The organism is Pararhizobium qamdonense, assembly GCF_029277445.1.
Taxonomy (GTDB): Bacteria; Pseudomonadota; Alphaproteobacteria; order Rhizobiales; family Rhizobiaceae; genus Pararhizobium; species Pararhizobium qamdonense.
In genome coordinates this window covers 574,217-900,497 of record NZ_CP119567.1, presented here as the reverse complement: position 1 = coordinate 900,497, position 326,281 = coordinate 574,217, and the positions used below count along the sequence as shown (strand labels likewise).

Here is a 326,281-nt window from a genome sequence, read left to right as displayed (position 1 = left end):
TGCGAAACTCATTTTGTTGCCAGTGGCGATATTTTGCGGGAAAGCGAACAATTTCCGCCGTTGGCAATAGGCTCCGATTCTGAGTTTTGGGCAAGACCTTTTTGGTTAACGATATCTTAACGCGGCGCAAACTTATCATGGAAAATCAATGACTAGATCGGTAAAAACCAAGCGGAACAAGCAATTGACGAACTCATCACGCGCAAGAACTGAAAATCGGCGTACCGGAAAAAACGGGCAGGGGATCAATTTTCCGGAACTGTCATCCCGTTGAAGCCCGAGAAAAACGTTGCGCCAGCAGCCATGATCCGAATCGTTGCGGCCATCACCAGGCTTTTTACTGTTACAATATACAGTACCGGCGAGCCTTCATCGAGCATCCAGTGAAGCTTTTTCAAACGTGTCAAAAGCTCCCAACCGTCGATCATTTGCTGGGTCGTTTGGTTGATCTTAATTGCTCTGTACGAACCGTGAAATGGTGTCAGGAACGTTGCTTCCCTCATCGTGGCGGGTTAAAATAACACAGTGGCTCGCCGAAAGCCGAGCTGGTCAAGATTATCAGTCATTATGGTGAATTGACTGGCGGTGCGGTTTTTATGGCATCACCAACGATAACCGCCCATTCGCGTTTTCCATCCTTCTTCAATATCCGAGAAAAATCTGTCGCCATTGAGAGGCGCGTGATAGGCACACGTTTCTAGGACTATGAAGGAGATGCCCCATGGCCGTTGCGCTCTATGCGGATTATATCGCGGACGTGAGGGGTCTGTTCACCCAATTGGACCGGCATCCCGAATTGTTTCAGACGTTCGAGGTTCGCCTGGAACTGGCCGCAGCCGGTAGCGTCATTGTCTATGAAACAAAGCGCAGGAGGGGTCAGACCGACAGTCTGTACTATGGCCGCTCTGCAGATGGCTTAAACCAGAAGGTTGCTCAATCCTCCGCATTTTCGGCAATGGATCGCTTCTTCGCGCTTGGGCAATTCGTTGCGCTCACCGATCCAGTGGATGGCGCGCATTCTGGCAAAGGCGCGCAGACGGCAGCGGTAAATGCACGATATCCCCATTGCGCCGTCAATTTCTCCTATCGCAAGAAAGGCGAACCGGTCGCCCGCGCCATGCTGATGGTGTTTGTCGGGTTCAATGATGATGCTGACGCACAGGAATATGTGTCTGAAGCAGGCAATGGTTTTGTGTTGGAGAGTGAGCAGCCTTATCGCGCAGCGCGGCTTCACGAGTGGAAATAGAGAGCAGCGCATAGAACGGGTTTCGCCAAGGGCGGCCTTCGCACTTGCCGCCGTCTCATTGAAGCGAACAACTCTGTCGGCGCGTCTTTGCATGCAGTCGTGCCAAATATCTTGCGGATACGCTCAATAGGTTCTATTCATCAAGTCATCGGATGACTGGATGAATAATGATGCAGGCTCTCTCGCGAACAAATCTTACTGACACGGCTGTCGAGGCGATGCGGTTGGAGATCAGTTCCGGCCGATGGCCGGTCGGTGGCCAGTTGCCGAACGAGGCGACGTTGTCGTCGCTGCTGTCCGTCAGCCGCGGCACCGTGCGCGAGGCCGTCCGCGTTCTCGTTGCCAAAGGGTTTCTGGAGACGAAGCAGGGGTCAGGCACCTATGTCCGTTCCAAGACCGATCCTGTCGAAAGTTTTTCGCGCGCACGGGGTGCCGGGTTGCGCGATCTTCTGGAAGCGCGCTGCGCGCTGGAGGTCGAGGCCGCTCGCATGGCTGCCATCCGCCACGCTCCGGCGGCAATCCCGGCGTTGCGTTCACTGCTTGAGGTTCGCGGCCATAGCAACGAGGGCGACCGCGAGGACTATATCGTCCGGGATCTTGCCTTCCACAAGGCTGTCGTCGCCGCGTCCGGCAATCAGGCCATGATCGAAATTTACGAATTCTTTTCCGCCTCCATCCGCGAGACCATCGAAGCCACGCTGTGCGACGAACTCCCCGAACCCGACATGCAGGCGCATGCCGATATCATCGATGCCATTGCCTCCGGGTCGGCAGATCAGGCCGATGCGGCGACACGCCGCTTCATGGCTCCGATACTGAGCGCACTCGACAGGATGCTTTTGTCATGACTGCCCAACCAAAACAGGTAAGGCCCCTTCAGGCTATCGATGACCAGCTGATTGATGCCGAGATCGACAGCGTGCCGCAACCACGCCTCATTGCGCCGCCAAGTGCCGCCGCGCGTTTGCTGCTCGGCGTCAGCCTTGTGCTGATCGCATTCAATCTTCGCCCGGTCTTTTCCAGCGCCTCCGCATTGCTTCCGGAAATTGCGCAGACATTCGGTCTTTCGACGGCAGCCATTGGTTTGCTCACCACGCTGCCGGTCGTCTGCCTCGGGGCCTTTTCGCCGCTCGCACCCTGGCTGGCACAAAAAATAGGAACGGAACGGACCCTGCTGGGCGTCCTTGCTTTATTGATGCTCGGAACTGCGCTTCGAAGCCTGAATTCCGTCCCGCTTCTCTTTCTCGGAACGGCACTTGCCGGTGCCTGCATCGCCGTTGGCAACGTCCTTCTGCCCGGTCTCGTCAAACGGGATTTCCCTGACAAGGCAGCCCTGATGACCGGATGTTATACGATGGCGCTGTGTGCCGGTGCCGCAGCGGCTGCGGGGTTTACTTTGCCGATCGAACATCTGCTGAATGGCTCGGCACCTGCAGCTTTGGGGGCCTGGGCGCTGCCGGTTTTCCTTGTTCTGCTCTTATGGTTGCCGCAGGCATTTTGGCTCAGCCGCCGCCCGAAACAATCCGGGTTTCGGGTTCAGGGCCTGTTGCGCGATCGGCTCGCCTGGCAGGTCACGCTGTTTATGGGGTTCCAGTCCGCGCTTGCCTATTGCGTGTTCGGCTGGCTCGTGCCGATCCTGCGCGAGCGGGGCCTTGATGGCATCACAGCCGGTGCTGTCGTGTCTGTTTCGGTGATGGTCCAGGCCGGCGCCTGCCTTGTCATCCCGCATATTGCCGTGCGCCGGCCCGATCAGCGCGCCGTCGTCATGATGGTGCTTTCGTCAGCGGTCATCGCTTTGCTTGGGCTGCTTTTCGCGCCGCTATCGACGGTCTGGGTCTGGGCGGTCCTGCAGGGCATAGGGCAGGGGGGTCTGATCTCAGTTGCGATGACGATCATCGTGTTGCGGTCCCCGGATGCGCATGTCGCGGCGCATCTCTCCGGAATGGCGCAATGCGTCGGTTATCTCCTGGCTGCGATCGGGCCGTTGATCGTTGGCCTCCTTCATTCCTGGACAGGCAGCTTCTCTGCAAGCGCCTTCCTGTTTATCCTGCTTGGAATTTCTGCCGGGATAGCCGGCTGGGGTGCAGGGCGCTCAGGACAGGTGAAGGCGCGCACGCTTGAAATCGAGCCGCAGCCTTGATCGAGGAAAGCCACTGTTTGTGAGGACAAACAGGTTTTCGGTTCAGTGGTCGTGAGCACGGCTGGTCTCATCATTTGCTCCGGCCAGGACCCGGATGAAAAGCACGGCGGAGGCAGCACCCGGGTCTATGTGACCCAGCGAGCGTTCGCGCACCCTTGCAGCGCGCCCCTTGGTGGCGATCATTGAGCGGGTGGCGGCGGCGCCGTTTTCGGCGGAGGTCAGAACATCGTGCCAATAGGCGCTTGCCGTCTTGTTTTCGGTCAAAGCATTCCTCGCGGCGTCGGCGGCCGGGAGCCAGGCGTCGAGCATGGTCTTATCGCCGCGCTGCCCCTTGCCGCGCTCACGAATGCCGGCAGCGATGGCTTCGATCATCTCCGTGCAGGCAGATAGATCCCAGGAGGTGCAACCGGCCAATGCCTTGGCGGCTCGCTGGAAACCCGTTGCATAAAGCGGCCCGGTCGAAGCGCCGACCGCATTCAAGAAGCCACTCGCAGCCGTCGACATCACGTCCGAGAGGCTTGCCCGGTCGAGATCGAGCTTGGACAATTCGGCATTGATGGCGCGAAAGCCGATCGACATGGTGATCCCGTGATCGCCGTCGCCGATGGCGCCGTCCAGTTCCGAGAGATGATCCTTTTCGGCCTCGATGACCTGCGACATCGTCTGGAACATTTTGACCATGCTGCGTGCCGCATTCTCCGACATGATATTCCTCCCAATGCCTAGCCAGCCTGCGGTCCTGGCGAACCGCTGATTTCATGCTCAATTGATATTCAGGACTGCGGTTTCGCAGGGATGATTCAGCAGTTCGGTGAGCTGTTCGTCGAGATGCAGGATAGAGATCGATGCGCCGGCCATGTCGAGCGAGGTGCAATAGTGCCCGATCCAGTTGGCCTCGATGACGATATTCTTGGCCGCCAGCCTTTGCGCGACACGCCGGAACAGAATATAGAGCTCCATCAGCGGCGTTGCCCCGAACGAGTTGACGAGAACGGCCACCCGGTCGCCCGGCTGCGTCTTCATCTCCTTGAAGATATTGTCCATGATCGTATCGACCACTTCATCGGCGGTACGGATGCGCTCGCGTGAGACGCCGGGTTCGCCATGGATGCCCATGCCGACTTCCATATCCTCCGGGCCAATCTCGAAATTGTGCCTGCGTGTCTGGGGCATGGAGCAGGGTTCAAGGGCAACGCCGACCGTGAAGGTGCGGGCATTAGCCTTGCGCGTGATGGCCTCGCAGGCATCCAGCGTCAGCCCCTGGTCACAGGCGGCACCGGCCACCTTGAAGATGAAGAAATTTCCAGCAACGCCGCGGCGGCCATCCTTGTCTTCCAGTGGGGATGAGGCGATGTCGTCGGTGGTCAGCACCGTGCGGATCTCTATCCCCTGTTCCTCTGCAATTTCAGCGGCCATTTCGAAATTCATCACGTCGCCGGCGTAATTGCCATAGACAAACAACACGCCTTCGCCACCGGAGGCGGCGACTGCGCATTGAACGATGGGATCAGGCGGCGGGGACGAAAAGATGTTGCCGATGGCGACAGCGTCGGCCAAGCCCTTGCCGACATAGCCGATGAAGCATGGCTCGTGTCCGGTGCCGCCACCGATGACCAAGCCAACCTTGCCCTTGCGCGGTCCGTTGCGCGCAACCAGCGCCCGGTGCGAGCCTTTGACCGGTCGCAGATATTTGTCATGGGCTTTGACCACGCCGTCGAGCATTTCCTCCACGACATCATTTGGATTGTTGAGGAATTTCTTGACATGGGTTCGATAGCTGCTGGGGGTGGATACCGGCTTTTGCCTCTGCGACAGGCGGCTATCGAGGCTGGTGACGCCATCCGCCCGGAGAATGCCGCTACCGGTGGCAGCGTCCGTAATCAGAACGTTGGCATAGCCTCCGCGAAGCGCTGCGAGCAGGGCAGGCACCTTGTCAAAACCGCCGGCGACAGCAATACGCGTGCCGATCCCGCGCAGCGTATCCAGCGATATGCCGATGGTCCGGTCATCAAGCGGCCCCGTGACCGGCTTGCCGCGTTCGTCGATGAACCGTCCGGCTACGACGCCCGCCGCACCTTTTGCCAGATAATGCTGCAGCGGAACGGACTCGAAGAAGCCGCTGGTGTGGATCGTGGAGTTTGGCCTGAGCGACGAGATGCCAAAAATGATCCGGTTTGCGCGCGACAGGGTCGCGAATTGCTCCTTGAGCAGAGGCTCGTCCAGAAGCATGCGCTGCATCTGCGCCGACGCAACGATGGCAGGCGCGGTAATGTTGACGCAGCGCGCCGAGATCGATTTCGCGACCGCTGACGCCGTCAGTTCCGGCGTATAGGCAAAGGATGCCGTGGTGCCGCCGGTCGCCTGAATAACGGTCATATCCTGCAACGAGCCGATATCGGTATGTTCGCCGACCGACAGGATCGTCCGGCCCCAGGCGACGGCAAGCGTGTCGCCCGATTTCAGAAGCTTCTGCAATGCGTGGGCACCGGCAACGCCAAGGCGGTCGATCAGCGGCCGGGCATTGTCATCGCTCGGAACCACCAGGCAGTCCGCAAGGCCGAAGTGGCGCTTGAGTTCCTGCGCAATCGTCAGGGACGCCAGCCGCGCCGGCTCCAGTGAAATATTGACGATCCCCTTTTCGCGCGCATCGGCGAGATAGCTGTTGACGGTGGCGCGGGACACACCCATCGCATCGGCGATTTCGCCCTGCGTCATGCCGTCCTCATAGTAGAGCCAGCAGGCCCAGACATAAGGGTCGTCGCCATAGCGCAATGGCATGGCGTCGAGGCTTTCGGTCGTGCCAATCCTGTTTGCGCCGCCCTTTCGGGGTGAAAGTGCCTTGGGTGTCATGAAATTGCGATGTTCCCTCATTCGCTCCAGCGCCGCGCGTCCTGTTTGAGGCACTCAGGCTGCTGTAACAGTGCAGGCCGGGAAGATGGAAGCAATGCCGGTGCTTTGCAACAGCAATCGCAAAACTGCGGGTGCACGGCCACAGCGTTTGTCACCATGGCCGTACTGTCCGTCAAAGACTTACTGCAAGCGCTCGCGGGCGCCGAGCGAGAGTTCCTTCAAGATGATGGCGCAGGATGTTGCGCCGGCATCGAGAACGCCGAGCGAGCGTTCGCCAAGACGGCTGGCCCGGCCGATTTTTGCAACGAGATTGATGGTGGAATCGCGGCCTGCTTCTGCAGCGCTGACAAGCGCGGTGAGCGCATCGGCGAAAGACTGCCCCTCTCTTGTCGCGGCATCAAAAGCCTCGATCGCCGGAACAAGCGTGTCGATCAGCGTCTTGTCGCCAACCTTTGCCTCGCCGATTGACTGGATGCCTTCAAGTCCTGAATGCAGCATCCGGCTGTAGGCCTCGGCATCGATCGCCTCTGTGGTTTCGATCTTTTCGGCAAATTCGGTAAACATGACGCCGTAGAGCGGCCCCATCGATCCGCCGATTTCCGTCATCAGCAGCGTTCCCAGCGTGTCGAGAGCTTCGGCCAGCGACGCGTCCTTGCCCTTCAGCCGCTCGGCCGTCATGGCAAAACCCTTGGCCATGTTGACGCCGTGGTCACCATCGCCGATCTTGCCGTCGATTTCGCTGAGATAGGCGCGATTTTCGATGATCCGCTCGGCAAGCGAGAGAACGATTGCGCCACCGCCCGCATTTGGAAATGTCTGCATGATGCAATCCCCCGTCAAATTATGATGGCGCAGTGCGCCTCGGTATCGATGAGCGTCTTCAACTCGTCGTCGAGCGCCATCACCGTCAACGTCGCGCCGACCATTTCGAGCGATGTGAAATAGTTGCCGATATAGGTCTTGTGGATGTTCAGACCCCGCGCGGCGATCTCCTGCTCGATCGTATCGTAAAGAATGTAAAGCTCGTTGAGCGGCGTGGCGCCGAGGCCCGAAACCAAGACGACGACTTCCGTTCCGGAGGCAAGGTTGTGGTCATCGAGAACGATCTTGCACATATCCTTGGCGACCGCCTCTGCGGTCTTCAAGGGTTCGACACGGACGCCGGGTTCGCCATGGTGGCCGATGCCCACCTCCATCGTGCCCGGCTCGATCTGGAAATTTGGGTGTCCGACCGCTGGGAGCGTGCACGGACCCAGGCCGACGCCGATCGAGCGGCAATTGTCGATGGCCTTCTGTGCGGCCGCACGCACCTCTTCAAGGCTTGCGCCAGTGGCTGCTTTTGCACCGCCGACCTTCCACATCAGGATTTCGCCCGCGACGCCGCGGCGCTTATGGCGTTCTTCCGGCGGTGCGGAGCAGACATCGTCATTGGCAACGACAGTGGCAATCTCGATACCGTCCTTGGCCGCCAGCCTGGTGGCCATTTTGACGTTCATGTTGTCGCCGGCGTAGTTGCCGTACAGGCAGACCACGCCCTTGCCGCCGTTTGCCTCGCGCATGGCGTCGTAAAAGCTCTTGGCCGTCGGTGATGAAAACAGTTCGCCGACAGCCACGGCATCGAGCATGTTGCGGCCGGTATAGCCGATGAAGGCCGGCTCATGGCCGGAACCTCCGCCGGTGACGACGCCGACCTTGCCCGGCACCGGCGCATGGCGCGACACGATTACCCGCGGATTGTCGGCGAGGCGGACGAGATCGGAATGGGCCTTGACGAAACCCTTGACGGTATCTTCGACCACTTTGTCCGGATTGTTGATAAATCTTTGCATGGTAGCTCCTGTCTTATGGTCGTCCTTGCGTCAAAGGATCGTGTAACCGCCGTCGATCAAAAGATCGGCTCCGTTGATCATGTCGGCTCCGGCCGAAACCAGGAAAACGGCGGCGGCGGCGATTTCTTCCGGATAGGCAAAACGGCCGGTGGGGATGCGCTTGCGGGCAGCTTCGCCCTTTTCGCCGGCCCACGCCTTCTTGCCGAGTTCGGTCAGGACGATGGTCGGCGACAGCGTGTTGACGGTAATGCCGTGTTTGCCCCATTCGGCCGCAAAGGTCTTCGACAGGCCGATGACGCCAAACTTGGCGGCGCAATAGGCAACATGCTCCTCGATGGCCACGGTGCCGGCCTGCGAGGCGAGATTGACGATCTTGCCACCCTTGCCGGCGGCAATCATGGCGCGGCCAACAGCCTGCGTTACGAGAAAGGTGCCCTTGAGGTTGATGTCGATGGTCTTGTCCCAGTGATCCAGCGAGAGATCCTCGGCCGGCGCGAGAAAGACGACGCCGGCACTGTTGACCGCAATGTCGATACTGCCGAACGCGGCCAGCACATCAGCGACCGCCGCATGTACCGAAGCCGGATCGGCGACATTGCAAACGAACGGTTTTGCCCCGCCGTCAAGGCGCGCCGCCTGCGCGGCTGCGGCATCCGCATTGATGTCGAGCACGGCAACCCTTGCACCCTTTGAGGCGAAGGCGGCGGTTATGGCGGCACCGATACCGGATGCGCCACCGGTGACCAGCGCCACCTTGCCGGTCAAGGGAAAGTTCAGGTCGATCTGCGGGGCAGTGTCGGTCATATCATCAAACCTCGATTGTGAAATGGGCGGGGCGGCCACCCCGGATAAACTGTCAAACGGAATGGCCGCCCTGCTGTGTCTCTTACTTCCGTGCTTCCAGAAGCTTGTCGACATTCTCGCTGGTTACCGGCGTCCACGGAACATTATATTCCTTTTCCTTGCCGTCCTTGAACGGCATGTCAGGATACTGGGTCCAGATGGCCGATTCCGGCTTGTAGTCGCCTTTCTTTGCATGGAAGATCGCAAGGTCGAGCGCGCCTTGTGCCTGGGCGCTGGCATCCTGCAGGATCGACGTCATCGTGCCGTTCTTGACGGCGGTGAGCGCATCGGTGATGCCGTCAATGCCGGCGATGGCGAAATCCTCGGTCTTCAGGCCTGCCGACTTGATCGCCTCGATCGCGCCGAGCGCCATCTCGTTGTCGTCCGAGCCGACATAGGAGGTCAAGAGGTCAGAGTTGACGCGGGTGTTAGCCGACGACGGGAATGCCAGCGTCATGGGCGGCCTGAACGGCGGTAGCGCCGGCCTCGATATCGATCGGCACGAAGATGATCGCGTCAAATTTCTGGGTGATCATCGTATTGAACTGTTCCTGCTGGACCAGGGCGTCGTAGCGGCCGTCAAAGACGGTCAGTTCGATCTCGCCGCTCTTGACGGCCGGGTGCTGTTCGAGCGCTGCCGACCAGATCTGCATGAACTCGGCATTGAGGCCGTAAGGAGCCGCGCCGATCTTCAGTTTCTTGTCCTGGGCAGCAGCCGGCGACACCAGGATGGCTGTCGTTGCGGCAAGCGCAATAAGCAGTTTCTTCATTTCCATTCTCCTCCGTTGAGCATTCCGGCAGCCATCATGGCGCGCCGTTTCGATGACGGGTGCGGGCACCCGAAAGGCTTGTTACAGACCGTGATTGCGTTTCTGATCGAGCATGACGGCGCCGACGATCAGCGCGCCCTTCAAAACCTGCTGGTAATAGGACTGGATACCCATGAGATCGAGGCCGTTGTTCATCACGCCGATGATCAGGGCGCCGATGAGCGTGCCGGTGACGCGGCCGACACCGCCCGAAAGACTGGTTCCTCCGATCACGACGGCGGCAATCGCATCCAGTTCATAGGCGATACCGGCCTGTGGCAGGGCGGACCCCGTGCGGGCTGAAAGCATCATGCCGGCGAGGCCAGACAGGCTGCCCGAGATCATGTAGACCGAGAACTTCATGCGGGTCACGTTGATGCCGGAGGTCTTGGCCGCATGCGGGTTGCCGCCGACCGCATAGATATAGCGGCCATAGCGCGTGCGGGTGAGAACCCACCAGGAGATCGCAAAGACGATGGCGAGCAGGATCACCGGCATTGGAATGCCCAGGATATTGCCGGTGCCGAGCCAGCGGAATTCGGACGTCAGCGCCGGAACGGGTTTGCCGCCGCCATAGATCAGCGTCATGCCGCGCGCCGCAGACAGCATGCCGAGCGTTGCGACGAAAGCCGGAACGGCAAAGCGCGAGACGATCAGGCCGACGAGGGCGCCGCAGGCAAGCCCGACAAGGATGCCGATCGCCAGCGCGACGTAGAACGGGTAGGGGCCGCCGGCAATGCCGGCTGTCGCCGATGTTGTTGCGAAGCTGGCACTGACGATACCGGCGAGCGCCACGACCGAGCCCACTGACAGGTCGATGCCGCGCGTCAGGATCACGAAGGTCATGCCGATCGCCAGGACACCATTGATCGAGGTCTGCAAGAGCACATTGGAAATATTGCCCGGCGTCAGGAAATATTCGTTCGACAACGATAGGATGACGGCGAGCAGCAGGAAGGCGAGGAAGATGCCGTATTCCTGAATGATCAGGCGGCGCCTGTCTGAATTAAGCCAGCTATTGGCCGGTTTGTTGTCGATGCTGGACACGTTTGTACCTCTTTCGAATGCCGGACGGAAGCGTCGAGACGATTGTGCGAACCATCAGCTGATGGACGGCCTGTTAGGTGGACAGGTGCACAAGCGACTGGGCGTCCGTCTCCTCCCGGGCGTAGATTCCCACCGAACGGCCGCCACGCATCACCAGGATGCGGTCGGACATGCCGAGAACTTCATCAATTTCCGACGAGATCATCACCACCGTGCCGCCTGCGGCCGCGAAGTCGCAGATGATCCGGTAGATTTCGCGCTTGGCGCCGACATCGACGCCGCGTGTGGGTTCGTCCAAAAGCAGTACCTTGGGCTTTCGCAAAAACCATTTGCCCAGCACCACCTTCTGCTGATTGCCGCCGGAAAGACCGGAGACCGGCATGGTGTCGCGCGCAGCCTTGATCCCGAAATGCGCAATCATCTCGCGGCTGGCCGCCTGTTCCTCACGCTTGCGCATGGTGAAGGCCGGGCTCATTTCCGGCAGGCTGGCAAGGCAGATATTGTTGCGCACACTGTCGGAGAGATTGAGCCCGGTGACCTTGCGATCTTCCGTCACAAAGGCGATGCCCTGTTTCATCGCGTCGGCCGGTGTCGATACCGAGATGGGCTGACCATCCAGATGCACGTCGCCCTTGGACGACGTGTCGAGACCGAAGAGGCAATTGAATATCTCCGTCCGCCCGGATCCCATCAGGCCGTAAATGCCGAAAATCTCGCCCTTGCGGACAGAAAAAGAAATGTCCTCGATCTTGCCGGGCGCCGAAAGTCCCGCCACCGCAAACCCAGTCACATCAGTCGGTTCGTTGGTCTTGATATATTCCTCGCCCAGTTCGCGGCCGACGATCAGGCGGATCAGTCCCCGCCGGTCGATATCGGCAAGCGCGCCGCTTCCGACATGCGAACCATCGCGAAACACCGTGTAGCTGTCAGCGATCTGGAATATTTCCGACAGGCGATGCGAAACATAGACGACGCCCTTGCCCTCGGCCTTAAGCCGCGTGATCGCGGAAAACAGCTGTTGAGCTTCTTTCTCGCCAATCGCCGATGTCGGCTCGTCCATGAAGATCACTTCGGCATCGTGGCTAAGCGCCTTGGCGATCTCTACCAGCTGCATCTGCGCCACGGACAGGTTCATCATGTATTGATTGGCGCGGATATGAAATTCCAGCCGGTCGAGCAGCGCCTGTGCGTTCCGGTTCATCGTCTTGAAATCGATACCGCCGAAACGGGCCGAAGGCTCGCGGCCGAGATAGATGTTTTCCGCCACGGTCATATGTGGAACCGGGCTCAATTCCTGCTCGATGATGGCAATGCCGGAGGCAAGCGCCTCGGCCGGGCTGTTGAACTCCACCTGCACACCGCGCCGCCAGATTTTGCCGCCGTCGCGCTTGTGAATACCCATCAGGATGGAAAGAAACGTCGATTTGCCGGCACCGTTGCCGCCGCAGAGCGCATGCACTGAGCCGCGTTCAAGCTCAAAGCTGCCGTCGCGAAGGGCTGCGACGCCGCCGAACGACTTCATAAGCCTTTCCACTTTCAAAAGCGGCTGCATAGCGTTCCTCCCGAACCCTTGGCAGCGCTCCTCCCTGCCAATTTGACAAATATCAGTCAGCAATCGACATATGTCAACTATGATAATTGACATATTCTGCGATGGCCTGACGTTTGTAGGCTTTGGCTACGCCGCAGGTTCGAAGGCGCGCTTTCGCGATCCCCGCGCCTTGCACCGTGGCCAAGGTCAATATTCGATAAGTTGAAGTTAAGATGGATTGGTTTGGCGGCCCCGCAGGCCGTCCCGCACAAGGCCGTAACGCGATCTTGGCGGGAATTGCGCAAGCAACCGGCACACCCGGATTTCCGAGTGTGCTGGTGCCTGAAAACTCAAAGTGCGTCACGATTTTTCCGGGCTATGTGAAGCGCTTCAGGGTCCTTGATTTGTGGAATAGGCGTTATTGCTTGCGCGGCCACGTATCTGCCAGACGGTATCCTGATGGCCAGGGATCAGTGGGGTCGAGCATGACCTGATGGGTGCCGGTCACCCAGGCGCGGCCGGAGATTTCAGGGATGATGGCGGCCTGTCCGCCGACGGTCGTTTCAGCAACAATCTGGCAATCGAAATGCGAGCCGATAATCGATTCGCCGCGAAATTTCTGTCCGAGCTTGATCTGACCACGGGCGTGCAGCACGGCCAAGCGTGCGGAACAACCGGTTCCCGTTGGTGAGCGGTCAAGCTTGGCCGGCTGGATCACCACCGTGTTTCTCCCATGCAGAATGCCCTCACGTTCTTCGACCGGCAAGGTCAGCTGGCAAAAGGAGATATGGCTCCATTCCGGGTTTTCCGGATGGGAGAAGCCGAGCTGTTCGTTGGCGGCGCGGGTGATGCGGATACCGGTCTCGGCAAGTTCGCGGGCCTCGTCCGGCGTGACCGAAAAGCCGAGCGAACGGGCGTCCGCAATGACGAAGCTGTCGCCTCCATAGGCCGTATCGACAGTCAGCGTGCCCAATCCCTCCACCTCCAATTTGGCATCGAGCCTTGCGGCGAAGGAGGGCACGTTGGTGACGGTGATGCGTTCGGCCTTGCCGTTGCGGCAAAGTGCTACAACATCGACCAGGCCGCCCGGCGCCTCCAGCACCATCCTGGTTTCCGGCTCCTGCATCGGCACGATGCCGGTATCGAGCAGAACGGTCGATACGCAGATCGAATTGGACCCCGACATGGGGGGCGTGTCTTCCGGCTCCATGATGATGAAGCCCATGGTCGCGCGCGGATCCTTTGGCGGCACCAGAAGGTTGATATGGCGGAACACGCCGCCGCGGGGTTCGTTGAGGACGAAATTGCGCAGCGTCTGATCCTCGGCAATGAACCGCCGCTGTTCCCACAACGTCTTGCCGGGAGGCGGTGCGACACCGCCGACGATCACGTCACCCACTTCGCCTTCGGCGTGGCAGGAAACGATGTGGATTACCTTGCTGCTGCGCATAGTCCTCTCCTTATGGGTACACAGATTTGCCCGGCGACTGCACCGAATATCAGCTGGCGGCAGGCTAGGGTGCCAACCTGATACTCAAAAGTGCAACGCCACCAAGATTATTACCGGCTTTTACCCGCCAAGCTGCGGAAGTGGTTGATCCCGTTGGCAGGTAAAAGTATTCCTTTTGTCGACAAAGGATTATGACATGACAGATATCGATACCAGCCCCATTCCCGAACGAAAGCGCGGCTCCGGCGTCAAGATGGTTTACGACCTCTTGCGCGACGAGATTCTCGACCTTGTTTTGCCGCCTGGCAGCCCGATCGACGAGGTGCAACTGGCCGAACGCTTCAAGATGTCGCGCACGCCTATTCGCGAAGCGCTTGTGCGGCTGGCGGGCGAGGGACTGATCGATACATTGCCCAATCGTTCGACGATGGTGGCAAATATCGACTTTCTCAATATGCACACATTCTTCGATGCGCTTGTGTTGATGTATCGCGTCACCACCAAGCTGGCTGCCCAATATCACCGGCCGGAAGACCTGAAGGTTATTCGCGCTCATCAGGCCGAATTTGCAGCCGCCGTGCAGGCGCAGGATGCGCTGGCGATGATCGCCACCAATGCGGCCTTCCATTCCGCCATCGCCGAAGCCGGCCGCAATCCCTACTTCACTGGCCTATTCAACCGCCTGCTGGATGAGGGACGGCGCATGCTCCGGCTTTACTACCAGTCGTACGACGACCGGCTGCCGCAGCGCTTCGTCGAAGAGCACGACGATATCATTGCCGTCATCGCCAACCGCGACGTCGAAGAGGCCGACCGGCTGGCCAGGTTGCACGCGGAGCAGATCGTGCATCAGATCCAGAAATTGTTCGCCCGCGAAGACAGGCTCGACATGGCGCTGTGACGCTGAAATTCTTGTCGACAAATAATATACAACGTGCAATATGGCTCCAGAGGCAGGATTGGGCAGCAAAGGTGCGCGCCGTTCTCTGCCTGTCCGGCAAGGTCAAAAGGAGTTTGTTATGACGGCCAAAATCTTTTCTGGCGTGATCCCCGCGCTGATGACCCCTTGCAAAGAAGACCGCACTCCGGACTTCGACGCTCTCGTGCGCAAGGGACAAGAGTTGATTGCCCAGGGAATGTCGGCCGTTGTCTATTGCGGCTCGATGGGTGACTGGCCGCTTTTGACCGATGCGCAGCGCATGGAAGGCGTCGAGCGCCTGGTCAGGGCTGGCGTGCCCGTGATCGTCGGCACCGGTGCCGTCAACAGCGCGGTGGCCGTCGAACATGCAGCCCATGCGCAGGCCGTTGGCGCGCATGGCCTGATGGTTATTCCGCGGGTTCTGTCGCGCGGCTCTTCCGTCGTCGCTCAGAAAGCCCATTTCAAGGCGATCCTCGCTGCAGCGCCGGATCTTCCGGCTGTCATCTACAACAGCCCCTATTATGGTTTCGCCACCCGCGCCGACCTGTTCTTCGCGCTGCGCGCCGAACACAAAAACCTTGTCGGCTTCAAGGAATTCGGCGGCCCGGCCGATATGCGCTATGCGGCCGAGCACATCACCAGCCAGGACGGCGTTTCGCTGATGATCGGCGTTGATACCGCCGTTTTCCACGGCTTCGTCAATTGCGGTGCGACCGGCGCCATCACCGGAATCGGCAATGTTCTGCCCAAGGAAGTCATCCATCTGTGCAACCTGTCGCAGGCTGCCGCCGAAGGTGACGCGGATGCGCGCCTTCGCGCGCTGGAACTGGAGCAGGCGCTTGCCGTCCTGTCCTCCTTCGATGAAGGGCCGGACCTGGTTCTCTACTTCAAGCACATGATGGTGATGAACGGCGATAAGGAATATGCGCTCCACTTCAACGCATCCGACGCGCTGACCGACAGCCAGCGGGGCTATGTCGAAGCGCAGTTCAAGCTCTTTAACGGCTGGTATGCCGAATGGAGCAAGCTGGAAGGCGCTGTCCAGACTTACAAGGGTTGAGCTAAAGCTCTCCTGAAGTAACAAAGGCCCTCCAATCGGAGGGCCTTTGCATATGTGGTGCCTTGCGATCGAAGGCGCTGGCCGGTGCCGCGACGGTGTTAGACCGCATCCAGTCCGAGTGCGTTCAGACGGTCGAGCTGTGCCACCTCCGAAGCTGTCAGGACAATACCGCTGGCCTGCGATTTTTCGCGGGCGGCATAGCGGCGTTGCGAGGGCAGGCGGGCGCCCTGGCCGACCATGGCCTCGAACAGGATTTCGGCGCGGGCAAAGGGGTTGCCTGGACGATCCGCGCCAAAACCTTCCGGGGAAAAGGCGATGATCAGTTCGCCATGCGCCGGCGCAAGCGCGGTGGACCCGAGCGCATCCAGCACTTCGGGGCTCGTCAGGTCGCCGATCATGATCCCGGCTAGCAGTTCGATCATCGTGGAGATGGCCGAGCCCTTGTGTTCACCGAAGGGCAGCATTGCGCCTGCAAGGGCTGCTTCCGGATCGGTGGTCGGCTGCCCGTCGGCGTCGATCGCCCAGCCTTCCGGCAGAGTTTTTCCAGCGCGCCTGTGCAGTTCGATCTCGCCGCGCGCTGCAACCGACGTTGCGAAGTCGAACACGTAGGGTGGTTTTCCGGTGCGGGGCCAGCCGAAGGCGAGGGGATTGGTGCCGAGCAGCGGTTTGGTTCCGCCGCTTGGTGCAACCGTGGCATAGCTGGGGCACATGACGATACCGGCAAGCCCAAGCTCCGTCAGCGCTTCTGCCTCCGGCCAGAGTGCGGAGAAATGCGTGCAGTCATTGATGGCAAGGGCGGCAATGCCGCTGGAGCGGGCGCGCTCGGCCAGGACAGGAAGACCAAGTTCGAAGGCCGCATTGGCAAAGCCGCCTTTCGCATCGACCTTGACGACGGCGGATCGCTGCTGAGGCAGAAGTTCAGGCTTGGCGACAGGATTGACCTTACCGGCCTTGACGGTGCGCAAGGCGCCCTCGATGCGATAGATGCCGTGGGATTTGCAGGCATCGCGCTCGGCGGCAACGATGACCCGTGTGACGGCTGCGGCCTGTAGCGCGCTCAATCCGGCCTTGGTGAAGATGGCTTTTACGCGTTCCTCCAGATCAGCGATCGTCAGGGTGAGAGTGTCGCTCATGTGTATTCCTCCTTTTTAGCAGCCATAACATCCAAACGGGTTGATATATTGCATACAAAAAGTATACAAATTTTCCAAACATAATCCGGCGCAGCATATGCGCCCTTTGCGCCTGTTTGAAACAAAAGGATCTGCCCATGCCCTTCATCCCCAGCGGAAAACACCTTGTCGCCGGCGAATGGCTGGATGGTGACGGCACCTTCGCCTCGTCGCCAGCCAAAGGCCCGGTTCATCAATTCGCCGTTGGAACTGCACAGCTGGTCGATCGCGCCTGCGAGGCTGCCGAGGATGCGTTCTGGAGTTTTGGCGAAACCGATCGCAGCACGCGCGCCGCGTTCCTGCGCGCCATCGCCGACGAGATCGACATACGCGCCGATGCGATCACCGAAATCGGCAGCCAGGAGACCGGCCTGCCGGAAGCCCGCCTGATCGGCGAACGCGGCCGCACGACCGGCCAGCTCCGGCTGTTTGCCAGCCATATCGAAAATGGCGATTATCTCGACCGCCGCTTTGACGCGGCTTTGCCGGACCGCCAGCCAGCGCCACGCCCGGAAATCCGCCTGATGCAGCGGCCCGTCGGCCCGGTTGCGGTGTTTGGCGCCTCGAATTTCCCACTGGCGTTCTCGACGGCAGGTGGCGACACGGCGGCCGCGCTGGCGGCCGGTTGCCCTGTTGTGGTCAAGGGGCATTCTGCCCATCCCGGCACCGGCGAAATCATCGCGCAAGCAGTCGATGCGGCCATTCGCAGCACCGGCATTCATCCGGGTGTCTTCTCTCTGATCCAGGGCGGCAACCGGGATGTCGGCCATGCGCTGGTACAGCATCCGCGGATCAAGGCAGTCGGCTTTACCGGGTCGCAGGCCGGCGGCCGTGCGCTGTTTGATCTTTGTGCCGCCCGGCCAGAGCCGATTCCTTTCTTCGGCGAACTCGGCTCGGTCAATCCAATGTTCCTGCTTCCGGCCGCACTTGCCGAGCGAGCCGAGGCGCTTGGTCAGGGCTGGGCCGGTTCGCTCGCCATGGGCGCCGGGCAGTTCTGCACCAATCCCGGCGTTGCCGTCGTGATTGACGGTGCCGATGCCGACCGCTTTGCGGCATCAGCGGTCGAAGCTTTGGGCAAGGTTGCGCCGCAGACCATGCTGACGGATGGCATCGCCAAGGCCTATCAGGATGGAGAGGCGCGCTTTGCGTCGCGCAACACCGTCAAGCCGCTGCTGGCCACACAATCGACCGGCCGCGCCGCATCCCCCAATCTGTTCGAAACGACGGGCGAACGGTTCCTTTCCGATCATGCCTTGAGCGAAGAGGTCTTTGGCCCGCTCGGTCTTCTGGTGCGGGTGAATTCGCAGACGGAAATGGAAGATATCGCCCGGTCTATCGAAGGCCAGTTGACGGTGACCTTGCACATGGACGAGGCCGATATCGAAACCGCAAAGCGCCTGCGCCCGCTCTTGGAGCGCAAGGCAGGCCGCATTCTGGTCAATGGCTTTCCGACCGGGGTCGAGGTCGTCGATTCCATGGTGCATGGCGGTCCTTATCCGGCCTCCACCAATTTTGGGGCAACCAGCGTCGGCACCATGTCGATCCGCCGTTTCCTGCGTCCGGTCTCCTATCAGAACCTGCCCGACGCCCTGCTGCCAAAGGACCTGCTTTCCTAATCATGCCGTAAGGCAGGCGTTGCGTTGACGATTGTTGCGCGGATATCAGCAAATACGAATATTTGTGTACTTTTTGTATACTCTTTGTATTTTGTGATTGATTTGCGCGACGGGAATCGAAATAGTGCGCCTGCCGCAGATCGGCACATCAATCTAGGGAGAGAGATTAAGATGAAACTTTCAGTCTTCGCGTTCAGCCTCCTGGCCGCAACCGCTCTGACCAGCCAGGCACATGCCGACAAGCTGGACGACATTATTGGCTCGGGCACATTGCGTTGCGCCGTTGTGCTGGACTTCCCGCCGATGGGATCGCGTGACGAAAGCAATAATGCGATCGGCTTTGACGTCGATTATTGCAACGATCTGGCCAAGGCCCTCGGCGTCACCGCCGAAATCGTAGAGACCCCATTCCCCGAGCGTATTCCTGCCCTGATGTCGGGCCGCGTCGATGTCGGCGTTGCCTCCACCTCCGATACGCTGGAGCGTGCCAAGACCGTTGGCATGACCATCCCTTATTTCGCCTTTGAAATGGCCGTGACCGCCAACGAGAAATCGGGCGTCAAATCTTTTGAAGACATGAAGGGCAAGGTCGTCGGTGCGACAGCTGGCACTTACGAAGCCATTGCACTGGAAGAACAGGTCAAGGCCTGGGGCACTGGCGAATTCCGTCCGTACCAGACACAGGCCGACGTGTTCCTGGCGCTGAGCCAGGGCCAGCTCGATGCCACAGTGTCCACCTCGACCGTGGCGCAGGCCAACGTCAAGACCGGCAAGTTCCCTGGCATTGCTGTCGTCGGCAAGGCGCCGTTCGATATCGACTACGTGTCGCTGTTCACCAACCGCGAGGAATATGGCCTGATCAACTTCCTCAACCTCTTCATCAACCAGCAGGTTCGCACTGGCCGCTATGCGGAACTGTATGAGAAGTGGGTTGGCGGCGAGGTTCCGAATCTCGCGGTCAACGGCGTCTACCGCTAATTACAATCGTTTCGCTGGCGGCGCGGATAATCTCCGCGCCGCTGTCCTTCTTCAGGAGATGAAACGCCGATGTTGAATTACACATTTCACTGGAACCAGGCGCTGAAAGCCCTGCCGCAGATGCTCGATGGCGCTTTGGTCACCCTGCAGATCGCGCTGTTGTCGATGGTTCTCGGGGTGGCATTCGCTCTGACGCTCACCGCATTTCGCCTGTCAAGCAGCCGCATTCTGCGGGGATTTGCCACGACATGGGTTGAGATCGCGCGCAACACGCCCGCCCTGTTCCAGATCTACATGGCGCATTTCGGGCTTGGCAATTTCGGCATTCATCTTAGCCCCTATATGGCTCTCCTGATCGGAATTGCGTTCAACAATGCCGGTTATCTGGCGGAAAATTTCCGCGGTGCGCTCAAGGCCATTCCCGATACGCAGGCCCGCGCCGGCCGTTCGCTGGGCATGACACCGTTCCAGGCGTTCCGGCTGATCGTCCTGCCGCAAATGTTGCGCGTCGCCTTCTTGCCGGCCACCAATCAGATGGTCTGGGCGATCCTGATGACGTCGCTTGGCGTGACCGTCGGCATGAACACCGACCTTGCCGGGATTACGCAGGAGCTCAACGCGCGCTCGTTCCGCACCTTCGAATTCTTCGCGCTTGCCGCAGTGATCTACTACATCATTGCAAAACTTGTGACGATCGCTGCCCGGCTGCTTGCCGCGCGCATGTTCAAATATTGAGAGAGGTGAGAGATGTTTGATACCGCACTCACCTGGAATGACCTGGCGTTTCTCGCGCAGGGCGCAGCCATGACGCTGGCGGTTACGGCTGTGTCCGTGACGGCCGGCACCCTGCTTGGCATTATCTTCGGTGTCCTTCGCGTTCAACTCGGCGCCATCTGGTCGGCGCCGCTGACCTTCGTGCTCGACGTGTTCCGCTCCGTCCCATTGTTGATCCAGCTGGTTCTCGGCAACGCGCTGCAATCGATCGCCAAGCTGGGCTGGGCGCCGTTCACCACATCCTGCGTGGTGCTGTCGCTCTATACGGCAGCCTATTGTTCGGAAATCATCCGTGGCGGCATCGGAGCGGTGCCGGCGACGACACGCCGGGCTGCCCGCTCGCTTGGCATGACATGGTGGCAGGACATGCGCTATATTGTGGCGCCTCTGGCCACGCGCGTTTCGCTGCCGGCCTGGATCGGTCTGACACTCGGCGTCATGAAGGATTCTGCGCTCGTGCTTTGGCTCGGCCTTATCGAGCTGTTGCGTGCCTCGCAAATTCTCGTGACGCGCCTGCAGGAGCCGCTGTTCATTCTCATGATCTGCGGCGTCATCTACTTCGTCATCAGCTTCCCCATCGCCCGGCTTGGCGGGTATCTCGAAAGACGGTGGTCCCCCAATGATTGAAATTAAAGACGTTCGCAAATCCTTCAGCACGCTGGAGGTTTTGAAGGGGATTAACCTCACCGTCAACAAAGGCGAGGTGGTGACCATCATCGGCGGTTCCGGATCGGGAAAATCGACGCTGTTGACCTGTATCAACGGGCTTGAGCCGATCAATGCGGGCCAGATCACCATCGACGGCACTGATGTTCACGGCAAGCAGACCGATCTCAACAAGCTGCGCCGCAAGGTCGGGATCGTTTTCCAGCAATGGAATGCGTTTCCGCATCTGACGGTTCTGGAAAACGTCATGCTCGCGCCGCGAAAGGTGCTGGGCCTTGCCAAGGAAAAAGCTGAGGAAATCGCAGTCAGGCAGCTGACCCATGTCGGCTTGGCCGAAAAGCTGTCGGTCTATCCCAACCGCATGTCGGGCGGCCAGCAGCAGCGCATGGCAATCGCCCGGGCGCTGGCCATGTCGCCGGAATATATGCTGTTTGATGAAGTCACCTCGGCGCTTGACCCGATGCTGGTTGGAGAGGTGCTCGACACGCTGAAAATGCTCGCGGAAGAGGGCATGACGATGATCTGCGTTACCCATGAAATGGCGTTTGCCCGTGACGTGTCTGACCGGGTGGCCTTCTTCCATCATGGTGTTATGGCCGAAATCGGCACGCCGGATCAGCTGTTCGGGGCGCCGCAGCATCCCGATACCCAGGCGTTCCTGGCGAGCGTCCGCTAATGGCGCATCCCGACGTCATTGTCATCGGCGCAGGCGTCGTCGGGCTCTCGGCGGCGATTACCGCTCAGGCGCGCGGTATGACGGTTCTGGTCTTGGACCGCGAAGGCCCGGCCGCCGGCGCATCGGCCGGCAATGCAGGGGCCTTTGCCTTCACCGATATTCTGCCGCTTGCCTCGCCAGGTATTTTGAAAAAAGCGCCGAAATGGTTGCTAGACCCGCTTGGGCCACTTTCGGTCCCACCGGCCTACGCGTTCAAGATCGCCCCTTGGATGTTCCGCTTCTGGCGGGCCTGCTCGCCCCAGCAGGTGGAAAAATCGACGACCGTGCAAACCGCTTTGATGGACCTTTCGAAGGCCGAGCTTGAACCCTTCCTGCAGCGCACGGGCACGTTTCCGATGCTGCGTAAGGATGGCAATCTGCAGGTCTATGAAAGCCAGGCGGAGCTGAATGCCTCCTTGCCCGGATGGAAGGTCCGCGATGCGCACGGTATCGAATTCCAGCATATGGACGCGTCCGGCATGGCCGCCATTCAGCCGGGGATCGATGCGCGCTTCACCCATGGAACTTTCACGCCGGGCTGGTACTCGATCGCCGATCCGAAACTCTACACGCTGGCGCTGGCGGATTATTTCCGCAGCCAGGGCGGCGTTTTGGAGCGCACCAATGTCACGGCGCTGCGGCCGGTCGAGGGCGGGGTCGAGGTTCTGGGCGAAGGCGGCGGCATCCGCCGCGGATTGCAGGCCGTGCTATCTGCCGGCGCGTTTTCCCACCGCATCGCGCGCAGCCTTGGCGAACGCATTCCGCTGGAAACCGAGCGTGGCTATAACACGACACTGCCGGCTGACGCGTTCGACTTGCGCACGCAGGTCACCTTCGGCGGTCACGGTTTCGTCGTCACACGGCTTTCGACGGGCATTCGCGTTGGCGGCGCCGTCGAACTCGGCGGGCTGGAACTGCCACCGAATTTCCGCCGCTCGGAAGCCATGCTGAAAAAGGCCAGGGATTTCCTTCCCGGATTGAATACGCAAGGCGGCACGCAGTGGTTCGGGTTCCGCCCCTCGCTGCCCGACAGCCTGCCAGCAATCGGCCGCGCCAAGGTGACACCACGGGTCATCTATGCTTTCGGCCACGGCCATCTCGGCCTGACGCAATCGGCAGGTACTGCCCGGTTGGTCGCCGATCTGTTGACTGGTAAAACACCGCCCATCGACATTGCTTCTCTTTCGCCTCAACGCTTCTGACAAAGGTCCTTCCCCATGGCCACCTACACCTTCTCCTGCCTTGACGGGCATACCTGCGGAAATCCGGTCCGCCTCGTTTCCGGCGGCGGGCCGCGCCTCGAAGGCGCCACTATGCTGGAGAAGCGCGCCCATTTTCTGCGGGAATTCGACTGGATCCGCACCGGCCTGATGTTTGAGCCGCGCGGGCATGACATGATGTCTGGCTCGATCCTCTATCCGCCGACCCGGCCGGACTGTGACGTCGCGGTTCTCTTCATCGAGACATCAGGCTGCCTGCCCATGTGCGGTCACGGCACCATCGGCACCATCACGATGGCGATCGAGAACGGCCTGATCATGCCGCGCGAACCCGGCAAGCTGTCGATCGACGCGCCGGCCGGCAAGGTGGACATCACCTATCGACAGGAAGGCCGCTTCGTCGAAGAGGTTCGCCTGACCAACGTACCCGGTTTCCTCTTTGCCGAAGGCCTGACGGCCGAGGTCGAAGGGCTGGGCGAGATCGCCGTCGATGTTGCCTATGGTGGCAATTTCTACGCGATCGTCGAGCCGCAGAAAAACTTCCGCGACATGGCAGATCATACAGCAGGTGAACTCATCGGCTGGAGCCCCAAGCTGCGGGCCGCGCTGAACGCAAAATACGAATTCGTACATCCGGAACATCCCGAGATCCGGGGTTTGAGCCACATCCAGTGGACGGGCAAGCCGACCGATGCCACTGCCCATGCCCGTAACGCCGTCTTCTACGGCGACAAGGCGATCGACCGCTCGCCCTGCGGCACCGGCACCTCGGCGCGCATGGCGCAGCTCGCCGCCAAGGGCAAGCTTGCTGTCGGCGACGAATTCATCCACGAGTCGATCATCGGTTCGCTGTTCAAGGGCCGCGTCGAGGCAGCCACCACGGTTGCCGGTCGCGAGGCCATTATCCCGTCGATCGCTGGCTGGGCCCGGATGACCGGGATCAACACCATCTTCATCGATGACCGCGATCCGTTTGCCCACGGTTTCGTCGTCAAATGAGCGATATGCCGCACGCCTCCAGCATCCTTGGCGGCCATGCCGAGGGACCGATCATCGCTTCGGCCGAGCCCTTGAGTTTCTGGGGTGGGGTCTCGCCCGAGACCGGGTGCATCATCGACGTGCACCATCCCCTGCACGGGGTCTGTCTGACCGGCGGCATCCTGATGATGCCGTCGAGCCGGGGGTCCTGCACCGGATCGGGCGTGCTTCTCGATCTGATCCTGACCGGCCGCGCACCGGCAGCACTTGTGTTCAGCGAAGCCGAAGACGTGCTGACGCTTGGTGCTCTCATTGCAGCCGAAATGTTCGGCAAGCCGCTTCCCGTTCTGCGCCTGGCTCCGGAAAGTTTCGCCGCCTTGTCGCGCGCCAAAACCGCGCGGATCACCGCGACCTCGATCGAGGCCGGTGGTGTGACGCTTCCCATCATGCCGCCACGGCTCGCGACGCTCGATCTCAACAGCACTGATCGGGCGATGCTTGACGGCGAGCAGGGGGAGGCCATCCAGCAGGCGATGCGGATCATCTGCGCCATGGCGGCGCAGCAGGGCGCAAACCGTCTGGTGGATGTGACGCAGGGACATATCGACGGCTGTATCTATGCCAGCCCCGCCAATCTGGTTTTTGCCGAAAGAATGGCCGATATGGGCGCCAAGGTTTGCGTGCCCACCACCATGAATGCAATCTCGGTCGACCACGCCAACTGGCGGACACAAGGCGTGCCAAGCGCATTTGGCGATCCGGCCGCGAAGCTCGCCGATGCCTATGTCCGCATGGGCTGCCGGCCGACCTTCACCTGTTCTCCCTATCTTCTGGCCAGCGCGCCGCAGGCGGGTGAAGCAATTGCCTGGGCGGAATCCAATGCGGTGATTTTTGCCAATACGGTGCTTGGCGCCCGCACGCCAAAACATCCCGATTTTCTCGACTTGTGTATTGCGCTCACCGGGCGCGCACCGCTATCGGGGGTCTATCTGACGGAAAACCGCAGGGCACAGTCGATCATCGATGTCGAACTGCCCAATCATGTCGATGATGCCTTCTGGCCGCTGGTCGGCTATCTCGCTGGTCACGCCGCTCCGGACCGTATCCCGCTCTTGCGCGGTCTCGCTTCCGCCTGTCCCACGGCAGATGATCTCAAGGCGCTCTGCGCTGCCTTCGGAACCACGTCGGCAGCGCCGATGCTGCATATCGAGGGCGTAACGCCTGAAGCCGAAGGTGCAGCAATCGACGGCGCTGAACGAAAGACCATCACCCGTGCGGACATGGCCGGCGCCTGGAAGCGGTTGAACGCAGGACCGGAGCAGGTGGAACTCGTCGCCATCGGCAGTCCCCATGCCTCGCTGACCGAATGCCGGGCACTGGCCGCCGCACTTGCCGGGCGTCATCGCCACGCGGACGTCGCGGTCATCGTCACTGCGGGGCACCAGGTCATCGCCGGCGCGCGTGCTGACGGCACGCTCGAAGCGCTCGAAAAAGGTGGCGTGCGCGTCGTGCCCGATCTCTGCTGGTGCTCGATCAGCGAACCGGTATTTCCGACCCGCACCCGCACGCTCATCACCAATTCCGGCAAATACGCCCATTACGGCCCCGGCCTCAGCAACCGCGCCGTCCGCTTCGGCAATCTTGCCGATTGCGTGGAGGCCGCTGTATCCGGCCGCGTCCCTGTCCGGCTGCCGGGCTGGCTTGCGTCGTAGCGACGGAATCGGAATTGCTCAAAATAGGCGGTCGATGTTGAATGTAATGCAGATATGCATTACATCGAGATACCGAAAGGGTATTGCTATGGCAACATTAACTGTAACGGCACGCGGTCAGGTTACGTTTCGCAAGGACATCCTTCAGCATCTGGGAATTCGGCCCGGTGAAAAAGTTGAATTGAATCTGCTGCCGGATGGCAAAGCGGAGCTAATGGCTGTTCGAGTGAAGGGTTCGTTCCGGGACCTTCATGGATCCCTCAAAGGAAAGACAAATGGCAGGGTTCTCAGTGTCGAGGAGATAAATGAAGCTATTGCTGAAGCAGGTGCAAGAGCTGGAACTGACAAAGCATGAAGGTGACTGCAGATACGAATGTGTTGCTACGTGCTTATGTTGCTGACGATGTGACGCAAGCGAAAGCTGCGATCGACCTTTTGGCCGATGCCGAAACTGTTGCAGTTAGCACGCAATCTCTATGTGAGTTTGTATGGGTGTTGATGCGGCAATACCGGACTGACCGGGGCGATATTTCAGCAGCAATCCGGGCTTTGCTGAATACGGAAAATGTTGTTGTGAATCGGCCTGCCGTCGATGCAGGGTTGGCTGTATTTGATGCTGGCGGTGATTTTGCAGACGGTGTTATCGCTTATGATGGCAATTGGCTCGGTGGCGAGACTTTTGTTTCATTCGATAAAAAGGCAGTGAAGCTCATGTCCGTGCTCGGTCAGTCCAGTCGTCTTTTATAGTGAACGATTGCCAGCGAAAAAGCGGCTGTTGGACGTATCCGTTAAACAGACCAGCAAGCTTTCATTCCGGATGTTCTGAATAACTTTTAGCCCGGTCATGGCTGACGAGCGTGTCTCGCCTTAAAAGCTCACTCCGCAGCGGCCAGAAACAATGTGCCTTGCGAGGACGATGCCAATGCCCGCACCTTGGCATCCGCCTTGGCGATCAATTGGTAGAATTCGTCCTGTGCTTCCACATCAAGCTGGATGACGGCATTGACGTCGTCGGCGGTGTCGCAAACGCAGGCAACCGCTGAAATGGGACAGACACCGCCAGGATACCGTTTTCCATTGCCGCTATAGGCGCGGCGTCCCCAACGCTCTGAATAGACAGTTTCCTCGCGGTCAATGTGCAGGATCGACCCTTTGCAAGCGGTCACGATACCGGCCTTGCCATAGGCAAACCAGTGATAGTTCAGCCTGCGCAGAATATATTTTCCTGTGATATCTTCACCGGAAAGCTCAGCCGGGTCTTCTATCATTCTAATCATGGTCGCTTCCTTAACTGAAAGCAATATCCGTTATGTGATCGCGCGCAGCAAGTTGAAAAATGCTGATTTCGGAAGCACTTAGTCACAAAGTGTTTCCGTTTCTTACAGTGGCGTCAGAATAAACGACCGTTCATTGCACGCAAAATAGCGCGGAAATTGCGGCTCTACCGGTTCAGGCATGTGCGAATTTGGTATACAGCGTGACCTTGGCCTGGCGGGCAATGTCTTGAAGCAGTCCCGTGCAAGGCCATTATCTCCTGCCCATTCCAAATCCTCGTAAGCTGGCGTGAACGGGCGCCTCGCAAGCCGCGCGTTCGGCCCGTTACTATGCAGCGATGCAAAAATTTGGACATCTGCTAGTGAAGAGGCCGCATGAAACATGGTGCAGATTCGCTCTGGCTTCCTTCGTTACAGGATGATTGAAGAAGCGCGATTGTTCACACCGAGGTTGGTAAGAGGTTATGGCCCCGCTTGAAAAGAAACGGCATATCGGCCGCATCATCGCTGAATTGCCGTCGCTGATAAAACTGTCCATTCCGCTGGTCTTGGGACTGTCGGCAAGCTCGCTGATCGGCGTGACCGATACGATCATGCTGGCGCCGCTTGGCACTGATGTGCTGGCGATCGTTTCGCTGGTAATGGCGGTTCACATGCTGCTGACAGCGATGCTCTACGGGGTGATATCGGTGGTCGGTGTTTCGATGGCCGGTGGCTTCGGGGCGAGGGATGCCCGCATGGTCAGTTCCGCAGTCCGGCATGGCATGATGACGGCGCTGATATGTGGCGTGCTGGCGGCAACGATCATGCTGTCGCTGATGCCGATCGTGCGGTTGATGGGATTGGACGCGGCGCAGGCACGGCTCTACTGGGTGCCAATGGCGTTGTTCATGCTGCCTTTTTCCGTCTTCTTGGTGCTCAAGTCGCTTCTTGACGCAACAGACAGGCCTTGGCTTGCGGTCGGGTTCGCCTTCCTTGGCGTCGCGATCAACGTGCCGCTGAACTATCTGCTGATTTACGGGCTCGGGCCGATCCCGGCTCTCGGCATTCTCGGCTCCGGCATTGCCAGTGTTCTGGCCGAGACGATCGCTCTTGCCGCCGCGTTTTTCTATTGGCGCCGGGCGTTGCCGATGCGCCGTTTCCGGCTACGGGCGATGGTCACGCGCAAAGGCGTCTGGCAGCAGTTTTTACAAGGGCTGCCTTTGGGGATCAGCTATCTCGCCGAGGCGGGGGCCGTGGCGATGGCGACGTTCATACTTGGCTGGTTTGGCGCCGGCGCACTTGCGGCAAACCAGATCGTCAACTCGATCGGTGCGACGCTGTATATGCTGCCTTTGGGAATGGCGACTGCCGTTGCCATCCGGATCGCGCAGGCCGATGGCTCGGGGCAGCCGGAACGGCTCCGCCCGATCGGCATGGCAACCTTCGGCTTTGTCGCGCTGTGGATGCTGGCAACCATGGTTGCGCTGATCTTTGCCGGCCGCTCGATTGCAGAATTGCTGAGCAAGGACGCACCGGTGGTCGCTCTGGCGTCCAGCATGTTTGTCGTGGTCGCCCTGATGCAGGTGGCGGATGGATTGCAATCGACGGGGCTCGGCGCCCTGCGTGGACTGAACGACACCAAATGGCCGTCGGTCGTGTCGATCATCTCCTACTGGCTGCTGGCGTTGCCCCTCGGCTATTTCCTAGCCTTTCATACATCGGTCGGACCGCTCGGCGTGTGGATCGGTTTTGCGGCGGGTCTTTCAATGAGCGCGATCGTTTTGCCACTTCGATTTTTCCGGCTGGTCCGGATGCGGGAAGGCAACGTATAGCCCAATGGCAGCATCCGGATTTTGCTGAGATGCAACGGCGGGCGTCAATTGCCAACGGCACTAAACATCGATAGCACTGTGGATACGAACCGCGATCGCGGTCACCGTTATCTGCAGGACCTATCACGATTGCAGACGTATTTTCCAAAAAATATAAGTGCGGAAATTTCGAGGCTACATTTGGTGAAAAAGATTCAACGCAGTTTCGTGATTGAGTACAAATCCGGTCGGAAGAAAACCGATCCAAAATCGAACTCGATCTGGGGCAATATGGATCTCAAGTCCGTCGCGCGGGATGTGGAGGACGATGCTTTGCCGTTCCCGAGACCGGACGTACAAGACCAAGCATCCGCAAGCGAAGTCTCCTTGCCCAATGTAAATTGGAAAGAGCCGTTGTTGACACAATCAAACGCACATCCGACAACTGCAACGGCTACACAGGAGGCAACCATGGCCGATGAAAACAATTCTACAATAAGCAATGACGCACCGACCTCTGTCGTCGCGTCAATCGATGCGCCGAAGAAGCAGCGCAAACCGCGCGCCAAAAAGGCCGCTCCAGAGGCAGCTGCGGTCGAAACTGCTGCGGAACCCGCCGCTGCCGCCAAGCGCGGCAAGCAGGTAAGGGGACGCAAACCCAAGTCGAGCGAGGCGGCACTCACTGTCAAGAGTGCACCTGTGAAACGCGCTCCGAAGGCTGCGCGTGTTTCGGCCGCTGCAGCGCCGGTTGCTGCTATTGATGATATCGCCGATCTTCTGCAGCTGGAGGAAGAAAACCAGCGTCTGCGCAAATTGCTGACGGAGAAGCTCCGGGCGGAAAATGCGGACCTGCGGAAGCGGCTCAACCTTGGTTGAGACGAAGCGCGGTTGATCGGCAGCCGCAGGTTTTGTACCCGATACGAGATCCACTTTGGCGGCGGTCTTTTCTGCCGCCAGAGCTCAAGCTCGCACCCCATATGCGAGGTAGAACGCGAGGTCTAACAACATGGCGTCACCTTGGAATTTTCTTGCTCGACTGACGCGCAGGCGCCGGGACAGGGACGAGAAGGAGGAGAGTGCGACCGGCGATGTAACGCCGGAAGAGGCGAAAAGCGCCGAGCCCATTTCGGATGAAGCGGGCAACACGCCAGAACCCCAGGACAGGCCGGCGGAAGCCAAGCCGCAACCTCCCGAAACGGTCGAAACCGGCATCATCATCCCTGAACCCGCCGAAGCGGGAAACAATGTGCAGGCTAAAGCCGGCCGGAAACGCGCTGTGCCCGCAGGTCCAGCTAGCGACGCGCCGGTAGTCCCTGCTTCCATAAAAAAACCGGGCGGAAAGCAAAAACGGAACAGGGCATATACCGCCGTCAAGGCTGTCGAAGCCTTTCCGCAGCGTCCGGAAAGCGTACCCAGTTTTTCCGATGAGGTGCAAAGTATCGAGGCAGAGATCGGGCTGCTTCGCCATCAGTTGGCGCGCAAGCTTCGGCAGCAAAATGCACAATTACGGATAATGCTTGCGCGGTTCGAGCGCTGAGAGCGTTCAAACGACGGCCCCCCGCGATCGCTCGAGAGCGATATCGTAAGCAGTACTCGACGTTTGCCTTAAGTCTTGCGGCAGGTGCAGGCGTCATAGCCGCCCGAAAACAGACGCCCCGCCCTCATGCCGATCATCAGCGGGATATCGCGGACATGCGATAGACGCAACGACCGGGCAATGGCGATCGACGCTTCCGCGCAAATGGCTGCATCTTCAGCCGCATTATGGTGCGCGAAGGTGAGACCGAGATGGCTGGCGAGAATATTGAGCTTGTGTGACCCGAGATGGGGCCAGACTTTCTGGGCCATCTTGACCGAGCAAAGATAGGAAAGCTCCGGGTAACCCTGCCGGTACAGATCGCTGCAGGCGCGCCAGACGCTGAAATCGAAAGCGGCATTGTGGGCGATCATGGTTGCGCCACGAAAATCGTCGGCGAACTCGTCCATCACTTCGGGAAACTCACCGGCGTCCTCGACATGCTCCGGCCGGATACCGTGAATGGCAATGTTGAAGGATGAAAAGCGCATGCCCTTCGGACGGATCAGCCGCTCCTCGATGCGCACGACACGTCCATCCTCGATCCAAGCCAGGCCGACGGAGCAGGCACTGCCACGCTGCTCATTGGCGGTTTCGAAATCGATGGCAATGGTCTTCAAGGCGACGTTCCGGTTGCTTTTGTCCAGCTTCTACCGGTGCGCACCTGTTTTGGCAAACGCCTCAGAACCGCTATCGTCATTCCTATCTCACAAAAACGGCTGGCGACATCGTCTTGGCGATAGCCATTCAAGAGACTTGATTGCTGTGAAAGAGAGGTGGTATTCGTGGATTTCTGAAAAAGGAACCTCGCTTCCTATTCACAACAAGTGAAAGCACGATCGCATGGAAAAAGGCTTGATATGACGATAGCGAACCATATCGATGATGCCCAGACTACCAATCCACTTCGTTTGGGAATCCGTCTGCGGCTTGCGCGTCAGACCAGGGGTATGACGCTGAAGGCCCTTTCAGACGCGGCCAATTGTTCCGAAAGCCTGTTGTCAAAGATCGAGAACGGCAAGGCGTCGCCGTCGCTGCCGATGCTGCACCGCCTGGTGGGCGCGCTCGATACCAATATAGGCTGGATGTTCGAGGAATCCGACGGGGAGGAGGGGATCATCTTTCGTGTAGGAACGCGGCCGCTGATCGCACTGGATCCTTTGCGGCGCGGAGAGGGGATTTCGCTGGAGCGGATCATTCCCTACTCGGCGGGGCATCTGCTTCAGTGCAACATCCACCATATCGAGGAAAAGGGCGAAAGCGCCGGCCCGATCCAGCATGCCGGAGAAGAGGTCGGCTATCTCCTTGCCGGTGAAATCGAGCTGATTGTTGATGGCAAGAGCTTCATGCTGGGGACAGGCGATGCCTTTGTCTTCAACTCCGAATTGCCGCACCATTATCGCAATACGGGTCGTGAGCGGGCCAGCATTTTCTGGGTCAATACGCCAGCCACGTTCTGACCATTCCCCGCTCCCGGAAAGTTCAATTCAAGAGACTTGACAAAAATTCAAGTCTCTTGAATTATACCTCAGCGCTCAAGCGCGAGATGAGCCCGGCTACGGGCCTTTCCGAAAACAAGGGGAACCCGAATGCGCCTTTCCACATTTTTGATCCGCAGCACCGCAGCCGCCGCCATGACATTGGTTTTCGGTGCCGCCTCCGCCAGCGCAGATACATTTGCGCTTGTGACCATCAACCAGCAGGCCTTGTTCTTCAATCAGATCAATGACGGTGCCCAGAAGGCTGCGGATGCCGCCGGTGCCAAGCTGGTTATCTTCAACGCCAACAATGTGCCGGCCGCACAGAACGATGCGATCGAAAACTATATCACCCAGAAGGTCGATGGCATCATTCTCGTGGCCATCGATGTCAACGGCGTGAAGCCCGCAATCACGGCGGCAAAAACCGCCGGCATCCCGGTTATCGCCATCGACGCACAGATCCCGGATGGTGACAACATCTCCTTCATCGGCGTTGACAATGCCAAGGCTGGCGAAGACATCGGCAAGTTCTTTTCCGATTATGTGAAGTCCGATATGTCCGGCACCGCCAAGACCGGCATTGTCGGCGCGCTCAATTCCTTCATCCAGAACCAGCGTCTTGATGGTTTCAAGAAGGCTGTCACCGATGGCGGCCAGGCCGTCACCTTCCTTGACACCGTCGATGGCCAGAACCAGCAGGATATCGCGCTGGGCGCAGCCGAAAACCTGATGACCGCCAATCCCGACATGACGACGATCTACGCCACCGGCGAGCCGCAGCTGATCGGCGCCGTCTCCGCCGTCGAAAGCCAGGGCCGCCAGAAGGACGTCAAGATCTTCGGTTGGGACCTAACGGCGCAGGCCGCCAAGGGCATCGAAGAAGGCTGGGTCACCGCCGTCGTTCAGCAGGATCCGGCCGGCGAAGGCAAGGCTGCCGTCGAAGCACTGGTTAAGTTGAAGAAGGGCGAGACCATCGAGCCGATCATCAATGTCCCCGTCACGATCGTGACCAAGGACAACGTTGCCCAGTTCAAGGACATGTTCAAGTAAGGGTTTTTCCCGCATCATCGCGGCATGGCCGGTTTCAGAAAACCGGCCATGCCCGTTCAGGCACTCGGGGAGAACCCATCATGACCGACGGCATACCCTACCGCGTCCGCATGACCGGTATTTCGAAACGTTACAATCCCATTCAGACGCTGGACAATGTCTCGCTGACCCTCAAACCCGGCGAAGTGCTGGGGCTGGTCGGAGACAATGGCGCCGGCAAATCGACGCTGAGCAAGGTGCTTTCCGGCGCCGTCATCCCAGATAGCGGCACCATCGAAATCGACGGCAAGCCGGTTTCCTTTTCGTCGCCCGCCGACGCACGCGCCGCTCATGTGGAAATGGTCTATCAGGACCTTTCTCTGTGCGACACCGTGGATGTTGCGGGCAATCTCTTCCTTGGCCGTGAACCGCGCCGCCGCATTCTCGGCGTGCCGTTCCTCGACAACAAGACGATGCACGGCCTGACCCGCGACATGCTCGATCGCCTCGGTATCGTCATTGCCGATACGCGGCTCAAGGTCGAAAATCTCTCCGGCGGCCAGCGCCAGTCGATTGCCATTGGCCGGGCCGCTTCGTTCGAGCCAAAAGTCCTCATCATGGACGAACCGACGGCAGCCCTTGCCGTGGCCGAGGTCGAAGCCGTGCTGGAACTGATCCGCACGGTCAGCGCGCGTGGCGTCAGCGTCATCTTGATCACCCATCGCCTGCAGGACCTGTTCCTCGTCTGCGATCGCATTCAGGTCATGTACGAAGGGCGCAATGTCGCCGAGCGGATGATCGGCGAGACCAGTATCGAGGAAGTGGTCAATCTGATCGTCGGCCGCAAATTTTCGGCCCGTTCCGCCCGGCACGGCAATGAAACCGGAGTTTCAGCATGACAATGCCTTCTTCGCAAACCGGGCATGCCGGTTCCCATGTCTCGGCCTCGCGCCTGCGCAAGGCCACGCTCTGGGACAAGCTTCTGGCAAACGGCAGCGTCGTCTCGATCGCCCTGTTCTTCCTCGTCGTCTGCGTCGTCTTTTCCGTCATCACCGACGCGTTCCTGACAGCGCCCAACCTGCTCAACATCATCCGCCAGTCGGCGCCGTTGCTGATCGTTGCCGCAGCCATGACCTTCGTCATCACCACCGGCGGTATCGATCTGTCTGTCGGCTCGGTGCTGGCGCTGGTCGCAACCTTGTCAGCGACGGCACTGCAGGCGGGGATCGCATGGCCACTGGTCATTCTGTTGATGGTGTTGCTCGGTGTCGTCATCGGCGCCATCCACGGCTTCTTCATCGCCTATGAACGCATTCCCGCCTTCATCGTCACCCTGGCTGGGCTTTCAGTCATCCGTGGCCTGGCGCTTTTGATCACCGGCGGCTATTCGATCCCGGTCGATCCGGCGAGTTTCTTCACCGTCATTGGCAGATCCTGGTTCCTGGGTGTCCCGGTGCCGGCGCTGATTGCCCTTGTCGTCTTGCTGATCGCCTATATCGTTTTCAATGAAACGCCGTTCGGACGTTACGTGACCGGCATCGGCGCCAATTCCGAAGCCGTGCGCCGGGCCGGCATCGATACGCGCTTTACGACGATGTTCGTCTATATTCTCTCCAGTGCTGCGGCAGCGCTGGCCGGCATTATCGTCACAGCCCGCCTTGGTTCCGGTTCATCCAATGCGGGCCAGGGTTTCGAACTTGAAGTTATCGCCGCTGTGGTTCTCGGAGGCACCAGCCTGTTCGGCGGACGCGGCACGATCCTTGGCACCGTGCTCGGCGCGCTCACCGTCGCCGTCATCGCCAATGGTTTGATCCTGGCCCATATGTCCCCTTTCCTCACGCCGATTGTCACTGGCACGATCATCCTGATTGCCGTCTGGCTCAACTTCCGCCTCTTCCGGGGCGCGGTCCGGGGTAAGTGAGATGGACCATTTGTTCGATAAAGCGCCGAAAGAGCGCGTGGAGATCGGTGTCAAAACGGGAGCGGTGATGACCGTTCTGGGGCCAGTGCGGGTCGCTGAGATGGGGATCACGCTGATGCACGAGCACATTCTGCTCGACGGCGCAAAATCCTGGCGTTGCCCCTGCCATCCGGAAGCGCAAGCGATCGGCGAGCAAAAGGTCAGCATGGAGATCATCGGCGAATTGCGGATGAACCCCTATATGAACCGCGACAACGTCTCGCTCGATGACAGCGATCTGGCACTCTCGGAGTTGAAACGGTTTCAGGCGCTCGGCGGGCACACGGTGGTCGATACCACGAATATCGGCATCGGCCGGGAGCCGGCGAAACTCGCCCGCATCGCAAAGATGTCCGGCCTCAAGATCGTCATGGGGACCGGCTTCTATCTCGAATTCAGCCATCCCGATTGGCTGAAAAATATGGATGTCGATGAGGTCACCGAATTCATCGTCAATGATGTCGGCGGCGGTACGGCGCAGCCGGACGTGATGGCTGGCATTATCGGCGAAATCGGCGTCAGCAAGGATTTCACACCGGAGGAACGCAAGTCGCTGCGGGCCGCCGCCCGCGCCTCGAAAATCACGGGAGTGCCGCTGTCCATTCATCTACCGGGTTGGGAACGGCTGGCTCATGAGGTTCTCGATATTGTCGAGGCGGAAGGTGCCGATTTGCGCCACACCGTCCTCTGCCACATGAACCCCAGCCATGACGATCTGCCTTACCAGAAGGCTTTGGCAGAGCGTGGCGCATTTCTGGAATATGACATGATCGGCATGGACTTCTACTATGCCGATCAAGACGCCCAATCGCCATCCGACGAACAGAACGCGCGCGCGATCCGCTCGCTGATCGATATGGGTCATAGTGATCGCGTTCTCCTGTCACAGGACGTGTTCCTGAAAATCATGCTCACCCGTTACGGCGGCTTCGGATATGGCTTCATTCTGAAACATTTCCTGCCGCGCCTGAAGCGTCATGGGGTCGATCAAGCAGCCATTGACCTCATGCTGATCGACAATCCGAAATCCGTTTTCTCCGCCGTGCTCTAAACGCTGGCAATAAAGTCCAAGGAGTTTTTATGTCCAAGTCCAAAGTCCTTCTCGCTGGCGAATCCTGGGTTTCCACAGCGACCCACATCAAGGGTTTCGACCAGTTCCCGACCGTGACCTATCACACCGGTGCCGATGAACTTCTGGCCGTGCTGAAGGACAGCCCCTTCGATGTCCAGTTCATGCCGGCCCATGAGGCGCAACGCGATTTTCCGCAGACCCTGGAAGCGCTGTCTGCCTATGACGCAATCATCCTGTCGGATATTGGCGCCAACACGCTTTTGCTGCATCCAGACACCTGGATCCACTCCAAGACCACGCCAAACCGTCTTCGCCTGCTGCGTGACTATGTCCGCAATGGCGGCGCCCTGCTGATGTTCGGCGGCTATTACAGCTTCCAGGGCATCAATGGCGGCGCCCGTTACCACAGGACGCCGGTCGAGGACGTTCTGCCGGTTTCCTGCCTGTCCGTCGATGACCGCGTCGAGGTACCGGAAGGGTTTGCGCCTGTGGTGACCGGCACGGAAAGCCACCCGATCCTCAAGGGTCTCGGCACGGACTGGCCGGTTCTGCTGGGATATAACGAAGTGACGGTGAAGGACGGAGCCGAGGTGCTGGCGACCGTTTCGACCGATTACGGTTCGCAGCCTCTTTTGGTCACCGGCACCTATGGCAAGGGCCGCACCGTCGCCTGGACCTCCGATGTCGGTCCGCATTGGCTGCCGTCGAGCTTCATCGCCTGGCCGGGCTACAAGACCCTGTTCGAGCAGATGCTGGCCTGGGCAACGGCGAAAGCCTGATCCATGCGCGTGCATGTCGTTGGCAATGTCTGCATCGACACCACCTTCCGTCTCGACCGCTTTCCAGAAGCGGGCGAGACGCGGAATGCCTTGGGGCATGCCGATGGGCTCGGCGGCAAGGGGGCCAATCAGGCCATTGCCGCTGCCCGCACCGGGGTGCCCGTCACGCTTTGGGCCGCAATCGGCCGGGATGCCAACGGCGCATGGATCCGCCAGATGCTCGCCGGCGAGATCGACAGTGCCTGCCTGACGGATTTGGATCTGCCGACTGACCGCTCGACCGTCGCGGTCGATGAAGGCGGCGAGAACATCATCATCAGTGGCGTTTCCTGCGCCCTGGCTTTTGATCCGATCAAGCAGACCGGCCTGCTCGACAGCATCGAGCCCGGCGACGTGCTGATCATGCAGGGCAATCTTGCGGCAGGCGTCACCAGCGCCTGCCTGCGCGCGGCGCGGGCCAAAGGACTGACAACCGTGCTGAATGCCAGCCCGCTTGTTGCCGGCGTCCGGCCGGGGTTTGAGGACTTCGATATCGTCATCGTCAATCAAGGGGAGGCGGAGGCGCTCTCGGGCGTTGCTGTTGCATCAGAGGCTGCCGCCAAGATACTGGAACTCGGCGCGCATTCTGTGGTGGTCACCCTCGGCTCAAAAGGTTGCCTGCTTCTTCCCGGTGCCGGTGTAGCCGCAATCCATATTGAGGCCCCCAGGGTTGCGGCAATCGATACCAGTGGTGCGGGGGATGTGCTGTGCGGCATCTTCGCGGGATGCTTGGCAAAGGGTATGCATCCGCAAAGGGCGATCCGCATTGCCGTCCAGGCGTCCGCGCTGGCGGTGACGCGAACAGGCACGCTTTCCTCATGCCCAACGGCCCAAGAACTTTCAACTCTCATTGAAACATCAGAAACGGAACACCCATGACACAATCCTCAAAACCGGTCGGCCCGGGCGCAGGCGATGCCATCACCTCCCTCTTCGGCCGTAGCAAAGCCGTTATCGGCGTCGTGCACCTGGCACCTCTGCCGGGGGCTCCGCGTTATAACGGCGAAGCCATAGAGGACATCTACAGCCAGGGCCTGGAGGATGCCCGCGCCTATCTGGAGGGTGGTTGCGATGGTGTCATCGTGGAAAACCACGGCGATATTCCCTTCTCCAAGCCGGATGATATCGGACCGGAAACCGCCGCCTATATGTCGGTCATATCGGATCGCATCCGCCGTGAACTCGGGCGTCCGATCGGCATCAACGTTCTGGCCAATGCGGCCATTCCGGCACTGGCCATTGCCGGTGCCAGCGGTGCCGGTTTCGTGCGCGTCAACCAGTGGGCCAATGCCTATGTCGCGAATGAAGGGTTCATTGAAGGCGAGGCCGCCCGCGCCATGCGTTATCGCGCAAAGCTCAGAGCCAACGGCATCCGGATCTTTGCCGATGCGCATGTGAAGCACGGTGCGCACGCGATCGTTGCCGACCGGCCGGTGGAAGAGCAGGTCAAGGATCTCGTCTTCTTTGACGCCGACGCGGTAATTGCCACCGGCCAACGTACCGGCCATGCAGCCGATCTCGGCTATATCCGTCTGATCAAGGAGGCCGCCGGCCTGCCAACCCTGGTCGGCAGCGGCGTCACGCCCGACAATGCCCGCGATATCCTTGACATCGTCGATGGCGTCATCGTTGCCAGTTCGCTGAAATATGACGGCGTCTGGTGGAACAAGGTCGAAAAGGCGCGTGTCACGGCCTTTATCAACGGACTGAAGAAATGATCTGCTCCGCAGACATCAACGCTGCACGCCTTCTGAAAAGACTGGATGATTTCGCGGCAATCGGCGCAACGCCGGCAGGCGGCGTCAACCGGGCAGCGCTGGGACGTCAAGATCAGGCTGCCCGCGCGCTGCTGGCAGGCCTGGCGCTGGAGCGCGGTTTCCGCGTCTTCCAGGATCCGCTCGCCAACCTGTTCATTCGCCGCGATGGCAAAAACGGCGGCCTTGCCCCCTTTCTGATCGGCAGTCATCTCGACAGCCAGCCGACGGGCGGACGCTATGATGGCGCCCTTGGCACGCTGGCCGCCTTTGAGGTTCTCGAGGCTCTGGAGGATGCGGGACTGGAAACCGAGGCGCCGATTGAGGTGGTTGCCTGGACAAACGAGGAAGGCAGCCGCTTTGCACCGGGTGCGATGGGCTCCATGGCATTTTCGCTGGGGCATATTCCGCAGGATTGGCAGGATATCCGTGGAACGGACGGCGTCTTTTGGCGTGACGCCCTCGCCGAGACGCTTGCGGACTCGACGGTCGCTGAACGCAGGCCGCTCGGATTTCCGATTTCAGGATATCTCGAGCTTCATATCGAACAGGGGCCGTCCCTGGAAAACGAAAATATCCCGATCGGCATCGTCACCGGCGTGCAGGGAACCCGTTGGCTCGACATCACCGTTACCGGCCAGGCCGCGCATGCGGGTACAACGCAACTGGCGTTTCGCCGCGATCCGATGATGGCGGTGACCCATGCGCTGCATACGCTTTACGAAACCGTCATGCCCGAAGACGGCGATGCGCGCCTGACGGTCGGAAGGATCACAGCACTTCCCGGCTCCGTCAATGCAATTCCAGGATCCGTCAGCCTCAGCATCGACCTGCGCCATCCGCAATCAGATCGCCTGGACAAGATCGAGGCACAGGTCTCGGAAGCCTTCCGATCGTCGGTGGCCCCGCGTGGCTGCAAAGCCGATATCCGCCGGACATTCGATATGAGCCCGGCCCGGTTCTCCCAGCCCGTGATCGAAGGTGTGGAAAGGGCGGCGCGTCATTTGGGGCTCGGGTTCAAGCATATGGTCTCCGGCGCCTTTCACGATGCGCTCTACGTGGCGCGTATAGCACCGGCCGCGATGATCTTCGTGCCCTGCAGGGATGGCCTTAGCCACAATGAGGCTGAGTATGTGGAGCCGGACCATTGTGTGGCCGGCGCTCGCATGCTGCTTCAATCGACGCTGGAAGTGATAAGCCCCAGCGCCGGCTAACGTTGATGCCGCCACGCGCCGGGGTATAGCGGCCGCAAGTTGGGCAGCTGCGCCATGAGCGCTGCAGCCGGTGCATAGGTGCTGTGATGCATTGTCGATATTCTGATCAAAGAGAACGGCCTATATTCTCTTCATCAAACGACGCCGGAACCAATAGCGGTTGCTGACGTCAACAGAACCTCACGAAAGGGGATCATCATGAACGTAGCACGCACTTTGAACAACTGGCGCAAGTATCGTCAGACCGTATCCGAACTCGGCCGTATGACCAACCGCGAGCTGAACGATCTGGGTATTGCCCGCGACGATATCCGCAGCGTTGCCCGCGCAGCCGTAGCTTTCTAAGCAAGCCTTGAGTTATGATGAAGCGCCCGCCCTGTGCGGGCGTTTTGCGTTTCGGCCTTGCTGACGGGGCAGAGACCCGCTGGAACGCAGCATTTTCCGATGTGCATTTCCTGCATAGCTGCACTGCAGCATAAACGCTTTGAAATCATCGCGATCAGCGTATGATCATTTCCATCGAAGCAATGCACCTCCTCCCGCAGAGCTTCGAATTTCAGGCGGCCCACTCCTCCTCCCAAGGGGCGCCTGAAGGAACAGCGGCACTCCTCCTCCCAGTCGCTGTTCGGTTCTTTTCGAAAAGCCTGCCGCACCTCCTCCCGCGGCAGGCTTTTTCGTTTTGGAGGATTTGAGCATCTATAAATCGAGATCGAATTGCGGCTGCTGTTCTGCGTCGTCGCCAACGGAAGCGTTTGTCAGCGACGACAGGGTCACGCCCAGCAGTCGGATGGCGCGTTTGAACGGATAGACCGTGGCCAGAAGTGCCGATGCGGTGTCGAGGATATCTGCGGCATTTGCAACGGGCGTCGCTTTCGTGCGGCTGCGCGTCGCCTGGGTGAAATCGGAATATTTGATCTTCACTGTTACAGTCTTGCCGCTGATCCCCTGCGCCTCGCAATAGCGCCAGACCTTTTCGGCAAGCGGCTTAAGCTCCAGCCGGGCCAGATCGAAATCGGTGATATCCTCAACGAACGTGTCCTCCGCACCGGCGGATTTGCGGATCTGGTCGGGCCGGACGAGGCGCTCATCGATACCGCGCGCGATCCCGTAGAAATAGGGACCGGACTTGCCGAAATGCTCCTGAAGGAAAGCCAGCGATTTCTGCTTCAGATCAAGTCCGGTTTCGATGCCGTATTTGCGCATCCGCTCGGCGGTTGCCGGTCCAACGCCATGAAACTTCTTCACTGGCAAAGCCTCGACAAAGCCTGGGCCGTTCTTTGGCGTAATCACGGCTTGCCCATTGGGCTTGTTGAGATCGCTCGCCATCTTGGCGAGGAACTTGTTGTAGGAAATCCCGGCGGACGCGTTGAGACCGGTCACCTCAGCGATCCTCGCGCGGATTTCTGCGGCGATCTCGGTGGCGATTGCCATGCCTTTCAGGTTTTCCGTCACATCGAGATAGGCCTCGTCCAGAGATAGCGGCTCGATCAGCGGCGTGTATTCGGCAAAGATCGCACGGATCTGCTGGGAGACCGCCTTGTAAACGTCAAAGCGCGGCGGCACGAAGATCAGGTCTGGACATTTTCGTTTGGCAGTGACCGACGGCATGGCCGAATGCACGCCGAATACTCTCGCCTCGTAGCTGGCCGCAGCCACGACCCCGCGCGCCGCCGATCCGCCAACGGCAAGCGGCTTGCCGCGCAGCTCCGGATTGTCGCGCTGCTCGACGGATGCATAGAAAGCATCCATGTCGACATGGATGATCTTGCGCTGACGCACTGGCTCATCCGGCGTTTGAGCCCGTGATATTGGATCTGGAATGGCTGTAGTATCATCGCCGGGCATATACATCACGAGGCGTCCAGCTTGATTGCGCGTGGTCTATGAAGGCAAATGCGCCCTTGAACAAAAGAGGAACATACAGCGCTGCGGCTGGGATTGTAAGTCAGATATTTCGCGTCTCGCTAACTTTGGGGCACTGAGTGTGGGGCAAGGGCTGAGGACTGTGTCGTCGCGATGCGTAACCTGAGACTTGCGGGGTGCCACACGTCTTCCTACCTCTAGGAGAGATTAAAAAAATCCGGCGGGACCGAAACATGGATGTACACTCAGTCAAACACTCGATGGTGGCCGTTCGGACATCCATCCCGGACGATGCCTTCACGGCCCGCTCGCTGGGCACGGTGCGCGAAGGCAGTGGGGTCGTCATCCGCGACGATGGCCTGGTGCTCACCATCGGCTACTTGATCACTGAGGCGGATGAGGTTTGGCTGACACGGCCAGATGGCACGGTCATTCCCGGTCATGCGCTTGCCTATGACCAGGAAACGGGGCTTGGCCTGATCCAGGCGCTGGGGCCCCTGGACTGCCCGGCGCTGACGCTCGGCGACGCATCGAAAACCAGGGTTGGCGATCCCGTCGTCTTTGCCGACGGTTTTGGCCGGCTGGTGGAGACCAAGATCGTCGCGAAACGCGAGTTTGCCGGATATTGGGAATATCTGCTGGATGAAGCGATCTTTGTTTCTCCCGCCCATCCATCCTGGGGTGGGGCTGCCATCGTCGGGCAGGATGGCAAGCTTCTGGGTATCGGCTCGCTCAAGCTGGTCATGAGCCGGAACGGAGAGAGTTCCGACATCAACATGATCGTCCCGATCAATCTGCTTCCACCCATTCTCGACGATCTGCTCACGCTTGGACGCGTGAACAAGCCACCGCGCCCTTGGCTTGGCGCCTTCGCGGCCGAAAGCAATGGCGACGTGGTCGTCATGAGTGTTGCAGCGGATGGTCCAGCCGCGCAGGCCGGGTTGCGGGGAGGCGACGTTATCGCAGAGGTCCGCGACGGAGAAATTTCCAGTCTTGCCGACTTTTACCGCAAGGTCTGGAAGAGCGGCCGCGCCGGATCGGAAATCCCCGTCCGCGTCCTGCGCGACGGCCGCGAAGTCTGGCTTCGTGTCAGATCGGGGGATCGCGACGAGTTCCTGAAAAAACCGCAGCTGCAGTAAAATCAGCGTCTACCGGCGCGCGATGCAAAAGAAACTGGGAGAAGCTCGTCGGTTCCCTCCCCAGTTCTCGTCGTGGCGGGTCATTCCACAGCATGCGGTTTTCCGCCGAAATAGCACTGGTTTGGATTGGCTAAAGATTGACAAGGGTATCGCGTGATCTAAAGACCTGACAGGATCGCAAAGCAGTTGTTCAATCTCCTGGAAACTTTGTGCAGGAAACTGAATACAACCATAAACGGACAGCGCCGCATCGGTTGAGAGCGCGCCACGGGGAGTTTGACATATATGGCTTCGACAGTGCTGGCGGCAAGCGGCGGCGTTAAGCAGGTCATCTGCATCAGCTGGGGAACAAAATATGGCGCTCCCTTCATCAATCGCCTCTATGCGATGGTGGCACGCAACATCACGCCGCCGTTTACCTTCACCTGCTTCACGGACAATCGGATAGGACTTCATCCGGAAATCCTGTGCGAGGACCTGCCGCCGCTCGATGTGGAAATGCCGGTGAACACAAGGGGTATCTGGCCGAAAGCCCGGCTTTGGGGAGAGAAGCTCGGGAGCCTGAAGGGCCCCGTTCTATTTCTTGACCTTGATCTGGTGATCGTCTCGTCACTCGATGATTTTTTTGAGATCGGCGATCCCGATGATGTCGTCATGGCAAAAAATCAGACCACGCCATTGGAGCGTTTGGGGCAGACATCGCTGTTCCGGTTTCCCGTTGGCAAACTTTTGCCCCTGCAGCAGAAATTCCGGGCCGACCCGCAGGGTGTGGCGGACACATTTCGCTATGAACAGCGCTTTGTGAGCCGCAACGCGCCTGGGGGAGTGACGTTTTTTCCGCGGCGGTGGGTGTTGCATTTTCGGCAGGATTGCCGCTGGCCCTTTCCTCTCAACTACGTCCTGGCGCCGCGATTGCCAAAGGACGCCCGCGTCGTCATTTTTCCGCGCGGTTTGCTTCCGCAGCACGCCATCGATGGTAAATACGGAGAGAAGGGCCTGCCGACGTCGCCCCTCCAGCATATTTTGGGGGTCTTCGACGCCACGAAGCGACGGAAGAAGGCACCGTTTCGCTACCTGCGCCACTATATCCGCCCCACGAAATGGGTTGCCGATCACTGGCGGGAATGAGGCGCAGAAGGTATCAGCCCGTTAAGCTCTTGGCCTTGAGGAGGACAGTTCAAGGGTCCGGGTTCAATACGGATCGGATGATGGATCCGATCCGCCGGGTCTCGTCGAGCGGCTGATAGGGATAGGCTTCCATCTGACCGTGATAGGGCCGGGTGAGCCCCAAAGTATCGCTCAAGTCGCGGTGATAGAACTCGAATTTCTCAAGCCGTGGCCCTGGCACATGTGTCAATTCGAGTGAATAGACGGGCTTTCCCGTTGCAACCGCCTCGCAGGGCATGGTTATGGAGTCCTTGGTAATCAAGAAACCATCGGCCGCAGCCATATAGGAGAGATAGGGGTTTTCACCGGTCCGGTCCCAAACGTCAACGTTTGGGGACCGAAGCTTCAGCAAAGCCTTCAACGTCGCCTCTTCCGATCTGCGCGATACCGAGACGAGAACACGCCACCCCTCCAGCTCCAGATGCCGGACCGCTTGGCTGATCACATCATGCGTTTTTTCGTCATAGAGATAGGCGCCGTTTGGCCCGCCGACAAACACCGCCGCGATCGGCTTTCCACCACGGCCATAACGCGCACGCGCATCCTCTCTCAAAGGGCTCAAGCGCTTGGATGTAATTTGATGCGGCACGCCCACCATCGGATGATAATTGGGCAGATTGTCCAGTTCCGGCACCCAGTCGTGGCGTGAGACGAAGACCATATCGTAACCGTCGATGCGCGGCCGCTGGAGATGAACGGCCAGTGGCCGTCCGCCATAGGCCGATTTGATGTCCAGTGTGGCCTTCTCGGCCCTGAAGCCGCAGGAGACGAGCACGACCGGTTCCCGCTCGCTGCGCCGGAAGAGCGCAGGCTCGAACCATTTTCGAATTCCGCGTGACCGGTTGATGGTTTTCACCACGGGAGATGGGGTGAGCTGCTTCAACACGCCGACACATTGCGTCAGGGTTCCCGCCTTGCTTTCGGTCACCGCCCAGCCGCAATCAGCGGCCGGGATGGCCTCGTCGTTGCTGGTGTCATGGTGCGGTATTGCTGTCATCTCTGCTGCCTGCTTTGTAACGCAATATCATTCTTGACGACAAAATCCACCATTGCCCGATCTTCGATGGCATTGTCCTCGATATAGCGGATCGACGAGAGGACCTTCTGCTTGTATTTTTCCGAGGAGCCGTCAAAGGACCAGCCACGGTTGATCTTCTCGTGCAGTTCCTGCTCCGATCGCGCGTAGTAGTGGTTGAGTTGAAGAAATTGCGAGGAATAGAACTCTGAGGATTTTCTGTCGCGTCCGGAAAATCTTTGGCCGGCATCATTGACGGTGATATCGCCATAGGTCCTGGTTTTGAAATGATGCACGCTGACACCCGTCACCTCGACCGGATCGACAATACATTTGAAGTTGTTCGCATCGCTATCCCGGCGCATCGGGTCGGAGACCCGCATGACATAGCTGAGGCTCACCGGGTTTGGGGGCCGCACCTTATGGCCGCTATGTCCGAACATATGCCATGGCAATGAAATATTGGGAAAGCCGCCAGCGCCCTGTAAAGCCTGCTCGAGCGTTTGGCCGTGTTTCGGAAGAAGGAACTCATCGACATCGATGAATGCCATTCGCTGATACCGGCCTCCGTAATTGAGGATCGCATGGGCGAATGCGATGTTTTGACCATTGAGGATTTCGGTCGTGCTACGATCGCGCATGCGCATCGTCCACGGCATGACGGTGAGTTCCAAGGGCGTCAAGACGTCTTGCAGCACCTCCAGCGTCGCATCCGTGGAGCCGTCATTATAGATGTGGAAATGCCTCACCCCGACTGCCCGGTGAAAGCGCACCCATTCCTCGATATATGTTTCCTCGTTCTTGACGCAGGCCACGATAGCAATGCCGTTGCGATGCGCCTCAGGCGCAGGCGGCGAGATTTCCAGTTCCCGGGTAATATGTCGTTTTGTCTTCCAGCCGAACATAGATGTGGTCACTCTCCCCAAGATTGTCAGATATAGAACAGGATATCTCCGGCGGCTAGCTCCGGTCATAGACTAAGCCGGAATGCAAAGGGAGCCGCTGAATTGCTTTCAGGAACAAAGATTTATAAAGTAATCGCTTGGATTCGCTGAAAGGCGGATAACCACAGGCGCGGATTGAACAACCATGAATTTGCCTAGGCCCGGTGCGACAACCAACTTGAAAATCCACAATGAGTGGCGGGATCTCTTTGCCCAATTTTCGCACATCGTTTTGGTTGCCAACAGCGATGACATCGACATGGAAGGCCTGCAACGAGACTATCCCGATACCGCGCTCTTCGTCTTCTTCAACAAGGTCTACAAGGTTTTGGGGCGGCCATTTCCGGGCAACTCCCTGCTGATATCAAGGGCACAGCCGAAGGGCGCCAATATCGTTTATCGCGGTGAAGTGGCCGAGGTCGTCAAACTATTGGCGGCCGAAACATTTCTCGGGATCATGAACGTGCGCTTGAGCACGGCGGAACGGTTCAATACCCAGGCGGATTACCTCGATACACCGACTGGCCATCTGGATCTGGTGGACTATTGCGCCGATTTTTACCCGGCGGATAAAGTTCCGACCACTGGCTTTGCAATGTCTTTGTGGCTTACCGATCAGAAGATTCCAGCCGAGATCGTCCTTGCCGGTTTCTCGGCGAAACGGAGCGACAAATGGCGTGTGGTCTCGGTGCACGACTGGACGTTCGAGCAAGTGTTCCTCCGGCTTTCGGCAAGGGCCGGCAACCTGTCGATCTATGAGGGTATGTCTGCAAGCAGCTATGCAAAACTGGCTTTGCGGTTCCCGGAGCTCTTGACTACCGAAATTTCCGCAACAATTTCAGACGTTATCTCTCGCCGCTTGGGCGAAACAGACGCCCAGGTCGATAAGCTCATCTCGCTGACCAATGCGTTTCGCTCGCTCGATCTGTTCCTGCGGCGCTTGAAGCCGAAATTCTTGAAAAGAAGCGCGGACACCAAATAGAGCTGCTGATCGGGCAGCGCTCAGCTTGGCTGAACAAGAGAAAATAACATGGCATCGTGGATTGCAGAGACACGCAAGCGGCTCTACCGGAACGTCAAGTACCAGATCATCCGGCCAGCGCCGCCCGCTGCACCCGCGCCCTTCAAGGCGCCCGTTGTCGTCGTCGGTTCTGCCCCCGTATCGAATATGGTCAAGGGTTGGCAGCCAGATTTTCCGATCATCACCATCAATGGCTCGCAATCGGCGATAACGCCCTGGGGCTTCTCGGCGCCGGATATCACGTTCCTGCAGTTCAACCAGATCGAAGGAACCAACACCAATGCCGTGGAGGTGCGGCGGGTCTTGTCGGGACAGCGAACCGGGGCTCTCTATGTTTTTCTATGGCGCAAGGACGATCGGCCGCGCCTTGAAAACGGGTTGAGGGCTTTCGACTATCAATATGACAGTCTGCAAATTGTTGACCGGTATGAGCGGATGGCACTCCTTGATCGTGTCGCCGGTGTCAAATCCCTGGAACTCGACACGGAATCCAAATGCTCGAACGGTATGAACGCGGTGCTCTTTGCGTTTCACAACGGAGCGCCGGCGGTGATCATCACCGGTATCAATCCGGGCTCGACAGGGCACGCCTACAATCAGGCCGGGTTGGCACGTGCGCATGTGCAAATGGACAAGGCGATCGTGGCCAAGCTTCTGGCGCAGAAGCGTCCCCTATATACCGCAGATCCGAAAGTGTCAGAGGACATCGGAATTCCTCTCTGGACCGGCAGCGAATGGGGATGATATCCCGTGACAGCCTCATGCTGATCTTGGCCGGCGCGCTGTCGTAGCCGCATATGCAAGAGCGACACATGAAAAGAGAGGGTTAGCCAATGCCCGCAAATCGCCCTTTATCAAGGACGTTCATAAAGCTAGCTGCCCAGCTCTTCGGCGGAAAATCCCGCGCCCATGCGCAGGATTGGCTTCCCGGTCTCAAGCTCATTCCGCCGACCCGGCAGGAGCGCGGCTCGATCCATTTCTGCGGTACTCTGGTTGGGCGGTTGATCAGCGCCGAGGGCATTCATACGCAAAGCCCGGCCATCTATATCGTCGGCACAGGACCTTCCATCGGGAGTTGCGACTTGTCGCGCGCGGAAGAAAATTCATGCATTCCTTTGAACGGATCCCTGCATCTCGTGCCCGATCAGATCGCAGCACCACTCGCCGTTGTCATCGATGATGAAAGATTTGTCTGGAACCACTTCGATCTCTTTCAAAGAATTCCGCCGCATTGTCCATGCGTTTTCTCCGTCAGCGTGATCAGAGCAATTTGCGAGCAGGATCGATCCTGGCTGCAACATCGGCAAATCATTTTTTCCGACGATGTTCAAAAACCATACCGGCACAAGCGCAGAGGCATCGCTGAATTGAAGGCGCTGCCTTACATAAGGCTGAGCACTGACGGAGAAGCTGGGTTTTCGACAGACCCTGGTGCCGGTGTCTTCCGGGGCGGCTCGGTCGTCGTGTCAGCGGTACAGTTTGCCTTGTCGCTGGGGGTGAAAAAACTGGGTTTTCTGGGCATAGACATCGCCAACGCCAACGAGCCCCGCTTTTATGAGAAGGAAACCCGCAGCTTCACAGGAATTCAAAGGGGACAGGGCCGTATTCTCAGCCATTTGGCGCTCGCCAAAGAATTTGCCAGCGAAAACGGTGTCGAGCTCGAAAACTACTCGTCAACATCTGCACTTGAGCTGATCGGCTTGGACTACAACGACACATTTTCCAGGCATCGCACGCCGCTCTAAAACGGGCCTACAGCCCCGGCGCAACCGGGGCTGTAATCGATGACGGCTTCAAGCCTCAACGCTGTTGAACGAAAAGCACACGTTCGCGCGCATCAAACCACTCCTGCGCATAGTCGTCGTTCTTGTACTCTTCGAAATAGGGGCCGCCGTCTGTGAAGTGCACGAGATCGGCGTTTTCATTGTGTTCGTATTCGTTCACCAGCCAGTTCCAGGTCGGTGGGAGTTCGCCGATCAGCTCCTCCGATTCCAGCCATTTGAACTGGTGAAGCTCAAGGCCGGTTGCGCTGTTGACATAGTCCAGGTCAAGTTTTTTGCATTTGGCATTGTTGAACAGAATGACGCTCGACCAATTCTTTTTCTCGTATTTGGTCTGAACCTGCCCGAGAAATTTCGTTTCGACCTTCGGGACATAGTTATGTTTGACGCACATCGCCGCATAACGGTCGTCGCGCAATTCCCACAGCTTGGCGATATCGGTGCGCATGAGCATGTCGCAATCGGCAAACAGGGACCAGCCTTCAAAATTGCTCAGATATGGGACCAGGAACCGGGAAAATGAAAACTCTGTCGATTGAAGCGCATTTCGTTCGCGCGTGAAAATCTGTCCTACATTGTCCAACGAGATGGGCGTGAAAGAGACTGGGATGGAGCTTTTCTCCAAAATGCTCTGGGTGAGCACGTGATAGGCGACGACTTCCTTGCTGTCGAAGCCGATGTATACGTTCGCTTTGTCCGTCATAACTGTTCCGATTCTCAAGTTTCAGGTCAGGTTAAGTGCAGCGGGTGGTTGTTTCCAGCTGCACAACAGTTCCAGAGATATGCATCACTCTGCATTTTGTTTTCCAGTTCCATCCCTTCTGTCGAAATGCAAGCTTAGGGGTGTCATCCTCATCGAGCAACTAAAATAGCCGCCTCGTCATGGCCTTCAAGGGCGAATGCCGGGCAACGCTTGCATTACGTAAGCGTCAGCTTGCTGCGAACGGCAGTGCGGAGGGTGTCGGCAAGCTGGCAATCGCACCGAACTTGATATAGGTGCCTAATATTCCGGCGCTATTGGTAGAAAGCAGACGATGAAATTATTGGTCCGCAAGCCAGAACTGGTTTTCTTTTTGGTGGCGATATATTGCCTGATCAGCGTCACCGTCAGGTTGCTGCGGCAGGAATCTCTCGAGATCGACGAGTCGGAACAGGCATTTTTATCCCAGTTCTTTCTGGCTGGATACGGAACGCAACCGCCTCTCTACAACTGGTTGCAATATATCGTTTCCGGCATGTTCGGAATATCGGTCGCCACATTGACGATCGTAAAAAACGGCTTTCTGCTGTGCGCTCTGTTTTTCTATGGGTTGGCGGCGCGGGCGATCATCTCGGATCGCGCCCTCTCCATGATGGCGATGCTGGGCATATTGACCGTGCCGGCCATCTTTCTCCTTGTGCAACGCGACCTTTCTCATACGGTTGCCGCGTTGTTTACCGTGTCTCTGTTTCTCTACGGGTTCCTGGAAACTCTCAAAACACCGCGCCTGTCCACCTATCTGATGACGGGTCTTGCTGTCGGGCTGGGTGTCCTTGCGAAGTATAATTTCGTGGTCATCCCCGTTGCAGCTGTTATCGCCATTTTGCCGGATCCGGAATTGCGCAAGCGACTTTTCGACTGGAGAGTTCTTCTGGCTGCAGCGGCGGCGTTTGTCGTCGCCGCTCCGCATATCTACTGGGTGTTTTCAAACCTCGCCCTGGCAAGCGGCGGCACGATCAGCGAAATGAAGGAAGGCGCCGAATCCGCAGTCTTACCCCATGTCTTTCATGGGCTCCTCGCCTTGTGTATCGCGATCGTCAAGAGCATCGCCATTCCGGCCGCCGTGTTCGGCCTTGTCTTCTACGGTCACCTCAAAGAGATCGCCAAGGCTGAAAGCCAATGGACGCGCGTCACCGGACGCATGCTCGTTGCCTGTCTGGTGATCGTGGCTGTTATTGTCATCGGAATTCAAGCGACACATGTCCGCGAAAAATGGCTTGTGCTCTTCATTATCCTGACGCCGCTTTATCTTGCAGCCAAGATCGATGCGGCTCACATCGAGGCTTCACCGCGATTGCCAAAGTTTGTGGGGATTGTGGCTTTCCTGTCCGTTGGCACAATCCTGATGCTTTTTGCCAGCGTTTATGCTGGTCCCATGATTGGCCGCTATTCCTTTGCGCATACACCCTATAGCGATTTTACCCACAGCGTTTTGAACGATCGGGATGCGAAGCCAAGCGGGGTCGTCGTGGATGACCGTATTCTGGCAGGCAATCTGAAGATCGAGTTTCCCGATACACCCGTGTTCCTGACGTACTTTCCCGCAGAAATCGGCACTCTTCCTGTACCCGCGGGCCTGCTTCTTGCGGTTTGGTCAGCCGAGGGTGACGATCGGCAGAGCATTCCGCCAAACATCATCGCATTTCTGGCAAAAAACGGCATAGCGGCAGAAAGGCTGGAAAGCCGTTTTCTCAGCATTCCCTATCATCGGGGAAAAAGCGGCGACACCTATCGCTTCGGCTATAGTTGGATCGAGCGTCCCTGACCGGCAGCCCGGTCAGCGTTTTACACCAGGCTCTACGGCGGAGATATCCTGGTAGCTTTGGGCAAGCGGGATGCCCACATAGTCTGAAAGGTCCCGCTCGGTGGTGAAGACATCGCCTCGATCGCGCAATTGCGTCAGCACGAAGGTATCCTCCTCGATCTGTCTGCGAACGCTTCCCTTGGCATTGTAGGAATGCCCCATTTTCTGCAAGGAGAAGCCAGCCAGCGTCACAGAGGGCACACCCATGAAGAGCGCATAACACAGCGCTGCAACGCCGTTCGTCACTTTGCCCACGTCTCCGATCTCCGCAGGCAGGCCGCCGCTGACGTGGTGAACGATCGCCTCCCGGTCACTCTTTGTTGCCCGCATCAGGCTTTTGTAGCGAACGTTGGGTTTCAACAGGAGTTTGAGATGCATGACCCAGAGCGGTCTCGTATGGAGCCACAAAAGACCCCGCGTCCGCACATAGGGGTGCTCCTCCCAGGACTTCTTTTTCTTGCGGAATGTCAGGTCAGCAGGGGGGAGCCCAAGCTGATTTGCGGTTTTTCCCGCATTGTTGATATCCACGCGCGCGCAGTTCTGCAGAATTTCCTGTGGAAGGGTCGGGTCAGGCGCAGATCCGAACAGAAGCCAGGGCCGATCCAAAATTCCCAGCTTGGTAAGCCATTTGCGGTGTTCCGCTCGAAAATTCTGGAGATGATCGATGTCTGTATTCAAGGAAAAACCTGCGGGTATCTGGAGTTTTGGCAGTAAAATATAAATCCGTTTTCCCGTAGAGCGCCAGCGATTTCTGTATTTCCCCGTTAGATTTCAGGATGTTCGGATAAAATAGGCTGGCTTGGCCGTGCTGTAATCCAAGGATTTCAGGCGTATCTGCGGCAGGATGATGCAAACAATTGAACAAGATCATCCTTTATCTTCCACAATTGCGGGATAGGCAATTCCGATACAATTCGTGCTGCGGATTATTCTTGTAGCATATATGCCCGTACAGGCTGCAGTAAGTGATGATGCGCACTCAATGGTCGCTCTGGAGTTCGTTCACGTTGCAGAAGTGCGGCATTTTTTCTGATCAATGATTTGGACACCGATCGGAAACCTTCCTATACACGGCCTCCTGCATGTAGGCGTCGCGTGACGAAGACCAAGTGAGTTCGCTAAATGGATGGAAGCAGTGGCCAACAGACATCTTGATTACAGGCCAGACCTTGACGGACTAAGAGCCGTCGCAATTCTGCCCGTCCTGTTTTTCCACGCGGATATCTCCTGGTTTCCCGGCGGTTTTGTCGGAGTCGATGTGTTTTTCGTTCTCTCCGGCTATTTCATGGCCAGAGTGATCATGGCCGATCTGGACCAGGATGACTTCAGTTTTGGCAGGTTCTACCTGCGGCGCATCCGCCGCATCCTGCCTGCATTGTTTTCAATGATCCTGGCGACGTCAGTCGTGGCATGGTTCCTCTTCATGCCGAAGGAGTTTGAATATTTTGCCGAAAGTGTGAGAGCGGCAGCGCTGTTCACGTCGAACCTGCTTTTTGAGAGCGAGAGCGGCTACTTCGATATCGCCGCCGAATTCAAACCGCTGCTGCATACCTGGTCACTGTCGCTGGAAGAGCAATTCTACATCGTCTTTCCCGTGGCGCTCGTGCTTGCCCACAGATACGCCAGAAAACATTTGACCGGGATCTTGCTGACCGTGCTTTTGGCATCGTTTGCCGCCAGCAGTTGGGCGGTGTTTCATTCCCCGGAAAAAGCCTTCTATTTCCTTCATTTCCGCGTTTGGGAGCTTCTGATTGGCTCGGCGGTCGCGATACTGCCGCGTCCGGACTACCGCGCTGGATTACCGAAATATCTTAGCCTTTTGGGGATCGGTGGCATTTTGGCTGCCGTTTTCCTCTATTCCCGTGAAACGCCGTTTCCAGGCGTTTACGCGGCGCTCCCATGCGTGGCGACCGCTCTGGTCATTCATGCCGGCGCCAAAGACGGAATTGTTGCGGCCGTTTTAAACAGCCGTGTCTTTGTTGCTATCGGGCGGCTCTCCTATTCCCTCTATCTTTGGCATTGGCCCGTTATCGTCTTTTTCAGAAATTGGCTGGGTCATGAACTGACTTTCATGAACAGCGTTCAGGTCGTAGTTCTCTCGTTTTTCTTCACCTATCTCTCCTGGCGCTTGATCGAACAGCCGGCACGTTATGGCGCGGTCGCATCGTCAAAGCTGATTATGCTCGGTGTCAGTGGCGGCGCCATGATCGCGGCGGTCGCGTTCGGTTTTATCGTCAAGGACATGGGCGGTATTCCCCAACGGTTGCCAAAGGACGTCTACGCGCTGTACGCGGCCACTTACGATAAAGGTCCGTTCCTGTCGGAAAAATGCTTTACGGATACCGACGGGAGCGGTTTGCAACTGGGTGCCATCCGCGAGGGAAACCTCTGCGCCATGGGGGCTTCGGGCGATGGGAAGCCTCAATTCCTTGTCTGGGGAGATTCTCACGCAGCGGCCATTGCGCCGGCGATCAGCGATGCGGCGCTTCAAAGCGGCGTATCCGGCAAGTTTGTCGGGCGGGCATCCTGCCCGCCGCTTCCCGATACAGTGTTTGGTCCCCAGCATTTCGTCGATCGGTGCAAGGACACCAACAAGGCCATCATGGACCTGATCGAAAGGGAAAAATTCCCGTTCGTCTTTCTGGTCGGTTACTGGCCCAAATATGTTCACCGGGCGGAACTGCCAGGCGAGGGAATTTACTTCGATGCGTCACCTCAGCCGGAACTGGAAGACTTCTCTGCCCCCATCCTTGCAAGCTTCCGCACGACCATCGCCAAGCTTGCCCAGCAGGGCACACGAGTCGTCTTGGTCATGGACGTGCCGGAAATGGGGCGTGATGTGCCAGAAGCGCTGGCGCGCGCCAAAATGACCGGCTTGTCTCTCGATATCGCTCCTCCGCTCGCATACACGCAACGCAGGCAGGCGCTGTCACGGCAAATATTAACGCTCAGCGCGGAAGAAAGTGGCTCTTTTCTGGTCGATCCCATGAAGGCCCTGTGCGACAGTGAAAAATGCCACGCCATGGCCGATGGAAAAGTTCTCTATAAGGACGGGGACCACCTGTCGCTGCAAGGTGCCAAGTTTCTGGCACCAGTATTCCAGCCGATATTCTCCACTATTCATGGTGAATCGCAGACTGTTGTTAAGGGTGGGAATTGATCTCGTCTCCGTTTAAGAAGCAGACAGCAAATCAAGGTGCAACCAACCTTGTTAAGTGTAAATCAGGAATCGTGATTGTGCGTTTTTACGCCGTCCGGTATTCAAGGCGCACATTTTAAACGCGTTGAGCTGACGTCACCGGCCTTAGCCGGCAGCAGGCCACTGTATTCCCGTCAGCATGTCTACCAGCAGTGCTGGAAAAAATATGAAACCGTGCATACTCTTCACAGCATCTCTTTGCTAATCTTCATATTGCTTATACGTTAATCCGAGTGGGGGACGTTGCTCTGATGCGTGAACAACGGCATCCGCGGCAGATTGCGACGGTGGTTTCTGTCGATGCGGTTGGCTTTTCCAAGCTCATGCATATCGATGAGGAAGAGGCGCTGCGGCTGTTTGATGAGCGTCGCGCAGTGATCGTGGAAGCCGTTGAGCGCGCCGGGGGCAATACGTTCGGGGCTGCGGGCGACAGTATCATGGCCCTCTTTGGAAACCCCATCGTTGCGTTGCAGGCGGTGTTGCAATTCCAGGCAGCTATTGCGGAGATCAACAGTGCGGTTGCGCGCGACCGCATCATGCCGTTCCGGACGGGCATCAGTGCCGGCCAGGTGATTATTCGCGACGACGGTGTGTTTGGCGACACGGTCAACATTGCGGCGCGCGTGCAGGAATTTTCGCCGCATGGCGGTATCGCACTAACGGAAACGGCCTATCTGCAGCTTCAGCAGCAGTTCCAGCTGACATTTACAGATCTTGGCCCGTTTCAGCTGAAGAATATCTCCGTTCCCGTGCGGGTGTTCATCTCCAGCGCGGGCGAGAGTGGTGTCTCCACGCTGGTGGAAGGGCGCGGTCAAACCGGTCCGCCTGCCGTGCAAGGAGAGCTGCCGGCACTGGCCGTGCTGCCCTTCAAGAACCTCACAGGCGATCCGCGTCTTGACTATCTGTGCGATGGCATTGCCGACGATATCCTGACGGGGGTGGCCAACACCCGCTCCGTTCCGGTCATATCGCGGGATTCGAGCTTCCAGTTCCGAGACCCGTCGCTGACCACGGCCGCAATCGGCCACCTGCTCGGCGTGCGCTACGTCGTGACGGGTGCAGTGACGGGCGATGCCACGCGGCTTCGTCTCGACGCGTCGCTCGCAGACAGTTCCAATTCCCGCGTCATCTGGACCGGACGGTTCGAGCGCGATTTCGACGAGCTGTTGCGCCTGCAGCGGGAACTGGGCGGCGAGATTGTCGCGCGCCTCGAAAACGAGTTCGACCGGGTCGAGCAGATACGGACGTTCCAGGTCCCGCCGGAGGCGCTATCGGCCTGGCAGCTGGTGCGCCGGGGGCGCTGGCACATGCGGCGCCGCTCCTCCGAAGATACCGGCAAAGCCTATGCCTATTTCAGACAGGCCCATAATGAAGATCCCAATTCCAGTGCAGCGCTCAACGAGCTGGCATGGTGGCACCTGTGGAAATCCTGGCTGAACTTCGCCGACAGCGACGAACTGAAAATCGTTGCAAGCTATGCGCGCCGCGCGGCGCTGATGGATAGCCTCGATGCGCGCTCCTACTGCTATCTCGGCTTCGTCGAAATTCTCGAGGCGCGGCCGCATTCGGCGGTTGACCTCTTCCGGCAGGCGATCGACATCAATCCAAGTTTTTCGCTGGCGCTGACCGGGCTCGGCAGTGCGAGAGCCTTGCTGCTGCAGCCGCGCGAGGCCATTCACAATCTGAAGGAAGCCATCCGGCTCAGCCCTTTCGAGCCCTATCTTTTCCACAATCTCGGCGAGCTTGCCGCCGCACACACGATCGACGGCAATTGGCCAGCGGCGATCGAGGCGGCGAACCGCTCGCTGGCCCTGGCCCCCAATTATTTCTACGCGAGCTATCTCAAGGCCGGTGCCCTGGCGAGGAGCGAGCATTTTCCTGAAGCGCGGCATGAGGCGAAACTCTTCCGCACCCGCCATCCGGAATTTGAACGCCGGTGGATCGAGTGGATCCCCTTCAAGGACCGTTCGGTCAATGACAGCATCATCGAGAATTTCCAGTTGGCCGGCGAATAAAACCCCAAGACTGTGAGCTATTTCACAGATGCGGGGCTGGGGAAGGCCAATTGCTGATCCGGCAGGTTCAAAGAGGCAATCCATGGTTTTCAAATGCAGCCCGAAATATTTTGAACGTCTGGCGCAGGCGCGGGCCGAGCACCCGGTCACCGGCACTGTCCCGCCATTCGACCTGCAACGCATGCGTTCCAGCGGATTGCTGGGCCGGGCGGCGGGGTATCTGATCGAGCACCCGGATTGGTGGCTGTCCGTGTTGCGGGCGGTCTGGCCGCGCGCGCGCTGCGGGCGTTTCGTGCTGCTCACCCGCAATGCCGACGTGCGCGAAGTGCTGGAGCGGCAGGCCGATTTCGAGACGCCCTATGGGCCGGAAATGACCGAGTTTGCCGGCGGCGCGAATTTCATTCTCGGGATGAGCGACGGAGAGGATTACCGGCGTCTCAAATCGGTGGTGCTGAGCGCCTTTCCGCCTGCCGAAGTGGAGGCGCGCGTGCGGCCGATCGCGGCGCGGCGTGCGCGTGAAATCGTTGATGGTGCCGACACCAAGCTCAATGCGGCGTTTGATCTCTTCCGCATCGTCTCCTCGACAATCTGCTGCGAATATTACGGCGTTGTGGTCGATGATGAGGGCGAGTTTGCAGACTGGGCCATTGCGCTCAGCACCGTCTTCTTCGGCGATCCAACCGCCGATACCGTGGTGCGTGAATTGGCGATTGCCGCTTCGCGCAATATTGGCGCGGCGATCGACCGGTCGATCGATACCGTCATCGCGGCGGGCGCCTTGCAGGAGCGGCCGCTCGATCGCCTGGTCGGCGCAATGCAGCAGGGGCGCATCGGCCGGCCCGACATTCACGCCATCATGATGGGCATGATCACCGGCTTTGGACCGACGACGCTTTTGGGCGGCGGCAATTGCCTTGAGGTGGCGCTGTCGCGCAAGGAGATTTTTGACGAGATGGCGGCAGCGGCCGCGCTTTCGGACAGCAAGCGTCTGGATCTTGCCATTGTCGAGGCGATGCGCTTCAAGCCGATCTGGATCAGCCCCTGGCGCTATGCGCGGCACGACCAGAAGATCGGCGGCGATCATGGCAGACCGTATACGATCAAGGGCGACACGGTCGTCTGGCCCGCCACACGCTCTGCCATGTTCGACAGGCGGGCGGTGGCCGATCCCTGGGATTTCCAGCCCGGGCGGCCAGACCAGCAGTCGCTGGTCTTCGGCCATGGCATCCATAAGTGCATCGGTGCGCTCCTGGCGCGAGTACAGACGGCAGAATGTCTGCGTGCGCTGTTTTCGAAACCCGGCTTCCGGCGCGCGGCAGGCAGGGAGGGGCGATTGCAGCGGCTCGGCCCCTATCCCGAAAAACTCATGGTCGAATTCGATCCTGCAAACCAGCAGTCGATGATAACCGTTATCGTCCCGGTCAAGCCCGGTGCTGATGTCAAGGCGATTCGGGCTGAGCTTGATGCGCTCGGTAATCCGTGCGTGGGCGATGCGAAGACCGGGCTCGATAGCACCGGCATCATCCATTTTGCCAGCATGTCGCTGGTCGATACCGGTGGCGATGGAGAACGGGGCCATCATCTCCTCATTGAAATGAGCGGCGATGGCGGCAAGCCGGCAGTCCTGCAGGCTTTTGCGCAGGCGCTTGAACCGCAGGTCCGGAACATCTGTGAAGACGTTTCGGGTGGAGCGGTCGATACCGATCTTGCTGCCTTCATGGACCGGCATGCGCAGGACGTTTCGCCTTATTTCGGAAGTCTCAGCGGGCTGGTCTTTGGCGGTACGCCGGGGCACACGGTCGAGCGCATCCGCCGCGAGGCGGCTCTAGCGAAGCACGCGATGCGCATCGTCGAAAGGCTTTCTGCAAAGCCGGGCGGCGATGCCGCGCAGGTACTGACGGAGGTGCGAAACCAGTTGCGCGGCAACCGAAAGTTCGACTGGGCTTTCGCTCCGGCGGCAAACGGGCTGGCCGAGCCGCCGAAAGGGGTCTGGAGCGCCATTCGCAAGACATTGCTGGCCAAGCCGGTCACGATCACGCTGGTCGTTGTCTATGCGATATGCTGGTACCTGACCTATCGCCTCGTTTTTGAAACCGGTGCCTCCTGGCCAGCTTTTCTTTTGCGGCTGGGCACGGCCTTCGTTCTGGCCGGGCTCGGCATCATGACGACGGTTTCGATTGCGCTCACGCTGGCGCTGATCTGGCTTCGCCGTATCGAGACGGCCTGCGAGCCGGCGACGGATTCGATCTCGCCGGAGCGCCTGGAAGGGCTTCAGAAAGGTGAGGATCGCGAGTTCCAGAACCATATGACGGCCGTCTCGACGATCAAGGCAGGACGTTTCCGCAGGATGCTGCTGCGCTTTACGTTTTATGTGATCTCCATCTCGGCCACACATATCTTCCGGCCGGGGTTCCTATCGACGATCGGCACCATCCATTTCGCCCGCTGGGTCCGAGTTCCCGGCACCGACAAGCTCGTCTTCCTGAGCAATTATGGCGGCAGTTGGGAGAGCTATCTGGAAGACTTCATTACGAAAGCCTCGGCGGGCTTGACCGGCGTGTGGAGCAATACAGAAGGCTTCCCATCGACGCGGTTTCTCTTCCTGGACGGTGCCCGCGATGGTGACCGCTTCAAGCGCTGGGCCCGCAACCAGCAGGTACCGACCAGCTTCTGGTACAGCGCCTATCCCCGGATTTCGGCCGCGCATATTCGCACGAACGCAAGGATACGCCAGGGTATCTGTTCGGCGCGGCTGAGTGAAGCGCGCGACTGGATCAGTCTGTTTTCCTCCACCGAACGGCTGCCGCGTACGCGTCTCAATGCCGTCCAGCAGTTGCTGCTGCCTGATCCGGCACCGTCCGAGATCCTCGAACAGGGCGAAATCCAGTCGATCGTCTTTGGCCCGTTGGGGCGCCTTGCGCATGGTGTGATGCTGGCATTTCGCGTGCCGGACGGCCTCTCGCCGGTATCGCGCCGGCGCTGGCTGGCCTATGTCACAGATAAAATTTCGTTTGGCGACACGGCACCCACCGATCGCGCCATGATGGCCTTCTTCGGGCCAGGTGGATTGCGCCGCCTCGGCGTCGGACCGGAAGGTGCCGTCGAGACGGAGGCGCTGGCGAGCTTTCCGCTCGCCTTCCGTCAGGGCATGGCGAACCCTTATCGGAGTCGGATCCTCGACGACTGGGGCCAAAACGACCCAGCCGGATGGTATTGGGGGGGTGGGCGCAATCCAGTCGACATGATCGTCAACTGCTATGCCGGCTCCCAAGACATTCTGGACATTGTGGTGCGCGGGCTGGACGAGGTGTCCCGCGAGACGGGTATGGAGCCGGTTCACCGTCTCGAACTATCGGTCAAGCCTGCGGGCTCGCAGGGCGATGGCAGCAAGGGGCGTGATCATTTCGGCTTTCAGGACGGCATTTCCCAGCCGATCCTGCGCGGAAGCTGGCAGGATACCGGCAGCACCGTGCACGAGATGCATCTTCTCAATCCGGGCGAGTTTCTGTTCGGTTATCGCGACGAGCATGGCTTCTACCCGCCAAGCCCCACCGTGCCCGGGCATACCGATCCGCTCGGCATCCTGCGCGCGGTCGAGGTCGATGGCAGCATCACGGCTGGAAAATCCCGCTGGCATGATTTTGGGCGCAACGGCAGTTTCGTCGTCGTGCGCCAGCTCCAGCAGCATGTGGAACGTTTTGAGGATTACTGCCGCGCGGCGGCAAGCAGCGTCGGGACATTGACGGGCGAGGCAGTGACGGCGGATTGGGTTGGCGCGCGGATCGTCGGGCGCTGGAAGGATGGTTCCTCGCTGATCAAGAGCCCGCACCGGCCCGCCGGCGGCTTGCCCGACAATGGCTTCACCTTCGGCGCCGAGGATCCGCAGGGGTTACGATGCCCTCTCGGTGCGCATGTGCGCCGGTCCAATCCACGCGCTTCCCTGAACACGGACCTCGACACGGAAATCCGGATCACAAAGCGCCACCGCATCCTGCGTGTCGGCAGGACCTATGCGGCCGCAGGCGCGGATGGCACGACGGAGAAGGGGCTGCTGTTCATGTGCGTCAACGCCAGCATCGAACGCCAGTACGAGTTTATCCAGCAGACCTGGATGGCGTCGGGCAGCTTCCATGGTTTGAGAGACGAGAAGGATCCGCTGATCGGCACCCAGAAGGTCGGCGCGCGTGGTAAGCCGAGGGGCCGCTTTGCCTTGCCGCGTTGGGAGGGCTCTCTTGCACTGGAAGGCATGCCGTCCTTTATCACCACGCGGGGTGGCGGCTATTTCTTCCTGCCAAGCCGGGCGGCTTTGCGCTACATGCTGTCGCGGCTGGATGTGGCGGGTGGTGAGCGGTAATGCGGCCTATTCCCGTTCCCGCAGCAACAGGCGAAGGCGGTTCCGGCTGGCGACCTTGATACGGCCGCGCTTGACCTCGATAAAGCCGAGGCTGCGCCAGTTGTTCAGGAGCTTGTTGACGGACTCGCGCGTCGAGCCGAGGAAATCGGCGATCTCGCTTTGCGATATGGCGATCCAGCCGGACGGGTCGGCAAGCAGCTTGTCAAGCAGCAGCAACCGTTTGGCAAGCCTGGCCTCGACGTCGAGAAAGGCGTGGTCGCCCAGCGATTCGCTCACCCATCGGACCCTGTCGCACAACAGACGCAGCATGGAGCGTGCAAGCAGCGGGCTTTCCTCGATGCGTCGTAGAAGCTGATCCCGGTCCAGCGACACAACAACGCAATCGGTCCGGCATATGGCGGTCGCGGTGCGCACACCTCCATCAAGCGCGCCGATCTCGCCGATGATCGTTGGCGCGGCCTGCATGTTGGCGACGAGTTTCTGGCCGTCGATCGAATAGATCGAGATTTCGATCGAGCCTTCGATCAGCCCGAAGACCCGGTCCGATCTGTCCTCCTGCAGAAAGAGATGCTTTCCGGCGGGCAGACGGTCGGTGACACAATTGTCGAACAGAAGATCGAAGAGATCGCGGCCCGACGAACTTTGATCGTGACCACCGGCCGCGTCCTGAGATTGGATCTGCTTGTTTTTGCTTGTACGCCGGGAGGCCGGCCGGTGGGAATCCAGCCAGACAATCTTGTCGGCAGCGAAACTCTTCTTGCCCATCACAAAAGCCGCCTTCCGCTGAAGTTGTATTAGAGCCTCGTACGATCAATGAGACGCATTCTGCCGGAAAAAAGCATCCGGCCCTTCGGGTTGCCTGAAATCGGCCGCCCACGGCGTCGGATGGCTTGTCCGATGGAGCGGCATCGCCCTGCGCCATCCTTCTGGTGGATCGGCCGATTTGAGGCAACAGAATGCGCCTCATTGATCGTACGAGGCTCTAACTTGCCAGAGGATAGGCCTTCCAGACAAGCGAATATCGCGATTTGCTAATTTTTCTCAACCTGTGTGAGCTAGCTCACATTCCGCATGCCGAGTTCGGCGCATGGTTGCTCATCGATTGGCGATGGGAGACTTGATCAATGTCGAGGGCGGACGAAATTTACGTCATCAACCGCGACATGTCGGTCCGGTCGTTGCGGGACGGGGTGCGGCGGCGCAAGCCGGTGGTGTTTCCGCTTCCCATCGTCATCGATCCAGACAGCACCGGTCCGATCACCGATATCCAGATCACTGACGCTGGGGCGCCTGATCCCGGATCCGTAGAGTTTAGCGTTGCGGATTCGGGAGACGGGGCGCGGGGACAGGATGCTGTTGCGCTGAGCCCGGACGGCACATTGTCACGAGGCACCGCCTATCCGGCGTCCAATGATGCCGGTTTCAGTTTCGTGCTGCCGGTCTATGCGCTCCAGGAAACCGGCGGACGCTATGCGGCCAGTCTCAAATGGCTGGCGAGCGCAGCGCCGGGCGGCCCCATTGCGCGCCTTACTGTGGGGTTCCAGCGCCGCATGCCGGGCTTCACCGCCGATCATCCGATCAAGGAGATCGCACACGAGGTTTCGGCAAGGATCGTATATTCGGTTCCCGTGGAGAACGGCACGGACGCGCCTGCGGAGAGCTGGCTGTCGATCCCGCTCGGTGCCGTCAACCGCGTGGATGCCGAGACGTCGCAGCTTGTGTTTGATCTCAACACCAAGGCCGATTTCGATCAGCTCTGGTCGGCGATAACCGATCCCGCAGCCAAAGGCCGGCTGGAGTTGCGCTGCTTTGCCACGGTTGGCCGCCGCACATGGCGGCAGATCATTCCGAGCGATTTCGGCGTGCAGGATCAGGTGCGGTTTCTCGATCGCGGCGTGCTTTTGACGATGATGATCAAGCCGCCGGAATGGCGCCATGTGCGCCCGGCACGCGACAGACCCCAGCCGCATTGGCGCCGGGAAGATCTGGCGCGCCGCGTCCTGCGGCAGCCCTTTACCACCGTTTCCGGCGGCGTTTCTGCGGCGCATTTGAGCACCGTGCACACACTCAATACAGCCGTGCTGATGCGCGGGTTCGATGCGCCTTTGCCCGCAATGATGGAGGTCGCGCCGCTTGATCTGACGCCCGCCACTTCGCGTGAAATGCTGACGCAGGTGTTCCGCCCCGATCTCACCGAAGCGCTCGACATCAGCGATCTGCGGGTTGGCGCGCGGCGTGTGGTGCCAACAAGCGCTTTCATCGACAAAATGGGCCGCCCGGCGCTCATCCGCACCCAGGCTGAGGCCGTTCAGGCTATCGCGTTTAACTTCGATGTCGATGTCAACGCTTACATGTTCGATGTGCCCGGCGATCTGCGTCCGAGCATGACGCGCGTGCTGTTGCGGGCGGAGTTTGATGCAGGCGAAGGCCGCCCGCCCGTTGTCTACTATCAGGATACGGCCTTTACCGGCCGTTACTATTACGAGCCACAGGAATTCCGCATACCGCGCCGTGAAGAGGCGCCATACCTCCCAGCCGTCAGCATCGCGTTCTTCGACGTCGTTGAGGCCGCGGACGCAAACGAGAATAAAATTCTCTATCGCGCCCATCTGGCCTATCGCGCCGTGCCCTATCTGGACCGCGCGGTGCTGGCAAGGCTGAAACGTTTTCTGGGCGAAGGCGCCGTGCTCTCGGCGCTGATCCCTGAGCAGGCGGCGCTGCGGCTGCGGCTGCCCGATGATGCCGGTACCGCCTTTACTGAGAGCGAGCGGACGGCAGCCACGATCAGCCTCGATGACGGGATCATCGATGAGGTGCAGTTGACACCTGAGGCGCTGGCAGCGGTGATCACGGCGCTACAGAGCGGCGGCCTCGACGGGCTGGTGACGGCCTCGCTACCGGGCGCTGCCAATACCTCCATCCCCATCCGCCTGTCGCTGCACGAGGCGAGCGGTGTCCTGCTGGAGCGTAGCTTTCGCGGTCCCGTGGGCGCCGGCCGGGTTCGCGTCACGGTGCGCAACCGCATCGAGAGCCCGCTGACGATTGCCGAGTTTCTTGCCACCCCGGCCGGCGACGGCCTGGCCTTTCCGGATGCCAGCCCCGGCTTGCAGATTGCAGCAGGCGCGCAGGCCGACATCGATTACCGGCTCGATCCCCCGGGTACAGTCCTCACGGATCTCAATCCCGTCCTGCGCATGACGGTCAATCCCGACATGCCTTTGCTGTTGCCCTCGATTATGGTCAATCGTGGCTATTCCAGCCAGACATTCACGCTCTCCCTTTCAATCGATCCGATGTATTTCGGCCAGATCATGCCTGGGGACACCGAGGCGCTTGCGGCGGTGATGGTCGAGTTCGAGGGCGACACGCGAATTGTCCTTGATGCCGCAACGCTCACCGACGACGTGCCGCTGCGCCTGCCGATCCTCGACTGGCTGCTGCACCGGCCGCGATCCGAGCACTATCGTTACCGCGTCACCAATCTTCACGGTGCATCAGCCGATATCGGCGGCCAAGCCGGTCCGTGGGTAGACGGTCTGGGTGCTGGCGCGGTCGAGATCGTTCCGGCGGGAGCGTGAGGTGATCATGTTTTTTGATCTTCCCCAATTGGCGCCGATCCGTCCGGGCGAGGGCTTTCCCGATCATGAGCAGCCGCGCGTGCTGCATGTGCTCCCGCGCGTCCTCACTGCGGCGCGCGAGGCCGACGGCACGCCACGTTTTGCGTTGAGCCGTTTTCGCGACACGGCCATCGATGCCGCCGGTGGTTTGATGCATCTCGAACTCGACCTTGCCACGCTCGACCCTGAACTTTTGGGCGCGGCCGCCGCTGATGGCTGGGTGCTCCGCCTCGTCGGCTTCATCGCGGCACGGGCGCGCCTGCGCAGCCATGTTCCAGGGTTCCCCGATGTGGACCTGCCTGACGCCTGGAAACCGGCCCGTCTGTCCAGCCGCACGTTGATGGTTGAGAAGCATCTCTTCGATGCGCATACCGCCCAGATGCTCGATGCGCTGCTCTCTTCGGACGCCGGCGATATCGAGGTTGAAGTGGAGGCGCGTTACGAGGGGCTGGAAGAGCCTATGCCGGTACTGGTGAGCGCCGACCTGCATGAGATCGCATCGCTGCTACGGCTGGAGGGGGAGGGGGCCACCGGTGACCAGATCGAGGCGGCCATGCTTTCGGCACCCACAGGAAACGGCTCGCCCTTCCGGCTGGAGCGGCTGGAAGGCGAACGTCTGGCCGATGGCCCGGCGCTCCGCCGCCTTCTGGCACTGGCAATCCAGGGTGATATTCTCGCCGCTTTACCCGCCGTCGATGCCTGGGAAACCCCGCGCTATCAGTGGCGTGGCGATATAGCCGTGGAGGGCCGCCGCAGCTGGGACCTCTCCGTCTATCGCCGCAGCGTCCGGACCTGGCAGGGACGCTGGTCGCTGCGCAGTTTCATCAGCGGGATGGATCCGGCCGCGCGTGCGGCCCTGTTTCCGGCGTTTTCAGCAATCGCTCCGTTCTCGGTCGTACCGGTCACGCTGATTGCTCCGGTTGGGCTTGATGCGCGTTTTGTCCGGCGCGTTCAGGTCGATGTGCTGGCCAGCGGGCCCGGCGGTGTGCCGCAGCAGCGGAGCTTCATCTATCCGCCAACGCCGGCCTTCCATCGCTTTGCCGTCACCTATCCGGCGCTGACGGACGCTTTTGCGCTTTCCGCGACGATTGCCGCAACGCTGTCGCCGATCGCGGGGACGGTGCCGGCGCTGCCTCGGCCACTGGGCCGGCAGGCGTTAAAGGTTGGTAGCGCGGTCGCCTGGACCGCAGAAGATGCGGGGTTCGAGACGCTGGCCATCTCCGCGATGCCCGGCCTCTTCGAACGCGCCTCGCGCATCGAGGTGAGCATTGCCGGTGATGGCGAAGTGCTCTGCCTGGCGGACCTGATGCGCGAGGCGCCCGAGGCCAATCTTGCCTGGGTGACACAGCCCTTACCCCCTGTCGCGCGGGTCGTGGCGCATCGGGACGCGGGCGAAGGCCCGAAGGTGGCCATCTACGAGGGTGTTGCCGAAGGCTCCCTTCTTCTGCGCCCGGAAATGCTCGATGTGCTGGAGCCCGGCGTCGTCCTGGTTTCGCTCGATCCGGAAACGGCAGCCAACGCCGCCTATGTCGCAATCACCCTGCGCGACCCGACGGGGCGGCAGCGATCATTTTCGCTCGAAGCCGGGGAGAGTGCGGAGTGGCGGTGCTGGGCCGCCACGCGCTTCGATCTCCTGACCTACGAATACCGCTTGCAGCACATACCCCGCATGCCGGATGGCGCCACGCTGCCGCTGGTGACCGGTGAATGGCAGCGCGCGGGCGACCCCACCCTGAACGTGATCCTGCCAAGTGCCGAGGTCGATCCATGAGCATGACCCCAATCGAAGGAATGCCGCCATGCTGCTGATTCCGTCCATCGATCGCATCGGCAAGGTCACCATCTACGCCGATGACACTCTCTTTTACCGCTTCTATCCGGTGGCGGATGCGCCGCGTCTGCGCGTGGACGATGCCGGAGATCCGGTGTTTCTGCTGTTGTCCTATGCGCTCTCCGATGAGGACCGCGCCGCGAAACCCGATCTGCCCGCCGGCGGCGGTTACCTGTCGTTCGACACGACTTTCGAGCTGGCCGAGGCGGAATTGGCGGCTGTGCGGGATACCTTGAAGCCGCGCGTGGCGGCCGAATGGAACCGGCTGCGCAACGGCACGCCGCAGGAACAGGCAAGGCCGGGCGTCGCCGGTACCAGCGAGCCGCCCGCCATCGAGCTCGCAACACCCACCTGGACGGAGGGCGTCGTGTCGATGGATGCGCCGCAGAGCGCTGCGCTCATTGAAGCACGCGTGGCGGAATCAGCACCCTCGCTGCTGGCGGGCAATATTGCCAGCTTCTCCATGGATCTGACACCGGCAGGCGCCGCTTTCATGGAACAGACGCTTCTGGCGGACGATGCTGCTGCGGACGAAACGCCGATCCAGATCGCTTACGACCTGCGCTTCTGGGCGCGGCTGCCACCTGCCCGTATTCACCTCGAAGTGAATGCAGAGCGCATGTACAAATATATCGAGGAGCAGTTCCGTGGCCGCAGCGTTGCCGCTTGTACCGGCTATGATTATTCGAACACAGATGTCGATACGGAATCGCTGACTCTGTCCGGCGCGGTCACCGTGCAGATCGACACAGGGTCCGGATCGTTGCCCGAGGAGGTCATCGCCGAACTGCGCGCCTATGCCTTCGATCTGGTGAAGCAGCTGGTTCAGCACAGCTTCTTCAGCCTTGAGGGCGGCGATGATGCCGGAGCCACGCCGCAACGTTCCGCCGATGGCCGGCCGGTGATCCCACCGTTACGCCGCCGCCTGGTCGGGCGCCGCAAGCTGGTGCGCAAGCAGATCGACCAGCAGACGATGTCGATCACGCTCGATCTGGAGCAGAGCAGCGTGGTGCCATGGACGATCCACCCGCGCGGAACCATGCAGACATTGCTGCCGGGAGACCTTGCGGCCAGAAAGCGGCATGTGCGCAAACTGCGCCTCGACGACCCGTTTTTTGCAACGATCGAGACCGTCATCCAGGTGTTCGGGGAGCTTGAGCTGCTTGATCATGTGGAGGTCGAGCTTGCCTATGAGGCCATCGACGAGCGGGGCAATCCGCACGCGACCGGCACGGTTCTCAGCTTTCGCGATACGGTGCCGCAGACCTGGCGTACAGCGGTCGTCGGTGGCATCCGGGATTTTCGCTGGCGCCAGCGCTCGATCCTGGCCAGCGGGCGCGCCGGTGCTTTCAGCGAGTGGACGGTGACGCATTCGCCGCGTGTACCGGTCTCCATCGAGGCGCCGGGCATGCTGGACATCGACGTTGTCTCCGGCGCCATCGACTACGGGACGCTGGTGCGCAGCGTCCAGGTCACCCTTGCCTACGAGGATGCCGCGTCTGGCGTGCCGCGCGAGGAGATGGTCGCGATCCTCGACATCACAAAGCCTTCCATGATTTACAGGAGACGGATAGACGCGACGCAGACGCATCCCGTGATGGCGAAGGTGCGGTTCGACCTTCATTCCGGCGATGTGATCGAGAACAACGAATGGGCGCCGGTGCAGGGACGCCAGCTCGTCGTCAACCAGCCGAGCGAGGCGGTGCTGGACGTCAGTCTGCTGCCGTCTGGCAATGGCTGGGCCGATGTGGTCGCGGTCATGGTGGATCTCGAATATGAGGACCGTGCCAACGCCGTCTCGATCCGCGATACCATCACGTTGAAGACGCTGGGGGCTTTCGCCACCTGGAGCGTCTACCTGCGCGACCGGGCCCGGCGCGGCTACCGCTATCGCTGGACAGCGTCCTTTGCCAATGGCGATCTGCTTGAACAGGGCTGGCAGGACAATTCCGGCGATCCGGTGCTGCCGATTCACATCCAGCGATCGGGGATCATGGTCACCGTGGTGGCGGACGCGCTGGAATTTGCCGAGTGCCCGTTGACCGAGGTGACCATCATTCATGACGTGCCCGGTGGAGCGAGCGAGACGCTGGTCTTCCGCGACAAGGCGCCGCAAACCTGGCATGTCGAAGCCGCCAATGGCACGCCCGTCGCCTTTCGCTACCGGGTGACGCATTTTCCGATTGGCCGCGATCCGGTCCAGCTTGCCGAGCGGCATGAGACCGATCCCGTCATCGTGCTGCCAGCCTATCGTGCCGTCAGCGCCGGGCAGTTGCAGGTACAGATCCTGGCGCCGCTCGTCGATTTTAATGCGACGCCGATCGTCGCCGTGGATCTGCGCTATCAGGATCCGGACAATGATGTCGATCTCAGCCATTCGCTCACGATGACGATATCGCAGCCGACGGCGTCCTGGGTCGTACCGACACGCGACGCGCGCGTCACCGGCTTCCGCAGCCGGATCACATACTTCCTCACCGACGGAATCGAAAAGCAAGGTGAGTGGGCTGCCAATACCATCCCGCGGATCGTGGTGCCGGCCTACCGCCCGTCCGCATGACATTCAAGCCAACCCTGTCCAGGAGGACACGCGCATGCTGAAACTACCCGAATGGCGCACCTTCCAGGAGCAGCGCGTCACCGTTTATCAAGACGACACGCTGTTTTGGAAATTCTATCTGGTCCCCAATTACGTCACCATCCGCAAGGATGACGCGGGCAAGCCGGTGTTTCTGCTGATCGCCTATTCCTTCGGCGATCAGGACCGGGAAGAAAATCCCGACCTGCCGCGCGGTGGCGGCTACATGGTGCTTGATGTCGAAATGCGCGTCGATCCCGCGCATGAAGAGGTCATCAAGCAGCAGCTCCAGAAAGATGTCGATCAGATGTGGCACGAGCTGAAGCGCCTTGCCGATCAGTCCGGAAAGAGCGTGCAGGGCTACCGCATCAACAGCAGCCACAACCTGCCGCGCCTCAGCACCTCGGTTTCGCTTGGTGTCGATGACGTGCTGCTCGGCCTTGGGGCCGATGCGCCGGAAGCACCTCCCGGCGACCAGCCGCCGAAGGTGGTGCTGGCGAGCCCGACCTGGGTGGAAGGCACGTTCAAGGTCTCGGCACCGCAAAGCGAGCACCTGGTCTCCAACCGGCTCGCCGAAGGCAAGACCTCCCTGGTCGGCACCAATGTCGCCTCTGCCAATCTCGACCTCACCCCGGCAGGCGCCTCCTTCATGGTGCAGACGCTGGTCGATCCCGATGGCACCGGCGTCACCGATCTGACGCCGATCCAGATCACCTACAATCTGAAATTCGTGGCGCGCGTTCCCCCGGTCAGCGTCGTCGCATCGGCCAATACGCGCAGCGTTTACGCCGCCGTGAAGGGCATCTTTCACGATTTTGACGATGGCGGCTGCGACGAGGACACGGTGTCCCATTCCGAACAGAACATGGAAATGGCTGTCTCCTCGGGCCTCGTCGATGTGAAAATCGACGTTGGCTGGCCGGATGTGCCGGAGGATCTGGTCAACCAGATGCGGTCCGACGCCATGAAATCCGTGCAGGATGCGCTGACCAAGCGGCTGGCCGACAAGAAGCCGCCGCCGGTGCCGGCGGCCGACGATCCGACGCGTGAGTTCGTCAATCGCGAAAGCGACGTCTTCTATCTGAAGACCGAGATGAGCATGGATTTCCAGACGTTTACCCATAAAGAAACGATGGCGAGCACGCGCAAGCAGGAGATCAATCCGCAAGGCACGCTGCAGGCGTTCCTGCACGGCCTGTCGCCGCAGGAGATCCGTCAATATGTACGCAAGATCGATCTGGACGATCCCTTCTTCCAGACGCTCGATCTCAAAGCATGGGTTTTCGGCATCGACTGGGACAAGGACCCGATCGACTTCGTCGAAGTCGAGATCGACTATCGTGGCACGGATGAGAACGACCAGCCGGTGACCAAGGCGACCACTTTCATTTTCACGAAGGACAAGAAGGAATTCGCCTGGGATCCCAGCCTGATCGGGGCAAAGCGCGAATATCGTTGCCGCTGGCGCATCGGCTATCGCGGCCACGAGCCGAGCGATTGGAGCACCTGGGAGGCAAAGGCAAGCAACCGCCTTAGCCTCAGCGTCACACCGCCCGGCAAGATCGATGTCTCCTTCAAGGTCGGCGATATCAGCTTCGACACGGTCACCAAGAGCGTTCAGCTTGAGGTCGAGTATGAGGATAGCACGCATGGTGTTCCCAAGATCGGCACCATGATCAAGCTGGATGCGGCGGCGGCCGAACAACGGTTCTCGCACTGGATCTTCAAGCCGCGCAGCAAGCCGGTCCGTTATCGCTCCACGTTTTTTCTGAAGAACGGCCAGACGATCGCCGGCGAGTGGATGGAGACTTCGGCCGATACCGCGCTGGTTAACGAGCCGCGCTCGGAAAACCGTCTCGATGTTCTGCTGGTGCCGAGCGGCAGGAGCTGGGCGCAGGTCGTGCAGTCGGTCGTCACGGTGCGCTATGCCGATGTCCGCAATGGCGTCATGGCCGAAGCCTTCTATCAGCTAAAGACGCTGGAAGAGTTCAAGCAGTTTGCCGTCTATGTCGCCAATGGCGGTCCGCGCAAGTTCGAATACCAGGTCGTCACGACGTTCAAGGATGGCTCCAGCGAAGAAAGTGGCTGGCTGAACGGCGACGGTGACAGCACGGTGCAGGTTGCCGTGAAGGAACCGCCGGAACTGGTGGTCGATGTATCGCCATTCATGCTGGATTTTGGCGTGACGCCGGTGGTCGAAGTCGGATTGCATTATGAGGATCCGGCCAATGGCATCAATGAAAGCGAGACCTTCGCGCTGACCTCGAAGGATATCCAGACCTGGTCGGTGCCGCTGAGCAATCCGGCCAAGAAGGATTTCAAGGTCAAGTATACCTATAACTGCGCCAACGGGCAGGTGGTGGAACGGGCCGAGGAAACGTCGCCGGACACCAAGGTTACCGTGCCGAAGCTCCTTGTGCCGGAGGTCGTCGCCTCCTTCGTGCCGCGCATGATCGATTTCATGCAGACGCCGGTGGTGGAGGTCAATATCGGCTATTCCGATCCGGCCCGTGGGCAGGACGTGCAAAAGACGTTCAGCTTCATCGATGCGACGCCACAGGAGTTCCGGCTTCAGGTGGATGCCGCCGCGCCCAAATCCTATCAGGTCGAGATGGTCTACTACCTGGCCGATGGCCAGATCGTGACGCACCCGCCGGTCCTGTCGAACAAGACGCAGATTACCATTCCCAAATATGTCCAGGCGGCGTGAGGCACGATCATGTTGTACCTCAACCCACCTTTCTTCGAATATGAAGGCGTTGTCGTCGGTCGCGACTACAGTGATCCGCAGCAGTTCTGGTATTACCCGAACCGGCCGCGCATCGGCACCGACGATCAGGGCCGCCCGGCGGTACGGCTGATCGTCTACAAGGAAATCCTTGAAAACCTCGATGCGACCGACGACGAGGTGGCGGCAGGCTTCCTGCTTTTCGACACGGTGCTCGACTGGGAGCCGGAGCGCCTCAAGCGTGTGGCGGCGCGCATCAAGCAGGACATGGATCTTGACGATCTGCCGCGGCTGGCGCCGCTGCAGTACCGTTCCGGCAAGGTGCGGATGACGTTTCTCGACCGCAAGAGCGCATTGCCGGGCGATCCGCCGCCCGGCGAGGACGTGCCTGAAAGCGAATGGGTGAGCTTTCTGGAATCCTCCGGCGTGCCCGCACTTTATGCCGATAACCGGGCGATTTTCAGCGTCGAGCTGACGGCCAAGGGAACGCGCTTCATCCTCGGCTCCTTCGATGGGTTCATCCCCGCCGGTGTCGTCTACGAACTCAACTACGTGGCGATGCAGCGCGCCTACAACGTCAAGGTCGAGGCCGACTGGAACCTCGTCTACGAATATATCCGCGACTACGAGCAGGAGCGCATCTTCTTCTGGAACGACGAGGTCGAAAAGATCGTCGAGAAGCTGGAAGAGAAACGGATCATCAAATTCACCGCCTCGATCGAAGGGGTCGGCGACGAGGGGATGGAAGGCGAATATAAGGAAGTCCGCAAGCAGCTGACGCAGTATATCTATGAGAAATTCTTTGAGCCAAAGATCAATCCGAAGGCGCTCCTCGACAAGGATACGCCGGGGTCGATCGTCTCGCTGATCTCCGGCGTGCGCGATACCGGTCTGCCGATGCAGTTTGGGGGATCGAAGCGCGAGCTGAATGTCGAGCAGCGCCGCAGCTTCGAGGCCGATGTTTCCACCTACCGCGCCGTCGAGCGCATGATTGCGCCGCAGGGCCATCTCAGCGTTTTCTGGAGCGACCTGAACCTCACGCGTGACCAGGTGATCACGGTGGTCGATGACAAGGACGATGTCTGGAGGATCTCGGAACTCGGCGTCATCGCCGTCGCCGAGTTCGCCGACAATGCGGTTGCCCATATCGTCGTCGATATCGTCTATGGCGGCCTTTCCGGCGGCCGGCCGGCTGCGGATGCGCGCACGTTTAGCCTTGTGCTCGACAAGGAAAACCGCAAGGGCGTGGTGCGCAACTGGTTTGATCCTGCGCTCGGCACCCGTTTCCACTATCGCTATACGGTGGCTTTCGGGCCGGGGGCGGTTGTCGGCGCCGACGTCCTCGTGACGTCGGACTGGCTGGAGGCCGAGGGCCGGGAAGTAACCATCAATCCGGAGATGCTGATCGAGCAACGTTCCTACGAGTTCCAGCGGTCTTCCCTGCTCAAGCCGGAGCGTTTTCCCGAGGTGCTGGTCCGCCTTAAATACACCGATCCGGATACCGGTTGGCAATATGACCGCTCGAAGCTCTTGACCTCCACCGTGCCGTCGTGGACGGCAGAGTTTCGGGTTCGCAAGGGCGCGCCGAAGGAGGCGCTCTACGACGCGCAGTTTCTGCATGAGGGCGGCACGATCAACCAGGAAAGCCGGCCGGCGGGAACGCTGGTGACGCTGAACGATCCGCGCGAAAACCTGGTCCATATCAAGCTCATGGTCACCGACCGCCAGGACTTCCAGCATGCCATTGTCAGCCTGGAATATGCCGACCGTGCCAACGACATCTTCGAAAGCGAGACGATCGTCATCTCCGCCGACACGGTGAATGACGACCATGAATGGCAGTTCCGCCGGGCGCCGGGCGCGCGCGCCCGCTACCGCTACAGTTTCATCCTTTTGAAGACGGACGGCTCGCTCCTGGAGACCGACTGGGTCGAGACCGAGGCTCCGTCGCTTCTGATCGGCGACAGGACGGCGCGGACCTGGTCTATCCGCCCGCAGCTGATCGGCCCCCCTTTTTCCCAGAACGGCGTCGAGCGTATCAGCGTCGCGCTCGCCTATGAGGATGCGGCCAATGACTATCGGGCAAAAAGGGACCTCATCTTCGCGGCGCCCGGAGACGCGGGGTCGCTCGATCTCAATCTGCGCAATCCGGCGCTGCGCGACTACACCTATACAGTGACCTACAAGACCGTCAGCGGCTTTGACCGCAAGGTCGGGCCGATCAACGCACGGGACAGTTTTCCCGTCATTTCAACGGTACCGCCGGCATGACGGCGATTTCCGAGACATCCGATAGCCGGGTCGATGTCCTCTGGCTGAGCGCGCTGCTTGCCGGCCTCGGCAGCGAGGCGCAGGACGCCTATGAAGGACTTGGCCGGGCGGGGGCCCGCTCGTCGGAAGGCCGAATGTGCATCGACGGCGGCGCCAGCACGCTTGTCGCCGTGACGGCACCGGGGCGGCGGACCTGGGAGGCGCATGTACTTGCAGGCATCGATGCGGATTGCCAGGACTGGACTGGTTGCCGGCTCGGTCCCGATGGCGAGCAGGTCCATCTGGAGCGCCGGATGTTTCGCGGGCGCGGGCAGGCCGCAGTCACGCAGGCCCGGATTGCCGCAGCAGCGCATGACCCGGCTGCAACCGCCTGTTTCGAAACCTGGCACCGGGCGGTCGGGCCGTTCGGCAGGGTCTATTCGGTTGGCCGGGACAGCCGTGGCTGCGTGCGCGTCGCGTGGCAGATCGACCGGCATGTCGATGTGGCGGGATTGCTGGCGCCAATGATTGGTCAGGACAACTGGATAGCGGCTGCGCACTCTCTCAATCTTGTGCACGGCTTTGATCTTGCGCGCAGCAGGGGACCGTGGAGCCTGTCGATCGATGTCGCGGCGCCCACGCCAGTATGGCGCCTCGGCTCCACCCGCTGGGCATGGGCGCTGGAAGGTGCTGCCAAGCGACAGCGCCTGGCGCAATGGATCGCCGCTCATGGCGGTGACGGCGGCTATGCCTGCGCTTTGCACGATCTTCTTTCGGGCTGCGAGACAGGAAAATCAGGGTCCACCGGCCGGGCGGTCGAGGTGGACGTGTGCGAGGGACGCGTCGTGGCCGCGACGGCTTATCTCGGAGCGGCATTGGTGTCCTCTGAAAATGTACCGGGTTATCAAAGGAGGCTGACATGGGCTGGGTAAGAATCCATCCTTTCATACCGAACTGGCCGGGCGGCGGCGATCCACCGGTGTTCGAGATCAACAGCAACGAGAACGGCGAGGCGGTGGTCGAGCTGGCCTGGGATCCGCAAGCGTTGTTGCACCCTGCAAAATATCCCGACCTCTTGCGCTATTATTGCAGTGCCGACGGCATCAGCGGCACGATGGAGCGCGACCGCGGCGGCGCCATGACCGTCAATGTGCCGGGCGAGCGCATCACGCTGAATGCCAATCGCGCCACCTGGGTGATCCCGAAGCCCCTGTGGGAGGCCTATGTCGAGGAAAGCCTGAAGACGCTGAACTCTCCTCCATCGAGCACATTTTCGCGCAACCTCTATTACCGGGTGAGCGTGACACCGCCCGGTGGCTCGAAGGCCGAAATATGGCCGCCGGACCACGCGCTCGGCGCGCAACGCGTCACGCTGCCGCCGCCGGATGACAGCGGCGTTGTCGATAATGCGTCCGCAATGGCTGCACCCCATATCGGTATCCTGGCGCTTTCGGCGAGTGCGGCCTCCCGCGTCGTGCCGGACGCCGCCGCCGTGCAGGCGATGGGCGGCATTCCGTTTCTGCCGAACCTGTGGAGTACCATTCTCAACACGATCTGGAGCAAGCTGCCGGAAAACGATCCGGGCCGCCTGTCGCTGGCCGCTGTGTTCGCGCATCCTGAATTCAAGCGGTTCACGGTTGCCGAGCGTGGCGATGTGCTGCGCCTGTGGTTGCTCAGCAGCAAGATCCGCAAGGATATCCCGGTACTCCTGTCGCGCCAGGCGATTACCGGCAGCGCCGTGCAAACGCCGATCCTCAAGAAGATAGCGCTGAAGGGTGGCAAGACGCTGCTGTCGCTTCTCCTGGAGCTTTTGACCATACATATCCATCCGGACCTTGTGGTCATGACCCGCGAGGAACTGGTTGCTGATGTCTTGCACGAGGTGCTCGACCCGAACGGGCGGGTCAACCAGGGGGCTGCGGGCACCTGCGTGCCGACTTCCATCCAGACGATGCTGATCACCGTCAATCCGGCCGAATATGTCCGGCTGCAGATTGGCTGGCTGAGCTCGGCGGCAAAGGCCGAATTGGCCAACGGCTCGGTCGCCGCGTTGCCGCGCGGCATCCTGCAGATCGCGCGCTATTCGCAAGCGGGCGCGCCGGCATCGACGGGATTTTATGCCCGCAACTATGCCGAGCTCGCCTTCCAGGGGGCGGCGATCAAGTTCTCCCATGGCAGCAGTTTTCCCGCCGATACCGGCAATGAAACGAGTGCCAAGGCGATGTTCAAATATGTCCATGACAACGGGCTTTTCCCCGACCAGACCAAGCGGCTGCTTGAAGCGCTGTTCGGTGTGAGCTTCACCGGCTCGGCGGTGGCGCCGACCAACGCCCCGACGACTGCAAGCATTCAATCAACCCTGGCGGATGGCGTATTCGCGGCCCTGCCGGCCAAGCAACAGCCGCTGCTCGTTGCCACCTATTGGGGCGTGCCGCCCTGGGCGCCGCCGCCGGCTGGCAAGAATTATGGCGGCCACGCGGTGCTCGCGTTGCGCCACGAGGGTGGGCGTCTTTTCTTCAAGAACCCGCAATATGCCGGATCTTTGCCGGCAGGCGTGGATGGCGGCACGGCCACCAATCCGCCACGGCGCTACGAAAACGCGGCTTCGACGCTCGAATCCATCGCTGATGCGGATCTGCGCAAATGGATATTTTGGTACTTCACGCCGGACACGGCCATTATCTGAGGGAGTCAGGCCATGCTGTATCTCGATTCACCAGTCGGCTCGATCGCCGGATTGACACTCTTTCGCGATCACGCCAATCCAAACCTGTTCTATTATGCCTGCGAGCGGCCGCGTCTTGCCATGAACGAGGGCGTGCCGGAATTTGTCTTTCTCGTCTACAAACGAGATATCACCGACAATCCCAACCTGACGCCGGAAGCCAAACAGCAGCTGGGTGGCGGGTTCCTCGCCTTTACCGTCGATCTCTCCGTCGATGACGTGCAGCTCAAGGAAGTCCGCCGGCGGCTCGGGCAATTTGCCGACGGCACGGTGGAGCTGGCGCCACTGCCTTATCGCAGCGGGACGGTGCGCCTTTCCATCACCAAGGACACGGCCGAGGCAACCGGTGCTGCGGCCGATACGCCGAAGGGCGTCAGCTTCTTCGAAGAGGTCTACGGCACCAGCAAACCATCGCTGCTCGGCGGTAACCGTGCCACCTTCGGGGTGATGATGGACCATGAAGGCGCGCTGTTGATGGAAGCTGCGCTGAAATCGGGCATCAGTCCGATCGGCGTGATCTATGATCTGGAATATCTCGGGATGCGGCCGGCGTTTAACGTCAAAATCACCGCCGATTACAAGCGCATCTACAACCATCTCGAAATGCAGTTCGGCATCCGCGGCGGCGTCGGGCCGATCACGGCCGCCGTCGATATCGGGATGGCCTGGCAGAAGCTGCGGGAGGACGGCTCGATCAAGGTCGAAGTGACCAACTTCACCGACGACGAAAACTTCCGCAAACAGGCCGACGCGGCATTCGACTGGTTCAAGACGGAGCTGCTGCGCGACTTTTTCAAATCCTCGCTCGAACCGCCCAGCTTCATGAAGCAGGGGCAGTCCTCAAATATGCTCGGTGCGCTGCAATCGCTGCTCGGCCCCCTGACCGAGAGCCAGCAGGGGCCGACGCGGCCGGCCATGGGGGTGCCCACGACACTCGCCCCGACGCCGAGCGCGCCGCCGACCTCGCTGGACTCCGGCACGCAGACGACCGCCGATCGCAACAAGTCCGCGACGGCTGCGGCAGCGCCACAGGACAGCGCGGCAAAACCCGCCGCGAATGGCACTCAGTTCGGTCTGCAAATCGGCTTCTCGCTGAAAATGTATCAGCAGGAGGAATTGAAGACGCGCTCGTTCGAATACTCGATGCAGGCAGCGGTATCGCGCACGGCAGCGCCCCAAGGCCTGTTTTCCACCATCGTCAATGGCATGGACCTCTCCCGCGCGATCAAGCATGTCTCCCTCGACGACGACTTCTTCAAACATGTGAACGCAAAGTTCCAGCTCGGCGCGGACCTTGCCGCGAGCCAGATCGAATTGGTGAGCATCAACATCGAATATCCCGGGGTGCGGCCGGACGGGGTGCAGCCGGAGCAGGTGGGGGGCATCGCGTTCACCCCCCAGGACAATGGCGCAAAGTCGTTTCGCACCTTTCTCAACGATGCGCTCGACCTGCGCTATCGCTACAAGATGGACATCCATTTCGCGCAAAACAGCGACTGGGAAGGCACCGAACCGCATTATACTTCAGGCTGGATCGTTGAGACCGGCCAGGCGCCGCAGGTCAATCCCTTCGATGCCGTCGATCAACTGCAGATCGATGTCTCGCTCGGCAGCACCGTGATTGCGCCGGTGCAGCAGGTGCAGATCGATCTCGTCTACGACGATCCCGCAGTCGGTATGCGGGCGGAACGGTCCATGACGTTCAAGCCAGGAGATCCCACAAAAAACTGGAAGCTGCGGTTCCCGGAAGGTGCGATCCACAGCTTCAAGCATCGCGTGACCTATTTCCTGGACGACAACGTGCGTCACAGGACAGACTGGATTGAGAGCGGTGCGCTCACCACGGAAGCCATATCGCTGATCATTCCCGGCCCTTTTCTCAACACGATGAAGATACCTGTTCTGTCGCTACTCGATCCAGCCAGCATCATCGAGGCGAGTGTGGACGTCCTTTACGTGGATGCCGCACGCGGCTACGAATGGCGCGGCCGCACCGTCTTTGGCCCGGACAGTCAGAATCAGTCCCGTTCGCGCGAAATCTCCATTCCGACGCTCGATCCCATGCCGCATGGTGTGACATATTCCGTCACTGTCGTCCGGGCCGATGGCACCGTTCTGGAAGTGCCCTCGCGTGAGATCAGGCCGGGCGAAAAGATCATGGTCAGTGACGGCGTCGGGCAAACACGCATCATCAGGATCGAACTGGCCAATACCAATCTCGAAGCGGCCGGGCTCGTTGCCGTCCGTGTCCGCGTGCGCGGCCAAGGGGAGGACGCCGACCACGACGATGTCATTTTCCGGCCCGGTGACATATCGCCAAAGTCGGTAATGCTTGTGCAGCCCATCGAAGGTGCTTTTACCTATAGCTACGAGGTGGAGGGATATACGGCTTTCGGCGTTCCCAAGGCCGGGGTTCGCACCGATACGCAAGACTTGAAGCTGGTGGTCGGCCTGCCCTAAACGGCAGGCACGGGGTCACCACGCCAATCGCGCCGGACGTCGGCAAGCTTCATCTGTTTGACGCAAGACCGGGAAGCGATTGGCAATTGTTTGACGTCCCGCGACACTACACCGTCGGTGTCCACGCCTCTGTATCAAGGATCGGGACTGCCTCATCGGCTGACAACGCACCGGCGGGGGCGAGGGTGCCGAGCAGAACGGTGGTGTTGATTTGCTCTGGTAGAATTTCGGTATAGACCTGCTGAACCTGGAACCAGGTGTCACCCAGTTGCTCGACCCGGACCAACTGGCCTGCCGGAAAAACAGGGTGACGGACCTTCGGTCTCGATCATGGGATGGGGCCGGTCTTTGACCTGCATGACAAAGCCGATAAAGTATCTCACATGTCTCTCCTTCACTGCTTGCAACGGAAACCCGCAGAAAGTAGCGAAAGTTCCGTCGATGCGAGGTCGCAAAGGATTCCATCAGGCAAGTGTCAGCGCATGATGGATATTACGACCACTTTGGCCGAGTGAAATTCATGCTCAATCGCTATCACGCCGGAAACTGCCCCTTCTGCCGCCAAGGCCGGCTGTTCCTCTTTCGCAACGGAACAACAGAGGACATTTATGCCCATTGCGAAGAGTGTGAATGGGGATATCTGACCCCGCAGGAGGTCGAGCAGACGAGCGGTTTTCTCACGCTCCTGGAAGATTTCGAGGCCGACTACGCCACACTTGAAGAGATTTCTCGCAGCGTCTGGGCAAATTACACATGGGTCAAGGCCGATGATAAGAGCACCCATGACTTTCAATAGTAATCAGGGTGTTCGCTTCAGCACGACGAACGACGGAGATGGAGTTGCATCCGGCGGATCGTTCTTGATGGCCAGAAGACTGAGTGCGCAGGCGATCAGGGCTGCGATGAACATCCAACCTTGCGGCATTTGTGAATCCTCCAAATGCAGTTGGCGCACAGCACACACCCGGGCGGGTTACCGTCCCTTTAATCAACATGGTAAATGCCGATCACTTCTCGACCGGGATGGACTGAGAGAGCAAAAATTGTAGGGCAGCGCCTTGGGGGGCGTCGATTTGGCCATTAGCACTCTTCTCAAAGTCGGTCATGCATGCCTTTGTGCGGAGCGCAAAACAACAGGAAACACGCATCGATGACAGTTGACCGGGAGTGGATGCACGCTTTTTTCGATCGCCCTGCACCCGCTGTCGCGATGGATTTGATTGGCGCTGAATTCGCTGTTGGCGGCGTTGGCGGTCTGATCGTCGAAACCGAAGCCTATACGGATGACGATCCAGCGTCGCACACGTACAACGGCCAGACCCCTCGAAACCGGGCAATGTTCGGGCCACCGTCGAGCATCTACGTCTATCGTTCCTACGGCATTCACTGGTGCCTGAATTTCGTCTGCCATACGGCAAGCGTCGTCTTGATCCGAGCCTTGGAGCCTCTGTCGGGTTTGGATCTGATGCGGCAGAGACGGGCGATGGTCAATCCTGCTCTGCTGTGTTCCGGTCCCGGACGCCTCTGCCAGGCGCTGGCCATTACAGGCGGCCTCAATGGCCTTTCCCTGTCCGACGCTATTTTCAGTCTTACCATCCCATCAAAGCCGTCGGCGGTAACTGCCGGACTTCGTATTGGTATTACCAAGGCGGCTGACGTTCCCTGGCGTTTTGGCATCAAGGGTTCACCGTTTCTCAGCAAGAAAATGTGACGGGAAGCCTCACATGTTGCTAAGAGCCGCCGTCAAATGAGAATGACGCGTCGGCAAAGCGTTCGCACAGCAGAAACCGGTAAACGCCTTCGCCTCTTACGCCATTTTCGAGAGCAGTTAGCGTGTCACACGCCAGATCGTGTTGCCGACATCGTCAGCGACAAGCAACGCGCCCGTTTTATCAACGGCGACGCCCACAGGCCGGCCCATTGCCTTATCATCGCCGCCGATGAAGCCCGTCAGAATGTCCTGCGGCTGTCCTGCCGGCTTTCCCTGCGCAAAAGGCACAAAGACAACCTTGTAACCGCTCCTCGGTTTTCTGTTCCACGATCCGTGCTGCCCCACAAAGGCGCCGTTCTTGTAACTCTCGCCAAACAGGTCGCCGGTGTAGAATGTCAGACCCAGCGATGCTGTATGCGGACCGAGCGCATAGTCTGGAACGATGGCTTTTTCCACCAGCTCCGGCCGTTGCGGTGTCACGCGCGTATCGACATGCTGGCCATAGTAACTGTAAGGCCAGCCGTAAAAGCCACCATCCTTGACCGACGTCATATAATCCGGAACCAGATCGCTGCCGATTTCGTCGCGTTCGTTGACGGCAACCCACAGCGCGCCGCTATCCGGCTGCCAGGACAGGCCGTTCGGGTTTCTGAGGCCTGACGCAAACAGACGGACTGCGCGGGTGGCAATATCGATCTCCAAAACCGCAGCGCGATTTTCCTCGGCAGCAATGCCGTTTTCACCGACATTGCTGTTGGAGCCGACCGTGGCATAGAGCTTCGTTCCGTCGGCGCTGGCAATCACGTCCTTCGTCCAATGATGGTTGATAGGACCGCCCGGCAAGTCGGCGATCTTTTCAGGCGCCGCCGTGATCTTGGTATCTCCGTCATTGTACGGAAAAGCCACGATGGCATCGGTATTGGCGACATAGAGCTTGCCGTTGGACAGCGTCATGCCGAAGGGGGAGTTCAGCCCCTCCAGAAAGGGTGAGCGGATTTCAGCAATCCCGTCGCCATCGGCATCGCGCACAAGCGTGATGCGATTGGCGCTCGGCACCTGCGCGCCGGCCTGGCCCATGACGAGGCCCATGACCCAGGCTTTGGGGCTGAAGCCGGTCTCTTCTTTCGGCGGCTTGTTGGTTTCGGCAATCAGCACGTCGCCGTTGGGAAGAACATGAATCCACCTTGGATGGTCAAAATCCTTGGCGAAGGCATTGACCTTGAAACCCTCAGCGGGCGTTGGCGTCTTGCCTTCCGGCCAGGATGACGCTTCGGCAATATTGACGGTTGGAATGATGGTCGGATTGGGTTTCGGCAAAACGGGCGAAGCGCCATATCCCTGATCAACAGAAACCGTCGCTTCTTCACGATCGAGCAGCACATATGCGCCGGCTGCGGCGCCTACAACAACCACGACCAACAAACCGGTGACAATTTTTTTCAAAGGGAGCTCCACAGGTGTGATTATGTTGCGCTCTTTAAACTCGCGGCGCTCCAATTTGTTGCAACGGCTTCTGCCAGCGGTTTGCGCGTGTCCGTTCGGGCCGTGCCGGTTTGTGTAAATCCAGGCAGATTGACCCCAACTTTCGCACCGCGTCGCTCGGTCTGGCTGCGTTGAGTCTCCGATGATTTCTCTTTTACAATCAGTCCTGGGCAATCTGCATGTCCAATGTGATGCGGCGGGTCTGCAGCGCGGTTTCAAGAGCACTGATCGCATCGTGGTCCCCCATGCCTTGGGCCATCAGGCTGTCGATCGCATCGGCAACCAATGCGGAGGCGATACTCCGGCTTTCCCCGTGCCGGTCAGTGCTCTCCAGATTTTCAGGCATCTGCATATTCTCCCACCCGCTTCCATCCGCACCGCAAGCTATCCCCTACACGCCCGGCACTCATCGTTCATGTTGACGGCATTCAAGATGGCCAGCCAAGCGCTTTCAACATCGGGCCTATGAAAGCCATCAGCGCGAAGCCGATGGCGACGACGATGATGGCAAGGATCAGAAACTCTGAGCGGCGTTTGGGCATCATGGCGCCATATTGGTTGTTGCGACATCACGACGCCGTAAAGATAGCCCCGATTCGTGCAAGGCCCGCATCTCGTCTATGGCGTCAGAGACTGCCGTCACCCTTGAAATAGCCGGGATATTGTACCTCTTCCGGATCGGGTTCATTGGGCTTTGGCTTTTTTGGCGTCGGCTTGCGTTTCTCAGCGGCCATGCTCCCATCATCGACACCAGCGGCCGGTTGCTTGTCAGTTGGGCTGACATCGTCAGCAGTCGTTGATTTATCATGATCAGTTATCGGCATGGCATTCTCCTTCGACGCAAAACGGGCAGAAGGGATGGATGGTTCCGTGCCTGACTGGTCTTTCCAATCCTCCGCCAAACTGCTCTCTCACGTCAGACAGGAAACTCCTGTCTTGACGGTCGCGGCGGCATCTCTCAGGCGCTGTTTCTGGTTGTTTGGTTGCATTCAGCTTCAACGACAATCTCGGTCAGATGCGTGAATCCGATGCGGGCTTTCGTCAGGATCGACGCATTGGCCACGGCCAGTTCCATCACATCCTTCAAGAGACCCATGATATAGTCAGCCATGCGTTTCTCCGCCGGGGTGGTGGAGGCGTTCGCTATGATCATGACGACGAGGCCGTACATTCGCCGGTAACTGTGGGGCTGACGCGCTTCGCGCAGCCATTCAATTCGATCTATTTCCATGCGGCTCCCCAAACTTGCAGATTGGAAACGCGACATACCCTTGAATGTTTCAGCGGCGTCCACCCTTGGTTAACCGCCGGTTAACGATGTCGGCCAGGTAGCCCGATCCGGAACGGGTATCGTCGGCATCGACACGCAGAATGCCCGCATCAAACAGATATCCCGCAGGCGCTTGCGGCAGGGTGGCTAAGCGTGCCGCTTTTCCACATGCATGAGCAGGCGCTGTTTGGGTCTCAACGTGACCTTCATCACAGGCGTTGGCGGTGTGGCGGTCGTCGAAGACAGATGGAATGTCTTGAGCAGGACCGAAAGGACAGCAACCGCCTCCATCATGGCAAAGGCGCTGCCGATGCAGACGCGGGGTCCGGCACCGAAGGGCATGTAAGCATAGCGGTGTCTTTGCTTGGTGTTTTCGGCTGTGAAACGCTCGGGGTCGAACGCTTCGGGGTTCGTCCAGATCGACCTGTGATGATGGACGGCGTAGATGGGCACATACATCACCGTCCCCGCCGGGATGTGAAAACCGCCAAGCCGGAAATCCTGCATGGCCGTTCGGGTGATGACGGGTGCAGGCGGGTAGAGCCGCATGGCCTCGGAAAAGACCTGGCGGGTATAGGTGAGTTTCGCAATATGCTCTGACGCCAGCGGTGCTCCTGCGGTCACGGCGTCGATTTCGGAAATCACACGTTCCTTGCATTCCGGGTGGCGCGCAAGCAGGTCGAATGTCCATGCCAGGCCGAGTGCGGTGGTTTCATGGCCAGCCGTGATGAATGTCATGAGATTATCGACGATCTCCTCGTCGCTCATCGTCCTGCCTGTTTCCGGATCAACCGCTGCCAGGAGCATGGAGACGAGATCATGACGGTCTTCCCCGCTCTTGCGCCGGTCCGCGATCACCCCTGCAAGGCTCGAGCGAAGGAATGTGACGGCCGCCCGCGATTTCCGGCGGCCGGGATAGGGCATCCATTCGGGCGCGCCCACCACGCTGAACGCGAAAGTCCACCCCGTCGGCCCGAGGAAATCGGAAATGCTTTTTTCGACCTTGACGACATCGATGCCATGGCCGCCCGACATCATCGTCTCGACAATGATGTCAAATGTCGTCCGCATCATTTCGTGCCCGACATCGACTTTCCCTGACGGCATTTCCAGCCAGCGGTCCCTGGTCGCCTCGGCTGCGGAAATCATTGCCGGTTGCAGATCAAGCAACTTGTCATGGCGGAAGGCCGAGGCGGCCGACTGCCGCTGCCATTTCCAGTGGGCGCCATCCGCCGTCAGCAAGCCTTGGCCAAGGGCAGGACCCAATGCCCGGCGAACCTGCTCACCCTTGCCCAGCGCATCTGCGTTCTTGACAAGCGCTTCATGGATCAGGGCAGGATCGGCAATATAGATCTTCACATCGCCGCCCATCTTCGAAAAGACGATGGGTTCATTAAAAATTGCCGGTGGCAGAGCATCCAGCGGATTTCGGATCAGAGAGACCAAAGCCTTTGGGGTCGATGTCCTAACGACAGGCCCCATAGGCTTGGAAGATTGGTTGATCCCATCCATTCGGTTCTCCATCCCATTCTTAAATCTAGTTTGAAATCGCTATGTCAGGACATGCCGCACTCGGCCATACTGCTGCGATCACCTGGCCTTAAACATAGGTCTTGGAAAGCTGCACACAAGCTATCTCCCCTGCCGGCCGGTGGGGACCCATGGACAGGCTGAGGCGTTTCAAGCCGTGGGCTCAGGAATTTCCAGCGTCATTTCGGCTGTTCGCTGGGTTTCTGCTTCCGGAGCCCTAGCTTTATCACATCAGCGTGTAGACGGATCGGCCTTGACGGATGAATGTTAAGAACCGCGTCACAACTCGGATATCGCATGCCTCTTCTTTCAGTCCAGAACGTCCGGAAAACCTACACGACGGCCGAAGGCCGTCTGGATGTCCTCAATGATATCCGCCTGACGCTGGAAGCCGGCAGGACGCTAGCGCTGACGGGTGAATCAGGAAGTGGTAAAAGCACGCTTCTCCATCTCGTCGCCGGGCTCGATGCGCCCGATGCCGGAGCGATCGTCGTCGATGGACTTGAAATCGCTGATATGAGCGAGCCCGGCAGGGCTGCGATGCGCCGCAACGTCGTCGGCCTGGTCTTCCAGCAATTCAACCTCATTCCGTCACTGAACATTGGCGACAATCTCTCCTTTCATGCCCGGCTCGCCGGACGCCAGGATAGGACGTGGCTTGACACGCTCACCGGGCGGCTGGGATTGCGCAGTCTTCTCACGCGATATCCAGAGCAGCTTTCCGGCGGCCAGCAACAGCGTGTGGCGATCGGCCGGACGCTTGCGGCCAAGCCGAAACTCATTCTTGCCGACGAGCCGACGGGAAACCTGGATGAGGCGACAGGCGATGCCGTCCTGTCGCTGATGCTTGAACTTGTGGCGCAGACCGGCGCTGGTCTTTTGATGGCGACGCATTCGCAGCGGCTGGCCGGGATGCTGGACGGCCGCATGCATCTTCATGCGGGAAAGATAGCCTGATGCTGGCAACGGCATTGCGCGCGCTCCTGTCACATTGGCGCCGCCGGCCCCTCCAATTCGCGATGCTGTTTCTCGGGCTGTCTCTTGCGACGGCCTTGTGGTCCGGCGTGCAGGCGGTCAATGCGGAAGCGCGCGCCAGCTATGATCGCGCCGCCGCGATGCTGGGCGGCGACAGGCTGTCGCAGATCGTCACGCAGGATGGCAGTTCGATTGCCCAGACGGATTACATCGCGTTGAGGCGTGGCGGCTGGCTTGTCTCCCCGGTCCTTGAAGGGGATCTCCGCGTCGGGACGGGCCGCCTGCATATCATCGGTCTTGACCCCATAAGTTTACCGGAGGGTGCAAGCCAGGTCGACATCAGTGGAGGCGGGGACCTCATTGCCTTCACATCACCGCCCGGCCTCATGATCGTGAACGCCGCAACTGCGGCATCACTGCGCGGGAAAGAGCCGGCGCCGTTGACTATATCCGAAAGCGTTCCTCCCGGAACGGCGATCGTCGATATCGGCATTGCCCAGACGCTCCTGAACCAGCCTTCCATGATCAGCCGTATGATCGTTTCTCCCAAGCAGCAGGAACGCCGCGTCACACTTGAAGACGTCTCTGCAGGGTTGATTGTCAAGGCTCCGGACCCGCAGGGGGATCTCTCGCGGCTGACCGGAAGCTTCCATCTCAACCTCACGGCTTTCGGCATGCTGGCCTTCGCCGTCGGGCTGTTCATCGTCTATTCCGCCATCGGTCTTGCCTTCGAGCAGCGGCGATCGACGTTCCGCACGCTCCGGTCCATCGGCCTTTCGGCACGCGCGCTGGTCGGGCTGCTTCTCGCCGAGCTTCTGGCGCTCTCGGCTGTCGCGGGCCTTGCGGGCATCGCACTCGGATACTTGATGGCGTCGGCTTTACTGCCAAATGTGGCAGCGACCCTTCAGGGCCTGTACGGAGCGAATGTTCCGGGCACGCTGACGCTGCGGCCCGAATGGTGGGCAACGGGTCTTGGCATCGCCATTCTCGGAACGCTCGTTTCGGCGGCGCAAAGCCTCTGGCGGGTCTGGCGCATGCCGATCCTTGCGCCAGCTCACCCCCGGGCCTGGGCGCTCGCGTCGGAGGGGCTTTTGCGTTTTCAGGCGGTGGCTGCCATCCTCTTTCTGCTGTTGTCTTTCGGACTGGCGAAATGGGGCACGGGCCTGGTCGCGGGGTTCGGCGTTCTTGGCGCTCTCTTGCTGGGATCGGTTCTGCTCCTGCCCGTTGTTCTCAGTCTTCTTCTGGCTGCAGCCCAGAGGCTTGCGGCTGGACCGCTGTCGTCATGGTTCTGGGCGGATGCGCGCCAGCAGGTTTCCGGGCTGTCGCTGGCGCTGATGGCGCTGCTGCTTGCTCTGTCTGCCAATGTTGGTGTCGGGACGATGGTGTCGAGTTTCCGGTTGACATTCACCGGCTGGCTGGATCAGCGCCTGGCAGCCCAACTCTACGTCACCGCACGATCGGACGCGGAAGGCAGCGAAATCAGCAATTGGGCAAGCACGCGGGTCGATGCGGTCCTGCCGGTGTGGAATACGCAAGGGAACTTCGCCGGGCAGATGGGACAGGTCTTCGGGATCAAGGACGATCCGCTCTACCGCCGGAACTGGCCGCTTTTACAACAGGCACCTGATGTCTGGGACAGGGTCGAAGCCGGGAGCGGCGCCTTGATCAACGAGCAGCTCTTCAGGCGGGCGCATCTTGAGCTCGGCGCCCCGCTTGTTCTGCCCGGCGGCTGGAAGACGGTGGTCGTCGGCGTCTATTCCGACTATGGCAACCCCACGGCCCAGGCCATGGTCGGCCTTGACGGGTTCATGACCCATTATCCCGAAGCACCGAGGCTCAGATATGCGCTGCGGATCGATGCCGCGGATCCGAATGCGATTGCTGACGAGCTGCGATCGGTATTCGACCTTCCCTCTCAGAATGTTGTCGATCAGGCCAGCATCAAGGAAAAATCGCTGGAGATCTTCGAACGGACCTTCGCCGTGACCGCCGTTCTCAACGTGATGACGCTCGGCGTCGCGGGATTGGCGATGTTTGCAAGTCTGCTGACGCTATCGGGAATGCGGCTCCCGCAGATCGCGCCACTCTGGGCTTTGGGGCTGACCATGAGACATCTGGTCCTGCTCGAACTTGCCCGTACCATGCTGCTTGCGATCTTCACCTTCGTTGCCGCAGTGCCGGTCGGGATCGGCATGGCCTGGGTTCTGCTAAGCGTCGTCAATGTCGAGGCTTTCGGATGGCGTTTGCCGATGCATCTGTTTCCGATGGATTGGGTTGTGCTGGGTTTCTACGCGCTCGCCGCCGCGCTGCTGGCAGCGCTTATTCCGCTCAGGCGGCTGATGCTGATATCACCGGCCGATCTTCTGAAGGTGTTTTCCAATGAACGCTAGAACGTCGTCTGTTTTGATTGCGGTCATTTTCTCGTGTTGGGTGGGAGCAACCGCCTGGGCGCAAGGCTTTGCAGGGCTTGGCACCAGCGCGGATGGTTTTGCCGTCCCGCAGCGCGGAACGGAATTCCAATTTCCGGATGATTTTGGAGCGCATCCCGATTTCCGCATCGAATGGTGGTACATCACCGCAAATCTGAAAGGCCCGGATGGAACCGACTACGGCATCCAGTGGACTCTTTTCCGGTCGGCCTTGAAACCCGGCGAAGCCGCAGGCTGGTCGAGCCCGCAGGTCTGGATGGGCAACGCGGCCCTGACGACGCCAAGCCACCATTTCGTCTCCGAAAAACTGGCACGCGGCGGTGTGGGGCAGGCGGGTGTGAAAGCAAATCCGTTCTCAGCTTTTATCGACGATTGGACAATGAGGAGCCCTTCCGGCACGGCATTCGATCTTTCCAGCCTGGACTTGTCCGCCAGTGGTCTCGATTTTCGATACGACCTCAAGCTTCTGGCAGATGGACCGCTGGTGAAACATGGTGAGAACGGCTATTCGATAAAATCCGACGCCGGGCAGGCCAGCTACTATTATTCGCAGCCGTTCTATTCGGTCACGGGAACGCTGGATACGCCGCAGGGGCATGTCGAAGTTACCGGAAAGGCCTGGCTTGACCGGGAATGGTCAAGCCAGCCTCTGTCTGACAATCAAAGCGGCTGGGACTGGTTTTCGCTGCATTTCGATGATGGTGCCAAGCTGATGGCTTTCCGTGTGCGCGACGACAAGTCCGGCTACGTGACGGGAACGTGGATCGCATCGGACGGAACGCCGGCGCCGTTGAAGCCCGGTGAGGTCATCCTGACGCCAACCAGCAGCCAGGAGGTGGCGGGCCGTCAACTGCCGCTCACCTGGACCATCGAAGTCCCCGGAAAAGGCTTGAGCGTCACGGCATCGGCTTTGAACCCCAATGCCTGGATGAACACGCGTTTTCCTTATTGGGAGGGCCCAGTCCAGATTTCCGGGACGCATAAGGGCCGGGGATATCTGGAAATGACGGGCTACAAGTGATGGCGATGATGCGTTTTACCGAACGAGATTTCCCTCGACTTTCGCGAAGGTGTTTCGTCTTTTTCGAGACGATGGCATCGGCGACACGCCGTTTGGAAATGGCGGCACGCTGATTTAATTGGGTTATTCACTGAGTTGCGGTCCATATTCAGGCGGAATACGCGGAAACGTCCCCATGATACGGCGGCGGCATCGCCCAGGTGTCTGGTTGACAGGTTCCGCGAAAAGAATGCAGGTTTGGGACACCGCAGGCAAAGCCCTGCCAGAAATACCCCGCTCAACACGTGTTGATGACGATCCGGAATTCGCACCTTCCGGAACAGGGTCCTAGCGAAGCTGGCCGGAAAGCCGGTGCAACTATGGAGCTGGTAAGGCATGCAATCCGACACCTTCTTTCACCACGCAGTTCGCGTTGGCGGCGACCGGGACACCCGCCTTTTGCGCCGCAATGGCCACAAACCGCAGTGGTCCCTCTTTCAGGCATGAGTTCAGCTCCGGCATGGCCTTAGCCCCGATGGCTCTGCCGCAACGCCTGATCGACAGGGGTGCAATCCAAAGCGAAGACGCTTGCAAAGGTATGGAGGAGTTTACCTTGGCACATAAAGAAGAGGACAGTGCGTTTAGCACGCGGCCGGAAGATGAAAAGCTCGGCATGGGAGCCAATCTCGCCTATGGGCTTCAACATGTTTTGACGATGTATGGCGGTATCGTTGCCGTGCCGCTTATTCTCGGACAAGCGGCCGGGCTCAGCACCAGCGATATCGGGCTTTTGGTGACGGCGTCGCTGTTCGCCGGCGGGCTCGCCACCATTCTTCAGACGCTTGGCCTGCCATTTTTCGGCAGCCGCCTGCCGCTGGTGCAGGGTGTTTCGTTCTCAGGCGTCGCGACCATGGTGGCAATCTCCGGCAATGGCGGCATCCAGGCCATTCTCGGTGCGGTCATCGTGGCGTCCGTGATCGGTCTTTTGATCACGCCGGTCTTTTCCCGAATCACGCGCTTCTTTCCGCCGCTCGTCACGGGCATCGTCATCACGACCATCGGCCTGACGCTGATGCCGGTCGCCGCATTCTGGGCGATGGGCGGCAACAGCAAGGCGCCGGATTTTGGAAGCCCCGCCAACATCCAGCTGGCTGCCGTAACCCTTGCCATCGTGCTGTTGCTGAGCAAGCTCGGAAGCGCCTCGATTTCGCGGCTGTCCATCCTGCTTGCCATCGTCATCGGCACCGGGATTGCCTACGTCGCCGGCATGACCGACTTTTCGCAGGTGCCGAACGGCCAGTTCTTCGCGCTTCCGGCGATCTTCCACTTTGGCTATCCCACGTTCGAAATCGCGGCGATTGTCTCGATGTTCATCGTCATCATGGTCACGCTCGTCGAGACGTCGGCGGATATTCTGGCCGTCGGCGAGATCGTCGAGACCAAGGTCGATTCCCGCCGCCTTGGCGATGGGCTGCGCGCGGACATGCTGTCGAGCATCATCGCTCCCGTTTTCGGATCATTCACACAGAGTGCGTTTGCACAAAATGTCGGGCTGGTCGCCGTAACCGGCGTGAAGAGCCGGTATGTCGTGGCAACGGGCGGCCTTTTCCTGGTTGCCTTGGGCCTCCTGCCGGTCGTGGGCCGCGTGGTGGCAGCCGTTCCAAGTTCCGTCCTCGGCGGTGCCGGGATCGTGCTTTTCGGCACGGTGGCGGCAAGCGGCATCCGCACCCTTTCGAAGGTGGACTACAACAACAATATGAACCTGGTGATTGTGGCGACCTCGATTGGCTTCGGCATGATCCCGATCGCGTCTCCGGGCTTCTACGAGCACTTCCCTGCCTGGTTCGCCACGATCTTCCATTCCGGCATCAGCTCTGCCGCCCTGATGGCAATTGTGCTCAACCTGCTGTTCAATCACATCAAATCGGGCAATTCCGACCAGCAGTCCGTGTTCGTCGCAGGCGTCGAGCGGAGTATCCGCTATCAGGATATCGCCCGGCTTCACGACGGCGACTATTTTCTCAACGGCAAACTCTATGACGCTGCGGGCGCCGAGGTGCCGCTGCTTGCGGCTCAAGCCCATTAAGCCCCCATCAACCTTCCGGTCCGGCCCGTATGGCACCCGGACAATTGCCTGCAAATCTCCAAGGACAATGAGATGACTGACCACAATGAAACACTGAAACTGCTGGATGCCCTGCTCTCAACGATGGAAACCGGCATCATCCCGGCCACAGAGATGGGCGTGGCCGCTGGCAACAAGATTTTCGGCGCCGCCTTGCTGCGGAAATCGGATCTATCGACCGTTCTCGTCGAAACCAACAACGAGACCGAAAACCCGCTTTGGCACGGGGAAGTCCATACGTTGAAGCGGTTCTACGAAATGACCGGCTCCGAGCGGCCGGACTCGCGCGAGCTTATTTTCCTATCGACCCATGAACCTTGTTCAATGTGCCTTTCGGCGATCACCTGGGCCGGCTTCGATAATTTCTTCTATTTCTTCAGCCACGAGGATTCCCGCGATGCCTTCGCCATTCCCCACGACCTGAAAATCCTGAAGGAGGTCTTCACGCTGGAGCCCGGCGGCTATAACCGGACGAATGCCTTTTGGAAGGGGCAATCAATCCACGCCCTGATCGATCAGGCGCCGGAGCCGCAGCGCTCGCAGCTGCAGGAGCGGGCAGCCGCCATCGGCCGTAAATATGACGACCTTTCCATGGTCTATCAGGCGAGCAAGGACGGCAACGCAATCCCCCTCAGCTAAATGTCATGCTGTCGATGCGCCGCTGTCGGGTTAGCCCCGGCGGCGTATCGGCTGATTTCCCTTCGGGGCGGTTAAAGCGGCTGCATGCGGCGCATGTCCGTCAGCTGCCGTTTCATGCGGCTGACGCGTGCCTGCTCTTCCTGCGGCCTGCGCATGCCGACGGCGGTGGAGAGAATGTCGATGACGACGAGGGCTGCGATGCGCGAGATCGTCGGCGTGTAGGTATTGGTATTTTCCAGCGTCTCCACGATGATCGATACGTCGCAATAGGTGGTCAGAAGCGAATCCGAGCCGGTCATGCCGATAATCTTGGCACCGTTTTCGCGGGCAATGCGGGCGATCTCGATGATCGAGCGGGTTGTTCCCGTATTGGAAATGACGAAGGCAATATCCCCCGGCTTCATCATCGAGGCGACCATCAATTGCTGGTGCGAATCCAGCTGCGCGCCGCAGGGAACGCCGAATAGCGGGAACTTCTGCTGCGCGTCACGGGCGACCACTCCAGATGCGCCAAAGCCGAAGAACTCGATATATTGCGCTTCGCAGAGCAGATCGATCGCCCGTTGCACGGCGGCCTTGTCGAGATGATTGCGCGCCCAGTCGAGGCTGGTCATCGTATAATCGAAGATCTTCTCGGTGATGACTTCGGGCTCATCCGTGCCGAGCAACACGGAATGGGTGGCGGGTGTTCCAAGCGCCAGGCTTTGCGCCAGCCGTATCTTGAAATCCTGGAAGCCGTTGCAACCGATCGCGTTTGCAAACCGCACGACGGTCGGCTGGCTGACTTCGGCAAGGGCCGCAGTTTCCCCAACCGTCGCCGTGATGATGCGGCGCGGGTCCTGCAGGACGATATCGGCGACTTTCCGATCGGATTTGCGCAATTGCGAGCGCATGGTCCTGATCACCTCAATGACATTGCGGTTCGGGTTGGTGCGCAGGTCCGCGCCTGTATCAGTATCCATTGCAGCCGCCTTCATGTCATTCGCATTCACCCGGATCTTGGCCGCAGTGCGGCTTGATGCTAGCCTTTGCGCCATTCGAGTGCAATTGCTGCGCGTGCCCGCACAACACGGAGAGAAGCGGTGCGTTCGCTTGCGGCATCGATACGATCCGGATCCTCCGTGTTGAAGGCGAAAAGGCCGTAGTGGTGGGCGACCATTGCAGTGCAGCCAATCTCGGTGGCAACGCCGATCGCCTCGTCGAGCGTGAAATTTCCCGGCACTCCATTGTTGGAAAGTTCAGCCCTGCGGCCATTGACGGGCAAAAGGGCCAGATCCGGTTTCAATGCTGCGATATCCGCAGCGAGGCCTTCAAATGGGATGGAATCACCGGAATGCCAGATACGCACATTTCCGGTATCGATGAGATAGCCGAGGAAACGATGATTGCCGGCGTCGTCCGTCTCGAGCGTTTCATGCGCGGCGCGGGTCGCGGTCATGGTGATGCCATCAATCGTCAGCGTCTCTCCCGCATTCATCAGGCAAAGCCGGCCGTCAGGAAGCCCTGAGCGTTCGCGAACAGTGGATAGGGATGCCCGTGGCGCAACGAGAGACGCATGAGGGTTTGCCGCCATCAGCGGGATCAGCGTGCCGGGGTCCATATGGTCGGTGTGATGATGGGTACACAGAACCAGATCGACCGGCGCCAAATCGGCCGGCGCGATTGGCGCCGGCATCATGCGTTCATGGGGGCGGGCGGTGCCGCGATATTTTTCCGCCAGCGTATCCGAGAGATAGGGATCGATGACCATGCGGAATGTGCTGGTCTCGATGATGAACCCGGCCTGGCCGAGCCAATGAAAGCGTGTGTTGCCGGCTGCAACCGGCTGCGCCAGCGCCTTTGAAAGAGAGCGATCCAACGGGATTTCGACCAGCTTGTCCGTCATTGTGTCATGACGCCTTCAGGGCTGCGATCAGGTTGTTGGCGGCGATGCGGGTGGCGCGATCGACGCTTTCTTCCGTGAATCCGCCAATATGGCTGGTGGCGACCACGCGCGGGTGGGAAGCAAGCGACAGGGATGCCGGTGGCTCCTGGTCGAAAACATCCGTCGCATAGGCGCTCAGCCGTCCTTCGTCGAGTGCTTCGATCAGGGCGGGTTCATCGATCAGCCGCGCCCGCGCCGTGTTGATGATCACGGCACTCTTCTTCATCCGGCCGATCCGCTCGGGTGAAATGAGGGTGGAGCCATCGCGCGGCAGCGGGCAATGCAATGTCAGCACGTCACAGCTGTCGAGAATATCGTCGATGCCGGCATAGGAAAACCGGGAGGAGGGCAGGTCGAGATTGGGTCGCGCCGGGTCGAACGCGACGACGGAAGCGCCAAGGCCGATCACCATGCGCGCCACTTCGCGGCCGATCGCGCCGCAGCCGATAATACCGATCACGCGGTTCTGGATTTCCAGCCCGCGAACGCGTGGCCAGCCGCCTTTCTTGATGCCCGCATCCGAAAGCGGGATGGCACGCAAAGCGCTGAACAGGAGACCGATCGTCAGCTCCGCCACGCCCATGGCGTTGGCGCCCTCGGCAATCACGATTTTCACGCCTTTTTCGGACAGGATGTCCACCGGAAGGTTGTCGATGCCGACGCCATTGCGGCTGATAACGCGCAGGTCCGTTGCGGCATCGAGCACGCGGCGGGTGACCGGTTCAACGCCGGCCAGCCAGCCGACACAGCCCGGAACGAGCGCCACCAGTTCGTCCTCTGCAGGCATTGCTCCGGCGGTGGAATAGACGATCTCATATCCATCGTCGCGCAAGCGCTCGATATCGGGATGCGGTTCCGCCGTCAGAGACCGGGGTGTGACAAGAATGCGCTGCGCTGAGATCATCGTCCTGCCGCCTTCAATGCGATATCGGAAATCTGGTCGAATACGGGGCCGGAGGCCGGGATATCGATCGCGAAAACTTCGGCGATCACCTGCGTCCAGCCGTGCAGGAAATAAGTCCAGCCATCAACGACGGTAAGCGCCCGGTCCTTTTCCTGCGCGCGGGCCTGATCAAGAAAAATCAGGTCGCCGCGATAGTTGAGGTCCCAGACGACGGCGCGCTCCGGAAAAACCGCCGCATCCGACAGCGGCGAGCCCGGCGCGTCTTTTCCAAGGCCGGTCGCATTGATGACGAGAGAGCCGGGCTTCAAGGTTTTCAAAACGGCATCGTTATCTTCGGCTTTGGGCGCAAGGATATAGTCGATCGGGACCGCCGTTTCGATCCCGGCATGAATGGCACGAATTTCGTCGAGCCGGTGCTGGCTTCTGTTGGACACGACGATGCGCGAGGGCACGGCATGTCCGCGTGATGCCCGCATCAGATGCCAGGTGATGGCGATGGTGGAACCGCCAGCGCCCATGGAAAAGAGTTCGGCGCCGTTCGTCCCGAAATATCCTTGGCCGAGAAACCCATCGATCGACAGGCCGGACGAGATGGGGTCCTTGGCATGGCAGATCAGCTTGCCGTCCCGTTTGGAAATGCAGCTGGTCTCGCCCATCAGGGATGCATGCGGATCGATGACGTCGAAGAGGTCCTTGCAGGCGGCATAGAGGTCGATCTTGTGGGTCGTGACCAATGCGCCCATCGAGAGCGGATCGTCGCGGATGAATTCCACGGCAGCGCGATAGGCAGCGGGATCGTCATGCAGCTTGAAATCGATGCCCTTTATGACAGCGTCCTTCAGGCCGAGGAATTGCGCCCAGGCCGGAAAGACCTTCATGATCGAGCTTTTGGTTGTGGTCACGCCGATGAAGTAAAGGGTCGGCTGCGTCGCGGGGCTATAGATCACGCGCGTTTCTCCAGGGCTTGCTTGGCAACGCGAACGGCTGATGCTGCAGATTTTGCAATCTCGGCGAACCGGCCTTCGCGAATATCCTCAGTCTTGGCGATCCAGGTGCCGCCGACGGCGACCACGGCTTTCAGCGCCAGCCATTCGCCGATCGTCGCCTCGGTGACGCCGCCGGTCGGGATAAAGCGGATATTGAGATGGGCGAAGGGGGCAGAAATGCCGGCCAGCGCCTTGGGGCCGCCGGCAATGCCTGCGGGGAAGAATTTCGCCAGGCGCACGCCGCGTGCTGCAGCCAGCGACAGGTCGGACGGGGTCATGATGCCGGGGCAAAACGGCATGCCGGCTGCCTTCGCTGCATCGACGATCTCGGGATCGTAACCTGGCGCCAGCCCGAAGCGCGCACCGGATGCAACGGCGCGGGCGAGGTTATCCCGGTCGAGAATGGTGCCGGCGCCGATGCAGAGTTCCGGCCGCGCGTCGCGGATAGTGGCGAGCACATCGGCTGCGGCCTCGGTGCGGAAGGTGATTTCGGCAACGGGCAGGCCGCCTTCGAGCAGCGCGTCGGCCAGCGGCACTGCGTCTTCGACGCGCTCGATGGCGATGACGGGAACGACGCCCAGGCTGGCGATGAGATCAATCGGGTTTAGCATGGCATGTCCTTGTCTGGATTGGGCGTGTTTCAGGCGTAGGTTTTCATCAGCGCGTTGACGGTGGCGGTGGTGCGCGGCTTGTAGGCCTTGTTGTCGATCATTTCCCATCCGCCGGCAGCCGTTGCGACGATACGGTGGCGCATGCCGTTGGATGTCTCGATGATGCCGTAATCCTGGCCGCTATCGGATGGATAGGCGAACACCATCACCAGGTCCTCGTTGCCGACATTGATGGACCGGTGGATCCAGAAGGGCGGCACGTAGCAGATGGTTTGCGGGGCGATCTCGATGATGCGGGTTTCGCCATCCGGTGATTCCAGCTGCATCAGGCCATTCCCCTTCTGCCCGTAGTAAATCTCGGGGCGATCCGCCTTGGCGTGGATATGGCCGCGGGTCAGGAAATATTCGTTGCCGACACGGCCCGGATTCATCCGGGTGACGCCATAGATCAGATCTCCGGAATGCGTGCCCGGCTTGAAGTCTTCGACATCATAGACGACGGGGTCGCGGGTGGATGTGAGAAGGGCGCTGAAGGCGGCCTGGTCCTCATAAAGCCCGTCGAGCGCGCTCAGCCGCTTTTCGTAGCGACCGGTATTGCCGCTCATGCCGCCCTTGTCGATATCGACGGTGCTGGAAATCGGTTCCCGTATCATGAAAGCCCTCCAATTGGTAATTTCACTACATAAATAATTCTCAATTTTCGCACAAGAGAATTTTTTAGCCGTTTAATTACAAAATTGCTGAATAAATCCGCTAAATCCATATTGACGCCGATATTTTATGTAATTACGCTACTTAAACCATCAGAGGACACCTGGCGGCTCAAATTCAAGTGGAGGAGGAATTCCATGAACCTGATCAAGAAGACGACATTGAAGCTGGCGCTTGCGGCAGCTGTATCCGCCGCCGCCCTTTCGGCGGCCCAGGCTGCCGATTGCAAGATTGGCGTGTCGATGAAAACGCTCGATGCCCCTTACTTTGCAGCACAGGAAGTGTCGGCGAAAAAACATGGGGCGGAAGTCGGCTGCGAAATCATCGCCGTTGATGCGCAAAACGATCTCAACAAGCAGATTGCCGATGTCGAGGACATGGTTGCCCAGGGCATCCAGGCGCTGATCATCAATCCGCGCGACAGCCAGGGTCTGGTTCCGGCCGTCAATGCCGCATCGGCTGCCGGCGTCAAGGTTTTCGTCATTGATTCAACGCTGGATTCCAAGGCTGATTTCGTCACGTTGATCCAGTCGTCAAACGGCCAGAACGGCCAGCTCGTCGGTCAGTGGATCGCCGATCAGACCAAGGGCAAGGCGCTGAAGATCGCTCTTCTGTCTGGGGATAAGGGCAATGAAGTCGGCCAGGAGCGCCGCCTCGGCGTGCTCGCCGGCCTGCTTGAAGGCCAGCTCCGCAATGAAGGCCGCGCCAATTTCGAAGTCGTCGGCCAAGGCTGGGGTCTGTGGGGCAATGAGGGCGGCCTGAAGGCGATGGAAGACCTTTTGACTGCGAACCCTGAGATCAACGTCGTTCTCGGTGAAAACGATTCGATGGTTCTGGGTGCCCAGAAGGCGCTGGAACAGGCCGGACGCCTTGACGGTGTGCTGCTGGTTGCTGCTGCCGATGGTCAGAAGGAAGCGCTCCAGATGATCAAGGGCGGCACCTATGGCGCAACCGGCCTCAACGATCCGGCTGTTGTCGCGGCAACTGCCGTCGATATGGCCAAGCAGGCAATCGAGGGAACATTGCCGGCCGCCACGCCGAAGATCACCTATACCAAGCCGGTGGCGATCACGAAGGACAATGTCGATCAGTATTACAAGGCAGACGCTGTCTTTTAAGCCGCTGATCCTCCCGGGTGACGGCGGGGCGTAAAAGCGCCCGCCGTTTATCTCTCCTTTTCCATGTCGGACCGGAGCCGGTTTTCGCTTCGGACCGTGGCGTTCCAGGACGCCGGGTACGTGAAGAACCTGTGTCATGACCAAACTTGTTGAACTGACGGGTATCCGCAAATCGTTCGGGGGTGTGCATGCGCTGCGCGGCGTCGATTTTGCGCTGCGTGCGGGCGAAGTGCATGCGCTGCTGGGTGAAAATGGGGCCGGAAAATCGACGCTGATGCGCGTGCTCGGCGGCGAATATGTTCCTGACGGCGGCACGGTTGAAGTCGGCGGCGAGCCGCAGAATTTTCGCAGCCCGGCCGATGCGCTGCAGCGCGGCATTGCTGTTATCCATCAGGAAATGGCACTTGCGACGGATCTGACCGTCGCCGAGAACATCTTTCTTGCGGAAATTCCATCGCTGATCTCCTGGGGCGATCTCAACCGGCGCGCCACCGCTTTGATCTCCAGCCTCGGCTTTGACATCAATCCGCGCATGACCGTCTCCGATCTTTCGCTCGCTCACCAGCAGGTGGTGGAGATCGCCAAAGCCCTTTCCCGGAATGTCCGCATCATCGTCTTCGACGAACCGACTGCGGTTCTTGCCGTGCGTGATGCGGAACGGCTTCTCGGTATCATTCGGACGCTGCGCGACCGTGGCGTCGGCATCATCTACATTTCCCACCGGCTGGATGAGGTCTTCCGCATTGCCGATCGCATCACCGTCATGAAGGACGGCGCCTCGGTGAAGACGGTCGATCGCTCCGAAGTCGGGATCGAGGACGTCATCAACATGATGGTCGGCCGATCGCTGAAAGCGCTGTTCGGCGAGGATGTCGCACGCAGTCCGGGCCAAGAAGTCCTTAAGGTCGAGAATCTCTCGGACGGCAACCGCGTCAAGAGCGTGTCGCTCAGCGTCAGAGCCGGCGAAATTGTCGGGCTCGGCGGACTTGTCGGGGCTGGCCGCACGGAGCTGGTCCGGCTGATCTTTGGCGCCGAGAAGGCGAGGAGCGGCCGCATCCTGATCAACGGCAAGGAGTTCAAGCCACGCTCGCCCAGAGATGGTGTCAGAGCCGGCATCGGGCTCGTTCCGGAAAACCGCAAGGAGCAGGGCGTCATCCTCGATTTTCCGATCCGGACCAATGCGACGATGACCAAACTTGGCCCTTTGGTGAATGCCTTCGGCTTTATCAAGCGGGCGAAAGAACGCGCCACAGTCGAAAAGCTTGCCGCGCGGCTGCGCATCAAGGCGGGCGATCTCGGTGATCCGGTATCGAGCCTATCAGGCGGCAACCAGCAGAAGGTCGTTCTGGCAAAATGGTTTCATGCTGATGGCGCCGTGCTGATTTTCGATGAGCCCACCCGTGGTGTCGATGTCGGTGCCAAGACGGAGATCTATTCGCTGATCAAGTCGCTCGCTGCGGAAGGCCGCGCCGTCCTGGTGATTTCCTCCGAACATCTCGAACTGTTCGGCCTGTGCGACCGGGTGCTGGTCATGCGGGAAGGGCATCTGACCGGAAGCCTCGAGCCGCAGGACTATTCGGAGGAAAAACTTCTCAAGCTGGCGATGGTCAGCACGTCCGGTCCCTTGCAACAAGAACCAGCACACTGATGGGTACAGCCATGACAGACATAGCCGAAACCGGCCCGCGCCGCTCGATCAATATCAGCAGCATGCTACATCGCTACGGCACGTTCGTGATCCTGATCGCCTTGCTGATCGTGGCAGCGTCAATGTCCGACGTCTTTCTCACGCAGCGAAATCTGGTCAACGTGCTTCGCCAGATTTCGGGCACCAGCCTCATGGCCGTCGGCATGCTGTTCGTCATCCTGACGCGCGGCATCGACCTGTCGGTCGGTTCCATCGCTGCCCTCGGCAGCGTCATATCGGCCATTCTGATCCAGCAATATTCTCCTGGCGTTGCCATCGGTGCTGCGGTGATCGCCGGCGGTCTCTGCGGCGCCGTTTCCGGTGGTCTCGTTGCCTATCTGAAGCTGCCACCCTTCGTCACGACGCTCGCCATGATGACCATTGCGCGCGGTCTTTCCTATATCGTCTCGACCGGACAGCCGATCGTCATGGGTGAGGCGGGCGCCTTTATCACAGGCTTCGGCTCCGGTTCCCTGATCGGCATTCCCTATCCGATCATCCTGATGGCGATCGTTTTCGCCATCGCCGGTATCGTTCTGGCCTTCACCCGTTTCGGCCGCCTGGTCAAAGCGATCGGCTCGAATGCGGAAGCTGTCCGTCTGTCGGGTATTCCGGTCGCCCATTATACGATGTCGGTCTATGTCATCTCCGGCTTTCTCGCCGCTCTTGCCGGCATCGTCTCCACCAGCCGCACCGGCGTCGGATCGGCCAATATCGGCGTCGGCGCCGAACTCGATGCCATCGCCGCCGTCGTCATCGGCGGCGCCAGCCTGATGGGCGGGCGCGGCGGCGTCATCAATACCCTGATCGGCGTCCTGGTTCTCGGCATCATCGCCAACATGATGAACCTGGCGCGTGTGCCTGGGTATCACCAGCAGGTCTTCATGGGCTGCATCATCATCGGCGCGATGCTTCTTCAGTATGCATCGACGATCTTCAAGCGGTAAGGTCTTTTAAAAGAAGTGGTTTCGCAGGCCGTTTGCGAAACAGACAGATGATATCAGCATTCCGGACAGAGCCCATGACCAAGGACCTTTCACTGGCAATCGACGTCGGCACAGGCAGCGTCCGCGCTGCCCTTGTCGATGATCGGGGCCGCGTGCTTGCCATCGCCGCACAGGAGCACGAACAGATCGTGCCGGCCTTTGGCTGGTCGGAACAGCGCCCATTGGATTGGTGGCGCGGTGTGGTCCAGGCAATCCGCAGCGTGCTCGACCAGGTCGAAGATGCGCGCGGCCGGATCGTCGCTATCGCCGCTTGCGGCCAGATGCATGGAACGGTGCTGATCGATGACGACGGACAGCTGACCCGCAAGACCGTGCCGCTCTGGAACGACAAGCGTACGATCGGTTACGTCACCGCATTCGAAGCCGCCCATCATCCGCAGGATTATCTTAGCGAAAGCTCCAATCCGCCGACGCCGGCCTGGCCCGCCTTCAAGCTGCAATGGATCCGCGACAACGATCCCGATGCCTATCACCGCGCCACCGCCGTGATGATGCCGAAGGATTTCATCAACCTGCGGCTGACAGGCGAGCGGGCGATGGACCGCACCGAGGCCTGCGCCAGCTTCCTGATGAACCCGGAAACCGGCAACTGGTCTGAGAGCATGTGCGACATGCTGGGGCTGGATCGGAGCAAGCTGCTGCCGATCCGCAACCCGCTCGACGTGCTGGGCACGGTGACGCAGGCTGCGGCGCTGGAAACCGGGCTTCTTGCCGGCACGCCTGTCCTCGTCGGTTGCGCCGACTATCCGGCGGCCTTGCTCGGCTCCGGTGTCTGCCGCCCTGGGCTCGGTTCCGAGGTGATGGGCACGTCCTCGATCATCACAGCGATTTCCCGCAAGCCGCTGCTCGATCCGTCGATTTCCAATGTCGGCACGGTCGAGGGCAACTGGGGTGCGTTCATGCTGTTGGAATCCGGCGGCGATGCGATGCGCTGGGCGCGGCGGGCCTTTCACGAAAAACAGCTCGGCTATAGTGAGATCGTCGAGAAGGCGGCGCAGGCGCCGGCGGGTTCGGATCGCCTGTTCTTCGTGCCCTATCTGGCCGGCGAGCGTTTTGGCGACCACCGCAATGCGCGCGCCCAGTTCTTCGGTCTTGCCGCAGCACATGGGCTGGCGCATATGCACCGCGCTGTTCTCGAAGGCGTCGCTTTTGCCGTCAAACGGCATATTACGATCATGGAGGAGGCGTCCGGCGAAAAACTAGAACGCATTATCGCATCCGGCGGTGGTGCCCGCACCAAGCTCTGGATGACGATCAAGGCCAGTGTCTACGGCATCCCGATCGTGGTTCCGCAGGAAGCCGAATGTGGCATTGTCGGCTGTGCCGCAATGGCGGCAACGGCAACGGGACAATTCGGCTCGATCGAAGCGGCCGCCGGCCAGTATGTGTCCTTTTCAGAGGAAATCCTGCCGGATCCGGCATGGGCTGAGACCTATCGTCCGATGCAGGCCTTCTTCGAAAAACTCTATCATCACAGCCAGGCGCTCTACGACGATCTCGACAGGTTGCCATCATGACGATTTCCGCTGTTCTCTTCGACATGGATGGCACGCTGATCGACAGCGAACCGACGCATTATGAAGCGCTCGTCGATGCCGTGGCACGGCATGGCCGAACAATCCCGGACGGTTTTGCTGAGCGTATCACCGGCATGTCGATGGCCAACTGCCATGCGGCGCTGGTCGAAGCGATTGGTCTGAATCTCACTCTGGATGACCTTGTGGCTGCAAAACACGCCGCCTATCTGGCGCTCGCACCCTCCTTGAAACGGCGCGCGGGCGTCGATGCGGTGCTTGAGCTGCTCGCCCGCCACCATATCCCTTATGCTATCGTCTCGAATTCGGACCGGATGATCGCCGATGCCAATCTGCGGGCAACCGGGCTTTCGCGCCCAGGCCTCATCAGCGTGACGCGCAATGACGTGCGTCAAGGCAAACCGGACCCGGAGCCGTATCAGCGCGCGGCGCATCTTTTGAACGTACGGGCGCAGGATTGCGTCGTGGTCGAGGACAGCCCCGTCGGCGCGCAGGCGGGACTGTCGGCCGGCATGCGGGTCATCGCCTGGCCGGAACCGCATCGCGGCGACCTCGTTTTTCCGGGTGGCTGTTTACCGGCCGATCCGTTCAATCTGATCGCAACGCTTGCCGGGCTGCAGACATCGCCGGCCATTCAAGCCGCTTAACCGTTTAACCTTTGGGGGAGACCACCATGTATCTCGACAAATTCAAGCTCACGGGCAAGGTTGCCGTCGTCACCGGCGCGGCGCGCGGCATCGGCCTATCGGCCGTGGAGGCCCTGGCGGAGGCAGGCGCGACCGTCGTGCTGACCGATATGAACCCGGATCTGCTTGCCGCCTCGACGGCCGCTATGCGCGAAAAAGGATTTTCCGTCGATAGCGAGCAACTCGATGTCACCGATGTTGCCCGCGTCCAATCCGTTCACGATGCGATCGTCGCGCGCCATGGGCGGGTGGATATTCTCGTCAACAATGCCGGCATCGCCATCAGCAATCACCCGGCCGAAACCATGGCAGATGATGTCTGGAACAAGGTTGTCGATGTCAATCTCAACGGGTTGTTCTGGTGCTGCCGCGCCTTCGGCCGTTCGATGCTGGAGCGCCAGTCCGGGTCCATCGTCAATGTCGGGTCGATGTCTGGTTTCATCGTCAACCGGCCGCAGGAACAGGCAAACTACAATGCCTCGAAAGCTGCTGTTCATCATCTGACCCGGTCACTGGCTGCCGAATGGGGTGCGCGCGGCGTGCGCGTCAATGCGGTCGCTCCGACCTATATCGACACCGACATGAACAAATATGTCTACGATGATGCGGACATGTACAAGCACTGGGTCGGCGGCACGCCGATGAACCGGATGGGCCGCCCGGATGAAGTGGCGTCCGTCATTCTCTTTCTTGCCAGTGACGCTTCCAGCCTGATGACCGGTTCGATCGTTCTGGCCGATGGAGGCTATGTATGCTGGTAAGAGCAGCAGAGGCTGTCGCCACCAGAGGTGCGCGCTTTCCCGGACGCTACATTCAGGGCCCCGGCAGCATCGCCAATCTGGGTGCTGAGGCCGCATCCTACGGATCGAAAGCCGCCATCCTGCTCGACAACGGCATCTTCGATCTGCTGGTGGAACCGGTCACCGAGGCCTGCAATGGCAAGATCGAAGCGCTGGTCATCCGCCATGGTGGCGAATGCAGCGAAAGCCAGATTGCAGCACTCGTGGAGGCCGCGCGCAAATCGGGCGCCGATATCATTATCGGGGCGGGCGGCGGCAAGGCGCTGGATACGGCAAAGGCGGCGGCACGCGATCTGGACCTGCCGGTCATCGTCTTTCCGACCATCGCAGCCTCGGATGCACCCTGCAGCGCGCTTGCGGTCATCTATAACGACGATGGCACCGTTGCCTATGACACGTTCCTGCCGCGCAATCCCGATTTGGTGCTGGTGGATACCGCGCTGATCGCCAAGGCACCGGCCCGGTTTCTGGCTGCCGGCATCGGTGACGCGCTCGCCACATTCTATGAGGCCGATTCCTGCCGCCGCAGCGGGGCGCGCAACTGCATGACGATCCCTGGCATTTCGATTGCCCATGAGATTGCCCGCCTGTGCCGCGACACCATCTTTGCGCACGGGGCCCAGGCGCTTGCGGAATGCGACGCAAAAACGGCAGGTCCGGCGCTGGAGCGCGTCGTGGAGGCCAATATCCTGCTCTCCGGCATCGGTTTTGAATCCGGCGGCGTTGCCGCCGCCCATGCCATTCATCATGGCCTGTGCGAGCTTGAAGATGTGCATCACCATCTGCATGGCGAAAAAGTCGCGATCGGCGTCCTCGCCGGTCTGAAGCTGCATGGGCTTGAGGACGAATTCGAAAGGGTCCGCGCCTTCTGCGCCAAGGTTCGTCTTCCGGTGCGGCTCGCCGATATCGGTATTGCGGATGCGTCGGATGAGAAGCTTGCGATCGTCGCGCGGCGGTCCTGCAGGCCGGGCGAAATCATCCATAACGAGCCGATGCCGGTCACGGAAGACATGGTCATTGCTGCGCTGAAAACACTGATTTGAAACGGAAGACTGAACATGAACATGGATAGCGAAAACAAGGCCTTCCCGGAACAGCAGTTCGCTGGAAAGTCTGTCGTCATCTCCGGCGGCACCAGCGGCATCGGGCTCGCCATCGCCGAAGGCTTTTCCCGCGCCGGTGCAACGGTTGTCGCCAGCGGTTCGTCCGCCGCAAAGATCGCCGAATGCAAGGCGAATGCGGATTACGCCGCTATCGATTTCCGCTTGTTCGATGTCCGCAGCAATGAGGACGTCAAAAGCTTTTTCGCCGGTTTTTCGAGCCTGGACGTTCTGGTCAACTGCCAGGGCGTCGCGCGCCCCGATGCCGAATGGGACGAAGAGACCTTTCTCGATGTCATGGACATCAATCTATCAAGCGCGATGCGGCTGTCGCGGGCAGCTTTTCCATTGCTCAAAATATCGGGTGGCAGCATCATCAATTTTGCCTCGATGCTCAGCTATCTCGCCGATGAAACAGTGCCAGCCTATACGGCGAGCAAGACGGGGATCGTCGGTTTGACCCGGGCTCTTGCTCACAAATATGGCCGCGACGGCGTCCGGGTCAACGCAATCGGCCCCGGTTATCACAAGACCGAGATGACCCGGGCGCTCTGGTCTGTCCCAGACAGCGCGCAAAAGATCGCCGAACGCTCCGCCCTGAAACGCTGGGGAACAACAGCCGACCTCGTCGGCCCCGTACTGTTCCTCGCCTCCCCCGCCGCCCAATTTGTCACCGGTGTGACGTTGCCGGTCGATGGCGGCTACCACTCGGGTTGACCGGTGTAATCCAAAACCTTGCACGCAAGCCGGAGGATTAATGTTCCTGCGGACGGCACTTCACTTGCCGGTCTGTGGGGATGCGGAGAATCTGTTGCCGGTCAGCCGGTGTCGCGCATGCGGCTTTCGACGCTGCGCAGGTGTTTTCGCATAGCTTCGGCGGCTGCCGCCGGGTCGCGGTCGGCGATGGCCTGGACGATGCGTGCATGTTCGGCAAAGCTGTGATGGTCAGCGGGCGGGCGCAGGGGGGTGTCGCGCAGCCGCCCCCACGTGACGGCCCGGCGAACGGCGTTCAGCGTATCGAGAAGGCCAAGCAGCAGCGAGTTCTGCGATGCCTCGCCGATGGTGCGGTGTAGTTTATTGTCCCATTGTTCGTAAAGGCGCCAGGTCGGCGCCTGCTGCGCCTTTTGCATGCAGCTGCGCATCTCGGCGATCTGTGCCGCCGTTGCATTCAGCGCAGCGCACCGCGTCACTTCCGGTTCAAAGGCGATGCGTGCGCCCATCACTTCAAGCGGGTTCGTTCTTTGAACCATGGAGTTGATATCGGCGACCGTGTCGATCGGGCGATCACCGGTGAATGTGCCTTTGCCCACATGCCGCCAGACCACGCCCTCGGCCTGCAGGGTTGCCAAGGCCTTGCGCAAGACCGCGCGGCCTATATCCAGGGATTCCGCCAGTTCGCGCTCGGGAGGCAATCTACCGTCGTCGGGCAAGACGGCGGTGGCCAGAAATCCCTTGAGTTTTGCGAGGGCTGAAAAGTCGGTTTTTTCGTCCATGTTATCGAAACCAATTTTGAATTGGGTTTTCTTATAATTTGTGAGCACTGTGGTGTCAACGATCGCGATATAAAAATTGTAATTTTCTGAGTCGAAAATAAAGTGTTTTAAAGCAATAGCTTATTGGTTATTTGGTGCCCTCTATATGCTTCGACGTTTGAGCTGTCAGAGGAGAATGTCAAACAAATTGGTTGACACAATGGCGTATTAATACAGAATTGGTTTGAAATTGGGTTCTGAGGAGGGCCCATTCAACGGGAGGAGAACAAAATGAGGAATTTTTCCAAAAGGATTCGGGCCTATGCCGCCGCCGCCGTTTTTTCGGCTGCCGCCGTATTGCCGGCCGCGGCCTGGGCCGATCCGATGCGGATCGCCTTTGGTGACATCGCGACGGTGGAATCGCTGCATCTGCTGGTCGCGCTGGAGCGGGCCAAGGAGAAGGGCGTCGATGTCCAGGTCACATATTTGAAGAGCGAGGATATCGCGGCACAGGCCGTGGTCAGCGGGCAGGCCGATATCGGCATCGGCGGACCCTATGCGCTGTTGCAGAAGGTCAAGGCGCCGATCCGCGTGTTCATGCAGCTGAGCAAGCTGCAGTTCTATCCGGTCGTCAATTCCGAATTCTACAAGGACTGGAAAGATCTCGACGGGCAGGAAATAGCCGTCCATTCGCGCGGGTCGGGCACGGAAGCCATCATGCAGCTGATGGCTGACAAGAACGGCATCAAATATTCCAATATCGCCTATGTGCCGGGCGCCGAAGTGCGCACCGGTGCGCTGCTTCAAGGCAACGTCAAGGCGACAATTGTTGATTCGTCCGGCAAGCGCATCCTGGAAAAGGAAGCGCCGGGCAAGTTTGCCTTCCTGCCGCTCGGGGAAGTCGCGGCCACCGACGAGGCGCTTTTTGCCAATACGGACTATCTGACGGCCAATGAGAAGGATGTCGAAATCCTGGTCGAGGCTATCCTGACGACCTGGCGCGAGGTTGCGGCCGATCCGAAGTCGATCGTGGCGCTGCGTGAGAAATACAAGCTGCTTCCGGATGCGACCCCCGACATGATCGCCGATATCGAGCCCTATTTCACGGAGGCCGCTCCCGGCATGCCGCTGAATGGCGGCGGCGAAGATGCGGCCCGCGACGATTTCGATTTTTACACGGTATCGGGTGCGCTGACCGGCGATCCGAAAGAACTGAAGGTCGAGGATTTCTGGAGCCTCGGCGCGCTGAACGCGGCCCTCGCCAAGGCAGGCACGAAGTAGGATGCAGATGTCCGTGTCCCCCACCAAACTGACCGACGGGATCGGAGCCAAGAAAGCTCCGGTCACGGCCGGCGCGACGCTTTTCAGGTTTGCAGAAGAGAGGCGGTCCTTCTGGGTCCTGCTGTCGCTGGCAATCCTGTTTGGCGCCTGGGAGATCGCGGGGTTGATCCCCATCAGCTTCGCGTTCCCCACCTTCAGCGAGACGGTGATGGCCTTTTTTGAAATGCTGTTTGATGGCAGCATGTTCTATGCGTATTTCCTGACACTGCAGCCGCTTGTTCTTGGTGTCGCCGTCTCAGCCGTCCTCGGCATCGCGCTTGGCGTTGCCATGGGATTGTCTTCCAAAGTGGAATGGCTGCTCGCACCTGTTTTCATCGTGCTTCAGGCGGCGCCGATGGCGGCACTCGTGCCGCTCGTCACCTTCATCTACGGGATCGGGCTGACGGCAAAGACACTTGCAGTCATCATGCTGGCGCTGCCTGTGATCGTGCTCAATGCCTACAAGGCGGTGCGCCACGTCAATCCGTCACTTGTGGATATGTGCCGCTCCTTCCAGGGAACGCGCCTGCAGCAGATCTTCAAGATCATCATTCCGGATGCATCGCCAGTCCTGTTTGCCGGACTGCGTTTGGGTATCGCCGCCGGCTTCATCGGCGTGATGCTGGCGGAACTTTTGATCACGCCGACGGGTATCGGCGATCTCATCACCTATCACCGGTCGGTGGCCAATTATGCGCATATGTATGCGTCGGTCGCCTCCATCATCGCGGTCTCGACGCTGACGCTGGCGGGCCTGCAATATTTCGAAACGCATGTGCTGCGTCCTGAAAAAAGGAGGAAGTAAGATGGCAAATACTGCGCTTTCTTACGCCAATGGCCCAACGGCTGCAAAGGTCGGTGACGCTGTCGTCGAGGTCCGGGAAATCTGCAAGCAATATGGGGAAATCGAAGCGCTGCGCGGCATCAATCTGGGTTTCGAGCGCGGCAAGCTGACGACGCTTCTCGGTCCTTCCGGTTGCGGCAAGACCACGCTGTTGAAGATCATTGCCGGCCTTGTCCCATCGACCTCGGGCGAAATCCGCGTCAATGGAAAGGTGGTCACCGGTCCGGGTCCTGAACGCGCCTTCGTCTTTCAAGACTTTGCCCTGATGCCCTGGGCGACCGTGCTTCGCAATGTCGGTTTTGGCCTGGAGTTGAAGGGCATATCGGTTGCGCAGCGCAACGCGACCGCCCGCCGCTATATTGAGGAAGTGGGCCTTGCAGGCTTTGAGGACAAATATCCGCACGAGCTTTCCGGTGGCATGCGCCAGCGCGTCGGCATCGCACGGGCCTTTGCAGTCAATGCCGATGTCCTTCTCCTTGACGAGCCGTTCTCGGCGGTCGACGAGCAGAACCGGCGCAAGTTCCAGGAAGACCTGTTGCGGCTGGTCGATCTGGAGAAGAAAACCTTCATCTTCGTCACCCACTCGATCGAAGAGGCTGTCTATGTGTCGGATCGCATCGTGCTCCTGTCGCCACGGCCGGGCCGTATTTCCCAGATCATCGATCCGCGCATCGACCGCTCCGCCACACCCGACGACATCCGCCGCGATGCCGGTTATCTCGACGTCGTCGAGGAAATCTGGCAGGGGCTGCGCCAATATGCGGAGTAGGTGACATGACCCTTTTCGGTATTCGCATTCCCATGATGGCGTCGCTTGTGATGTGGGCCTTGCTGTGGGAAATCGTCGGGCGGCTGGATCTGATCTTCCTGATCCCGCCGATGACCTCGGTGATCGCGGCGGGTTTCAGCCTTGTCCAGACGGGATCCTGGCAAAGCGCCACGGTGATCACGCTGCGCTCGTTCGTCTACGGGATGGCGCTCGCCATTATCGTCGGGGTTCCCCTCGGTGTCCTGATGGGCCGGGTGAGGATCGTCGATAATATCTTCGGTCTCTGGGTCAACATGTTCGTCAGCGCGCCACTCTCTGCGCTGGTGCCGATCCTGATGATCCTCTTCGGTCTAGGCGAAACCACCGTCTTCGTCACGGTGTTCCTGTTCGCTGTCTGGATCATCGTGCTCGATGCGCGGGCCGGCGTCATGCAGGTTCCGCCATCGCTGATCGAAATGGGGCGCTGCTATGGCGCCTCCCGCTGGACGATCTTTACCAAGATCGTTCTTCTCTCCGCCCTTCCGGAAATCCTCGCGGGCATCCGCATCGGCCTCATCCGCGGGGTCAAGGGCGTCGTCATCGGTCAGATTCTGGTCTCCATCATCGGCTACGGGGAACTCTTCGAACTGTATTCCCGCAGTTTCGACATGGAGCGGTTCTGGGCTCTCACCCTCATTCTGTTCGCCGCAGCCATGTTGCTGTCTGCGGCGGTCGAACACTTCGAAAAACGCATCGAATATTACGCAGGAGCGCGATAATGAACCAAATGCCTCACCTCACGAACTATGTCTTCACCCCCGAGCCTGTCCCCACCATGCCGGTCGCCGGTACCGACGCGCTCTTTCCCGTCCACCGCATCTACTGCGTTGGCCGCAACTTCGCCGACCATGCGGTCGAGATGGGCCACGACCCGAACAAGGAGCCGCCGTTCTTCTTCCAGAAGAATCCCGATACGCTGGTGCCCCCCGGCCGGGATTTCCCCTATCCAAGCGAGAGCAAGGATGTCCATCACGAGATCGAGCTGATCGTGGCGCTGCACAAGGGCGGCACCGACATTGCGGTCGAAAATGCGCTGGATCACGTTTTCGGCTACGGCGTCGGCCTCGACATGACGCGCCGCGACCTGCAGGGAGAAGCCAAGAAGGCCGGCCGGCCATGGGAGACGGGTAAGGCTTTCGAGGCCTCCGCACCCTGCAGCGTCCTGCATCCCGTTTCCAAGGTCGGTCATCCGGCGGCCGGCGCAATCTGGCTGAAGGTCAATGGCGAGCTGCGCCAGAATGGCGATCTCAACCAGATGCTCTGGAAGGTGCCTGAAATGATCGCCTATCTTTCGCGCTTGTTCGAATTGAAAGCTGGCGATCTGATTTTCGCAGGAACCCCCGCAGGCGTCGGTGCGGTCGTTTCCGGCGACGTGATGGCCGGCCATGTCGATGGCGTCGATGCCATAACGGTCAAAGTCGCCTGATCCTGAAATTTGCGCCGGCCTCCCACGGTAAAGGGGAGGCCGGCGTTTCTGCGGACTGCCGCCGCGATGCTGGTCGCTACGGCGCCATTACAAAGTTGAAACCGGGGAGAGAGGGTTACCCTCCCGCAAGAAATAGCCGTTCGCCAGACCCAGGTTGTGGCAACGGAAATCTGCGCGCATGGACAGAATTTAATGCATAAAGAGAAGCGGGACAGGGTATGTTGGCGTGAAGCGACTATGGCTCTGTAGGTTATATTTTCCGATATGATCGACATGCTCTCTTTTTAGAAAGACAGTTTGATGCGGCTGCGGATTTGGTTGATTTTCCTGTTCGTTGCCGCAGGCGGCATTTTCTTTTTTCGGGCGCAGCTGGCGCCTTATCTGCCCTCTTTCATCTCCGAGCGAATTTCGCCCGCATCGCCCGCTCAGCCGGCTGGTGCAATCGCTGCGGACAATGCGCCTGCGCAGACAGGCATTCAGGCCGTCACCGTGGCGGTGGCCACGGCGAAGGCCGGGTCGTTGCCGGTCCTTCGCCAAACGATTGGCACGATCACGCCCATCGCATCGACCGCTCTCAGCAGCCCGGCGGCTGGAACTGTGACAAAAGTTCTGGTCAAGGATGGCGACAGCGTCAAGACCGGCGACGTGCTGGTTCAGTTGGACGACCGGACGATCAGGGCAAACATTGAACGCGACACAGCCGTTCTTGCCAGGGACCAGGCTGCTCTCGACAATGCCAATACCACCCTCCAGCGCATCGAAAAGCTGAACAGCGACGGCGCCGATACCCGCCAGCAATATGACGATGCGGTGTCTGCCGTTAAACAGGCGACGGCAGCTGTCGGCATCGACAATGCCACCCTGCATGCCGACCAGGTTGCACTGACGCAGACCCGGATTACGGCACCATTTGACGGCAAGCTCGGCGTCGTCATCCCATCGCTTGGTGCCTATCTCTCCGCCGGTGCTGAGGTCGCGACGCTGACGCAGATGGCGCCCGTCTATGCCGAATTCGTGCTATCGGAAGCGGATCTCGATCTCGCCCGGTCCGCTTTGGCAAACAAGGTGCTGACGGTGTCCGTGTCAGCCATGCTTGCTGATCGCGACGGCAACGCTGTAACAGGCCCAATCGTCTTCATCGACAACGCGGTCGATCCGGCGTCCGGCACTTTCAAGCTGCGGGCGCTGCTGTCCAATGACACGCAGGCGCTGTGGCCGGGGCAGTCGGTGGATGCCGAAGTCAATGCCGGCGCACGAGATAGTCTCGTGCTGGTGCCGGTCGTGGCTCTTCAGCCGAATGGCGATGGATCAATCGGCTATGTGGTCAAGCCGGACAAAACCGTCGAACAGCGCAAGGTGACGGTCGCCTTCAATGCCGGGGACACGGCGGGCGTGACGAGCGGTTTGAAGGACGGCGAGACGGTTGTTGTCGAAGGGCAGGCAGGCTTGAGCGATGGAAGCCGGGTGAGGATCGCTGCCGCCAGCGGCGGCACGGCGGCGGCGCCCGTGTTGCCGGGGAAGGGCTCTGGCGTTCCAGCCGGCGGAGACACCGCGAAATGACATTCTCCGAAATCTTCATTCGCCGGCCGGTCGCCACCATCCTGTTGATCGTCGGCGTTATTCTCGCCGGCGTGTCGGCCTATTCTCAGCTGCCGGTCGCCGCGTTGCCGCAGGCGGATTTTCCCACGATCAACGTTTCGGCGCAGCTGGCCGGTGCGTCGCCCGACACGATGGCGAGTTCGGTCGCGACACCGTTAATCAAGCAATTCGAAACGATCGCCGGGATCGACACGATCAGCGCCAGCTCTTCGCTCGGAAATACCCAGATCACCATCCAGTTCGACCTGTCGCGCGATATCGATGCCGCAGCCGCCGACGTTCAGGCGGCGATTGCGCGCGCGCAACGCCAGCTGCCGGATAACCTGACGACGCCGCCGAGCTACCGCAAGGCAAATCCGGCCGATGCCGCAGTGCTGATCCTGGCGCTGACGGGAGATGGCGGACCTCTGTCGAAGATGGATGATGTGGCGGAAAACATCATCTCGCCGGCGCTTTCGACCATTTCGGGCGTCGCCCAGGCGCAGGTTTTCGGCGCGAAGGCCTATGCCGTGAGGATCGAGGTCGATCCGCGCAAGCTGGATAGCCGCGGCCTGTCGCTGAACGGTCTGGCCTCGACCCTGTCTGCTGCCAACAATCAGTCGCCGGTCGGTACATTGCAGAACGGATCGCAGGCGTTGACCGTGGATATACCCACCCAGCGCTCCGATGCCGATGCCTTCAAGACGCTCATCATCGCGCAGCCGGGCGGCCGGATCGTGCGGCTGGGGGATGTCGCCAAGGTCCAGGACAGCGTTTCCGCCATCAATCAGGGCAGCTGGCTCGACGGAAAGCCCTCCATTGCGCTCGCCATCCAGCGCCAGCCGGGCGCCAATACCGTCGCTGTTGTCGATGCCATCCTGGCCAAGGTTCCGGAACTGCAGGCGGGGCTGCCACCGGGCATGCATATCAATATCGTCAACGACGCCTCGGTCTCCATTCGCGCTTCGGTGAACGATGTCGAGACGACGCTGGCGATCACCATCGGCCTCGTTGTCCTGGTGATCTTCCTGTTTCTGAGGCGCGTTTCGGCAACATTGATCCCTGCGCTGACCGTGCCGCTCTCGCTGATTTCCACCGTCGGCTTCATGTATGTGCTCGGCTTTTCCATCGACAATATCTCGCTGCTCGGGCTGACGCTTTCCGTCGGGCTTGTCGTCGATGATGCCATCGTGATGCTGGAAAACATCGTCCGCAAGGTGGAGGAAGGTGTTGCGCCCTTTGAGGCTGCCATCGAAGGCAGCCGCGAAGTGACGGGGACCATCATCTCCATGTCGATTTCCCTGGTTGCCGTGTTTCTGCCGATCCTGTTGATGGGCGGTATTGTCGGCCGCGTCCTCAATGAATTCGGCGTGGTCGTCACCCTGGCCATTCTGTCGTCGGCCGTCGTGTCGCTGACCGTCACGCCGATGCTGGCGGCGCGCCTGCCGCAGCAACAGCATGGGGATAGCGCGCGTGAAGGAATATTCGACAGAGTGACGGCAGGCTATGGACGCGCCGTCGGCTTGTGCCTGGAGCATCGGGCCATCGTCATGATGGTGTTCGTTGCGACGCTGGCCGCCACCGGCTGGATGTTTGCAAGCCTGCCACGCAGCTTCTTTCCGACGGAGGACATCGGTATCCTCACCGTATCGACGCAGGCGCGGCAGGATATTTCCTATCAGGCGATGAGCGCATTGCAGGCGCAGGCGGCGTCGATCGTTTCGGCAGATCCGGACGTTCAGCACGTCACCTCGACGCTGGGAGCCGGACCTGGGGGGTCGGCGCTGAATACCGGTTCCCTGCTCGTGCAGCTGAAAAGCCGCGATGCACGGCGGCCGCTTGACGAGACCTTGAAAAGCCTGCGGCATTCGCTCTCTGCTGTGCCCGGATTGAAAGCCTTTATTACCCCGTCGCAAAGCCTGCGGTTTGGCGGGCGCAGCACGCAAAGCCTTTACCAGGTGGTCCTGCAATCCATCAATGCCGCTGCAGCCCGGCAATGGTCGCAGACACTGGGCGACGCGATGCGCGCCGAGCCGGCTCTTTTCGTCGATGTTGCCTCCGATCTGCAAAACAACGCCCTGCAGGCCCATGTCATGGTCGATAACGATCGGGCGAGCAGTTTCGGCATCACAGCCGAGGCCCTCAGGACGACGCTGGAGGCGGCTTTTGGCAGTTTCGTCGTCACCCAGATCCAGACGACCGGCAACAATTACGACGTCATCCTCGAATATGATCAGTCTCTGCCCTGGAACGAGCAGACATTGGCCGCCATTCGCGTACCATCGTCCTCCGGCGCGCTGGTGCCGCTTTCCAGTTTTGCCCGGGTGACCCGCGAGGCAGGCCCGGTGACGGTCAACCAGACCGGGCAGCTGACCGCAGTGACGCTGTCGTTCAATCTGCCGCAGGGCGTTTCGCTTGGCACGGCAACGGCACGGATCGACGCGCTGAAGCAGGAGATCAAACTCCCCGCATCCGTCAGCACCAACTATGCCGGTGCCGCCCAGATATTCGAACAGGCAAGCGGCAATACCGGCCTGTTGATCGGCGCGGCGGTGCTGACGATCTATGTGGTGCTCGGCGTGTTCTACGAGAGTTTCCTGCACCCGCTGACGATTTTGTCCGGTCTTCCATCTGCGGCGTTCGGCGCTCTCTTGACCTTGAAGATTTGCGGCTTCGACCTGTCGATCATCGCGCTGATCGGTCTTCTCATGCTGATCGGGATTGTCAAGAAGAACGCGATCATGATGATCGACGTTGCCCTGTCGCTGCAGCGCGACGAACATCACGCAACGTTGGATGCCATCCACCAGGCTGCCGTGCGCCGCTTCCGGCCAATCATGATGACGACGTTCTGCGCCCTGCTCGGAGCCCTTCCGATCGCGATCGGAGCGGGGGCAAGCTCCGAACTGCGCCAACCCCTCGGCGTCGCCGTCGTCGGCGGTCTTCTGGTCAGCCAGGTGCTGACATTGTTCATGACGCCGGTTGTCTTTGTCGAGATCGAGCGGTTGCGGATGTTCATGCAGTCCTTGTGGACCCGCAAGCAGGGGGTTCCGGTGGAGCCGTAAGAGCGCCTTAGGCGCTCAGGGGAGATATCGTCGCAATCCTGCGCAATTCGGCAGAAAGAGCCGGGTTTTTCATTCCACTGAGGCGAAACCATCTTCGCGCATATCCGGTTTCCCCTGTAGATTCTCGCGAGCCGGGGTCGATACAGGTTGGTTTGAGAAATCGCCTCAGACCATGAGCTGTCTAAACCCAGGTTAAAGCTGGAACCAACGAGCCCCGCCCCTAGTTCTGAACGGATCGATCAGTGGGGGTAGTGGCATGAGCAAACGGGTGGCGTTGGTTACGGGAGCGGGGTCCGGCATAGGACGCGCATCAGCGCTTGTTCTTGCACGGGAAGGATATGCCATTGGGGCGCTGGGACACAGCGAAGATGATCTAGCGGATGTGGTGCGGGAGATTGTGTCGGATGGCGGTCAGGCTGTGTTGCTGAAGGCGGATATTTCCAATGAATCTCAGATGCGCGGCGCAGCGGCTGAACTTGTCGAACGTTTCGGCCGGCTTGATGCTGTTATTGCCAATGCGGGCATCAATGGTGTGTGGGCACCGATCGATGATCTGACGCTTGAGGAGTGGAACAACACGATCGCTGTGAACCTGACGGGCACGTTCCTGACCATCAACACGACCGTACCCCATCTGAAAGCGTCAGGCGGCGGATCGATCGTGGTGGTCTCCTCCATCAACGGCACCCGCACTTTCACGACACCCGGTGCCACAGCCTATACCGCAACCAAGGCAGGGCAGGTCGCGATGGTCCAGCAGCTCGCGCTTGAACTGGCGCGCCATCACATTCGGATCAACGCCGTTTGTCCCGGCGAGATCGACACGAATATCGAATCCAACACGTCGCTGCGCAAAGAGGATGAGACGGCAATTCCAGTGATATGGCCGGATGGACAGGTCCCGATCACCGGGGGACATCCGGGCCGCAGCGAGGATGTCGCTGACGTCATTGCATTCCTTGCTTCCGGCAAAGCCCGGCATATTACAGGTTCGCCCATCTGGGTTGATGGCGGACAGGGGCTGTTGCGATGAGCGCTGACATCACCAGGGTTTCGGGCGCGAACACACCGGTAACCGGGCAGCGCTGGGGACCTCGGCGCCTGGCCGATGGCAGCTTCCGGTTCCAGCTTTGGGCACCGGCCGAAGATGCCGTCGATCTTCTCTTGAATGGCACGAAGTATCCAATGACCAAGACAGGAGACGGATGGCATCATGTCGAGACGGCTGCTGCTGTCGGATCTATCTACGGTTTCGTTTTGACAGATGGAAATCTGGTGGGTGATCCGGCGTCGCGCCAACAGGTCCTCAATCTCGATGGACCTTCGGTTCTCACCAGTTCAGATCATTACCTTTGGCAGAATTCAGGATGGATCGGCCGGCCGTGGGAAGAGGCGGTGTTTTACGAGATTCATATTGGTGCCTTCACAGACGAGGGAACATTCCGGGCCGCCATCGGCAAGCTGCCCTATCTGGCAAGCTTGGGCATCACCGCTGTTGAGATCATGCCGCTTGCGCATTTTCCGGGGATACGCGGCTGGGGTTACGATGGCGTCCTGCAGTTTGCGCCGCATAACGCCTATGGCAGCCCGGATGATGTCAGGGCGTTCGTCGATACCGCCCATGGTCTGGGGATGATGGTGTTTCTCGACGTTGTCTACAATCATTTCGGCCCGGAGGGGAACTACCTCGGCCAATACGCGCCCGGCTTTTTTCGCAAGGATGCCGATACGCCCTGGGGGGCCGCAATTGATTACGAAAAGGATGAGGTTCGATCGTATTTCATCGAAAACGTGCTGTATTGGCTAAAAGATTTCCGGTTGGATGGGCTTCGCTTCGACGCCATCGATCAGATCAAAGACGATAGCGATATTCACATCCTTGAGCAGATCGTGCGCTCCGTTCGCCAGGAGACCGGCGGGCGGCATATCCATCTGATCACGGAGAACCCAGCAAATGGCACCGATCTCATGGCCGCTCAGACTGACGGCCGTTTTTACAAGGCCGACTGGAATGATGATTTCCATCACGCGATGCACGTTGCCATTACGGGCGAAGATACCGGGTATTTCGAGCCATTCAAGGACGATACCTGGAACAAGCTGCGGCATGTTCTGGCAAGCGGATATTTGAAGCCTGGCCAATCCATCGTAAGCGAAAACCCGCCGCCAACAGAATCCCTGCCACCGACCGCCTTCATTCATTTTCTGCAAAACCACGACCAGGTGGGAAACCGGGCGTTGGGAGACCGGCTGCATCTGAGCACGGATCGCCATCTTTACCGGGCGCTGACGGAGATGCTGCTGTTGTCGCCGCAAATACCGTTGATGTTCATGGGCGACGAGCATCTCTCGCTCAGCCCGTTTCATTTCTTCGCGGATTATACGGGTGATATCGCAAAGGCTGTCCGGGACAACCGGCCCAAACAGGCTGCAAACTTTGGCGGCCTTCCCAAGGGAACGCGGGATGAGGATATTCCGGATCCAAACGCGCATGCCACGTTTACCCGCAGCAAGATCGACTGGACCATGGCCGATACCGAAGGCGCCTTGGCGTGGTCCGGCTTCATCCGCCGCCTCATTGCTCTTCGCCAGGAAAAGATCGTGCCTCTGCTTGCGGATGCGGCCGGCTATGCGGGGGCGGTTATCGACGCTCCGCATCGTTGCTTGTTTATCGACTGGACCTTCGGTGCTCGAACGCTGCAACTGCGGGCAAACCTGTCCGACGAGGACGTTGCAATGCCGGTTGGTCTGGGCGACCGGATATTTCCAGCCGAAAGTGTTGAACAGTTTGGTCTACCTGCTGCCACCATACAGATGTTCATCCGCTAGTGCCTTACACGCTGTCCTGAAAAGCGAATGCGGAACAATTTCTTGCCTCTGCCCTTAAGGGATCATCCGCAGCTTGCCGGCAACAACGATTGGAGAACATTCGATGAGCGAAAATCTGAAAAAGGGTGACAAGGTCACCTGGGAAACCAGCCAGGGTAAAACCGAGGGCAAGGTCGTGAAGAAGCAGACATCCGATACCAAGATCAAGGGTCACACGGTGAAAGCGACGCCGTCCGATCCGCAGATGATCGTGGAGAGTGCGAAGTCCGGGAAACGCGCGGCGCACAAGCCTGAGGCCCTGAAGAAGAAAAGCTGAGCCTTATTTTTTCAACGGATCGTGCCCCCAGTTCATCAGCGAGTAGCGCCAGGCGGAATGTTCGCGGTCCTCGTCCGGCCCGCCCTGTGCAAGGTGCCGATGGACATACCCAACCACCTTGCGCATATGCACATAGTCGTCTTCGGTTAAATCCGCTTTTTTCTTTCGTTTGATTTGCACGATGCGGCGGCCGGAATGGTGACCGACCGATTCCTGGCTTCCGTCCTTCGGCCAGCCAACCGATTTGCTGTCTTCCGTCTCTAGCCATTTTTCGATCGCCGCAGGCGTCATGTTGACCGCTTCGCCAAACTCTTCAGCGACCTTGTCGCGGTCGATCTTTTGATCTGTCATCCGAATATCCTCAATTGATCGGCTTTGTCGTTACGCCTCGATCCGCACAGGAATTGCTTTGGAGGCGGGTGTTTTCGACAGTTCGTCGTGGTGATCGATGGAGTTCAGCACATTGGCTTCGGGATAATAGGCAGCAATCGTGCCCCTCGGCAGATTGTGAGCAGTCACAGTCAGTCCGGGCATTGTACGCCGCACACCGTCTTCGAAATCGCTGACAAGTGCTACGGTCTGGCCCGCATGAAGACCCGATGCCGCAATATCCTCTTCGCACATCATGACCACATCCCGCGTTCCCTCGATGCCGCGGAAACGGTCGGAATAGCCATAGATCGTGGTGTTGAACTGATCGTTCGAGCGCAGCGTCGATAGTCTGAACCGGCCTGCAGTATCTTTGAATGACAAAGCGTTCAACTGGGCCGGCGTCGTGAAGACTGCCTTCTTTTCCTGCGTATTCCAGACGCGGTTATGCGCATCATTGCCGCGATAAAAGCCGCCAGGCTGAAACATGCGCGCGTTGTAGTCCTTGAAATCCTCAGGATAGGTGAACTCAATGAGCTTGCGGACAAGACTGTAATCTGCCGTCCATTCATCCCATTTCAATCGCGGATTGTGATCGAGAACTGCCTTGGCAATTCCGGTCACAATCGCCAGTTCGCTTTTCAGATGCTTGGATGCAGGGCCACGTTTTCCGATTGACCCGGAAATAGGCGAGAAGCTGTCCTCGACGGATACCGCCTGGTTTCCGGTAGCCTGCATGTCCAGCTCGGCACGCGACAGACAGGGCAGGATATAGGCTTGTTTGCCCGGGAAAAGATGGCTGCGATTGAGCTTCGTCGATACCATGACCGTGAGGTCCTGGGTGGCCCAGGCACGTTCCATCTCTTTTTGGTCCGGGACAGCGCGAACAAGGTTTCCGCCAAGCGAAATAAACGCCTTGATCTTGCCCGCCATCAAACCTTTCACCGCATCGACAATGGTGGTGCCATCCTTGACCGGCGGATCGAAGTCGAAAAGCTGTTTCAGCTTGTCCATCGGAATGAGCTTGGTCTTTTCGGCAATGCCGACAGTCCGCTGGCCCTGGACATTGGAATGTCCGCGAACCGGACAGCACCCTGCACCTTCCCGGCCAATATTGCCGCGTAACAGCAAAAGGTTGACCAGCAGGCCGACGTTGATCGCGCCTTGGGAATGCTGGGTCAGGCCCATTCCGTAAACGCCGATCACGCGTTCGGCGCCGATATAGATGTCGCCAGCACGCCGGATCGCCTGTTCAGTCAGGCCGCTTTCCCGCTCGATATCGCTCCACGGCGTTTCCCGCACGCAAGCGATGAATTGATAAAAGCCGGTTGTGTGTTCAACGATAAATTCCGTGTCGATGACACGCCCGGTGCCATTGGCAAGGGCCGCATCATCAGCCTCGACGACCACTTTGCAAAGACCGAGGATCGCGGCTATGTCGCCGCCGGCGCGCACCTGCAGATATTCATCGGAAATCTGCGTCTCGTGACCCGTCAGCATATCCATCGGGTTTTGCGGGTTGACGAAGGACACAAGCCCCTGTTCGACAACCGGATTGAATGTGACGATGCGCGCGCCGCGCTTCTTTGCCTCCTGGAGCGGATGCAGAAACCGTGGACTGTTTGAGCCGGGATTTTGCCCGAAGAAGAAGAAGGCATCGGCCTTTTCAAGGTCTTCCCAGATGATGGTTCCAACGGGCGAGCCGATGACCTTGTTGAGGCCGACGGATGTCGTCTCGTGGCACATGTTCGAACTCTGCGGCAGATTGTTGTTGCCATAGGCGCGTGCAAGCAGAGCATAGAGGTAGGCGGCTTCCAGCCCGGCATGGCCGGACGAGTAGAATACCACATCGTCACGGGGCAGCGCTCTCAGCGTCTTGCCAATATCCGCGAAGGCCTGCTCCCACGTCACCGCGACATATCGATCTTTTGCCGCGTCATAGCGCATGGGCTCCGTCAGCCGCCCCGTCTTCTCCAGATCATAATCTTTCCAGTCACGAAGATCCGAGACGGTATGCGTATCCCAGAACGCGGGCGTGCAACGCGCGCTTGTCAAATCCGAAAGCGTTGCCTTGGCGCCGTTTTCGCAAAATTCGAACGGATGATAGTTGACGGGCTTAGGCCAGGCGCAGGAAACGCATTGGAAGCCGCCCGGCTTGTTTTGATGCGCCAGTGTGTCCAGGACTGCCGGAGAGGGACGGGCATCGCCAAACATATGGGCGATCGATTTTACCGAACCCCAACCACCGGCTGGTCCTTCGGATTCTGGATTGGGGATCTGGTCTGCCACGATTGGGCCTCGCACTAGTTTATCGAGGAAACGCAAAAATCCGGACACCGCCGGGATCGGCGGCATCCGTTCTGGTTGGTAAATGGCGACCGCTTACTGCGGTTCGTGGATGGGACAGTGGTTGAACCGTTCCCGGAATTTGGCCGAGTGTTCATAGGGTGCCTTGCGCGCCCGGTTGATATTTCCGAGCGGCTGATGTGCGGCAAGTCCTGTCCAGACGCTGAACCGCATCTCTTCGTTGACTTGTCTGACCGTCTCGTCGCTCCAGCTGTCCTGCGGCGCCGCCGTCACCGTCGCCACGGTGATGAAGGGCGCATCGTCCTGATCCCATTCCACGGTCGGGTCTTCGATCGGTTGTGCCTCGATATCGCGACAGAGCTGGACCTGGAATTCCCATTCCCCGGAGATAGTCTGCATCTCGGCCTGGACGGTTTCCCGGATCGCATCCTCGCTGACGCTGGTATTGATAATTTCGCCGGTGCGCTTTGTGAGCGAGGAAGATACGGGCTTGAGGCTGAATTTTGCAACATGGTCGCCGTAGCGGAAGGGCGTGACGCTGAAATAGGTTTCGCCGAGTGGATCGACATTCGGCGCGCCACCCAGAGACTGAACCGTCGAGCTTGCTAGTCCGACTGTCTCCAGCGCACTGTTGACGGTCTGCAACACGCTCGACAGCACGGTTTTCGTACCCTCCATCCTGTCGGTGGTCTTGGCCAGCATCTTCAGGCTGCCGAGAAATTTTTCAGCGGTCTTTGCCTGAAAAACCGGACCATTGACCATCACGAAATCCTGGGTCCGGCCAGCCGCATCGGGCAAGCGCTCACCATCGACACCGACCACCTTCATGGCCAGGCCGCGCGGCAGGGAAACGGCATCGGGCAGGATATCGCCGGCATTGGTGGAAAGCCGCATGAACACCGTATAGCTGCCGGGGTGTGCAAACAGGCCCTGCGCAAGTTCCGGCGGCAGGCCGTCCTTGACCTCCAGCTTTCCCTGCAGAATTCCGTGCGCCTTGGCATGCACCGAACGTACCGCATGGCCATAATCACCGGCCGTCTTTTCAAGGATCGTATCGAAGGTTTCGTTCAAGCTCTGGATGGTTTCCTGCTCACCGGGCTGGATGTCCTCAAGGTCCGGGGAGAAGCGGATAGGTACGCTATTCGGCATTTGAAACTCCTTCAAACCAGCCCAACGTCGTGCCATGGCATTGGTTCCCTGGCCGTAAATCTTGTTGATGAGCCGGAGCTACCCCGGCGAAAAGTTCCCCTCCCTTCTGCTGTCGCAAAAACGGCAAGCTGCCCTAAGTCAGAGGAATGACAGGAGGTGGCGCATGAATGAGAGTAGCGGAAGGGCTTCCTTCGGGATCGAAGCGGAGGAACCTGGCAGGGGGCGGGGTGCGGAAACGCCGAACGAGATCCCGGCCAAGGGGCTGCGTGACGTCTTTTGGCGGGTGGTTAACGAGGTGATGGACGATAGGGTTACGCTTGTTGCAGCGGGCGTATCTTTTTATATCCTGCTCTCGTTGTTTCCAGCCTTGGGCGCCCTGGTTTCCCTGTATGGTTTTATTGCTGATCCCAGCACGATGTTGAAACATATCACGTTTGTAGCCGACATCCTGCCGCCGGGTGCCTTCGACATCATTCTCGCTCAGCTTAACGTGCTGGTTCAGGCAAAACCCTCATCCTTGAGCCTCGGCTTTCTGATTGGACTGATGGTGGCGCTTTGGAGCGCCAATAGCGCGGTCAAGGCCATGTTCGACGCGATGAATATCGCCTATGGCGAAGCGGAAAAGCGCGGCATTGTACGGCTCAACCTGATTTCGCTAGCCTTTACGGGTATCGCGTTGATCTTTGCGGCGGTGTTGGTCGCAGCGATCGGCGGCGTACCGGCGGTTCTTTCCTATTTGTGGCTGGATCGCTGGCAGGAGAATTTGATCCGTATCGGACGTTGGCCTGTCATCCTACTATTCGTCGGCACTGGCATTGCGCTGATATACCATTTTGGACCGAGCCGGGAATCGGCAAAGGCGCGATGGTTGAGCTGGGGTGCGGTCTTCAGCACCCTGCTCTGGGTCACGGCCTCGATCCTGTTTTCATTCTATCTTGAGACATTCGCAGACTATCAGGCCACGTATGGCGCATTGGGTGCTTTGATCGGCTTTATGATCTGGACATGGATTTCCGTGATCATCGTCATTGTCGGGGCGGAACTCAACGCGGAACTCGAACACCAGACCGCGCGCGATACGACCACGGGAACGCCGCGTCCGTTGGGAGAGCGGGGTGCCTATGTCGCCGATACCGTTGGCGTTGCTGCAGACTGACGCGGGAACATTTTGGCAGGCATCAGGTTTTGCGCCGAAGTGATCGTGCAGAAAGACGATGATCGTGAAGATCGCCACCTATAATGTAAACGGTGTCAATGGCCGCCTCGATGTTCTGTTGAGATGGTTGCGGGATGCATCGCCGGATATTGTCTGCCTGCAGGAGCTGAAAGCACCGGATGCCAGATTTCCGGTCAAGGAAATCGAGAGCGCTGGTTATGGCGCGATCTGGCACGGCCAAAAATCGTGGAACGGCGTTGCGATACTGGCCCGCGGCCGGGAACCGATCCTCACCCGCAAAGGACTGCCCGGCGAACCTGATATTCACAGCCGCTATATCGAGGCGGCAGTCGAAGGGATGGTCATCGGCTGTCTGTATCTTCCCAACGGAAATCCGTCGCCGGGACCGAAATACGACTACAAGCTCGAATGGTTCAAACGGTTCAGTATGCATGCGGCTGATATGCTCAAGCTGGGCGTTCCCGTGGTTATGGCAGGCGATTACAACGTGATCCCGACGGAACTCGATGTTTATAAGCCTGAGCGCTGGGTGGACGATGCGCTCTTTAGGGTCGAAGTCCGCGATGCCTACCGCACGCTCATCCGCCAGGGATGGACGGATGCGCTCCGGAAACTCAATCCCGATGAACGGATCTACACGTTCTGGGATTATTTCCGCAATGCCTATGGGCGGGACGCCGGCTTACGGCTTGATCACCTGCTGCTCAGTCCATCCGTTGCCAAGCGGCTCCAGAGCGCCGGTGTCGACAGACATGTCCGGGGATGGGAGCACACCAGCGATCACGCTCCGGTCTGGATTGAACTTACAGAGAATTGAAATCAACACATGGAGGCTATAATGAGCGAGACATTACGGGAACGCGTTCGAGAGCGGATCGAGGACTTTGTCGATACCTTCGTTGTCGAAGGTGACAAGCCAGCAGACGTCCTCGATGCCATCGAAGCCGAAATCATCGCACTTCGCCAGGCATTTTCGCGCGATCCCGCGCCGGCGGACGATCCCTTGACGGAAGAGATAGTGGCAGAGCCGTCCAACGACTGGCCTGCAGCCGGCGGCAAGCCCCGATTGGACGGCGAGTGAATGGCAGTAGAGCTCAAGTCCATTCTGAATGATGTCGCGGCGAGCGTCCGCAAGGCCGCACCAGGTATTTACGATGAGGCGGTTGAAAAGGCTAAGGCGGCGGGTAAACCCGTTCCAGCGAAGACGGATTTCAACCAGTTCGGCATCGCGGTGTTCATGCGCAATGGCGACGTGGTGTCTGCTGGCAATGCGAGCGTCGGTTTCCCCATTCAGTCGATTTCCAAGGTCTTTGCACTGGAGGTCGCCCTTGAAGCGCTCGGTGAGAAACTCTGGGAGCGCGTCGGCCGCGATCCGTCCGGCGATCCCTTCAATTCCATCATCGATCTGGAGCGTGCCAAGGGTATTCCGCGAAACCCGTTCATCAATGCCGGTGCGCTGGTCGTCTGCGATAGCCTGGTCGGGCTTGGCGGACGCGCAGGCCCCAACCGCCATGTGGTCGATCTGGTAAAACGCATGCTCGATGGTGAAGCCCCCGACCTCGATCAGGATGTGATGGACAGCGACCGTACCGGCGGCGATCTGAACCGCTCCCTGATGTTCATGGCCAGGCACCATGGCAATCTACAGCATCCGGTGGAGAAGGTCATGGACGCCTATATCCACCAATGCGCGATCACGCTGGATTGCCGGGGACTGGCAAAGGCGGGGCGTTTCCTCCTATTGGACGATCCGGAAGACGAGGACGGTGTCAAGCTGCGGGCCGCCCGCAGAGCGAGGCGCATCCTGTCGATCATGATGCTGTGCGGCCAATATGATGGCTCGGGTGATTTTGCCTACCGTGTCGGTCTTCCGGCAAAATCGGGCGTCGGTGGAGGCATCCTGGCGATCGCGCCGCACCTGGCGTCCATTGCCGTATGGTCACCGGCCCTGGACCCGATGGGCAATAGCTGGCTCGGCACGTTGGGGCTGGAATATCTCACATCCAAAACGGATTGGTCTGTTTTCGGCGCATCGCGCCGAAAACTTCGCGGTGGCGGTGATGACGGGTAGATGAGTCTCAAAACCGGAATTTGCGAATAGCCCGATCGATGGGCGGCGCTTTGCCGTTTCCCATCCATCGGGCTTCGTATAGCACTGCATCTGCGCGCCGGCATAATCCTGCCAGGCGGCAATGGCTCGCACCATCGTGGAATTTGCGTCTCTAAGCGGCAGTTGTTACCGTCAGCCGTCCATGTACCCGCCGGACACGGCTTCAGCGGAGGTTGCGAGAACCGCCAGGTTGACGCCCTTGGTGACAGTGGCGCCTTTGTTGCGCAGGTCGTTTGCCGTTTGAAGTGCACCGGCCGATGGTTCAGGTGATTTGGTGACCGTGCCTGCGTTCAAATCCGCGACCCAAAGGCCCGTTTCTCCGGCGATCCCAATGATGACGACATTTGCCATTTTAAAATCTCTTTTCGTATGAGTTGATGGATTAAAAGCCTGCTTTAATAAGGCCCTCTTTATAGTGTTGCCTTTGCCACTCTTCCTTGAATGGAACGAGCGCCATCCACGTGTCAAGATCGAACGCGGGATGAACATCGAACGTCTTGCGGACGAACTGGCTGGCCTTGCGCCCGTCTCCCAGCATTCCCCAGCAGGCGGCGGACAACCTGTCGGCCGGTGCGCGGTCGTTCATGCGGCCAATATAGCTTAGAGCCTCTTCGTAACGCCCCAGTGAATAGCAGGCACCCGCTGCAGTCCAGAAATATTCGTCCGGGGCGATCGGATTGAGCTCGATGGCATGTTCGACCTTTTTCAAGCCTTCCTGCGGCCGTGAGGCCTGGATCAGCGCATCGCCGAAACTGGCAATCAGATTGGCATAGTTGGGGCTGAGCGCTTCCGCTGTCGCGAAAAACTCCGCACTTTCATCAAACTGCCGCATATAGAGTTTGGCGACACCCAGCTCCTTGTAGGCAGTGGGCAAATGCGGGTCGGAAACAATCGCGTCCTGCGCATGGCCTTCCGCCATTGAGAGCAGGCTCCGGTCATTTCTCGCTGTCACCAGCCATTCCAGGAAGTAGCTGCGCGACAGTCCACTTTGCGCCGGCGCGAAGGCCGGATTGAGCTGCAGGGCCTTGCGGAAGTATTTTCGCGCCCGCCGGACCTCGGGAAGTCCCAGGTTCATCAGATGACCCTGGCCGCGCAGGAAGCTGCGATAGACCCCGGCATCCTGTTCATAGTCGCTGCGCACCGTTTCGTTCATGTGGATCTGCCGGGAAACGGCCTCGGCAAGACGGTGTGCGATATCGCGGCGGGACTTGACCAATCCGTTGCCGCTGAGTTCGAAACGGTCTGCCCAGATGACTTCGTCGCTGCCGAAAAAGATCAGCTGGACGAAGAGCGAATGGCCGTTGCCTTCGTTCGTCAGGCGGGAATCGAGAATATAACTGATGGCATAGCGCTCGTAAGTCGCGGCCTTGTCGGCGTGATCCCGCATCTTGGCAGCGCTGTAGGGTGCGATGACCGACAGGGAGCGCAGGCTGCACAAGCCGATGGTCACGTCCTCGATGAGAGCGGAGGCAAACAAGGCAACCTCCGGCCCTGCCGCCCCCGACGAGGGCGGCAACAGGACGAGACGGGGCAATCCCTTGCGGTTCTCCGGATGGCGAGGATCGGGTATCGTCACAGCTGGATCAAAGCCCGTCTGTAAGGTCGCCACTGCTGCGGCGGCTTTCTGGTACATGGAGCCACGAAGAAGATTGCGCACCTCCTCATCAGCTGGATCATGCTCCAGAAGTTTGATGGCCGCGTCTTTTATGGGGCGATTTTCCGCGTCATCCCCTGTCAGCCCGATACTGAGGATGCACCGGCGCAGCACGCTCAGATGGGCTTCGCGCTCACGGTCGATCCAGTCGGCAAGGGTCTTGCTTAAAGGTTTAATATCTCTGAGGAAATCTTCTCGAAGCCGGGATGCGAGCGCGACCGTCAAGGCGCGGCCGACCGTGGGATCGTCGGTCGGCAGGAAATCAACATCCGTTTCTATCGTATCGGCCGCTATGGTGACCGCTGAACTTGAGAAGGATAAAAACTGGTGCCCGATGGTATTTTGCCGCGCCAGGATGCGCGACGCCGATTTGCGCAGATTTGCAAATGACTGACCCGGATCCTCGTTTCCCCAAAGCAAAGTCGCAATATCGGCGCGGGAAAAGGTTAAGAGGCCCCGCAACTTCAGGTATGCAAGAATAATCAATCCCATTTGTGGAAATGGAATGTCATGTCCATCAGTGTCCAACAAACGGAGCCGTCCAAGCGTCTGCAGTCGAAATTGCGCAGGCATCTGGTTACAAAGCTCCTGTTGGACGATGTTTAAGCTCTTGGCGATAACAACAAGCTCAAATCTATTCAAGGCAGTCAACAGGGTTGTTCGACATTCGCAATACTGACAGCCCCTGATTTCACACTGTTATATGGCTGATGGCGTTTCTGTCCTTCGAATTCAGTCAGCTCTGTGACCCGAGACTTCAGCTCCGGCGTCCTTCCGTAAGCTCAGATATCGCAATGACGCAGCCACCCCGATTGCGCCGATGAAGAGGAAGGACCATCTAAAATCGGCAGGCGACAGGGACGCGCCTCCGCGCGAAAGCTGCGAGATGTTGAGAATGGCTGCAGCGACGGCGACGCCGAGCAGCCTGGTTACCGCAGTTGTTCAGGGTGCGGGTTTGTGGCAATGCTGGGCCGGTCACAATGAGGTCCGGCATGGTATGGCCGGGCACAAAATCCGAGGAACACCATGAAAATCAGCGCGCGCAATCAAATCAAAGGCAAGATCGTCGAAGTGACAAAGGGTGCGACGACCTCCCATGTCCGCATCGACATCGGCAATGGGGCGATCGTCACGGCGTCGATCACCAATCAGGCTGTCGATGAACTCGGCCTTGCCGTCGGCGGATCCGCCTATGCCATCATCAAGGCTTCCGATGTGATGATCGGCGTCGATTGAGATTTTTGTGCCTTTTGGCAGGAATGTGCGCCGCCGCCGTAGGGGGACCAGCGGGGGATCGGCGCCATGACATCCAGTTAATATTGGATAAAGAGGGTATCGGCATGGCGGATTTAGCCGTGTCGAATGCTGCGCGTTGACCTTTATTTGTCCTGGCTGCGAGTGATCCAGCTTCCAAGGCCTGAGTAGGTTGACCTCTGGCCCAACCCGTCAGTGGCAATTCTGTCCGCTGGACATGGCAATCGGGCCTGTCGCCAATTGCTGTTCGTTTCTGAAGCCGAGGTAAAACAACTCGAGAAGTTGTCCGGCGGCCGTGTGGGCGGCCGCGCCATCGGGGCTTATGCCAAGATATTGGCACCGGCCCACAAGGGCGCGCTTGAGCAGCTCTATGTCACTGTCCGACAGAATAGGTTGGTTCATACCCGCTCCGATGAATGTGTCAGCTATTTGCCGTCACTCCACAGCGTGGTGCAATAGGGTGAATCTAGCCTCCGGCCCTGCAGCATATGGTTTTCCACACCAAACGCGCTTGCCAAAGTCATCGGTTCGCGGAGAGGCGTGTTTTGGAACAATAATTGCGTTTATGCTAATATACATATGCCCAGAGTTGGGAGGGTGCCATGTGTTCAAGCAGATCGTGCCAATTTCCTACAATTTGGCTGCTCATGCGTGTTGGGGAACGATACAAGCCGGTTGACACCGTCATGGGTGCGGCGGAACTGCTCCTTCAGGAGTGGCCGCTCAGCGCCGGTGATGGATATCTGAATGCTCTTCAAGCCTGCCTGACTGCGCTGAAAGAGAATGGGCCGAGTGAGGCCGTTGCAGAAGCGCTCATTCTGGCCGCAGACGAGGCACTCATGTGTTACCTCAGCATCGTCAAACGCCGAACGCCGGCCGGCCGGCTGAATAGGTCGATATCGCGTTCCCGTTACCGTGTCCCAGAGGAAGCGTTGACCTTGGGTACGAGTACGAGGCTTTGACCAGCGCCCTCATTTGGGGGCTGACCCGATTGAGAATCATGCCCACTGTGAAAATGAAATGGAGACCATGCAATATGACGGGTTTTGACGGCACGAAAGTGCGATCCCAGATCAGCCTTGTGAAAGGCGCTTGGGTCGTGACCATCTACAATGGCAGCCATACCGAAAATCGATCATTCCGCAACGAGATCGACGCGCGCGACTATGGCAAGGCCCGGATCGATCAACTGCGGTCGGCCGAAGGGGACATACGGATCGATCCGAAAGTCACCTGACCGTCCGGTCAAGGCGTTCACATCCGTTGACCGCTTTGCGGAAAGCTATCGCCTTCTGCCGAAAACGCAGGCTAACCACTTGTTTTACCGAAGTGAATCGCAATGACGGTAAACGAAGTGCTAGACCGGCAGGATGCGATATCCCGCCGGCCAGGCACGCGCCTCGTTAAATCAAAGCACGCTGACGTTTTCGGCCTTCGACTTGCCGGTCTTGCGGTCCTGGCCGATCTCGAAGCTCACCTTGTCACCTTCTCTGAGCGAGCTGCCGCGCTGCAGGGAAGAGACGTGAACGAAGACATCCTGTCCACCATTTTCAGGCGTGATGAAACCAAAGCCCTTGTCGTCATTAAAAAATTTCACAGTACCGGTAGCCATGACAGTTCCTTTTGAATTCCAGAGCCATTTGACTCCGTGACTGCGCTTTTTACAGCGGCATTGCTTGCCTATCAACCACCGGAAACGCGATAATCGTGGTCAGGCATTTTCGTGACATGGATTGGAAGGCATTAGAGTGACCCAGCATGACGACTACCACATTGAGCCCCGCGTTCCAGGGATCGACGATTACCTGCGATTGCGGGATGTGTCAGGCCTTAGTCCCTTTTCGCGCGAGGCCGCCGAAAAGGGGCTGCCCAATTCGATTTTTGGCGTCTGCCTGATGAACGGTGACGCTGTTGTCGGCATGGGCCGCATCATCGGCGACGGTGGCTGCTTCTTTCAGGTCACCGATATCGCGATCATGCCGGAATACCAGGGAAAGGGGCTCGGCAAGATGATCATGGCCGCACTGACCGGCTATATCGAGAGCCAGCTGCCCAAAACTGCCTACATAAGTCTGATCGCCGACGTCCCGGCAAACCGTCTTTACCAGCAGTTCGGTTTTGCTGAAACCGCTCCCCGCTCCGTCGGGATGGCGCGCAAAGTGCGTTGAAAGGCGGCGGTAGGACCACGGTCGATAGGTTTGGTCTTTCGACGGCTCCTCAAGCTCAGCCAGCCGGTTAGTCGATCCTCAAGCCCAGTCCGTAATCATCATCGGAGACCTTCTCCATCCAGGTGACGGCATTTCCATCGAGAGCCTCGGCGACGGCAAAATGGGTCATGGGCTCGCTAGCCGAAGCGCCATGCCAGTGTTTGACCATGGGCGGTATCCAGACGACATCGCCGGGTCCGACCACCTCGACAGGGCCGCCGTCCTTCTGCACCCAGCCCTTGCCGGAAACGATAAACAGTGTCTGGCCAAGCGGATGCGTGTGCCAGGCGGTGCGGGCGCCGGCCGTGAAAGAAACCGTTGCGCCGCTGATCCTGGCCGGCTCATTTCCCCGGTAGTGTCCGGAAACCTGCACTTCGCCGGTGAAATAGTCCGCCGGCCCCGCCGCCGGCGTGGCGTTTGCCCTGGTAATTTGTAGATGCACGGCCGGTTCTCCGGTTTTTGTCGCATGCGCGGAAACTTTGCGGCTTTCGAAGACACGCTGCAGGACCGGCACTGCCGACATGGCGCGCGGCCATCCGGCGTAAAAGGCCGTTTGGGTGACGGCTTCGGAGGCTTCTGCATTGCTCAGGCCGTTGTCCATTGCCCGGTTGGCATGGAACGGCAATTGTTCCGGCTGGCCGATGGCAATCAGCGCCGACATGGTGACGAGGCTCCGGTCGCGCGCCGAGAGGTCCGGCCGCTGCCACAGATCGCCGAAAAGCACGCGGTTGGTCAGGTTGGCAAGTGCTGCGGCCGTGGGAGCGACCGTGGCATTGACGGAAGCCGATCTTGCAGCTTCGGCAACGGCCTGAAGTTCGAGACGGTCCGCGCCGCTGCTGGCAATGGCGCCGATGTTGCGTTCATCGAAGACCTTCTTCGTCTCGGCCACTGCGGAAATCGCGTTCGGCCAGCCGGAATAAAAGGCGAGATGGGTGATCAGTTCGCCGATCTCCTCCGGCGTCACGCCGTTATCGAGCGCGCGGCCGACATGGCCGGCGATCTGGGCCGTTTTTCCGGTCGAGACGATGACCGAAACCGTGACAAGGCTGCGGTCGCGTGGTTTGAGTTCGGTGCGCTCCCAGACTTCGCCGAAAAGCACGTCATCGGTGAAATGGCCAAGGCCGGGCGCCACGTCGTAGACGGCCGGCGGAGCGACGCGCCGCCGTTCCTCCTGCGCCTGCGCACCCGTTGCAGCGAGGGCGGACATGGCGATGCTTGCGGCAATATTCTTCATTTGATTTTCCTCTTTGATCCGGTGTTCGTCTGCGGTTGCCAGCTTAAAGGCCTGTCGCCTTCAGGAGCTGTTCCGGATAGCGCTCACCTTCGATCTGGATGTCTGCCGCAGCCTTTTCGATGACGGCGAGGTCGGCCTGGGTCAGCTCGATATCCACTGATGCAAGGTTTTCCTCAAGGCGATGCAGCTTGGTGGTGCCGGGGATCGGAACGATCCAGGGCTTGCGGGCCAAGAGCCAGGCAAGTGCGATTTGTGCGGGCGTGCCCTCTTTTTCCACCGCGATCGACTTCAAGAGATCGACAAGCGCCTGGTTCTTTGCCATCGCCTGCGGGGTGAAGCGCGGCAGGATCGCCCGAAAATCGCCTTCTCCGAGCTTGGTATCCTTGCTCATCGCACCCGTAAGGAAACCCTTTCCGAGCGGGCTATAGGGAACAAGGCCGATGCCAAGTTCCTCGCAGACGTCCAGAATACCGTTTGTCTCCGGGCCACGCGTCCAAAGCGAATATTCGTTCTGGAGCGTCGTCACCGGCTGGACGGCATGGGCACGGCGGACGGTTTGAGGGCCGGGCTCGGAAAGGCCGAAATGCCGGACCTTGCCGGCAGCGATCAGGTCCTTGACGGCGCCGGCGACATCTTCGATCGGCACGCCCGGATCGACACGGTGTTGGTAGAAGAGGTCGATGACTTCGATCCCGAGACGCTTCAGCGAGGCATCGCAAACGTTGCGGATATGCTCGGGCCTGCTGTTGAGGCCGGACTGCTTGCCATCGGCAATGTTGAAACCGAATTTGGTGGCAATGACGACCTGATCGCGCACCGGCGCCAGGGCCTCCCCGACCATCTCTTCGTTGGTGAACGGGCCGTAGACTTCAGCAGTGTCGAAAAAGGTAACGCCGCGATCGACCGCCTGGCGGATGAGGGCGACGCCCTCCTGCTTCGTGACCTTGCTCGCATAGCCGAAATCCAGCCCCATGCAGCCAAAGCCGATGGCTGAAACTTCCAGGCCGGTTTTGCCGAGAATGCGCTTTTTCATGTCCTGTCTCCATTGATAACGGCGGGGCGCGCCGATACGCGCAAACGATCATCCGCATGTCCTGTTGGGGAACAGCGGGAGATCAATGCGTCGTTAAGAGAAAATAGCCCTGGCGGTCTCATTCGATTAGATGCTAAGTTGTGCATGAACCTATACTTTGGATTCATGAATGAAGCGCGATGAACTGGGCGATCTCATCGCCTTCCTGACGGTGGCGGAGGAGCGCAGCTTCACGCGGGCCGCTGCCCAGCTTGGAACGTCGCAGTCGTCGCTGAGCCACACCGTGCGCCGTATCGAAGAGCGGATGGGGGTGCGGCTTTTGACGCGGACGACGCGCAACGTCGTTCCCACAGAGGCGGGCGAGCAGTTGATGGAGACGCTGCGTCCTGCTTTCAATGATATCCGCAGCCGGATCGATGCGTTGAGCGCGATGCGCCAGAGTCCCGGCGGCACGATCCGGATCACCTCCAGCCGCCATGCGGCCGAGACCATCCTGATGCCTGCCGCAAAAAGGCTGATGGCTGAATATCGGGACGTCAATATCGAGATTTCGATCGACCAGCGGTTCGTTGATCTCGTCGCCGAACGGTATGATGCCGGCGTGCGGCTTGGCGAGAGTATCGAAAAGGACATGATCGCGGTCGCGATCGGCCCGGAGTTGCGCATGATGGTCGCCGGCTCGCCGGTTTATTTCGAGCGCCATCCCAAGCCGCAGACACCGCATGATCTGACGCAGCACAATTGCATCAACCTGCGCCTTCCGACGCTTGGCGGATTATATACATGGGAATTCGAGCGTGACGGCCGTCCGCTCAACGTGCGTGTCAACGGCCAGTTCATCTGCAATGACGTGCCGATGATCATCGATGCTGTGCTGGAAGGGCTGGGTCTCGCTTGTCTTCCCGACGATCATCTTGGCCCATTGGTTGACAAAGGGCGTCTCGTTCCCGTGCTGCAGGATTGGTCTGCGCCATTTCCGGGATATCATCTCTATTATCCGAGCCGCCGGCTGGCATCCCCGGCCTTCGCATTACTGGTCGATGCGCTTCGCCTTCGATAATCCACGCGGTGAAGCTCAACTAGCGATCGTTCGTCTTTCCAGACGGTTTTGCGCGCCTGCACTGGGCGCGCAAACAATTGGACACGGTGCGGATATTGCACCTGAGGTCCGCTAGGACATGATGAGGCCGCCATCCACATTGATGGTCTGGCCGGTGATGTAGACGGCGTCGGGAGATGCAAGGAAAGCGACCAGTGCGCCAACTTCGGCGGGTGTACCGGCCCGGCCCATCGGGATGCCTTCGACCCATTCCGCCATCAGTTCGCCGGGGCCATATTCGCCGAGCATCTGACCCCACACACGGTCGTTGTAATCCCACATCTCGGTATGGATGATGCCAGGGCAAATCGCGTTTGCCGTGATGCCTTCACGCGCGAGTTCTTTCGCAAGGCTCTGGGTCAAGCCGATCACGCCGAATTTCGACGCGGCATAATGCGGCGTGTAGATGAAACCCTGACGGGCCTGGCCCGAGGCGGTGTTGATCAGGCGGCCCTTCGTGCCGCTGGCGCGGAAGCGGCGGACGGCTTCCTGGCAGCACAGGAAGACACCCTTTGTGTTGACGTCGAGATTGAGGTCCCATTCCCGCTCGGTCAGGTTCTCCACCTTGGCAATCGTGATGACGCCGGCATTTTGAACGGAAACCGAAATGGCACCCAGCTTCGCCTCCGTCTCGCCGTAGGCTTCTTTCACGGCTCCCGCATCGGTCACATCAAGGCTGAAGCCGATCACTTCGGCGCCGGTTTCCTGCGCCAGCGCTTCGGCCGCTGTTGGCGTGTCTTTTTCGATTGCGGCAATAGCAATCTTTGCGCCTTCTTCGGCAAAGCGCTTGGCGATGCCGCGGCCGATGCCCTTGTTGCCCCCGGTCACAAATACCGTCTGGCCTGCGAAACGTTTCATGGTCTTTCCTCCATATTGCGCAGCAGGCCGAAGGCTGATCCGGGAATGGATCAGGCCGTGAGCCGTGCCGCTGTGAACTTGTCGGTCACAAGCACATCGATGACGCCCAGTTTCAGGGCGCCGGCGATGGCCTGTGTCTTGGATTCGCCGCCGGCCAAAGCCATGACGCGGTTGGTTTTGCGTAATTCGTCAAGCGAAAGGCCGATAACGCGGTCGTTGAGCGGCGTTTCCACGGGTTTGCCGGCCTTGTCGTAGAAGCGGTAGGAAATCTCGCCAACCGCGCCCGCCTCATGCAGCATCGCCATTTCCTGGCGCGAAAAGGTATTGCCGGAACGCGCCAGGAGTTCCGACGGTTCGACCGCGCCGATCCCGACGATGGCAAGGCTGAGACGGCCAAAAAGGTCCATCGTTTCGCGCACCACCGGGTCTGCAAGCATCACGAGCTTGGCTTCCCGCGAGGAGGTGATGCCTTGCACAAGCAGCAGCCGGGCCTCGCCGCCGGTGAGTTTCGCAAGACGGGCCGTCAGTTGCGTGGCATGGGTCTGCACCGACGAGTCGCCCATGCCGCCGAGAATTTGCACGATATACTTGGCCTTGGCGTTCTTTAGCGGGTGGATATTGTCCACCATGCGCAGGATCGTCTGGCTCCAGCTGGAGACGCCGACGATTTCGTCCTGCTGCAAGGTGACTTCCAGAAAATGGGCGGCGGCTTCACCAATCCGCGCCATGATCGCGCCATCGCGGTCCTCGGAACAATCGATGACAATAGCTTCGGTCAAGCCATATTGATCCCGTAGCGCCGTCTCCAGCTCGGCAAAGGTGCCCGCCGGCGGGATAACTGTGGTGCGCACGATGTCTTCCTGTTCAGCCCGCTTCAGCATCCGCGAAACGGTGGCCTGCGACATGTGCATGGTTTCGGCAATCTCGGCCTGCCGCTTGCCCTCGACATGGTACATCTGAGCAATCCGGGCGATCAGTCGCAACTCGTTGAGCCGTCCCATGGAGATCTCCTACAGTGAATTTTTATTCACTCATAGATGAAGGGCTGGAAACGGTCGAGCGGTAGATTGCATCCTGCCAGACCTGCAAGCGTTCCGGCGTATCCACGGCGCGTGGCGCAATCGGATTGCCGATGCGCGGCAAAGCCGCGATTGCCGCGAGATCGGGCCAGACACCCAGCGACAGTCCGGCAAGATAGGCTGCTCCGAGGGCCGAGGCTTCCGGCGCGTCGCATTGGATGATGGCGTGGTTCAGCGTATCGGCCACGCATTGCATCAGGAAATCATTGCGGCTCGGCCCGCCGTCCGCATAGAGCCGTCCAAGCGGGGCGGGAGATTGCGACGCCATGGCCTTGAAGACGTCGTGGACCTGGAAAGCGATCGAATCCGTCACGGCGCGTGCCATCTGGGCGCGTGTTGTCCCGAAGGTGATGCCCGCAAACAGCGCGCGCGCATCGGAGTGCCAGTAGGGGGCGCCGAGGCCGACAAAGGCGGGCACGAAGCCGGGACCACCGGACTGTGCGGTTGCTGCAAGTTCGGTCAGGGCCTGCACGTCTGGAAGCCCGAGCATCTCGGCCATCCATGGAAGAGATGCTGCGGACACCAAAATATTGCCCTCGAAGGCATAGGTCGGCTTGCCGCCGATCGACCAGGCGATCGTCGTGGTGATGCCTTGCTCGGGCGCAATGAAACGCGGAAGCGTCGTCATGATCGACGAGCCGGTGCCAAAGGTCACCTTGCCGTCGCCGGGATGGAATGCGCCATGTCCAAACAGCGCGGCATGGCTGTCCCCGATGGCTGCGGCAATCGGGATGCCGTCCGCAAGGCCTGGCACATTGCGGGTTACGCCAAACCGGGCGGCGCTGTCGCGGACTTCGGGCAGGCTGGATTTAGGCACGCCAAAGAGAGCGCAGAGTTCGTCACTCCAGACCTGATCGTTCAGATCAAAAAGCTGACTGCGGGCGGCATTGGCTGTGTCGCACGCATGCACCGCGCCATCCGTGAAACAATGGATCAGCCACGCGTCGATCGTGCCGAGCCGGATGTCACGGCCTGAAGGGGCGCGGTCGAGCAGCCAGCGCATCTTCGGGCCGGGGAACATCGGATCGATCGGAAGACCGGTCAATGCTTGCACGCGCGGCGCATGGCCGGCCGCGATCAGTTCGGCACAGGCCGGCGCACTGCGCCGGCATTGCCAGCTGACCACCGGACCAAGCGGTTCGCCCGTAACCGCATCCCATACGGTGACGGATTCGCGCTGGTTGGAAATTGCGATGCCGAGAATGTCGATGGCAGGACCGGCCTGAAGACAGGAGGCAATGGCTTCCTTTACGGATTCCCACACGCGCATCGGGTTTTGCTCGACCCAGCCGGGCTGTGGATGTTCTATCCCAACCGGGGACGATCCACGCGACAGGATTTCGCCGGCTGTGGAGACAAGCACAGCCTTTGAATTCGTGGTGCCCTGGTCGATGGCGAGGATGGCGGTCGTCATGGCGGCTCCGGAAAGCAGGAATTGAGGGCGCGGCCCGGGAGGTCCGGCCGCGCCCGGCACGAACTCGAAACTCTACATCAGGATGCGCGGTTAGACTTGCGTGCAATCAGCGCAATTGCCGCTTCTGCGACGGCTGCGGGGGACATGCCGAATTCGTCGAGCAGGAACTCGGCTGATCCGGTCGGTGCGAAAATGCCGGGTACGCCGAGGATTTTCATGGGCACGGGCGCTTCCGCCACCACAACCTCGGCAATGGCCGAGCCCAAGCCGCCAAAGGTCGAGTGCTCTTCTGCGGTCAGGATTGCGCCGGTCTGATGAGCCGCTGCCACCACGGCATCGATGTCGATCGGCCGAACTGTCGCCATGTTGAGAACGCGCGCTTCGATGCCCTGAGCCGACAGTATTTCGGCGGCTTTCACCATCCGGTGCGTGAGCGTGCCATTGGCAATCAGGGTAATGGCATCGCCGTCCCGCAGCAGGTTTGCCTTGCCGAGTTCGAACGTATGATTGGCCGGCAGCAGATCCGGCACACCGACGCGCGATAGCCGGAGGAATACCGGGCCATCATAACGCGCCGCCCATTCGACCGCCGCCGCCGTCTCGATGGAATCGCAGGGTGCAATAACCGGAAGATTGGGGATGACGCGCGTCCAGGCAAAGTCCTCGATCGAATGGTGCGTCGGGCCGAGTTCGCCGTAAGCCATGCCCGAGGAGATGCCGATCAGCTTCACATTCGCATTGGAATAGGCGATGTCGGCCTTGATCTGTTCCAGCGACCGGCCAGTCAGAAAGCAGGCAGCGCCACATACAAATGGCAGCAGGCCGCCGTTGGCGAGGCCCGCGCCGACACCGACCATGGTCTGTTCGGCGATGCCGACATTGACCAGGCGTTCCGGCCATTTCGACTTGAAATTTCCAAGCTTGGAAGAGCCGACGGAATCGTTGCACACCGCGACGATCTTCGGATTGTCCGCGCCGAGGCGTTCGAGCACGGCCACGAACGCATCGCGGCAATCGTGCAGCTTGGGGGAGTTTGTCACGTCTGTCATCAAAGGGCCTCCGAAAGCTCAGCCACGGCAATCTTGTACTGGTCAGCGTTCGGCACCTTGTGATGCCAATCGACGGTATCCTGCATGAAGGAAATGCCATGACCCTTGTTTGTATGGGCAACGATGCAATGCGGGCGCGAACCGCGCTTTTCGAGAGCCGGAACGATCTCGTTCATGACGTTGCCGTTGATCTCGCTGACATCCCAGCCGAAAGCTGAGAGCTTGGAGGGGAAAGGCGCAAGATTGTTGGTATCTTGCAGCGATGCCCCCTGCTGAAAGCGGTTGTGGTCGATGATCAGCGTGAGATTGTTCAGGCCGAACTGAGCAGCCGACGCGATGGCCTCCCAGTTGGAACCCTCCTGCATCTCGCCGTCGCCGGTCATGACATAGGTGTGATAGGCAGCACCGGTCAGCTTGGCCGCTTTCGCCATGCCGACGGCAACCGGCAGGCCGTGGCCGAGCGGACCAGTATTGGTCTCGACGCCGGGCACCTTATTGCAATTCGGGTGGCCGTTGAGCCGCGAATGCGGCTTTAAAAATGTGCTCACCTCTTCCTCAGGAATAAAGCCCCGTTTGGCGAGTGTCACGTAAAGCGCCAGGGCAACATGGCCTTTGGACAGGACAAACCGGTCCCGCTCCGGGTTCTTCGGCTGATCCGGCCAGATCCGGAGAACGCGGAAATACAGCGCCGTCAGAATGTCGATGGCGGACATTTCCCCGCCGATATGGCCGGCGCCAGCTTCGAAAACCGCTTGCAGATCGCGCAGACGGATCTGTTGAGCGATACGGTCGAGATCGTTCGGCTGCATGAAACCCTCTCAGTGAATAAATATACAGTTGCCTTTATATTTGCATGGACTTCTGGCAAGTCAAGCCAAAACGTGACTGTCATGCCGAAAAATAAGCACTTGATGATGTATTGACAGTCAGATTAATGCCGGTTACGAATTTACACACGTTAGTGAATATTTATGCGTACCGCTGAGCATGCAGCGGTCGGGCTTGGAGGAGAAGCGCTGATGGTGGCGGCAATCAAGGAAAGACGGGCTTTAGCCGGCGGATTGCTTCCGTCCCTGCGTGGGGCGACCGGCCCGCTGATCGGGCTCATCGTGCTCTGCCTTTTCCTCACCTTCGCGACAGACAAGTTCATGTCGGTGCGGAACTTCCTCAACGTGCTCGATCAGATCACCGTGCTTGGCGTCATGGCCGTGGGCATGACGCTGGTCATTCTCATCGGCGGCATCGATCTTGCCGTCGGCTCGGTCATGGCGCTGGCCATGATGGTGCTCGGCTATCTCAATGTTGTGCTCGGTGTGCCGATGCCGCTGGCGATCTCGCTTGCGCTTTGCGCCGCCTCGCTGAACGGATTGATCGCGGGATTATTGATCACGCGATTCAACGTGCCGCCCTTCATTGCGACGCTCGCGATGATGTCGATTGCGCGCGGCATCGCCAACATGATCACCGACGGCCAGCAGATCATCGGTTTTCCCGCCTGGTTCAACATGATGGCCATCGTGCGTTTCGGCGGCTTCGTGACGTTGACGGTTGCCGTGATGGTGGTGGTTTTCATCATTGGCCTTCTCTATCAGCGTTACCGCCATGGAGGCCGGGTACTTTATGCCATCGGCGGAAACCCGGAAGTGGCACGCCTTGCCGGCATCAATGTCCAGCGCGCCACCGTGCTCGTCTATGTGGTGTGCAGCTTGCTCGCCGGCCTTGCCGGCATGGTGCTTGCGGCCCGGCTCGATTCCGTCCAGCCGTCTTCGGGCGTGTCCTATGAACTCGACGCGATTGCGGCGGTCGTGATCGGCGGCACCTCGCTGTCGGGCGGCACCGGCGGCATCGGCGGCACGATCATCGGGGTTCTGATCATCGGCGTGCTGCGCAATGGTCTCAACCTGCTCAGCGTCTCGCCCTTCCTGCAGCAGGTCATCATCGGCGCTGTCATCGTGCTCGCCGTCACGGCGGAAACCTACCGCAAGCGCAAATAGGAATTTCATCTCGCTGCGGGAGTGCGGCGAGGTGGTGAAAACGGTTCGCAATGGTGCGGGCCGGCAAAAAGGACGGTGGCGCCTGCGAGGGCAGGGGATCACCGGGTAACTTGGAGGAGAAACCATGAAACTGTCCAAAATTCTTTTGGCGGCAACCGCTGCCTCGCTGCTGGCCCTGCCGGCAAGTGCTGCCGAAATCAAGAAAATCGGTCTTGCCGTTCCCAATCTCCAGGCTGACTTCTTCAACCAGATCAAGCTGGGCGTCGAAAAGCATGCCAAGGAAAAGGGCATCGAGGTGGTCGTGGTCGATGCGAAGAACGATACCAACACACAGGTCAGCCAGGTGCAGGACCTGATGACGCAGGATATCGACGCCTTCATCTATATCCCGGCCGGTGCCGCCGCCGCCGCCGTTCCGACGCGCCTTGCCCGCGAAGCCGGAATTCCCGTTATCAATGTCGATCGCACGCCCGAAGGCGCGCCAGGTGATACGTTCATCGCCGGCGAAAGCGTCGAGTCTGCTTATGAAGTCTGCAAATACATCATCGGCAAGGCTGGCGGCGCCGGCAAGATGGCGATCATCCATGGCCAGAAAGGCACGACGCCGGAAGTCGATCGCTTCACCGGCTGCAAGCGCGCCATCGACGAGAACAAGGGCGTCGAGCTCGTCGATCAGCAATGGAGCAATATGTGGTCGGCGGACGAGGGTTTCTCGATCGCGCAGAACATGCTGCAGGCAAACCCGGAAATCACGATCATCTTCGGCCAGGCCGATGGTCTTGCCATGGGTGCAGCCAAGGCTGTCGATGTCGCCAACCTCTCCGACAAGGTGATCATCGGTGGTTATGACGGCGACGTCTCGGCGCTGGAATATCTCGCCAAATGCAAGGGCCCGTATATTGCAACGGCGACCCAGAGCACGCAGAAAATGGGTGTCCTGGCTGTCGAATCCGCGATCGCTGTTGCTGCCGGCCAGAAGGTCGAAGAGCGCCAGACCCCGAATGCGGTTCTGACAACCTGCGAAAATGCGCCGGAATTCGTCAAGAACCATCCGTAATCCGTTCTGATGCGAAAGGCAGCGCCATGACGACCCGCTCTCCCATCCTCTCGCTCCGTGGGGTCCAGAAATCCTACGGTCCGATCAAGGTTCTCCACGGTGTCGATCTCGATATCTACGCGGGAGAGGTCGTGGCGCTGCTTGGCGAAAACGGGGCGGGAAAATCCACCCTGTCGAACATTATCTCAGGCACCGTTCAACCGTCTGCCGGAGAGATGACCTGGTCGGGGGCAGCCTATGCTCCCGCCTCCCCCCGCGCCGCCATGGATGAGGGCGTGGGCATGATCCACCAGGAGCTGAAACTGCTTCCCAAACTGTCCATTGCCGAAAATGTTTTCGTCGGCCGCTATCCGATGAAGGCCGGCCGCATCGATCGTGCCGGCATGGAAGAGCGTGCCAGAAGCGGCCTGAAGAGACTGGGTCTCGACGTCTCGCCCGACCGGCTCGTCGAGGGCTTGTCGACTGGAAAGCAGCAGCTAATCGAGATTGCCAAAGCTCTGACGCTGAATGCGCGTCTCCTCATTCTCGACGAACCGACGGCCGCACTTGGCGGCGAGGAAACCCAGCTTCTGTTCCAGCAAATCGAGCGGTTGAAGGCAGACGGGGTCGGCATCATCTATATCTCGCATCGTCTTGAAGAAATCCGTCAGATTGCCGACCGCATCGTCGTCATGCGGGACGGCGCGAAAGTGCAGGAGTTCGACACCGGCAATGTTCCGATCCGCACCATTGTCGAGGCGATGGTCGGGCGCTCGCTGGAGCGTATGTTCCCCGCTCTTCCAGCCCCGTCGGACCATGTCGCGCTTGAGGTTCGCGGGCTCTCTTCGCCCTCCAATACGTTCCGCAATATCAATTTCTCGGTTCGCAAGGGCGAAGTGTTCGGCATTGCCGGCCTGATGGGTGCCGGGCGCACCGAGCTGGTACGTGCCATCACCGGAGCCGATCCCATCTCCGCAGGCGAGGTCCTGCTGCATGGAAAGCCGGTGACGCCGCGATCGCCGATCGATGCGATCCGCAACGGCATCGTTCTCGTCCCGGAGGATCGCAAGCTGCAGGGCGTGGTGCTCGAGCATTCCATCGCGGAAAATATTGCCTATGCCAATCTCGGTGAAATCTCCCGCAACGGCTGGATATCGTCGCGCCGTATTCGCGAATTTGCCGATGAATTCATCAAGCGGTTCGGCGTCAAGGGGCGCGGCGGACAAAATGCCGGTGAACTTTCAGGCGGCAACCAGCAGAAGGTGGTGCTGGCAAAATGGCTGGCGCGAAAGCCGCAGGTCGTGGTGCTGGACGAACCGACGCGCGGCATCGATGTCGGCGCGCGCTCATCCATCTATGACCTTATTATGGATCTCGCACGCGGGGGCGTTGCGGTGATCGTGGTCAGCTCTGACCTTGAGGAGGTGCTGGGCGTCTCCAGCCGCGTCATGGTCATGGCCCAGGGAAAACAAGCCGGCATCCTGAACCGCGAAGACGCCAACGACGTCTCGGTCATGGAACTGGCGACCATTTAAAGAGGAAATGCTCAATGTCTGATATCCAGCTCGACGCGCCAAAACTGTTTAATCTTTCCGGAAATGTTGCAGTAGTGACAGGCGCGGGCAGCGGTATCGGGCAGCGGATCGCCATGGGGCTCGCCCAATGCGGCGCAGATGTCGCGCTTCTCGACCGCCGCACGGACGATGGCCTGGCAACGACTGCCGATTTCATTGCGCGGACAGGACGCCGCAGCATCCAGATCGCTGCCGACGTCACCAGCAGTGCGGCATTGATCGACGCGGTGGCGCGTACCGAAGTGGAGCTCGGGTCCCTGACACTGGCCGTCAATGCCGCCGGTATTGCCAATGCCAATCCGGCGGAGGAAATGGAGGAAGACCAGTTCCAAACGATGATGGACATCAACCTGAAAGGCGTATTTCTGTCCTGCCAGGCGCAAGCGCGCGCGATGCTGAAATCCGGCCGGGGCTCGATCGTCAACATCGCCTCCATGTCCGGCGTCATCGTCAATCGCGGGCTGAACCAGTGCCATTACAATGCCTCAAAGGCCGGCGTCATCCACATGACCAAATCAATGGCGATGGAATGGGTCGATCGCGGCATCCGCGTCAATACGATCAGCCCCGGCTACACGGCGACGCCGATGAACACCCGGCCTGAAATGGTGCATCAGACGAAATCGTTCGAAGAACAGACACCGATGCAGCGCATGGCCAATGTCGATGAAATGGTCGGCCCCGCCGTATTCCTCTTGTCAAACGCCTCAAGCTACGTCACCGGCGTCGATCTGCTCGTCGATGGTGGCTTCTGCTGCTGGTGATGGCGATGCGCATCTCATGAACGGCTTCCTTTGCTGTGGGAGCGCCTTCCCGACACGTCTTAGAACGTCGCGCCATTCCTGGCGAAGCCTCCAGCAGGCCCGGTAAAGTATAGGCTTCTTCTTGCGTCAAAGGCGGGATAGGAGTCTGAAACCGGTTACCCGCAGGGCGCTAAGATTTCAAAGGTTACGGTATGGTTCGGCCGAACTATCAGGATATCGCTCGCGTTGCCGGCGTGGGCACGGCAACTGTCGAACGGGTGCTGAACGGGCGCGGGGGCGTTCGTTCTGAACTCGTTGAGAAGGTGACCTTGGCAGCGCGGACATTGAATTATCCACGGATCCTTCCGGATGCCTACCACAGACTGATGCGGATCGAGGTCTTGATGGTCCGGCCGGAAACGACCTTTTACCGGCGGCTTTCGCAGGCATTTGAGAGCATTGCCGGCACCCTCGACCCCTTCGTGGTGGTCCAGCGCAGTTTTACGGATGAGATGAATCCGGACGAGATAGCCAAGCGCATCCTATCGACGGATAGCACGCGCGCTGGTCTCATCCTCGCAGTTCCCAATAGTCCCAAGATCAATGCAGCTGTGGCAGCGGTCGCTGGCCGGGGTGTTCCCATCGTCCATGTGGTGACCCGGGCGTCGGAAACAAACGGGGAGTTCGTCGGGATCAACAATTATGCAGCGGGACGCACTGCAGCCCATTTCATAATGCGAATGGCGAGACAGTCCGGTCCGGTGATCGGGCTTTGCCATCCGATCTACCAGGTTCACCGCGAGCGCATGCGCGGATTTTCCGATTATTTTCGCGACCACCCCGGCGATGTGAGTTTCGACTGGGTCGGCTTCAGCCGCGACGAGGAGCAATATAGCAAGACGTCGCTGTCCTATGCGCTTGAAAAATATCCGAACCTTGTCGGCCTATACAATGCCGGTGGCGCCAACTCGGCGCTCATCGATCTCCTGCGGCGCGAAAAGCGCGGCCGTGACATCCTGTTCATCGCTCACGAGTTGACCGACTACACCAGTGCGGCCTTGCGCGACGGTATTGTTGATGTGGTTCTCGATCAAGCGCCGGAAGCGCAGGCGCAGCGCGCACTTGATTGGATACTCTTCCGTATCGGCTTGACGAAGATCGAGCCCGATCCCAGCCCCATCCGGTTCATCACGATAACCCCTGAAGGCCTCTGATCTAATCTGATCAATGAAGTCTTCGGCGTTTGTAGCTCCACCTGCTAATCAGGGGGTAGGGAGGAGACGTTCACTCGTAACATCCGGCAAAGCGCCATTCGCTCCTTCAATTGAAAGCTTCGTGTGAACGCGCAAACGGCGGTTTGATGCAGGGAGAGCACTGATGGACGATCTGAAATACGGGAAGCGTAACAAACGCGGTGATTGGGCGCCGAACGAGCCGGTGCAATATGCACCCTTGTTTCAGTTCCCAACGCGGTTCTTGGCAATCCTCAAATGGCTGCCGCATTATTTCTTTCCCTGGAACATGATTTTTGCTGCCTCGGCAGTGGCCTATTGGGCCTGGATCATCCCGCCGGTCGAGACCATGAGGACGCTCGGCATTGGCTGGATTGCCTGGCTTTATGCCGTCAATGCCGTTTGTGTCTTCCTGTTTTACGGCGCATTCGAACTGCATCTTTACGTGCTGAAGCGGCAGGAAAACCGGTTTAAATACAACGGAAAATTCCCATCGGAGCATAAAAGCCGCGCGTTCTGGTTCGAAAACCAGAACAAGGACAACATCCTGCGCACATTCCTGTCTGGAGTGACCATCTGGACCGCGATCGAGGCCAGCATGCTCTGGGCCTATGCCAATGGATATGCACCGTGGCTCACCCTGGCCGAAAATCCCTGGACGTTGGCTTTGGTGGCGCTTGTCGTCCCGATCATCCACGAATTTCACTTCTTCTGCGTTCACCGGCTGATCCACACGCCGCTGCTCTATAAGTGGGTGCACTCGGTTCATCACAACTCGGTCAATCCGTCACCATGGTCGTCGCTGTCGATGCATCCGGTTGAGCATCTGCTCTATTTCGGAACCGCATTCTATCACCTCATCCTGCCGTCCAACCCGATCATCATGCTCTATCAGCTGCACTATGCAGGCTTTGGCGCAATTCCCGGCCATGTCGGCTTCGACAAGGTCGAGGTGGGCGAGGAGAAGCTGGTCGATAGCCACGCCTATGCGCATTACCTGCATCACAAATATTTTGAAGTGAACTACGGCGATGCGCTGATCCCACTCGATAAGTGGTTTGGCACCTGGCATGACGGCTCGCCGCAAGGCGAAGCGCAGATGCAGGAGCGCTATCGCAAGCGCAAAGAAAAGCTGGCAGCCAGCAAGGCCCGCAGTGCGGCCGGGGAGGCTGTAGAATGAGCTGGGTTTCAGCCTCCGACGGTGCTCGTCCTATCACCGCAAAGCATATCGGCGTTTGCGGCAATTTCGCAACCTTCAGATCGCCTTTGAAGCTCAAACAAAGTGACGTTGCCTTCAACCAGGCCGTCTCGCCAGCGCTTGACGCAACCGCAAAATGATGATTGGATAAGTGGATACAAAAATCACTTTGGTCCATGACATGTCTTCAAGCTTCAGCCATCCAGCGTCCGCCGCGACTGCGGAAGAGGAGGCCTATCGTCATATTCAGCAGAAGTTGCGCCTTGGCCGTTACAAGGCAGGCGAGCGGCTGATACCGGAAGAGATCGCGGCCGAGATCGGCATGAGCCGCATGCCGGTGCGCGAGGCTTTCCGCCGGCTTGCGTCGGATGGCCTGGTGGTGCTGCGGCCCAACCGGGGCTGTATCGTCGCCGGCCTGACGCTTGATGAATTATACGAGGCTTTCGAGATGCGCTCGGTGCTGGAGGGGCTCGCGGTCCGTCTGGCCATGCCGCGGATCGACGAGGATGTGCTTGACGAGCTTGAGCGTCTGCTCGATCGCATGGAGCGTGCGGGCCAGAGCCACAGTAGCGACTGGGTTGTTCGCCATCAGGAGTTTCACGGCCGGATTTATGCGCTCAGCGGACGGCCGAAACTTACCCATCAGATCTCCGCCCTGCACGCGGTGATCGAACCCTATATGCGCATCTGGTTCGATTACATCGACAAGCCCCTGTCTGCACGCGAGGAACACGCGGCTTTGATCGTCGCGTTGCGATCGGGCGACGTGCAGCACGCCGAGCAGGTGATGCGGGAGCATATTCTCGGCACGGCACCGATGCTGGCCGATTTTGCAAGTCCGAACCGGCGCTGACGCCGGCCGGTAACATCGCCCGTAGCCGGGAAAATATCCGGCGCGGGCAGGGGAACCGCCGTTCAACGGCATGAGAGAAAGAGGAATGTCCATGATGATCCGTCACATGGCCGCGCTTGCGGCTGCCTTCAGCATGCTTGGATTTGCCACCGCCGTTTCCGCGCAGGAGACCCCGATCACCATCGCCACAGAAGGCGCCTATGCGCCCTGGAATTTCACCACCGCCGACGGCAAGCTCGATGGCCTCGAAGTCGAACTTGCCAATGATCTGTGTGCCCGGATGAAGGTTCAATGCACCATTGTCGCGCAGGACTGGGATGGCCTGATCCCCTCGCTGACGGTCGGCAAATTCGACGTGATCATGGCGAGCATGTTCATTACGCCGAAACGGCTGGAAACCATCGATTTTACCCAGCCCTATGCCGTTGACCCTTCAGGCTTTGCGGTGGCCAAGGACAGCGATCTCGGCAAGCTTGGCCTGTCTGCGGAAAAGTTCAAGCTGGACGGCGGCGCCGGCTCCATCGCGGCGATCGAAAAACTCAAGCCTCTATTGAAGGGCAAGATTGTCGGTGTGCAGGCCGCAACGACCAATCTCGAATTCCTGAAAGAATACTTCGCCGATACGGTGGAAATCCGTGAGTATAAGACGACCGAACAGCACGATCTCGATCTTTCCGCCGGCCGGATCGATGCGCTGTTTGCCCAGCAGACAGCACTTGCTGCAACGCTCGCAAAGGCCGAATTTTCCGGTTTCACCGTGGCCGGTCCGGGCTTCGTCGGCGGTGTCTTCGGCCTTGGCACAGGGGCCGGGCTGCGCAAGGAGGACACCAAGCTGAAAGAGATGCTGAATGGCGCCATCGACGCAGCGATTGCCGACGGCACGATCAAGCGCATTTCGGAGAAATGGGTGAAGACGGACGTGACACCGGTCAAGTAGGTGCGGACAGGCCCTTTCCGGCGGGTGCCCGCCTGCCGGATGGGGTGCAACGAAGCTTGGAGCGCGCATGATCGATACAATGCATATCCTTGGTTTTGGTGATGGCGGCTGGGGTGCTGCCCTGTTGACGGCCGCAGGCGTAACCCTTGCCCTGTCGGTCCTGGGCTTTCTGCTCGGCGCCGTTTTCGGGGCCTTGGCGAGTGCGGCGCGGCTGTCATCGTCAAAGGTTTGCGCGTGGCTTGCGGGTGCCTATGGCACGATTTTTCGCGGCGTGCCGGATCTCCTGACGATCTATCTGCTGTATTATGGCGGCAGCGTCGCGCTCACGGCGGTGAGCCGGGCCTTTGGCAGCGCCGGTTTCGTCGGCCTGCCGGCCTTTGCCACCGGCGTGTTGGCCATCGCCATCATCTCCGGAGCCTACCAGGCTGAAGTCTATCGTGGCGCCTATCAGGCGATCGACAATGGCCAATTCGACGCCTGCAATGCGCTTGGTCTCGCCCGGTTGCAGGCGCTGCGCCTGGTGCTCTTGCCGCAACTGCTGCGCCATGCGCTTCCGGGCCTTGGCAATGTCTGGCAGTTGGTGCTGAAGGATTCAGCCCTGATCTCTGTCATCGGTCTTGTCGAATTGATGCGGCAGGCACAGATCGGCGCGGGATCGACGCGCGAACCGTTCGTCTTCTATATCGCGGCCGCCGTACTCTACTTCGTCATTGCCGGTGTGACTGGCCTGGTCTTCCGCCTCAGTGAAGCGCGGGTCTGGCGGGGAACGGCATCCGCATGAGCGAATTCGGCTTCTTCGTCTCGATCATTCCTGCCCTGCTCGCCGGCCTGCCACTGACATTGCAGCTTGCCGGCACGTCGCTGGCACTGGGTTTCGGGATCGCCTTGGCGCTGGCGCTGGCCCAGCAGGGCGGCCACAGCGTAATCGTCTGGCCTATCCGCAGCTTCGTGGCGGTCTTTCGTGGCACGCCGCTCCTCGTGCAGATTTTCCTGATCTATTACGGTCTTGGCCAGTTCCGTCCCTCGCTCCAGGCAATCGGTCTCTGGGGCTTGATCCGGGAACCCTATTGGTGCGCGATCATTGCGCTGACCCTCAACACCGCCGCCTATGGCAGCGAGATCCTGCGCGGCGCTATTCGCAGCGTACCGGTTGGGCTCGTCGAGGCTGCGACCGCATTCGGCATGTCGCGGGTGATGACGCTCAGGCTCGTCGTGCTGCCGCTGGCGCTGCGGCAGGCGATACCGGCATATGGCAACGAAATCATCCTGATGGTCAAGGGAACATCGCTCGCGTCCATCATCACGCTCATGGAGGTGACGGGGATCGCACAAGGTCTGATTTCTCAAACCTACCGCGCCATGGAAGTCTTCGTGGCAGCCGGTGCGATCTACATTTCCATCAATTTTGTCATCATCCGGGCGCTGAACGCGCTCGAACTGCGGCTCACACCTTATCGAACCCGTTCGTAACAGGCGTGCGCCGGACTATTCTGCAGGGAGAGAACAATATGCGCAATTTCGAAAAGCCGACACGATCCGTGGCAGTGTCCCGTCATGCGATGGCGGCGACATCGCACCCATCCGCGACATTGACGGCTTTGCAGATCATGGAGGCCGGCGGAAATGCGATGGACGCCGCCATTGCCGCCTGCGCCGTTCAGTGCGCCGTCGAGCCGGGCTCAACGGGCATCGGCGGCGATTGCTTCGTGCTCTTTGCGCCGAACGGTTCCGATCAGGTCGTCGCCTATAATGGCTCCGGCCGCACACCGGCTGCGTTGACGCTCGACTGGTTCAACGAGCGCGGCCTTGCGCAGGTCCCTCGCCAGTCCGCCGCAGCCGTGACGATCCCTGGCGCGATCGATGCCTGGACACGGCTCCATGCGGATCATGGCCGGCTTCCGCTCGCCGATGTTCTCGCGCCGGCGATCGAGTTCGCTGAGGAGGGCTATGCGATCTCGCCGCGTGTCCACCGCGACTGGTCGCGGGAGGTGGACCTGCTTTCGGCCGATCCGACCGCCGCACGTATCTTTCTGCCTGGAGGACGGGCGCCGAAGATTGGCGAAGTTCATCGCCAGCCGGAACTTGCCGGAACGCTGAAGCGTATCGGAAACGAAGGGCGCGACGGCTTTTACACAGGACCGGTGGCGCAGGACATGGTCGCCTATCTCAACGGGCTGGGCGGGCTTCACACGCTGGAGGATTTTGCCACGGCGGCTGGACACTATGTGACGCCTGTCACCACGGAATTTCGCGGCTACACGGTGCACGAATGCCCGCCCAACGGCCAGGGCATTATCGCGCTCCTGATCCTCAACATCCTCAGCCGCTTTGAGGCCAAGGGCGATCCGCAATCGCCCGACCGGCTGCACATCGAAATCGAAGCGACGCGGCTTGCCTATGCTGCGCGTGATGCCTGGCTGGCCGATCCGGAGAAAGCGGATGTGCCCGTCGACGAAATATTGTCGGATGCACTGGCCGACAAGCTGGCAGCCATGATCGATCTGCGCCGCGCACGCACCGACCTGCCGTCCTTCGATATGCCGCTGCACCGGGACACGGTCTATATTTCTGTCGTCGACCGGGATCGCAACGCCGTCAGCCTCATCAACTCGGTCTTCGACAGTTTCGGCACCGGGCTGGTGGCGCCGCGCTCGGGCGTATTGCTGCACAATCGGGGCCAGAGCTTTTCGCTGACACCCGGCCACCCCAACGTGATCGCACCATTGAAGCGGCCGCTGCACACAATCATTCCCGGCATGGTGACACGCGGCGGCCGGGTCGAAATGCCCTTCGGCGTCATGGGCGGCTACTACCAGGCAATGGGCCACGCGCATCTGATCTCGAAGCTGTTCGATTACGGCATGGACATCCAGGAAGCCATCGACCTGCCACGGCTGATTCCCACATCCAACGGCACGGTCGTCGAAGCCGAACACACGCTCCCGGACGCAACCGCCGCCGAACTCACGCGGCGCGGCTTTGTCATCGCCGCAGCCGAAGACCCAATCGGCGGTGCACAGGCCATCCGCATTGACTGGGACAACGGAACGCTGACCGGCGGATCGGAATCGCGAAAGGACGGGATTGCGCTCGGGCTTTGATTGTTTCTGCACTGCGTATTGCGGTTGGTTGAACTGTCGCCCGATTTTAGGACGCTTCAGCGACGCAAAGCTGTATCCCAGCCTCATTTGCGGTCTCAGCATATCGGGCGGACCAGAAGGGTTTGGCGACAAGCAGAGAGTGATTGCCCGGACAGTCAGTTTTTCCCCTCGAATGTCCTCCACCCTCCCGCAGAGAGTGGAGAAGTATCGATGCGTTAAAGCCGGGACAAGCCCTTCAGGACAACGATCTACTCCGCAGCCTGCAGCCGCTGAACCCGCGTTGCCGCCGTCCTGCGGGCAGCGCCGAGGCCGAGATTTTCGCGCAGCGTGCGGCCTTCGTATTCTGTGCGAAACAGGCCCCGCCTGCGCAGTTCCGGGACGACCAAAGCAATGAAATCGTCGAGGCCCTGCGGCAGTGTTGGCGGCATGATGTTGAAGCCGTCGGCGCCATTGTTTAAGAAGCGATCCTCGAGCTGATCGGCAATATCCTCTGCGGTGCCGACCACCTGCCAGTGGCCGCGTGCGCCGGCGATGCGTTTGGCAAGCTGGTTGATCGTCAGATTATCGCGCCGGGCAATGTCGAACAACAGGTGCTGCCGGCTCTTGCCGCCGTTGGTTTCGGGCAGTTCGGGAACCGGGCCATCCAGCGGATAGGCTGACAGATCAAACCCGCCGATCATGTCCGAAAGCAGGCGGATCCCGACAGCCGGATGGATCAGCTCCTGCATTTCCTCGAATTTCTCCTGCGCTTCCGCGCGGCTGCGGCCGATCACGGGGAAGATGCCGGGCATGACCTTCAGTTCGTCCGGCTCCCGCCCGTACTTGGCCATGCGCCCCTTGAGATCAGCGTAGAAAGCTTGAGCTTCTGCGAGGGTGTTTTGCGCTGTAAAGACCACCTCCGCCGTGCGTGCCGCCAGTTCCTTGCCCGGTTCGGAAGAGCCAGCCTGCACGATGACGGGCTGCCCTTGGAGAGAGCGGCCGACATTGAGGGGGCCTGCGACAGAGAAATGCGTGCCGGAATGGTTTGCGGCATGGAGCTTGCTGGGATCGTAGAATATCCCGCCTTCCTTGTCGTGGACGAAGGCATCATCCTCAAAACTGTTCCAGAGCTTGATGACGAGGTCGATGAATTCCTCGGCGCGGTCGTAACGTTTGGCGTGGAGAAGATGCGGCGCGGTGCTGTAATTGCGCGCCTCGACCTCCGTATTGGAGGTGACGAGGTTCCAGGCCGCGCGTCCGTCGCTCAAAACATCCAGCGAGGCGAATTTGCGGGCGAGCGTGTAGGGGTCGTTGAAGGTTGTCGAAACGGTGGCCGTCAGGCCGATCCGCTCGGTCACGGCGGCGAGGCCTGCCAGCAGCGTGATCGGCTCGAAGAAGGCCGCGCGTGCGGACCGGGAGCCGGTTTCAGGACTTGTATCCTTGACCGCCAGATTGTCGTCGAGAAACAGAAGATCGAACTTTGCCGCTTCGGCCTTGCGGGCGATATCGGCATAGGCGCGGAAATTGGAGCCGAGATCGGCGGTGGCGCTACTGTGCCTCCATGCCGCGACATGATGGCCGGGAGACATCAGGAAAGCGCCGAGCTTCAATTGGGGGCGGTGTGTCATGCGTCTTGCCTCGTGCATTGGCCGGTTGTTTCAAAAACGGCGGGTTCGCTTGCCTGGCGTGTCCCGGCATCGACGCCGAGAAGCCTGAGAACCTCGTCGCGCAGGTCAATGAAGTCCCGGCTCGAGCGGTCCCGCCGCGCTTTTTCCGGAATGTTGAGGATGGTGGCGATCCGGCCGGGATGCGGCTGCATGACGACGATCCGGTGGCCGAGATGCACGGCCTCATCGACATCATGGGTCACGAGCAGGGCGGTCGTGTTTTCATGCTCGACGATCCGCTTCAGTTCGTCCTGCAGCTTGAGGCGTGTCAGCGCATCCAGCGCGCCGAGCGGTTCGTCGAGCAAAAGAAAGCGCGGACGATTGACCAGCGCGCGGGCGATGGCCACGCGCTGGGCCATGCCGCCCGAGAGCTGCGCGGGGTAGGCCTTTGCGAACTGCGTCAAGCCGACAAGGCCGATATGCTCGCGCACCGTCGCCTGCTTTTGCGCCCGTGAAAGCGGGCTACGGCGCAGGGCGGCGGCGATATTGGCCTCGACGGTGAGCCAGGGCAGCAGCCGGTGATCCTGAAAGACGATGGAGCGGTCAAGACCCGGCCGGAGAACCCGGGCGCCATCGACGAGCAGATCACCGCTAAAGTCGAGATCAAGCCCGAGGATCAGGCGCAGCAAAGTGGATTTGCCGCAGCCGGACGCGCCGACGATCGTGACGAATTCGCCGGATTTGATCGAAAGGTCTATTCCCTCCAGCACTTTCAGCGTGCGCCCGGCGACGGTAAAGCTCTTGTTGAGCGCACGTATCTGCAGTGCCGGAGCCGCCGCCTGAAATGCGGATGCGTGAGATATCTGATTCATCGCGTTCGTCTCCTGAGGATCCATGTCTCTAGCCAAAGGGCGGAGCTATTATAGAAAAGGCCGATCCCGGCCAGCACGATGATCCCGAGAAACAGCAGGTCCATCTCAAACAGCTGGCTGGCTTCGTTGAGGCGTCCGCCGATGCCGGGCGTGACATTGAGGAACAGTTCCGAGCCGAGCGTGGCGAGCCAGGCATAGATCAGTCCGGAATGAAGGCCGGTAAAGATCGCGGGCAAGGCGCCGGGCAGCGCGACCAGGCGGGCAAAATCGAGGCGGCTGAACAGCAGCACGGCTGAGAGCTCCCGGTAAGCCGCAGGAAGGTCACGCACGCCGCGCCATGTGTTGATGACGACGGGCTGAAAGGCGGCGACGGCAATAAAAGCGATCTTTCCGGCTTCGGCACCGCCGAACCAGACAGAGATGAGCGGCACCCAGGCAAACAGCGCGATCTGGCGGAATGCCAGCAGCGTCGGTCCGACGATCCGCTCTGCCGTGCGCGAGAAACCGAGCACAAGGCCGAGAAACAGGCCAGCCGAGGCGCCGATGGCAAAACCGGTGAGGTTCCGGCGCAGGCTCTCCGCGACATCGAACGCAAGCGTTCCTGTCGTCAGTTCCGTTGCCGCACGGCTGGCAACTGAGCCTGGAGAGGGTAGAAAACGCGGATCGACCCATCCGAACCGCGACGCTGCCAGCCAGAAAAGCAGGGCGATGCCGAAGGCCGCGAAAGGACGCCAGTAGTGCGTGATGTTAGACAGACGGTGGAACGGTGAGGTTTCAGCGCGCATGGGCAGCGTCCGGCTTCCACGGCTGCACGAACCGCTCCAGATATTCCAGCGATGCGTTGAGAAGCAGTCCGATAGCGGCGATGATGATCATCGCGGCGATGACGATTTCCAGCTGGAAGAGCTGGCGTCCCCAGACCATGAGATAACCGAGGCCCTCGAATGAGGCGAACAGTTCGACGATCACCAGGTTTTGCCAGGCGGACGCCAGTCCCTCGCGGATGCCGGTAAACAGCAATGGCAGGGACGCAGGCAGGACGATGGTGAAGAAGCGCTGGAGCGGCGTGAAATCGAGAACGCGTCCCAGTTCCAGCAGTTTCGGCGAAACGTTGGTGATGGCGCGTGTGGTCGCCAGAATGACCGGGATGGCGGTCGACCAGGCGATGCTCACATATTTCAGTTCCTCGTCAATGCCGATGAACAGCACGAGAAGCGGCAGCCAGGCCAGCATGTTCACCTGGGCGATCGCGGTGAAGACCGGCCAGATGAAAGCTCTGATACGGGGGAGGAGACCGAGAGCTGCGCCGATGGCAAGGCCCGCAAGTGCGCCAACAGAAAAGCCTGCGGCCACACGCCAAAGGCTGCGCAGCGTATGATCGATGAGCGATCCGTCATTCCAGAGTTCAACCAGAGTTGCCCAGACCACCTGGGGCGCCGGCAGGATCTGTTGCGGAAGCCAGCCGAAGCGCGACGCGCTTTCCCAGGCGAGCAGCAGGACAAGCGGCAGCGACAGGCCGTAGGCAATATCGGTCAGCACCGCCGGAACGACGATGGATCGCCGCTCCACGGGCGGGTCGGCGGAAACAGTCAGGGTCATCTGTCATCCTCTTGCGGAAAGGCTGCTCTTGCGAAAAATCCGGCTTTTACGAAAGAGCCGGCGCGCACCAGGTATGGCCCGCGCCGGCTCAGGGGCATCAGTTGGTCTGCTTCTTGTCGAGAACGCCGGCCGTTGCGATCTCGCCATCGGCCTTGAAGCTCGACCAGTAGGTTTCCAGCTTCAGGTCTTTCAGCGCCTGCTGCAGATATTTCGGCTCGAGCCAGCCATCGACATCGACGTCGGTCTTGATCAGCCCGTAGGCTTTTGCCCGCGCAGCCTGGTCCTTGTAGCGGGCGACGACGAAGTCATCGATCAAGGGGTTCAGCCGGTTTGCCAGCGTGTCGCCCTCGATATCGGCCTCGAATGTCTCCTTGGGGAAGCCGGAGAGCGACCAGCCGTCAAAGACTTCGTCCTTGTTGGCGGGGTCCGAGGCGAAAGCCGCAGCCTTGACGAAGGTTGTGACCACACGCTGCGTGATATCCGGATGCGCCTGTTCGAAGGCCGTCGTCACCAGATAGGACGAATTGCGCCCCAGCGTCGGATCGTCGCCCTTGGTGGTGTAGACGATCTTCACGATGCCTTTCTTGGCCAGCGCCAGATATTCCGGACCGCCGAACACTGCATCGACATTCCCTGATGTCAGCGCCGGGACCGCCGCATTCGTGTCGAGATTGATGAAACGGACGTCCTTTTCCTTCAGGCCGTGGGTGGACAAAACGCGATCCGTAGCGAGCTGCAGGTTGGTCCCCTTGAACAGCGCGACCTTCTTGCCCTTCACGTCATTGATGGATTGAATGGTGCTGTCAGCCGGTACGGCGAGATAGATCGGCTGGTGGCGGCCGGTCGCAAAGACGAACTTGTGTTCGAGACCGCGCGAGCGTCCGACGATGGCCGGCAGGTCGCCCAAAAGGAAGAAGTCGAGCTGATTGGAGGCAACCGATTCATTGAGGGCGGGACCCGCGCCGCGAAAGAAGGTCCATTCGATCCTCACATCCTTGTCGGCTGCGAATTCCTTCTCGATGAAGTCACGGGCACGGGCGTAGGATGTGGCGTCCCCTTGCGAATATTGCCGGTTGTCGAGGCCGATGCCGGGATAACCGAAGCGGATGGTGACCTCCTCGGCCCAAGCCGAGGAGGTGATAAGGGCAGCGATCGCCGCGATGATAAGACGTTTCATGGTGTTTCCTTGTCCCCAAATCTTAAGCGCTCAGGCGGCTTTTGCCGAAGGCTTGGCGGCCTTGACATGCGTGACGCTACGGCGCCCGTCGATAGCGACGGGAATGTCGCCATCGACGGTGGCGCGGCGGACGACCCGGTGCTGATCGCCATAGTCGTTGACGGCGTAATGCTGGGTGGCGCGATTGTCCCAGATCGCCACGTCTCCGGCCTGCCAACGCCAGCGCACGGTATTTTCAGGGGAGGTGACGTAGGACTGGAACACCTCGTAAAGCCGTGCGGAATCGCTCTTGGAAAGGCCGACAAGGCGCTGAACGAAATTGCCAAGCAGCAGCGAGCGCTCTCCGGTCTCCGGATGGACCCGCACGACGGGATGTTCGGTCTCGTAGATCGTCGATGTGAAGACCTCCTCGAAATGCCTCTTTTCGTCGGCAGTGGCGCGGGGGCGCACAGCCGCATAGTCATAGGCGTTGCTGTGAATGGCCCACAGATTGTCGGCCAGCAGTTTCAGCGGCTCGGGCAGACTTTCATACGCTGCATGCGTGTTCGACCAGATCGTATCGCCGCCGGCCGCCGGAATGACGACGCCGCGCAGAACCGAGAATTTCGGATAGGCATCCACGAAAGTGACATCGGTGTGCCACTGGTCCGCCCGGCCGCCGCCCCGGCTGGAATCGAGATTGAGAATGGAGGCCGTGCCCGCCACCGGCCCTTGCGTCGGATGCGCAACGAGATCGCCCAGACGCCGCGCGAACAGTTCCTGCTCCGCATCGTCCAGATGATCCTGACCCCGGAAAAACACGACTTTGTGCTTCAAAAGAAGCTGGTTGACGGCTGCGATCGTCGCGTCCGAAAGATCGCCGCCAAGACGAATGCCCCTGATTTCGGCTCCGACCCGGCCGGTCAGCGGCACGACGTCCGAGGCCGGGATGGTCTGGTTGACGAGGACTGGATTGCTCATGAAAAATCTCCTGGTTGTTCTTGGATAAGAGACAGCAAGTCACATCCGCCCCCACGACATCCGCCGGGCGTTAAAAGTCTCATCGCTCAAAGTCGATGGGCCTATCGAATAGAATAATTGATAAATTCTATAGAGAAAATATTCTAAATATACCGGAGTTGGCGAAACATGTCGCCGGTACTTGAAGCTTACTGCCCATCAATTCTTTCAATCCTGCATTTTCGGACAATAGGACAGTGAGGGTGAGGTGTGCAGGCTTCCGAGCGTGAAACGACGGGGCATGGCGGACCCGTTGGAGTGCGTAGACGTGAATCTTTCGCTTCCTACCGTTTGTTTAGCCCACCCCTGAGCCCTGAGCCTGCGTTTTGCTGGACGGTCTCCATTATGTTTGTTAATACCACCTTGAAGAGAATAAATTTACAAAACAATCAATTTCTGAAAGTTCGATTCGAGGTTCTGGCGCCGATTTCTGTGGGGGCACCTTTTGATGTTGAAGCAATATATTGTTCTTCCCGCATACGGTTTCCGGTCTCAAACATTGGCCCATGCGGCGACGCTACGGGCGGCAAGACCGGTTGCGGCGGCACTGGGTGGCGGTGATGCTGCTACACGCGCGGCGATCAGCAAGGTCGATGTGATCGATTCCGTCAGTGCGGATGGGCCCAAGCTGGTGCGGATGACACCAGAAACGGAACTGCAACTGAGGCTCGAAGAGCCGTCGCTGAAGATCGTGCCTCTCGTCATCTACGAAAAGATGCGTGTTATCCACGAGATCAAGCGTGTGGCTGCGGCTGCAGTTTCTGCCACGTCCGCACAAGGAGCGGTCCTGCGGATCGAGGACGCGGCCGGAGCCCCGCTTGCCAGTGCGCGCGTCATCGCATTCAGTAGCTTCCGCACGCGGGCCGGTGATGAAGGCCGCACGGATACGAATGGGGAGGTTCACCTGCGGATTGCCTCCGGCACCACGCTGGAGCGGATCTACGTTTACGGTCCTCCACGCCATTGGGGCCGTTTCGAGCGGAATTTTAATCTTGCCGATGGCGCACGCCTGCAGCTTGAGCCGATTGACCTCAGCCAGGACCTCCTGGCCCTGCGACGGTTCCGGACTGCTCTTCCGTTGAATGCCGGCCAAGGCGTCGTTGTCGGCATCATCGACAGCGGCGTTGACGGCAATCATCCGCTTTTGCCGAATGTGTCGGGTGGCGCAAACATGGTTCTGGCCGAGACGATGGGCGATCCCGGTCAGATCGCCGATTGGGGTCCGGCTGCTGTCGATGGCGAACATGGCACGCATGTGGCCGGTATCGTTGGGGCACGGCCAGCAGCCGGACTGGATCTTGCCGGCGTTGCGCCCGGTGTCACGTTAAGAAGCTACCGCGTATTTCCCCATACGGGTGGCGGCGCCACCAACTATGATATCATGAATGCGATTGACCGGGCTGTTCAGGACGGGTGCCATATCATCAACCTCAGCCTGGGTGGAGGAGAGGAAGACGAGGCGGTCCGGGCTGCCATCGGGTCGGCATTGGACAGCGGCGTTCTGGTGATTGCCGCCGCTGGCAATGATGGCCGCAAGCCGGTGAGTTTTCCCGGTGCATTGCCGTTTTGCATCGCCGTATCGGCCATGGGCTGGACAGACGCCTTTCCGCCCTCGTCATCGGAAGCAAGCGACATTGCGCGGCCCTATGGGGCACATCAGACCTTTCTTGGCGCATTCTCCAACTTCGGGCCGCAGATCGACCTGACAGGGCCGGGGGTTGGCGTCGTTTCGGCCTTGCCGGGAGGCACATTCGGAGCGATGAGCGGAACGTCGATGGCAAGCCCCGCAGTCGCCGGTTATGCCGCCTTCCTTTTGGCCGAAGACAGCATTATATTGGGGCTCAACGGGGCAGATCGCAGCACGGCTCTTCGGGATCGTCTCTTCGGGTCAGCCATCCCACTTGGCTTTGGCCGCGACTACGAAGGCTTTGGGCTACCGGGCAAGGGATGATCATGAGCGACGCGACGAGGCGGCAGGTCATATTGCGCAGGGACGGCGAGGCCGGGCTGTCTGCCCATGAGATGGCCGAAAAGGTTGGGCGCGCTGGCGCTGTGGTCATCGATGAAAAAGCGTCCTCGCTTCTGGTCGAGGGGGACGAAGAGACATTGCGCATTGCGACAGACGCGATGGACGGATGGAAGGCCACGCCGATGAAGCGTTACGCCGTTCCAGATACGCAGAAGAAAATCGGCTGGTAATTCCTCCGGACATTCGAAGCGGTGTTTTCACCATAAGCGCTCAAGGTCTTATCAAGAAAATTCCCCTACTGAGCTTTTCCCATCTTTTCAAAAACGGCGGCTTGAGCGAACTTGAGGGGTACTTTTCATCGAGTCAGTTGCTAAAATATTAAGATTGCATCTTGTGAAATAAATCAACTTTAAGTATATAAATTTTACGGCTATTTGATTTTAAATTGACGGCCTCGATCAGGGGAGATTGTGTCGTTCTTTCCAGACGTATTTGGATTTTCGAAGTCATTTAAGAATTGCTGAAGGTCTGGTTTTTGCCGGATAGGCTCCTGTTGAGATTGCAACCCGCGACGGTTTTCGCCGTTTAACTGACACGCTTGGCGAAGAGGCGGCCATAAATGGCTTGTCGCTTCAATTCAGAAATCCCGTTTAACGAACATTTCCAAAATTACCCTGAACCCATTCCCGAGCAATCTGCGGGAGCTGGGGACGTAGGTTGTGTCGAAACGGATGCCGCTGAGCGAAAGGCTGTCGGGTAGGTGGCGATCTAAATGGGGTGGCTCGCGTCAATCCGGGGCGGAAGCATCCCAGGAGGTCGGACGAAATGACGAGAATGACCGCCGCTGGCTGGCCGCCGATCGAGCGCCATCGCCGGCGAGACGGCAGGGCGCTTCCCACGCGAAGCGGAAAGCCCATTTGTTGTTCCGTGCATGGCAGGTTCAGACAGGACTGATCGTTGATTTAACCTATAGGGGGCTAGGAATGCAGACGCGGAAAAATACATGGTTTTGTGCGGCCGGTTTCGCTGTCGCCGTCGTCATATGGGCTCCGGACGTGGCCAGTGCGCAGGATGCGGAAAGAGCGGTGTCGAACCCGCGCGTTCTCCAGTCCTCGACGCAGGCGCAATCGAAAATCCTTTTCAATACGGTGGAGCCGCTGGCAACGCTGCCGCACGAAAAACTGCTGAACCTGAACATTGTCTATACCAGGAGCAAGCTCTACAATCCCGCAACGGATAGCTATGACGATGTCGAGCTGAGAAGTTACAACGGAACCGATGTCAGCGCGGACGCGCCCTATGTGTCGCCGACGATCGAGGCCGCACCCGGCGACACCGTTCGCATCAATCTGGATAACCAGCTGCCAGCCGACCCGACCTGCGCGAGCGGCAGCGCCCATCCCAATCAGCCGCATTGCGGAAACGGAACGAACCTGCACACCCATGGTCTCTGGGTCAATCCCGCCGGCAATGGCGACAATGTGCTCCTGTCGATCAATCCGGGCGTCAAGTTTCAGTACGAATACAATATTCCGGGTGAGCATCCTGCAGGAACCTTCTGGTACCACACCCACCGTCATGGATCGACGGCTCTGCAGGTCTCAAGTGGCATGGCCGGTGCCTTGATCATTCGTGGCGACCGGCTTCCGAGCCAGAACGGCAATGGTGATCTGGATGTGCTGCTGAAAGGCCTTCGCGAGCGTGTGCAGGTTTTCCAGCAGATCCAGTATGCCTGCGACGAGCAGAAGCCGGACGGCTCGGTGGGGCCGAAGACGAATGCCGACGGCACCTATCGCTGTGACGAGGGCGACACGGGCAGGATCGAAGACTACGGGCTTTTTGCACCGGGCGCATGGCTTGCGTCCGGACGGTACACGTCCGTCAATGGCGTCGTCCTGCCGTCGTTTCAGACGTCTCAGGGGCAGGTGGAGCGCTGGCGGCTGATCCATGCCGGTGTCCGCGACACCATCGCTTTGACATTCGTAAAAATGGACACCCCTGCACCCTTGCCTGAAAAGCTCGACCGCGCGGCCGCAAACAAAGTCATTCACGAAGCCTGCACCGGTGCGAAAGTCCCCTTTCACCTGGTCGCGGCCGACGGACTGACCATGTCAAAGGCGCAAAAGGTCGATATCGCCACCCTCCAGCCAGGATATCGCTTCGATGCGTTGATCGCCTTTCCCGAGCCCGGGACCTACTGTGTGATCAACGCTGCGGCAACCCGGGCCGGATCCGTCAATGGCAATGGCCCTCCGGAGCGCCTGATCGGCACCGTTGAGGTGACACCCGGTCAAGCCTTCTCAGATATTGACAGCCATCTGGCGGACCTCCTGTCCACTGCCGCCACCGACGAGATGCCGTCGATTGCACCGGTTGTCGTCAATGACTTGCGCGATGGATTGAAGCTCAGCAAATTCATCCCCCATCCGGACGTCGCCGAAAGCGAGGTCACGGGCCAGCAGGAGCTGACGTTCCAGATCGATACCAGCGGAACACCGCCTGTCTTTGGCGTGTCCAATAGCCTGAATGCTGCGGAGAGGCAGCCTTATGATCCCGCCCGGCTTGACCGCAAGCTGCCGCTCGGCGCCGTCGAGGAATGGACGTTACAGTCACGCATCGCCAGCCATCCATTTCATATCCATGTCAATCCTTTCCAGATCGTGTCCATTCTCGACCCGAACGGCAGGGATGTCAGTGCGCCGGACGCTATCGATGATTTCAGTCCGGCTGGGACCGGACCGGTGGATCCGCAATATCGAGGTTTGAAGAACGTCTGGAAGGATACGCTCTGGATCAAAAGTGCCGCGACCGCAGCCAATGCGAGGGGCATGTATCAGATCAAGATCCGCACGCGGTACCAGCGCTACATCGGCGCTTTCGTATTGCATTGCCACATTCTGGATCACGAGGATCAGGGCATGATGCAAAACATCGCCATTGTGCCGCCGGATGGCAATGTGAGTGAAATCAATTCAACGCAGTCCATCAATGGGCAGCAAACACATCATTGATGCGCTCATTGGCACGCTTGAGTAGAAACCCAACGCCGCCCCGTCTGTTGCAGCCCGGTATTAAGGCAGCAGCAGACGGGTGGGTTATCTCCTCAGCGATCATGCTTGAGCTTGCCGGGCATCTCGACCCCAAGAGAACCGGCACATCACGCTCGGCGGTTTGGAAACGGGATCTGCCGGTCAATCTTCCGCCAGTTTCAAACCTGTCCAATGCGCGGCAAAGGCCCAGAGATCGGCCAACTCGTCGAGAGCCTTGCCGATCGGCTTTCCGCCGCCGTGTCCGGCCCGCGTATCGACCCTCAGAATGTGCGGCCGGTCGCCGTTACCGGCGGCTTGCAGCGCTGCGATATATTTGAAGCTGTGGGCGGGCACGACGCGGTCGTCGGTGTCGGCCGTGGTCACCAGGATGGCCGGATAGGACGTCCCGGAGCGGATCGTATGATAGGGGGAGTAGGACAGGAGGTTGCGGAAATCGGCTTCCTTTTCCGGATCGCCATAATCCCCAATCCAGAACTGTCCGTTGGTAAAACGGGCAAAGCGCAGCATATCCATGACACCCACGCCGGCGAGTGCCGCCGCAAACAGATCCGGCCGCTGGTTCACAACGGCGGCCACCAGCAGTCCGCCGTTGGATTCACCCTGGATCGCCAGTCCATCTTCGGAGGTGATGCCTTCGCTTTTCAGGTATTCGGCCGCCGCGATGAAGTCATCGAAGACATTCTGCTTGTGGGCAAGGCGCCCGGCATCGTGCCAGGATTTGCCGTATTCCCCGCCGCCGCGCAAGTTTGCAACCGCATAGGTGCCGCCCGCCTCGACCCAGGCCAGGACGGCGGGCGAATAATAGGGGACCATGCTGATGCCGAAGCCGCCATAGCCGTACAAAATGGTGGGCGCCGGTGCCGCGATATCTGCGCGGCGCACAATGAACATCGGAATACGCGTGCCGTCCTTGGAATGATAGAAACGTTGCTCCACGGCAATCCGGCTAAGATCGATCGCGACCTTGGGTTCTGCCCAGACGGTAAGGTTGCGGCTTGCCACATCATAGCGGTAGATCGTTGTCGGCGCATTATGGCCGGTAAAGACGAAAAAGGCTTCGTCATCATCCGGACGCCCGCGAAAGCCGCCGGCGGTGCCGATGCCCGGAAGGCCGATCATGCCGTCGGGTGTGCCGTCGAGCAGGTAGCGGCGGATTTCGAATTTGGCATCGACGATAAAGGTCAAGAGCAGCCGTCCGCCGAGGAGGGCGGCATCGTTCAACGTCGCGTTTTCCTGCTCGCTGATCAGGTCGGCAAAGTGGAATTCAATCGCGGCGAGATCGAACGTCACGATCTTGCCGCGCTCGGCGCCTTCATTCGTCGCCAGCAGAAACCGGCTGCCCTGATTGGCGACCACGCCCCAGTTGTGGTCGAAGGTCCTGATGATCGGGCGCGGGGTCCAGTCGGGGTCCTGAAGGTCGATGATCGACAAGGCGTTTCCACCGGCTCCGGGCGTCGACGTAATGACGGCATAGCGTCCGTCAGGGGTCACGCTGATTGCCTGTATGAGGAGTTGACCTTGCGGCGTCGCGTGAACAAGCCGATCGTTCTCTTGTGCTGTGCCAAGGGCATGGAAATGAATGGAGTGGTCGGTGACCTTCGCCTCAAAAGCGTTTTCCGCCGGCGGCTGCGGAAAGCGGGAGTAGAAAAAGCCGGACCCATCCCGCGCCCAGGCAATTGCGGTAAAGCGTGCCCAGGTGATCTCATCTGACAGAATTTTGCCGGTCTCGACATCAAGGACGCGGATGGTGCGCCAATCCGAGCCGCCCTCTTGCGTGGCAAAGGCGACGTAGCGCCCGTCTTCACTGACCGCCCATTCCGCCAGCGCTGCAGCACCATCATCAGACCATGTGTTCGGATCGATCAGGACGCGGTCGGCGCCGTCAAGGCCTTCCCGCATGACCAGTACCTCCTGGTCATCAAGGCCTGGATTGCGGGTAAAGAAATAATGGTTATCGCGTTTTTCGGGTGCGGTGAGGCGTGCATGATCGAGAAGCGCTGCCAGACGTTGCCGGAAGTGGTCGCGGTTGGGGAGCCCGACAAGATGCGATCGGGCCAGATCGTCCTGCGCGCGAACCCATTGGGCGACATCCTCGTGGTGACGCGCATCCCCTTCCAGCCAGCGATACGGGTCGGCCACGACAGTGCCGAAATATGTGTCTGCCGTATCGGTGCGGCGGGTTTCAGGATAGATCATCTTGGATTCCTTTTAAGGCTAGAAAGGGTGGGCCGGCCGTTTAAACGCCGATCGGATCGCAGATCGGCAGCGTGGCCGCGGTGCGAATGGCAGCGGAGAGCTGGTCGCAGACTTCGTAATGTTCGAAGTGACGGCCGCGTGCGAACGTGGCGGTACAGATGTCCTCATCGACGACACGGACGGCTGCCATCGCCGCTGCCGCGCAGAGCTTGACGTCGTAGTCATCGACGCTGCGTCCGGCCCGCTTGGCGACGATTTCGACGAAATCGTCCTCGACTTGCGCGCTCGCCATCAGATAGGCCGACCGGATCGCCGGCTCGCTTTTCAAAAGGGAGATCAAGCGCGCCACGGCAACACCGTCGCGGATTTCCTGCTCCGATTTCAGCATCGAGCCGAGCGTATCGTGGAGATAGGTTTCGATCGAAAGCTGAGGCGGCCATGCGCGCAGGAGCTCGACAAAACGCAGCCCGGTCACCAGGAAAAGCGGTTCGATACAGGCTTCCTTTGAACGGAAATACCGCCAGACCGTGCGTTTCGACAAACCGGCGGCCGCCGCAATCGCGTCGCCGCTCGTCTTTTCGACGCCATCTCTCCAAAACAACTCAGCCGCATGCCGCGCCACCGCCAGACGTCCCTGTTCTATTTTTGACCGTTCCATGGCCCGCTCCTGTCACTAAGTGCCATTTTGGTTTTTGGCACTTAGTGACACTGTAGTCAAGGCTTGGGTCCTCAGCGGTATTGAATTTGGATTTTGTGCCGAGACGTACGTGATGGCTCAAGGATAGGGCATGGCGATCACATGTCCCGCTACGATGGCTTTGCCATGTCTGCATAGATGGCGCGACTGAGATCGGCTGAGAAACGGCCGGCGCCGGACATGCCTTCGAATGCGGTGTTGGTCAGAGCCACAACGGTCAGTTCATTGTGCGGGTCTGTGAACCAGCCATGCCCATAGGCGCCACCCCAGCGCCAGGTGCCGGCAGGTTCCGCCACACCGGCGTGCTTATTGTCGCGCAGCACAGAGAAGCCGAGACCGTAGCCCCAGCCGGGAGAGCCCTCTATCTCGATGCCGGCAATCTGGTCGCGGGCCATCTCGGCGGCAAGGCCGGCCGCCATTATATCGCCGCCGCCCTGACGCAGAACGTTGAGCAGCCGCAAAACCTCGGACGCTGTGCCGGCCATGCCGGCGCCACCGGAGGGAAAAGCCTCCGTATCGAATACGCGCGATGGGTCCATGATGACGCCGGCCATGCCCGGCAGAAATGGTAGGCAATCCGGTTCACGCATCCGGCGCGGCTGCGGCGTATCATCCGCATAAGCTGCGGTGAGCCTGGACCGATCCGAAAGCGCAAAGCCGGTATCGGCAAGGCCGAGCGGCCCCGTGACCAGTTTGCAAATAGCCGCCGGTAGGGCAAGCCCCGTGGCCGCCTCGATAACCGCGCCGGCAACATCTATCCCCAATGAATAGCGGAAAGCCGATCCCGGTGCAAAGATGAGGGGGACGCGGGCAATCCGTTGGATGTTGTCGAAAAGGGTCAGGTCGGAGCGGTCCATGCCATCGGATACACCGGCCTGCGCGAGTGGCCCACCTTCCGGCTCAAAGAAGCCATAACTTAGCCCCGCGCTGTGACTGAGCAACTGACGCAGAGTGACGATAGCGGGCTCTCCCTGAAAAGTTGGAGCAAACGCTGGCAACCATTCGGTGATCGGGCGGTCGAGATCGAGTTCGCCCCGGCTGACCAGAGAAAGGGCAGCGGTCGCGGTGAAGAGCTTGGAGACGGAGGCCAACCGGAAGATTGCATCCGCGCGCATTGCAATGCCAGCCTCCCGGTCTGCAAGCCCGGCTGCACGGCTGTATATTGTTTCGCCATCGCGCGCGACGAGGACGACAGCACCGACGATGCGTTCGGCCGCAATTGCACCATCGATCACCGCGTCTAAGCGCGAGACGATCGCAGAATGGGAGGATTTCATGAGAGTTCCTATGCTTCAGGGATGTGGAGCCGGCGGAAAGGCGTGATGGCGGGCGCAAAAAGCGGTGATGAAGGCCGGGATGAGAAGAACAAGGAGAGCGGGGGCGAAGCCTGCCACGCCGTTCTGCTGCAGGATCAAACCACCGGCAACGCCGCCGCCAGCAATAGCCAAGTTCCAGGCGGTGACCAGCATGGATTGGGCGACATCGGCAGCATCGCCTGCCGCATTTGAAAGGGCAGTCTGAAACAGCGTAGCCGTGCCGCCGAAGGCGAGGCCCCAAACTGCAATTGCACCATAGACCACCGCCGCGTCCCGGCCCCATAGCCCAAGCGCCAGCGCGGAGAGCGCGAACAGGGCAATGCTTCCGTGCGAGAGTGTGCGCAGCCGCCGGTCAATCAGGATACCGACGATCCAGATGCTCACCAACGCGGTGATGCCGAAGACCAGAAGGGCCAGATCAGCCCGCGCGGCCATGCCCGCCTCTTGCAGAAACGGCGCGATATACGTGTAGAGGATGTTATGTGCGAGGACGAAGGTCAGCGTGACGAACAGGACCGGACGAACCCCGGGCAAAGTAAACACCGTACCAAGCCGGTAGCGGCGGTTCGTCGGCTGTCCTTCAAAATCGGGCACTTTCGCCAGAACCCAGACAATCAACACCAGCGTTAAGCCGCTGATGAGGCCGAAACAGGCACGCCAGCCAATCAAAGATCCGAGGAACGTGCCAGCCGGGATTCCGAGCGACAGCGCGAGCGGCGTGCCCACCATCGCCACGGCGATGGCCCGTCCTTTCAACGCCTCCGGCACCATGCGTGCCGCATAACCGGCAAGCAGCGCCCAGAGCAGCCCAGCGGAAATACCGGCACAGAAGCGCGCGGCCATGGTTAGCGCGTAAGTGGGGGAAAGCGTTGTCACCGTATTGGCGATGGCAAAACCGGCGATGGCGGCCAGAAGCAGCGGACGCCGCCGCAGGCCTTGCGTTGCCGCCGTCAGCGGGATTGCGGCGATCAGCGAACCCATCGCGTAGATTGTGACCATCTGGCCGGCCAGCGCATCCGATACGCCAAGGCCGGCGCCGATTTGCGGCAGCAGGCCTGCAGGCAAGGCCTCGGTGAGAATGGTGATGAAGCCGGCCATGGCAAGGGCAAGCAGCCCGGAGAGTGGCAAGCGGCCGGGCTGCGCAGCGTCTTTGGTGGAGGGGGTAAATGTGGGTGCGTTTGTCATGACGCCACTGTAAGAGGGTCGCCTTGACAGGAGAACTATGCCAGAGTTCCAAATATATCGGACATCAATATCCGCAATGGGAACTGCTTCATGGAACATCTTGGCGCATTGAATGCGTTCGTCCAGACGGCTGATGCCGGCAGCTTTTCGAGGGCCGCCGCAAGGCTTGGCGTTTCAAGTTCGGCCATCGGCAAAGCGGTTGCGCGGCTGGAAGAGCGGCTTGCCGTTCGCCTGTTTCATCGCTCTACGCGCTCATTGATGCTGACCTCCGAGGGGTCGCTTTTCCTTGACCGGTGCAGGCGCATATTCAGCGAGATCGAGGCCGCTGAACTGGAACTGTCGCAGCTCCGTGAGGCGCCCCGAGGCCGCCTGCGCGTCAGTTTGCCGCTGATCGGCATGCTGATGATGCCTGCGGTCATGGCCTTCATGCGCGCCTATCCGGAGATTGAGCTGGACCTCGATTTCACAGACCGCGTGGTTGATGTGATCGATGAAGGTTTCGACGCCGTGGTCCGGACCGGTGAAGCCAGGGACTCACGATTGATGATGCGCCGGGCCGGTGGCTTTGCCCACCGTATCGTCGGCTCGCCCGATTATCTCGCTGCACATGGCGTGCCATCGACGCCTGACGATCTGCTCCGTCACGCCTGTCTCCATCACAAATATCCCTCGACCGGCAAGCTGGAGCGCTGGCCGTTCCTGTCGGACGGTGCGGGTTTTGAACTTGTTCTTCCGGTGACGTCGGTGGCAAGCACGATCGAGCCACAGATCTGTCTGGCAGAGGAAGGCTTTGGGCTTGCCTGCCTGCCGCAGTTTGCGATCTCAGACCAGCTCCGGCGCGGCACGCTCGTCAGCGTGCTCGAAGATCATCTTCAGGAAGTCGGCGCCTTTCACATTCTGTGGCCGGCAAGCCGGCATCCGTCGCCGAAGGTGTCCGCCTTCGTGTCCTTCATGGCTGACAACCTTTTGCGCGGGCCAAACGGGTAAGCGTGCAGCCGCGTATGATGGCTCAGGGATTTGGCGGCACCGGCGGCAACTGACATTCGCTGGAAAACAGCCGTTTGCTGATAAAATCAACGAATACGCGCACCTTTGGTGAAAGATGCCGGCTCGATGGCCAGATCAGGTTGAACTGGCCGGGAGCATCGAGGTGATCGACCAGCAACGGTACAAGGTCTCCGGTCCTCAGCGAGGCTGCAGCCAGGAAATCCGGCATGCAGCCGATGCCGAGACCAAGGAGCACGGCGCCGCGCAGGGCCTCCATATTGTTGCAGGTCAGGATATGGCGGATCCGGACCTCCGGCTCCGCCGCTGGAAGTTTGAGCGGCCAATCCTGAACCTTGCCGCTATTGGGAAATCGAAAGCCGATGCCGGCATGCGTGGAAAGGTCACGCGGACATTTGGGCGTCCCCTGCCTCTCCAGATAGGCAGGGGATGCGCAAAGGAGCAATTGGAACGGCCGCAGTGCGCGGACCATGATACGGCTGTCGGGCAATTGGCCGCTGCGGATGGCGACATCGACGCCTTCATCGATGAGATCGACGATGCGGTCGGAGAAATCCAGATCGAGCTCGATATCCGGATAGAGCGACAGGAATTCGGCAAGCACCGGCAAGAGCAGATGGTAGGCGACGATCGGCGCACTGACCTTGATGCGCCCGCGCGGGGTTTCCTTTGTTCTCAGCAATGTCTCCTGGGCATCGTCGAGATCATCGAGGATGTGACGGCATCGCTCATGAAACGCCCGGCCTTCCTCCGTCAGGCGCAGGCTGCGTGTCGAGCGCTGGAAGAGCCGCACACCGAGCTGACTTTCCAGCCGTGTGACGGCCTTGCCGACGGCGGAGGGTGAGAGGCCAAGGACACGACCGGCAGCAACGAAGCTGCCGAGATCGGCCGTTCTGACAAAGGCCATCAGTCCGGTCAGGCGGTCCATCTCAATCCTATTCAAGCGTTTTGTTCCGTTATGAACGGAGCTGAGGCGATATTTTCGAATATTCAAGCACGTTTATTCTGAGTTGGAAACAGGCTGCGTTTGCCGCAGCATTCTCCAGCTTGAGGAACGTTTATGCCCTCCCATTCGAAATCATCAGGCACAACCACGAAATGGCTGGCTCTGCTTGCGGTGTGTCTTGCTGCCGCTGCCATGCCGCTCACATTCACCGGTACAGCCGTCGCACTGCCGTCTATCGGCCGGGCGCTGGGCGGTAGTCCGGTTGCAATTGCCTGGGTGACGAACGCCTTCATGCTGACCTTCGGCTCGACCCTGATGGCGGCCGGCGCGCTGGCGGATAGCTATGGCCGTAAGCAGATTTTCCTGACAGGGGTTGGCTCCTTTGCAGTCTTCTCGCTGGCGCTGGTCTTTGCGCCGGATATTGTTATCTTCGACCTGTTGCGGGCGGCGCAAGGGTTTGCCGCAGCGGCAGCGTTTTCCGGTGGCATGGCAGCACTGGCGCAAGAGTTTGACGGCGAGGAGCGGCTTCGCGCCTTCAGCATTGTCGGCACCAGCTTTGGCGTCGGCCTGTCGCTCGGCCCGGTCGCTTCGGGTCTGATGATCGAAATGTTCGGCTGGCGCAGCATTTTCCTGGCGGTGGTGGTCTTTGCCGTTCTCGCCTTTGCTCTCGGTTGGCACGCGTTGAAGGAAAGCCGGGACCCGGCGTCTCGCGGGCTCGACTGGGGCGGAGCGCTCAGCTTTACTGCGGCGCTTGGCCTCTTCACCTACGGCATTCTGCTGGCGCCGGAGCGCGGATGGGGCGATTTTACGGTCGTGACATTGCTGGCTGGCGCGTCGCTCCTCCTCGTCATATTCGTGGCGATCGAACGGATGGTCTCCCGGCCGATGCTCGACCTCTCGCTGTTTGCCTATCCACGCTTTGTCGGCGTTCAACTGCTTGCGGCAGCGCCAGCCTATGGCTTCGTCGTATTGCTGATCCTGCTTCCTGGACGCTTTATCGGCATCGAAGGCCTGCGCGAGATGGCGGCGGGTACGCTGATGATCGCGCTCTCGGCGCCGCTGCTGATCCTGCCCATTGCGGCCGGGCTTCTGACACGCTGGTTCCGTCCGGCCACGATCTGTGGAACAGGACTGCTGATCTCGGCCGGCGGCCTGTTCTGGCTGGCGCAGATCCCGGCCGGTGCGCCGCTAGGGATGATCGCCCTGCCGATGCTGACCATCGGTACCGGGATCAGCCTGCCCTGGGGTTTGATGGACGGACTGGCCGTCAGCGTCGTGCCCAAGGAACGCGCGGGCATGGCGACCGGCATTTTCAGCACCACAAGAGTGGCGGGCGAGGGCGTGGCGCTCGCGGTCGTCGGCGCAATCCTGTCCATGCTGATCGCGGGCAGATTGGACGCAAACGCCCCACTAGCCGCCATCGCCACCGCCGCCCAAAGGCTCGCCGCCGGAGACATCACTATGGCCGCAAACGCCATGCCGGGTATGGACCGCGTGGCGCTGGTGCCGCTCTATTCGCAGGCGTTCAGCGATCTCCTGCTGCTCTTGACCGGCATCACCCTTCTCACAGCCATCGTGGTCTTTATCTTTCTGAGGACCGATGCGGAGGAGACATTTGAGGGCGAAGTGGAGGGATCGGCATGAATGCGTGTTTGCCGGTCACTTACTGAATTTTAGGATCTGCTTGTGCTGCTTCAGGGTGTTTCGAAGTGTTGATATATTGACATTGTTGACGTTTCCACCGGGTGCGAGGGCCGCCGCTGCTCCCGCTGCTTGGCCAAGGACCATGAAGGTCGGCTCCACACGAACCGACGTGAAGGCGGCATGGCTTGCCGAGATTGCCACGGGAACGATGAGGTTCGTCACCTGTGTCTTCTTCGGCAACATTGCACGATAGGGAATTTCATAGGGACCAACGCCAATACTCTCACGTGTCTCGTCGGCGATATATCCGCTGACGACCGTCCTGACCATTCCATGCTCGTCCATTGGATAATATCCAAGGCCGATCGTGTCGTTAAAAGTTGTTTTGTTGACGAGGTTTTTTTGCGTTAGCACGAACTGGCCGACCAGCCGCCGTGCCTGTCGCACATACATCTGGCGGGGAAAGCCACCATTGTCCGTAAATTCGTCGGCACAATAACCAAAACGGGCTGTGTAATCTCTCACCGCTTTCGGCACTCTTGGATCCGATTGTGCAAACCACATCAGACCCTGAATATGATTGCGAACCATAGCACTGATCTGCTTTCGTTTTGCTTCCGTGCCTGTTGTATATTCGTATCCAATATGCCAGACGTTCGTAGAGAAATAACGTGTTGAATTAACATCCATTTTCCCTTCAACCGTATCGCCGCCGCCGATGAAATGAGCCGGATTTACAGGGATCGCAGCTTTTTGGAGGGCGGCCAAGAATCTGGCTGTTGCCTCGTAGCGGAGCGGCTCGTAACCTTCAGGTTGGGTGAACGGAATGCGGTTGTTTGCATTTGGCGTGACACAAAGGCGGTAGTTGAAAGCCATTAAGGATGTATCCGCCGATCCGAGCTTTTTTTGACCGACGCCGATAATGCCGGGAAGAAGGCCGCTGTCGCGCTTGCCAGGTACAATATATGGATCGACAAGAATTTGCTTATCGCCGACGAGCGGTCGCGCCAGCTTTTGAACGCCTGCAGCGCTCTCGCCATATTTGTCACGGCTCTCCCTGCCAACGATGGTTTCCACCGCCGCTTTAAGCATCAAGTCGCCTTCATAGCTGGCATCGATAAACACCGATCCACAAAAAGAGCGGCCGGACGTCATGCCAATTTCCTTGATGACTTTATTGGCGCGGACAGTTTTCAAAACGCGCTGTTCGGTTTCAACTTTCACATTGGCAGCGAGCAACAGCCGGTCGAAAGTTGACTCCGCCCATTTGGACTCAAAATAAATTCGAACCGGGTCAGAGATATTGTAGCGTTGTTTTGCGCGATCAAGAAACTCGTCCGTAATACCGCCATACACATTTTCACGTGGCGATGCGTCTGTCTTCGTCAGACCGTTCGACATCAAGCCGCCAACATGCTGGGTCGGCTCCAGCAGAATGACTTTTTTCTTCAAGCGCCCGGCCTGAATGGCCGCAGCGATACCACCAGGTGTTCCGCCATAGACAACAACATCGGCGCGATCACAGGCGGCATAACCCGTCGATGTGCTCAGCAAAAATCCGGTCAAGAGAGAGAGGCAAAGAGTTTTGATCCGCATCGGGCAGCCCTAATTAATTTGGAAGAGTCTTACGAAAGACGTCCGCCAATTAACGTCTGCTTTCACCAACCCATACGAGTGCTTTCTTTTCACGAGTCGACATCTTCCGCAACTCGGGTGAATGATTATTTTCACGTTAAAGTGGCGTTTGACCCTTCGTTCTGTGATCACTGCACGAGCGAGATCGTGCGCGATGCACTCAGCTCAATACGATCAACGATCTGAGAAATTGTCACCCGCACGGCCACAGGGAGTTTCGGCTGCTTTGTCCAGCTGTACAGCCATGTCATTGCCTCCTCGTCATCCAGCGTCAGATAGGAAAATTGAAGGCCGGTCACGCCCGCCTGCAACTCGTCCGATTGCACGGGCAGAACCTCGTCTTGCTGCGGCAGGCGGTGGGGGCTGGATTTTCTGACTAAAGCCTTGCCCATGGGCGATGGCTCCGTCACATAGGATGTTTGCCGCAGTCCCCTGGCCAAAAATCCGGTTCGGATCACGGCCACGAAACGAATGCTGTCAGCATCCCCGATCATAGGCGTGAACGCCTCATCGCCGCGATCGAGGACCGGCAGCGAAAGCGCACCGGACAATTCGCCGGAGATATGATCGGCAACGGCCTCCAGTGTTGACTGCACCGATTGCCGTTTCTCAATCTGTGTCCAGCTCTGCATGTGCCGGATGCCACCGGCCATCATTGCCGCCATCACAGCCGTGAGAACCAGGACCACCAGCATTTCGAGCAGCGTGAAACCTGCGTCATCAGGGCAATGTTGCCCGGCCGCGTTCTCGCCGGGTTGCTGCTCGCCTTTATGGTGCATCGCCGGCGCCGCGCGATAGGACAAGACCATAGGAAACATAACGCCGGGCGGCGTGGCCATCTGCCTGCGAGATCACGTCCAGGATCAATTTTTCCGCCGTTATTTCGCTGGTTTCTTGCCCAAATGACAACGGTTCGCGTTTCAAACTCCATTTGAGGCCGCTGGACGTGACGCCTTCTTCTTCGCTCGGCTGATTGGATAGAAACAGCCGTTCAGCAAAGATTTCCTCGGCGACGCGGTCAGCCGCCCGTGCGGTCTTGGCCGAGGCGAAGGATCGAAACGAGTAGGACAGAGACTGGTTTGCCGCGACCAGTGCTGCAGACAGGACCACGAAAGCGACCAAGACTTCGAGAAGCGAAAATCCGCTATTGTCTTCAGAACGCATTGCGGGAGTATTCCGTCAGTCCGGTCAACCAATTGACACGGACATAAGCTGCCTCACCACTCTGGTTTCGAACCGTGATTTCTGCGCCAGACGAGGTGCCGTCGGGGAGGAATATGATCTGCGGAACGTTTTCTCCCGGTGTTGGACCACGGCCGATGGTGACCGAAAAGTCCCATGTTTTAGGAATCGTGATGCGTCCCCTTTGTCCTGAATCAGAGATTGTCTTTCTTTCGATATCAATGTCCGATGTCTGTATGCGCCCGGTGTTCATGGCGCGATATCGTTGTGCTGTCATGCTCCCGGCGATATCGGCCGCATAGGTGTAAGGTGACCTGCCATTTCGGACCTGCTGTACCGAAATGGCCGCGATCCCTGCGACCGCCGATATAATCGCCAGGACGACCAGCATTTCTATCAGGCTAAACCCCGCTGTCGCCGTCGCTGGTGCGGAGGTCTTCGGTTTAATCATTGCACGGCCAGACTGTTGATGCTGAGCAGGGCGTCCATGACGGAGACGACGATACCGCCGATTGCGCCACCCATGACAATCGTGATCACTGGGGTCAAGAGCGTCAGGACCCGGCGAATATCACGGCTCGCCTCTGTTTCCAGCAGAAATGCGGCGCGCTTGAGTGCGTCCGCCAGTCTGTTTGCCTCGTCGCCGATTTCGATCAGCGACATGCTGGTGCTGTCAAAAAGGTTTGATTCCCGTGCCGCCTGCCGGAATGGCATGCCAGCGGTAACAGCACTTCTGATCGCTGTCATTCCTGGCTGATATGCAGTGACGGGACAGGATCGCGCTGATAGTTCCAGCGCCTTTTTCATCGGCACCCCGTTTGCAAGAAGCATTCCCAGGACTTGCAGATATCGTGCGCAGCCGCGCGCGCAGCTGATCCGGCCGAGGAAAGGTATTTTGAGCCAGAAAAGGGAAAGGGTGTCGCGTCCCGCCGCCGTTCGGCGAGCGTACACAATCGCAGCTGCGGCCAAAAGGGCACCGATTGGGATGAGCCAGCCATAGGAGAGAAGAAAAAGCCGGCCCGCAGCCAGCACGGAAATCAACACAGGGCGTTTATCGGCAAGGCCTTCGAATACCGGATCGATCGCCGGCACCAGAGCGAACATGATGATCCCAACGGCAAAGAGCATCATCAGCACCAGAAACGCGGGATAGAGCAGGGCCTCCAGCACATCCGCCTTTCTCTTCTTCTCCTCATCAAACATGGTCGCCAGTACCAGAACCACTTCGTCCAGACGTCCACTATGTTCGCCGCTGACGACCAAGGCCGTGACGGCCGGATCGGCGTCGGATCGCTTCGCCACAGCCTCGGAAAAAGAGCTGCCGGATCCGATCGCTTCAACGATTTCGGCAAGGCCGGATTTGCCTTTCTGACTTGCGGCGATTGCCTTGAGTGCGGCGTCGATAGGGAAGCCCGCCTGCAGCAGGATGGCCAGTTCCGAGAACAACCGATGGTAATTCATCGAATGTCGCGGAGCGATCTGCGCCCAGATGCCGGAGATCGTCCCGAAGCTCGCCGTCTCTTCTCTGAGATCAACAAGCTTGCGCCCACTTTTTGACACCAGCCGAGCCGCCTCCAGCCGGTTTCCTGCGTCGATGATGCCTTTTGTCTCGGTTCCGTCTTTGCCATAGGCGCGATATGAAAATCTGGTCACGTTTCCGCCGCCGTGTTGAGAACCCGGGAAACTTCCAATTTCGACGTGACGCCCGCATCGACCAATCGCGATGCGCAGGCCGCCATCGTCGTCATGCCATCGGCAACAGCCTGTTTAACAATCTCCGTCTCTGTCGCGCCGGACCCCACCAGCGCCGACACACGGCCTCCCGCCTCCAGAACTTCGTAGATGACCGTTCGGCCGGAATAACGGGTGCCACGGCAAGCCGGGCATTCGGTCACCTCATCCTGCCTACAGGACGGGCACAGCAAGCGGACCAGACGTTGCGCGATCACGCCCCGGATCGTCGATGCAATCAAATATTCTTCAATCCCCATATCCCGCAGACGCGTGAAGGCGCCAGCGGCAGTGTTGGTGTGCAAGGTGGTCAGCACCAGATGTCCAGTTAGCGCGGCCTGTATGGCAATCTGCGCTGTTTCCTTGTCACGAATTTCACCAACCAGAATGATATCCGGGTCCTGTCTCAACACCGACCTCAAGGAGCGTGCAAAATCGAGAGCGATGGCAGGATTGACCTGAAGCTGGGTGACCCCTTCGAGTTGATATTCCACCGGGTCCTCGATGGTGAATATCTTTACCCCTTCCTTGTTCAGCAGGCTCACCAGGGAATAGAGCGTCGTCGTCTTGCCACTGCCTGTCGGGCCGGTGACAACCACCATTCCGTTCGATGATTGCGCCAGTTGAGAAATCGTGCGGCGGGCTTCGCCGTCAAAACCCAAATCGGACAAGTCGCTCGAAACATTCAGGTTTCTGAGCAGTCGCAAAACGATCGTCTCTCCATGCAGGCTTGGAACGATCGACACGCGAAAATCGATCTCCGTGCCTCGGATCGAAAGCCGCATACGGCCGTCCTGGGGCAGGCGCCGCTCGACAATGTTAAGCCCGGACAAGATCTTGATGCGGGTGACAATGCCTGAGAGCATCGACTTCTGAACGGTGTCATTGCGAGAGAGCACCCCGTCGCGGCGATACCGGATCTGGACCCGATCCGAAAAGGGTTCGATGTGGATATCGGTCACGTCGGCATCGAACGCGTTCTGCGCCATCTTTGCCACGAAATTGATGATCGGTGCCTCCAGCGCGATATCCCTCAATCGATCGACATCGTTGTCAAAGGCGGATTGCTCAGCGGGAGCATTGTCATCTTCGGTTGCGATCTGCGAATGCGCTGCCACCGCATCGATCGCCAGCACAATCTCTTTTCGCGGAAAGACCCTGATCTGGATTTCCCGTTGAAAATAATAGGTAAGGGTTTCCAGCAAACCTTTTTCGAGCGGATTGGCGAATGCGACCAGCAACTCGTCTTCCTCCAGACCAATGGGAATGGCGCCCCGTGTTCTGGCAAAGTCCAGATCATAGGTCTCCAGGCCGGGGACCATGGAGAAAGGTGCCGGGAATACCACGCGTGGCACGCCTAAATAGGTCCTCAACCATTCAGCCAGGCTGGCCTCGGTCAATAGGCCAAGCTCCGTGATCACAACATCGAACGGCAATGGGCTTGAGCGGATGGCGGCCGAGATCCGGTAGGCCGATTCGACAGACAGGACGCCTTTGCCCCTTAGGAACTCGATGAAATCAGTCTCGGATATGCTGTGCCCATGCGCTCGCATCATAGCCCCTCCGTCAATCTCTTTAGAAGGTCCGGGCATGGCATCGGCGCCATCGGGTCAAGATCCAGAGTGCTCAAGCTGGTGAACACCGTCTCCTTCTGCAGAATGTTTGGAGAGGCGCCGTCTCCGGTCGCGCTGGCAAGCATCACCGTCGATAAAAATCCGGAAGGCTCCCCCGCCTTGAATTCCGCAAATGAAATTTCGGCATGCCCCGACGGCAGATCACCGGCTGCCGCAAATTGCAGTGCCTGGTCATGCCGCTCCAGTTGCCGGCGAAGAGCTGGGGGCGAATGTGCAATCGTGACAGTGTCGGTTTTGTTCTGAATGGTGAAGATACGCGCTATTTTCCCAAGGTCCGGAAGAGGAGGCGTGAGCACATCGTAGAGTTCGGCAATATTCTCGAAGGGCGCATGTTTTACAATGAACGCGGCATCCTTGTCCGTTCGCGCTTCAGCCGAGCCAATCTCCCGATAGATTTCGACGCGATCGGCAAATCGCGTGGCATCGCTTTCGGTATAACCGAGAGATAGAAAACCGATCTTCAAAAGGGCGTTGCTCGCGCTGTTCAGGCCGATCAGACCGTTCTGATCCTGTATGTGCAGATAGAAAACCTTGCCATCGCCGATGCACTGCTGCCAGCCGGTCATGACCGGTGATTTCGGCTGACCGGCATAGGCGACAATCGAAAGGCCGGGCGAAAGCAACTCGAACGCCGTGCGCCGCGTACTATAAGCCGACGCCAAGACCTGGCCACGCCCAAGCACGGCGAGGGGTGTAATCACGGCCGCGACGAGAAGAACGAACATCAGCGCTGTGATCAGGCCGAAACCATCGTTTCCCTCATAGGGTTTGATGCCGTCACTGGAAGACATCATTGTGCATCCGGATACAGGGAAAGGTTAAAGTTCAGGCTCTGGTCGGTTTCATGAGAAAGCTCGATATCGTCTGTCCCGATCCCGGTTATGCGCCAGCCGCTAATCAGGTCGCCCTGGTGAAACCATGCGCTCGTTCCCGTATCCTCCATCGTGATCAAGGCACTTGGAATCTTTGCGACGGATTCCGTGCCCAACAGTTTCAGCTGCGGCCGTTCGACTGCAACGGCTGACGTTTCTTCCTCCACCATCACCGGAGGCGCCGGTTGCAAATCCGACTCGGTTGTTTCCGCCGTCTGAAACGGGCGCCTGTTTTTCGAAAACAACGGGCGGGCGTATGTCTCCGTCGTTTCCGCGCCGGCCCCATCTGCCGATAGGCCTTCGTCTTCCCGCAGACGTTCGATACCGGTAAATGCGAATTCATCTGGAATGGCGGTCGTTGCGATCCGGAGCTGATATGACCAGACGGACATTATGCCCACGGCCACGACCCCAATGATCCCTAGAATTGTGTTTTGCAGGGTCATCCGATCTCCCTACAGCGGCTTGCCTGGAGCACCGGAAGCACCCAGAAAGACAATCGTGGCCGTCAGTTCGGCAGGCAGGTTTTCTGCGGCTGATATTTGCTGGTTGGTGGAGTTCAGCACCACCTCTTTGATGAAAAGCCTCGGCTGGTTGTTTTCGATCGATGCGATGGTGCGATGAACAACCTCCATGCTTCCGGACAGGTTGGCTCTAAGCCCAATCATCCTGATGCCGTTTTCACCGGTTTCGCTGACATTGTTGACGGAGTTTATCTGCCCCCCGGCTGTGCCAACCACATCCTGCAGCCAGGATTGCAAGGCAGCGCTCATGACGGCTTCATTCTCGCCGCTCAAAAGCATCGGATTTCCGTCATTTTCTGGAAGCAGTTGCGCTTCGAATGACACGCCTGCAGTGGCGATGGCTTTAAGCTTGCCGAGCAAGGCTCTCTTCTCGTCGATTGCCGTGTAACCGGAATAAAGGCTTGTCACCGCCATCTGGATCACGCCGGCCAACCCGGCGACCATCACGACGGCAAAAACCAATGCAACGATGCGCTGTGTCCGGTTCGTGGCATTCATCAGGGAAGTCAGCATTCTATTGCTCTTCCTGCTCGAATGAAATGTGAAAATTATCCCCGGTGAACCCCGGAACCTTCACCACAGGAGATGTAAATTGCGCCCGTTGAAACAGCGCACTCGCCTCAATACTGCCGATCAGCGTTGCCGGTTTTTCCGAGAAGCCGGCTATTTCAACTCTCTCATCCTTGATGGTCAGATCAGTCAGGAATGCGGTGTCGGGAAGAATGCGGCTGAGTTCCTCCCAAGCCTTGACCACCTCCAGCTTTTTCGACTGTTTGAGCGCCTGCAGCTGCTGGGATTTTTTCGCATATTGATCGTAACGGGACCGCGCGGCATGCGCCTGTTTGCTGGCCTCGCCGATTTCAACGTCAAGCACGGCCGCTGCAGCGGATGTCTTTTGCTGAACCTGGTAAGCGCAAAACAAGCAGCCAAGAACAATCAAAAGTGCAAGAAGCCAGTTGAGTGTCTGGCGAATATCTCGATGCGGCCGTTCCGAAAAATCTGCCGGCCGCAAGCCGGAGAGTACCTCGATCTGCCCGGATCCCAGATAAATACCGGAGACCTTAACCCCGGCATGCCGAAATTGGGTTCTCAACTCGTCAATGAATTCACGCCGTAAAATGAAATAGGTGGCATCGCATTTGTGCGGCTCGGACAGAAGGATTTTGACGTCGTCGACGCGGAATGGCGTTTCCGTGAGGATGTCCAACTCGGCAGCCCGTTTCAAGATCGATAGCGGAAGCCGCCGGTGCGAAATGGTCCGTTCGAGATATCTTGTGTCATCCAGAACAAGTCTGATGGCATCACCCTCGAAATCTCCGGCCGCCTTCAAGGCGAGCAACGTCTCACCCATCGTTGACAGGGGCTGGAAGGCGCCGCCATCAAGCGAGAAGCCGGATTTGCCGATCACGACCTGACGTTGATCCCGTTGCCTGGTCTTTCTCCAGGGCAGTTTCGGCCGCATCTGCAGCATCTCGTTCTTCCACCAGACGAAGAAATCGAGGCAGCCGTCGCTCAGGCGCGAAAAGGATGCAGATGCGCTAAGGGATGTCACGGTCTTCCCCTTCGCCTCCTGTTTTACCGTCCCTCCCCAGCGAAATCACAGCAAAGGAAACCTCACCCTCCGGAGCCCGGTACTGGTAGAGATTGCCCCAGGGATCCCTCAGATCTCCGGCGTCTTTCAAATAAGGGCCGTTCCAGACAGGACTGCCTGCTGGACGGGTTGAAAGAGCCGTCAAACCCTCTTCCTGTGTCGGATACCGGCCCGAATCCAGGAAATAAAGTTCAAGCGCGCTTTCGAGATTTTTCACTTGAACCTTGGCGCTATCGGTTCGTGCCGAGCCGAGATAGCCAAGGACACGCGGCGCGACGATCGCGGTGGTCATGGCGATGATCGCCAAAACGACGAGAAGCTCCACCAGCGAGAAACCAGCCTCCAGTTCGGCAGACCGCTTTCGCCTTGCCCTGAGCATTTGGAAACGGGAGGAGAGCATACGCATCATCGACGGCACCTAGACAATCAAAACGGAGATGGAGTTGAGTTCAAAGACAAAGGTCAGCAACAGTCCGGCGGAGAGAAATGGGCCGAACGGCACTCTTTGCATCCGCGCACCCTTCTTCCAGAAAGGGAGCGTCAGCAGCGCGAATGCCAACGCGCTGAGGCTGGAAACCGCCAGAAACAGCGGAAAACTGGCAATCGTGATCCAGCATCCCGCTGCAGCGGCCATTTTGACATCGCCCAGTCCAAGGCCGATCTGGCCTCTTGCCCGAAAATGGACGAAACGGACCAGTGAAAACGTTCCTGCGAATATGAGTATGCCGAGTAAAATCCGGACGGGGTCAAAACTGCCGAGCAGCCAATGCGCAGCCAATCCAGTTGCGGCCAACAAAATGTTGCACAGATCCGGGATGACAAACTTGCGCAGATCGATCACGGCGATCACCGCCAGTTGGATCGCCAGAAGCAACAGAACGCTGATCTCTGTCGTCTCCATCTAGTTTGCCAACCGGATGAGATCGCGCTTCATGCGCTTGCCGGGCGTATCGCTATCTCCAAAATCAAACTGCTGGCGGAACTCGTCGGTCGCCTGACGCGCCTCCTCGCTATCGCGGACAATGCGCGGACGAATAAAGATGATCAGTTCCGTGCGGTTGATGCCATCGGTTTTCGACTTGAATGCATTGCCGAGCAGCGGAATATCGCCGAGCACCGGCACCTTTCTCTGGTTGAGGGATTTCTTTTCCTGGATTAATCCACCGAGTGCCAGACTTTCCCCGTCATGAACGACGACACGGGTCGCAATCTTCCTTTGCTGGATCGTCGGCGAATCAATCCCCGACGTGGTGGTCGCAACGACATTGCTGACCTCCTGCTGGATATCGAGCATCACCCGGCCGGAACTGTTGATCCGGGGCGTGACCGACAGGATGATGCCTGTATCCTTCATTTCGACGGAGTTGATGATGACGGCATTGGCCGATTCCGTTCCCGTGCTGGTCTGGGTGATGACGGGAACCTGATCGCCGACTTGCAATTTCGCCTGCTGGTTGTTGATGACCATCAGGTTTGGCGACGAGATGACCTTGACCTTGGTCACACTTGAGAGTGCCGACAGGGCCGATTGGGCATTGGCCGAAACATGGGTCCAGTTGAAGCCGGGAAATGCCGCCGTCACCGCGCCGGATGCCAGATCCGACAGGCCCAGCGAATTGTTGCCGTTTTCCAGATACCAGCGAAGGCCGAATTTGAGCTCGTCGTTCAAAGTTACCTCGGCAATGACGGCTTCGAGGAAAACCTGGGTTGGCAAAACGTCGAGCTGGCGCAGGATCTGCTCGATCCTCTGATATTCGCGGGCATTGGTGGAGATCAGCAGCGCGTTGTTTTCCGTGTCGGCAACGACGGATGGAACCGTGCCGCTTGTCGAAAGGGCGGGTTCGCTCTCGACCTGGGCTTCCGGAGAATAATCGACACCCTCGCTCTGCATCGTATCGGCAACGAGATCGGGCGCCACCGGACTTGGCCTTGCCATAGTCCCGCCGTTCGATTTGGCGCTGGCAAGCACGTTCTGCAGCACATTTGCCAGTTCCGCCGCCGGCCGGTTCTGGATCTCGTAGACGAACAGCTGCTCTTCATTGGTTTGCGCTATCTTGTCGAGCTTGGCGATCCAGGCGGAAACTTTCGGCAGGTAGGCGGGGCGCGACGTGATCGCAAGGACCGCGTTCAGGCGGGTATTGGGGATGAAACGGATCGTTTTGGAGTTGGGACCAGCGTCCGCGCCGAACACCGAATTGAGCTCTTTCACCAGTTCCTGCGGCTGCGAAGCCTTCAAAGGATAGAGTGCCGTCGACATGCCCTTCATCCAATCGACATCGAAGACCGAGATCGCTTCGCGGATAGCAGAAAGCTCGCCATTGTTGCCAGCGACAACAATATAGTTGCGGGCAGGGTCGGTGCGCAGCACCGCGCCCTTCTTGCTCACCTCTTCGATAATGTCGCGCATCTCGTCGGCTGCAATATATTTCAGCTGCAGAACCTGAACTTTCATGCCCGGCTCGTTCTTCGGCAGACGCCCGCCACTGATGATCGCGTTCGATGCCGTCGCCTCGGAATAGGGCACGATCTCGTAGCGGTCCGCCTTCTTGACGATCGCTGCGCCATTGGCGGCCAACGATACTTCAAGGATATCCAAAAGGCTCTGTTTCGACATCGCATGGCTGGTCTGCAATGTCACCGTGCCGGTAATTTTGGGATCGACGAGATAGGTATATCCCATGATGTCGCCAAGGATTTTCTTGGCCGCCAAAGCCACCGGCGCATCGACGAGATTGATCGTATAGCCTTCGGACCCATCCGCCGCAGCACCACCCGTCACCGACGACATGGACTGTCCGGTAAACTCGCCACTGCCGATCTGCGCAAATCCCGCCGGCGTCGAGCCCGTGACCGTGCTGCCCTTGATCACGTTGGAATTCGGATAGCCGCGCGCGTCATGCACCCGCGGCCGCTCGACACCTTCCATCAACGACGCCCATTTATCATCGCTATTTTCCGAGGCACACCCCGACAGCACGGCGAGAACCATGCTGAAGCCAACCCGAATCGTAAGCACCCCTGCCCCTCAACTTATACTAGAGGTGTTTTTACAGACCGCTTTAGAAAGAGGAATGGGCCGCGGCTCAATAGGGCGCGTTTCCACAGCATTATTATAAGCGTGTTGCAACGCTGTCTGTGTTCTGTGTCAAGCGAGATCAAAGTTTTATCCCGAATTTCTAAAGTTCAGGGAAGCATTGATCAATGCTGCCGGTCACGGATCGGAATACAGCGTCGTCTTTGCCAACATTGGTGCTGGTAAACCTACTTCGGCTGGTCAGCTGGTGGAAAAGGAAACAACTATCTGTCTCGTTTATCGGGTAAACCCATAAATAAAAGCAAATATCCCCAACGTTGCAGCAAAAGTAAGTGGCTGAGATCGGATTCGCTGTCGAATATCGTCAATCACGGGACGGTCGGCTGCGGCTTCATGCATGGAGGCTTTCAATCCGGCACCGTCGGCTCGAAAGGCATCCAGACCTTCTTGTCTATCTGCGTTTCGATCCGTCGCTGCCAGCGCCTCATCAACCAGGCGCGCCGGCTCTTCCTCCGCCCCGGTTTTGACATCATCGGTCATGTCGATCCCTCCTACTGCGTTTTCTCTGTGCCGGCGGGAGCCACGGACTGAGAGTCTCCGCCTGTGCCGGATTCGGCTGTCGGATCGCGGTCAGTGGGGGCGGGTTGCATTTTATCGCCTGCGGGCGGGGTGTTGTCGATGACGTTTTGATCTGGTGGCGTCACGACGGCGTTTGTCTCGCTTGTGGCCGGCTGGGTGTTGGTTGCGGCATTATTATCGATTGCCTCGCCATATTGTCCCACCACGGCCCAGGCAACGGCGGCCAAAAGCAGGCCACCGATCAGCACCATCAGGACTGGTTTTCCCAATGGGCCCTGCCGCGTTTGCGAAGGGCTCGCTTGCACGACTTTTTCCGTCTCCGCTGTAGAGACCGTTTCGCCGCGTTCATCCTTATACGTTGCCATGTTGGTTCCTTCCTGAATATCGCATGATGTAACCGTTGGTGGCGGTAAATGTTCCGTGTCTTGGCAGCGCATAGAACTGCCCCCGACGGAGCCGGGAGAGAACTGCTGACCGGGCCGGAAGGAACCGCGACTTGCGTTCGCACATTGAGGATTCGTGGGTGGGCGCCGCCGCAGCCGATTTCATTTTTTGGGGCATTTGCGGGGGGTGCAGGCGTGGAAGGCGAGGTGTGATCGCAGTCCTTGGATGACGCCTTTATCTCCGCCCGAAGATCACCAACGGCCTTTTGGTGTCATAACCCATTGGGAGCGAGATAATCTGGCGCGTTCCGTGGAACAATTGGAACGCCTCTGGGTTTCAAAAGCCCGAATTCGATAATCCCAGTCGCGCTCAACACACAGTATCAAAGCGACCACCGCAGTCTGGACGAGGTGGAATGAGTGCGTTTTAGCCCGATGTGGCCGAATTGGTGAATGAACTATCACGTCCCGAAGATAGGCCGCTAGACTGATGAAACCAAATCCCATACCCCGGCGGCTCGTCGTCATTAGCGATTTTCAGGATGGGGAAGCGTTCGCTGCGCGCGTGCCCACAATCGAAGAATTTTTCGGAAAATGGCGGAGCGAGATCCAGGCGCAGCGTGCTGCAGATGTTGCCCAACACCGCGATTTTGAAGTGGAGGGCGGGTATATCGAGCGTTTGCCGCTGGCATGCGTCAAAGCCGGTATTGTCGATGCCGTCGAGATCTGGACCCATTGGCGGGGGGATGATCCGCCTCCGGCGGATTTGCGCCATGCGCCGCATCTGGTCCGGCGATCGTTTCAGCTCAATGGTCCGCAAGCGCCGTTTTCGTCCAATGACATGCTTGCTCATATCCTGACGTTCGGTGCGCCGGATATTCTTTGCGTCTGGGGGCTGGGCGTGTCGGCGGAGATTTTGGCCGCCTGTGAAACGAGCTACAAGATTTACAATTCCATCGATGCGCCGGCCTTGCGGGTTCCGCCCGAGGTCAGCCGGCTTTTCGATCTGGTGCTGACGGGGGCGCAGTGGCAGTCGGACGAGGTCACAGCCCGTCATCCAGGCATGAAAACCGCCATTCTGCCGATCGGTCCGGAATTTGCGTCCGATAGCATGTTTTATCCGATCGAGGGACCGAAGCCCTATGACATCATTTATGTCGCCGCCGCGCAACATTACAAGCGGCACGACATTCTCTTCGATGCGATGGCAAAACTTCCGAGGTCCATCAACGCGCTCTGTGTCTTCGGTTATGGTGAACTCGGAGATGCCCTTCGGGAGCGGGCCCGTGACCTTCAGATCAATGTCGATTTCGTCGGGCCACCGGGCGTGCCGTTTGCGCAGGTTAACCGGTTGATGAACCAGGCCAAAATCGGTGTCGTCTGCGGCGTCGATGATGGGGCTCCTGCCATTCTTACCGAATATATGCTTTCGGGTCTGCCGGTGCTTGCCAACAGCGCGCTCAGCTGTGGACTTCAATACATTACACCGCAGACGGGGCGGGTTGCGGCTTCAGGCGTTTTTCACGAGGGAATCCTGGATATGCTCGCAAGCCTTTCAGATTTTTCGCCACGGCAGTCCGTCATCGACAACTGGACCTGGCCTCATTCTGTGCGCAAACTGCAGGCTCTGACAGGGCTTGGGATACATTAGAAATCTTTTAGGAAAGCTCCGGAACAAAGCCTTGGAATCGTAGTTCTCGTCCGTCTCTCAACAGCGGATGTGCAATGAATCTCTCCAGTTCGTTCTTTCAGACGTCACCAGCAGTTCCGGCTCGCAATGCTCCGCTGATTTGTTTTTCCCATCTGCGCTGGGATTTCGTTTTGCAGCGTCCCCAGCATCTGATGGGCCGTTTTGCGCAAGACCGGCAGGTGTTTTTCTTTGAAGAGTCGATCCCGACAGACCATCATCTCGCCTATCTGGAAATCCACCCTTTCGAGGGCACGACAGTCAAATCGGTTCGCCCGCGCATTCCGCATTGGTGGTCCGAGGCGGAGCGTGAAACCGCGCTCGGCAAACTCTTGGACGAACTGCTGGCGCTGAATGACGCGGTGCGTCCGATCCTGTGGTTCTACACGCCGGTCATGTACAGTTTTGCGCGCCATGTGGATGCTTCGGCCATCGTTTATGATTGCATGGATGAGCTGGCAAATTTCAAATTCGCGCCACCCCGGCTGAAGGAAACGGAGGCGGCGCTGATTGCCCGCGCCGATGTGGTGTTTACAGGCGGTCACAGCCTCTACGAGGCGAAGGCTCATCTGCATGACAATATCCATCCATTCCCTTCGAGTGTGGATGTCAGCCATTTCCGCACGGCGCGGGACGAAGCTGTGGAGCCATCTGATCAGAAGGCAATCCCTGGGCTGAAGCTCGGTTATTACGGTGTCATCGACGAGCGTCTGGATCTCGTCTTGCTGGCTGGCGTGGCCAAGGCGCGGCCGAGCGTGTCCTTTATTTTCATTGGCCCGGTCGTGAAGATCGCACCGGAGGATCTGCCGAAGGCCGCCAATATCCATTATCTCGGGCAAAAGCATTACAGCGAATTGCCGACCTATCTTTCAGGGTGGGATGCGGCCTTGATGCCATTTGCCTTGAACGAGGCGACGAAGTTCATCAGTCCGACCAAGACGCCAGAATATCTGGCCGCCGGGCGCCCGGTGGTCAGCACGCGAGTGACGGACGTCGTTCGCCATTATGGTGATCTGGAAGGTGTCTTTCTGGCGGATGAGCCTGAAAGTTTTGCCGCCGCCTGCGACGAGGCGCTTGCCTTGAAAAAGGCGGGTGACGCATGGCTGAAACCAGTCGATGAGATGCTTGCGGGTTCGTCCTGGGATCAGACATTCTCGGCCATGAGTGTCCTGGTGGAAGAGGCCGTGACGCGGAAGCTGTCTCCCCTGAAATCGCCCAGAAAGAGCCGTTCGCAAGGGTCAGGCAAACCCAATCCATCCTATTATGACTACCTGATTGTTGGCGCGGGTTTTGCGGGTTCGGTTCTGGCTGAGCGGCTGGCCTCGGATGGCGGAAAGCGTGTGCTTGTCTGTGACCGCCGTCCGCATATTGCCGGCAATGCCTACGATGTCGAAAACGAAGACGGCATCCTCATCCACCAGTATGGGCCTCACATCTTCCACACCAACAGCGAGGATGTTTTCAACTACCTTTCCCGGTTCACCGCCTGGAGACCTTACGAACATCGGGTCCTTGCCGATGTTGATGGCCTGCGTTTGCCTGTGCCGATCAACGTGACGACGTTGAATGGGCTGTACGGCCTTGATCTGCGCAGCGAAGCGGAGGCGGCGCGCTTTTTGGCCGGTCGCGCCGAGCCGTGCGATCCGATCGTCACGTCGAAGGATGTGGTCGTGTCGCAGGTCGGCAGCGATTTGTACCGGACGTTTTTCGAGGGCTATACCCGCAAGCAATGGGGCCTTGATCCCTCGCAGCTCGACAAGTCAGTGACCGCACGCGTTCCGACGCGAACGAATGCCGACGACCGGTATTTTCTGGATAATTTCCAGGCGATGCCGCTGCACGGTTATACCAAGATGTTCGAAAACATGCTCGATCATGACAATATCACCGTCATGACCTCAACGGAATATGCGGATATCCGCCGCGATTATCAGGTGGGCCATACGATCTTTACCGGCCCGATCGACGAATATTTCGACTACCGCTTTGGCCGTTTGCCGTATCGCAGTCTCAAATTCCAGCACGAGACGCATGACGCGCGGCGTCTGTTTCCTGTTGGTGTTGTCAACTACCCCTCGGAGTCGGTTCCCTATACGCGGATCACCGAATACAAGCACCTGACCGGGCAAATCCATCCGAAAACCAGCATTTCCTATGAGTTTGCCTGCGCAGACGGAGATCCCTATTACCCCATTCCACGGCCGGAAAACCAGGCGCTTTACAAGCAGTATGAAGCGCTGGCGCGCGAGCATAGCGATGTGACGTTTGTCGGACGGCTTGGGACCTACAAATATTACAATATGGATCAGGTGGTCGGCCAGGCCTTGGCCACATACAGGCGCATTGCCAAGGCAGATGCGGGCGATGTCGTGGCTGCCCCTGCGCAATGACCAGGCGAAGTCATCGGATTGTCCTTGCGACCGATAGTCTCGATCCATCGGGCATGGGCGAACATATGCTGACGCTTGGGCGGTCGCTCCAGCCACAGTTCGACGTCACGCTCGCAGCCTATGGCGACATGGAACTTTTGGCAAAAGCGGCAGCTTGCGGGCTCGCGGTGAAGGCCATTGGCGATATCGGCGCGTTCGAGCTTTGGCTGCGCTCGTCCGGCGTTGCTTTGCTTCATGTCCATGCGGGTATCGGCTGGGAGGGGCATGCGATCGCAAATGCCGGTTTGGCCTGCGCTGTTCCCGTCATCCGCACGGAACATCTGCCCTATCTTTTGACTGACACCGAGCAGCGGGAGCAGTATGCACGGGAAAGCAAGGCGCTGTCTCATCACATAACCGTCTCGGAGTCATCCCGCGCAAGCTTTCAAGAAAACGGCGTTGACGCCCAGCGGATAACGGTGGTGCGCAATGGCATTTTCGCGCTTCCGGAAGCCCGGTCTGCCAAAGCGGAGCTTGGCCTTGAAGGAAAAACGGTTCTTTTGACCGTCGCGCGGTTTTCCAAGCAAAAAGATCACGGGTCGCTGATCAGGGCGCTGCCTGCTGTTGTAGCTGCCGATCCATCTGTCGTCTTGTTGCTGGTGGGCAAGGGCGAGGAGATGCAAGCGGTGCAGGCGCTGGTCGAAGACCTGTCGCTTGGCATGAATGTCCGGTTTCTGGGGCACCGTACAGATATCGCGGAGCTTATGGCGAGCGCCGACCTGTTCGTCCTGCCCTCGCAATTTGAGGGGCTGCCGCTGGCAGTGCTTGAGGCGATGTCGCTGGGACTGCCCGTTGTCGCAACCCGGATCGGCGGCACCGTCGAAGCGCTTGGAACCGGCCATCCCTTCCTTGCGAAAGCTGCCAATCCTCAATCTCTCGCCGGCGTTCTGATCGGGGCACTCGGAAATCGATCTGAGGCAAAAGCATCGGGGCAAGCCGGCCGCGAACGGTTCCACGCCGAATTTTCAGCACAGCGCATGGCGGATGAAACCGCCTCCGTCTACCGCCGCTTTCTCTCAGACCAGGCATTTGATGCACAAGGACATGCTTTCATGAACAAGACACGTATCGGCTTCATCGGCGTCGGTGGTATTGCCCACCGGCATCTCGATATCCTCGCCGGTTTCGAAGATGTGACACTGGCCGCCTTTGCCGACCCGGATTTCGACCGCGCCACACAGGCCGCGTCGCGGTTCGGCGCCAAGGCGTTCGACAGCCACAGAGCGATGCTGGACCAGGAAACGCTGGATGCCGTCTATATCTGCATTCCACCCTTTGCCCATGGCGAGGCCGAGCGCGATCTGATTGCGAGGGGAATCCCGTTCTTCGTCGAAAAGCCGATCACGCTCGATATCGGGCTGGCGGAAGAATTGTCAGCGGCAGTTGAAGCCGCCGGGCTCATCACAGGTGTGGGCTATCACTGGCGCTATCTCGATACTGTTGAAGAGGCACGCCGGCTTCTTGCCGATAATCCGGCGCAGCTTCTGTCCGGCTATTGGCTGGATCAAACGCCGCCGCCGCAATGGTGGTGGAAGCAGGATCGTTCGGGCGGCCAGATGGTCGAGCAGACGACGCATATCGTCGATCTCGCCCGTTATCTTGTTGGAGAGGTCACGGAAGTCTATGGCCGTACCGGCTTCAAGGAACGGCCGGAATTTCCCGGCCTCGACGTACCCGCCGTCACCACCGCGAGCCTCACCTTTCAATCGGGCGTCATTGCCAATATTTCCTCGACATGCCTGCTTGGCTGGAGCCACAAGATAGGCCTGAACATCTTCGCCGACCGCCTGGCAATCGAACTGACGGATCATGATATCATGGTCGACGTGGGCGCCGGCAGGCCGGTCCGGCAGGCCGAGGGTGATCCGGTCTGGCGGGAAGGCCGCGATTTTGTCGATGCGGTGCGCGGCGGCGATAATCATATCCGCTGCACCTATGCGGATGCGCTGGCAACACACCGGCTTGCGCTTGCGGTCGCGTCCTCGGCACGCAGCGGCGAGCCGGTCAGCGTTGAGGCGACGGCGCTTCTCCGCAACGCAGTGGCGCCGCTCCAGCATCAGCCCCGCATGGAGGCGCCGCAAGGCCTTGCGCCCGGCCATCGGCATATCCGCTCGCTCGGGATCGAGAGCCCCGGAAAAGCATATCACTTCGAGTATGAGGAGGGGCCGCCCGCCGACGGCCATGTCCGGCTGGACACGCTTTACACCGGTTTTTCCGCCGGAACCGAACTCACCTTCATGAAAAACACCAATCCTTATTTTCACTCCCGCTTTGACGGCGGACGTGGCGTGTTCATCGAAAATGAGCCCGACCTTCGTTACCCCGTTCCGTTCCTGGGTTATATGGAGGTGGCCCGCGTCTCTGAAAGCAAAGCTTTCGGCTTTCAACAGGGCGATGTCGTTGCCACGACCTATGCGCACAAGACCGGCCACACCGCCGATCCGTTCCACGATGTGCTGATCCCCATGCCTGCCGATATCGATCCCGTTCTCGGTGTTTTCGTGGCGCAGATGGGACCGATTGCGGCCAACGGCATCCTGCATGCCGACGCGGATGCACTCGGTAACAATGTCTTTTCGCTCGGCGCCGGTATCGCCGGGCGCCGGGTGGTGGTTCTGGGGGCCGGCACGGTGGGTTTGATGACGGCGTTGTTTGCGCAGAAACTCGGAGCGTCCGACGTCATCATTGCCGACCCCTCGGAATTCCGGCGCGGCAAGGCGCAGGCCATGGGTCTGACGGCGATGAACGAGGAGGAGATCTGGCAGCATGCGAAGGCACGCTGGCACAATGGAGGCAACGATCGCGGCGCCGATATCGTCTTCCAGACGCGCGCGCAGTCCCGAAGCCTGCATGTGGCGCTGAAAGCGTTGCGGCCGCAGGGCACGGTGATCGACCTGGCCTTCTATCAGGATGGTGCCGATGCGTTGCGGCTTGGCGAGGAATTCCACCATAACGGCCTGAACATTCGCTGCGCTCAAATCAACCGCGTTCCGCGCGGACTGTCCCCGCTTTGGGACAGGCGCAGGCTGGCCGGCGAGACCGTGCAATTGATGAAAAGCCACGGCGCATTGATCCGCGAGCATATGATCACCCATATCGTCCCCTTCGAGGATGGGCCGAAATTCCTCGCCGATCTGGTGGAAAACCGGCCGGAATTCCTGCAAATCGTTTTCAAGGCCCATGAATGAGCCCGCTCGAACCACCGGTCCGCATCCTCTTCGTGTTCGCATGGCTGGTCGTGGGAGGGGAGGAAACCGAAGTCCGGCTTCTTGCCCGCAATCTCGACCGCGCGCGCTACAAGCTCGATGTCGTCGCATGTTTCCGCAAGCCCAATATGCCGGAGCAGACCCATGAGCAACTGACCGCACTCGGTGTCGATGTCGATACCACGCCCTATGAACTGTCGTTCCAGGACACGGTCGGCTATCTGGCACAGAAAATTCCAGGCTACGATATCGTGATCTCGTGCCAGAATGTTGCGGACATATATCCGGCGCTGGAGCATCTTCATCTGAGGCCGCCTTTGATCGAGCATGGCGGCCTGGTGTCGGAGGCCTTGGCGGGGCCGAAGCATTTTACCAGCCGTTACGTCGGCGTCTGCCGGTCCATACGGGATGCCGCCGCATCTGTGATGCCGGGCCGTGAAGACGATGCGATCGAGATCCCGTCCATGGTGGATCTCGCGGAATTCGATCCGTCTCAGCGAAGTGCCGTGCGCGCATCGCTCGGCGTCACGGACAGCAACCTTCTGATCGGCTGGGTCGGCCGTCTGGATCCCAAGAAAAATGTCGAGGATTTCATCGAAGCGGCTGCGATCGTACACGCCACAGACGCTTCCGCGCGGTTCGTGGTCGTTGGCGGGCCCGACGCCTTCATGCCGGATTATGCCGCAAGGTTGACATCCCTGGCCGCCGCCCGCGGACTGGCTGGCGTCCTCACCTTCCTTGGAGACCGGAAGGATATTCCAGCGCTGCTGTCGGCTTTCGATATTTTCACCTGGCTGTCAAAAGGCGAGGGCATGCCCCATGTGATCGCAGAGGCAGGCGCGGCCGCCTTGCCTGTCATCGCCACGCCGGATAATGGCGCCCTGCAGCAGATCGACGATGGGGTGTCCGGGCTGTTCGTCCCCTATGGTGACCCGGCTTCCGTCGCCACGGCGATGAAGAGGCTGATCGATTCAAGCGAATTGCGCGAAAGTCTTGGTAAAGCCTTGCGGGTAAAGGTCGAAACCCACTATAGCGTCGCCGCCGTGGTTCGCCAGTGGGAACATCTTATACGGCAGGTCCTCGCAAAAAAAACGGCAGCACGGCCGACGGGACTGTTCCAATCCTTCCTGCAAGGCGGCTTCGAGTGTTCCACGCACCGGTTGCGGGCGCATGAGGGTGAAACGGCCGGAAAACGCCTGGATGTCATTGCGGCGACCGGACACGATGTTCACGCGGCAAACGACTATTCGCAACTTGCCCGGCACGAAATCCGCACGGTGCGGGATGGATTGCGCTGGCATCTGATCGAAACCGTTCCCGGACAATACGACTGGTCGAGTTTTCTGCCGATGCTCAAGGCGTCGAACGATACCGGCACCCAGGTGATCTGGGACCTGCTGCACTATGGCTGGCCGGATGACATCGACATCTGGTCGCCGGAGTTTGTTGCGCGTTTCGCCCGCTTTGCCCGTGCCGCAGCAAGCATCGTCAGGCAGGAAAGCGGCGTGGTTCCATTCTATTCGCCTGTCAACGAAATCTCCTTCTTCTCCTGGGGTGGTGGCGACGCCGGCTATCTCAACCCCTTTGCGAACGGGCGCGGTTTTGAGCTGAAAATCCAGCTGGCGCGCGCGTCCATCGCGGCGATGGACGCCATTCTCACTGTCGATCCGCGTGCCCGCTTTGTCCATTGCGATCCGGTGATCAACGTCGTCACCGAGCCCTCCCGCCCTTGGGAAAGGCGGGTGGCGGAAGGTCATCGCCAGTCGCAGTTTCAAGGCTGGGACCTGATCGCCGGCCGGATGTGGCCGCAGATCGGCGGTGCGGAAAAATACCTCGATATTGTCGGCGTCAACTACTACCACAACAACCAATGGATTCACGGCGGGCCGCCGATCGATATGGATCACCCGCTCTATAAACCGCTGCGCACGATCCTGACCGAAACCTACGCGCGCTATGGAAAACCGATGTTTATCGCAGAAACGGGCATCGAGGCGGAGCGCCGCGAGAGCTGGATTGCCTATGTCCATGCCGAGGTTCAGGCCGCTTTGCGCAACGGTGTGCCGATTGAAGGCATTTGCCTCTATCCCATCGTCAATCATCCCGGTTGGGACGACGACAGGGCTTGTGAGAACGGCCTCCTATCGATGCGGATCGAGGGGACAGAGCGGCAGGAATACGAGCCGCTTGCGAGGGCACTGCGCACTCTTCGGCGCTCATAGGGTTGTGAGTGGCCGGATTCGGCGGCTTCCCGCCGTCGGATCGGGCTGGTGCAAGCATACCGTTCGTCTTGGCTCAGCCGCCGGGTTGAACAGCGTCGATTTTCCTCGCTGGGCGGCTGATCGCCGACTGCGGACACCGGGCGGTGAAGTAAACATCCGCAGCGAATGGAACATGAAAATTCAGCGGCGGCGGGCGGCGATACCTGAGCTGAAGGGCCGGAAAATGGCGTATTTGCTCTTGATCGGATCACGATGCCACCGTCGATGGCCAAGGGAAATTCGTCCAAAACGGTCTTCTGGAAAGGGGTGATTAACCTTTATTTTCTATTGAAATGGGGTGTGCCCATTGCGCGTGAATTTTGAGTGAGCAGGTCCCAATGCGTCTTTCCCGAACCAATTTTTCGAACGGCTTTGATCATACAGGGGATCAGCCTGCAGACCCGGAAAATCATCTGGGAAAAGCGGAGCGCCGCATCTATGGCGCTCCCGCCGATGTAAAGAGCGAGGAAGGCCCATATGAGGCCGATACCGACGCGATGGCTGAGATCGAGGGGCGGGGGGATGCGCCTGTCTGGCAGAGCGCGTTCGTGCTTGGACCCAACGTCCGCTTCACCCGGACACCGGAAAGTGTCTATTCGAAGCGCCCCGCCGGCGAGATCCGCAAGGAAGCCGAAGAGCCGAACCAGCCTGTGCAGGATGTTGCCATCCCAACCGTCCCGGCGGCCGCCGAAGCGATAGAGACGATCGTCGTTGTTGCGCAGCCCGTGCCGGTTGTCGAGCCTGTGCCTGAAGAGAAGCCTGCCGCATCCGGCATTCAACTGCTGTCCTATCGTCTCAGGCAGGAACTGGAAGCGTCGCGCCTGGCTGCGAACGAACATGCTGAGCCAGCCGATCTCGATCTCGCCTGTTTTCCGGCCGAGCAGGAAGCTGTGGCCGCAGATGTGCCGGAACCGGTGACAAGGCAGGCCAGTTCCTTCCTGCATGTGTCGGATGAAGTGTTCTGGAACACATTGGATATGGATGCCGACATCAATATTCTGGCACCGGTCATGCATTGGCAGCCCCCAGAGGTTCGTTCCGCCGCCGGTTCGGTGACGGCGCTCTACCGGGAAATCGGCGTGAAGGCGGCAGGCCGTTATGTTGCGGCGCCCAATGTTGCGGTACCTGTCGTGAGCAGCCCCGCGCCCGTCGAAACTACGCCGCCGATGGTTGAAGAGATCCGGCCGGTTGTGGCAGAGATCGCCGAGCCGGTTGAACCCGTGCGCATTGCCAAGCCAGCCGTGGCGGTGTCCAGACCGATCCGCGCGGTCCGGCCTGACACGTTCGTGGCCATTCCCGAAATGACCTCGGATGCCGGGGCTGGCGAATATGTTTTCCCTCCGGTGACGCTCCTGCAGGAGCCATCCGTCCAGCAGACCGCTGTGATCACCCAGGAAGCGCTGGAACAGAGCGCCGGCCTGCTCGAAAGCGTGCTCGAGGATTTTGGCGTGCGCGGCGAGATCATCGATGTCCGCCCGGGGCCTGTTGTGACCCTGTACGAATTCGAACCGGCGCCGGGCGTCAAGTCGTCACGCGTCATCGGCCTGTCCGACGATATCGCCCGCTCGATGTCGGCGCTTTCGGCCCGTGTCGCCGTCGTGCCAGGCCGCAATGTCATCGGCATCGAATTGCCGAACCCGGTGCGCGAGACGGTGTATTTCCGCGAACTGATCGAGTCTGAAAACTACGGCGAGACACGCTTCAAGCTGGCCCTTTGCCTTGGCAAGACGATCGGCGGCGAGCCCGTTGTCGCGGAACTGGCAAAGATGCCGCATCTTCTGGTCGCCGGCACCACGGGCTCGGGCAAGTCGGTGGCGATCAACACGATGATCCTGTCCTTGCTCTACCGGCTGAAGCCGGAGGAATGCCGCTTGATCATGGTGGACCCGAAGATGCTGGAATTGTCGGTCTATGACGGCATCCCGCATCTCCTGACACCTGTGGTGACGGACCCGAAAAAGGCGGTGATGGCGCTGAAATGGGCCGTGCGCGAAATGGAAGACCGCTACCGCAAGATGTCGCGGCTCGGCGTGCGCAATATCGACGGCTACAATGCACGCGCTGCGATGGCGCGCGCCAAGGGCGAGACGATCCTGTGCAGCGTGCAGACCGGATTTGACCGCTCGACCGGCGAGCCGATCTTCGAACAGGAGGAAATGGATCTCGCACCCATGCCCTATATCGTCGTCATCGTCGATGAGATGGCCGACCTGATGATGGTCGCGGGCAAGGAGATCGAAGGGGCTATCCAGCGTCTGGCGCAGATGGCGCGTGCCGCCGGCATCCACCTGATCATGGCGACGCAACGCCCCTCGGTCGATGTCATCACCGGGACGATCAAGGCGAACTTCCCGACGCGTATCTCCTTCCAGGTGACCTCGAAGATCGACAGCCGCACCATCCTGGGCGAGCAGGGCGCCGAGCATCTCTTGGGACAGGGCGATATGCTGCACATGGTCGGCGGCGGACGGATTGCCCGTGTCCACGGCCCCTTCGTTTCCGACGAGGAAGTCGAAAAGGTCGTCGCACATCTGAAAACGCAAGGGCGCCCGGAATATCTCGGCACGGTCACAGAAGATGCCGAGGACATCGACGGGCCGGCCGAAGACGACGCTGCCGTTTTCGACAAGGGCGCAATGGCGGAAGAGGACGGCAACGACCTCTATGACAAGGCGGTCAAGGTTGTCTTGCGCGACAAGAAGTGCTCGACATCCTATATCCAGCGCCGCCTGCAGATCGGCTATAACAGAGCAGCCTCGCTGGTCGAGCGGATGGAGCGCGAAGGGCTGGTCGGCTCGGCAAACCATGTCGGCAAGCGCTCGATCCTGTCGGCAGGCCGCGAAGTCGCCGAAATGCCAACTGGCGACGAGGAATAAAAGGGGCTGCCGGACTGCGGCCGGATGGGCGCAGTCTGAGTCTTAAGGTGACGATTTGGAGTTGGCGACGGAGCTGCTGCCCGCGGTCCGAGTTTTACGGGATGCGATCAACTAGGGCCTTGCAGCCAGGGCAAGAGGTATTGCTGTGGCTTTTCCATGCAGATAAACCGGCCCGTAAACAACCGAGCATTTATGGAATTGTATTCCATAAATGCTCGGTAAAATTGGCCAGTCCCCAGCTGCAATCCAGCCTTGGCGCGAAATAATCCGCTCTCCAAGCGTAAATCGCCGAGCCTCAAGCGATCATAACCCCTTGTTAGGACTTTGTTGACCATAATCATCGCTGGAAACCCTTTTGATACGGGCGTTCCAAGCCGGTTGTGTGGTTCATTTTTGGGCGGGTTTTGTTGTGTCAGCGTGTGTAACGGACAAGAGTTCAGCCGGATATTTGGCCAATCAAGCCGCCGGAATATTTTCCAACATGCTTCGTTGCGTCACGCGGCTCATCATGACCATGCTTTTTGCCGTTCCCGCGCTCTTGGGCTCTGCGGCGGCCGCCGCCGCAGAGGACCGCGCTCTCAAACTTTATTTCACCCATACGGGCGAAAAAGCGACGATCACCTTCAAACGCAATGGCAGGTTTGATCCAAAGGGAATGGAAAAGATCAACCGTTTGCTGCGGGACTGGCGGCGCAACGAGCCCGCCCGGATGGACCCGCGGCTGCTTGATCTGGTGTGGGAAGTCTATGACCGTAGCGGTGCCAGCGACTATATCCACATCGTGTCCGCCTACCGGTCGCCAGCGACCAACAATATGCTGCGCTCGCGCTCACGCAGCACGGGCGTTGCCAAGAACAGCCAGCATACGCTTGGAAAGGCGATGGATTTCTTTATCCCCGGCGTGAAGCTTTCGACATTGCGCGCTGTTGCCATGCAGATGCAGGGCGGCGGAGTGGGATATTATCCTACGTCCGGATCTCCCTTCGTCCATCTCGATGTCGGCAATGTCCGTGCTTGGCCGCGCATGTCGCGAAAGGAACTTGCCCGCATATTCCCGAACGGGCGAACGATGCATCTTGCCGCCGATGGCAGCTCACTGCCGGGCTATGCCCAGGCTGTCGCGGACCGCCGCAAACGCGCCGGTTCCGCCACTGTCGCCAGCACGCGCCGATCCACGGACGTAAAAACGCCTGCGACAGCGCAGGGCCTGGAGAACAATAGCGGTGGCCTGGTCACGGCGCTTTATTCCGCGCCGCGCAGCAAAGCTTTGGATGCTCTCGCCACGCAGACGGCCCCCGGTGGCCAGGTTGAAAAACCATCCTTTGCCGATCTCTCCTCTTACGCCGTTCCCATTCCGATGATCCGGCCGATGCTCAAGCCGGTGATTGCGGCTGGGACTGCCGGTTCGTTGGACACGATTGAAACGGCGTCGATCGGCCCGATCACAGCGCTGACTGCGCCGGAAACGCCCAAGGTACAATCAGGTTTCGCCGGATTTGAGCCGTTTACAACGGCGCATGCGACGTTGAAGACCCGTATGGAGACACTCGCCTCCCTGCCGATCACCGTATCCTGGAAGCGGGAAGCAGATTTCAGCGCGATCTCCGGCACGTCATTGATGCGGTGGGCGCTGCACTCTCCCGGTGATGTCATCGGCATGAGAGCCCCGCGCGTTTCCAGGCAAACGCTCCAGGTCTTGCCAGCCTCATGGCGCACAATTCCCGATCGTGCACTGTAGAGATTTGGTCGCCGCCAGTTGGGCTATGGATTGTTCATATCGATCCGCAGCCTTCAACATCTTTGGGTGCGGCACGCCGCCAGCGTGAGATCACCGTCCATCGCGGCGATAGAGCGTTTTGGGCCGTCTATCTTTGATCGAAGCGGACTCATCCGTTGCCGGTGACAACAGTAACTTATATTCAAGGACATTTTCATATTGCCTTATCCCCTCCAGGGGGATAGGTATTTTGCATGAACGAAGAATCCCATGAACACAGGCATGATAGCCACCCCGAGATTATCAAGCGGCTCAAGCGGGCCGAAGGCCACTTGAAGAGCGTGATCGCCATGATCGAGGGCGGGCGGCCCTGCTTGGACATTGCCCAGCAGCTTCATGCTGTTGAAAAGGCGATCACCAATGCCAAACGGACGTTGATCCAGGATCACCTCGATCATTGCCTCGAAGACACGGTCGGCTCGCTCGACCGCGAACAGAGACAGACGATGGCCGAGTTCAAGACCATCACCAAATATCTTTAAGCACGGCCAATATGAGCGCGGCCCTTTTTCTGCGGGCCGGAAGCTGTGACCGGCGCCCGAAATTCCGCCGCCGCACCGCACCGACAACCGAAACTGGGGTGACCTGATGCTCGCCGTCCTGAGAAACCGCACCTACCGTCATCTCTTTCTTGCGCAGGTGATTGCGCTGCTCGGCACGGGGCTGGCGACCGTAGCCCTTGGCCTGCAGGCGTTCGAGCTTGCAGACGGGAACGCAGGCGCGGTGCTCGGTACGGCGCTGGCAATCAAGATGATCGCCTATGTCGTCGTCGCCCCCATTGCCACGGCGTTCACCGAACAGCTGCCACGGCGCGCCATGCTGGTTTCGCTGGATCTCGTGCGTGCTGCCGTCGCGCTCTGTCTTCCGTTCATCACGGGCGTCTGGCAGGCCTATCTCCTGATCTTCGTGCTCCAGGCCGCCTCGGCCGCCTTCACGCCGACATTCCAGGCAACCATTCCCGATGTTCTTCCGGATGAAGATGACTACACAAACGCGCTGTCGCTGTCGCGGCTGGCTTATGATCTGGAGAAGGTCGGAAGCCCGCTGCTGGCCGCAGCTCTTCTGGCGCTGATGAGCTACCATAATCTTTATCTCGGAACCGTCATCGGTTTCCTCGCATCGGCGAGCCTTGTCGTCTCGGTCCTTCTGCCCAGTGCAAAGCCCGCCCAGCCGCGCAGTATCTACGATAGAACCACGCGCGGCATCCGGCTTTACCTGACCGTCCCGCGCCTTAGGGGCCTGTTCGCGCTGAACCTTGCGGTTGCCGCCGGCGGTTCGATGGTCTTTGTCAACACTGTCGTTCTGGTCCAAAGCGCGCTGGGGCTTGGCGAGCGTTATACGGCCGTTGCGCTTGCCACCTTCGGCCTCGGATCAATGCTTGCAGCTTTGTCGCTTCCCCGCCTTTTGAAAAAGATCGACGACCGCCCGGTCATGCTTGCCGGAACCATGGTCCTTGTTGCCGCTCTCGTCGCCGGGATGTTCACCGCCTCCTACGTTGGCCTTATCCTCGTCTGGGCGGTGATCGGCATCGGCTATTCTCTCGTCTTGACGCCGTCGGGGAGAATCTTGCGGCGTTCCTCTTCGCCGGAAGACCGGCCGGCTTTGTTTGCGGCCCAGTTTGCGCTCTCACACGGATGCTGGCTGATAACCTATCCGCTGGCAGGATGGCTCGGCGCGACGGCTGGCATCACCGCAACCTATATTGTTCTGGCGGTGATCACGGCGCTCGGAGCGTTTGCTGCCAGTGTCCTTTGGCCGGCAGATGACGATGACAAACGCCATGTTCCTGTCGATCTCGATCCCGGCGGTTCTCAAGCCGTAAGCAGCAATCCGGCACCGCGCGGACGCTGATCGGCCGCTCAAATGCGCAATCTACCCCGGATTGCTGCACTCCCGCTCGCCTCTGCTATTGCGCCGGTTATTCAGACCCAGCCAGCATTATCCCAACCAACGGACGTGACCCCTAAAAATCTAGTGCAGATTTGCAACGCCTCTGCGCATTTCACAACTGCATTTCAAGTTTTAGATAAATCATACCATTGCCGGACGCATCGAATGTGGCAAGAAAAGGGCAGGCTTTGAGTGGGGATTCAACCTAATGAAATTTATAATGAAAGTAAGAATATTCCAATATGCGCTCATGTCCCTGATGCTTTGTGCATCAATGGTGCGCGCCAATGATCTGGTTGCAAGTTCTGCCGATGGCAGCTTCTGGCTGTCCGGCGGCGCAGGCGTCATGAACATTGAATCGCGCGAATATGTTTATCTCGGCAACGACAAGGCAAGCCAGCTTGATTGGGACGCCGACGGTGTTGTTCTCTACACCGCACAAGCTGGCGCCGATCTCGGCAACAACTGGCATATCAAGGGCAAGATTGATCTTGGTTTTGATGGCGATGGCCACATGGTCGATTATGACTGGGTGCCGGGTTTCGCTGTTGACCAGACCAAGAACGGCTGGAGCGACCGCTCCATTCATCCCGATACGCGTCTTGACTATTATTTCAGCGGCACGGTGGAAATCGGCCGGACCATCTTTGCCGACGACCGCAGCAATCTCAGCGTCGGTGGCGGGTTCCAGTACACCAAGTTGCGCTGGAAGGCCTTCGGCGGCTCCTACATCTACAGTGACGGCGGTTTCCGCAATGACATTGGCGACCTGCCTGACGGCGTCAATGGTATCTCCTACGAACAGAAGGTGCCGACCCTCTTTCTGGGATTTGACGGCTCGACGCGTTTCGACCGCGTGACTCTGTCCGGTGGCGTGAAGGGTGGCATGACGCTTGGCATCGACGATCAGGACGATCACTGGCTGACCGGCACCCGGTTTTTCGGCGACATGAAGGCCGCGCCGGTCCTCAAGCTTAATGCAGCCGTCGATTATCAATTAACCGACAGGGCATCGATCTATCTCGCTGGAAATTTCGAGAATGTCTTCCGCAAGAAAGGCGATCTGAATTCGACCGACACGGCAACCGGGACTGAGGTCCTCTACAGAAACGCCGCCGGCGCCTCCCTCAAGACGATGTCGCTCCAGGTTGGTCTTCGTGGCCACTTTTAATCTCTGAAGCGCAATGCGACGGCGAAGCCGCCTGCGATGGTGGCCTCGCCGGGCAAACCCGGCGCCAGAAGCAGACCTCTTGGCGAGAGCTTCCGGTGTGCCGCCTGAGGGGGTGGATGACGAGCCCTTCACTATGTCGAGGAGTATCCGATGAGCGAAGCCTTCGGGTTCATGTTTGCCTTTTACGGCCTGCTGCTCGGTCTGGCCGTTGCCGAGGTCGCAGGCGGGTTTTCGCGCGCCTATGACGAACGCCACACCCGCAGGCTGGGGGTCGTCGCGCCCCTATTCGGCATCCTGCTTCTCGTTGATCTCATTACCTTCTGGATGAATGCCTGGGCCTATCGGGAACTGGCCGAGGTCAGCTATCTCGTCGCCTACGCCGTTGCCGTGGTCGCGCTGCTCTATTATTTCGCAGCCACACAAGTCTTTCCGAAGGCTGCAGAGACAGCAACCCTCGACGACCATATCATGAGCCACCGGCGCGAGGTTGCCTTCTGCGTGCTCGCCAGCAATCTGCTCACCCAGATTCCACCGGCAATATCCGCATTCACCACGCCATGGCCACCCTCCAGCATCGCGCTCTGGGCGGGCCTGAACCTGACCTACTACGTCCTCCTGAGCTTTGCCGCATTGGCAAAGAGCAAAAGGATCGTCGGCATCGCAGTCGCCGCCGCCATCCTGCTTGTTACCGGGGCGACGGCACTGTTTGCCTGACGGCACTGCAAAGCGCTCCTGGAGCGGTTGCCGCACGAACGTGGATACCCCTAAAATGCTGCGGTAGCTGGAGACCGCGAAAAGAGTGCAGTGATCGCAATCCCGCCAAAACACCCTGATCCATAATCATATGCATATGAAATCCCGCTTGATATTTCATTTTACATTACCATTCTGCGTGACAAACTGCGGCCAACTGTAGTTTCAGTCATTTGTGCCGGTTCTTCGGGAGCATGCCGGTCATTCAGGGAGGAGAATTATGAAGCGGGCCATCATCGCCGCGTTTGCGGCCATTATCATGGGCAGCGCTGCCTACGCCGATACGATCAAGATCGGTGTTGTCGGACCATTCTCCGGACCGTTCGCGTTGCAAGGCAAGAATTTCAAGGCCGGTATCGACGCCTATATCGCATTGCACGGCGCGACGATCGGCGACGATACGGTCGAGATCGTCTACCGCGACCTGCCCGCTGCCGACCCCGCCCAATCCAAGGCTTTGGCACAGGAACTTGTGGTCAAGGAAAAGGTCCAATATCTCGCGGGGTTCTACTTCACCCCCGATGCGATGGCCGTCACGCCGATCCTGCAACAGGCCAATGTTCCCCTGATCGTCATGAATGCCGCGACATCGGCAATCGTGACGAAGAGCCCGCTGGTGGTTCGCACCTCCTTCACAACCTGGCAGACGTCGTTGCCGATCGCCAAGGTCGCGCATGATGCCGGTGTTGCCAAGGTCATCTCCATCGTCAGCGATTACGGGCCAGGTGTCGACGCCGAGAACGCGTTCAAGGCCGGTTTCGAGAAAGAGGGCGGATCCGTCGTCGAGGCGATCCGCATCCCGCTCTCCACCAATGACTTCAGCCCGATCATGCAGCGCATCAAGGATTCCGGCGCACAGGGTGTTTTCGCTTTCCTGCCGTCCGGCCCGACCACGCTTGGTTTCGTCAAGGCCTATAATGAAAACGGCCTGAAGGCAGCCGGTATCAAGTTCCTGGCGCCGGGTGACCTGACGCAGGAATCCGATCTGCCGGCGCTGGGCGACGCTGCGTTGGGCATCCAGACGACGTTCCACTACGCGGTCTCGCACGATTCCCCGGAAAACAAGGCATTTGTCGAGGCGGCCTCCAAGGCGATCGGTAATCCGGCCGAGCTTTCCTTCCCGGCGGTCGGCGCCTTCGATGGCATGAATGTCATCTACAAGATGATCGAGGCGACCGGTGGCGAACAGGACGCGCAGAAAGCCGTCGATGCGGTGAAGGGCCTGTCCTGGATCAGCCCGCGCGGCCCGGTGTCCATCGATCCGGAATCGCGCCATATCACGCAGAACATCTATCTGCGCGAAGTCACCAAGGCGGATGACGGCTCCTACTACAACAAGGAAATCCAGACCTTCGAGAAACAGGGCGACCCCGGCCTGGCAGCCGTCAAGTAGCCGGTCAGGGCTATATCCGACCGGCGCCGCAGGATACCTAGACGCTGGTGGATTGCCAGGATTTTGCGATACGGGAGAGGGGGCCTTCCCGTCTCCCGTCAATAATCAAGTGGAAGTTGCGCAATGCAAACAGTCTTCAGCATAGCCATCGACGCTGTCGCCTATGGCATGGTGCTCTTCGTCATTTCGATCGGGCTTTCCGTCACCATGGGGCTGATGCGCGTGGTCAATCTGGCCCATGGTGCCTTTGCCATGATCGGCGGTTATATCGCCTCCTATGCGGCGCAAAATCTTGGATTGGGCTATGCAGCAGCCGTTCTTCTCGCCGTCGCCGGCACCGTGATCATTTCAATCCCGATCGAACGGCTGCTCTACCGGCGGATTTACGGTGCGCCGGAATTGACGCAGGTCCTGATGACCATCGGCATTACCTTCTGCATCATCGGCATCGCCAATTACGTCTTCGGCCCGACCTTGAAGACGATCCCGCTGCCGGCGGCGCTGCAGGGATCGGCCGATCTCGGTTTCCGCTCGATTGCCGTGCATCGCCTGTTTGCCATCATCTGTGGGCTTGCGGTGGCCGGTGCACTCTGGTTTGCCATCGAGAAAACCGCCTTTGGCGTCAAGCTGCGCGCCTCCGTCGACAATGCCTCCATGGCTGCGGCGCTGGGCGTGCGCACGGAAATTATCTACGCGGTCAGTTTTGCTGTTGCGGTCGGCCTTGCGGCTTTTGGCGGGGTCATTGGCGCCGAACTCTTGCCAGTCGAACCCTATTATGCGCTGCGTTACATGGTCACCTTCCTGGTCGTCGTTTCCGTCGGTGGCGCGGGCTCCATTCCCGGCGCGCTTCTTGCCTGCCTCGTTCTCGGCGGCATCGATACGACCGGGCGCTACCTCATGCCGGAATTCGGCGAATTTTTCTTCTACCTCGCGGTTATCGCCATCATCTGCATTTTCCCGCGTGGCCTTGCCGGACGGGCACGCTAGGATGACGCTCATCATGAACTCTGAAACCGCCGACACCCGGCAAAGCCGCACTTTCGGCCGCGACCTGATCGGCATCGGCGCCATTACGGCGGTCGCTGTCGTCGGTTACCTCCTGTTTCCCGATAATCTGGCGCTTTTGACCCGGATCATCGCTATCGCGCTTCTGGTCCTGTCGCTCGATCTCGTCACCGGCTATTGCGGCGTGGCGACCCTTGGCCATGCCGCCCTGTTCGGCTCCGGCGCCTATGCCGCAGGCATTGCCGCCGCACATTTCGGCATCACCGACCCGCTGCTGATGACTGTTACCGGCATTGTCGGCGGCGCCATCGCCGGACTGATCTGCGGCGTCATCATCCTGCGGGCCCATGGGTTGCCGCAACTGGTCCTGTCGATTTCGCTGATCTATCTCTTCCATGAATTTGCCAACAAAGCCTCATCCTGGACGGGCGGCAGCGACGGCCTGTCGGGAATTTCCCCTGATCCGCTGTTCGGCCGGTTCGAATTCGATCTCTGGGGACAGACCGCCTATATATTCGGCGTTGTTCTGTTGCTTGCCGTCTTTGTCCTGTTGCGTTTCCTGGTGCGCTCGCCCTTCGGCATGCTCTGCCGTGGTATCAAGGAGGATCCGCTGCGCATCATGGCCATGGGTGCGTCGCCGAAAATCGCCTTGATCAAGATGTATGTCATCTCCGGCGCCGTGGCTGGTGTGGGCGGGGCGTTGAATGCAATCTCCACGCAGGTCGTCGGCCTCGACAGCTTGTCCTTTACCCAATCCGCCGAATCCCTGGTCATGCTGGTTTTCGGCGGCACCGGTTCGCTGTTTGGAGCGCTGACGGGCACCGTCGTCTTCATGTTGTTTGAGGATTATGTCTCGGCGGCCAATCCGTTCCACTGGCTGACCATGGTGGGCGCCCTTTTGATCGCGGTCGTCCTGTTTGCACCCAAGGGCCTTTACGGCACGGCATCCGCCTTCATCGCCCGCCGCCTGGAGAAATGCTGATGAGCGCGGTTTTCGACGTTTTCAATCTGAACAAGGCGTTCAGTGGCCTTACCGTGACCAACGATGTCTCTTTGTCGATGGCGCCGGGCGACCGGGTGGCGCTGATCGGCCCCAATGGGGCCGGCAAGACCACATTCGTCAATCTCGTCACCGGCAATCTGCGGCCTGATTCTGGCGAGGTCCGGCTCAACGGCGAAATCGTCACGAAGATCGATGCGATCGGCCGCGTCCGGCGCGGGCTGGTGCGCTCTTTTCAGGTGACGCGGCTGTTTCAGGAGATGACGCCAGCCGAGCATGTGGCGCTGGCTATCCTGCAACGGGATAGACGCACCGGCAAGATGTTCGGCAATTTCCTGTCCATGCCCGATGTCATGGACGAGGCGAGCGTGCTTCTGACGAAACTCGGCCTGATCGACCTGATGCACCGCAAGGTGAGCGAGATTGCTTATGGTCAGCAGCGTCTGCTCGAAATTGCCATGGCGCTGGCGCTCAAACCGAAAGTGCTGCTCTTGGACGAGCCCGCCGCCGGCGTGCCGCAGAGCGATACCGGCCGCATTGAACAGGCCCTTGCCGACCTGCCGGCCGATCTTGCCGTGCTGATGATCGAGCATGACATGGATCTGGTCTTCCGTTTTGCCCAGCGGGTCATCGTCCTGGCCGCCGGCACGATCATATTCGACGGTTCTCCAGCCGATGTCACCAAGGATGCCGCCGTGCGCGAAGCCTATCTCGGGAGCTATGCCAATGCCAGCCACGCCGCTTGACGTCGAAAACCTGTCGGCGGGTTATGGACCGACCCGGGTCCTGGAAAACGTCTCCTTCTCGGTTGCGGCAGGGCAACGGTTGGCGGTGCTGGGCCGCAACGGCATGGGCAAGACGACGCTGCTTGCAACGCTGGCTGGACAGACGAAACGCTATGACGGGCGCATCCGCCTTGGCGAAGCCGATGTTACCGGCATTTCCAGCGCGCTGCGCGCCCGCACGGGGCTCGGATATGTGCCGCAGACCCGCTGCATCTTTCCGACGCTGACAGTTGAGGAAAACCTGTTCGTCGGCCTGAAGGACCGGCCGAAAAGCGATCTTCAGGAGGCCTATGCTATGTTTCCGCGTCTTTTCGAGCGCAAGGGCAATCTTGGGTCCCAGCTTTCCGGCGGCGAGCAGCAGATGCTGTCCACGGCGCGCACTATTCTTGGCCGCCCCACCGTCCTTCTGCTCGATGAGCCGCTTGAAGGGCTCGCGCCGGTGATCTGCGAAGAGCTGATGAAAGCGTTCTCCGAACTTGCAAGCACCGGCAACATGACCATCGTCCTTGTCGAGCAACGCATCCAGAGCGCTCTTGATTTCGCCGATCAGGTGATCGTGCTCGAGCGCGGCAGGGTAGCCTGGAGCGGCACGCCGCAGGCGTTGGCTGCCGATCATGATGCGGTCGACCGGCTGCTCGGTGTGGGCGGGTTGCACTGACCTGAAGCCAACTGTTTTCCTGGCAGTGTTCACCTGCCAGGGGCTTCACATAACCGCAGACTTTTTATTTTTCAAGCGGTGGAACAATCCGCATTTTCGTGCATTCTCGCGTTAGGTCGATTTCTGTCGGCACCAACCACCGTTCCCAACGATGAGGATGTGCTAATGAACAACCTTTTACCCGAACTGCATGAGGGACACGCTCCAATCACGCTGCATCTGCTGTTTCGCGATGCATTGGAAGCGTATGACGACTGGGCCGAGGATCCCGACGTTCCCGTCGTTTATCACCTGGGCATGCCAGTATCCATCGGTGTGGTCTTCGACCATATGCGTGATTGCACCGACATCCTGCCCAACAACATGGTCAGCGCCATTACCGAGCGGCTCACCAAGCCTTGGAGCAGCAGCAACTCTCTGGACGAGATGACATTTTCCACGGCGGCCAGGGTGATGTGCGTGGTCATTCGCAAGAGACAGCTGCAACGCAGTGGCAGCGATATCGGCGTCTTTTTGCGCCGGTTTGAAAAGCTGCGGTCTACCCGGGCCGAGACTTAAGAATTCTGGCGTTCCAGACCGCTTCCGGCTTTGCCGGGGGCGGCAGCCTTCACATATATGCAACTTAAGTAACGGAAACATATCGCGTTTTAACAGGCCGTGAAAACGACTTGATAGGGCGGGTTGTCCGTGTTTAAACTAATGAATTACAGTGAATGTACCGCATATTGATGAACTGGCGTTGGAGTAGGGGTGCCGAGGTTCAACCATCCAGCCGCGTGATGCGGGGAGGAAATGATATGACGGTTCATGGTCTTTCGCCGTCCTTCAGTCTGCGCGGCGATCAGCCGTTGCAGATCGCCATCGTCGGCCGCGGCTTTTCCGGCCTGATGATGGCCATCGCCCTGTTGAAGTCGGTCAATCAGCCATTCCGGCTGCGCATGTTTGATCCGCGCCCGATCATCAGCGGCGGACAGGCGCTGGCAACGGCGCGCTCCACCGAAATTCTTAACAGCCGTGCCCGCGATCTCTCCGTTTCGACCGGCGAGCCGAAGGATTTTACCCGCTGGCTACAGGCCAATGCGCCGTTTCGCGAAGCCGTGTCGGCTGCAATTCCGGGTTTCGGACAGATTTTCGTGCCAAAGGCCACGTTCAGCGATTATGTCTATCAGCGCTTTTCCGAGGCGCTGGCGCAGCGCACGGATGTGACCGTGCAGATGTCCAACGACGGCATCAGCCATATCCGCCGCAACGATAACGGCCTGTTCACGCTGAGCCTGGCCGATGGCGGCGAGGCGGTCTATGACACAGTTGTGCTTGCGACCGGCTACGGTTTGAAACCGCCGCTGGAGACAAGCGAGCAGGTGATGGACGCCATTTTGATGGAGCGTCCCGGGAACCGGCGGCATGTGGTCGTCATGGGCAATGGCCTGCGCGCCGTCGATCAGGTTCTGCAATTGCGCGATGGCGGCTTTACCGGCCATATCACCATCCTGTCGCGCCGCGGTTTCCTGCCGCAACCGCATACCCGCATGCCGGCCGACGCCGTCTTCCCGACGCAGCCCATGCCATCGCAGCTGCGCAATATCGTCCGTTTCGTTCGCGACGCCTGCGCCGAGGCCGAGGAAAACGGCTGGAGCTGGCAGGCGGCCATGAACGGCCTGCGCAAACGTGCCCGCACCCTTTGGGCATCGCTTCCCCCTAGCGAGAAAAGACAGTTCAACCGGCATCTGCGTGCGATTTACGACAGCCATCGCAACCGCCTCCCGGCCGATGTACATGCCAGGCTCGAACGTGAATTGGCCAGCGGCCTGACGGAACTCAAGCGCGGAACCACCCTGAAACGCACGGCGGATGGTCTTTTGGTGCGGTGGGCAGGCCAGCCGGTCGAGAGCCATTTTGCAGCCGACGAGGTGATCGACTGCCGCTGCCTGTCGCCCGATCTTCGGGACCCCGTCGTCGCCGACCTTCTGGAGGCGGGCCTGGCAGCGACGGACGAGCTCGACCTCGGTCTCGCCGTCAACCCCGCAGGCGAACTCATAACGCCAAAGGGCCGTCCCGCAGGTCTCTTCGCTGTCGGCCCGCTCGGTCTCGGCTCGCTGCCCGATATCGATCTTGTTCCTGAGATTGTCACGCAAACCTATGCGGCCGCGACTTTGATCGGCGCCCGGTCTCTGCCGCAATTGCAGGCAAGCTGATATCCGGTCATGACCCTTGCCACAAGCTGGCCCGAACTCTGCCGTTTCTGAGCCGGGCCATCCAATTCCGTGTGAACAGCTGGCCCGTCCATTGCCGGGTGTAACGCCTCAAGAAGGCCGCCAACGCGAACGGATTTTCCTTTCACAAGAAAATTTATAGATATTATAATTTTGCGATCCCGGCCGATCCCGGAAAAAATAGGCGCGATGACCCATTTCCTATCAGACCATGCTGGAGACAATCGCATATGAGCCCCGTTCCGGAAAAGATCGACGTTCTCTGGTTTCTGCCGACCCATGGCGACAGCCGTTATCTCGGCACCTCGATCGGCGGCCGCAATGTCGATCTCAACTACCTGAAGCAGGTCGCCCAGGCAGCCGATACGCTCGGCTATTTCGGCGTCTTGATCCCGACCGGCCGCAGCTGTGAGGACAGCTGGATCGTTGCCTCGGCGCTGGCGCCGCTGACGGAAAAGCTGCGCTATCTCGTCGCCGTGCGTCCCGGCCTGCTCAGCCCGACGCTCGCCGCCCGCATGACCGCGACGCTCGATCGCATCTCCAACGGCCGCCTGCTGATCAATGTCGTCACCGGTGGCGACCCGATCGAGAACAAGGGCGACGGCATTCACTATTCGCATGAGGAACGCTACGAGGTCACCGAAGAGTTCATCAATATCTACAAGGCCGTGCTGCGCGGCGAAGAGGTCACAACCAAGAGCAAGCATTTCGATATCGAGGACGCACGGCTACTGTTCAAGCCGGTCCAGGACCCGCACCCGCCGCTCTATTTTGGCGGCTCCTCCGGTGTCGGCCAGCAGGTCGCCGCCCGCACGATCGACAAATACCTGACTTGGGGCGAACCGCCCGAGGATGTGGAAAAGAAGGTGGCGGAGGTGCGGGCACTTGCGCAAGCCGAAGGCCGCGAGGTCACTTTCGGTATCCGCCTTCACGTCATCGTCCGCGAGACCGCAAAGGAGGCGTGGACCGCTGCTGACGAACTGATCAAATATGTCGATGAGGATACGATTGCTGCCGCCCAGAAGGTTTTCGAGCGGATGGATTCCGTCGGCCAAAGCCGGATGAGCAAGCTGCATGGCGGCAGCAAGGACAAGCTGGAAATCAGCCCGAACCTGTGGGCGGGCGTCGGCCTGGTGCGCGGCGGTGCGGGGACCGCACTCGTGGGCGATCCTGATCAGGTCAAGGCGCGGATCGACGAGTACCGTCAGATCGGCATCGATACCTTCATCTTTTCCGGCTATCCGCATCTGGAAGAGGCGTACCGGTTCGGCGAACTGGTGCTGCCCAATCTTCCCCTCAACCACCCGGTCAAGTCCCACAAGGCGAGCGCCAATACCGGTCCGTTCGGCGAAACCATTGCCGGGGATCACCGTCCTCCGCTCAAGGTGTCGCAATCCTGAGCTGACGAAAACGCTATCGGCGGATTTGTTCGCGGTGGAACGAATAAATCGTAACATTCAACCGTTAACCAGGGCAGTGGCTATACAACAGCCGCTGCCGAAGTCCGGTTGACAAGCTTAAGGCGAGCCTAAAGAGTAAACCGGTTCAAAACGGCAGCGTTGGGGAGGACTTTTGTCTATGCGCGCGTTTATCCGGTTATCAGCACTTGTTCTCAGTGTTCTGGCGTTTTCGCCCGCAGTTCAGGCGGCGGAGCAGGGCAGGCATATCGTCACCACGCAGGACGGCGATTATTTCGGCTTCGACCTGCGCACGCAACAGAATGTCTCCCTTGGCGATTGCGAAAAAATCTGTGTCGCAGATACATCCTGCCGCGCCTTCACCTATAATCCGAAGGTGAAATGGTGCTTTCTCAAATCCGACTATAACACGTTGAACACATTCGCCGGCGCTGTCGCCGGCAAGGTTGTCGATGCTGCCTCGGCAGAACCGGATATTGGCGCCCCCCCGGCCTTGCCGTTCGTCACCGAACAGCTGCTCACTGACGCCCGCGCCACCAAAGACAATCTTTCTGTGCTGTCGGACCAGGACGCGCTGGGGCTGAAGGGCCGCAAGGACGCGGCCTATCGCGAGCTCGCGGCCGGCAATGTCGCCCCGGCCTTGAAAGCCTTTCAGGGCGCGCTCGCCATCACGCCCGATGACGGCGCCTTGTGGATCGAAGCGGCGCGCGCTGCCAATCGCGTTTACGGCAATTCCGATTTCGCCACCCAGGCATCGCTTGCAGCGCTGAATGCCTATCAGCTGTCGCGCACCACGCAGGCGCGGGCAGAGGCATTGGAAGTTCTCGCCACCGCACTGAAAAATACCGAGAATTTTCGGGCCGCACTCAGCGCCTACAAGGCCAGCCTGGCGCTGGTCGAGGCGAAATCCGTCCGGGCCGATTACACGGACCTGCGCTCGCGCCAGGGTTTTCGCGTGACCGAACATAAGATCGATTCCGACAGCGCCACGCCACGGGTCTGCGTCCAGTTTTCCGAGCCGCTGGTCAAGGCCGGTGTCGATTACACGCCGTTCGTTCTCCTGGACGGCGCCACGCCCAAGGCTCTCGAAGCCAAGGGCAGCGAAATCTGCGTCGAGGGCCTGACCCACGGGCAGCGTTACAAGATTGCCTTGCGCTCGGGACTTCCGTCTTCCGTCGAGGAGCCGCTGGAAGCCAATGTCAATCTCGACGTCTACATTCCCGACCGCGCCGCGATGGTCCGCTTTACCGGCGACAGTTTCGTTCTGCCGGGCACGGCCCGCCGTGGCATTCCGATCGTTTCTGTAAACACCGCCAGCGCCAATCTGAAACTCTACCGCATCGGCGACCGCAACATCGCCTCGCTGCTGACGGCCTCGCAATTCCTGACGCAGCTCGATGGCTATAGTGCCCAGCGCATCCAGGATGAAAACGGCGAAATGGTCTGGCAGGGATCGATCGACATTGCGACCGATCTCAACAAGGAAGTCGTGACGAGTTTCCCGGTCGATGAAGCGCTGCCGCAGCGCAAGCCGGGCGTCTATGTTTTGACCGCCGTTTCGGCCACGGGCGCCCGCAACGAATGGGACAGCCAGGCAACGCAATGGTTCGTCATCTCGGATATCGGGCTTTCCACCTATTCCGGGACCGACGGGCTCTCCGTCTTTGCCCGTTCGCTGGCATCGGCCAAGCAGATGGCCGGGATCGAACTGACCTTGCTTGCCAAGAACAATGAAGTGCTCGGCACATCGACCACCGACGCTGACGGCCGCGCGACATTCGATGCCGGCCTGCTGCGCGGCACGGCCGCCATGACACCGGCTGTCATCACCGCACAGAGCGGCGATGACGACTATGTTTTCCTCGACCTGACCCGCGCCGGTTTCGATCTTTCCGACCGCGGCGTCACCGGCCGTGCGGCGCCTGGCGCCATCGACGTGCTGACCTGGACGGAACGCGGCATCTACCGCGCTGGTGAAACCGTGCATGTCTCCGCACTGGCCCGCGACAGCGCCTCGATCGCGATTGAAAAACTGCCGCTGACCTTCATCTTCATGCGCCCCGACGGCGTCGAGGATCGCCGCGTTGTCAGCGACGGTGGCCTGGCCGGCGGCTATGCGCTTGATCTGCCTCTGCAGCCCAATGCCATGCGCGGCACCTGGACCGTGCAGATCTTCACCGATCCGAAGGGTACGGCGATCAGCGAGAAGCAATTCCAGGTCGATGACTTCGTGCCCGACCGGGTCGAATTCGACATGGCAAGCACAGCCAAGCAGATCGAGATCGATACGCCGGTACCAGTCACCATCGACGGCCGCTTCCTCTATGGCGCCCCGGCCGCTGGCCTGGAGCTCGAAGGTGAAGTCGGCCTGAAACCGACCCGCGAAACTGAAGATTTCAAGGGCTACCTGTTTGGTCTTGCCGACGAAGAGGCGACGGAAGACAGCCGTACCACTCTTGAGGGACTGGAGCCGCTGGACGAGGATGGCAAGGCCACCTTCGACGTCACGTTGACGGACGTGCCCTCGACCACGCAATTGCTCAACGCCAATATCACCGTGCGTGTCCAGGAGGCCGGCGGCCGCGCCGTCGAACGTTCCCTCACACTGCCTGTCAAACCGGCGGGCGCCATGATCGGCATCAAGCCGGAATTTTCCGGCGATCTCGCGGAAAACGCCGTCGGCAAGTTCCACGTCATTGCCATCGACGAGAGCGGCGCCAAGCAGGCCAAGACCGGCCTGACCTGGAAGCTGCTGCGTGTCGAACAGGATTATCAGTGGTATCGCGACGGTACCGCCTGGAAATATGAACCGGTCACATCCACCAAGCAGGTCTCGAACGGCACCCTGGACGTCACCACGGATGGCGGCGAGATCGCCATCTCGGCCGGTTGGGGCCGCTACATGCTCGAAGTGGAAACCGCCGATATCGACGGCCCGGCCTCCAGCGTCGAGTTCGATTCCGGCTGGTATGTCACCGCAAGCTCGACGGAAACGCCGGATGGCCTGGAGGTTGCGCTCGACAAGCAGAATTACGCGATCGGCGACACCGCCAAGTTGCGCGTGTCGCCGCGTTTTGGCGGCGAAGTCCTGGTGACGATCGGCTCGGAAAAGCTGATCGCCACGCAGACCGCGTCGATCCCGGCCGAGGGCGGCGAGGTCGATATTCCGATCACCGCCGATTTCGGCGCGGGCGCCTATGTCACGGCAACGCTCTATCGTCCGGGCGATGCGCAGGAAAGCCGCATGCCGATGCGCTCCATCGGCATCAAATGGCTGGCTGTGGATCCCGCAGAGCGCAAGCTCTCCGTCACGCTCGACCTGCCGGAAAAGACGCTGCCACGCCAGACGCTGAATATTCCGGTCGCCGTGACCGGGGCAGGGGTGGGCGAGGAAGCCTATGTCACGGTTGCCGCCGTCGATGTGGGTATTCTCAACCTGACGCGCTATGAAGCGCCCGATCCGGCCGGATGGTATTTCGGCCAGCGCCAGCTCGGCCTCGAAATCCGCGACCTCTACGGGCGTTTGATCGACGGCTCGCTCGGGGCGACCGGGCGCCTGCGCACCGGTGGCGACGGCGGCCAGATGGCGCTGCAGGGCAAGCCGCCGACCGAAAAACTGGTGGCGTTCTTCTCCGGTCCGGTTCAGCTGGATGCGAACGGCAAAGCGATTATCAGCTTCGACATCCCGCAATTCAACGGAACCGCCCGGGTCATGGCTGTCGCCTGGTCGAAGGCCGGCGTCGGGCATGCCTCAACCGATGTCGTCATTCGCGATCCGGTCGTGGTCACGGCAAGCCTGCCGCAGTTCCTGGCGCCCGGAGATAAGGCGGAGCTTCGGCTCGACATCGCCAATACCGATGGCGCTGCCGGCGACATGAACCTGAAGGTGACGAGCAGTTCCTCCGTAGTGATCGATGCGGCGCAAGCCGAGCAGACCTTCAACGTCAAGCCCGGCGGTAAATTCGACCTCACTCTGCCGCTGTCCGGCGTCCATCCGGGTGACGGCGCGATCTCGATCGAGCTGACGAGCGCCGACGGGCTTTCGCTGCAGCAGTCGGTTTCGGTTCCGGTCCGGCCCGCAGCCCTGCCGGTGACGACCCGCCACCCCATCACTATCGAGCCGAATGCCAGCCTGAAGGTCGATGGCGACCTTCTGGCCGAAAGCATGCTGCAGGGATCGGCCGTCAGCATCAGCGTCACCCGCTCTGCCGCCTTCGATATTCCGGCATTGCTGACATCGCTCGACCGCTACCCCTATGGTTGCGCCGAACAGACGACCAGCCGGGCGCTGCCACTGCTGTATCTGAGTGAACTCGCTAAGCAGTCCGGCCTGCCGGAGGATGGCGATGTCCAGAAGCGCGTTCAGGAAGCGATCTACCGGGTTCTGTCCTATCAGTCCTCGACCGGCAGTTTCGGCCTCTGGAGCCCCGGTTCCGGCGATCTCTGGCTGGACGCCTATGTCACGGACTTCCTGACACGCGCCCGCGAGCAGAAATACCAGGTGCCGGACCAGGCCATGGTGCAGGCGCTCGATAACCTGCAGAATGCGCTGAGCTACGATGTGGACATGAAGAGCCAAGGCAATGAGATTGCCTATTCTCTCTATGTGCTGGCCCGCAACCGCAAGGCTGCGATCAGCGATCTCAGATATTACGCCGACACCAAGCTTGCGGAATTCCCGACGCCGCTGTCGAAAGGGCATCTGGCTGCGGCTCTCGCCCTTTACGGCGATGCGCAGCGTTCGCAGAGTATTTTCGAGGATGCGCTGCAAATGTCGATGTCGGCAAGTGATGCAAGCCTTGACCGGTCCGACTACGGCTCGGCCTTGCGCGACGACGCTGCGGTTTTAACGCTGGCAGCGGAAGCCCGGCCGGTACCAACGATCATCCCGCAACTCGCCAAGATCGTTGCCCGCGAGTGGGAACAGAAATCCTATACGAGCACGCAGGAGCAGATGTGGACGCTGATGGCCGCCCGCGCCATTCAAGGCGGCGACACCGACCTCAGTCTCGACATTAACGGGACACCGCGCAGCGGTGGTTATGCAGCACGGCTGAGCGGCGACGAGGTTCTCGATCAGCCGGTGACGATCACCAACCGGTCGAGCGAACCGGTTGCCGCCGTCGTCACGACGGTTGCTGCGCCCGCATTCCCGCTGCCCGCCGGCGGCAACGGCTTCAGCATCGAGCGGACCTATTATACGCTCGACGGTGAGGAGGCGAATGTCACGCAGGCCAGGCAGAACGAGCGTTACGTCGTCGTTATCAACGCCACGGAAAGCAATACGTGGCCGTCGCGCGTGCTGATTACCGACCTCCTGCCCGCCGGTTTCGAGATCGACAATCCGACCCTGGTTGATAGTGCCAAACTGTCGAACTTCGAATGGATCGGCGAAATCGAGGCTGCCCATACGGAGTTCCGCAACGACCGTTTCGTTGCTGCCTTCGACCGGACAGCGGGTGATAACCGCTCGATCACCGTTGCCTATGTGGTTCGTGCCGTGACGCCGGGCACCTACGATCATCCGGCTGCCAGCATCGAGGACATGTACCGGCCGCAATTCTCCGCGCGCTCCGCGATGGGGCGCATGGAGGTTCAGGCGGTCGAATAATGGCTCTATGGGCAAAAATCTGCGGCGCGTTGGTGGGCTCGGCCCTTCTATGCGTCGCCATCATGTTCGGCATAGATACGGCGGACCACGCCTATCCGCCGCCGCTTGAGCAAGCGCGTACGGTCTCTGCCGAAGTGCTCGATGCGGACGGACAGCTGTTGCGGGCCTTTGCGACGCCGCAGGGCCGCTGGCGGCTGCAGACGACGGCAAAGGACGTCGATCCTCAGTTCGTGCGCATGTTGATCGCCTATGAGGATCAGCGCTTCTTCGAGCACAAGGGCGTCGATCCCATCGCCCTGGTGCGCGCCGCCTGGCAGTTCGCCACCCACGGGCGGATCGTCTCGGGCGCCTCGACGCTGTCGATGCAGGTGGCACGGCTGATCGAGCCGCGGGAAGGCCGGTCGTTTGCTGCAAAGTTCCGCCAGCTGGCCCGCGCCGTGCAAATCGAACGCCGCCTGAGCAAGGCCGAAATCCTCGATCTTTACCTCACCCACGCGCCCTATGGCGGCAATCTGGAGGGCATTCGTGCGGCAAGCCTTGCCTATTTCGGCAAGGAGCCCCGGCGTTTGACCGTATCGGAAGCAGCCCTTCTGGTGGCGCTTCCCCAACTCCCGGAAAAGCGCCGCCCCGACCGTCATCTGAAAGCCGCCGAGACGGCGCGGCAACGGGTTTTGGAGCGCATGGCCGTTTCCGCCGTGATCGGTGAAGGGGAGGCGGAACGCGCTGCCCTGACCGCCGTGCCGGAGCGCCGTCTGCAATTGCCGGCCTTTGCAGCCCATGTCGCAGAAGCGGCGCGGCGAAAAGATCCTGCGGTTATCCAGCACCAGACGACGCTGCGCCGAAATATCCAGAAGGGGCTGGAAACCGTCGCCAAGGAGGCTGCCGCGCGTCTTGGGCCCAAGGTCTCGATCGCCATGGTCATGGCCGATGCGCGCACCGGCGAGATTGTCGGCGAACTCGGGTCGGCGGATTATTTCGATGCCAGCCGCTCCGGCTGGATCGACATGACGCGCATTTCCCGCTCGCCCGGCTCGACGCTGAAGCCGTTCATCTATGGCCTCGCCTTCGAGGAGGGGCTGGTGTCCCAGGAAACCATCATCGAAGACCGGCCCGCAGATTTCTTCGGCTACCGGCCGCGCAATTTCGACATGACCTATCAGGGCGATGTCAGCATCCGCCAAGCCCTGCAATTGTCGCTCAATGTTCCTGCCGTGCGGCTGCTGGACGCCGTCGGCCCAACGCGCCTGATGGTGCGCTTCCGCCGCGCCGAGGTGAGGCCTACCCTGCCTGCGAACGAGGCGCCGGGCCTGGCCATCGGCCTTGGCGGCTTGGGGATCAACCTGAAGGATCTCGTGCAGCTCTATGCCGGCCTTGCCAATCGCGGCAAGCCGGTCCGGCTTGGCGACGGGATTCGCGAGCAACCGGGCGCACTTGAAAACGAACCGCTTCTCGACGCCGTTGCCACCTGGCAGATCGCCGATATTCTTTCGGGCGTGTTGCCGCCCGCAGGCGCCGTCCAGCGCGGCATCGCCTACAAGACCGGCACGAGCTACGGCTACCGCGATGCCTGGTCCGTCGGGTTCGATGGCCGCTACGTTCTGGGCGTCTGGGTTGGCCGTCCGGACAATGGCGCGGTCCCCGGCCTGACAGGCTACGGCACGGCGGCGCCGATCCTGTTTGAAGGCTTTGCCAAGTCAGGCGTTGCCCTGACGCCGCTTCCGCGTGCTCCGGCCGGTGCTGTTCGCATCGCGCAAGCCGAATTGCCGATCAGCCAGCGCCGGTTTTCCTTGAGCGCCAATGGCCTCGTTTCCGCCTCCATCCGGGAAGCCGCGCCGCAGATCGTCTATCCGCCGGAAGGCGCCCGTGTGGAACTGGGCGTCGATACCGATGGCGTGGCGATGCCGCTTGTGCTCAAGCTTCAGGGCGGGCGGGCACCCTTCCGCTGGCTTGCCAATGGCAAACCGCTGCCCGAGACGTCGCGGCGCCGTGTCAATCAATGGGTGCCGGATGGCGCCGGCTATTCCACGCTGACTGTCATCGATGCCGCCGGGCGGGCCGCGAGCGTGCGGGTTTTTCTCAACTAGAATCACCGGAATTGTTTCGCTCGAGCCGCCATCAGGCCGGAACTGGCAACTCCGAATTGTGCCCTATCAGGAATGGGGATTCCCGAACATCGTCTCATGATTTATCAGTGAGACATGATTCGATCCGATCTGATTCGAAACCGCGCCGGGGGGACACCCAGTTGCGATGACATTGACGGAGGCATATTGTCTTTTCCGCTTCCCTTGGCCGTCCGATATGCGCTTGCCGGCGTCGTCCTGACGCTTGGCCTTGCCGGCTGCGGGGCGCGCGACGGCGTGAGATTGTCCGATACTGCAACGACCGTGCCGACCGAGACGGCCTTTGCGCTGCCGGGACCGGGCGGACCAGCCATCGTCAATATCGTCGAGCGCAGTTTCAGCAACGCGACCCAGCAGGACATCTTCCTGTTCACATCCGCCTCGACGCCCGGCCAGAATCTGATGCGCGTCCAGCTGTTTGGTCCGGTCGGATTGAAATTCGATGGAACGAAGTCGCTCGGTTACAGCTCTGTCCGCGCCGGCGATATTGCCAGGGAAATGCGCCGTGAGCTTCCGGGCGTAGTACTCCGGCAATCACCCATCTACATGCAGAACAATTACGGGCCCTTCAGCTATGCCTATGGGCGCGGGCACGGCAACGATGCGTGCCTCTATGGCTGGCAGCAGATCCGCTCGCCCGACAATGCCAGAACGGCCTTCCAGAACCAGGGCACGATCCAGGTCCGGCTGCGGCTTTGCGAAGAGAATGCCAGCGAGGAAAAGCTGGTCAGCCAGATGTACGGCTATACGATCCGTGGCGCATTCAATACGGCCACCTGGAACCCCTATGGCGCGCCCCAGAGTGTCGATCCGGCTTTTGGCCGGACTGGACATCCGATCTATCCGAAGGTCGATGACATCCGCGGCAATCTGATGCCGGAAGTCCCTGCCGAGCGGGTTCGCCCGGCTGTCCGGCCGCGCCAAGTGGTTGTCGCGAAGGAAAAAATCGTGCCAATCAAACAACCGGCGCCGGAAGAAACCATTCCTTTACCAACATCGGGGGATATGAAGGGGATTGTTGTTCCGTCCCCTGATTGTGTGAGCCAATCGGCGGGTGCCGGGCAATGCAAGTAACATCGGCATGATCCGAATTGCCGGTTGCAGTTTGAGTTGACCATGGCGTTTTGAGGGCGTCCGCCGGCACTGACGTGTCACCGGGTGGCCTCCTGAAGGGCACCAACCATGCGCAAGGCGAGTATCATTCTTTTCTGGGGAATAGCTTCCCTGTGCGTCATTGCGCTGGTGACGCTGCCGATCAACCTGCAGACCCAGTTGATCGCCAGTATTGCCGTCGTCACCTTCATGGCTGTTTTGAAAATCCTCAAAGCCGAGGGCACATGGCGACTGACGGCGCTCGCTTTCGGCACGGCCATCGTGATGCGCTACGTCTACTGGCGCACGACCAGCACACTGCCGCCGGTCAACCAGCTGGAAAACTTCATTCCCGGTTTTCTCCTTTATCTTGCGGAAATGTACAGCGTGATGATGCTGGCGCTCAGCCTGTTCGTCGTCGCCATGCCGCTGCCGTCGCGCCCGTCGCGGGCCGCGTCGGAAGGGAAGTATCCAAGCGTCGATGTTTACGTACCGACCTATAATGAGGATTCGCATCTGCTGGCCAATACATTGGCTGCAGCCAAGGCCATGGATTACCCGGCCGAGAAGCTGACCGTATGGCTGCTTGACGATGGCGGCACGCTGCAGAAGCGAAGCTCTGCCAATCTGCTCGAAAGCCAGACGGCCAAGTCCCGGCACCAGGAATTGCAGACGCTCTGCGCCGATCTCGATGTGCGCTACCTGACGCGCGACCGCAACGAGCATGCCAAGGCCGGCAATCTCAACAATGGCATGGCGCATTCCGAAGGCGAACTGATCGCCGTCTTCGACGCCGACCACGCGCCCGCGAGAGACTTTCTTTTGGAGACGGTCGGCTATTTTGAGGACGATCCACGGCTGTTTCTCGTTCAGACCCCGCATTTCTTCCTCAACCCCGACCCGGTCGAACGCAATCTGCGCACCTTTGAAAAGATGCCGAGCGAGAACGAAATGTTCTACGGCATTATCCAGCGCGGACTGGACAAGTGGAACGCATCGTTCTTCTGCGGCTCGGCAGCCGTTTTGCGCCGGCAGGCGCTCGACCAGACCGGCGGCTTCAGCGGCGTCAGCATTACGGAAGACTGCGAAACCGCGATCGACCTGCATGCCAGCGGCTGGAACAGCGTCTATGTCGACCGGCCGCTGATCGCCGGGTTGCAACCGGCGACGTTTGCCAGCTTCATCGGTCAGCGCAGCCGTTGGGCGCAGGGCATGATGCAGATCCTGCGGTTCAAATTCCCGCCCTTGAAGCGCGGCCTGTCGATCCCGCAGCGGCTTTGCTACATGTCCTCGACATTGTTCTGGCTCTTTCCGTTCCCAAGAACGATCTTTCTCTTTGCGCCGCTCTGTTACCTGTTCTTCGACCTGGAAATCTTCACCGCGTCCGGCGGCGAGTTCCTGGGCTATACCCTTGCCTATATGCTCGTGAACCTGATGATGCAGAACTATCTCTACGGCTCCTTCCGCTGGCCCTGGATCTCCGAGCTCTATGAATATGTCCAGACGGTTCACCTTCTGCCGGCCGTGGTCTCGGCGATCGTCAATCCGAGGAAGCCGAGTTTCAAGGTGACGGCGAAGGATGAATCCGTTCTCGTCAGCCGTTTGTCTGAAATCAGCAGGCCGTTCTTCATCATCTTCGGCGTGCTGCTTCTTGCGCTTCTGGTGACGATCTACCGGGTCTATACCGAGCCCTATAAGGCCGACGTGACGCTGGTGGTGGGCGCCTGGAACCTGCTCAATCTGGTGCTCGCCGGATGCGCGCTCGGCGTCGTTTCCGAACGCGGCGAATTGTCGGCGACGCGGCGGGTCAAGGTCACGCGCCGCTGCGAATTCGGGCTGGGCGAACAATGGTATCCGGCAACGATCGACGACGTTTCGGTGTATGGCGCCCGCATCAATGTCTATGCAAAGACGATCGGCTCGCCCGCTGTTAACACGCGCGGCCTGATCCGGTTTACGCCGCATGGCCGCGAAACGGCGGAAATCCTTCCCGTTGCCGTCCGTAACACGCAGGTCGATGGCGATATCGTCACGATGGGTTGCCAGTACCTGCCGGAAGCGGCCCGCGATCATAGTCTCGTTGCCGACCTGATTTTTGCAAACTCCCAGCAATGGACGGAATTCCAGTTGTCACGCCGCGGCAATCCGGGCCTTTTCCGGGGGACGATCTGGTTCTTCGGGCTGGCTTTTTACCAGACAAGCCGCGGGCTCGCCTATTTCTTCAGCAATCGTGGTGGAGGCGGCAAGGCCAAGGTTGCAGCGGGAGCGAAAAAATGACCAAGGCCGTCATCCTTGCTCTGACGCTGCTTGCTTTGCCGGCTGGCCCGCTCAACGCCCAGACATTGCCCTTTGACATGACGCCGGAGCGGCCCGCTTCCGACAGTCCCGCAGTGACGGCGCCGCCGGAAGGCGAGGGCAATGGTGCGGCCGGGTCCCAGCCGGTGACGGTTGCGCCGGTTGCCGAACCCGTCGAGACCGTTCCCTTCCAGCGTTATATCCTGCCGGAAGGCAGCCTTGGCCTGACAGGCGAATTCGAAGACCGCCTCTGGTCTGTCTATCTGACCGCGCAACAGGCGGCTTCGGGGGCAAAGCTCAATCTCGGTTATCAGAACTCTATTTTCGTGGCCCCGGAAACCTCCCGCCTGACGGTCGAGGTCAACAATACGAAGATTGCCGAGGAAGCCATCCGCTCGCCGGAATCCGTCTCCGACCTCAGTCTTGACCTGCCTAAGGACTTGCTAAAGCCGGGATCCAACCTGATCCGCCTGCGCTCCAGCCAGCGTCACCGCACCGATTGCGATGTGCAATCGACCTACGAACTCTGGTCGAATGTCGATGCCGAGAAAACCTTTCTCAGCTTTACCGCCAATGATCCGGTGAGCATGCAGAGCCTTGACGATATCAAGGCCATCGGCGTCGATGAGGGCGGTCTGACCCGGTTCAATTTTGTCGTCCCGGCGCTGGAACAGCCGGTCTCGACGATACCATTGATGCGCCTGTCGCAGGGCTTGGCGGTCCTGGCCGATATGCCGAACCAATCCTTTTCTTTCGAAACGAGCAAACTCACGCCCTCCGGGCCGGGAGAGATGACAGTCCTCGTCGGCACCAATGCCGAGCTGTCGCCGCTGCTGGCCTCCTTGCCCGATGGCGCGGCCGCCGCGCCGGTGGCCGGCTTCGTACAGGACCCCAAAACCGGGTCGCCGGTTCTGGTGATCACCGGCCCGACATGGCAGGCGATCCGCAGTGCGATCGAGAGCATCGTTGCGCCGACCGATGTTTCCCTGCCTGCACGCCGTGATGTGATCACCACGCAGCGCTGGCGCTCTCCGGATGCACCGTTCCTGTTTTCCAATAGCCGTCTGCCTTTTTCGCAGCTGGGGCTGAAGACCGAGGAGTTTTCCGGCAGGCGCTTTCGAACCGACTTCACGATCGGCGTTCCCTCCGATTTCTATGCCGCCTCCTATGGCGAAGCCGTGATCCTTCTGGACGCGGCCTATTCTTCGGCCGTGCTGCCGGGCAGTCATATCGATATCTACGTCAATGACAGCATCGCCTCCACCGTGCCGATTACGTCATCGGGCGGCGGATTGCTTCGTCATCTGCCGATCAACGTCACGATGCGGCATTTCCGTCCGGGCGTGAACACGATTGCCATCGAAGCCATTCTGTCAACGGAAAGCGACAAGGTCTGTGCGCCTGGCGCAACCGGCACGGACGCGCCCCGCTTTGCGCTGTTCGATACGTCCGAATTCCACATGCCGGATTTTGCCCGCGTTGGCCAGTTGCCCAATCTTGCGGCGACGGCCGGAACCGGGGCGCCCTATAACAGGACCCCTGATCCCGTTCCGCTGTTCCTGGACCGGATCGACACCAACACGCTTTCGGCGGCGGCGACATTCCTTGGACGGCTTGCCGCATCCGCCGGACACCCGCTTCCCGTCGAAACGGTCGCATCGCCGGCATTGATCGGCAACAGGAGCGCCATCTTTATCGGCTCGCTCTCTCAGATGCCGCCCGCAGTGTTTACGCAGATGAACATCTCGGAAGCGAGCCGCAACACTTGGGGCCCGAATACGGGCGCACAGGCTCAAGGGGTCGATACGCAGGCCGCCTATAACGAGTGGCGCGATAAGTTGAAGGACGGTCCGTTCAGCGCCCAGATCAGCGCGCTCGAAGGCTGGCTGAAGCAGAATTTCGACATCACGCTGACCTCGCTCCGCTTCGCGCCGAGATCGGAAACCAGCTTCATGCCGTCAAGCGACGCGTCGCTGCTGATGGCGCAGGCCGCGAGCCCGGATGGATCGGGGACCTGGACGGTCCTTGCCGCACCGACCGGCAAGGATCTGCGCGACAACATGCAGGCCTTAAGCGGACATGCAAACTGGGAACAGCTTGCCGGGCGCATTTCGACCTATGAAGCCGGCACCAAGACGGTGCAGACCGTGCCGGTGAACAGCTTCCAGTTCGTGCCGACCCAGCCTGGATCATTCTTCAACTACCGGCTTATCGCCGCCAATTGGCTATCGACGAACATCCTGTCCTACGCTGTGCTGCTCGCCGTGCTGGCCGTCATCCTCGGCCTGGCAACCGCGACGATGCTGGGCAACCTCGGGCGGCGGAAATGAGGACGAAACTGCTGGCGGCCTTCCTTGCAGGACTGTTCAGCTTTTGTCTGGCGGGCACCCCGGCGGCCGCTCAGCAGCCCCTGATCGCAGCCGAGGCCTGGCAAGCCTACAAGGCGAAATTCCTTGATCCGGGCGGCCGCATCATCGACGATGCCAACGGCAATATCAGCCATAGCGAAGGCCAGGGCTACGGGCTTTTGCTGGCCGTGCTCGCCAATAACGCCGCGGATTTCGAACTGATCTGGTCGTTTACCCGCACCGAACTGCTGTTGCGCAGCGATGGCCTTGCAGCCTGGAAATGGAACCCCGCCACCAAACCGCACGTCACCGACATCAACAATGCGACCGATGGCGATATTCTCATTGCCTATGCACTGGGATTGGCGGGCAAACAATGGAACCGGCCCGACTACACCCAAAATGGCGCCAGCATCGCCAGGGCCATTCTGGACAAGACGATTCTCCAAATCTCCGGCCGGACATTGCTTCTACCGGCCGCAACCGGGTTTGCCGCCGGCGACCGCGAAGACGGCCCGGTCGTCAATCCGTCCTACTGGATTTTCGAGGCCTTTCCGGTCTTGGATCAACTGGCCCCATCGCCGGTCTGGTCGAAGCTTCGCACCGATGGTCTTGCCCTTCTCGGCGAACTTCGCCTAGGCCCGAAGCAACTTCCCGCAGATTGGGTCTCCCTGAAATCGGCACCGGGGCCTGCGGTGGGTTTCCCCGCCGAATTCGGATATAATGCCGTGCGCATTCCGCTTTATCTCGTGCGCGCCGGGGTGAAAGACCGGGATCTTTTGACGCGGCTGATGCGCGGAACAACTGGTGCAAATGGAGGATACGCAACTATAGATATAGTATCCGGCTTGCCGAAGGACAACCTAGCCGATCCGGGTTATCGAATAATTAACTATATTCTGGCCTGTGTGTTGGACAAGACGGCGGTACCGGAAGATGTGAAGCAATTCGCGCCGACCCGCTATTATCCTTCGACGCTCCATTTGCTGGGGCTATCCTTTATAGCTGCTCAGCAGCCGGAGTGCTTATGAAGTCCACCTTCATCGCATTATCAGCAGCGGTCCTCGCCATTATCGTCTTCGGGATGAACAAGCCTGATTACGTCAAGAATGCCATGCGATCCCTTTCCCTGATGGATGCGGAAGAGCCCACATCGCTGTCGCCACGCTTGGCGCAGCAGTCGAACACGGGCGTCAATGGTGCAAGCACGCCGGTCTTCCGGGAAATCAAGCGATCTGCCCGGCCTGTTCTCGACAGCGTGGTGACGGCTGCGACTGCGGCGACAGTGGACGAGAGTGCGTTGCGCTATTTTGCCAGCCGTGGCGATACGGCAAGGTTGCAGGCCGAAATCTCGCGTTTGAAGGCGCTGTATCCGGATTGGGTGCCGCCTAAGGATCCTCTCGCGGTTCCTCAAAACGAGGACAAGCAGCTGGAGACGATGTGGGACCTTTATGCCCAGTCCCGCTACGCCGAGGTCCGCAAGGCTATCGCAGAACGCCAGACGGCGGAACCGGCATGGAAACCGCCTGCGGATCTGATCGACCGCTTGACCGTCGCCGAAGCGCGCGCGCGGCTGATCAATGCCTCTGACCTCAAGCAATATGACACCGTCGTACGGATCGGCTCGGAAACACCGAGCCTGCTCACCTGCAGCGAGGTCGATGTTCTCTGGCGCGTGGCCGAAGCGTTTTTCCGCACCGACAAGGCCCAGCGCGCGACAGACGCCTATGGCTATATCCTGAACAATTGCCAGAATGCAGCCGAACGCCTTGCCACGGTTCAAAAGGCCGCCGCGATTCTTCCGTCCAAGAGTGTCGAGGACCTGCTTGCCAAGGAAAAGACGGCGCCTGACGGCACGATGGAATTCGACAGTATCCGCGACGATCTCGCGCGCCGGTTCGTCGCCGAAGCCAATGCCGACGGAAAGATCGTCGTGCCGCCGCAATATCTCTCGCGCATCGAGCGCCTTGCCGAAACCGGTGGCCTTGCCTCCGATGCCCTGTTGCTCGGCTGGTACTATCTGCCGCGGGGCGACATGGAAGCGGCCGAAAAATGGTTCCGCAAGGCACGCGACAAGGAAGACACGGCGTCGGCTTCGCAGGGCCTTGCCCTAACCTTGATCGATCGCAACGACCAGCTCGCCGCCGAAGATACCATGTTTCGCTGGCGTGACGATTCCAAGGAAGCAAAGGCCGTCTATCTCGCAGCCACCGCCAACCTTTTGGCACTGGAACCACCGGTTGCCATCACCGGTGACGTCTTGAAGCGCATTGCCACGGAGGTGATCAAATCACGCGATGCGGCCACGGCCCAGCAGTTCGGCTGGTATGCCCGCGCGCTGAACCAGCCGCAAACGGCCCTGCAATGGTTTCGCACCGCACTCAGCTGGAAGCTCGACGACGAGCCGTCGGCTTACGGCCTGGCCGTGACCTATCTGCAATTGGATGACCTGAAGGGCCTGACCGAAATCCAGCGCCTCTGGGCTGGACGGTCTGAACGCATTGCCAAGGTTGGCGAGGTCGAACAGCCAGACGTCGCCAAGCACCAGCTGCCTGTTGCCAATGAAACGGTTCCCGTCAAGCGGCAGCAGCGCACCGTCGTGGTCGCGCAGGATGTGGAATACGAACGGCCCGAACAGAGCGAACAGGTTGTTTCGGCACGGCCGCGCCGGACGGCCCCGGTCGACCGGGGTTGTAAATCGACGATCAATCCGCAGACGCTTGCTCCGGAAGCGGCGTTGACGCGCGGCTGGTGCCTGATGGAGCGCAACAGGCCGATCGAAGCAGCCGCGGCCTTCGAGGTTGGAATGCTTGGCTCTTCGGCAAAAACGCGCGAGGACGCCGCCTATGGCCAGAGCCTTGCCTATCTGCGCGCTGGTCTTGCCGGCAAAGCTGCCGTCTCCGCCGTCAAGGCGCCGCAGAACCGTCAACGCGCGTTCGAACTGCAACAGGCGCTTCTGGCCGACAAGGCTGTGGCGGCGTTCGACGCCGGCCGGCCCCGCGAAGCGCTGCTTGCGCTGGATCAGTTGAAGCAGATCGCGCCGGAACGGACCGACCTTTTGACGCTGCGGGGCTATGCCTATCTCAAGCTGAAACGCTACGACGACGCACGGCGGGTTTTCGAGGCGCTGGCTGCCATCGGCAATCGCGACGGCCAGCGTGGACTTGGCGTCATCCACGATATAACGGATAGAAAAGGTTGATCGGGACGCAAAGCTCCCCCCGGTCTTCCTGATCATCACAGGGAGCGGAGTGGACAACGTGACATCTTCCCCTTTGGATATCCCGGTCAAGACAGCCGACGGCCGCTTGACGACCCTCGCCGAATTTCGTGGCCGCGTGATGCTGGTCGTCAACGTCGCATCGAAATGCGGGCTGACGGTTCAGTATGAGGGCCTGGAAAAGCTGTTTGAGGCCAAGCGTGATGCGGGACTGGTCGTCCTTGCCTTTCCCGCAAACAATTTCATGGAGCAGGAGCCGGGAACGGAAGCCGAGATCGTCGAATTCTGCACCAGCACCTATGATGTACAGTTTCCGATCTTTGCTAAGATTTCCGTCAAGGGGGAGGGCGTTCACCCGCTCTATCGCAGCCTGACGGCCATTGTACCCGACGCCATCGGCGAAGGTCCGATGCGCGACCGGCTGAAGGGCTATGGCGTGGATCCGGAAAACAAAGCCGACGTCCTGTGGAATTTCGAAAAATTCCTGATCGGCCGTGACGGCAAGGTCACCGCCCGCTTTTCACCGGATGTCACCGCTGAGGATGCACGTCTTGTCTCGGCGATCGATCGGGAGTTGTCACAGCGCAGTTGAGACGGTGCAATCCATTCGGAAACGTGAACGACCGGCCATGCGGTAAACGCAAAGCCGGTCGTAACAAATGCGGTGCGAATTATCGCGCCGAATTCTTCTCGATATAATCTGCGGCCACCCGCGCAACGAGCGCCAGCGAGATCGCTCCGGCATCGGGATGGCCGATGCTTTTTTCAGCCAGCGGCCGGGCGCGGCCGAGTTTCGGGGTGAGCGCTGAGGTCGCATCCGCTGCGGTTTTTGCAGCCTCTGCCGCCAAAGACCACGCCTGCGGCAGCGATTTCCCCGATCCTGCCTCACGCTCCAGCGCTTCGACAAACGGGATCAGCGCATCGACCAGCGTTTTGTCGCCGAGCCGGGCGCGGCCAAGCCGGGTCACGCCATCCAGCGCCAGCCGGGCGCCCTTGACGGCGGCATCCTTCGCGATCGCATCATTGTCGCTCAGCGCGTTGCTCCAGGAGCGCAGCAGAAGTCCCCAGATCGCACCGGATGTGCCGCCGGCCCTATCGGCCCAGGCGTCACCGGCAACGGCCAGAACACTCGCGGCACCAGCTCCTGCGGCAACGGCCGCGTTGGCAGCATCGACTGCGGCAGCCGAACCACGCCGCATGCCCTGCCCATGGTCGCCGTCGCCTGCCTGCGCATCGATCCGCCCGAGTTCGTCTTCGGCATCTTTCAGCGCTGCAGCGATGACCGCAAGTAGGCCAGCGACGCATTCACCACCCTGTCTGGATGCTTCGGAAGCGGGCGCGAACACCATCTTTCCTTCGCTATCATCCAGCGCATCGGTTGCCGGCTGCGTCGAAAAGGTTGCGCCACGGCGCAGCACAGGCGTGTCGCAGGCGGCCGACCAGAGGCTTTCCAGCTCATCGTCGAGCCAGAGCAGCGTCAGCGAGCAACCCTGCATATCGAGGCTGGTGACGAACTCTCCCGCTTCCGGTGCGACGATGTCCAGACCCGCATTCTTGAGAAGCGCCGAAACCGACGTCCAGAGCACGAACAGCTCTTCATATTTCGTCGCCCCCAGGCCGTTGAGGATGACGCCGGCCTTTGTCGTCCCGGCAGGGCGCTCGGCCAGCAGCTTGTCCGTCAGGAGCTTGGCCAGATCCTTGGCGGGGATAATGGCCTCTTCCCGGATGCCCGGCTCGCCGTGAATGCCGAGACCGAGGGCCATCTGGCCATGCGGAACCGTGAACAGCGGACCGGAAGCGCCCGGAAGCGTGCAGCCCTTGAAGGCGACGCCGAAGGACACGGTGCGGTCATTGGCGTGACGCGTCAGACGCTCGACCTCCTCGAGGTTCATGCCGGCTTCCGCCGCAGCCCCGGCAATCTTGAAGACGACGAGATCGCCGGCAATGCCCCGGCGCTTTGCCGCCGCATCCATCGGCGCACTCGCCACGTCATCGGTGACCGGCACGATGCGCACGTCGATGCCCTCAGCCCTCAGCCGTTCGGCAGCAACGCCGAAATTCAGGACGTCACCGGCATAATTGCCGAAACCCAGCAGGATGCCGCCGCCCTGGTCCGCATGGCGGCAGACGCGCGCCACTGCCGCCGTCGAGGGGGAGGCAAATACATCGCCCGCCACTGCCGCATCGGCAAGGCCCGGACCGACATAACCGGCGAAAGCCGGATAATGACCGGAGCCGCCGCCGATCACCACCGAGACCTTGCCCTTTGGAACCTTGGTCGAGCGCAGCACGCCGCCCTTCACATGGCGGACGTAGCGGCCGTAGATTGCGGCAAAGCCTTGAAGTGCAGCGGTTGCGAAATCCTCGGGTTCATCGAAAATTGTCGTCATGACGTCTGTCCTTGGTCTTGAGGCAGGATGCGCCTCAGATAATTGCGGTTTGCGGCGCTGACGGATAGCCCGTCGCCGCCATAATGTTCACACAGGAAAGGGCTCGAAAAGCCGTGGGCCAGCGCCATGCGGATGGCGGCGCGATAGTTGATGATACCTGATTCGAGTGGGGCGGGATGCGTGACGATGACGCCCGATGCCGGATCCTCGGTGCGGGTATAGTTCTTTACATGCCAGTATTTCGCATAGGGAGCGACCTTCGCCATCATTTCCTGCCAGTGCTCGACCGGGCGGTGCAGCCGGATGAGATTGCCCAGATCCGCGTTGATCCCGACATTGGCTAGGCCGATCTCCTCGACAAAACGGACCGAACTTTCCGCCGTGCCCAGATAAGTATCCTCGTACATCTCCAATGCCAGCTCGATGCCGAGTTCCTCGGCGTGACGTCCCAATTCCCGTATCCGCGACACGGCCTTGCCCCATGTCGCCACATCGTCCGGGTTTTTCGCGCCATCGACGGTCCAGAACCACAGCGCCTTCTTCTGCGCCTCCGTCAACGGCTCGAACAGGCCGAAGGACACGGACCCGGCGCCGATCGCCTTGGCAGTATCGATGACCCGGTGTCCATAGGCGAGGTACTCGTCGCCAAACTTTGCGTCGATCACGCTGCGGCGCGCCGTCGAGATCGCGGGGATCGTCAGCCCCAGCGACCGCGTCAACGCCATGAAGGCGTCGAGCCGTGCGGGCGAAAGGTCGGCAAGCCGGAGCCAGCTATCGGTCGGGTCAAGCTCGGTAAAACCGGCATCAACGACATCGGCAAGCGTTTCTTTCCATTCCTCGGCCGATTGATCCTGCACCGAACGCCCGTCGGGCAGGGTGTTTGGATACTGGATCATCGCGGCCGCGATCGGCCAGGTCTCTCTGTTCCATCGGCGCGGTTCAGCGGTCATGGTGTCATCCTTCACAGATCCGGGAGATGCGGCGGCCGCTCAGGCCACCGGTTTTCCATCATCGACGGGCGGGCTTGCGTCCCTCTTGCCGCCACGGGCAAGTCCGATCAGCCAGAACACCAGCGGCGACAGGAGCAGCGCAAGGCCCAAAGCCATCAGGCCGGACACGAGGCTGTTCGACCAGAAGATCGAGAGTTCGCCGTTCGACATCAGCATCGACTGGCGGAACGCGTCTTCGGCCTTGTCGCCGAGAACCATGGCGAGAACCAGCGGTGCCAGCGGATATTCCAGCTTCTTGAAGATATAGCCGAGCAGGCCGAAGGCGATGACCAGCCAGATATCCAGGACGGAATTCGCCACCTGGTAGGCGCCGGAGAAGATGACGGCGACAATGATCGGACCAATGATCGCAAAGGGGACGCGCAGGATCGACGCATAAAGCGGAACGGTGGCAAGCACCAGGATCACGGCGACGATATTGCCGAGATACATCGAGGCGATCAGACCCCAGACGAAATCCGGCCGGTCGGTAAACAGCGTCGGGCCAGGCGTCAGACCCCAGATCATCAGGCCGCCCATCATGACGGCGGCGGTGGCCGAGCCGGGAACGCCGAGGGCCAACATCGGCAGCAGGGCCGAGGTTCCTGCCGAATGGTCGGCCGTTTCCGGCGCCACGATCCCGCGCGGATCACCCTTGCCGAACATCGACTTGTCACGGGCCGAACGGCGGGCAACGCCGTAGCTCATGAAGGATGCGGCTGTCGGACCGGCAGGCGTGATGCCCATCCAGATGCCGATGATGGTGGAGCGCAGGATGGTGAACCAGTAGCGCGGCATCTCCCTGAGCGTGCGGCCGATCTCGGAAAGCTTGACGCGCGCCTTGATGCCTTCAAAGCGCAGGCCTTCCTCGGTCGTCAAAAGCAGTTCGCCAATGCCGAACAGGCCCATGACGGCGATCAGGAAGGAGACACCCTTGATCAGTTCGGGAATATCGAAGGTAAGACGCAGATTGCCGGAGATCGTATCCATGCCGACCGATGCCAGCGCAAAGCCGAGCATCATCGAAACCAGCGTCTTGAACGGCGATTGCGCACCCATGGAGATGAAGCTGGCAAAGGCGAGGAAATAGACGGCGAAATATTCCGGTGACGAGAAGCGCAGCGCAAAATTGGCGACCCAGCCGGACAGCAGCGTGATCATCACCACGCCGGCCAGCGCCCCGATCCCGGCAGAGACGAAGGCGAGCGTCAGCGCCCGGCTTGCCTGGCCGGATTTCGCCATCGGGTAGCCGTCAAAGGTCGTGGCGACGGACGATGGCTCGCCGGGAATATTGAACAGGATCGACGTCGTCGATCCGCCAAACAGGGCGCCCCAGTACATGCAGGACAATAGGATGATCGCGGAAATCGGGTCCATCGAAAATGTCAGCGGCAAAAGCAGCGACACGCCGTTGGGCGCACCAAGACCGGGAAGCACGCCGACGAGAATGCCGAGCGTAACGCCGAGCATCATCAAAAGAATATGATTGAAGCTCAGGATATGGCCGAAGCCGTCGATCAGGAGACCGATATTTTCCATGTCTTTCCTCCTAAAGACTACAAGGCGGCGGGATCAGTAGATCCCGAACCACGCCTCGACCGGACCTTTCAGGAGCGGAACCTTGAAGCCGATTTCGAAGATGACGAAGAAGAGAAGCGAGACGGTGATCCCCGCAGGCAGGCCGATCCACCATTTGTAACGGCCCTGGAATGTCATCGCACCGGCGATATAAAGCGCCGTTCCGATGTAAAGACCGAGAAACGTCGAGACCGTAGCAAAGGCGACGAGTGGCAGCAGGAACGACAGAACCACCTTGAAGCGCGCCGCCTCAAAGAAAATCTCGCCTGTGCCCCGATGCTTGATCAAGGCACCGATCAGATTTGCGGCACTCCCGAACAGGATCAGAAGGCCGATATAGAAGGGAAAATACCCTGCGTCCGGCCCCATGTCGGTCCAGCCGGTACCGGCCTCGGCCGATCCGTAGCAGACTGCGGCCCCGAAGGCGCCGGTCAACAGGGCGACGCCGATTTCCATCGCGAAACGGGACAAACCCCTGGCGCTGTTCTCGCTCATCGTTCAAACCTTTCCGGTGAATGCGGACGCCGTGAAAGCGCCCGCAGGGAACCTTGATGGGTTCAGTTGGCCAGCCAGCCTTCGCGCGTCAGCACTTGCGTCACGGAAGCCTCGTTGGTCTTGATGAAATCGGCAAGCTGGGTGCCGCTCATGTAATCAGCCGACTGCGACGTATCCGTCAGATACTTGGCCCATTCCGGCGTTTCCGATACTTTCTTCAACACGCCGGCGTAGAAATCAACAACGTCCTGCTCGACGCCGGAAGGCAGCCAGACGGTGCGGGGCATGGAATAGTTTTCGATCGCGATGCCGCTTTCCTTGCAGGTCGGGATATCGCCCCAGCCGAGTTCGCCGGCAACCTTGCCGTCGCTCTTCAGCTTTTCGGACTTGAACACGCAAACCGGCTTGACCATGCCTGCCTGCCACTGGCCGAGATTTTCACTGGGATTGTTGACGTTGGCGGCAATATGCTCGCCGGCCAGTTGAACGGCTGCTTCGCCGCCGCTTTTGAACGGGATATAGCCGAGCTTGGTGCCCGAGGCCTCATTGATCATCGAGGTCAGGATCTGGTCGACGTCTTTCGACTGGCTGCCGCCAACCTTGTAATTGCCGGATTCCTTCGCCTTTTCAACGAAATCGGCGGCTGTCTTGATGTCGGCCTTGCCGTTGACCCAGAGCACGAATTCATCGGCGGCAAGGGCTGCGACCGGCGTCAGGTCTTCCGATTTGTAGGGAACCTTGGCACGGACCGGCAGGAGGTAGGCATTGTTGGTGCCGAAGGCGAGCTTATAGGCATCACCCTTGTAGCCTGCGGTATAGACGAAGCCTTCCGCACCGCCGGCGCTGCCCTTGTTGGTCACGACGACAGGCGCTTTCATCAGCTCATATTTGGCGATGATCGACTGGATGGTGCGGGCAAAAATATCCGTGCCGCCACCGGGACCGGCCGTCACGACGAACTCGACGGGACGGTTGGGCTCGAAGGCCATGGCCGGGGCAGCGACGCCGAACGCGGCTGCCATGATGCATGCGATTGAGACCGAATTTTTCATCTTAGACTCCTCCGTTGATTGGACGGCGTGGACCTCCTCCACGCCGGTAGAAACGAAAACCGTTCGAATTCAGGCAGCGGCGGCCTGCGCCGCACTTCTTTTCGCCATGCGCGCAGCCAGAAGAATGGCCTCACGGCTTGCTCCGGCATCGGCGATGCCCTTGCCGGCAATGTCGTATGCCGTGCCATGAGCGGGCGTGCACAGGGCGAATGGCAGTCCGCCCATCATGGTAACGCCCTTGTCGAAACCCATCATCTTCATCGCGATCTGGCCCTGGTCGTGATACATGGTCAGGACCGCCTGAAACCCTTCCTTCAGTGCCCGCAGGAAGACGGTATCGGCCGGGAAGGGGCCTTCGACATCCCATCCGCGCTGGCGGGCAAACTGTACGGCCGGCTCGATAACATCGATTTCTTCCATGCCGAAGCTGCCGCCGTCGCCGGCATGCGGGTTGAGGCCTGCGACCGCGATGCGCGGGTTCTCGTAACCGGCCGCCTTCAGGCATTGCCGCGTCAATTCGATTTCCGCCAGGATACCATCGACCGACAGACTGGCGGCAACTTCCGACAGCGGAATATGCGAGGTGACGCGCGCATTCCAGACTTTGTCCAGAACGTTGAACTCACGCACCTTGCCGGTAAAGCCGATGACATCGGCGACGAAACGGATTTCGTCGTCATAGCCAGGATAGGCAAAACGCATTGCCTTCTTGTTGAACGGCGTGAAGCAGACCGCCTGCGCCCGGCCCGTGTCGGCCAATTGCAGGGCCGTGCGGAAATTCGTGGTGGCAAAGGTGCCGCCCGCAAGGGTCGCTTCGCCGCGATCGACATCTGCCGGGTCGAGATGGGCGAGGTCGATGAACACGTGCTTTTGCGTGCCTGCACTTTCGAAAGTCTCAAGCGTTGCGGAGGCGAGATCGAGCGTCAGCCCGGCGCTTTGCGCACCCTCGTCCAGAATGCGGCGATCGCCGATGACGACCAGATGGGCCGCATCGCGGATGTCTTCCATCGCAATGAGCTTGGCGGTCAGTTCAGGGCTGATGCCCGCAGGATCGCCCATGGCGAGCGCAATGACGGGACGCGCATCGTCGGTATTTAGGGTCATGGTGAAGGTCCTCCGCTTCATGCTGTTGCCATGGTCATACGTCATTCAAAATTCTGCATCAAGTCTTTTGTATTCTGTATGCAGCATTTTTTGTTGACGCCGGAACGGGCGGACTTCATGGTCGCAATGCGTGAAAAACGATTCAGACACTCAACGCGGCAGAGCGGATGGGCATAGACATGGACGATATCTCCACATTGCAACGCCGCGCCGATGGAAGCGCCGGGCCGATCCGGCGCATGGCGCTGCATGACACGCTGGTCAATCACCTGCGCGACATGATCATCGAAGGGGACCTGGAGCCCGGCACCCGGCTGCATGAAGGTCAGCTTGGCGAACAGCTCGGCGTGTCGCGCACGCCGCTGCGCGAGGCCATCAAATATCTCGCCAGCGAGGGGCTGGTGGAACTGGTGCCGAGCCGGGGTGCCGTGGTGAAACGCTTCAGTCCGAAAGATGTGCACGACATGCTGACGGTGCTGCGCACGCTGGAAGAACTCGCCGGGCGTCTTGCCTGCGACGCGGCGACCGATGCCGAGATCGCCCATGTCCGGGCCCTGCACGACGAGATGATCGACCGCTACAAGGCCGCCGACCGGCTGCAATATTACAAGCTCAACCAGGACATCCACACCGCGATCGTCCGGCTGGCGCAAAACAGTTCGCTCATTGATATCCATGCCATGCTGCAGACCCGGTTGAAGCGCATCCGCTTCATCGGCCATGAAGGCCCCGAAAAATGGGCGGCCGCCGTCAGCGAACATGAGGAAATGATTGCGGCACTCGAAGCCCGTGACAAGGCCGGCCTCTCCGAAGTTCTTGGCCGGCACCTGTTCAACGCCTGGGACAGGGTGAAGGCGTCACTGTAAGGCGACGGGCACACCGGCGCCAGACGCAATCCTCGTGGAGATCGCGACCCTATCCGCCGCCAGGCATTCCAGCCGCGCGCCGAAAGGCCGCCGGGCTCTTGGACGTCCATTTCCGGAAAGCGCGGTGAAAGGCGCTTGGCTCGGAATAGCCGAGCTGCGCCGCAATTTCCCCGACACTGGCCTCACTGTTCAGCAGCATGTCGATGGCGCGATCACGGCGGATTTCGTCCTTGATCCCGGCAAAGCTCTGGCCTTCGCCTTGCAGACGATGGCGTAACGTCGAGGCCGACATGTGCATCTGGGCGGCAAGGTCGCCAAAGCCCGCCCAGGCCGCCGGTGCCTGATCGCGCAACCGCTTGCGGACCCCCGCTGCGAGACCGGCATCATAGCGGTAGCGCACGAGGATGTTCGCAGGAGCACCGCGCAAAAACTGTTTTAGCGCCTGCTCGGTGCGGGCGATCGGCAGTTTCAGCACGGCGCGATCAAACGCCAGACAGCTGACGGGCTGTGAAAACTGCACGGGCGCACCGAAGAAGAGCCGGTAGTCGGCTCCTTCCAGAGGTTCTGCACAGCGGAAATCCACCCGGCGTATCGGAATGCGGCGGCCGACGAGCCAGCAGGCGATGCCATGCAGCAGGATCCAGTAGGTGCGGTAGGCAAAGGCCGAGCGGGCATTCCCCTTGTCCGTCAGCACGATTTCAGCAAGGCCGTCGCGGATCACCAGTTCGCCGCTTGGATCTTCCAGCACGACGCTGAGAAAACGCAGCGCCCGGCGAAGGGCCTGGTCCAGCGTCTTTGCATGCAGGACGCAATGACACAGAAGCGTGAAACTGCCGCTGCGCATCGGCCGCTCGCCCATGCCGAAAAACTCGTCGTCCACCTCCGCCGCTACCGCCAGCCAAAGGGCACCGTAGCTTTCGGCTGAAATCGCGGTACCGACCATTGCCGGCAATCCCAGCGACGCCAGCAATGGCGCCGTCGGCTTGCCCGCCCGCCGCAGGCAATAGAGCGCCTCCTCGACGAACGAGGGCGAGATCATCCGCCGGTCCGTATCCACCATCGGCTTACCTCTCATATGGCAAAACTGTCTGAAAAATGAAGGACAGTTCTGTCATCGCTTGCAATACCGCGCAAGCGTAGAGTCAAGATATGCCATGATCGAAATCAGGCATGATGGGCGGAACGCGGCGGGGAGGCTGCATGACGTATCAAAACGAAAATGCTGCGCGCCTTCCAATTGGAAGGGCAGCGCTATGAAGGTTTCCGGCAAGGTTTTCGTGGTGACGGGCGGCGGTTCCGGCCTTGGTGCGGCGGTCACACGCATGCTGGCTGAAGCTGGCGCCCAAATCGTTATCGCCGATGTCAACCGCGAAGCCGGTGCGCAGATTGCCGCCGATCTCGGCTCCACTGCCCGGTTCATCAAGACGGACGTGACAAGCGAAACCGAGGGGCAGGCGGCGGTTACGGCGGCGCTTGAGACCTTCGGGCATCTGCATGGGCTGGTGAATTGTGCCGGCATTGCGCCGGGCGAAAAGGTTCTCGGCCGCGATGGCCCCCACCGGCTTGAGAGTTTTGCGCAGGCGATCGGGATCAACCTGGTCGGGACCTTCAACATGATCCGTCTTGCCGCCGCTGCCATCCAAAATGGGGCTGCAGACAGCGAGGGCGAACGCGGCGTTATCGTCAACACGGCTTCGGTCGCCGCCTTCGACGGACAGATCGGCCAGGCCGCCTATGCCGCCTCAAAGGGTGGCGTCGTCGGAATGACGCTGCCGATCGCGCGTGAACTTGCCCGTTTCGGCATTCGCGTCGTCACCATCGCTCCCGGCATTTTCGAAACGCCGATGATGGCCGGCATGCCGCCGGAGACGCAGGAAGCGCTCGGAAAAAGCGTGCCGTTCCCGCCGCGTCTCGGCCGCCCCGATGAATTTGCCGCTCTGGTGCGCCATATCTGTGAGAACACCATGTTGAATGGCGAGGTTATCCGGCTGGATGGCGCCTTGCGCATGGCGCCGCGTTGAACCGGCCTTGGGAGGTTTTAAAATGACTGTGCAGGATCCCATCGTCATCGTCGGCTCCGCCCGAACCCCAATGGGCGGTTTTCAGGGCGATTTGCAGGGCGCGACCGCGTCCGAACTTGGCGCAGCCGCCATCCGCGCCGCCTTGGAGCGCAGTGGCGTGGCAGCGGACCTGGTCGAGGAAGTTGTGTTTGGCTGCGTTCTGCCGGCCGGGCAGGGGCAGGCTCCGGCCCGCCAGGCAGCGATCGGCGCTGGCCTGCCGTTTGCAACCGGTGCCAGCACCGTCAACAAGATGTGCGGCTCGGGCATGAAGGCGGCCATGCTGGCCCATGACCTGATTGCGGCCGGGAGCGCCCATATCGCGGTGGCCGGCGGCATGGAGAGCATGAGCAATGCGCCCTATCTGCTCGATCGTGCCCGCAGCGGTTACCGCCTCGGCCATGGCCGTGTCATCGACCACATGTTCCTCGACGGGCTGGAGGACGCCTATGACAAGGGCCGGCTGATGGGAAGCTTCGCCGAAGACTGCGCCGAGGCCTACCAGTTTACCCGTCCCGCCCAGGACGATTTCGCCGTGACCTCGCTCACCCGCGCCAAGAAGGCGATCGAAGACGGTTCGTTCGATGCCGAGATCACGCCGGTGACGGTGAAGGCCGGCAAGACCGAACAGATCGTCAGCCGCGACGAGCAGCCGGGAAAGGCCCGGCTTGAGAAAATCCCGACGCTGAAACCCGCCTTCCGGGAAAACGGCACCGTGACCGCAGCCAATGCCAGCTCGATTTCCGATGGCGCCGCCGCGCTGGTGCTGATGCGGCGCTCGGAAGCCAACCGCCGGGGGCTGACGCCGCTTGCCACCATCACGGGCTACGCCACCCACGCGCAGGCACCCAATCTGTTTGCCACGGCCCCGATCGGCGCGCTGAAGAAACTCAGCGAACGCACCGGATGGGCCTTGAAGGATGTCGATCTGTTCGAGATCAACGAGGCTTTTGCTGTCGTTGCGATGGCTGCGATGCGCGATCTCGACCTGCCGCATGACAAGGTCAATGTCCATGGCGGTGCCTGCGCGCTCGGCCATCCCATCGGCGCATCCGGTGCGCGCGTCATCGTCACATTGCTGGCAGCCCTTGAGCGTTACGATCTGAAGCGCGGCATGGCCTCGCTCTGCATCGGCGGCGGCGAGGCGACGGCAATCGCGCTTGAGCGGCATTGAGGATTTAAGGGGAGAAGACCCGGACATGATCCTGTCTGAACAACAGATCCAGATCCGCGACATGGCCCGCGATTTCGCCCGCGAGCGCCTCATGCCGGGCGCTGCCGGGCGTGACGTGTCGCATCTCTTTCCGAAGGACGAGCTGACGGAAATGGGCGAACTCGGCTTCCTTGGCATGCTGGTGCCGGAAGCCTATGATGGCTCGGAAACCGGGACGGTTGCCTATGCCGTTGCGCTCGAAGAGATTGCCGCTGGCGACGGGCCGTGCTCGACCATCATGAGCGTGCACAGTTCCGTCGGCTGCGTGCCGATCCTGAAATTCGGCACGGAAGAGCAGAAGCAGCGTTTCCTGCCGAAGCTCGCCTCCGGCGAATGGATCGGCGGCTTTGCGCTGACCGAGCCGCAGGCCGGGTCCGATGCGTCCAACCTGCGCACCCGCGCCCGCCGCGACGGCGATCATTATGTGCTCGATGGTGCCAAGCAGTTCATCACCTCCGGCAAGAACGGCAATGTCATCATCGTGTTTGCAGTGACGGACCCCGATGCCGGCAAGAAGGGCATCACCGCCTTCATCGTGCCGACGGAGACGCCGGGATATGAGGTCGTGCGCGTCGAACAGAAGCTCGGCCTGCATTCCTCCGACACCTGCCAGATCGCCTTCACCAATATGCGCATTCCCGCCGATCTGCGGCTGGGCGCTGAGGGGGAGGGCTACAGGATTGCGCTTGCCAATCTCGAGGGCGGCCGGATCGGCATTGCCGCGCAATCGGTCGGCATGGCACGGGCAGCGTTCGAGGCGGCGCGCGACTATGCCCGCGAACGCATCGCCTTCGGCAAGCCGATCATCGAGCATCAGGCCATCGCCTTCCGCCTTGCCGACATGACGACGCAGATAACTGTTGCGCGGCAGATGGTGTTGCATGCGGCCGCATTGAAGGAAGCTGGCGAGCCATGCCTGACGGAGGCGTCGATGGCCAAGCTGTTTGCCTCGGAAATGGCGGAAAAGGTCTGCTCGGATGCGATCCAGATTCATGGCGGCTATGGTTACATGTCTGACTACCCGGTCGAGCGTATCTACCGCGATGTCCGCATCTGCCAGATCTATGAGGGCACAAGCGACGTGCAACGCATCGTGATTGCACGTAGTCTATAAGAGAACGAGCCCTGCTTCCGGGAGGAGACTGGAAGACAGGGCTACAATGGGAGGAAGAACGAGGCATGACCGAGTTCCCGCAATTGAGCCTTCATGTTCCGGAACCGGCCGTCCGGCCCGGCGGCATGCCGGATTTTTCCAACGTCAATATTGCCAAGGCCGGGTCCGTTCCGCGTCCCGAAGTCGATGCGGCGTCCGAAGACATCCGCGATCTCGCCTATTCGATCATCCGCGTGCTCAACCGCGATGGCGAAGCGGTCGGCCCCTGGGCGGGCCTGCTGTCGGATGAGGAATTGCTGACCGGCTTGCGCAACATGATGAAGCTGCGCGCCTTCGATGCCCGCATGCTGATGGCGCAGCGGCAGGGCAAGACATCCTTTTACATGCAGCATCTGGGCGAGGAAGCCGTCAGCTGTGCCTTCCGCAAGGCGCTTAAAAAAGGCGACATGAACTTCCCGACCTATCGCCAGGCGGGTCTTTTGATTGCCGACGATTATCCGATGGTCGAGATGATGAACCAGATCTTCTCGAACGAAAAAGACCCCCTGCGCGGCCGGCAGCTGCCGATCATGTATTCCTCCAAGGACCATGGCTTCTTCACTATCTCCGGCAATCTTGCCACCCAATATGTCCAGGCTGTCGGCTGGGCCATGGCGTCGGCCATCAAGAACGACACCAAGATCGCTGCCGCCTGGATCGGCGATGGCTCGACGGCCGAATCGGATTTCCATTCGGCGCTGGTCTTTGCCTCAACCTACAAGGCGCCGGTCATTCTCAATATCGTCAACAATCAATGGGCGATCTCGACCTTCCAGGGCATTGCCCGCGGCGGCTCCGGCACCTTTGCCGCGCGCGGCCTTGGCTTTGGCATTCCGGCGCTGCGCGTCGATGGCAACGATTATCTCGCCGTCTATGCCGTGTCCCACTGGGCGGCTGAGCGGGCGCGGCGCAATCTGGGCCCCACGCTGATCGAATATGTCACCTACCGCGTCGGCGCCCATTCCACCTCCGACGACCCGAGCGCCTACCGCCCGAAAACGGAATCGGAAGCCTGGCCGCTCGGTGATCCCGTCCTGCGCCTGAAGAAACATCTGATCGTGCGTGGCGCCTGGTCGGAAGAGCGGCATGTGCAGGCGGAAGCCGAAATCCTCGACGAGGTGATCCAGGCGCAAAAACAGGCGGAGGTGCACGGCACCCTGCATGCCGGCGGCAGACCTTCCGTGCGGGATATCTTCGAGGGCGTCTACGCCGAAATGCCGCCCCATATTCGCCGCCAGCGGCAGAAGGCAGGATACTGACATGGCGAGAATGACGATGATCGAGGCCGTGCGCAGCGCCATGGACGTCTCGATGGAGCGCGACGGCGATGTGGTGGTGTTCGGCGAGGATGTCGGCTATTTCGGCGGCGTCTTCCGCTGCACGCAGGGCCTCCAGGCGAAATACGGCAAGACCCGCTGCTTCGACGCACCGATCAGCGAGAGCGGCATTGTCGGCACGGCAATCGGCATGGCCGCCTATGGTCTCAAGCCCTGCGTCGAAATCCAGTTCGCCGATTATATGTACCCGGCCTATGACCAGATCACCCAGGAAGCCGCCCGCATCCGCTACCGCTCGAACGGCGACTTCACCTGCCCGATCGTGCTGCGCATGCCGACCGGCGGCGGCATTTTCGGCGGGCAGACCCATAGCCAGAGCCCGGAGGCGCTGTTTACCCATGTCTGTGGCCTGAAAGTCGTCGTGCCCTCCAACCCCTACGACGCCAAGGGCCTGTTGATTGCCTCGATCGAAGATCCCGACCCTGTCATGTTCCTCGAGCCGAAGCGCCTCTATAACGGCCCCTTCGACGGCCATCATGACAGGCCGGTCACGCCGTGGTCCAAGCACGAACTCGGCGAGGTGCCGGAAGGCCATTACAGCATTCCGATCGGCAAGGCGGAAATCCGCAGACCCGGATCTGCGGTCACCGTCATCGCCTATGGCACCATGGTGCATGTGGCGCTGGCCGCCGTCGAGGAGATGGGCGTCGATGCCGAGGTGATCGACCTGCGCAGCCTGTTGCCGCTCGATCTCGATACGATCGTGCAATCGGTCACCAAGACCGGGCGCTGCGTCGTCGTCCACGAGGCGACGCTGACATCCGGTTACGGGGCGGAACTGGCCGCACTGGTGCAGGAACATTGCTTCTATCACCTGGAAGCTCCGATTGTGCGCGTGACGGGGTGGGACACGCCTTATCCGCATGCGCAGGAATGGGATTATTTTCCCGGACCCGGCCGCGTCGGCCGTGCGCTTGCCGAAGTAATGGAGGCGTAAGCATGGGTGAATTCATCATCAAGATGCCGGATGTCGGCGAAGGCGTGGCGGAGGCCGAGCTTGTCGAATGGCATTGCAAGGTCGGCGATCCCGTCCGCGAAGACATGGTGCTGGCCGCCGTCATGACCGACAAGGCAACGGTCGAAATCCCGTCGCCGGTCAATGGCACGGTCCTTTGGCTCGGCGCCGAAATCGGTGATACGGTTGCCGTCAAGGCGCCGCTGGTGCGCATTCAGGTCGCGGGCGAGGACGGCGAGGCAAATGCTGTTCCGATGGCGGAGATTGTGACGCATTCTTCCCCTTCTCCCCAGCGGGAAGAAGGAGCCCGGAGGGCGGATGAGGGGGTATCCCCGGCCTCTCTCAGCCAGCCAGCCCCCTCATCCGGCCCTGCGGGCCACCGTCTCCCGGCTGTAGAGAAGGGAAGGCGTGCCGCATCTGAAACGCCTGCGGACAAGCCGCTGGCCTCGCCGGCCGTCCGTCTTCGGGCGCAGGATGGCGGCGTCGATCTGCGGCAGGTGACGGGATCAGGCCCGGCCGGGCGCATTACCCATGACGATCTCGACCAGTTTCTGGCGCGCGGCGCCCATCCGCAGCCGGCGGCGACGGGCTTTGCCCGCAAGACCGCTATCGAGGAGATCAAGGTCACCGGCCTGCGCCGCCGCATCTCCGAAAAGATGGTGCTGGCAGCGTCGCGCATTCCCCATATCACCTATGTCGAGGAAATCGACGTTACCGATCTGGAAGATTTGCGTGCAGCGATGAACGCGACGCGCAAACCGGAGCAAACCAAGCTGACGATTCTGCCCTTCCTGATGCGGGCGATGGTGAAGACGATCGATGAGCAGCCCGTCGTCAACGCCACCTTCGATGACGACGCCGGCATGATCAGCCGGCATGCGGCCGTGCATATCGGCATTGCCACTCAGACCCCGGCTGGCTTGACGGTGCCTGTCGTGCGCCACGCGGAGGCGCGCGGCATCTGGGATTGTGCTGCCGAAGTGGTGCGGCTGGCGGAAGCGGCCCGCACCGGCTCGGCGCTGCGGGAAGAGCTGTCCGGCTCGACCATCACCATCACCTCGCTCGGCGCCATGGGCGGCATCGCCACGACGCCGATCATCAACCATCCGGAAGTGGCCATCGTGGGCGTCAACAAGATCATGACGCGGCCGGTCTGGGACGGAAATCAGTTCATCCCGCGCAAGATGATGAACCTGTCGTCCAGCTTCGATCACCGGGTGGTGGATGGCTGGGACGCGGCGACCTTCGTCCAGCGGATCAAGGCGCTGCTCGAAACCCCTGCGCTGATTTTCATTGAAAGCTGAGCCCATGAAAGAGATCGTCTGCAAACTTCTCGTCATCGGCGCAGGTCCCGGCGGTTATATCTGCGCCATCCGGGCGGGGCAGCTCGGCGTCGATACCGTCATCGTCGAAGCCGTCAAGGCTGGCGGCACCTGCCTCAATATCGGCTGCATTCCCTCCAAGGCACTGATCCATGCGGCCGAGGAATTCGAGAGGGTGACGCACATGGCGCAAGCGAAAAGCCCGCTCGGCATCTCCGTCGAAGCGCCGAAACTCGATCTTTCCAAGACGATTGCCTGGAAGGACGGCATCGTCGGCCGCCTGAACAGCGGCGTGCTCGGCCTGTTGCGCAAGGCCCGGGTGAAGATCGTTCATGGCCGGGCAAAATTCCGGGACGGCAAGACCGTGGAAGTCGAAACGGAAACCGGAATGCAGGTGATCCGCGCCGAAACGATCGTCATCGCTACCGGGTCGGAACCGGTGGAACTGCCGTTCCTGCCCTTCGGCGGACCGGTTATCTCCTCGACCGAAGCCCTGTCGCTGAAAACAGTGCCGGCAAAGCTCGCGGTCGTCGGTGGCGGCTATATCGGGCTTGAACTGGGCACGGCATTCGCCAAGCTCGGCTCGAACGTCACTATTGTCGAAGCCACGTCGCAAATCCTGCCGCAATATGATGCCGAGCTGGTGAAGCCGGTCTCCAAGCGCCTTGCTGATCTCGGTATCCGCGTCCTGACCGGCGCCAAGGCAAAGGGGTTATCCGGCAACGCGCTTTTGATCGAAACCAGTGAGGGCGCGGAAGAGCAGCTTGCCGCCGAAAAGATCCTCGTGACCGTCGGCCGCAAGCCGCGCACGCAAGGCTGGGGGCTGGAAGAACTGGATCTCGACCGTGCCGGCAATTTCCTGCGCATCGACGATCGCTGCCGGACGTCGATGCGCGGCATTCATGCCATCGGCGATATCACCGGCGAGCCGATGCTCGCCCACCGCGCCATGGCGCAAGGGGAGATGGTCGCCGAAATCGTCGCGGGCAAGAAACGCATCTGGGACAAGCGTTGCATTCCCGCCGTCTGCTTCACCGATCCGGAGATCGTCACCGCCGGTCTGTCGCCCGATGAGGCACGGGCGCAGGGTTATGAGATCCGTGTCGGGCAATTCCCTTTCAATGCCAATGGCCGCGCCATGACCATGCTGTCGGAAGAGGGCTTCGTGCGCATCGTGGCGCGCGCCGACAGCAATCTCGTGCTCGGCATCCAGGCGGTCGGCTCCGGCGTTTCCGAACTTTCGAGCGCCTTCGCACTGGCGATTGAAATGGGCGCACGTCTGGAAGACATTGCAGCGACGATCCACGCTCATCCGACCCGCAGCGAAGGCTTCCAGGAAGCCGCCTTGAAAGCGCTTGGCCATGCTCTCCACATCTGAAACGCGCGCAACAGAGACGGAAACGCTGGTCGAGCGCCAGGGCGCACTCGGCCGCATCCGACTCAACCGTCCAAAGGCGCTCAACAGTCTGACATTACAAATGGTGCGCGACATCGACACGGCGCTTGACGATTTCGAACGCGACCCGTCCATTTCAGCCGTGCTCGTGACGGGCGAGGGGGAGCGCGGCCTGTGTGCCGGTGGCGATATCCGCGCCATTTACGATGGCGGCAGAGCCGGATCGGACGTGCCGACAACGTTCTGGCGCGAGGAATACAGGCTCAACGCCCGCATCAGCCGCTATCCGAAACCCTATGCCGTCATCATGGACGGCATCGTCATGGGCGGCGGCGTCGGCATATCCGTCTATGGCAGCCACAGGATCGTCACCGAGCGTACCCGTTTTGCCATGCCGGAAACCGGCATCGGCTTTTTCCCGGATATCGGCGCCTCGTGGTTTCTCACCCGCCGGGCCAATGAACTTGGTACCTATATCGGCTTGACCGGCGAAACTCTGGGCGCCGCCGATGCCATTCTTGCCGGTCTCGCCGATGTTTTTATAAGGTCCGGACGGCTTGCGGACTTGACCGGAGCCTTGGCCGCGCTGCCCGCTCGCAGTTCACGCGAGACAGTTTCCGCTGTGATTGCGGGCTTTTCGGAGATACCGCCCACCGGCATTCTGGAACCACAGCAATCGGCCATCGATCGCCTCTTTGCCTTCGACACGACCGAAGACATCATCGCTGCCCTGCGTTCGGATGACAGCCCTTTTGCCGAAAAACTTCTTTCCGTTCTTGCGGCTAAATCGCCCCTTAGCCTCAATGTCACGCTGCGTCTTTTGCGGCTCGGGCGTAAAACCGGCACGCTGGAAGACTGCCTCGAACGGGAATTTTCAGCGACGGCTGCGGTGCTGCGCAGCCATGATTTCTACGAGGGCGTGCGCGCGGCCGTGATCGACAAGGACCGCAATCCGCAATGGCGGCCGCAGCGGCTTGCCGATGTCACCGCAGCTGATGTCGATGCCTATTTCCAGCCGTCCAGCCACCCGCTCTTTTCAAACAGGATCAAGGAAGGATCACCAGCATGACGATCGGATTTATCGGTCTGGGTCATATGGGCGGCCCGATGGCTGCCAATCTGGTCAAGGCGGGCCATGCGGTCAGGGGTTTCGATCTTTCACAGCCGCTGCTTGACGAGGCAAGAGACAAGGGCGTGATTGCCTGCGCCTCGCTGACCGACGCAGTTGCAGGCGCCGATACCGTCATCACCATGCTTCCCGCCGGCAAACATGTCCTGTCGGTCTGGCAGGAGCTGGTCGCCACCGTTCCTCCCGGCACGCTTCTGATCGATTGCTCGACCATCGATATAGACAGCGCCCGCAAGGCGCACGGCCTGGCGGCCGCCCATCACTGCCCGTCGCTCGATGGCCCCGTTTCCGGTGGCACGGGAGGTGCTGCCGCCGGTACGCTGACCTTCATGGTCGGCGGTGAAGAGGATGTATTTGCAAAATCCCAGCCGGTCTTTGCGGCGATGGGCAAGAAGATCATCCATTGCGGCGGACCGGCGGCAGGCCAGGCGGCAAAAATCTGCAACAACATGATCCTCGGCATCAGCATGATTGCTGTCGGCGAAGCCTTCGTGCTTGGCGAAAAGCTCGGCCTGTCGCATCAGGCACTGTTCGATGTCGCTTCGGTTTCCTCCGGCCAGTGCTGGTCGCTGACCACCTATTGCCCGGTTCCCGGACCCGTCCCGGCATCGCCGGCCAATCACGATTACAAGCCGGGGTTTGCCGGCGCGCTGATGTTGAAGGACCTGAAGCTGTCGCAAGAGGCAGCCCAATCGGCCGGCGCCGTCACGCCGCTTGGCGCAAAGGCAGCCGAACTCTACGCTCTGTTCAACGAACTCGGAAACGACGGCAAGGATTTTTCTGGCATCATCGATATGCTCCGGCAACAATCCGCAAGCACTGTCTGACACAGCCTGAAACGCCGCCAAGAGGATCCCGCCCATGGAAAAACCGATCATCATCGAACAGCAGGACCGGGTCGTCATTGTCACGCTGAACCGCCCCGCCGCCCGCAACGCGCTCAACTCAGACATCATGAACGCATTGGCGACAGAGCTTGCGCCGCTCGACCGCGATCCGGGCGTCGGCTGTTTCGTGTTGAAGGGCTCGGACAAGGCCTTTGCCGCCGGCGCCGACATCAAGGAAATGGCGGACAAGTCGTTCCCCGATATGTTCGGCGAGGACTTCTTTGCCGCCTGGGACCGGTTCGCCTCCTTCCGCACGCCCAAGATTGCTGCGGTTTCCGGCTATGCGCTGGGCGGCGGTTGCGAACTGGCGATGATGTGCGACATGATCTTTGCCGCCGACACCGCCATGTTCGGCCAGCCGGAAATCAAGCTCGGCGTCATTCCCGGCATGGGGGGATCGCAGCGGCTGACAAAGCTGGTCGGCAAGGCCAAGGCGATGGACATGATCCTGACCGGCCGGATGATGGATGCGGCAGAGGCCGAACGCTGCGGCCTCGTCGCCCGCATAATCCCGGCGGAAAAACTGCTGGAGGAAACCCTGGCGGCCGCCCAAACCATCGCCGGATACGGCAAGGCCGCCACCATGGCGGCGCGCGAAGCCGTCGATCGTGCGCTCGAGGGCGGACTGCGCGAAGGCATCCTGTTCGAACGCCGGATTTTTCACGCGCTGTTTGCCACTCAGGACCAGAAGGAGGGCATGTCCGCCTTCATCGAAAAACGGCCGCCGCAGTTTCAAGGCAAATAGAGTCTGATCATACGAGGCTCTAAACCGGACGCGCCTCGCCTGCGCCATCCCAGATCACCGAACGGCGGGTTGCCGCCACGATCGCATCGATCGTCACGCGCAATCGCGGCAGCATCAACGGGGCGCTTGGCCAGACCACATGAATGGGCAGATCGCTGCCGATCCGCCCCGGCATCACCTGTTTCAACGCCCCCGACGCAATCTCCGGCGCCGCCAGCCATTGCGGCAACAAGCCGATGCCGTGACCGGCCTTTATCGCCGCAAGCGTGAGCGCACTGCCGTCGAGCAACAGCCGGGCAGGAGGCACCCATGTCTCGACCCTGCCATCGGCGCCTGTGGCACCAGACGCATTGATGGACCAGGGCACAACGCCTTTTTCGCCACTGGTCGCGATCAGCCGGTGTGCCGCAAGATCGGATAGGGATTGCGGCACGCCATGCCGGTCGAGATAGGCGGTGGATGCGCACAGCACGATTGTCTGCGTGCCAAGACGGCGGGCAGTCAAGCCCGACGTATCCTCCAGATGGCCGATCCGTACGGCCACATCCACCTGCTGCGCAACAAAATCGGCTATCTCGCCTTTGAGCGTGATGTCGAAGGAGAGCAGGGGATGGACATCCGCCAAGGCAAAAAGTGCGGGAGCAACAATGGACCTACCAAATAGCGGCGGCATGCTGATGCGCACCAGCCCGCTCGGCTCCGACCGTGTCGCCGCCAGTTCCGCCTCGATCCGGTCGATCTCGTTGAGCGCCTGGCTGCAACTTTTGAAATAGCGCTCGCCCTCTTGCGTCAACTGCAGTCGCCGCGTCGTCCTTTCGATCAGGCGGACGCCGAGTCGGGTCTCCAGTCTTGCAATCGCCTTTGCCACGGCAGACGGCGTCAGATGAAGCTGCACTGCGGCTGCCGCGAAAGAGCGGGCATTGCAGACAGCGAGGAAAATCCGGATCGATCCGGTTCGGTCATTCTTCGTCATGCGCGATTTAACGAAATTAAGTCATGAATGCCAAGACCAGATGTCGCTTCTGCGTCCATAAAGTCATCAATACAATCGCTGTCATGAGAACAGCAAAAACATATGCCGTCATCGGCGGTACCTCGGGAATGGGCCTCGGCCTTGCGCAACGGCTTGTCGAGCGGGGCGACCGCGTCCTGATCGGTGGCAGAAACAGCGAAAGACTCGAGGCGGCAGCCCGGCTACTCGGTCCGCTGGCGACAGCCCGATCGGTCGATATCGAGGACCGGGCGTCGCTTGCAAGTTTTTTTGCCGGAGAGGAAGAGCTGGCGGGATTATTCACGCCCGGCACCACCTATCGCACCGCCTCGTTCCGCGAGGCCGATGCGGAGACGGCCGAAAGCCCCTTCCGGGCAAAGTTCTGGGGCCAATATTGGGCCGTGCACACGGCGCTGCCTCACTTTGCCAAGGACGCAGCCATCGTGCTGATGTCGGGTGCCGCCTCGGTTCGCCCGATCGGTAATCCCGCCTATTCCGCCTGCAATGCCGCAATCGAAGGGCTTGCCCGGGCGCTGTCCGTCGAACTGAAGCCAATCCGGGTCAACTGCCTGTCCCCCGGCCCGATCGACAGCAACCTCTGGCGCAACCGCGACGCTTCCATCCGCGAACCGGTGTTCGAAAGCTGGCGGACGATCGCCCTCACCGGCGAGGTCGGGACCGTCGAAGACGCTGCGGATGCGGCCCTTTTCCTGCTCGACAACGGCAATATGAACGGATCAACGCTCTATAGCGACGGTGGCTACACGCTGCGCTAGAAGAGGAAACGGGGGCGGCCTGCCGGTCAAGGCCGCCCAACGGCCACCGTCTCGCCATCCGCCGGAATCAGCAGCCGCGAAGCCGCAATGCCCTTCTCATCCGCTACGTGGCGCAGATCCTCCCGGCTGATCGTCGCATGATCAAGCGCTTCCATATGGGTGGCAATGACGATGGCATCCGGTGCGGCTTCGCATACGGCAACCGTTTCGGCAGCGTCCATCACGATCAGGTCTCCATCCCAGCGCGCGCCGCAGGAATGGGTGACGATGACATCCGGCGTGCTCGCGGCGATCACATCAGTGACCGGCGGATAGAGAACGGTATCGCCAGCCCAATAGACCGAAGGCTCGCCCGCAGCTTCAAGGGTGAATCCCATGACGTGCCCCATCAATTCGACCACCGGCCCGAGACCATGGCTGCCTTCGCGGCGCGTCAGTGTCAGTCCCTGCCAGATCGCACTGCCGCTCAAAGGCGTCACATTGCTAAACCCGGCCCCGCGAATTGTCTCTTCGTCACCCGGCTGACAGAAAAGCGGCAAATGTTTCGGCACCCGCTGCATCGCAACATCATCGAAGTGATCGGTATGAAGATGCGACACGATCACCATCTCCACACCCTCCAGAATATCCTCAATGGCGATCGGAAGCTCCACCATCGGATTGGGCGACCGGCCGGTAAACGACGGCAAGCTGTGTTTCTCTGCGAAATAAGGATCAATCAGCACGGTACGCCCGGCATAATCCAGCTTCAATGTAGCATTGCGGATTAGCTGGAGTTGCATTCGGATGTCCTTACTCGAAGCTGATGGGGTTGTTTGCGCCATCGTCGCGCCTGTGGGAATAAAAGCAAGGGAAAAAGGAGGCGACTAATCGTTTAAAAACCATCCATCAATGCCTCTTGATGCGCAACTAATAGGTGCATATTTTCAACGACAGGAAAATTTTGTTGACGCCATGTTGCTGTTTAAGGAGTGGCGGCAAGGTGTCTGAATTATCGTCCTCGCACAACGCGGCAGCTCATTTCTCATGCGGAATTTTGCCGTAAATAAAGCGCTTTGCTGCGTATTTAGGCAGAACGAGAAATTGGGCTTTTCATCCCGGGACCTTTTACATGGCTGTGGTAAAACTCCGGTACGTAATCGTGTTGACTTCGATCCCAGTACTTATTAGTGCACTTGTCGTTCGACAGGCGACCAGAGGCTGCGGATAGCTTAAAAGGTGTCGCGAACTGACGCAGCGCTTCAGACTGGCTTTATTTAGATATTCCTCATGTTGAAGTAGTTATATGGCAGAAAGCGTGTACCAAGTCGATCAATTGCCGTCGCTGACGAGCGTAAGCAAGACAATGCTAAAGCGCCAATCGGTGCTGCTGGATGGACCGTTTAAGGGCGATTATAGCCTCGCAATTGTGAATAGGCAGCTTGCGCGATCTCTCCTGAAGGCCGGTTTCCGAGTTCGTTGCTACTCCAAAGAGCGCGACTGGCAGACAGACGCCAAGCTCAAGGAAATGCCTGACGTTTACGAGACTATGCTCGATAGCTACCCGGCCAAAGGCAAGTACAAGTTTCACCTGAGAAACCCCTGGCCGCCCGAGACCAGCGACATGGTCGGCGAAGTGAATGCCTATGTATGCTTTGCCTGGGAAGAAACCGAAATACCGGTTTACATGGTCGATCGGTTCAATCGGGACCTCGACTTCATGATGGTGACGTCGAATTTCGTAAAACAATCGTTCAAGGGATCGGGCGTTAAAATTCCGATTCATGTGATTGGAAATGGGTGTGACCACATTCTGGAACAGTCGAGGGACAATGTTCCAGCCTATCAGAAGAACACCGATAAAAGAATATTGCACGTCTCTTCTTGCTTCCCGCGCAAGGGCGCCGAGTTACTAGTTGATGCCTATTGCCGGACCTTTACCGCCACTGATGACGTGGAACTTTTTATAAAGACGACACCCAACCCGCATAACGAGATCGAGAGTTACGTCCGCAAGGCAACCAAGGGCCTGGAGTCTGCACCGAAAATCAAGGTGGTCAACAAGCACTGGGATAACTCGCAAATCGTGTCTCTCTACAAATCTGCGGATTTGCTGGTCGCCCCTAGCAAAGGCGAGGGTTTTGGCCTTCCCTTCGCCGAAGCCATGCTGTTCGGCGTGCCGGTTGCAACCACTGCCTTCTCCGGGCAGACGGATTTTTGTACACCCGAAACGTCGTTTCCCATCGACTACACGCTCGCCCCTTCCGGAAGCCATGTTTCAAGCGGTTACAGCTTGTGGGCGCAACCGTCCGTTTCGTCCATTGGGTCGGCCATGCGGCTGGCTTTGAGCGATCCTCAGCAGGCAAAACGGAAGACCGAAGCCGGCCGGCAACTCATTCTTCGCGACCTCACCTGGGCGCGTGTCGCCGAACGGATTGAAAAATGCCTGTTTTCAGCTCTGAATAAAAGCAGTTCAACGGATGAACTCACGCCGTCGTCAAAGATCGACCTTATTACCACATGGCACCAACGGTGCGGAATTGCGACCTATTCGGAACACCTCTATTCGACGGAGGCGTTCAACGGCCGGATTGCCAATATTTTCAGCCGCATCGTCATAGATGAAGATCGGATCGACACGAGCGACGATCCAGATGAACGCGTTAACCGGCTGTGGAGCTACGATCATCGGGGCATAGACCGGCTGATCGATGCTTTGAATTCGGCGGATAGTCCTATTTTGTGGTGGCAACACCATCCCGGTCATTTCTCATACGACGACATGATCCGGGTCACCGGCGTTCTGGCGAACTCACGGTATAAAGTTCGCGTCATCACCATGCATAACGTCAAAGAGGTTGCCCTCAAAGGCGAGCTCGACTGGGTCAAAAGTTTTGACCGTGTTTTCGTTCACTCCGTCGGCGACGCCGACTTGCTGTCAAAAGCCGGGCAACGCAACGTCGTAGTTATCCCCCACGGATTTCAGAGAGCCAATGAGGGGCCTCGAAGCGAAAACGATGTTTTCACCATCGGCAGCTTCGGTTTCCTCTTCAAACACAAGAACATCGACCTCCTGGTCGCTGCTGTTGGCCGCCTGAAGTCGATGGTCGCAGATGACGTCCGGCTTGTTCTTCTCAACTGCGTGACCGATGCTGAGCAATCACTGGAAGCACAACGGCAGACGGAGACCGTAATCGACGCGCTGGACCTGCGAGGAACCGTCGAGACGGACTATTCGTTCCTGCCGGAAAACGAAATCGTTTCCAGGTTGAGCCAGTGTGATTTGCTTGTGTTTCCCTATGGGGATTCCAACGAAACAGCCACTGGGGCGGTCCGCGTGGCTTTGCTGGCAGGCGCGCCGATCCTTTGCTCCTCATCGCCGGTCCTCAACGATCTGAGCCGCATCAGTCATCGCATCAGTGACTTGAACATCGAAAATCTGGCCGAAGCCATTACCATTTTGATGGGTAACCGCACTCTGCTGAACATCTATGATCTTGATGCAAGACATATGATGGACGCGTTCAGCTACGAAAAATTGGCTGGGCGGTATCAGTGGTTTATCGACGAAACAATTGGAAGCGCGACATGACGGCAGATGATATCAGCAACCCCGATGAATTGAACGCGTTGCGCCTGTCGTCGGCGGAATTTGCAGCCGAGCCACGTACCTTTGTCCGGCATTTGGCTGAACGGATGTCGATCGAGATCAGCGACACGACTTTAAATCGTCTGGTGGAACGGGTGAAACGCGGCGCCACGCGCGAGCAGATCATCCACAGTTTGCGCAATACGAAGGGTGAGCGATACCCGATAGACCGGGCAAGCGCTGCGCTCAATTTTGCCCGCGTGAACGTTCCCGCATCCGCCCTGGTGGTGGAGAATGTGCTGTCATTTGCACCGAATGACAAAAAAGCCTTTGTCCTGCACGCCTATGCGCAGGTTCTTTCACGGCGCCCTGGAAATGTGGAGCTTGCACGTTTGACACATCAGCTGGAAAGCGGAACTACAACCCGGTTGGACCTTCTTTCAAATTTGAACGCGAAAGCGATTGAAGAGGGGCACTTCATCAATTGGGACAGCGCCCTAGGTCCGCAATCGAGCAACGATGATAACGAGAAAATTCGCGGCATCGTTGAGGTCGCTGGTTTCCGTTCGGTCTCTCACAACGCGCCGGAGATTTTTAGTTTATGCCGCTATGCCGGCGAGCGATGGGAAATGGCGCCCTCGATGATTTCACGTCCGGACGAAATCCGTCCGGACTCCTGGATTGTCAGCAACGGCTTTATTCTGACTGGTCCCAAATGCCATGTCGCGTCAGGCTATTGGATGCTCGACCTCGATATTGTTCAGCCTGAATGGGCGACGATCACCGTCGATGTTGTGGCCAATCTGAGCATTGACCGTCTGTTTCATCTCACCGCCTGTGGCAATCTTCGCGGCAGTTTCGTTTTTGAAAAGCTCAATACGCATGCTTTCCTGGAGGTTCGACTACAGGTGCAAAACGCTTTACCCGAACAGTGGATCAACATTCAGAATGTCCAGCTCAGAAAAATGGACTGATCACATGAAGTTTGAGTATCTCAATCTGGTTGGGCGCGGAAAGACGAAATCCTTTCTGGATAAAGCCAAGAGCGCCCAACGCTCGGGCCGCTGGGCGGAGGCTTATGAAGCCTACCGCATGATCTTGAAAAAGGACGATCGCCGTTTCGGCGTCCTGGTTCAGATGGGGCATATGAGCAAGGAGATGGAGAACTTCTCACAGGCGGAGGCTCATTACGCCGAAGCCCTGACGCTCAAGCCGCAGGACTGGGACCTGCATGTTCAATTCGGGCATCTGTACAATCGCTCGGGCGATCTTGCAAAGGCAAAAGACTGGTACAAACGCGCGAACGGTATTCACCCAACGGTGGAGATCAGCGAATTGCTGGACACCGTCGGCGATGCCCAATATGCAAACGACACGGGTGCGCTTCGTAAAAAAACTCTGGAACAGATGGATTCCAGACGGTTTCACTTGGCCTTACCGAACGCAAAGCTGCTCTACGAACAGCACGGGTTGCGGGATTTCGACGTCATCCTCGGACATGCCTATCGCGAGCTCGGACGCTATGAAGAGGCAAAAGAGATGTATGGATACTATTTCGACAGATGCCTGAAATCCAACAGCAAGCATCTGAACGATGCGTCCGGGCATCTGATGAACATTCTGGAAATCTCAGAGGAAAACCAGGAGATCCTGAAACTCTTCTCCCGCTTGAAGAACCACTATGCCGAAGCCGGAAATTTTTCCGATTTCGACGGCGAGCGGGCAGAGCTTCTGCAAAGCCATATCGGGAAATCATACGGGGTGTTCAAGGGGTGATGGGGCTGGCATTTCGCATCATTGAGGCAGCGGAACTGACGGTTGTGTTTTCATTCAATGGCACCTGTTGACAGATTAGGGTGTGCAGTCCTCTTCTAAAGTTTTTGGCATAATTTTAGCATGCGTAGAGAGAATATAGTCAAACGCTAGAGTACAAGCATTGAGCTTTGCCAAATCCTATCGAAGAAAATAGCTGATTTTCAGATCCTAAAGGTATTTTGTTTCAACCCCAGTTATTTTCGGCGAAGTAGCTAATCGCTGCCATTGTTATCATGATAAAAAAATTTGCGCGATCTCACTAGCCATCGACTTATTGTTAAAAGAGTATGGCGACCGAATTCTAACCGCTTAGTGGCGGTCTGTGAGATTTCCTGACAATCACATGTGCATGTTGAGTTTGGCCATACATCCTGGCCTCTTTCCTGATCATATGGGTTGAATCCAATCGAAGCCAATTTGAAACCTCCGATCGATTCAACCGGCTTAGCTAATGTTATAGAACGTCAGTTAAGTGTGATAGGGAGAACAATTGGTGACGGTTTATTTCATTGGATGGTACGGCCAGCGTAACAGCGGCGATGAAAGCTTCAAGCTCGCTCATAGAGCTCTCTTCCCAGGCGAGCATATCGAATGGCTAACCACTGCCGCGCTCCCTCAGATTGGGAAAGGCGATGTGGTTGTCCTAGGTAGCGGCGATGTATTAAGGGATTTTTATCTCAGGCTTATTCCAGACGGTGTGAAGTACTTTGTTTATGGTGTTGGCGCGGACGGGCAAGCTGACTTGGATGTTGCCGTAGCGCAAAAGGAAAGAATCATCGCAGGATGGTTTAGAAATTATGGTGATGTTGAGTACTTGAGGGCCCATGGTGTGCACGCTCATTATACGCCTGACATCGTGTTTCAATTAGCCCCTCCTGAAAATGGGTTAGCTATTCCCTCGTCGCCTCAGCCTAGAAAAACCATGACCTGTTTCTTTTCGAACGACACTTCGCAATATGCACTTGAGACGGCCGATCTCAATCTGTTCGCCCGTACCTACACCCAAAAACGGGAAATTGCTCAGTCACTTGATCAACTGTCCCCTTATTACAATTTTCGTTTCGTGCCTTTTTCGTTTGCTTGGAACGCCTACGATCTTTCTTTTGCTGTGGACGTGTTCGCGATGATGAAGAGGCGAGAAAATGTAAAAATCGTAGAAGAAGAACTGGCATTTGATCAGGTAATGTACGAAGTATCTACCTCTCACGTAGTTGTAAGTATGAAGTTTCATGGGCTTATATACGCGGTACTTGCGAAGCGGCCTTTCGTGAACATCGGCCTTACTCATAAAACTCAGCAGTTTTGCTTGGAGGCAGGTCTAGAAGAGCTTTCTGTCAGCCCCATAGCCTTCACTGCGGAAAAATTTCTTACTTCTCTCAAGATTGCTGAAGCGCCAAAAACATTAGAAAAAGTCGTTGAAGTGAGCGCGAAGTACCGTGCAAATGCAGTGGATGCTGGAATGCAGTTTGCTGAAAGTCTCAACCGACATCGCACAAGTCAGCTGGATTTATGAGTGCGGATCGGCTCGGTTGTCAGAAGAATTTAGGTTTTTCACAATCCTACAGCTTTAACGCCTGACCTGAGACCCATCGTCCCTCCAGTTTTCAGGAGAGTCTTGGGTTTACAATCTGGCCTTATGCGGCCTGTTTTTCCAGAGCGATTTTCGATGCGAATTCACTGGGCGTCATGTTGCCCAATGGCGAGTGTGGTCTGTTTCGGTTGTAGTCCTCCTTCCATGTGGTAATTTCCATCTTTGCCTGGGTCAGCGAAGAGAACAGGGTTTCATTGAGGCATTCGTCGCGGAAGCTGCCGTTGAAGCTTTCCACGAAGCCGTTCTGCATCGGCTTGCCCGGCGCGATGTAATGTCACTCAACCTGGCTGGTTTGGCACCATTCGAGAACGGCTGTACTCGTCATCTCCGTGCCATTGTCGGAAACAATCGTTCCTGGCTTTCCTCGCCGGGCGATGACAGCATCGAGTTCCCGCGCAAGCCGCCGACCTGAAAGCGACGTGTCGGCGACCAGCGCGAGGCATTCGCGGGTAAAATCGTCGACAACGGCCAGGACCCGAAAACGACGGCCATCCGTGAAGGCGTCGCTGACGAAGTCCAGGCTCCAGCGCTCGTTGGCGCACGAGGGCAAGTGCCAGAGGGCGTCTCGTTCCCAAAGCACGCTTGCGGCCGCCGCGTTTGCGCACGGTCAGCTTCTCTTCACGATAAAGACGCCGGAGTTTCTTCAGATTCATGACGATCCCCTGCCGATCCGGCATGACGTGAATGCGTCGATACCCGAAACGGCGACGTTCGGATGCGACCGCCTTCATAGCCTCACGGATATCAGCGTCATCAGGCCGGACGCTGCGGTATCGCACGCTTGACCGGTCGATGGACAAAACCTCGCACGCCCAACGCAGGCTCACCCCATGCTACATGCAGACATGAGCCACAGCGTCCCGCTTCACATCGGGCGTCGCCATTTTTTTGAGGCGACATCCTTCAAAATGGCATTGTCCAGCATGGTCTTGGCCAGCAGCTTCTTCAGTTTGGCGTTCTCGTCTTCCAAAGCCTTCAGCTTGCGGGCATCGGAAATCTCCATGCCGAACTTCGCCTTGTATTTGTAGAAGGTCGCTTCGGATATCCCGTGCTTGCGGCAGACATCGGCCGTCCTCGGGCCGTTCTCCTGCTCTTTCAATATCCCGATGATCTGCTCATCCGTGAACCGTGAATGCTGCATCCTGTCCGTCTCCTCAGAGTGACCGACTCTACCAAAATCTGGAGGAAGATCAGGGGCTCAGGTCACGCCCAAATTCCGTGTAGCCGTCTAAACGTACCGCTTGGGTATGATTGTTGCTATGAAATCACTGGGGTTTAATAAGGATAATTTCCGGTGAAAAATAGTGAGCACACAGCACATTGCTAACATGTTAGGATGATAGCTTTTCAACACTAGAAATATTTCTAGTACCATTTAAAATTTCTTCCAATATTCCTAGTTCGATAGGCGCAGATTCTAATTCGTCATCAGCATTAGACCTGAAGCTGACATCCCATAGGCCAAGTTTCCAATTTTCATAGTTCTTGCATATGGAACTCGCGACCGCGAAGGACTCAAGAAAGGGTAGAAATGTTATTTCTTCGTGCGCAGGTTCTTCATGCATTGCTTGATATGCTGTTTTTACTATTTTAGCGCCAGCGCCTTGCGCAAGGTTAATCGTACCGCTAGTCTCGCCGCAAGATGGAAACCGCAGATTATAAACTATACTACACGTGGCCAATAGTTGCTCGAACTCCTCATCGGGCTGGTAGCCGAGAAAGCGCACGTTTTCTTTTAGGTGCAAAAATTCCGCCATATTGATAACGTTGTAATTAGGATCACTGGGCAGTTTTCCTACAACGATGAGTTCGATGTCTAGTCGCGATGCATGATCCAAGCGATCAAGCGCGAGCCTCAACCCAACTAATACTTCTCGAACCCGTTTCGCCAAAGATATCCAGCCGAAAATCCCTATCCTGAACTTTTCGCGTGGGGCCGTTCCCGACTGAGAATATCTTTTTAAATCATCCTTTGGATGCGAAAATATTTTAAAGGGGAGGTTTTGAAGTTTCCCGATATACTCGACTTGTAAGACGGCGGCTGCGTAACGACTATGCGTCCAAATCTCATCACTTTTATTGTAAAGACCGCTCTGTGCTAATACCACGTGATTAAAGATGTTATCTGTAAGTCCTTGGTCCGCATCGTGGAGCAATCGTCTGCTTTTTTCACCAAACTGGCAAACCATTCCTTGAACGAGGCGTTCGGGATTGTAACCGCTCATCCTATTATAACTTAGGTGACGTATTAACATGTAGTTCGAGGGCTCATGAACGATACTGATCACCTTCCCTGCATTTATATTTCGTACATCATCGATAATTTCATGTGCAAATGCATGAAATTCATTATTTGCCAAGAATAGAAACCAAGTCTCGTTATTAGCAACAACATGCGGCCATGATTTATAGTCTCTAACTTCAACGTTAAGATAAGTTTTAGGCAAAACGCCATCGATCAACTTTGAGTCAGTCAGAATAACTAAATCTCTCACGTCCACGAGACCTGTTGACAGGATTCGGCGCAGTATTTTTTCAAAATATACTGCTGTGCCCGTAGTCATTGGCGAAATTGGGGAACAAAAGACGAATTTGCGCGAGCTGCCGTACATATCATTCATCTGCTTCTATTACGATTTCATTTAAGAAAACAACGCATTGCAGCCCTTGAAAAGTTCTGATTTCAATGAGGTGGTTAGGAGTCTGTGGCTCCCATGCAAATGAAAGCTCCACGACATGATGCGGTGCGAAGTCGGGAGCCGACACTGTTTTAGCGCACACAACTTCTCCAGACGTCCCATCGAAAATATCGAAACTCATAGATCCGGAAAGCTCGTCAACAGCGGTTTGTAGATCCAAATCAAAACGAACTTTATATCTGCCTGTTCTCAGGCGTTTATAGGGGCCGAAAACAACCGCACCAAATTCGCCTGACTCGATTCGGACCCGATTTCCGAGATCTCGGGAAGCTCCCGGATGTAGGCGGAATCCGTAGAGCGTAAGTGGTCCTTTTTTTACGCCTATCGACAAATCGCCAGATATTATATCTTTTAAGTTCAGTTCATCGATTTGAGGCTCATCGATGAAACCTGAGAAAATTAATTCCTGAAGGCGTTTTTCTGTTTCCACCGCGCTGATCACCTTGAAGGGTGATGGCTCACCTTTGGCCTGTAAAAGCGCTGACTGATAGACGGCATCAACCCTAGATTCGAAAAAAATTAGTGCTGCTTCGAACTTTGCGGCGAGTGTGTTGAAGTCATGTCTCGTTCTCGCATTCTCGCGTCGCAGATCATCAATCAGATGCTCCGCATGTATAAGACGACTCGTCATTTCCCTTAAAGTGGTCGAATTAAATTCGTCGTTCAAATGGTTCTGCTCCTCAAGTTGTTATGTCAATGTGGGATAAAGCCCGCTATGAATGTTTTTGCTGATTAGGAAAATACTTCCCAATCAATTTTTGCAATTTTTAAATGTGTACCACTCGCAAGTGCACTGTGGCGGCCAGAAATGACTCGCACAGAGTACACTTCACGATTTTCATCTTTCCCTACGATAGCTCCAATAAACGATTCACATGCCTCAATGTCTTTGATATCGTCATCAACTGTCTCCAGCGAGCGCCAAACCTTGGTAGTACGTCGCGCTGAAAATATTGCTAGGTCCGCGTCGGTATACCTTGAGAAATCTCCATACTCAGCTTCAATTAATGAGAACTGGAGATGGTCAACTTGAAGCTTGTAGACTGGAGATTGGAATTTGAGCTGTAAAGCGTCAGCCACAAATTGCGTGATAGGCAGCTCTATTTCGGGCTGGAACGGCGGGGAATACCGAAAAAAATCATGTTTAAGCGGGATTTCTAAACGCTTTGATATTTCGCGCGCGACAAAGCGATAAAGTATATTTGTAGGATGATCAGGCGTGAGGAAGAGAGGCACCTCTTTGTAATACTCCGCGATGAAAGCAGAAACTCTTACATCGGTGTTACACGATCTCTCGTGTTCTATAAGTCTCTCAGTAGTAATCGCCATCTTATCTAAGACAAGAGATTTCGAATTATTATCGATGCTCATCGAAGCCGGAATATACCAGTAGTTTCTGCTAAATAGGTTTCTTTTTTCGGCAGACGGGAAGTAGCCATTCCACTGCAACCAAGGAAAAGACACTGTGTCAATGCGTTTCTCCCGGCAGAACTGAACCAGGTTTTCTGTGTTATATTCGTCCTTATTCGTTATGGGAGAAAATATTATTACATCGAAGCTTGAAACATGGTCATACGGAAATGGACTTCCTGCAGCTATCATCTCATAGTTAGTCAGTAATTCATAAGCGTGCAGACCTCCGGCCCACTGCTCAAAAATGCGTTTTAGGACGGCAGCATGACATCCCCCATAAAAGAGAATCTTCATCGCGCTCGGTTCCAATGGAAAAGTGGGGTCATAATCGTCTTTAGAAATATATCTTTTTGTACGTTTGCCTCGCGGATCAGCCGCTCCCTAACTGCCTTTACTCTATCAACAAACGGAGGGTATTCCGCAACCTTAATTGCCGCAGACAGATTTGCGGTGGTGAAATTGTCGCGGCTTAGGCTGACGTCGGTGAAATCGTTTTCCAAACAAAACAAGTGATTTTTGCGTGTGGTACCAATATCGACAAAGGGTACTCCCGCAAGGCATGCAAATATAAGACCATGATATTTCATAGAAAAAATAAGGTCCGCACTAGAGGAAATTGCGAGTGCCTCTGCGGCATCAGTCAAAGGAGGGTGGACGGTCACTCCGGTGCGGTTGCTAATCATTGTGTAAATGTCGCAAGAGTACGCAGAGTCGAAGTCATTCCAGTCAGCTGACATGGGGTAAAATTCGAAGTCATAGTAGGAGGTTAAGCTATCAAAAGCTCGTGACAATTTTATTTTTCGAGAAAGTTCGTCATTGTATAAATGCAAATCTGAACTGCGCAATGCTTCTTGTGAAGAATTGTTTGAGAAAAAACAAATAGCCTTCTTCTTTGATCCTGATAAACGATTACCGCTATACTTTTCACCTGCACCTAACTGGAAGATTATATCTGGAGTATAGTGTGCATCCACGCCGTTAGATTGAAGTATGCTTACGTCGGCTCTATTTCGCATCCAAGCTCCACGGATGCGGTCTTTAATTGCTATAGCGTAGCGAGCGTCTTCGTCACAAGAGAATCCGGCACCATAGATATAAAAGCTGCTGCCAGCAGGCAGCTTATCAACGTAAAATGGTTTTACCACATCACCTGCACCAAGGATGAAACTGCAGTCATCATCAGCTTGAACGAATTTTTCGTTGATCCAGCACAGATTTGCCCCGCCCAGCACATCTGCGGTGAACATGTTTTTATGAACAAGTTTAAATGCTTCGTCGCCGCAGTTATGATGATTGTACCATCCCATGATACATATCTGGTGGGGGCGTAAATCCAGATTCAAAGGTTATTCATCCTCTACGAGCCTTGTGTGAGGTGCTGTTCGCGTACATCCAGCGCGCCACCGGCAAAGTACAAAACGGTTGTGGGTGCTAGGTTTACCAACATGCGCAACTGAAGCCAATAGTAAATTATCATAGTTGTATTCCTAGTAGCCTTTGCTCTGAGCCCAAACCTTGGATCGCCGGGGATTAGAGTTTCCGGGCTTTCATCACGATGACGGGCTGGTGACGCCACCGGGATTATGTATCGCAATCGGGACGTTGATATCCGATTGCCGAGTGAGGACAATCCTCATTGTAGTATCGACGCCAAGTCTCCAACTTTTCGCGCGAATCCGCAAGGGTCAGAAACCAGTGAGCGTTCAGGCATTCGGCCCGCAGCTTGCTGTTGAACGCTTCAATGAAGCCATTGTCGGTCGGTTTGCCTGGCCGCGAGAAGTCAAGCGTGACCTTGCTGACGTAGGCCCAAAGGTCCAGATCGCGGGAGATAAACTCGCTGCCATTATCGACCCTGATCGTTTTGGGATAGCCGGTCTTCTTACAGACACGGTCCAGCGTCTGAACGACATCCCTCGCCCCGGTAGGTGAATCGTGCGTCAGTGACCGGGCAGTAGCGAATGCGTGTCCACTACGGTCAGGATGCGCAGTTTCTTGCCGGTTGCGAGCTGGTCGTGAACGAAGTCCATGGCCCAGACATCGTTCGGGCCAACGGCGACCTGGCGGTCATCCATGAGCTTTGCCTTCACCCGACGTTTTGGGTGCTTGTTGCGCAACTGAAGGCCTAATTCACTGTAAATCCTACGTGTCTTCTTCATGTTGATTTTCCATCCGTCGCGACACAAGTGGACATGGACGCGCCTATATCCATAGCGCACCCGCGCCTCGCAAATCTCCTTGATCCGTCTTTCCAGAGGGGCCTGCCCGGCACGGCGGGACTTGTAATGGTAGGTCGAGGTGTCGAACTTGAGGACCTTGCAGGCCCGTCGGATCGATATGCCCCAATCCACCAGCATCCCGTCGATCAGCTTGCGCTTGCGGGCAGGCCTCAGAGCTTTCGGCGGATGACATCCTGGAGCATCTCCCGGTCCAGCGTCAGGTCCGCGACAATCTTCTTCAGACGGCCATTCTCGTCTTCCAAAGCCTTCAGCCGACGCATCTCGTCGGGCAACAGACCAGCGTACTTCTTGCGCCAACTGAAATAGGTCGCCTGGCTGATCCCTGCCTTCCGGCAAATCTCCGCTACCGGCACGCCGTCGTAGCCCTGTTTCAAAATGAACGCCTTTTGGGCGTCCGAAAAATTCGATGCTTTCATCACTTCCGCTCCTGTTCCCAGCCGGGAATCTAGCGCGGAATACTCCAATCAAAAACGGTCCAGTTTCTGGGGATCAGAGCAACTTTACTACCTCGCTGCTAAAAGATGATATCTCCTTGCATCGCTGTGGGACCTGATGTCGGAATCAAGATGTAAGAGTTTCGTAGAAATATTGATATCCCCTCCCTCCACCCCCTTTTGCTGTCACGGTATAGTGAGTTGAAACTCCCCGCCCGGCGCTTCAGAGTTGTCGGCGAATAAACCGATGCATCGAGGCAAACGTTTCTTTCGTTGCCAAAAGGCCGTAATTGTTCCACCAACCTCCGTTATCGACGACACGACGTTTCAAAATTGGATAGCTGAATGCGTATACGATCTGGCTTGCTCTGTATTTTCCTGGCTCTCGCGCCCTCGGCTTACGCGCTGGATGCCGGGTCGCCGCCTGTTTTGGCGCCGCAGAAAGAGCAGGCGCAGGCTGCCCGTTTCAGTGCGCAGTTTCTGTCGCGGTATGGGTATAAGCCGGTTCCGCTTGATGATGCCCTTTCGGCCAAGATCATGGACCGGTTCATCAAGTCGCTCGATCCGGACCGGGTGCTGTTTCTACAGGCCGATATTGATACGTTCATGGCAGACAGCACGAAGATCGATGATGCCATCAAGCGGGAAGATCTGAAGATCCCGTTCTCGATCTTCAACACCTATGGGCAGCGTGTGGCCGGCAGGATGGACTATGCCCGCAATCTGCTGAAGCAGAATTTCGATTTCAGCGTGCAGGAAGTCTATGCGCTGGAGCGCGAGGACGCGCCCTGGCCGCAAACGGAGGCCGAAAGTGATGATCTCTGGCGCAAACGCGTCAAGGGCGACTGGCTGCGGCTGAAGCTGGCGGGGAAAACCGATGCGGTTATTCGCGATACGCTTGGCAAACGCTATCAGAATTCCCTCGAGCGCGCCTTCAAGTACAAGAGCGAGGATGTCTTCCAGTCGTTCATGGACGCGTACACCACGTCGGTTGACCCGCACACCGACTATTTTGGCGCGCGCGCGGCGGCGGAATTCGATATTTCCATGAAGCTGTCGCTGGTGGGTATCGGTGCTGTCCTGCAGGAGCGCGACGACTATACGACGATCCGCGAACTGGTGCCGGGCGGCCCGGCGCAGCTGTCCGGCAAGCTGATGGTCGGTGACCGCATTACCGGTGTCGGTCAGGGCGAGGACGGTCCGATCAAGGAAGTGGTGGGCACGCGCCTGGATGAAGTCGTGCAGATGATCCGGGGCAAGGAGGATAGTGTCGTCCGGTTGGATATCCTGCCTGCGGATGCCGGGCCGGATGCCAGCCACCGCGTCATCAGCCTGAAGCGCGACAAAATCAGCCTCGACAAGCAGGCGGCCAGGAAGGCGATCCTGCCCGTCAAGGACGGCGAGGCGACGCGCAAGATCGGGGTGATCACGCTTCCGGTGTTTTACGAGGATTTCGAGGCACGGCAGAAGGGTGACCCGGAGTATAGAAGTGCAAGCCGCGACGTGGCCAAGCTGCTGGGTGAACTGAAGCAGGACGACGTCGAGGGCGTCGTCATCGATCTGCGCAACAATGGCGGCGGGTCGTTGAGCGAGGCGATTGAATTGACGGGCCTGTTCGTCGGCAAAGGACCGGTGGTTCAGCAGCGCGGCGCCGACGGCCGGGTCGAGGTGGGAAGAGATGATCTTTCAAAGCCCGCCTGGACCGGGCCTGTCAGTGTGCTGATCAATCGCGGCTCGGCCTCGGCATCCGAAATCTTTGCCGCAGCCATTCAGGACTATGGCCGTGGCGTGATTGTCGGCGAGCCAAGTTTCGGCAAGGGAACGGTTCAGACCGTGATCAATCTTGATAAGGCGGCCCGCAACAGCAAGCCGAAATTTGGCGAGTTGAAAGTGACGATTGCCCAGTTTTTCCGGGTGAATGGCGGCACGACACAGCTGCGTGGCGTGACGCCCGATATCAGCCTGCCTGGTCTTTCGGATCTGAAAAGCTTTGGTGAAGCAAGCTTCGACAACGCGCTGCCATGGACGCAGATCAAGCCGGTCAGCTATGCGCCTTCCGGCAATATCGCGGCGCTGCTGCCAAAGTTGCAAAGCCGCCATGATGAACGGGTGCGAACCGACCCGGATTTCCAGCGTTTCGTGGAGGATATTGACGAGCTGAAAGCGCAGCGGGAAAAGGGCTTCATCTCGCTCAATCTGACCGAGCGCCGCAACGAACTGGCCGCTCAGGCAGCGCGTTCGAAGGCGCGCGCGCAGATCAATGATGGCGTCAACCTGAGTGAAGATGATGGGCTGCAGGCGGACGAGCGTAGCCTCAGCGCCGATCTTGCCCTGGAAAATGCCCGCAAGAATGCCAAGGATGTCTTGCTGAACGAGGCGGCAGCCATTCTTGCCGATGGGGCGGACTTGCAGCAAAGCATGCAATAGGCCGTCACGGGTGACGCTAACCACCGGAGACAGACGTATTGCGTTTTGTGAGCTTGTGCTCTGGCTGGAATATGGATCGACGGCCCCGCAGAGGCGGCTCTGCAAGCGACGGCGTGCGATGATACTTCCTGGGAGGAGAAAGACTGGGGTGGATTGCGCCCCGGTCCGGTCAGGAACGCCGCTTGGTGGCCTCCGCCATCGGCCGGTCAAGGCCCATCTCTTGGCAAGTCGCGTCCGGAAGAGTTGCCAGCCGCGCCGCATCCTCCCCAAAAATGGCGCATCCACTGCAGGAAATCACGGGTGCTCCATTAGGGTTTCGTTAAGGATGCAAGGCCAGGCTTTCAACATCCGAAAGAGGAGTTGATTATGGCAAATACAATCGTCGATCTGCTTGAAAGTGCAAAGATTCTCGCCAAGGTGAACGGCGACCAGATGCTCGGCTATCTCATCGAGATGGCCCTGGTGGAGGCCCGGGAAGGCCAGCCGGCATCCGCGAAGGCAAAAAAAGCAGCGTAACTGTTCCACAAGGCGACAGGGTGTACCGCGTATAGCCGTCACAGGAAGCGGTGGGGCGTCAGGTTCCTACCTTCAAGGACAGTGCGTGTGCCGACGCTGCATGCGTTGGATTCCGAAGTGGCCGCTGGGTCAATTCCGCTATTCGAACAGCTCGCGGTTATCGGATTCGATTTGCGGCAGGTCGTTCAAGATGCCGTTGAGATGCGCCCGCATGGCGTCAGCGGCGGCATCGGCGTTTCTGGCGTCGATCGCGGTGACGATCTTTTCATGCTGCTCGATGAGATTGTTCATCGAGGTGGGGTTGCGAAGTTGCAGGTTGCAGACCCTGTCCATATGCGCCTTGATATCGGAAATCGCATTCCAGGCGAGACCGCAGCCCGCACCTTCCGCGATTGCGATGTGAAACTGCTCATCCTCCCGCCGGAATGCATTGTGGTCGTGATCGGTCGCGGCCATCTTCTGGCGCAGCAGGATGCTGTCGATCTTCCGGCGTGTCCATGTGTCGAAGCTTTCGCTGGCACGGCGGGCCACAGCCACTTCGATCGCCTCGCGCACGAAACGCGCCTCCATCATTTGACGGGCTGATATCCGGACGACCACCGTGCCGCGATTGGGGCGGATCTCCACCAATTTCGATTTTCCAAGAGCGATCAGCGCTTCGCGGACCGGCTGTCGCGACACGCCGAGACGGGACGCGATTTCCTGTTCGGAGAGGCGCGAGCCGGGGGCGAGGTCCAGCCGGATGATGGCCTCGCGCAGATCGCGTTCGACCTGCGCCGCCGTGGTTTCCCCGGTCTCGATCTTCAATGTTTCAAGGTTCATGCTTTTCGCCGCCGCTGTCTCGTTGACATCCGTTTATAACCACCATACAGTACCATACACATTAGCGGTAACACAAGCGCGGCGCTCGATACGCCGGGCCGGAATGGAGGAGCCGGGACGGATATCCCGGTTGGTTGATGACGATACAGAACAATTTCATAGCGCCCGATTCTAATGATCCGCGGCTACAGAGTAAATCCCGCTACCGGATGCTTGTCGATGGCAAGTCTGTCGACGCGCAGTCGGGCAAAACCATCGATCGCGTCAGCCCCGGCCATGCCGGCATCGTTGTCGGCACATGGCCTGACGCGTCTGCGGATGACGTCCGCGCCGCCATCGCTGCCGCCCGCCGCGCCTTCGATACCGGTCCCTGGCCGCGCATGTCGGGTGCCGAGCGGTCGCGGCTGATGTTCAAGACCGCCGAGCTTATTCTCGCCAATGTCGAAGAGATCGCGCTGATCGAGAGCCTGGAGGTTGGAAAGCCGATCGCGCAGGCGCGCGGCGAAATCACCTTCTGCGCCGATCTCTGGTCATATGCGGCAGGTCAGGCCCGTGCGCTGGAAGGCCAGACCCACAACAATATCGGCGACAATCGTCTCGGCCTCGTGCTGAGGGAGCCGGTCGGCGTCGTCGGCATCATCACGCCATGGAACTTTCCCTTCATCATCGCCTCCGAGCGCGTGCCTTGGGCGATTGGCGGCGGTTGCACGGTGGTGCTGAAGCCATCCGAATTCACCTCCGGCACCTCGATCCGGATGGCGGAACTGGCGCGCGAAGCGGGCATTCCCGACGGCGTCTTCAATGTCGTCACCGGTTACGGCGATCCGGCGGGCCAAATCCTGGCGGAAGATCCGGGCACCGATATGATCGCCTTCACCGGCTCGGTCAGGGTTGGAACGAAACTCGGCGAGATCGCCGCCCGCAGCGTCAAGCGCGTTGGCCTGGAACTGGGTGGCAAGGGGCCGCAGATCGTTTTTGCAGATGCGGACCTTGACGCGGCCGCCGACGGCATCGCCTATGGCGTCTACCACAATGCCGGCCAATGCTGCATCTCGGGAAGCCGGCTTCTCGTTCAGGAGGGCATCCGCGATGCGCTGATGGAGCGCCTGCTCGACATCTCCCGCAAGGTGACCTTCGGTGATCCGTTGAACGAGCGCACGAGGATCGGTGCGATGATCTCGGAGGCTCATGCCGCCAAGGTCCATTCCTATGTCGAGGCGGGACAGGCGGACGGGGCCGAATTGCTGCTCGGCGGCATGCGGGTCGGGGAGGGCTCGGGCCTCTACTACGCGCCGACCGTGTTTTCTGGCGTCACGGCCGATATGTCGATTGCCCGCGAGGAGATTTTCGGTCCGGTTCTGTCCACGCTGACATTCAAGACGGCCGATGAGGCAGTCGCCTTGGCCAACGCCTCGGAATTCGGCCTGTCGGCCAGCGTCTGGTCTACCAATCTCGAAAACGCGCTGCAAAGCATCCGGCGTATCCGCGCGGGGCGCTGCTGGATCAACAGCGTCATCGACGGTGCGCCTGAATTGCCGATCGGCGGCTACAAGAAGAGTGGTCTCGGACGGGAGCTCGGCCGCTACGGTTTCGACGAATATTCGCAGTTCAAGGGCATTCACGTGACCTTGGGCCGGCCGGATCCTTGGTTCCGGTGAGCATGCTCACCGGCATCTGAGGCAGAGGAGGAGTATCCCGGCTGGCGCGATCTTTGGTCGGAGCCCGCCAGCCGGGACATGGGTCTTTCGACCCCGATTGCACATCCAAAGGGAGGATACGCAAATGAAATTGACCAGACTGAAAACCGCAATGCTTGCGGCATGCGCAGCTATGGCTTTCACATCCACCGCCGTGGCGGCCGATGTCAAGGCGACGATGATCATCTACCTCGATCCGAGTGTCCAGTTCTTTAACCCGGTCGTCAAAGGCGCACAAGATGCCGCCGCCCAGTTCGGCGTCGATCTCGACGTGCAATATGCCAACAACGATCCGGTGCGCCAGAACGACCTGATCGAAAGCGCCACAGTGAGCGGCGTCGATGGCATTGCTGTTGCCATTTCTTCGTCGGATGCGTTCGACGCCAGCATTTGCGCTGCCGTCAAGGCAGGCATCATCGTCATCGGTTTCAACAATGACGACCTCGATGGCGCCAAGGGCAATTGCCGCCAGGCCTATGTCGGCATGGATGAATTCGCCTCCGGTTACGAGCTCGGCAACCGCATGATCGAGCAGTTCGGCCTGAAGGAAGGCGATGTCGTCTTCAATCCGCGCGAAATTCCAGAAGCCTCATTCGCTGTCGCCCGTGGCGGCGGCATCGAAAAAGCGATGAAGGAGAAGGGCATCAAGGTGGAAACGGTGCGCTCCGGGCTCGATCCCGCCGAGGCGCAGAATATCATTGCCCAGTTTCTGATCGCCAACCCCACCGTCAAGGCGCTGTTCGGCACCGGATCGGTCACCTCGACCGTCGGCGCCGGCGCCATCAAGGATGCCGGCATCGATATTCCTTTTGGCGGGTTCGATCTGGCGGTGGAAATCGTCAATGCCGTGGAATCGGGCGCCATGTTCGCAACGATGGACCAGCAGCCCTATCTGCAGGGCTACTATCCCATCGCCCAGATCGCACTGGCCAAGAAATATGGTCTGACGCCCACCGATGTCGATACGGGCCAGGGCGCCTTCCTCGACAAGTCGCGCATCAGCTCGGTCAAGCCGCTGATCGGCAGCTACCGCTAGCGCGTTTCGCCTGAGAGACCTTCCGGCCACCAGCTGGAAGGTCATCGCGATCCCTGGAACAGAGTGATGACAGTGACCTATGCCATGACCGACAGTACCGTGCCAAAATCGCGCACGAAAAAACAATCGCTGCTGAAGCAGATCATGACGATGCCGGCCGGAGCCATTCTCCTGGTCTTCGCGACCCTGCAGATCGTCTGCATCGTTGGCGCGCTCGCCTATCCCGACGACTTCCGCTATTTGTCGCCGCAGAACCTGACGATCCTGATGAAGGCCATTCCGGTGCTCGGCTGCCTGGCGCTCGGCGCGGGTATCCTAATGATCGCCGGTGAATTCGACCTGTCGATCGGCTCGGTCTACACGTTGACGGCCGTCCTGATGGCAAGCCTCGTCGATGGCGGCATGAGCGCGTTCATTGCCGCGCCGCTCGGCATTCTGCTCGGCGTGATGATCGGACTTCTCAACGGTACGATCACGCTGCGCTTCGGCCTGCCGTCCTTCATCGTGACGCTCGGGGGACTGCTGTTCTGGCGCGGTGCGGTGCTGCTCTATAATGGCGCCGTCCAGGTCCGGTTCGATCCGGAGCCTGCCTTTACCAGCCTGTTTGCCGGGACGATCTTCGGCATCAACGCCGCCTTCATCTGGATCGTGCTGTTCGTCATCGGCTTTTACCTGCTGCTGCACCGTCACAGGTTCGGCAATCATGTCTTTGCGACCGGTGGCAACCCCGCTGCGGCGACCGCCATCGGCATCAACACCGATCGCGTCAAGATGATCGCCTTTGCCATTGCCGGCGGCATGGCGGCTGTTGCCGGCATCATCGCCACGGCGCGCGTCGGCAGCGTTCAGCCAGGGCAGGGGGCGGGGCTGGAACTCCAGGCGATCGCCGCCTGCGTCATCGGCGGGCTTTCATTGCGCGGCGGGCGCGGCTCGATCATCGGGATCTTCCTCGGCGTCATGCTGATCCACACCATCACCGATGTGCTGCTGCTGCTCAGGGCCCCGGGCTTCTATCTCGACATGTTCATCGCCACGCTGATCGTGGTCGCGGCCGCCTTCAACCATCTCATCGAACGCCGGGGGGCTGCATGATGTCCGCACCCAATCTTCTCGAACTGCACAATATCTCCAAGAGCTTTGGCGCATTGACGGCGCTGCGCGACCTCAGTTTCCACATTGGTCCCAATGAAGTCGTCGGCCTTCTCGGCGATAACGGCGCCGGCAAATCGACCACGGTCAACCTGATATCGGGGATCCACAAGCCGACCTCCGGCCACTTGAGCGTCGATGGCCAAAGGGCGGTGTTTACCTGCCGGTCCGATTCCGCCGATGCCGGGATCGAAACGATCTACCAGAACACGGCCCTGGTGGATTCGCTCTCCATCACCCGCAACATCTTCATGGGACGCGAGCGCACCAATGCGTTCGGCTTCCTGAAACAGGGGGAGATGCGCGACATCGCCATGGAGGTGCTGGAAAAGGCCGTCCATATTTCCGGCATTGATTCTCCCGACAAACTGGTGGGCGACCTCTCCGGCGGCCAGAAGCAGGCCGTCGCCATCGCGCGTGCCGTCTTCTTCAAGCGGCGGGTGCTGCTGCTTGACGAGCCGACCTCGGCTTTGTCGGTGCGCGAAACCGAGGCCCTTCTGGCGCAGGTGCTGAAGCTGAAGGCCGAGGGCGTGTCGAGCGTGCTGGTGACGCACAATCTCTATCACGCCTACCAGGTCTGCGACCGGTTCGTGATCATGAGCCACGGGACCAAGGTATTCGATGTGCAAAAGGCCGATACCAGCATCAGCCAGCTCACCGAATATGTCGTCCTCACCTGACCCTTTCCTTCAAAGCCAAGAGGCAAATGCCGTGACAATTTCCGTAAACGTGCGCCAGGTCGTCGGACCAGAAGACACCGCCCGGCGCGATACGAAAGGCCTGCGCGAAGGCTTCCTCATCGAGGGGCTTTTTTCCAAAGGCCAGATCAATCTCACCTACAGCCATCTTGACCGGATGATCGCCGGCGGCATCGTGCCTGTGGAGCAAACGCTTGTCATCGACGAAGTCAAGGAAACCGGCACCAGCCAGTTCCTCGAACGGCGCGAAGCGGCCATTCTCAACATCGGCGGCAAGGGCACGGTAACGGCCGGGGGTGCCGAGTATCCGCTGGGGTTTCAGGACGCACTCTATGTCGGCATGGGGCAGGGGACGCTATCGTTTCGCAGCGACGATCCCAATAACCCCGCCGCATTTTATCTGCTGAGTGCCCCGGCACACCGCGTCTGCCCGACCGTGCTGATCACGCTCGACATGGCAAAGAAGGTGCGTACCGGCTCGGCCGAGGAAGCCAATGCCCGGACGATCAACCAGTATGTGCATCCGGACGTCTGCGAGAGCTGCCAGCTTCTGGTTGGCCTGACGATCTTCGAGCCCGGTTCCGTCTGGAACACCATGCCCGCGCATGTGCATGACCGGCGCATGGAGGTTTATCTCTATTTCGGCATGGATGAGGCGACCCGCATCTTCCATTTTATGGGTGAACCGCATGAAACGCGGCACCTCGTGCTGAAAAACCTTGATGCGGTGCTGTCGCCGGGGTGGTCCATCCACTCCGGTGCCGGCACCGGACGCTACTCCTTCATCTGGGCGATGGCCGGCGATAATATGAGCTTTACCGACATGGACAAGGTTCCGATGGAAAGCCTGAGATGAACCCGTTCGATCTTTCCGGCCGCTGCGCCATCGTCACCGGCGCAAACACGGGCATCGGCCAGGCGATCGCCGTGGGCCTTGCCAATGCGGGCGCCGACATTATTGGCGTCGGACGCTCGCCGATGGACGAAACCGCTGATCTCGTCACCACTGCCGGCCGGGTGTTTCACCCGCTTCTGGCCGATCTCTCCAGGATGGACGAGGTGCGCGCCGTCATCGCGGATGCCTGCGCCATCCGGCAATCTCCCGATATTCTGGTCAATAATGCGGGGATTATCAGACGCGCCGATACGATCGATTTCACCGAGGAGGATTGGGATGCCGTGATGGACACCAATCTCAAATCGGCATTCTTTCTCTGCCAGGCCTTTGCACGGGTGGCAATGGCGCAAAAGCTCCCCGCCAAGATCATCAACATCGCCTCCCTCCTGTCGTTCCAGGGCGGCATTCGGGTGGCATCCTATACCGCCGCAAAAAGCGGCCTTGCCGGGCTGACGCGATTGATGGCCAATGAATGGGCAGCGCATGGCATCAACGTCAACGCCATCGCCCCCGGCTATGTCGAGACCAACAATACCACGGCACTGCGGGCAGACGCCGAACGCAATGCCGATATCCTCAAGCGCATTCCGGCCGGACGCTGGGCTCGGGCGGATGATATGGCGGGCGCCGCCGTTTTCCTCGCCTCGCACGCCTCGGACTATGTGCACGGCACTGTCCTTCCGGTCGATGGCGGATGGCTGGCACGATGACGGAGAAACCAATGCCTGAGCACATCACATTACCGGAAAACCTCATCTGGACGGAACCCTCCCCCGGCAACCGCCGCGCCGTTCTCTCGCACCGGCCCGAACTGATGCTCGTTGCCTTCAGCTTCGACAAGGGCGCCATCGGCGCCCTGCATTCCCACCCGCATACGCAGGTCAGCTACGTGGCCAAGGGCGTTTTCGAAGTGACGGTCGATGGCACAACCACCACACTGCCCACCGGCAGCAGCTTTATCGTCGCACCAAACCTCGTCCATGGCGTCGTGGCGCTTGAGGAGGGATTGCTGATCGACACGTTCACGCCCAGACGGGACGATTTTTTGTAGTCTGTCTTCGGCTGCACTTGTCAGCGCTCGAACGGTTCGCCGAGCGAGGCCGGCATTTCAGCTTTGGCAAGCAGCGGCCACAAATTCCACCTCCTTGAAAAGCGATATCATAATGTATATTTTGATATCAAAGCTATCGTTCTTTCGAGGTGATATCAATGCCGGCTGTTATCATTCGCAATCTGTCCGAGGAAACGCATCGCGCTTTAAAGGTGCGAGCAGCTCACCATGGCCGAAGCACCGAGGCGGAAATCAGGGACATTATTGAAGCGGCTGTTCGTCCCGCTGAGCGTGTCAAACTCGGGTCTTTACTGGCGGCCATCGGCCGTGACGCGGAGCTTTCTGACACCGATGTTGAAGTGCTACAGCAAAACCGCGGTAAGGCACCCGCCGAGCCTATGACATTCGAATGATCTTGCTTGATACCAACGTGATATCGGAGCCTTGGAAACCGGCCCCTGACGAGACAGTGGTCGCCTGGCTGGACGCGCAAGCAGTTGAGACGCTGTTTATCTCAGCGATAACAATTGCCGAACTGCGTTTTGGGATCGCCGCCATGCCCGCTGGGAAACGGCAAACTATTCTCCGTGATCGCCTGGAGGTCGAAGTGCTTCCGCATTTTGCGGGGCGTATCCTGCCTTTTGGCGTTGCCACGTCGCAGTTTTATTCGGAACTGATGGTGCGCGCTCGGTTGTCCGGTAAGGCGATCGGCGAGGCCGATGGATATATTGCAGCCACGGCAGCAGAAAACCGTCTTGCGGTCGCAACCCGCGACATCAATCCTTTCGAGGCTGCTGGGTTGAAGGTGATCAACCCTTGGATCCTACAGCAATTAAGTTGACCGCCACGACCCGGATCTATCCCGCGATCCAGATATGAAACATCAGTAAAACACTCGCTAAGCTCAACGAGACCTCCGTTGAGGTGCGCACCGGAATCCTCGCAAGGACAAAGGGCAAGAGGAAGCCCAATACGACAATCAACCCACCCGCGCCGATTGTCGCGTCGTTGAATGCCAACCCCAGAGCGCTGAGGCAGATTGCACTTGCCAGGGTTGTTGCCGGTGCGCGCAAGATTTCAACACCAGTGGACGGCGAGAAAATCGGGCGAAACCGGCTCCAACTGAGCGCGATGGCCAAGCTGAGCGAGAGGGCGGCCAGGATATTCGTCGCCATCATCCGCGCCTCCGAATTTTTATCGGTTGCGAGGGGTTCGACATCATCGCCGTCGATCGGCCTGCTTTCGAAAACACACGGCCGACCCCAATCAGCACAGGGTTCTCGACGCCGATAAGCGTCATGGCCTCTGCCATCGTGTCGAGTGTGCCGGCCCATTGCGTTTCGTCGCTGCCTGTCACGGCGCTCATGATGACGGCTGGAGTGTTCCCGTCCATCCCCGCCGCAAGCAACCGCGCGCTGATCTCGCCTGCTGTGCGGCCACCCATGTAGAAGATCGTCGTGGTCGCGGGCTTTGCAAGATGTTGCCAGTCGAGATTGGCGGGCAGGTGGCCGGAGCGGGAGTGGCCGGTGACGAACTGGACTGCCTGGGCATGGTCGCGATGGGTCAGTGACACCTTCAGCCGTGCGGCCATGGCGCTCGCGGATGTAATCCCGGGTACGATGTCTACCGGGATGCCCTCTTTTTCCAGAGAGGCGATTTCTTCTCCGGCGCGCCCGAAGATCATCGGGTCGCCGGATTTCAGCCTGACGACGCGCTTGCCTGCCTTGGCGAGCGAAATCATCATGGCGTTGATATCTTCCTGCTTGCAGCTTGTCCGGCCGCCGCGTTTTCCCACCAGCAGACGCTTTGCCTCGCGCCGGGCAAGTTCCAGGACGTCGCTGGACACGAGATCGTCGAACAGGATGACGTCGGCAGCCTGTAGGGCCCGCACCGCTTTCAACGTCAGGAGCTCGGCATCGCCGGGGCCTGCGCCAACGAGTGTGACGCGGCCGGTGGATGAATTTTCTGCAGCGCCTAAGCCGCTGGCGACTGTCAGGAGATCATCTTCGATGCCAGCGTCCGGAGCCGGGCCAAAGGCGCGATCGACAAAACTTTCCCAGAAGGCACGGCGCGGCGCTCCGGGTTTGAGCCGTTCATTGACTTTCGCGCGCAAGTTATGCGCCAGCGCTGCCCATGACTTCAACGATGGCGGCAAGAGCGTTTCGATCCGGCGGCGGATGGCCTGTGCCAGGATCGGCGCCGCCCCATCGGTCGAGATGGCGACGACGACAGGCGACCGGTTGACGATCGACCCGAATTGGAACTGGCAGTATCTGGGCTTGTCGATGATATTGACGGGAACCCCGGCCGTGCAGGCTGCCTCAAAGAAGTCGGCAGCGGCCGCGTCGTCCTCACAATCGGCAATGGCGATTGCAGCGCCGTCAAAGACCTGCGGCGACCATGCGCTATCGTGATGAAACAGCCGGCCTTCGCCCGCATCGGCGCCCCGGTTGATGATCTCCACGAACGTGTCGCTCAGTTCTTCGGCATAGACATGAACGTCAGCACCGCAAGCGAAGAGGAGCTCGGCCTTCCAGGCCGCCGCGTCCGAACCGCCGGCGATAATGGCGCGCTTGCCGGCAAGCGCCCAGAAGACCGGCAGCGTGGCGAGCGGCGGCATGCGGGCAGGGGTGCGGTTATTCGGCAGCAGCTGCAAGACATCCATCGATGATCCCCCTGATTTCCGCGCGGCAGGAGCCGCAATTGGTTCCGGCGTTCAAGTCCCGGCCGACGGCTTCAACGCTATGGCAACCGCTGCGAACGGCAGCGACGATCTGGTTGATGCCGACGCTGAAGCAGGAGCAGACAGTGGCGCCGGGATCCATGCGGCCTGCACCCGGCCGGCCGGCCACAACCGCAAAGCGCTTGCCGATTTCGCTGTGGGAAACCGTCAGTTGTTCGATCGCCCAGTTGCGGGCAACGGCAACCGGTTCGCGCGCAACAAACAGAGCGGCTGCCAGCCGGTCTCCGTCAAAGAAGGCCAGGCGCAGATCGCCGGACTGCGCATCGGCATAGCCGAGCGGCTCGATATGGGCGGGAATGTTGAACTGCATCCGGCACCATTCCGACCAATCCTGCGGCGCCGTGTCAAAAGCGAGTTCGATGCGCCAGCCGCCGTCCGCCTTTGCCAGCGCCCAATAGGCGCTATCCGGATGCTGCGGCTTGATTGCGGAAACCGCAAAACCATAGTGAGAGACTGCAAAAGGCCGCGCGGCAACAGCGATGTTCTTGGAGGCGGGCTGGCCGGAAACGGGGTCGGTGACCGGGGCGACGACGGCGTCGATCCTGGCCTTGGCAGAAAACTGGCCATTCCAGTGCATCGGCACGAACAGGCTTCCGCGCGCCTGCCGGTCGGTGACGAGGGCGCGCACCACGGCCTTGCCATAGGGGCTTTCGATCTCGACCAGTGCAGCGCTGGTGATGCCCATCTCCATGGCATCGCGGGGATGGATTTCGGCGAAGGGCTCGGCGATATGCGCAGACAGGCGCGCGCTCTTTCCCGTGCGCGTCATCGTGTGCCACTGGTCGCGGATGCGGCCCGTGTTGAGCGTGAAAGGCAAGCCTGCGCTGGTTCGATCTGTGACGGGTGCATGAACGGCAATGAAACGCGCCTTACCATCGGCGTGATAAAAGCCGCCATCGCGGAAGAAGCGCGTCTCCTTCGCCGTCGTGCCTCGCGGCTGCGGCCATTGGAACGGCATCAGCGCATCGTAGGATTCATCGTTGGATTGCGCATGGGCGCCAATATCGAAATCGCGGCTGCCGCCGTTTTCAAAGGCTGAAAGCGCTGCATGTTCGGCAAAGATGGCGGCGGCGGATGAAAAAGAAAAGGCGCCGGCAAAACCCATGCGGCGGCCGACTTCGGCCATCTGCCACCAGTCGGCCTTGGCTTCGCCGGGTGCTGAGAGAAAATCGCGCTGACGGGAGATGCGGCGTTCGGAATTGGTGACCGTTCCATCCTTTTCGCCCCAGCCAAGCGAGGGCAAAAGCACATGCGCGTATTGCGCCGTATCGGTTTTCTCAAGCACATCGGAGACGACGACGAAGGGGCAGGCGGCGAGCGCAGCCGCGACCGCATCGGCATCCGGCATTGAGACAACCGGGTTGGTCGCCATGATCCACAGGGCCTTGATCCGGCCATCGGCGACAGCGCGGAACATATCGACGGCCTTGAGGCCGGGTTTGCGGGCGATTACCGGTGATGCCCAGAAGCGCTGAACGCGGCCGCAGTCCTCAGGGTTTTCGATGGCCATGTGGGCCGCGAGCATATTGGCAAGCCCGCCAACTTCGCGTCCGCCCATCGCATTCGGCTGGCCGGTCAGCGAAAACGGCCCCATGCCGGGCCGGCCGATACGGCCCGTCGCCAGATGGCAATTGATGATGGCATTGACCTTGTCCGTGCCGGATGCGGACTGATTGACGCCCTGGCTGTAGCAGGTGACGACCTTTTCGGTCTCCTCGAACAACCGGTAGAACTGCCGAAGCTGCATGGATGGCAGGCCGGTCAGCTCCATCAGGCTGGCAATGCTGAGCGGCGAGGCGGCCGCGAATGCTTCAGCAAAGCCATTCGTATGCTTGCCGATATAGTTCTGGTCGATCGCTGCCGTGCCGGTAAGGTGGGCGAGAAGGCCCATGAACAGCGCCACGTCGCCATCCGGGCGGATCGCCAGGTGCAGGTCGGCAATATCGGCTGTCATGGTGCGGCGCGGATCGATGACGACGATCTTCATGCCGGGCCGGGCGGCCTTGGCTGCGGCAAGACGTTGGTAGATGACGGGATGACACCAGGCGAGGTTGGACCCGGTGAGGATCACCAGATCGGCAAGTTCGATATCCTCATAAGTGCCGGGAACGGTATCGGCGCCGAAAGCGCGCTTGTGACCGGCGACGGAGGACGACATGCAAAGGCGCGAGTTGGTGTCGATATTGGCCGAGCCGATAAAGCCCTTCATCAGCTTGTTGGCCACATAATAATCTTCCGTCAGCAGCTGGCCGGAGACATAGAAGGCAACCGAGTCCGGCCCGTGCCTGGCAATGGTTTGCGAGAAGCGAGAGGCAACACGGTCGAGCGCGTCGTCCCAGCTTGCCCGTTGGCCGTCCACCTGCGGGTGAAGGATACGGCCATCGAGATCGATGGTTTCGGCGAGTGCCGAACCCTTGGAACAGAGCCGTCCGAAATTGGCGGGATGATCGGGGTCGCCCTTGACGCTGACTTTGCCTGCGCCGTCGATTTTGGCAATGACGCCGCAGCCGACGCCGCAATAGGGGCAGGTGGTCCGGGTTTCAGTGGACATAGAGAATGTTCCGCTGCGGGGTTGCGAGATCGCTATGTGTTACCCCGCCATGTGCCCTATTCGCATCGCGTCGCGCACTTTCGTGTTTTCGATCCAGGGCAAAAGCGTCGAGATCCCTCTTCTCCCCAGCGGGGAGAAGTGCCGAGCGGATGCGAGGCGATGAGGGGGGCTTCGGCGAAGCCGGAGCCAGACAGAGGTGGCCTTCGGCCCCCCTCATCCGGCCCTGCGGGCCACCTTCTCCCCGCTGGGGAGAAGAGGACGCCAGGACGAAACCTCGGTCCAATTTTCGTGCCGCAAACTCCATCATGCGCCTATTCCGCCGCCATCATCAAACTCTCAAGCGCGATGAATAACGCACCATGGTCGTTACGCACCCGGATGGTCCGGACCTCGCCCTGGTCGGCACCCAAAGCCTTGCCGGTTTCAAGCGAGATGACCCAATTGTGCAGCGGGCAGGTGACGGCGGTTCCGTGGACGATGCCCTGGCTGAGAGGCCCGCCCTTGTGCGGGCAGTGATCCTCGATGGCGAAGACTTCGTTTTCAGCGGTGCGGAATACGGCGATCTTGCCCTGCGGGGTTTTCACGCAGCGCGCGCCGCGCAGTGGAATGTCGGTGATGTCGCCGATCGCGATCCAGTTCATGTCCATCGTCATCACTCCGCAGCCTCCGGATAACCGACCGTCGCCATCGGCCGGAATTCGTGCTTGTCCTTGCCGGAGACACGCTCCGACCAGGGATCGACCTGGGCGAATTTTTGCGAAAAGACGAAACGGTCGTAATAGGCCTGGCGCTTGCCGGCATCGCCCATGATCTGGCGGCGGATTTCATCGAGGCCGATGCGCTTTGCCCATTTGTAGATGCGCTCGAGATAGCGGCCCTGTTCGCGGTACATCTGGGTGAGCGCCACGATATATTGCAGCGCCTCATCCTCGGTCTTGACGAGGCCCAGCACTTCGGTGCCCTTGATGTCGAGCCCGGCGGCACCGGCAAAATGAAGTTCGAAGCCGCTATCGACGCAGATGACGCCGATATCCTTGCAGGTGGCCTCGGCGCAGTTTCGCGGACAGCCGGAGACCGCGAGTTTCAGCTTGGCCGGTGTCCAGGAACCCCACATGAACTTTTCGATGCGAATGCCGAGCCCGGTCGAATCCTGCGTGCCGAAGCGGCACCAGTCGGACCCCACGCAGGTCTTGACCGTGCGCAGACCCTTGGCATAGGCCTGGCCGGAGATGAAGCCGGCCTTGCCGAGATCGGCCCAGACGGCCGGCAGGTCCTCCTTCTCGATGCCGAGAAGGTCGATGCGCTGCCCGCCCGTCACCTTCACCAGGGGGATCTCGAACTTGTCGACGACGTCGGCAATCGCGCGCAGCTCGCCGGCATTGGTCACGCCGCCCCACATGCGCGGAACCACCGAATAGGTCCCGTCCTTCTGGATATTGGCGTGGACACGTTCGTTGATGAAGCGCGACTGGTAGTCGTCGGCATATTCATCGGGCCAGTCGCAGACGAGGTAATAGTTGAGCGCCGGGCGGCATTTGGCGCAGCCGCAGGAGGTCTTCCACTCCAGTTCCTGCATGACAGCCGGAATGGTCTTTAAGCCCTTTGCCTTGATCAGGCGGCGCACATCGTCGTGACCGAGCTCCGTACAGCCGCACATCGGTTGAACGGCCTTTGGATTATAGGCATCGCCCAGCGTGATCGTCATCAGCTGCTCGACCAGCCCGGTGCACGAGCCGCAGGAGGCCGACGCCTTGGTATGGGCGCGGACGTCGTCGAGCGAGGTCAGCCCCTTGCCGGTGATCGCCGTGGTGATCTTGCCCTTGCAGACGCCGTTGCAGCCGCAGATTTCCGCATCATCCGGCAAGGCTGCAACGGCCGCCGTAGGGTCCAGCGGTGACCCTCCCTGGTAGGCCTGGCCGAAAATGAGCGTTTCGCGCATTTCGGAGATATCGGTGGCTTTCTTCTTCAGGTCGTTGAACCAGGCGCCATCGGCCGTTTCGCCGTAGAGCACGGTCCCGATGATACGGTTATCCTTCAGCACCAGCCGCTTGTAGACACCGGCGGTGGCGTCGCGCAGCACGATCTCGTCGCGGTCCTCGCCTTCTGCGAAATCGCCAAGCGAAAACAGATTGATGCCGGTGACTTTCAGCTTGGTTGGCGTGTCGGAATGCACGAAGGCGGGGGTGCGGTCGCCGGCCAGATGCGACGCGGCAATACGGGCCATTTCGTAAAGCGGCGCAACGAGACCATAGACCATGCCATCGACCTCGGCGCATTCGCCGAGCGCCAGGATATCACCATCGGAGGTCTGCATGCCGGCATCGACAACGATGCCGCGATTGACCGCAAGACCGGCCTCTTTCGCTAGTCCGGCGCTGGGCCGGATGCCCACGGCCATGACGACGAGGGTCGCCGGGATGATCGTGCCGTTGTCGAGTTCGATACCCTCGACCTTTCCATTGCCGATGATGGCTTTCGTGTTGGCCTTGCAGATAACCTTGATGCCACGGTCCTCAAGCGCACGCTGCAGCAAATAACCGGCGGCCGGATCAAGCTGGCGGTCCATCAGGGTGGGCGTGACATGCAGAACGGTGACGTCCATGCCACGGGAATTGAGGCCCGCCGCCGCCTCAAGACCCAAAAGACCGCCACCGATAACGATGGCTTTTTCGCGCGACTGGGCGGCGAGCAGCATGGCTTGCACATCGTCGATGTCGCGATAGGTAATGACGCCCGGAAGGTCCTTGCCGGGAACCGGAATGATGAAGGGGGTGGAGCCGGTGGCGATCACCAGCTTGTCGTAGCTTTCGGTGACGCCATGGTCGGAGGTGACCGACTTGGCCGCGCGATCAATCGCAACGATCCGGTGGCCTTTGTAGAGCGTGATGCCATGCTCGATATACCAGCCGTCGCCGTGAATGACGATTTGCTCATAGGTCTTTTCGCCCGACAGCACGGGCGAGAGCATGATGCGGTCATAGTTGACGCGCGGTTCGGCGTTGAAGATCGTGACCGTATATTTCCCCGGTGCCTGTTCGAGCAGGTGCTCCAGCATGCGGCCGGGTGCCATGCCATTGCCGATGATAACGAGTTTCTGGGTCATTCCGGTTACTCCGCAGCTTCGACGAAGCGGTGACGCTCGTAGAGAAATTTCAGCACGGCCTCGCGGCATTTGAGATAGGTCCGGTCCGAGGCCAGCTCGATGCGGGCGCGGGGCCGGGCGATCGGCACGTCGAGCACCTCGCCGATGGAGGCTGCCGGGCCATTGGTCATCATCACGATCCGGTCGGACAGGAGCACCGCCTCATCGACATCGTGGGTGATCATCAGCATGGTGTTGCCAAGCCGAAGATGAATGTCCATCACCGCGTCCTGCAGATGCGCGCGGGTCAATGCATCGAGCGCGCCGAAGGGCTCGTCGAGCAACAGGATCTTCGGCTCCATGGCAAGCGCGCGGGCAATGCCGACGCGCTGTTTCATGCCACCTGAGATTTCCGAAGGTCGTTTGTCCTTGGCATGGGCCATCTGCACGAGATCGAGATTGGCCATGACCCAGTCATGACGCTCCGTCTTCGTTTTACTGCGGCCGAACACCTTGGAGACGGCGAGATTGACGTTCTCATAGACGGTCAGCCAGGGCAGAAGGCTGTGGTTCTGGAAGACGACGGCGCGTTCGGGGCCCGGCGCATTGACCTCGCGGTTTTCGAGAAGCACAGCGCCCGCCGAGACCGGCGTCAGCCCGGCGATGAGATTGAGCAATGTCGACTTTCCGCAGCCGGAATGGCCGATGATGGAGACGAACTCGCCCTTGGCGATCGTCAGGTTGATGCCCTTGAGGACCTCGGTGCGGCTGCCCGCCCGGTCGAAATATTTGTCGATATGGTCGAGCTTGAGATAGGTGTCCATGATCGATGCTCCTTAAGCTGCCGAGGCGCCGCGCGTGACGATGGTACCGACAGCCGAAACCAGCTTGTCGAGGATGAACCCGACGACGCCGATATAGGCCAGCGCGACGATGATGTCGGGCAGGCGCGACGAGTTCCACGCATCCCAGATGAAGAAACCGATGCCGACGCCGCCGGTCAGCATTTCCGCCGCGACGATGGCGAGCCAGGAGAGGCCAATGCCGATGCGCAGACCCGTGAAGATGTAAGGAGCGGCAGAGGGCAGCATGATCTTGAAGAAGAACTCGACCTGGTTGAGACACAGCACCTTGGCGACGTTGCGGTAATCCTGCGGGATGTTGCGCACGCCGACGGCGGTGTTGATGATCACCGGCCAGATGGAGGTGATGAAGATCACGAAGATCGCCGACGGGTTGGAATCCTGGAATGCGGCCAGCGATAGCGGCAGCCAGGCGAGCGGCGGCACGGTGCGCAGGATCTGGAAGATCGGATCGAGACCCCGCATCGCCCAGATCGACTGGCCGATCAGCGCGCCGACGAGGACGCCGGTGACGGCGGCGAGGCCGAAGCCATAGGCGACCCGTTGCAGCGAGATCAGCACACGCCAGCCAAGGCCGATATCCTGCGATCCGTAGTTGAAAAACGGATAGGCGATCAGGTCGTAGCTTTCCTGCCAGACCTGCGATGGCGGCGGCAGCGTCGCGCCCACCTCCGAACAGAGAACCTGCCAGACGGCCATGAGAACGGCGAGAACGACCAGCGGCGGCACGACGTTGCGCGCCATTGCGGTTGCCATTTTTCCGGCGTTGAATTTTGCGGTGGGCCTGCCGGGCAGGGCGATGACCTGACCGTTTTTGGATATTGCCGGCAGTATTGTTGGGCGTTCTTTATGGGCAGCTGCTGTCATCGTCTTCGTCCTCGATCGTGAATCCGGCTGTGTTGGTGAGCCCCTCATCCGCCCTTGCGGGCACCTTCTCCCCGCACGCGAGGCGAAGGAGGAAGCGGCTCGTTGCGTCGTCCCCTCTCCCCGCGTGCGGGGAGAAGGCTAGGGTGAGGGGCAGTGCCCGCAACTGTCATTGAGAACCCCATCAGGACGCAGCCTTGATCGGCAGGCTGTCGAGATAGGCGGACGGGTTTTCCGGATCGAAGACCTTGCCGTCGAAGAAGGTTTCCGTGCCGCGCGAGGTGGTGGCGGGAATATCGGTGGCGGCAATGCCGAGGTCTGCGGCAGCAGCGCGCCAGATATCTTCGCGGTTCACCTGATCGACCAGTGCCTTGATGTCCGTATCCGGCGCGAATTTGCCCCAGCGGATGTTCTCGGCGATGAACCAGGTGTCGTGGGACTTGAACGGGTAGGATGCGCCGTTCGCCCAGAACTTCATCTGAAGATCGGTACCATCGGCGACACGGCCATTGCCGTAGTTGATGTTGCCCTTCAACCGGCCGATAATGTCTTTTGCAGGCACATTGAACCATTGGCGCCGGCCGACGATCGCGGCCATTTCGTCCTTGTTGTCCATGCTCTCGCACCAGATCTGGGCCTCCATAACCGCCATCATCAGTGCCTTGGCGGCATTGGGGTTTTTCTCGACCCAATCGGCGCGAAGCCCGAGCGCCTTTTCCGGGTGACCCTTCCAGATTTCGCCGGTGGAGGCTGCGGTAAAGCCGATGCCTTGGTTGACCAGCTGCTCGTTCCACGGCTCGCCGACGCAGAACGCGTCCATATTGCCGACCTTCATATTGGCCACCATCTGCGGCGGCGGCACGACGATGGTGGAGACGTCCTTGTCGGGATCGATGCCGCCGGCGGCCAGCCAATAGCGCAGCCACAGGTCATGCGTGCCGCCGGGGAAGGTCATCGCCACTTTGATGTCGCCGCCGTCGGCCTTCTTTTTCGCAAAGGCTGCCTTCAGCTTGGAGGCATCGAGCTGAACGCCGGTATCGGCATAGTCCTTGCCGACTGAGATTGCCTGGCCGTCACAGTTGAGCCGGGCAAGGATTGCCATCGGCACCGGGACATTGTTTTGCGTAACCTTGCCGGCATGCATCAGGTAGGGCATGGGCGAGAGGATATGTGCACCATCGATGCCATTTGCGGCACCGCCCAGCACCAGGTTGTCGCGCGTCGCACCCCAGGAGGCCTGCTTGGCAACCTCGACATCCGGCAAGCCATGCTTTTCGAAAAAGCCCTTTTCCTTTGCGATCACCAGCGCGGCCGCATCGGTCAGCGCGATATAGCCGAGCTTGACACCGGTGACTTCCGGACCGGCAGTGGCTGCGAAAGCGCCCGACGGGAAAGTGGTCTTGATAGCGGTGAACAAGGCCGCTGCCGCAGTCGTCTTGAGAAGAGTGCGGCGGGTCATGCCGTTGCTCAAAGTAAATGTCATGGTTTCTTCCCTGTGGTTGCGGGGACTGTGACGGGCCGGAAATTTGGCAATAAAAAAACGCCGCTCGGAGATTGCACCCGCCGGGAGAAATTTCATCCCGGACTGCAAAAACCTTACGACGTCGATGTCTGTGCGAACGCCAGTCTTGGGTTCGGCTCGCCGCGATCGCCATTGACCGCTGCGATTTATGTCATGCAATGGCTGTGCCAGTTTCGAACGAAAAATCTATCCCATTGAAATGGATGGGTTTCCCATGAAAATCATATGGTCGCACAAAATGTGATCATGACTTTATGTTGCAAAATTTTTCAGCGTTTGCTTTTGCGGTGCTGACGTGTCCGGAGAAATTTTGTGCAATGCAAAATGCTGGGGGTCAAATGTCATCGCCGAAACGGCCGTCGCGCAGGACTGTCTTGACCGGAAATCCCGCGACGTAATCGGCGATCCGCCCGGGATCGAAGACCTGGCCATCCATGAAGCGGTCACCGTCTGCAGCGCCCTCGATAGCCATGTCTGCCTCTGCCGGGCAAGCCTCCGCGCCAAGCGCATGGCGGTAGATATCCGGCCTATAGGCGGAGGCCGCCGCCGTCCCACCCTCAGGCGAAAAATCGGTCTGACCCCAGCGGATCATCTGGCTGTAAAGCCAAAGCGCCTGGCTCGGCCGCGGGTAATTGGCCGCGCCCGCATGGAAGGTGAAGTAGTTGGTGATGATGCGCCTGTTGCCCTCGGCATCAAGGTTGAATTCGCCAGCGAGAACCCGGCGGATAATATCGACCGGGGCGGAGATATAGCGGCTGTCGGCCAGTGCCTCAGATAGCGCATCATGATTGACCGGGTCATCACACCAGCGCGCGGCGGCATCGAGCGCCACGATCAGCCGTGAGACGGTTTCCGGGTGAGTTTCTGCCCATTCCGGCCGCATGCCGATCACCTTTTCCGGTGCTGACGGCCATATATCCTGTTTGGCGGCGACGATGCGGCCGACGCCGCGCTCGGACGCGACCATATTCCAGGGCGCGCCAACGCAAAAGCCATCGATGGCACCAGCTGCCAGTGCGTCCGATGTCATCGGCGGCGGCACGACGACGAGTTTGACATCCTTATCCGGATCGATGCCGCCGGCGGCCAGCCAGAAGCGGAACTCGTAGTTATGGGAGGAGAAGGGGTAGGTGACCCCCAGCGTTGGCAGCGGTTCGCCGCGTGCCTTCATGCCAAGGATCACCTTGGCCAGCGCCCGCGCATTGTCCAGTGCGCCGGCCGTCTCCGGAAGCTCTGCCTCGCGCCGCATGCGGGCATAGAGCCGGGCCGAAAGCGTAATGGCGTTACCGCCACGCCCCAGCGAAAATGGCGTGATGGTCGGCGAAGGGTTGGAGCCGAGGCCCAGCATCGAGGCAACCGGCATGGGCGACAGCATATGGGCGATGTCAAACTGGCGGAAGGCCAGCCGGTCGCGGACATTGGCCCAGGACACGTCCTTGACGAGATCGAGAAGGATGCCTTCCTTCTGCGCGAAGCCGAATTCGGCGGCTGCAATCAGAACGGAGGCATCGACAAGCGGAATGAACCCGGCGCGCAGGGTGCGCGGTCCTTCGCCGGTCAGCCGTCCAGGCGCCGCCAGTTGGCTATTGCCGCCGGGCGGTGCGCCGGACGGATGCGTGGATTTCGTCATCATGTTCACTCCACTGCCTCCCTGGGCATCCCGGCTGTCACATCAAAAGCCGTGCGGCGGTGACGACGCTTTGCGCGATGTCCGCCATCTTCTTCTTTTCGTTCATGGCTGTCTGGCGCAGCAGTGCGAAAGCCTGCTCTTCCGACAGACCGCGCATCTTCATCAAAATGCCCTTGGCGCGCTCGACGATCTTGCGCTCTTCAAGCGCCGATTTCGCCTGCGCCAGTTCGCGCTGCAGTCTTGAGAACGCGTTGAAACGGCTGACGGCCATGTCGAGGATCGGTTTGACCCGCTCCTTTTTCAGGCCATCGACGATATAGGCGGAGACGCCGGCATCGACGGCAGCCTCGATGGAGGCCGTGTCCGAGCGATCGACAAACATGGCGATCGGCCGCCCGACGGTCCGGGTCAGCTGGAACAGGTGCTCCATCATGTCGCGATTTGGGTTTTCCAGATCGATAAAGATCACATCGGGCCGCAGCGTCTCGATGATCCGCGCAATACCATTGACCTCGTGCACGACGGTCACATTCGCATGCCCCGCCTCGCGCAATCCTTCCTCGATGATCGACGCGCGGATCGCGTTCTCATCGATGACAAGAATGGTGAGGTCGAGATAAGCCATTCGGCATTCATGACGCAGCGCAACAAAGAGCGCAACATGAAATCGCCTAAAATTGGGGCATTTTCGGAAAAGATCAAAACCTAGGCGTTTTGGCTTGCCCCCGCAGGCGCGCAGGCAGAGGCGTGAGAGTTGGAACGCGTAGAGACTTTAGGAATACGGCCCCATACTCGTCAGCCTGCTTCCAATGTTGGCTACCTCGATAGGCGGATATCGCTGGTCACGACGTTCCGGCCGGTCTTCGGATCCTTGTCTGTCGTGCGCAGGCGCAAACCCTTGGCGCCAATCTTTTCGATCGTCATTTGGGCGCTGCGATCGCCGTTGATCTCCCGGCTCCAGCGGACGGCAAAGTTGATCGTGTCGCCGCGCCTGGTCCCGGAAAGCCGCGAGGGACGTCCTGACGGGCCGATATAGGTACCGCTGTAAGTCGCTCCGTTTGCCTTGATATCGGCCGAGACCGCCCGGCGCACGACAAGCAGACCCCGGCACTGTCCCGTCATGGACAATGCCGCGCCCCTCGGACGGCTCGTGAAAGCGCATGTTACATTGACAGGGGAGGAGCCGATTTTCGTGATCACGATGCCCTTGCCTGACCAGGCACCACCAATCGATTTCAGAAAACCGCTTTCGTCTGCAAGGACAGGCTGGGAAAAGGCTGCGATGATGACCGCAGCCATAAGAGCGATTTTCATGGGGAATCCTTCGACAATTGCGCGCATCAGGCACAATCGCCATCCTTGGAAAAGGTTCCATAATCGCATCGGCACGGGACTGACTATCGGGGAGGGCGGTCAGCAATGTTGCCAGATGAAGCCAGCGGCTTTTAGGCCGCCTTCCTCGTGGCATCGAAGGGGATTTCGACATCGACCACGAGTGTCGAGACCTGGATGCCGCGCTCCAGCTTGACGCTGACTTTTTCGCTGTCGATCTCCATATGCTTGGAAATCGCCCGGAGAATTTCGTCGCGCAATTTGACGACGAGGTCGCTGTCGCCAGCCGATGCCCGTTCATGCGCAAGCAGCACCTGCAGCCGTTCGCGGGCAGCCGGTGCGGACTGCGATTTGGAAAACAGACGGAACAGATTCATGCCGCTTTCCTTCCGAAGATCTTGCCGAACAGGCTGCGCTTTTCGCCGGGGATGGTGATCGGCAGGATCTCGCCTCTCAGCCTGCGCGCCGCATCGAAATAGGCCATGGCCGGCGCACTGCGGCCGTCCGCGAGCGTGACGGGGGCGCCGACGTTCGACGCGCGCAGCACATCCATGCTTTCCGGAATGATGCCGAGAAGCGGGATCGACAGGATATCGAGGACGTCGTCAACTTTCAGCATATCGCCGCGTTCGGCGCGGCCCGCGTCGTAACGGGTCAAGAGCAGGTGCTTTTCCATCTGTTCGCCGTTTTCGGCCTTCAGTGTCTTGGAATCGAGCAACCCAATGATGCGGTCGGAATCGCGCACCGAGGAAACTTCCGGATTGGTCACGACGATTGCCACGTCGGCATGACGCATGGCGAGTGTCGCGCCGCGTTCGATACCTGCGGGACTGTCGCAGATCACCCAATCAAAAGCGTTCTTCAACGCTTCGATAACCTTCTCGACGCCTTCCGGCGTCAGATTGTCCTTGTCGCGGGTTTGCGAGGCGGCGAGCAGGTAGAGCGTTTCGACGCGCTTGTCGCGGATCAGCGCCTGCGTCAGCTTGGCTTCGCCCTGGATGACATTGACGAGATCATAGACGACGCGCCGTTCAGCGCCCATCACGAGGTCGAGATTGCGCAGGCCGACGTCGAAATCCACGACCACAACCTTGTCGCCATTTTGCGCGAGCGCTGCGCCCAAAGCTGCGGTCGATGTCGTCTTGCCGACCCCGCCCTTGCCGGACGTCACCACAATTACCTTGCCCATATACCTCTCCAATTCAACAAAACCGTCTTCGTTTTAGCCGAGCGCTTCAGCCTTGATCGTCTCGCCTTCAAGCCAGATCTGCACCGCTTTTCCCCGCAGCCGCGGATCCATGTCCTCCGCCGTCTGGTAGAACCCGTCGATCGCGATCAGCTCCGCTTCCAGCTTGCGGCAGAAGATGCGCGCCGACGCGTTGCCCATCGTGCCCGCCATCGCCCGCCCTCTCAGCGCGCCATAGACATGGATCGATCCCCCCGCGACCACCTCCGCCCCGGATGCTACCGAGCCGGTAATGGTGATGTCGCCCTCGGGATGAAACAGCGCCTGCCCCGAGCGAACCGGTTGGCTGACAACAAGCGACGGCGCGGCTTTCGTTGGTGCAGAGGAAGAGGCTATGACAGCCTCCACCACCGCTGCGTCCGCCAAGGCTGGCTTTTCCGTTTCCCCGGCACTCGGCAATTCCACATCGGAGGCCGGACGCCCATCCTGCATGGCTGGCGGCAGGTCGGGCCCGAGCAAAGAAGAGCGCGCACCCTCGATCCCCATCACTCTGACGTTTCGCGCACCGAGCTGGCTGACAAGCTCGCGCAGCTGCGCACGATCGATCTCAAGACCCTGAACATCGAGCACGATCGGGCGCCGCAGGAAGAACCCGGCGGAACGGGACGCAAGCGCATCGAGCTGCACGAGCCAATCTTCAAATGGCAGCTCGGGCGCCAACGCAAGCGCAAGAAAGGATCGCCCCTTAAGACGGATCGGCCGGGATTGTGTTAACACATCATTCAACTTGGTAAATTTTCCGTTGCCACCCTTCTGCGAGAAAATGGTTAACAGAAGGTTAATGGAGTGAACTGGCGCCGCCGTCAGAAACACTGATCGAGACCCGGTTCATCCCGGTAAAAGCCCTGTAGATGGTGGCAATGCAGCACTGTCTTGCCGGAACCTGATAGGTGCGTGCCGGAAAGATGCAGGCACCAGCAGGAAGATTTAAAATCCGTCCATCGTCACACATGATGCGGAACGGGCGGTTTGCGTCGTTCCGCCGAATCTGCCTGCTATATTTGGAGACCGATTCGAGATTGGCATCCTGTGAGAACAATCAGCAATGCGGCTGGAACATGCGGGCGGCGGCCAGTGCGATTTTCCGCCTCGCCACCATCCTAAAAATTGACTGTTCGCCGTACCGGTTCACGCCGGTCGATCACCTGCCGTACCTGCCGCCGGTCGCGCCGCAGGATGTCGAGGCAATCGTTGCCGAACCATTCCAGCGAGGCATCGATCTGTGGATCGCCGGACAGCTCGGCGAGAAAGGTGGTGTAGTCGACAGCACCTTCAAACAGCGGCGTCATGCCGGTGCGCCGTCCTGCGGCGGCATAGACATTGGCGGGTTCGAACACGGAAAGATCGGACCGGTCGCGAATGTTCTTCAGGTGATAGTGACGGATATGGGGCTTTATCTCGCGGTGCACGGCGACGGGGTCGGCGCCGCTTTCCCAGACATGCAAACTGTCGTAGTTGATGGCGAAGAAGGGATGATCGACCTCGGTGATCAGTTGCAGGGTCGAGCCTGCAGTATCGGCCAATGTCTGCGGGTGGGTTTCCACCAGCAGATGGATGCCATAGCTGGCGGTGATGGCGCAGATATCGCGCAGCCGGTTGACCATCACGCGCCGGTCCTCAGCCGATGTGGCAAGACTGCCGCGATTGCCGGCAAATGTGCGGATTTTCCGCGTTCGCCAGCGGCGGGCGAGCCGGCATAGTTCCACGGTCTTGAGGCGCAAGGTTTCGGGATCGGCATCAACAGGCAGATAGTCGCTGATCATTGGCACCGAAAGCCCGAAATTGTCCAGCCATTCCGCGTTGCGGTCCGGCTGTTGTGCCAGATTGCGCGCATGCGCACCCCAGAGCTCGATGCCCTGGAAATCGTTGGACTGCGCCCAGGCGGCGATTTCACCGAGCGAAATGAGATGGTGACGAAAGGTGATGGTGCAAAGCGAAACTCGCATCAGACAGCCCTTTTCAGCATTGTGACATTGACGCGCGGCGAAACATTCTGTTCGCACCAGAGATCGAAGACCTCCGCCAGTTTGTCTTTCAGCCTGGTCTCCAGCCGGCCGGCCTCATCGAGCCTTTCGAACACTGGCGTTGCCAGCGCGTGATCTCCGGTTTGCGAGAGTTTCATGCAGGCGTAGTGCAGCGTCTTGAGCGATTGCACCAGCGCCTCGATCGCCTCGCACCATGTTTCAAACTCCACCGCCGGCAGTTTCAGCGCGCGCCAGAAGAAGGCGAAGCCGTGCTCATAGGCATATTTGCGGATGGTGATAACGGGCAGTTCGCGCACTGCAGCCGTCAGGCTGGACAGCGTTATGTCGCCGTCTCCGGCAAGATGTGCGGTGACGATGGCACGCACGGCGTCAACGAGCGGGTTCGTCTCTCTCACGAAGCAGGCTTCGAAATAGGCTTTGAGATCGTCCGGTTCGGGCGTTCGCGCTTGCGTACTGTCGAAGACGTAGCCACCGCCGACGGTGGGCTGCATGATGGCGTGAATGACCTTTTCGCGCGCGATCTCGCCTTCCCAGCGATAATCGGGATCGTGCACGAACCAGGTTTGCGGATCGCCGGTTTCCTGGAGCATCAGGTAATGCGGGAACGGGTTCTGGTTGAACTTGTTTTCGCGTTCCGGCAGGTGGAACATGTCCAGCATCACCATGACGGACCCGGTGTCGCTGCGGTTGCGAAGCAGGTCGAGCAGCGACGCGAGGTTTTCGATCTTGGTCCTTTCAGGATCGTACCACTCCCGAACCGCGACGCCATAAAGCCGCTGGAACCATCCATGCAGGAATTCCTGGGTGATCTCGGGGGCGTGATAAAGCAGTTCGAACCTCTCGCCGATGGCAAATTGTGCGTCCCAGACACCGAAGTAGAACGGCCTGTGATCAAGGCCCCGGCGCTTCAGGCCGTCGCAGACGCAACTGACGAAGCAGTGAACCTTGATGTCGTAATAGGCCTCTCCGTGTACGCCTTCGTCGCTGGTGCCGCCGGTGAGGGCAAACGCCGGGACCACGGCCGTGGCATCGCCCTGATGGTACAGCGCAACCAGATCGGCGACGGTGTCGATATCCTGTTTGGCGATCGCCTCTTCCGGAACCGACAGGCCGTATTCCAGCTCGAGATTGAGGAAGATCTGCAGGATCAGCACGGAATCGAGGTAGAGGTCCTCGTTCAGGCGCGCATCAGGACCGAAGCCGTCCAGATGCGCATGCTGCATATGTCCGCTCAAAACCGTATGGATGGCGGTGAGGATTTCGCTCTGGGTCATGATGCCGCTCCGGCGGAAGGGGTTGCAAACTCGCCTGCGGCATGGCGTTCCGCCACGTCGCGGCGGCTGATCTTGCCGTTTGCCTGGCGCGGAATGGCGCCGACCTGCAGGATCTCCATCGGCAGCTGATGGCTGGCCAGGTGCCGGCTGCACCATTCGCGCACCGACTGCGGTGCCAGACTTTGGCTGGCGCTGAACAGCAGCGCGACACGCTCGCCTGCAAACCGGTCTGCCTTGCGGAAGGCAACGGCGTCGGTGACATCGGGCATGATCATGACGGCGTCCTCGACATCCTTCGGATAGACGTTCAATCCGGAGACGTTGATCATGTCGTCTAGGCGGGAGATGAAGACGAGCATGCCGTTATCGCTGATATAGCCGAGGTCGCGCGTGTGGATCACGCTGCCGGCCGCATTCTTCACCACGATCTCGCCAGCGTCATCGGCGCTACCGCCGGTTTCAGCCGTCAGATGCGGCAGGACGAACCCCATGTCTCCCGTAGCGGTCACGTCGGGGTTGATGGCGATGCAACCCGCTTCAGAGCAGCCATATTGCTGGAACATGTGATGGCTTTTCGCGCGGATCAGCGAGAACCAGGCATCGGGCAACAGCGTGCCGGATGTCATGGTTGCGTGGATCTGCTCATCCTGCGGCAACAGCCGGGCGAGCGTGTGCAGGATCGCCGGTGACGAATAGAGCAGCGGCCGTTCGGTTTCGCGCAGTATTTTCAGGAGATATTTCGGATTGGCAGTATTGACGACCACCGGCACCTGGCCGCGCTTCAGCGCCACGAGAATACCGCAGATCAGCCCGTAGGAATGGGTGGCCGGGCAGGCGACGACCGGGGTCATATCTTCCGGCTCTGCGAATGTGCGGACATAGCTCTCGATTTCCGCGTCGATTTCGTCCCAGCTCCGCGCCACGCATTTTGGCGCGCCCGTCGTGCCGGAGCTCATCTGCAGAAGCTGGCCTTTCTCAAAAGATACCGACGGTGCATCGAGCACTTCCGCTGTCAGGCTGTTGTAAAACAGCCGGTCGCAGCCGGCGCCGATGGCAAGCTTGTGGGCGGCGGCATAGGGCGTGCCGGGATGGATCGGCAGGACGCTGGCGCCGGCCGTGCGGATGGCGAAAAACAGCGACAGCCAGTCCACCGTTTCTGCAAAGCACACCGCGTAGCTGCCGCCATAGCGCGATAAAAGGCCGGTTTGCTCCGTCAGGCGGGCGGAGGCTTCTTCGAAGTAGGCGTGGTCGTAAAGCCTGTCATCGATCTTGATCATGGCTTTCTCCTTCGTTGCAGCTGATCGGCCGCCAAGGCATTGGGCACCGTGTGGTGGTACTCAGGCTTCAGCGCGAACAGCTTTCGCGTCATCAGGGATTCAGTGAGGATATGGGACCGGTCGTGGCCGAGCTGCGCCTGCCTTTCCATAGCGCCTTGCTCAACGGCGTAGGACGACAGGAGGCTTTCGACCCGCTGCCAGAAACGCTGTTCCGGCAGGTCGTAGCAATGGTCGAGCAGGTGGGAAATTTCGGTGAGATTGTAGACGAACAGCGTATCCATCACCAGTTCGCGGAGCGAATCCAGATTGTCTGTCCAGTAATATTGGTCTGGCTCGGCCTGACGGTAGAGCGGGTTCAACGAGAGGAAATCCGGGGCCTTTGCGGGCTCGCGCAGGAAGGCCGGGCAAAATTCCATGCTGTCGTGGAAATCGCGCAGGATCAGCCGTACCGGCCAGCCGTCACGGTGGACCAGAAGCATGTTCTGGCCATGAGCCTCCACAGCGATGCCGTGATGGACAAGCAGATGCCAGACAGGCAGGACGGAGATTTCGATAAGCCGGTTCATCCATGCCATCAGGCCGAAACGTTCGATCCAGTCGCCCGCAAATGGCCTGCCATCCGCCTCGACCATCATCAGGGCGTTGAAGGGAATGAGCGCCTCGCCCGGCGACAGCGTTGCCTGCACATTCTGCCGCCAGATCGCGCCGATCTGCCCTGCAAGCGGGCCGTCGGCATCGGCGATGATCCCGGCATATTCCTGCAGGACAGTGAGTGGATACCGGTCACGAAACAGCGGATCGCTCTCGACGATAGCGGCGATCCAGCGCGAGAGCACCGGTGCGGTGCACACCGAGTGCGGCTCCAGAGTGCGCCGCGACGAGGTGTTGATCATGTTGAGTGGCAGCTTGATGCTGGCTGCAAGCGGGCGGTCCTGGTTCAAGAGCGAGCGCACCGATTGTGTTGCGGTATAGCGATCTCCGGCCGGTCCAAGGCAATGGGCCTCGCCAGCGCTGATCCAGCCGTCACCCAAGGTTTCAGCGAGATTGCGCCATTGCCATGGATGCATCGGCACCAGCCCGAAGTCTTCCGCTGACAGGCCGAGTTGCGCCTGCATTGTTTGCAGATGTACCCATGTTTCGTCACCGAGTTCGGTTTTCCAGAAAATGGTCTCCTCCTCCGGCAAGGCATGGCGAAGATGCTTGCGGGCCACGAGCAGCCAGACCAGTTGGAAGGCGTTGCCGGTTTCCGGGCCGTAGGCGGCGTGATCAGCCTCGGAAAATCCGGTCCTTGCCTTGTAGCAGGGGTGATAGGGATGGCCTTCGTCCAGCGCGCCTTCGAGCGCGGAAAAAGACATGGAGCGGCGCTGCCGGGGGGCGATATGGCGATCATTCCACTCTGAAAAGCCGATCGTCTGCGTCATCTCGCCGAGAAGCTTGCCGCGGGTCATACCGGTACCGGGCAGGGCGGAGACGAATTGTGCGGTCGAGACTTCGCCCCAGATACCGCTATCCTCGACCTCTATCGAGCCGGCCATCGGGCGAATACGCCCGAATGGTCCAACGGACCCGCTGCAGCGGTAGGAGCGGCCACCCAATGTCCATTGGAAGCGCGTCAGGCCGCCGTCAATGCTTTGACTGGCGTCGATGACACCTTCGTAGAGAAGGGCGGCCACCAGTTGGCGCAACACCCGCTCACCGGGTTGCCCTTTGAGATCAAGAGGCAATGGCATGGCTGGTCCTTGGAACGGTCAGTGCTGCCGGCCCTCTCAAAGGGTTGGGCATGGGACGGTAAAGCAACGGCGCATTGTCCGACTGCAACTCATCGACATCGAACAGCCGCGTCGTCAGGTTGGCTTTCGACGCAATGGTCGGCAGGTCGAGAACGTGGCGGGCGAAATCCCGGCCAGCGCCGGTCATGCCGTGTGCGCAGCGTTCGAGATGCGCGCGCATCATCCGCAACAGCTGCCCTTCGCCGCACAGCCCGTCATGTCCCATGCGGCTGATGATTGAAAACACCTGATTGACGATCAGGTAATAGGCGAACCGGTCGCGGATTTCCGCCTCCGGGAAATAGAGCGAGCCTATGGCTTCCGTTTCGGGAACATGGCCTGACAAAAGGCTGCGGTAGCGCTCGGACAGATAGAAGCCCTGATTGTCGCGATAATAGCTGACGGTGGGATAGCCGGTTCCGATATCCAGCAGGCTGTTTTGCTGATGCGCTTCCAGCGCGATACCGTAATCGTCGTAAAGCTTGATCAGCGGTTCGACTGCGCAGGTGAGATAATGCTGAAACCAGACGAGCGCGGCATCGGACACAGCTTCGCCGTCGCGCATGGCGATGTTGCGGATAAGGCGTTCCAGCCGGGACAGTTCGCCCGCAACAGGATCGGCGGTCAGGGCGGCGACGGTGATGATGCCTTTGCCCTTGTCACCTGAAAACGGGTTTTCGCGCAGGATCACCTCAAATCCGCTTTCGCTGCGGCCGGGAATGTCGAGCGTGATATAGGCCGGGTCCTGGATGATCTGGAAGTGTTTCGACCGCCGCGCAAAACCGATCCGGTCGATCAGCTTTGCCATCGCGACACCGGCTTCCAGCTCCTGGCGCCGGTTGAGGCGAAGCGAATTGGTGATGCGAACTGGAAGCGAGAATTTCAGCATCCAGTCCTTATCGCCGCTATAGACAGTGCGGACGGACGAGGTCGCCGTGAACGGCGAACCGGCCGGGCCAAGATGGCGCAGGATCCCACTGTGTCGCATGGCCTGGATATCGGGATCGAGCAGCAGAGCCTCTGCCTGCAGGGGATGCATGGGCAGCAGGTATTCGTCCTGCCCGGCGGCAAGGGGTTCGCCCGCGCTGTCCACTAAGGAGAGGACGATATCGGGGGCTGCAACCGGCCGCGCCGAGGCATGGCGGACATGGTCCATTTTGGCGGCAAAGTAATGCAGCTTGAACTGGCCGCGCAATTCCGGCGCGTAGCTTTCCTGCTGCCAGAAGGTCATGCCCTGCCGGCTCTTCGGCGTCGGGTGCAGCCAATGGCCGAACACGAGCGACTGTTCGGCCTCGATGAAGTGATCTCCATCGGCCGGAACCGGGTTTGCCTTTTCGATGAACAGTGCAGTCTGCTGATAGCTTTGCAGCACACGCATCAGCAGTTCGAGTTCAAAGCCGCGCAGAACATCGGCCTGTCCCTCGTCCGCCTGGCGATAGGATTCGTGGATGAGGCTGTGAAGTGCGGAGATCAGCTCGAGCGGCCGCCAGATCGCGTCCGAAGCGCCCCTGCACCAGACCCGCCCAAAATGCTGCGGGCCGCACAGCGACGCTGAGGTAATCTCGGCGCGAAGGATGATCTGCTGGCGGGGCAGCGACCATTCGATGCAATCCACCGGGCCAGCCGCTGTCCTGTGCAGCACCGATGTGCCGGCATTCACTTCGCGCAGATAGCAATTGGCAAAACTCTGGAAGGTCGCCATTTCTGCGATTTGCCTAGACGATTGCATCGTGTCGTTCCTCGGCACGCGGAGCCGCGCAAGAGCGTTGTCATCCAACGCGATGAAATTCATGGATGAATTCGGTTTGTCTCTTCGACCGTCAGCCGGGCGGCTGCCATAGAAGGGGGCCGCTGTTTTCCCGGAACGCGAACCGCAGGAGGTGATCCTCGACCACGGATTTGGTGTCAGTCAGATTGGCCTCGTCGGGCGACTGCACCCGGATGTTGAGGCCATCCGGATCGGCTTGAAGATATCCTGTTCCGCAGGAAAATCTGAGCTCTCCCTGATCGTCCGCTTGGGTGACGTCGATCTTGTGGGCGAAATGCTTGCAGAGCTGGGTCAGATATTTCTGGCCGTTTTCCGTCGCAAAACGGGTTGTCGCTTCTTGCATCTGGAACTCCTGTCTTTCGACTTTGGGTCTTGGAGAGCGGCCTGCGGCGATGTTTCGCCGGTTTCCCACTCTCGTCTTTCGCGCATCGCCGGACCGGCGATGCAATCAGCCGGTCAGAACGTCGCCCTTGCGGTCAGGATGAAGGCGCGGCCCTGCTCATAGAGCGGGACCACGTTGGCAAATTCCTGGCCATAGGTGGCGCGGTCGGAATAGGTCTCGTCGAAGATGTTCTTGATATCCGCCCTGAACGTCAGGTTCGGCCGGGTCGGGGGTTTGTACTCAAGGAAGGCGTTGAAGACCTGGTAGCTCTGATAGGGTTTGCTGCCTGGCGCTACGTGATCATAGTCGAGCGCAATTTCTGCGTCGGCGCCGAGCGTGATACCCCAATCCGTGAAGGTATGAACCGCCTGCACGGTGATGATCTGGCCCGCCGGTGCGGCGAGATAGGTGCCGATATCGGAATCGGCCGGCTTTCCATCGATTTCCACATCGATATCAGCGTATTTCACCTTGAAGAAGCCGTCGCCCCAGCTATAGCCCCCACCGATTTCAAAGCCAGTTGAGCGGACGTCATGTGTCTCGATCGCGCGCGCGATTGCAAAACGTGGGGCTCGGGCATCATCAAGCCTTGTCTGGAAGACGCTGCCTTCAACAGTGAAATCGTTATAGTTGGCTTCCAGCCCGATATTATAGTTATCCGCCGTGACGGGCTTCGGCCCGCTGCTATAGTCCCATCTGGGGTTCACAACGAAGTTTTCGGCGAGTGTGGGGCCCGCCCAGACATGCGAATAACCGGCCTTGGCGATGAGGACATCCGCGATCAGATCGTATTCGCCGGAAACATTGCCGCTGAGACCGGAATTATTCCAGTCTTCGCCGGTGGTTCCGGTGAACTTTTGACTATCGCCCCGTCCGCCGAAAGAAAGCCGCATGCGGTCCCAGGGCTCGATCCGGGCTTGCGCGTAGAGGCCGATATTGCGGGATTTTTCCGTTCCCGGATCGAACGCGTCCTCAAGGTCAGCCTTGTCGCTGTAGAAATCGACGCCGGCGACGATAGTGCCGATATCGAGGGAGAATTTGTTCTCGAACTTGCCGTTCAAACTTTCGGTCGTGCCGATCGCTGCATAGGGCGCAATGTCGAAGCGGGGGTCGAGGAAAACAGTCGTTTCCAGTTCGGTTCTGCTATAGGCGAGCACAAGCTTCGGATCCCACCAGCCTTCCGGGGTGCTGTCCGTATATGTCAACACGGTGTTTTGGCGATCCAGAATATAGTCGCGGATCGTCGGCTCCTTCCAGGGCCGTCCAGGATCGACAAACCCGGCATTGGCGCGATAGGGCCGGGGTGCTTCATCGTGGATGCGCTCATGGCTGATTTCGATCCGGTCGCCACTGTCGAACTCGTAACCGAGTTTTCCAAGTCCACTCAGGATGTCTGTGCTGGTTCCCTCGACATTCTCGCCGTTGCCCGCCGTGAAGCCGTGGCCCTTCCCGAAGTTGAAAGCGCCGAGGAATTCCAGGCCTTCGTGGAGGCCGTAGGCGGCTATTCCGGTCGTCACGGTATCGCTGTTGAAGTTGTAGCTTGAGGTGACAAAGCCACCAAAACCATCGCCATCGAGAAGATCGCGGGCATCCTTGGTTTCATAGGCAATGGCGCCACCAAGGGCGCCCGGACCGGCATCGGCAGGCGCCACGCCCGCATCGACGCTGACGGCCTTGAGCAGCATGGGATCGATCAGGTTGGTGCCGGCATGGTGGAAGACCTTGTTGTTCTGGCGGCTGCCATCGACGGTCACAGCCAGGTTGTTTTCCTCGATGCCGTGGACATAAACCTTCTGCGACATCGGCAGCGAACTGCCGACCGAAATACCCGGCTCGCCGGAAAAGACATCGGCAATGCTGGCCGGGTTCGTCCGCTCCAGATCCTTTGCAGAGATCTGGATTTCACCGGCGCCAAGAGTGCCGCTCTCGCCGAAGACGGAGATCGGTTCAAGCGCGGTCGCGCCAGCCGCCCTCGCCGCTGCCGTTCCATCGCCGGAGGACGCGGCCTGGCCGATCACGGCCGTGCCGCCGGTGATCTGGTAGGAAATGCCAGTGCCGGACAAAAGCTGTGCCAGCGCCTGCTGCGGCTCTAGCGTGCCGCTGACCGCGTTTGACCGAACGCCGCGCGACGTGGCGGCGGCAAGCGTCACCTGAAGGCCCGATTGCCGCCCGAAGGCATTTAATGCCCCGGGAAGCGGCTGGGAGGGGATGTTGAAACTTTGGGTGCCGTTCAGCCGGGACGTCTTGTCCTGCGCCGAGGCGGGAGAGAGCGATGCCGGGTCAAGCGGCGTCAGTGCGATGACCGCCGACGTGGCAAGCAGGCGCAGGCCGTGGGCGCGGCTATGCCTTGCTGTCAAAAATCTGTTGCCGTTGCGGCCTGTCTGCGAACGCATTTAACTCAGTCTCGGTTTCCCGCGCAACGTCCCAGGCATGCGCTTCAAACCAAAGACGACCGGCTTCCGATTTTTTTTCATCCAATCGGAATTTTTCTTGATTGTTTTTGTCAGCTTAAAATCGGCTGAGCACACGGCCGTAGGGTGTCACCTCGCGAACCCTGCCGCCAAACGGTTTGACGATCGCCTCAAGGGCTGCGTCCGGGTTCTTCAGATCGTAGAGACCGGTCACGCGGCGGGAGGCAAGCGCCGGGTCGGGTATGCTGATCCAGGCCGGATGGTAACGCTGCAACCGCTCGGTAGCAGCGCCGACGGTGATGTCATTGACAAACATCCGCCCGCTTCTCCAGGCGGCGATATCCTCCGGCGCAATCGCATCGCGCATCACCGCCCCGGTTTTATGATCGACTGCCGCCATCTGCCCGGGCGCAAGTTCGAAATTTTGCTTGTGGTCCGGACCGTCATAGGAAATGGCAACAGTCCCGCGCGCAAGTTCCACCGTCGTTGCGTTATCCGACAGCTGGACGTCGAACGCCGTGCCGAGAACCGCAACCGCGACGCCACCGGCATTGACCGTGAACGGACGCGAGGCGTCATGCGCGACGTCGAAGAACGCCTCGCCGGAAAGGAGCGTGACCCGGCGGGCGGACGGCGTGATCTCGGTGGCAAGCGCACTGTCTGCGCCCATCTCGATGACGGTTCCATCCTCCAGCGTGAGGGTTCGGGTTTCGGCCGTGCTGGTGACATGATCCGCCTGCCAGCGGATCAGAAGCGACGGTCCGGCAAGCAAGAGGAAAGTGCTGGCGGCAAGCGCCACGCCGATCCCGGCCGTCCACCGCTTCCAGCGGCGGCGTTGCGGTCGTGGGGTGGCCGCAGGGGACGGGGCAGGCCGCCAGAGATGCTCGTAGACCGGCGGCACTTCGCCCAGCAATTTCCAGGTTTTCAGCGCCTGTTCCCAGGCGCGCGCATGCACAAGCGAGCGGGATCGCCACGCCTGAAACTCTTCTTCCGTCTGCCGACAGTCCGGACGCGCCTTCAGGGTGAGAAACCAGTCCATGGCTTCTTCCAGGATCGCGGGCGGTATGGTGTTAATCTCAGTCAAAATCGTACCTGCAGCGATCGGCTGATGTCACGTCGGACATGTCTCGCCGAACCATCCTCTCCTGGATAAAGACGAACTGCGATAGAATTTTTTTCATACGGATGACAGTATTTCACGACGCATTTGCAACCAGCATCGTCGCCACCCGCACCATGGCTGTGCGGACATGACGATGGGCGGTCGCAACCGAGATCCCCAGATGGGCCGCAATCTCTTCCAGATTGTATCCGCCGAACCGGTGCATCTCAAGCGCTGTGCGCACATCGGCAGGAAGATCATCCAGAATCCGAGATATCTGCCGCACCTCATCCGTCACGACAACAAAATCTTCCGGCGTCGGCAATTCGTTCGGGATCGACCAGAAGGGTGGTTCGTTCTGCTTTTCCCGCATCTCGACTTTCTGGCGCTTCAGAAAATCGAAGGAAAGGTTGCGCACGATCTTATAGAGATAGGCAAGTGTCTGCGCCGATGTGCCGGTATTTGCATTGGCCGGTGAGAACCGCAGGAAGGCATCCTGCACGATGTCTTCAGCCACTTCCCGCGAGCCAAGAATCCGCGTGGCATAGGCAATCAACGCCTTGCGGTTGGCGATGTAGACTTCGTGCCGTGCATCGACATCGATCATAGGCCAAGACCATCTGCAGCAGAGGTCCCGCCCGCACGCCACCGGTTTTCTTCGCTGCCTTCTATGCGCATCATCCCGTTCATGTCCGCCAAGCCTAAATCATGCGAGCGGCTGCCTATAACACGAGGAATTAAACTTGTCTGCGATGCTCATATTTTATTTTTGACCTCTCGGCACGAAATCCCGTTGCAAAGTCCGAACACGGGCGAAGCGGATATCATCAATCGCCGAAGGCTTTTGATGCACACTGCAAGCCTCATTCAAAATCAAGTGGCAGACGATCGAAGCCAATAGCAGTCATCAACAAGGATGGAGAACCAAGCCTACCTCCGCCGCAAGACCATGCCGCCGTGATGCAGGGTATCTGCATCCACGAAGTCGCCATCGGCGGTGAAGCCGGTGTCGTCCCAGTATTCGATATGCTGGCCGGAGACTTCATAGCGGCCCTCATAGGCGCGTTCGCGTGTGCCGCGTGCCTCGACATAGCGTCCCGATGGCAGGAGTTCGTGGCGGACGTGACCATCGTCGGTCACCCAGAGGCCGGTATAGGGATGGTGCGGTTGCATGGTGGTGTCCTCAGCTTGAGCGGTTTGAGCAAAAAGAGTGGCGGTTATCAGGAAAGCAAACACATGCCGCATGGCTGGTCTCCCAGGATGATTGGCTGCCCCGTTGTGGGGTGGGTTTTGTGAGCGTGTGGCTGGCTCCGGCATAGGGCGGGGTGGCCGCGCTATGCCGGAGGGGTCGCGGGTGCCTATCGGGCGCGGGGCTCATTGTTATCGACCACGCGCTGGTAGGCGGCCAGATCCAGAAAGGCCTCGGCCTCGGTGACGGAACCGTCCTTCATCTTGAAGATCCAGACGAACTGGTTGCGGTAAGGCGCGCCCGAGGTTGTCGTTGCCGAGCCGTCAAAGCGGATGATGACCGTGTCTCCATCGGCAACGACAGCGTGGACCTCTGGCAAGATAGGGGTGCTGAGACGGCTGGTCAGGGGGCTGGAGCCGCGTTCGGTGAAATCCTTCAGACCCCGGTAGGTGCCCGCGACCGGGCCGGAGCCATGGATCGTCCAGACGACGTCGGGCGAGAGAAGCTCTGCAAAGATGTTGCCGCCTGTCCGCCAGGTTTCAAAAGCCGAACGAACGATCGCCTTGTTCTGCGTCTCAAGGCCGGTGCCCTGGATTTCCGGCCGGACAGCCGCCACGGTGCCTTCGGCATGTGCCGATCCGGTGATGGCCAGGAACACCAATGTGGCCATCACGTTGCGGCTTGCCGCGACCACGTTGCGGCTTGCAGCAAGCGGGAAATATATCCGGGACATGGGGGTCATTGTCTCAGTCCTTTGTTGGGATGTTGGAGAGGGAAAAGGCTGCCGGTGCATGAACCGGGTTGAAAAGGGTTGTTCAGCGCGGAGAGCGAGCCAATGGGGGGCGACGGATCACGACTGCGGTGATGCCGCGGTCCTTGCGTTCTTCCACAGATCGAGTGGACCAAGCCGGTCGGCACCTTGCGTGTCCACCATCCAGCCGGGATATTCGGGCGGCAGTTGGCTCACCGCATCGAGTTTAGCCAGGTCGTCGTCGCTGAGCTTCAGATCTGCTGCAGCCAGATTGTCCTCAAGCTGGTCGAGCCGTTTTGCTCCGACGATGACCGAGGTCACCGCCTGGCGTGACAGCAACCAGGCTAAAGCCACCCGTGCTATGCTGGTCTCATGGGCCTGCGCGACCGGCCGCAGCGCGTCGATGATATTCCAGGCGCGTTCCTTGTCCACGATCGGGAAATCGAAGCCCGAGCGCCGGGCACCCTGCGGCGTCTGGTTATTCCGGTCATACTTGCCCGACAGCAAGCCGCCGGCCAAAGGGCTCCAGACCAGCAGGCCGCCGCGCTGATGATCAAGAAGCGGGATCATCTCCCGTTCGACGTCGCGGCCGGCCAGCGAATAATAGGCCTGGACGGTTTCGAAACGCGCAAGGTGCAAACGCTCGGACGCGCCGAACGCCGTCGCAATTTTCCAGACCGGCCAGTTGGAGCATCCGGTATAACGCACCTTGCCGTGACGAACGAGGTCATCAAGTGCGCGCAGCGTTTCCTCGATCGGCGTGATGCTGTCGCTCTGATGGATTTGGTAGAGATCGATATAGTCGGTACCAAGCCTTTTCAGGCTCGCTTCGACAGCCTCCACGATGTGTTTGCGTGAGGCACCGATGGAGTTGCGGCCAGGTCCGGTTCGCATATATCCCTTGGTCGCGAGCACCACGTCGCCACGGGCAAGGTCAAGGTTGCGGAACGACTGCCCGAGGGTCTGCTCGCTCTGGCCGTCGGAGTAGATGTCGGCGGTATCGAAGAAATTGATGCCGGCGTTGATGGCAGCGTTCACCAGTTCGTCGGCGCCCGCCTGACCGACATTGCCAATATGGGCATAAATGCCGCCGCCATCGCTGAATGTCATCGTTCCCAGGCATAGGCGGGATACGAGCAGGCCCGTATTGCCGAGTTGCTTATACTCCATCTTTTCAATCCTTGTTCTGCCGGCGGATTGCCGCCGTGTTTCCTGAACAAGAACCTAGCCGATCTGCATCTGGTGCGGCAGCTAACCATTTCTGAATGGGTTGGTTAGATTAAGTCACCAATGCTGCCTGGTGATCTATCGCAGCGCCGTTTGACGCCAGCGTCTGACATGATCCAAGAACGCCCGCAGTTTGGGCGGAACGTTCCGTCGGCTGGGGTAGAAGAGATAGAAGCCGGCAAAGGGCTGGCAATAGTCCTGCAGCACAGCCACCAGTTCGCCGCTGACGATATAGGGTTGGAACAGCTCTTCCATTCCGCAGGTAATTCCACCGCCGCAGAGAGCAGTGTTGACCATGACCCGCATTTCGTTCGTCGTAACGGCAGGCTGAACGGCGACGGCGAAGTCGCGTCCCTGTTCGGTAAACTCCCATCGGTAGGGCGCGACGTCGCGGGACGGACGCCAGCCAATACAGCGATGTCCGACCAGGTCGCGCGGATGCGTGGGCGCTGGATTGAGTTTGAGGTAGCCCGGGCTGGCGACGGCGATCTGCCGCTGCTCGCCTGACACCGGCAATGCCACCATATCCTGTTCCAGCACCTCTCCCAATCGCACGCCCGCGTCGAAACCTTCAAAGACGATATCGATCGTTTCGTCGGTGATGGTCACATCCAGCGTGACATCCGGACAGGCGGACACAAACTCTGTAAACAGCGATCCATCCAGGAAGCGCTCGGCAATGGACGAGACCGCCAGCCGCAACGTTCCCGATGGCCGTGCCTCGCCCCCGGCATCCTCGATCGCCTGGCCGACATCGCTCATCGCCGGCGCAACACGATCGTAGAGTTTGCGGCCTGCCTCGGTCAGGATGAGGCTGCGGGTGGTTCTCTGGATCAGCGCAACGCCAAGCCGGTCTTCGATCCGGCGGATAGACTGGCTCACCGCCGACCGCGTGACGCCGAGCCGTTCGGACGCCAGGCGAAAGCTGCCGGCTTCAGCAACCGCAATGAAGATCGAAATACCGGTGAAATCCGTTGCCATAAGATGAGGGCCGCCATTGACTGCTGTGATTGCTGGACGAAACCAGGCAATGTGCCGACTCTGACCGGCACGTCAACATCCGGCGGCCCGGCACTGCTTGTTCCAGTCAATGGCTCGTGCAGGTTCCCGCCGTCAAAACAGGAATGGCTTGCCCTTCATGCTCGCCGGGATCGGGACGCCAAGCCTGGACAGGACGGTGGGTGCGAGATCGAGCTGGTCGAGCAGGGTTTCGGCAGGGGGGCCTTCGCCGCTTCCGAACCAGTAGAAGGCAAAGTCCTGCATCTCATCGTCATGGCCGCCGTGATGTCCGCGGTCGGTCTGGCCATGATCGGCCGTGACGATGACCTCGTAGCCATTCTTGCGCCAGCGCGGCAGGAAGGCTGCCAGTTGCGCGTCGATTGTGAAGCAGGCCGCGTCCATCTGCGTGCAATCATGGCCATAGCGGTGACCCATGCTGTCGAGGGTGCAGGTATGCAAGATACCGTAGTCGATGGCATGGCGCTCGGTCAGCATGGTGAGCGTTGCGAACAGATCGAGATCGCTGGGGGTCATCTGGTTTTGATGATTATAGCCCGCCATCGTGTGAAACCGGCCATGATGGATGGGTCCTTCCGCTTCATCATATTCGATGTCGCGCACCATGTCGAAGGGCGCACGTTGAAAGAAGGTCGACCAGAAGGAATGCGTCACGGCGCCGGTCTTGCCGCCGACTTTTGAAACTTCGGAGAAGATGTCGGGCTGCTCGACGCGAAACAGCGTCTCGTTGGACAGGACGCCGTGGACCTGGGGCGGCACGCCGGTATGGATCGAGGCATAGCAGGATGCCGAGGTGGATGGCAGCACGGAGCGCATCTTCCACACCTGCGCCTCGCCGGCCTGGACCCAACCCTCGAGATTGCCCATGAGCCGCCGCGCGGTGCGCCAGGGCTGGCCGTCGAGAATGATAAGCAGAAGTTTGTTGCGAAGAGGCATGGTGTTGTCCGGTTACCTGTGCTGGCCGGATACGCCGCACTTTCTCAAAGGCGGCGCGGCGGGTCGTGTTGCTGACAATGTTTCAGGCGTTGAGCCAGCAGCGCAGCGGCGCGTCTCCATTCATCAGTTCCCCGGCCGGATTGTCCACCCAGCCCGCGACGTTTTCGCTGATGCCGTCGATGAAGTCGTTGAACATCGGCACGATCAATCCGCCTTCGTCCCGCATCATGACCGCCATGTCCTGGTACATTCCCCGCCGCTTGGCCTCGTCCAGTTCTCCGCGCGCTGTGATCAACATCGTGTCGAAGCTCACATTCTTGAAACGGGTATCGTTCCAGTCGGCTGTCGAGAGGTAGCCTGTCGAATACATCTGATCCTGGGTCGGCCGCCCGCCCCAATAGGAGGTCGCAAAGGGCTGGGTATTCCAGACGTTCGACCAATATCCGTCACCCGGCTCGCGTTTGACCTCGATGTCGATGCCGCCTTTCTTGGCGCTTTCCTGGTAGAGGACGGCTGCATCCACGGCACCGGGGAAGGCAACCTCGGACGTGCGCAGCAGAATGCTGCCTGTGTGGCCGGATTTCTTGAAGTGGAAGGCGGCCTTGTCGGGGTCGTAGTTGCGCTGTTCGATGTCTTCGAAAAGCGGATAGGTCTTGTTGATCGGCGTATCGTTGCCGATCGAGCCATAGCCAAAGAGAATGCGCTTGAGCATCGTTTCGCGATCCATCGCGAATTTCAGGGCGAGACGCAGGTCCTTGTTGTCGAAAGGGGCGGTGTCGCAGAACATGTTGAAGGGATAGAAGCCGCGGCCTGCAACGTTCTTGATGGTGACCTTGCGCATGTTCTTGAGCAGGGGGACGGTCTTTGGCTCGATGCGGTTGATCATGTGAACCTGGCCGCTCTGAAGGGCCGCGATGCGTGCGGTAGCGTCGTTGATAACGACGATTTCCACCTGTTCTGCAAAGCCGACCTTGCCGGTTTCCCAGTAATTTTCGAAACGGGTCGCGTTGTAGCGCACTCCAGCTTCGCTGCTGGCAAGCTTGTAGGGCCCCGTGCCAATCGCCGCTTCCGGTGCGCCGGCTCCGCCATCTGGCTGAATGACCAGATGATAATCGGTCATCAGGAACGGCATGTCGGCATTGCTTTCCTTGAGCGTAAAGACAACCGTATCGCCATCCACCTTGATGGTGTCGATGTCCTTGAGGATGCCGAGCGCGCCGGATTTCGACTTTGCATCCGTATGCCGTTCGATCGTCGCGGCGACGTCTTGCGGGGTCAATGTCCTGCCGTCGTGGAACTGCACGCCCTTGCGAATCTTGAAGGTCCATGTCTTGGCGTCGGGGGCGGCAACCCATTCTTCGGCCAGCACTGGAATGGGCGAACCGTCCGGCGCCAGCCAGACCAGCGTTTCGCCCCAGAGATGGTTGACCATCGCGGAGACCTGGTTGGTGGCGAGACCCGGATCGAGACTGTCGGTCGATGCGCCGCCCTGCATGCCGACCTTGAACGTGCCTCCGCGTACAGGTCCTTCGGCGCGCACAGCCGTGGACAAGAGGGACCCGGCCATCGCAACACTCACGCCCAAGGCGGCACTGCGCCCGAGAAAATCCCGGCGCGACAGCCGGCTCTTTGCAACGAGGTTTGAAAGGTAGGTCAATTCATCCATCGATAGTCCCCCGTTGCGGACAAAATCTGCCGGGCCACGGCCCGTTCAGCGATGCCCTTTTGAAAATCGTGTGTGGATATTGACCGGAAAGAATGCTGGATACATATCCAGAAAACGGAAAAACGACCAGTCCACTTGTCATGGCCTTGAAACACCCGATGGAGATGACTTATCGCGCGCGTGATCGACGGGTCCAGTTTGGACGGGCTGATACTCGATGCAAAGAGTGCGCTGCCGCTCTACCTGCAACTTTATGATGGGCTGCGGCAGATGATCCTGTCCGGGGCCATTCCGGGCGGCACCCGCATACCCTCGTCCCGCGTTTTATCGGAGAGCCTGGGAATTTCCCGTTTCACTGCCGTGACGGCGCTCGATCAGCTGATCGCGGAAGGATATCTGAATTCCGCGCGGGGCAGCGGCACCTATGTCGAAACCGTCCCCAAGCGCAGCCCCATCACGTCCAGTGTGGCCATCCAGCGGGACGAGCCGGTCACTGACCAGTTCGACGCGTTGATTTCGCGCCGCGCAAAGACGCTGTCATGGCGCAGCTCGCTCACCCTCAATGACGGATCGCAATATCTTCACATGGCAACGCCCGATCACCGGCTGTTTCCCGTGCAAATATGGTCAAAACTGACGAAGGAGGTTTTTACCAAGTGCGATTTTCGTATCGTCAATTATCGGGAAATCCTCACGCCGTCGCTGCTGGAACAGCAGATCGCCCAACATATTGCCATCAGCCGCGGCATCCGGTGCGATCCCGAGGACGTGGTGACCACGCTCGGTGCCCATCACGCCGTCAATCTTCTTGCCGAGCTGCTCCTTGATCCGGGAGATACGATCGCCTTCGAGGAGCCGGGCATGGCGGCGATCCGATCGATTTTCCAGTCCTATGGCTGCCGGATCGAGCCGATGCATGTCGACGCCTCCGGTCCTAATCCGCAGACGATCGATCGCCGCGACGTCAAGCTGGCCTTTGTGACGGCCGCAAAGCAGCAGCCGATGACGATTGCCATGCCGATGAAACGGAAGCTGGAAATGCTGCATTGGGCTGCCGACCGTGGCACGTTGATCATCGAGGACGATCTGGGCAGCGAGTTCCGCTATCAAGGTGGGCCCATCCCACCGCTGAAGGCTCTGGATCAGGCCGGCCAGGTCATTTATGTCGGTGCCTTCAGCATGTCCTTGCTGCAATCCTTGCGGGTCGGCTACATGATCATGCCAAGGGCGCTTGCCGCCAAATGCCGCCGTTTGATCCAGGTCCGTTACCGGGCATTGCCGCAGTTTACCGAGCAGATCGTTGCCCGCCTCATCGAAGATGGGCACTATAGCCGTCATCTTCATCGCATGCGCCGGATTTACGCGAAACGTCAGACCCGGCTCTTGCAGATCATCCGTACCGCTTTCGCCGATATTTTCGAACCGCCCGATTTTACAGCTGGGTTCTATATTCTTTGCTACTACAGGGATCAGTCGATCGACGAGGACGCGGTGCTGATCCGATGCCGGGAGCATAATCTCGGCGTCGAACAGCTGTCTTACTACTATGCCAACCGGTCATCGCCCCGAAAGGCCCTTCTCATCGGTTTTGCCGCGTCAAACGAAGACGAGATTGAGCTCGGAACACAATTGCTGAGGCGCTGTATCGATCAGAGGTGATATCCGCTAAATCGTCACCTGCTCGCCGATCTCGACGACACGGTTTGCCGGAAGCTTGAAATAGGCTGACGGATCGATCCCGAGCCCGGCGAGCGAGATGTAGAGACTGTCCTGCCAGCGGGGCAGGCCGGAATTCGGGTCGCCAATCAGCGTGCGCCGGCCGAGATAGAACGAGGTCTGCATGATCTCGAACTTGAAGCCCGCCTTCTTCTTGCAAACGGCGAGCGCCTTGGAGACATTCGGCTCGTCCATGAACCCGAAACAGAGTTCCAGCCGTGCAAACCTGTCGTTGATGGGGGTTATGACCGCGCGTTCATCGTCTGAGACATAGGGCTTTTCGGAGGTCCGGACTGTCAGGATGACGTTCTTTTCATGCAGGACGTGGTTGTGCTTGATGTTGTGCAGAAGGACTGCCGGTGTCTTGTCGCCAACGCTGGTGAGGAAAACGGCGGTTCCTGGAACCGTAGCCGGAGCATGTTTCGACGTTGTTATCGACTGGATGAATTTTTCCAGCGGGATATCGTGATGGGCGGTCTTTTCGCGCAGCAGGCGCGAGCCCTTGGTCCAGGTCCACATGACAACCATGATCCCGAGCGCAAGCGCCACGGGAACCCAGCCGCCATCATGAATCTTCAGAAGGTTCGCGCCAAGGAAGATCGTTTCAAGCAGGAGAAGCGGCACGAGGATGGCTGCGGCGGAAAGCGCAGACCAGCCCCAGACGGAACGCAGGAACTGGAAGGACATCAGGGTCGTCACCACCATCGCGCCGGTGACGGAGATACCATAGGCAGTCGCCAGCGATTCGGAATCGCCGAAGGCGAAGATCAAAACGATAACGCCGACAAACAGCAGCATGTTCACGGCCGGAACGTAGATCTGGCCCGTATTCGTCTCGGAGGTAAAGGTGATCTGCAGGCGCGGCAGGAAGCCGAGGTGAACCGCCTGGCGAGCAAGGGAAAAGGCTCCGGTGATGACAGCCTGGCTGGCAATGATGGTGGCCATGGTCGCCAGGATGACAACGGGCAGCAGCGCCCATTCGGGATACATCAGATAGAACGGATTATCGGCGGCCGCCGGGTTGGCAAGGACGAATGCGCCCTGTCCAAGATAGTTGAGCGCGAGTGCTGGAAAGACCAGGATGAACCATGCAGTCTGGATCGGCTTGCGGCCGAAATGGCCGAGATCGGCATAGAGCGCCTCGGCGCCCGTCACAGTCAAAAACACGGCGCCGAGCACGATGAGGCCGACAAAACCTGCATGGGTGATGAACCAGACCGCATTGACCGGATTGAGCGCCTGCAGGATCGTCGCATCATCGCCGATATGAAGCAAGCCGCCCCAGGCCATGACGAGAAACCAGACCACCGTGATCGGGCCGAAAAAATTCGATACGGCTGCCGTTCCCTTCGACTGGACCAGGAACAGCCCGGCCATGATCGCTGCCGACATCGGCAGGACGTAGCCGGAGAGGGCTGGTGTCACCAGTTTCAGTCCCTCAAGCGCCGACATGACCGAAAGGGCGGGCGTGATCATGGCGTCACCGATGAAGAGTGCGGCGCCGATGATGCCGGCAAAGAACAGTACAGGCATGTAGCTGCCGGTCTTCTTCATCAACAAAGCCAATAGCGACAGCGTGCCGCCTTCGCCGTCATTGTCCGCTCGAAGCAGGAACAGGACATATTTGAAGGTGACGATGATCGTCAGTGTCCAGACCATCAGCGAGATCAGGCCGACGACTTCCTGTTCGCTCACGCCATCGTGGGAAAAAGGACGAAGCGCCTCGCGAAACGCGTAGAGAGGGCTCGTGCCAATATCGCCGTAGACGACGCCGATCGAGCCCAGAAGAAGGACGAGAAACTTGCGGGTATCGGGCTTCTGGGAAGGCTCGGCGGCGATGGGCGCTGTCATAAAGTGCTCCGGCGCCTCAGGGCGCTGTGAATTGCTCGCCCCTATATGGTGCAATGCAGCGCCGGCGGCAATTGCCTTGTCACGACAGAGTTCAGGTTGTCTTCACATCAGCGGCCGCTTGGAGAACCGGAGAGCCCAAAGCCGCCTGTGTCACAGCGTGCACAAAGGCAGCAGTGAGGAGCGAACTGCGCCGCTCCCCACTGCCTCCGCCTTGCATTTCGGGCCAACAAGGCGGCTTGAACCCTTTACGCTCAGCGCTTGTGGTGGACAGGCTGAAGCGCGTAGACCGGGACGGGCAGCCCTTCCATCCGTGCCTTCAGCTGCAGTGCCAGATATTGCGAATAGTGGCGCGACTGGTGCAGGTTTCCACCATGGAACCACAATGCCTCCTGCTGCGTCGGTTTCCACATGTTGCGCTGCTCGCCCTCCCAGGGTCCCGGATCTTTTGGCGTGTCCGAACCGAGGCCCCAGACCTTGCCCACTTTGTCTGCGGTCTCCTGATCGATCAGATCGGCCACCCAGCCATTCATCGACCCGTAGCCGGTGGCATAGACGATGACATCGGCAGGAATTTCCGTGCCATCCGAAAGCTTGATGGAATTCTCCGTGATCTCCTCCACCTGGCCGGCCGCAAGCTTGACCTTGCCGTCGATAATGAGCTGCGAGGCGCCGATGTCGATATAATAGCCGGAGCCGCGGCGCAGATATTTCATGAAGAGACCGGAGCCGTCCGTACCCCAGTCCAGCTGGAAGCCTGCCTTTTCCAGAGCTGCATAGAAGTCCGCATCGCGCTCGCGCATCTTGTCATAGAGCGGGATCTGGAATTCGTGCATGATCCGGTAGGGTAGCGAAGCAAAGATCAGATCGGCCTTGGCTGTCGTTACGCCGTTTGCCAGCGCCTGTTCGGAATAGAGCGAGCCCAGGCCGATATCCATCAGCGTGTCGGACTTGACGATATGGGTCGTCGAGCGCTGGATCATGGTGACATCGACGCCTGCCTCGTAGAGGGCGGCGCAGATGTCATGGGCCGAATTGTTTGAGCCGATGACAACGACTTTTTTGCCTGTGTAGCCATCTGGTCCCGGATGTTGTGAGGAATGATGCTGCTCGCCCAGAAAGCGGTCCCGGCCGTTAAAGTCGGGAATATTCGCCTTGCCGGACATGCCCGTTGCAAATACCAGCTGCTTGGGCCGGAGCACGACCTCCTCGCCATCGCGATCGACGACGATCGTCCATTCCTTCGCCGCTTCATCCCATTTTGCCGATTTGGCGGTGGAGCGGGTCCAGTAGTTCAGCTCCATGACCTTGGTGTAGAATTCCAGCCAGTCGCCGATCTTGTCTTTCGGCGCAAAGACCGGCCAGTTCTTCGGGAAATCGATATAGGGCAGGTGGTCGTACCAGACGGGGTCATGCAGGCAGAGTGACTTGTAGCGCTTGCGCCAGCTGTCTCCAGCACGATCGTTCTTTTCCAGAATGATCGTCGGCACGCCGAGCTGGCGCAGCCGCGCACCGAGCGCGATGCCGCCCTGGCCGCCGCCGATGATGACGGTATAGGGCTGCTTTTCGTAGCCGAGCGTGCTGGCTTCCTCTTCGCGCTCCTCCTTCCAGGTCTTGGCGCCGAGCTCCTTGCCATGCTTTGCCCCAAGCGGCCGGGTAAAGCCGGATTTTTCCTCATGGCCCTTCAGCTCGGACAGCGCCGTCAGCAGCGTCCAGATCTGGCCGTTCTTGAAGCGCACGAGGCCATAGCCGCGTCCGGTTGCCGTTTCAAACGTGATCCAGCTTTCGAGCACGCCGTCGGCTTCCGTGGCCTGCTCGCCAGCGGCGACGCGCCAGTTCGAAGGTTTGGCCGTTGCAAGCTGCGCCTGCAGCATGTCGCGCACCTGGTCGCGGCCTTCGACAGTTTTCAAATTCCAGGTGAAGGCGACGAGATCGCGCCAGTAGCAGTCTTCTGCAAACAGGCTGACGGCGTCGTCGATCCGCCCGGATTCCAACGCTGTCCCGAAGGTGTCGAGAAGCGCCTGAAGGCGGGTGGTGGGGGTCTTGTCGAGCATTCTTGTATCTCCTCCTGCTGAATTTAAAAACGGGACGGCTCCTCAACCATCCCGAAGGATGGATCGGCCTATCGCGACAGGTCGATCAGGATTTTCAGGTGTTTGCCGGCGGGATCGAGCAACTGGTCGAAACCTTCCGTGACCGCCTCGCTCAGCGAGACATATTTGGTGACGATCCGGCTTGCCGGGATCTGGCCGCTGGCGATCAGCCGCGCCACGCGGGGCCAGTAGTGGGTGGGATAGGCCCAGGAGCCACGGATATCGATGTCCTTGAAGGTGACATCGAACCAGTTCAGCGGGTTCTCGCCAGGATGAAGCCCGGTCTGGACGACGACGCCTTGCTTGCGCACGGCATCCGCGCAGTTTTTCAGCGCATGTTCGTTGCCGACACATTCGATGGCGACATCGCAACCGGCATTGCCTTCGGTCTCGGCGCGGATGACATTTCCCACTATCTCGCTCTTCGGATTGATCGTGCGGATCTCGCCAAGTGCTTCCCGCGCCAGCGACAATCGCGTGTCGTTGAGATCGGACAGGAAGATCTGCGACGCACCGGCGGCCCGTGCGGCCATGGCAACCAGAATGCCGATCGGTCCGGCACCGGTAACAAGCACGCTGTTGCCGGCCGTCACCCCGCCACGGTCGCAGGCATAGACCGCAACGGCGGTCGGTTCGATGAGGGCTGCTTCCTGGTCCGAGAGCGCATCGGGAATGGGCTGGACATTGTAGCCGTTGAGAAGGGCAGCCTGCGCCATCCCTCCGGAATGCCAGGAGAGACCCGCGAGTGCCAGATTTGCACTCAGATGAAAGAGGCCGCGATCGGCATAATAATCGCCCTGGCGGGGCATGATGAGCGGCTGGATGGACACCCGGTCGCCGGGCTTCACATGATCGACGCCCTCGCCGACAGCCTTGACGATGCCGCCGAATTCATGGCCGAGAATTTGCGGCCCATGCGCCCCGGTAAACGGATGCGGTTCCTTTGGCACGAAGATGGGGCCATAGGCATATTCGTGCAGATCCGTTCCGCAGATGCCGCAGAATTTGTTGTCGACGAGCACCTCGCCCGGGCCGGGCTCGGGGGGATCGGTCACGTCTTCGATACGCAGATCCTTGGCGGCGTGAAAGCGCAGTGCCTTCATTGCATGTCCTCCTGTTGTTCTTGAACAGGAAGGTCAGCAAGCGGCGTGCCAGATCGGATTCCAAGGAGTTTCTAAAGGTATTTCAGATGGTTATGATAACTCCACCCTGACTAAATCCGAGAGGATGCAACAGGCCAGCGCAACAGGCGTTGCGCCGGACGCAACAGGTGTTGCAGCCGTTGCATCAGTTCAGCCGGTTGAGGCGCCGGTGGATGGTGGAGCGGTTGACACCGAGTTTTCGTGCCAGCGCCGAGACGTTATCGCCGCAATCGCGCAGCGCCTGGCGCAGGTCATCGTCTAAGCCGGACGCCACCGTCGCATCCCCGGCAAAGAGATGGTCGGGCAGGCAAGCGAGATCGAGAACGCCATCCTCCGAGAGCGCGGCTGCCACGCGCAGCACGTTGGAGAGCTCGCGCAGGTTTCCCGGCCAGTCATGCGCAAGCAAGGCCGCCCGCGCTGCCGTGTCGATCCGGTAGGACGCGCCGTTTTCCTTCTCGATGCGCCTAAGCATTTGGTCGATCAGCCAGCCGAGATCCTCGCGTTCGCGCAATGCCGGCAGGGATACGGTGGCTGCGTTCAGGCGGTAGTAGAGGTCCTGGCGGAAGCGGCCGTCCTTGACCAGATCGGTGAGATCGCGGTGGGAGGCCGACAGGACCCGAAGGCGGACCGGCTTTGACTTCAAGGCGCCAATTGCCTGTATTTCGTTTTCCGACAGGACGCGCAACAGCCGGCTCTGCAGGCCAAGCGGCATGTCGCCGATCTCGTCGAGAAACAGCGTGCCGCCGCTCGCCTCTTCGATGAGGCCACGTTTGCCTTTCTGGCTGGCCCCGGTGAAAGCGCCGGATGCATAGCCGAACAGCTCCGACTCGATCAGGTGCTCGGGAATTGCCGCGCAGTTGACGGCGACGAAATTGCCGTTGCCGCCACAGCTGTCGTGGATGGCCCGCGCCAGATATTCCTTGCCGCTGCCTGTCTCGCCCTGGATGAGAATGGGGATGTCGCGCGCTGCCAGCTTGGCGGCACGGATCTGCAGCCGTTCCATGGCGGCGTCACCATTGCTGAGGTCCCGCAACGCCCGCGGCAGGCGCGGCTCCGGCACTTTCGGCGCGCGGATGTTAACGGCAGGGGCAATCGCGCTGGCAAACAGGACGAGCCCGTTGCGCGCCCGCAGCAGCCGTTCGCCATTCGGCCGGCCGCGCATGAACCTCGGCAGATCGTCGATATCGATATCGAAGATCTCCGAAATTGGCTGGCCGAGGAAATCGCGTGTTGCAAGGCCGCGCATGTTCATGGAGCGGGCGAGCGCCCCGAAGCCGCCATGCGTCAGGCCGGTGATGCGGCCGCTACCGTCGAGCGCGATCGCCGCATCAGGATCGACATCGAGGAATTCCGGCGAGCGGGCAAGGCGCAGAACCCAGTCATTGCGCGTGCGGGTCATCAGGTTGGCAAGCTCGATGCGCCGCGCCGTCGAGGCGACCAGATGCAGCGCCAGTTGCTGGCTGGCCTTCGCCGTCGGCGAGCGCAACTGCGAAATATCGAGCACGGCGGTCAAGTCCCCCAGTGTATCGTAGACGGGGGCGGCCGTGCAGGTGAGCCCGATATGGCTGGTATCGAAATGGTCGTCCTGATGAATGATGACGGGCTCTCCGGAGACGATACAGGCGCCAACCGCACATGTACCGGCGCGGTTCTCCGACCATTCCGAGCCGAGATAGAGGCCTGCCTTGCGCAACTGATTGTCAAAGGTCGGGTCGCCCATGAAATCGACGGTGACGCCGCGCCCATCCGACAAAAGCAACACGTAATTCTGCCCGGCGATCTGCGTGAACAGGGCTTCAAGGCCGGAACGGCCGATGCGGATCAGCTCTTCGGCCTGCTCGCGATGTTCGCGCAGCTTGAACTCCGGAACGATATAGGCTTCCTGCGCGATCGTCGGATCCAGCTTGTAATCGTTGAGGCAGCGCAGCCAGGACTGGATGACCGGCGTATCGCGTGGGCTGACGGCGCCCATGCCGACGCGCTCGATCTCTCGTATGTGCGACAGCGTCGATACCATCAAGCCATCCTCCCGGCCGGATGGTCGCATATTCAGGCCCGGCTCACAATCGTGATGATCGGCCTATCACCCGAAGTGATCGCTGCAGCGGTGATGCTGGGTATATGAAGGCGGCGGATGACTTTCGCTCCACGCGATCAGGAACGGTTGCGCAGGGCCTCCGCAATCTCGCTGCGCGCAACGCCGATCAGCTTTTCCATGGCGTGGCGCGCCACGTCCGGCTGACGCATCCGGATGGCTTCCAGGACTTCCTGATGTTTCAGGATTGCCTGCTCGTGCGACTGGCTGGCGCGGTTGGTCAGCCGGAAACTGGCAAGCAATGCGGCCCGGATCGCGGTGGCGAACTGGCGGTAGACCCAATTGCCGCTGGCATTGATGATGGCGGTGTGAAATTCGAGATCCGCGCGGCTCCAGGCTTCGGTGTCGCGCGCATTGGCCTCGACCATGTCCTCAAAGGACTTGGAAATCTGGAACAGCTGCCGTGCGGTTGCATTGGAGGCTGCCTGTGCGGCGGCGGCCGGCTCCAGGAGCAGGCGGGCATCGATCAGCGATGTATAAAAGCGATCATCCGTGCCGAATTTCAAGGTGGCATCGAGCACCAGCGGGTCGAGATAGTTCCAATTCTCCCGCGGCAGGATGGTCGTGCCGGCCCGCGTGCGCGAGCGGATCATCCCCAGTGCCGAAAGATGTTGCATGGCTTCGCGCAGTGTCGTGCGGCTGACGCCGAACCGGTCCGTCAGCTCGGCCTCATTGGGAAGAGTCGATCCCTCGGCCATTTCGCCGGAGATGATTTTATCGATCAGCTGCTGGAGAAGCGCTTCGCGAACGCTGCGCTTGCCGCTTTCGGCGATCGGGAGACCTTCGGCGGTCGTCATTCCCCTCGTTCTGCCAACAGTCAATCTCTATCCTCCCTGCATTGCCCTTGCGGTCACGAAGATGGTGATCCGCCAGCTTCGAACGGTCGGATACGCATCGCGATTCATCCCGATTGCCAACCAGCATAGAATAAATACTATTTATATCAAGAAGGCTGACATATCCACCAACGATAAAATCCATGCGCTATTTTGCGGTCAAGCCACTGATATATCTAGGATTGCGAAAATGACGATGCGTCGAGGCAATGATCGTATCCCAAAAGCTGTAACGATCCTTCAAAAATAAATCCTATTTATATTGACAATGATATGATGAACATTATTTTGGAACCGTTCCGCCGGAGGTGCGGGATCGCAGCCGGTCGGTCGCGCATCACGAAATTCGATTTCATTTGGGAGGAGCAACATGAAGCTCATGAGAATAGCCGCTTTGACGGCGATGACGATGCTGGCCGTTGGTGCTGCCGCCGGTCCATCTTCGGCGCAGGACAAGGATTTGAAGGTCGGCGCGATCTATATGGATGCGCAGGGCTTTTATGCCGGTGTCCGCAAGGGTATCCAGACCGGAGCCGCCGATGCCGGCCGCAAACTCGACATCATCGAAACCAACGCGCAGGGCGATGTCAGCAAGGAATCGTCCTTCATCGATTCGCTGATCTCGGCCGGTGTCCAGGCGATCATCGTTTCGCCCGTGTCTGCCGATGGGTCCTACCGCGCCATCCAGCGCGCGCATGATGCCGGCATTCCGGTTGTCTGCTACAACACCTGCCTCGGCGAAAAGGACATGAAAGAGTTCGTATCCGCCTATGCCATCGGCGATCCCCATGATTTCGGCTTTAAGCTGGGGGATGCTGCGGCCGACTATTTCATCGCCGAAAAGAAGGATGCGCCGAAGATCGCCGTTCTCAATTGTGAATTCGTCGAAGTCTGCGTCACGCGCCGCAAGGGTTTTGAAGAAGCGCTTTTGGCCAAGGTGCCGGGTGCCCAGATCGTTGCCAACCAGGAAGGTGCCACGCTCGACAAGGCTGTTTCCGTCGCTGCGACCATGCTGTCCTCCAATCCGGATCTCGACGCCTTCTTCGGTGAAGCGGGTGGTGCGACGCTCGGGGCTGCCCGTGCCGTCAAAAGCCAGGGCCGTGTCGGGAAGACCGTGGTGTTCGGCGGCGACATGACCACGGAAATCGCCCAGGAACTGGTCGATTTCACTGTCATCAAGGCCGTTGTCGATATTTCCGGTCAGGGCCTGGGCAAGCTGGCCCTGGCGCAGGCGATCAAGTCGATCGATGGTCAGGCACCTGCAGACATCAAGGTGCCCTACGATATCGACCTGTATAACTCGACGGAATCGGCCAAGGCCTGGCTCGAAGCCCATTCCGACGGCATTCCGTGATCTCTTAAGGCTGCGCCAGTCCTTGGGTGGCGCACTTGACCCGACCGGGAGGGCGAACATTCTCCGTTTGCCCTGCCGGACCACGCCATGATGGCGCATCAACTCCGAAACAGGCTTCGTCATGATCCATTCTGCCCCGAGCCCGAGCCCTGACCGGACTGTCATCGCCTCGATTGAAGGTTGTACCAAACGCTATCCCGGCGTTTTGGCACTCGACAACGCTACATTCGATGTTGCTGCGGGCGAAGTGCGCGCGCTGCTTGGCAAGAATGGCGCTGGAAAATCCACGCTGATCCGCATGCTGACCGGCGCTGAAGTGCCTGACACCGGAACGGTGCGTATCGATGGCGAGGAATTGACCCAATCCGGCTCGGCCCGGGCGCAGGAATCCTTCGCCAAGGGCGTGCGCGTCGTTTATCAGGAACTCTCGCTCGTACCCGGCATGACGCTGGCGGAAAATCTCTTTCTCGGCCGCTGGCCGCGCAAGGCCGGCATTCTCAGCTATTCCGACATGGAAGCGCAAGCGCAGGAGGCGATGGCACGCCTTGGCCTCGACCTGCCGCCGTCCCGGCTGGTGACTGGTCTGAGCCCCGCCGAGCGCCAGCTGCTTGAAATCGCCCGGGTGCTGCTCGGCAAGCCGAAACTGGTGATCCTCGACGAGCCGACCAGCTCGCTTGCCGCAGCGGAGGCCGAAAAGGTGATGACCGCCGTCAAGCGCATCGCCAGCGAAGGTATTGCCGTCATCTATGTCAGCCACCGGATGAACGAGATCCGCCGGATTTCGCAATCGGCAACCGTCATGCGCGATGGCAGGATCATTGACACGGTTGACGTGGCCGGCGCCGATACGCGCGACATCGTCCGGTTGATGCTCGGCTCGGAGGCGGCGCAGGCCGCCGTGCTCGAAACGAAATCGCGCGAAAAGGTCGTTTTGGAAGTGACCGGTCTGGCGCTGGAGCCGAAACTCTCCTCGATATCCTTCAAGCTGCGCCAGGGCGAGGTGCTTGGCATTGCCGGCCTTCTGGGCTCCGGCCGCACGGAGTTGCTGCAATCGATCATGGGTGTGCGTGCCTTTGATCGCGGCACGGTCTCGGTGGATGGAAAAACCGCCGGCCGGCCAAAATACCGGCGCATGCTGGACGCCGGTTTCGGCTACACGCCGGAAAGCCGCAAGGAAGAAGGCATCGTGCCGCTTCTCGGTGTCGATGAAAATACGGTCTCGACCGATTTTGCGAGCGTCAGTTCCTACGGTGTCCTGTCGGCGCGCCGGATGGCGCAGGCGACGCGCAGGGTCATCGAGCGGCTTCATGTCAAAACTGCTGAGACCGATACGCCGATCGGAACCTTATCGGGCGGCAACCAGCAAAAGGTCGTCATCGGCCGCTGGGTGCATGCCGATAGCCGCATCCTTCTGCTTGACGAGCCGACGCGCGGCGTCGATGTCGAGGCGAAGGCCCAGATCTATGCCATCATCCGCCAGCTTGCCGCCGAAGGCCGCAGCATCATCTTCGTCTCCAGCGAGATCGAGGAGCTGCCGCTTGTCTGCGACCGCGTCGTGGTCCTGCGCGAAGGCACGCTGAAGGAAGAATTCACATCCCCCGATATCGATCAGGATGCCGTCATGGCAGCCTGCATCGCCGGTCACTGACGGAGAATACGCAATGTCCCTGGAACAGGCAGCCAAGACGCCCGCATCCGCTGAGCGCCGGCGCGGTGGGTTCTCGCAGCACATGAACGAAATCAGCCTCTTCGTTGCGATCGCCGTGCTTTACATCGTCTTTACCGCCACTGCTGGCGGCTTCATGACGTTCAACAACCAGATCAACATCCTGCGCGATGCGGCAACGATCGGCATTGCCGCCTGGGCGGCGACGCTGATCATCATTTCCGGTGAAATCGACGTCAGCGTCGGCCCGATGGTAGCCTTCATTTCCGTGGCGCTGGCCTATCTCCTGCAATGGGGCGTTCCCACACCGGTCGCCTTCGTGTTCGCGATCGCCATTGGCGCCGCACTTGCATCCATCGCCGGCATCTTGCGTGCCTATTTCGATGTGCCGTCCTTTGTCGGCACGCTTGGCCTGTGGAGCGCGTTGCGCGGTACGGCACTGTTCGTCACCGATGCGTTGCCGGTCTCGATCGGACGCAACGATATCGTCGATATGCTCGACCGTCCGGTTCTGGGCGTTCCTCCCGCTGCCATCATCATGCTGGTGCTGTTTGCCGTCTTTGCCTTCGTCAGCCGCAAGACGGCCTTCGGACGCTCCGTCTTTGCCATTGGCGGCAACCCGCACGCGGCCTTTCTCTCTGGCATCAATGTTTCGCGCATTCGCGTCGCCCTGTTTGCCATCGCCGGTGCCATGGCGGCCGTGTCCGGCATCCTTCTTCTCTCGCGGCTGGGCTCCGGCAATGCGACGGCTGCAAGCGGCCTGGAATTTGACGTCATCGCTGCGGTCGTTGTTGGTGGTACGGCCCTTTCGGGTGGGCGCGGTTCCATGCTCGGCACCTTGCTCGGCGTGCTGGTCATCACCCTCATCGGCAACGGCCTCGTGCTTCTCGGGATCAATCCGTTCTTCCAGCAGGTGGTGCGCGGCCTGATCATCGTCATCGCGGTTCTTGCCAATATTCAGGCGATCAAGCGCGGCGCGGCCCGCAACAAGGGGTAGGCCGTGACTGCCGTTCATCTCAGCAATGGAAATCTTTCGGCCCGCATATCCACCAAGGGTGGCATCGTGCTCGGCTTCTGGTGGGAGCGCGATGAAGTCCGGTTGCCGCTTTTGCGCGAAGCGCCCGGTGACGACGCCGATGCCTTGGCGTCCGGCTGCTATCCGCTGGTGCCGTTTGGCAATCGTGTCCGGGACAACCGGTTCAGCTTTCGCGGCCGCGACTATCGTTTCCAGGCCAATACCGATTGGGACAGGCATTATCTGCATGGCGAAGGCTGGCAGGCGGAGTGGACTGTCGCGCAAGAGACGGCCGGGTCGCTCGATCTTTCGTTTCATCATGCGGCCGGCGAGATAACACCCTATAGCTATGCGGCATCCCAGCGTTTCGTGCTGCAGGAGGACGGCTTCAAGCTGACCCTATCGGTCACCAATACGGGGGAAAACGCGCTTCCTTTTGGGCTTGGCTGGCATCCTTATTTTCCAATGACGCCAAAGACGACGCTGCTTGCGCCGGCGCGAAAATACTGGACGGAAGTGGACGGCTGGCTGCCGGGCGAGGCGACGGACATTCCGCTGGATGTCGATTTCAGCGATCCGCGCAGTCTGCCCCATCGCTGGGTCAACAATGGCTTTGAGGATTGGTGCGGCGAGGCGCAGATTGTCTGGCCGGAGCGGCAGGCGCGGCTTTCCCTGACGGCGGATCCGTTGTTTCGCCACGCTTTCGTCTTCGTGTCCGACACCAGCTTCGATCCGGCTTTCCAGCGGGACTATTTCTGTTTCGAACCGATGTCGCATCTGGCAGACGGCCACAACATGACGGGTCTCGGCGATCTGAAGGTGCTTGAACCCGGAGAAACGCTTGCGGGCAGCATCCACATGAAGCCGTCTGCCTGGGCAGAACAGTAGCATTTACCGCCAGCGCGGTTGGAGAGCAGGACATGTCCCAGGGGACGGCATACGACTATATCATCGTGGGCGGCGGCAGTTCGGCCTGCGTCGTTGCCGCGCGTCTCGTGCGCGATGGCAAGGCGCGTGTTCTGATGCTGGAGCGGGGCCCCCGCAAGGCCAATCCGATCATGCATTTTCCGGCGGGCTACATGAAGTTTCTCGCCAAGGACACCTATCTGTCCATGCATCAGACCAAGCCGCAGGAACAGCTGAACGGCCGGGGTCCGATCGTGCCGCAGGGCAAGGTCCTGGGCGGCGGCAGCACGGTCAATGCCATGGTCTACATGCGCGGACAGGCGGCCGATTATGGTCGCTGGAACGAGGCGGTGACCGAGCCGGGGACAAACAATGATGGCGCCTGGTCGTACCGGGATATCCTGCCCTATTTCAAGGCGCAGGAAGACAACGATCATCTCGGCGGCGAATTCCACGGCGTTGGCGGACCGCTGAAGATTTCCGATCTTGGCCATACCAGCCCGATGACGCGCACCTATGTCAAAACCCTGCAGGGCATGGGCATTCCGTATAATCCGGATTTCAACGGCGCCGGACAGTTCGGCGTCGGCTTCATGCAGCATACGATCGACTGGCAGACCCGCCGCCGCTGCAGCGCGGTCGATGCGTTTCTCGCTCCCGTGATGAACGATCCGCTGCTGACGATCGAAACCGGGGCGACCGTCACGCGCCTCGTTCTGGAAAATGGCAGAGCTGCCGGCGTCGATTACATGCAGAATGGCTCGAAGAAGACCGCTACCGCCGGCGTCGAAGTCATTCTGGCGGCAGGAGCCTATCAGACGCCGAAAATCCTCATGCTCGCCGGCATCGGCCCGGAAGATGAGCTTTCCCGTCACGGCATTCAGACGGCGGTTTCGCTCTCCGGCGTCGGCCGCAACCTGCAGGATCACTACGAGTGCCCGGTGGTCGCGACGACCAAGGGTTCGTTCGGCTACTATGGGGCGGATCGCGGCTGGCCGATGATCAAGGCCGGGCTTCAATATCTGCTGTTCAAATCCGGCCCTGCGACCACCACCGGCGTGGAAACATGCGCCTTCTATGATCCCGACGGCAACAATGCGGAACCGACGATCCAGATGTTCTGCGTGCCGACCGTCTATCTCGACCGGGATGTGATGGGCACCGATCCCGGGGATGGCGTTACCATCAATTCGCTGCTCTTGAGACCCAAGGCGCGCGGAAGCGTCACGCTTGCCTCGACTGACCCGTTTGCCAATCCCATCGTCGATACGCAAATCTTCACGCATCCGGACGATCTGCGTCTGACGATCGCCAGCTTCCGCTTTGCCCGCACGGTTCTTGCGGCGTCGCCGATGCGGGAACTGATCGACAAGGAAATCTTCCCCGGCATCGACGTGACGAGTGACGAGGCGATCGCCGATCATTGCCGCCGCACGGTCAAGACCGGTTACCATCCCGTCGGCACCTGCAGAATGGGGCACGACCGGGATCCGCAAGCCGTTTTGACACCGGACCTGAAAGTTCGCGGCGTCGATCGGCTGCGTGTCATCGATGCCTCGATTATGCCCACCATCGTCAGCGGCAACACCAATGCTGCCGTTCTCGGCGCTGCCGCAAAGGCCGCCGATCTCATTCTTGCGTAGGCCTCCTGAATGTCCGGTCCCCGCTTCATCTCAATCCCGTTTGCGTTCAGCAAGAAGGCATGACCCGATGAAAATCACCAAGCTCACCACCTACATCGTTCCGCCACGCTGGTTGTTCCTGAAGATCGAGACGGATGAAGGTGTTTCCGGCTGGGGCGAACCGGTGGTCGAGGGCAGGGCGCTGACGGTGCAGGCTGCCGTCCACGAACTGGAAGATTACCTGATCGGAAAAGATCCGTTCCTGATCGAGGATCACTGGAACGTCCTGTATCGCGGCGGGTTCTATCGCGGCGGCGCCATCCATATGAGCGCCATTTCCGGCATCGACCAGGCGCTCTGGGACATCAAGGGCAAGGCGCTCGGGGCACCCATCCATTCGTTGCTGGGCGGGCAGGTACGCGACAGGATCAAGGTCTATTCCTGGATCGGCGGCGATCGTCCCGCTGACGTCGCCAACAATGCCCGCGATGTCGTCGCTCGCGGTTTCAAGGCGATCAAGCTCAACGGCTGCGAGGAAATGCAGATCGTCGATAGCTGGGAGAAGGTCGATAAGGCAGTCCAGACTATCGCCACCATCCGCGAGGCGGTCGGTCCCTACATTGGCATAGGCGTCGATTTTCACGGCCGTGTGCACAAGCCGATGGCCAAGGTGCTCGCCAAGGAACTCGATCCCTACAAGCTGATGTTCATCGAAGAGCCGGTTCTGTCGGAAAACAAGGAAGCGCTTCGCGACATCGTCAATCATACGGGAACACCGATCGCGCTCGGTGAGCGGCTCTATTCGCGCTGGGATTTCAAGCAGGTCCTTTCCGACGGCTTTGTCGATATCATCCAGCCCGATCTTTCCCATGCCGGCGGCATTACCGAATGCCGCAAGATCGCGGCCATGGCGGAAGCCTATGACGTGGCGCTCGCCCCTCATTGCCCCCTGGGGCCGATCGCCCTTGCCGC

At 59.6% G+C, this 326,281-nt stretch carries 275 protein-coding genes and 4 pseudogenes (1 of these 279 only partly in view); 155 read left to right on the top strand and 124 right to left on the bottom strand.

Features of this window, described 5'->3' with window-relative positions; genetic code table 11:
* Positions 1-245: 245 nt before the first annotated feature.
* The gene (locus PYR65_RS25280) at positions 246-428 is read right to left on the bottom strand and encodes a hypothetical protein (protein ID WP_276121468.1); all 183 of its coding nucleotides are present in this window, start codon (positions 426-428) and stop codon (positions 246-248) included.
* A gap of 293 nt (positions 429-721) precedes the next feature.
* On the opposite strand from PYR65_RS25280, the gene PYR65_RS25275 reads away from it, so the two are divergent.
* The 3 genes from PYR65_RS25275 (at position 722) to PYR65_RS25265 (ending at position 3,386) form a co-directional block, all read left to right on the top strand.
* Entirely contained in the window at positions 722-1,246 is a 525-nt protein-coding gene (locus tag PYR65_RS25275) for a hypothetical protein (protein WP_276121467.1), read from the top strand.
* A 170-nt stretch (positions 1,247-1,416) separates the two neighbouring features.
* Positions 1,417-2,094, top strand: coding sequence for a FadR/GntR family transcriptional regulator (locus PYR65_RS25270; protein ID WP_276121821.1), 678 nt, complete (start codon positions 1,417-1,419; stop codon positions 2,092-2,094).
* The gene (locus PYR65_RS25265) at positions 2,091-3,386 is read left to right on the top strand and encodes a CynX/NimT family MFS transporter (RefSeq protein ID WP_276121466.1); all 1,296 of its coding nucleotides are present in this window, start codon (positions 2,091-2,093) and stop codon (positions 3,384-3,386) included. Before PYR65_RS25270 ends, PYR65_RS25265 begins: the two co-directional genes overlap by 4 nt.
* Before the next feature lie 42 nt (positions 3,387-3,428).
* Here PYR65_RS25265 and dhaL (PYR65_RS25260) read toward each other — a convergent pair whose 3' ends face one another.
* The 9 genes and pseudogenes from dhaL (PYR65_RS25260) to PYR65_RS25220 all read right to left on the bottom strand — a co-directional run bounded on the left by dhaL (PYR65_RS25260) (position 3,429) and on the right by PYR65_RS25220 (position 13,745).
* Positions 3,429-4,091 (bottom strand): dihydroxyacetone kinase subunit DhaL, encoded by a 663-nt coding sequence (gene dhaL, locus PYR65_RS25260; RefSeq protein ID WP_276121465.1) that lies wholly within the window; start codon positions 4,089-4,091, stop codon positions 3,429-3,431.
* Positions 4,092-4,148: 57 nt separating this feature from the next.
* On the bottom strand, positions 4,149-6,236 hold the full coding sequence (locus tag PYR65_RS25255; protein ID WP_276121464.1) for a bifunctional sugar-binding transcriptional regulator/dihydroxyacetone kinase subunit DhaK: 2,088 nt from the start codon (positions 6,234-6,236) through the stop codon (positions 4,149-4,151).
* 180 nt (positions 6,237-6,416) lie between these two features.
* On the bottom strand, positions 6,417-7,058 hold the full coding sequence (gene dhaL / locus PYR65_RS25250; protein WP_276121463.1) for a dihydroxyacetone kinase subunit DhaL: 642 nt from the start codon (positions 7,056-7,058) through the stop codon (positions 6,417-6,419).
* A gap of 14 nt (positions 7,059-7,072) precedes the next feature.
* The gene (locus PYR65_RS25245; protein ID WP_276121462.1) at positions 7,073-8,065 is read right to left on the bottom strand and encodes a dihydroxyacetone kinase subunit DhaK; all 993 of its coding nucleotides are present in this window, start codon (positions 8,063-8,065) and stop codon (positions 7,073-7,075) included.
* A gap of 30 nt (positions 8,066-8,095) precedes the next feature.
* Positions 8,096-8,869: an SDR family oxidoreductase gene (locus PYR65_RS25240; RefSeq protein WP_276121461.1), complete on the bottom strand. Its 774-nt coding sequence runs from the start codon at positions 8,867-8,869 to the stop codon at positions 8,096-8,098.
* A gap of 82 nt (positions 8,870-8,951) precedes the next feature.
* Positions 8,952-9,678, bottom strand: a pseudogene (locus tag PYR65_RS25235) (substrate-binding domain-containing protein).
* 81 nt (positions 9,679-9,759) lie between these two features.
* Positions 9,760-10,764: an ABC transporter permease gene (locus PYR65_RS25230; protein WP_276121460.1), complete on the bottom strand. Its 1,005-nt coding sequence runs from the start codon at positions 10,762-10,764 to the stop codon at positions 9,760-9,762.
* 73 nt (positions 10,765-10,837) lie between these two features.
* A complete protein-coding gene (locus PYR65_RS25225) occupies positions 10,838-12,316 on the bottom strand; it encodes a sugar ABC transporter ATP-binding protein (protein WP_276121459.1) in 1,479 nt (492 codons plus the stop codon).
* Positions 12,317-12,713: 397 nt separating this feature from the next.
* Entirely contained in the window at positions 12,714-13,745 is a 1,032-nt protein-coding gene (locus PYR65_RS25220) for a trans-3-hydroxy-L-proline dehydratase (RefSeq protein ID WP_060637498.1), read from the bottom strand.
* A 196-nt stretch (positions 13,746-13,941) separates the two neighbouring features.
* Here PYR65_RS25220 and PYR65_RS25215 point away from each other — a divergent pair, with 196 nt between their 5' ends.
* Both PYR65_RS25215 and PYR65_RS25210 read left to right on the top strand, forming a co-directional pair.
* The gene (locus tag PYR65_RS25215; protein WP_060637643.1) at positions 13,942-14,646 is read left to right on the top strand and encodes a GntR family transcriptional regulator; all 705 of its coding nucleotides are present in this window, start codon (positions 13,942-13,944) and stop codon (positions 14,644-14,646) included.
* Positions 14,647-14,764: 118 nt separating this feature from the next.
* Positions 14,765-15,724, top strand: a complete 960-nt coding sequence (locus PYR65_RS25210; RefSeq protein WP_276121458.1) for a dihydrodipicolinate synthase family protein — start codon at positions 14,765-14,767, stop codon at positions 15,722-15,724.
* A 98-nt stretch (positions 15,725-15,822) separates the two neighbouring features.
* Here PYR65_RS25210 and PYR65_RS25205 read toward each other — a convergent pair whose 3' ends face one another.
* Positions 15,823-16,857 (bottom strand): Ldh family oxidoreductase, encoded by a 1,035-nt coding sequence (locus tag PYR65_RS25205; protein ID WP_276121457.1) that lies wholly within the window; start codon positions 16,855-16,857, stop codon positions 15,823-15,825.
* A 137-nt stretch (positions 16,858-16,994) separates the two neighbouring features.
* Between PYR65_RS25205 and PYR65_RS25200 the strand changes: the two genes are divergently transcribed.
* The 10 genes from PYR65_RS25200 (at position 16,995) to PYR65_RS25155 (ending at position 26,302) form a co-directional block, all read left to right on the top strand.
* Positions 16,995-18,512 (top strand): aldehyde dehydrogenase (NADP(+)), encoded by a 1,518-nt coding sequence (locus tag PYR65_RS25200; protein ID WP_276121456.1) that lies wholly within the window; start codon positions 16,995-16,997, stop codon positions 18,510-18,512.
* Between the two features lie 171 nt (positions 18,513-18,683).
* Positions 18,684-19,490 (top strand): ABC transporter substrate-binding protein, encoded by an 807-nt coding sequence (locus tag PYR65_RS25195; RefSeq protein ID WP_276121455.1) that lies wholly within the window; start codon positions 18,684-18,686, stop codon positions 19,488-19,490.
* A gap of 69 nt (positions 19,491-19,559) precedes the next feature.
* The gene (locus PYR65_RS25190; RefSeq protein WP_276121454.1) at positions 19,560-20,225 is read left to right on the top strand and encodes an amino acid ABC transporter permease; all 666 of its coding nucleotides are present in this window, start codon (positions 19,560-19,562) and stop codon (positions 20,223-20,225) included.
* 12 nt (positions 20,226-20,237) lie between these two features.
* The gene (locus PYR65_RS25185; protein ID WP_060637504.1) at positions 20,238-20,891 is read left to right on the top strand and encodes an amino acid ABC transporter permease; all 654 of its coding nucleotides are present in this window, start codon (positions 20,238-20,240) and stop codon (positions 20,889-20,891) included.
* A complete protein-coding gene (locus tag PYR65_RS25180; RefSeq protein ID WP_060637505.1) occupies positions 20,884-21,606 on the top strand; it encodes an amino acid ABC transporter ATP-binding protein in 723 nt (240 codons plus the stop codon). The genes PYR65_RS25185 and PYR65_RS25180 overlap by 8 nt, the downstream gene beginning before the upstream one ends.
* Positions 21,606-22,847 carry an NAD(P)/FAD-dependent oxidoreductase gene (locus PYR65_RS25175; protein WP_276121453.1) on the top strand — a complete coding sequence of 414 codons (1,242 nt, stop codon included), beginning with the start codon at positions 21,606-21,608 and terminating at the stop codon, positions 22,845-22,847. The genes PYR65_RS25180 and PYR65_RS25175 overlap by 1 nt, the downstream gene beginning before the upstream one ends.
* Before the next feature lie 15 nt (positions 22,848-22,862).
* The gene (locus PYR65_RS25170) at positions 22,863-23,864 is read left to right on the top strand and encodes a 4-hydroxyproline epimerase (protein WP_276121452.1); all 1,002 of its coding nucleotides are present in this window, start codon (positions 22,863-22,865) and stop codon (positions 23,862-23,864) included.
* The gene (gene lhpI / locus PYR65_RS25165; RefSeq protein WP_276121451.1) at positions 23,861-25,555 is read left to right on the top strand and encodes a cis-3-hydroxy-L-proline dehydratase; all 1,695 of its coding nucleotides are present in this window, start codon (positions 23,861-23,863) and stop codon (positions 25,553-25,555) included. The genes PYR65_RS25170 and lhpI overlap by 4 nt, the downstream gene beginning before the upstream one ends.
* An 88-nt stretch (positions 25,556-25,643) precedes the next feature.
* On the top strand, positions 25,644-25,910 hold the full coding sequence (locus PYR65_RS25160) for an AbrB/MazE/SpoVT family DNA-binding domain-containing protein (RefSeq protein ID WP_276121450.1): 267 nt from the start codon (positions 25,644-25,646) through the stop codon (positions 25,908-25,910).
* Positions 25,907-26,302 carry a type II toxin-antitoxin system VapC family toxin gene (locus PYR65_RS25155; RefSeq protein WP_276121449.1) on the top strand — a complete coding sequence of 132 codons (396 nt, stop codon included), beginning with the start codon at positions 25,907-25,909 and terminating at the stop codon, positions 26,300-26,302. The genes PYR65_RS25160 and PYR65_RS25155 overlap by 4 nt, the downstream gene beginning before the upstream one ends.
* Positions 26,303-26,430: 128 nt before the next feature.
* On the opposite strand, the gene PYR65_RS25150 is transcribed toward PYR65_RS25155, so the two are convergent.
* A complete protein-coding gene (locus tag PYR65_RS25150) occupies positions 26,431-26,832 on the bottom strand; it encodes a hypothetical protein (RefSeq protein WP_060637510.1) in 402 nt (133 codons plus the stop codon).
* Between the two features lie 461 nt (positions 26,833-27,293).
* On the opposite strand from PYR65_RS25150, the gene PYR65_RS25145 reads away from it, so the two are divergent.
* The 3 genes from PYR65_RS25145 (at position 27,294) to PYR65_RS25135 (ending at position 30,159) form a co-directional block, all read left to right on the top strand.
* Positions 27,294-28,643, top strand: a complete 1,350-nt coding sequence (locus PYR65_RS25145; protein WP_276121448.1) for an MATE family efflux transporter — start codon at positions 27,294-27,296, stop codon at positions 28,641-28,643.
* A gap of 183 nt (positions 28,644-28,826) precedes the next feature.
* A complete protein-coding gene (locus tag PYR65_RS25140; protein WP_276121447.1) occupies positions 28,827-29,498 on the top strand; it encodes a transcriptional regulator in 672 nt (223 codons plus the stop codon).
* Positions 29,499-29,628: 130 nt separating this feature from the next.
* Positions 29,629-30,159, top strand: a complete 531-nt coding sequence (locus PYR65_RS25135; protein ID WP_276121446.1) for a hypothetical protein — start codon at positions 29,629-29,631, stop codon at positions 30,157-30,159.
* A 68-nt stretch (positions 30,160-30,227) separates the two neighbouring features.
* Here the strand turns inward: PYR65_RS25135 and PYR65_RS25130 are convergent, their stop codons facing one another.
* Positions 30,228-30,818, bottom strand: a complete 591-nt coding sequence (locus PYR65_RS25130; RefSeq protein ID WP_276121445.1) for a 3'-5' exonuclease — start codon at positions 30,816-30,818, stop codon at positions 30,228-30,230.
* A gap of 240 nt (positions 30,819-31,058) precedes the next feature.
* Here PYR65_RS25130 and PYR65_RS25125 point away from each other — a divergent pair, with 240 nt between their 5' ends.
* The 10 genes from PYR65_RS25125 to PYR65_RS25080 all read left to right on the top strand — a co-directional run bounded on the left by PYR65_RS25125 (position 31,059) and on the right by PYR65_RS25080 (position 39,871).
* Positions 31,059-31,658: a cupin domain-containing protein gene (locus tag PYR65_RS25125; protein ID WP_276121444.1), complete on the top strand. Its 600-nt coding sequence runs from the start codon at positions 31,059-31,061 to the stop codon at positions 31,656-31,658.
* A 129-nt stretch (positions 31,659-31,787) separates the two neighbouring features.
* Positions 31,788-32,729: an ABC transporter substrate-binding protein gene (locus tag PYR65_RS25120; protein ID WP_276121443.1), complete on the top strand. Its 942-nt coding sequence runs from the start codon at positions 31,788-31,790 to the stop codon at positions 32,727-32,729.
* Between the two features lie 80 nt (positions 32,730-32,809).
* Positions 32,810-33,607 carry an ATP-binding cassette domain-containing protein gene (locus tag PYR65_RS25115; protein WP_276121442.1) on the top strand — a complete coding sequence of 266 codons (798 nt, stop codon included), beginning with the start codon at positions 32,810-32,812 and terminating at the stop codon, positions 33,605-33,607.
* Entirely contained in the window at positions 33,604-34,629 is a 1,026-nt protein-coding gene (locus tag PYR65_RS25110; protein WP_276121441.1) for an ABC transporter permease, read from the top strand. Before PYR65_RS25115 ends, PYR65_RS25110 begins: the two co-directional genes overlap by 4 nt.
* A gap of 1 nt (position 34,630) precedes the next feature.
* Complete coding sequence (locus PYR65_RS25105) at positions 34,631-35,719, top strand: phosphotriesterase family protein (RefSeq protein WP_276121440.1); 1,089 nt, start codon at positions 34,631-34,633, stop codon at positions 35,717-35,719.
* Between the two features lie 29 nt (positions 35,720-35,748).
* The gene (locus tag PYR65_RS25100; RefSeq protein ID WP_276121439.1) at positions 35,749-36,519 is read left to right on the top strand and encodes a glutamine amidotransferase; all 771 of its coding nucleotides are present in this window, start codon (positions 35,749-35,751) and stop codon (positions 36,517-36,519) included.
* A 3-nt stretch (positions 36,520-36,522) separates the two neighbouring features.
* Positions 36,523-37,437 (top strand): ribokinase, encoded by a 915-nt coding sequence (locus PYR65_RS25095; RefSeq protein WP_276121438.1) that lies wholly within the window; start codon positions 36,523-36,525, stop codon positions 37,435-37,437.
* Positions 37,434-38,276 carry a BtpA/SgcQ family protein gene (locus tag PYR65_RS25090; protein ID WP_060637521.1) on the top strand — a complete coding sequence of 281 codons (843 nt, stop codon included), beginning with the start codon at positions 37,434-37,436 and terminating at the stop codon, positions 38,274-38,276. The genes PYR65_RS25095 and PYR65_RS25090 overlap by 4 nt, the downstream gene beginning before the upstream one ends.
* Entirely contained in the window at positions 38,273-39,526 is a 1,254-nt protein-coding gene (locus tag PYR65_RS25085) for a Zn-dependent hydrolase (RefSeq protein ID WP_276121437.1), read from the top strand. The genes PYR65_RS25090 and PYR65_RS25085 overlap by 4 nt, the downstream gene beginning before the upstream one ends.
* Before the next feature lie 198 nt (positions 39,527-39,724).
* Entirely contained in the window at positions 39,725-39,871 is a 147-nt protein-coding gene (locus PYR65_RS25080; RefSeq protein ID WP_276121436.1) for a DUF1127 domain-containing protein, read from the top strand.
* Positions 39,872-40,222: 351 nt separating this feature from the next.
* Here PYR65_RS25080 and dinB read toward each other — a convergent pair whose 3' ends face one another.
* Positions 40,223-41,275, bottom strand: coding sequence for a DNA polymerase IV (dinB, locus tag PYR65_RS25075; RefSeq protein WP_276121820.1), 1,053 nt, complete (start codon positions 41,273-41,275; stop codon positions 40,223-40,225).
* A 347-nt stretch (positions 41,276-41,622) separates the two neighbouring features.
* On the opposite strand from dinB, the gene PYR65_RS25070 reads away from it, so the two are divergent.
* Both PYR65_RS25070 and PYR65_RS25065 read left to right on the top strand, forming a co-directional pair.
* Complete coding sequence (locus PYR65_RS25070; protein WP_276121435.1) at positions 41,623-42,528, top strand: S1C family serine protease; 906 nt, start codon at positions 41,623-41,625, stop codon at positions 42,526-42,528.
* Positions 42,529-42,813: 285 nt separating this feature from the next.
* Positions 42,814-43,656, top strand: coding sequence for a glycosyl transferase (locus PYR65_RS25065; RefSeq protein ID WP_276121434.1), 843 nt, complete (start codon positions 42,814-42,816; stop codon positions 43,654-43,656).
* Between the two features lie 49 nt (positions 43,657-43,705).
* Here PYR65_RS25065 and PYR65_RS25060 read toward each other — a convergent pair whose 3' ends face one another.
* Together PYR65_RS25060 and PYR65_RS25055 are read right to left on the bottom strand one after the other, a co-directional pair.
* Positions 43,706-44,692: a mitochondrial fission ELM1 family protein gene (locus tag PYR65_RS25060; RefSeq protein ID WP_276121433.1), complete on the bottom strand. Its 987-nt coding sequence runs from the start codon at positions 44,690-44,692 to the stop codon at positions 43,706-43,708.
* Entirely contained in the window at positions 44,689-45,615 is a 927-nt protein-coding gene (locus PYR65_RS25055) for a glycosyltransferase family 92 protein (protein ID WP_276121819.1), read from the bottom strand. Before PYR65_RS25055 ends, PYR65_RS25060 begins: the two co-directional genes overlap by 4 nt.
* 184 nt (positions 45,616-45,799) lie before the next feature.
* On the opposite strand from PYR65_RS25055, the gene PYR65_RS25050 reads away from it, so the two are divergent.
* From PYR65_RS25050 to PYR65_RS25040, 3 genes are all read left to right on the top strand, one after another.
* Positions 45,800-46,636, top strand: coding sequence for a 3-deoxy-manno-octulosonate cytidylyltransferase (locus tag PYR65_RS25050; RefSeq protein ID WP_276121432.1), 837 nt, complete (start codon positions 45,800-45,802; stop codon positions 46,634-46,636).
* Positions 46,637-46,684: 48 nt separating this feature from the next.
* Positions 46,685-47,419, top strand: a complete 735-nt coding sequence (locus PYR65_RS25045; RefSeq protein WP_276121431.1) for a membrane-anchored protein — start codon at positions 46,685-46,687, stop codon at positions 47,417-47,419.
* An 89-nt stretch (positions 47,420-47,508) separates the two neighbouring features.
* A complete protein-coding gene (locus tag PYR65_RS25040) occupies positions 47,509-48,420 on the top strand; it encodes a glycosyl transferase (protein WP_276121430.1) in 912 nt (303 codons plus the stop codon).
* A 55-nt stretch (positions 48,421-48,475) separates the two neighbouring features.
* Here the strand turns inward: PYR65_RS25040 and PYR65_RS25035 are convergent, their stop codons facing one another.
* Positions 48,476-49,159, bottom strand: a complete 684-nt coding sequence (locus PYR65_RS25035; protein ID WP_060637369.1) for a glycosyltransferase family protein — start codon at positions 49,157-49,159, stop codon at positions 48,476-48,478.
* 331 nt (positions 49,160-49,490) lie between these two features.
* Here PYR65_RS25035 and PYR65_RS25030 point away from each other — a divergent pair, with 331 nt between their 5' ends.
* Positions 49,491-50,981, top strand: a complete 1,491-nt coding sequence (locus PYR65_RS25030) for an ArnT family glycosyltransferase (RefSeq protein WP_276121429.1) — start codon at positions 49,491-49,493, stop codon at positions 50,979-50,981.
* 12 nt (positions 50,982-50,993) lie between these two features.
* Here the strand turns inward: PYR65_RS25030 and PYR65_RS30490 are convergent, their stop codons facing one another.
* Together PYR65_RS30490 and PYR65_RS25020 are read right to left on the bottom strand one after the other, a co-directional pair.
* A complete protein-coding gene (locus PYR65_RS30490; RefSeq protein ID WP_328518512.1) occupies positions 50,994-51,698 on the bottom strand; it encodes a hypothetical protein in 705 nt (234 codons plus the stop codon).
* Positions 51,589-51,891: a hypothetical protein gene (locus PYR65_RS25020; protein ID WP_276121427.1), complete on the bottom strand. Its 303-nt coding sequence runs from the start codon at positions 51,889-51,891 to the stop codon at positions 51,589-51,591. The genes PYR65_RS30490 and PYR65_RS25020 overlap by 110 nt, the downstream gene beginning before the upstream one ends.
* Before the next feature lie 255 nt (positions 51,892-52,146).
* Here PYR65_RS25020 and PYR65_RS25015 point away from each other — a divergent pair, with 255 nt between their 5' ends.
* From PYR65_RS25015 to PYR65_RS25005, 3 genes are all read left to right on the top strand, one after another.
* A complete protein-coding gene (locus PYR65_RS25015) occupies positions 52,147-54,180 on the top strand; it encodes an acyltransferase family protein (protein ID WP_276121426.1) in 2,034 nt (677 codons plus the stop codon).
* A gap of 290 nt (positions 54,181-54,470) precedes the next feature.
* Positions 54,471-56,234 (top strand): adenylate/guanylate cyclase domain-containing protein, encoded by a 1,764-nt coding sequence (locus PYR65_RS25010; RefSeq protein ID WP_276121425.1) that lies wholly within the window; start codon positions 54,471-54,473, stop codon positions 56,232-56,234.
* A gap of 82 nt (positions 56,235-56,316) precedes the next feature.
* On the top strand, positions 56,317-60,588 hold the full coding sequence (locus PYR65_RS25005; protein ID WP_276121424.1) for a cytochrome P450: 4,272 nt from the start codon (positions 56,317-56,319) through the stop codon (positions 60,586-60,588).
* A 6-nt stretch (positions 60,589-60,594) separates the two neighbouring features.
* Here the strand turns inward: PYR65_RS25005 and PYR65_RS25000 are convergent, their stop codons facing one another.
* Positions 60,595-61,353: a Crp/Fnr family transcriptional regulator gene (locus PYR65_RS25000; protein WP_276121423.1), complete on the bottom strand. Its 759-nt coding sequence runs from the start codon at positions 61,351-61,353 to the stop codon at positions 60,595-60,597.
* 359 nt (positions 61,354-61,712) lie between these two features.
* On the opposite strand from PYR65_RS25000, the gene PYR65_RS24995 reads away from it, so the two are divergent.
* The 9 genes from PYR65_RS24995 to PYR65_RS24955 all read left to right on the top strand — a co-directional run bounded on the left by PYR65_RS24995 (position 61,713) and on the right by PYR65_RS24955 (position 79,573).
* Positions 61,713-64,166: a hypothetical protein gene (locus PYR65_RS24995; protein WP_276121422.1), complete on the top strand. Its 2,454-nt coding sequence runs from the start codon at positions 61,713-61,715 to the stop codon at positions 64,164-64,166.
* A gap of 7 nt (positions 64,167-64,173) precedes the next feature.
* Entirely contained in the window at positions 64,174-65,976 is a 1,803-nt protein-coding gene (locus tag PYR65_RS24990) for a hypothetical protein (protein WP_276121421.1), read from the top strand.
* A gap of 28 nt (positions 65,977-66,004) precedes the next feature.
* Positions 66,005-68,596, top strand: a complete 2,592-nt coding sequence (locus PYR65_RS24985; RefSeq protein WP_276121420.1) for a hypothetical protein — start codon at positions 66,005-66,007, stop codon at positions 68,594-68,596.
* 34 nt (positions 68,597-68,630) lie between these two features.
* On the top strand, positions 68,631-71,324 hold the full coding sequence (locus PYR65_RS24980; protein WP_276121419.1) for a hypothetical protein: 2,694 nt from the start codon (positions 68,631-68,633) through the stop codon (positions 71,322-71,324).
* 9 nt (positions 71,325-71,333) lie between these two features.
* A complete protein-coding gene (locus PYR65_RS24975) occupies positions 71,334-73,613 on the top strand; it encodes a hypothetical protein (protein WP_276121418.1) in 2,280 nt (759 codons plus the stop codon).
* Positions 73,610-74,524 carry a hypothetical protein gene (locus PYR65_RS24970; protein ID WP_276121417.1) on the top strand — a complete coding sequence of 305 codons (915 nt, stop codon included), beginning with the start codon at positions 73,610-73,612 and terminating at the stop codon, positions 74,522-74,524. Before PYR65_RS24975 ends, PYR65_RS24970 begins: the two co-directional genes overlap by 4 nt.
* Positions 74,512-76,278: a hypothetical protein gene (locus PYR65_RS24965; RefSeq protein WP_276121416.1), complete on the top strand. Its 1,767-nt coding sequence runs from the start codon at positions 74,512-74,514 to the stop codon at positions 76,276-76,278. Before PYR65_RS24970 ends, PYR65_RS24965 begins: the two co-directional genes overlap by 13 nt.
* Before the next feature lie 12 nt (positions 76,279-76,290).
* Positions 76,291-78,777 carry a hypothetical protein gene (locus PYR65_RS24960; protein WP_276121415.1) on the top strand — a complete coding sequence of 829 codons (2,487 nt, stop codon included), beginning with the start codon at positions 76,291-76,293 and terminating at the stop codon, positions 78,775-78,777.
* Between the two features lie 520 nt (positions 78,778-79,297).
* Positions 79,298-79,573 carry a hypothetical protein gene (locus PYR65_RS24955; RefSeq protein WP_276121414.1) on the top strand — a complete coding sequence of 92 codons (276 nt, stop codon included), beginning with the start codon at positions 79,298-79,300 and terminating at the stop codon, positions 79,571-79,573.
* 3 nt (positions 79,574-79,576) lie between these two features.
* Here the strand turns inward: PYR65_RS24955 and PYR65_RS24950 are convergent, their stop codons facing one another.
* Complete coding sequence (locus tag PYR65_RS24950; protein WP_276121413.1) at positions 79,577-79,702, bottom strand: hypothetical protein; 126 nt, start codon at positions 79,700-79,702, stop codon at positions 79,577-79,579.
* Between the two features lie 225 nt (positions 79,703-79,927).
* Here PYR65_RS24950 and PYR65_RS24945 point away from each other — a divergent pair, with 225 nt between their 5' ends.
* Entirely contained in the window at positions 79,928-80,488 is a 561-nt protein-coding gene (locus PYR65_RS24945) for a DNA-3-methyladenine glycosylase (RefSeq protein WP_276121412.1), read from the top strand.
* A gap of 117 nt (positions 80,489-80,605) precedes the next feature.
* Here PYR65_RS24945 and PYR65_RS24940 read toward each other — a convergent pair whose 3' ends face one another.
* The 5 genes from PYR65_RS24940 to PYR65_RS24920 all read right to left on the bottom strand — a co-directional run bounded on the left by PYR65_RS24940 (position 80,606) and on the right by PYR65_RS24920 (position 84,752).
* On the bottom strand, positions 80,606-81,868 hold the full coding sequence (locus tag PYR65_RS24940) for a PQQ-dependent sugar dehydrogenase (protein ID WP_276121818.1): 1,263 nt from the start codon (positions 81,866-81,868) through the stop codon (positions 80,606-80,608).
* Positions 81,869-82,130: 262 nt separating this feature from the next.
* Complete coding sequence (locus PYR65_RS24935) at positions 82,131-82,316, bottom strand: hypothetical protein (protein WP_276121411.1); 186 nt, start codon at positions 82,314-82,316, stop codon at positions 82,131-82,133.
* Positions 82,317-82,596: 280 nt separating this feature from the next.
* On the bottom strand, positions 82,597-82,872 hold the full coding sequence (locus tag PYR65_RS24930; protein ID WP_276121410.1) for a hypothetical protein: 276 nt from the start codon (positions 82,870-82,872) through the stop codon (positions 82,597-82,599).
* 56 nt (positions 82,873-82,928) lie between these two features.
* On the bottom strand, positions 82,929-83,201 hold the full coding sequence (locus tag PYR65_RS24925) for a hypothetical protein (protein ID WP_276121409.1): 273 nt from the start codon (positions 83,199-83,201) through the stop codon (positions 82,929-82,931).
* 186 nt (positions 83,202-83,387) lie between these two features.
* Positions 83,388-84,752 (bottom strand): cytochrome P450, encoded by a 1,365-nt coding sequence (locus PYR65_RS24920; RefSeq protein WP_276121408.1) that lies wholly within the window; start codon positions 84,750-84,752, stop codon positions 83,388-83,390.
* 315 nt (positions 84,753-85,067) lie between these two features.
* On the opposite strand from PYR65_RS24920, the gene PYR65_RS24915 reads away from it, so the two are divergent.
* From PYR65_RS24915 to PYR65_RS24895, 5 genes are all read left to right on the top strand, one after another.
* Positions 85,068-85,727 (top strand): ABC transporter ATP-binding protein, encoded by a 660-nt coding sequence (locus PYR65_RS24915; protein WP_276121407.1) that lies wholly within the window; start codon positions 85,068-85,070, stop codon positions 85,725-85,727.
* Positions 85,727-88,135: an ABC transporter permease gene (locus tag PYR65_RS24910; RefSeq protein WP_276121406.1), complete on the top strand. Its 2,409-nt coding sequence runs from the start codon at positions 85,727-85,729 to the stop codon at positions 88,133-88,135. Before PYR65_RS24915 ends, PYR65_RS24910 begins: the two co-directional genes overlap by 1 nt.
* Positions 88,125-89,195: a lipocalin-like domain-containing protein gene (locus tag PYR65_RS24905; protein ID WP_276121405.1), complete on the top strand. Its 1,071-nt coding sequence runs from the start codon at positions 88,125-88,127 to the stop codon at positions 89,193-89,195. The genes PYR65_RS24910 and PYR65_RS24905 overlap by 11 nt, the downstream gene beginning before the upstream one ends.
* A 577-nt stretch (positions 89,196-89,772) precedes the next feature.
* Entirely contained in the window at positions 89,773-91,260 is a 1,488-nt protein-coding gene (locus PYR65_RS24900) for a nucleobase:cation symporter-2 family protein (RefSeq protein ID WP_407951357.1), read from the top strand.
* A 72-nt stretch (positions 91,261-91,332) separates the two neighbouring features.
* Positions 91,333-91,938, top strand: a complete 606-nt coding sequence (locus tag PYR65_RS24895; protein WP_276121403.1) for a nucleoside deaminase — start codon at positions 91,333-91,335, stop codon at positions 91,936-91,938.
* Between the two features lie 71 nt (positions 91,939-92,009).
* On the opposite strand, the gene PYR65_RS24890 is transcribed toward PYR65_RS24895, so the two are convergent.
* The 6 genes from PYR65_RS24890 to PYR65_RS24865 are packed head-to-tail and all read right to left on the bottom strand — an operon-like array spanning position 92,010 to position 97,016.
* Positions 92,010-92,900 (bottom strand): SIS domain-containing protein, encoded by an 891-nt coding sequence (locus tag PYR65_RS24890; protein WP_060637624.1) that lies wholly within the window; start codon positions 92,898-92,900, stop codon positions 92,010-92,012.
* Positions 92,901-92,959: 59 nt separating this feature from the next.
* Complete coding sequence (locus tag PYR65_RS24885; protein ID WP_276121402.1) at positions 92,960-93,823, bottom strand: MBL fold metallo-hydrolase; 864 nt, start codon at positions 93,821-93,823, stop codon at positions 92,960-92,962.
* Positions 93,824-93,827: 4 nt separating this feature from the next.
* On the bottom strand, positions 93,828-94,766 hold the full coding sequence (locus PYR65_RS24880; protein WP_276121401.1) for an NAD(P)-dependent oxidoreductase: 939 nt from the start codon (positions 94,764-94,766) through the stop codon (positions 93,828-93,830).
* Positions 94,763-95,713 carry a shikimate dehydrogenase family protein gene (locus PYR65_RS24875; protein ID WP_276121400.1) on the bottom strand — a complete coding sequence of 317 codons (951 nt, stop codon included), beginning with the start codon at positions 95,711-95,713 and terminating at the stop codon, positions 94,763-94,765. The genes PYR65_RS24880 and PYR65_RS24875 overlap by 4 nt, the downstream gene beginning before the upstream one ends.
* Positions 95,710-96,363 (bottom strand): bifunctional 4-hydroxy-2-oxoglutarate aldolase/2-dehydro-3-deoxy-phosphogluconate aldolase, encoded by a 654-nt coding sequence (gene eda, locus PYR65_RS24870; RefSeq protein WP_276121399.1) that lies wholly within the window; start codon positions 96,361-96,363, stop codon positions 95,710-95,712. Before eda ends, PYR65_RS24875 begins: the two co-directional genes overlap by 4 nt.
* Before the next feature lie 29 nt (positions 96,364-96,392).
* Positions 96,393-97,016: a glucose-6-phosphate isomerase gene (locus tag PYR65_RS24865; RefSeq protein WP_276121398.1), complete on the bottom strand. Its 624-nt coding sequence runs from the start codon at positions 97,014-97,016 to the stop codon at positions 96,393-96,395.
* Between the two features lie 195 nt (positions 97,017-97,211).
* Between PYR65_RS24865 and PYR65_RS24860 the strand changes: the two genes are divergently transcribed.
* The 8 genes from PYR65_RS24860 (at position 97,212) to PYR65_RS24825 (ending at position 105,724) form a co-directional block, all read left to right on the top strand.
* The gene (locus tag PYR65_RS24860) at positions 97,212-98,192 is read left to right on the top strand and encodes a substrate-binding domain-containing protein (RefSeq protein WP_276121397.1); all 981 of its coding nucleotides are present in this window, start codon (positions 97,212-97,214) and stop codon (positions 98,190-98,192) included.
* 136 nt (positions 98,193-98,328) lie between these two features.
* Positions 98,329-99,840 (top strand): sugar ABC transporter ATP-binding protein, encoded by a 1,512-nt coding sequence (locus PYR65_RS24855; protein WP_276121396.1) that lies wholly within the window; start codon positions 98,329-98,331, stop codon positions 99,838-99,840.
* Positions 99,841-99,851: 11 nt separating this feature from the next.
* The gene (locus tag PYR65_RS24850) at positions 99,852-100,826 is read left to right on the top strand and encodes an ABC transporter permease (protein WP_060637623.1); all 975 of its coding nucleotides are present in this window, start codon (positions 99,852-99,854) and stop codon (positions 100,824-100,826) included.
* A gap of 74 nt (positions 100,827-100,900) precedes the next feature.
* Positions 100,901-102,403 carry a xylulokinase gene (locus PYR65_RS24845; protein WP_276121395.1) on the top strand — a complete coding sequence of 501 codons (1,503 nt, stop codon included), beginning with the start codon at positions 100,901-100,903 and terminating at the stop codon, positions 102,401-102,403.
* On the top strand, positions 102,400-103,068 hold the full coding sequence (locus PYR65_RS24840; RefSeq protein WP_276121394.1) for an HAD family hydrolase: 669 nt from the start codon (positions 102,400-102,402) through the stop codon (positions 103,066-103,068). The genes PYR65_RS24845 and PYR65_RS24840 overlap by 4 nt, the downstream gene beginning before the upstream one ends.
* Positions 103,069-103,094: 26 nt before the next feature.
* Positions 103,095-103,868 carry an SDR family NAD(P)-dependent oxidoreductase gene (locus PYR65_RS24835; protein WP_276121393.1) on the top strand — a complete coding sequence of 258 codons (774 nt, stop codon included), beginning with the start codon at positions 103,095-103,097 and terminating at the stop codon, positions 103,866-103,868.
* Positions 103,859-104,950: a glycerol dehydrogenase gene (locus PYR65_RS24830; protein ID WP_276121392.1), complete on the top strand. Its 1,092-nt coding sequence runs from the start codon at positions 103,859-103,861 to the stop codon at positions 104,948-104,950. The genes PYR65_RS24835 and PYR65_RS24830 overlap by 10 nt, the downstream gene beginning before the upstream one ends.
* 21 nt (positions 104,951-104,971) lie before the next feature.
* Entirely contained in the window at positions 104,972-105,724 is a 753-nt protein-coding gene (locus PYR65_RS24825) for an SDR family NAD(P)-dependent oxidoreductase (RefSeq protein ID WP_276121817.1), read from the top strand.
* Positions 105,725-105,825: 101 nt separating this feature from the next.
* Here PYR65_RS24825 and PYR65_RS24820 read toward each other — a convergent pair whose 3' ends face one another.
* Complete coding sequence (locus tag PYR65_RS24820) at positions 105,826-106,500, bottom strand: FadR/GntR family transcriptional regulator (protein ID WP_276121391.1); 675 nt, start codon at positions 106,498-106,500, stop codon at positions 105,826-105,828.
* Positions 106,501-106,770: 270 nt separating this feature from the next.
* Here PYR65_RS24820 and PYR65_RS24815 point away from each other — a divergent pair, with 270 nt between their 5' ends.
* The 10 genes from PYR65_RS24815 (at position 106,771) to PYR65_RS24770 (ending at position 118,665) form a co-directional block, all read left to right on the top strand.
* Complete coding sequence (locus PYR65_RS24815; RefSeq protein WP_276121390.1) at positions 106,771-107,760, top strand: ABC transporter substrate-binding protein; 990 nt, start codon at positions 106,771-106,773, stop codon at positions 107,758-107,760.
* A gap of 7 nt (positions 107,761-107,767) precedes the next feature.
* Positions 107,768-108,604, top strand: coding sequence for an ABC transporter permease (locus tag PYR65_RS24810; RefSeq protein WP_407951346.1), 837 nt, complete (start codon positions 107,768-107,770; stop codon positions 108,602-108,604).
* Between the two features lies 1 nt (position 108,605).
* Complete coding sequence (locus PYR65_RS24805) at positions 108,606-109,412, top strand: ABC transporter ATP-binding protein (protein ID WP_276121388.1); 807 nt, start codon at positions 108,606-108,608, stop codon at positions 109,410-109,412.
* A gap of 5 nt (positions 109,413-109,417) precedes the next feature.
* A complete protein-coding gene (locus PYR65_RS24800; RefSeq protein ID WP_060637383.1) occupies positions 109,418-110,170 on the top strand; it encodes an ABC transporter permease in 753 nt (250 codons plus the stop codon).
* Positions 110,170-110,877: a fumarylacetoacetate hydrolase family protein gene (locus PYR65_RS24795; protein WP_060637382.1), complete on the top strand. Its 708-nt coding sequence runs from the start codon at positions 110,170-110,172 to the stop codon at positions 110,875-110,877. Before PYR65_RS24800 ends, PYR65_RS24795 begins: the two co-directional genes overlap by 1 nt.
* 300 nt (positions 110,878-111,177) lie before the next feature.
* Positions 111,178-112,437, top strand: a complete 1,260-nt coding sequence (locus tag PYR65_RS24790; protein WP_276121387.1) for an efflux RND transporter periplasmic adaptor subunit — start codon at positions 111,178-111,180, stop codon at positions 112,435-112,437.
* The gene (locus PYR65_RS24785; protein WP_276121386.1) at positions 112,434-115,520 is read left to right on the top strand and encodes an efflux RND transporter permease subunit; all 3,087 of its coding nucleotides are present in this window, start codon (positions 112,434-112,436) and stop codon (positions 115,518-115,520) included. The genes PYR65_RS24790 and PYR65_RS24785 overlap by 4 nt, the downstream gene beginning before the upstream one ends.
* Positions 115,521-115,776: 256 nt before the next feature.
* Positions 115,777-116,553, top strand: a complete 777-nt coding sequence (locus PYR65_RS24780; protein WP_276121385.1) for an SDR family oxidoreductase — start codon at positions 115,777-115,779, stop codon at positions 116,551-116,553.
* The gene (gene treZ / locus PYR65_RS24775) at positions 116,550-118,349 is read left to right on the top strand and encodes a malto-oligosyltrehalose trehalohydrolase (protein WP_276121384.1); all 1,800 of its coding nucleotides are present in this window, start codon (positions 116,550-116,552) and stop codon (positions 118,347-118,349) included. Before PYR65_RS24780 ends, treZ begins: the two co-directional genes overlap by 4 nt.
* Positions 118,350-118,452: 103 nt before the next feature.
* Positions 118,453-118,665, top strand: a complete 213-nt coding sequence (locus PYR65_RS24770) for a hypervirulence associated TUDOR domain-containing protein (RefSeq protein ID WP_060637378.1) — start codon at positions 118,453-118,455, stop codon at positions 118,663-118,665.
* A 3-nt stretch (positions 118,666-118,668) separates the two neighbouring features.
* Here PYR65_RS24770 and PYR65_RS24765 read toward each other — a convergent pair whose 3' ends face one another.
* From PYR65_RS24765 to PYR65_RS24755, 3 genes are read right to left on the bottom strand one after another with little or no spacing between them, the layout of a single operon-like run.
* Positions 118,669-119,016: a DUF3140 domain-containing protein gene (locus tag PYR65_RS24765; RefSeq protein WP_276121383.1), complete on the bottom strand. Its 348-nt coding sequence runs from the start codon at positions 119,014-119,016 to the stop codon at positions 118,669-118,671.
* A gap of 30 nt (positions 119,017-119,046) precedes the next feature.
* Positions 119,047-121,389 carry an FdhF/YdeP family oxidoreductase gene (locus PYR65_RS24760; RefSeq protein ID WP_407951345.1) on the bottom strand — a complete coding sequence of 781 codons (2,343 nt, stop codon included), beginning with the start codon at positions 121,387-121,389 and terminating at the stop codon, positions 119,047-119,049.
* Positions 121,390-121,416: 27 nt separating this feature from the next.
* Positions 121,417-122,490, bottom strand: a complete 1,074-nt coding sequence (locus PYR65_RS24755) for a catalase family protein (protein WP_276121381.1) — start codon at positions 122,488-122,490, stop codon at positions 121,417-121,419.
* Positions 122,491-122,653: 163 nt separating this feature from the next.
* On the opposite strand from PYR65_RS24755, the gene PYR65_RS24750 reads away from it, so the two are divergent.
* The 4 genes from PYR65_RS24750 to glsA all read left to right on the top strand — a co-directional run bounded on the left by PYR65_RS24750 (position 122,654) and on the right by glsA (position 125,738).
* Entirely contained in the window at positions 122,654-123,646 is a 993-nt protein-coding gene (locus tag PYR65_RS24750; protein WP_276121816.1) for a YihY/virulence factor BrkB family protein, read from the top strand.
* Between the two features lie 64 nt (positions 123,647-123,710).
* Entirely contained in the window at positions 123,711-124,484 is a 774-nt protein-coding gene (xth, locus tag PYR65_RS24745) for an exodeoxyribonuclease III (protein ID WP_276121815.1), read from the top strand.
* Between the two features lie 21 nt (positions 124,485-124,505).
* A complete protein-coding gene (locus PYR65_RS24740; RefSeq protein WP_276121380.1) occupies positions 124,506-124,748 on the top strand; it encodes a hypothetical protein in 243 nt (80 codons plus the stop codon).
* Entirely contained in the window at positions 124,749-125,738 is a 990-nt protein-coding gene (glsA, locus tag PYR65_RS24735; protein ID WP_276121379.1) for a glutaminase A, read from the top strand.
* A 171-nt stretch (positions 125,739-125,909) separates the two neighbouring features.
* Here the strand turns inward: glsA and PYR65_RS24730 are convergent, their stop codons facing one another.
* From PYR65_RS24730 to PYR65_RS24720, 3 genes and pseudogenes are all read right to left on the bottom strand, one after another.
* Entirely contained in the window at positions 125,910-126,128 is a 219-nt protein-coding gene (locus PYR65_RS24730) for a hypothetical protein (RefSeq protein ID WP_276121378.1), read from the bottom strand.
* Between the two features lie 31 nt (positions 126,129-126,159).
* Complete coding sequence (locus tag PYR65_RS24725) at positions 126,160-128,004, bottom strand: hypothetical protein (protein WP_276121377.1); 1,845 nt, start codon at positions 128,002-128,004, stop codon at positions 126,160-126,162.
* A gap of 159 nt (positions 128,005-128,163) precedes the next feature.
* A pseudogene (locus PYR65_RS24720) lies at positions 128,164-128,364 on the bottom strand (MFS transporter); the annotation flags it as partial.
* Positions 128,365-128,457: 93 nt separating this feature from the next.
* Here PYR65_RS24720 and PYR65_RS24715 point away from each other — a divergent pair.
* Positions 128,458-128,667 carry a TOBE domain-containing protein gene (locus tag PYR65_RS24715; RefSeq protein WP_276121376.1) on the top strand — a complete coding sequence of 70 codons (210 nt, stop codon included), beginning with the start codon at positions 128,458-128,460 and terminating at the stop codon, positions 128,665-128,667.
* Between the two features lie 210 nt (positions 128,668-128,877).
* On the opposite strand, the gene PYR65_RS24710 is transcribed toward PYR65_RS24715, so the two are convergent.
* Entirely contained in the window at positions 128,878-129,087 is a 210-nt protein-coding gene (locus PYR65_RS24710) for a hypothetical protein (protein WP_060637428.1), read from the bottom strand.
* Positions 129,088-129,287: 200 nt separating this feature from the next.
* On the opposite strand from PYR65_RS24710, the gene PYR65_RS30610 reads away from it, so the two are divergent.
* Positions 129,288-129,647 (top strand): DUF982 domain-containing protein, encoded by a 360-nt coding sequence (locus tag PYR65_RS30610; protein ID WP_407951344.1) that lies wholly within the window; start codon positions 129,288-129,290, stop codon positions 129,645-129,647.
* 74 nt (positions 129,648-129,721) lie between these two features.
* Positions 129,722-129,922 (top strand): hypothetical protein, encoded by a 201-nt coding sequence (locus tag PYR65_RS24705; RefSeq protein WP_276121375.1) that lies wholly within the window; start codon positions 129,722-129,724, stop codon positions 129,920-129,922.
* A gap of 171 nt (positions 129,923-130,093) precedes the next feature.
* Here PYR65_RS24705 and PYR65_RS24700 read toward each other — a convergent pair whose 3' ends face one another.
* Positions 130,094-130,297, bottom strand: a complete 204-nt coding sequence (locus tag PYR65_RS24700) for a cold-shock protein (protein WP_060637425.1) — start codon at positions 130,295-130,297, stop codon at positions 130,094-130,096.
* A gap of 136 nt (positions 130,298-130,433) precedes the next feature.
* On the opposite strand from PYR65_RS24700, the gene PYR65_RS24695 reads away from it, so the two are divergent.
* Positions 130,434-130,853 carry a GNAT family N-acetyltransferase gene (locus tag PYR65_RS24695; RefSeq protein ID WP_276121374.1) on the top strand — a complete coding sequence of 140 codons (420 nt, stop codon included), beginning with the start codon at positions 130,434-130,436 and terminating at the stop codon, positions 130,851-130,853.
* Positions 130,854-130,920: 67 nt separating this feature from the next.
* Here the strand turns inward: PYR65_RS24695 and PYR65_RS24690 are convergent, their stop codons facing one another.
* Together PYR65_RS24690 and PYR65_RS24685 are read right to left on the bottom strand one after the other, a co-directional pair.
* Positions 130,921-132,126, bottom strand: coding sequence for a (R)-mandelonitrile lyase (locus tag PYR65_RS24690; RefSeq protein ID WP_276121373.1), 1,206 nt, complete (start codon positions 132,124-132,126; stop codon positions 130,921-130,923).
* 43 nt (positions 132,127-132,169) lie between these two features.
* Positions 132,170-133,159, bottom strand: a complete 990-nt coding sequence (locus PYR65_RS24685; RefSeq protein WP_276121372.1) for an aldo/keto reductase — start codon at positions 133,157-133,159, stop codon at positions 132,170-132,172.
* A gap of 169 nt (positions 133,160-133,328) precedes the next feature.
* On the opposite strand from PYR65_RS24685, the gene PYR65_RS24680 reads away from it, so the two are divergent.
* The gene (locus PYR65_RS24680; RefSeq protein WP_276121371.1) at positions 133,329-134,219 is read left to right on the top strand and encodes a LysR family transcriptional regulator; all 891 of its coding nucleotides are present in this window, start codon (positions 133,329-133,331) and stop codon (positions 134,217-134,219) included.
* Positions 134,220-134,330: 111 nt separating this feature from the next.
* On the opposite strand, the gene PYR65_RS24675 is transcribed toward PYR65_RS24680, so the two are convergent.
* From PYR65_RS24675 to PYR65_RS24655, 5 genes are all read right to left on the bottom strand, one after another.
* Positions 134,331-135,116 carry an SDR family oxidoreductase gene (locus PYR65_RS24675; protein ID WP_276121370.1) on the bottom strand — a complete coding sequence of 262 codons (786 nt, stop codon included), beginning with the start codon at positions 135,114-135,116 and terminating at the stop codon, positions 134,331-134,333.
* A gap of 50 nt (positions 135,117-135,166) precedes the next feature.
* Positions 135,167-136,117 carry a sugar-binding transcriptional regulator gene (locus tag PYR65_RS24670; RefSeq protein ID WP_276121369.1) on the bottom strand — a complete coding sequence of 317 codons (951 nt, stop codon included), beginning with the start codon at positions 136,115-136,117 and terminating at the stop codon, positions 135,167-135,169.
* A gap of 22 nt (positions 136,118-136,139) precedes the next feature.
* On the bottom strand, positions 136,140-137,609 hold the full coding sequence (locus tag PYR65_RS24665; protein ID WP_276121368.1) for an FGGY family carbohydrate kinase: 1,470 nt from the start codon (positions 137,607-137,609) through the stop codon (positions 136,140-136,142).
* A gap of 77 nt (positions 137,610-137,686) precedes the next feature.
* Positions 137,687-138,658 carry a transketolase family protein gene (locus PYR65_RS24660; RefSeq protein ID WP_060637418.1) on the bottom strand — a complete coding sequence of 324 codons (972 nt, stop codon included), beginning with the start codon at positions 138,656-138,658 and terminating at the stop codon, positions 137,687-137,689.
* Positions 138,658-139,467, bottom strand: a complete 810-nt coding sequence (locus PYR65_RS24655) for a transketolase (RefSeq protein ID WP_060637417.1) — start codon at positions 139,465-139,467, stop codon at positions 138,658-138,660. The genes PYR65_RS24660 and PYR65_RS24655 overlap by 1 nt, the downstream gene beginning before the upstream one ends.
* Positions 139,468-139,677: 210 nt before the next feature.
* Between PYR65_RS24655 and PYR65_RS24650 the strand changes: the two genes are divergently transcribed.
* The 11 genes from PYR65_RS24650 (at position 139,678) to ggt (ending at position 151,326) form a co-directional block, all read left to right on the top strand.
* Positions 139,678-140,652, top strand: a complete 975-nt coding sequence (locus PYR65_RS24650) for an ABC transporter permease (protein WP_276121814.1) — start codon at positions 139,678-139,680, stop codon at positions 140,650-140,652.
* Positions 140,653-140,776: 124 nt separating this feature from the next.
* On the top strand, positions 140,777-141,709 hold the full coding sequence (locus PYR65_RS24645) for a substrate-binding domain-containing protein (RefSeq protein WP_060637415.1): 933 nt from the start codon (positions 140,777-140,779) through the stop codon (positions 141,707-141,709).
* 26 nt (positions 141,710-141,735) lie between these two features.
* Complete coding sequence (locus PYR65_RS24640; RefSeq protein WP_276121367.1) at positions 141,736-143,223, top strand: sugar ABC transporter ATP-binding protein; 1,488 nt, start codon at positions 141,736-141,738, stop codon at positions 143,221-143,223.
* Between the two features lie 14 nt (positions 143,224-143,237).
* Positions 143,238-144,026 carry an SDR family oxidoreductase gene (locus PYR65_RS24635; protein ID WP_276121366.1) on the top strand — a complete coding sequence of 263 codons (789 nt, stop codon included), beginning with the start codon at positions 143,238-143,240 and terminating at the stop codon, positions 144,024-144,026.
* Between the two features lie 191 nt (positions 144,027-144,217).
* Positions 144,218-145,219, top strand: a complete 1,002-nt coding sequence (locus PYR65_RS24630; RefSeq protein ID WP_276121365.1) for a LacI family DNA-binding transcriptional regulator — start codon at positions 144,218-144,220, stop codon at positions 145,217-145,219.
* A 163-nt stretch (positions 145,220-145,382) separates the two neighbouring features.
* On the top strand, positions 145,383-146,417 hold the full coding sequence (locus PYR65_RS24625) for a sterol desaturase family protein (RefSeq protein WP_276121364.1): 1,035 nt from the start codon (positions 145,383-145,385) through the stop codon (positions 146,415-146,417).
* Positions 146,418-146,616: 199 nt separating this feature from the next.
* Positions 146,617-147,288: a GntR family transcriptional regulator gene (locus PYR65_RS24620; RefSeq protein WP_276121363.1), complete on the top strand. Its 672-nt coding sequence runs from the start codon at positions 146,617-146,619 to the stop codon at positions 147,286-147,288.
* A 91-nt stretch (positions 147,289-147,379) separates the two neighbouring features.
* Positions 147,380-148,225 carry a transporter substrate-binding domain-containing protein gene (locus tag PYR65_RS24615; RefSeq protein ID WP_276121362.1) on the top strand — a complete coding sequence of 282 codons (846 nt, stop codon included), beginning with the start codon at positions 147,380-147,382 and terminating at the stop codon, positions 148,223-148,225.
* A gap of 67 nt (positions 148,226-148,292) precedes the next feature.
* Positions 148,293-149,006, top strand: coding sequence for an ABC transporter permease (locus PYR65_RS24610; RefSeq protein WP_276121361.1), 714 nt, complete (start codon positions 148,293-148,295; stop codon positions 149,004-149,006).
* A complete protein-coding gene (locus PYR65_RS24605) occupies positions 149,003-149,695 on the top strand; it encodes an ABC transporter permease (protein WP_276121360.1) in 693 nt (230 codons plus the stop codon). Before PYR65_RS24610 ends, PYR65_RS24605 begins: the two co-directional genes overlap by 4 nt.
* Before the next feature lie 38 nt (positions 149,696-149,733).
* Entirely contained in the window at positions 149,734-151,326 is a 1,593-nt protein-coding gene (gene ggt, locus PYR65_RS24600; protein ID WP_276121359.1) for a gamma-glutamyltransferase, read from the top strand.
* Between the two features lie 248 nt (positions 151,327-151,574).
* Here ggt and PYR65_RS24595 read toward each other — a convergent pair whose 3' ends face one another.
* The 6 genes from PYR65_RS24595 to PYR65_RS24570 form a co-directional block, all read right to left on the bottom strand.
* Positions 151,575-152,933, bottom strand: coding sequence for an LLM class flavin-dependent oxidoreductase (locus tag PYR65_RS24595; protein ID WP_276121358.1), 1,359 nt, complete (start codon positions 152,931-152,933; stop codon positions 151,575-151,577).
* Entirely contained in the window at positions 152,930-153,784 is an 855-nt protein-coding gene (locus PYR65_RS24590; protein ID WP_276121357.1) for an ABC transporter ATP-binding protein, read from the bottom strand. Before PYR65_RS24590 ends, PYR65_RS24595 begins: the two co-directional genes overlap by 4 nt.
* A complete protein-coding gene (locus tag PYR65_RS24585) occupies positions 153,781-154,569 on the bottom strand; it encodes an ABC transporter permease (protein WP_276121356.1) in 789 nt (262 codons plus the stop codon). The genes PYR65_RS24590 and PYR65_RS24585 overlap by 4 nt, the downstream gene beginning before the upstream one ends.
* A complete protein-coding gene (locus PYR65_RS24580; RefSeq protein ID WP_276121355.1) occupies positions 154,559-155,383 on the bottom strand; it encodes an ABC transporter permease in 825 nt (274 codons plus the stop codon). The genes PYR65_RS24585 and PYR65_RS24580 overlap by 11 nt, the downstream gene beginning before the upstream one ends.
* A 97-nt stretch (positions 155,384-155,480) precedes the next feature.
* Entirely contained in the window at positions 155,481-156,560 is a 1,080-nt protein-coding gene (locus PYR65_RS24575; protein WP_276121354.1) for an ABC transporter substrate-binding protein, read from the bottom strand.
* Positions 156,561-156,590: 30 nt separating this feature from the next.
* Entirely contained in the window at positions 156,591-157,520 is a 930-nt protein-coding gene (locus PYR65_RS24570; protein WP_276121353.1) for a TauD/TfdA dioxygenase family protein, read from the bottom strand.
* 487 nt (positions 157,521-158,007) lie between these two features.
* Between PYR65_RS24570 and PYR65_RS24565 the strand changes: the two genes are divergently transcribed.
* The 3 genes from PYR65_RS24565 to PYR65_RS24555 all read left to right on the top strand — a co-directional run bounded on the left by PYR65_RS24565 (position 158,008) and on the right by PYR65_RS24555 (position 162,539).
* Positions 158,008-159,510, top strand: coding sequence for a S8 family peptidase (locus PYR65_RS24565; protein ID WP_276121352.1), 1,503 nt, complete (start codon positions 158,008-158,010; stop codon positions 159,508-159,510).
* 2 nt (positions 159,511-159,512) lie between these two features.
* Entirely contained in the window at positions 159,513-159,758 is a 246-nt protein-coding gene (locus tag PYR65_RS24560; RefSeq protein ID WP_276121351.1) for a hypothetical protein, read from the top strand.
* A gap of 753 nt (positions 159,759-160,511) precedes the next feature.
* Positions 160,512-162,539, top strand: coding sequence for a multicopper oxidase family protein (locus tag PYR65_RS24555; protein WP_276121350.1), 2,028 nt, complete (start codon positions 160,512-160,514; stop codon positions 162,537-162,539).
* Positions 162,540-162,719: 180 nt separating this feature from the next.
* Here PYR65_RS24555 and PYR65_RS24550 read toward each other — a convergent pair whose 3' ends face one another.
* The 4 genes from PYR65_RS24550 to PYR65_RS24535 form a co-directional block, all read right to left on the bottom strand.
* Positions 162,720-164,774 carry a prolyl oligopeptidase family serine peptidase gene (locus PYR65_RS24550; protein WP_276121349.1) on the bottom strand — a complete coding sequence of 685 codons (2,055 nt, stop codon included), beginning with the start codon at positions 164,772-164,774 and terminating at the stop codon, positions 162,720-162,722.
* A 40-nt stretch (positions 164,775-164,814) separates the two neighbouring features.
* A complete protein-coding gene (locus tag PYR65_RS24545; protein ID WP_276121348.1) occupies positions 164,815-165,432 on the bottom strand; it encodes a TetR/AcrR family transcriptional regulator in 618 nt (205 codons plus the stop codon).
* 149 nt (positions 165,433-165,581) lie between these two features.
* Positions 165,582-166,748: a serine hydrolase domain-containing protein gene (locus PYR65_RS24540; protein WP_276121347.1), complete on the bottom strand. Its 1,167-nt coding sequence runs from the start codon at positions 166,746-166,748 to the stop codon at positions 165,582-165,584.
* Between the two features lie 15 nt (positions 166,749-166,763).
* A complete protein-coding gene (locus tag PYR65_RS24535) occupies positions 166,764-167,972 on the bottom strand; it encodes an MFS transporter (RefSeq protein ID WP_276121346.1) in 1,209 nt (402 codons plus the stop codon).
* Between the two features lie 90 nt (positions 167,973-168,062).
* Between PYR65_RS24535 and PYR65_RS24530 the strand changes: the two genes are divergently transcribed.
* Positions 168,063-168,959 (top strand): LysR family transcriptional regulator, encoded by an 897-nt coding sequence (locus tag PYR65_RS24530; protein ID WP_276121345.1) that lies wholly within the window; start codon positions 168,063-168,065, stop codon positions 168,957-168,959.
* A gap of 22 nt (positions 168,960-168,981) precedes the next feature.
* Here the strand turns inward: PYR65_RS24530 and PYR65_RS24525 are convergent, their stop codons facing one another.
* On the bottom strand, positions 168,982-169,905 hold the full coding sequence (locus PYR65_RS24525) for a LysR substrate-binding domain-containing protein (RefSeq protein WP_276121813.1): 924 nt from the start codon (positions 169,903-169,905) through the stop codon (positions 168,982-168,984).
* 132 nt (positions 169,906-170,037) lie between these two features.
* Between PYR65_RS24525 and PYR65_RS24520 the strand changes: the two genes are divergently transcribed.
* Positions 170,038-171,567: an MFS transporter gene (locus PYR65_RS24520; RefSeq protein ID WP_276121344.1), complete on the top strand. Its 1,530-nt coding sequence runs from the start codon at positions 170,038-170,040 to the stop codon at positions 171,565-171,567.
* A gap of 15 nt (positions 171,568-171,582) precedes the next feature.
* Here PYR65_RS24520 and PYR65_RS24515 read toward each other — a convergent pair whose 3' ends face one another.
* The 15 genes from PYR65_RS24515 to PYR65_RS24445 all read right to left on the bottom strand — a co-directional run bounded on the left by PYR65_RS24515 (position 171,583) and on the right by PYR65_RS24445 (position 184,714).
* The gene (locus PYR65_RS24515) at positions 171,583-173,163 is read right to left on the bottom strand and encodes an FAD-dependent oxidoreductase (RefSeq protein ID WP_276121343.1); all 1,581 of its coding nucleotides are present in this window, start codon (positions 173,161-173,163) and stop codon (positions 171,583-171,585) included.
* A 167-nt stretch (positions 173,164-173,330) separates the two neighbouring features.
* Positions 173,331-174,011: a prepilin-type N-terminal cleavage/methylation domain-containing protein gene (locus tag PYR65_RS24510; protein WP_276121342.1), complete on the bottom strand. Its 681-nt coding sequence runs from the start codon at positions 174,009-174,011 to the stop codon at positions 173,331-173,333.
* Positions 173,971-174,366, bottom strand: a complete 396-nt coding sequence (locus PYR65_RS24505) for a type IV pilus modification PilV family protein (RefSeq protein ID WP_276121341.1) — start codon at positions 174,364-174,366, stop codon at positions 173,971-173,973. Before PYR65_RS24505 ends, PYR65_RS24510 begins: the two co-directional genes overlap by 41 nt.
* A complete protein-coding gene (locus PYR65_RS24500; RefSeq protein WP_276121340.1) occupies positions 174,356-174,835 on the bottom strand; it encodes a GspH/FimT family pseudopilin in 480 nt (159 codons plus the stop codon). Before PYR65_RS24500 ends, PYR65_RS24505 begins: the two co-directional genes overlap by 11 nt.
* Positions 174,832-175,830 carry a type II secretion system F family protein gene (locus tag PYR65_RS24495; RefSeq protein WP_276121339.1) on the bottom strand — a complete coding sequence of 333 codons (999 nt, stop codon included), beginning with the start codon at positions 175,828-175,830 and terminating at the stop codon, positions 174,832-174,834. Before PYR65_RS24495 ends, PYR65_RS24500 begins: the two co-directional genes overlap by 4 nt.
* Before the next feature lie 203 nt (positions 175,831-176,033).
* Positions 176,034-177,707 (bottom strand): GspE/PulE family protein, encoded by a 1,674-nt coding sequence (locus PYR65_RS24490; RefSeq protein ID WP_276121338.1) that lies wholly within the window; start codon positions 177,705-177,707, stop codon positions 176,034-176,036.
* The gene (locus tag PYR65_RS24485) at positions 177,668-178,474 is read right to left on the bottom strand and encodes a hypothetical protein (RefSeq protein ID WP_276121337.1); all 807 of its coding nucleotides are present in this window, start codon (positions 178,472-178,474) and stop codon (positions 177,668-177,670) included. Before PYR65_RS24485 ends, PYR65_RS24490 begins: the two co-directional genes overlap by 40 nt.
* Positions 178,475-178,539: 65 nt before the next feature.
* On the bottom strand, positions 178,540-179,067 hold the full coding sequence (locus tag PYR65_RS24480) for a hypothetical protein (RefSeq protein WP_276121336.1): 528 nt from the start codon (positions 179,065-179,067) through the stop codon (positions 178,540-178,542).
* A gap of 9 nt (positions 179,068-179,076) precedes the next feature.
* Positions 179,077-179,568, bottom strand: coding sequence for a type II secretion system protein GspM (gene gspM / locus PYR65_RS24475; RefSeq protein WP_276121812.1), 492 nt, complete (start codon positions 179,566-179,568; stop codon positions 179,077-179,079).
* A 91-nt stretch (positions 179,569-179,659) separates the two neighbouring features.
* A complete protein-coding gene (locus PYR65_RS24470) occupies positions 179,660-180,553 on the bottom strand; it encodes a PilN domain-containing protein (protein WP_276121335.1) in 894 nt (297 codons plus the stop codon).
* Between the two features lie 130 nt (positions 180,554-180,683).
* A complete protein-coding gene (gene gspG / locus PYR65_RS24465) occupies positions 180,684-181,136 on the bottom strand; it encodes a type II secretion system major pseudopilin GspG (RefSeq protein ID WP_276121811.1) in 453 nt (150 codons plus the stop codon).
* 18 nt (positions 181,137-181,154) lie between these two features.
* The gene (locus PYR65_RS24460) at positions 181,155-181,637 is read right to left on the bottom strand and encodes a prepilin peptidase (protein WP_276121334.1); all 483 of its coding nucleotides are present in this window, start codon (positions 181,635-181,637) and stop codon (positions 181,155-181,157) included.
* Positions 181,638-183,752: a type II secretion system secretin GspD gene (gene gspD / locus PYR65_RS24455; protein ID WP_276121333.1), complete on the bottom strand. Its 2,115-nt coding sequence runs from the start codon at positions 183,750-183,752 to the stop codon at positions 181,638-181,640.
* A 294-nt stretch (positions 183,753-184,046) separates the two neighbouring features.
* The gene (locus tag PYR65_RS24450) at positions 184,047-184,310 is read right to left on the bottom strand and encodes a hypothetical protein (RefSeq protein WP_276121332.1); all 264 of its coding nucleotides are present in this window, start codon (positions 184,308-184,310) and stop codon (positions 184,047-184,049) included.
* 11 nt (positions 184,311-184,321) lie between these two features.
* Entirely contained in the window at positions 184,322-184,714 is a 393-nt protein-coding gene (locus PYR65_RS24445; RefSeq protein ID WP_276121331.1) for a hypothetical protein, read from the bottom strand.
* A gap of 583 nt (positions 184,715-185,297) precedes the next feature.
* Between PYR65_RS24445 and PYR65_RS24440 the strand changes: the two genes are divergently transcribed.
* From PYR65_RS24440 to PYR65_RS24315, 26 genes are all read left to right on the top strand, one after another.
* Positions 185,298-186,383 (top strand): glycosyltransferase family 4 protein, encoded by a 1,086-nt coding sequence (locus PYR65_RS24440; protein ID WP_407951343.1) that lies wholly within the window; start codon positions 185,298-185,300, stop codon positions 186,381-186,383.
* 191 nt (positions 186,384-186,574) lie between these two features.
* Complete coding sequence (gene glf / locus PYR65_RS24435) at positions 186,575-188,809, top strand: UDP-galactopyranose mutase (RefSeq protein ID WP_276121810.1); 2,235 nt, start codon at positions 186,575-186,577, stop codon at positions 188,807-188,809.
* Positions 188,806-192,036 (top strand): glycosyltransferase, encoded by a 3,231-nt coding sequence (locus PYR65_RS24430; RefSeq protein ID WP_276121329.1) that lies wholly within the window; start codon positions 188,806-188,808, stop codon positions 192,034-192,036. Before glf ends, PYR65_RS24430 begins: the two co-directional genes overlap by 4 nt.
* Complete coding sequence (locus tag PYR65_RS24425) at positions 192,033-194,276, top strand: glycosyltransferase family 4 protein (RefSeq protein WP_276121328.1); 2,244 nt, start codon at positions 192,033-192,035, stop codon at positions 194,274-194,276. Before PYR65_RS24430 ends, PYR65_RS24425 begins: the two co-directional genes overlap by 4 nt.
* Before the next feature lie 377 nt (positions 194,277-194,653).
* Positions 194,654-197,191: a DNA translocase FtsK gene (locus PYR65_RS24420; RefSeq protein ID WP_407951342.1), complete on the top strand. Its 2,538-nt coding sequence runs from the start codon at positions 194,654-194,656 to the stop codon at positions 197,189-197,191.
* 508 nt (positions 197,192-197,699) lie between these two features.
* A complete protein-coding gene (locus PYR65_RS24415) occupies positions 197,700-198,929 on the top strand; it encodes a DUF882 domain-containing protein (protein WP_276121327.1) in 1,230 nt (409 codons plus the stop codon).
* Between the two features lie 233 nt (positions 198,930-199,162).
* Positions 199,163-199,450 carry a metal-sensing transcriptional repressor gene (locus tag PYR65_RS24410; RefSeq protein WP_276121326.1) on the top strand — a complete coding sequence of 96 codons (288 nt, stop codon included), beginning with the start codon at positions 199,163-199,165 and terminating at the stop codon, positions 199,448-199,450.
* 106 nt (positions 199,451-199,556) lie between these two features.
* Positions 199,557-200,819 carry an MFS transporter gene (locus PYR65_RS24405; protein ID WP_276121325.1) on the top strand — a complete coding sequence of 421 codons (1,263 nt, stop codon included), beginning with the start codon at positions 199,557-199,559 and terminating at the stop codon, positions 200,817-200,819.
* A 259-nt stretch (positions 200,820-201,078) separates the two neighbouring features.
* Positions 201,079-202,029 (top strand): omptin family outer membrane protease, encoded by a 951-nt coding sequence (locus PYR65_RS24400; protein WP_276121324.1) that lies wholly within the window; start codon positions 201,079-201,081, stop codon positions 202,027-202,029.
* Positions 202,030-202,179: 150 nt separating this feature from the next.
* Positions 202,180-202,743, top strand: a complete 564-nt coding sequence (locus tag PYR65_RS24395) for a hypothetical protein (RefSeq protein ID WP_276121323.1) — start codon at positions 202,180-202,182, stop codon at positions 202,741-202,743.
* Positions 202,744-203,002: 259 nt separating this feature from the next.
* Positions 203,003-204,175 carry an ABC transporter substrate-binding protein gene (locus PYR65_RS24390; RefSeq protein ID WP_276121322.1) on the top strand — a complete coding sequence of 391 codons (1,173 nt, stop codon included), beginning with the start codon at positions 203,003-203,005 and terminating at the stop codon, positions 204,173-204,175.
* Between the two features lie 123 nt (positions 204,176-204,298).
* Positions 204,299-205,162, top strand: coding sequence for a branched-chain amino acid ABC transporter permease (locus PYR65_RS24385; RefSeq protein ID WP_060636568.1), 864 nt, complete (start codon positions 204,299-204,301; stop codon positions 205,160-205,162).
* Between the two features lies 1 nt (position 205,163).
* Entirely contained in the window at positions 205,164-206,162 is a 999-nt protein-coding gene (locus PYR65_RS24380) for a branched-chain amino acid ABC transporter permease (RefSeq protein WP_276121321.1), read from the top strand.
* Positions 206,162-206,926: an ABC transporter ATP-binding protein gene (locus PYR65_RS24375; protein WP_276121320.1), complete on the top strand. Its 765-nt coding sequence runs from the start codon at positions 206,162-206,164 to the stop codon at positions 206,924-206,926. Before PYR65_RS24380 ends, PYR65_RS24375 begins: the two co-directional genes overlap by 1 nt.
* The gene (locus PYR65_RS24370; protein WP_060636571.1) at positions 206,907-207,623 is read left to right on the top strand and encodes an ABC transporter ATP-binding protein; all 717 of its coding nucleotides are present in this window, start codon (positions 206,907-206,909) and stop codon (positions 207,621-207,623) included. The genes PYR65_RS24375 and PYR65_RS24370 overlap by 20 nt, the downstream gene beginning before the upstream one ends.
* Positions 207,624-207,788: 165 nt before the next feature.
* The gene (locus PYR65_RS24365) at positions 207,789-208,181 is read left to right on the top strand and encodes a BRA0787 family protein (RefSeq protein WP_276121319.1); all 393 of its coding nucleotides are present in this window, start codon (positions 207,789-207,791) and stop codon (positions 208,179-208,181) included.
* Between the two features lie 239 nt (positions 208,182-208,420).
* A complete protein-coding gene (locus PYR65_RS24360) occupies positions 208,421-209,818 on the top strand; it encodes an FAD/NAD(P)-binding protein (protein ID WP_276121318.1) in 1,398 nt (465 codons plus the stop codon).
* A gap of 248 nt (positions 209,819-210,066) precedes the next feature.
* Positions 210,067-211,236 (top strand): FMNH2-dependent alkanesulfonate monooxygenase, encoded by a 1,170-nt coding sequence (gene ssuD / locus PYR65_RS24355; RefSeq protein ID WP_276121317.1) that lies wholly within the window; start codon positions 210,067-210,069, stop codon positions 211,234-211,236.
* A 178-nt stretch (positions 211,237-211,414) separates the two neighbouring features.
* On the top strand, positions 211,415-216,865 hold the full coding sequence (locus PYR65_RS24350) for an alpha-2-macroglobulin family protein (RefSeq protein ID WP_276121316.1): 5,451 nt from the start codon (positions 211,415-211,417) through the stop codon (positions 216,863-216,865).
* Positions 216,865-218,949 carry a penicillin-binding protein 1C gene (gene pbpC, locus PYR65_RS24345; RefSeq protein ID WP_276121315.1) on the top strand — a complete coding sequence of 695 codons (2,085 nt, stop codon included), beginning with the start codon at positions 216,865-216,867 and terminating at the stop codon, positions 218,947-218,949. Before PYR65_RS24350 ends, pbpC begins: the two co-directional genes overlap by 1 nt.
* A 186-nt stretch (positions 218,950-219,135) precedes the next feature.
* Positions 219,136-220,062: a cellulose biosynthesis protein BcsN gene (gene bcsN / locus PYR65_RS24340; protein ID WP_276121314.1), complete on the top strand. Its 927-nt coding sequence runs from the start codon at positions 219,136-219,138 to the stop codon at positions 220,060-220,062.
* A 108-nt stretch (positions 220,063-220,170) separates the two neighbouring features.
* On the top strand, positions 220,171-222,357 hold the full coding sequence (gene bcsA / locus PYR65_RS24335) for a UDP-forming cellulose synthase catalytic subunit (protein WP_276121313.1): 2,187 nt from the start codon (positions 220,171-220,173) through the stop codon (positions 222,355-222,357).
* A complete protein-coding gene (locus tag PYR65_RS24330) occupies positions 222,354-224,705 on the top strand; it encodes a cellulose biosynthesis cyclic di-GMP-binding regulatory protein BcsB (protein ID WP_060636579.1) in 2,352 nt (783 codons plus the stop codon). The genes bcsA and PYR65_RS24330 overlap by 4 nt, the downstream gene beginning before the upstream one ends.
* Positions 224,702-225,754 carry a glycosyl hydrolase family 8 gene (locus tag PYR65_RS24325; protein WP_276121808.1) on the top strand — a complete coding sequence of 351 codons (1,053 nt, stop codon included), beginning with the start codon at positions 224,702-224,704 and terminating at the stop codon, positions 225,752-225,754. The genes PYR65_RS24330 and PYR65_RS24325 overlap by 4 nt, the downstream gene beginning before the upstream one ends.
* Positions 225,751-227,925 carry a tetratricopeptide repeat protein gene (locus PYR65_RS24320; protein WP_276121312.1) on the top strand — a complete coding sequence of 725 codons (2,175 nt, stop codon included), beginning with the start codon at positions 225,751-225,753 and terminating at the stop codon, positions 227,923-227,925. Before PYR65_RS24325 ends, PYR65_RS24320 begins: the two co-directional genes overlap by 4 nt.
* A 58-nt stretch (positions 227,926-227,983) precedes the next feature.
* Positions 227,984-228,535 (top strand): glutathione peroxidase, encoded by a 552-nt coding sequence (locus PYR65_RS24315; RefSeq protein WP_276121311.1) that lies wholly within the window; start codon positions 227,984-227,986, stop codon positions 228,533-228,535.
* 79 nt (positions 228,536-228,614) lie between these two features.
* On the opposite strand, the gene PYR65_RS24310 is transcribed toward PYR65_RS24315, so the two are convergent.
* The 6 genes from PYR65_RS24310 to PYR65_RS24285 form a co-directional block, all read right to left on the bottom strand.
* The gene (locus tag PYR65_RS24310; protein WP_276121310.1) at positions 228,615-230,333 is read right to left on the bottom strand and encodes a dihydroxyacetone kinase family protein; all 1,719 of its coding nucleotides are present in this window, start codon (positions 230,331-230,333) and stop codon (positions 228,615-228,617) included.
* Positions 230,330-231,283, bottom strand: a complete 954-nt coding sequence (locus PYR65_RS24305) for a sugar phosphate isomerase/epimerase family protein (RefSeq protein ID WP_276121309.1) — start codon at positions 231,281-231,283, stop codon at positions 230,330-230,332. Before PYR65_RS24305 ends, PYR65_RS24310 begins: the two co-directional genes overlap by 4 nt.
* A 39-nt stretch (positions 231,284-231,322) precedes the next feature.
* Complete coding sequence (locus PYR65_RS24300) at positions 231,323-232,861, bottom strand: tripartite tricarboxylate transporter permease (RefSeq protein WP_276121308.1); 1,539 nt, start codon at positions 232,859-232,861, stop codon at positions 231,323-231,325.
* Positions 232,862-232,894: 33 nt separating this feature from the next.
* Positions 232,895-233,395 carry a tripartite tricarboxylate transporter TctB family protein gene (locus PYR65_RS24295; RefSeq protein ID WP_276121307.1) on the bottom strand — a complete coding sequence of 167 codons (501 nt, stop codon included), beginning with the start codon at positions 233,393-233,395 and terminating at the stop codon, positions 232,895-232,897.
* 62 nt (positions 233,396-233,457) lie between these two features.
* A complete protein-coding gene (locus PYR65_RS24290) occupies positions 233,458-234,447 on the bottom strand; it encodes a tripartite tricarboxylate transporter substrate binding protein (protein WP_060636586.1) in 990 nt (329 codons plus the stop codon).
* A 69-nt stretch (positions 234,448-234,516) separates the two neighbouring features.
* Complete coding sequence (locus PYR65_RS24285) at positions 234,517-235,551, bottom strand: 4-hydroxythreonine-4-phosphate dehydrogenase PdxA (RefSeq protein WP_276121306.1); 1,035 nt, start codon at positions 235,549-235,551, stop codon at positions 234,517-234,519.
* 179 nt (positions 235,552-235,730) lie between these two features.
* Between PYR65_RS24285 and PYR65_RS24280 the strand changes: the two genes are divergently transcribed.
* Positions 235,731-236,417, top strand: a complete 687-nt coding sequence (locus PYR65_RS24280; protein ID WP_060636892.1) for a GntR family transcriptional regulator — start codon at positions 235,731-235,733, stop codon at positions 236,415-236,417.
* Between the two features lie 49 nt (positions 236,418-236,466).
* On the opposite strand, the gene PYR65_RS24275 is transcribed toward PYR65_RS24280, so the two are convergent.
* The gene (locus PYR65_RS24275) at positions 236,467-237,477 is read right to left on the bottom strand and encodes an AraC family transcriptional regulator (RefSeq protein WP_276121305.1); all 1,011 of its coding nucleotides are present in this window, start codon (positions 237,475-237,477) and stop codon (positions 236,467-236,469) included.
* A gap of 193 nt (positions 237,478-237,670) precedes the next feature.
* On the opposite strand from PYR65_RS24275, the gene PYR65_RS24270 reads away from it, so the two are divergent.
* The 10 genes from PYR65_RS24270 (at position 237,671) to PYR65_RS24225 (ending at position 248,611) form a co-directional block, all read left to right on the top strand.
* Complete coding sequence (locus tag PYR65_RS24270) at positions 237,671-238,438, top strand: 3-hydroxyacyl-CoA dehydrogenase (protein ID WP_276121304.1); 768 nt, start codon at positions 237,671-237,673, stop codon at positions 238,436-238,438.
* A 22-nt stretch (positions 238,439-238,460) separates the two neighbouring features.
* Positions 238,461-239,648, top strand: coding sequence for an acetyl-CoA C-acyltransferase (locus PYR65_RS24265; RefSeq protein WP_276121303.1), 1,188 nt, complete (start codon positions 238,461-238,463; stop codon positions 239,646-239,648).
* Positions 239,649-239,673: 25 nt separating this feature from the next.
* On the top strand, positions 239,674-240,801 hold the full coding sequence (locus PYR65_RS24260) for an acyl-CoA dehydrogenase family protein (RefSeq protein WP_276121302.1): 1,128 nt from the start codon (positions 239,674-239,676) through the stop codon (positions 240,799-240,801).
* A 65-nt stretch (positions 240,802-240,866) separates the two neighbouring features.
* Positions 240,867-242,099, top strand: a complete 1,233-nt coding sequence (locus PYR65_RS24255) for a thiamine pyrophosphate-dependent enzyme (protein ID WP_276121301.1) — start codon at positions 240,867-240,869, stop codon at positions 242,097-242,099.
* A 1-nt stretch (position 242,100) separates the two neighbouring features.
* On the top strand, positions 242,101-243,114 hold the full coding sequence (locus PYR65_RS24250) for an alpha-ketoacid dehydrogenase subunit beta (protein WP_276121300.1): 1,014 nt from the start codon (positions 242,101-242,103) through the stop codon (positions 243,112-243,114).
* A gap of 2 nt (positions 243,115-243,116) precedes the next feature.
* Positions 243,117-244,436: a dihydrolipoamide acetyltransferase family protein gene (locus PYR65_RS24245; protein WP_276121299.1), complete on the top strand. Its 1,320-nt coding sequence runs from the start codon at positions 243,117-243,119 to the stop codon at positions 244,434-244,436.
* A gap of 4 nt (positions 244,437-244,440) precedes the next feature.
* Positions 244,441-245,832: a dihydrolipoyl dehydrogenase gene (gene lpdA, locus PYR65_RS24240; RefSeq protein ID WP_276121298.1), complete on the top strand. Its 1,392-nt coding sequence runs from the start codon at positions 244,441-244,443 to the stop codon at positions 245,830-245,832.
* The gene (locus PYR65_RS24235) at positions 245,816-246,919 is read left to right on the top strand and encodes an enoyl-CoA hydratase/isomerase family protein (protein WP_276121297.1); all 1,104 of its coding nucleotides are present in this window, start codon (positions 245,816-245,818) and stop codon (positions 246,917-246,919) included. Before lpdA ends, PYR65_RS24235 begins: the two co-directional genes overlap by 17 nt.
* Positions 246,916-247,806 (top strand): 3-hydroxyisobutyrate dehydrogenase, encoded by an 891-nt coding sequence (gene mmsB / locus PYR65_RS24230; RefSeq protein WP_276121296.1) that lies wholly within the window; start codon positions 246,916-246,918, stop codon positions 247,804-247,806. Before PYR65_RS24235 ends, mmsB begins: the two co-directional genes overlap by 4 nt.
* A gap of 34 nt (positions 247,807-247,840) precedes the next feature.
* Positions 247,841-248,611, top strand: coding sequence for an enoyl-CoA hydratase (locus tag PYR65_RS24225; RefSeq protein ID WP_276121295.1), 771 nt, complete (start codon positions 247,841-247,843; stop codon positions 248,609-248,611).
* 19 nt (positions 248,612-248,630) lie between these two features.
* On the opposite strand, the gene PYR65_RS24220 is transcribed toward PYR65_RS24225, so the two are convergent.
* Positions 248,631-249,584, bottom strand: coding sequence for a LysR family transcriptional regulator (locus tag PYR65_RS24220; protein WP_276121294.1), 954 nt, complete (start codon positions 249,582-249,584; stop codon positions 248,631-248,633).
* Between the two features lie 83 nt (positions 249,585-249,667).
* Between PYR65_RS24220 and PYR65_RS24215 the strand changes: the two genes are divergently transcribed.
* Complete coding sequence (locus PYR65_RS24215) at positions 249,668-250,378, top strand: SDR family oxidoreductase (protein ID WP_276121293.1); 711 nt, start codon at positions 249,668-249,670, stop codon at positions 250,376-250,378.
* A gap of 26 nt (positions 250,379-250,404) precedes the next feature.
* Here the strand turns inward: PYR65_RS24215 and PYR65_RS24210 are convergent, their stop codons facing one another.
* On the bottom strand, positions 250,405-251,160 hold the full coding sequence (locus PYR65_RS24210; RefSeq protein WP_276121292.1) for an MBL fold metallo-hydrolase: 756 nt from the start codon (positions 251,158-251,160) through the stop codon (positions 250,405-250,407).
* Between the two features lie 503 nt (positions 251,161-251,663).
* Here PYR65_RS24210 and PYR65_RS24205 point away from each other — a divergent pair.
* From PYR65_RS24205 to PYR65_RS24190, 4 genes are all read left to right on the top strand, one after another.
* Complete coding sequence (locus PYR65_RS24205) at positions 251,664-253,949, top strand: glycosyltransferase family 4 protein (RefSeq protein ID WP_276121291.1); 2,286 nt, start codon at positions 251,664-251,666, stop codon at positions 253,947-253,949.
* Positions 253,946-254,920, top strand: coding sequence for a hypothetical protein (locus PYR65_RS24200; RefSeq protein ID WP_276121290.1), 975 nt, complete (start codon positions 253,946-253,948; stop codon positions 254,918-254,920). Before PYR65_RS24205 ends, PYR65_RS24200 begins: the two co-directional genes overlap by 4 nt.
* A gap of 4 nt (positions 254,921-254,924) precedes the next feature.
* Entirely contained in the window at positions 254,925-255,722 is a 798-nt protein-coding gene (locus PYR65_RS24195; RefSeq protein WP_276121289.1) for a tetratricopeptide repeat protein, read from the top strand.
* A gap of 532 nt (positions 255,723-256,254) precedes the next feature.
* The gene (locus PYR65_RS24190; RefSeq protein WP_276121288.1) at positions 256,255-257,274 is read left to right on the top strand and encodes a polysaccharide pyruvyl transferase family protein; all 1,020 of its coding nucleotides are present in this window, start codon (positions 256,255-256,257) and stop codon (positions 257,272-257,274) included.
* Between the two features lie 121 nt (positions 257,275-257,395).
* Here the strand turns inward: PYR65_RS24190 and PYR65_RS24185 are convergent.
* From PYR65_RS24185 to PYR65_RS24160, 6 genes and pseudogenes are all read right to left on the bottom strand, one after another.
* Positions 257,396-258,493: pseudogene (locus tag PYR65_RS24185) on the bottom strand (IS3 family transposase).
* 190 nt (positions 258,494-258,683) lie between these two features.
* Positions 258,684-259,973 (bottom strand): glycosyltransferase, encoded by a 1,290-nt coding sequence (locus PYR65_RS24180; RefSeq protein ID WP_276121287.1) that lies wholly within the window; start codon positions 259,971-259,973, stop codon positions 258,684-258,686.
* Positions 259,966-260,718 (bottom strand): hypothetical protein, encoded by a 753-nt coding sequence (locus tag PYR65_RS24175; protein ID WP_276121286.1) that lies wholly within the window; start codon positions 260,716-260,718, stop codon positions 259,966-259,968. The genes PYR65_RS24180 and PYR65_RS24175 overlap by 8 nt, the downstream gene beginning before the upstream one ends.
* Positions 260,719-260,783: 65 nt before the next feature.
* Positions 260,784-261,758 carry a hypothetical protein gene (locus tag PYR65_RS24170; RefSeq protein WP_276121285.1) on the bottom strand — a complete coding sequence of 325 codons (975 nt, stop codon included), beginning with the start codon at positions 261,756-261,758 and terminating at the stop codon, positions 260,784-260,786.
* Positions 261,755-262,771 carry a polysaccharide pyruvyl transferase family protein gene (locus PYR65_RS24165; RefSeq protein ID WP_276121284.1) on the bottom strand — a complete coding sequence of 339 codons (1,017 nt, stop codon included), beginning with the start codon at positions 262,769-262,771 and terminating at the stop codon, positions 261,755-261,757. The genes PYR65_RS24170 and PYR65_RS24165 overlap by 4 nt, the downstream gene beginning before the upstream one ends.
* A 243-nt stretch (positions 262,772-263,014) precedes the next feature.
* Positions 263,015-264,117: pseudogene (locus PYR65_RS24160) on the bottom strand (IS3 family transposase).
* A gap of 363 nt (positions 264,118-264,480) precedes the next feature.
* Here PYR65_RS24160 and PYR65_RS24155 point away from each other — a divergent pair.
* Positions 264,481-266,562 (top strand): carboxy terminal-processing peptidase, encoded by a 2,082-nt coding sequence (locus PYR65_RS24155; protein ID WP_276121283.1) that lies wholly within the window; start codon positions 264,481-264,483, stop codon positions 266,560-266,562.
* 366 nt (positions 266,563-266,928) lie between these two features.
* Complete coding sequence (locus PYR65_RS24150) at positions 266,929-267,078, top strand: hypothetical protein (protein WP_162252633.1); 150 nt, start codon at positions 266,929-266,931, stop codon at positions 267,076-267,078.
* A 138-nt stretch (positions 267,079-267,216) separates the two neighbouring features.
* On the opposite strand, the gene PYR65_RS24145 is transcribed toward PYR65_RS24150, so the two are convergent.
* Complete coding sequence (locus tag PYR65_RS24145; protein ID WP_276121282.1) at positions 267,217-267,900, bottom strand: GntR family transcriptional regulator; 684 nt, start codon at positions 267,898-267,900, stop codon at positions 267,217-267,219.
* A gap of 143 nt (positions 267,901-268,043) precedes the next feature.
* Here PYR65_RS24145 and PYR65_RS24140 point away from each other — a divergent pair, with 143 nt between their 5' ends.
* The 9 genes from PYR65_RS24140 to PYR65_RS24100 all read left to right on the top strand — a co-directional run bounded on the left by PYR65_RS24140 (position 268,044) and on the right by PYR65_RS24100 (position 275,270).
* Complete coding sequence (locus PYR65_RS24140) at positions 268,044-269,558, top strand: aldehyde dehydrogenase family protein (RefSeq protein WP_276121807.1); 1,515 nt, start codon at positions 268,044-268,046, stop codon at positions 269,556-269,558.
* A 124-nt stretch (positions 269,559-269,682) separates the two neighbouring features.
* On the top strand, positions 269,683-270,633 hold the full coding sequence (locus tag PYR65_RS24135) for a sugar ABC transporter substrate-binding protein (protein ID WP_060636619.1): 951 nt from the start codon (positions 269,683-269,685) through the stop codon (positions 270,631-270,633).
* Between the two features lie 144 nt (positions 270,634-270,777).
* Entirely contained in the window at positions 270,778-271,725 is a 948-nt protein-coding gene (locus PYR65_RS24130; RefSeq protein WP_060636903.1) for an ABC transporter permease, read from the top strand.
* On the top strand, positions 271,725-272,462 hold the full coding sequence (locus PYR65_RS24125; protein WP_060636901.1) for an ATP-binding cassette domain-containing protein: 738 nt from the start codon (positions 271,725-271,727) through the stop codon (positions 272,460-272,462). Before PYR65_RS24130 ends, PYR65_RS24125 begins: the two co-directional genes overlap by 1 nt.
* A 31-nt stretch (positions 272,463-272,493) precedes the next feature.
* Positions 272,494-273,336, top strand: coding sequence for a 5-dehydro-4-deoxy-D-glucuronate isomerase (gene kduI, locus PYR65_RS24120; protein ID WP_276121281.1), 843 nt, complete (start codon positions 272,494-272,496; stop codon positions 273,334-273,336).
* Positions 273,333-274,088, top strand: coding sequence for a 2-dehydro-3-deoxy-D-gluconate 5-dehydrogenase KduD (gene kduD, locus PYR65_RS24115; RefSeq protein ID WP_276121280.1), 756 nt, complete (start codon positions 273,333-273,335; stop codon positions 274,086-274,088). The genes kduI and kduD overlap by 4 nt, the downstream gene beginning before the upstream one ends.
* 11 nt (positions 274,089-274,099) lie before the next feature.
* On the top strand, positions 274,100-274,429 hold the full coding sequence (locus PYR65_RS24110) for a cupin domain-containing protein (RefSeq protein ID WP_276121279.1): 330 nt from the start codon (positions 274,100-274,102) through the stop codon (positions 274,427-274,429).
* Positions 274,430-274,587: 158 nt separating this feature from the next.
* Entirely contained in the window at positions 274,588-274,842 is a 255-nt protein-coding gene (locus PYR65_RS24105) for a FitA-like ribbon-helix-helix domain-containing protein (protein ID WP_276121278.1), read from the top strand.
* Positions 274,839-275,270, top strand: a complete 432-nt coding sequence (locus PYR65_RS24100; RefSeq protein WP_276121277.1) for a type II toxin-antitoxin system VapC family toxin — start codon at positions 274,839-274,841, stop codon at positions 275,268-275,270. The genes PYR65_RS24105 and PYR65_RS24100 overlap by 4 nt, the downstream gene beginning before the upstream one ends.
* A 16-nt stretch (positions 275,271-275,286) precedes the next feature.
* On the opposite strand, the gene PYR65_RS24095 is transcribed toward PYR65_RS24100, so the two are convergent.
* The 29 genes from PYR65_RS24095 to PYR65_RS23955 form a co-directional block, all read right to left on the bottom strand.
* Positions 275,287-275,607 carry a hypothetical protein gene (locus PYR65_RS24095; protein WP_276121276.1) on the bottom strand — a complete coding sequence of 107 codons (321 nt, stop codon included), beginning with the start codon at positions 275,605-275,607 and terminating at the stop codon, positions 275,287-275,289.
* Positions 275,604-277,094: a siroheme synthase CysG gene (cysG, locus tag PYR65_RS24090; RefSeq protein WP_276121275.1), complete on the bottom strand. Its 1,491-nt coding sequence runs from the start codon at positions 277,092-277,094 to the stop codon at positions 275,604-275,606. The genes PYR65_RS24095 and cysG overlap by 4 nt, the downstream gene beginning before the upstream one ends.
* Positions 277,066-279,723, bottom strand: a complete 2,658-nt coding sequence (locus PYR65_RS24085) for a nitrate reductase (RefSeq protein WP_276121274.1) — start codon at positions 279,721-279,723, stop codon at positions 277,066-277,068. The genes cysG and PYR65_RS24085 overlap by 29 nt, the downstream gene beginning before the upstream one ends.
* Before the next feature lie 311 nt (positions 279,724-280,034).
* Positions 280,035-280,370, bottom strand: coding sequence for a nitrite reductase small subunit NirD (gene nirD, locus PYR65_RS24080; RefSeq protein ID WP_276121806.1), 336 nt, complete (start codon positions 280,368-280,370; stop codon positions 280,035-280,037).
* Positions 280,371-280,375: 5 nt separating this feature from the next.
* On the bottom strand, positions 280,376-282,826 hold the full coding sequence (gene nirB / locus PYR65_RS24075) for a nitrite reductase large subunit NirB (RefSeq protein WP_276121273.1): 2,451 nt from the start codon (positions 282,824-282,826) through the stop codon (positions 280,376-280,378).
* A 5-nt stretch (positions 282,827-282,831) separates the two neighbouring features.
* The gene (locus PYR65_RS24070) at positions 282,832-283,629 is read right to left on the bottom strand and encodes an ABC transporter ATP-binding protein (RefSeq protein WP_276121272.1); all 798 of its coding nucleotides are present in this window, start codon (positions 283,627-283,629) and stop codon (positions 282,832-282,834) included.
* A gap of 12 nt (positions 283,630-283,641) precedes the next feature.
* Positions 283,642-284,535, bottom strand: coding sequence for a nitrate ABC transporter permease (gene ntrB, locus PYR65_RS24065; protein ID WP_276121271.1), 894 nt, complete (start codon positions 284,533-284,535; stop codon positions 283,642-283,644).
* A 181-nt stretch (positions 284,536-284,716) separates the two neighbouring features.
* Positions 284,717-286,015, bottom strand: a complete 1,299-nt coding sequence (locus tag PYR65_RS24060; RefSeq protein ID WP_276121270.1) for a CmpA/NrtA family ABC transporter substrate-binding protein — start codon at positions 286,013-286,015, stop codon at positions 284,717-284,719.
* 373 nt (positions 286,016-286,388) lie between these two features.
* A complete protein-coding gene (locus PYR65_RS24055) occupies positions 286,389-287,693 on the bottom strand; it encodes a CmpA/NrtA family ABC transporter substrate-binding protein (RefSeq protein WP_407951341.1) in 1,305 nt (434 codons plus the stop codon).
* 28 nt (positions 287,694-287,721) lie between these two features.
* The gene (locus PYR65_RS24050; protein WP_060636604.1) at positions 287,722-288,309 is read right to left on the bottom strand and encodes an ANTAR domain-containing response regulator; all 588 of its coding nucleotides are present in this window, start codon (positions 288,307-288,309) and stop codon (positions 287,722-287,724) included.
* A 191-nt stretch (positions 288,310-288,500) separates the two neighbouring features.
* Entirely contained in the window at positions 288,501-288,998 is a 498-nt protein-coding gene (locus tag PYR65_RS24045) for a hypothetical protein (RefSeq protein ID WP_276121268.1), read from the bottom strand.
* 131 nt (positions 288,999-289,129) lie between these two features.
* Positions 289,130-289,393 (bottom strand): cell division topological specificity factor MinE, encoded by a 264-nt coding sequence (minE, locus tag PYR65_RS24040; RefSeq protein ID WP_060636602.1) that lies wholly within the window; start codon positions 289,391-289,393, stop codon positions 289,130-289,132.
* Positions 289,390-290,205, bottom strand: coding sequence for a septum site-determining protein MinD (gene minD / locus PYR65_RS24035; RefSeq protein WP_060636601.1), 816 nt, complete (start codon positions 290,203-290,205; stop codon positions 289,390-289,392). The genes minE and minD overlap by 4 nt, the downstream gene beginning before the upstream one ends.
* Positions 290,206-290,238: 33 nt before the next feature.
* Positions 290,239-290,988 (bottom strand): septum site-determining protein MinC, encoded by a 750-nt coding sequence (gene minC, locus PYR65_RS24030; protein ID WP_060636600.1) that lies wholly within the window; start codon positions 290,986-290,988, stop codon positions 290,239-290,241.
* Between the two features lie 374 nt (positions 290,989-291,362).
* A complete protein-coding gene (locus tag PYR65_RS24025) occupies positions 291,363-292,208 on the bottom strand; it encodes a sugar phosphate isomerase/epimerase family protein (protein WP_276121267.1) in 846 nt (281 codons plus the stop codon).
* Positions 292,208-293,521, bottom strand: a complete 1,314-nt coding sequence (locus PYR65_RS24020; RefSeq protein ID WP_276121266.1) for a DUF6005 family protein — start codon at positions 293,519-293,521, stop codon at positions 292,208-292,210. Before PYR65_RS24020 ends, PYR65_RS24025 begins: the two co-directional genes overlap by 1 nt.
* Complete coding sequence (locus PYR65_RS24015) at positions 293,518-294,798, bottom strand: AMP-binding protein (RefSeq protein WP_276121265.1); 1,281 nt, start codon at positions 294,796-294,798, stop codon at positions 293,518-293,520. The genes PYR65_RS24020 and PYR65_RS24015 overlap by 4 nt, the downstream gene beginning before the upstream one ends.
* Complete coding sequence (locus PYR65_RS24010) at positions 294,795-296,528, bottom strand: IucA/IucC family protein (protein ID WP_276121264.1); 1,734 nt, start codon at positions 296,526-296,528, stop codon at positions 294,795-294,797. The genes PYR65_RS24015 and PYR65_RS24010 overlap by 4 nt, the downstream gene beginning before the upstream one ends.
* Entirely contained in the window at positions 296,512-298,296 is a 1,785-nt protein-coding gene (locus PYR65_RS24005) for an IucA/IucC family protein (RefSeq protein WP_276121263.1), read from the bottom strand. Before PYR65_RS24005 ends, PYR65_RS24010 begins: the two co-directional genes overlap by 17 nt.
* Positions 298,297-298,387: 91 nt before the next feature.
* The gene (locus tag PYR65_RS24000) at positions 298,388-298,678 is read right to left on the bottom strand and encodes a DUF2218 domain-containing protein (protein WP_276121262.1); all 291 of its coding nucleotides are present in this window, start codon (positions 298,676-298,678) and stop codon (positions 298,388-298,390) included.
* A 113-nt stretch (positions 298,679-298,791) separates the two neighbouring features.
* The gene (locus PYR65_RS23995) at positions 298,792-301,110 is read right to left on the bottom strand and encodes a TonB-dependent receptor (RefSeq protein ID WP_276121261.1); all 2,319 of its coding nucleotides are present in this window, start codon (positions 301,108-301,110) and stop codon (positions 298,792-298,794) included.
* Positions 301,111-301,225: 115 nt separating this feature from the next.
* Positions 301,226-302,212 carry a FecR family protein gene (locus PYR65_RS23990; RefSeq protein WP_276121260.1) on the bottom strand — a complete coding sequence of 329 codons (987 nt, stop codon included), beginning with the start codon at positions 302,210-302,212 and terminating at the stop codon, positions 301,226-301,228.
* Between the two features lie 112 nt (positions 302,213-302,324).
* Positions 302,325-302,837 carry a sigma-70 family RNA polymerase sigma factor gene (locus PYR65_RS23985; protein WP_060637387.1) on the bottom strand — a complete coding sequence of 171 codons (513 nt, stop codon included), beginning with the start codon at positions 302,835-302,837 and terminating at the stop codon, positions 302,325-302,327.
* A gap of 323 nt (positions 302,838-303,160) precedes the next feature.
* Positions 303,161-303,475 carry an Atu4866 domain-containing protein gene (locus tag PYR65_RS23980; RefSeq protein ID WP_060637334.1) on the bottom strand — a complete coding sequence of 105 codons (315 nt, stop codon included), beginning with the start codon at positions 303,473-303,475 and terminating at the stop codon, positions 303,161-303,163.
* Positions 303,476-303,588: 113 nt separating this feature from the next.
* Positions 303,589-304,143 (bottom strand): nuclear transport factor 2 family protein, encoded by a 555-nt coding sequence (locus tag PYR65_RS23975; RefSeq protein WP_407951356.1) that lies wholly within the window; start codon positions 304,141-304,143, stop codon positions 303,589-303,591.
* A 126-nt stretch (positions 304,144-304,269) separates the two neighbouring features.
* On the bottom strand, positions 304,270-305,340 hold the full coding sequence (locus PYR65_RS23970) for an aldo/keto reductase (RefSeq protein ID WP_276121258.1): 1,071 nt from the start codon (positions 305,338-305,340) through the stop codon (positions 304,270-304,272).
* 135 nt (positions 305,341-305,475) lie between these two features.
* Positions 305,476-306,378, bottom strand: a complete 903-nt coding sequence (locus PYR65_RS23965; protein WP_276121257.1) for a LysR family transcriptional regulator — start codon at positions 306,376-306,378, stop codon at positions 305,476-305,478.
* A 132-nt stretch (positions 306,379-306,510) separates the two neighbouring features.
* Positions 306,511-307,350, bottom strand: a complete 840-nt coding sequence (locus tag PYR65_RS23960; RefSeq protein WP_276121256.1) for an alkaline phosphatase family protein — start codon at positions 307,348-307,350, stop codon at positions 306,511-306,513.
* Between the two features lie 82 nt (positions 307,351-307,432).
* A complete protein-coding gene (locus PYR65_RS23955) occupies positions 307,433-309,016 on the bottom strand; it encodes an ABC transporter substrate-binding protein (protein ID WP_276121255.1) in 1,584 nt (527 codons plus the stop codon).
* 198 nt (positions 309,017-309,214) lie between these two features.
* Here PYR65_RS23955 and pdxR point away from each other — a divergent pair, with 198 nt between their 5' ends.
* Complete coding sequence (pdxR, locus tag PYR65_RS23950) at positions 309,215-310,675, top strand: MocR-like pyridoxine biosynthesis transcription factor PdxR (RefSeq protein ID WP_276121254.1); 1,461 nt, start codon at positions 309,215-309,217, stop codon at positions 310,673-310,675.
* Between the two features lie 6 nt (positions 310,676-310,681).
* Here pdxR and PYR65_RS23945 read toward each other — a convergent pair whose 3' ends face one another.
* From PYR65_RS23945 to PYR65_RS23925, 5 genes are all read right to left on the bottom strand, one after another.
* Positions 310,682-312,583 carry a potassium transporter Kup gene (locus PYR65_RS23945; RefSeq protein WP_276121253.1) on the bottom strand — a complete coding sequence of 634 codons (1,902 nt, stop codon included), beginning with the start codon at positions 312,581-312,583 and terminating at the stop codon, positions 310,682-310,684.
* A gap of 251 nt (positions 312,584-312,834) precedes the next feature.
* Positions 312,835-314,634, bottom strand: coding sequence for an NAD(P)/FAD-dependent oxidoreductase (locus PYR65_RS23940; RefSeq protein ID WP_276121252.1), 1,800 nt, complete (start codon positions 314,632-314,634; stop codon positions 312,835-312,837).
* A gap of 68 nt (positions 314,635-314,702) precedes the next feature.
* Positions 314,703-315,776, bottom strand: coding sequence for a 2,3-butanediol dehydrogenase (locus PYR65_RS23935; protein ID WP_276121251.1), 1,074 nt, complete (start codon positions 315,774-315,776; stop codon positions 314,703-314,705).
* Positions 315,777-315,960: 184 nt separating this feature from the next.
* A complete protein-coding gene (locus tag PYR65_RS23930; RefSeq protein WP_276121805.1) occupies positions 315,961-317,832 on the bottom strand; it encodes a sigma-54-dependent Fis family transcriptional regulator in 1,872 nt (623 codons plus the stop codon).
* A gap of 137 nt (positions 317,833-317,969) precedes the next feature.
* The gene (locus tag PYR65_RS23925) at positions 317,970-318,707 is read right to left on the bottom strand and encodes a FadR/GntR family transcriptional regulator (RefSeq protein ID WP_060637323.1); all 738 of its coding nucleotides are present in this window, start codon (positions 318,705-318,707) and stop codon (positions 317,970-317,972) included.
* A gap of 409 nt (positions 318,708-319,116) precedes the next feature.
* On the opposite strand from PYR65_RS23925, the gene PYR65_RS23920 reads away from it, so the two are divergent.
* The 6 genes from PYR65_RS23920 to dgoD form a co-directional block, all read left to right on the top strand.
* Positions 319,117-320,100 (top strand): substrate-binding domain-containing protein, encoded by a 984-nt coding sequence (locus tag PYR65_RS23920; protein WP_276121250.1) that lies wholly within the window; start codon positions 319,117-319,119, stop codon positions 320,098-320,100.
* Positions 320,101-320,221: 121 nt separating this feature from the next.
* Positions 320,222-321,748 carry a sugar ABC transporter ATP-binding protein gene (locus tag PYR65_RS23915; protein ID WP_276121249.1) on the top strand — a complete coding sequence of 509 codons (1,527 nt, stop codon included), beginning with the start codon at positions 320,222-320,224 and terminating at the stop codon, positions 321,746-321,748.
* A gap of 13 nt (positions 321,749-321,761) precedes the next feature.
* Positions 321,762-322,763 carry an ABC transporter permease gene (locus tag PYR65_RS23910; protein ID WP_276121248.1) on the top strand — a complete coding sequence of 334 codons (1,002 nt, stop codon included), beginning with the start codon at positions 321,762-321,764 and terminating at the stop codon, positions 322,761-322,763.
* Between the two features lie 3 nt (positions 322,764-322,766).
* Positions 322,767-323,669, top strand: coding sequence for an aldose 1-epimerase (locus PYR65_RS23905; RefSeq protein ID WP_276121247.1), 903 nt, complete (start codon positions 322,767-322,769; stop codon positions 323,667-323,669).
* A 32-nt stretch (positions 323,670-323,701) separates the two neighbouring features.
* Complete coding sequence (locus PYR65_RS23900) at positions 323,702-325,330, top strand: GMC family oxidoreductase (protein ID WP_276121246.1); 1,629 nt, start codon at positions 323,702-323,704, stop codon at positions 325,328-325,330.
* A 67-nt stretch (positions 325,331-325,397) separates the two neighbouring features.
* On the top strand, positions 325,398-326,281 hold the 5' portion of the coding sequence (dgoD, locus tag PYR65_RS23895) for a galactonate dehydratase (protein WP_060637317.1). Its footprint extends 265 nt past the window's final position; only the first 884 of its 1,149 coding nucleotides appear in the window; it begins with the start codon at positions 325,398-325,400; the stop codon falls past the right edge of the window.

Excerpts from the sequence above, each read along its gene's own strand:
- PYR65_RS25280 (WP_276121468.1), bottom strand. The coding sequence starts at position 428 with ATGATCGACGGTTGGGAGCTTTTGACACGTTTGAAAAAGCTTCACTGG.
- PYR65_RS25275 (WP_276121467.1), top strand. The coding sequence starts at position 722 with ATGGCCGTTGCGCTCTATGCGGATTATATCGCGGACGTGAGGGGTCTG.
- PYR65_RS25270 (WP_276121821.1), top strand. The coding sequence starts at position 1,417 with ATGCAGGCTCTCTCGCGAACAAATCTTACTGACACGGCTGTCGAGGCG.
- PYR65_RS25265 (WP_276121466.1), top strand. The coding sequence starts at position 2,091 with ATGACTGCCCAACCAAAACAGGTAAGGCCCCTTCAGGCTATCGATGAC.
- dhaL (WP_276121465.1), bottom strand. The coding sequence starts at position 4,091 with ATGTCGGAGAATGCGGCACGCAGCATGGTCAAAATGTTCCAGACGATG.
- PYR65_RS25255 (WP_276121464.1), bottom strand. The coding sequence starts at position 6,236 with ATGACACCCAAGGCACTTTCACCCCGAAAGGGCGGCGCAAACAGGATT.
- dhaL (WP_276121463.1), bottom strand. The coding sequence starts at position 7,058 with ATGCAGACATTTCCAAATGCGGGCGGTGGCGCAATCGTTCTCTCGCTT.
- PYR65_RS25245 (WP_276121462.1), bottom strand. The coding sequence starts at position 8,065 with ATGCAAAGATTTATCAACAATCCGGACAAAGTGGTCGAAGATACCGTC.
- PYR65_RS25240 (WP_276121461.1), bottom strand. The coding sequence starts at position 8,869 with ATGACCGACACTGCCCCGCAGATCGACCTGAACTTTCCCTTGACCGGC.
- PYR65_RS25225 (WP_276121459.1), bottom strand. The coding sequence starts at position 12,316 with ATGCAGCCGCTTTTGAAAGTGGAAAGGCTTATGAAGTCGTTCGGCGGC.
- PYR65_RS25220 (WP_060637498.1), bottom strand. The coding sequence starts at position 13,745 with ATGCGCAGCAGCAAGGTAATCCACATCGTTTCCTGCCACGCCGAAGGC.
- PYR65_RS25215 (WP_060637643.1), top strand. The coding sequence starts at position 13,942 with ATGACAGATATCGATACCAGCCCCATTCCCGAACGAAAGCGCGGCTCC.
- PYR65_RS25210 (WP_276121458.1), top strand. The coding sequence starts at position 14,765 with ATGACGGCCAAAATCTTTTCTGGCGTGATCCCCGCGCTGATGACCCCT.
- PYR65_RS25205 (WP_276121457.1), bottom strand. The coding sequence starts at position 16,857 with ATGAGCGACACTCTCACCCTGACGATCGCTGATCTGGAGGAACGCGTA.
- PYR65_RS25200 (WP_276121456.1), top strand. The coding sequence starts at position 16,995 with ATGCCCTTCATCCCCAGCGGAAAACACCTTGTCGCCGGCGAATGGCTG.
- PYR65_RS25195 (WP_276121455.1), top strand. The coding sequence starts at position 18,684 with ATGAAACTTTCAGTCTTCGCGTTCAGCCTCCTGGCCGCAACCGCTCTG.
- PYR65_RS25190 (WP_276121454.1), top strand. The coding sequence starts at position 19,560 with ATGTTGAATTACACATTTCACTGGAACCAGGCGCTGAAAGCCCTGCCG.
- PYR65_RS25185 (WP_060637504.1), top strand. The coding sequence starts at position 20,238 with ATGTTTGATACCGCACTCACCTGGAATGACCTGGCGTTTCTCGCGCAG.
- PYR65_RS25180 (WP_060637505.1), top strand. The coding sequence starts at position 20,884 with ATGATTGAAATTAAAGACGTTCGCAAATCCTTCAGCACGCTGGAGGTT.
- PYR65_RS25175 (WP_276121453.1), top strand. The coding sequence starts at position 21,606 with ATGGCGCATCCCGACGTCATTGTCATCGGCGCAGGCGTCGTCGGGCTC.
- PYR65_RS25170 (WP_276121452.1), top strand. The coding sequence starts at position 22,863 with ATGGCCACCTACACCTTCTCCTGCCTTGACGGGCATACCTGCGGAAAT.
- lhpI (WP_276121451.1), top strand. The coding sequence starts at position 23,861 with ATGAGCGATATGCCGCACGCCTCCAGCATCCTTGGCGGCCATGCCGAG.
- PYR65_RS25160 (WP_276121450.1), top strand. The coding sequence starts at position 25,644 with ATGGCAACATTAACTGTAACGGCACGCGGTCAGGTTACGTTTCGCAAG.
- PYR65_RS25155 (WP_276121449.1), top strand. The coding sequence starts at position 25,907 with ATGAAGGTGACTGCAGATACGAATGTGTTGCTACGTGCTTATGTTGCT.
- PYR65_RS25150 (WP_060637510.1), bottom strand. The coding sequence starts at position 26,832 with ATGATTAGAATGATAGAAGACCCGGCTGAGCTTTCCGGTGAAGATATC.
- PYR65_RS25145 (WP_276121448.1), top strand. The coding sequence starts at position 27,294 with ATGGCCCCGCTTGAAAAGAAACGGCATATCGGCCGCATCATCGCTGAA.
- PYR65_RS25135 (WP_276121446.1), top strand. The coding sequence starts at position 29,629 with ATGGCGTCACCTTGGAATTTTCTTGCTCGACTGACGCGCAGGCGCCGG.
- PYR65_RS25125 (WP_276121444.1), top strand. The coding sequence starts at position 31,059 with ATGACGATAGCGAACCATATCGATGATGCCCAGACTACCAATCCACTT.
- PYR65_RS25120 (WP_276121443.1), top strand. The coding sequence starts at position 31,788 with ATGCGCCTTTCCACATTTTTGATCCGCAGCACCGCAGCCGCCGCCATG.
- PYR65_RS25115 (WP_276121442.1), top strand. The coding sequence starts at position 32,810 with ATGACCGACGGCATACCCTACCGCGTCCGCATGACCGGTATTTCGAAA.
- PYR65_RS25110 (WP_276121441.1), top strand. The coding sequence starts at position 33,604 with ATGACAATGCCTTCTTCGCAAACCGGGCATGCCGGTTCCCATGTCTCG.
- PYR65_RS25105 (WP_276121440.1), top strand. The coding sequence starts at position 34,631 with ATGGACCATTTGTTCGATAAAGCGCCGAAAGAGCGCGTGGAGATCGGT.
- PYR65_RS25100 (WP_276121439.1), top strand. The coding sequence starts at position 35,749 with ATGTCCAAGTCCAAAGTCCTTCTCGCTGGCGAATCCTGGGTTTCCACA.
- PYR65_RS25095 (WP_276121438.1), top strand. The coding sequence starts at position 36,523 with ATGCGCGTGCATGTCGTTGGCAATGTCTGCATCGACACCACCTTCCGT.
- PYR65_RS25090 (WP_060637521.1), top strand. The coding sequence starts at position 37,434 with ATGACACAATCCTCAAAACCGGTCGGCCCGGGCGCAGGCGATGCCATC.
- PYR65_RS25085 (WP_276121437.1), top strand. The coding sequence starts at position 38,273 with ATGATCTGCTCCGCAGACATCAACGCTGCACGCCTTCTGAAAAGACTG.
- PYR65_RS25080 (WP_276121436.1), top strand. The coding sequence starts at position 39,725 with ATGAACGTAGCACGCACTTTGAACAACTGGCGCAAGTATCGTCAGACC.
- dinB (WP_276121820.1), bottom strand. The coding sequence starts at position 41,275 with ATGGATGCTTTCTATGCATCCGTCGAGCAGCGCGACAATCCGGAGCTG.
- PYR65_RS25070 (WP_276121435.1), top strand. The coding sequence starts at position 41,623 with ATGGATGTACACTCAGTCAAACACTCGATGGTGGCCGTTCGGACATCC.
- PYR65_RS25065 (WP_276121434.1), top strand. The coding sequence starts at position 42,814 with ATGGCTTCGACAGTGCTGGCGGCAAGCGGCGGCGTTAAGCAGGTCATC.
- PYR65_RS25060 (WP_276121433.1), bottom strand. The coding sequence starts at position 44,692 with ATGACAGCAATACCGCACCATGACACCAGCAACGACGAGGCCATCCCG.
- PYR65_RS25055 (WP_276121819.1), bottom strand. The coding sequence starts at position 45,615 with ATGTTCGGCTGGAAGACAAAACGACATATTACCCGGGAACTGGAAATC.
- PYR65_RS25050 (WP_276121432.1), top strand. The coding sequence starts at position 45,800 with ATGAATTTGCCTAGGCCCGGTGCGACAACCAACTTGAAAATCCACAAT.
- PYR65_RS25045 (WP_276121431.1), top strand. The coding sequence starts at position 46,685 with ATGGCATCGTGGATTGCAGAGACACGCAAGCGGCTCTACCGGAACGTC.
- PYR65_RS25040 (WP_276121430.1), top strand. The coding sequence starts at position 47,509 with ATGCCCGCAAATCGCCCTTTATCAAGGACGTTCATAAAGCTAGCTGCC.
- PYR65_RS25035 (WP_060637369.1), bottom strand. The coding sequence starts at position 49,159 with ATGACGGACAAAGCGAACGTATACATCGGCTTCGACAGCAAGGAAGTC.
- PYR65_RS25030 (WP_276121429.1), top strand. The coding sequence starts at position 49,491 with ATGAAATTATTGGTCCGCAAGCCAGAACTGGTTTTCTTTTTGGTGGCG.
- PYR65_RS25020 (WP_276121427.1), bottom strand. The coding sequence starts at position 51,891 with ATGATCTTGTTCAATTGTTTGCATCATCCTGCCGCAGATACGCCTGAA.
- PYR65_RS25015 (WP_276121426.1), top strand. The coding sequence starts at position 52,147 with ATGGAAGCAGTGGCCAACAGACATCTTGATTACAGGCCAGACCTTGAC.
- PYR65_RS25010 (WP_276121425.1), top strand. The coding sequence starts at position 54,471 with ATGCGTGAACAACGGCATCCGCGGCAGATTGCGACGGTGGTTTCTGTC.
- PYR65_RS25005 (WP_276121424.1), top strand. The coding sequence starts at position 56,317 with ATGGTTTTCAAATGCAGCCCGAAATATTTTGAACGTCTGGCGCAGGCG.
- PYR65_RS25000 (WP_276121423.1), bottom strand. The coding sequence starts at position 61,353 with ATGGGCAAGAAGAGTTTCGCTGCCGACAAGATTGTCTGGCTGGATTCC.
- PYR65_RS24995 (WP_276121422.1), top strand. The coding sequence starts at position 61,713 with ATGTCGAGGGCGGACGAAATTTACGTCATCAACCGCGACATGTCGGTC.
- PYR65_RS24990 (WP_276121421.1), top strand. The coding sequence starts at position 64,174 with ATGTTTTTTGATCTTCCCCAATTGGCGCCGATCCGTCCGGGCGAGGGC.
- PYR65_RS24985 (WP_276121420.1), top strand. The coding sequence starts at position 66,005 with ATGCTGCTGATTCCGTCCATCGATCGCATCGGCAAGGTCACCATCTAC.
- PYR65_RS24980 (WP_276121419.1), top strand. The coding sequence starts at position 68,631 with ATGCTGAAACTACCCGAATGGCGCACCTTCCAGGAGCAGCGCGTCACC.
- PYR65_RS24975 (WP_276121418.1), top strand. The coding sequence starts at position 71,334 with ATGTTGTACCTCAACCCACCTTTCTTCGAATATGAAGGCGTTGTCGTC.
- PYR65_RS24970 (WP_276121417.1), top strand. The coding sequence starts at position 73,610 with ATGACGGCGATTTCCGAGACATCCGATAGCCGGGTCGATGTCCTCTGG.
- PYR65_RS24965 (WP_276121416.1), top strand. The coding sequence starts at position 74,512 with ATGGGCTGGGTAAGAATCCATCCTTTCATACCGAACTGGCCGGGCGGC.
- PYR65_RS24960 (WP_276121415.1), top strand. The coding sequence starts at position 76,291 with ATGCTGTATCTCGATTCACCAGTCGGCTCGATCGCCGGATTGACACTC.
- PYR65_RS24955 (WP_276121414.1), top strand. The coding sequence starts at position 79,298 with ATGCTCAATCGCTATCACGCCGGAAACTGCCCCTTCTGCCGCCAAGGC.
- PYR65_RS24950 (WP_276121413.1), bottom strand. The coding sequence starts at position 79,702 with ATGCCGCAAGGTTGGATGTTCATCGCAGCCCTGATCGCCTGCGCACTC.
- PYR65_RS24945 (WP_276121412.1), top strand. The coding sequence starts at position 79,928 with ATGACAGTTGACCGGGAGTGGATGCACGCTTTTTTCGATCGCCCTGCA.
- PYR65_RS24935 (WP_276121411.1), bottom strand. The coding sequence starts at position 82,316 with ATGCCTGAAAATCTGGAGAGCACTGACCGGCACGGGGAAAGCCGGAGT.
- PYR65_RS24925 (WP_276121409.1), bottom strand. The coding sequence starts at position 83,201 with ATGGAAATAGATCGAATTGAATGGCTGCGCGAAGCGCGTCAGCCCCAC.
- PYR65_RS24920 (WP_276121408.1), bottom strand. The coding sequence starts at position 84,752 with ATGGATGGGATCAACCAATCTTCCAAGCCTATGGGGCCTGTCGTTAGG.
- PYR65_RS24915 (WP_276121407.1), top strand. The coding sequence starts at position 85,068 with ATGCCTCTTCTTTCAGTCCAGAACGTCCGGAAAACCTACACGACGGCC.
- PYR65_RS24910 (WP_276121406.1), top strand. The coding sequence starts at position 85,727 with ATGCTGGCAACGGCATTGCGCGCGCTCCTGTCACATTGGCGCCGCCGG.
- PYR65_RS24905 (WP_276121405.1), top strand. The coding sequence starts at position 88,125 with ATGAACGCTAGAACGTCGTCTGTTTTGATTGCGGTCATTTTCTCGTGT.
- PYR65_RS24900 (WP_407951357.1), top strand. The coding sequence starts at position 89,773 with ATGGAGGAGTTTACCTTGGCACATAAAGAAGAGGACAGTGCGTTTAGC.
- PYR65_RS24895 (WP_276121403.1), top strand. The coding sequence starts at position 91,333 with ATGACTGACCACAATGAAACACTGAAACTGCTGGATGCCCTGCTCTCA.
- PYR65_RS24890 (WP_060637624.1), bottom strand. The coding sequence starts at position 92,900 with ATGGATACTGATACAGGCGCGGACCTGCGCACCAACCCGAACCGCAAT.
- PYR65_RS24885 (WP_276121402.1), bottom strand. The coding sequence starts at position 93,823 with ATGACGGACAAGCTGGTCGAAATCCCGTTGGATCGCTCTCTTTCAAAG.
- PYR65_RS24880 (WP_276121401.1), bottom strand. The coding sequence starts at position 94,766 with ATGATCTCAGCGCAGCGCATTCTTGTCACACCCCGGTCTCTGACGGCG.
- eda (WP_276121399.1), bottom strand. The coding sequence starts at position 96,363 with ATGCTAAACCCGATTGATCTCATCGCCAGCCTGGGCGTCGTTCCCGTC.
- PYR65_RS24865 (WP_276121398.1), bottom strand. The coding sequence starts at position 97,016 with ATGATACGGGAACCGATTTCCAGCACCGTCGATATCGACAAGGGCGGC.
- PYR65_RS24860 (WP_276121397.1), top strand. The coding sequence starts at position 97,212 with ATGAACCTGATCAAGAAGACGACATTGAAGCTGGCGCTTGCGGCAGCT.
- PYR65_RS24855 (WP_276121396.1), top strand. The coding sequence starts at position 98,329 with ATGACCAAACTTGTTGAACTGACGGGTATCCGCAAATCGTTCGGGGGT.
- PYR65_RS24850 (WP_060637623.1), top strand. The coding sequence starts at position 99,852 with ATGACAGACATAGCCGAAACCGGCCCGCGCCGCTCGATCAATATCAGC.
- PYR65_RS24845 (WP_276121395.1), top strand. The coding sequence starts at position 100,901 with ATGACCAAGGACCTTTCACTGGCAATCGACGTCGGCACAGGCAGCGTC.
- PYR65_RS24840 (WP_276121394.1), top strand. The coding sequence starts at position 102,400 with ATGACGATTTCCGCTGTTCTCTTCGACATGGATGGCACGCTGATCGAC.
- PYR65_RS24835 (WP_276121393.1), top strand. The coding sequence starts at position 103,095 with ATGTATCTCGACAAATTCAAGCTCACGGGCAAGGTTGCCGTCGTCACC.
- PYR65_RS24830 (WP_276121392.1), top strand. The coding sequence starts at position 103,859 with ATGCTGGTAAGAGCAGCAGAGGCTGTCGCCACCAGAGGTGCGCGCTTT.
- PYR65_RS24825 (WP_276121817.1), top strand. The coding sequence starts at position 104,972 with ATGGATAGCGAAAACAAGGCCTTCCCGGAACAGCAGTTCGCTGGAAAG.
- PYR65_RS24820 (WP_276121391.1), bottom strand. The coding sequence starts at position 106,500 with ATGGACGAAAAAACCGACTTTTCAGCCCTCGCAAAACTCAAGGGATTT.
- PYR65_RS24815 (WP_276121390.1), top strand. The coding sequence starts at position 106,771 with ATGAGGAATTTTTCCAAAAGGATTCGGGCCTATGCCGCCGCCGCCGTT.
- PYR65_RS24810 (WP_407951346.1), top strand. The coding sequence starts at position 107,768 with ATGTCCGTGTCCCCCACCAAACTGACCGACGGGATCGGAGCCAAGAAA.
- PYR65_RS24805 (WP_276121388.1), top strand. The coding sequence starts at position 108,606 with ATGGCAAATACTGCGCTTTCTTACGCCAATGGCCCAACGGCTGCAAAG.
- PYR65_RS24800 (WP_060637383.1), top strand. The coding sequence starts at position 109,418 with ATGACCCTTTTCGGTATTCGCATTCCCATGATGGCGTCGCTTGTGATG.
- PYR65_RS24795 (WP_060637382.1), top strand. The coding sequence starts at position 110,170 with ATGAACCAAATGCCTCACCTCACGAACTATGTCTTCACCCCCGAGCCT.
- PYR65_RS24790 (WP_276121387.1), top strand. The coding sequence starts at position 111,178 with ATGCGGCTGCGGATTTGGTTGATTTTCCTGTTCGTTGCCGCAGGCGGC.
- PYR65_RS24785 (WP_276121386.1), top strand. The coding sequence starts at position 112,434 with ATGACATTCTCCGAAATCTTCATTCGCCGGCCGGTCGCCACCATCCTG.
- PYR65_RS24780 (WP_276121385.1), top strand. The coding sequence starts at position 115,777 with ATGAGCAAACGGGTGGCGTTGGTTACGGGAGCGGGGTCCGGCATAGGA.
- treZ (WP_276121384.1), top strand. The coding sequence starts at position 116,550 with ATGAGCGCTGACATCACCAGGGTTTCGGGCGCGAACACACCGGTAACC.
- PYR65_RS24770 (WP_060637378.1), top strand. The coding sequence starts at position 118,453 with ATGAGCGAAAATCTGAAAAAGGGTGACAAGGTCACCTGGGAAACCAGC.
- PYR65_RS24765 (WP_276121383.1), bottom strand. The coding sequence starts at position 119,016 with ATGACAGATCAAAAGATCGACCGCGACAAGGTCGCTGAAGAGTTTGGC.
- PYR65_RS24760 (WP_407951345.1), bottom strand. The coding sequence starts at position 121,389 with ATGCCGCCGATCCCGGCGGTGTCCGGATTTTTGCGTTTCCTCGATAAA.
- PYR65_RS24755 (WP_276121381.1), bottom strand. The coding sequence starts at position 122,490 with ATGCCGAATAGCGTACCTATCCGCTTCTCCCCGGACCTTGAGGACATC.
- PYR65_RS24750 (WP_276121816.1), top strand. The coding sequence starts at position 122,654 with ATGAATGAGAGTAGCGGAAGGGCTTCCTTCGGGATCGAAGCGGAGGAA.
- PYR65_RS24740 (WP_276121380.1), top strand. The coding sequence starts at position 124,506 with ATGAGCGAGACATTACGGGAACGCGTTCGAGAGCGGATCGAGGACTTT.
- glsA (WP_276121379.1), top strand. The coding sequence starts at position 124,749 with ATGGCAGTAGAGCTCAAGTCCATTCTGAATGATGTCGCGGCGAGCGTC.
- PYR65_RS24730 (WP_276121378.1), bottom strand. The coding sequence starts at position 126,128 with ATGGCAAATGTCGTCATCATTGGGATCGCCGGAGAAACGGGCCTTTGG.
- PYR65_RS24725 (WP_276121377.1), bottom strand. The coding sequence starts at position 128,004 with ATGCCTGCGCAATTTCGACTGCAGACGCTTGGACGGCTCCGTTTGTTG.
- PYR65_RS24715 (WP_276121376.1), top strand. The coding sequence starts at position 128,458 with ATGAAAATCAGCGCGCGCAATCAAATCAAAGGCAAGATCGTCGAAGTG.
- PYR65_RS24710 (WP_060637428.1), bottom strand. The coding sequence starts at position 129,087 with ATGAACCAACCTATTCTGTCGGACAGTGACATAGAGCTGCTCAAGCGC.
- PYR65_RS30610 (WP_407951344.1), top strand. The coding sequence starts at position 129,288 with ATGTGTTCAAGCAGATCGTGCCAATTTCCTACAATTTGGCTGCTCATG.
- PYR65_RS24705 (WP_276121375.1), top strand. The coding sequence starts at position 129,722 with ATGACGGGTTTTGACGGCACGAAAGTGCGATCCCAGATCAGCCTTGTG.
- PYR65_RS24700 (WP_060637425.1), bottom strand. The coding sequence starts at position 130,297 with ATGGCTACCGGTACTGTGAAATTTTTTAATGACGACAAGGGCTTTGGT.
- PYR65_RS24690 (WP_276121373.1), bottom strand. The coding sequence starts at position 132,126 with ATGAAGAATATTGCCGCAAGCATCGCCATGTCCGCCCTCGCTGCAACG.
- PYR65_RS24685 (WP_276121372.1), bottom strand. The coding sequence starts at position 133,159 with ATGAAAAAGCGCATTCTCGGCAAAACCGGCCTGGAAGTTTCAGCCATC.
- PYR65_RS24680 (WP_276121371.1), top strand. The coding sequence starts at position 133,329 with ATGAAGCGCGATGAACTGGGCGATCTCATCGCCTTCCTGACGGTGGCG.
- PYR65_RS24675 (WP_276121370.1), bottom strand. The coding sequence starts at position 135,116 with ATGAAACGTTTCGCAGGCCAGACGGTATTTGTGACCGGGGGCAACAAG.
- PYR65_RS24670 (WP_276121369.1), bottom strand. The coding sequence starts at position 136,117 with ATGGGACGGCTCAACGAGTTGCGACTGATCGCCCGGATTGCTCAGATG.
- PYR65_RS24665 (WP_276121368.1), bottom strand. The coding sequence starts at position 137,609 with ATGACGACCGCCATCCTCGCCATCGACCAGGGCACCACGAATTCAAAG.
- PYR65_RS24660 (WP_060637418.1), bottom strand. The coding sequence starts at position 138,658 with ATGACAGACGTGACAAACTCCCCCAAGCTGCACGATTGCCGCGATGCG.
- PYR65_RS24655 (WP_060637417.1), bottom strand. The coding sequence starts at position 139,467 with ATGCAGCCGAACGATCTCGACCGTATCGCTCAACAGATCCGTCTGCGC.
- PYR65_RS24650 (WP_276121814.1), top strand. The coding sequence starts at position 139,678 with ATGGTGGCGGCAATCAAGGAAAGACGGGCTTTAGCCGGCGGATTGCTT.
- PYR65_RS24645 (WP_060637415.1), top strand. The coding sequence starts at position 140,777 with ATGAAACTGTCCAAAATTCTTTTGGCGGCAACCGCTGCCTCGCTGCTG.
- PYR65_RS24640 (WP_276121367.1), top strand. The coding sequence starts at position 141,736 with ATGACGACCCGCTCTCCCATCCTCTCGCTCCGTGGGGTCCAGAAATCC.
- PYR65_RS24635 (WP_276121366.1), top strand. The coding sequence starts at position 143,238 with ATGTCTGATATCCAGCTCGACGCGCCAAAACTGTTTAATCTTTCCGGA.
- PYR65_RS24630 (WP_276121365.1), top strand. The coding sequence starts at position 144,218 with ATGGTTCGGCCGAACTATCAGGATATCGCTCGCGTTGCCGGCGTGGGC.
- PYR65_RS24625 (WP_276121364.1), top strand. The coding sequence starts at position 145,383 with ATGGACGATCTGAAATACGGGAAGCGTAACAAACGCGGTGATTGGGCG.
- PYR65_RS24620 (WP_276121363.1), top strand. The coding sequence starts at position 146,617 with ATGTCTTCAAGCTTCAGCCATCCAGCGTCCGCCGCGACTGCGGAAGAG.
- PYR65_RS24615 (WP_276121362.1), top strand. The coding sequence starts at position 147,380 with ATGATGATCCGTCACATGGCCGCGCTTGCGGCTGCCTTCAGCATGCTT.
- PYR65_RS24610 (WP_276121361.1), top strand. The coding sequence starts at position 148,293 with ATGATCGATACAATGCATATCCTTGGTTTTGGTGATGGCGGCTGGGGT.
- PYR65_RS24605 (WP_276121360.1), top strand. The coding sequence starts at position 149,003 with ATGAGCGAATTCGGCTTCTTCGTCTCGATCATTCCTGCCCTGCTCGCC.
- ggt (WP_276121359.1), top strand. The coding sequence starts at position 149,734 with ATGCGCAATTTCGAAAAGCCGACACGATCCGTGGCAGTGTCCCGTCAT.
- PYR65_RS24595 (WP_276121358.1), bottom strand. The coding sequence starts at position 152,933 with ATGACACACCGCCCCCAATTGAAGCTCGGCGCTTTCCTGATGTCTCCC.
- PYR65_RS24590 (WP_276121357.1), bottom strand. The coding sequence starts at position 153,784 with ATGAATCAGATATCTCACGCATCCGCATTTCAGGCGGCGGCTCCGGCA.
- PYR65_RS24585 (WP_276121356.1), bottom strand. The coding sequence starts at position 154,569 with ATGCGCGCTGAAACCTCACCGTTCCACCGTCTGTCTAACATCACGCAC.
- PYR65_RS24580 (WP_276121355.1), bottom strand. The coding sequence starts at position 155,383 with ATGACCCTGACTGTTTCCGCCGACCCGCCCGTGGAGCGGCGATCCATC.
- PYR65_RS24575 (WP_276121354.1), bottom strand. The coding sequence starts at position 156,560 with ATGAAACGTCTTATCATCGCGGCGATCGCTGCCCTTATCACCTCCTCG.
- PYR65_RS24570 (WP_276121353.1), bottom strand. The coding sequence starts at position 157,520 with ATGAGCAATCCAGTCCTCGTCAACCAGACCATCCCGGCCTCGGACGTC.
- PYR65_RS24565 (WP_276121352.1), top strand. The coding sequence starts at position 158,008 with ATGTTGAAGCAATATATTGTTCTTCCCGCATACGGTTTCCGGTCTCAA.
- PYR65_RS24560 (WP_276121351.1), top strand. The coding sequence starts at position 159,513 with ATGAGCGACGCGACGAGGCGGCAGGTCATATTGCGCAGGGACGGCGAG.
- PYR65_RS24555 (WP_276121350.1), top strand. The coding sequence starts at position 160,512 with ATGCAGACGCGGAAAAATACATGGTTTTGTGCGGCCGGTTTCGCTGTC.
- PYR65_RS24550 (WP_276121349.1), bottom strand. The coding sequence starts at position 164,774 with ATGATCTATCCTGAAACCCGCCGCACCGATACGGCAGACACATATTTC.
- PYR65_RS24545 (WP_276121348.1), bottom strand. The coding sequence starts at position 165,432 with ATGGAACGGTCAAAAATAGAACAGGGACGTCTGGCGGTGGCGCGGCAT.
- PYR65_RS24540 (WP_276121347.1), bottom strand. The coding sequence starts at position 166,748 with ATGAAATCCTCCCATTCTGCGATCGTCTCGCGCTTAGACGCGGTGATC.
- PYR65_RS24535 (WP_276121346.1), bottom strand. The coding sequence starts at position 167,972 with ATGACAAACGCACCCACATTTACCCCCTCCACCAAAGACGCTGCGCAG.
- PYR65_RS24530 (WP_276121345.1), top strand. The coding sequence starts at position 168,063 with ATGGAACATCTTGGCGCATTGAATGCGTTCGTCCAGACGGCTGATGCC.
- PYR65_RS24525 (WP_276121813.1), bottom strand. The coding sequence starts at position 169,905 with ATGGACCGCCTGACCGGACTGATGGCCTTTGTCAGAACGGCCGATCTC.
- PYR65_RS24520 (WP_276121344.1), top strand. The coding sequence starts at position 170,038 with ATGCCCTCCCATTCGAAATCATCAGGCACAACCACGAAATGGCTGGCT.
- PYR65_RS24515 (WP_276121343.1), bottom strand. The coding sequence starts at position 173,163 with ATGCGGATCAAAACTCTTTGCCTCTCTCTCTTGACCGGATTTTTGCTG.
- PYR65_RS24510 (WP_276121342.1), bottom strand. The coding sequence starts at position 174,011 with ATGGTCTTGTCCTATCGCGCGGCGCCGGCGATGCACCATAAAGGCGAG.
- PYR65_RS24505 (WP_276121341.1), bottom strand. The coding sequence starts at position 174,366 with ATGCGTTCTGAAGACAATAGCGGATTTTCGCTTCTCGAAGTCTTGGTC.
- PYR65_RS24500 (WP_276121340.1), bottom strand. The coding sequence starts at position 174,835 with ATGATTAAACCGAAGACCTCCGCACCAGCGACGGCGACAGCGGGGTTT.
- PYR65_RS24490 (WP_276121338.1), bottom strand. The coding sequence starts at position 177,707 with ATGCCCGGACCTTCTAAAGAGATTGACGGAGGGGCTATGATGCGAGCG.
- PYR65_RS24485 (WP_276121337.1), bottom strand. The coding sequence starts at position 178,474 with ATGTTCGTTCTTCTCGTCGCGGCCGTGATTACACCCCTCGCCGTGCTT.
- PYR65_RS24480 (WP_276121336.1), bottom strand. The coding sequence starts at position 179,067 with ATGACCCTGCAAAACACAATTCTAGGGATCATTGGGGTCGTGGCCGTG.
- gspG (WP_276121811.1), bottom strand. The coding sequence starts at position 181,136 with ATGCTCTCCTCCCGTTTCCAAATGCTCAGGGCAAGGCGAAAGCGGTCT.
- PYR65_RS24460 (WP_276121334.1), bottom strand. The coding sequence starts at position 181,637 with ATGGAGACGACAGAGATCAGCGTTCTGTTGCTTCTGGCGATCCAACTG.
- PYR65_RS24450 (WP_276121332.1), bottom strand. The coding sequence starts at position 184,310 with ATGACCGATGATGTCAAAACCGGGGCGGAGGAAGAGCCGGCGCGCCTG.
- PYR65_RS24445 (WP_276121331.1), bottom strand. The coding sequence starts at position 184,714 with ATGGCAACGTATAAGGATGAACGCGGCGAAACGGTCTCTACAGCGGAG.
- glf (WP_276121810.1), top strand. The coding sequence starts at position 186,575 with ATGGGCCGTTTTGCGCAAGACCGGCAGGTGTTTTTCTTTGAAGAGTCG.
- PYR65_RS24430 (WP_276121329.1), top strand. The coding sequence starts at position 188,806 with ATGACCAGGCGAAGTCATCGGATTGTCCTTGCGACCGATAGTCTCGAT.
- PYR65_RS24425 (WP_276121328.1), top strand. The coding sequence starts at position 192,033 with ATGAGCCCGCTCGAACCACCGGTCCGCATCCTCTTCGTGTTCGCATGG.
- PYR65_RS24420 (WP_407951342.1), top strand. The coding sequence starts at position 194,654 with ATGCGTCTTTCCCGAACCAATTTTTCGAACGGCTTTGATCATACAGGG.
- PYR65_RS24415 (WP_276121327.1), top strand. The coding sequence starts at position 197,700 with ATGACCATGCTTTTTGCCGTTCCCGCGCTCTTGGGCTCTGCGGCGGCC.
- PYR65_RS24410 (WP_276121326.1), top strand. The coding sequence starts at position 199,163 with ATGAACGAAGAATCCCATGAACACAGGCATGATAGCCACCCCGAGATT.
- PYR65_RS24405 (WP_276121325.1), top strand. The coding sequence starts at position 199,557 with ATGCTCGCCGTCCTGAGAAACCGCACCTACCGTCATCTCTTTCTTGCG.
- PYR65_RS24400 (WP_276121324.1), top strand. The coding sequence starts at position 201,079 with ATGAAAGTAAGAATATTCCAATATGCGCTCATGTCCCTGATGCTTTGT.
- PYR65_RS24395 (WP_276121323.1), top strand. The coding sequence starts at position 202,180 with ATGAGCGAAGCCTTCGGGTTCATGTTTGCCTTTTACGGCCTGCTGCTC.
- PYR65_RS24390 (WP_276121322.1), top strand. The coding sequence starts at position 203,003 with ATGAAGCGGGCCATCATCGCCGCGTTTGCGGCCATTATCATGGGCAGC.
- PYR65_RS24385 (WP_060636568.1), top strand. The coding sequence starts at position 204,299 with ATGCAAACAGTCTTCAGCATAGCCATCGACGCTGTCGCCTATGGCATG.
- PYR65_RS24380 (WP_276121321.1), top strand. The coding sequence starts at position 205,164 with ATGACGCTCATCATGAACTCTGAAACCGCCGACACCCGGCAAAGCCGC.
- PYR65_RS24375 (WP_276121320.1), top strand. The coding sequence starts at position 206,162 with ATGAGCGCGGTTTTCGACGTTTTCAATCTGAACAAGGCGTTCAGTGGC.
- PYR65_RS24370 (WP_060636571.1), top strand. The coding sequence starts at position 206,907 with ATGCCAGCCACGCCGCTTGACGTCGAAAACCTGTCGGCGGGTTATGGA.
- PYR65_RS24365 (WP_276121319.1), top strand. The coding sequence starts at position 207,789 with ATGAACAACCTTTTACCCGAACTGCATGAGGGACACGCTCCAATCACG.
- PYR65_RS24360 (WP_276121318.1), top strand. The coding sequence starts at position 208,421 with ATGACGGTTCATGGTCTTTCGCCGTCCTTCAGTCTGCGCGGCGATCAG.
- ssuD (WP_276121317.1), top strand. The coding sequence starts at position 210,067 with ATGAGCCCCGTTCCGGAAAAGATCGACGTTCTCTGGTTTCTGCCGACC.
- PYR65_RS24350 (WP_276121316.1), top strand. The coding sequence starts at position 211,415 with ATGCGCGCGTTTATCCGGTTATCAGCACTTGTTCTCAGTGTTCTGGCG.
- pbpC (WP_276121315.1), top strand. The coding sequence starts at position 216,865 with ATGGCTCTATGGGCAAAAATCTGCGGCGCGTTGGTGGGCTCGGCCCTT.
- bcsA (WP_276121313.1), top strand. The coding sequence starts at position 220,171 with ATGCGCAAGGCGAGTATCATTCTTTTCTGGGGAATAGCTTCCCTGTGC.
- PYR65_RS24330 (WP_060636579.1), top strand. The coding sequence starts at position 222,354 with ATGACCAAGGCCGTCATCCTTGCTCTGACGCTGCTTGCTTTGCCGGCT.
- PYR65_RS24325 (WP_276121808.1), top strand. The coding sequence starts at position 224,702 with ATGAGGACGAAACTGCTGGCGGCCTTCCTTGCAGGACTGTTCAGCTTT.
- PYR65_RS24320 (WP_276121312.1), top strand. The coding sequence starts at position 225,751 with ATGAAGTCCACCTTCATCGCATTATCAGCAGCGGTCCTCGCCATTATC.
- PYR65_RS24310 (WP_276121310.1), bottom strand. The coding sequence starts at position 230,333 with ATGACGACAATTTTCGATGAACCCGAGGATTTCGCAACCGCTGCACTT.
- PYR65_RS24305 (WP_276121309.1), bottom strand. The coding sequence starts at position 231,283 with ATGACCGCTGAACCGCGCCGATGGAACAGAGAGACCTGGCCGATCGCG.
- PYR65_RS24300 (WP_276121308.1), bottom strand. The coding sequence starts at position 232,861 with ATGGAAAATATCGGTCTCCTGATCGACGGCTTCGGCCATATCCTGAGC.
- PYR65_RS24295 (WP_276121307.1), bottom strand. The coding sequence starts at position 233,395 with ATGAGCGAGAACAGCGCCAGGGGTTTGTCCCGTTTCGCGATGGAAATC.
- PYR65_RS24290 (WP_060636586.1), bottom strand. The coding sequence starts at position 234,447 with ATGAAAAATTCGGTCTCAATCGCATGCATCATGGCAGCCGCGTTCGGC.
- PYR65_RS24285 (WP_276121306.1), bottom strand. The coding sequence starts at position 235,551 with ATGACCCTAAATACCGACGATGCGCGTCCCGTCATTGCGCTCGCCATG.
- PYR65_RS24280 (WP_060636892.1), top strand. The coding sequence starts at position 235,731 with ATGGACGATATCTCCACATTGCAACGCCGCGCCGATGGAAGCGCCGGG.
- PYR65_RS24275 (WP_276121305.1), bottom strand. The coding sequence starts at position 237,477 with ATGGTGGATACGGACCGGCGGATGATCTCGCCCTCGTTCGTCGAGGAG.
- PYR65_RS24270 (WP_276121304.1), top strand. The coding sequence starts at position 237,671 with ATGAAGGTTTCCGGCAAGGTTTTCGTGGTGACGGGCGGCGGTTCCGGC.
- PYR65_RS24265 (WP_276121303.1), top strand. The coding sequence starts at position 238,461 with ATGACTGTGCAGGATCCCATCGTCATCGTCGGCTCCGCCCGAACCCCA.
- PYR65_RS24260 (WP_276121302.1), top strand. The coding sequence starts at position 239,674 with ATGATCCTGTCTGAACAACAGATCCAGATCCGCGACATGGCCCGCGAT.
- PYR65_RS24255 (WP_276121301.1), top strand. The coding sequence starts at position 240,867 with ATGACCGAGTTCCCGCAATTGAGCCTTCATGTTCCGGAACCGGCCGTC.
- PYR65_RS24250 (WP_276121300.1), top strand. The coding sequence starts at position 242,101 with ATGGCGAGAATGACGATGATCGAGGCCGTGCGCAGCGCCATGGACGTC.
- PYR65_RS24245 (WP_276121299.1), top strand. The coding sequence starts at position 243,117 with ATGGGTGAATTCATCATCAAGATGCCGGATGTCGGCGAAGGCGTGGCG.
- lpdA (WP_276121298.1), top strand. The coding sequence starts at position 244,441 with ATGAAAGAGATCGTCTGCAAACTTCTCGTCATCGGCGCAGGTCCCGGC.
- PYR65_RS24235 (WP_276121297.1), top strand. The coding sequence starts at position 245,816 with ATGCTCTCCACATCTGAAACGCGCGCAACAGAGACGGAAACGCTGGTC.
- mmsB (WP_276121296.1), top strand. The coding sequence starts at position 246,916 with ATGACGATCGGATTTATCGGTCTGGGTCATATGGGCGGCCCGATGGCT.
- PYR65_RS24225 (WP_276121295.1), top strand. The coding sequence starts at position 247,841 with ATGGAAAAACCGATCATCATCGAACAGCAGGACCGGGTCGTCATTGTC.
- PYR65_RS24220 (WP_276121294.1), bottom strand. The coding sequence starts at position 249,584 with ATGACGAAGAATGACCGAACCGGATCGATCCGGATTTTCCTCGCTGTC.
- PYR65_RS24215 (WP_276121293.1), top strand. The coding sequence starts at position 249,668 with ATGAGAACAGCAAAAACATATGCCGTCATCGGCGGTACCTCGGGAATG.
- PYR65_RS24210 (WP_276121292.1), bottom strand. The coding sequence starts at position 251,160 with ATGCAACTCCAGCTAATCCGCAATGCTACATTGAAGCTGGATTATGCC.
- PYR65_RS24205 (WP_276121291.1), top strand. The coding sequence starts at position 251,664 with ATGGCAGAAAGCGTGTACCAAGTCGATCAATTGCCGTCGCTGACGAGC.
- PYR65_RS24200 (WP_276121290.1), top strand. The coding sequence starts at position 253,946 with ATGACGGCAGATGATATCAGCAACCCCGATGAATTGAACGCGTTGCGC.
- PYR65_RS24195 (WP_276121289.1), top strand. The coding sequence starts at position 254,925 with ATGAAGTTTGAGTATCTCAATCTGGTTGGGCGCGGAAAGACGAAATCC.
- PYR65_RS24180 (WP_276121287.1), bottom strand. The coding sequence starts at position 259,973 with ATGAATGATATGTACGGCAGCTCGCGCAAATTCGTCTTTTGTTCCCCA.
- PYR65_RS24170 (WP_276121285.1), bottom strand. The coding sequence starts at position 261,758 with ATGAAGATTCTCTTTTATGGGGGATGTCATGCTGCCGTCCTAAAACGC.
- PYR65_RS24165 (WP_276121284.1), bottom strand. The coding sequence starts at position 262,771 with ATGGGATGGTACAATCATCATAACTGCGGCGACGAAGCATTTAAACTT.
- PYR65_RS24155 (WP_276121283.1), top strand. The coding sequence starts at position 264,481 with ATGCGTATACGATCTGGCTTGCTCTGTATTTTCCTGGCTCTCGCGCCC.
- PYR65_RS24150 (WP_162252633.1), top strand. The coding sequence starts at position 266,929 with ATGGCAAATACAATCGTCGATCTGCTTGAAAGTGCAAAGATTCTCGCC.
- PYR65_RS24145 (WP_276121282.1), bottom strand. The coding sequence starts at position 267,900 with ATGAACCTTGAAACATTGAAGATCGAGACCGGGGAAACCACGGCGGCG.
- PYR65_RS24135 (WP_060636619.1), top strand. The coding sequence starts at position 269,683 with ATGAAATTGACCAGACTGAAAACCGCAATGCTTGCGGCATGCGCAGCT.
- PYR65_RS24130 (WP_060636903.1), top strand. The coding sequence starts at position 270,778 with ATGACGATGCCGGCCGGAGCCATTCTCCTGGTCTTCGCGACCCTGCAG.
- PYR65_RS24125 (WP_060636901.1), top strand. The coding sequence starts at position 271,725 with ATGTCCGCACCCAATCTTCTCGAACTGCACAATATCTCCAAGAGCTTT.
- kduD (WP_276121280.1), top strand. The coding sequence starts at position 273,333 with ATGAACCCGTTCGATCTTTCCGGCCGCTGCGCCATCGTCACCGGCGCA.
- PYR65_RS24110 (WP_276121279.1), top strand. The coding sequence starts at position 274,100 with ATGCCTGAGCACATCACATTACCGGAAAACCTCATCTGGACGGAACCC.
- PYR65_RS24105 (WP_276121278.1), top strand. The coding sequence starts at position 274,588 with ATGCCGGCTGTTATCATTCGCAATCTGTCCGAGGAAACGCATCGCGCT.
- PYR65_RS24100 (WP_276121277.1), top strand. The coding sequence starts at position 274,839 with ATGATCTTGCTTGATACCAACGTGATATCGGAGCCTTGGAAACCGGCC.
- PYR65_RS24095 (WP_276121276.1), bottom strand. The coding sequence starts at position 275,607 with ATGATGGCGACGAATATCCTGGCCGCCCTCTCGCTCAGCTTGGCCATC.
- cysG (WP_276121275.1), bottom strand. The coding sequence starts at position 277,094 with ATGGATGTCTTGCAGCTGCTGCCGAATAACCGCACCCCTGCCCGCATG.
- PYR65_RS24085 (WP_276121274.1), bottom strand. The coding sequence starts at position 279,723 with ATGTCCACTGAAACCCGGACCACCTGCCCCTATTGCGGCGTCGGCTGC.
- nirD (WP_276121806.1), bottom strand. The coding sequence starts at position 280,370 with ATGGACATGAACTGGATCGCGATCGGCGACATCACCGACATTCCACTG.
- nirB (WP_276121273.1), bottom strand. The coding sequence starts at position 282,826 with ATGACCCAGAAACTCGTTATCATCGGCAATGGCATGGCACCCGGCCGC.
- PYR65_RS24070 (WP_276121272.1), bottom strand. The coding sequence starts at position 283,629 with ATGGACACCTATCTCAAGCTCGACCATATCGACAAATATTTCGACCGG.
- ntrB (WP_276121271.1), bottom strand. The coding sequence starts at position 284,535 with ATGACAGCAGCTGCCCATAAAGAACGCCCAACAATACTGCCGGCAATA.
- PYR65_RS24060 (WP_276121270.1), bottom strand. The coding sequence starts at position 286,015 with ATGACATTTACTTTGAGCAACGGCATGACCCGCCGCACTCTTCTCAAG.
- PYR65_RS24050 (WP_060636604.1), bottom strand. The coding sequence starts at position 288,309 with ATGGCTTATCTCGACCTCACCATTCTTGTCATCGATGAGAACGCGATC.
- PYR65_RS24045 (WP_276121268.1), bottom strand. The coding sequence starts at position 288,998 with ATGAAAATCGCTCTTATGGCTGCGGTCATCATCGCAGCCTTTTCCCAG.
- minE (WP_060636602.1), bottom strand. The coding sequence starts at position 289,393 with ATGAATCTGTTCCGTCTGTTTTCCAAATCGCAGTCCGCACCGGCTGCC.
- minD (WP_060636601.1), bottom strand. The coding sequence starts at position 290,205 with ATGGGCAAGGTAATTGTGGTGACGTCCGGCAAGGGCGGGGTCGGCAAG.
- PYR65_RS24025 (WP_276121267.1), bottom strand. The coding sequence starts at position 292,208 with ATGCGAGTTTCGCTTTGCACCATCACCTTTCGTCACCATCTCATTTCG.
- PYR65_RS24020 (WP_276121266.1), bottom strand. The coding sequence starts at position 293,521 with ATGACCCAGAGCGAAATCCTCACCGCCATCCATACGGTTTTGAGCGGA.
- PYR65_RS24015 (WP_276121265.1), bottom strand. The coding sequence starts at position 294,798 with ATGATCAAGATCGATGACAGGCTTTACGACCACGCCTACTTCGAAGAA.
- PYR65_RS24010 (WP_276121264.1), bottom strand. The coding sequence starts at position 296,528 with ATGCCATTGCCTCTTGATCTCAAAGGGCAACCCGGTGAGCGGGTGTTG.
- PYR65_RS24005 (WP_276121263.1), bottom strand. The coding sequence starts at position 298,296 with ATGCAATCGTCTAGGCAAATCGCAGAAATGGCGACCTTCCAGAGTTTT.
- PYR65_RS24000 (WP_276121262.1), bottom strand. The coding sequence starts at position 298,678 with ATGCAAGAAGCGACAACCCGTTTTGCGACGGAAAACGGCCAGAAATAT.
- PYR65_RS23995 (WP_276121261.1), bottom strand. The coding sequence starts at position 301,110 with ATGCGTTCGCAGACAGGCCGCAACGGCAACAGATTTTTGACAGCAAGG.
- PYR65_RS23985 (WP_060637387.1), bottom strand. The coding sequence starts at position 302,837 with ATGATCGATGTCGATGCACGGCACGAAGTCTACATCGCCAACCGCAAG.
- PYR65_RS23980 (WP_060637334.1), bottom strand. The coding sequence starts at position 303,475 with ATGCGGCATGTGTTTGCTTTCCTGATAACCGCCACTCTTTTTGCTCAA.
- PYR65_RS23970 (WP_276121258.1), bottom strand. The coding sequence starts at position 305,340 with ATGGAGTATAAGCAACTCGGCAATACGGGCCTGCTCGTATCCCGCCTA.
- PYR65_RS23965 (WP_276121257.1), bottom strand. The coding sequence starts at position 306,378 with ATGGCAACGGATTTCACCGGTATTTCGATCTTCATTGCGGTTGCTGAA.
- PYR65_RS23960 (WP_276121256.1), bottom strand. The coding sequence starts at position 307,350 with ATGCCTCTTCGCAACAAACTTCTGCTTATCATTCTCGACGGCCAGCCC.
- PYR65_RS23955 (WP_276121255.1), bottom strand. The coding sequence starts at position 309,016 with ATGGATGAATTGACCTACCTTTCAAACCTCGTTGCAAAGAGCCGGCTG.
- PYR65_RS23945 (WP_276121253.1), bottom strand. The coding sequence starts at position 312,583 with ATGACAGCGCCCATCGCCGCCGAGCCTTCCCAGAAGCCCGATACCCGC.
- PYR65_RS23940 (WP_276121252.1), bottom strand. The coding sequence starts at position 314,634 with ATGCTCGACAAGACCCCCACCACCCGCCTTCAGGCGCTTCTCGACACC.
- PYR65_RS23935 (WP_276121251.1), bottom strand. The coding sequence starts at position 315,776 with ATGAAGGCACTGCGCTTTCACGCCGCCAAGGATCTGCGTATCGAAGAC.
- PYR65_RS23930 (WP_276121805.1), bottom strand. The coding sequence starts at position 317,832 with ATGGTATCGACGCTGTCGCACATACGAGAGATCGAGCGCGTCGGCATG.
- PYR65_RS23925 (WP_060637323.1), bottom strand. The coding sequence starts at position 318,707 with ATGACGACCGCCGAAGGTCTCCCGATCGCCGAAAGCGGCAAGCGCAGC.
- PYR65_RS23920 (WP_276121250.1), top strand. The coding sequence starts at position 319,117 with ATGAAGCTCATGAGAATAGCCGCTTTGACGGCGATGACGATGCTGGCC.
- PYR65_RS23915 (WP_276121249.1), top strand. The coding sequence starts at position 320,222 with ATGATCCATTCTGCCCCGAGCCCGAGCCCTGACCGGACTGTCATCGCC.
- PYR65_RS23910 (WP_276121248.1), top strand. The coding sequence starts at position 321,762 with ATGTCCCTGGAACAGGCAGCCAAGACGCCCGCATCCGCTGAGCGCCGG.
- PYR65_RS23900 (WP_276121246.1), top strand. The coding sequence starts at position 323,702 with ATGTCCCAGGGGACGGCATACGACTATATCATCGTGGGCGGCGGCAGT.